Raw genomic sequence first — 461,373 nt, 5'->3', positions numbered from 1 at the left:
AGCAGCGCCTGCACGTCCGGATTTTTTGAATCCAGCACGCGCAGCGGATTGGTATACATACGGCGTTTGCAGTCTTCGTCCAGCGTCTCTTGATGCTGTTCGAGGAACGCGACCAGCGCATCGCGATAGTTCGCACGCGCCTCTAAGGAACCAATAGAGTTCAGCTCCAGGCTAACGTGTTCAGAGATGCCCAGCGCGCGCCACCAGCGTGCGGTCAGCATAATCAGTTCCGCGTCGATATCCGGGCCTTGTAAGCCAAAGACTTCGGCACCTAGCTGGTGGAACTGACGGTAGCGGCCTTTTTGCGGACGCTCATGACGGAACATCGGCCCGATATACCACAAACGCTGTTCCTGATTGTACAGGAGACCATGTTCGATGCCGGCGCGTACACAGCCCGCCGTACCTTCAGGGCGCAATGTCAGGCTATCGCCGTTGCGATCCTCAAAGGTGTACATCTCTTTTTCAACCACGTCAGTAACTTCACCGATCGCACGTTTGAATAACGGGGTCTGCTCTACAATCGGCAAGCGGATTTCACTGTAACCGTAGCTGCCGAGCACGTTTTTGAGTGTGCCTTCAATGCGCTGCCAGATGGCGGTTTCGCCAGGCAGATAATCGTTCATGCCGCGAATGGCTTGAATGTTTTTTGCCACGTTTATTCTCTTTCTGAATATAAAAATGAACCCTCAGCGCTTCCCCGAACGAACCGGGAGCCATGCGGGTTCAATCATACACGGGAAGCGCGCCGCTTCCCATCACGTTCTTATTTTTCAACCTGCAGCACGTCAATCCGACGCGCTTCATCAAGTTGACTTGCTTTCGCGCGAATACGGGATTCAAGCTGCGCGATCATATCGTCGTTATCGAGTCTGTCCTTACGCACGCCGTCTTCATACAGGCCGCTTTTCTTATTGCCGCCCGTCACGCCCAGCGTCGATACCAGCGCTTCGCCCGGCCCGTTCACTACGCAACCGATGATCGAGACGTCCATCGGGGTGATGATATCTTCCAGACGCTGCTCCAGCGCGTTCACCGTGCCGATAACGTCGAACTCCTGGCGAGAACAGGTCGGGCAGGCGATGAAATTGATGCCGCGCGCGCGAATGCGCAGCGACTTCAGAATATCGAAACCGACTTTGATCTCTTCCACCGGGTCGGCCGCCAACGATACGCGCAGCGTGTCGCCGATACCTTCCGATAACAGCAGACCTAAACCGATCGCCGACTTGACCGCCCCGCTACGCGCGCCGCCCGCTTCGGTGATCCCCAGATGCAGCGGCTGATCGATCTGTTTAGCCAACAAACGATAAGACTCAACGGCAAGGAATACATCGGACGCTTTTACGCTCACTTTGAACTGATCAAAGTTGAGACGATCGAGATGATCGACATGGCGCATGGCTGATTCCAGCAGCGCCTGCGGCGTCGGCTCACCGTATTTTTCCTGCAGATCTTTTTCCAGCGATCCGGCATTTACGCCTATACGAATAGGGATGTTTTTGTCGCGCGCGCAGTCCACCACCATGCGAATGCGTTCTTCGTTACCGATATTGCCGGGGTTGATACGCAAGCAGTCAACGCCGTATTCCGCTACTTTCAGCGCAATGCGGTAGTCGAAGTGAATATCGGCAACCAGCGGGACGTTAACCTGCTGTTTGATAAGCTTGAACGCTTCGGCGGCGTCCATGGTCGGTACAGAAACACGAACAATATCTGCGCCAACGCGTTCCAGCGCTTTGATCTGATTAACCGTCGCTTCCACGTCAGTGGTACGCGTGTTAGTCATCGACTGGACGGCGATGGGGGCGCCATCGCCAATCGGCACATTCCCAACGTAAATACGTGTCGATTTTCTACGTTGAATCGGAGCCTGGTTATGCATGAAAAATCTCCCGCGTTACCCGTCTGTTACTGCGCCGGTGTCGGTTCGGCATTAAGGGTCAGACGCGCAACCTGATTAGTTCTGATAAAGCGGCTCAGATCGACAGGTTTTCCTTGATACTGGATCTGCACCGCGGCCGGCGCGCCAATTTTAAGTTTATAAGGCGCCTGACCGGTTAGGTTTAAATTACCATCTTTACGCTGCATACCACTAAACAGCTTCTTACCCGTGGCGTCAGTGACTTCGAGCCAGCAGTCAGCGGTAAAATTCATCACCAGCGCGTTCGGATCGGCAGCAGGCGCCGCTACGCCAGCCTGACTGGTCGGCAGCGCGGACGGCGTCTCCGTTGCCGCTGGCGCGGCAGATGTCGCAGCCGTATCGACATTCGCCTGCGAAGGCGCGACTACCGTATTTTGCGTTGCCGCCGCCGTTGGCGCTGGCGTTTGCGTCGCCGCCGTCGAATCAACCGGCGTCGCAGGCGCCGGAGCCGTTTGCGCTGGCGTCGTATCCTGGCTTGTCACGGCACCGGTGTCCAGCGGTACGCTTTGGCCGCTGTCTTTATCTGCGTTCAGTTCAGCCGTGCTTTGATCGGCCATCGTCGTGATCTCTTCCTGCTGCGCCTTGTGGTTCTGCCACCACCAGGCGCCGGTCAGCCCTACGACCACAAACAGTACCAGCCAGGTAAAAGACATTAACCAGCCGTCGCGTTTTTTACGACGCTTTCCTAATGAGAAACTCTGCATCGGGGCGACTTTAGCGGCGCGCAGCGGAGCTTGTTTTTCCAGCCCCGGCAGCAGTTCCTCTTCTGGAACATGCACCAGACGCGCATATGAGCGGATATATCCGCGCAGGAAGGTTGAAGCAAGATCGGACGGCGCCTTATCTTCTTCAATATCGCGTACCGTAGAAACCTTCAGGCAAAGTCGCTCAGCGACAGCCTGCTGGCTGAGTCCGAGTTGTTCACGGGCATTGCGCAGACGAACGCCGGTGGTTTGTGCTTCATTTTGGTCGTGCGTGGCTTCAGTATTCATTCGCTACAGCTACAGGTACGTGTAAATTAGGATTCAGGCGCCGACGAGCCGTAATGCCCGCCCACACCGCGAAACATCAGGTTAGTTAACCTTAGTCAGACAGTATAAGCCTGTCAGGCCGCAGATGACAAAACCGCTAAGACACAAGGCTAAACTCTTGTTGCACCATTACATACTGCCTTAAAGTCGACAAAAACGCACCGTTATTATTGACCAGACAAGTACAACGCCAGACATTATTCAACTGACATTGCGCCACGGTATAATGAATGCCCCGTGGCACAACTGCTATCAAATAGCCTTGATGTCAATCACCTCTCCCTGCATACGCTTACGCAGGGTACGTTTAGTACGGTCAATCACATCGCCTGCCAACTGTCCGCATGCCGCATCAATGTCATCGCCACGCGTCTTGCGTACGATGGTCGTGAAACCATAACTCATCAAAACTTTAGAAAAGCGATCGATACGGCTGTTAGAGCTGCGGCCATACGGCGCGCCAGGGAACGGGTTCCACGGAATCAGATTAATCTTACAAGGCGTCTCTTTTAGTAGCTCCGCCAGTTGATGCGCGTGTTCAGTGCCGTCGTTGACGTGGTCAAGCATCACGTATTCAATCGTCACGCGCCCCTGATTGGCGTTGGATTTCTCCAGATAGCGGCGAACCGCGCCCAGGAACGTTTCGATATTGTATTTTTTGTTGATCGGGACGATTTCGTCGCGAATAGTGTCATTCGGCGCATGTAAGGAGATAGCCAGCGCGACATCTATCATATCGCCCAGTTTATCCAGCGCAGGCACCACGCCTGACGTTGAGAGCGTGACACGACGTTTGGACAGGCCGAAACCAAAGTCATCGAGCATAATTTCCATCGCCGGTACGACATTGGTCAGGTTAAGCAATGGCTCGCCCATCCCCATCATGACCACGTTGGTGATCGGACGCTGGCCGGTGACTTTGGCCGCGCCGACGATTTTCGCCGCACGCCAGACCTGACCGATAATTTCCGATACGCGCAGGTTGCGGTTAAAGCCCTGCTGCGCAGTTGAACAAAACTTGCACTCCAGCGCGCATCCTACCTGTGAAGAGACACACAGCGTAGCGCGGTCGTCTTCCGGGATATAGACCGTTTCAACGCGCTGATCGCCGACAGCAATCGCCCACTTAATGGTGCCGTCTGAGGAACGCTGCTCTTCAACGACCTCCGGCGCGCGGATTTCCGCGACCTCTTTTAATTTGCCGCGCAACACTTTGTTGATGTCGGTCATCTCATCAAAATTATCGCAGCAATAGTGATACATCCATTTCATCACCTGATCGGCGCGGAAAGGCTTTTCACCTAAGTTTTTAAAAAACTCGCGCATCTGCTGACGGTTGAGATCCAGCAGGTTGATTTTTGTTTCGTTGTTAAGAACTACCGGGGTACTGCTTTCAGGTGTGACAATTTGTTCAGACATATGCTATTCCGGCCTCGTTATTACACGTTATGGCCCCTGGAGGGTTGAAAAAAGAAACGCCCCGGTAAGCATACTGCTCGTCCGGGGGCGCTGCATTGTACAAATTCTGGCGTAAGGATGCCACGTCTGCACGCGGCATTAGCAAAAATAATATTTGAACCGATAATTTACCGCCAACGCATTTACAGCGTGAAAGACGAAGGAGATTAACGGGTGCGCGGGCACACTTCGCCTTCACCGAAGAAAAAGGCGATTTCGCGCTGCGCGGATTCCAGCGAATCCGAACCGTGGGTGCCGTTTTCAGTTAAGCTATCAGCGTAGTCGGCGCGCAGCGTACCCGCCAACGCGTTCGCCGGATTGGTGGCGCCAAGCAGATCGCGGTGACGCTGTACCGCATTTTCACTTTCCAGCACGGATACCACGATAGGGCCAGAGGTCATGAACTCCACCAGACCGTCAAAGAACGGTTTGCCGTCGTGCTCAGCATAGAAGCCGCGCGCCTGCTCAACGGTCAGGTGCAGCATTTTAGTGCCAACAATTTTGAACCCTGCAGCTTCAAAGCGCGCAAAGATGCTGCCAATAACGTTTTTTGCCACCGCGTTGGGTTTAATGATGGAAAAAGTCCGTTCAATAGCCATGTTTACCTCTGAAATATGTTCTGTTGTTATGTCAGGCGCGGATTATAAAGAGCATCCCATCAATTGCCTATGGATATAGGTAACATTTTTTTAAAATAAAATGAGCATTAGCAACAAAAGTTAAAGACGCACAGCAAACTCAGGGGACTGACACAGCACGCAGTGCGTGTGTTCAGGCGTGAGAGCATGGAAAGTACGTTTGCAGATGTCGCAGGTGAGCGTATGCGCCGCACTATGCCGCGTTGAGGCGGGTTCCACGTCAAACCGCAGCCGCAGCGCCTGATGCGGACATACCGCCGCACAGCCGCCGCATCCCGTACAACGCGCCGCCGCTATCGTCAGGGTATTGTCGTCAAACTGGATAACGTTCTCCGGGCAGCTTCGCCAGCAGGCGCCGCACATCCTGCACTCTTGCGGACTGATTTCGGGTACGCATTCGCTGAACGCGGAAAACGCCTGTCTGAGACGCCGTTTCCCCGGCTCGACGGCACACGGGGTAATGGCGTCGCGCGGAACATGAAACAGAGTGCGCCGCGAGGCGTTAATCTCCGCGCCGACAACGTGTTTGAAAGACCAGCCCGGCTCGCCGTAGCGGCGCAGCGCTAAATTTAGCCCCGCCAGCGCCATCAGCCACTGCGCCGATCGCTCCACCGCAATATCAATAAAGCGAATACCGTACTGGCTGTGCCAGAGAAGCAGTTCATCGACCGTTGGCGCCTGTAGCGAAAACGGCCCCACCAACGTATCCCCCTGCACAAAGCGTTTAACCGGTTTGATACCGGTAATGGCGTCAACAGGACAGACAAACAGACAGTCGCCACAGGCTATGCAGCGTGTCGTATCTATGCTGACCTGCCCCTGCGCCAGCGAAAACGCCTGCGCCGGACAAACATCGGCGCAAGCGCGGCAGGAAGAAAAACGAAAGCGACGACGGACGCAAGCCTGCGTCACGTCTACCGCCGGATCGATCGTCAGGTTAACCATCAGCCAATACTAAAGAAGACGTAGCGCAGCATAATCTCGCCGATAAGCAGCAATACGCTGCCCGCCACCAGAGTTCCTCTGGCGTTTCGCAGACCGCCTGCGGCAAAGCAGAGCATTCCCGCCGCTGAGACACACCAGCCGAGAAGATAGACGTCGCGCAACTGCGCCAGCGCCTGTAGCGGATGATGCGGGAAAGTGACGACCGTCGTATCCACTGCATTAATATCCGCCAGCCATAGCGGCTGCATGATCAGGCGAATCAGCACCATCAGTGCGACCACCACCACAGCGCAGCGCATTGCGGCGCCAGCGTTGCGCAGATAAGCCAGCGCAATGACTACCGAGCCGATAATGCCTGATGTGCCAAAGAACAGCGCCAGCGTGTTGCTATGCTGCCAGGTCGCCACCGAGGCATGGATATAAACCTGCGCCATGCAGAATACATCCACCAGCCCGAACGCTGCCGCCAACGCCAGCAGCGGCTGCCAGCCTGGCTTTCGGAAAAACAGCAGCACAACCCCCAGTCCCAGCGCCGCCAGATAAAGGCTGGCAAAGACGATTTCGCGACTCAGCCACGAACTGGCGACATGACGTAACGCATTTAGCGCATTCAGGGGATAGCCCATGTGCAGCGCTGAAGCAAGCAGCCCTACGCAGGCCAGTACAAACGCCCCCGCCATCGCGGGAAGCGCGCCGCGTGCAGGCACGCGTCCCTCTACGGCGTACTGGCGGCCCAACGCCAGCCACACTGTCACACCCACAGACCCTTGCAAACAGAGCGTAAAAATCAGCAGCGGTAACTCATGCATGGCGTTTACCCTCTTTTTCTGCGCCCTGATGCGCTTTGACAACCAGATTAGGTTTGGTTATGGATGAATCTGGCAGCCCGTTAACGTCGCATACGCTACCGTACTTCGCGCGCAGTTCATCAATCGGAGCAAACTTGATGGCCTCCAGCGGACAGGTCGCAACACAGACGGGCGGTTCACCTTTCGCCAGTAAATCAACGCACATGTCGCACTTGGACATTTGGCCGGTCTGCTCGTTAAGCTGCGGCGCGCCGTAAGGGCAGGACCAAGCGCAATAGCCACAGCCGACGCATTTGTCGGTATCAACGCGCACGATGCCGTCGCCCGGGCGTTTATGCATAGCGGTAGTCGGGCAATTCTTGGTGCAGACAGGGTCCGCACAGTGATTGCAGGAAATAGAAAGCGTATAAGCAAATACGTTATTGCTGACCCCGCCCTGCCCGGTCGGGATGAAACTTCCGCCCTTGACTTCATAGACGCGGCGGAAACGACGGCCTACTTCCAGATTGTTTTTGTCTTTGCAGGCCACCTGGCAGGCTTTACAACCGGAGCAGCGTGAGGAGTCGATGAAAAACCCCAGTTGTTTATCGCTCACCGGCGGGTAATGTGTAAACTGACTCATGCTTTAGCCACCTCCACCAGCATGGTTTGATGTGAATTTCCCTTCGCCAGCGCGGTAATACGGGCCGAGCTGAGGACGTTCGCACAGCCGCCTTTATCAACGCCGTTTTCATCCGGCTGCCACCAGGCGCCAGCCTGCATTGCGACAACGCCGGGAATAATGCGCGGCGTCACTTCCGCCGGGATTTCGCAAATCCCGCGTGAGTTATGAATACGCACCATGTCGCCATGCGTAATGCCGCGCTTTTGCGCATCCTGCGGGTTGATCCACAATGTCTGCTGCTGCACTTCAATCAGCCACGGGTTAGCGTATTGCGTTGAGTTGGCGCGGTTTTTTCCTTTCCACGTAATTAACTGGAGCGGAAAATCTTTCACCAGCGCATCCTCCGGGCCTTCATGCGCGGGAACGTAGTGCGACAACGCCGGGATTTCCGGATGCTGCATGTCGTACAGGCGCTTCGAGAAGATCTCTATTTTCCCTGACGGCGTCGGGAACGGATGATTGTCCGGATCGCGAATATTGTCTTCAAAGGCGATAAATGGCGCGCTTTTGAACAGATGCTGACGGGTCTTTTGCAGCGTGGCGAAATCCGGTAGATTTTCGTCCGGCATCGCCAGGCGCGTCTGTTCCCAGATGTGTTCAATCCACGCTTTCTCATCGCGCCCCTGGCTAAATTCGTTTTCAATGCCTAATTTCGCCGCCACCTCACGTAGCCAGTCGTAGTCGGAGCGCCGCTCAAATTCAGGCTCGATCAGTTTTTCAGAGAGTATCAGGTAGCTTGCCGTGCCCCAGGTTTCACCGATGTTCCAGCGTTCCATAAAGCTGGTTTCCGGCAGCAGTAGATCAGCGTATTTCGCGCTCGGCGTCATAAACAGATCGCTGGCGACAATAAACTGGATCTTTGATTCATCCTCCAGTACGCGTACCGCCTGGTGCAGATCGGGGTTCTGATTCGCCAGATAGTTCCCGGCCAGCGAGAACAGAATACGGATGTTACTGTCCAGCTTATCGGCATCTTTCAGCCCCATATCCGGCGTCACTTTGCTGGCGTCGTCTGCGGCCTGCACCCAGTTCATCACCGAAATTTTGGCTTTTACCGGGTTATCCGGCATCTCCGGACCCGCGGCAAATTTACGGTTAGCGCAGCCGCCATAACCCGCAGCCCAACCGCCTTTGATGCCGACATTACCGGTAATGGTCGCCAGTAGGGTCGAGCCGCGCGCGGTGCGCTCGCCGCAGTTGTGGCGCTGTGGTCCCCACCCCTGAATCAACGCGGCGGGTTTGGTATTCGCGTAATCACACGCTAACTGGCGTATGGTTTGCGCCGGCACATGGGTGATCTTTTCCGCCCACTCGGGGGACTTAACGACACCGTCTTTGGCGCCGGTCAGATACGCCACCAGCGATTCGTTAGCCGGTACGCCTTCCGGCATTGAGTCTTCGTCAAAACCGATAGCGTAGCGCGCAATAAATGCGCGATCGTGCAGATTCTCGCTGATGATGACGTACATCATCGCGTCCATCAGCGCATTGTCGGTGGTGGGCAGCAGCGGGATCCACTGATCCGCCAGCGAGGAAACGGTGTCGGAATAGCGCGGATCGACCACGATAAACCGCGTACCGTTCTGCTTCATCTTCTGCAAGAAATAGTTGGTATGACCAAAAATGGTCTCCGTCGGGTTATGGCCCCACAGAATCACCAGTTTGGTGTCCAAAAGCGTATCCAGCGAACTGCCGCTGGCGGCAATGCCGTAAGTATAAGGCGTCGCGGCCGCCGTATTGCCCATACTCACAGAATGGTAGCTTTCGAGATAGCCGCCGGTCAGATTCAGCAGGCGACGCGCCATTTTATCGCCGGAAAAGGTGCCGCCGGAAACGGCGGTGCCAACATGAACATAGCGCGAAGCCGGGCCATATTTTTCAGTAATCGATTTTAAATTATCGGCGATTAAGGTTGTCGCTTCATCCCAGGAAATTCGCTCGAACTTTCCTTCACCGCGTTTTCCTACACGCTTCATGGGATATTTAAGTCTATCGGGGTGATAAACAAATTTACGGTATGCGCGTCCACGAACACAGGCACGCATCACCGGCATTTGCGCATCCAGCGCATTATCCGGTCGCGTTGAAATTCGCGTCACGATACCGTCACTAACATGCGCCCGAATATCGCATTTGCCCCCGCAGTCAAAAGTGCTGCATGTCTGAACGACTTTTTCCGCAGGCCTGTTTTCAGTGGCCGTCACAGCGCGCGCCTGAGCGGTAGCTGGCGAGGAGACAAACGGTAACGCAATAAGCGCGGAGCTGGCCTGGATAAAGTGGCGGCGAGAAATAGCGGGCTGTTCGCCATTTCCCTGGCTTTTTATATTTTTCATGATCCGACTCGTCAAATAAAAACCCATTCTCACGTTTTTAAGTGTTAGATCTCTTGATATTTATCAAGCTCCCTCATTAAGGGTAATTCCGGAAAAATTAATAATTCTCATTAACTTTAAATTAAATGAAATTCATAATTTATTCTGAAGAGTTGTTAACGTATTAATTCAAAATTAACCGCAGCAACCTGACCGGACTCATCCATTACGACAAGTTGATAACGTCCAGCGATATTGAGTAATAAAGAAAGGCGATTATTTTCGCCATTAACAGGTTCGCCATTTAAAAACCACCAGCGACGCCCTTTACCGCCGGTAGTCGAGACGGGCAGCGTAACGTTTTCCTGGCCTGGCAATTGCCTGATCACCGCGCCATCCCTCACTCCTGACAGCATTAACGGCGCGGCATCACTGCCCTGTAGCGGCGGACAGTGGTCGGACGCCGCGGGCAAGCGGGCGCTACGTCTTTCCGCAGGCGGCAGCCACGGCTCCAGCGGCCGCGGCCAGACGATAAACGTATGCGCACACGCCTGCGGACAGTCGGCAGCGACACGCCGCCCCGTATCATCCAGCCAGACCGGGAAACGAATACCGTTGATGTCTTCCTGCTCAGGTAACAGCAGCGTGGGCGGCTGGCTGTCATCGAGCAGCCATGTCGCCAGTCGGCGGCGACAGTTGCTGTCTCCGGCAGGCAGAGTCTGTCCGCCCGGCCAGCAAATGACGCCGCGGCTTACCGTCTGCGGACGCGGATCTTCCGGCAGGCGTCCCGTATGCGCCAGTAACAGATTATTGACCTGGTTAAGCAATGGCACCGCGCTGGCAAAACCAAATTGCCCCACCACAGGTGTGCCGTCGGGTCTGCCTGTCCAGATGCCGATGATATAGCGCGCGTTAACGCCAATAGCCCACGCATCGCGATAGCCGTAGCTGGTGCCGGTTTTCCACGCCAACGGCACAATGCGCGGCAGCGCGTTATCCGGCAAGGGTTGCGCTTCATCCGCCATAATCCGCCGAATGATCCACGCCGCTCCCGGCGACATTAATGGTCTTTCCGACAGCGGATCGTCCGGCTGTAACCGTAGTTTCGCCGCTTTCCCATGACGAGCGAACGCGCTGTATGCCGCCGCCATCTCGTCAAGCCGCGCGCCCGCGCCGCCCAGAATCAGCGAAAGATTGGGCGCCGCGCCAGCAGGCAAATATAGCGGCAGGCCGACGTTACGCAGTTTTGCCGCAAATCGTTTCGGCCCATAGGCTTCAAGCACCTGAACGGCAGGCAGATTCAGCGAGCGTACCAGCGCGTCGCTCATGCTGACCGGGCCGTGAAATCCGCTGTCGAAGTTTCCCGGGCGGTAATCTCCGGTGCGGCGCGGAACGTCCTGTAATAATGATGCGGGATGGATCAAGCCGTCATCCAGCGCCAGACCGTACACAAAGGGTTTGAGTACCGATCCCGGCGATCGGATCGCCGTTACCATGTCGACATGACCAAAACGGCTGTCGTCATTAAGGTCTACCGATCCTACCCAGCCGCGCACGCTCATATCGGTATGATCGACGACGATCATCGCCAATGAACTGCGTGCAGGCAGCCGCCCTTTCCATGCCCGCGCCAGATCTTCCAGTTGCCGCTGCAACCCGGCGTCCAGCGTGGTCACAATTTTGTCGCTCCGGCTTTTACTCAACATCATTCGGGCAAAAAGCGGCGCCAGTTGCGGCATTTGACGCGGCGCCAGCCAGACCGGCTCTTCACGCGACTCGCGTACCGTTTCGGCAGGCCAGACGCCCTGCGCCGCCATCCGATCCAGCACTTTATTTCGTGCCGCTTCGGCTCTCGCAGGCCAGCGGTCGGGGCGTAACCGGCTCGGCGCCTGCGGCAATACGGCCAGCAGCGCCGCGTCAGCGTAGCTCAGGCGCGCGGGCGGCTTGCCGAAGTAGGCCCAGCTTGCAGCGCCAATACCCTGTAGCGTGCCGCCGAACGGCGCGCGGTTCAGGTACAGCGTCAGGATATCGCGCTTGGACAAATGCCATTCAAGCTGGAGGGCGCGCCAAAGCTGGCGGATTTTACCGCCGAACGTGCGCGAATGCGGGTCCAGCAGTCTCGCCACCTGCATAGTCAGCGTACTGCCGCCGGAAATAACGCGCCCGGCGGTAAGATCCTGCCATGCCGCGCGCGCGACGGAGAAAGGGTTAACGCCAGGGTGCCGCCAGAACCAGCGATCTTCGTAATTGATTAAGGCCTCCAGGTAGCGGGGAGAGACCTCTTCAATCGTCACCGGATAGCGCCAGATCCCCCCGGCGTCGGCAAAGCGCCACAGCGGCGTACCGTCATGGGCTACCACGACCCGCGCAGGATGGACCTCATTGAGCGGCAGCGGCCAGAGTTTATCCGCTGCCCATAACGCCAGGAAAATAAAAAGCGGCGCGCCCGCCAGCCACAGCCAGCGGCCACGTTTACCACGCCAACCGTTCATTTAAGGCGTCACAATCAGCAGCCCCTCGCTCGCGCCGGTTGCCCGCCACTGAGGCGCGTACATCGATTCCACCTGCGGTTGCGCAAGCTGGTACGTCCCCGGCGTTACCGCGCGCGCCAGGTAGACCAGCGTCACGGGCTGGCCCTCATTGACAACGACGGCAGCCACAAACCGATCGTCGCGGAATTCCATATACTGAATATCCGCCTGCTGCATCTGATTAAGCAGATTTTGCACTTCGCTACCGCTCTCCGGCAGGCTGGCGCTGCTGTCAGCCAGATTCTGGTTTTCCAGCTCCAGCCCGGCCGGGAGCAGGTCCACCACCAGCGCATCCGGCACATTGCGATCGGCCACTACCGTTAACCAGACCAGCACCAGTTCGCCGCTACGCAACGAGGACAGCGATTTACGCTGACCATCGGTCCCCAGTATTTGTCGTTCAATCTGCAAAACGTTGCTGGCAGGCTCAGGCGCAGATGAGGGATAGCCGCTGCTATCCAGACGCAGCCATAGCGGCTGGCTACCGGTGTTCGTCACCTCAAGGGCGGCCAGCTGGTCAGCATCCAGATTACGGGTCAGCGCCTTGTCGCCCGACAGCGGCTGCGCCTCTAACGAGGTCTGCGCCTGCCAGGCGCCCGCGCTGGCCTGTCGCGAATGCGCGGCGAGGAACAAGGCATTGTTCTCCTGGGTAGAGAGCCAGCGCTGACCGAAGGCCTGCTCAGAAAGCGAGCTTAATAGCGCGTTTTGCGCGTCCGGTCTGAGGTTGTTCTCTTCCAGTAACGACAACATCAGAGCGTTATCGCGCAGAGAACTGCCGTAATCCGCTATCCATTGCCGTTCGTCCTGACGCGGCGTATTCAGAGCCAGCGTAATGGCCTCTTCGCCGCGTCTGGCATCACCCATCGTGTTTAACGCGATGCCCAATTGCATCAGCGGCAGTCCTGAAGCCGCCTGACTACGGCGCTCCCAGATTTCGCGCAGCGCGCCGAGCGGCGCTTTCTGCTGACGCGCCAGTACCAGCGCGGCGTAAGCCTGAGCGGCAAAAGTACTGGCCTGGGTATTATCGCTATAACGAATCAGCATCGTACCGGGATCCTGCAGATAGCGCAGCAGTCGCTCATTGCCCCGGTTAATGGCCTCCGGCGGGACGCTATATCCCTGCTCGCCCGCGCGAATGAGGAAATCCATCGCGTAGGCCGTTAGCCAGGGCTCTTCCGCCCCATTTTCATCCCATAGCGCAAAACCGCCGTTATCACGCTGCATCTGTAGTATGCGGGAGATGCCGATATCCACCGCGGCGCGCCGTTTTTCATCGCTATCGCCGGTAATACCGAGCGACTGCAATTGAGCGGCATTGGTATACAGCGCCGGGAATAACCCGCTGGTGGTTTGTTCCAGGCACCCGTACGGATATGCTTTCAGCTCGCGAATGTAGCGCGCCAGATTGAGCGGCGGTTTTCCGCTTAACAGCAGTTGTCCCTGTAACGTGGCTGGCGAGACGTTTGCCAGATGCTGCTCTGGTACATGCCAGCTCTCTCCCGGCGCCAGCGCAATGCCGCTATTTACCGTTTGGGCAGGCCAGGCCGGACGCACGCCGATTTGCCACTGCTTATGCTGCGCGCCGAGGGTTTCTCCCGGCAGATTCAGACCGCTAATGGTCGCCTGGATTTCGCCTTCGCCAAAACCTTCCAGCGCACGTACCGGAACGAATAAGGTGGTGCGCACGCCCGGCGCCAGGTTGACCGGTTGCGGCTGTTGACTAAGCAGTTCCAGTAACCCACTGGCGGCGAGCGCAATATTCAGCGTCTGCGGGCGGTCGGTCAGATTGGTGACGTCCAGCACCAGTCGCGAAACATCCCCTCCCGCCAGAAAACGCGGCATATTCAGCTCGGCAATCACTGGCGCGGCGACAACGACTTTGCTTTCGCCGCGACCAAAATCGTCCGCTGTCCATGCCTGCGCCATAACCCGCAGTTCGCCGTTAAAGTCGCCAATCGGCAGCGTTACGACCCCTTCGCCCTGCTCATTGAGCGTGATCGGCTGCGCCTGCTGCGCGATGATATTGACATGGTTTACCGGCGGTTTTCCGCCGCGCTTAAGGTCGTCGCCATCGCCGCCAAAACGCAACGCCGCCAGCCGCCCCTGCCCTTCAATGACCTGGCCGTAAATATCGTAGATATCCGCACCGTAGCGTTTTTGACCGAAGAACGCCTGCCACGGGTCCGGCGTCGCGTAATCGGTGATATTCAATACGCCGCTATCGACCGCGGAGACCAGCACGTTGATCTGTTTTGGCATTTCGCCGTGTTTAACGCTGGCTTTCACCCTGACGGTGAGCGGCTGATTCGGGCGCATTTTAGCCGGGCTTTCCAGCGCCAGATCGAGGCGGCGGTTTTCATCCCCCAGCGGTAGGTGTAGTAACCCCACGGCGCGTTTTGGCGTCGCGGAACGAGATTTATCGCCGGGACGCACCACCAGCGTACTGAGATAGAGATCGTGGCGATTCCAGGTTTTATCCACCGGAATCGTGAGCTCCAGACCTTGTGCCGGCACATCGATCGCCTGCCACCACAGCGGACCGTCGCTGGACTCCACCATCGCATAACCTTTACCAGCGACCGGCGCGGCGATATGCAATTTCATGGTATCGCCTGGACGATAACTCGCTTTATCCAGTTTGAGGGTGACGCGATCCGGACGCGCCGCGCCGCTACCGTCGCTGTTATCCTGCCAGCTATAGCCGGCCCAGAAACGAACGCTGCTGACCGTCTCATTCGGCGCTTTGACCTCCAGACGGTACGCGCCCCATTCCACCGGGAAGCTGACTTTTCCGGTTTCATCCGCGTTCAGATCCAGCGTCTGCTCGCCCTCCACCAGATCTTTTTGATCAAACTGCGACTGCCAGCCTTCGCTTTCCGACCAGTTCCAGTAATAGTCGCGACGCTCGCGGATGAGCCGCACCTGTAAACCGGACACCGCTTTTTTCTCGCCCTGCGCGTTGGCGTAAACAATATCGAATGCGGCGTTGCTGTCTTCGTCGACAATCGGTTGATTAACGGTGGTATCCGTACGGTAGTCGTATACCGCTTTGGCGGCGAACTGTGGACGAATTCCCGGTAACGTATCGGCAGGCCAAATCGCCTGCTCTACGCGACGAGTGACCGGACGACCGCCAGACTCCAGCAGGCTGGCCTGTAGAATTACCTGCAGCGGCGAATGCGCTTCTTGCCACTGGCTGGCAGCACTCACTTCACCACGTCCGCCTTTATCCAACGTCAGTTGAACTTCGTCCAGGCTGCGCGAAAGATTCTCTTCAGCAATATTGCCGAACTGGAAGCCAGGCAACGCCGCGACAGCGTCGCGCAGCGGACGCAGGAAAAGTTGCCCTTGCAGGGTATTGCCGTTAGCAGGCGCGCCATACAAGTAATAGCCGACAACGGAGAATTTCACCTCATCCGCAGGCGCCAGCGGCGTTTTTTGCGCCGTCAGGTTGAGCGCCATCCGCTCCGGCATAAAGTCTTCCACGTGGAAATCCCAACTCCGCAGCAAATTATCGCCGGTGTTGGCGCGGACATGCCACAAGCCGGTCGGCGCGTTGATATCCAGCGGATAATTCAAACGGTATAGCCCGTTTTCCGCCTGGCTGACGACGGTACGCATCACCTGTCCGTCTGGTTTTACCACTTCCAGCTTAACGGGTTGATCGGGCAGCGTTTTACCGTCGCTATCGCGCAGTAATCCGTTGAGGATAACCGTTTCGCCCGGGCGGTAGAGATCGCGCGGGCCGAACATAAAGAACTGCTTGCTGTAGCCGGGCGCGCCAGCGACATTAAATTCCGACAGATCCAGAGCCGGAAGCGTGAGATCGAGCAGCGTGGTCTGCTCCTCTTTACGCGCCAGTAATAGCGCCGCCGCTTTATCAGCCTCCAGTTGCACATGTCCCTGCGCGTCGCTCGTCGCCTGCGCCAGCGTCTGACCTTTATCATTCAGAAGAACGATCTCAATTCCCGACTGCGCCGCGCCGTTTTCCAGGCTTTGCGTAAAGATATCCAGCCGATTATGGTAACGGTGCGCGGACACGCCGATATCGCTAAGGGTAAACAACGTAGCGGCATTACTATAGTTGTAGTGTCCAGCCTGATTCATTACCGCCACATATACGCCCGCCTGTTGCAGCGGCTTAATATCGCTTAATGGCAGCAGCAGTTTCTCACGCGTATTGCGCGCCGGATTAAGATCAAAACGACCGGTATAAACCAGATCCGCCATTTTCAGCAGATGGTCGGACTCCCAGTTAGAGAGAGAACTACGGTACTCCCACTGGCTGACAAATGACGCCAGCGATCCGGGCTTAACGCGGAAAAAGTTCACATCAACGTGGTTGACGTTAAGCGCCATGACCGGCAGTCCTTCCGCTATTTTCCCCGGTAGCAGCGATCCCCGGCTGGCAAAGCCGACGCTGGGCTGGACATCACGCGTGGTAATCGTTTTTTCATAAGACTTGCCGAAGGTGGCGTTATTCAGCGCCTTAACGGCGGGATCAACCGTGACCACCAGCACGCGTTCAGGTTCCAGATGACGTAACCTTAGCTCTTTTAAATTTGGCGCCAGCTCCCATGCGCCGTCAACGCTGCCGCTTTTCTTATCAACCACGTGAACCACACGGGAGAAATCCTGTTCAGGATCTAAAGGAATTGAAAACGTCAGCACCAGCGTCGCCGCGCCGTCAAGCTGCGCTTCGGAGGCGTCTAATAGCGTGAGCGCTTTGCCCTGGCTTTGCTGCGCCAGCTTTTGTAGCTGTGCCGGGTCTTGCGCGGGCGAGGGCTGCGCTACGGCTGGCGCTTCGCTTTTAGTCGTCGGGGCGGTTTTATCGTTGTTATCGCATCCCGCCAGCGCCAGCATGATCATGCAGGCCACCACGCGTAAATGTTTCATCTTTCATCCCTGGCCTTAACGGCCTGTCAGCAACGGTTGATGAGATATTATGCGCGAGAAATTTTATTGTGTAAGTCCGTATTACTGTGATGATGCGAAAATTTTACGCAGAAATGTGGTTTCGCCAGCCAAAACAGCCTCTTCTACTTGTCCCTTTTCGGGAAACGTCCGACAATTTGACCATAATCAGGTAACAATGGAGATGCCCATGACCACCGCCTTTTTTGTCGCCGCCGACTGGCTTGCCGAACATATTGATGATCCGGAAATACAGATTCTTGACGCCCGTATGGCGCCGCCAGGACAGGAACATCGTGATATGGCGGGCGAATATCGCGCCGGACATATTCCCGGCGCGCTGTTTTTTGATATTGAAGCGCTTTCCGATCGCGCATCGCCGCTGCCGCATATGATGCCGCGCCCGGAAGCGTTTGCGGTGGCCATGCGTGAACTGGGTGTTCGCCAGGATAAACACCTGGTCATATACGATGAAGGCAATCTGTTCTCCGCTCCGCGGGCATGGTGGATGCTGCGCACGTTCGGTGCCGAGAAAGTGTCCATTCTGGCGGGCGGACTGGCGGGCTGGCAGCGCGACGAATGGCTATTGCGCGAAGGCGAAGAAGCGCATGAAGGAGGCGAGTTTGAGGCGAAATTCGCGCCGCAAGCCGTGGTGCGTCTCACCGACGTATTGCTGGCAAGCCATGAAAAAACCGCGCAAATCGTTGACGCGCGTCCGGCGGCGCGTTTTAACGCTCAGGCTGATGAACCGCGTCCGGGACTGAGGCGCGGACACATTCCTGGCGCGCTAAACGTCCCGTGGACGGAACTGGTGTATGAGGGCGAATTAAAGACCACTGACGAACTGAATGAGGTTTTTTTCAGCCACGGCGTGAGTTTCGACAGACCGATTATCGCCAGCTGCGGTTCCGGTGTGACGGCCGCGGTCGTGGTGCTGGCGCTCGCCACGCTGGATGTGCCTGACGTCACGCTTTACGATGGCGCGTGGAGCGAATGGGGCGCGCGTACCGATTTACCGGTTGAACCCGCTTAATATCTGCCATGCCGGATGGCGCTCACGCTTATCCGGCCTACCGTTCAGGCTGATGTAAAACGATCTACAGACATTGTTTTTATTCAGCTCTTTTCCACTGTCCTGCAAACGGGCATTATTTTCTCTTAATAAAATCCTATTTTTTATCGGTAAATACTTTACGCCGGGTATAAGGAGTATCATCACCGCTGTTTTGGTTTTCACCGGGAAATAACTCCTGTAAATATAATTTTTAAGGATGGAAAATGGATATTTCACGCGCTAATTTAATTGAGTTAGTTAAAAAGGTTAATCGCAATAAGGTGCCTAATCCTATGCCTGCCGAGGAAATAAGTCGTCTGCGAGTGCGTAAGTATCGCGATCCGCAAAATACGGAAACCACTGAGTTACCTGAAAGCCTGAAGGCGCTACTGGCCTACGACCGCGATCTACTTAGCAATTATAATATGCCTGTGATTGAAACATTACAAAGATCTATTGATAAAGAGGGAGTAATTCATTCTTACTCCCCTGATGAAGAGGCGTATTACGGCGCTGGCATGGATAGCTCAGGTATTGATATTGAAGATCTGATGCCTGTCTGGAGTAACGATCCCCGTCTTCCGGCATTAATTCGTATCGATCATGTCGGCGATCAGGCCATTTTTATCTATATCACAGAACGGGATGCCAACGGCGAATACCCTATTGCCCGCATGGAACGAAATGAATTCTGGCTGGCGGAGTCTTCTCTGGTGGAATATCTCTATAATATTATTTCGGGCGCTAAAGACATTGGCTTTACCGAAGAGGATTTACATCTTTCGCAATGGAAGGCACAGCAAAAAATGAATGAAAAACGCGATGCCGCTTTACTTGACCTGGAGGATTATCATGAGGCGTTTTGGGCAAAACTGGACGCGCTCGTCGATTAATCGACATGCTGTCGGGTGGCGCTCACGCTTATCCGGCCTACCGTTCAGGCTGATTTAAAACGAATCTACATAAATTCGGTTTAAGCAGGTCACAAAAAAACCGCTCAATTGAGCGGTTTTTTTGTGCTGGTCCGGTTCGCGGCCTTTCCAGCAGGCTTTGTTGCCATAGCAACGCAGGCACACCGTAGGGGATTAATACTCCCTTTTAAGGGAGCAAATGTCAATATAATTTATCAGGAAACTATTCAACATTTGAGGTATTATCTTTCCCGGCCCTTTCCGCCGTCTCGCAAACGGGCGCTGGCTTCAGGAGAGGATAACCCATGGCCGTAAGCGCAGGCACACCGTAGTGCCTGCTATCACGGCATTATCGCCAGCGGTGCTGCCGTGATGCGGTCTTCGCAAGGACCGCAACATGAAGGTACGATGCTTTTGTGTCGTGCTTCTTGTTTCTGGCACGTTGTGTCTTCACGCAGACAGAAGCTACCCAGGTAGCTCTGTTCCCGTAACGCTCAACGTCCAGAGCAGGTAAGCCAGGAGGCCGCCCTGTTGGGCGGCTTTCTTTTCTTCAGATGATGCGGTTCTGTTTAAAATCGCGCAGGAACCCGCCCCAGCGGCGCTCGTAGAACGGCGCGATATGCTCAGTGATAAAGTGGCTGATACCCTGCTCGCCCTTCCTCACCTGACAAATATCGATCGGTTCGTCACCCGGTAACGTGTCGGTCGCCACATTGCCCGCTGCGTGAATGATCTCTTCAATTTCGCCGTCAGCCTCAATGCCAATCAGCAGATTGGGTTGGGCGTCCGCATGTTCTTTAATCGCGCAGAGAAATGCGCGTTTCACCGGTTTGATGGTTTTAAACAGCGTAGTGAGGGAATCAATCATCTGCGACGGCGGCTCGGCCACTTCGGATAAAATAAGCGACTCGCCGCCTTCCAGCACTTCCTGCGTACTTAACGGACTGCCTTCCTCAGCGAGAAGCAGGCTGATTTCACGCGGCATAAACTCTTTGCCGGTCGGCAATTTAGCGTTGAGGAATAGCGTTTCGCCAAGCGTCATTTCAAACAGCGTGCGCGCCGGCATCACCACAAATGCCTGTTCGTCTTCCACGGCCTGCTGCAGCGCCTCCAGAGAAGTAAAGAAGGGAATGACGGTCGTGCCGTCTTCTTTTTCCCAGTGCTGCAAATCCAGAGCGCTGTCTTCCACTATCGCCTCGCCTTCGGCAGCGCTTCCCGGCACCCAGACGGTGGACTCCAGTAAGGTACGGAAAAATGCCGGACGATGCGCGGGCTCAGTCGCCGCTTTCTCCAGCAAGATTTCTAATTCATTTTTAGTTTCGGACATAGGAATCACAAATTATGTATATGGGTTGTAGGCCTGATAAGACGCACGGCGTCGCCATCAGGCAAAATGCCGGGTGGCGCTTCGCTTACCCGGCCTACAAAAACACCGCTCAGGCGGTCAGCAAATTCGCGATGGTGCGCACACCCAGACCGGTTGCCCCGGCAGCCCACTGCTCAACCGGCGCTTTGCGATAAGTGGCGGAACAGTCAATGTGCAGCCAGCCTTCGCGGTAATTTTCAACAAAGTGCGACAGAAAACCCGCGGCGGTGCTTGCCCCAGCGGGATACGCCGCGCTGCCGGTGTTGTTCAGTTCCGCAAAGTTAGACGGCAGCTGGTTACGGTGGAACTCCGCCAGCGGCAGACGCCAGAACGGTTCATTCTCTTGCGCCGCGCTGGTCAGCAAGCGCCCCGCCAGCGTATCGTCAAAACTGAATAGCGCATGATAGTCGTTACCCAGCGCCGTTTTCGCCGCGCCGGTTAACGTCGCCATATCAATGATTAGCTCCGGGTGTTGCGCGCTGGCGTCAATCAGGCCATCCGCCAGTACCAGTCGCCCTTCCGCATCGGTATTCATGACTTCGACATTCTTACCATTACGGTAGCGAATAATATCGCCCAGTTTAAACGCATTGCCGCTGATCAGATTATCGGCGCAGCACAGGAACAGTTTTACGCGTTTATTCAACCCACGGGTAATGGCGAACGCCAGCGCGCCCGTTACTGTCGCCGCGCCGCCCATATCGGATTTCATTGAGTCCATAAAAGCGCTTTGTTTGATACTGTAGCCGCCGGAGTCAAAGGTGATACCTTTACCGACCAGGCAGGCATAAACCGGCGCATCTTTGTCTCCCGTCGGGTTGTAATCCAGCGCCAGCAGCACCGGCGGACGCTCAGAACCACGGCCTACGGTATGCAACCCCATATAGTTCTGCTCGCGCAGATCTTCGCCTTTGGTGATACGGTAAGTGACGCTATCGCACGCGACGCTGCACAGCAGATCCACCGCGCGCTGCGCCAGTTGCTCCGGTCCAAGCTCTTCCGCCGGAGCATTAATGGTGTCGCGCACCCAGTCAATAATGGTCAGGCGGTTATCCAGCTCCTGACGTTGGGCATCGTCTAAATCCGGCCACATTACGGTACGGACGCCTTTTGGTCCTTTATAACCCGCCCAGAATGCCCAACAACGCTCGATATCCCATCCTTCGCCTGTCAGCGCGACCTGTTTTATTCCCAGGCCGTCGATTTTACGCGCCGCACGCTGGATCAACCCCAGATCGTCTTTACCGTTAAGATGCAAGGTAATACCGTCGTTATTAATACTGTAAGTGGCTTTATCGCCCCAGCGCGCATCGGCAGGCTGCGTGGAAAGCGTAATTTTCATGGCTTCTGTCATTGTTATTTTCCTTATTAGCAAACGGGCCGCCGTAGGGCAGCCCGTTAGATCTTTTGCTAAATGATTCGCGTTGCAGGAAGGCGGCAAGTGAGCGAATCCCCGGGAGCATAGCAAACTATGTGACTGGGGTGAGCGAACGTAGCCAACGCACCTGCGGCGAGGATCATGACGCAAAAATTACTCTGCTTCATCCAACCAGACTAGCAGAATCGCCTCCAGAATTTTTTCATTGGATGCGTTAGGGTCGTCGTCAAAATCGTCCAGTTCGCAGATCCACTGATGCAGATCGGTGAAACGAACGGTTTTAGGATCGACATCAGGATATGCGTCGTATAACGCTTCGCCGATCTCGCGGCTATCGGTCCACTTGAGTCCCATACTACCCTCTGTTAATGCTCACGCGCATGGTTGATTGTGTAACGTGGAATTTCGATAACCAGATCGTCGTCGGTAACGCGGGCCTGGCAGCTCAGTCGACTTTCCGGCTCCAGCCCCCACGCTTTATCCAGCATATCGTCTTCTTCTTCCGAACTTTCCGGCAAGGAGTCGAAGCCTTCACGTACAATACAGTGACAGGTGGTGCAGGCGCACGATTTCTCACAGGCGTGTTCAATCTCGATGCCGTTGCGCAGCGCAACGTCAAGAATGGTTTCACCGGTCTCAGCTTCCAGAACTGCGCCATCCGGACAAAGATCCTGATGAGGCAGAATAACAATCTTCGGCATGTTAAACCTCGTCTACGGAATGGCCTTTCAACGCGCGACGAACCGACTGGTCCATGCGGCGAGCGGCAAATTCCTGGGTTTGTTTATCTACGTTTTTAATGGCTTGTTCTATGGCGTCAACATCATCGCCTTGTGCGACCGCGCTTAAATGTGCGGCGGCATCATCAATGCATTGACGTTCTGCGGCGCTTAACAGCGCGGCGTCGGCAGTTAGCGCGCCGGTCAAACTTTCCAGCACGCGCGCGGCTTCGACTTTTTGCTCCGCCAGCATACGCGCTTTCACGTCCTGCTCGGCAAAACTCATGGAATCCTTGATCATCGAGGCGATTTCGCCATCGGTCAGGCCATAGGAAGGTTTGACCTGAATGGAGGCCTCGACGCCGGTGGATTTTTCCATTGCGGTGACGCTCAACAGGCCATCGGCGTCTACCTGGAAGGTCACGCGAATATGCGCCCCGCCCGCCGGCAGCGGCGGAATCCCGCGCAGCGCAAAGCGCGCCAGCGAGCGGCAGTCCTGCACCAGTTCGCGTTCGCCCTGCATCACATGGATAGACATCGCGGTCTGGCCGTCTTTGAAGGTGGTGAAATCCTGCGCGCGCGCCACCGGGATAGTGGTGTTGCGCGGAATGACTTTTTCCACCAGGCCGCCCATCGTTTCCAGCCCAAGAGAGAGTGGAATCACGTCCAACAGCAACATTTCGCTGTCCGGCTTGTTGCCGACCAGAATATCGGCCTGAATCGCTGCGCCGATAGCGACCACTTTATCCGGGTCAATAGCGGTTAACGGCGTGCGGCCAAAAAATTCGCCCACCCGCTCACGCACCAGCGGTACACGGGTCGAACCGCCGACCATGACCACTTCCAGAACGTCCTGGGGATCAACGCCGGCATCTTTCAATGCGCGACGGCAGGCCAATAGCGTGCGCTTAACCAGCGCGGAAATGAGATCGTTAAACTGCTCGCGAGTGATCTCCCCCTGCCAGCCCGCAACGTTAACTCGAACAGTATCGGCATCGCTTAAGGCGATTTTCGCGGCAATCGCGGCATCCAGCAATTCGCGCTGAACGCGATTGTCGCTACGATCGGCAATTCCCGCCTGCTCGCGAATATAGTCCGCCAGCAGATGGTCAAAGTCGTCGCCGCCGAGCGCAGAATCACCGCCCGTCGCCAGCACTTCAAACACCCCGCGGCTCAGGCGTAAGATAGAGATATCGAAGGTACCGCCGCCGAGATCGTAAACAGCAATAACGCCTTCTTTGCCTGAGTCCAGACCGTAGGCAATCGCCGCCGCCGTCGGTTCGTTGAGCAGGCGCAGTACATGCAGGCCTGCCAGCCGCGCGGCGTCTTTCGTTCCCTGACGTTGGGCATCATCGAAATAGGCGGGAACGGTAATCACCACACCATCCAGCTCGCCGGAGAGCGATTCGCTAGCCCGCGCGGCCAGAGCTTTGAGAATATCAGCCGATACGCGTACCGGATTGAGCAATCCAGCCGCCGTGTCAATCATCGGCAGTCCATTAACGCTTGCCTTAAACCGGTAAGGCAGATGCGGATAGCGCGCCTGGATATCCGCCAGCGAGCGTCCCATCATGCGTTTCACAGAGCTGATAGTGTTGGCCGTATCCTGCGCGGCATTGTCGCGCGCAGCGTAACCGACCGTATGGCCCTGCTGCTGATAGTGAACCACTGAAGGCAACAGGTGGCGCCCTTCGTGGTCAGGCAGAGTTTCCGCCTGGCCGCTGCGAACCGTCGCAACCAGAGAGTTGGTAGTGCCTAAGTCGATGCCCGCCGCCAGACGACGCTGATGCGGCGCGGCGCTCAGACCAGGCTCACTAATTTGTAATAAGGCCATGTTAGATTCCAGTTAAAAATCGAGCAGCTTTTCTTCGAGTTGTTCTGCGCTGCTTCGCAGTTTATCGAGAAACCGCAGTTTGCGCACCGTATCCGCCGCCGCGTCCCACGCGGCGTTGTCCAACTGTTCCACCATTTGCTGAAGGCGAGCATCAAACATCTTTTGTACGCGTTTGATGAAGCTTTCCAGCCGCACGTCGTCTTTTGATTGTTCGATATCGTCCAGCTCTTCGCGAAGCGTGAGTTGTTCCATCAGAAACGCGGTGTCGCGTACCGTATGTTGCTCGCTGGCCAGATCGAACCCGTGTAAGGAGAGCAGATACTCCGCGCGCGTCAAAGGGTGACGCAGCGTTTGCCAGGCCTGGTTGATCGTGGCGGATTGCTGGACGGCGGCAAGCTGCTGCGCCTGAGTGCCGTTGGCAAATTTGTCAGGGTGATACTGGCGTTGCAGATCCTGAAAACGAAGGCTCAGCGCCTGGGTGTCAATCTGATAACGGGCTGGTAAGCCAAAGAGGGTGAAGTAATCCATAACATTCTCAGGGATAGCCTGTCAGAACAAACCCCACACGCAGGCGACCACGGTGGGGTTATACCTTCTTACTTCGCGCCGCAGATGCGTTGTCTGCGCGGGTTCCCCCAGTCATTTACTCAAGTAAGCGCCTGGAGATTCACTCGCTTGCCGCTTTTCTACAGCACGAATGCTCGGTATAACAGCGGAACACGGTTACACGTGGAAGCTTTCGCCGCAACCACACTCATCTTTCACATTCGGGTTGGAGAATTTAAACCCTTCGTTCAGACCTTCTTTTACGAAGTCCAGCTGTGTACCGTCCAGAAATTGCAGGCTCTTGCCGTCAACCACTACCTTAACGCCTTTGTCTTCAAACACGGTGTCTTCCGCCGTTGGCTCGTCAACAAATTCCAGTACATAAGCCATACCTGAGCAGCCGGAGGTTCTCACGCCCAGACGCAGACCAAACCCTTTACCACGGTTGGCCAGGAAGGTATTAACTCGCGCTGCTGCACTGTCGCTAAGTGTAATCGACATAACAAAACCTCAATGTTAACGTTCTATTTTATTTCGCTTCGCGTTTGCTTTTGTAATCCGCAATAGCGGCTTTAATCGCGTCTTCCGCCAGAATAGAGCAGTGAATTTTCACCGGCGGCAGTTCCAGTTCGTCTGCAATGTCGGTGTTTTTAATCGCCTGCGCTTCGTCCAGGGATTTCCCTTTCACCCACTCCGTTACCAGAGAACTGGAGGCGATAGCGGAACCGCAGCCGTAAGTCTTGAAGCGCGCGTCTTCAATGATACCTTCATCGTTAACTTTAATCTGCAACTTCATGACGTCGCCGCAGGCCGGCGCGCCAACCATGCCGCTTCCCACGTTATCGTCGTTGTTGTCAAACGACCCTACGTTACGCGGGTTCTCATAGTGATCGATTACTTTTTCGCTGTAAGCCATTATAAATTCTCCTGATTCCGATACCGATTAATGATGTGCCCATTCGATGCTGTTCAGATCCACACCCTGCTTGTACATTTCCCACAGTGGAGAAAGGTCACGCAGACGGCCAATGGATTTACGAACCAGATCAATGGTGTAGTCGATCTCTTCTTCAGTGGTAAAACGACCTAAAGAGAAACGGATAGAGCTATGCGCCAGCTCGTCATTCATGCCCAACGCGCGCAGCACGTAAGACGGTTCCAGACTGGCGGAGGTGCAGGCGGAACCGGAAGAGACCGCCAGGTCTTTCAGCGCCATGATCAGCGACTCGCCTTCAACGTAGTTAAAGCTCACGTTGAGAATGTTTGGCGCGCCCTGCTCAAGGTCGCCGTTCAGGTAAACTTCTTCAATATCTTTGATGCCGTTCCACAGACGGTTACGCAGACCGCGCAGACGGGCCATTTCGGTCTCCATCTCTTCTTTCGCGATACGGTAAGCTTCGCCCATGCCGACGATCTGGTGGACAGGCAGAGTACCAGAGCGCATACCGCGTTCGTGCCCGCCGCCATGCATCTGCGCTTCAATGCGAATACGCGGCTTACGACGCACATACAGCGCGCCAATGCCTTTCGGACCATAAATTTTATGACCGGAGAAGGACATCAGATCCACTTTCAGTTGGCTCAGGTCGATAGGCAGTTTGCCCACGCTCTGGGTGGCGTCAACGTGGTAGATGATACCGCGCGCGCGGCACATTTCGCCGATGGTCGCGATATCCTGCACCACGCCGATTTCGTTGTTCACGTGCATGATGGAAACCAGAATGGTGTCGTCACGCATCGCTGCTTCGAGCTCGTTGAGATCGATGATGCCGTTGCGCTGCGGCGCCAGGTAGGTTACTTCAAACCCCTCGCGCTCAAGCTGACGGCAGGTGTCCAGCACCGCTTTGTGCTCGGTCTTGCTGGTGATGATGTGCTTGCCTTTTTTCTGATAAAAGTTGGCAGCGCCTTTAATCGCCAGGTTATCAGACTCCGTCGCCCCTGAGGTAAAGACGATTTCACGCGGGTCGGCGCCGACCAGTTCAGCAATCTGGTTGCGGGCGATATCGACGGCTTCTTCAGCCTGCCAGCCGAAACGGTGTGAACGAGACGCCGGGTTCCCAAAGGTTCCGTCCAGGGTCAGAAACTGCATCATTTTCTCGGCAACACGCGGGTCCACCGGCGTGGTTGCGGAGTAGTCGAGATAAATCGGTAATTTCATTGCTCTTAAACTCCGTATATCACTCAATGCAAGGAATCAGGCAACCGGCTGGATGTACGACCGTGTTGACGGGACGTCCGCGTCCCGGCCTGATTCTGAATTCTTTTTTACGCTTCATCCTTCAGACGACCGCGGCATTCACCGCATGAGGCCGCCAGAAGAGATGGCGTAATATTTTAATTAAGCGCGTAATTTAACGTCGATAGCGTCCTGCGCACGACCACTGGCGCGCGGCGCGTCATGCGTGTGCTGGCGACCAGACACATCCAGAACTTCCTGGTTATTCACCAGCTCGCCTAAGGTAATATTGTTGAGAAAACCGGTCAGGCGATCGCTTAAATCACGCCACAGCGCATGGGTCAGGCATTTATCGCCGCCCTGGCAGCCGCCTTTGCCCTGGCAACGGGTCGCGTCAACGGATTCATCAACCGCGCTGATCACTTCGCCGACCGCAATGCTGCCAGCATCTTTACCCAGCAGATAACCGCCGCCCGGCCCGCGTACGCTGGAAACCAGACCGTTTTTACGTAAACGGGAAAATAGCTGTTCCAGATAAGAAAGGGAAATCCCCTGACGTTCAGAAATATCAGCCAACGGTACCGGGCCCGCTTCGGAGTTGAGCGCAACGTCTAACATTGCGGTCACGGCATAACGCCCTTTAGATGTCAGTCTCATGTCTTACTTAACCTCAAACTCGCCCCTGCCCGGGGTTTTTTATTGTAAAATGGGGGTATTGCATAGCAGGGACAAGTCTGACATTCCCGAGTAATTTGGTCAACTATTTACTTGAGTAAATTAGTCAGGTATTTAGCGTTCCGTGCGATATTGATGCGGTTACTTGCCTTTATTCTGCTGCTCAATAGACGCCAGAATCCCACGCAGAATATTCAACTCCTGGCTTTCCGGTCGGGCGCGGGTAAACAGACGGCGCAATTTATTCATCACCTGCCCCGGATGGTTTTCGCGAATAAAGCCAGTGGAGAGCAACGTCTGCTCCAGATGGCCGTAGAAACGTTCAAGATCGTCCACCAGCGGATACGGCGTCTCTTCATGATCTGCTGCGTCGCCGTTTTCCTGCGTCGCCAGCCAGGCCATGCGGACTTCATACGCGATGACCTGTACCGCCATCGCCAGATTCAACGAGCTGTACTCCGGGTTAGCGGCAATAGCGACGTGATAATGGCATTTTTGCAACTCATCGTTAGTCAGCCCGACACGCTCACGACCAAAAACCAGCGCAACCGGCGTATTTGCCGCTTCCGCCACGCTTTTTAAGCCGCACTCGCGCGGATCAAGCATCGGCCACGGCAAAGTGCGGGAACGGGCGCTGGTGCCGACCACCAGGCTACAGCCAGCCAACGCTTCATCCAGCGTATCGACGATCTGCGCATTACCGATCACATCGCTGGCGCCTGCCGCCAGGGCGATGGCCTGGGAGTCCGGTTTCACCAACGGGTTTACCAGCCACAGGTTAGTTAAGCCCATGGTTTTCATAGCGCGAGCCACGGAGCCCATATTGCCGGTGTGGGAGGTTTCCACCAGCACAATTCGAATGTTTTGCAGCATTGTCTTTCTTCAGCTAAAGATTATTCTGACATCTTACCATAAAACCAAGACAGATTCCGATCTCGCTGCTATACTCTGCGCCGTTTTCCCGTTCTTTAACATCCAGTGAGAGAGACCGATGCATCCGATGCTGACCATCGCCGTGCGCGCAGCGCGCAAGGCGGGTAATGTAATTGCCAAAAACTATGAAACTCCGGACGCTGTAGAAGCGAGCCAAAAAGGCAGTAACGATTTTGTGACCAATGTAGATAAGGCCGCTGAAGCGGTGATTATCGACACCATTCGCAAATCTTACCCGCAACACACTATTATCACCGAAGAAAGCGGTGAGCACGTTGGCACAGATCAGGATGTTCAATGGGTTATCGATCCGCTGGATGGCACCACCAACTTCATCAAACGTCTGCCACACTTCTCTGTTTCCATTGCTGTACGCATTAAAGGCCGTACTGAAGTGGCTGTCGTTTACGATCCGATGCGTAACGAACTGTTCACCGCCACCCGCGGTCAGGGCGCACAGCTGAACGGCTACCGTCTGCGCGGCAGTACCGCGCGCGATCTGGACGGCACTATCCTCGCTACTGGCTTCCCGTTCAAAGCCAAACAATACGCGACCACCTACATTAATATTATCGGCAAGCTGTTCAGCGAATGCGCCGATTTCCGCCGCACCGGTTCCGCCGCGCTGGATCTGGCCTATGTGGCTGCAGGTCGTGTCGATGGTTTCTTTGAAATTGGCCTTCGTCCGTGGGATTTCGCCGCGGGCGAACTGCTGGTTCGTGAAGCGGGCGGTATCGTCAGCGATTTCACCGGAGGTCATAACTACATGATGACCGGTAATATCGTGGCGGGGAATCCGCGCGTCGTTAAAGCCATGCTGGCGAATATGCGCGACGAACTGAGCGATGCGCTGAAGCGCTAAGTCTCTTCGGCGGATGGGGCCACTCATCCGCCGTGCCTTTTCAGGCGTTTTTCCTAAACACAGCCTCATCGCTTTACTTGCCTGCATGTTTTTGTACGATCGCTCCCTGTTCCGCTATTGGCATAAAGCGGCAAGGAAGCGAACATGACCCTTCAACATACCCGACGCATCGTCAAATCCCTTTTTATTCTGTTTATCATTGTGGTCTGTATTTATCTGCTACCCCGCGTAGCGATCAATGCCTTTTATTACCCGGACAATAAAGTCTATGGGCCAACCCCTGCCGAAGCTGAATCCATTACCTTTACCGCCAAAGATGGCACGCATCTGCACGGCTGGTTTATTCCCACTGCTTTCGGCAGGCCGGAAAACGCCGTCGCGACGGTGATTCATGTCCATGGCAACGCCGGAAATATGTCGGCGCACTGGCCGTTAGTCAGTTGGCTGCCAGAACGCAACGTAAACCTGTTTATGTTTGATTACCGTGGTTTTGGCGAATCGGAGGGTACCCCATCACAAGAGGGGCTACTGGACGATACGAAAAGCGCGATAGATTATGTGCGGCATCGCGCCGACGTTAACCCCGAGCGCCTGGTACTGCTGGGGCAGAGCCTGGGCGGCAATAATGTACTGGCCGCCGTAGGCCACTGCGTAGGCTGCGCAAATATGCGCTACGCCGACCAGGCGGGCATACGTGCGATTATCCTTGACTCAACGTTTTTATCCTATTCCTCCATCGCCAACCAGATGATCCCGGGCAGCGGCTATTTGCTTGATGACCGCTATAGCGCGGATCGCAATATTGCCAGCGTCAGCCCCATTCCGGTATTGATTCTTCATGGCACGGCAGACCATGTTATTCCCTGGCAGGACAGTGAGAAATTGTATGCCCTCGCCCGGGAGCCCAAACAAAAAATCTTCATTCCTGACGGCGATCACATTGATGCTTTTTCCGGACGTTATGCAAACCTTTACCGTGATGCAATGATTAAATTTATTCAGACAGCGCTATCCGCTAAATAGCGCGACGCTGTATATATGCATATTTTATGATTAAGAATATATTTATTATACCGATAGTAAAAACCATTTTTTCCCGTTAGCGAAGGCGATGGATTAGCGCTAGCGTAACAGTAATATTCAACTGATTTTTATAACAATTTATTTTCATTTGTTTTTCCTGAATATTACTGTGGAGTATGTGATGGCTATCAAAATTACGCCTGACGAGTTTAGTTTGCTTATCCAGCGATTAAACAAAAAATGGCGCGTGTTTGCCCCGTCCGCAGAGTTTCGCGGCGGACGTTTTTCCGACACTGACAACATTATTTATCAACGGATTAGCGGCTGGCGCGATCTCATCTGGCACGAGAAATCGCACATGTCGCCGAATACCATTATCGCCCCTATCACCGAAACGCTCTTTTATTTCGATAAAGACACCATTCAAATTGCCGAGACAGACATTTCCCCGATAATCATCTTTGCCCGCGCCTGCGACATTAACGCCATGTCGCGGCTGGATTATATGTATTTATCAAATGGGAATAATTCCGATTACAGTTATCAACTGCTACGGGAGCATATTCGTTTCGTCCTTATTGAGTGTGAAGAAAGCTTCGAAAATTGTTTCTGCGTCTCAATGGGTACCAATAAAACTGACTGTTATAGCGCCGCCATGCGTTTTAGCGATGAGGGCGCGCTTGTCAGCATCCGCGATCCCTTTATCGAGGCGGCGATACAAGGGCTGGGGCAGGAGGCTGACTATACCCCCTCTTTCGTCAGCGAAAACCGGGAAACCGTCGTCACGCCGGACAGCGTTTGCCGCGATCCGCAAAAAATTCGCGACATTCTCACCCGCCACCCGCTATGGGACGCCTACGACAGCCGCTGCATCAGTTGTGGCCGCTGCACTACCGGGTGCCCAACCTGTACCTGCTATAGCGTCTTTGACGTCGCCTATGATGAAAATCCGCAGCGCGGCGAACGCCGTCGCCAGTGGGCAAGCTGCATGGTGCCGGGCTTTAGCGACATGGCCGGCGGTCATGGTTTTCGCGAAAAACCCGGCGAGCGTCTGCGCTACCGCGCCCTGCATAAGGTCAATGACTACAAAGCGCGCAACGGCATTGAACATATGTGCGTCGGCTGCGGCCGCTGCGACGATCGCTGCCCGCAATACATCAAATTTTCTTTGATTATCAATAAAATGACCGCTGCCGTTCGGCAGGCGCTGGCAGAGGAGGCATAACGCATGTCACATTGTTCCTGTCATGATAAACCGCAGCACAGTTTGCTGCCTGCGGCGTACCGCATCCTCAGTATTACTCGCCACACGCCGCTGGAGTGGAATTTCCGCGTGGCCGTCGATTTTCCCGCGCACTGGGGGCAATTTGTTGAGGTGTCGCTGCCGCGCGTCGGCGAAGCGCCCATCTCCGTTTCCGACTACGGCGACGGCTGGATAGATCTGCTGATTCGTAATGTCGGAAAAGTGACCAGCGCCCTCTTTACGCTGAAAGAAGGCGACAACGTGTGGCTACGCGGCTGCTATGGCAATGGCTATCCGGTCGATACGCTGCGCCATAAGCCCTTACTGGTTGTCGCAGGCGGTACGGGCGTCGCGCCGGTGAAAGGCTTAATGCGCTATTTCGTTGAGAATCCCCAGGAAATTGGTCAACTGGATATGATTCTCGGCTATAAAAATCGCGATTGCGTGCTGTACAAAGAAGAAATGGCGACGTGGCGCGGCAAACATAATCTGGTACTCACGCTGGATGAAGGCGAGGCTGATGACCGTTACCAGATTGGCCGGGTGACCGATCGGCTTGCCGACATGACGCTTAGCGATATCGACACTATGCAGGCCATCGTCGTTGGGCCGCCAATAATGATTACCTTTACCGTAAAAATGCTGCTGCAAAAAGGGCTCAAGCCGGAGCAAATCTGGGTGGACTACGAACGCCGGATGGCCTGCTCCGTCGGGAAGTGCGGCCACTGCCGTATGGGCGAAGTGTATGTCTGCACCGACGGTCCGATATTTAACTACGCCGTCGCGCAACGTTTTGCCGATTAAGGAGAACATCATGAGCATTGATATTGATATCATTAAAGCCCGTGCGAAAAACGAATATCGCCTGTCAAAAGTGCGCGGCGAAGCCATGATCAGCGTCCGCATTCCCGGCGGTATTTTGCCCGCGCATTTGCTAACGGTGGCGCGTGACATCGCCGAAACCTGGGGCAACGGACAAATTCACCTCACTACCCGCCAGAAGCTGGCGATGCCGGGTATCCGTTACGAAGATATCGACAACGTGAACGCTGCGCTGGAGCCGTTTCTTCGCGAGATTGAAATAGAACTGTGCGACGTCCAGGTTGAGGATACCAAAGCGGGCTATCTCGCTATTGGCGGGCGAAATATTGTCGCCTGTCAGGGGAACCGCATTTGCCAGAAAGCCAACACTGACACGACCGGTCTGTCCCGTCGTCTTGAAAAACTGGTCTATCCCAGCCCTTATCATCTCAAAACGGTCATCGTTGGCTGCCCGAATGATTGCGCGAAGGCGTCAATGGCCGATCTGGGAATTATTGGCGTGGCGAAAATGCGCTTCACTGCCGATCGCTGTATCGGCTGCGGCGCCTGCGTGAAGGCCTGTAGTCACCACGCGGTAGGCTGCCTGGCGCTGAAGAACGGCAAAGCGGTCAAAGAAGAGTCCGCCTGTATCGGCTGCGGCGAGTGCGTGCTGGCCTGTCCGACGCTGGCCTGGCAACGTAAGCCGGATCAGCTCTGGCAAGTCCGTCTGGGCGGACGCACCAGTAAAAAGACGCCGCGCGTCGGCAAGCTCTTCCTCAACTGGGTGACTGAAGATGTGATAAAGCAGGTGATCGTTAACCTGTATGAATTTGAAAAAGAGATGCTCGGCGGAAAACCGATCTATCTACATATGGGCCATCTGATCGACAAAGGCGGCTATCTGCGTTTTAAAGAACGGGTACTGCGCGGCGTTCAGCTCAATCCGGAAGCGATGGTCGCCGAACGCATTTACTGGGCCGAAGACGAATCCGTCGCGCGGATGCATCTCAAACCCGCCGGACACTAATCAACCACGCCATGGCCGCAGCCCGCCCACAGGCTGCGGCACGCTAAACCACATGACCAGCGCCGCAACAAGCAGTATGCCCCCTCCGGCCAGCGCCAGCGTTGACCAGCCTACCTGCCGCCATAACGCCGGCGCTTTGTTTCCACTGAGTTTCACCGCCAGATCACGAAAAGTGTGTACCAGCAGCGCCAGCGAGGTAATCGTTAGCGAGGTTCCCGCCGCCATCGCCAGTACCGACGCCATTCCCCAGCTAAAAACGCCAATCACTTTACTGAATAACAGCACCATTATCGCGCCGGAACAGGGCCGCATCCCCATAGACAGTACGATCATGAGTCGCGCGCGCCAGTCATCGCCGCTATGCAATTGTTCCTGCGTCGGTAAATGCTGATGTCCGCAGCCGCATTTTTCATGGTGAACATGGCGCGGCGTAAAAGCGATAAAGACAGGTTTACGTAGCAGCGCGCGTAACCTTTTTATGGCCCGCCAGCACAGCAAAATGCCCAGCCCGCCAACTAACGCATAGCTCCCCTTTTCCAGCCAGAAGCCGCTCAGATGGAGCTGCCTGGCCGGAAGTTGCAATACGGTCAGCACGCCCACCACCAACCCGATAGCCACGAGCCCCTGTAATAACGCGGCGGCGAGGGTTAACACGATACTCGATTTCAACTTCGAAGGATGCGTCGCCAGCCATGTCGCGATCACCACTTTGCCGTGTCCCGGCCCCAGCGCATGAAGCACGCCATACATAAAACTCAGCAGAAGCAACGATCCGCCCGCCCGCTCAGGATGCGTCGCCACCGCATTAAGCAGCGCGCTCAACTGCTGATTTACGTCCCGCTGCCAAAGAGCGCTTTTCAACATCACCTGCGGCCAGGCCTGCCATATCCACAGACCGCCAACCAGCATCAGCAGCAGGAATAACGCCAATGGCCACAGCGAGAGCCAGCGTCGCCCCGGAGTGCGTTGAGAAAAAATTACTGACATTGCAAGGTCACCGTTTGGGCAAACTGTTTACCTAAATCCATATCCTCCGGCGGCGCGTCCTCTTTATCCAGCGACTGGGCGAAACGTAGCGTCTCTTCGCCGGGCGCAGGAGTATAAACCTGAATCCGACACTTTTCGCGCAGCGGTTCCGGCATCGTGATATCGCTGTCCTGGTCATAATGCATATCGACATAATAAGAGGGATCAAACGTTGAAAAGGTATAAGTCTGTCCGCTTAACGGCTGCGGTTCAGCCAGCGGTAGCGTAAAGGTCAATACCGCCTGATGCGCGTCACGCGTCATACCGTATTCTGTCGGCCTGTTTTTAAACTTCACTTTCGCGCCATTGCGCCACACTTCTGTAAAGTAGTGCTGCCCAAGTACGTTAGCCATCACTTCCGCCGCCAACTTTTTCCATATTTCTGACCCCGGTGCCGCGTTTCCGGCGTCATACAGCAGATCTGCGGACGTCAGCGCGTCCATTGTCCAGCGCATTTTTAACGCCACAAATTGCTCATTTTCACTGACCACCTGCGTTTGCAGACGGATGAAGCTGTGCGGATGCGCCGCCGCCACGAAAGATAAAACGGCAAGAAATAGTGTTAAGGCGCTGCGTTTCACTGGCTTCATCTGTTCCTCGCGATAAAAATTCTGTGACACTCCTCAGCATTCCTGGCCTAAAAGCACGCTTATCACATTTTTCACACGCAAACTTTAGCTATCCTTACCAGACAAACTAACGGGAGACCTGACAGATGATGCCGACAATTGCCCCACCATCTGTACTTTCCGCTCCCCAGCGCCGCTGTCAGGTATTGCTGACGCTTTTCCAGCCGGAGCCAATTGCCACGGTGGAAATCTTCAGCGCGCTTAATGGCGTTGATGATGATACTGCCCGTGAGGATATCACTGAGACAAGCCTGGAGATCCAGCGCTATCATCGCCTTGCCATCACAACATGCCAAAACGGTTGCTATCGGATCGAAGGTACAGCACTCGATCAGCGCCTTTGCCTTTTACACTGGCTCAGGCGCGGCCTGCGTTTATGCCCGACCTTCGTCACGCAACAGTTTACCCCGGCCTTAAAAAACGCGCTAAAGCAGCGCGGTATCGCGCGTCCGCTGTATGACGATATTAATCTGCACGCGCTCATCAATCTGTGCGCCCGCCGGTTGCAAAAACCATTTGAACATCGCGACGTGCAGTTCCTGCGTCTCTTTTTACAGTATTGTCTGCTACAACACCATGCCGGCATCACCCCGGAATTCAACCCTGTGCAGCAGATTTGGGCGCAGTCGTGCGCGGAATATCCACTCGCCCAGGAAATTGGTCGTCACTGGCAGCGCCACGTGATGCAGGCCGCACCGCTCAATGAAGCGCTGTTTATGGCGTTACTGTTTTCAATGATTCGCCTCCCCGACCCGATTCGCGACACGCATCAACGGGCGCAGCAACTGCGACTGGAGGTGGCGCGGCTGGTGCTGCGCTTTCGAGAAAAAGGGAACGTACGCTTCAGCGACGAACAAGGGCTTAACGATCAGCTGTATGTCCATCTCGCCCAGGCGCTGAACCGAAGTTTATTCACGATTGGCATCGATAATACGCTTCCGGAAGAGTTCAACCGTCTTTATCCGCGTCTGGTTCGCACCACACGTGAGGCGCTCGCCGGGTTTGAAGCCGAATATGGTATCCACTTTTCCGAGGAAGAGACGGGGCTGGTGGCAGTGATTTTCGGCGCCTGGCTAATGCAGGATAACGATTTGCATGAGAGACAGATCGTATTGTTAGCGGATAAAAATGATGCGCTGGAGACGCATATTGAGCAGCAACTGCGTGAACTGACCCTGTTGCCGCTGAATATCAGACGGCTATCGCTCCAGGCATTTCAAAAAGAGGGATGCCCGCGCGGCGTAGCGCTGATTGTTACCCCTTACGCCACGCCGCTACCGCTCTTCTCACCGCCATTAATTCATGCGGATCGCACCCTCACAGAGCACCAACAGCAGCAGATCCGCAAGATCCTGGAATCATGACGCGGCAACCACTTTGGGCCGAAGGAAGATAGCGGGCAATGCCACCAGCGCCATAATCCAGAACACGCCGCCGCCCAGATGTTGATACAGAAAACCGGCAAATACCGTCATAATCGCGATGCTGCCGCCCATCGCCACAGCGGAATAGACGGCCTGCAAACGAATCACCTCGCTTCCCTGACGCGCAGCGATATAGCGCATGGCGGCCAGATGGCAAACGGTAAACGTGCCACAGTGCAGGATTTGTATCACAATCAGCCACGGCAACGCCGTACTCCAGCCCATCAGTCCCCAGCGTACCACGCCGCACACAGCGGAAAGCAACAGCAAGTCGCGGGCGCTAAACCGGCGAAATAGCTTTTTACTCAGGGCGAAAATGATCACTTCCGCCACCACGCCCAACGACCATAAATAGCCGACCGCCGATGCTGAATAGCCAGCCCCCTGCCAGTAGATGGCGCTAAAACCGTAGTAGGCGGCGTGCGCCCCTTGCAGCAAACAGACGCAGGCGAGAAAACGCCAACTTTGTGCCACCAGCGTACGCCAGGCGGGCCAGCCTGCGCTCTCCTGCTGACGGCTTTCCCCTTGCGGCGGCACGCTGGGACGTAACAACATACCCAGCAACATCGAGGCGACGCCGAGCGTCAGTAGCGCCAGAATCGCCTGGTAATCGTATAAACTCACCAGCTTACCGGTCAGCGCCGACCCTATCACGAAGGCGATGGACCCCCACAGCCGCACCCGACCATAGTCCAGGGTAATTTGCTTTTGCCAGGTATTGGCCAGCGCATCGGTCAGCGGCACCAGTGGTGAAAAGAAGAGGTTAAACCCAACCATCACCACCATTAGCCACGCGACATGCGTTCCTGCCCAAAATGCCAGCGCAAATACCAGCGTCAGCAATGCCAGTACGCGCAGCGCGGAGATCAACCGCGAAGGATCGCTTACGCGAGGCGCAATGAGCAGACTACCGAGAAAACGCGCGACCAGACCCACGCCCAGCAGAAGACCGATGGTTTCCGGCGTTAGCCCAAGACCTTTGAGCCAGACGCTCCAGAAGGGCAGAAAAATACCGTAACTAAAGAAGTAGGTGAAATAACTGAGCGCCAGCCAGCGCGTGGAATGCAATGCCATGATTCCCTCCCGTTTGGAGGCGATAGTCTGGCGGTAAACGGTTGCGCTGGCAAGGGTAACATAAGGTTAACAGGCGGAGGGAGAAGTTCAAACGGCAACGCCGCCGGATAATGACTTCCGGCGGCGTCACGTTATGGCGCATAAGTAATGCCCGACAGACGCAGCGCCATCGGGCCATTCTCACAACACAAGCGCTTACGCGTAAACCGGGAAGCGGGCGCAGATATCCAGCACTTTCGCTTTCACGCGTTCAATGGTGGCTTCATCATTGATGTTGTCCAGCACGTCACACATCCAGCCAGCCAGCTCTTTCACTTCCGCTTCTTTGAAGCCGCGACGAGTGACCGCCGGAGAACCGATACGGATACCGGAAGTCACGAACGGGCTCTTAGGATCGTTCGGCACGCTGTTTTTGTTCACGGTGATGTTAGCGCGGCCCAGCGCGGCGTCAGCTTCTTTACCGGTCAGGTTTTTATCCACCAGGTCCAGCAGGAACAGGTGGTTCTCAGTGCCGCCAGACACCACTTTGTAGCCGCGGTTCAGGAACACTTCCACCATCGCTTTGGCGTTTTTCGCCACCTGCTGCTGGTAAACTTTGAACTCCGGCTCCATCGCTTCTTTCAGTGCCACCGCTTTACCCGCGATCACGTGCATCAGCGGGCCGCCCTGCGCGCTTGGGAAGACGGCGGAGTTCAGTTTTTTGTACAGCTCTTCATCGCCGCCTTTCGCCAGGATCAGGCCGCCGCGCGGACCCGCCAGGGTTTTGTGGGTGGTGGTGGTGACAACGTGAGCGTGCGGAACCGGGTTCGGGTAAACGCCTGCGGCAATCAGGCCCGCCACGTGCGCCATGTCGACAAACAGGTATGCGCCGATGCTGTCAGCGATTTCACGCATTTTTGCCCAGTCAACCACGCCGGAGTAGGCAGAGAAGCCACCGATAATCATCTTCGGCTTGTGCTCTTTGGCCAGCTTCGCCATCTCGTCATAGTCAATTTTACCGGACTCATCGATACCGTAAGGTACGATGTTGTACAGTTTACCGGAGAAGTTAACCGGGGAGCCGTGAGTCAGGTGGCCGCCCTGCGCCAGGTTCATACCCAGAACGGTATCGCCCGGCTGCAGCAGCGCGGTGTAAACAGCGAAGTTAGCCTGAGAACCGGAGTGCGGCTGCACGTTAGCGTAGTCGGCGCCGAACAGTTCTTTCGCGCGGTCGATAGCCAGCTGCTCTACGACATCAACGTATTCGCAACCGCCGTAGTAGCGCTTGCCCGGATATCCTTCAGCGTATTTGTTGGTCAGCTGAGACCCCTGCGCCTGCATCACGCGCGGGCTGGTGTAGTTTTCGGAGGCGATCAGTTCGATGTGCTCTTCCTGACGTACTTTTTCCTGCTCCATAGCCTGCCACAATTCGGCATCATAATCGGCAATGTTCATTTCACGCTTTAACATCCGCATCTCCTGACTCAGCTAACAATAAAATTTGTGCCTGAAAAGGCAGTCCGTGGGACTTCGGCCAACAGTATAACCGAATCATTCTTCGATAACAGGTCTTGACAAAGGTTTTTACGCAAACGATTACCTATGCGTCAGATAAGGGTTTCCTGAACGAGAGCCTGACGAATTTCAACGGATTTCTTTTCAGCTTTGTGATGCAGATTTTTCACGTTGTTACCTCCATAACGTAAAGCAGAGAAGATCCATTTACAATGCAAGGGTATTTTTATAAGATGCATTTGATATACATCATTAGATTTTCACATAAAGGAAGCACGTATGCTTGACGCACAAACCATCGCTACAGTAAAGGCCACCATTCCCCTGCTGGTTGAAACAGGACCGAAACTGACCGCCCACTTCTACGACCGTATGTTTACGCATAACCCGGAGCTCAAAGAAATCTTCAATATGAGCAACCAGCGTAACGGCGATCAGCGTGAAGCCCTGTTTAATGCTATCGCGGCCTACGCCAGCAATATCGAAAATTTACCGGCGTTGCTGCCGGCGGTAGAAAAAATCGCGCAGAAGCACACCAGCTTCCAGATTAAGCCGGAGCAGTACAACATCGTCGGGACGCATCTGCTGGCGACGCTGGACGAAATGTTCAACCCGGGCCAGGAAGTGCTGGACGCGTGGGGCAAAGCCTATGGCGTACTGGCTAACGTCTTTATTCATCGGGAAGCCGAGATTTATCACGAGAACGCCAGCAAAGACGGCGGCTGGGAAGGCACGCGCCCCTTCCGCATCGTTGCGAAAACCCCGCGTAGCGCACTGATCACCAGCTTTGAGTTTGAACCGGTCGACGGCGGTACGGTGGCGGAATACCGTCCCGGGCAGTATCTGGGGGTCTGGCTGAAGCCGGAAGGTTTTGCGCATCAGGAGATCCGCCAATATTCACTGACCCGTAAACCCGATGGCAAAGGGTACCGTATTGCCGTGAAGCGTGAAGACGGCGGCCAGGTATCAAACTGGTTACACCATCACGCCAGCGTGGGCGATGTGGTGCATCTGGCTGCGCCGGCAGGTGACTTCTTTATGAATGTCGCCGCTGATACCCCCGTTTCGCTGATTTCCGCTGGCGTCGGCCAGACGCCGATGTTAGCGATGCTCGATACGCTGGCGAAAGAACAGCATACCGCGCAGGTGAACTGGTTCCACGCGGCGGAGAACGGCGACGTCCATGCGTTTGCCGACGAAGTGAGCGAGCTGGGCCGTACACTGCCGCGTTTCACTGCCCATACCTGGTACCGCGAGCCGACTGAGGCCGATCGCGCCCAACGCCTCTTCGACAGCGAAGGGCTGATGGATTTAAGCAAACTGGAAGCTGCGATCAGCGATCCGGCAATGCAGTTCTATCTTTGCGGCCCGGTAGGTTTTATGCAGTTTGCCGCAAAACAACTGGTTTCACTTGGCGTGAATCACGAAAACATTCATTACGAATGCTTCGGCCCGCATAAAGTGCTGTAATTGCAAGAAATCCTCTGAAAAAAAGGGCGTTATCGTTAAGGCGAACGCCCGTTTTCCTCCCCGTTCCCCTGCTTATTGCGCTGCTTTTTATGCCTTTCTTTTACAAAAAAGGGGAATAAAAAAAGTCTGTGCAAATCGTGTTATTATTAACGTTTGACTTAGCTCGTTAGGGCATCTTTTTATGCAGCAACCTGTTGTACGCATTGGAGAGTGGCTGGTTACACCTTCTGTTAATCAGATCAGTCGTCAGGGACGCCAGATTACTCTTGAACCACGGCTGATCGATCTTCTGATGTATTTTGCGCATCACCCGGATGAAGTGTTAAGCCGGGATAACATTATTGATCATGTCTGGATGCGCACCATCGTGACCAACCATGTTGTCACCCAAAGCATTTCTGAACTACGCAAATCATTAAGAGATGGCGGAGACAGCAATGCTGAATACATCGTTACCGTACCTAAACGCGGCTATAAGCTGACGGCGCCGGTTATCTGGTGCGAAGAAAATAGCGATGAGATCGATAATTCATCAACGTCGCCGCCGCCGCCGATCGCAGCGACGAATGCAGAACCGACAGAGGGGGTTACTGCCGCTACGCCTGTGCCGCCCGCCTCTTTGCAAACGCCGACTAAAAAGGCGAAAAAGCCGCGTATCGCCGCTTTCTGGACGTGGGTGATGTTCCTGCTCTCGCTGGCGACGCTGGTGGTGTTTATCGTGATGTCGGTGGTAGATCATAATGCCGCGGTAACAAAAACGCGGTTATTACTTAACCCACGAGATATAGATGTTCGTTTTGAAGGCGGCAATTCCTGTAATAACTGGGTCTCGCAGGAGTCCTACGCTATCGGTCTGGGCGGCTTAATCACCGACTTGCTGAACACCTACTCGACCTTTATGGTACATGATAAAACCAATTACCGGGTCAATGAGCCAAGCAGCTCCGGTAAGACGTTAACCATTCAGTTTGTCAATCAGCGCCACTATCGGGCGCAGCAGTGCTTTATGTCTGTGGTGCTCATTGATAACGCCGATGGTTCAACCATGCTGGATAAGCGTTATTTCGTCACCAATACTAACCAGTTGTCCATCCAGGATGATCTGTTTAATAGCCTGTCTTTCGTTTTAACACAGCCCTGGCCTAATCGTATGCGAGAACAACTGGCCCTGTTCAGAACGCCGCAAAATACCGCGCTGATGCGTTTTTATGAGGCGCGCCAGCTTATTCTGAGCGGCGATGCGCAGGCGCTAGGTAAAGCCAGCGATATTCTGAATGGCATTATTAAGGAAACGCCTGATTTCAACTATGCCTATGAATATAAAGTGCTGGTAGATGTATTACGGCAATCACAACAGCCGTTTGATAAAGAACAAGTGGCTGCGCTGAACGAAGAGTTTAAAAAAATAGATCAAATTCCGGGCGTTGAGAAAACGTCTGTTTATTATAAAATCAAGACCGTTGATCTTTTGGGCAAAGGTGATATCGATGCAGCGTATGAGGAAATCAATAAAAGCATCGAGCTTGAAATGTCGTGGTTTAACTATGTCCTGTTGGGGAAAGTTTACGAAATGAAAGGTGAGAATCGTCTGGCCGCTGATGCCTATCTGACCGCCTTTAATTTACGTCCAGGTGAAAACACGCTGTACTGGATCGAGAACGGCGTATTTCAGACATCCGTTCAGAAAATTGTCCCTTATCTGAATAGTTTTCTGGCAGAAGATTAAATTTAACGCTGAACCATGACAAATAAAAGCGAAAAGATATTAAATTTTTCGCTTTTATTTTGTGAAGAACATGTTGCCAAAAATAGCTTATGTTAATTTTGGCAACATGTTCATCGCAAAGAAATGTAAATATAACTCTTTGTAATTAAACGATGTTTATCCTTTCATGATATTTTCCATGATATTTATATGTTAATTCAAAAAAATCAATCTATCAGTTTTTTCATGTTTGTGTTTATTTCACTTTTTCTTTAGGACTTATCTCAACCCATTCGTTAATCTTGTCGACAGTTGAACGGGCACGCAGCATATATGAAGCATAAGCCCGGTTCTTAAAAATACAGCTCAGGAGAAATGAACATGAGTTCTGTCAAAAAGATCGGGCTATTTGCCTGTACTGGCGTCGTTGCCGGTAATATGATGGGGAGCGGGATTGCATTATTACCCGCCAACCTTGCCAGTATTGGTGGCATTGCCATCTGGGGCTGGGTAATTTCTATTATTGGGGCAATGTCGCTGGCTTATGTTTATGCGAGGCTGGCAACCAAAAACCCTCAACAGGGTGGCCCTATCGCTTATGCTGGGGAAATATCTCCGGCGTTTGGTTTCCAGACCGGCGTTCTTTATTATCACGCAAACTGGATTGGTAACTTAGCCATCGGCATTACCGCTGTTTCTTATCTTTCTACGTTCTTCCCGGCATTAAATAATCCAATACCGGCAGGTATTGCCTGTATTGCTATCGTCTGGCTGTTCACCTTTATTAATATGCTGGGTGGGGCCTGGGTCAGCCGCTTGACAACGATTGGCCTATTCCTGGTGCTGATCCCGGTAGTCTTGACCGCAGTCGCCGGCTGGCATTGGTTCGATATCGCGACCTATCACGCGAACTGGAACACGTCCACGACGACCGACTCTCACGCCATTGTTAAAAGTATTCTGCTCTGCCTGTGGGCGTTCGTTGGCGTTGAGTCTGCCGCCGTCAGCACCGGCATGGTGAAAAACCCGAAACGCACCGTACCGCTGGCAACCATGCTGGGTACCGCGCTGGCAGGCATCATCTATATCGCCGCGACTCAGGTTATCGCCGGGATGTTCCCAGCTTCCGTTATGGCCTCTTCCGGCGCGCCGTTCGCTATCAGTACCTCCACGATTCTGGGTGGCTGGGCTGCGCCGCTGGTTTCCGCCTTTACCGCTTTCGCCTGCCTGACGTCTCTGGGCTCCTGGATGATGCTGGTCGGCCAGGCTGGGGTTCGCGCCGCCAACGACGGCAACTTCCCGAAAATTTACGGTGAAATGGATAAAAACGGTATTCCGAAAAAAGGTCTGCTGTTGGCTGCGGTGAAAATGACGGCGCTGATGATTCTGATCACCATCATGAACTCCAGCGGCGGTAAAGCGTCCGACCTGTTCGGCGAACTGACCGGGATTGCCGTACTGCTTACCATGCTGCCGTACTTCTACTCCTGTGTTGACCTGATTCGCTTCGAAGGGTTCAACATCCGTAACTCGGTAAGCCTGATTTGTTCTGTACTGGGCTGCGCATTTTGCTTCATCGCACTGATGGGCGCCAGCTCCTTCGAACTCTCCGGCACCTTTATCGTCAGTCTGATCATCCTGATGTTCTACGGTCGCAAAATGCACCAGCGCCAGAACAACGACAGCGACAACAATACGGCTGAAGCGCTTTAACCGCTAACTCCTTTTTCTCAAAGCCCCTTTCGTCACCTGCTATAGCGTAGCGGGAGGGGCCCACTTTACCAGGAACAAGACTATGAACGTTATTGCTATCATGAACCACATGGGCGTCTACTTTAAAGAAGAGCCTATTCGTGAACTGCATCGTGCACTGGAAGGTTTAAATTTCCGTATCGTCTATCCAAACGACCGAGAAGACCTGCTGAAGCTGATTGAAAATAACTCCCGCCTTTGCGGCGTCATTTTCGACTGGGATAAATATAACCTTGAGCTTTGCGAAGAGATTAGCAAGCTGAACGAGTATATGCCGCTGTACGCCTTCGCCAACAGCTACTCTACGCTGGACGTCAGCCTCAACGATCTGAGAATGCAGGTTCGCTTCTTTGAATATGCTTTAGGCGCCGCAGCCGATATCGCGGCGAAAATTCGCCAGAATACCGATGAATACATCGACAATATTCTACCGCCGCTGACAAAAGCGCTGTTCAAATATGTGCGCGAAGGGAAATATACTTTCTGTACGCCTGGCCACATGGGCGGGACCGCTTTCCAGAAAAGCCCCGTCGGCAGCATCTTTTATGATTTCTTCGGCCCGAACACGATGAAATCCGATATTTCGATTTCCGTTTCTGAACTGGGTTCGCTGCTGGACCACTCCGGCCCGCATAAAGAAGCGGAAGAGTATATCGCCCGCGTCTTTAACGCCGAACGTAGCTACATGGTGACGAACGGCACCTCTACGGCGAACAAAATCGTCGGTATGTACTCCGCGCCGGCAGGCAGCACGGTACTGATTGACCGTAACTGCCATAAATCGCTGACCCATCTGATGATGATGAGCGACATTACGCCGATTTATTTCCGCCCAACCCGTAACGCCTACGGTATTCTTGGCGGTATTCCGCAAAGCGAGTTCCAGCACGCCACTATCGCTAAACGGGTAAAAGAGACGCCTAACGCGACCTGGCCGGTCCATGCTGTTATTACTAACTCAACCTATGACGGTCTGTTGTATAACACTGACTACATCAAGAAAACTCTGGATGTGAAGTCCATTCATTTTGACTCCGCCTGGGTGCCTTATACCAATTTCTCCCCTATTTATCAGGGTAAATGCGGTATGAGCGGCGACCGTGTAGAAGGCAAAATCATTTATGAAACCCAGTCCACGCATAAACTGCTGGCGGCGTTTTCACAGGCATCCATGATTCATGTTAAAGGCGACATTAACGAAGAAACCTTTAACGAAGCCTACATGATGCATACCACCACTTCTCCGCACTACGGTATCGTAGCGTCTACTGAAACCGCAGCGGCGATGATGAAAGGTAATGCGGGTAAACGCCTGATTAACGGCTCTATTGAACGTGCGATTAAATTCCGTAAAGAAATTAAACGCCTGAAAAGCGAATCCGACGGCTGGTTCTTTGACGTATGGCAGCCGGAACATATCGATGGAGCTGAGTGCTGGCCGCTGCGTTCAGATAGCGCATGGCATGGCTTCAAAAATATCGATAACGAACACATGTACCTCGACCCGATCAAAGTCACTATCCTGACGCCGGGGATGAAGAAAGACGGTACGATGGATGAATTCGGTATTCCGGCAAGTCTGGTCGCCAAATATCTCGATGAACGCGGCATCATCGTAGAAAAAACCGGTCCATACAACCTGCTGTTCCTGTTCAGCATTGGTATCGACAAAACCAAAGCTCTGAGCCTGCTGCGCGCGCTCACTGAATTTAAACGCGCCTTTGACCTGAACCTGCGCGTCAAAAACATTCTGCCGGCACTGTACCGCGAAGCGCCTGAGTTTTATGAAAATATGCGCATCCAGGAACTGGCGCAGAATATTCATAAACTGGTCGAACATCATAATCTGCCGGACTTAATGTACCGTGCGTTTGAAGTGCTGCCGAAAATGGTGATGACGCCGTATACTGCGTTCCAGAAAGAGCTGCATGGCGAAACGGAAGAGGTGTATCTTGAAGAGATGGTTGGACGCGTCAACGCCAACATGATCCTTCCTTACCCTCCGGGAGTGCCGCTGGTGATGCCTGGTGAAATGATCACCGAGGAAAGCCGTCCGGTACTGGAATTCCTGCAAATGCTGTGCGAAATCGGCGCCCACTATCCGGGCTTCGAAACCGATATCCACGGCGCCTATCGTCAGGCAGACGGACGTTACACCGTTAAAGTGCTGAAAGAAAATACGAAATAAGTACCAAAGGGAAGTGGCTTGCCACTTCCCTTTTTTCACGCAGCAAGGAGACTTTATGAAAACACCCTCACAACCGCGCGCGATTTTTTACATCGTGGCGATTCAAATTTGGGAATACTTCAGCTTTTACGGCATGCGTGCCTTACTCATCCTTTATCTTACCCACCAGCTTGGTTTTAATGACAGCCACGCGATCAACCTCTTCAGCGCCTACGCCTCTTTAGTTTACGTTACCCCTATTCTTGGCGGCTGGCTTGCCGACCGCCTGCTTGGCAACCGCGTGGCGGTTATCACCGGCGCCTTATTGATGACGCTGGGTCATGTGGTATTGGGCTTAGAATCTGATTCAACGCTGAGTTTATATGCGGCGCTGGCCATTATTATCTGCGGCTACGGCTTGTTTAAATCCAATATTAGCTGTCTGCTGGGCGAACTTTACGCCCCTGATGACAACCGCCGCGACGGGGGATTCTCGCTGCTCTACGCCGCCGGGAATATTGGATCGATAGCCGCGCCGATCGCCTGTGGTCTGGCGGCGCAGTGGTATGGCTGGCATGTCGGCTTTGCGCTGGCGGGCGTGGGAATGTTCATCGGCCTGCTCATCTTTTTAAGCGGTCATCGCCACTTTCAGCAGACGCGTGGGGTTAATCGCCCCGCGCTGCGGGCGGTTAAATTCGCCCTTCCAACCTGGGGTTGGCTGGTATTAATGCTGTGTATCGCGCCGGTATTCTTCACCCTCCTGCTGGAAAATAACTGGTCTGGCTATGTGCTGGCCATTGTCTGCGTCTTCGCGGCGCAACTTATCGCCCGTATTATGGTTAAATTTCCCGAGCACCGTCGCGCCTTGTGGCAAATCGTTCTGTTAATGATCACCGGCACTCTCTTTTGGGTTCTGGCGCAGCAGGGCGGAAGTTCGATCAGTTTATTCATCGACCGTTTTGTCAACCGCCACTGGCTGAATATGACCGTCCCCACCGCATTGTTCCAGTCGGTCAATGCGATTGCGGTGATGGCGGCGGGCGTGGTGCTGGCGTGGCTGAGCAGCCCGAAAGAGAGCGCCCGCTCGGTGCTGCGCGTCTGGCTTAAATTTGCCGTGGGGCTGGTATTAATGGGCGGCGGTTTTATGCTGCTGGCGCTAAACGCGCATCAGGCCCGGTTAGACGGGCAGGCATCAATGGGAATGATGATCGCAGGGCTGGCACTGATGGGCTTTGCAGAGCTGTTTATTGATCCGGTCGCGATGGCGCAAATTACCCGCCTCAACCTGCCTGGCGTCACGGGCGTGCTGACCGGTATTTATATGCTGGCGACCGGCGCGGTCGCTAACTGGCTGGCTGGCGTCGTCGCGCAACAAACCACGGAATCGCAAATTAGTGATACGGCGGTAGCCGCCTACGGACACTTTTTCTCGCAAATGGGCGAGTGGACGCTAAGTTGCGTGGCGCTGATCGTCGCCATTGTCGGCCTGAGATGGGTTTGCACCCGGACTACATCGGCGCTACCGCAGGGCGATTAAACGGTGGTTCGCTGCCCACAAGGAGGGGACGGGCAGCGAATCGGCACATCAGATAGCCGCGTCGTCTTCTTCGCCAGTACGGATACGAATAACGCGGGCGACATCAAAGACAAAGATCTTACCGTCGCCGATTTTCCCCGTCTGCGCGGTACGAATGATGGTGTCAACACAGGTATCCACGATGTCGTCAGGCACAACGATCTCAATTTTTACCTTCGGCAGAAAATCCACCATATATTCCGCGCCGCGATACAGCTCGGTGTGGCCTTTTTGACGGCCAAAGCCTTTGACTTCAGTGACCGTCATCCCGGTAATACCTACCTCGGCCAGCGCTTCACGGACATCGTCCAGCTTGAAGGGTTTAATAATCGCATCAATCTTTTTCATGCTATTCCTTGAAAAGGTCGCCTGTGTTTTGATCGGTTAAACGTAACATATTTCGCGCTACTTTACGGCATGAAAACTACTCTTTGAAATCATTCGCATCCAGTTCGTGGCGGGAGAGTAGCTTATAGAATTCCGTGCGGTTGCGCCCCGCCATCCTTGCCGCGTGCGTCACGTTACCTTTGGTAATTTGCAGTAACTTGCGCAGATAGTTCAGTTCAAATTGGTTTCGCGCTTCGGCAAAAGTTGGCAACGCGGTGTTTTCGCCTTCCAGCGCCTGCTCGACCAACGCATCGCTGATCACCGGCGAAGAGGTTAACGCCACGCATTGTTCAATGACGTTGACCAGTTGGCGCACGTTGCCCGGCCAACTTGCCGTCATCAGCCGTTTCATTGCATCAGTAGAAAAGGCGCGAACAAACGGTTTATGCCGCTGTGCCGACTGTCTGAGCAGATGATTAGCCAGCAGCGGAATATCCTCGGTACGCTCCGCCAGCGCCGGAATTTTCAGGCTCACGACATTCAGCCGGTAGTACAAATCTTCACGAAATTCGCCCCGCGCCATCGCCTTCGGCAGATCGCGGTGCGTCGCGGAAATAATTCGCACGTCGATATCAATATCGCGATTGCTGCCCAGCGGCCTGACTTTACGCTCCTGTAACACCCGCAGCAGCTTCACCTGTAACGGCGCGGGCATATCGCCAATTTCATCCAGAAACAGCGTGCCGCCTTCCGCCGCCTGGAACAACCCTTCACGATTGCTCACTGCGCCGGTAAAGGCGCCGCGCGCATGGCCGAATAATTCGGACTCCAGCAACTGTTCCGGCAACGCGCCGCAGTTGATGGCGACAAACGGCTTGTTACTGCGCGGGCTGGCATTATGAATCGCCTGTGCGAAAATCTCTTTCCCGGTGCCGCTTTGTCCGTTAATCAATACGCTGACATCCGACTGCGCGACCATGCGCGCCTGTTCAAGCAGTCGCAGCATCAGCGGGCTACGGGTAACGATAGCGTTGCGCCAGCTATCGTCCGTCGCGGGAGCGGACTGCTCCAGCGCTTCATCTATCGCTTTATATAACGCGTCTCTGTCGATCGGCTTCGTCAAAAAGCTGAATACGCCTTTCTGGGTAGCGGCCACCGCATCCGGAATAGAACCATGCGCCGTCAGAATGATAACCGGCATTCCCGGCTGTACTTTCTGAATTTCTGTGAACAGTTGCATACCATCCATTTCATCCATGCGCAGGTCGCTTATTACCAGATCCACTTTTTCCCGATGCAGTACCCGCAGTCCTTCCTGGCCGCTCTCTGCGGTCACTACACTGTATCCTTCACTGGTCAGGCGCATACCGAGCAATTTCAGTAATCCGGGATCGTCATCGACCAGCAGCAGGTGCGCCGGTTTACGGCTTATCATGGCGTTACCTCATCTTGTGACGGCGACGGCGCCGCGCCATCTTCAGACGTCGCGGGTTTGTCATTCGTATGCGGCGTATCGGCGTTGTAATTCCCTGCCGGTTTTCGTGTCGAAAGCTGGCGCTCAATATCGGTTAAACTCTCCAGCTTACGGGTGGTAAGATCGAGCTGCGTTTGCAAGGCCTGTTGCTGCTGGCGCAGCGCATCAAGCTCACTATCTGACGTTTGCTGGAGCTTGCTATAACGCTGACGTTCGGCAGAAAGTGCTAATTGCAGCGCCTGACCGTCATGCCAGATTTGGTAGACGGGCCGTACCTGAGCCGGTATTTGCGCGCTTAACGCCTCCAGACGGGTCACTATGGCGCGCCGCTCCGGCGGCGTAATTTTTGCATCCGCCAGTAAAATCCCGCGCCTGAAGGCATTTTGCCAGTTATCATCCGTCAACGCGCGCGCCTCTGCGCGCGACTGAACCGGCATCAGACGATCGGCGCAGTCAATCGTGCGTAGCCAGTACAGCGGATTCGTCTCCACCGCCTGCCCGCGTAGCGACCAGATATCCGCGCACGCCGTCGGGAGATAATCCGCCAGTTGATAATGGGGGAGCGTGTCCTGCGCTGCGCTACCGGGCAGTTGCTGTGAAGCATGGGGAACACATGCGGTCAGCGCCAGACACGATATGCCCACCGGTATTCCCCACCGCAAAAGGCATCGTTTAATAGTTTGGACGAAAACGTGTGACATACGCACCAGGCTTAAATTCATATTAGTGTTTGTCAGATGCAGGCAGCGGCAGCGAGATGCGAAAACAGACTTCCTGCGCTTTGTCATCCACCAGTTGGATCTCTCCCTGCATTCGACGAATACAATCTCTGGCGATACTCAGCCCTAGCCCACTGCCTTTTACCGCCCCTTTTCGCTGGTGGCTTCCCTGGAAAAAAGGCTCAAAAATCATTTCTCTTTCGGTTTGCGGAATCGGCTCGCCGCTATTAACCACATCGATATAAACCGTGGAGCCCTGAGAGCGACTACGGATACAAATGTTACCGGATTCAGCGCCATAGTGCACCGCGTTGGAATAGAGATTATCCAGCACGCTCATCAGCAACATGGGCTCTGCTATGCAGCGTTCGGCCTCCAGGTCGACATCGGTATGCATCATTTTAGCGCGGGCAGGCAAACTGTGGGCGGAAACCACCATATCCACAAGCGGCGCGATATCGACCGCTTCCAGCTCTGTGGCACTGTCTACCAGTTTCCGGTTGTAATCAAGCAATTGCTCAATCAATTTTTGTAAATTACGACTGCTGTCATCCAGAATATCGACCACCTCTTTTTGCTCCGGCGTCAGCGGCCCAACCACCTGATCGGCCAGCAGCTCTGTCCCCTCGCGCATACTGGCCAGCGGGGTTTTCAGCTCATGGGACAAGTGACGTAGAAACTGATGGCGCTGGGATTCCAGCCACGCCAGACGCTCACTCAGCCAGATAATGCGCTGCCCCACCGATCGTAATTCACGCGGACCGGTAAAGGTGACGGTATTCCCTAAAGAACGGCCTTCGCCCAGGCGATTAATCATCCGTTCAATTCCTTTCACCGGCCCGATAATCATGCGGGTAAAAAGTAGCACCATCGCCAGGCTCACCAGAAATAGCACCAGCGCCTGCCAGCCGAAAAATTGTCCGCGCTCGGCGATTTCTTGTTGTAACTGTTGCCCACGCGAATAAACCACAGTACGCGTCGCCTGCACCATTTCCGTATTCGCGTTGGCAAAGGCCTCCAGACGCGCGGCCGCTGCCGCTTCCGGGCCGCTATCTTTACACTGCAATTGCGCCAGCGCGTTTAAATCCTGGCGTAACGCCTGATACAACTTATCATCCGGCAAGACGCCGGCATGGGCGTCCAGCATATCGCTATAGCGCTTACGCTGGCTTTGATACACTTTTGCCAGCGTCGGATCGTCAAGCACACAATACTGTCGGTAGCTTCGCTCCATCTCCAGCGCGACGTTGGTCATCGCCTCGCTGCGCCGGGCGTCAATAAGCGTGCTGCGGTTAGTCACCGCAGCCTGATCGCTTAACGCGTTAAGGCTTTGCCACGCCTGCCAGGCCAGAACCAGCAACGGCAGCAGGATCAGCAAAAAGGCCAGCATGACCAATTGTCGTAAAGAACGGGGGAAAACAGACCAGCGCTTCAACGTGTCGCTCACATAAAAGAAGAATAAAAAAGATGCTAACCGAGGGAAGCGCCAGATACAACAAAGCCGGGCTAAACCCGGCTTTGTTATGGAATAAGGCGGTGCCTAACTCGACGTTTCGCCCGGAGGTTGATAAAGCTACGCTATTATCAGAAGTTGGACGGCAGGCACCTTGTTGTGCGTCATTCGAAGTTTATGTAGCGCGTCCCTAAGGGGCTGACATAAGAAGGTGAATGAGCCACTGGTTATCATTATGCAGTAATTGTGCCAATATTCAAAAGACTTTGTTAACACAATGATAGATATGAAAAATATCGTTATTCATGCTAAAAATGGCTCTGTCTGTTTTTTGCCCTTTCTGTCGCCAATCAGCAACACCTGCAACACCTAAAAATAAAACAATTTAAAATCAAATAGTTAAATGTCTCTTTTTGGCGACAACCTATCCCCCACTCATGTCGGGATTTCCCGACACTTTAATCTTGCGGCATAAGCACTAGTTTATTGCCGGATGACGGCGTAAACGCCTTATCCGGCCTACCGCTTGACGTTCAAGACGGTAGCTTCAACCGCGCTTCCCCGTGGGCCTGATAAGCGCCGTCTACAAAAAATCCCCTCGTGAATAGGGGCTTAATGGCTATCGGGCTAATTAACCAAGCTGCTTACGCGCATTACGGAAGATACGCATCCACGGGCTATCCTCGCCCCAGTTTTCCGGGTGCCAGGAGTTGGCGACGGTGCGGAATACGCGTTCCGGATGCGGCATCATAATCGTCACCCGACCGTTTTCGGTCGTCACCGCCGTGATGCCGTTCGGCGAACCGTTCGGGTTAGCCGGATAGGTTTCAGTCACCTTACCAAAGTTATCAACGTAGCGCAGAGCGACCAGGCCTTTGCTCTCAAGCGCGGCAAGATGCGCATCGTCACGTACCTCAACGCGCCCTTCCCCATGGGAAACCGCAATCGGCATCTGTGAGCCTACCATTCCTTGCAGCAGCAGCGATGGGCTTTGCGTCACTTCCACCAGGCTGAAGCGGGCTTCGAAGCGGTCAGAATGGTTACGTACAAACCGCGGCCACAGTTCGCTGCCCGGGATCAGCTCGCGCAGATTCGACATCATCTGGCAACCGTTGCACACGCCCAGCGCCAGTGTCTGCGGACGATGGAAGAAGGTTTCGAATTCGTCGCGCACCCGATGGTTAAACAGAATGGATTTCGCCCAGCCTTCGCCCGCCCCCAGCACGTCGCCGTAGGAAAAGCCGCCGCAAGCCACCAGCGCATGGAAGTTGCCCAGACCGATACGACCGCCCAGCAGGTCGCTCATATGGACGTCAATCGCGTCAAAGCCCGCACGATGGAACGCCGCCGCCATCTCCACGTGAGAGTTCACCCCCTGCTCGCGCAGTACAGCGACTTTCGGTCGTGCGCCTGTCGCAATGTACGGCGCGGCGATATCTTCATTAATATCAAACGACAGCTTCACGTTGAGGCCCGGATCGGCATCATTCGCTTTCGCCTCATGTTCCTGATCAGCACATTGCGGATTGTCGCGCAGACGCTGCATCTGCCAGGTGGTTTCCGCCCACCAGACACGCAGCGTAGTGCGGCTTTCGCTGAATACCGTCTGGTCATTAGCGGTAATCACAAAGCGATCGCCAGCCAGGGCCTGACCAAGGTAGTGGACGCAGTCAGCAAGACCGTACTGCGCCAACAGCGCTTCGACCGCGTCTCTGTCTTCAGCGCGTACCTGAATCACGCCGCCCAGCTCCTCGTTGAACAGTGCGGCCAGATGGTCATCGCCCAGCGCGGCGATATCGACCTGCACGCCGCAGTGGCCGGCAAAGGCCATCTCGGCCAGCGTCACCAGCAGACCGCCGTCGGAACGGTCGTGCCAGGCCAGTAATTTACGCGCAGCGACCAGCGCCTGCATGGCGTCATAGAAGCCTTTCAGTTGCGCGACGTCACGCACGTCCGCGGGTTTGTCGCCAAGCTGACGATAGACCTGCGCCAGCGCCGTTGCGCCCAGCGCGTTGTGGCCCTTGCCAAGATCGATCAGCAACAAGGCGTTATCTTCCGTTGACAGCTGCGGCGTAAGGGTGTGACGCACGTCTTCCACGCGGGCAAACGCGGAAATCACCAGCGACAGCGGCGAGGTCATTTCGCGCTGTTCGTTGCCTTCCTGCCAGCGGGTTTTCATCGACATCGAATCTTTGCCCACCGGAATCGTCAGGCCAAGCTGCGGACAGAGTTCCTCTCCCACCGCTTTAACCGCGTCATATAAACCGGCATCTTCGCCAGGATGACCGGCTGCCGCCATCCAGTTAGCGGAAAGCTTAATGCGCTTGATATCGCCAATCTGCGTCGCGGCAATGTTAGTCAACGCTTCACCGACGGCCAGACGGGCGGAGGCGGCAAAGTCCAGCAGCGCCACCGGCGCGCGCTCGCCAATCGACATCGCTTCGCCGTAGTAGCTGTCGAGGCTGGCGGTAGTGACCGCGCAGTCAGCCACCGGGACCTGCCACGGGCCAACCATCTGGTCACGCGCCACCATACCGGTGACGGTACGGTCGCCAATAGTGACAAGGAAGGTTTTTTCCGCCACGGTCGGCAGATGCAGAACACGATTTACCGCGTCGGCAATCGTGATATCCGCGCGGTTCAGCGCATCGCCTTTCGCCTTCAATGTTTGCACATCGCGGGTCATTTTCGGCGTTTTGCCCAGCAGGACATCCAGCGGCAGGTCGATCGGCTGATTGTCGAAATGGTTATCATGCAACGAGAGATGCTGTTCTTCGGTAGCATCGCCAATGACCGCATACGGCGCGCGTTCGCGCTTACACAGTTCGTCGAACAGCGGCAACTGGTCAGCCGCGACCGCCAGTACGTAGCGCTCCTGGGATTCGTTACACCAGATTTCCAGCGGGCTCATGCCCGGCTCGTCGCTAAGAATGTCGCGCAGTTCGAATTTCCCGCCGCGCCCGCCGTCGCTCACCAGCTCCGGCATCGCATTGGAGAGACCGCCCGCGCCCACATCATGGATAAACAAGATTGGGTTAGCGTCGCCCAACTGCCAGCAGCGGTCGATCACTTCCTGGCAGCGGCGTTCCATTTCCGGGTTGTCGCGCTGAACAGAGGCAAAATCGAGATCCGCATCAGACTGGCCGGAAGCCATTGACGATGCCGCGCCGCCGCCGAGGCCGATATTCATCGCCGGGCCGCCAAGGACGATCAGCTTCGCGCCCACGACGATCTCGCCTTTCTGCACGTGATCGGCGCGAATATTACCGATCCCGCCCGCCAGCATGATCGGCTTATGGTAGCCGCGCAGCTCTTCGCCGTTGTGGCTGTTCACTTTCTCTTCATAAGTACGGAAGTAACCGGTCAGCGCCGGGCGACCAAATTCGTTGTTAAACGCCGCGCCGCCCAGCGGACCTTCGGTCATGATATCCAGCGCGGTGACAATACGTTCCGGCTTGCCAAAATCCTCTTCCCACGGCTGTTCAAAGCCCGGAATACGCAGGTTGGAAACGGAGAAGCCTACCAGCCCGGCTTTTGGTTTCGCGCCACGCCCGGTGGCGCCTTCATCACGAATTTCGCCGCCGGAACCGGTCGCCGCCCCCGGCCACGGAGAGATGGCGGTTGGGTGGTTATGCGTTTCGACCTTCATCAGAATGTGCGCGGGCTCCTGATGAAAATCGTAACGGCCAGTATTGTGGTCGGCGAAGTAGCGCCCCACCGCAGATCCTTCCATCACCGCGGCATTGTCTTTATAGGCAGAGAGCACATAGTCCGGCGTGGTTTCGAAGGTGTTTTTAATCATTTTAAACAGCGACTTCGGCTGCGGTTTACCGTCGATAATCCAGTCGGCGTTAAAAATCTTGTGGCGGCAGTGCTCGGAGTTCGCCTGGGCGAACATGTACAATTCGATATCGTTCGGGTTGCGCCCCAGTTTGGTAAACGCCTCCTGCAAATAGTCGATTTCATCTTCCGCCAGCGCCAGACCAAGACGCAGGTTGGCGTCAATTAACGCCTGACGGCCTTCTCCCAGCAGATCGACACTGGAAACCGGCGCAGGCTGATGGTGGATAAACAGTTTTTCCGCATCGGTTAAAGAAGAGAACACCGTCTCCATCATACGGTCGTGCAGCTCTGCGGCCACTTGTCGCCACTGTTCCGCCGTCAACGTCGAAGCCTCGATATAGTACGCTACGCCGCGCTCCAGCCGATCAACCTGTTGCAGGCCGCAGTTGTGGGCGATATCCGTTGCTTTTGAAGACCAGGGGGAGATGGTACCAGGACGCGGTGTGACCAACAGGAGTTTACCCGCCGGCGTATGGCTGTTAAGCGCCGGGCCGTATTGCAACAGACGGGTAAGCTGCGCCTGCTCGCTATCATTTAACGGGGCGTTCAGGTCAGCAAAATGGACATACTCAGCGTATATATTGTGGACCTGGAGGTTGGCAGCCTGAAAGCGCGCCAGCAGTTTATTGATACGGAATGCAGACAGTGCAGGCGAACCACGCAGAATTTCCATCATAAGTCTCTCGTCTTCTAAGCTTTGGTGTGCGCAAGGGGGGAAACGGCCGTCATTATAAAGAATCTGACGCGCCGACGAAACCGTTTGCGTAGAAATAAAATCACCGCTTTTTCTTGTCATACGGTGCGGCTATCGTTGCGAATAAGTTGCCAACTGGCGCATTGTTACGCAAAATGCCGCTCATTAATGACTTATCTATTGCAGCAAAACATCTTTTTCAGCCCGAGGCAACGCACGATCCAGAGAATTAACTAATTGAAAAAATTAAAGATTAATTATCTGTTCATCGGCATATTGACGCTGCTGCTGGCAGCAGCCCTTTGGCCCTCAATCCCCTGGTTCGGTAAAACCGAAAACCATATCGCCGCGATTCAAGCCCGGGGGATACTGCGCGTCAGTACGATCGACTCGCCATTAACCTATTCCGTTATCAACGGTAAAAAATATGGTCTGGACTATGAACTGGCGCAGCAGTTCGCCAACTATCTCGGCGTGAAGCTGAAAGTGACGGTGCGCCAGAATATCAGCCAGTTGTTTGACGATCTGGATAACGGCAATGCCGACCTGCTCGCGGCAGGGCTGGTCTACGACAGCGCACGCGTTAAAAACTATCAGCCCGGTCCCATGTATTACTCGGTTTCGCAACAGCTCGTCTACCGGGTCGGACAATATCGCCCACGTTCGCTGGCGACCGTTAACGAGAATCAGCTTACCATTGCGCCAGGGCACGTCGTGGTCAATGACTTACAGCGTTTAAAAGAGACAAAGTTTCCCGACCTGAGCTGGAAAGTGGATGATAAAAAAGGCTCGACGACGCTGCTGGAAGAGGTCATCAGCGGCAAACTGGATTACACCATTGCCGATTCAGTGGCGATCAGTCTGTTTCAGCGCGTTCATCCCGAGCTGGCCGTGGCGCTGGATGTCACGGATGAACAGCCCGTGACCTGGTTTAGCCGACTGGACGACGATAATACGCTCTCCGCCGCGCTGCTCGATTTTTTCAATTCGATCAATGAAGACGGGTCGTTGGCGCGGATCGAAGAGAAATATCTGGGACATGGCGATGATTTCGACTACGTTGATACCCGCTCTTTCCTGCGAGCGGTAGATAACGTCCTGCCGGAGCTGGAACCGTTATTTAAAAAATATGCCAAAGAGATAGACTGGCGCCTGCTGGCGGCGATTTCTTATCAGGAATCACACTGGGACCCGCTGGCGACCTCGCCAACCGGCGTGCGCGGCCTGATGATGCTGACTAAAAATACCGCCCAAAGTCTGGGGCTGACCGACCGTACCGATGCGGAGCAAAGCATCAGCGGCGGCGCTCGCTATCTTGAAGATATGATGGCTAAAGTTCCCGAAACCGTTCCGGAAGACGAGCGTATCTGGTTTGCCTTAGCCGCCTACAATATGGGTTATGCGCACATGCTCGATGCCAGATCGCTGACGGTAAAAACCAAAGGCAATCCGGATAGCTGGACCGATGTGAAGCAGCGTTTGCCGCTATTAAGCCAAAAACCGTATTACAGTAAGTTAACCTACGGTTACGCGCGTGGACATGAGGCTTATGCTTATGTGGAAAATATCCGTAAATACCAGATAAGTTTGGTGGGGTATTTGCAGGAAAAAGAAAAGCAGGAAGCGGAAGCTATGAAACTGGCGCAGGATTACCCGGCGGTGTCGCCGGAGGAGCTGAATAAAGCACCCTTCCCCTTCCTGTCGTTTTTATCGCAGTCATCAGGCTACCTGACGCATTCGCCGTCTTTACTGTTTACGCCGCAGAAGAAAGAAGAAAAATAGCGCGATGGTCTTATTGGATGGCGACGCGCAACCTCTTATCCGGCATTGCGCTATACTGCCGGCCCCGCGCCTTCCGCACGGTCGGCTTTCTTCAGGGCTTTAATTTCCTGACGACGCATACGGAAAAAATCACTGAGCAGCGTCGCACATTCATCGCGCAGCACCCCTTCAATAATGTCGACCCGGTGATTCATTCCCGGATGGTGCAGCACATCAATTAGCGATCCGGCCGCGCCGGTTTTTGCATCGCGCGCGCCAAAGACAACGCGTCCAATGCGGCTATGCACCATAGCGCCTGCGCACATCACACAGGGTTCCAGTGTGACATACAGCGTGGTATCCAGTAACCGATAATTCTGCAATACCAGACCGCCCTGACGCAGCGCCATTATTTCAGCGTGCGCAGTAGGATCGTGGCGGCCAATGGGTCGGTTCCAGCCTTCGCCAATGACGCGATGGTTATGCACCAATACCGCGCCAACCGGAACCTCGCGTTCGTCCCAGGCGCGTTTCGCCAGCGTCAGCGCGTGGCGCATCCAGTATTCGTGATCTAATTCGACATCAGACAAAGAGGTAACTCCGGTAATGAAAGCGGGCGGCATTATACACAGACGCTATGCGTTTCACTATTCGAGCTGCTGCAACTCGCCGTGCGGCGTCACCCGCCAGCGATGCTGGCAAAAATAAAGCAGCGGGTTATCCTGTTTGCTGTCGCTGTAGCCGCTATAAAGACGCAGCGGCGTACCGATTTTACGTTCCAGTTGCGCGACTTTTTCATGGCCCAGACAGCGCACGGTTAATACCCAGCCGCCATACCGTCGCGCCATCTGGCTGGCGATGAGGTTAACGCGCGGCAGCCACGGCGTATCAAAATAGACTTGCTCTACCAATGATTGCGGAGAACCGGTAATAAGCCAGATATCCGCGTCAGAGCTCAATAGATAGGTGGTCAGACGCTCCTGTACTACCGGAAACGCCGTGACGTTAGCGCGAAACCAACGGACAAAATCCGCCTGATGCGCCTGCAAACGCGTTTCGCTATGGCCAAAAGTACAGCCCCACAATAACAGACTCATCGGCCAGCGGGCCGCACGCCCTTTTACCAGTAAACCGATACCGATAATGGGCAACAGCGGCAGTACGAGCAGCGCATTTAGCGGCTGACGGCGCAGCAAATAACGCAGAAAACTGCCGAACATATCCTGTTGATGTAACGTTCCATCCAAATCAAAAAAGACGACACGACGCTCGTGGCTGACCAAACCTTACTCCTCTGGATCATTGAACCCCAGCAGCCAGGTAAAAATAAACCCGGCAATTACCGCTATTAAATAGCCTAACAGATAGAACAGGACTTTTCCGGCAACAATTGTTAATGCCAGCGGCAAACCGGAAATACCAAAGGTAATTACCGTCGCCACTTTCCAGTAGCTGATCAACGCCCCGCCTACCGCGCCGCCGAGGCAAGCGCCAATAAATGGCTTACCCAATGGCAGCGTGACGCCAAAAATCAGCGGCTCGCCAATCCCCAGCAGTCCGACCGGAAGCGCGCCTTTAATCACCTTTTTGAGCCGCGCATTGCGGGTTTTCATCAGTACGGCAATGGCCGCGCCTATCTGACCAACGCCCGCCATCGCCAGGATGGGAAACAGCGCGTTATAGCCGTGCGCTTGCACCAGCTCCACATGAATAGGCACCAGCCCCTGATGCAGCCCGGTCAGTACCAACGGCAGGAAAGTTCCGGCTAGCACCGCGCCCACCAGAAAACCGCCGCGATCGATAGCCCAGGACGCGCCGTGAGCGATAGCGTCTGAAATCCAGCCGCCAAGCGGTTGCAGAGCGACAATCGCTACCGCGCCGGTGATAACAGTCGTCAATAAAGGGTTAAGAATTAACTCCAGCGACCCCGGCAGCAGCTTACGGAACTGGCGCTCAATCCAGCACATTAACGCCACCACCAGCAGGACGGCGATAACGCCGCCCCGTCCCGGCTGAAGCGCCTCGCCAAAGAGCGTAATCTGCGCCAGTTGCGGGCTGGAAAGGATCCCCGCCATCACGCCGCCTAACGCCTGCGATCCGCCAAAGACTTTCGCGGTATTGACGCCAACCAGAATGTTCATGATAGCGAACACCGCGCTACCAAATATCCCCATCAGGCCCAGCAGGTTAGGATAGTGGACGGCAACATCGCCGACGATATCCGGACGTTTAAGAATGTTGATAATGCCGGTAATCAAGCCGGATGCGATAAAGGCGGGGATAAGCGGTATAAAAACATTCGCCAGCTTACGCAACGCATCGCTCATCGGCGCTTTATACTTCGCTTTCGCCTCGGATTTGGTACGCGCCATAGCGTCATCCGGCTTTACACCACCTACGGCAATCTGCACGCGCATCGCATCAACCACCTGTGCAGCCTTCCCCGGTCCAACGATCAGCTGATGTTGCTCCCCTTGCTTTACGTATCCACTGATGCCAGGCAACGCTTTTAAGCGCGGAATATCCAGTTGGCTGTCGTCCTGTACCTCCACCCTGACTCGCGTCATACAGTTTTCCAGGCGCAGAATATTTTGCTCTCCGCCGATACCACGTAAAATGTCGCTGGCGAGCGCTGCCGTCTTATCCATACACACCTCTTTAGTGTTCTAACGCCGCCCTTAAAAAGCCCTGATGAGCGGCGAGTTTTTCCCTGGCGGCTGCAGCATCCAGCCCCGTAAGCGCCATCAAAATGGCGGGCTTAACCTCAAAATCGGTCTGTTTCAGCAACGTTTCCGCCTCTTCACGACCTATCCCGGTCGCTTCAACGACCATCCGACACGCGCGATCGACCAGTTTGACGTTGGTGGCTTTCATATCCACCATCAGGTTTTGATAGACCTTGCCGAACTTCACCATCGCGCCGGTAGAAATCATATTGAGTACCATTTTCTGCGCGGTGCCGGATTTCAGCCGCGTGGAGCCGGTAAGCGCTTCCGGCCCGACAACGGGCGAAATGGCGATATTAGCCTCCCGCGCAATAGGCGAATCTGGATTACAGGAGACGGCAACAGTGGTACAACCGGACTGTCGCGCATAGCGCAGGCCGCCAATCACATAGGGTGTACGACCCGACGCCGCGAGCCCCACGACCAGATCCTGTTCTTGCAGATTTAGCGCGACAAGATCGTCTTCGCCTGCCTGTTGGCTGTCTTCCGCGCCTTCGACCGCCTTCAGCAACGCGCCCGGCCCACCGGCAATCAGCCCGACGACCAGACCGTGCGGAACGCCAAACGTCGGGGGGCATTCTGAGGCATCCAGTACGCCAAGCCGACCACTGGTGCCCGCGCCCATATAGATGATACGTCCGCCAGACTTCAGCGCCGCCACAGCGGCATCCACCGCACGCGCAACGTCAGGCAGAGTGGCTTTTACCGCTTCCGCTACCCGCGTATCCTGTTCATTAAAACGCTTAACTAATTCAGGAGTAGGCAACGCATCCAGATCCATCGTTTGCGGGTTACGGGTTTCAGACACTAAGGTACCAAGATTCATTTTTGTCCCTCTGGAATTTTTAATTCATAATAAGCGTCCATGATGGAATAGAATATTCCCCCAGGCGAGTGAAATTTCGTTTTGTCGTCGCCATCACGTTTCGCAGGAGCTGCCCATGAACTGTTTGATTCGTATTCGCCAGCGTTATCCGGATCTCGCGCAAAGCGACAGGAAACTGGCGGATTATCTGCTCGCGCAACCGGATACAGCGCGACATCTGAGCTCGCAGCAACTGGCGGCCGAAGCGGGCGTCAGCCAATCCAGCGTAGTCAAATTCGCGCAAAAACTGGGGTTTAAAGGGTTTCCTGCATTGAAACTGGCTATCAGCGAAGCGTTGGCCAGCAATCCTAATCCGCATTCCGTTCCCGTTCATAACCAGATTCGCGGCGACGATCCGATGCGCCTGGTCGGGGAAAAATTAATTAAAGAGAATGTGGCGGCGATGCACGCCACGCTGGACGTTAACAGTGAAGAAAAGCTGTTAGAAAGCGTCACGATGCTGCGCCACGCCCGCCGTATTGTGATCACCGGGATTGGCGCCTCTGGGCTGGTGGCGCAAAATTTTGCCTGGAAGCTACTGAAGATTGGCATTAACGCGGTGGTTGAGCGCGATATGCACGCCCTGCTGGCAACAGTGCAGGCGCTGGCGCCGGAGGATCTGCTGCTGGCGATCTCTTATTCCGGGGAACGGCGCGAGCTGAACCTGGCGGCGGACGAAACATTACGCGCAGGCGCGAAGATCCTGGCCATTACCGGTTTTTCTCCCAACGCCTTGCAGCAGCGCGCCACCCGCTGTCTGTATACGATTGCCGAAGAGCAGGCGACGCGCAGCGCCGCTATCTCCTCGACACATGCGCAAATGATGTTGACCGACTTACTGTTTATGGCGCTGGTACAACAGGATTTAGAGCGGGCGCCGGAGCGTATTCGCCATAGCGAGGCGCTGGTAAAAAAACTGGTTTGAAAATGGCTCTTCCGCCTCATGCAGAAGAGCCATCAAGTTTATTGCGCTTCTTTCGCGTGAATCAATTGCGTCAGGAGTGTGTTAACCGGTACGGCAATATTGTTCTGAGCGCCGATTCGCGCAATCGCACCATTTAAATAGTCGATTTCAGTCAGTCGGCCTTTATGTAAATCCTGATGCATAGAAGGATAGTGGTGGCCGCTCTCACGCGGATCGAACACTTTCTTCACCGTATTCATCACCATTTGCTCAGTCAACGGAATATTCTGGCTGGCAGCAACCAATACAAACTCATCAACTACCGCTTGCGCTAAATCTAAAGCACCAGGCCGCTGACCAAATCCGCCGACATTACAATCCAGTAGCGCGCAATAGGTGTTCATTACGCTATTAAAGGCTGCTTTCTTCCAGATCGATAATAATACGTCAGGGCTTATTTCAGCATTCAATCCCGCGCTATTAAGAGTGGCAATGACCTTAGCCTCTTGAGCCGAATCCTGGCTGGCAATCGGCTGCAGTTCAATCGTTCCGGTACCGGTGGCCATAATATGCCCAGCCCCCTCCAGTTCGCTGGACCATAACGTCACACCCGCATAGATTTTCTGCCGATCGACATATTTCTCCAGCGTTTCAATATTTCCCAGGCCGTTAGATAAAATCATCACGACCTTCGCGGCTGGCAGCAGCGGCTTAATACGCAGTAACATGCTATCCAGCTGCATGGCTTTGGTAAACAGAATAACCAGTTCAAACTCCCCCTGGGATTCATCAGCCAACATAGCAGGGATGGGGTAATACTTCTGAGTCGTTTCCGTTTCGACAAACAACCCCTTGCTACGAATAGCGTCGACATGCTCCTGCCAGCTATCGATAAGCGTCACGTCGTGCCCGGCCTCCAGCAGCATATAGCCAAAACGACACCCCATAGCGCCTGCACCTGCGATTGCAATTTTCATTTTTATTTCCTTATTATCTGATTAATGAATTTTGGCTAAAACCGTTGCGACATATTTTTTCGTTATCAGGGTCAACACGACTCCAATAAGCAATAGCACCGTTGTCAAAATAAATACTGTATTGTAGCTTCCGGTATATTTTGCAATAGCGGACGTTACATAAGGAGCAATAACCGCACCGACGGCAAAACCAAAATACATAAAGCCGTAGTTTAGCCCCTGGTTACGCATACCAAAATTCTGGCTGGTCAAACCAGGGAAGATAACTAATATACCGGCATAAGCAAAGCCCACGCCCAGAGCGCTGAAATAAAATACCGAAGTATTGCCATTGAAGAAAAATAACAGCAGCATACACAAGCAGGTAAAGAGGTAAACAATAACCAGCGTATTATAGCCGCCTAATTTATCGGTTAACCCTCCCCAGAACAGGCGACCGATCGAGTTAAATATCGAGACCAGGCTAACGACTAATGCACCGGACAGTAAACCGTACTGCGTCATACCAATTTGCGCAGAGCTTGAGCTAATTACCATCCCAGAGAACACGCCCAGCGCCAGAATCATAAACAGCAGCCAGAAGCGCAGATCTTTCAGCATGTGCCGATAGTCTTTATCCAGTGGCGACGCTTTAATTCCTCCGCTATCTTTTGCTGGCGCGCTACGAATAAAGAACTGGACGATAAAAATAACCACCAGATAAACAATACCCAGATATAACAACGCCCGACTAACATCGTGAGTTTGCGCCATAAAATATTCGGCCAGGCGGGTGCAAAGTAGCGTCCCGACGCCAACACCCGCCAGTACGATACCGCTGGCAAGACCGCGACGGTCAGGGAAAAATTTCAGAATATTATTAAGATTACCCGTAAAAGCCAGGCCCGATCCCAACCCGGCAATGACGCCGTAGGTTAAAAACAGCATGGGCAAATTATCCACAAACCCGGACAAGATAAAACCTAAAGAAAACAGGATACCACCGATAACTATCGCCTGCTTTCCTTTACCATTGTCGATCATTCTCCCGCCCCAAATCATCGGTAAAGGAATGATCCCCATATTGATAGAGAATGCTAACGCCAGCGTAGCCGGATCCCAGTGATATTGCGCCATGAGTGGTGTTTTGAAATAGCTAAATGCGTAGACGCCCCCGAGCACAAAATTGATGCACACGTGAGCGGCAAGCATTCCCCAGCGGTTGATTGATGCCGACATAATTTTCCCTTTTTAAAATGCACTGATCACAGTTTAAAAAAAGCAAAATAGGCAAACAATTTGGTATTTTTTATAATCGTTATAACAAAACCCAATCTATTGGCATTAAATTTTAATGAATATCAAACAACTACACTCCTTCCTGATATTGTGTGATGAATTACATTATGGTCGGGCAGCCAGTCGCCTGTTTATCACTCAGCCATCATTAAGTCAGCAAATCAAACAACTTGAGTCATCACTTAAAACAATATTATTTAAGCGAAAAGGTAGAGGAATTAAATTAACAAAAGCAGGCATTATTTTGCAACGACACGCTAACAAAATAATGCTGGATTTAAAAAATGCCGAAAATGAACTTCTTCCCTATCAGGACCAACAGCGCGATACTATTTCAATCGGGGTGTCAGGCAGTTACCTGGTCCTGCCCGCTTTTCGCAACTTTATGGCGCACCATCCGGAAATATCTTTAAATGTTAAAGAGTTCTCAACTGAGCAAACCATTAAAAAGCTGACGGATAGCGCCGTTGATATTGGCATTGTTTATCGAACAGCGCTCCCTGCCCAGCTAAGCTCGACCATGCTGTTTGAAGATGAAATTATCGCTGCAATCCCACTTTCTCATCCTCTGGCGACACGCGAACGTCTGCATTTAAAAGATTTAAACGACCAGCCCATTATCGTGCTTAATGACTCTCTGCTATTAAGAGGGATCATCACCACAGAATTTAATAACCGCAAAGTCGTTCCTAACGTCATCTGCGAACTGGATAACCACTACTCATGCCTTGAGTATGCCGAAGCGCAGATTGGCATCGCATTTATTACCCGCTCGCTAACCCATTTATCGACACCCAAAAATGTTCGCCTGGTTTCACTGGGCATCCCCGCATTCTTTATTCCTGTCATGCTGGTGCACAGTAATGACCTTTCACTGGATAACGCAACCATCTGCCTGCTCAAGCAGATCAAAAATTTTTACACGGTAGATAACAAATCAGCGCCAGAAAAGAGCTGGCCCGAGCAGAAAATAGGCGTATAATGCCCGCCCGATTTGTGTTGTTTCTGAGAATTTCCTGATGGCGCTGTTAATCACCAAAAAATGTATCAATTGCGATATGTGCGAGCCGGAGTGCCCGAATGAGGCGATTTCAATGGGCGACAGCATTTATGAGATTAACAGCGACAAATGCACCGAGTGTGTAGGCCATTACGAAACGCCGACCTGTCAGAAAGTCTGCCCGATCCCCAATACGATTTTGCAGGATCCCGCCCATGTCGAAACCGAAGAACAGTTGTGGGATAAGTTTGTTCTGATGCATCACGCAGATAAACTGTAAGCGGGTTAACGCATTTCCAACGCAACAATGTCTGATGGCGCTATGCTTATCAGGCCGACAATATATCGGCCTGTAGGTCAGATAACGTGTTTACGCCGCCATCCGGCAAATCTAACTTTCCAGAATGACCGTAGCGCAGGCGTAATGGCGTTCATCGGCCAACGTGACATGCATATGCGCCACACCGAGTTTTTCCGCCAGCGTTAACGCCTCGCCCCACAGCCGCAAACGTGGTTTTCCCAGCTCATCGTTAAACACTTCGAACTGATTGAACGCCAGACCGTTGCGGATGCCGGTGCCAAAAGCTTTCGCTGCCGCCTCTTTGACCGCAAAACGCTTGGCGAGAAAACGCACCGGCTGCTGATGCGTCTCCCAGATAGCCCACTCGTTGTCACTGAGCACACGCCTTGCCAGACGTTCGCCGGAACGGGAGATCACTGCCTCAATGCGGGCAATCTCTACAATATCCGTTCCCAGGCCGAGAATCGCCATTAGCCGCGCGCTTCCAGCATCAAACGTTTCATTTCAGCCACCGCCTCTTTCAGCCCCGTCATCACCGCCCGACCAATAATGGCATGACCGATATTGAGCTCGTGCATTTCCGGCAGTGCGGCAATAGCTTTGACGTTATGGTAGGTCAGACCATGACCCGCATTTACTTTTAGCCCCAGACGGGCCGCCAGGGTCGCGGCGCTGGCGATACGCGCCAGCTCTTTTGCCTGTTCCGCATCGGTTTCTGCGTTGGCGTAGCAGCCGGTATGGATTTCGATAAACGGCGCGCCGACTTCCGCCGCCGCGTTGATTTGCGTTTCATCGGCATCGATAAAGAGCGAAACCTGGATGCCAGCCGCCGCCAGGCGCGCACAGGCATCACGCATTTTATCGCGCTGTCCGGCCACATCCAGACCGCCTTCGGTGGTGACTTCCTGGCGTTTTTCCGGCACCAGACAACAGAAATGCGGCCTGGTTTCTACGGCGATCGCCAGCATCTCTTCGGTCACCGCCATCTCCAGATTCATACGCGTATGCAGCGTCTGACGCAGAATGCGCACATCGCGATCGGTAATGTGGCGACGATCTTCGCGCAGGTGTACGGTAATGCCGTCCGCGCCTGCCTGTTCAGCAATAAACGCCGCCTGTACCGGATCCGGATAGTCGGTGCCGCGCGCATTACGTAACGTGGCAATGTGGTCAATATTGACGCCTAACAGTAATTCAGCCATGACAATCCTCGTTAATCTTTCTTCATTTTTACTGTGCGTTTGGGCATAAATTGCCGGAACAGCTCCCGGCTTTTTAACGGTTTTCCCCCAAGATACGGCTTTAATGCCATACGGGTAAAGCGTTTAGCGGCACGCAGGGTATCTACATCCGGAAATTCCCGCTCCTCCAACGCTTTCAGGTGCCGTCCGGTAAAGGTGTTGTTATCGATGACGACGCTGGCGAAAAAGCCTTTTTCTTCGCGGTAACGGTAGGTCATGGTGTCATCCACCCGTTCGCCGCTGCCTGCACAGTGGGTGAAATTGACGCCATACCCCAGATGACCCAGCAACGCCAGTTCGAAACGTCGCAACGCCGGTTCAGGCGAGCCGGTGGTTCCCGCCAGCGCCTGAATACAGTTCAGATAATCAAAAAAGAGTTCGGAGAAGCGCGTTTCATATTCCAGTACGCGAGAGAGGAGTTCGTTGATGTACAGGCCGCTATAGAGCGTAATACCGCTTAACGGCAGCGCCAAAGAAACTGCCTCGGCACTGCGCAGGGTTTTCACCTCGCCGCGTCCGCTGTAGCGTAGCAATAACGGCGTAAAAGGCTGCAACGCGCCTTTCAGATTGGAACGTTTAGATCGCGCGCCTTTGGCGACAAGGCGCACGCGCCCCGATTCTTCCGTGAAGACGTCCAGCATCAGGCTGGTTTCGCTCCAGGGGCGACTGTGCAGGACAAATGCGCGCTGCCACCCTTCCACGCTGTGTTAACTCACAGATCGTCTACGTAACCGAGACTGCGCAGAGCGCGTTCGTCATCGGCCCAGCCGGATTTCACTTTCACCCACAGTTCCAGGTGTACCGGCGCCTCAAACATCTCCTGCATGTCTTTACGCGCTTCAATACCAATGGTTTTGATTTTGGCGCCTTTGTTGCCAATCACCATCTTCTTCTGCCCTTCGCGCTCGACGAGGATCAGCCCGTTGATATCATAGCCGCCGCGTTCGTTGGTAACAAAACGTTCAATCTCAACGGTAACGGAATACGGCAGCTCGGCGCCGAGAAAACGCATCAGCTTTTCACGAATGATTTCAGACGCCATAAAGCGCTGAGAGCGATCGGTGATGTAATCTTCCGGGAAGTGATGAATCGCTTCCGGTAAATGTTTACGCACGATACCGGCAATGGTATCGACGTTCATACCCGTTTCAGCAGAGATGGGTACGATATCAAGAAAGTTCATCTGGCTTGCCAGGAACTGGAGGTGCGGCAGCAAATCGGCTTTTTCCTGCACGTTATCCACCTTGTTAACGGCGAGAATAACCGGCGCTTTGCCATCGCGCAGTTTGTTCAGGACCATTTCGTCGTCCGGCGTCCAACGGGTGCCTTCCACAACGAAAATCACCAGCTCAACGTCGCCAATCGAACTGCTCGCCGCCTTATTCATCAAACGGTTAATGGCGCGCTTTTCTTCCATATGCAGTCCCGGGGTATCGACATAAATTGCCTGATACGGGCCTTCGGTATGAATACCGACAATGCGGTGGCGCGTGGTCTGCGCTTTACGGGAAGTGATCGAAATCTTCTGCCCAAGCAGTTTGTTCAGCAAGGTGGATTTGCCAACGTTCGGACGTCCGACGATGGCAATAAATCCGCAGTAAGTTTTGTCAGTGCTCATTCCAACTCCAGTTTTTTCAGCGCCTGTTCGGCGGCAGCCTGCTCCGCCTTACGACGGCTGGAACCCGTGCCAACCACCGGTTCGCTCAGGCCGCTGACCTGGCAGTGGATAGTAAATTCCTGATCGTGCGCCTCGCCGCGTACCTGCACAACCAGGTAAGATGGCAGCGGCAGATGGCGACCCTGCAAATACTCCTGCAAGCGCGTTTTAGGATCTTTTTGTTTATCGCCCGGGCTTATCTCATCCAGACGGGTTTTATACCAGTTAAGGATTAACTGCTCGACGGTCTGGATATTGCTATCGAGAAATACTCCGCCGATTAACGCTTCCACGGTGTCCGCCAGAATGGACTCTCGACGGAATCCGCCGCTTTTTAATTCGCCCGGCCCTAAACGCAGGCACTCGCCTAAATCAAATTCACGGGCTAATTCCGCCAGCGTATTACCACGTACCAACGTGGCGCGCATACGGCTCATATCTCCCTCATCCACCCGTGGAAAACGGTGATAAAGCGCGTTAGCGATAACGAAGCTCAGGATTGAATCGCCTAAAAATTCCAGGCGTTCGTTATGTTTACTGCTGGCGCTGCGGTGAGTTAATGCCTGCTGCAACAGCTCCTGATGATTAAAAGTGTAGCCCAGCTTCCGTTGAAGCCGATTAATTACGATGGGGTTCATGCGATACCAATAAATGAATGCGTCAACAATCCAGCACACGAAACAGACCTGATACACGTCATCTGTCCTGCCGCATCGCTGCAGCGGAAAGAAGGTTGTCTATAACCAACGCTGTTTCGTGTGCCGTGGCGACCAAACGGCGCCAACCTAAAACTTCGGGGGAATATTCTATACACAACGACAGGGGATGTCGTTAGTCTTAGGGAATTTATCCAGGAAATAATTCACGCTGCCGCTAAAAAGACGGCAGCGTGAACGATCATTTCATCACAGTTAGTGAATACCGCCGATACGACTCAGGCGTACGCCTGTCGGCCACTCCCCTTCCTGCTTGTCAAAGCTCATCCAGATAGCGACCGCTTTACCGACCAGATTCGCTTCCGGAACAAATCCCCAGTAACGGCTATCCGCGCTGTTATCGCGGTTGTCGCCCATCATGAAATATTGTCCCGGTGGTACAACCCAGGTCGCCAGCGGTTGTCCTGGCTGTTGGTAATACATGCCCAACTGATCCTGGGCTATCGGCACCATCAGAATGCGGTGCGTCACATCGCCTAACGTCTCTTTACGTTCGGTCAGGCGAATGCCGTTTTCTTTCGTCTCGTTTAGCGGAACCTCAAAGAAACCGCTGGTCGCTTCTCCGCCGTTACGGCGGGCAAAGGTCTGTACAAAATCGCTCGGCTCAACGTTAGAGTAGGTAACCGGCAGCGCATTTTCGCACGCCTGACCGGAGCTACAGCCAGGCTGAATCGTCACCTCTTTCGCAACCGGATCATAAGTGATTTTATCGCCCGGCAAACCGACTGCGCGTTTGATGTAATCTAACTTAGGATCTTCCGGATATTTAAATACCACAATATCCCCGCGCTTTGGATGACCGGTTTCAATCAGGGTTTTCTGGTAGATCGGATCTTTAATGCCGTAGGCAAATTTTTCCACCAGAATAAAATCGCCGATAAGCAGTGTCGGCATCATTGAGCCTGACGGGATCTGAAAGGGTTCATAAAGAAATGAACGAACGATCAGAACGATCGCCAGAACCGGGAAAACCGACGCCCCGGTCTCCAGCCAGCCCGGCTTAGGCGCCACTTTATTGAGCGTAGCGTTATCCAGCGCATCTCCCGACGCCGTTTGCGCGGCAGCCTGGCGCGCCCGACGTTTTGGCGCGAAAACAAACTTATCAACGCACCATAAAATGCCCGTCACCAGTGTGGCTATCACCAGAATCAGGGCAAACATGCTCGCCATGCCAACTCCTTAGAGATTATTTATTGTCTTTACCGACATGCAGAATGGCGAGGAACGCCTCCTGAGGCAGCTCGACGTTACCGATCTGCTTCATGCGTTTCTTACCTTCTTTCTGTTTCTGCAGCAGTTTTTTCTTACGACTGATATCACCGCCGTAGCACTTCGCCAGCACGTTTTTACGTAACTGTTTTACCGTCGAACGGGCAATAATATGCGTACCAATCGCCGCCTGAATCGCGATATCAAACTGCTGGCGTGGAATCAAATCTTTCATCTTCTCCACCAGCTCGCGACCACGGCTTTGCGAGTTATCACGGTGCGTGATCAGCGCCAGCGCATCGACACGCTCGTTGTTGATTAACACATCAACACGCACCATATCGGAAGCCTGGAAGCGCTTGAAGTTATAATCCAGAGACGCATAGCCGCGCGACGTTGATTTCAGACGGTCAAAGAAGTCGAGCACCACTTCCGCCATCGGGATTTCATAGGTCAACGCGACCTGGTTACCGTGATACACCATGTTAGTTTGTACGCCGCGTTTCTCAATACACAGCGTAATAACGTTACCTAAATAGGCTTGTGGTAACAGCATATGACACTCGGCGATAGGCTCGCGCAGTTCATAAATGTTATTCAACGGCGGCAGCTTGGAGGGGCTATCAACATAGATAGTCTCTTTCGCCGTTGTTTCTACTTCATAAACCACGGTCGGCGCAGTGGTGATCAGATCCAGATCGTATTCGCGTTCCAGACGCTCCTGAATGATCTCCATGTGCAACAGGCCGAGGAAGCCGCAGCGGAAACCAAAGCCCAGCGCCGAGGAGCTTTCCGGTTCATAAAACAGTGAGGCATCGTTCAGGCTCAGCTTGCCGAGCGCGTCGCGGAAACTTTCATAATCGTCGGAGCTGACCGGGAACAGACCTGCATAGACCTGCGGTTTCACCTTTTTAAAGCCCGGCAACGCTTTTTCCGCTGGGTTACGCGCTGAGGTTAAGGTATCGCCAACCGGCGCGCCGAGGATATCTTTAATGGCGCAGACCAGCCAGCCTACTTCGCCGCACTTCAGCTCGGTACGATCAACCTGTTTTGGCGTGAAGATCCCCAGGCGGTCAGCGTTGTAGGTCTGCCCGGTGCTCATCACTTTAATTTTGTCGCCTTTACGCATGGTGCCGTTTTTAATACGCACCAGCGATACCACGCCCAGGTAGTTATCGAACCAGGAGTCAATAATCAGCGCCTGCAGCGGGCCGTCCGGATCGCCTTGCGGCGGCGGGATATCGCGCACCAGGCGTTCCAGAACATCCGTCACGCCGACACCCGTTTTGGCGGAGCAGCGTACCGCGTCCGTCGCATCGATACCGACAATGTCTTCGATTTCTTCCGCCACACGCTCCGGATCGGCGGCCGGCAGGTCAATCTTGTTAAGCACCGGCACCACTTCAAGATCCATTTCCATCGCGGTGTAGCAGTTCGCCAACGTTTGCGCTTCTACGCCCTGGCCGGCATCCACCACCAGCAGCGCGCCCTCGCAGGCGGCTAACGAACGGGAAACTTCATAGGAAAAGTCAACGTGTCCCGGCGTGTCGATAAAGTTCAGTTGATAAGTTTCACCATCAGACGCTTTAAAATCCAGCGTCACACTCTGGGCTTTAATAGTAATACCGCGCTCACGCTCAAGATCCATCGAATCAAGTACCTGAGCTTCCATTTCACGGTCAGACAGGCCACCGCAGATTTGGATAATACGGTCAGACAGCGTCGATTTACCGTGGTCAATGTGAGCAATGATCGAAAAGTTACGTATGTTCTTCATAGAGATAAATTATTATGCCTTACGCCTGGTTGACCAGACTTTAGAGGTCGCTGTTCTGAGCTTAACGTCTGTTTTAACTGAAACGCCGCATTCTACACTACAACGCTAAGGCGAGGAAATGTTCATAGTGTAAGGAGAGCGGGAACTGGAAAACGCCTCGCTTTTTCCTGTAAAACACCGCAACGCAGGAAAAGCGCATGTTTATCGGGACAACAACCCAACGCGGCAGGTGTACCGTTGGGCAAAACGTTTACTGGCGCGTTTCGATTGAGGTAGTTTCGACGCGAACAAGGTCCGGCGGGAGGGCAACGTTTAAAATCACCGGCTGCCAGGCGTCGCGCTCCGCCAGTTTTCGGGAATAGCCGCGGGCAACCAGAAAACCGCCCACGCCGCCCAGCACGGCCCCGCTTAATGCGGCAAGGTCAGATCCAAACAGCATCTGAAAAAGCGCCGCACAAAGAAATAGCCCCGCTAAAGGCGACATATAGACCAGCAACGCCGAACCTAAAAGGCTTTTTTCGGCGATGCCCAACTCGACTTTCTGCCCCGGCGCCAGCGGCTCCGCGCTTGGCACAACAATGGTATGGGTGGTTTGCGGCCCTAATTTATTCAGCACGCGACTGCCGCATCCCGCACGGGAGGCGCAGCTGCTGCATGACGCTTTAACGTCGCAGCTCACCACCGCCTGACCATTCTGCCAGGAGATAACGGTTGCCCACTCTTTAATCATTGTACTGCCCTGAATTTGATACTGTCGGCAATGCGCTTCGCCGTTTGCGGCGGAAGCTCGCCGACAATGGTGATTTCCGCGTTGTCGCGAACGCTGCTATAAACCGTTCGGCGCCCGGTGCGCAGCATCTGATCGCTGCTGTTTTGCGTCGCCCGGTTCACATTGACGGAAAAGCTAAACAGACCGTCAGAATAAAGCCGCGATTCGATAGGCAGGTTATCCATCGTCGGCAACGGACGACGGCTGCTGGAAACTTCGCTAAAGCCTTGCGGCACCCAGGATGGACTCCAGTTAAATTTCGTTTTTTCGCCACCGGGAACAGAAAGCAGCGGCGGCAGATTCGCCTTCGCCAGCGCCTGCATGTTGCTGCCGATATCCTGACTCACCGTGAACGCAATAACGCGGAACTGCTCCAGCGTCTCGCCATCGCGATCCAGCAGATCAACGCGCATCGGTAGTTTGGTGTCCATGTCCATCCAGACAATATAGCTGTAACGCGTACCATCGCGCGCCACAACGCGGATAACTTCGCACAATCTGTCTGCGATACGGGTGCGTCCGACAGAAATAAAGTCGTAGTATGGCGCCAGGCGCTTGAAGTCGGTGTAAATCAGGGAAGGCAGAGAATCGACAATATAATCACCGTTCAGGGTGAACGGCTCAAGGCCCGGTTCAAAATAACTGATTTCATTACCACGCTGTACGACCTCCCGGCGGGGACCGTCCAACTGTAGCAATTGCGCAAGCGGGCGACCATCCAGGCGTGCGTGTCGATAACGCAGAGATTCAACGCCTTGTTTCGTGATGCTGACGAATGACAGCTCGTAATTCAGTGACTGACTGGCGATGTTCATCTGCTGCAATAACGCCCCGGACGCAGGGTCGGCCGAGGCGTTTGCTGAGAAGAACAGGCTAGCCGCCACAAGGGACATGGCAAACCAAAGTTGCTTCATTACTGCGATTGCGTTCCTAAAGTTTGGATTCCTGGCACCTGTACCGCGGCTTGCTGGGTTTGCGCCTGCTCAAACTGAAGCTGTTCGGAGTGCAGTCGGCGCTGCAGTTCATAGTCCTGCAACATGGCATTAATGCGACGACGCTGCTCCTGTACCTGCTGTTGCTGACTGCCGACAGGCGCTGCTTCAGAAGGCACTCCCAGACTTACCGGGCTGGCTTTCCCCATCATAGGCAGGGTATTGAAAACCGGCGTTTCAGGTTGTTGGGATGTTTCAGATTGCCCATTATAGTGCTGGACACCGACGATAACTGCAAGTGAAACGCACGCCGCCACGCCCATTTGGGTAAGCTGCGCCGCCCACGGACGCACTTTTTTCCAGAACGGCATTTTCTGCCATTGCTGCGGAGCGGGTTGGGCCTCAGGGATTAATGGCGACACCTGACGTACTGGCTCGTTTTCAATAGCGGCCATCACGCGAGCGGATATATCGAAATGGAGAACGTCAGGCGTATCCCCCCGCATTGAATCGCGGATCAGGTGATAACTCTCCCAGGTTTTCTGCATTTCCGGGTCGTGCGTAAGCGCTTTGAGCAGCTCACTATCCAACGTTTCGCCATCCATCAAAGCGGAAAGTTTTTCTTTCTGCATGCCTAATACCTTTTCCAGTATCCCGCTATCGTCAACGCCTGATAAGCGGTTGAACTTTATTATCAATAGCTTCCCGCGCCCGGAAGATACGTGAACGCACCGTCCCCACCGGACAATCCATGATAGCCGCTATCTCTTCATAGCTCAGGCCATCCAGCTCCCGTAAGGTGATTGCCATACGTAAATCTTCCGGGAGGGACTCAATAGTTCGGAAAACTATCTGTCTCAGTTCTTCTGACAACATTAAGTTCTCAGGGTTCGAAATTTCTTTCAGCGCGCCGCCGCTTTCAAAGTTTTCTGCTTCAATCGCGTCTACATCACTGGAAGGCGGACGACGCCCCTGCGCAACCAGGTAGTTCTTCGCAGTATTGACCGCAATACGATACAACCAGGTATAAAAAGCACTATCCCCCCGGAAAGAATCCAGCGCGCGATAGGCCTTAATAAATGATTCCTGTACGACATCGGGAACGTCGCCCGATGGCACATAGCGGGAAACCAGACTCGCCACTTTATGCTGGTAGCGCACTACCAGTAAGTTAAAGGCTTTCTGATCTCCCTTCTGGACCCGTTCAACCAGGACCTGGTCCGTTAACTGCTCGCTCATCCGAGGTAATGTCTCCCCAAACCAAATTTCCACGCGCTTTCGAAACGCCACTCCATAAGCCGCACTATGAGCAAGCAACAGGTTGGAGTGTCTATGTTTCGTAAAGTTCCGTTACGCATTTGTTTTTGTTTGTCATGTTGTAGACAGGTCTTATCTTCCATTATAAGTCTACAGATGCTGAACAACGCACTATCTGTACAGAAATGCCCATTTCGTCGTTTGCAGAGTAACCTAACAGCATCTTTATTTCACTACAAAATCCGACGCTAACACCCTGCCCTATAAAATATTTTTTGCCGTTTATCTCTCGCCGTATTTTTATTTTATGTTTAATAAGCACAACACCAGCGAAATCATCACGTGCTTTTTAGCGCCATATAGTGCTAATCTGCCGCAACCGTGTTTAGTAAATTAAACAAAAAACCATGATGACAACTCCTGAACTGTCCTGTGATGTGTTAATTATCGGCAGCGGCGCGGCCGGGCTCTCGCTGGCGCTGCGTCTGGCTGAAAAGCATAAGGTTATCGTCCTGAGTAAAGGGCCGGTGAGCGAGGGCTCCACGTTTTATGCGCAGGGCGGTATTGCCGCCGTGTTTGATGAAACCGACAGTATTGCGTCGCATGTTGAAGATACGCTAATTGCTGGCGCCGGAATTTGCGATCGCCACGCGGTGGAGTTTGTCGCCAGCAACGCCCGTACCTGTGTGCAGTGGCTTATCGATCAGGGCGTCCTGTTTGATACGCATGTCCAGCCAAACGGCAAGGAGAGCTATCATCTCACGCGTGAAGGCGGCCATAGCCATCGCCGTATCCTTCATGCCGCCGACGCTACCGGAAAGGAAGTCGAAACCACGTTGGTCAGTCGGGCGCAAAATCATCCTAATATTCAGGTGCTGGAACGCAGCAACGCCGTTGATTTAATTATCTCCGATAAAATGGGTCTGCCGGGGCCTCGCCGGGTCGTCGGCGCCTGGATCTGGAATCGCAATAAAGAGTGGGTTGAAACCTGTCATGCGAAGTCGGTGGTGCTGGCGACCGGCGGCGCCTCAAAGGTTTATCAATATACCACTAACCCGGATATTTCCTCCGGCGACGGTATCGCGATGGCCTGGCGCGCAGGCTGTCGGGTCGCTAATCTGGAATTTAACCAGTTTCATCCCACCGCCCTTTATCACCCGCAGGCGCGTAATTTTCTCCTTACCGAAGCGCTGCGCGGCGAAGGCGCATACCTTAAACGTCCGGACGGTTCACGGTTTATGCCGGACGTTGACGAACGCGGGGAACTGGCGCCGCGCGATATTGTCGCCCGCGCTATTGACCATGAGATGAAACGACTCGGCGCAGACTGTATGTTTCTCGATATCAGCCACAAGCCTGACGATTTTGTCCGCCAGCACTTCCCGATGATCTATGCGAAACTGCTCGATTTGGGGATGGATTTAACCAAAGAACCGATTCCCATTGTTCCTGCCGCGCACTATACCTGCGGCGGCGTGGTCGTCGATGATTATGGTCGTACCGATGTAGACGGCTTATATGCCATTGGCGAAGTCAGTTACACCGGCCTGCACGGCGCTAACCGTATGGCGTCCAACTCGTTGCTGGAATGCTTAGTGTACGGCTGGTCCGCAGCAATGGATATCGACAGGCGAATGCCTTCTGTCCACAGCGTTGACGTCCTTCCCGCCTGGGATGAAAGCCGCGTGGAGAACGCCGATGAGCGGGTGGTGATTCAGCATAACTGGCACGAACTGCGTCTGCTGATGTGGGACTATGTGGGGATTGTGCGCACGACGAAACGGCTGGAGCGCGCCCTACGGCGTATTACTATGTTGCAACAAGAGATTGACGAATATTACGCCAACTTTCGCGTCTCGAATAATTTACTGGAGCTGCGCAATCTGGTGCAAGTGGCCGAACTGATTGTGCGTTGCGCGATGATGCGTAAAGAGAGCCGGGGGCTGCACTTTACGCTGGATTATCCGCAACAACTGGCTGAATCAGGCCCATCGATCCTTTCGCCATTAACGCCTCACATAAACAGATAAAATGCCTGGGTCAGCGCCGTATAACTTTCAGAATAATGCTGGTCTGACCCGCGAATTACTAATCTGTCGCTAAAGCACTCCCCGGCTTGCGGGGAGAATGCGAGCAAAACCCGGTGCGGCAAGCGCGCTTCGTTTTCCGCAACGTCAGTACGTAGCCGCAAATGCCATCCCATGTTGAGCGCTTGCTGCGTAAAAGCGTTACCTATTTGTTCCGGCAAGACTACGCAAAAAAAGCCATCTTCGGTAATACAATCCGCCGCAATAGCCAATAACGTCTGGTGATCCAGCGTAGCGGTGTAACGCGCCTGCTCCCGCTGCGGCGTGGCGCATTCCACACCGGGTTCGTAATAAGGCGGGTTGCTGATAATAAGATCAAAGCGTACCGTCTGGCGAGGCGCCCAACTCTGAATATCGTCAGTATGCACCGTTATTCGATGCGGCCAGGGAGAGTGAGCCACGTTTTCCTGCGCTTGCATGGCAGCCCCGGCATCCAGTTCCACGGCGTCAATAGGCACATTGTCATCCGTCCGCTGCGCCAGCATTAACGCCAGCAGACCGCTTCCAGTACCGATATCCAGAATTCGCTTTACATCCGCGACCGGCGCCCACGCCCCGAGTAAAATACCGTCAGTTCCCACTTTCATCGCACACCGATCGTGTGCGACAAAAAACTGTTTAAACGTAAATCCGTTACGACGAAGAACGGAGCCAGACTGAGACATGTAAAAACAACCTTGCAAAAAACGGCGACAGCGCCGAGTGAAAACAATACCTGAGAAGGGATATCCATACAAACAGATGAAGATTGCGGCCGTAACGTCTATAATCAGCGCCCCACACAGAGGTAGAACATGACTGTAACGACTTTTTCCGAACTTGAACTCGACGAAAGCCTGCTGGATGCCCTCCAGGATAAAGGTTTCACTCGCCCGACCGCCATTCAGGCTGCCGCCATTCCGCCTGCGCTCGATGGCCGTGATGTACTCGGTTCTGCGCCGACAGGCACCGGTAAAACGGCGGCATATCTGCTGCCGGCGTTGCAGCACCTGCTCGACTTTCCGCGTAAAAAATCGGGGCCGCCGCGCATTCTGATCCTGACGCCAACCCGCGAACTGGCAATGCAGGTTGCCGATCACGCTCGTGAACTGGCTAAGCATACTCATCTGGATATCGCCACGATTACCGGCGGCGTGGCCTATATGAACCATGCTGAAGTGTTTAGCGAAAACCAGGATATCGTGGTCGCCACGACGGGCCGTCTGCTGCAATATATAAAAGAAGAGAACTTTGACTGCCGGGCGGTTGAAACACTGATCCTTGACGAAGCTGACCGGATGCTCGACATGGGCTTCGCTCAGGACATTGAACATATCGCTGGTGAGACCCGCTGGCGTAAACAGACGATGCTGTTCTCCGCCACGCTGGAAGGCGATGCGATTAAAGATTTTGCCGAGCGCCTGCTGGAAGACCCGGTTGAGGTTTCCGCCAATCCGTCAACCCGCGAGCGTAAGAAAATTCACCAGTGGTACTACCGTGCCGACAATTTCGAACATAAAGTTGCGCTGTTGAAGCACCTGCTAAAACAAGACGATGCAACCCGTTCTATCGTGTTTGTACGTAAACGTGAACGCGTCCATGAACTGGCCGAAACGCTGCGTCTGGCAGGGATCAACAATTGCTATCTTGAAGGTGAGATGGCGCAGATCAAACGTAACGAAGGTATTAAGCGTCTCACCGACGGTCGCGTTAACGTGCTGGTCGCGACCGACGTCGCGGCACGTGGGATTGATATTCCTGACGTCAGCCACGTCATTAACTTCGACATGCCGCGCAGTGGCGATACCTATCTGCATCGCATTGGTCGTACAGGCCGTGCTGGCCGCAAAGGCACTGCAATCTCGCTGGTAGAAGCCCACGACCATCTGTTGCTGCTGAAAATCGGCCGCTACATCGAAGAGCCGCTAAAAGCGCGCGTCATTGATGAGCTTCGCCCGACCACGCGTGCGCCCAGCGAAAAGCTGACCGGCAAACCGTCGAAAAAAGTGCTGGCGAAACGCGCCGAGAAGAAAAAAGAGAAAGAAAAAGAGAAGCCGCGCGTGAAGAAACGTCACCGCGATACAAAAAATATCGGTAAGCGCCGCAAGCCAAGCGGTACAAAAATGCAGGAGCAATCCAGCGAAGAGTGATGATAATGCCGGGTTCGTTAACCCGGCATTTTTTTATCTTCCACGGTAAAACACGCCTCCATACACTGTATAAATATCTGCATTGCCGGGCTGACCGCTTTCCCGGCATGATGGGCGCACAGCGCCATGATCGATAGCGACGGCGCGCCAAACGGCAGCTCTTTCAACTGACCGGTACTAAGTTCTCGTTCAACGGTAAAACGTGGTAAAAAGCTGATGCCCAGGTTAGCAGCCACACACTGTTTAATACTTTCAATACTCCACAGTTCAATGGTGTTTTCCAGCGTAATCCGCCTCTGCCGTAGCGTACTTTCAAATAGCTGGCGGAAGACACATTGCGGTTCATTGATGATGAAGCTGCAGGGGATATGCTGATCTGGCTGCGTAAAATCAGCATCCTGTAGCAGTGGAGAGGCCACCAGCGCCAGCGACTGCTCCCCCAGTTGCTGCATCGTGAGCGCGTCATCATTACCTACGCGATAAAAAACGCCCAGATCGACCTCGTCATTCAGCAACGCATCACGTATCACATAGCAATTCAGCGACTGTAGCGACAATTTGACATTCGGCGCTCGCAGCTTAAAACGTTGTAGAACCTGCGGCATTTTGTACGCCAGTAAGGTTTCACCTGTCGCCACGCGCAGCTCTCCGCCGGGTTCTGCATCCTGCCTTGCGGCTTCACGAATCAACTCCATCACACGCGTCAGTTCATGGATATGCGGCATCAGCTTTTTCCCCTCAGTGGTCAGGCACATTCGGCGCCCTATTTTCTCGAACAGTTGCAGGGAAAACTCACGTTCAAGCTGTTGAATATGAAAAGTTACCGTCGACTGAGTGCAGCACAGCTTTTGCGAAGCCCGCAGAAACGAGCCCTCTTCCACTACCGTTTTCAGCGTAATAAACCGACGCAGATCCATAACCACCAACCTATCGAAAATCTCGAATTCAGAATTAAAAAACATTCATTTTTTTAAATATTTCATATCGGGTACTGTCTGCTAAAACAGAGGAGATGACAAGTGACACCGATGCTTTTAAGCGCTTTCTGGACTTATACATTAATCACCGCCCTTACCCCCGGCCCAAACAATATTCTCGCGCTTAGCGCAGCAACTGCACATGGTTTTCGGCAGAGTATTCGTGTACTGGCAGGTATGAGTCTGGGATTTTTGGTCGTCATGCTGCTGTGCGCCGGGATCGCGTTTTCCCTTGCGGTTATCGATCCGGCAATCATTCATTTGCTCAGTTGGGTAGGGGCTGCGTATATCCTGTGGCTGGCGTGGAAAATTGCCACCAGTCCAGCGGCGGATGAGAAGGTCAGACCAAAACCGGTTGGCTTTTGGGTAAGCTTTGGCCTGCAGTTTGTGAACGTCAAAATTATTCTGTACGGCATTACCGCTCTGTCTACATTTGTTTTACCGCAAACGCAGGCGCTGAACTGGGTCATCGGCGTCAGTATATTGCTGGCATTGATCGGCACGTTCGGTAATGTGTGCTGGGCGCTGGCGGGACATCTGTTTCAGCGGGCGTTTCGCCATTATGGTCGCCAGTTAAATATCATTCTGGCGTTACTGCTGGTGTACTGCGCGGTGCGGATTTTTTACTGACCCAAATAAAACAAAAGCGGAAAAGGCCCGGCCTCTTCCGCTTGTTATTACCGGATAAGCCTTACAGGCTTTCGGTAAAGGTACGAGCGATAACGTCGCGCTGCTGTTCCGGCGTCAGGGAGTTAAAACGCACCGCATAACCAGAAACACGAATAGTCAGCTGCGGGTATTTTTCCGGATGCTTAACCGCGTCTTCCAGAGTTTCACGACGCAGAACGTTAACGTTCAGATGCTGACCGCCTTCAACGCGTACTTCCGGTTTAACTTCCATCGGAATTTCCCGGTATTCAATCTCGCCCAGTTTGCTGACAGCCACAACTTCATCTTCAGCAAAGCCGGATTTTGCAACGATGCAGCGCGCTTCGCCTTTTTCGCTGTCCAGCAGCCAGAAGGAATTCAGCAGGTCGTCGTTAGCGGCTTTAGTAATCTGGATACCTGTAATCATGTGATGCCTCCCCAGGCAAAATTATTTGATTTCGGTCGGCCTAATCCCGGCCAATTGGTAAAACCATTGTTGCTTGAGTGTATATATACCCTTCGATCACCCTTCATTCTTTGATTTAAATCAATAAAAACCACACCATAAAAAGGGTGATGAAGGGAATTTATTGTTTTACATCAACTTACACCATTCAGACCTATAAACTTTTTACATAAATTTTCAACTATCTTTTGTAGGTAACCGTTTTTGTAGCACGCAGGATTTTGCACTGCAGAAAGAAGCAGTTAAGCTAAGGGAACTGGAAATTCGCAGGAGAGCGAGATGGCGACTGAGTTAACCTGGCACGATGTGCTGGCTGATGAGAAACAGCAACCTTACTTTATCAATACGCTTCACACTGTTGCTGGCGAGCGTCAGTCGGGTATCACGGTCTACCCGCCGCAAAAAGATGTGTTTAACGCCTTTCGCTTCACGGAACTGGGCGACGTTAAGGTGGTGATCCTGGGACAAGATCCTTACCACGGCCCCGGCCAGGCACATGGTCTGGCGTTTTCCGTGCGCCCTGGGATCGCTCCCCCGCCGTCATTAGTGAATATGTACAAAGAGCTGGAAGCCTCCATTCCCGGCTTTGTTCGCCCAGCGCACGGTTATCTGGAAAGCTGGGCGCGCCAGGGCGTACTGTTACTGAATACGGTGCTCACGGTACGGGCAGGCCAGGCGCACTCTCATGCCAGCCTGGGGTGGGAAACCTTTACGGATAAAGTGATAAGCCTGATTAACCAACACCGCGAAGGGGTCGTCTTCTTGCTGTGGGGCTCGCACGCCCAGAAAAAAGGCGCGATTATTGATCCACAGCGCCACCATATTCTGAAAGCTCCGCATCCCTCGCCACTCTCTGCGCACCGCGGATTTTTTGGCTGTAACCATTTTGCGCTAACGAACCAATGGCTGGAACAACACGGCGAGAAAACTATCGACTGGACGCCAGTATTACCGGCTGAGAGTGAATAACGTTGGCGGCTCGCCGTTTTATCGCCCGGATAACAGCGCGAAAGCGCCTTGTCTGACCGGGCGGTAGGAAGTACATAATCGGCCCGGCGCGCGTTGCGTCACCGGGCTGCAGCCCTTACGCTTTATTCTGTCGCCACCACTCGGCGAGCAGCACGCCTGTCGCAACCGACACATTCAGGCTTTCCACGTTCCCGGTGCCGTTAATTTTCACGCACAGATCGTCGGGTTCGCGCGCCGCTTCCGGCAGGTAGTCATATTCACGGCCTAAGACCAGCACCATCTTTTCCGGCAGGGTCGTACTAAAGAGCGCCTGACCGCGATCGCTGGACGTCGTCACCACGGTGTACCCCGCCTGACGAAAATCATCCAGTACGTCAACAATGCTTTCACCAGTAATCGGCTGGACATGCTCCGCCCCGCCTTCCGCAGTACGAATCGCCGCACCGGACTCCAGCAACGCCGCATCCTGTACCACCACGCCTTTCACGCCGAAGTGCGCGCAGCTACGCATCATGCCGCCCAGATTATGCGGGTTAGCGACATCTTCCAACGCCAGCACGCAGTCTTGATCCGCCGCCTGCTTTACCCATTGCTTAACGGTCGTACCGTTACGCTTTTTAATCAGGAAACACACGCCACCGTGGTGCTCAGTCCCGGAAGCTTTTGCCAGTTCGGCTTCATCCACCACATGGTAGGCTTTACGATTCGCCGCCATCCAGCGCAGCGCCTCTTTAAAACGCGGCGTTACGCTTTGGATAAACCATGCGCGCACGATGGCGTCAGGACGGCTCTGGAATAGCGCCTGGCAGGCGTTTTCACCGTAGACGCGCGTCTCTTCCGCACGCTGGCGACGCAAAACTTCAGGGTCAATAAAACTTTTACCGCTAATACCACCATGATCGACTTTCTCAGGCGTTTCATCGCCTGGCGCGCGGGACACGGTGCGCCACGGCGAAGTTTCATGTTTACGGTCACGGCTCTGATTATTTCGCTCATCACGGGCGGGGCGACGTCCACCGTCAGTGCGAGACTTTGCTGGGCGGCCTCCCCCTTTCCCGGTACGCGGGTTATGGGTGCGTTTATCAGAGTCATCATCACTACGGACATACATCACTTTGACTTTGCCGCTTTTGTTTTTTAATTCATCGTTCATGCTTTTCTCCACCAGCGCTGCGCGAAGCGCGAAGATTACCCGATGTGCATCCGGTTAGCCATGATTTCGTTTAAAAGCTTGCGACTATTGTACTCATTGAATAAAACACATTGTTGTTTAGCACAGACTCCTCGATAATATGTAACATTATAGAAACATCCCGCGCGTAGCGGGACGTCTTCCGACGTATTCAGAGGTTAGCTATGAACACCGTTTGTACCCATTGTCAGGCCATTAACCGCATCCCCGACGATCGGCTTCAGGATGCGGCAAAATGTGGACGCTGCGGTCATGAGTTGTTTGACGGAGAAGTCATTAATGCGACCGGCGAAACGCTGGACAAACTGTTGAAGGACGATCTTCCAGTGGTGATCGACTTTTGGGCCCCCTGGTGCAGCCCTTGCCGTAACTTTGCGCCAATCTTCGAGGATGTCGCAGAAGAGCGCAGCGGTAAAGTCCGTTTCGTCAAAGTGAATACCGAGGCGGAACGGGAACTCAGCGCCCGTTTCGGTATCCGCAGCATCCCGACGATTATGATTTTTAAACATGGACAGGTGGTCGATATGCTTAATGGCGCAGTGCCTAAAGCGCCTTTCGACAGCTGGCTGAACGAAGCGCTGTAAACGCCACGGGGCGCATCTTGTGCCCCGTTTTCACCTCTGCCACAATAGCGTTTTTCTCCGCAAACGCTTTCTATGACCAATAACGCTGTCCTTCAGTTACGCGCCGAACGGCTTGCGCGCGCTACTCGCCCTTTTCTTGCCAGAGGCAATCGGGTTCGCCGCTGTCAACGCTGCCTGCTGCCGCTAAAATCTTGCCTGTGTGATACGTTAACGCCTTCTCAGGCGAAAAGCCGTTTTTGTCTGGTCATGTTTGACACTGAACCGATGAAACCCAGCAATACCGGCCGGCTGATAGCCGATATTTTGCCGGATACCGCGGCGTTTCAGTGGTCGCGTACCGAGCCGCCACAGGCGTTGCTGGAGTTGGTACAGCATCCGGATTATCAACCGATAGTGGTCTTTCCTGCGTCCTACGCCGGCGAAGCGCGCGAGGTCATTTCCACCCCGCCCGCCGGGAAACCGCCGCTGTTTATTATGCTGGACGGCACCTGGCCCGAAGCACGTAAAATGTTTCGTAAAAGCCCTTATCTGGATCATCTGCCGGTCATTTCCGTCGATTTATCGCGTCTTTCAGCTTATCGTCTGCGTGAAATCCATGCCGAAGGGCAATATTGTACCGCCGAAGTCGCGATAGCGTTGTTAGATCTGGCGGGAGATACCGAGGCGGCAACCAGTTTAGGTGAACATTTCACCCGTTTTAAAACGCGCTATCTGGCAGGAAAAACGCAACATCCGGGAAACGTCACAGCATAAAATAGCGAAAGCGTTTAAAATTATCCGGTCACTTCTGTGTAAGGGAAACCGGTATGAGCCAGCAAGGACTGGAAGCGCTACTGCGGCCAAAATCGATCGCGGTGATTGGCGCATCAATGAAGCCCCACCGCGCGGGTTACCTGATGATGCGTAACTTGTTGGCGGGCGGATTCAATGGCCCCGTCCTTCCCGTGACGCCCGCCTGGAAAGCCGTTTTAGGCGTCATGGCCTGGCCGGATATCGCCAGTCTCCCTTTCACCCCCGATCTGGCTATTTTATGCACTAACGCCAGCCGTAACCTGGCATTACTGGACGCGCTTGGCGCGAAAGGGTGTAAAACGTGCATTATCCTTTCTGCTCCCACGTCGCAACATGAAGAACTTCTTGCCTGTGCCCGGCATTATAAAATGCGTCTGCTGGGTCCAAACAGTCTTGGGCTCCTCGCGCCGTGGCAAGGGCTGAATGCCAGCTTTTCTCCCGTCCCGATTAAACAGGGCAAGCTCGCTTTTATTTCCCAGTCTGCCGCCGTTTCCAATACTATTCTTGACTGGGCGCAACAGCGTGAAATGGGCTTTTCCTACTTTATCGCGCTGGGCGATAGCCTGGATATTGATGTCGATGAACTACTGGACTATCTGGCGCGCGACAGCAAGACCAGCGCGATTTTGCTCTATCTGGAACAGTTAAGCGACGCCCGCCGTTTTGTTTCCGCCGCCCGTAGCGCTTCACGTAACAAACCGATTCTGGTGATTAAAAGCGGCCGAAGCCCGGCAGCCCAGCGTTTACTTAATACCAGCGCGGGAATGGACCCTGCGTGGGATGCGGCCATCCAGCGCGCAGGCCTGCTGCGAGTCCAGGATACGCACGAGCTTTTTTCCGCCGTCGAAACACTGAGCCATATGCGTCCGCTACGCGGCGACAGACTGATGATCATCAGCAATGGCGCCGCGCCTGCCGCGCTGGCGTTAGATGAGTTGTGGTCGCGTAACGGCAAGCTGGCGACGTTGAGCGAAGAGACCTGCCTGCAACTACGGCAGGCGCTTCCCGCGCACATTGATATTGCCAATCCGCTGGATCTGTGTGATGACGCCAGCAGCGAACATTACGTCAAAACGCTGGATATCCTGCTCGCCAGTCAGGATTTTGACGCGCTTATGGTTATCCACTCTCCCAGCGCTGCCGCGCCGGGTACGGAAAGCGCCCATGCCCTGATCGAGACGATTAAGCGCCACCCCAGAGGCAAGCTTGTTACGCTGCTGACAAACTGGTGCGGCGAGTTCTCGTCTCAGGAGGCAAGACGGCTATTCAGCGAAGCCGGATTACCAACCTACCGTACGCCGGAAGGCACGATTACCGCGTTTATGCATATGGTGGAATACCGGCGTAACCAGAAGCAACTGCGAGAAACGCCAGCGTTGCCGAGTAACCTGACGTCCAATACCGCTGAGGCGCATAATCTGTTACAGCGGGCGATTGCGGAAGGCGCCGCCTCACTGGATACCCATGAAGTACAGCCGATTTTACACGCCTATGGGCTGCACACGCTCCCAACCTGGATTGCCAGCGACAGCGCTGAAGCGGTGCATATCGCCGAACAGATAGGCTATCCGGTAGCTCTCAAGCTGCGCTCGCCCGACATTCCGCATAAATCTGAAGTTCAGGGGGTCATGCTTTACCTGCGGACCGCAAGCGAGGTACAACAGGCCGCGAACGCCATTTTTGATCGTGTAAAGATGGCCTGGCCGCAAGCGCGGATTCACGGTTTGCTGGTACAAAGCATGGCTAACCGCGCCGGCGCGCAGGAGCTTCGTGTGGTGGTCGAGCACGATCCGGTGTTTGGTCCTTTGATTATGTTGGGTGAAGGCGGCGTAGAGTGGCGTCCGGAAGAGCAGGCTGTCGTCGCGCTGCCGCCGCTCAACATGAACCTGGCGCGCTATCTGGTGATTCAGGGCATTAAACAGCGGAAAATTCGCGCCCGTAGCGCGCTGCGTCCGCTGGATATTGTCGGTTTAAGCCAATTGCTGGTCCAGGTTTCAAACCTGATTGTCGACTGCCCGGAAATTCAGCGTCTGGATATCCATCCGCTGCTGGCTTCCGCCAGTGAGTTTACCGCGCTGGATGTGACGCTGGATATTGCCCCGTTTGATGGCGATAACGAAAGTCGACTTGCGGTACGCTCCTATCCCCACCAGCTTGAAGAGTGGGTGGAGATGAAAAATGGCGATCGCTGCCTGTTCCGTCCTATCCTGCCGGAAGATGAGCCCCAACTGCGACAATTCATCGCACAGGTCACCAAAGAGGATCTTTACTACCGTTATTTCAGCGAGATCAACGAATTCACCCATGAAGATTTAGCCAACATGACGCAGATCGACTACGATCGAGAAATGGCCTTTGTGGCCGTGAGGCGGATGGACAATGCTGAAGAGATCCTCGGCGTAACGCGCGCGATCTCCGATCCTGACAACGTAGATGCCGAATTTGCCGTATTGGTACGTTCAGATCTCAAAGGGTTGGGTTTAGGACGCCGTTTAATGGAGAAATTGATTGCCTATACTCGCGATCACGGATTGAAGCGGCTGAACGGTATTACGATGCCAAACAATCGCGGCATGGTCGCGCTGGCCAGAAAACTGGGATTTCAGGTCGATATTCAGCTCGAAGAGGGCATCGTGGGATTGACGCTGAATCTGGCCAAATGTGATGAATCGTGAGTAATGTACTGGAAATGTTGACCACTTTAACGGGTACTGATGTTATTATTGCTCGCTTATGTCGTCTGCATAGCACAGAGGACCCTTCAATGAACAGAGAAGAAATGCACTGTGATGTTGTCAAAATTTAAGCGTAATAAACATCAACAACACCTTGCCCAACTCCCTAAGATTTCTCAGTCAGTTGATGATGTAGATTTCTTTTATACTCCTGCTACTTTTCGGGAGACACTGCTGGAGAAAATCGCCAGCGCGACGCAGCGTATTTGTATCGTTGCCCTGTATCTGGAACAGGACGATGGGGGTAAAGGTATACTCGACGCGCTCTATGCGGCTAAACGGCAGCGTCCTGAACTGGACGTGAGGGTGCTGGTCGACTGGCATCGCGCGCAACGCGGGCGTATTGGCGCAGCGGCCTCGAATACCAATGCAGACTGGTATTGCCGACTGGCGCAGGAAAACCCCGGCATTGATGTCCCGGTTTACGGCGTACCGATTAATACGCGAGAAGCGCTTGGCGTACTGCATTTTAAAGGCTTTATCATTGATGATAGCGTCCTGTACAGCGGCGCCAGCCTGAACGATGTCTATCTCCATCAGCATGACAAATATCGCTACGATCGCTACCAGCTGATTCGCAATCGGCAAATGGCAGACATCATGTTTGACTGGGTGACGCAAAATCTGATGAATGGCCGTGGTGTGAATCGTCTGGATAATACCCAGCGGCCGAAAAGCCCGGAGATTAAAAACGATATCCGCTTATACCGTCAGGAGCTGCGTGATGCGTCATATCATTTTCAGGGTGACGCTAATGACGAGCAACTCTCCGTTACGCCGCTGGTCGGGCTTGGCAAATCCAGTCTGCTGAACAAAACCATTTTCCATCTCATGCCCTGTGCGGAGCATAAGCTCACCATTTGTACCCCTTATTTCAATCTACCAGCGGTGCTGGTGCGGAATATTATTCAGCTACTGCGCGACGGAAAGAAAGTCGAAATCATTGTTGGCGATAAAACCGCGAATGATTTTTACATTCCGGAAGATGAACCGTTCAAGATCATTGGCGCGTTGCCCTATCTCTATGAGATTAACCTGCGCCGCTTCCTGAGCCGTTTACAGTATTACGTCAATACCGATCAGCTTGTGGTGCGTCTGTGGAAAGATGACGACAATACCTATCATTTGAAAGGGATGTGGGTAGATGATAAATGGATGCTACTCACCGGCAACAATCTGAATCCCCGCGCCTGGCGTCTGGATCTGGAAAACGCCATTCTGATCCACGATCCTAAGCAGGAGCTTGCCCCTCAGCGGGAAAAAGAGCTGGAACTTATCCGAACGCACACAACCATCGTAAAACATTATCGTGACCTGCAGAGCATTGCCGACTATCCGATAAAAGTGCGTAAATTGATTCGCCGTCTGCGCCGGATCCGCATCGACAGATTAATTAGTCGTATCCTGTAATCGAAGCCCCGTCCTGTACGGGGTTTTCTCTTAGGAGTGAACTGGTGCGCGTGTTGATTCCTTTTACGGTGTTGTTTCTCTCCGGGTGCAGCCATCTGGCTAACGACCACTGGAGCGGTCAGGATAAAGCCCAGCATTTTATGGCATCAGCGATGCTATCGGCAGCCGGTAATGAGTATGCGCGTCACCAGGGAGTAAGCCCTGACCGCAGCGCAGCGATAGGGCTGATGTTTTCTTTGAGTCTCGGAGCCTCAAAAGAACTCTGGGACAGCCGCCCGGAAGGCAGCGGCTGGAGCTGGAAAGATTTTGTCTGGGATGTCGCTGGCGCGACAACCGGTTACGCTATCTGGCAAATGGCGCGATACTAAAGGCGTAAGCCCTTTCCTTTACGGTGCAACATCAACGAAACCAGGAAAGCCAGAACGGCCATCGCGGTAACATACCAGAAGAACGAACTCTCCATACCGACAGATTTTAGCGACAGCGCGACATATTCCGCAGAGCCGCCAAATAACGCGTTTGCTACCGCGTAAGATAAACCGACGCCCAGGGCGCGAACCTGCGCCGGAAACATCTCTGCTTTCAGGATCCCGCTAATCGAGGTATAGAAACTCACAATCAATAGCGCGCACATCACTAAAGCAAATGCGGCATAAGGCGACGTCACATTCTGCAACGCGGAGAGAATTGGAACGGTGAAAAGCGTCGCGAGTGCGCCAAAACATAGCATAGAGGTGCGCCTGCCAATCTTATCGGATAACGCGCCGAATAACGGCTGCACAAACATGAAAACACACAGCGCGACCGTCATAATGCCGCTGGCGACATTGGCATGCATACCTGCTGTATTTACCAGATATTTCTGTATATAGGTGGTGAAGGTATAAAAGCACAGCGAGCCTGCCGCGGTGAAACCAAGCACCATCAAAAAGGCTTTGCGATTACGCCACAAACCTTTCAACGAACCGGCTTCTTTTAATGCGCGAGTCTCATGCTTCGAGGTTTCATCCAGCTGGCGACGTAGCCATAACGCCACAACCGCCAGCACGGCGCCCAGCGCAAAGGGAATACGCCATCCCCAGGCACGAAGCTCAGCATCCTCCAGAACCTGCTGCAAAATCACAACGACCAGCAATGCCAGTAGTTGGCCACCGATAAGCGTAACGTACTGAAACGACGCGAAAAATCCCTTACGACCTTCAAGCGCAACTTCACTCATATATGTCGCGCTGGTCCCATACTCTCCCCCTACCGAGAGCCCCTGAAATAACCTTGCAATAAGTAGCAGCGCCGGTGCCCAGGTGCCGATGGTATCGTAACCAGGTAAGCAGGCAATCACCAGCGACCCCATGCACATCATGCACACCGAAATCAACATTGAGGCTTTGCGCCCGCGTCGATCGGCAATGCGTCCAAACAGCCAACCACCGATAGGCCGCATTAAAAAACCGGCGGCAAAGACGCCTGCCGTTTGCAAAAGCTGAGTAGTGGTATTACCAGAAGGAAAGAAGATATGTGCAAAATAGAGCGAGCAGAAAGAGTAGACGTAGAAATCAAACCATTCCACTAAGTTTCCGGAAGAGGCCCCCACGATAGCCCATATGCGTCGCCGCATCTCCGGAGCCTCAGCGTTATTTTTATCTATACGCTGAATAATTTCTGCCATACTGTTCTCCTTGTTGCCAGGCTTAATCGGCCTTTTATTTTGGAGATTCAGATTACGCGAGACCCAAAAGTAAATAAAGTGTTAATTATTTGTTTGCTAATTTTTATCCCCACCGTGCCTGATGCTGGCGTTTCCGTTTCAGATAGTCTTCGTCCTGACGGATTTTATCCCACCAACCTTTGAAAACCGTTGCCGCCGCGGCCTTAATAGGATCATTACCCCGTGTATTCAGGCTGCCGTCTTCTGCATACTTTTTACCGCCTTTATAGTTAGCGTATCGCCTGGCGCGGGTGTATCCCATCTGAATAAATTTACGCGCCATGTCCATACCAACGAAATCATCCTGCTGCCGGTAAGCTTCGAACAACTGGTAGACCTGTTCTGCGGATTTCATCGCCGATGCTTCATCTTTATAGCGCCAGAAAGGAAGAATTTCGCTTTTGTAGGGTTCAACCAGTAGCACCCCCTGCTCGCCTCGTCCAACCTGATACAATTCAGGCTGCTGGCGGAAGTCAATGCTGGAAAAGTCCTGCTGGTAGTTAAAAGGTTTGATAGCCAATGAAAATCCTCACTGCTTATATAAGCACGTGTAAAGGATAGTTCATCGTTAACGATTGGGTGGGATGTACTCTTGTCGGTTCTACAAGAACACCAGCTTCGTAGGGGGGATAATTCCTGTAGGCCGGATAAGGCGGAGCCGCCATCCGGCAGAAACAGACAAAAACAAAAGGCCCTGTCTTCCGACAGGGCCCTTCGTTTTATTTGATGCCTGGCAGTTCCCTACTCTCGCATGGGGAGACCCCACACTACCATCGGCGCTACGGCGTTTCACTTCTGAGTTCGGCATGGGGTCAGGTGGGACCACCGCGCTAGTGCCGCCAGGCAAATTCTTTGTGCTCTGTACGCAATTCTTTATCGCATCAGCGGCGTTGCCTGCGCTCGTAAACTCAGTCACATACTTCTGTATGCTCCTTCCTTTCCTTCGCTTGCCGCCTTGCTGCTGCGCAAAGTATTGCGTACTCAACTCTGAATCACTGCTGAAAATCGTCTTCTCATCCGCCAAAACATCTTCGGCGTTGTAAGGTTAAGCCTCACGGTTCATTAGTACCGGTTAGCTCAACGCATCGCTGCGCTTACACACCCGGCCTATCAACGTCGTCGTCTTCAACGTTCCTTCAGGAGACTTTAAGTCTCAGGGAGAACTCATCTCGGGGCAAGTTTCGTGCTTAGATGCTTTCAGCACTTATCTCTTCCGCATTTAGCTACCGGGCAGTGCCATTGGCATGACAACCCGAACACCAGTGATGCGTCCACTCCGGTCCTCTCGTACTAGGAGCAGCCCCCCTCAGTTCTCCAGCGCCCACGGCAGATAGGGACCGAACTGTCTCACGACGTTCTAAACCCAGCTCGCGTACCACTTTAAATGGCGAACAGCCATACCCTTGGGACCTACTTCAGCCCCAGGATGTGATGAGCCGACATCGAGGTGCCAAACACCGCCGTCGATATGAACTCTTGGGCGGTATCAGCCTGTTATCCCCGGAGTACCTTTTATCCGTTGAGCGATGGCCCTTCCATTCAGAACCACCGGATCACTATGACCTGCTTTCGCACCTGCTCGCGCCGTCACGCTCGCAGTCAAGCTGGCTTATGCCATTGCACTAACCTCCTGATGTCCGACCAGGATTAGCCAACCTTCGTGCTCCTCCGTTACTCTTTAGGAGGAGACCGCCCCAGTCAAACTACCCACCAGACACTGTCCGCAACCCGGGTAACGGGTCCACGTTAGAACATCAAACATTAAAGGGTGGTATTTCAAGGTCGGCTCCATGCAGACTGGCGTCCACACTTCAAAGCCTCCCACCTATCCTACACATCAAGGCTCAATGTTCAGTGTCAAGCTATAGTAAAGGTTCACGGGGTCTTTCCGTCTTGCCGCGGGTACACTGCATCTTCACAGCGAGTTCAATTTCACTGAGTCTCGGGTGGAGACAGCCTGGCCATCATTACGCCATTCGTGCAGGTCGGAACTTACCCGACAAGGAATTTCGCTACCTTAGGACCGTTATAGTTACGGCCGCCGTTTACCGGGGCTTCGATCAGGAGCTTCGCTTGCGCTGACCCCATCAATTAACCTTCCGGCACCGGGCAGGCGTCACACCGTATACGTCCACTTTCGTGTTTGCACAGTGCTGTGTTTTTAATAAACAGTTGCAGCCAGCTGGTATCTTCGACTGACTTCAGCTCCATGAGTAAATCACTTCACCTACGTGTCAGCGTGCCTTCTCCCGAAGTTACGGCACCATTTTGCCTAGTTCCTTCACCCGAGTTCTCTCAAGCGCCTTGGTATTCTCTACCTGACCACCTGTGTCGGTTTGGGGTACGATTTGATGTTACCTGATGCTTAGAGGCTTTTCCTGGAAGCAGGGCATTTGTTGCTTCAGCACCGTAGTGCCTCGTCGTCACGCCTCAGTGTTAAAGTGAACCGGATTTACCTGGAACACACACCTACACGCTTAAACCGGGACAACCGTCGCCCGGCCAACATAGCCTTCTCCGTCCCCCCTTCGCAGTAACACCAAGTACGGGAATATTAACCCGTTTCCCATCGACTACGCCTTTCGGCCTCGCCTTAGGGGTCGACTCACCCTGCCCCGATTAACGTTGGACAGGAACCCTTGGTCTTCCGGCGAGCGGGCTTTTCACCCGCTTTATCGTTACTTATGTCAGCATTCGCACTTCTGATACCTCCAGCATGCCTCACGACACACCTTCACAGGCTTACAGAACGCTCCCCTACCCAACAACACACAGTGTCGCTGCCGCAGCTTCGGTGCATGGTTTAGCCCCGTTACATCTTCCGCGCAGGCCGACTCGACCAGTGAGCTATTACGCTTTCTTTAAATGATGGCTGCTTCTAAGCCAACATCCTGGCTGTCTGGGCCTTCCCACATCGTTTCCCACTTAACCATGACTTTGGGACCTTAGCTGGCGGTCTGGGTTGTTTCCCTCTTCACGACGGACGTTAGCACCCGCCGTGTGTCTCCCGTGATAACATTCTCCGGTATTCGCAGTTTGCATCGGGTTGGTAAGCCGGGATGGCCCCCTAGCCGAAACAGTGCTCTACCCCCGGAGATGAATTCACGAGGCGCTACCTAAATAGCTTTCGGGGAGAACCAGCTATCTCCCGGTTTGATTGGCCTTTCACCCCCAGCCACAGGTCATCCGCTAATTTTTCAACATTAGTCGGTTCGGTCCTCCAGTTAGTGTTACCCAACCTTCAACCTGCCCATGGCTAGATCACCGGGTTTCGGGTCTATACCCTGCAACTTAACGCCCAATTAAGACTCGGTTTCCCTCCGGCTCCCCTATTCGGTTAACCTTGCTACAGAATATAAGTCGCTGACCCATTATACAAAAGGTACGCAGTCACACAGGTAAACCTGTGCTCCCACTGCTTGTACGTACACGGTTTCAGGTTCTTTTTCACTCCCCTCGCCGGGGTTCTTTTCGCCTTTCCCTCACGGTACTGGTTCACTATCGGTCAGTCAGGAGTATTTAGCCTTGGAGGATGGTCCCCCCATATTCAGACAGGATACCACGTGTCCCGCCCTACTCATCGAGCTCACAGCACATGCGCTTTTGTGTACGGGGCTGTCACCCTGTATCGCGCGCCTTTCCAGACGCTTCCACTAACACACATGCTGATTCAGGCTCTGGGCTCCTCCCCGTTCGCTCGCCGCTACTGGGGGAATCTCGGTTGATTTCTTTTCCTCGGGGTACTTAGATGTTTCAGTTCCCCCGGTTCGCCTCATTAACCTATGGATTCAGTTAATGATAGTGTGACGAGTCACACTGGGTTTCCCCATTCGGGTATCGCCGGTTATAACGGTTCATATCACCTTACCGGCGCTTATCGCAGATTAGCACGCCCTTCATCGCCTCTGACTGCCAGGGCATCCACCGTGTACGCTTAGTCGCTTAACCTCACAACCCGAAGATGTTTCTTACGATTCATCATCGTGTTGCGAAAATTTGAGAGACTCACGAACAATTTTCGTTGTTCTGTGTTTCAATTTTCAGCTTGATCCAGATTTTTAAAGAGCAAATATCTCAAACGTGACTCGTAAGTCAGTTTTGAGATATTAAGGCAGGTGACTTTCACTCACAAACCAGCAAGTGGCGTCCCCTAGGGGATTCGAACCCCTGTTACCGCCGTGAAAGGGCGGTGTCCTGGGCCTCTAGACGAAGGGGACGTATCAGTCTGCTTCGCAAGACGCCTTGCTATTTACTTTTCATCAGACAATCTGTGTGAGCACTGCAAAGTACGCTTCTTTAAGGTAAGGAGGTGATCCAACCGCAGGTTCCCCTACGGTTACCTTGTTACGACTTCACCCCAGTCATGAATCACAAAGTGGTAAGCGCCCTCCCGAAGGTTAAGCTACCTACTTCTTTTGCAACCCACTCCCATGGTGTGACGGGCGGTGTGTACAAGGCCCGGGAACGTATTCACCGTGGCATTCTGATCCACGATTACTAGCGATTCCGACTTCATGGAGTCGAGTTGCAGACTCCAATCCGGACTACGACGCACTTTATGAGGTCCGCTTGCTCTCGCGAGGTCGCTTCTCTTTGTATGCGCCATTGTAGCACGTGTGTAGCCCTGGTCGTAAGGGCCATGATGACTTGACGTCATCCCCACCTTCCTCCAGTTTATCACTGGCAGTCTCCTTTGAGTTCCCGGCCTAACCGCTGGCAACAAAGGATAAGGGTTGCGCTCGTTGCGGGACTTAACCCAACATTTCACAACACGAGCTGACGACAGCCATGCAGCACCTGTCTCACAGTTCCCGAAGGCACAAATCCATCTCTGGATTCTTCTGTGGATGTCAAGACCAGGTAAGGTTCTTCGCGTTGCATCGAATTAAACCACATGCTCCACCGCTTGTGCGGGCCCCCGTCAATTCATTTGAGTTTTAACCTTGCGGCCGTACTCCCCAGGCGGTCTACTTAACGCGTTAGCTCCGGAAGCCACGCCTCAAGGGCACAACCTCCAAGTAGACATCGTTTACGGCGTGGACTACCAGGGTATCTAATCCTGTTTGCTCCCCACGCTTTCGCACCTGAGCGTCAGTCTTTGTCCAGGGGGCCGCCTTCGCCACCGGTATTCCTCCAGATCTCTACGCATTTCACCGCTACACCTGGAATTCTACCCCCCTCTACAAGACTCAAGCCTGCCAGTTTCGAATGCAGTTCCCAGGTTGAGCCCGGGGATTTCACATCCGACTTGACAGACCGCCTGCGTGCGCTTTACGCCCAGTAATTCCGATTAACGCTTGCACCCTCCGTATTACCGCGGCTGCTGGCACGGAGTTAGCCGGTGCTTCTTCTGCGGGTAACGTCAATTGCTGCGGTTATTAACCACAACACCTTCCTCCCCGCTGAAAGTACTTTACAACCCGAAGGCCTTCTTCATACACGCGGCATGGCTGCATCAGGCTTGCGCCCATTGTGCAATATTCCCCACTGCTGCCTCCCGTAGGAGTCTGGACCGTGTCTCAGTTCCAGTGTGGCTGGTCATCCTCTCAGACCAGCTAGGGATCGTCGCCTTGGTGAGCCGTTACCTCACCAACAAGCTAATCCCATCTGGGCACATCTGATGGCAAGAGGCCCGAAGGTCCCCCTCTTTGGTCTTGCGACGTTATGCGGTATTAGCCACCGTTTCCAGTAGTTATCCCCCTCCATCAGGCAGTTTCCCAGACATTACTCACCCGTCCGCCACTCGTCAGCGAAGCAGCAAGCTGCTTCCTGTTACCGTTCGACTTGCATGTGTTAGGCCTGCCGCCAGCGTTCAATCTGAGCCATGATCAAACTCTTCAATTTAAAAGTTTGATGCTCAAAGAATTAAACTTCGTAATGAATTACGTGTTCACTCTTGAGACTTGGTATTCATTTTTCGTCCGAGGACGTTAAGAATCCGTATCTTCGAGTGCCCACACAGATTGTCTGATAAATTGTTAAAGAGCAGGTGCGACGCGGCTTACAGCTCACCGTCGCGAGGTGGCGTATATTACGCTTTCCTCTTTTTGAGTCAAGCCTTTATTTTCGCTTTCCTCACAGGCTTCTTAACGAAGCCTTTCTGACCCGGCGGCCTGTATGCCGTTGTTCCGTGTCAGTGGTGGCGCATTATAGGGAGTTATTAGAGCCTGACAAGACCTAAATGCAAAAAAAAGCTCAACCGTTCACTTTTCAAACAACATTTGAACCAAAAGCCTATTTTCGCCTGGTTTTTAAACAAAAACGAGCCCGTCAGGGCCCGTTTTATTCAAATTTGTGACTTACTGCACTGCCACAATACGATCATCACTGGCTTCAAGGCGAATCACTTTGCCAGGAACCAGTTCACCAGACAGGATTTGCTGCGCCAGTGGGTTTTCGATCTGCTGTTGAATAGCACGTTTTAACGGACGCGCCCCGTAGACCGGATCGTAACCGTTGGCGCTCAACAGTTTCAGCGCCTCGTCGGAGATATGGATTTCATAACCACGTTCTTCCAGACGTTTGTACAGACGCTGCAGCTGGATCTGAGCAATAGAAGCGATGTGTTGCTCACCTAACGGATGGAATACCACAACTTCATCAATACGGTTGATAAATTCCGGACGGAAGTTTTGGCTAACCACACCCAGCACCATCTCTTTCATTCGACCGTAATCCAGTTCGCCAAAGCGCTCCTGAATGAGATCGGAACCGAGGTTAGAAGTCATAATGACCACCGTATTACGGAAGTCGACCGTTCTCCCCTGCCCGTCAGTCAGCCGACCGTCGTCCAGCACCTGCAACAGAATGTTGAATACATCCGGATGCGCTTTTTCTACTTCATCCAACAAGATGACGGAATAAGGACGACGGCGTACCGCTTCCGTCAAATAACCGCCTTCTTCATAGCCGACATATCCCGGAGGCGCCCCGACCAAACGAGACACGGAGTGTTTCTCCATAAACTCGGACATATCGATACGCACCATCGCGTCGTCGCTGTCGAACATAAAGTTAGCCAGCGCTTTACACAGTTCGGTTTTACCGACCCCCGTCGGCCCCAGGAACAGGAAGGAACCAATCGGACGGTTCGGATCGGACAGCCCAGCACGGCTACGACGTATGGCGTTCGATACTGCTTCAACGGCTTCATTCTGCCCGATCACACGGCTGTGTAACTCTTGTTCCATACGCAACAGTTTTTCACGTTCGCCTTCCAGCATTCTGGCAACCGGAATACCGGTCCAGCGCGCCAGCACTTCGGCAATTTCCGCATCCGTTACTTTGTTACGTAACAGACGCATGGTTTTACCTTCCGACTGGGTCGCGGCTTCCAGCTGTTTTTCCAGCTCCGGAATTTTGCCGTACTGCAGTTCAGACATTCGCGCCAGGTCGCCAACGCGACGCGCCTGCTCGATGGCGATCTTCGCCTGCTCCAGCTCCGCTTTAATAGTTTGCGTCCCAGAAAGCGATGCTTTTTCCGCTTTCCACTCTTCTTCCAGCTCAGAGTACTGACGCTCTTTATCGTCCAGTTCTTCGTTGAGCATATCGAGACGTTTTTTACTCGCCTCGTCAGACTCTTTCATCAACGCCTGCTGTTCCAGTTTGAGCTGAATAATCCGGCGGTCGAGTCTGTCCAGCTCCTCCGGCTTAGAGTCAATCTGCATACGAATGCTGGATGCCGCTTCATCGATGAGGTCGATAGCTTTATCCGGCAACTGACGGTCGGCGATATAGCGGTGAGATAATGTTGCCGCCGCCACAATCGCCGGGTCAGTGATCTGCACATGGTGGTGCAGCTCGTAACGTTCTTTCAGGCCACGCAGAATAGCGATGGTGTCTTCCACTGAAGGTTCTGCGACAAACACTTTTTGAAAACGACGTTCCAGCGCCGCGTCTTTTTCAATGTACTGACGGTATTCATCCAGCGTGGTGGCGCCCACACAGTGCAGTTCACCACGCGCCAGCGCCGGTTTCAGCATATTCCCGGCGTCCATGGCGCCATCAGCCTTACCTGCGCCAACCATCGTGTGCAGCTCGTCAATAAACAGGATGACGTTGCCTTCCTGTTTCGCCAGATCGTTCAGCACGCCTTTCAGACGCTCTTCAAATTCGCCGCGATATTTCGCCCCCGCCACCAGCGCGCCCATATCCAGCGCCAGTACGCGGCGACCTTTTAAGCCTTCAGGGACTTCACCGTTAATAATGCGCTGCGCCAGTCCTTCAACAATTGCCGTTTTACCGACCCCTGGCTCACCGATTAACACCGGGTTGTTTTTGGTACGACGTTGCAGTACCTGAATGGTACGGCGAATTTCTTCATCACGACCAATTACCGGGTCAAGCTTGCCTTGTTCAGCCCGCTCGGTCAGATCGACGGTATATTTTTTCAAGGCCTGACGTTGGTCTTCAGCCCCTTGATCGTTCACGCTTTCACCTCCGCGCATCTGTTCAATTGCCTGAGTGATATTGGCCGTGGTCGCACCGGCTGATTTCAGCAGATCGGTTAACGTGCCGCGAGACTCAAGCGCCGCCAGAACAAACAGCTCTGACGAAATAAAATTGTCTCCCCGTTTTTGCGCCAGCTTGTCGCAAAGGTTCAGTACGCGTACCAGTTCCGAAGAAGGCTGTACGTCGCCGCCGGTGCCTTCCACCTGCGGTAAACGGCTCAGCGCCTGATCGATAGCGGTGCGCAACTGGCCAGCATTAATGCCGGCGGAGGTTAATAAAGGACGTATCGATCCCCCTTCCTGGTTCAGCAAGGCGCTCATTAAATGAAGAGGTTCGATGAATTGGTTGTCGTGCCCCAGCGCGAGCGACTGGGCATCGGCAAGAGCAAGCTGGAATTTGTTAGTAAGACGATCCAGACGCATAACTCCTCCCATAACAGGTCAAAATTGCTACTGGAGATTAAATGAGGTCATCCCTCAATTATTCAAGGTGAATGACCTGAATTATGTGAAAAGAAAGTTACCCGTACCGGATCGTCTTGATTCTTTAGGTTATATCAGCCAAATAAAACTTGCCATACGACCTGTCGTCTTGTCGCGACGATAAGAGAAGAAAGTCTCACTTTCGCTAAAGGTGCAGCGATCCCCGCCATAGACATGTTCAACGCCGGTATTCGCCAGACGTTGGCATGCAAGCTGATAAATATCCGCCAGAAATTTTTCCCCGTGCGGCAAAAATGCGCTATCGGCTTGCGCATCTTTTGCTAAAAATGCGTCACGCACTTCCGGCCCCACTTCAAACGCGGTCGGGCCGATCGCCGGACCTAACCAGGCGATGATATTTTCTGGTTTGTCAGCAAAGCAGGTGACAGTTTCCTCCAGTACGCCTTCACATAATCCGCGCCAGCCCGCATGAGCCGCCGCCACTTCTGTTCCCTCACGGTTACAGAATAGCACAGGCAGGCAGTCTGCCGTCATTACCGCGCAGACGGTTCCTGGCGTATTGCTGTAAGACGCATCCGCACGTTTGGAGGCATAAGGTTCTCCGGTAAGCCTCAACACATTTTTACCGTGAACCTGTTCAAGCCAGACAGGTTTCGAAGGCAGATTGCCCGCCGCAAACAGACGCTTGCGGTTCTCTTCAACATGCTCCGGGTTATCGCCGCAATGCGCGCCCAGATTCAGCGAGTCGTAAGGCGGTAAACTCACCCCGCCAATACGGGTAGAACTACAGGCTGCGACGCCTTTCGGCAGCGGCCACTGCGGGACAATCAGTGCATTCATAACCAGTCCACATCATCTTTATGATCTTCAAAATCGGCGCGCATCGCATCGATAAGGTCCACCATATCTTGTGGAATCGGCGCGTGCCACTCCATTTCGATACCCGATACAGGATGGTAGAGACGCAGCATTGTTGCATGCAGCGCCTGGCGGTCAAACTTACGCAGCGTGGAAATAAATTCTTCCGATGCGCCTTTCGGTGGACGTGGACGACCACCGTAGACCTGATCGCCCACTAACGGGTGCGTAATATGCGCCATATGCACGCGGATCTGGTGCGTACGCCCGGTCTCCAGACGCAACCTAAGACGCGTGTGCACACGGAAATGTTCCATAATGCGGTAGTGGGTCACCGCCGGTTTGCCCATGGGATGCACCGACATATGGGTACGTTTGGTCGGGTGACGACTGATGGGTTCATTCACCGTTCCTCCCGCCGTCATATGTCCGATCGCGACCGCTTCATATTCGCGGGTGATCTCGCGCAGCTGCAAAGACTCCACCAGGCGCGTTTGCGCCGGAACGGTTTTGGCCACCACCATCAGCCCCGTCGTGTCCTTATCCAGACGATGCACAATGCCCGCGCGCGGGACATCCGCAATCGGCGGATAATAATGTAGCAACGCGTTCAGTACCGTACCGTCCGGGTTACCCGCGCCAGGATGTACCACCAGATCGCGTGGTTTGTTGATAACCAGAATATCGTCATCTTCATAAACAATATCTAACGGGATATCCTGCGCTTCAAAACGAATCTCTTCGTCGATCTCCGCATCAATAGCCACCCGCTCGCCGCCTAACACTTTTTCTTTTGGCTTATCGCAAAGTTGACCATTGACCAACACGCGCTGATTCAAAATCCATTCTTTTATACGCGAACGTGAATAATCCGGGAACATTTCGGCCAAAGCCTGATCTAAGCGTTGACCGAGTTGGTTTTCGGAGACCGTTGCGGTGAGTTGTACTCGTTGTGCCATATACAGCTTCTTCGTTTAACGTTGGGTTTTACGGCTTTGCCGTTTAATATAGTGTGCTATTGTAGCTGGTCTTAACCGGGAGCAGGAACAGAGAATCTCCCGTAAAACATTTTGAGGAAAGTCAAAACGTCATGACGCGCATGAAATATCTGGTGGCAGCAGCCACGTTGAGCCTGTTTCTGGCGGGTTGCTCGGGTTCAAAGGAAGAGGTGCCCGATAATCCGCCGAATGAAATCTACGCGACTGCTCAGCAAAAGCTGCAGGACGGTAACTGGAAACAGGCAATAACGCAATTGGAAGCGTTAGATAATCGTTATCCATTCGGACCGTATTCTCAGCAGGTGCAGTTGGATCTTATCTACGCCTATTACAAAAACGCCGATTTGCCGCTAGCGCAGGCCGCCATCGATCGTTTTATGCGTCTTAATCCAACGCACCCTAATATTGACTATGTCATGTACATGCGCGGCCTGACGAACATGGCGCTGGATGATAGCGCGCTGCAAGGTTTCTTTGGCGTCGATCGCAGCGATCGCGATCCGCAACATGCGCGGGCGGCGTTCAATGACTTTTCGAAACTGGTACGCAGCTATCCTAATAGCCAGTACACCACCGACGCCACTAAGCGTCTGGTATTCCTGAAAGACCGTCTGGCGAAATATGAATATTCCGTCGCAGAGTACTATACCGCGCGCGGCGCATGGGTTGCGGTCGTAAACCGGGTAGAAGGTATGCTACGCAATTATCCTGATACGCAGGCCACGCGCGATGCGTTGCCGCTGATGGAAAACGCCTATCGTCAGATGCAGCTGAATGCGCAGGCTGACAAAGTCGCGAAAATTATTGCCGCTAACAGCAAAAACACCTGAAGCAATACCAACAAGCAAAACGGCAGCCTTCCGGCTGCCGTTTTTTTATTCGATATCTGATGCAACAGAAATGATTTCACTGCAACGCATCCAGTCAAATATGGCCTGCTTTCAGCCATTCCTCAAGTAAAAGATCGCTTCTTCCTGCGATGCCTCACAAAAAGTTCGCCTTGACAAAAAGTGACAAAATAATGTGATTTACATCACACATTTTGACATTAAGAACGGTATGCTGGAATCACCAAGACGGGAAAGACAAGAGGTAAAATTTATGACAATGAACATTACCAGTAAACAAATGGAAATTACTCCGGCAATCCGCCAACATGTCGCAGACCGTCTCGCCAAACTGGAAAAATGGCAAACTCACCTGATTAATCCTCATATCATTCTGTCTAAAGAGCCACAGGGCTTTATTGCTGACGCCACCATTAATACACCGAACGGACATCTGGTCGCCAGCGCAAAACACGAAGATATGTACACCGCTATTAATGAATTGATCAACAAGCTGGAACGGCAGCTCAATAAAGTGCAGCATAAAGGCGAAGCCCGTCGTGCCACCGCATCGGTGAAAGATGCCAGCTTCGTCGAAGCAGAAGAAGAGTAGTCCCTTACATTGAGTGTATCGCCAACGCGCCTTCGGGCGCGTTTTTTGTTGACAGGATTAAAACAGTACGGGTACTGTACTTACGTACACAAAGGAAACAGTTATGAAGCTAACCCGGTTTTTCTTCGCATTCTTTTTTATCTTCCCCTGACTGGGAGGCGTTTCGTCATGTGATAAAGAATGCGAAGACGAACAAGAAGGCCTCCCCCACCGGGAGGCCTTTTTTATTGATAACAAAAAAGGCAACACTATGACATCGGAAAACCCATTACTGGCGCTGCGAGATAAAATCAGCGCTTTAGACGAAGAGTTACTGGCCTTACTGGCAAAACGACGCGCGCTGGCGATTGAAGTGGGACAAGCAAAACTACTGTCGCATCGTCCGGTTCGGGATATCGATCGTGAACGCGCGCTGCTGGACAGACTCATCCATCTCGGTAAAGCCCACCATCTCGACGCACACTACATTACCCGTCTGTTCCAGCTTATCATTGAAGACTCCGTGCTTACTCAGCAGGCGCTGCTGCAACAACATCTGAATAATACTCACCCTCATTCGGCACGTATTGCGTTTCTTGGGCCGAAAGGCTCCTATTCTCATCTCGCGGCGCGCCAGTATGCTGCACGCCATTTTGAGCAATTTATTGAGAGCGGCTGCGCAAAATTCGCCGATATTTTTCATCAGGTCGAAACCGGCCAGGCCGATTACGCCGTGGTTCCGATAGAGAACACCAGCTCCGGCGCTATCAACGATGTGTACGACTTATTGCAACACACCAGTCTGTCGATTGTCGGTGAGATGACTGTCACTATCGATCACTGCGTGCTGGTTTCCGGCGCTACAGATCTGAATACCATCGAAACGGTGTACAGCCATCCGCAGCCGTTTCAGCAGTGCAGTAAATTTTTGAGCCGCTATCCGCACTGGAAAATCGACTATACCGAGAGTACGTCGGCAGCGATGGAAAAAGTCGCGCAGGCAAACTCTCCGCGCGTCGCGGCGCTCGGCAGCGAGGCAGGCGGCATGTTGCACGGTTTACAGGTGCTGGAACGCATTGCCGCAAACCAGACGCAGAATATCACCCGCTTTCTGGTACTGGCGCGCAAAGCCATCAACGTTTCCGATCAGGTTCCGGCAAAAACCACTCTGTTAATCGCCACCGGGCAGCAAGCTGGCGCGCTGGTCGAAGCGCTGCTGGTGCTGCGTAACCACAATCTCATCATGACGAAACTGGAGTCGCGCCCCATTCACGGCAATCCGTGGGAAGAGATGTTTTATCTCGATATTCAGGCGAACCTGGAGTCGCAGGTAATGCAAAGCGCGCTAAAAGAGCTGGGCGAGATCACGCGCTCAATGAAAGTGCTTGGCTGCTATCCCAGCGAAAACGTCGTGCCGGTAGAACCTGCCTGACGTTCAATAAAACGGCTTTTCTTCATCCCTGCGACGGCTACCTGCAGGGTGAAGATGGCGCCGGAGAGCGGATAATCCGCCACTTCCTGAGCAGACATATTTTCTCTGGTAGTTGTAATAAACAGCGTTTTCATATCTGCGCCGCCAAAGCAAACCATCGTCGGACAACGTACCGGCAACCGGTACTCTTCCAGCTGCTCTCCTTGCGGTGAGAAACGCGCCACGCACCAGCCGTCAAACATCGCGCTCCAGTAGCACCCTTCGCTATCCATCGCCGCGCCGTCGGGAAGTCCTTCTCCTTCGCCAAAATGGCGAAAAAGTTCACGCTTGCCCGGATCGCCATGCTTATCAAGTAACGTGCGGTATATCACGCCATTCGGCGTATCGGAGGTATACATCCACTGGTTATCCGGGCTGAACGCCAGGCCGTTGTGTCCCTGGATATCGCACTGGATCACTTTTGCCGTCAGGTCATGATCGATCCGCATCAGCAACGCGCCATTATAGTCACCTGGCGCCCAGAACGTTCCGGCATAAAAACGTCCATCGCCATCAGTGCCGCCATCGTTGAAACGCGCCAGTTTCGTATTAGAGGGATTGTCGCAAACCTTACGCTGCAATAATCCATTTTTATCGGCCAGCCAGATAGCATGACGCATGGCCACAATAAATCCGCCCTGCTCACGCAAGGCAAAACAGCCCACCTCTTCCGGAAACGCCAGCACGCTATGCGTCCCGCTCGCCGGATGGTAACGATGGATCTCCTGTTCCAGGATATCGGTCCAATACAGCGCGCTTTCATCCTCGCTCCATGTGGGGCATTCTGGTAAATGTCCGGCATAATCAAATAAAACGTGCGGCGTAGTCATAACGGTTCCTTAAACGAAAAAAGCCAGCAAAGCTGGCTTTTAGTATAGATGTCATCATTATGGTCGGCTGTCATTCGCCTGACGCAATAACACACGGCTTTCATTCTGGAAGCGTCTGGCATAATCGCCAAACCAGTGTTCAACTTTGCGAAAACTGTCGATAAAAGCCTGCTTATCACCTTGTTCCAGTAACCCGATCGCATCGCCAAAACGTTTATAGTAACGCTTGATAAGCGCCAGATTGCGCTCCGACGACATAATAATGTCCGCATACAGCTGCGGGTCCTGGGCGAACAGACGCCCGACCATCGCCAGCTCCAGTCGATAAATCGGCGATGATAGCGCCAGAAGCTGCTCAAGCTGGACGTTCTCTTCCGCCAGATGCAGCCCATAAGCGAAGGTAGCAAAATGGCGCAACGCCTGGATAAAAGCCATGTTCTGATCGTGCTCGACAGCGCTAATTCGGTGCAACCGAGCGCCCCACACCTGGATTTGCTCAAGGAACCACTGATACGCTTCCGGTTGACGCCCGTCACACCAGACCACCACCTGCTTCGCCAGGCTCCCGCTGTCCGGGCCAAACATCGGATGCAAGCCCAACACGGGGCCATCATGGGCCGCCAACATTGCCTGTAACGGATCGCTTTTCACCGATGCCAGATCGACCAGAATACAGTCGGACGGCAGGGGCGGCAGTTGCGCTATGACCTGTTCAGTAACATGAATCGGCACGCTGACGATCACCATTCCGGCATCGGCGACAATGTCCCTGGCGCGCGGCCAGTCCTGCTGTTCCAGAATACGGACCTGATAGCCCGACAGCGTGAGCATTTTTTCAAACAGACGCCCCATCTGTCCGCCGCCGCCCACAATGACGACCGGACGCAGAGAAGGACAAAGCGTTTTGAACCCCTTATCATTTTCGCTGGAGTAAGATTCACGCATTACCCGGCGCAGGACATCTTCAATGAGATCGGGCGGGACACCGATCGCTTCTGCTTCCGCCCGTCGTGAAGCCAGCATAGAGGCCTCACGCTCCGGCACGTAAATAGGCAGGCCAAAACGGCTTTTCACCTCGCCGACTTTGGCAACCAGTTCCAGGCGCTTAGCCAGTAAATTCAACAACGCTTTATCGACATCATCTATTTGATCGCGTAACGCGGTCAATTCAGCAACCATAACAACCTCTTATGCGACGCGCACCGCCAGCTGGCCGCTCAAATCTTTATGAATTTCACGTAACAGGGCATCGGTCATCTCCCAGCTAATACAAGCATCGGTGACGGAAACGCCATACTTCATTTCGCTGCGCGGCTGTTCGGAAGACTGATTACCCTCATGAATATTACTTTCAATCATTAAGCCAATGATTGAACGATTGCCATCTTTAATCTGCGCAACCACAGATTCGGCAACGGCTGGCTGGCGGCGATAATCTTTATTGGAGTTACCATGACTGCAATCTACCATCAGCGAAGGACGTAGTCCCGCCTGTTCCATCTCTTTTTCACACTGAGCGACATCTGCCGGGCTATAGTTTGGCGCTTTGCCGCCACGCAAAATCACATGGCCATGCGGATTTCCCTGGGTTTGCAATAACGCAACCTGACCGGCCTGGTTAATGCCAACAAAACGATGAGGTTGCGCAGCGGCGCGCATGGCGTTAATCGCTGTCGCCAGGCTGCCATCCGTGCCGTTTTTAAAGCCGACCGGCATAGAAAGACCAGACGCCATTTCGCGGTGGGTTTGCGATTCGGTTGTGCGCGCGCCTATCGCCGACCAGCTAAACAGATCGCCCAGGTATTGCGGGCTGTTCGGATCCAACGCTTCGGTCGCCAATGGCAACCCCATATTCACCAGTTCCACCAGTAGCTGACGCGCTATTTTCAACCCGGCTTCCACATCAAATGAGCCATCCATGTGAGGATCGTTAATCAGCCCTTTCCAGCCGACGGTAGTTCGCGGCTTTTCAAAATAGACGCGCATTACCAGATAGAGGCTATCGCTGACCTCTGCGGCAAGGGCTTTAAATCGACGGGCATATTCCAGAGCGGTTTCAGGATCGTGAATAGAACAAGGACCGCATACCACCAACAGACGCGGATCGCGCCCGGCAATAATGTCAGAAATGATTCCCCGGGACTGCGCTATCTGCGCTTCCTGCGCCAGGCTCAACGGAAAGGCCGCTTTAAGCTGCTCCGGCGTCATTAATACCTGTTCATCGGTGATACGTACGTTATTCAGCGCGTCTTTTTGCATGATGGCGATCCTGTCTTTTCTTGTTTGCGATAGTTGATCCTCCACGAGGATGTTTAAACCATACCACAAAAAGTAAAGATTTCAATCCATATTACGTAAAATAAACTTTACACCATGCGCAATCGTCGATTAACCCCCTCCATTTCGTATCAAAAACTTTACACAACAAGTGAATTATTTTATTCCCAGCCTCAGAAAAACGGTAAAATGAGCGATGCTCGCTATTTTTTGATTATTTTTTCTCCGCACACATATTTTTACTTTCTGATATAGGTTGATTAATACCATTATCACAAGAATTTAATATCAGGGACGCCACTTAAATTATTCATATTATCAATAAGACATAATGACGATATGGCAAAATAATGTTATTTTGCTACAAACAATCACGGATGTATTTTAATGCTTTACGACTGAAGATGGTGGGGACTTGTTAATGCGTTTTTCTCACCGATTTATCCTTCTGTTATCGCTATTATTAGCAAGCTTGCCTCTGTATGCTCAACGCGTCACGGAAGAAGAGAAATCCGTACGCGCCATCGTCTCCGGTATCGTCAGTTATACACACTGGCCGGCGTTATCCGGGCCGCCAAGGCTATGCATATTTTCATCTGCGCGTTTTGTCAGGGTACTTAGCGAAGAGGCTGATTGGGCTTTCCCTTATCAACCGCTTGTCATCCGTACCACACAAGAAGCCCTGAGCGCCCGCTGTGATGGTTTTTACTTTGGCAATGAATCGCCAGCTTATCAGGTGGAGTTAACGCGTCATTATCCAGTTAATGCCTTGTTATTAATTGCCGAGCAAAATACCGAATGTATTATTGGCAGCGCATTTTGTCTGATCATTAACAATGATGAAGTCAAATTTTCCGTCAACCTGGACTCCCTCTCGCATAGCGGCGTGAGAGTAAATCCAGAAGTATTAATGCTTGCACGGAATCAAAAGCATGAATAAGGAATTTTCTCTGTCCAGACCAACATTTAAACGCACACTACGGCGGATTAGTATAATCAGCGTGCTGCTTACAATGACATTGATCTGGCTATTAATTTGCGTTGCGTCTGTCCTTACGCTCAAACAGTATGCGCAAAAAAATCTCGATTTGACCGCCGCCACAATGGCCCATAGCCTTGAAGCGGCACTGGTATTTTCCGATAACGCGGCCGCAGCGGAAACGCTCGCCACACTGGGACGCCAGGGACAATTTTCAGCGGCGGAGGTCCGCGATAAAAATGGCCGTACTATCGCCTCATGGCGCTATGATGCGCGAGCCGCAGACGATAAGCTCATCGGCTTAATTAGCCACTGGCTTTTTCCATTGCCGGTATCACAACCCGTCTGGCACAACGGCAGGGCCATCGGCGAAGTACGGCTTGTCGCCCGCGACAGCCTTATTGGTCATTTTATCTGGCTATCGCTGGCAGTGCTGACAGGATGTATTCTGCTGGCATCCGGCATTGCCCTGCTGCTCACGCGTTATTTGCACAATGGCGTTGTGGATGCGCTGCAAAATATTACTGAAGTTGTACACGACGTTCGCACTAACCGAAATTTTTCACGCCGGGTACCTGATGAGCGTATTGCGGAATTTCACCTGTTTGCGCAGGATTTCAATAGCCTTCTGGATGAGATGGAAGAATGGCAGCTACGGCTTCAGGCTAAAAATGCCCAGTTACTACGTACCGCGCTGCACGATCCGCTGACGGGGCTTGCCAATCGCGCGGCATTTCGCAGCTGTATTAACGCGCTGATGAAGGACAATTCCGCTCGTAGCAGTTCGGCATTGTTATTTCTGGATGGCGATAACTTTAAATATATTAATGATACCTGGGGACATGCGGCAGGCGACCGCGTACTTATAGAGGTTGCCAAAAGATTAGCGGAATTCGGTGGTAGCCGTTATCAAACTTACCGACTCGGCGGCGATGAATTTGCGATGGTGCTTTACGATGTACATTCGGAGTATGAAGTACAACGTATTTGCGCAGCGCTATCCCAGGCGTTTAATCGACCTTTTGAACTGCATAACGGCCAGCGGATAACGATGACCCTGAGTATTGGCTTTGCGCTGACATGGGAACATGCCACTGCCGAAAAACTACAAGAACTGGCCGATCGAAATATGTATCAGGCTAAACACCGGCGTGCGGAACGCTCGCTAAATTAAGGAACGGGCCTGGCCGTTTCTGACTCAGCGTTGAGACCACAGACCCAGCCTAATCATGCAACCGTCCATGGCGTGGAGCAACCCCATAAAAAAGGGGCCAGCGTAATGCCAGCCCCTTCTTTTCTACAAGCTTTCGGATGTTGCGAAAGCGCGTTCTTAGTTAAGACGCTCTTTGATACGAGCCGCTTTACCAGTACGCTCACGCAGGTAGTACAGTTTAGCTTTACGAACAGCACCACGACGTTTAACAGCAATGCTGTCAACTACCGGAGAGTGAGTCTGGAAGACACGCTCAACGCCTTCGCCGTTGGAAATTTTACGAACAGTGAATGCAGAGTGCAGACCGCGGTTACGAATAGCGATAACCACGCCCTCGAATGCCTGCAGACGTTTCTTGGTACCTTCAACAACCCATACTTTCACTTCCACGGTATCGCCCGGACGGAAGGAAGGTACGTTCTGCTTCATCTGCTCTTGTTCAAGTTGCTTAATAATGTTGCTCATAATTTAATCTCTTATCCTGGGTAAACTGATATTCGGGGGCCTATGCCATCCCATCATGTTTATGCTGCTGTTGTGCGTGTTCTGTTTTGAACTCCGCCAGCAACCTTGCTTGCTCTTCAGTCAGAGCCAGGTTTTCCAGAAGTTCAGGTCTTCTAAGCCAGGTTCGGCCCAGCGACTGTTTCAAGCGCCAGCGACGTATCTCGGCATGGTTTCCCGACAGCAATACTGGCGGTACTTCCATCCCCTCTAACACTTCAGGGCGCGTATAGTGCGGACAATCCAGCAACCCATCAGCAAACGAATCTTCGATTGCTGATGCCTCATGCCCCAGAACCCCCGGTATAAACCGGGCGACGGAGTCAATCAGCGTCATTGCCGGTAGTTCGCCACCGCTGAGAACGTAATCGCCAATTGACCATTCTTCGTCAATTTCGGTCTGAATTACGCGCTCATCTACGCCTTCGTAGCGACCACACACCAGAATAAGCTTCTGATTCGTGGCCAGCTCGCTAACGCCCGCTTGATCAAGCTTGCGTCCCTGAGGCGACAGATAAATCACTTTAGCGCCTTCACCTGCCGCGGCTTTTGCTGCGTGAATGGCGTCCCGCAAGGGTTGCACCATCATTAACATCCCCGGTCCGCCGCCGTAAGGACGGTCGTCCACGGTACGGTGCCGGTCATGCGCGAAGTCGCGAGGACTCCAGCTTTGGATGTTCAGCAGGCCTTTTTTTACTGCCCGGCCAGTTACCCCGTAATCGGTAATTGCGCGGAACATTTCAGGAAACAGGCTAACGATGCCAATAAACACAAGCCAATCCCCATAACGCCATTTATTACCGTTTATTCGGTGGTTTAAAAACCAGGATCCCAGTCTACTTCGATAGTACGAGTAGCGAGATCGACTTTCTTGATAACCTGCCCATCGAGGAACGGTACTAGTCGTTCCTTGATACCAAATGCATCTTTCAGGTTCGCCTTAATGACGAGAACGTCATTCGACCCGGTTTCCATCATGTCGATAACTTTACCGAGATCGTAGCCTTCAGCGGTGACTACCTGGCAACCCATCAGGTCTTTCCAGTAATAGTCTCCCTCCTCAAGCGCAGGAAGTTGCGAGGAATCCACGACAATTTCGCAATTGGTCAGAAGATTCGCGGCATCTCGATCGTCAACGCCTTTCAGCTTGATGATCAGATCCTGATTGTGGTGCTTCCAGCTTTCCAGCTGTACCTGCTGCCACTGACCCGCCTTCTGGATAAACCAGGGCTGATAGTCAAAAATGCTTTCGGCGTCTTCAGTGGAGGAAAACACTCTGAGCCAACCACGGATACCGTATGAAGAACCCATTTTCCCCAGTACAACCGGTTCAGCGGGTACTTGTGCGGCGAGTTGCTTGCTCATCATGACCACCGTGACAGATTAAGCTGCTTTTTTTACTTCTTTGATCAGCGCCGCAACGCGATCGGAAATGGTTGCGCCCTGGCCAACCCAGTGAGCGATGCGATCCAGATCCAGGCGGGTGCCTTCTTCTTTTTCGCTAGCGATTGGGTTGAAGAAACCAACGCGCTCAATGAAGCGACCGTTGCGTGCATTACGGCTGTCGGTGACAACAACCTGGTAGAACGGACGCTTTTTAGCGCCGTGACGAGCTAAACGAATAGTTACCATAACATCCTCTTGTGTGAATAAAACAACCGGGCCCCATCGAGGAACGGAGCCCGGCGTCATATTAAAAGCCCGAAAATTTTACTGATTTCTGGGAGAATTGCAATCAACAGTTAATAACTCTGCTGTAGAAGGCCGTCGGCGGCGCAGCGAGTTCGGTGCCGGCGTGCGCGCAGCCACCGCAGCGTACACGCAGTACGTGAGGATGGCGAGCACACCCCGGTGCCGAAATAGCAAGTGAGCCAGGCCGGGAAATTAGCGACCCGGGAAGCCTGGCGGCATCATCCCCTTCATACTGCGCATCATCTTCGCCATCCCGCCCTTCTTCATCTTCTTCATCATGCGCTGCATGTCGTCGAACTGTTTCAGAAGGCGGTTAACGTCCTGCACCTGCATCCCACAGCCCTGCGCGATACGACGCTTGCGGGAACCTTTGATGATTTCCGGCTTCGCGCGCTCTTTCAGCGTCATCGAATTGATGATCGCTTCCATACGCACCAGCACCTTGTCATCCATCTGCGATTTAACGTTGTCCGGAATCTGCCCCATGCCCGGTAATTTGCCCATCAGACTGGCCATACCGCCCATGTTTTTCATCTGTTTGAGCTGTTCCAGGAAGTCGTTCAGGTCGAAACCGTCGCCTTTCTTCAGTTTAGTCGCCAGCTTTTCAGCCTGTGCGCGGTCAACTTTGCTTTCGATATCTTCGATAAGAGACAGTACGTCGCCCATACCGAGAATACGCGAGGCGATACGATCCGGGTGGAACGGTTCCAGCGCGTCGGTTTTCTCGCCGACACCGAGGAATTTAATCGGCTTGCCGGTGATATGACGAATAGAGAGCGCCGCACCGCCACGAGCATCACCATCAACTTTGGTCAGCACCACGCCGGTTAACGGCAGCGCTTCGTTAAAGGCTTTTGCGGTATTCGCCGCATCCTGACCGGTCATCGCATCGACGACAAACAGCGTTTCTACTGGCTTGATAGAAGCGTGGACCTGTTTGATTTCGTCCATCATCGCTTCGTCAACGTGCAGACGACCGGCGGTATCCACCAGCAGCACGTCGTAGAATTTGAGCTTCGCTTCTTTCAGCGCGGCGTTGACGATATCAACCGGTTTCTGGCCGACATCAGACGGGAAGAAATCCACGCCAACCTGTTCAGCCAGCGTTTCGAGCTGTTTGATCGCCGCCGGGCGATAGACGTCGGCAGAGACGACCAGCACTTTCTTCTTGTGCTTCTCGCGCAAGAATTTACCCAACTTACCGACGCTGGTGGTTTTACCCGCCCCCTGCAGACCCGCCATCAATACTACGGCTGGCGGCTGCGCAGCTAAATTCAGCGTCTGGTTCTCTTCGCCCATCGCCGCAACCAGTTCGCTACGGACAATCTTGACGAACTCCTGCCCTGGGGTCAGGCTCTTGTTAACTTCATGACCAACCGCTTTCTCTTTTACGCGATTGATGAACTCACGCACTACCGGCAGCGCAACGTCAGCCTCCAGCAGCGCCATGCGCACTTCGCGCAGCGTCTCTTTAACGTTGTCTTCAGTAAGGCGCCCACGGCCACTGATATTGCGCAGCGTGCGCGACAAACGATCGGTTAAATTATCAAACATTGTCTCTCGCCTGGGGTGGAAACGGTTGGTCGCCGCAGCGACACAGTTACAGAATTTCGCCACAGTATACCATGAAGCCGTCTTTGTTGTTATGCAACGGTTGGAGCTGCGGTCACGTAACGCTATACTGCTTCTCTTTCTCACTGGTCAACTGTCGACACAACTATGCCCGTTTTTGCTTTACTTGCCCTTGTCGCCTACTCCTTCAGCCTCGCGCTGATCGTTCCCGGACTGTTGCAAAAAAACAGCGGCTGGCGGCGTATGGCTATTCTTTCTGCGGTCATCGCGCTGGTGTGCCATGCTGTCGCGCTGGAATCGCGTATTCTGCCCGGCGGCGACAGTGGACAAAACCTGAGCCTGCTGAATGTCGGTTCGCTGGTCAGTCTGATGATCTGCACGGTGATGACCATTGTCGCGTCGCGTAATCGCGGCTGGCTACTTCTGCCCATTGTCTATGCTTTTGCGCTGATTAACCTGGCCTTCGCCACGTTCATGCCTAATGAATATATTACGCATCTGGAAGCGACCCCAGGCATGATGGTGCACATCGGTCTGTCGCTTTTCTCTTACGCGACGCTGATAATCGCCGCGCTGTATGCGCTACAACTGGCGTGGATCGACTATCAGTTGAAGAACAAAAAGCTGGCGTTTAGTAATGAAATGCCGCCATTGATGAGCATTGAGCGCAAAATGTTTCATATCACGCAGATTGGCGTCGTACTGCTGACCCTTACTCTGTGTACCGGCCTGTTTTACATGCATAACCTGTTCAGTACTGAAAATATTGATAAAGCCGTGCTCTCTATTGTGGCATGGTTTGTCTATATCGTTCTGCTGTGGGGGCATTACCATGAGGGCTGGCGGGGTCGGCGGGTCGTGTGGTTTAACGTCGCAGGCGCGGGTATTCTGACGCTGGCCTATTTTGGTAGCCGCATATTACAGCAATTTGTAAGCTAAGCTTTTAAAGGAGTTTCCCCTGGAACACATCTCCACCACCACGCTGATTATCATATTAATCATCATGGTGGTCATCTCGGCCTATTTTTCCGGTTCCGAAACTGGAATGATGACGCTAAACCGTTACCGTTTACGCCATATGGCGAAGCAAGGTAATCGCTCGGCAAAACGGGTAGAAAAATTACTGCGTAAACCCGACCGACTGATAAGCCTGGTGCTGATCGGCAATAACCTGGTCAACATTCTTGCCTCGGCGCTCGGCACGATTGTGGGTATGCGGCTTTACGGCGACGCTGGCGTGGCTATCGCCACCGGGGTACTGACGTTTGTCGTGTTAGTTTTTGCCGAAGTCCTGCCCAAAACTATCGCCGCGCTCTATCCGGAAAAAGTGGCCTATCCCAGCAGCTTCCTGCTGGCGCCGTTACAGATACTGATGATGCCGCTGGTGTGGTTACTTAACACCATCACCCGCCTGCTGATGCGTCTGATGGGAATTAAAACGGACATCGTGGTTAGCGGGTCGTTAAGCAAAGAGGAATTACGCACTATCGTGCATGAATCCCGTTCGCAAATCTCTCGCCGCAATCAGGATATGCTGCTGTCGGTTCTCGACCTGGAAAAGGTCAGCGTGGATGACATCATGGTGCCGCGTAATGAAATTATCGGGATCGATATCAATGACGACTGGAAGTCTATCGAGCGGCAGCTCACCCACTCGCCACACGGACGCATTGTGCTCTATCGCGATTCGCTGGATGACGCCATCAGTATGCTGCGCGTGCGTGAAGCCTGGCGGTTAATGGCCGAGAAAAAAGAGTTCACCAAAGAGATGATGCTGCGCGCCGCCGATGAAATCTATTACGTCCCGGAAGGTACGCCGCTCAGTACACAACTGATTAAATTTCAGCGCAATAAAAAGAAAGTCGGACTGGTCGTCAACGAATATGGCGATATCCAGGGGCTGGTCACCGTGGAAGATATTCTCGAGGAGATCGTTGGCGACTTCACCACATCGATGTCGCCGACCCTGGCGGAAGAGGTCACGCCGCAAAACGACGGTTCGGTCATTATTGACGGTACCGCCAACGTCCGGGAAATCAATAAAGCGTTTAACTGGCACCTGCCGGAAGACGACGCGCGCACCGTCAACGGGGTGATTCTGGAGGCTCTGGAGGAAATTCCGGTTGCTGGCACGCGCGTGCGCATTGAGCAGTACGATATCGATATTCTCGATGTACAGGAAAATATGATTAAGCAGGTAAAGGTTGTACCGGTAAAGCCGCTGCGCGAGAGTGTGGCGGAGTAACACAATGGCGAACTCCGGTTCGCCTTTTTTATCGCCGTCTTTTAAGATTCCATCAATTCCTGCCATTTACTTAACAATGCAATAATGTCTTTTCAGGCATTCAGAAAGGATATTGATGTTATGTCAGAAGATTATGTAATTGAATGGGATAAGAATTTTGCAGACGACCTCAACGTCGTCGCCAACGTTTTTTTATCACACAACCCAACCTTATGGCCCACTATTTTCTCTCAACTTTCGACGCAACCTGAAATCTTTGAAGACGAAGATGAAGACGAATATGGGTTGCAGGACGTCCTGGATTGTAGCGGTGGCGATCTCGGAAATAACGAGCTGGCACAGGCATTTTTACAAGTTCTACGCGGCGAAAGATTTATTCACCTCGTTGACTGGAAAGGTGAAGATGAAGAAGGCGAACTGGCTAATTTTGCCGCAGATCGCTTTTATGAACTCACAAAAAACCTGACGAATTCTGAGGAATTAAGAAATCTTCTTGTCGAAATAACCCAAGAGGATGAAATCTCCGATGTCTGTGAAGCCGGAGACCGTTACCTTGACGAGATCTTTGAACGCATCCAGACCGAACTCAATAAGAGGGGCTTCCAGATTTTTGATCTGAATGAAGGATCTGACACCTATAATGTGGTCGTTCTGCCAATGAGCGAATATAAAAAAATAGAGGACTTCAACACGCCGTGGCTGGAAGTGCAGGATTTTTTAAGCTAAAAAAATGGCCGACTTTACATCGGCCATCAGACTTTTACTTCGCCTTAGCTACAGTCACCATCGCCGCGCGAATGGTACGACCGTTCAGCGTATAGCCTTTCTGCATAATACCCAGCACATTGCCTGCCGGAACCTCTTCCGACTCCACCATCGCAATCGCCTGATGCACGTTCGGGTCCAGCGGCACGTTGGTCTCAGCAATCACTTCCACGCCGAACTTACGCACCACATCCAGCATAGACTTCAGCGTCAGCTCAATCCCTTCGACCATTGCCGCCATATCCGGATTGGCTTTGTCTGCGACTTCCAGCGCGCGATCCAGGCTATCGATGACCGGCAGCAATTCGTTGACGAACTTCTCGAGAGCGAATTTATGCGCTTTTTCGATATCCTGTTCAGTACGACGGCGCAGGTTTTCCATTTCCGCTTTGATGCGCAACACGGTGTCGCGTTCGCGAGTCTGGGCTTCTGCAAGCTGAACTTCCAGATTCGCAATTTTTTCATCGCGCGGATCCACCTGCTCAGCAGAATCGTTTGGTTCAACTGCCTCAACCTCTTCGTGCTGATCCATGATAATTTCTTCCGGGGCTTGCCCCTCAGGCGTTTTCTGTTCTTTACTACTCATGAATTTCTCCGCGTTTTTTTTCGCATTCATCTCGCTAACTTCGCTTATTATGGGGATCAGATTCAGGGTTTCAAGGGAAGTACTCACATTGTCATCAATCTTCGCTACAAGGACCTCAGAAAAATGAATAATCATTTCAAGTGTATCGGCATTGTGGGGCATCCGCGTCATCCCACCGCACTCACGACACATGAAATGCTCTACCGTTGGCTATGCGCTCAGGGTTATGAGGTCATTGTGGAGCAACAAATCGCCCACGAATTACAGCTAAAAAATGTGCCAACCGGCACGCTGGCGGAAATTGGTCAACAGGCGGATCTGGCGGTAGTCGTGGGCGGCGACGGCAATATGCTTGGCGCAGCGCGTACGCTGGCGCGTTATAACATCAATGTGATTGGCATTAACCGCGGTAATCTTGGCTTCCTGACCGATCTCGATCCGGACAACGCCCTGCAACAATTATCTGATGTGCTGGAAGGACGCTATATCTCCGAAAAACGTTTTCTGCTGGAAGCGCAGGTCTGCCAACAGGACCGCCAGAAGCGTATCAGCACAGCCATTAATGAAGTGGTGCTGCATCCGGGAAAGGTGGCGCATATGATCGAATTCGAGGTTTATATTGATGAAACCTTCGCTTTTTCACAGCGATCTGATGGTCTGATCATTTCTACGCCGACCGGCTCCACCGCCTATTCGCTCTCCGCAGGCGGCCCTATTCTGACCCCTTCACTGGATGCCATCACCCTGGTGCCGATGTTCCCGCATACCTTGTCGGCGCGCCCGTTAGTCATTAACAGCAGTAGCACGATTCGTTTGCGTTTTTCGCATCGCCGTAGCGATCTGGAAATTAGCTGCGACAGCCAGATAGCCCTGCCTATTCAGGAAGGAGAAGATGTGCTGATTCGCCGCTGCGACTACCATCTCAACCTGATACATCCCAAAGACTACAGCTATTTCAATACATTAAGCACAAAACTCGGCTGGTCAAAAAAATTATTCTAATTTTACGTTAGCCTCTTTACTGTATAAAAAACCAGTTTATACTGTATTTAATTACAGTTATGGTTTTTCATACAGGAAAACAGCTATGTTGGCGCAACTGACCATCAGCAATTTTGCTATCGTTCGCGAGCTTGAGATCGATTTTCAGAGCGGAATGACCGTCATTACTGGTGAAACCGGCGCGGGTAAATCTATTGCGATTGATGCCCTGGGTCTGTGTCTGGGCGGTCGCGCTGAGGCCGATATGGTCCGTACCGGAGCGACCCGCGCCGATTTGTGTGCCCGCTTTGCGCTGAAAGACACGCCTGCGGCATTGCGCTGGCTGGAAGAAAACCAGCTTGAAGAAGGTCGCGAATGCTTACTTCGCCGCGTTATCAGCAGCGATGGCCGCTCACGGGGCTTTATTAACGGCACCGCTGTGCCCCTGTCTCAATTGCGCGAGCTCGGTCAGTTGCTGATTCAAATTCATGGTCAACATGCGCACCAGCAGCTTACCAAACCCGAACAGCAAAAATCGCTGCTGGATAGCTATGCCAACGAAGCCGCTTTAGCGCAGCAGATGGCTGCCCGCTACCAATTATGGCATCAAAGCTGCCGCGATCTTGCCCATCACCAGCAACAAAGCCAGGAACGCGCCGCGCGCGCAGAACTGCTGCAATATCAGTTAAAAGAGTTGAACGACTTTAATCCGCAGGCCGGTGAATTCGAGCAAATTGACGAAGAGTACAAACGGCTGGCCAACAGCGGGCAGTTGCTTACGACCAGCCAGAACGCTCTGGCGCTACTCGCGGACGGCGAAGACGTTAACCTGCAAAGCCAGTTATATAGCGCAAAACAACTGGTTAGCGAGCTGGTAGGTATGGACAGCAAGCTTTCCGGCATCCTGGATATGCTGGAAGAAGCCACTATCCAACTCACCGAAGCCAGCGATGAATTACGCCACTATTGCGAGCGTCTGGATTTAGACCCCAATCGCCTGTTTGAGCTTGAACAGCGCATCGCTAAACAAATTTCGCTGGCGCGAAAACATCACGTCAGCCCGGAAGCGCTGCCGCAGCTTTATCAGTCACTGCTCGAAGAACAGCAGCAGCTCGACGATCAGGCCGATTCGCTGGAAACGCTAACGCTGGCGGTTAATAAGCATCACCAACAAGCGCTGGAAACGGCGCAAGCGCTGCATCAACAGCGTCAGTTTTACGCCCAGGAGCTGGGGCAGTTGATCACTGAAAGTATGCATTTACTTTCGATGCCGCACGGTCTGTTTACTATCGACGTGAAATTTGATGAGCATCATCTGAGCAACGACGGCGCCGATCGCGTGGAGTTTAAAGTGACGACAAACCCGGGTCAGCCGCTGCAGCCTATCGCTAAAGTCGCGTCTGGCGGTGAACTGTCGCGCATTGCGCTGGCTATTCAGGTGATTACCGCGCGCAAAATGGAAACGCCGGCGCTAATTTTTGACGAGGTCGATGTTGGCATCAGCGGCCCAACCGCCGCCGTGGTCGGTAAACTCCTGCGTCAGCTTGGCGAATCCACTCAGGTGATGTGCGTCACTCACCTGCCACAGGTAGCCGGGTGCGGTCACCAGCACTTCTTTGTCAGTAAAGAAACAGACGGGGCAATGACCGAAACCCATATGCAACCGTTGGATAAACGTGCGCGTTTACAGGAACTGGCCCGCCTGTTGGGAGGAAGTGAAGTTACGCGTAATACGCTGGCAAACGCAAAAGAACTGCTGGCGGCGTAAACTTTTTTATCTCCCGAAGGTCTGAGTTCACAACAAAAACGCCGTAAGACCCGACAGCAAAAGGTTTTAAAGTGATGAAAGGTCTATTATCATCGGCATATTAATATGAGCCACGTACTGCTCAGGCCCGAAAAGGAACCCAATCACTATGCGCTGTAAAACGCTGACTGCTGCCGCAGCAGTACTCCTGATGTTGACCGCAGGCTGTTCCACTCTGGAGCGAGTGGTTTACCGACCTGACATCAATCAGGGGAACTATCTTACACCTACGGATGTCGCCAAAGTGCGTGTTGGTATGACGCAACAACAGGTTGCGTATGCTTTAGGCACGCCGATGATGACCGATCCTTTTGGTACGAACACCTGGTTTTATGTCTTCCGCCAGCAGCCAGGACATGAGAACGTGACGCAGCAGACTCTGACGCTCACCTTTAACAGCAGCGGCGTGTTAACCAATATTGATAACAAACCGGCGTTGACGAAGTAATTTTGTGATACCGCCTGATGAGGTTACGTTCATCAGGCCTGCAAACCTCTCCCCCGCCATTTGGTACGAATTTGCCTGATGGCGCTACGTTTATCTGGCTTACAGGCACGCCTGTGCTTCAGGTGTGGTACGGCTTCCACACCGTTATCCGGCAAAAGAGGCTAATTATCTGCCAGCCGATTTTTCGGCGCGCTGGCGGCGTAACGCTTTTGGATCGGCGATTAAGGGACGGTAAATTTCAACCCGATCGCCATCCTGCACCGTATCGGTGAGTTTTACCGGACGACTGTAGATACCTACTTTATTTTTCGCCAGATCGATATCCGTGCGCAATTCCAGCAAGCCGGAAGCGCGAATCGCCTCTTCGACCGTCGCGCCCTCCTCCAGCGTTACGCGCTGCAAATACTGCTTTTCCGGCAGCGCATAAGCCACTTCAACCACAAGTTTATCCGGCACGGTAAACCTCTTTGGCGCGAACCGTAAACGCCTGCACCATGTTGGACGCTAACTCTTTGAATATACGACCAAACGCCAGCTCAATGAGTTTATTGGTAAACTCAAAATCAAGCTGAAACTCAATGCGGCACGCCTCGGGGCTGAGCGGGGTAAATTTCCAGCCGCCGATCAGCTTTTTAAAGGGGCCATCCACCAGATGCATCAGAATACTCTGGTTACGCGTTAGCTGATTACGCGTCGTAAACGTCTTGCTGATACCCGCCTTCGACACGTCAACAGCCGCCGTCATCTGTGCTGGCGATGACTCCAGGACGCGACTACCAACACACCCAGGCAAAAACTGGGGATACGATTGCACGTCATTCACTAACTGATACATCTGTTCCGCACTGTAGGGGACTAAAGCAGTCCGACTAATCTGAGGCATAGCAATTCCCATCAACATAAATCGTGTAAATAATACCACTTATCAGCGAGTAAAAAAAATGCTGTCCCCAACCGTCATGCCTTAATTGTGCGTGCATAGCCCAACTCATGCTAAGATAGATTTTTGCACCTCATCAGGACGTAATGGGGTGTTTTCGATATCAGATTACCTATGAATTCACGACACTTATGACGAAGAAAAAAGCACATAAACCGGGCTCAGCCACCATCGCGCTGAATAAGCGCGCCCGGCACGAATACTTTATCGAAGAAGAGTTCGAGGCTGGTCTCGCCCTGCAAGGCTGGGAAGTAAAATCTCTGCGCGCAGGAAAAGCCAATATCGGCGACAGTTACGTTATCCTCAAAGATGGCGAGGCCTGGCTGTTTGGCGCAAACTTTACGCCGATGGCGGTCGCCTCGACACATGTCGTATGCGACCCAACCCGAACCCGCAAACTGTTGTTAAATCAGCGTGAGCTTGATTCACTGTATGGCCGTATTAATCGTGAAGGTTATACTGTCGTCGCGCTTTCTCTGTACTGGAAAAATGCCTGGTGCAAAGTGAAGATCGGCGTGGCGAAAGGTAAAAAACAACATGATAAACGTTCCGATCTTAAAGAACGTGAGTGGCAACTGGATAAAGCACGCATTATGAAAAATGCAGGCCGATAATAGACATTTTTTGTGACCAGCTTCTCAGTATGAAGCTGGTCAATGTTCATATCTCATGCATGCCTCGAAAATATATTCTCTGTGTCTGACGCTTATCAATAGCAATAAATACCACAACAAGAATATATTCTTCGTTTAAAAAATTTTTATAGCCTAATAACACAATACTTCAAATGATTTTTATAAAATTTAATATTGCTGAATACCTTCACAAAAGGTATTGTTTTTATGTTAAAAAAGAAAAAGAAGAAGAAATTAAAATTCATTATAAAACATAAAGATAAATAAAAAACTATCATGCGTTGTTAGCCTGCCCCACCTCTCCTTAACACAAACTCCGTTATATTTCAGACGCACTAACATCTTTATCAATAGATCTTAATTTGCAGAAAGATTTTTTTCTGACTATATCATCTAATACGAAAGCACTAGTCAGGCACAAAAAACAAAGGATTATTCGGCGAGAAAACCAGACCTTCACCTACGCTCATAAAAAAGAATATGGCTACGGAAATTCATCTCTCATGATGAACGGGAAGGCTCGTCTACGCATTTTGCCCTGAACGTCGTGCCCGTTAATTAATACACAGAGCAAATCCATCAGGAGCTAATTTATGCGTCTACTCGCCGTGGTTTCGAAATTGACTGGCGTCTCCACCACTGTGGAATCCTCAGCGGTCACTCTTAACGCCCCGTCAATTGTTAAATTATCAGTGGCCCGGGAGGAAATTAGTCAACTTACGCGCATTAATCAGGATCTGGTGGTGACGCTCCATTCCGGCGAAACGATCACGATTAAAAACTTTTACGTTACCAACGATCTGGGCGCAAGCCAGCTGGTACTGGCGGAAAACGATGGCACGTTATGGTGGGTAGAAAATCCGCAAGCCGGGCTACATTTTGAACAAATCGCTGATATTAATGAACTGCTGGTCACTTCCGGCGCTTCCCATGAAGCAGGCGGCGCCGTTTGGCCGTGGGTACTGGCTGGCGCGGTGGCGGCTGGCGGCATTGCCGCTATCGCGTCTTCCGGCGGCGGCGATTCCCACCATCATTCGGATGGCGATAATCCGCCCCCCGATAACACCAATCCTGACGGTAATCCCCCTGATAACAGCAATCCCGGCGGCAGTACCCCCAACGGCAATACTCCAGGTAGCAGTAATCCTGTAGATACTACCCCGCCTCTCGCTCCCGGCGAATTATTGATTTCAGCGGACGGAAAAACGGTAAGCGGGCAAGCCGAAGCGGGCAGTACCATTACCATCAAAGATCCCTCAGGCAACGTCGTTGGCGAGGGCAAAGCGGATAGCGACGGTAAATTTAGTATTGATCTGACAGCACCACAGATTAGCGGCGAACAACTTACCGTGACCGCGACTGACGATGCCGGCAATACCGGCCCATCCGCAACCATCGATGCGCCCAACATTCCTCTCCCCGATACACCAGCTATCACCGCCGCTATCGATGATGCCGCTCCCCTCACCAGCACGCTGAGCAATAACCAGTTTACGAACGACAATACCCCCACTCTGGAGGGCACCGGCAGCGCAGGCACAGTCATCCATATTTACGCCAATGGTCAGGAAATAGGCTCAACAACGGTTGATACCAGCGGAAACTGGCATTTTGCCATTACCAGCGCGCTAGCGGATGGGGAAAATCATTTCACCGCCATTGCGACTAACGTGAAAGGCGAAAGTAGCGAATCAGCCCGCTTTACGCTGACTATCGACACACTCATCCCCGATGCCCCACGTGTTGAACTGATTGCCGATAACACCGGTTTGCTCACCGGGCCGCTACAGAATAATGACCGAACTGACGAGGCAAAACCGCTATTTTCCGGGCAGGGAGAGGCAGGCAATACCATCACGATTAAAGAGGGTTCAACCGTTATCGGCAGCGCTACCGTAGACGAAAATGGACGCTGGACCTTTACGCCGACTACGCCGTTAAGCGATGGCGAACATACCTTTACCGTCGAACAAAGCGACAAAGCCGGAAACACGAGCCGCGTGACGACAACGCCTACTATCATTGTGGACACCACGCCGCCTGACGCCGCTATCATTGATAATGTTGCGAAAGACGGCACAACCGTTAGCGGCACCGCTGAAGCTGGCAGTACTGTGTCGATCTATGACCCGGCGGGAAATTACCTGGGCTCCACGATTACCGGAGAAAATAACCACTTCAGCATCACGCTGAATCCGGCTCAGACCCACGGCGAGCGTCTGGAAGCGCGTATTCAGGACGCCGTCGGTAACATCGGCCCCGCCACGGAGTTTACCGCTTCTGACTCACAGTATCCTGCCCAGCCGACTATCCTTACCGTGACGGATGACGCTGGCGCCGTTACCGGGCTGCTGAAAAATGGCGATGCCACAGATGATAACCGCCCAACCCTCAGCGGTACTGCTGAACCAGGCAGTACGATATCGATTAACGATAATGGCTTTCCTGTAGCGACCTTTCCGCCCATTGTCGCTGACGCTGACGGCAAATGGAGCTTTACCCCCTCGCTGGCGCTTGCCGATGGCGACCATGTCTTTACCGCTACCGCGACCAACGATCGCGGCACCAGCGGGCAGTCCGTCTCCTTTACCATTGATATCGACACGCAGCCGCCGGTGCTGGAAGGCCTGGCGGTTAGCGACGTCGGCGACAGACTCACCGGCACTACGGAAGCTGGCAGTACTGTGGTTATCAAAGACAGCCTGGGAAATACGCTCGGGAGTGGAACGGCAGGCGACGACGGTACCTTCTCAATAGGTATTAGCCCGGCGAAAATTAACGGCGAAACATTAAGCATTAGCGTTACCGATAAAGCCGCGAATAGCGGTCCGGTAGAAACGCTGAACGCGCCGGATAAAACTGCGCCTGCGGCACCGGACGGTCTTACCGTGGCGACCGACGGTCTGTCCGTAAGCGGTCAGGCGGAAGCCGGGGCAACGGTCACTATCCGCGACAGTAGCAACACCGTACTTGGCAGCGCCGTCGCTAATGGCAACGGACAATTTATCGTTCCGCTGAATACGGCGCAGACTAACGGCCAGGCGCTTATCGCTACCGCCACCGATGTCGCGAAAAACGAAAGCGCCGCCGCGACGGTTATCGCGCCGGACAGTACCGCGCCGGAAATGCCGAAAAACGTGGTAATTAGTGAGGATGGCACCAGTATCAGCGGCACCGCCGAACCGGGTAGCGCCATCACGATCGCCACGCCGGACGGCAAGCCGCTTGGCAGCGGCAAAGCAGATGGCGAAGGTCATTTTACCCTTCCCCTCGTCCCCGCACAGACCAACGGCGAACAGGTTACCGTCACCGCCACCGACAGCGCCAACAACGTCAGCCCGCCAACCACAGCGCAAGCGCCCGATATCACCGCCCCGGATAAGCCCATTATCACTCAGGTACTGGACGATGTTGAAAGCTTCACCGGGCCGCTGGTTAACGGACAAACCACCAACGACAACCGTCCCACCCTTAGCGGTACGGCGGAGGCCGGCGCGCGTGTCGAAGTCTTTGATAACGGCGTTTCACTGGGACTCGCCACGCTACAGCCCAACGGTGCCTGGACGTTTACGCCGTCGCAAAATTTAGGTGAAGGCGCGCATCGACTGACCGTAATCGCAACCGACGCTAAAGGCAATGCCAGTCAGGCCGCGTCATTCGACCTGGTGGTCGATACGCAATCGCCGCAGCAACCGGTAATCACCTTCATTACAGATGATGCGCCGGGTATTCTCGGTAGCGTCGCGCATCTGGGGCTCACTAACGACAGCACGCCAACGATTAATGGTACAGGTGAACCGGGTTCCACAGTACACCTGTATCAGAATGGCGCCCGGATAGCAGATATTATCGTCGGTAATTCCGGCGTCTGGAGCTACGCTTACACCACGGCCTCGCCACTGGCGGACGACACCTACACCTTTACCGTGACGGCCAGCGACAGTAACGGCAACACCACGCCTTTTTCGACCGATTTTACGATTACCATTGATACCCAGGCCCCTGCCGCCCCCGGCGTTATCGGCGTAGCTGACGGCGACGGAAATACGATTGATACCAATCAGATTACCCAGGAATCCCAGCCCCGGTTGAGCGGTAGCGGCACCGCAGGCGACACAATCATCCTTTACGATAATGGCAATGCCATAGGTCAGGCGCTGGTCGGCACGGACGGGCGCTGGCAGTTTACGCCGCCTGCCGCGCTGGGCGACGGCGACCACCATCTGACCGCTCGCGCCAACGATCCGGCGGGGAACGAAAGTCCCGAATCCATCAGCTTTACCCTACGCATCGATACCCAGGCGCCGGATGCGCCGCAGATCGTGTCAGCCGCCATCACCGGCGGAGAAGGCGAGGTGCTACTGGCAAACGGCAGTATTACCAATCAGCGTATGCCGACCCTCAGCGGCACCGGCGAACCCGGCACCATCATCACCCTGTACAATAACGGCGTAGAACTGGCTACCGTCCAGGTCAATCCACAGGGTAGCTGGACCTATCCGCTAACCCGTAATCTGAGCGAAGGGTTAAACATCCTGACGGCCACCGCCACGGATGCCGCAGGCAATAGTAGCCCGACCTCCGGCGTTTTCTCCGTTACCCTTGATACCCAGCCTCCAGCGCAGCCTGACGCGCCGCTAATCAGCGATAACGTCGCGCCGGTTATTGGCAACATCGGCAATAATGGCGCAACGAACGATACCACGCCGACCTTCAGCGGCACGGGAGAGATCGGCAGCACGATAATTCTCTACAATAATGGCAGTGAAATTGGTCGCACAACGGTAGGCGATAACGGTAGCTGGAACTTTACGCCTGCGGCACTGACGCCAGAAACCTATACCATTACCGTCACGGAAACCGATAGAGCGGGCAATATCAGTCCACCTTCCGCCTCAGTCACTTTTACGCTAGACACCACTGCGCCCGCCAATCCGGTTATCACTTTTGCCGAAGATAACGTCGGCGAAGTCCAGGATACTATTGTCAGCGGCGCAACCACTGACGACAATACACCGGTCATTCACGGCACTGGCGACATCGGCAGCATTATTACGCTCTATAATGGCAGCAGCGTTTTAGGCGTAGTCACCGTCGATGAGACCGGCACCTGGACGCTAGCGGTGACCAGCGCGCTGCCGGATGGCGTCTACACCCTGACTGCCATTGCCGCCGATGCCGCCGGAAACAGCAGCGGCGTATCGAACAGCTTTACCTTCACCGTCGACACCGTTCCGTTGCAGCCGCCCGTCGTCAATGAAATCCTTGACGATGTTGCGCCAGTGACCGGGCCATTAACCGATGGCGCCTTTACTAACGATCGGACGCTGACTATTAACGGCAGCGGCGAAAACGGCAGCACCGTCACGATTTACGACAATGGCGTGGCAATCGGGACGGCGCTCGTCACCGACGGGGTCTGGACATTCAATACGCCCGAATTATCAGAAGCCAGCCATGCGCTAACCTTCAGCGCGACTGACGATGCTGGAAATACCACGGCGCAAACCCAGCCGATCACTATTACCGTGGATATCACTGCCCCGCCCGCGCCAACGATCCAGACGGTGGACGACGATGGCACGCGCGTCGCCGGACTTGCCGATCCTTACGCTACCGTTGAAATTCACCATGCCGATGGCACCCTGGTCGGCAGCGCTGTCGCTAATGGCACCGGTGAATTCGTCGTTACGCTCAGTCCGGCGCAAACCGATGGCGGTACGCTGACGGCAATTGCTATCGATCGCGCGGGGAATAACGGCCCGGCTACGAATTTTCCCGCTTCCGACAGCGGTCTGCCCGCCGTCCCGGCCATCACGGCGATTGAAGATGATGTCGGGAGCGTACAGGGGAATATTGCGGCGGGCGGCGCCACGGACGACACCATGCCGACGCTGCGCGGCACCACGGATATCGGCTCTACCGTTGAAGTTTTCATTGATGGCGATTCGGCAGGCTTTGCCACCGTTGACGCCAGCGGGAACTGGATCTTTGAGATCGCGACGCCATTAAGCGAAAGCACACATTACTTCACCGTCCAGGCAACCAATGCGAATGGCCCGGGCGGCCTGTCCGCACCGGTCGGGATCACTGTCGATCTTAGCGCGCCGGCGCAACCGGTTATTACCAGCGCAACGGATGATGTCCCCGGCATGACCGGTACGCTGGATAACGGCGCGCTCACCAATGATTCACGCCCGACGCTCAACGGAACGGGAGAAGCTGGCGCCACGATCCGCATTCTGGATAACGGCGTAGAAATCGGTTCCGCCACGGTAGATCAAAGCGGCAACTGGCGCTTCACCCCGAACGCGCCGCTAGAGAGCAACGCGCACATCTTTACCGCCGTGGCGACCGATCCCGCTGGCAATAGCGGCCAGCCTTCGGACGGCTTTACGCTGAACATTGACGCGCAGGCGCCAGATGTGCCGGTTATCACGTCCGTGATTGACGATAACAATCAACCGACCGTTCCGGTGTTACCGGGGCAATCCACCGACGATCGGCAGCCAATACTGAACGGAACTGGCGAACCTGGCGCGACAATCACCATTTTTGATAACGGTACGCCGCTTGGCACGGCTCAGGTAGGCGAAAACGGTAGCTGGACCTTCCCGGTGCCCCGCAATTTGTCAGAGGGAAGCCATAATCTGACGGTTAGCGCTACCGATCCGGCGGGCAATACCAGCGCGGTCTCCGCGCCGTGGACGATCGTGGTCGATATTACGCCTCCGGCGATCCCGGTTCTCACCTCCGTCGTGGATGACCAGCCCGGAATTACCGGCAACCTGGTTAGCGGGCAGCTAACGAACGATGCGACGCCCACCCTGAACGGGCGCGGAGAGGCAGGCGCGACGATTAATGTCTATCTTGACGGTAATCCCGCGTCCATCGGTACCACGACGGTGAATAGCGACGGCACGTGGAGTTTCACGCCGCAGACGCCGCTTGCAAACGGTAGCCACACGTTCACCCTTAGCGCCACCGATCCGGCGGGTAATAGCAGCTCGGTGTCCAGCGGATTTGTGCTGACGATTGACGCCACACCGCCCGCCGCGCCGGTTATCGCCAGCGTGGCAGATAATACGGCGCCGGTAACGGGCATCGTCCCCAACGGCGGCTCGACGAACGAAACCCGACCAACACTCTCGGGTACCGGTGAGGCGGGTACAACCATCTCGATTTATAATGGCAGCGCGCTGGTCGGTACGGCGCAAGTTCAGGCCAACGGTAGCTGGAGCTTTACACCGTCTACCTCGCTGGGCGCGGGCGTCTGGAACCTGACGGCGACAGCAACCGATGCGGCAGGCAATACCAGCGCCGCGTCCGAAATACGCTCGTTTACTATTGATACCACGGCTCCCGCCGCGCCTGTTATTGATACGGTCTACGACGGTACGGGCCCCATTACCGGCAATCTGAGTTCAGGACAGATCACAGACGAGGCGCGCCCTGTCATTAGCGGCACCCGTGAAGCCAACACAACTATTCGTCTCTACGATAACGGCACGCTGCTGGCTGAAATTCCCGCCGACAATAGCAGTAGCTGGCGCTACACGCCCGACGCCTCGCTGGCGACGGGCAACCATGTAATTACCGTCATTGCCGTTGATGCCGCAGGCAACGCCAGCCCCGTTTCGGACAGCGTTAATTTCGTCGTCGATACTACGCCGCCGCTGACGCCGGTAATCACATCAGTCAGTGACGATCAGGCGCCAGGCCTCGGCACGATCGCGAACGGCCAAAATACCAACGATCCTACGCCAACCTTCAGCGGCACCGCAGAAGCCGGCGCCACGATCACGCTCTATGAAAATGGTACGGTCATTGGCACGACAACGGCTCAGCCTGACGGCGCGTGGAGCGTCTCCACCTCAACGCTGGCAAGCGGAACGCACGTCATCACCGCCGTCGCCACCGATGCCGCAGGAAACAGCAGCCCGAACAGTACGGCTTTCACCCTGACGGTCGATACCACCGCGCCGCAAACGCCAATCCTGACGTCCGTGGTGGATGACGTCGCGGGTGGGGTCACAGGAAATCTCGCTAATGGTCAGATAACCAATGATAACCGCCCCACGCTGAACGGCACTGCCGAAGCGGGCAGCGTGGTCAGTATCTATGATGGCGACACTCTGCTTGGCGTCACCTCGGCTAACGCGAGCGGCGCGTGGAGCTTCACGCCGACGACAGGGTTAAACGACGGCACGCGCACATTAACAGTGACCGCCACCGACCCGGCAGGCAACGTTAGCCCGGCCACCAGCGGTTTTACTATCGTGGTCGATACCCTTGCGCCAACGGTTCCGCTTATAACCAGCATCGTTGATGATGTCCCGAACAATACCGGCGCCATTGGCAATGGACAATCGACCAACGACACACAGCCGACGCTCAACGGTACTGCGGAAGCCAACAGCGCGGTAAGCATCTTCGATAATAGCGCGCTGGTCGCGACCGTGAACGCCAATGCCAGAGGCAACTGGAGCTGGACGCCAACCGCCGCGCTCGGCCAGGGAAGTCACGCCTATAGCGTTAGCGCCGCCGATGCGGCTGGCAACGTTAGCGCCGCTTCGCCATCGATAACGATTATCGTGGATACCATTGCGCCCGGCGCGCCCGGCAACCTGGTCATCAATGCTACCGGTAATCGGGTGACGGGCACCGCGGAAGCAGGCAGTACAGTGACGATTACCTCTGATACTGGTGTGGTACTGGGAACCGCCACCGCCGACGGTACAGGCAGCTTCACCGCCACACTCACGCCCGCGCAGACCAATGGTCAGCCGCTACTGGCATTTGCCCAGGATAAAGCAGGCAACACAGGCATTGCCGCCGGATTTACCGCGCCCGATACGCGTGTGCCGGAAGCACCGATCATCACCAACGTAGTAGATGATGTGGGTATTTATACCGGCGCTATCGCCAACGGCCAGGTCACTAATGACGCACAACCCACATTGAATGGTACCGCTCAGGCGGGCGCCACGGTGAGCATTTATAACAACGGGGCGCTGCTCGGCACCACCACGGCGAACGCCAGCGGAAACTGGAGCTTTACCCCGACAGGCAATTTGACCGAAGGCAGCCACGCCTTCACCGCCACCGCGACTAACGCCAACGGTACAGGCAGCGTCTCCACCGCCGCGACGGTGATTGTCGATACGCTGGCGCCCGGTACGCCGTCAGGTACGCTCAGCGCCGATGGCGGTTCACTTTCCGGGCTGGCAGAGGCAAACAGCACCGTAACCGTCACGCTGACGGGGGGCGTGACGCTCACCACCACCGCTGGCAGCAACGGCGCATGGTCTCTCACCTTGCCGACAAAACAAATTGAAGGTCAGCTCATTAACGTGACGGCCACTGACGCTGCGGGTAACGCCTCCGGCACGTTAGGCATTACCGCGCCGGTTCTGCCGCTGGCGGCAAGGGATAACATCACCAGCCTTGATCTGACCTCTACCGCCGTCACCAGCACGCAAAGCTATTCGGATTACGGCCTGCTGCTGGTTGGCGCGCTTGGCAATGTCGCCTCGGTTTTGGGTAACGATACCGCTCAGGTTGAGTTCACCATTGCTGAAGGTGGTACGGGCGACGTCACCATCGATGCCGCCGCAACGGGAATCGTGCTTTCGCTGCTCAGTACTCAGGAGATTGTGGTACAGCGCTACGACACCAGCCTCGGCGCCTGGACGACGATCGTCAACACCGCCGTTGGCGACTTCGCGAATTTGCTTACCCTGACCGGGAGCGGCGTTACCCTGAACCTGAGCGGCCTGGGCGAAGGCCAGTACCGGGTACTCACTTATAACACCAGTCTGCTCGCCACCGGGTCATATACCAGCCTGGATGTCGATGTACACCAGACCAGCGCAGGTATTATTAGCGGGCCAACCATCAGTACCGGCAACGTCATGGCTGATGATACCGCGCCGACGGGCACCACGGTCACCGCCATCACCAACGCCAACGGCGTCAGTACGCCGGTCGGCGCGGGCGGCGTGGATATCCAGGGACAATACGGCACGCTGCACATTAATCAGGACGGCAGTTACACCTACACGCTGGCTAAGCCCACGGCAGGATACGGACATAAAGAGAGCTTCACCTACACCATTACCCAGAATGGCGTCGGTAGCAGCGCCGCGCAACTGGTTATCAATCTGGGTCCCGCGCCTGTACCGGGCAGCGTGATAGCGACAGACAATAACGCCTCGCTGGTCTTTGATACTCACGTTAGCTACGTCAACAACGGTCCCTCGACACAAAGCGGCGTCACGGTATTAAGCGTCGGACTTGGTAATGTACTGAACGCGAATCTGCTTGATGATATGACTAATCCGATCATCTTTAACGTTGAAGAAGGCGCTACGCGAACCATGACGTTACAGGGAACCGTCGGCGGCGTCTCACTGGTTTCCACGTTCGATCTGTACGTTTATCGCTTCAACGATGCCATTCAGCAATATGAGCAGTTCCGGGTGGAAAAGGGCTGGATTAACACCCTGCTGTTAGCCGGACAGTCCCAGCCGCTGACCCTGACGTTGCCTGGCGGCGAATACCTGTTCGTGCTGAATACCGCCAGCGGCATTAGCGTCCTCACTGGCTATACGTTGGCGATTTCCCAGGACCACACCTATGCCGTTGACAGTATCACCGCCAACACCACCGGCAACGTACTGACCAATGATGTCGTCCCTACGGACGCCCTCCTCACTGAAGTAAACGGCGTGGCGATTGCGGCGACCGGCACAACGGAGGTAAACGGGCTGTATGGCTCGCTCATCATTGACGCAAGAGGCAACTATACCTACACGCTGAAGAACGGCGTCGGCGCCGACAGCATTAAAACGCCGGACAGCTTTATCTATACGGTCAAAGCGCCAAACGGCGATACCGATACGGCCTCGCTCAATATCACGCCAACCGCCAGGGCGCTGGATGCGATTAATGATGTCAGCGATACCCTCAGCGTCGCCACGCTTCAGGATACCGCTGCCTGGCTGGACTCCAGCGTCGGCAGCGCCAGTTGGGGGCTACTCGGCAAATCGGGCAGCGGGAGCGGCACCTTTGACGTTGCAACGGGCACCGTACTTAAAGGCGCGTCACTGGTCTTTGATGTCTCCACGCTCATTACGCTGGGCAATCTGAATATTAGCTGGGCCATTCAGGAGAACGGGACCGTCATACGCAACGGAACCGTTCCGGTGGCGAATATCACGCTGGGCAGCGCGACGGTGACCGTCAACCTGAGCGGTCTGGAGCTGGATGCCGGAACGTACACGCTTAACTTTACCGGCACCAATACCCTGGCCGGGGCGGCGACGATCACGCCACGCGTCATCGGCACCACCGTCGATCTGGATAATTTTGAAACGTCCGGAACGCATACCGTTCTCGGCAATATTTTTGACGGCAGCGACGCGGCGGGGGCGATGGATCAGCTTAATACGGTGAATACCCGCCTGAGCATTAGCGGGTATAACGGCAGCGCCGCCACGCTGGACGCCGCGGCGAATACCACCAGCGCCACGATTCAGGGACATTACGGCACATTGCAAATTAACCTCGATGGCGCTTACACCTACACCCTGAATAATGGCGTCGCGATGTCGTCCATCACCAGTAAAGAGGTCTTTACCTATCAACTGGATGACAAGATGGGTCATACGGATAGCGCCACATTGACCATTGATATGGCGCCACAAATCGTCAGTACCAACCAAAACGATGTTCTCATCGGCTCCGCCTATGGCGATACGCTGATTTACCATCTGTTAAACGGCGCGGACGCGACCGGCGGCAACGGCGTCGATCGCTGGCAAAACTTCTCTACCGCGCAGGGCGACAAGATCGATATCCACGAACTGCTGACCGGCTGGGATCACCAGGCGGCGACGCTGGGTAACTTTGTGCAGGTTCATACCAGCGGCGCCAATACGGTGATATCCGTCGATCGCGACGGCGCCGGCAGTGCGTTTAAATCCACTGACCTTGTCACTCTGGAGAATGTGCAGCTCACGCTAAATGATCTGTTGCAGAACAACCACCTGATAACCGGCGGTTGATAAAAAAGCCCCGAACGCCACGACGTTCGGGGCAACAAGCGGTGATATTTAAAAGGGATAAACTATGGGAAGAGTCGCGCCTGTCGCCATCGTACTGGCATTTGCTTTGTTTCATCACCAGCCCCGGGGCGCAGAAGCGCCGCCAATGATTACATCCGAAGGATTAGCAACGGACCAGATGCTTCCTTCGCTGGATGGCTCCGCCGCTGAGTTGCCGCTCAGCGCCGCCGCGCCGGGCAACCTGACGCTCAATGACGCGGTCAATCGCGCCGTTAACTGGCATCCTTCTATTCGCGAAGCCGTCGGCAAACTGCTCGCACAGAATGAACAAATAGAGGTCGCCAAATCGAAATATTATCCGCAAGTCAGCGCTGGCGTGAACAATGGGTACAGCAATACCTACACCGATCACGGGTATAGCCCCTCGCTGGTGCTGTCGGTATCGCAAATGCTTTATGACTTCGGCAAAGTGGCAAGCCAGGTTCGCGCCGAAACCGCAGGCGCAGCGCAGCAACAGGCCAATGTGTTGCTCAGTATTGATACCGTCGCGCACGAAACCGCCAACGCCATTGTACAAACGCAGAGCTGGCAGCAAATGGTAGACGCGGCGGAAGAACAGCTCGTCGCGCTGGACAGCATCGGTAAACTTATCCGGCAGCGCAGCGATGAAGGCGCTACGTCGCTATCTGACGTGGTGCAAACCGAAGCCAGAATCGAATCCGCCCGCTCGCAACTGGCGCAGTATCAGGCCAATCTCGACAGTGCGAAAGCCTCACTGATGAGCTGGCTGGGCTGGAATTCGCTTAACGGCATCAATAATGACTTCCCGGCGAAACTTGCTCGCAGCTGTGAGACGGCGACTCCCGACGATCGACTGGTGCCCGCGGTACTGGCCGCCTGGGCGCAGGCTAACGTTGCGCGGGCGAATCTGGACTATGCCAGCGCGCAAATGACGCCGACGATTTCGCTCGAACCTTCTGTACAACATTATCTTAATGATAAATATCCCAGTCATGAAGTGCTGGATAAAACCCAGTATTCCACCTGGGTGAAAGTTGAGATGCCGCTTTACCAGGGCGGAGGGCTGACTGCCCGACGCAACGCCGCCAGCCATGCGGTAGACGCGGCTCAGTCGACCATTCAGCGCACCCGGCTTGATGTCCGCCAGAAACTGATGGAGGCGCGCAGCCAGGCAATGAGTCTTGCCAGCGCGTTACAAATCCTTCGTCGGCAACAGCAGCTTAGCGAACGCACGCGCGAACTGTATCAGCAGCAATACCTTAACCTCGGTTCCCGCCCGCTGCTCGACGTGCTTAATGCGGAGCAGGAAGTTTACCAGGCGCGTTTTGCCGAACTGCAAACGGAAAGCCAGTTGCATCAGTTGCAACTGAACTGTCTGTATAACACCGGCGCGCTTCGTCAGGCGTTCGCGTTAAATCATCGCAGCATTCAATCCGTGGAGATCCAGCCATGACCCGCGCCGCCCCCGATGTAGAAGAGGTACTCAGTGAGCGCGCGCTAAGCCAATGGGCGCAGGCCATCAGCTATGTCGCCGGTCATTATCGCGTTGCCTGTTCTCCCGGTTCAATTCAGGCCAACGCCCCGTGGTTTAGGGGTAAAAGCAGAACGACCGCCTTAACGCAGCTCGCGCGGCAGGCGGGTTTATCCTTTCATGCGCCGGACATAGACAAAACGGCATTTAGTCAGTGGCGATTGCCGTTGGTTGTCGAGCTCCGGGACGGGCAGTTATTGGTCATCGAGCATGTTAATGGCGAAGATGCGGTAGACGTTTTTGTGATTGAAGAAGAGGGTCAGCGTAACCGCCTGACGCTCAGCGAGTTATTGCCGGAGATCCTCTATGTTGCCGCGCTACGCCCGCTATCGGCGCTCAAGGATAGCCGCGTCGATCGCTATATCTCCCGCTTTAAACCCGACTGGATGCGCGAGCTGGTTCTGCAGGATATTCGCCCTTATTTACCGGTAATGGTCGCCGCCTTTCTGATTAACGTGCTGTCGCTGGCCGGGATTGTGTTCTCTATGCAGGTTTACGATCGGGTGATCCCCGCTCAGTCATATCCTACCCTGTACGTGCTCTCCTTCGGCGTGCTGGTAGCGGTGCTGTTCGGTTTTCTGCTGCGTGAAGCGCGTACGCACATTATGGACGTGCTCGGTAAACGCGCCGATATGCGCATTTCCGATCGGGTATTCGGTCATGCGTTAAGGCTGCGCAACAGCGCTATCCCCCGTTCCACCGGCAGTTTTATCTCGCAGTTACGCGAACTAGAGCAGATCCGCGAGATGATTACCTCTTCAACGCTGGCGACCATTGTCGATCTGCCTTTCTTTTTCCTGTTTATGATAGTCCTGGCGATTATTGCCCCACCGCTGGCATGGATAGCGCCCGTGGCGGCTCTGCTGATGATCCTGCCGGGCGTCGCACTGCAAAAAAAACTGGCTGTCCTCGCCAACCAGGCCGCCCACGAAGCGACGCTACGCAATGCAGTCTTGGTCGAAAGCGTTCAGGGGCTGGAGGATATTAAACTGATGCAGGCGGAGAACCGCTTTCTTCAGCAGTGGAATAGCTATATCCGTATTACCGGCGAGTCGGGTCTACGCACCCGCAAACTCACGCAAGGGCTTATCAGTTGGGGGATGTCGGTACAAAGTCTGGTGTATGCCGCAGTGATTATGTTCGGCGCGCCGATGGTCATTGAAGGCAGTATGACTACCGGCGCCGTGGTCGCCGCGTCGATGCTCGGCTCACGGATGATCGCGCCAATGGCTAACCTGTGCGGCGTGCTGGCGCGCTGGCAGCAGGTGAAAGCGGCGAAGATGGGTCTCGACAACATTATGCAACTGCCCACCGAGACACAGCATGACGATAGCCTGATACACCGCGACATCCTCCACGGGCATTACCTCTTTGAAAATGCTCAGTTTCGTTACCATAACGACGATCAACGCATACCGCTGCGCCTCGTGCGTCTGGAGATCATGCCAGGCGAGCGGATTGCGATACTGGGGCGTAACGGCGCGGGTAAATCCACACTTTTACAGGCGATGGCGGGCGGCCTGGAGATGATTCAGGGAGATGCCCGGCTTGATAATCTCAGCTTGTCGCACATCGATATGGCGGATTTACGCCGCAACATCGGCTTTCTTAGCCAGAACGCGCGGCTTTTCTTCGGCACCCTACGAGAGAACCTGACGCTCGGCGCGCCGCACGCCAACGATGAACAGATTTTTGACGCGCTCGAAGTCAGCGGCGGCGCCGTCTTCGTCAGGCGGCTGGCAAAAGGGTTGGATCATCCCATTATGGAGGGCGGTAACGGCCTGTCCGGTGGGCAGCGCCAGTCCCTGTTGCTGGCGAGAATGCTGCTGCGCTCCCCCAATATTGTGCTACTTGATGAACCCAGCGCCTCGCTGGACGAGCATACGGAACGAGAGTTTATTCAGCGGTTACATCAGTGGCTTGGCAACCGTACCCTGGTCGTCGCGACGCACCGGGTACCAATACTGGAGCTGGTTGAGCGTGTCGTTGTCCTGAAAGAAGGACAACTGGTGATGGATGCGCCAAAAGCGCAGGCGCTTAACGCGGATCGGATGCAAAGTCACCGTCGGGAGTGGAAAAATGAAAATCAATCAGCATGATGCCGCGATGGACGATCCCGATATTCAGCGTGAACGGGCGTTTTCCGGCGCGGGTCGTATTGTTCTGATCTGCTCACTGTTATTTCTCATTCTCGGCATCTGGGCGTGGTTTGGCCGACTGGATGAGGTTTCCACCGGCAACGGGAAAGTGATCCCCAGTTCACGCGAACAGGTTCTGCAGTCGCTGGATGGCGGCATTCTGGCGCAGTTGACGGTGCGGGAAGGCGACAGAGTTCAGGCTAACCAGATTGTCGCCCGGCTTGATCCGACGCGTCTGGCGTCCAATGTGGGTGAAAGTGCGGCAAAATATCGCGCTTCACTCGCCTCCAGCGCACGGTTAACCGCGGAAGTCAACGACTTACCTCTCGCCTTCCCCGCTGAGCTGAACGGCTGGCCGGATCTGATTGCCGCAGAGACGCGTCTCTATAAAAGCCGCCGCGCGCAGCTGGCCGATACCGAAGCCGAGCTACGGGATGCGCTGGCGTCGGTTAATAAAGAGCTGGCCATTACCCAGCGTCTGGAGAAAAGCGGCGCGGCCAGTCATGTTGAAGTGCTGCGCCTGCAACGACAAAAAAGCGATTTAGGCTTAAAAATTACCGATCTGCGCTCACAATATTATGTGCAGGCACGCGAAGCGTTATCAAAAGCGAACGCTGAGGTCGATATGCTCTCCGCCATTTTAAAAGGACGCGAGGATTCCGTCACCCGCCTTACCATACGTTCGCCGGTACGCGGCATTGTTAAAAATATCCAGGTCACGACGATTGGCGGCGTGATCCCGCCTAACGGTGAGATGATGGAGATAGTGCCGGTAGACGATCGTCTGTTGATTGAAACCCGCCTTTCGCCGCGTGATATCGCCTTTATTCATCCCGGCCAACGCGCATTGGTTAAAATTACTGCTTACGATTACGCCATTTACGGCGGGCTTGACGGCGTGGTGGAGACCATTTCACCGGATACCATTCAGGATAAAGTGAAACCGGAAATTTTCTACTATCGCGTGTTTATCCGCACCCACCAGGACTATCTACAAAATAAATCAGGACGCCGTTTTTCGATTGTTCCAGGCATGATCGCCACGGTGGATATCAAAACCGGTGAAAAAACCATTGTCGACTATTTAATCAAACCGTTTAATCGCGCGAAAGAAGCGCTGCGCGAGCGGTAAATCGTTGAAGATAAGAAGATACGGGGGCTGGTCACGCGTGTCACAAGTCTGTTATACTTACCTTACACATTGGGGCTGATTCTGGATTCGACGGGATTTGCGAAACCCAAGGTGCATGCCGAGGGGCGGTTGGCCTCGTAAAAAGCCGCAAAAAAATAGTCGCAAACGACGAAACCTACGCTTTAGCAGCTTAATAACCTGCTTAGAGCCCTCTCTCCCTAGCCTCCGCTCTTAGGACGGGGATCAAGAGAGGTCAAACCCAAAAGAGATCGCGTGGATGCCCTGCCTGGGGTTGAAGCGTTAAAACGAATCAGGCTAGTCTGGTAGTGGCGTGTCCGTCCGCAGGTGCCAGGCGAATGTAAAGACTGACTAAGCATGTAGTACCGAGGATGTAGGAATTTCGGACGCGGGTTCAACTCCCGCCAGCTCCACCAAATATAACAAGGGGTTACGTGAAAACGTAGCCCCTTTTTAATGTCCAGTGTCCACTTAGCGTCCACCTAAGATCAGGTGACCAGATAGGGATAAAAAATGCCAACACCTGAAAGTTTGTGGAAAATTCTGGCTTCACCCATTTCGACAAAGACGGCTGTTAGGTATGGATTCCTCTCTGTAGCAATTGTCCTTTCTATCCGCTTTATACTCCCAATACTTAAGGACATTGCGCCTCTAACTGAACAAGACTTGCCGGGGTATTCCTATGCAGCGCATTTTGCTCTAACGATTTTGTTTTCACTTATTGCGGAAACTCTAACCTTTGAACTAGTAGCTTGGATGTATCTCAAGCTCGAAAAATTCATAGAAAGGAGGAAATTAAGAAAAGAACTCGCCCGCAAACAAGAGATTGAGAGCAAGGAAATCAAGAGAATCCAAGAAAAGTTTATTGAAAATTTCATACTGGCATGGCCCCTCATAGCCCCCCGCTATAAATATTTTGTCTATGAGCTACGAAGGGGCCACAAGGGCTACTCAGATACGAATTCGGCCATCAATTACCTTAGACAACAAGGTTGGATTCACCCAATAACTGAACTACCTTATAGCCATTGCCTTTATCGGTTAGACGAACTCATTTTTGAAGCCCTAAATAGGATAGAGTCAGCCGCAACAGCAACAGACTCCTAGCTTTGCATAGCTGCCCGCTATGCAAACTAGTGAGCCAAATAAATTTAGACTTCAGGCAAAGCCTGCTGGCTGAATCGCCACGGATAATCTAGACATTTCCGAGCCGTTGATAAGATTGTTTTTCATATTCCTTCCACGTCAGCCCTCTTAATGTGGTGGATTTCATGCACCTGTAGCAATCGTAGCGATCCGGATCAATACTTGCTAGGACGATGAAACACTCCACGGGAGCTCATGCAAACCCGTGCGCGGATTTGCGTTTCTGGCTAGCCAAAACCCCACCAGCACTTTCAACACGGCTCCATCCTCAATGGAAATCAAATCTTATCCTTATCAACCCGTTAAGAATGTGGTTAAATCATAACCTTACGTCTAATATCCATTCATGAAGGGTAAACATGGAATCGAACGATCCTGGAAAGCTGATTTGGCATGTCGCCTGCGATGAATCAGGGATAGATGGTCAGCGATTTTATGGATTTGGTAGCTTATGGATGAAATACCAGAGGCGTGGCGATTTTGCGCGTATTGTCCGCGAACTTCGTGAGAAACATAACTGTAGCGATGAAATTAAATGGCAGAAAGCTCATTCCAAGCGTAACGCTGCATTCTATCAGGATTTAATCGAGACCTTCTTCAAACACCCTTGGCTAGCTTTTCATTGCATAGTCGTGGAAAAGTCGAAGGTAGAAAAATCTTTCCACGGTGGCGACTATGATCTTGCAATGCGTAAGCATTTTGGCAAGCTAATAGAGACTAAAATTGGCAATGTCATCAAAGCCCACCCCGACAGAGAGTGTGAGTTTCGTGTTGAAGTAGATCCATTACCATCCCGCTACAAAAAAGCTGATGAGGAATTCCATGTAATCACCAACCACACTTTGGCACGTAGGTTTGGGCGCAAAGATATTATCAAAAGCGTAGTAAGTAAAGACTCAAAGGCGTCAGAACATATTCAGATAGCAGATTTTTTGCTAGGTGCGGTCATGTGCGCTTATCAAGGTAAAGCAACTTCTGAGGCAAAGCTAGCCGTCGCAAACAATGTTGCATCCTACTTGGGATGGGACTCACTGATGCATGATACTTGGCCAACAGAACGTAAATTCAATATTTGGTTTTTCTTCGACAGGTCAAAAGGACCAAGGGATATTGTCACCCAAGAAGTTAAGCTCACTTACGCCCTTCCCAACACACGAAAATAGTAGATCCGACCTCTCAGCCGGCACGGTTGGAGTCCCAGTCATTCGACGAAGTTACCAACTAGGCGGTATCAACTTTCGGGGGGCCGCCTCTAGATCCCCAAAATCTTAAACTCGTTATAAGTAGCATACCCCGTAACCAATATGACTTCAACAAATCCTTAAGAAAATCATAATTTAACAAGATACAACTTATCTATCTTATCTATCTCAACCTAAAAACTATTGACCTATAAATGTGCCCTAATTTTAGCTATCTAAGTAGAGTTGTGAAACGTCCTCTCTTGGCCTTGCCACAAGACGGACTAAAAGGAAGCGACAACACTTTAACTGCCATTCAGGACAGTTAGTCAACACGCAAAACCCCGCCTCTCAATAATCAACTTAAAAATCAAAAAATATACAAAACCCCTTCCATATCAACACCATCGCCACTCTTTTGCGCCTTCGCGCAAAAAATAAAAATCCCCAACAAACTCAACCACCTCCCCCACCAATTACAAGGACGCCAGCAAATAAAACAAGGGGCAACGTGAAAACGTAGCCCCTTTTTGTTGTCTATGGAAAACCCCCAGCTAGGCTGGGGGTTCCGGAAAGCTTTCAGCTTTAAGCCAGTTATTAAAACCCCTTTTGATTTGTTAAAACATCTTGCGGTCTGGCAACTGCAAAAGTTCAACAAGAAATCAAAAGGGGGTCCCAATGGGGGACGAAAAGAGCTTAGCGCACACCCGATGGAACTGTAAATATCACATAGTTTTCGCGCCCAAATACCGAAGACAAGCTGTAAATAGACCCGTTTTAGTTCCATACATTTTTTGAGTTCCCGGCCAAATAATGGTGCTGTCGGTATTCCTCCGGTGTCATATTGTTCAGCGATTCATACGGACGTTCACAGTTATATTCTGATAACCATTTTTCCGTGATTTCACGTACTTCATTCAGCGTTCTGAACAGATAAAAATCGAGTATTTCTGTGCGATATGTCCTGTTAAAACGCTCAATGAAAGCATTTTGTGTCGGCTTACCCGGCTGGATAAACACCAGTTTTACGGCATGTTTCTCTGCCCATTCAGTCAGTGCCAGAGAGATAAATTCTGGGCCGTTATCCATGCGAAGCATGGCCGGATAGCCACGGTTTGCCGCGATCCTGTCAAGCACCCGGACCACTCGTGGGGCTGGCAGATTCCGATCTATTTCAATCGACAACGCCTCACGGTTAAAGTCATCAACGACATTGAACGTGCGAAAACGACGCCCACAGACCAGGGCATCATGCATAAAATCAACAGACCAGCTCTGGTTCAGCGCTTCCGGCGTGGCCAGTGGCGAAGGGTTACGCACCGGCAGCCGTTGTTTGCCCTTACGGCGAAAATTCAGCTTCAGCAGACAATAAATACGGTGGATCCTTTTGTGATTCCACATGTATCCCTGCCGCCGCAGAACCTGAAAAAGCTTCGGAAAACCGTATCGTGGATACCGTTCAGCTGCCGCCTGCAGTGCGGTAATAACGGGTTCGTCACGTGTGTTATCCGGACGGTAATGATAAACCGTTCTGCTCAGGTTCAGGCTCCGGCAGGCCTGACGGATACTGAGTCCGAATGCCGTTATCAGATGAGTGACCAGCTCACGCTTAAAGGCTGGTTTTAAAGCTTTTTTTCGATAACGTCTTTCAGCGCCCGGTTCTCAAGGCTCAGGTCGGCAAACATCTGTTTGAGGCGTCGGTTCTCGTCCTCAAGATCTTTTATCTTTTTAATATCAGAAGGTTCCATGCCGCCGTATCTGGACTTCCAGTTATAGTAGGTGGCCTCAGAGATACCGGCCTCCCGGCAGACATCTTTAACGGTTCGTCCAGCTTCAACCGACTTAATCACAGTGATGATCTGATGCTCAGTAAAACGGGCTTTACGCATAGCGATCTCCTTCGTTGGCAGATTGATTATGCCGGATGATCTCTAAATGTGAATGGCACGATTATGCGGGATACTTACAAAGCGTTCTATGGAGAGAAGCGTAGGGCAGTAGGCAGCATATTAAGAAAATTGTGTGAATGGAAAAACGTACGAATTCTGGAAGCAGAATGTTGTGCAGATCATATTCACATGCTTCTGGAGATCCCGCCGAAGATGAGTGTGTCGAGTTTCATGGGATATCTGAAGGGTAAAAGTAGTCTGATGCTTTACGAGCAGTTTGGGGATCTAAAATTCAAATACAGGAACAGGGAGTTCTGGTGCAGAGGGTACTATGTCGATACGGTGGGTAAGAACACGGCGAAGATACAGGACTACATAAAGCACCAGCTTGAAGAGGATAAAATGGGTGAGCAATTATCGATCCCTTATCCGGGCAGCCCGTTTACGGGCCGTAAGTAACGAAGTTTGATGCAAATGTCAGATCGTATGCGCCTGTTAGGGCGCGGCTGGTAAGAGAGCCTTACAGGCGCATCAGAAAAACCTCCGGCTATGCCGGAGGATATTTATTGTCTATGTCCACTTTACGTCCACCAAATTAAAGGATTTAACGCCAGGATTAATGCAGTCATTAAAAGTATGGCACTGACTACTTTAGGAAGAGGCGTCCGTCACATCACTGCACGGAAAGTCTGCACAGAACACGATCTGCCGCCGGACACCATTAAATTGCCCCGCAACGTGTTATCAATACTACTCCCTACGTTTCCCGTTACCTTGCTGTCGGTACGTTTACCTCATTGTCTGAAAGGTTATTTGCGAAGTTATCATTAATAATCCACGGGCGTCTGGTATGCGAATCCAGTTCCCCAATCCTGGCGCTTTGCCTGTGCGACCATACGCGCGTAAATAAGCCTGAAACCAAACTTCACCGCTTAACGCTCTCCCCTTCCCCGATTTTTATGAAAAAAATCATCACATGATCAAGGGTCGTATTTGTTATTGCATTTTTCAAATGATATTGGTAATTATTATCATTCTCATTAATGACTTGTTCGATTTATGACGTGGAGAGAGAGGATTTCTCATGCGTATTCTGTTTGTCGGTCCACCACTGTATGGACTGCTATACCCTGTGCTGTCCCTGGCGCAAGCGTTTCGTGTTAATGGCCATGAAGTGCTGATTGCAAGCGGTGGAAAATTTGCACAGAAAGCAGCCGAAGCTGGGTTGGTGGTATTTGACGCTGCGCCTGGTTTCGATTCGGAAGCGGGTTATCGCCGTCAGGAGGCATTACGAAAAGAAAATAACATTGGAACAAAAATGGGGAACTTCTCATTCTTCAGCGAAGAGATGACTGACCCGCTGGTCGCGTTCGTCGGGCAGTGGCGACCAGATCTCATCGTCTACCCTCCCCTTGGGGTCGTTGGACCACTGATTGCCGCTAAGTATGACATTCCGGTAGTGATGCAAACCGTCGGCTTCGGTCATACGCCCTGGCACATCAAAGGCGTGACGAAATCACTTTCTAACGCCTACCGCCGCCATGGGGTCAGCGCGCCACCAAGAGATCTGGCGTGGATAGACGTCACACCGCCCAGCATGAGCATACTGCAAAATGACGGAGAGCCGGTTATCTCCATGCAATACGTCCCGTATAACGGCGGCGCCGTCTGGGAAGAATGGTGGGAACGTACACCTGATCGCAAGCGTCTTCTGGTTAGCCTCGGCACCGTCAAACCGATGGTGGATGGCCTGGATCTGATTTCCTGGGTAATGGATTCTGCCGGCGAAGTAGATGCCGAAATCATCCTGCATCTTCCGGCAAACGCCCGCTCGGATTTACGTTCGCTGCCGTCGAATGTCCGTCTGGTCGACTGGCTTCCGATGGGCGTTTTCCTTAACGGCGCCGACGGTTTTATCCACCATGGCGGCGCAGGCAACACCCTGACGGCGCTACATGCTGGCATTCCGCAGATAGTCTTTGGCCAGGGTGCCGACAGACCCGTCAATGCCCGCGCCGTGGTCGAGCGCGGATGCGGCATTATTCCCGGTAAGAGCGGGCTTACGAGCAGCATGATCAATACCTTCCTCGGTAATCGCGCGCTTCGCGAGGCGTCGCAGGAGGTCGCGGCGGAAATGGCGGCCCAGCCTTGCCCGACCGAGGTGGCAAAAAAACTGATCGCCATGCTGCAACACGGCTAACCGCGGCAGCGCAATGACAATATGGCGGCTGAACCCAGCGTGTGTCGCCATATCTCATCTTTCACCGATAAGGAGGCTTAATGCCCGCGACTCATTCCCCCATGCCCGCTCGTGCCTGGATAGTTCGCCTTGCCCGCGTGTGTTGGGAACGTAAAACACTGAGCATCATTGTCATCGTAGCATCAGTATCGACCATTTTACTGGCTGCGCTGACGCCGCTAATAACGCGTCAGGCCGTCAATGACGCGATAGCAGGCGATACGACCCACCTGCCGTTACTTGCCTGCGGCCTGCTGTTAATTGCCCTTTTTGATTTTATCGGGAATTACGTGCGCCGCGGCTATGCCGGGGAACTCTCGCTGTGGGTTCAGCATACGTTACGTAGCCGTGCGTTCGACAGTATTCAAAAACTGGACGGCGCAGGCCAGGACGCCTTGCGTACCGGGCAGGTCATTTCGCGTACCAACAGCGATCTTCAACAGGTACACACCTTGCTACAGATGTGTCCGGTGCCGCTGGCGGTGCTCACTTACTATGTGGCCGGTATCGCGGTGATGCTATGGATGTCGCCATCCATGACGCTTATCGTGATTTGCGTACTGGCCGCCCTTGCTATTACCGCCCTGCGCGCCCGTCGCCGTGTTTTCGCACAAACGGGGCTTGCCTCAGACCGGCTGGCGCACATGACGGAACATATGCGCGAAGTATTGGAACAGATCTCAGTGGTGAAGTCCTGCGTGGCGGAGTTACGCGAAACGCGTTGGCTCGATGGTCAGTCGCGGCAGATGGTGCGGGTACGCATCGGCGCCGCTATCTCGCAGGCGATGCCGGGCGCAACCATGCTGGCGCTACCGGTGATAGGGCAAATCGTCCTGCTGTGCTATGGCGGCTGGTCGGTAATGAATGGGCGCATCGATCTGGGAACCTTCGTTGCGTTCGCGAGTTTTCTCGCTATGCTGACCGGCCCTACCCGCGTACTGGCATCGTTTTTGGTTATCGCACAGCGCACACAGGCGTCGGTGGAGCGCGTCTTCGCGCTTATCGACACGCGTTCTCGCATGGAAGACGGTACTGAGTCGGTTGAAGGTCAGATTATCGGGCTGGACGTGGAGAAGATGAGTTTCCACTACGACAACGGTAACCGTATCCTCAATGAGATCTCGTTTTCCATTCACGCCGGTGAAACCGTGGCAGTGGTTGGCGCCTCCGGCTCCGGGAAATCAACGTTGCTGATGTTGCTGGCGCGCTTTTACGATCCCACCTCCGGCGGGGTGTGGCTCAACACCACTACGGGTCAACAGAATATTCGCGACCTGAAACTGACGGCGCTTCGTCGTCGCGTTGGCGTAGTGTTTGAAGACGCGTTTCTGTTTGCCGGTACGGTGGCGGAAAACATCGCCTATGGGCACCCGCAAGCGACTCAGGACGACATTCGACGCGCCGCCGATGCCGCAGGCGCCAGCGGGTTCATCAATGCGCTACCGCAGGGGTTCAACACCCGACTGGCCGAACGCGGAAGCAACCTCTCCGGCGGCCAACGCCAGCGTATTGCGCTAGCCCGGGCACTGATTACCGCGCCGGAACTGCTGATTCTCGATGACACAACCTCGGCGGTCGATGCCGGTACTGAAGCGGAAATTAACACGGCTCTTGGTCGTTATGCCGATAATGAGCATATGCTGCTGGTGATTGCACGCCGCCGTTCAACGCTGCAGTTAGCCGATCGGATCGTCGTGCTGGATAAAGGCCGCGTCGTGGATATCGGTACCCAGGCGGAGCTGGATGCAAGGTGTCCGACGTTTCGCTCGCTGATGAGCGGCGAGGGTGATTTTCTCGCCCTTGCCCCGGCAGAACAACGGACGCTATGGCCAACAACGCAGGCGGCAAAATCCGACGACGCGCATGAGCGCCAGACACCCGCCGGAAAAGGTTTTGTCGACCGGATGACGCGCGTTCCGGAACGCGCCGTACAGATGGCGCTGGCAGGCCACGGGCGTCAAGTCTCATCGCTGCTGACGCCAGTAGCCTGGATGTTCGTCATCGCCGCCCTGCTTATCGCGCTTGATTCCGCCGCAGGCGTTGGCGTGCTGGTGCTTTTGCAGCGCGGTATTGACTCAGGCGTTGCCGCAGGGGATATGTCGACTATTGGCATATGCGCTCTGCTCGCGCTGTGTCTGGTAGCGATCGGTTGGTGCTGCTATGCGCTGCAAACGATCTTCGCCGCCCGCGCGGCAGAGTCGGTACAGCATACGGTACGCTTACGCAGCTTCAGCCACCTGCTACGCCTGAGTCTTCCCTGGCACGAGAAGCACATCGACTCGCGTCTTACTCGCATGACCGTCGACGTTGATTCACTCGCCCGATTTCTGCAAAACGGTCTTGCCAGCGCGGCCACCAGCATCGTGACGATGGTCGCTATCGCCGCGGCAATGTTCTGGCTTGACCCCATTCTTGCGTTAACGGCATTAAGCGCCGTACCTGTAGTGATACTGGCGACGTGGATTTACCGCCGTTTGAGCTCGCCTGCCTACGCCCAGGCACGGCTGGAAATTGGTAAGGTGAACAGTACGCTTCAGGAAAAGGTCTCCGGTATGCGGGTAGTGCAGTCACACGGTCAACAGAAGCAGGAAGCCGCCAGGCTACGGGCGTTATCAGACAACTTCCGCGCCACCCGCGTGCGGGCGCAAAAATACCTTGCTGTCTATTTTCCGTTCCTGACCCTCTGCACCGAGGCCGCCTATGCCGCCGTGCTTTTAATCGGGGCTACCCGGGTCGCCGGAGGCGAAATGACGCCCGGGATACTGGCGGCGTTCTTCCTGCTACTGGGACAATTTTATGGCCCGGTACAGCAGTTGTCAGGCATTGTTGATTCCTGGCAGCAGGCGACCGCCAGCGGCAAACATATCAATGCGCTATTGGCGACTGAGGAAACGGAGAATATTGAACCGTCCTCCATAACGCCTGGCACTGGCGGCGCGCTACGTCTGGAGGCATTGACATTCCGCTATCCCGAAAAAACGCAACCTGTGCTTGATAATCTCTCGCTCACCATTCCGCCAGGAACGGTAGTCGCGGTGGTCGGACGTAGCGGCGCCGGCAAATCGACGCTGATCAAGCTGCTGGCCGGGCTCTACTCTCCCGGCAGCGGGCAAATCCGTGTCGGTGAGCGCCTAATTGATGCCGCGTCGCTTAGTGATTATCGTCGCCAGACGGGGCTGGTCACTCAGGATGTCGCATTATTTAGCGGCGATATTGCCGAAAATATCCGCTATTCGCTGCCAGACAGCAGCGACACGGAGGTGGAGATCGCGGCGCGACAGGCGGGACTCTTTGAAACTGTGCAACATCTGCCGCTGGGGTTCCGTACTCCGGTCAATAACGGCGGCACGGATCTGTCCGCGGGCCAGCGTCAGTTGATTGCCCTCGCCCGCGCCCACCTGGCGCAGGCGCATATTCTGCTGCTCGACGAGGCGACAGCGCGTATCGACCGTAGCGCCGAGGAGCGCTTAATGACCTCGCTTACCAGGGTGACGCATACCGAGAAACGCATCGCGCTTATCGTCGCGCACCGGCTGACCACCGCTCGCCGTTGCGATGTTATTGTCGTAATCGATAAAGGATGTATCGCTGAATATGGCAGCCATGAGCAGTTGATAGCGACTCATGGCCTGTATGCTCGTCTGTGGCGGGACAGCATCGGCCAGACACGCGATACGCAAGGAGAGGTCATAGGATAGTTTTTATCGCCACGATTTACGCAAAAGAAAGCCCGCAAGCGGCTGTTCCTGTAACAGCCGCTTTAGCTATTAGTACTAACCGAAATATAAATGAGATGGAATACAAAGAATGAGACTGAGCCCGCCCGTCGCTCCTGTCGCTATACAGACCGCTACGCGCCTTCGCCGCCAACTCGCCGCCGGAAGCCAGGTTGACGCTTCTCACTTCTGGAGAGAAGCAAACTCGCTCGCACTGCCGCTGGTGACAGCCATTAACGGCGCAGACGATGAACGGGAAGTCACCTTCCTGTGGCGTGCCGCCTCTCCTCTGCGGGGGGTTTATGTTCGCCTGAACCGTGTCACCGATAAAGATAACGTGGCGAAAGGTATGATGACGCAACTGCCCACAACGGATATCTGGCATCTGACGCTTCGCTTACCGGCGTCCTACTGCGGTTCCTATACGATGGTCGAAATACCACCGGAAACCCCGGACGAGACGGTGTTGCAGCTTGGAAGCCGTTTCGCCTCCCTTGTCGGGAAGGCGGACCCGCTGAACAGCACGCCGGGAATAAATGTTCGGGGCAATGCGCAGGAGTCCGTTCTGGCGCTGGATCATGCCCCGGCACAGGAGGAGTGGTCAGGCTGTCGCGCTTACGCCGGGCAGCTTTTCACCTCAGAGCATCGGCTCGCCGGACAATGTCGCCGTGTGCGGCTGTATCTTCCTGACGTTCCTGTCGTACAACCGCTGGGCTTGCTGGTACTCACGGATGGCGAGATCTGGTTCGACCATCTTGGGGTAAGCGCCGCCATTGACGCCGCCATCCGCAGCGGACGCATCGCGCCGGTGGCCGTACTCGGCATTGATAACATCAACGCGCGTGAACGCGTCGCAATCCTCGGCGGTCGCCGCGAGCTGGTGCTCGACATTGCCGAACGCCTGCTGCCAACTCTTCGCGCCAACTACCCGGAACGGCGGTGGGCGGACCGTACACAAACGGTGCTGGCAGGGCAAAGCCTCGGCGGCGTGACCGCGCTGATGGCGGCCCGCCACACGCCAGAGAGCTTCGGCCTGGTGCTGAGCCACTCCCCCTCAATGTGGTGGACGCCGGACAACCGCAATCGCCCGCCCCATTTCAGCGCAGAAGAGCGCTCATGGGTCAGCGAACATGTGTTATCCGCGCCCTCGCCAGCCGTACGTACGCATCTGTGCGTGGGAGCGCTGGAAGGTTCGACGGTCCCGCAGGTCAAACAGTTGCATGAAAAATTGCGCGCCGCCGGCGTTGAAAGCCATTGCAGCGTGTACACCGGCGGTCACGATTATGCCTGGTGGCGCGGCGCGCTGATTGACGGATTACGTCTACTGCCCCGATAAAACTTCACCTGCCAAAAAGGAATCACATCCGATGTATGGTCGCCAGTACCACAACAAGTGCTATCGCATGGCGCTATTTTTAGTGAGTTTTTGTTTTAGCGCGCTGAGTTATGCGCAGCCGGATATGCAGCCATTAGGACCGAATATTGCTGATAAAGGTTCGGGATATTACCATTTTAGGGTCAATGACTTTCAATCTGCCGATGGCGCAAGACATTACCGGGTATGGACCGCTATTCCCAATAAAGCCGCCCCGCCGTCGGGTTATCCTGTCTTATATATGCTGGACGGCAACGCAGTGATGGACAGACTGCCGGAGACGCTGCTCAAACAGCTGGCAGACCACTCGCCGCCGGTGATTGTGGCGATTGGCTATCAGACTAACCTGCCGTTTGATCTTAACGGCAGAGCTTATGACTATACGCCGGCGCCGGGAATCGAAGGCAGTGAAAATAACCCGCGTTTTCATCGTAAGACCGGCGGCGGGCCAGCGTTCCGCCAGCTACTGGAGAGACATATCGCGCCGCAGGTGGAACAAGGAATAACCATCAACCCCGAACGGCGCGGGGTATGGGGACATTCTTATGGCGGCCTGTTCGTTTTAGACTCCTGGCTGTCATCATCCTTCTTTCATATCTATTACAGCGCCAGCCCGTCACTCAGCAGGGATAACTTTGCCCTGTTGAATCGCCTTACGGCAGTGAAGCCGTCGCCGTTCTGCCATAAAAAACTCATCATAATGGAAGGTTCAGCGTCGAATGGGGATAGCAGGCAACGCCAGATGGCCGAGCTCCTGCAAAAAGTTCAGGAGACCGTGAGAACGCTTGAGAACAACGGCGTTAACGCGGCCCTGCAGCATTACCCGGGCCTGGGCCACGGGCCCATGTTTAACGCCTCTTTTCGCAGTGCATTGCTGGATATCAGTCGCGAACCGGCAAGCCAAAAACCACGCTGTCATTAACCCGCCGCCAGAATATGCCCGCCAGCGACGGGCATAATCCATCAAAACGAGGCCGTCACACCGGCATAATAAGCCCGACCCGGTTCGTTATAGGTATTTGCCCCTTCGGCGGAGCGATAGATCTGTTTATCGAAGATATTGCTGATACCGACATTAAGACGCAGGTTCTTATTGATATCGTAGTTAACGTTAGCGCCGACCAGTGAGTAAGCCCCCAGCGCTTTCCCGGACAATCCTTTGGTCTCTTCACTACGCGACTCCGCATGTGTTCGCGGTTTTTGCTTGCCGTATAACGTCCAGTTGACGTTAGCGGAGAGCGCGCTGGTGATAGTCCAGTCGAGGAAGGTATTCACCGTATATTTCGGGATTATCGATAAGGGATTACCGGTATCTTTTTGCTCAGAAGTGATCATATAAGTCGCATTGGTATTCCAGTTCAGACGGTCCGGCATCAGCGGAACAGCCATGCTGGCTTCAATACCTTCAATCAGCGCTTTACCGCCGTTCTGCCACTGCAATACATAAGCGCCAGATGCGCTTCTGCCAATAATCTGATCACCTGCGACAATCTTATTCTGATAATCGTTACGGAAATACGTTACGCTTGCGTGATAATCGTCTACGGTAAATTCCAGCCCAATCTCTTTATTGATACTAATTTCAGGATCGAGGTTCTTATTACCGACCAGGTAACAGCCGCCTGACGTAATATCTTTTGGACAACCGTTGCCTTTCGAATAGAGTAAATACCCCTCACTGGTTTGATACAAGTTCGGTGCCTTAAAGGCCCGGGCAATACCGGCTTTCACCTTGACGTATTCACCTAACTCCTGGGAAAGGTTAAGACTGGGACTAAAATTACTCCCGGATTCGCTCAAATAGTCAAAACGCAGACCCGGAATAATATTGGTACCGGCCATGGGTTCGATATTATCTTCAACGTACAGCGCACTGATTTCCGATTTATTTTTGCTGCTACGGTTAGCCGCCGAACCGGGAATCCCGGCGATATTGCTATCCTTAACCGTCAGACTGGTAGAGGAAGGATCGTTCAGCTCATCGCGGTTCCACTCCGCGCCGACGGTGAGCGTTTGCTCAAATAGCCATATCACCGGGACATTCACCTCGCCGCTGGTGCGATACGAGATCAGGCGGTTAGTGGTGAACGTCTGGTCGTTGGTAATGCGCCCCTCGCCGCCGCCGGAGAGTCCCTCATTCATGCGGGTATTATCGGTTTTTTCATAGTAGAACCCCAGGCGGCTTTGCCCCCAGTCCCAGATGCCGTTATGAGTTAGACCGTAATTCTGCCGGTACAGGCGATTGGTCTCCCGCCCGGACTGCGCCAGACTTTTAGTAACCGCGTTCGAAGTACTGTTTTGCGTATCGCCGGCATAGATATTCCCCTGCCGACTGTATCCCGCTTCAAAATCAAGGATTTGCTGCGGGGTCATTTTCCATGAGAAGACGCTATTAATATCTTTATTGGTGACCCCCTCCCGTCCGGCGGCATTCTTGGTACCGGCGGAGGAGTTAATATCCCAGCTGTCGGCATCGGTTCTGTTGAGATTACCGTACAGGCGCATCGTCAACGTATCTCCAGCCAACGGGCCGCTAAGGCTAAAGTTACCCCGCCGGGTGTCACCTTCTTTGCTGCTTTCCGGCTGGTTGGTATAGAGCGACAGCGAACCATGCCAGTCGTTAGTCGGACGTTTGGTGATGATATTCACCACCCCGCCAGCGGCACCGGAGCCATAGCGCGCGGCGGCGGGCCCACGGATCACTTCAATACGTTCTACCATCTCCGGCGGTACCCAGTTCGTATCGCCACGGGTGTCGCGTTCTCCGCGCCAGCTATAGCGAACCGAATTTCGTGACGTCACCGGCACGCCGTCAATCAGCACTAAGGTATTTTCCGGCCCCATACCACGAATATCAATTTGTCGGTTATTTCCGCGCGTCCCCGAGGCGCTATTGCCGGTAAGATTAACCCCAGGCATCTTACGAATAATATCGGCAAGATCGTTAACGGGAGGATTCTTCTGAATATCGTCACGAGTAATAATCGAAACGCCCGGCTGTTGCTTTAATACTTGCTCGGCAGTGGATTCAACCACCATCGTTTCGCCGTTGTCGTCTGTAGATTCTGCTGCTGATAATGGACTATTAACCCCTGTAGAAACCACGGTTATTAACCAGAGGAACTTATTAACTTTCATACCCATTCCCTAAATAATGTCTAAAGTAGCGCTGTTGCCCTCAAGCTCACATCCTTGCCAGGTTACGGCTATATAGTAATTATTATCATATGCTAATGATAATAATTATCATTCAATTAAGAAAAAGGCAATCTTTCGACCGCAAAAATCTGGTCATAAGAAAACAGAAACGGGATTTTGCAATATGACTCTCTGTCCGGGCTCCGCTTTGCCAATAAATCCGGGAAGGGTGGCAGAATGCGCCTACTGAGCGGAGGTTTTACAAAACAGGAATAGATAAAATAAAACTATTTTTCAAAGCGTTAATGACAAGAAACAACCAGGAAAAATGGTATAGCGCGGTTCAGAGTCCATCGGCGCTTCCCTGCCGACGGCGAACCGTTCTTACAGTTTGCCAGAGGCTTTCCGTCAGGGTAATGGCGGGATCGGATACGATTGTAGTCATTCGATATATGACGATGAAAGTGATGTTGGCGCCAAAATACAAAGCGCCTGGTAATATTTATCAGGCGCTTTGCAGACAGAAAACCATCAAACATCGGTTTCTCGTTCTCCAGCATCTACCGGGAAAAATGACAACCCACAGTTAGTGGATTTTACTGTCGGGTCTTGCTAGGGATTTTGTGTTACCCCCAGGTCTTTTAAAAGACCGCGTAACAGCACTAAATCCTTGGGTGTCATTTTTTGCTTTGGTTCACCCTCTTTAGGTGGACGAATATCCTCCTGACTAGTACATGTAACACAATAACCTTTTAACTCTATCCACTTAGGCTTAGGGGGGGCCTTAGGATCGGTAGGCGTCGAGCTGACAACGCACGAACAGGCACTTATACATCCAGGCATAGCGTTTTCCTTTTCAAACAATTCGCTTTAGTTGGAAGTTCTACTTGAGAAAATAGGAATGGTTATTCAGATATTTTTACCGTCGCATACTCCTGTAATAATAAAAGATACTGTAAATAATTTACTCTCAGCTACTATTCAGTAGCAGATTGTTATTCTTACATTGCTTTTATTTCAGGTTTACGTCAAAAAGGGCTAAATATTTTCACTATAAAATTCGTTAAAGAGTGTTTGTGTACTTGTAGACATTGTGGCGTCTTCGGTACGCAAATGGGTTAGTGTACAATCTTTAAAACAGGTATTGTTTAAATTAGCCTCAGCCAAATCAGCCCCGTCCAGGTTCGTAGAAATGAAACTCGCCTTTCGCAGATTTGCCCGGGTTAAGACAGCGTCTTCCATAATTGCAGCCATTATAGTAGCACCCTGTAATGTCGCACCGCTCATATCAGCACGTATAAGGGTTGCGCCTGAAAGATTAGTGTGATCCATATTTGCACCGGAGCAATTACATTCTATCATGCTACAGCCTAACAGACTCGCGTGTTGTAAATTGGCGCCAGTAAGATTAGCGTGATCGAGGGTAGCGCCACACATAATGCTATCTTCCAGACAGGCGTTCTTGAAATTACTGTCGCCTAGTGATGTTCCCGATAGATTTGCGCCCTTAAAATTTGCACCTTCACAATCCGCCATAAACAGCACTGCCCCCTCTAAATTTGCGCCGCTTAAGTCTGCGTCACATAAATTTTCTGACGTCAGATTTGCTCCGGTAAGGACAGCGCCTTTAAGATTCATGCCTCCCTGGGCAGTTAATATTACAGAATCCTGAGGGAGAGAAAATTCGCATCTGAATAGTAAAGCTCGGCATATTTTTTCAAAAGAGGCAAGCGGAATTTCTCTTGTCTCAGAATGGTCGCCTTTACTGACTCGTACAATAACTTGTCCAGCTTCGTTATTCTCACCAGGAAGATTAAATTCGACACGACACCCATCCATATCATCCAGGATGATGTTTTCTGGCAACGGAGCACCTCTGTCAGGCATTGTACTTTTCAATGTCTCAGCCATAGTCTCTATCAATTCCTGATATTGTGTTTCATTTCTCCGACGTATCCCACCACAGGTAAAAAAGTTAATGATATATTCCAGAATGGTTTTGGGCGAGGTAGCTTGCCGCATAGCAGCAGAAGTCCCCGCGCCAAAAGCAGATTTAGCCATACCAGCCAGACTATCGAGTGAACGCTCCATATATTTTCTCCCAGAGACAGCAACACAGTGCATGATAAAATTTATCATATAGATTTGCATTTAGAGATAAGGTGAATACCCCCTTTACGTCTGGTTACATAATAACGTATCACGACGCGTTGCTGTCTGGCTTACACAATAGCAGCCAAATAAATATATTGGCTTATACTCGTCATACTTCAAGTTGCATGTGCTGCGGCCGCGTTCCCTCACCCCAGTCACTTACTTTAGTAAGCTCCTGGGGATTCGCTCGCTTGCCGCCTTCCTGCAACTCGAATTATTTAGAGTATATAACATCATTTAAAATAATAAACACGGCATTCGTTTTAATACTACGTTCAGGACTCATCCCACTCATTAGCAGAAAACCTATTAAAAAGCGTGTTCAGGCGTTTTATTACCGCCATTGATAAACTGTTTAACAACATCGTCTGTACAGACCTTCTTCGTTGCCTTTACGTTTAACTCAATCAGGCTACCGTCTCGGTTATAAGTCTATCGAGTAGTAGGGACGTAGTATGACGATGCAGCAAAGTGATATGGAAAGATATAATCCATTATTAATGTTAAAAGAAGTCATGGCGCAGACGCCTTATCGCCATAAACGCTGGGGAGAGCGTAAGTTTCGCTATAAATTTGTATTACGTTGCCTTATTAACCCCGTAACGACAATTAAATACTTCAATGAATTATGCCATCTGTCTCAGCCCAGAACGCTGATTATTCATCGTCCACTGTTGCCGGCAAAAATCCAGCGGCCCTATTTGTATACCGGGCTTAGCATACGTTGCCGGGCAAAAGCTATTCTGGAACACTACCAGTTCGTTCAGTCCTTTCCGGAAAGTAAAATTAAAAAGATCCTCCTGTCCGAGGAACAAATCTTGCTCGCTCACCTGGAAGGAAAAAACGACGCTCTGGTAGATATCTACTGCGGTCCCTGTGGCTATGACAGAGAAGGTGAGCTGACATTAACGCTGTGTTTCAATGATACGCCGTTGGCACGTTTATCATTTTCCTTTATCCGCCATGAAGGGAAGCAAATAGCGCTGGTTGCCGGGTTACAAGGGCCCAGTAAACATGTCGGCCCACAAGTCATACGTAACGCCACCAAAGATTGTTACGGTCTCTTTCCTAAACGGATGCTGTATGAAGCTTTTGCAACATTGATGCAGGCCTGTAATGTCGACGAGATTTATGCGGTAAGTGAAAACAACCATGTTTATCGTCAACTCAGGTACTTATTCCAGAAGAAAAAAACTTTTGTGGCCAGCTATAGTGAATTCTGGGAGTCGCTAAACGGCGTTAAGAAAGGTGCCTTATATCATCTGCCATCACAGGTGATGCGTAAAGCGCCTGAAAGTATCCCCAGCAAAAAACGCGCAGAGTATCGGAAACGCTATCATATTCTGGATACAATAATACAAGAGGTTAACAGCCTCTCCCGGTAGAACTATTTCATACGCGGATGTGCAGATCCTGCTACCGTTCAGCGGATCTCTTTGAAATCTGTATCGCTACTGGATGGTTAAATACAGAATGGCTTGCGAGTGAATAGCGCGGCATTTAACCGTCGCTTTCACTCATGCTATGATCAACATCTTAATCTTATTCCCTTCACCATAACGCCATCGATTAGCATGTTAACCATTAAATACAAGCTAAACATTTGTCACATTTTTATTTGGTTAAGCAAAAAAATAATACAAAATAGAATTTTCAGTAAACCAAGTCAGGAGTTTTGGTGAAAATACAAGAAGTTAAGCGTATATTAACCCGCTGGCAGCCGTCTTCCTTTACCCTATACCGGGAGGTGTTTACGCAATACGGCGGTAGTATCAATATGCACCCAGATATTGTTGATTATTTTATGAAGCGCCATAACTGGCATTTTAAATTCTTCCACTATAAAGAAGATGATAAGATTAAAGGCGCCTACTTTATCTGTAATGATCAGAATATTGGCATCCTGACGCGCAGAACCTTCCCGCTATCGTCAGATGAGATACTTATTCCAATGGCACCAGATTTACGCTGCTTCTTACCCGATCGTACTAACCGACTTTCGGCGTTGCATCAGCCACAAATACGCAATGCCATATGGAAACTCGCCAGAAAGAAACAAAATTGTCTGGTCAAAGAAACGTTCTCTTCTAAGTTTGAAAAAACACGCCGTAATGAATATCAGCGATTTCTTAAAAAAGGCGGAAGTGTAAAAAGCGTTGCTGATTGTTCTTCTGATGAACTGACTCATATTTTTATCGAGTTATTTCGGTCTCGTTTCGGCAATACTTCATCCTGCTATCCCGCTGATAACCTTGCCAACTTTTTTAGTCAACTGCATCACCTTCTGTTTGGGCATATTCTTTATATTGAAGGGATACCCTGTGCATTTGATATCGTATTGAAATCTGAAAGCCAGATGAACGTCTACTTTGACGTATCTAATGGTGCAATTAAAAATGAGTTCAGACCACTCAGTCCCGGCAGCATACTAATGTGGCTAAATATTAACCGTGCCAGACATTACTGCCAGGAAAGACAAAAAAAATTGCTTTTTTCCATCGGCATACTAAAGCCTGAATGGGAATATAAGCGCATGTGGTCGACCCCCTATTTTACCGGAAAATCGATTTGCTAAAAAGAAAGCCTGGACGTAAATATGTTTTTTACGTCCAGATTTTTCATAAGTCCTGATGAACTGATAAAAAACGAAAGTTTAATCATAATTTGAAAAATAAGTTAACCACCATATAATCATAATGACAATTACTCGAAATTCACTTACACTACACTCGGTTTTACGGAATTGATTAACACAGTATGTTACAGATAACGTGCTAAAAAGCGTGCAGCGGTTATACATTTTCATATGTGTGTGTCATTAACCTGGCGTCAGGAACAGATGATGATGACAACTACCCTTTTATCTCTTCTGGCCTGGCATACCGTCAGTAGATTAAAGGTGTAGCCTTGCTTTATGGCATTACAAAAATGTGGGTGAGGTCTATGCTCAATGTATACGTTATTTGTAACAACGCTCTTGTGCATAAACAATACGTTATTGCCAACAGCACTGAACGGGTACAGTGGTTCTTGCTGACAACAGGCTTAAAGATCGCCTTAACACGGGATACCTGATAACTGGATTATATTATGACACATGCAGACTGGCTGATTCTTGGGTATACAACTGTTATTATTATTTTTGGTATTGTATGTTATATCGGATTGCTTAAATTGATAACGAAAGGCAAGCATGAAAAATAACGCACTTACCGGGAAGAATATACTCTCAGGAGATAAAATGCTTCGGCAATGATATGACACCACTGCCGAAATGCTATTTTTAAAGAAATCAATCAGGTATTGAGGGTGATTTTATCATAGCCGCGCCAGCGATAATTCAACAACGAGAGCAGCCAGAATAGCACAAAAGCACCCACTACCCAGAAGCCCACATTCCCCATATGATCGTTAAGCGTGCTGACGGTCTGCCAAAATGTTCCGCTTAACTGTAACGCATCATCAATCAACCCCAGCGCCTCAAGCCCGCCAATCGCCAGCGCGACAATGACGGATGCGGCGGTAATGGTCATATTATAATAAAGCTTGCGTAATGGATGCGAGAAAGCCCAACCGTAAGCGCCGACCATGACAAAGTTATCCAGGGAATCTACCAGCGCCATCCCGGCGGTAAACAGCACAGGAAAAATCATCATTGACCAGAGAGATAGCCCCTGGTTGGCTGCTGAAGCGGAAATGCCCAGCAACCCAACCTCGGTTGCGGTATCAAATCCCAGACCAAACAGAAAACCGACAAAATACATATGCCAACTGGAAGTGACCAAACGAAACGTACGCTGAAATATACGCGTCATCAGCCCGCCAGGTATGGCCTCGTCATGCGCCCTCACTGACTCGCCGCGGGTAACCGAGCGAAATTGCCGCCAGACGTTGAACAAAATAAACAGGTTAAGCAGGGCCATCGCCAGCAGAAAAAAAGCGGAAACAGCCGTACCAATCAACGAACCATATTGATGCAAAACATCAATACGATCGCGAAATGCCATCGACGTCACAACAATCGCCAGACATGCCAGAACGACAATGGTCGAATGACCCAATGAAAAAAACGCCCCCACGCCTAAAGGCGTTTTACCCTGCTGCATCAGTTTACGGGTGACGGTATCGATGGCTGCGATATGATCGGCATCAACCGCATGACGCAGCCCAAAGCTATACGCCAGTATGGCTGCACTTAGCATGACTGCATGGTGATGAAAAACACAGAACGCCCAAATCCAGGCCAGGATGTTAACCCCGACAAGAAAGACGGTTAATGCTATTCCCCGTCGTTTAGTATGATTATTCATGCCCCTGCACCCACTATATTTTTAATTAACGCTACGGTTTGTAGGGGGAATGTATGATTATTTGATTAAAACGTCACACCTCAAGATGCGACTTTTTGTAAACGTGCTTTACCGCTGACACATTTGTGCGCATTACTGCGGAACAAGGCTTAAAAAGCGTATCCGAACGTATAACCCTCCCAACGCTTCACTACGGGAAAAATGGGGATGAGTACGGTGCAGGCGTGCAATATCATTGACCAAAGCCAGACCAATGCCCGCCCCGGCCACATTTCCTACGTTATCGAGCCGGTGGAACGGCTGTAGCGCCAGATGGATGTGTTCATCATCAATGCCGGGGCCGCTATCTTCGACAACCAGCGTCACGGCATCGCCATCCCGTTCAAGCCGCGCGGTGACGATACCTTGCTCAGGCGTGTATTTCAGCGCATTATCCAGCAAGTTTCCGCATAGCTCGCTAAGCAGTACCTCATCCCCCTCGATCCACATCGCTTCCTGTTCGCCTTCGTAGCCCAGGTCGATATGTTTACTCCGCGCCTGCGCCAGGCGGGTAAAGCAGCCGCTCTGTACGATATCGTACAGATTCACCGGGGAAAAGCGCCGCTCGCCCTGCTCTTTATGCTTTACCGCAGAAAGTTGCAACAATCTTTCCGTGAGCTGAATGGTACTATCCAGCGTTACGCTCATCGCCTGCAGACTTTCGTACCAATGATGAGGGTGCTGGCTGGCTAACGCCACCGCCGCCTGCGTTTTTAACACCGCCAGCGGCGTTTTTAACTGGTGAGAAGCATCGGCACTAAAGCGTTCCTGCCGGGAGAGAATGCCGCGGAGCCTGTCAATGTAGCGATTAAACGCCACGATTAACAAGCGTGTTTCCGACCACGGCAGCAGTTCCGGCAGCGGCGTTAACAGACCCGGTTCGCGGCGTACCATTAATGACGAAAGTTGACGCATAGGGCGCAGGATCCGGCGTAATAACCAGCCAACCAGCACCAGGGTCAGCAACACCAGCAGCCCCTGTGAGATCCAGGAAGAGAACAGCAGTTGGCCCGCCAGATAACGACGGGACTGCAGCGTCTCTGCGACATAAATCTCCGCCATGCCGATAATGCCGCCTTCGTTGACCGGCTGTAGCAAACGCGCCACGCGGATCGCCTCGCCGCGATACTCGGTATGATAGAACCACGCCAGCGCCGGATAAAGCCGGGTACGGGGCGTAGCGGGCGGCATGACGGGCAGATCGTCATAACCGGAAATGACCTTTCCGGAAGGGTCGACGACTTTGTAATAGAGTCGATCATTCATATTAAGCTCGAAGCTATCCAGCACCACCCAGGGCACGTTAACTTCCAGATGGTTATTGCGCACCACCAGCCGTTCCGATACCGTTCGCGCCGAGGAGAGCAACGTACGATCATAAGCCTGAGTGGCGGCCTGTAGCGCATTGACATAGCTGTTAAACGCCGACAGCCCCCATAGCAGAATCAGCGGCAACCCCAGGAACAGTAAGAGTTGCAGGTACAACGATTGCGGCTTAACCCACTTCATCGCCGCGCTCCAGCACATAACCCAGGCCGCGCAGCGTCGTAATTCGTACATCGCTTCCCTGGAGTTTTTTACGCAGTCGATGAATATAAAGTTCGATGCTTTCAGGGCTTACCTCATCGTTCAGGCTGAACACCTGTTCAAAAAGCTGCTGACGCGAAACCGGCCGCGTTCGTCGGTACATCAATACGGTTAAGAGCGCCTGCTCACGCGGCGTCAGCGCTAACGGCTGTCCCTGTAACAGAAAATACCCTTCATCATGAAAGATCAATTCCCCCAGTTGCTGAACTTCATGAACCTGCCCAGCGCTGCGTCGCAGCAAGGCCCGTAAACGGGCATCCAGCTCTTCCAGTTCAAAGGGTTTCGGCAGATAGTCATCGGCGCCGACGTTGAGACCTTTTACACGATCCGCCACCGCGCTTCGCGCCGTGAGCAGCAAAACGGGCAAGGTCTGACCGCGTTTACGCAGCCGTTGCACCACCTCCAGTCCATCCATTCCCGGCATATTGATATCCAGCACCGCCAGCGCGTACATTTCACTGTGCAGAAGATGGTCAGCCGCCAGGCCGTCAAATACGCAGTCCACGGCAAAGCCGTTTTGCACCAGCGCTTTCTCCAGCCAGTGAGCCAGCTCACGGTTATCTTCCGCCAATAAGAGACGCATATCACATCCTGTAAAGTTTCTGCCGCATTGAAAGGGAATTGAAAGGTTATTGTTTTAACAATCACGCAACCGAACTGCTACATGTCGGCTCACATAATCACAAAAATCTTCTTCCGAACCTGAAAAATCCGGACGTCCGGCGTGAGGATAAAAAATGAAAAAACAATTACTTCGTACCCTTACTGCAAGCATTTTATTAATGAGTACCTCTGTTCTGGCGCAGGAGGCGCCGTCGCGAACGGAATGTATCGCGCCAGCCAAACCTGGCGGCGGTTTCGACCTCACCTGTAAGCTGATTCAGGTGAGTTTGCTGGAGACTGGCGCTATCGAGAAACCCATGCGGGTAACGTATATGCCCGGCGGCGTCGGCGCTGTGGCCTATAACGCGATAGTCGCTCAACGCCCTGGCGAACCCGGGACTGTGGTCGCCTTTTCCGGCGGTTCGCTGCTCAACCTGTCGCAGGGGAAATTTGGTCGCTACGGCGTGGATGATGTGCGCTGGCTGGCAAGCGTGGGCACTGATTACGGCATGATCGCCGTGCGTGCGGATTCCCCGTGGAAAACGCTGAAAGATCTGATGACGGCGATGGAAAAAGATCCCAACAGCGTGGTCATTGGCGCTGGCGCCTCTATTGGCAGCCAGGACTGGATGAAGTCGGCGTTGCTGGCGCAAAAGGCGAACGTCGACCCGCACAAGATGCGCTACGTTGCCTTTGAGGGCGGCGGCGAGCCGGTGACGGCATTAATGGGCAACCATGTTCAGGTTGTCTCCGGCGATCTCAGTGAAATGGTGCCTTATCTGGGCGGCGACAAAATCCGCGTGCTTGCCGTCTTTTCAGAAAATCGTCTGCCGGGCCAGCTTGCCAATGTCCCTACCGCTAAAGAACAGGGTTACGACCTGGTGTGGCCGATTATTCGCGGCTTCTACGTCGGGCCCAAAGTCAGCGATGCCGATTACCAGTGGTGGGTGGATACCTTCAAGAAGCTCCAGCAAACCGACGAGTTTAAAAAGCAGCGCGATCTGCGCGGCCTGTTTGAGTTCGACATGACCGGCCAGCAGCTCGATGACTACGTGAAAAAACAGGTTACTGATTACCGTGAACAGGCGAAAGCCTTCGGACTCGCGAAATAATCGCGGAGGCAATGATGAGCGATCGTATCTTTGCGGGTATCTGGCTGTTGCTCTGTATCGCCGGGCTATTCATCGCCTGGCAGATCCAAAGCGAATACAGCTATGAACCCGTCGGCCCCCGCCCTTTTCCGCTGGGGATTATCGGCCTGATGGCGCTCTGCGCGCTGGCGCTGTTATTGCGCCATCCCGACACGGTGAGCTGGCCGCGCCGCCATGTTCTGCAAAAGCTAATTACCATGATCATCATCCTGCTGATGTATGCCTGGGGATTCGAATGGCTGGGTTTTCCCATCGCCACCGCGCTTCTCACCATGGTTATCGGGATGCTGTTCGGCGCCACGATTCCGGCGGCGGGTATCTCCGGCGCGGTATTGGGTATTCTGCTGTGGTATGCCTTTGACCGGCTGCTTGATGTCACCTTACCTCTCGGCGCCTGGCTGAGTTAACGGAGCAACGATGGATACCTGGATATATCTTTCTCAGGGCTTTGCGGTGGCGATGACGCCGGAAAACCTGGTTATCGCGTTGATTGGCTGCTTCGTGGGCACGATCGTCGGTCTGCTGCCGGGCCTGGGACCGATCAACGGCGTGGCAATCTTACTGCCGCTGGCCTTTGCGTTGCATCTGCCTGCGGAGTCGGCGCTAATTCTGCTGGCGACGGTGTACATTGGCTGTGAGTATGGCGGCAGGATCTCCTCCATATTGCTCAACGTCCCCGGCGATGCGGCGGCGATCATGACGGCGCTGGACGGTTACCCAATGGCGCAGCAAGGGAAAGGCGGCGTAGCGCTGTCGATTTCCGCAGTCAGCTCATTTTTCGGTTCATTAATCGCTATCGGCGGCATCATTCTGTTCGCCCCTTTACTGGCGCAATGGTCGCTGGCCTTTGGTCCTGCGGAATATTTCGCCTTAATGGTTTTTGCCATCGCCTGTCTTGGCAGCATGATGGCGCAAAACCCGCTTAAATCATTTCTGGCAGCGCTGATCGGTCTTGGCCTTGCGACCGTCGGCGTGGACGCCAACACCGGGGTTTATCGCTTTACCTTTGACAGCGTTCATCTTTCCGACGGCGTACAGTTTATCGTCGTGGTGATCGGCCTGTTCTCGGTATCAGAAATACTTTTAATGCTGGAACATACCAGCAGCGGGCAAACAATGGTCCGCAAAACGGGTCGAATGTTGTTCAACCTGAAAGAAGGCGCGCAGTGTATCGGCACCACCCTGCGTTCTTCGGTAATCGGCTTTTTTGTCGGCGTATTGCCCGGCGCCGGGGCGACCATTGCCAGCGCCATTACCTATATGACCGAGAAAAAACTCAGCGGCAACAGCGATAGCTTCGGCAAAGGGGATATTCGCGGCGTCGCGGCGCCGGAGGCGGCAAACAACGCCTCAGCCTGCGGCTCCTTCATCCCGATGCTGACGCTGGGCGTTCCCGGTTCCGGTACTACGGCAGTGATGATGGGGGCGCTGACGCTGTACAACATCACGCCAGGCCCGGCGATGTTCACCGAACAGCCGGATATCGTCTGGGGACTCATCGCTGCGCTGCTGATTGCGAACGTGATGCTGCTGATCATGAATATCCCGTTGATCGGTCTGTTCACCCGTATGCTCACCATTCCGCTGTGGTTCCTGGTACCCGCCATCGCTGCCGTATCGGCGGTAGGGGTGTATGCGGTACACAGCACCACCTTCGATCTGGTGCTGATGGTCGCGCTCGGCGTGTTAGGGTACATTTTACGTAAAATGCACTTCCCCATGTCGCCGCTGATCCTGGGATTCGTACTGGGGGAAATGCTGGAGCAGAACCTGCGTCGCGCACTCTCCATCAGTAACGGCAATATGGCGATTTTGTGGCAAAGCGGCGTTGCCAAAGCCCTGCTGATCATGGCGATCATGGTCATTGTCGTACCGCCAGTGTTACGTCTGCTCCGTAAACACAGCCGTAAACCGCAGGTTGACGCCGGTTAATTGACTGCTGAAATACGTTGTACTTGTCCGGCCTACGCGCTCATGTGTCAGGCCGGGCAACCCCGCCAGCATCACTTTCCCCATAACGCTCTCATTTTACACCCCTTCTTGCCGTTGTCAGGCTCGTGGCGCCGTTAACCTCACCCTTTGTATTGTTAAATATTTGTTGTTTTTGATCACAATAATTAAACAAAAGCGGTTATTTCATACGCGTTCCTGGAAAATGTCGATATTTTTAATTTATGGCTACGAAATGAGCATCGCCATGTCTCCCTGACCATCTTACCGAGAGGAATGATTCTAATGAATGCACTGACTGCCGTAAAAGCGAACACAGATGATTTAGCCCAACGCCATACTGGTTTCACCCTTGCCCCTTCGGCGCAGTCGCCGCGTCTGCTGGCGTTAACGTTTACGGCGGATACCACAAGACAATTTCTCCATCAGGTTGCACAGTGGCCGGTGCAGGCGCTGGAATACAAATCTTTCTTACGTTTCAAAATCGGCAAGATCCTCGACGATCTGTGCGGCAATCAGCTACAACCGCTGTTGATCAAAACGCTACTCAATCGTGCACAAGGCGCGCTGTTGATCAGCGCCGAAGGGCTCGATGATGTCGCACAGGCAGAAGAGATGGTCAAACTGGCGACGGCGGTGGCGCATCTTATTGGTCGCTCCAACTACGATGCGATGAGCGGCCAGTATTACGCGCGTTTCGTGGTCAAAAACGTCGACAACTCCGACAGTTATCTGCGCCAGCCCCACCGCGTAATGGAACTGCACAATGACGGCACCTATGTTGAGGAGGTGACCGACTACGTGCTGATGATGAAAATCGACGAACAAAATATGGAAGGCGGTAATTCGCTGCTGCTGCACCTTGATGACTGGGAACATCTGGAGTCGTTTTTTACCCATCCGCTGGCGCGTCGCGTCATGCGCTGGGCGGCACCGCCAAGCAAAAATGTTAGCCATGACGTCTGGCACCCGGTGTTTGATGTCGACCAACAAGGCCGCCCGGTCATGCGTTATATCGACCAGTTCGTCCAGCCAAAAGACTTTGAAGAAGGCGTCTGGCTCAGCGAGCTTTCAGACGCGCTGGAAACCAGTCAAAACATCCTCTCCGTGCCGGTACCGGTCGGCAAATTCCTGCTGATTAACAATCTGTTCTGGCTACATGGACGCGATCGTTTTACGCCGCATCCTGACTTGCGTCGCGAACTGATGCGCCAGCGCGGTTACTTCGCCTACGCCGCCAGCCATTATCAAACTCACCAATAAGCGCCACGGCGAAGGAATTACGCGGATGTATGATTTTGTGATTATCGGCGGCGGCATTATCGGCATGTCGACCGCCATGCAACTTATTGATGTCTACCCGGATGCGCGCATCGCATTGCTGGAAAAAGAGTCCGCGCCAGCCTGCCACCAGACCGGGCATAACAGCGGCGTGAGCCATGCCGGGGTGTACTACACGCCCGGCAGCCTCAAAGCGCGGTTTTGTCTGGCGGGCAATCAGGCGACCAAAACCTTTTGCGATCAAAACAACATCCGCTACGACACCTGCGGCAAAATGTTGGTCGCCACCTCGGAGCTGGAAATGGCGCGGATGCGCGCGCTATGGGAGCGGACGGCGGCCAACGGCTTAGAGCGCGAGTGGTTAAGCGCGGCGGAGCTGCGTGAACGCGAACCCAATATCATTGGCCTGGGCGGGATTTTTGTCCCTTCCAGCGGGATTGTCAGCTATCGCGATGTCGCGACGGCCATGGCGAACCGCTTTCAGGCCAAAGGCGGCGAGATCATCTACCATGCCGAGGTCAGCGCGCTAACAGAACATGCCGCTGGCATTGTTATTCGCACCTCGCAAGGTCGGGAAATAGAAACCGCTACGCTTATCGGCTGTGCAGGGCTGATGGCGGATCGGCTGGTCAAAATGCTGGGCGTGGAGCCCGGTTTTATTATCTGCCCTTTCCGCGGCGAGTACTTTCGTCTGGCCCCGCGACACAACCGGATCGTTAACCATTTGATCTACCCGATCCCCGATCCGGCAATGCCGTTTCTCGGCGTCCATCTTACCCGCATGATCGATGGCAGCGTCACGGTCGGGCCGAATGCGGTGCTGGCGCTTAAACGCGAAGGCTACCGTAAGCGCGACGTTTCCTTCACCGACACCCTGGAGATTTTCCGCTCCGCCGGCATTCGCCGCGTACTGCAAAACCATCTGCTTTCCGGGCTGGGCGAGATGAAAAACTCGCTGTGCAAAAGCGGCTATTTGCGGCGAGTACAAAAGTATTGCCCCAGCCTGACCGTCAACGATCTCCAGCCCTGGCCGGCAGGCGTGCGGGCGCAGGCGGTTTCACCGGACGGCAAACTGATTGATGATTTTCTGTTTGTCACGACGCCGCGTTCCATTCACACCTGTAACGCCCCCTCCCCGGCGGCGACATCCGCGATACCTATCGGCGCGCATATCGTCAGTAAAGTTCAGGCGCTACGCGCAAGCCAGAGCAACCCCGGACGTACGCTGCGTGCGGCACGCAGCGTGGACGCATTACACGCCGCATTTACCCGTTAACCCTTCAGACAGGAAGCAATTATGCAACTTAACGACTCTACCCTGTTCCGCCAGCAGGCCTTTATCGATGGCGACTGGCGCGACGCGCGCGGCGGCGATGTCATCCCCGTGAGCAACCCCGCCAACGGGAAACCGCTCGGCAATGTGCCCAAAATGGGGGCGGAAGAGACGCGCGACGCCATCAACGCCGCCAATCGCGCCCTGCCCGCCTGGCGCGCGCTCACCGCCAAAGAGCGAGCCAATATCCTGCGTCGCTGGTTCAATCTGATGATGGAACATCAGGACGATTTGGCGCATCTGATGACGCTGGAACAGGGTAAACCGCTGGCGGAAGCGAAAGGCGAAATTAGCTACGCCGCCTCGTTTATTGAATGGTTCGCCGAAGAGGGGAAGCGTATCTATGGCGACACGATTCCAGGTCATCAGGCCGATAAACGGCTGCTGGTGATTAAACAGCCCATCGGCGTCACCGCCGCGATTACCCCGTGGAACTTTCCCTCAGCAATGATCACCCGTAAAGCCGGCCCCGCGCTGGCCGCAGGCTGCACGATGGTACTCAAACCCGCCAGCCAGACGCCGTTTTCCGCGCTGGCGCTGGCGGAACTGGCCCGGCGCGCCGGAATTCCCGCAGGTGTATTTAACGTCGTTACCGGTTCGGCAGGCGATATCGGCGGCGAGCTGACCAGCAACCCGCTGGTACGCAAACTGTCGTTTACCGGCTCGACGGAGATTGGCCGCCAGCTAATGGAACAATGCGCCAAAGACATTAAAAAAGTGTCGCTGGAATTGGGCGGCAATGCGCCGTTTATCGTCTTTGACGATGCCGATCTGGATAAAGCCGTCGAAGGCGCGCTGGCTTCGAAGTTTCGCAACGCCGGGCAGACCTGTGTCTGCGCCAATAGATTGTATGTTCAGGACGGCGTTTACGATCGTTTTGCGGAAAAACTCAACCAGGCGGTAAATAAGCTCGCGGTCGGCGACGGCCTGCAAGCCGACGTCGCTATCGGGCCGCTGATTGATGAAAAAGCCGTGGCGAAAGTCCAGGAGCATATCGCCGACGCGCTGGAAAAAGGCGCCCGCGTCATTACGGGCGGTGAAGCGCACAAATTGGGCGGCAACTTCTTTCAACCGACCATTCTGGCGGATGTTCCTGATAACGCGAAAGTCGCCAAAGAAGAGACATTCGGGCCGCTCGCGCCTCTGTTCCGCTTCAGCGACGAGGCGGATGTCATCAGACAGGCTAACGATACCGAGTTCGGCCTGGCAGCCTATTTTTATGCACGCGATTTAAGCCGCGTTTTCCGCGTCGGCGAAGCGCTGGAATACGGCATCGTCGGTATTAATACCGGCATTATCTCCAACGAAGTCGCGCCTTTCGGCGGTATTAAGGCCTCCGGATTAGGCCGTGAAGGTTCCAAATACGGCATCGAAGATTATTTAGAAATCAAATATATGTGCATCGGCCTTTAACAGGAGAGTCGCTAATGAATACCAATAACGCTTTAATGCAGCGCCGTCATAACGCCGTTCCTCGCGGCGTGGGCCAGATTCACCCAATTTTCGCCGAGCGGGCGGAAAATTGTCGGGTCTGGGATGTCGAAGGCCGTGAGTATCTCGATTTCGCGGGCGGCATTGCCGTCCTGAACACCGGTCATTTACATCCGGGCATTGTTTCAGCGGTCGAAGCGCAGTTGAAGAAATTGTCCCATACCTGTTTTCAGGTGCTGGCCTATGAACCGTATCTGGCGTTGTGCGAACGCATGAACCAGAAGGTACCGGGCGATTTCGCCAAAAAAACGTTGCTGGTCACGACCGGTTCAGAAGCGGTTGAAAACGCCGTGAAAATCGCCCGCGCGGCAACAAAACGCAGCGGCGCTATCGCGTTTAGCGGCGCTTACCACGGTCGTACCCACTACACGCTCTCTCTGACCGGGAAAGTACACCCGTACTCTGCTGGTATGGGATTGATGCCAGGCCATGTCTACCGCGCGCTTTATCCTTGCCCGCTACACAACGTCAGCGACGACGACGCGATCGCCAGCATTGAACGCATCTTTAAAAATGATGCCGCGCCGGAAGATATCGCCGCCATTATTATTGAGCCGGTACAGGGCGAAGGCGGATTTTACGCCGCCTCTCCCGCGTTTATGCAGCGACTGCGCGCGCTATGCGACCAACACGGCATTATGTTGATTGCCGACGAAGTGCAAAGCGGCGCGGGCCGGACCGGTACGCTGTTCGCCATGGAACAGATGGGCGTTGCGGCAGATATTACCACGTTTGCGAAATCGATCGCCGGCGGCTTTCCGCTGGCAGGCGTTACCGGCCGGGCAGACGTGATGGACGCTATCGCGCCGGGCGGGCTGGGCGGCACCTATGCCGGAAACCCGATTGCCTGCGCCGCCGCGCTGGCGGTACTGGACATTTTCGAGCAGGAAAATCTACTGCAAAAGGCGAATACGCTTGGCAAAACGCTGCGCGATGGCCTGATGGAGATAGCGGAAACGCACCGTGAGATTGGTGACGTGCGCGGACTGGGCGCCATGATCGCCATTGAGTTGTTCGAAAATGGCGACCCCGGCAAACCGAACGCGGCTCTGACCGCCGACATTGTGGCCCGCGCCCGCGAGAAAGGGTTAATTCTGCTCTCCTGCGGTCCTTACTACAACATCTTGCGCATCCTCGTTCCACTCACTATTGAGGCCTCGCAGATTCGGCAAGGCCTGGAGATTATCGCCCAGTGCTTTGATGAGGCGAAACAAGCGTAATGTCCAATAAGCAGCGTCGGGTGGCGACGTAACTGTCTTATCCGGCCTACAAAAACCGTTTCGATTGTAGGCCGAATAAGCCAGGCGCCATCCGGTAAACGAGCGCAATAACAATAAAGAGGTTTTAGGATGGGGCAATTGTCAGAATCACATGCATTAGGGGGCGGGCTGAAATCACGCCACGTCACCATGTTATCGATCGCCGGCGTCATCGGCGCCAGCCTGTTTGTCGGTTCCAGCGTGGCGATTGCGGAGGCCGGCCCTGCGGTACTGCTGGCCTATCTGTTCGCAGGACTTTTAGTCGTCATGATTATGCGAATGCTGGCTGAAATGGCCGTCGCCACACCGGATACCGGTTCTTTTTCCACCTATGCGGATAAAGCGATCGGCCCCTGGGCCGGGTATACCATCGGCTGGTTATACTGGTGGTTTTGGGTGCTGGTTATTCCGCTGGAGGCCAATATTGCCGCCATTATTCTGAATTCATGGATACCGGGTATTCCGGTATGGCTATTTTCATTAGTGATTACGCTTGCCTTAACCGGAAGCAATTTATTGAGCGTCAAAAATTACGGCGAGTTCGAATTCTGGCTGGCGCTATGTAAAGTAATTGCCATTCTGGCGTTTATCGCGCTGGGCGCGACAGCGATTAGCGGTTTTTATCCGTATGCTGAGGTAAGCGGTATCTCCCGGCTATGGGATCACGGTGGTTTTATGCCTAACGGCTTCGGCGCGGTGTTAAGCGCCATGTTGATCACCATGTTCTCTTTTATGGGCGCGGAAATCGTCACTATTGCTGCCGCGGAATCCGATACGCCGGATAAACATATCGTACGCGCCACCAATTCTGTTATCTGGCGAATTTCCATCTTTTACCTGTGTTCCATTTTTGTGGTGGTGGCGCTGATCCCGTGGAATATGCCGGGTCTGAAAAGCGTAGGTTCGTACCGTTCGGTACTGGAGCTGCTTCATATTCCGCACGCAAAATTCATTATGGACTGCGTGATTTTGTTGTCGGTGACCAGTTGTCTGAACTCCGCATTATATACCGCCTCCCGGATGCTCTATTCCCTTAGCCGCCGCGGCGATGCGCCTGCGATAATGGGAAAAACTAACCGTAGCAAAACGCCCTGGGTGGCGGTTCTCCTCTCTACCGGCGCGGCCTTTTTAACCGTTATCGTCAATTATTACGCCCCGGCAAAAGTGTTTAAATTTCTTATCGACAGTTCCGGCGCCATCGCGCTGCTGGTCTATCTGGTGATTGCGATTTCGCAATTGCGGATGCGTAAAATTCTGCTGGCGCAGGGCGGAGAAATTAAGTTGAAAATGTGGCTTTATCCGTGGCTCACCTGGCTGGTTATCGGCTTTATCTGCTTTGTTCTGGTGGTGATGCTATTTCGACCGGCACAGCAACTAGAAGTCATTTCAACGGGGCTGTTAGGGCTGGGCATAATAGGTACTGTCCCCATTATGTCTCGCTGGAAAAAACTGATAAGGTGGCAAAAAGCCCCCCTGCAAAACCTACGTTAGTTATTCCCGGCGTCAGCCGGGAAGCTTCTCAGGAGTAAAAGATGACCGCCCTTTCCCAACCGACGGCCATAGATGGCTATCGCTGGCTTAAAAATGACATTATTCGCGGCACTTATCAGCCGGATGAGAAACTGCGGATGAGTTTATTAACCGCCCGCTATGCGCTCGGCGTAGGGCCGCTGCGTGAGGCGCTGTCGCAACTGGTGGCGGAACGGCTGGTCACCGTGGTGAATCAAAAAGGCTATCGCGTGGCATCCATGTCAGAGGCGGAACTCCTCGATATTTTTGACGCGCGCGCCAATATGGAAGCGATGCTGGTACGCCTGGCGATTGAACGCGGCGATGATGCGTGGGAGGCGGAGATCCTGGCGCGAGCGCATATGCTCAGTAAACTGGAAGCCAGCGATGCCAGTGAACATATGCTCGATGAATGGGATCAGCGCCACCAGGCGTTCCATTCCGCCATTGTCGCCGGGTGCGGCTCCCACTATCTGCTACAGATGCGCGAACGCTTATTTGACCTGGCGGCCCGCTACCGCTTTATTTGGTTACGTGAAACCGTTCTGTCCGTCGAGATGCTGGAAGATAAACATATCCAGCATCACACGCTAACCGAAGCGATACTGGCGCGCGAGGCGGCACGCGCCAGCGAATTAATGCGTCAGCATTTGCTGACGCCGATTCCCATTATTCGCCAGGCGATGGCAGGGAAAATGTAGCCTGGCGCGACCTGATAGCCATTATTCTTCAGGAATACGCAACACTTGTCCCGGATATATTTTTTCCGGGCTTTTCAGCATCGGTTTATTTGCCTCGAAGATTTTATTATACAGATTGGCGTTACCATACACTTGCTTTGAAATAGCGCTCAGGGTGTCGCCTGATTTTACGGTATAAAACTGACTTTCAGCCGCTGGCGTCGTGGTTTTAACCTGATCGTCAACGCTGCTAATCCCGGCGATATTCCCCACGGCAACCAGAATTTTTTCTTTTGCCTCCTGACTCAGCCCATCCCCCGTCACTGTCGCTTTTCCATCAGCTATTTGCACATTCACTTTGTCAGCGTCGGGTATTCCCGTTTTATTTAAATGTTCCTGGACTTTTTTCGCCTGATCGTCCTTATCATGATTAGCGGTTACCGCGTCCCAGAGTTTTTCACCTGCATCTTTTACAAAATTGAAAAGTCCCATATTCACCTCGCTTGTCAAAAATACACACAAAGAAAAGTGTAGCAGAGGGAATGAGGTTATCCTGATAAGCGGCGCTTATGCGCCGCCGGTGGCCGGTAATTAATGACGCATCTGAACCCAAAATGCGTGGATAAGCCCCGGAATATATCCGAGTAATGTCAGCAGGATATTAAGGATAAATGCCCAACCGAACCCTTTTCCTAAAAGTACGCCGAGCGGAGGCAAAATAATCGTAAATACAATTCTCCAGAAACCCATATACACTCCATACAAGCAAAATTAGTCATTGTTTAAAAAGAGATTTTATCTCTAAGCATAGTCAGTTTACCTGAGCCTGCCAGTCGCGCGCCGCGCTTTTACCCTCCTTTACGCTTTTTACGCTGGCATCAGGTTGATGTTTATTTTAGAATTAACTAAATTTAGAAAATACTTAAATAACTATGACAGAGCTTGAACAACTTCAGGCCAGCGCAGAACAGGCGGCGGCCCTGCTCAAAGCGATGAGCCACCCAAAAAGATTACTGATTTTATGTATGCTTTGCGGTTCGCCAAAAACCAGCGCAGGCGAACTGGCGCGCATTACCGGGCTAAGCCCCTCCGCGACGTCGCAACATCTGGCGCGGATGCGGGAAGAAGGGCTGATTGATAGTCAACGCGATGCCCAGCGCATTCACTATTTCATTAAAAATGAGGCGGTTAATACGATTATCGCCACGTTAAAGAATCTCTATTGTCCATAAGGAGGCACGATGTCCATTGGGATAGTTTCCCCCCGTGAGGCGCAAGCGCTGATAGCGCAAGGCGCGAAACTGATTGATGTACGCGACGCCGACGAATATCTGCGCGAGCATATTCCACATGCGCAACTGGCGCCGCTTTCCCGGCTTGAACAGGGCGATTTGCCCGCCAACCTGCGAGCGGAACAGATTATTTTTCACTGTCAGTCAGGTAAACGAACCAGCAGCAATGCAGCAAAACTACAGGCCATTGCCGCCCCTGCTCAGGTCAGTCTACTGGAAGGCGGCATCGACGGATGGAAAGCGGCAGGATTGCCCGTCACAGAAGACAAATCGCAACCGTTGCCACTGATGCGTCAGGTGCAAATCGCCGCCGGCGGGTTGACGTTGCTTGGGGTGATTCTGGGCTATACGGTCCACGGCGGCTTTTTCCTCATTAGCGGTTTTGTCGGGGCCGGGTTAATGCTGGCAGGCATGACCGGCTTCTGCGGAATGGCGCGACTACTGGAAAAAATGCCCTGGAATACCCGTACTCATTAAGCGGTACCTTCACCGCGCGTCGGTAGGTGTGTAGTAGACTGAAGGCGGGTTTATACCATTGTTCAACAGGAGAGCGTGATGTTCACACCAGGCGATATCGTACAGCCCCGAATGGGTGGGCCGAAACTGAAAGTGATTGAAGTCAACGAGGATCATATTGTCGCGGTACAGGTCGGTAATGAGCAGGGCGAAAAATTGATCCTCAAAGCGGCAGATGTCACCCCCTATTGCGAAGAGGGCGATTTTGGCGTGTGCTGATTTATCAGAATGAGCATGGCGCAACGTTCCCTGAGCCCCGGTTAATAGAGACAGGAAACGCAGCGCCATCTGTTAAAGGTTATCCGTGATTAGATTAAGAAATCATCCAGAGATTTCCCCGCCGCCAGCGCCTGGGCAATCGGTTTAGGCGTACGGCCTTGTCCGGTCCAGGTTTTTTCTTCGCCATTGAAATCAGTAAAACGATATTTTGCCGGACGCGGCTGACGCTTTTTAGCAGAACGCGGCATTGCTGAATCCATGGCAAATAACTCTTCCGGGTTAATACCGTCTGCTTTCATCAGCTCCAGAAAGGCATTAATTTTCTCCTGCTTCTCGGCAAGCTGGCGTTGCTGCAATTCTTCTTCTTCGCGTCTTTCTTTAGTGACAACCCTGAATTTTTCGAGCATTTCTTCAAGAACGTCAATGGAGAATTCGCGAGCCATAGCGCGCAGCGTGCGGATATTATTTAAGTTCTGTAACATCAAATTCATATCAATAAAAACCTTTTAACGCAGAAAACAAAAACTATTACAGGCGGTATTGTATGCGATTATTGATTATATTTCCAGATCCTAAAGTTCATACAGATATACTCAGTATAACTCGATTAATTATATTAATCTGTTAACCAGAAGGTTATATTCATTACCCCCTGTGTGTTTCAGGTTATTCTGCCTACGGTATATCTGTAGGTTTCCCGTTCGGCTGTTTATAGCGTATTGCGTATCTCAGTAACCACGGCGACCCTCACGGTGGCTGACCTTATACAGAAGTGAATATTTCATCACAATAAGAGATTAACCATTCAAAAATCATCATCAGAGCTTTATGCTAAAAATCAGCCTGCAATAGCTATAATTATGCTGAGAAAAGTAGAGCGCGTGCCGTTAGCCGAGAATACATCGCATCTGACAACATTTGGAATGTGGCTGAAAATCGCCAGAAAAACAATGCATTATAATGCATTGATTTAAAAGTAATTAATGACTAACAACAACGAAAATCTCGCCGCGAGCAAAAAACACACAATCACAGAGTATTTTATCGACAAAAAGCCTATAAATAAAAATATTACACTAGTTGATAGTTATTATATAGGGATATACTCTATGCAAAGACAAAAGTGCTTTATGATTTCACTACCAACCATCACCTCATTCTGATCGATACGCTACAAGGAGCATTAACATGTTCTCTCCACAGTCACGCTTGCGTCATGCCGTAGCAGACACGTTTGCGATGGTTGTTTACTGTTCTGTTGTGAACATGTTGATCGAGATATTCCTCTCCGGAATGAGCTTTGAGCAGTCGCTTTCTTCCAGGCTGGTGGCGATACCTGTCAACATTTTGATTGCATGGCCATACGGCGTTTACCGCGATCTGATTATGCGCGTCGCGCGTAAGGCAAGCCCGGCGGGATGGGCCAAAAACCTGGCGGATGTATTGGCTTATGTCACCTTTCAGTCACCCGTTTATATTATCATCTTGCTGACCGTCGGTGCCGGCTGGCATCAGATAGTGGCCGCCGTGAGTTCAAACATTGTTGTTTCAATGTTAATGGGCGCGGTTTATGGCTACTTCCTGGATTATTGTCGCCGCCTGTTTAAAGTGAGCAGCTATCATCAGGCTAAGGCGTAAGTTAGCGTCGCGACTGGCATTGCCAGTCGCGCTTTTAGTCGGTTTTTTCGTCGCCAAAAAGCCCATTCAGATAACGTTCTAACGCTATTCGGGAGCTAAAGCCGTGGGGAATACCGTAATGTTCGTGGGTCTCGCCGCCTAAATAGAGCGGAAAATTTTGATAGTGATCGCAGGTTTTAATATCCGAAGCCGGGTCAGCCAGTGATGAGCTACGGTCTTTTAATCTGGGGTGAATGATCAGCGCGGTACGCCCCATACGCGCCTCGCGGTTAACATAAACATAATTCTCGCCGCGTCGATAACCATACGTCTTATTCGTCACCACATCGACGGTAAACCCTGCCTTTTCCAGTACCCGCGCCACCTCGTCAGGTCGTAAATACATATTTTATCCTCATTCTCTTTTACTGCGGGCTTACCTTACCCGATAGCGCGTTATCAACGCTTTCAGAAAAGTCCAGAAACGCATGATATCGCCGTAACAAGCCTCAGCAGGTAAAAATATGAACTACACTGAAAGCTACATCGAAATCAATGGAGGATCATATGCTTAACAAACCGAACCGAAACGACGTCGATGATGGTGTTCAGGATATTCAGAATGATGTCAATCGATTAGCCGACAGTCTGGAAGATGTCCTTAAATCCTGGGGAAGCGATGCGAAAGACGAAGCCGAGGCTGCGCGACGTAAAGCACAGGCGTTGCTGAAAGAGACCCGGGCGCGGATGCATGGACGTACTCGCGTAAAACAAGCCGCCTGTGATGCGATGGGGTGCGCGGATACGTTTGTGCGTGAAAAACCCTGGTGTAGCGTAGGAACCGCCGCAGCGGTAGGAATTTTTATCGGGGCGTTGCTTAGCCTGCGTCGCTAACGACGTGCGCTGCCGGATGGCGACATACTTTATTGGGCCTGCATCATTGCCGCAGGCCCAGGTCGCGCCATTCGGCGAAACGGTTACTGTATCGCCTGTCGAAGCTGCCATGCGACCTGTTTCGCCATGGCGGCGGAAGTAATATTGGTAAACGACAGTAAAATGCCCCCCTTTCCTGACGAAACCACTCGCCAACGGCTTAGCGCCTGTACCGCCAGTCCGGCCTGATTCGCTTTCGCTACCTGCGCTTTATCATCGCCTTCAACCTCAATAACCAGTTGAATACCGCCTTTCTGTAATGTCACGACAAATCCCTGTTCTGCCAGCGCCTCTTCAATCCATAACCGTCGCTGAGCATAATGTTGACGCATCTTTTTCAGATGCCGCCAGAAATGGCCATCACGGATAAAATCAGCCAGCGTGTGCTGCCATAACAACGGTACGCTACAGGGCATCAGCGACGCCTGCTGGCGGAAATGCTCAATCTGCTTTATCGGCACCACCAGCCAGGCGGTACGTAATGCCGGAAAGAGCGACTTACTGAACGTTCCGGCGTAAATCACTCGCTGCGGGGCATCCAGACTCTTGAGCGGCGGAAGCGGTTTACCGTGATAACGAAATTCGCTGTCGTAGTCATCTTCAATAATCCAGGCCTGCACATTCGCCGCCCATGCCAGAAGTTGCCGTCGGCGAGTTAACGACAGCGCCACCCCCAACGGACTTTGATGGGCGGGCGTCACCAATGCAAAGCGCCCCTGCGGGCAATCCCGCATCCCCGCCGCGACATTCAGCCCATCCGCATCGACCGGAATCGGCGCCAGCGTAATCCCCTCCTGCGTTATCACCGGGCGAATTAACGGAAAACCGGGATCTTCCACCCACATGCTGTCTCCCGGCACAGACAATGTACGCAGGATTAGCCGCATAGAATCCGCATATCCGGAGGTAATAAATACCTGTTCCGGCAGGCATTCAATGCTACGCGAAACCCGCAGGTAATCGACTATCGCCTGGCGCAAAATCGCCTCGCCGCAGACGTCGCCTAATGCCAGATCGAAGCGCGTCTGCGTGCGCAACCGACGCCCCATCACTCGCGCCCACTTCTCGCGTGGAAAGAGATCCAGCGCCGGTAACCCCATCTGAAAGGGTTTCGGTTCCGGACTTTCTCCGGCAAAAACAGCGGGTATCGGCGGCGCCGTCTCAAACCGTAGAGCGTTGCTCACAAACGTGCCTGCCTGACCACGTCGCTCCAGCCAGCCCTGCGCCACCAGCTCGCCATAGGCATTTTCCACCGTGGCGCGAGAAACGCCCAGTTCCTGCGCCCACGTCCGGCTGGAAGGCAAGCGCGTTCCGGGCGCGAGTTCTCCTTGCTCAATGGCCGTTTTTAACTGACGAGCGATGTGCTGATAGCGCGGCATATGGTCTGCTTTTTCTGTAAAAATATGGCTCTCTTTTACAGACCATTATAGTGCTACAGTGCTCGTCATCAACACGAGGAGAAACATGATGACGACGTTACGCCAACCCTATTATGAACTGAGCCCGGAGGTTTACAGCGCTCTGGTGCAGGCGAAAAACGCGCTGGAAAAGAGCACGATTGACCCCACTCTGATGGAGCTGATTTACCTGCGTGTTTCGCAAATAAATGGTTGTGCATTTTGCCTGGAGATGCACAGTAAAGCGCTGCGTAAGGCTGGCGTGAATCAAGCTAAATTAGATGCGCTGGCAGGATGGCGGGTAAGCCACCATTTCAACGAGCAAGAGTGCGCGGCGTTAGCCTGGGCGGAATCGGTGACGCACATTGCTGAAACCCACGCCGAAGATAATGTTTACCTGCCGCTGCTCGATCATTTCAGCGCGCGTGAAATCAGCGATCTGACCTTCGCTATTGGTTTAATGAACTGCTTTAACCGTCTGGCGATCGGTATGCGAATGTGACGCATTGTTGCCGGATGGCGCTGATGTCAGCCAACTCTGTTATGCGTCAACCTGCAGGCCGGAGCGGGCGTTCATGCCACCATCCGGCAAAAATTAGCCATGCCACCCCTACCCCGCTGCGTTCATCAGCGACGTTAAAATCAATCGAAAATTCCCATATCTTGTATGGTTGAATCTTAATTCAACTACATCTAGTATTTCGTGTATCAACACACGACAATCCGACGCGTTTCATCGCGCCGTTTTCTCATTTTAAATGGAAATACGAATCATGAGCATTACTATTTACACTCGCAATAACTGTGTTCAGTGCCACGCCACAAAGCGGGCGATGGAAAGCCGTGGATTTGAATTTGAGATGGTGAACGTCGATCTGGTGCCGGATGCAGCGGATACGCTCCGGGCGCAAGGGTTTCGTCAATTACCGGTGGTGATAGCGGGCGATTTGAGCTGGTCTGGCTTCCGTCCGGACATGATTAACCGTCTGCACCCGACACCCCACGCGGCAAACGCATGAGCGCGCTCGTCTACTTCTCCAGCAGCTCTGAAAATACGCACCGTTTTATGCAGCGTCTGGGGCTGCCCGCCACGCGTATTCCGCTCAATGAGCGGGAGCGAATTCAGGTAGACGAACCGTACATTCTGGTTGTGCCGTCATACGGCGGCGGCGGGATGGCCGGTGCGGTGCCGCGACAGGTGATCCGCTTTTTAAATGATGAACACAACCGGGCGCGCATTCGCGGCGTTATCGCCTCCGGTAATCGCAATTTCGGCGATGCCTGGGGATGCGCTGGCGATGTGATAGCACAAAAATGCGGCGTCCCCTGGCTGTACCGCTTTGAGCTCATGGGCACACAACGCGACATCGATAACGTCCGAAAAGGAGTAAATGAATTTTGGCAACAACTATCCCGGAGCGCGTAATGCAGGAAACCATGGATTACCACGCCCTGAACGCGATGCTGAATCTTTACGATAAAGCAGGCCATATTCAGTTCGACAAGGACCAGCAGGCGATCGACGCCTTCTTTGCCACCCACGTCCGCCCGCATTCCGTGACGTTTGCCAGCCAGCATGAACGTCTGGAGACGCTGGTTCGGGAAGGGTATTACGATGACGCTGTCCTCGCGCGTTACAACCGCGCCTTCGTCCTCCGCCTGTTCGAGCACGCCCACGCCAGCGGCTTTCGCTTCCAGACGTTTCTTGGCGCCTGGAAGTTCTATACCAGTTACACGCTGAAAACCTTCGACGGCAAACGTTATCTGGAACACTTTGAAGATCGGGTGACAATGGTGGCGTTGACGCTGGCGCAGGGTGACGAAACGCTGGCCACCCAACTGACCGATGAAATGCTTTCTGGTCGCTTTCAGCCCGCTACCCCGACTTTTTTAAATTGCGGTAAACAGCAGCGTGGGGAACTGGTCTCCTGCTTCCTGCTCCGTATCGAAGACAACATGGAGTCGATCGGGCGGGCGGTGAATTCGGCGCTGCAACTCTCCAAACGCGGCGGCGGCGTCGCGTTTTTACTCTCCAATCTGCGCGAGGCGGGCGCGCCGATCAAACGCATTGAGAATCAGTCTTCCGGCGTGATCCCGGTGATGAAAATGCTGGAAGACGCGTTTTCGTATGCCAACCAGCTTGGCGCGCGCCAGGGGGCCGGCGCGGTTTATCTCCATGCGCACCACCCGGATATTCTGCGTTTTCTGGATACCAAACGGGAAAATGCCGACGAAAAAATCCGGATCAAAACGCTCTCTCTCGGCGTGGTGATCCCGGATATCACCTTCCGGCTGGCGAAAGAAAACGCGCAAATGGCGCTCTTTTCGCCCTATGACGTACAACGACGCTACGGCAAACCGTTTGGCGATATCGCCATTAGCGAACGGTACGATGAATTAATTGCCGATCCGCACGTGCGTAAAACCTATATTAACGCCCGTGACTTTTTTCAAACACTGGCGGAGATTCAGTTCGAATCCGGGTATCCCTACATCATGTTTGAAGATACGGTAAACCGCGCGAATCCCATTGCTGGGCGCATTAATATGAGCAACCTGTGCTCGGAAATTTTACAGGTCAATAGCGCCTCCCGTTACGACGATAACCTTGACTATACCCACATCGGGCATGACATTTCCTGCAATCTCGGCTCGCTGAATATCGCTCACGTCATGGATTCACCGGACATTGGTCGTACCGTAGAAACCGCTATTCGCGGCCTGACGGCGGTGTCGGACATGAGCCATATACGCAGCGTACCCTCAATAGCCGCCGGTAATGCCGCCTCTCATGCCATCGGTCTGGGCCAGATGAATCTGCATGGCTATCTGGCGAGAGAAGGCATTGCCTACGGTTCGCCGGAGGCGTTGGATTTCACCAATCTCTATTTTTACACCATTACCTGGCATGCCGTGCATACTTCAATGCGGCTGGCCCGCGAACGCGGCAAAACCTTCGCCGGATTTGCGCAGTCGCGCTATGCCAGCGGCGACTATTTTACGCAGTATTTACAGGACGACTGGCAACCGAAAACGGCGAAAGTCAGAACGCTATTTGCCCGCAGCGGCATTACGCTGCCCACACGAGAAATGTGGCTAAAGCTGCGCGACGATGTGATGCGCTATGGCATCTATAACCAAAATTTGCAGGCGGTGCCGCCGACCGGTTCGATTTCTTACATTAATCATGCGACCTCCAGCATTCATCCGATTGTGGCCAAAATTGAGATTCGCAAAGAGGGCAAAACCGGGCGTGTGTATTACCCCGCGCCGTTTATGACCAATGAAAATCTGGACATGTATCAGGATGCTTACGATATCGGTCCGGAAAAAATTATTGATACCTATGCCGAGGCCACGCGCCACGTCGATCAAGGACTGTCGCTCACCCTGTTTTTCCCCGATACCGCCACGACCCGCGATATCAACAAAGCGCAGATCTATGCCTGGCGAAAAGGTATTAAGTCACTGTATTACATCCGGCTTCGCCAGTTGGCGCTGGAAGGTACTGAAATTGAAGGCTGCGTATCCTGCGCGCTATAAGGAAAGCCATATGAAATTATCTCGTATTAGCGCCATCAACTGGAACAAGATCCAGGACGACAAAGATCTGGAGGTGTGGAACCGGCTGACCAGTAACTTCTGGCTGCCGGAAAAAGTGCCGTTATCGAATGATATTCCGGCCTGGCAGACGCTGAGCGCCGCCGAACAGCAGCTCACCATTCGCGTGTTTACGGGACTTACGCTGCTCGACACTATCCAGAACATCGCAGGCGCGCCGTCGTTAATGGCAGATGCCATCACGCCGCATGAAGAGGCAGTGCTGTCGAACATCAGCTTTATGGAAGCGGTACACGCCCGCTCTTACAGTTCTATTTTTTCCACGCTGTGCCAGACGAAAGAGGTTGATGCCGCCTACGCCTGGAGCGAAGAAAACCCGCCGCTTCAGCGTAAGGCGCAGATTATTTTGGCTCATTACGTCAGCGATGAACCGCTAAAGAAAAAGATTGCCAGCGTCTTTTTAGAGTCTTTTCTGTTCTATTCCGGCTTCTGGCTGCCGATGTATTTCTCCAGCCGCGGTAAGCTCACGAACACTGCCGACCTGATTCGTTTAATCATTCGCGATGAAGCGGTTCACGGTTATTATATTGGTTATAAGTATCAGATAGCGCTACAAAAACTATCGGCAATCGAGCGTGAAGAGTTAAAGCTTTTCGCGCTGGATTTGTTGATGGAACTGTACGACAACGAAATCTGCTACACAGAAGCGTTATATGCGGAAACCGGCTGGGTTAACGACGTCAAAGCCTTCTTGTGCTACAACGCCAATAAAGCCTTAATGAACCTGGGTTATGAGGCGTTATTTCCGCCAGAGATGGCTGACGTGAATCCCGCAATCCTTGCCGCGCTCTCGCCGAATGCCGACGAAAATCATGATTTCTTTTCCGGATCAGGTTCATCTTATGTGATGGGGAAAACAGTCGAAACCGAAGACGAAGACTGGAATTTTTAACCTTGCGGGCATGGGAAATAACGTTACATTTTCCATGCCTTTATTTCAAGCAATACCGGGTTAAATCGCGCAAATATTACAACATGTCCTACACTCAATACGAGTGACATTATTCACCTGGATTCCTCCAATTCAGGTGGATTTTTGCTGGTTGTTCCAAAAAATATCTCTTCCTCCCCATTCGCGTTCAGCCCTTATATCATGGGAAATCACAGCCGATAGCACCTCGCAATATTCATGCCAGAAGCAAATTCAGGGTTGTCTCAGATTCTGAGTATGTTAGGGTAGAAAAAGGTAACTATTTCTATCAGGTAACATATCGACATAAGTAAATAACAGGAATCATTCTATTGCATGGCAATTAAATTAGAAGTGAAGAATCTGTATAAAATATTTGGAGAGCATCCGCAGCGTGCCTTCAAATATATTGAAAAGGGACTATCGAAAGAGCAAATACTGGAAAAAACGGGGCTATCGCTTGGCGTTAAAGACGCCAGTCTGGCCATTGAAGAAGGCGAGATATTTGTCATCATGGGATTATCCGGCTCGGGTAAATCCACAATGGTACGCCTTCTCAATCGCCTGATTGAACCCACCCGCGGACAGGTACTGATTGACGGCGTTGATATTGCCAAAATATCAGACGCTGAGCTTCGCGAGGTGCGCAGGAAAAAGATTGCGATGGTCTTCCAGTCATTTGCGCTCATGCCGCATATGACCGTGCTGGATAATACGGCATTCGGTATGGAATTAGCGGGCATCGCGGCGCAAGAGCGTCGCGAAAAAGCGCTGGACGCCTTGCGTCAGGTGGGGCTTGAAAATTACGCTCATGCCTATCCGGATGAACTTTCCGGTGGGATGCGTCAGCGTGTTGGACTTGCCCGCGCGCTGGCAATCAACCCTGATATCTTATTAATGGACGAAGCGTTTTCCGCCCTCGATCCATTAATTCGTACCGAAATGCAGGATGAACTGGTGAAATTACAGGCGAAACATCAGCGCACCATTGTCTTTATTTCCCACGATCTTGATGAGGCTATGCGTATTGGCGACAGGATTGCCATTATGCAAAATGGCGAGGTCGTACAGGTTGGTACGCCGGATGAGATCCTGAATAATCCGGCAAATGATTATGTCCGCACGTTCTTCCGTGGCGTGGATATTAGTCAGGTCTTTAGCGCCAAAGATATTGCCCGTCGCAGTCCGGTCGGCTTAATTCGTAAAACGCCAGGTTTCGGTCCCCGTTCGGCACTGAAATTATTACAGGACGAAGACCGTGAATATGGTTACGTCATTGAGCGTGGCAATAAATTCGTGGGCGTCGTGTCCATCGACTCATTAAAAGCGGCATTAAGCCAGGCGCAAGGGATTGAAGCGGCGCTTATCGACGACCCTTTAGTTGTTGATGCGCAAACCCCACTCAGCGAGTTGCTCTCTCACGTCGGCCAGGCGCCCTGCGCGGTGCCGGTTGTCGATGAAGAACACCAGTATGTTGGCATTATTTCAAAACGTATGTTGCTACAGGCTTTAGATCGCGAGGGGGGTAACAATGGCTGATCAAACGAATCCGTGGGATACCGCACAGGTGGCCGATACTACGACGCAAACGGCTGATGCCTGGGGAACACCGGCAGGCGTAGCCACGGACGGCGGCAGTACCGACTGGTTGAACAGCGCGCCCGCGCCAGCCCCTGAACACTTTTCTCTTCTGGACCCGTTCCATAAGACGCTGATCCCGCTGGATAGCTGGGTCACAGAGGGAATCGACTGGGTCGTCACCCATTTCCGTCCCCTTTTTCAGGGGATTCGTGTGCCGGTGGATTACATCCTCAACGGCTTTCAGCAACTGCTGCTGGGAATGCCCGCCCCTGTGGCGATTATTCTCTTTGCGCTGATTGCCTGGCAGGTTTCCGGCGTGGGCATGGGGATCGCGACGCTGATATCGCTGATCGCGATCGGCGCGATCGGTGCCTGGTCGCAGGCGATGATTACCCTGGCGCTGGTGTTGACCGCCCTGTTGTTCTGCGTCGTGATCGGATTACCGATGGGAATCTGGCTGGCGCGCAGCCCGCGTGCGGCCAAAATAGTTCGTCCGCTGCTGGATGCGATGCAGACCACGCCCGCGTTTGTCTATCTGGTGCCGATTGTCATGTTATTCGGCATCGGTAACGTGCCGGGCGTGGTGGTGACGATTATTTTTGCTCTACCGCCGATTGTACGCCTGACGATCCTGGGCATTAACCAGGTGCCTGCCGACTTAATTGAAGCGTCGCGCTCGTTCGGCGCCAGCCCGCGCCAAATGTTGTTCAAAGTGCAACTACCGCTGGCGATGCCCACCATTATGGCAGGCGTTAATCAGACGCTGATGCTGGCTCTCTCGATGGTCGTCATCGCCTCGATGATTGCGGTCGGCGGACTTGGCCAGATGGTACTACGCGGCATTGGTCGTCTTGATATGGGGCTGGCAACCGTCGGCGGCGTCGGCATTGTGATTCTCGCCATCATTCTGGACCGTCTGACGCAGGCCGTCGGGCGCGACTCGCGTAGCCGCGGTAACCGTCGCTGGTATACCACCGGTCCTGTTGGGCTAATCACCCGCCCTTTCGTTAAGTAACTCTCCTGACGCCCGGTGACATTGCGCTTACCGGGCTTACAACTCCCTACCATAATTAAAGGAACAACGATGCGACATACCGTGATATTTGCCTCAGCGTTTGCCACCCTTGTCACCGCCAGCGCTTTCGCTGCCGACCTGCCTGGCAAAGGCATTACCGTCCAACCTATCCAAAGCACGATTTCTGAAGAGACCTTCCAGACGTTACTGGTCAGTCGGGCGCTGGAAAAGTTGGGTTATACCGTAAATAAGCCGAGTGAAGTCGATTACAACGTAGGCTATACCTCCATCGCCTCTGGCGATGCGACGTTTACCGCCGTGAACTGGCAGCCGCTGCATGATGATATGTATGCCGCAGCAGGCGGAGACAACAAGTTTTACCGCGAGGGCGTCTTCGTCTCCGGCGCTGCGCAGGGCTATCTGATCGATAAAAAAACCGCCGAGCAGTACAACATCACCAATATCGCTCAGCTAAAAGATCCGAAAATCGCCAAAATCTTCGATACCAATGGCGACGGAAAAGCGGACATGATGGGCTGCTCGCCGGGCTGGGGCTGCGAAGCCGTGATCAATCATCAGAATAAAGCGTTTGATCTGCAAAAAACCGTTGAGGTCAGCCACGGTAACTATGCGGCGATGATGGCTGATACCATTACCCGTTTTAAAGAAGGCAAGCCGGTGCTGTATTACACCTGGACCCCGTACTGGGTGAGCGACGTAATGAAGCCGGGTAAAGATGTCGTCTGGCTACAGGTGCCGTTCTCCTCTCTGCCGGGCGAACAGAAAAATATTGATACTAAACTGCCGAACGGCGCGAACTATGGGTTCCCGGTTAATACCATGCATATTGTCGCCAATAAGGCATGGGCGGAGAAAAACCCGGCGGCGGCGAAACTGTTCGCCATCATGAAGCTGCCGCTGGCGGATATCAACGCGCAGAACGCCATGATGCATGCCGGTAAATCGTCTGAAGCCGATGTTCAGGGCCACGTGGACGGCTGGATCAACGCCCACCAGCAGCAGTTTGACGGCTGGGTGAAAGAAGCGCTGGCCGCGCAGAAATAAGATCGTTTTTTATGCCGGATAAAGCGCAGTTCATGCGCCGCTATCCGGCCTATTCAATCTCTCCTCAAAGCGCACGATTCATCACGTCACCGTTCCCCTTTATTCATCAACATCCGCTATGATTGTTTTCCCAGGAAATAATTATCTGAATCACGATTACCATAATGACGAAACCCACTCATGAGCTTAGCCCGGCGCTGATCGTTTTAATGTCTGTGGCCACGGGTCTGGCGGTCGCCAGCAACTACTATGCCCAGCCGCTGCTTGATACCATCGCGCATCACTTTTCGCTTTCCGCCAGCTCCGCAGGGTTTATCGTTACCGCCGCGCAGTTGGGCTATGCCGCTGGCCTGTTGTTTCTGGTGCCGCTCGGCGACATGTTTGAACGCCGAACGCTGATTGTCTCCATGACGTTGCTGGCGGCTGGCGGAATGCTGATCACCGCCAGCAGTCAGTCGCTTAGCATGATGATACTCGGAACGGCCTTAACCGGACTGTTCTCCGTGGTGGCGCAGATTCTGGTTCCGCTGGCCGCCACGCTTGCGACGCCCGCCACCCGCGGTAAAGTGGTCGGCACCATTATGAGCGGCCTGTTGCTGGGGATCCTGCTGGCGCGAACGGTCGCCGGACTGCTGGCAAACCTCGGCGGTTGGCGCACCGTATTTTGGGTAGCGTCGGCGCTGATGGCGCTGATGGCCGTCGCGTTGTGGCGCGGACTGCCAAAGCTCAAATCCGACACCCATCTTAACTACCCGCAGCTGTTGGGTTCTGTATTCAGCCTGTTTATTCACGATAAGCTGCTGCGTACCCGCGCGCTGCTGGGCTGTCTGACCTTTGCTAATTTCAGCATCCTCTGGACGTCAATGGCCTTTTTGCTCGCCGCGCCGCCGTTTAGCTATTCCGAGGGGATGATTGGCCTGTTTGGCCTGGCGGGGGCCGCCGGCGCTTTAGGCGCGCGTCCGGCTGGCGGATTTGCCGATAAAGGTAAATCTCACCTCACCACCACGTTCGGCTTACTGCTGCTGTTACTCTCCTGGCTGGCTATCTGGCTTGGGCATACCTCGGTACTGGCGCTGATTATTGGCATTCTGGTACTGGACCTCACCGTTCAGGGGGTACATATCACCAATCAGACGGTCATCTATCGTTTGCATCCGGATGCGCGTAACCGGCTCACCGCCGGCTATATGACCAGCTACTTTATCGGTGGCGCCGCGGGGTCGCTGATTTCCGCCTCCGCCTGGCAACATGCCGGCTGGGCCGGCGTTTGTCTGGCGGGTGTCACGGTAGCCTTACTTAATTTACTGGTCTGGTGGCGAGGTTTTCACCGACAGGAAGCCGTAAATTAAGCGGATAGTGAGCGTTTACCTTTGTTTAAGCTCCTTAGGGTGTTAAGGAGCTCCCCAGTCTGTTAAGGTTATGCTATTCATTTATCATGGTTATTTTTATACCGGTGAAGAATAATATAATTCTATGGAAAGCCCTGCATCCCCATCTGCTCCCAGGCCAATAGCGCCCGTTCAAGGATTCGAAGGTCGTTCACCGATAGCTATCCGTGATATTCCGGTGGCTTTTGCATCGGGTTGTAAGGCCGTTTACCCGGCTTTCGCCCCTCCCGCTTATCGTTCTCTCCTGATTTTTTCATGCAGGCACTCACGCTTTTCTCGTCATTCCTGGATTTGCCGCAGGCGGCGCTTTACCGGGCCCAATGTTCCCGCTGGCGTCTCAGTCTGCGTATCATTGGTTGCTTTATAGCCTGAAAGAATGATTTTGTATTAATAATACATTTACTTTATTTGTCACTGTCGTTACTATATCGGCTGAAATTAATGAGGTCATGCCCAAATGGATAGTTCGTTTACGCCCATTGAACAAATGCTAAAATTTCGCGCCAGCCGTCACGAAGACTTTCCTTATCAGGAAATTCTTTTGACTCGTCTTTGTATGCACATGCAAGGCAAGCTCCTGGAAAACCGCAATAAAATGCTGAAGGCTCAAGGGATTAACGAGACGTTGTTTATGGCGTTGATTACGCTGGAGTCTCAGGAAAACCACAGTATTCAGCCGTCTGAATTAAGCTGCGCGCTGGGTTCATCTCGCACCAATGCGACACGCATTGCAGATGAGCTGGAAAAACGCGGCTGGATTGAGCGTCGTGAGAGCGATAACGACCGCCGTTGCCTGCATCTGCAATTAACGGAGAAAGGCCAGGCATTTTTGCAAGAAGTGCTTCCGCCTCAGCATCATTGTCTGCATCAACTCTGGTCATCACTTAGCACAGCCGAAAAAGATCAACTTGAGCACATCACTCGTAAACTCCTGACGCGTCTTGATCAAATGGAGCAGGAAGGCACTGTTCTTGAGGCGCTGCGCTAAAGCGCCGACCCGCTCAAAAATCCAGATTAATAACAGGAAAGCGGACAGGCCGGCACGCATTACTGCTGGCCTTTCTGACAACAGGTCGGCTCAGCCGATGTGAATAATAAGATCGTGGAGAACAACATGAGCGCAAATGCGGAGATCCAAACCCCGCAGCAACCGGCTAAGAAGAAAGGCAAACGCAAAACAGCGCTGCTACTTCTTACCTTGCTCTTTGTTATTATTGCCGTGGCATATGGAATTTATTGGTTTTTAGTATTGCGTCATATTGAAGAGACAGATGATGCTTACGTGGCAGGGAACCAGGTTCAAATCATGGCGCAGGTGTCAGGCAGCGTGACGAAAGTCTGGGCTGATAACACCGACTTTGTAAAAGAGGGCGATGTTCTGGTCACGCTCGATCAGACTGACGCCAAACAAGCGTTTGAAAGAGCCAAAACGGCGCTGGCCTCCAGCGTGCGCCAAACGCACCAGTTGATGATTAACAGTAAGCAGTTGCAGGCGAATATCGACGTGCAAAAAACCGCCCTGGCGCAAGCGCAGAGCGACCTTAACCGTCGTGTGCCGCTGGGTAATGCCAATCTTATTGGCCGGGAAGAGCTGCAACACGCCCGCGATGCCGTCGCCAGCGCGCAGGCACAGCTGGATGTCGCCATTCAACAGTACAATGCCAACCAGGCAATGATACTCAACAGTAATCTGGAAGATCAGCCTGCGGTTCAACAAGCGGCGACCGAAGTGCGTAACGCCTGGCTGGCGCTGGAGCGTACTCGCATCGTCAGCCCAATGACTGGTTATGTCTCCCGCCGCGCCGTCCAGCCTGGCGCGCAAATCAGCCCCACCACGCCGCTGATGGCCGTGGTGCCTGCAACCGATCTGTGGGTGGACGCTAACTTTAAAGAAACCCAATTAGCGAATATGCGCATTGGGCAGCCAGTGACGGTGATTACTGATATTTATGGCGACGACGTAAAATACACCGGTAAAGTCGTCGGTCTGGATATGGGGACAGGCAGCGCCTTCTCCCTGCTGCCCGCGCAAAATGCGACGGGTAACTGGATTAAAGTGGTTCAACGTCTGCCGGTACGCGTCGAACTGGACGCCCGCCAGTTAGAACAACATCCGCTGCGCATTGGTTTATCGACGCTGGTCACCGTGGATACCGCTAATCGCGACGGTCAGGTACTGGCCAGCCAGGTACGAACGACGCCGGTTGCCGAAAGTAACGCACGCGAAATTAATCTCGCGCCGGTCAATAAACTGATCGACGACATCGTACAGGCTAACGCGGGTTAATCCTGAGGTGCGTGTGATGCAACAGCAAAAACCGCTGGAGGGCGCGCAGCTCGTCATCATGACGATCGCGCTGTCGCTGGCGACATTCATGCAGGTGCTGGACTCCACCATTGCCAACGTGGCGATTCCGACCATCGCCGGGAACCTGGGTTCTTCCCTAAGCCAGGGGACATGGGTTATCACCTCTTTCGGGGTGGCGAACGCTATCTCGATTCCCTTAACCGGCTGGCTGGCGAAACGTTTTGGCGAAGTCAAACTGTTCATGTGGTCGACGGTCGCCTTTGCCGCGGCCTCCTGGGCCTGTGGCGTATCCAGCAGCCTGAATATGCTTATCTTCTTCCGCGTGGTGCAGGGCGTGGTCGCCGGGCCGCTGATTCCGCTCTCGCAAAGCCTGTTGCTGAATAACTATCCGCCTGCAAAGCGCTCCATTGCGCTGGCGCTCTGGTCAATGACCGTCATTGTCGCGCCGATTTGCGGCCCGATTCTGGGGGGCTACATCAGTGATAATTACCACTGGGGATGGATTTTCTTCATCAACGTGCCGATTGGCATCGCCGTCGTCCTGATGACGTTACACACGCTGCGCGGACGTGAAACGCATACCGAACGGCGACGTATTGACGCCGTCGGGCTGGCGTTACTGGTGATTGGCATCGGCAGCCTGCAAATTATGCTCGATCGCGGTAAAGAGCTGGACTGGTTCTCCTCACAGGAAATTATCATCCTGACCGTGGTCGCCGTCATCGCCATCAGTTTCCTGATCGTCTGGGAACTGACCGACGATCACCCTATCGTCGATCTTTCTCTTTTTAAATCGCGTAACTTCACGATTGGCTGCTTGTGCATCAGCCTTGCCTATATGCTCTATTTCGGCGCCATTGTTCTACTGCCGCAGCTTTTGCAAGAGGTGTACGGCTATACCGCAACGTGGGCAGGTCTGGCGTCGGCGCCAGTCGGCATTATTCCGGTAATTTTGTCGCCGATTATCGGACGCTTCGCGCATAAACTGGATATGCGCAGGCTGGTCACGTTCAGCTTCATTATGTACGCCGTCTGTTTTTACTGGCGCGCCTGGACGTTCGAACCGGGTATGGATTTCGGCGCTTCCGCATGGCCGCAGTTTATTCAGGGATTTGCCGTCGCCTGCTTCTTTATGCCGCTGACCACCATTACGCTCTCCGGGTTACCGCCAGAACGGCTGGCGGCGGCATCAAGCCTGTCGAACTTCACGCGAACGCTGGCGGGCTCCATCGGCACCTCGATTACCACCACTATGTGGACCGATCGTGAGTCGCTACACCATGCTCAGCTCACGGAGTCGGTTACGGCGTATAATCCAAACGCTCAGGCTATGTACGATAAACTGGAAGGCTTAGGGATGACGCACCAACAGGCGTCAGGCTGGATAGCCCAGCAAATCACGAATCAGGGGCTGATTATTTCCGCCAACGAAATCTTCTGGATGTCGGCGGGGATCTTCCTGGTGCTGCTCGGCCTGGTGTGGTTCGCCAAACCGCCCTTCGGTGCGGGCGGCGGCGGTGGCGGCGCGCACTAACTATCTGATAAAAGGGATCTGCGGATCCCTTTTTTAGTAAACCAACAATCAAAAGAAATATTTGAATCTCAGACGCCCGCCGTAACGCGCATCTTCACTGTTATCGCCATTATTCGGATTGGCCTCTACCCATGAAGCATAGGCACCGAGGTAGATGTTAAAGTTTTTCATATCCATCACGTTGGGGAATAAATATGAGGCATGAATAGTGTGAATATCATAATTGCCGGGATCGGTGATCCAACAATCGTCCTCACAAACGGCATCGATATTGGTAGCATTGAAGGCTTCGATTTTGTTATGCGCATAGATATAACCCAGTTCAAATCGATGCCACAGCGCATTCACCCCAGCGGTAAAATCTGTCTCATCGGTCGCATCCATATAGGCGGTATTCAGGTTAATCACTGCGCCATCTTCCGGGTCAGTTTTTTGACCATTCCAGGTCATGGTAAAACCATAGCCCGTACGATCTGACTGATCGATCCACTTCCCATTCTCATAATAGCCATAGGCGTTGTTAACGACGTTACTTTCCATCGCTATCGCCGTTGAAAAACGCCCGTTTTGCCAGGCGATAACCGGACGGACGTAAGCCACGTTTTTATCGTTGGTTAAATCCATTCCGTGGTACTGCTTCTCTGTATATAACGTACTGCCATTTTCCAGCAATGTGTTAACTTCGAAATACCAGTTGTCGATGGTTTTGCTCAGCAGGAAGTTACCCCCACTGTCGCTACGTCCCCGTCCTTCTTTCATCATATAGATATAGCCGTAACCGTCACTGTAAAGATCGTTCGCTGTATTCCCCGAATATTCAATAAACGTATCCTGATTCAGCGGGAACATATCGTAGGCTTCAAAACGACCAACCTTAATTTTCCAGTCATTCTCACGACCAAAGAAGAAAACGGCATCATCAAGGTTCATTTTTCCGGTCAGGTCCGCCAGAGGCTGTACAGAGAATCCGGCAAAATTACCGTTGTCCAGCCGCTGGTAGCCATCAAAGCCCAGCAACAAGCGCCCGTTAATATCCCAGCGTTCATTGGTTCCTGATGCCCAATCTTTATTCGCTGACGTTCTCATCGAGGTCAGGCTACCGGAACGGCTTGCCGCATCCATATTAAATTCGACATCGCCATAGAACTTAATATCGCTGAATCCGGATAAGGTCAGCTTCGGCGGCGTTTTATCTGCTGCAATGGGCTCGGCGGACTGGACATTCACCGTCGGCGTAGCGGCGACCTGCTGCTGTTTCAACGAGCGAATTTGCGCCTCGGCATCGGATGCCCGTTTTTCAGCATTAACAACACGTTGCTCCAGTTCAGCCAGACGCTGCTCAATAGTGATATTATTCGCTGCCCAAAGGTTATGAGAAAAGCAAGCACCGATCATCAGCGCCAAATATTTAGCCTTCATTTTTTATCCCTTAAGTTTGATGTATACCAGATAAGATTTGCTAAAAACCCCATCGACCGGCTATTAGTAGAGTCTTGTTATTACCTGGATATCTGGCGCATTCCATTATGTTTTTCTATTAATTATTTATGATTTTTAGTTTATGTGATCAATACACTCTGGCATCGTGAGTTATCCGCCTTTTCTGTTTACCAGATCACATTTTATTATTTAACAGGCCAGGCATTACTTAATTTAAAATGTATTCTTGCCGCAAATATAATAAATACAAATTATATTAAGCAATAAAAAACCCCGGTCATAAACCGGGGTTAATTTAAATACTGGAACCGCTCACCAATAAGACTAAATATGCAATTCCTGCAGTTTTTCTTTCGGCAGCGCCAGCTCTTTATTGCTGTTCACGCGCACATCACGCTCCAGAATATGACGGGCAATGTCCTGCGCTTCACTGAGCGAGTGCATCTGATACGTACCGCACTGGTAAACGTTCAGCTCCGGAATCTGGTTTTGATCCTGCACTTTCAGCACATCCGCCATCGCCGCTTTCCACGCGTCGGCAACACGCTGCTCGTCCGGCGTGCCAATCAGGCTCATGTAGAAACCGGTACGGCAGCCCATCGGCGAGATATCGATAATCTCAACGCCGTTACCGTTGAGGTGGTCGCGCATAAAGCCAGCAAACAGATGCTCAAGCGTATGAATCCCTTTTTCCGGCATCACTTCTTTGTTCGGAATGCAAAAACGCAGATCAAACACGGTGATTGCGTCGCCATGCGGGGTGTTCATCGTTTTTGCAACCCGGACCGCCGGCGCTTGCATCCGGGTATGATCGACTGCGAAGCTATCTAATAATGGCATTTAGTCACCTCCGATAATTTTTTAAAAATAAACTGAACTCTTTGTTCCGGGGCGAGTCTGAGTATATGAAAGACGCGCATTTGTTATCATCATCCCTGTTTTCAGCGATGAAATTTTGGCCACTCCGTGAGTGGCCTTTTTCTTTTGGGTCAGGCGTGTTTTGCAAGCCACGCGGCAAACGGCTCGGTATCCGCCGCCTCAATCTCCTGCTGACGACGTACTGAAGCGTCACGTTCAGCAATAAACTCTTCTTCCTGTAAAATCTCCAGCGGCTCTTCGCGTAACAGATTACGGTAAGCCTCACCGAACGCTTTCCCGGTGCCGCCAATGCCTTCATCAATCATAGACCGTAAGATTCGGGCGGAGAATGTCAGTTCAGGATTATCAAAGCAGGCGACCAACTCGTCACACACCTTTTGATACTCCTCTCCCCCGTGGATACTGTCCAGCGTTTGCGCCACGCGTTTCAGATCGCGGAAGAGATCTTTCCCTACTTTGGGCAGCGGGAACTGCGCAGTTTCACAGCCAATGCCTAACGTCAGGCCCGGCTTACGCCCTTCCAGAATAACGCGATTCCAGTTAGTACGCGTACATAACAGCTCATCGCTACTCATTTCCGGCGCATCGGCCAATACGCACCAGACCATAAACAGATCGAGGAAGCGCACCTGTTGCTCGTCTACGCCGATCGGTGAGAACGGGTTAATATCGAGAGAACGAACTTCAATATACTCAATACCACCACGCAGAAGCGCGTCAGAAGGCGATTCGCCGCTGCGCGTCACGCGCTTGGGACGAATGGGCGCGTACAGCTCATTTTCAATTTGCAGAACGTTGCTGTTAATCTGTAGCCGCTTACCGTCTTTTTCCACACCAATCCGCGCGTACTCCTCGGAAGGGGTTTTAATCGCCCGCTTCAGACCTGCAACGTATTCATGCAAATCGTTAAACGTAATTCCGAGATTGCTTTGCGACTTATTGGTATAGCCCAAATCACTCAAACGCAGCGACGTCGCATACGGCAGGTAGTACATGCCGCAGTCCGTTTTTTCAAACGGTAATGTGGTTGGCTTCCCTTGCAGGAAAGAGGAACAAATGGCCGGAGACGCGCCAAACAGATAGGGGATGACCCAGCCAAAACGGTAATAGTTGCGAATCAGACGAAAATAGCCGGCAGAAATTTTTTCTTTTGCCGCTTCGCCTTCCGTAACGCCGCATTTCGCCTGCCAGAACGCCATCGGTAATGAAAAATTGTAATGTACGCCGGAGATGGTTTGCATCAAGGCGCCATAACGATTTTTCAGCCCTTCGCGATAGAGCGTCTTAAAGCGCCCGGTATTGGATGTGCCGTACTGCGCCAGCTCTATGTCCTGCCCTTCCGCAATATAGCAGGGCATACTTAATGGCCACATCCGCTCATCGCCCAGTTTCCTGGCCGTATACCGATGGAGATCGCGCATAAAGGTGAGCATATGCTGGATATCGCCATCGACTGGCGTAATAAACTCCAGTAGGGCTTCCGCAAAATCCGTGGTAATCCATTTATGGGTCAGCGCTGAACCTAACGCTTCAGGATGACCTGTTGTCGCCAGCGTGCCATCAGCATTGACACGCAGCGTTTCGCGCTCTAACCCGCGCTGTATCCCCTTTAACGCCTGAGGATGTTTTTCCAGCCAGGCCAGAGCCTGTGATACGTCCGGGATCAAATTGACCTCCCGCCTGTCCAAATCGTTTTAATAAGCATAACTGTAATGGCGGCCATACATGCCAAACCTACAATTATTACCACCACATCATGCCCTGAACCGTCGCCGCTGCGAGCGCAACATAGCGCAGCGCCTTACCAAGACACAAAAAAAAGATCGTCCGCCCCCACGGGATGCGCATCCATCCCGCTAACAGGCACAACAAATCACCGATGACCGGCATCCAGCTTAATAATAGTGTGGCTGCGCCATAACGCTTTAGCCAGCCAGTCGCTTTTTCCTGCCAGCGCGACGTTTTGCGCAGCGGAAAGAAACGCCCAAGAATAACGTTAGTTACCCCTCCAAGGCTATTACCCATTGTTGCTGTTAAGACTAAGACCCAGGGATGACTGACGCCGGAGACCAGCATAGCAACCAAAACCACCTCAGAATTACCGGGTAACAGCGTCGCGCTGAGAAAACTACTGGCAAACAGAGACAGGAGCGACAGTCCGTCACTCACAATAGTCGGACATCCACGGCATCCATTCCCGCCGCCCGCGCCGCCTGTAAACCAAAATCGGCATCTTCAAATACCACGCACTGCGTCGGCATGATGCCCATCCGCTGGGCGCACAGTAGGAAGGTGTCAGGCGCGGGTTTGTGATGCTGTACGTGATCTGCCGCCACAACCGCATCAAAATAACGACGCAGCCCCAGATGCGCTAACAAGGCTTCCGCGATAGCGCTTTCGCTACCGGTACCGACCGACATGGGACGCCGCCCATGCCACGCTTTGACCACCTCAACCAGCGGCAGCGGTTCTACGCAGTCCAGCAGGATGCTTTTTACCGCGTCGGTTTTCTCACGCGCCAGTGACAGGGGATCAAGATCGGCATGGTTAAGCTCAATGATTGACTGGGCGATAAGCCAGGTTGGCGAACCGTTAAGCGCGACCATTGCCTGTTCATCAAAACGAAGACCATAGCGCCCCAAAACCTCACGCCACGCTTTGCGATGCGTGGGTTCGGTATCCAGGAGAGTACCGTCCATATCAAAAATCAAACCAGCATAACGTGCGTACATCGTGTTCTCGCAAACCGAATAACCAGACAGTACTTTATCGCAATTGGTTGATTTTGTCGCTAATAGAGATGAAGAGGTGTATTCAGGATAAGGGGAAAAGCGATTGCAGGGCAGTAACGTATCCGGGAGGATTATTCGCCTTATGGGCCGTTGCTGACGCAACGTTATCCTTCCTGGTGCCAGCGGTGATTATAACTATCTTATCTGCATCTTCATCGCTGAAAGTACGGAGAATATGGTGCATCCGGGAGGATTCGAACCTCCGACCGCTCGGTTCGTAGCCGAGTACTCTATCCAGCTGAGCTACGGATGCATTGGAAATGATGTTTACTACAAGATTTGATGTCGCATTTACTGCCACACTAAATAAGATGGTGCATCCGGGAGGATTACTCGCCTTACGGCTCGCCCTTCGGGCCGTTGCTAACGCAACGTTATCCTTCCTGGTGCCAGCGGTGATTACCGCTATCTTATCCGTATCTTCATCACTGAAAGTACGGAGAATATGGTGCATCCGGGAGGATTCGAACCTCCGACCGCTCGGTTCGTAGCCGAGTACTCTATCCAGCTGAGCTACGGATGCATCGGAAAACTTGCTTTACTGCCGATATTGATACCGCGGTGAAAGCCGTATCAAGTAAGAGATGGTGCATCCGGGAGGATTCGAACCTCCGACCGCTCGGTTCGTAGCCGAGTACTCTATCCAGCTGAGCTACGGATGCATCGGGAAACTTACTTTACTGCAGATTTTGATACCGCGGGAAAGCCGTATCAAGTAAGAGATGGTGCATCCGGGAGGATTCGAACCTCCGACCGCTCGGTTCGTAGCCGAGTACTCTATCCAGCTGAGCTACGGATGCAAATGGCGGTGAGGCGGGGATTCGAACCCCGGATGCAGCTTTTGACCGCATACTCCCTTAGCAGGGGAGCGCCTTCAGCCTCTCGGCCACCTCACCACACGCCTCTTACGAGTGCTTCGAAGAACTTGTTCTGCTCATCGTCGCTGCGTGGCGCACATATTACTTTCTGGGACTTATAAGTCAAACAATTTTTCCAGAGCTTTTATCGTTTGCACACTTCACGCTCAATTAGTCTGTAAAAAAGCCAAAAAGAGTGTTTTATCAACAGATAATTTGATGACACGCTGGCCGCCAAAAGCGCACCATATCAACAGTGAGGTTGAAAAAAGTCATGAAAGGACAACGCGGGCGAGCGAGAAGAGAGGCTGCGTCTCACCCGAAAAGTGAGACGCGAAAACCTTAGTAACTGGACTGCTGGGATTTTTCAGCCTGGATACGCTGGTAGATCTCTTCACGATGGACAGAAACTTCTTTCGGGGCGTTCACGCCAATACGCACCTGGTTGCCCTTCACCCCTAAAACTGTCACGGTGACCTCATCGCCAATCATGAGGGTCTCACCAACTCGACGAGTCAGAATCAGCATTCTTTGCTCCTTGAAAGATTAAAAGAGTCGGGTCTCTCTGTATCCCGGCATTATCCATCATATAACGCCAAAAAGTAAGCGATGACAAACACCTTAGGTGTAAGCAGTCATGGCATTACATTCTGTTAAACCTAAGTTTAGCCGATATACAAAACTTCAACCTGACTTTATCGTTGTCGATAGCGTTGACGTAAACGCCGCAGCACGAGCTGCGGCGCCAACGAACGCTTATAATTATTGCAATTTTGCGCTGACCCAGCCTTGTACACTGGCTAACGCTGCAGGCAGAGCTGCCGCATCCGTACCACCGGCTTGCGCCATGTCCGGACGACCGCCACCCTTACCGCCCACCTGCTGAGCGACCATACCAATCAATTCCCCTGCTTTAACCCGGTCGGTCACATCCTTCGACACGCCCGCAATCAGAGAAACCTTACCTTCAACAACCGTTGCCAGTACGATAACGGTAGACCCCAGTTGATTTTTCAGATCATCAACCATGGTTCGCAGCATTTTCGGCTCAATACCAGCAAGCTCGCTGACCAGGAGCTTCACGCCGTTGAGATCGACCGCTTTACTGGAAAGATTTGCACTCTCCTGCGCTGCGGCCTGGTCCTTCAACTGCTGCAACTCTTTTTCCAGCTGACGTGTACGTTCCAGCACGGCACGCACTTTGTCGCCCAGATTCTGGCTGTCGCCCTTCAGCAGATGCGCAATATCGTTTAAGCGATCGCTTTGCGCATGAACGGTGGCCATAGCGCCTTCACCGGTTACCGCCTCAATACGACGAATGCCCGCTGCGGTGCCGGACTCAGAGATAATACGGAATAGACCGATATCACCGGTACGACTGGCGTGAGTACCGCCGCACAGTTCGGTAGAAAAATCGCCCATGCTCAGAACGCGTACACGTTCGTCGTATTTCTCGCCAAACAGCGCCATGGCCCCTTTCGCCTTCGCCGCGTCGAGATCCATGATGTTCGTTTCAATCGGCAGGTTGCGGCGAATTTGCGCATTCACCAAATCTTCAACCTCACGAATCTCCGACGGCTTCATCGCTTCATTGTGCGAGAAGTCGAAGCGCAGCACTTTATCGCTAACCAGCGAACCTTTCTGCGCAACGTGTGTCCCAAGCACCTGGCGCAACGCCGCGTGCATCAGGTGCGTGGCGGAGTGGTTCAGACGGATACGTGCGCGGCGCGCTTCATCTACGTCAGCCTGTACCGCATCGCCCACTTTCAGAGCGCCCGCAGACAATTTGCCGAGGTGACCAATCGCCTGACCATATTTTTGCGTGTCGTCCACAGCGAAAGTAAATCCAGCGCCTTTCAGCTCGCCTTTATCGCCAACCTGACCGCCTGATTCCGCATAGAATGGGGTCTGATCCAGCACGACAACAGCTTCCTGTCCCGCGTTAATCGCTTCAACCGCTTTACCATCGACAAACAGCGCAGTCACTTTGCCGTTCAGTTCCAGATGGTCATAACCTTTAAATTCAGAAGCGCTATCAACGCGGATCATCGCGTTGTAGTCCGCGCCAAAACCGCTAGCTTCGCGCGCGCGACGGCGTTGCTCTTCCATGGCGGCTTCAAAACCGGCTTCGTCGACTTTGATGTTGCGCTCACGGCAGACGTCCGCCGTTAGATCGACCGGGAAACCATAAGTATCATACAGACGGAAAGCGGTTTCGCCGTCCAGGGTGTCGCCCTGCAATTTCGCCAGTTCTTCATCCAGCAGCGCCAGACCGCGCTCCAGCGTACGAGCGAACTGCTCTTCTTCCGTTTTCAGAACCTGCTCGACCTGCGCCTGCTGACGTTTCAACTCTTCGCCTGCGGAGCCCATTACCTCAATCAGCGGCCCAACCAGCTTGTAGAAGAAGGTCTCTTTCGCGCCCAGCATGTTGCCGTGACGAACCGCGCGACGAATAATGCGACGCAGCACATAACCACGGTTTTCATTCGACGGCAGCACGCCATCGGCAACCAGGAATGCGCAAGAACGGATGTGGTCGGCGATAACGCGCAGCGATTTATTACCCAGATCGGTAGCGCCGGTGACTTTCGCTACCGCTTCAATCAACGTGCGGAACAGGTCGATGTCATAGTTAGAGTTAACGTGCTGCAGTACCGCGGCAATACGCTCCAGCCCCATACCGGTATCTACAGACGGTTTCGGCAATGGTTCCATCGTCCCTTCAGCCTGACGGTTGAACTGCATAAAGACGATGTTCCAGATCTCAATATAGCGATCGCCGTCTTCTTCCGGGCTTCCCGGAGGGCCGCCCCAGATGTGGTCGCCATGATCGTAGAAGATTTCGGTGCACGGACCGCAGGGACCGGTATCGCCCATCTGCCAGAAGTTATCCGATGCGTATGGCGCGCCTTTATTGTCGCCAATACGGATAATACGCTCGCGCGGGATGCCGACTTCTTTTTCCCAGATCTCATAGGCTTCGTCGTCGGTTTCATAGACGGTGACCCATAAACGCTCTTTTGGCAGAGCAAACCAGTTTTCACCGGTCAGTAATTCCCATGCGAACTGAATGGCGTCGTGTTTGAAGTAATCGCCGAAGCTGAAGTTGCCCAGCATTTCGAAGAAAGTATGGTGACGTGCAGTGTATCCGACGTTTTCCAGATCGTTGTGTTTCCCCCCCGCGCGTACGCAACGCTGGGAAGTGGTTGCACGGGAATAATTACGTTTATCGAGCCCAAGGAAAACATCCTTGAACTGGTTCATCCCGGCATTGGTAAACAACAGAGTGGGGTCATTGTTAGGCACCAGGGAACTGCTGGCAACTACCTGATGCCCTTTACTATGGAAAAAGTCGAGAAACGCCTGACGGATCTCAGCGGTGCTCTTGCTCATAATTATCCTGAAATCAAGCTACACTTCATCCTTCAGGCCGCCTCTGCGTTAGCTGCGAGTTTCCCGGTCACGCGTTCCCGAGGCTCACTTGCCGCTTTGATGCGGCTTGAATGATTTTGTGTATTTAAGGAATATTCGTCGCAGACGCTGTTCGCCGTTAAGCAACCCGCGTCCAGACGGAAAAAGTGGGAATAAGATAAGTTTTCTTTACCGGGAAGTAAAATCCCGTATGCGCTCAATCTGCAAAATTTCGCCATATTTGCTGGATATCGTCCATCAGATACCCGCGATAGAGCAAAAAGCGCTGTACCTTAACCTTTTCTGAAAAGTTTGAAGGGAGCGGCTCGCCATATTTGCGAACGGCCTGTTCACGTGCCATTTCACTCCAGTCAATTTCACATTCTCGCATCGCTTTTTCAGTCGATTCACGGGAAATGCCTTTCTGATTCAACTCCTGGCGAATACGCGCCGGGCCATAGCCTTTGCGGCTACGACTGGCGATAAAGCGCATCACGAAGCGCTCGTCATCAAGATAGTGATGTTCGTGGCACCAGGCGATCACGCGTTCATAATCGTCTGCCGTCGCATCAATCTCTTCCGGCCCATTTTTGCCCATCACCGGCGCGGAGAGTTTACGCCGTAATTCCTGCTCGCTGTGATCGCGGACAGCAAGAATACGTACCGCACGATCAAGGAGACGAGCATAAGCGGGACGGCGCGATGTGGGTTCACTCATAAAAAACCTTAACAGGGAGAAATGCCAAAAGGGCCGCATAAATGCAGCCCTTGATGGTAATTTAACGTTTTGCTGAATGGCGGTTTCGTTTTGCCCGACCCACCATCACCTGATGATTAAAAATCTTCGTTGGTTTCTGCAACGCCTTCGCTATCGTCAACGGCGAAATCGGGCGTGGCATTCTGATTACTCAACAGTAATTCACGAACCCTTTTCTCGATCTCTTTCGCTGTCGCCGGGTTCTCTTTCAGCCAGGTAGTCGCGTTCGCTTTACCCTGGCCAATCTTCTCGCCGTTGTAGCTGTACCATGCGCCCGCTTTCTCGATCAGCTTCTCTTTCACGCCCAGGTCAACCAGTTCGCCATAGAAGTTGATGCCTTCACCGTAGAGGATCTGGAACTCGGCCTGCTTAAACGGCGCGGCGATTTTGTTTTTCACCACTTTCACACGCGTTTCGCTACCCACGACATTATCGCCCTCTTTCACCGCGCCAATACGACGGATATCAAGACGAACAGAGGCGTAGAATTTCAGCGCGTTACCGCCGGTGGTGGTTTCCGGGTTACCGAACATCACGCCAATCTTCATACGGATCTGGTTGATGAAAATCAACAGCGTGTTGGACTGTTTCAGGTTCCCCGCCAGCTTACGCATCGCCTGGCTCATCATACGCGCCGCGAGGCCCATGTGAGAGTCGCCAATTTCACCTTCGATTTCCGCTTTCGGCGTTAGCGCCGCTACGGAGTCGACCACAATGACGTCCACCGCGCCTGAACGCGCCAGCGCGTCACAGATTTCCAGCGCCTGCTCGCCGGTATCCGGCTGAGAGCAGAGCAGGTTATCGATATCGACGCCCAGCTTGCGTGCGTAAACAGGGTCAAGCGCGTGTTCCGCATCGATAAACGCACAGGTTTTACCTTCACGCTGCGCAGCGGCAATCACCTGCAGCGTCAGGGTCGTTTTACCGGAAGATTCCGGCCCGTAAATTTCGACGATACGCCCCATCGGCAGACCGCCCGCACCGAGTGCGATGTCCAGTGAAAGCGAACCGGTGGAGATAGTTTCCACATCCATAGAACGGTCTTCACCCAGACGCATGATGGAGCCTTTACCAAATTGCTTTTCAATTTGGCCCAGTGCTGCCGCCAACGCTTTCTGTTTGTTTTCGTCGATAGCCATTATTACTCCTGTCATGCAACTTGGTATTGAACCGGATAGTGAATTCGTACTGTTGAAGCAATTATACTGTATGCTCATACAGTATCAAGTGTTTTGTAGAAATTGTTGCCACAGGGTTTGTAGCGCGTACGTCGTCGCCTGTCGACGCACCGATTCACGGTCGCCGCTGAAGCATTCCCGACGCGTAATCCCTTCTCCGCTGACGCTGGCGAAAGCAAACCACACCGTACCAACCGGCTTTTCTTCACTGCCGCCATCCGGCCCGGCAATTCCGCTAATAGCGACAGCAAAATCGGCGCGAGCGGCCTTCAGCGCCCCGATCGCCATTTCGACCACTACGGGTTCGCTGACCGCGCCATGCTGCGCCAGAGTCTCTTCACGCACGCCAATCATCTGCGCTTTGGCTTCATTACTATAGGTGACAAAGCCGCGTTCAAACCAGGCGGAGCTTCCGGCGATGTCGGTAATGGCTTTCGCCAGCCAGCCGCCGGTACAGGACTCTGCTGTCGTTACGGTCGCCCCGCGCGCTTTTAACGCCAGCCCGACCTGTTCGCTAAGCCGCATCAGTTCACTGTCAGTCATCATGACCTCTGTCAGTTAGAAATCCTGCCGCACAAGATAGCACTTTCTCACCAGAGATGGGGACGAGCAGTCGATTTTACGAGTCGGATTCCGAAAAAATGCCAGCAGGTTATTTATGCAGAATGAAATGAGGTAGCACATGACTAAATAGCAGTACCATGTCGCTAAATTTACACGCACGGAGAGAAAGCAAGGATGTCACTCAAAAAAACGGAAAGCACACAGCACAAACTGAAACAAACCTGTCAACTACGGCTGTGGTTAATTGTGGGTGGAGTATGTTCATTAGGAATGGGAGTACTGAATATATTGTCGTCAGGCTATTTTGAACCGTATGATGGCGGTCAAATTATCTTAGGCCTGGGATGTCTGGGATATAGTCTGGCACTATCAAAGAAGATATCCCACTTGCAGGCAGAGAATCAGCCCAAAAAGCCATAATAATAGCGGAGGGGGTGCTCCCCTCCCTAAGCGTAAATTAGCGCACCCGCGCCAGCGCTACCGCCTGGCCCAGTTGCCAAACCGCCATCGCATAATGCGTGCTGTGGTTATATCGGGTAATAGTGTAGAAGTTCGGCAGGCCGTACCAGTACTGGTAGCCCGTACCGATATCCAAACGAAGCAGGCTGGCTTCCTGATGATTGCCCAACGATTGCTGCGGCGTTAAGCCTGCGGCGGCAAGCTGAGAGAGGCTGTATTTTGTTTTGAAACCATTCGCCAGTCCCGGCGCCTGACCATTCGCTGGCACCGCAATCGTATCGCCTTTCACCCAACCATGCGCCTTGAAGTAGTTCGCCACACTGCCGATGGCATCTACCGGATCCCACAAGTTAATGTGCCCATCGCCATTGAAATCGACCGCATATTCTTTATAGGAAGATGGCATAAACTGGCCGTAGCCCATCGCGCCCGCAAAGGAACCTTTCAGATTGAGCGGATCGTCTTGCTCATCGCGCGCCATGAGCAGGAAGGTTTCCAGCTCGCCGGAGAAATATTCCGCCCGGCGCGGATAGTTAAATGACAGCGTCGCCAGCGCGTCCAGAATCCGCGTTTTCCCCATGATACGTCCCCAGCGGGTTTCCACGCCGATAATCCCCACGATGATTTCCGGCGGTACGCCGTATACCTGCCAGGCGCGGTTCAGCGCGTCTTCATACTGATTCCAGAACGCGACGCCGTTTTGCACGTTATCCGGCGTAATAAATTGTTTGCGGTAGCGCAACCAGGCGCCATTTGGTCCGGCGGGCGGCTGAGTGGTCGGCGCTTGTCTGTCCATCAGACGCAGGACGTAATCCAGTCTTTTAGACTGCGAGAGGATCTCCTGCAGCTGCTGACGGTCGAAACCGTGTTTATTGACCATTTTATCAATGAACTGCTGCGCATTAGGGTTGTTGGCGAAGTCGCCGCCCATTTGCATGACGTTATGCTGCGGCTCAAGCAGAAAGCCGCCGGAAGGCGTGCCCGTCGTCGCTTGAGTCTCGGAAGATTTTGGCGTGCTGCTACAGGCAGCAAGCAATACGCAAAGTGGAAGTAACGCTACATAACGACGCTTGAACATGAGACATCCATTAAACAAATTCAGCCAGGGAGAAGTATGGTAAAGCATCCCCCGCCACACAAGGAAGCGGCACAAGAGAATAAATCACCTTTCTCCTCTTTTCAGTTTGTATCCGCTCCCCCACTCCCGCAATCTTTCAACTTAAAATATTTTTCTTTTATTTTGCGATCACAATAACACTTTTGAATCTTTCAACATGATTACAATGAACAGGAAATTAGCAAGAAAACTGAAAACCCTACAGGAGAGAACAATGATCGAAACCATTACACATGGTGCGGAGTGGTTCATCGGGTTATTCCAGAAAGGCGGAGAGGTGTTTACCGGTATGGTGACAGGTATTCTTCCGCTACTGATAAGCCTGCTGGTTATCATGAATGCGCTCATCAATTTTATCGGCCAGCAGCGTATTGAGCGTTTTGCCCAACGCTGCGCCGGAAATCCGCTATCCCGCTACCTGCTTTTACCGTTTATCGGAACGTTTGTTTTTTGTAATCCGATGACCCTGAGTCTGGGACGCTTTATGCCGGAGAAGTACAAGCCGAGCTATTACGCGGCGGCCTCCTATAGCTGTCACTCCATGAACGGTCTGTTTCCGCATATCAATCCCGGCGAACTGTTTGTTTATCTGGGGATCGCCAGCGGACTCACCACGTTAGGGCTTCCTCTCGGCCCGCTCGCGGTGAGCTATCTGCTGGTAGGTCTGGTGACGAACTTCTTCCGCGGTTGGGTCACCGATCTCACCACCGCTATTTTTGAGAAAAAAATGGGGATTCAACTTGAGCAGAAAGTTCATCTGACAGGAGCGGTATCATGACACGGGTTCGTATTGAGAAAGGCGCCGGCGGCTGGGGCGGCCCGCTTGAACTGGACGTTACGCCAGGCAAAAAGATCGTCTATATCACAGCCGGTACGCGCCCGGCGATCGTCGACAAACTGGCGCAACTAACAGGCTGGCAAGCGGTGGACGGCTTTAAAGAAGGCGAACCGCCGGAAGCGGAGATCGGCGCGGCCATTATCGACTGTGGCGGTACGCTGCGCTGCGGTATCTATCCGAAACGCCGGATTCCAACCATTAATATTCACTCGACGGGTAAGTCCGGCCCACTGGCGCAGTATATTGTTGAGGATATTTATGTCTCCGGCGTAAAAGAAGAAAACATTACTCTTGTCGGCGAAACGCCTGCCAGTCCTCAGCCTGCCAAAACGACATTAGGACGTGACTACGACACCAGCAAAAAAATCACCGAGCAGAGCGACGGGCTGCTGGCAAAAGTCGGTATGGGAATGGGCTCCGCCGTGGCGGTACTGTTCCAGTCCGGTCGCGACACCATTGATACGGTCCTGAAAACAATCCTGCCGTTTATGGCGTTCGTTTCGGCGCTGATCGGCATCATTATGGCCTCAGGTCTTGGCGACTGGATCGCCCACGGCCTGGCGCCATTAGCCAGCCATCCACTGGGGCTGGTGACGCTGGCATTGATCTGCTCTTTCCCGCTGCTGTCGCCCTTTCTCGGCCCTGGCGCGGTTATCGCTCAGGTCATTGGCGTCCTGATCGGCGTTCAGATAGGCCTGGGCAATATCCCCCCGCATCTGGCGCTTCCCGCCCTGTTCGCGATTAACGCGCAGGCGGCCTGCGACTTTATCCCGGTCGGCCTGTCACTGGCGGAAGCGAAACAAGACACCGTTCGCGTCGGCGTACCTTCTGTGCTGGTCGGACGCTTCCTGACTGGCGCGCCCACGGTACTTATCGCCTGGTTTGTTTCCGGCTTTATCTATCAATAAGAGGTTCAGACATGAGCGTGATTTATCAAACCACCATCACCCGTATCGGCCAGAGCGCGAAGGAGGCGCTCGGCGAACAGATGCTGATTACGTTTCGGGAAGGCGCGCCGGCGGATATCGAAGAATTTTGCTTCATCCATTGTCATGGCGAACTGACCGGCGCGCTGCAGCCTGGCGCGCGGTGTGAATTGGGTCAACATTGCTATCCGGTCACGGCGGTCGGCAGCGTAGCCGAGCAAAACCTGCGTGAACTGGGGCATATCACTTTGCGCTTCGATGGTCTGCGCGAAGCAGAATTTCCCGGCACCGTACACGTTGCGGGGCCTGTACCGGACGATATCGCGCCGGGCTGTATTTTGACGTTTGTCGCTTAAGGAGAAAAAACATGAATCAAGTTGCCGTTGTCATTGGCGGAGGCCAGACCCTGGGGGCATTCCTTTGCCGTGGGCTTGCAGAAGAAGGATACCGCGTGGCGGTCGTTGATATTCAAAGCGATAAAGCCGCGAATGTCGCCCAGGAAATTAACGCCGATTTTGGCGAAGGTATGGCGTACGGTTTTGGCGCCGACGCCACCAGCGAGCAGAGCGTGCTGGCGCTTTCCCGCGGCGTAGACGAGATTTTCGGGCGCGTCGATCTGCTGGTTTACAGCGCGGGTATCGCCAAAGCGGCGTTTATCAGCGATTTCCAGTTGGGCGATTTTGACCGCTCGCTACAGGTGAATCTGGTGGGCTATTTCCTCTGCGCCCGTGAGTTTTCCCGCCTGATGATCCGCGACGGCATTCAGGGGCGCATTATTCAGATTAACTCTAAATCCGGCAAAGTGGGCAGTAAACACAACTCCGGCTACAGCGCGGCGAAATTCGGCGGCGTGGGGTTAACCCAGTCTCTGGCGCTGGATCTGGCGGAATACGGCATTACCGTACACTCGTTGATGCTCGGCAACCTGTTGAAATCGCCGATGTTCCAGTCACTGCTGCCGCAATACGCCACTAAACTGGGCATTAAGCCCGACGAGGTGGAACAGTATTACATTGATAAAGTACCGCTCAAACGCGGGTGTGATTATCAGGATGTGCTGAACATGCTGCTATTTTATGCCAGCCCGAAAGCGTCTTATTGCACCGGGCAGTCGATCAACGTAACCGGCGGTCAAGTGATGTTCTGACCGTGAATTGCCGGATGGCGCCGTAAGCCGGATAAGACGGTTACGCCGCCATCCGGCAAAACAACAGGAGCACATTATGGTTTCCACTCTGATTACCGTCGCCGTTATCGCCTGGTGTGCGCAACTGGCGCTGGGCGGCTGGCAGATTTCCCGCTTTAATCGGGCCTTCGATAAACTTAGCCAACAGGGGCGGGTCGGCGTCGGGCGCTCCGGCGGGCGTTTTAAGCCCCGGGTGGTGGTTGCCGTGGCGCTGGACGAACAGCAGCGGGTGACGGACACTTTATTGATGAAAGGCCTTACGGTATTCGCCAGACCGGTTAAAATTGCCGCAATGCAAGGAAAACATTTGCATGAATTACAGCCTGATGTGATCTTTCCCCATGATTCGCTCGCGCAGAATGCACTATCATTGGCGCTTAAACTGAAACATGGGTAATTTCGTTGTGAATGCGTATAGCTTGCGAAATTATCATTTTGCAACCAATACCCTAAATAATTCGAGTTGCAGGAAGGCGGCAACGCAGTGAATCCCAGGAGCGTACATCAGTACGTGACCGGGGTGAGCGAGGAAAGCCAACGCACATGCAGCGTGAAGTATGACGGGTAAATACATAAGTCAGGGTAATCACGCCTATGAAACCTCGTCAGCGTCAGGCCGCGATTCTGGAGCACCTGCAAAAACAGGGAAAATGCTCGGTTGAAGAACTGGCCCAGTACTTTGACACGACAGGCACCACTATCCGTAAAGATCTGGTCATTCTGGAAAATGCCGGAACCGTCATCCGCACCTATGGCGGCGTGGTGTTGAATAAAGAAGAGTCCGATCCGCCTATTGATCACAAAACGCTTATCAACACCCACAAAAAAGCGCTGATAGCCGCAGCCGCTGTGAAATATATCCATGATGGCGATTCCATTATTCTGGACGCCGGAAGTACCGTGTTACAGATGGTGCCGTTGCTTTCGCGTTTTAGCAACATCACGGTGATGACCAACAGCCTCCATATTGTCAACGCGCTATCGGAACTGGACAACGAACAAACTATCCTGATGCCCGGCGGCACCTTCCGTAAAAAATCGGCGTCGTTTCACGGTCAACTGGCGGAAAACGCCTTTGAGCAATTCAGCTTTGATAAACTTTTCATGGGAACTGACGGTATTGACCTGAACGTCGGTGTGACCACGTTCAATGAGGTTTACACCGTCAGTAACGCAATGTGCAATGCAGCACGCGAGGTGATTCTGATGGCGGACTCCTCAAAATTTGGTCGTAAAAGCCCCAATGTGGTGTGCAGTCTGGAAACCGTCGACAAACTGATCACGGACGCGGGTATCGATCCGGCATTTCGTCAGGCGCTGGAAGCAAAAGGGATTGAAGTAATCATAACCGGAGAAAGCAATGAGTGATGCACTACTAAACGCGGGCCGTCAGACCTTAATGCTGGAGCTACAAGAAGCCAGCCGTCTGCCGGAGCGTCTGGGCGATGATTTTGTCCGCGCCGCCAATATCATTATTCACTGTGAAGGCAAAGTGATCGTTTCCGGTATTGGTAAATCAGGTCATATTGGTAAAAAAATCGCCGCGACGCTTGCCAGTACCGGTACTCCCGCTTTTTTTGTTCATCCGGCGGAAGCACTGCATGGCGATCTGGGGATGATTGAAAGCCGCGATGTGATGTTATTTATCTCCTATTCCGGCGGCGCAAAAGAACTCGACCTCATCATCCCGCGTCTGGAAGATAAATCCGTCGCGCTGCTGGCGATGACCGGTAAACCTCTCTCTCCGCTGGGGCGAGCGGCAAAAGCCGTTCTGGATATTTCCGTCGAGCGTGAAGCCTGTCCGATGCATCTGGCGCCGACATCCAGTACCGTCAATACGCTGATGATGGGCGATGCGCTGGCGATGGCGGTCATGCAGGCGCGCGGTTTTAACGAAGAAGATTTCGCCCGTTCGCATCCGGCTGGCGCACTGGGCGCGCGTTTGCTCAATAATGTGCATCACCTGATGCGCCAGGGCGATGCAATACCGCAGGTAATGCTCGCCACCAGCGTGATGGATGCCATGCTGGAACTTAGCCGTACCGGGCTGGGGCTGGTGGCGGTTTGCGATGAGCAACATGTTGTGAAAGGCGTCTTTACCGACGGCGACCTGCGTCGCTGGCTGGTGGGCGGCGGCGCGCTCACCACGCCGGTAAGCGAAGCCATGACGCCCAACGGTATTACGCTCCAGGCGCAAAGCCGCGCCATTGACGCCAAAGAGCTCCTGATGAAACGCAAAATTACCGCCGCGCCGGTGGTCGATGAAAACGGCAAACTCACCGGCGCCATTAACCTGCAGGATTTCTACCAGGCGGGGATTATCTAATCCTTCAGTCCCAGACGCTTCGCCAGCCGATGCAGGTTGGCGACGTCGGTTTCCAGCGCCCGCGCACTGGCCGCCCAGTTGTGATTATTTTGCGCCAGCGCCTGGCGAATCATCTCTCGCTGGAAGTTCTCCGTCGATTCGCGCAAATTGCGGCAGGCAGGCAGCGCCAGAAAGCTTTCCGCAGACGGCGCGGGTAAAACGTCCTCTGACAAGGCAAAATGCTGCTCCTCCAGTACCACCTCATCCCCTGCCCGGGTCGCTCTCGCCAGTACAACCGCACGGTGAATGGCATGTTCCAGCTCCCGGACGTTGCCCGGCCAGCCATAGTTGAGCAAATGGCGGCGCGCGCCGGGACTCAGTACCACGCGGGACAGCCCCAGCCGCAGTCGGCACTGCTCGCAAAAATAGCCCGCCAGCAACACCACATCATCGCCGCGCTCGCGCAGCGGCGGCACAAAGAGCGGGAAAACGCTCAGGCGATGGAACAGGTCGGCGCGAAAACGCCCCGCCAGCACCTCTTCACGCAGGTCACGGTTGGTCGCCGCCAACACCCGCACATCCACGCGCAGGCTACGATCGTCGCCGACGCGCTGAATATCGCCATACTGCAACACGCGAAGTAGCTTGGCCTGTAGCGCCAGCGACAGTTCGCCAATCTCATCCAGAAACAGCGTGCCGTTATCCGCCATTTCAAACTTACCGCTACGATTACTGATAGCCCCGGTAAAAGCCCCTTTTACATGACCAAACAACTCGCTCTCCGCCACGCTTTCCGGCAGCGCGGCACAGTTGAGATAGACCAGCGGATTGACCGCTCTGGGGGAGCCCTGGTGAATGGCTTTCGCCACCAGCTCTTTACCAGTCCCCGTTTCACCGCCGATCAGCACGTTAAGATCGGAGCCCGCCACAATCTCGATCTCTTTTTTCAACTGCGTCATCGCCGGCGACAGGCCGATCATGTGCGTCTCTTTTATCGGTTCAAACACGCCTGACGACCCCGGCAGCATGTTCTGGCTTTCCAGTTGTTCAATTAACAGCGCATTGCTCAATGCCCCGGCGGCCAGCGCGGCGACAAGCCGCAGCTCTTCATCGCTAAATACCTCGAACTGCTCCGGCGTCATAGCATCAAGGGTCAGCGCACCGATGAGGTTCTGTCCGGCAAACAGCGGCAGACCAACACAGGCGTGGACTTTCAGGCTTTCCTGTCCGGGAATTAACCCGTCATACGGATCGGGTAAATCGCTATCAGCCGGAAAACGCACCACGTCCCCCGCGCGAGCGATGGCTTCCAGGCGCGGATGCCCTTCCAGGGTAAAACGTCTGCCGAGAACGTCCTGCGCCAGGCCATCAATCGCCAGTGGAATAAATTGTCGTGATTCATAACGCAACAGCGCCGAGGCGTCGCACGCCAGAACCTGACGCAGCGTAGTAATCAGCCGCTGAAAACGATCCTGATGCCCAATGCCGCGTTGTAACTCAATGGCGATGCCCGCCAATACCTCCACGGAAAAACTCATGGTTACCTCATTGTCATTTTGACAACCTATAGTGTCATATTGACAGCATCATTTATAGTCTTTTTGACTATATCAAAAATACAAACTTATTATAAATTCATATAAATCAATAAGATGTAAAATTGGCACACTACCTGCAATAAGCAAAACAACTTTTTGTAAACGTTGAATGAATTGAGGTGGTTATGTCTATTCTGGTTAAAAATAATATTCATTGGGTTGGCCAGCGCGACTGGGAAGTACGTGATTTTCACGGCACTGAATACAAAACGCTGCGCGGCAGCAGCTATAACAGCTATCTCATTCGTGAAGAAAAGAATGTGCTGATCGATACCGTCGATCATAAGTTTAGCCGTGAGTTTGTGCAAAATCTGCGCAGTGAAATCGACCTCGCGGATATCGACTACATCATCATTAACCATGCCGAAGAAGACCATGCAGGCGCGCTGACCGAACTGATGGCGCAGATCCCGGACACGCCTATCTACTGTACCGCCAACGCCATTGACTCTATCAACGGCCATCACCATCACCCGGAATGGAATTTTAAGGTGGTGAAAACCGGCGATACGCTGGATATCGGCAACGGCAAGCAGTTGATCTTCGTGGAAACGCCGATGCTGCACTGGCCGGACAGCATGATGACCTATATGACCGGCGACGCGGTGTTATTCAGCAACGACGCCTTTGGTCAGCACTACTGCGACGAGCGCCTGTTCAATGATGAAGTGGACCAAACCGAACTGTTTGAACAATGCCAGCGCTACTACGCCAATATCCTGACGCCGTTCAGCCGTCTGGTAACGCCAAAAATTACCGAAATCCTCGGCTTCAACCTGCCGGTGGATATGATTGCCACCTCACACGGCGTGGTATGGCGCGACAACCCAACGCAAATCGTGGAACTGTATCTGAAATGGGCGGCAGATTATCAGGAAGATCGTATCACTATTTTCTACGATACCATGTCGAACAATACTCGCATGATGGCGGATGCCATCGCGCAGGGTATCAATGAAGTGGACCCGAACGTGGCGGTCAAAATCTTTAACGTCGCCCGCAGCGATAAAAATGAAATACTGACCAATGTCTTCCGTTCGAAAGGCGTGCTGGTCGGCACTTCTACCATGAACAACGTGATGATGCCGAAAATCGCTGGTCTGGTGGAAGAGATGACCGGCCTGCGCTTTCGCAACAAACGCGCCAGCGCCTTCGGTTCTCATGGCTGGAGCGGCGGCGCGGTGGATCGACTGTCCACGCGCTTACAGGATGCCGGTTTTGAAATGTCCCTGAGTCTGAAAGCGAAATGGCGTCCGGATCTGGATGCGCTGGAGTTGTGCCGTCAGCACGGTCGCGACATCGCGCGTCAGTGGGCGCTTGCTCCGCTGCCGGAAACCACACAGAAAACCGCGCCAGTCGAAGAAACCACAACCTGCGCCGCCGCAGACTTCGGCCCCAAAATGCAATGCAGCGTATGCCAGTGGATTTACGACCCTGCGCTGGGCGAGCCGTTGCAGGATGTCGCGCCGGGTACGCCGTGGAACGACGTGCCGGATAACTTCCTGTGCCCGGAATGTTCATTAGGTAAAGACGTGTTCGACGTACTGGCGACGGAGGCAAAATGAGTCGGGGAATCATCATTATTGGGTCGGGCTTCGCCGCCCGCCAGCTCGTCAAAAATATCCGTAAACAAGATGCGCATGTGCCGTTAACCCTGATTGCGGCGGACAGCATGGATGAGTACAACAAGCCCGATCTCAGCCACGTTATCAGCCAGTCGCAGCGCGCCGATGATCTCACCCGCCAGTTAGCGGGGGAATTTGCTGAACAGTTTAATCTGCGACTGTTCCCGCATACCTGGGTTGCTGACATTGATGCCGATGCCCATGTGGTGAAAAGTCAGGATAAGCAGTGGCAGTACGACAAGCTGGTACTGGCGACCGGGGCGGCAGCCTTTGTGCCGCCGATTGCAGGACGTGAGTTAATGCTTACTTTGAATAGCCAGCAGGAGTACCGCGCCTGTGAGACACAACTGCGCGACGCGCAGCGAGTGCTGATTGTCGGCGGCGGTCTCATTGGCAGTGAATTAGCGATGGATTTCTGCCGCGCCGGGAAAACGGTAACGCTGATGGATAACGCCGCCAGCCTTCTCGCCTCACTGATGCCACCAGAAGTGAGCAGTCGCTTACAGCATCACCTGACCGATATGGGGGTGCATCTGCTGCTGAAATCGCAGTTGCAAAAACTGGAGAAAACCGAAGCCGGTATCCGCGCTACGCTGGTAAGCCAGCATAGTATTGAGGTCGATGCGGTGATTGCCGCCACCGGCTTACGCCCGGAAACCGCTCTGGCGCGCCGCGCCGGGGTAGCCGTCAACCGCGGCGTCTGCGTGGATAGCTATCTACAGACCAGTCACCCGGATATTTATGCGATCGGCGACTGCGCGGAGATCAACGGTCAGGTGCTGCCCTTCCTGCAACCGATCCAGTTAAGCGCGATGTACCTGGCGAAAAATCTGCTTGGCGGCAACGCGCCGCTGAAGCTACCGGCGATGCTGGTCAAAGTCAAAACGCCGGAACTGCCGCTGCATCTGGCGGGAGAAACTCAGCGCAGCGATTTGAGCTGGCAGATTACCGCAGAATCTGACGGTATGATTGCCAAAGGCATGAGCGGAGAAGGCCAACTACGCGCCTTTGTGGTGAGTGAAGACCGCATGAAAGAGGCCTTTGCACTGCTGAAAACGTTGTCCGTATAAGCCTGTGATGCCGGATGGCGCCGCTTCGCGTCTTATCCGGCCTACGAGTGAGCATCTGTTTGCAGGCCAGATAAGGCGCAGCCGCCATCCGGTGCCCTACACTTCCCTTAACGCTCGCGCTGCGGCAATCACGCCCTGTCCAAACGACAGTCCGCCGTCGCCCGCCGGTAACCGCTGCGGAAATAACAATTTAAAATCAGAAAGATAAAAGGCAAGACGCGCGCGAAGTAAGCGGTTGTGTATCACCCCGCCGCTGAAGACCAGAGTGGTTATCCCCCGCGCCGTAGCCTGCTGGCGCATTAGCGTGGCAAACCCGCACGCCAGCGCATCATGAAAAGCCCAGGCGCGTTGCGCGGGCGTGGCCTGCCAGTTCAACCATTGCCGCCAGAAAACGGCGACGTCCAGTTGAGCGCCGTTAAGCGGCATCGTTACCGGATGCTCAACGTTAGCGCATTGAGAGGCCAGCGCCTCCAGCGCGCAGGCGGCCTCGCCCTCATAGCTAAGCGATGCTGGCGTGCAGCGAAGCGCGGCAGCCACCGCGTCGAACAACCTCCCGCAGGAAGAGGCCAACGGGGCATTGACGCCGCGCTCAATGGCACGCGCCAGGACATTCCAGTTTTGCTGTTGCAGCCCCGCAGTCTCCGGGTAATCCTGCCAGTCCGGCACAAAGCGCAGGCACTGCGCCAACAGATTACGCCACGGATGTTTGGCAGCCAGATCGCCTCCCGGCAGCGCCACGGCGGGTAAACCGCCTAAATGTTCGCACTCGCGATAATTGACCCGCAAACATTCTCCGCCCCATAGCGCGCCATTCTCACCCATGCCGATACCGTCTACCGTCAGGGCAATCACCTCTCCACCGTCCAGCGGCCAACCATGCTCGGCCAGGCAAGCCGCCGCATGGGCATGATGGTGTAACACCGTCTCTGTCGGCAGACGCATCTCACTGGCCCACTGACTGGAAACATAGCCCGGATGCGCATCACAGACGATACGCTCTGGCGTAAAATCGTAGATTGACTGGATCAGACGCAATGCCTCGCGCCACTGCGCCTGGATACCGTCATCGCTGAGATCGCCTAAATGCTGGCTGACAACCGCCTGTTCGCCGCGTACCAGACAGAACGTGTTTTTCAGATCCGCGCCCAGACAAAGTATCGGCGGCACATCGCGAAATCCGGGCGGCAACGCAATCGCGTCCGGCACGTATCCCCGCGAACGACGCAGCATTTCGCCGCTGTCGCGCACGACAGAGTCGTCCATGCGCTGTACAATGTCGCGATTATGCAACAGAAAACCATCGGCAATATCGTGTAAATCGTCCAGCGCCTGTTCGTTGGTGATGGCGGGCGGTTTGCCGCTCAGGTTGCCGGATGTCATCACCAGCGGGTAATTGAGCGCCTGCAACAAGAGGTGTTGCAATGGGTTGGCTGGCAGCATCACGCCCACTTCCGTAAGTCCTGGCGCGATGCCCTCACTCAGCGAAGGTACATACTGCTTATCCACCAGTACAATCGGGGCCGCTGGCGTGGTCAGCAGCGAACGCGCCGCGCTCGGCAGCGTTTGCGCCGTGGGCAACATCACCGCCAATGGTTTCGCCGGGCGATGTTTACGCGCCCGCAGCATCGCCACTGCGTTATCGTTGCGCGCATCGCAGGCCAGATGAAACCCCCCCAGCCCTTTAACGGCAATAATGCCTCCGGCGTTCAGTTGGGCGACCGCCGCCTGCAAAGCCGCCTCTTTTTCCGCTCGCTCATGTTGGCTCCGCCACTCAAGATGCGGCCCGCATGACGGACAGGCAACGGGCTGGGCATGAAAACGGCGATCGTACGGATCGCGGTATTCGCTGTCGCATTCCGGACACAAGGGAAACGCCGCCATCACCGTAAATGGCCGGTCATAGGGCATAGCGCGAATAATGGTGAAGCGTGGTCCGCAGTGGGTGCAATTGATGAAAGGATAACGGTAGCGCCGCTCGCCTGGGGTATTCATCTCGGCAAGACATGCCGGGCAGGTCGCCGCATCCGGCACGATTTGCGTGTTCATCGAACCGCCTGCGCTCTGACGAATGGTGAAATCCGTCGGCGCGCGCTCCCATACCAACGACGCGTGTTCAACGCTGTCAATGCGCGCCAGCGGCGGGCAATCCTGATAGAGCGCGGCAATAAATTGCGACGGCTCTTCCAGCAGCCGAACGACGACGCCGTCGCCGTCATTACACACGTCGCCGTGTAATCGCAACTGCTGCGCCAGCTGCCAGACAAAAGGACGAAAACCGACGCCCTGTACTTTGCCCCGAATGCGTAGCTGTACGCCGGAAGGTGTGTCTATCGCCATCTTATTTTCCCGCCATCATCGAACCCGGATGCCTGATGGCGCGACGCTTATCAGGCCTACAACCGCACGGACCGTAGACCGGATAAGGCATTGATGCCGCCATCCGGCAATGCTTTGTGGCGTATTCTACGCGCAATCGCAGAAATCAGAAAAGCAGCGATGCCGTTGAATCCAGCGCCGCGCGACGGCGTTTTTCCGCGCTCAGCTGTTCAAGCTTATTGCGGTCCACGCAGATTAGGGCGTGCGTTGGGCAAGCGGCCATACAGGCCGGACCGGCTTCACGGTGGTGACACAGATCGCACTTGTTGGCTTCGGCTTTTTCGGCACGCACGTTCAGCCCCGCGCCGCTATTGCGAACCACCGGACGTACCACCACTTCCATGGCGCCGTAAGGACATGCCACTACGCAAGTTTTACAGCCAATGCAGCGTTCCTGCATCACATGAACAAAGCCTTTGTCACGGCTGATGGCGCCATTCGGGCAAACGTTGGCGCACGGCGCGTCTTCACACTGGCGACACAGCGTTGCCGTGGAAACGTTCACGCCTTTGATGACATGGATACGAGGTAAAAAGGTTTCAGGGGTCAGCGATGCGCAATCCTGATTTTCCTGATGGGATACGACGCAAGCCACTTCACAGGTACGGCAACCAATGCACTTACTCGCGTCTGCAATGATGAAACGGTTCATCAAATTCTCCAGCAATAACAGATGATGTGCCGATATATACACGAATCGTGCCAATTTTTATTTCATTGTTATTTAAGAATATTATTTCTATTTTCGTGAGCATTTACGTGTCATCGTCACAAGTGTCGATGACACGTAATGTCGCCAGTGGTGGTCAAGATTTGCAGTGATAGCCAGCCAACTCTGCACCGCAACTGGCATCAATCCTGATTAACGCCTGGCAATACGTTACCGCGTATTAAACAGCGCTGCGTAAGGGAAAGATCGTCCGTTTGCGGATTCCTTCCGGCAATAGGTTTGATAATTAATTTACGGCCAGGATAGTGATTAAAACGGGTCAGCGCCGGATAACCCAACCGGCCAAACCAGCCGTGTACGCGCTGCCAGCGGGCGTCCTTCACCTGATATAAATTGGTTATCCAGTAGCCTGAGTCAAATTGCATATCCAACAGTTGCGTGCGCCCATTGCCCTGTAAATCAAGCAAATCATCAACGCCAGTATCGGTCGCGGTATAAAACCCCCACGGTTCAAAGACGCAGGGGCGGCCATTCTTGAGAAATGGTGAAAATGATGTATTGCGCGCTCGGCGCCAGGCCCAACCCAGGATTGCCCAACCAGATAACCAGATCCTGAATGCCGTTACGATCGAGGTCAGCGCGATAAAATTGCGCATTACCCGCCAAATTAATCAGCCTTCCCACCGGGACAACCCACGAATTACCGGCTCTGTCTTTTCCGCTAATCCGCCATTCGTTATCTTTTTTCGGCTCCGGCAGTAGCGTCACGCCACTGACTCCGACCTGGCGAAAATGCCAGGTCTGGTCGGGCGATACAGAATAAGGCAGGGTCAACAGCGGCTTCAGCGCACGCTTTTGCGCATATTCACCGTCGCTCATCGGCAGGTAACCGACAACACCGGTGGCCAGTGCGCGTGCGGCGAGGCAGAGAAATAGCAGTCCGCTCCATACGATAATCTTCACGTCCTTCTTACAACCTTTGCCGTGTAACACAAATTCTCCCTAAATATGTGCGCATTTTACGCCTCCGGCGCTTCCAGCGCGGCAAATCCGCCGTTTCCCTGCCAGCCTTCCAGGCGCTGATAGACGATATTTACCGCGTCCTTAATCGGTTGAGTCATCGGATAATAAAACCCGACGATATCCGGCTGGATACCAACAAAAATCACCTCGCCGACATCCTCTTTCAGCTGATCGATAAGGTAGTTGAGCGGCATATTGTGGGTGGTCATCATAAACATTTCGGCGATATCATCCGGATCGATGATGCGGATCTCGCCCGGATTAAGTCCCATGTCGGTGGCGTCGACAATCAACAGACGCTGCGGGCGCAGTTCGCGAATCGCCACAATGTCGTTTTCCGGCGCGCTGCCGCCATCAATCACCACCCAATTCCCCTTCGGCTGCGCCGCGCACATTTCCGCCAGTAATGGGCCTGCGCCGTCGTCGCCCATCATGCTGTTGCCGACACAGAGTAAAACGTCAGTCACGAAGCCTCCTCACCATCAGGTAGATGGCGCTTTCCTGATGAATGTCATGCAGCATACTGAGCATCAGTTTGCTCCATTCTTGCTGCTGCGGGGTCTGCGCGGCGCGCGCCTCATCAAACGCGCGCGCCAGCATTTGCACATGGTTGAAATCGATAACGATCTCGCCATACTTCGGCACGCCTTCCATTTTACGCCGGGCATCGCTACCGGCTTCCAGGGTGGCGATCCACGCCAGATACTCATCCCATGGGCAGGTGAGCGCGGCCTCCAGACAATCGATAACCCCCAAGTGGTGACCAATCGCCAGGCTGTAATAGACAACCTGCTGCGCCTCGGCAGGCGTCGCATCGTTCTCATCAATAAACTTACGGCTCAGTTGACTGAACACCACCTGTTCGCTCATCGGATACGCGCCTCTTCAACAACATGATTGAGATGGGTGACAATTTCGGTTAAACGCGGATCGTTTTCCGCTTCCAGCCAACGCGCCACTTGCTGCTCGCCCTGCCCCAACTGTGTCAGGTAATCATCGGCGATCTGACGACCATAGCGATAACCCGCCAGCCGGCGCGCCGCGCGATCCACCTTCACGCGCAGCGGCTGCACCATATCCGGATGCAGGATCTCTGCGGGCTGATCGTCCAGCTCACCCGGCGCGCGGGCGTGGATTTTCTGCTCCAGCAGGCCAAGCGCCATCGCAAAGCCATACAGCGTCGCCGCAGGCGTTGGCGGGCAGCCTGGAATATACACATCCACCGGTACGATTTTATCCGTACCGCCCCAGACGCAGTACAGATCATGGAAGATGCCGCCGCTGTTGCCGCAGGCCCCATAAGAGATACAGATTTTCGGGTCCGGCGCCGACTGCCAGGCGCGCAGCGCCGGAGAGCGCATGGCGCGGGTCACCGCGCCGGTAAACAGCAGAATATCGGCATGACGCGGCGACGGTACCACTTTGATGCCGAAACGCTCGGCATCAAACAGCGGCGAAAGCGTCGCAAAGATTTCGATTTCACAGCCGTTACAGCCGCCGCAGTCCACGCGGTAAACGTATGCCGAACGCTTAATATTTTTCAGTAGAGACGCCTTCATGCTGGCGATGGATTCATCCACCGTCATCGGTGCCGGAATGCCGTTGGCGTCACGCGGGCCTAATAAATTGCTCATTAGCTGACCTCTTTCATATGGCGAGTCAGTTCAATACGGTCGGACGGCACCAGGCATTTCTGACGCTTACAGTCCGGGCAGGTCTCAAAGCTTTCGCGGTGGTTTTCCGCGCGGCTGTCGCCGTTGTGCGCAAGCAGCGCAATGGCGTAGTCGATCTCTTTCTGTACCGCGAAAGGACGATTACATACGCGGCAGTTGCACAGCGCGAAGCGGGACTGTTGCAGGAAGTCTTCTTTCTTCCACACTGCCAGTTCGTATTCTTGCGACAGTTTGATCGCCGCCGTCGGGCAAACTTCTTCGCAGCGACCGCAGAAGATGCAGCGGCCAAGATTGAACTGCCACGCCAGCTCATTGGTCGCAAGATCGGTTTCCACCGTCAGCGCGTTCGACGGGCAGGCATTAACGCAGGCGGCGCAACCGATGCACTGCTGCGGATTATGTTCCGGCTTGCCGCGGAAGTTTTTATCAACCGCAATCGGCTCCAGCGGATAAGACGAGGTCGCCGTGCCGGTTTTGATAACTTTTTTGATAAAGGTAAACATGGCGATTCCTTATTTCAGCGGCGAGTTTTTACGCTCAATGCTGTAGCGCTCAAGTTCTTTGTACGGCACGACTTTGCTCTTCTTCTTACGCACATCGACCACGGTCATCCGGTCGGTACAGGAGTAGCACGGGTCGAGGCTGCCGATGATCAGCGGCGCATCAGAAACGGTGTTGCCGCGCAGCATATAGCGCAGCGTTGGCCAGTTGGCGTAGGTCGCCGCACGGCAGCGCCAGCGGTACAGCTTCTGGTTGTCGCCAGTCATGCTCCAGTGGATATCGTCACCACGCGGCGCTTCAGCGAAGCCGAGCGCAAAACGGTGCGGAATATAGGTAAAGCCTTCCACCATCAGCGGGCCGCCCGGCAGATTATCCAGACCGAAATCGATCATATTCAGCGAGGTGTAGACTTCGTTGATACGGACTTTCAGACGAGAAATCACGTCGCAACCCTGCTCGCTATGTACTTCCATCGGCAGCAGACCGTAGCCGACAAACGGGTGGTCGGCGCGGGTGTCGCGGGCGTGACCGCTGGCACGCACCATCGGGCCGACATTACTGAAGTCGCGGGCAATTTCCGGGTCCAGACGACCGATACCCACGGTACGCTGTTCCATATTCGGCGTGCTCAGCAGCATGTCCACCAGCTCCTGCACGTCACGACGCATCTGCTGCGCCAGTTGACGGGTCTGGATCATGTCCTCTTTGAGCAGATCGCGGCGAATCCCGCCGATCAGGTTCAGACCGTAAGTTTTGCGCGCCCCGGTCAGTATTTCCGCCATCTTCATGGAGGTTTCACGCACGCGGAAGAACTGCATAAAGCCGGAGTCAAAGCCGGTAAAGTGGCAGGCCAGGCCAAGGTTGAGCAGATGCGAGTGCAGGCGTTCCACTTCCAGCAGAATAGCGCGGATCATTTGCGCACGCTCCGGCACCTGAATGCCCATCGCGTTTTCCACGGAAGTGGTGTAGGCGGTGCTGTGGGCGAAGCCGCAGATACCACACACGCGATCCGACAGGAAGGTGACTTCGTTATAACCCATGCGGGTTTCCGCCAGTTTTTCCATACCACGGTGGACGTAGAACAGGCGGTAGTCGGCGTCGATAATGTTTTCGCCATCGACGAACAGACGGAAGTGGCCCGGTTCATCGGAAGTAACATGCAGCGGGCCAATCGGCACCACGTTATTTTTCTTGTCACCCAGCTCGTTAATGAACTCGTAGGTTTCCGCATCGGTGGTCGGCGCCGGGCGCTGACGATAATCCATACTGTCTTTACGCAGCGGATAGAGTTCATCCGGCCAGTCGTCCGGCAGCACCAGACGGCGCTCGTCCGGCAGACCGACCGGGATTAAACCGTACATGTCGCGTACTTCGCGCTCACCCCACACGGCAGCCGGCACGCGCGGCGTAACGGATGGGAATTCCAGCTTATTGGCATCCACTTCAACGCGGACGGTAATCCAGCACTTCGTGCCCTGCTCCATCGACAGCACGTAATAAACGGCATAGTGGCCGCACAACTGGCGTTCGTCATTACCGAACAGTACCGACAGCCACCCACCCTGCTGGTAGTAAAGAAACTCCACCACTTCCGGCAGATAGTTTACTTTCACCGTAATAGTCAGCTGATCTTTGGTCTGCCAGGCTTCGTCCAGCACGACGCCCGGAAACGCCTGGTGCAGCGCCGCAAGGTATTGTTGACCTAATTTTTCTTCAGACATGCTCAAACTCTCTTAAATCACGCCGCCAGCAAGGAGACGAAGGCTAAAAACGCAAACCCAAAACCGGCCCAGGTCACGCGTGAAGTGGCGCAAAAACGCAGTCGCGCCATGCTGTTTTCAAACAGGGCGATCACCAGTACGCCGACAATCAGCTTGACGATGGCAATCACCAGCGCCAGCAACAGTCCGCCTGCGCTGAAGGTTTCCATCTGTCCCCACGGCAGAAACACGCCGACGAACATTTGCAGCACCACCAGTTGCTTAAGGCTGATGCCCCATTTCAGCACCGCAAAGCCGCTACCGCTGTATTCGGTCAACGGCCCTTCCTGCAACTCCTGCTCCGCTTCCGCCAGGTCGAACGGCAGCTTGCCCATTTCGATAAAGGTGGCGAAGGCGCAGGCGCACAGCGCCAGAATCAGCGGAATACTGCGCGCGACAGGCCAGTGATAAATGGTATCGGCGATATTGCTGATATGCGTTGAACCCGCCACCTGCGCGGCGACCCACAGACCCAGCAGCAGAATCGGCTCCACCAGCACGCCGAGCATCGCTTCACGGCTGGCGCCGATCGCGGTGAACGGACTGCCGGTATCCAGGCCTGCAATAGAGAAGAAGAAACGGGCGATGGCGAACAGGTAAATCAGGGTGATTAAATCACCCAGTTGCGGCAACGGAGATCCAACGGTGACGACCGGCAGCGCGGTGGCGATAGTCAGCATCACGCCGACCATCACAAACGGCGTCAGGCGAAAAACCCAGCCGGAATCAGAGGGCGCAATACTCTGACGACCGAGCAGTTTGATAATGTCGCGGTACTCCTGCAACACGCCCGGCCCACGGCGATTGTGTAGACGGGCGCGCGCCACGCGAGTAATACCGGACAGCAATGGCGCAACGGCAAATAGCACCAGCGCCTGAATTAACGGATAAAACACACTCATTTTCAGGCTCCTCGTGAAACCACAATCACCACCAGCACCGCCAGCTCAATCAGCGCCAGACGACGGAACAGCACCGCGGCCGCCGCGTTCTGCCAGCCCGGCACCAGCGATACCGGGTTCAGCCATTTACGCAATTTGAGTACCGGGGCAAAGGCCTCTTTCACCGGCATGGCGAAACCGTACGCGGTAATCACCATCGACTGCTCATGGTCGTAGCCGCACACCCAGGCCGCGCCGCGAGAACGCGACGGCAGACGGTTGCCTTTGAACATCGCCATAATGATGAACGGCAGTAGCGGACAGGCGACCAACAGCAGCGTGATCATCGGCTGCGATACGGTGGTGTGCGCGGTCTCCAGCGGCAACGGTACCGCAGTGGAAATCATCGGCAGCAGCCACGGCGCGGCAACCCCACCAATCACACAGCAGATAGCCAGCGCAACCACGCTGACGCCCATCAGGATAGGCGCGCAGCTGGCGTTTTCAGCTTCCTTCGTGCGCGGCGCGCCAAGGAACGTCACGCCGTAAACTTTCGCCATACACATCACCGCCAGCGCGCCGGTAATCGCCAGGCCAACCGCCAGCAGCGGTCCTAACAGACGACCAACAAACGCGCCGCTGTTGCCCAGTTTGAAGAAGGACTGGTAAATCACCCACTCGCCGGCAAAGCCGTTCAGCGGCGGCAACGCAGCCATCGCCATCAGACCGACCAGCATGGCGATAGAAATAACCGGCATCCGTTTACCAATACCGCCCAGTTTTTCGATATCGCGATGACCGGTACGGAACCAGATGCTGCCCGCGCCCAGAAACAGCACGCTTTTAAACAGGCTATGGTTCAGCAGGTGATAGAGCCCGCCGGTCAGACCCAGCGCGATCAGTACCGGCTGATTGAGAGCAATCCCGGTAACGCCTGCGCCCAGACCGAGCAAAATGATGCCGATATTTTCCAGCGTGTGATAGGCCAGCAGGCGCTGAATGTTATGCTCCATCAGCGCGTACAGACCGCCGACAAAGGCGGTGATCATCCCAAGCACCAACAGCGCCACGCCCCACCACAGCGGCGCATTGCCGCCAAGCAGAGATAGCGTGAGAATGCCCAGCAGCCCGATTTTCATCACCACGGTCGAGAACAGCGCGGCGGCGGGAGCGCTGGCGTTGGCGTGCGCCTGCGGCACCCAACCGTGTAGCGGGATAATCCCGGCCAGCAGACCAAAGCCGATAACGCCGAGCAGCCAGATATCGGAGCCCAGCGGCAGTTGCTGAGCGCGTTGATCCAGCAGCCCCAGATCCAGCGTGCCGTAGCGCTGCCACACCAGCCAGCAGGCGATTGCCAGCAGCAGCGTACCGAGACGGCCCAGCGCAAACCACAGTTTGCCCTCTTTGCTACCGCCGGTGAGGAACACGGCGCAGAGCGCCATGATTTCCGCCATCACCACCATCGTCCCCAGGTTACTGGCGACCACGGCGCAGACGGCTGCCGCCATCAGCAGGTTGATCAACAGTCCGTTGGCTTTTACCTGTGGATGGCGATGCCAGTCGATATTGAACAGGCTGACGAACAGGCCGCACAGCCCCAGCGTAATCAGCCAGATAGCATTCAGCGGCGTTATTTGCAGCATGTGACCGGTAAACGGCATCACGCCGCTCACCGTAACGGCGCTGGTCAGTGCGGTGAACCCCGCGCCAGCCGTACACAGGCTGCCGACCGCGCCGCCGATACCGGCAATCCAGCCGCTCAGCGCTTTATGAAACGAAAACAGAAACGCCAGAACGGCGGCGGCGGCAAACCACGCGACGCCGCTAGTAATCAGTGAAAGTGAACTCATTATGCATCCCCACTCTGAGCCTGCTGAAACAAGGTGAGATCGCCAAAATCGGTATTAAACGTCAGCTCACGTTTACGTTTGCTGGCGCGGGCGATATCCGTGTTCTCCACCAGGTGTAGCGCTTTAGTCGGGCACATCCGCACACAGGCCGGGCCTTGCTCGTCAAAGCTGCACAGGTCGCATTTCACCGCGATAGCGCGTACGCCCGGCACCCAGTCGAGCAACGTACTGACGCGCGCAGGCGCTGGCGGCGCGGGCGGCGCTTTCGGCGTATTGGCGTTCGCCGGAATATGCAGCGGACGGCTGCCGGAAAACTCAATAGCGCCAAACGGACAGGCAATACCACACAGTTTGCAGCTCACGCACAGGCTTTCATTAAGCTGGACAGCGCCGTCAACGCGATTAATCGCGTTAACCGGGCATACCGTGGCGCATGGCGCATCTTCACAGTGGTGACAAAGCTGCGGCGCAGATTCTTTTTCATTCAGCATCACTTTCAGGCGCGGCATTGACTGCAGGCCATGCTGGCGATGCGTCTCTGAACAGGCGGCCTCACAGGTGTGGCAGCCGATACAGAGAGTGGAGTCAGCAATTACAAAACGATTCACCAGGCATTCCTCAGGTGATTGTCATTTTTGACGAAAACATGCCGTTGAAATGTCATTTTCGACACTTATCGACACGCCCATCCCCAAAACATTCATGACGTGGCGCAACGCCACATCGCGAATCAAAGCGGGCAACACCTCAGGCTTATACCGCCGGGCTGTTTCCCTTTACCAATTGACGCAAATTAACCGGCGAGTTGGTTTCTACAGCGGTATAGAGGCTGTCGTAAACGCTGGCGATTTTTTCCAGATAGTGCTCCAGCACCTGCTCGCGATCGCGGTTGTTAACCCGTTCATCAACCTTGCCGTCGATATCGAGCTGCGCCTGTGCAATCAATTGCTTATCTTCGCCATCTTTGGTTTCAACGTAGTACTCAATGGTGTGGCTGTTAAAACCATCCGCCAACGCGACGTAAATACGAAAGTGCTCAAACAGGACAAAGCAAAGATCCCTTTCCGGCGCGCAGCTCATTGCGTGATGCAGGCGCGCTTTCGAGAGGGTGATCCCCTGAACCAGCGAGTTGCAGTAAATATGCCACTGGTCCTGTAGGCGACGATGCCGTTGCGCGATGTAATCGGCCTTTTCGCTTATTTCCCAAATAGTCATGTCAGGTTACCCGTTTAACAGAGATGCCTGCGTTAAGCATTTTCCATGCCAATTTTTAACTTATTGTTTTTAATAGCAGACGAGCGCAGTTACTGCCGTTTCGACGCGGTGACGACATGTCATTTCGTCATCGTCGACATTACCCTGCCAGGGGATAAAAATATTGGCATAAATATTGCTTCACAGGGGCAACCACTACGGGAGGCGATATGCACGAAATCACCCTCTGCCAACGGGCACTGGAATTGATTGAACAACAGGCTTCAGCATACGGTGCAAAACGTGTGACAGCCGTCTGGATCAAAATTGGCGCATTTTCTTGCGTGGAAACCAGCGCTCTTTCCTTTTGTTTTGATCTGGTATGCCGCGGCACGATAGCAGAAGGTTGTAAACTGCACCTCGAAGAACAGGAAGCCGAATGCTGGTGTGAGCATTGTCAACAATATGTCACGTTGTTAACCCACCGTGTACGTCGTTGTCCGCAATGTCATAGCGATACGCTGCGAATTGTGGCCGATGACGGCTTACAAATTCGGCGCATAGAGATTGATGAAACTGAAGATTAATGCCGGATAGACGCTCGCGTCGCCATCCGGCAGAAAGCCTGTAACAAGAAAAAGATCAGGAGTAAGCGATGTGTACGACTTGCGGTTGCGCTGAAGGCAACCTTTATATAGAAGGCGATGAACATAATCCGCACTCAGCGTTTCGTAGCGCGCCCTTTGCCCCAGCGGCCCGCCCGGCGCTGAATATTACCGGCATTAAAACGCCTGACTTTGCCCCAAGTCAGACCGCAGAAGGCGATCTGCATTACGGCCACGGCGAAGCCGGAACCCACGCGCCTGGTATGAGTCAGCGGCGGATGCTTGAGGTTGAAATCGACGTGCTGGACAAAAATAATCGTCTGGCTGAGCGCAACCGCGCCCGTTTCGCCGCCCGCCAGCAACTGGTGCTCAACCTGGTGTCCAGCCCCGGGTCCGGTAAAACCACCCTGCTGACCGAAACGCTGATGAAATTGAAAGACCGTGTACCGTGCGCGGTGATTGAAGGCGACCAGCAGACAGTGAACGACGCCGCCCGCATCCGCGCTACCGGCACGCCCGCCATTCAGGTCAACACCGGTAAAGGCTGCCATCTTGACGCGCAAATGATCGCCGACGCCGCGCCGCGCCTGCCGCTGGATGACCACGGTATTCTGTTTATCGAAAACGTCGGTAATCTCGTCTGCCCGGCCAGCTTCGATCTGGGCGAAAAGCATAAAGTCGCAGTGCTTTCCGTGACCGAAGGTGAAGATAAGCCGCTGAAATATCCGCATATGTTTGCCGCTGCGTCGCTCATGCTGCTCAATAAAGTCGATCTGCTGCCCTACCTCAATTTTGACGTTGAGAAGTGCATCGCCAGCGCGCGTGAAGTGAACCCGGAGATTGAAATTATCCTGATTTCCGCCACCAGCGGCGAAGGCATGGATCAGTGGCTGGCCTGGCTGGAGGCGCAGCGATGTGCATAGGCGTGCCGGGTCAAATCCGCGCCATTGACGGCAATCAGGCAAAAGTTGACGTCTGCGGCATTCAGCGCGACGTCGATCTCACATTAGTCGGCAGTTGTGATGAAAACGGTCAGCCGCGTCTGGGTCAGTGGGTGCTGGTTCATGTCGGATTCGCCATGAGCGTCATTAACGAAGCGGAAGCGCGCGACACGCTCGACGCGCTACAAAATATGTTTGATGTTGAGCCGGACGTCGGCGCACTGCTGTATGGTGAGGAGAGATAATGCGTTTTGTTGACGAGTACCGTGCGCCGGAACAGGTAATGCAGCTCATTGAACACCTGCGTGAACGCGCCGCCCTTCTTCCTTACACTGCCGAACGTCCGTTGCGCATTATGGAAGTCTGCGGGGGTCATACCCACGCAATTTTTAAATTTGGTCTCGATCAGTTACTGCCCGAAAACGTGGAATTTATTCACGGCCCCGGTTGTCCGGTCTGCGTGCTGCCGATGGGACGCATCGACAGTTGCGTGGAAATCGCCAGCCATCCGGAGGTGATTTTCTGCACCTTTGGCGATGCCATGCGCGTGCCGGGGAAACAGGGTTCTCTGTTGCAGGCTAAAGCGCGCGGCGCGGATGTCCGTATTGTTTACTCTCCGATGGACGCGCTGAAGCTGGCGCAGGATAACCCGACCCGCAAAGTGGTATTTTTCGGGCTGGGCTTTGAAACCACCATGCCGACCACCGCCATCACGCTGCAGCAGGCAAAACAGCGTGACGTGCGAAACTTCTACTTTTTCTGCCAGCACATTACGCTGATCCCGACGCTGCGTAGCCTACTGGAGCAGCCGGACAACGGCATTGACGCCTTTCTTGCGCCAGGCCACGTCAGCATGGTCATCGGCACCGAGGCGTACCAGTTTATCGCCGCCGATTTTAATCGCCCGCTGGTGGTGGCTGGATTCGAACCGCTTGATCTACTGCAAGGCGTGGTCATGCTGGTTGAGCAGAAAATAGCGGCCCTAAGCCAGGTTGAAAACCAATACCGTCGCGTGGTGCCGGATGCCGGAAACATGCTGGCGCAGCAGGCCATCGCCGATGTGTTCTGCGTTAATGGCGACAGCGAGTGGCGCGGTCTGGGCGTGATTGAATCCTCCGGCGTCCACCTGACGCCAGAGTATCAGCGCTTTGACGCCGAAGCGCATTTCCGCCCAGCGCCACAACAGGTCTATGACGATCCGCGCGCCCGCTGCGGCGAAGTGCTGACCGGCAGATGCAAGCCGCATCAGTGCCCGCTATTTGGTAAAACATGTAATCCAGAGACCGCGTTCGGCGCGCTGATGGTCTCTTCCGAAGGCGCATGCGCCGCCTGGTATCAGTATCGTCAGCAGGAGTGTGAAGTTTGAACAATATACAACTCGCCCACGGCAGCGGCGGCCAGGCTATGCAACAGTTGATTAATAGCCTGTTTATGGAGGCCTTTGCCAACCCGTGGCTGGCGGAACAAGAAGATCAGGCGCGTCTGGAGCTGGCGCAACTGACGGCGGAGGGCGACCGTCTGGCGTTTTCTACCGATAGCTATGTGATCGATCCGCTCTTTTTCCCCGGCGGCAATATCGGCAAACTGGCGATTTGCGGTACGGCGAACGACGTTGCGGTGAGCGGCGCGATCCCCCGCTATCTCTCCTGCGGCTTTATCCTTGAAGAAGGGCTGCCGATGGAGACGTTAAAAAGCGTGGTCAATAGCATGGCGGCGACCGCGCGGGAAGCGGATATCGCCATTGTAACCGGCGACACCAAAGTTGTGCAGCGCGGCGCGGCGGATAAATTATTTATCAACACTGCCGGCATGGGGGCGATTCCCGCCGATATTCGCTGGGGCGCGCAAACGCTGAGCGTTGGCGATGTGCTGTTAGTCAGCGGTACGCTTGGCGATCACGGTGCCACTATCCTCAACCTGCGTGAGCAACTGGGACTGGATGGCGAGCTGGCGAGCGACTGCGCAGTATTAACGCCGCTTATTCAGACGCTGCGTCATATTGACGGAGTGAAGGCATTGCGTGACGCCACGCGCGGCGGCGTGAATGCGGTCGCCCATGAGTTTGCGACGTCCTGCGGTTACGGTATTGAATTGTCCGAATCCGCACTGCCGCTCAAACCTGCCGTGCGCGGCGTCTGCGAGCTGTTGGGGCTGGATGCCCTGAACTTTGCCAACGAAGGAAAACTGGTGATTGCCGTTGAACGGCAGGCCGCAGATCGGGCGTTGGCGGCATTACGCGCGCATCCGCTGGGACGTGATGCAGCGCTGATTGGCGAAGTCGTGGAACGCAAAGGCGTTCGCTTAGCCGGACTCTATGGCGTGAAGCGAACCCTTGATTTGCCACACGCCGAACCATTACCTCGTATATGCTAGCAGCCTGTTGGCAGCATACTGTAGGCCGGATAAGACGCATTTGCGTCGACATCCGGCATTAACGCTGCATGAACGCCTGATGGCGCTTTGCTTATCAGGCCTACGGAGTGTGTGACCAGCGAGTTTGCGGTCAGCCATCCGGCAATAACTTACGACTTATACCTATAATTCATTTACCGTTTTCGCACCGTTTTGCGGTATTTTCCTGGAAAAGCAACATGTCGTATACACCCATGAGCGATCTTGGACAGCAAGGCCTGTTCGATATCACTCGTACCTTATTGCAGCAGCCCGATTTGGCGTCGCTCAGTGAAGCGCTTTCGCAACTGGTAAAGCGTTCAGCGCTCGCCGACAGCGCCGGCATTGTGCTATGGCAGGCGCTGTCGCAACGCGCACAATATTATGCGACGCGAGAAAATGGCCGTCCTGTTGAATATGAAGATGAAACCGTACTGGCGCACGGCCCGGTACGTCGCATCCTTTCTCGCCCCGATGCATTGCACTGTAATTTCCATGAGTTTACCGAAACCTGGCCGCAGCTTGCCGCGAGCGGCCTCTACCCGGAATTTGGTCATTACTGTCTGCTTCCTTTAGCCGCGGAGGGCCGTATTTTCGGCGGCTGCGAATTCATCCGTCAGGAAGATCGCCCCTGGAGTGAAAAGGAATATGACCGTCTGCATACGTTTACCCAAATTGTCGGCGTGGTCGCCGAGCAAATTCAAAACCGGGTAAACAATAATGTCGATTATGATCTGTTGTGCCGCGAACGCGATAACTTCCGTATTCTGGTTGCGATCACCAACGCCGTCCTGTCGCGTCTGGATATTGATGAGCTGGTAAGCGAAGTCGCAAAAGAGATCCACCACTATTTCAATATCGACGCAATCAGCATCGTGTTGCGCAGCCATCGCAAAAATAAGCTGAATATCTACTCCACCCACTACCTTGATGAGCATCATCCGGCGCACGAACAGAGCGAAGTCGACGAAGCCGGCACGCTCACGGAGCGCGTCTTTAAAAGTAAAGAGATGCTGCTTATCAACCTCAACGAACGCGATCCGCTTGCTCCCTACGAACGCATGCTGTTCGATACCTGGGGCAATCAGATCCAGACGCTTTGCCTGCTGCCGTTGATGTCCGGCAAGACGATGCTTGGCGTGCTCAAACTGGCCCAGTGCGAAGAAAAAGTGTTTACCACCGCCAACCTCAAGCTGCTGCGTCAGATTGCCGAACGAGTAGCCATTGCCGTGGATAATGCGCTGGCCTATCAGGAAATCCACCGACTGAAGGAACGCCTGGTCGACGAAAACCTGGCGCTCACGGAGCAGCTTAATAACGTCGACAGCGAGTTTGGCGAGATCATCGGGCGCAGCGAAGCGATGTACAACGTGCTAAAGCAGGTTGAGATGGTGGCGCAGAGCGACAGTACCGTGCTGATTCTGGGCGAAACGGGAACCGGTAAAGAGTTGATTGCCCGCGCCATTCACAACCTGAGCGGACGTAGCGGGCGCAGGATGGTAAAGATGAACTGCGCCGCGATGCCGGCGGGGCTGCTGGAAAGCGATTTGTTTGGTCATGAGCGCGGCGCGTTTACCGGCGCCAGCGCGCAGCGGATTGGCCGTTTCGAGCTGGCGGATAAAAGCTCGCTGTTTCTGGATGAAGTGGGCGACATGCCGCTGGAGCTACAGCCTAAGCTGCTGCGCGTCCTTCAGGAGCAAGAGTTTGAACGTCTCGGCAGCAATAAACTGATCCAGACCGACGTGCGGCTGATCGCCGCGACTAACCGCGATCTGAAAAAAATGGTCGCCGATCGCGAATTCCGTAACGATCTCTACTATCGGCTGAATGTTTTTCCGATCCAGCTTCCTCCGTTGCGCGAACGTCCGGAAGATATTCCACTACTGGTCAAAGCGTTCACTTTCAAAATCGCCCGCCGAATGGGGCGTAATATCGACAGCATTCCCGCCGAAACGCTGCGCACGCTCAGCAGCATGGAATGGCCGGGGAACGTTCGCGAGCTGGAGAATGTCGTCGAGCGCGCCGTGCTGCTGACGCGCGGCAATGTGCTACAACTGTCGCTGCCGGATATTACCGCCGTAACGCCCGATACCTCGCCTGTTGCGACTGAAAGCGCCAAAGAAGGCGAAGATGAATATCAGCTTATTATACGCGTGCTGAAAGAGACCAATGGCGTAGTGGCTGGACCAAAAGGCGCGGCGCAGCGTCTGGGGCTTAAACGAACCACCCTGCTGTCGCGTATGAAGCGATTGGGTATTGATAAAGACGCGTTAGCGTAACGGGTTGCCGGATCTGATCCGGCCTGGAGATGATGCGCGCCGTAGGCCTGGCGCTTCCCCTTCACTTCTTGCGCTGATATTTTTCCGGCAATTCCGGAACGGGGCGCTTATCGTCGATAAGGTGCCGCACGGTCAGGACAGGGTGTCGCCAAAGCATTCGCGGACCTGCCCAACGCATAATCTGCTTCATCTCCTCGCGTTTAGCCGGCTGATAGCAGTGCACCGGGCACTGCTTACAGGCGGGTTTTTCCTCGCCAAATACGCATTTATCAAGACGTTTTTGCGCGTAGGCGTACAGCGCGTCGTAATGCCCCTGCACCGCTGACGCCTGTGGACACTGGCTTTCATACAGCGCGATCATTTTTTTGATCGTCAGTTTTTCACGAGCGATACGTTTACCAGGCATCGTGCTCTCTCCGAACATTAAGGTGCATTTATTTTACACCTTATCCCTCTTTAGCACTATCACTGCATATCGTCGCCATTTCGCAAATAAGAATTATTTTCATTTATTCATACCTTGTGCTATATAACATAGCAAAGGCTATATTCGATGATTAATTAACCACATTGTTGCGAGGGATACTATGACGAATCTACATCGTCTGAAAACACTCCTGATTGCCGGTATTGTCGCGATACTCGCGCTATCGCCAGCCTATGCAAAAGAGAAATTTAAAGTCATCACCACGTTTACCGTTATTGCCGACATGGCGAAAAACGTGGCGGGCGACGCAGCGGAAGTCAGCTCAATTACCAAGCCCGGCGCTGAAATCCATGAGTATCAGCCAACGCCCGGCGATATTAAACGAGCGCAGGGGGCGCAGCTTATCCTCGCGAATGGTCTGAACCTGGAGCGATGGTTCGCCCGCTTTTATCAGCACCTTTCCGGCGTACCGGAAGTCATCGTCTCCACCGGCGTCAAACCGATGGGCATTACCGAAGGCCCGTATAACGGTAAACCGAACCCGCACGCCTGGATGTCGGCAGAAAACGCGCTGATTTATGTCGATAACATTCGCGACGCCCTGGTGAAGTACGATCCGGATAATGCGCAGATCTATAAGCAAAATGCCGAACGCTATAAAGCGAAAATTCGCCAGATGGCCGATCCGTTGCGTGCCGAACTGGAAAAAATTCCCGCCGATCAGCGCTGGCTGGTCACCAGTGAAGGCGCGTTCTCTTACCTGGCGCGCGATAACGACATGAAAGAGCTTTATCTCTGGCCAATTAACGCCGATCAACAGGGTACGCCAAAACAGGTGCGTAAAGTGATTGATACCATTAAAAAGCACCATATTCCCGCCATCTTTAGCGAGAGTACGGTTTCCGATAAACCCGCCCGCCAGGTCGCGCGTGAATCCGGCGCGCATTATGGCGGCGTACTGTATGTCGATTCTCTGAGCGCCGCTGACGGCCCTGTGCCAACCTATCTGGATCTGCTGCGCGTCACGACCGAAACCATCGTCAACGGCATTAACGACGGACTGAGGAGTCAACAATGAGTCAATCTGCGATTACCGTTGATCAAGTCACGGTGACGTATCGCAACGGTCATACCGCCCTACGGGACGCCACTTTTCAGGTGCCTGGCGGTTCAATCGCCGCGCTGGTAGGCGTAAATGGTTCCGGTAAGTCTACGTTATTTAAAGCGTTAATGGGCTTTGTGCATCTTGCGCAGGGAGATATCACTATCCTGCAACAGTCAGTCAACAAGGCGCTGAAAAAAAACCTCATTGCTTATGTTCCGCAATCGGAAGAAGTGGACTGGTCATTTCCGGTGCTGGTAGAAGATGTGGTGATGATGGGACGCTACGGCCATATGGGCTGGCTACGCCGTCCCACTGCGCATGATCACGCCTGTGTTGACGCCGCGCTGGCGCGGGTGGATATGCAGGAATATCGTCACAGGCAGATTGGCGAGCTGTCCGGCGGGCAGAAAAAACGTGTGTTTCTTGCCAGGGCCATCGCTCAGGATGGACAGGTAATCCTGCTGGATGAACCTTTTACCGGCGTGGATGTAAAAACCGAAGCGCGAATCATCGATCTACTACGGGAACTGCGCGATGAAGGCCGCACGATGCTGGTCTCAACGCATAATCTCGGCTCCGTCACCGAGTTTTGCGACTATACGGTAATGATTAAAGGAACCGTACTGGCCAGCGGCCCTACCGAAACCACGTTTACCGCCGCGAATCTGGAACAGGCGTTTAGCGGCGTTCTACGTCATATCGCGCTAAGCGGAGGTGAAGAGCACATCATCACCGATGACGAGCGCCCCTTTATTTCCCGGCGCGTGGCCAGCGGAGGAAAATCGTCATGAACTGGCTTGTTGAGCCGTTTGGCTACCAGTATATGCTCAACGCGATGTGGGTCTCCGCGATGGTGGGCGGTCTGTGCGCGTTTCTCTCCTGCTATTTGATGCTCAAAGGCTGGTCGCTCATTGGCGATGCGCTATCTCACTCTATTGTGCCTGGCGTCGCTGGCGCCTGGATGTTAGGGCTGCCCTTCTCGCTCGGCGCGTTTCTTTCCGGCGGACTGGCGGCAGGCAGTATGCTCTTTCTTAACCAACGCTCACGCCTGAAAGAAGACGCGATTATCGGGCTTATCTTCTCCTCTTTTTTTGGCGTCGGCCTTTTTATGGTGTCGCTCAATCCGATGTCGGTGAATATCCAGACGATTATTCTCGGCAACGTGCTGGCGATCGCGCCAGCGGATATTGCGCAACTGGCGATTATCGGCGCAGTCTCGCTGACGATTCTGCTGTTAAAGTGGAAAGATCTGATGGTCGTCTTTTTCGATGAAACCCATGCGCGTTCTATCGGGCTTAATCCGGGTCGACTAAAGCTGTTGTTTTTCACTCTATTGTCCGTCTCTACCGTGGCGGCCCTGCAAACCGTTGGGGCGTTCCTGGTGATCTGTCTCGTCGTCACGCCGGGCGCGACGGCCTGGTTACTCACCGACCGTTTTCCACGTCTGCTCATGATTGCCGTCGTGATTGGCAGCCTGACCAGTTTTCTGGGCGCATGGCTTAGCTACTGGCTGGATGGCGCCACGGGTGGAATTATTGTCGTCATGCAAACCTTACTGTTCATCACAGCCTTTATTTTCGCCCCGAAACACGGTCTGTTAGCCAACCGTCGACGCGCCCGCCTGCAGAAGGAGCCGACATGTTCTTAACAACGTTACTGGAACCCTTTCAGTTTGATTTTATGGTGAACGCCCTTATGGTTTCGGTCATTGTGGCGATTCCCTGCGCCTTACTGTCCGTGTTTTTAGTGTTAAAAGGCTGGGCGTTAATGGGCGATGCAATGAGTCATGCGGTATTCCCCGGGGTCGTGCTGGCATATATTGTGGGGATCCCCCTGGCGATTGGCGCTTTCATTGCCGGATTATTTTGCGCTATCGCGACCGGCTATCTGGACGATAACAGCCGCATCAAACGTGATACGGTGATGGGCATCGTCTTTTCCGGGATGTTTGGCGCAGGTCTGGTGCTCTATGTTTCTATTCAATCGGAAGTGCATCTGGATCACATCCTGTTTGGGGATATGCTGGGCGTATCGCTGGGGGATATCGTACAAACGTCAGTTATTGCACTGGGTATTGCGTTAATCATTGGGCTGAAATGGAAAGATCTCCTGCTACACGCTTTTGACCCGCACCAGGCGAAAGCCAGCGGGCTGAATATCACGCTACTGCATTATGGCCTGCTATGTATGATTGCGCTGACTATCGTCGCCACGCTGAAATCGGTGGGTATTATTCTGTCGATTTCATTGCTTATCGCCCCCGGCGCAATTGCCATTTTGCTGACGCGACGCTTTGCGCGCGCGCTGGGATTAGCGGTGAGTCTGTCAGTTATTACCGCTTTTGCGGGCGTCTATCTGTCTTTTTATCTTGATAGCGCGCCAGCGCCGACCATCGTGGTATTATTTGCCATCGTGTTTATTGCGGTATTTATTTACGCAACATGGCGCGACAGGCGTAATGAAATCGTACCAGAGGCGCAAGGTTAACACTTTTTTGCCTGCTATTCAGGAAACATACGGTCATAATATAGAGTAGTCTTATGGCGCTGGAAGGATTTCCTCTGGCAGGCAACCTTATAATTTCATTACGATTTAAGTAAAGACTTATATTCAGCTATCCTTTTTTTATGAGCGGATATAGAGAGTTTTTTATCGTTTAGCATAACGGCATTGTTATCGAATCGCTCATAAAGCGTTTCATTCTTTTTGTTTACTATACTGCTTCCCGCCGCCGGATTGGCCTCCACATATTCATTTAATCGTTGTACGCCTTGAGTATGTTTGTAAAAACTCACCGGCAGATAACGGTCTGCTTTATCGGACGGGAGAAAAGGTTCTTCACCACACAGACGTTCACAAATATTATCTTCATGAATTTTTACTAAGTTCATAAATTCAAGCTGAAGTTTTTTGGCGAGCGCCAGGCTAAAAATACCGCATTCAGAAGAGCTTCGTTGAATGTCCAGCTCGACCATAGCAAAATAACAATCAGGCAGTTGTTCACGTTCAAGAGCTGCTTTGGTCCTCAACGCCAGTAAAGCAGGTCCAAAAGCGCTACACGCTGCTGGTTCGAACAAAATCACCGATGTCTTTCCGTCCATAACTCTAAAATCGACGACTGAAATATGGATACCTGAACTTCCCATATTTACGAGAAATCGGGCAGATTCAACGCCTTCCATTCTGGTCTCCTTTATAGAGGAAACAAGCTCATGGACTGACATAACAAATTTAAGATTTAACTCTGGATACTTCTTATTGGCCTGTGCAACAAGAAAAGGCATCATTTCGAGATCGGTTTCCTCGTAACTGATATGAATCCAGCTGCCATCTATAATTTCACTTTCCAGACGCTCAACAATACAGGTCAATGCTTCGGTGTTTAGCTCCCCGCTGACGTCAGGCTGAGGCGATAAACTCGCCCCCATATTACGAGTCGTAGGACTTAGCATACTTTTCCCTCCACATGATAGCTCCTGCACCGAAAATATCATCTTTAACTTTTCAGATTCAATATATTGCCTGCAAAAATATGCCTCAATGATTGAGCCAGGCTACCAACCACCTCCGGATGATTATATATAAGAATTACTACTCAAAAAATCTTTTTTATAATAAAAGCTCAACACATGGTCATAAATGATAAAAAATATTTTAATTCATTCCTACCGCAATCGGTAACGCGCAATTATCGTCAGGTACAGCAGGGTTATGTGCAAAAGCAGTGCGCTGTAAATGCGCGTCTAGTTTCAGTCCCCGGAACAGCGATAGCGGTGAAGAGTCCATCCCCAAACGATACATAACCTTCTTACGATAAATACTGACGGTTTTTGTTCCCAGACCAAATTTTTTCGCCAGTTCAATTGCCGGATGTCCGGAGGATAATAATATCAGCAGCGCATATTTCGCCTGCGTGACACCGGGAGGTAGATTCCACCAGGCGTATTGATTGATATTAAACAATACCTCTTCCGGCGTCTCGCCGGCATTAAAAGCATACGTAGCAGCCACGGTTTTCTTTTGTGGCCTGTGGCAGAAACGCAGCCAGGCTTCCGGAAGACGGAGCTTCTCTCGCTCCGAGCGGATAGCGCAGGATAGTTCGTCTTTTAAAACATAATCCATAACGCCAAAATATTGCAGCACACAGCGATCGATATAATACAAGCGATCTGCCACTACCAAAACTTTACGGTTCTGCAACCGCGTCAGCAACGCATGAAAAAGATAAACATGCTCATGCGGGTTCAAAGCTAAAATCAGCCCGGCGTCCGGCATATCGGATAGAGAATGCAAAAGTGCGGTTAATGAGTTACACGTTTTAACGCACTTTTCCGGATATTTTTGCTTAAAAATAGACTGAAGGGCATAACAATTAGTCCAGTTAATACCGTATATAATTACATTTCTCATTTATTTATCCTTTTTTGAAAACTGACCACAGCTTCGGTAATGATTTTTCTTCCTGGGCGACTACTGCGCAAGTAGATAACGCCTTCTTACTACAAAGGTAATAAGACCAGATACGTTATTACATGCGCAATGTCGTTACCGAAATGAATTCCTTTTACAAATCTGATAATGATTAAATTTGCTGTTTTACTTTACTGTAATCTCTTAGAGTACAACGATTGCCCGGCGCCTGGTGGCCATGTATGTCTGACAATGAACGCTTTCGATTCCCTTTCATTAACTACATATCACTGGTGTAGCGATACTGAAATATACACTACGATTAAAAAAATATTTGGTATCTGTAACGCAAACAGATAGTAACGTTTAAAATAATTTCACAAATCAATGGTTCATCGTACGCATAAAGCTAAGCGGTGTAATCTTAAAATGCCGTTTAAAAATAGCGATAAAATAAGAAGGCGTATCATAGCCACACATCGTCGCGACTTGTGAAATATTTCCAGCCCCCATACGTAATAATTTTATAGCCTGATTCATACGAGCATCTAGGTATATTTTGCTAAAACTCACCTCTTCAGCGGCCAGTTTTCGCTTCAGACTTGATACGCTCATAAACAGCTTTCCCGCCACCTCAGCCTGTGACCATTTGCGGGTGAGATCGCTGATAATAATGTTATAAACTTTCTCTTTTGTCGTAATTTTTATTGCTCGCTCAAGGAAATCAAACCCACCGGGCTTACGTACAAATGCCGATATAAGATACATCAATGAGAAATATGAATAATCATGATCATCAATACTCACATTACTACAAACCCGTGGACATGCCACACCATGCAAAATAGAGTCAAAAGTATCACTCATCCCTGGCAACAAGTCCGCATGAAAAAAATACTTTGGTTTCGTTTTTAATGATAGCTCTCGATCATTATAGTTTCTTGTACTGTAAAAAACTTTGTAGAATTTTTGCATTAAGTCATAGGAAACTTCCAGTGAAGAAAAATCAATATGCCCTTCTATTTCGCTCATACTAAGCGTGATTGTTTGATCTTTTTCCAATAAAAATAAACACGGCGCAGATTGTTCGATGAACTCCCCAAATTCGTTTTCAATTCGCAAACTGCCTTTATTAAGTTTAAACAATAAGCAGTTTGCGACATAATAGTCTCTTACGTCAGCTAATCCATTTATTAATGGAAATTTGTTCGGCTGTTGAAGGTGATTATTGCTAATGGCCTCAACTGATTTATTCATTGAAGGCAATACCATATTTTATCCTGTGTGCTATAAGGAACTCAAAATCGTTATATTCTTATAAACAAATAATTAAAACTCACAGAGATGATTTAAATCCGATTTTTTTATTATTATAGCCAATAATTACATTCCAACGCGCGTTCATTTCGTCACAAAAAGATACCCTTACAAACTTTATGCACAATTTTGTAATGAAAGCTTACAATATTAATATAATCATTTCAGAATAAAACGGCTGGCAGACATCTTAATAATCCATATACATCAATAAGATAGACACACTGGCATGGTGCATTTTCTGCATTATTTGCTGATATATACACCATACCTTATCACAAATCGCCAGCAATGGGGGTTCACCAGTCAATTGCCTCTTTGTTTTCCCCGCCCGATAAAATAATCTCCTGCATCCAGGAGGTCATTTGTGACTGTGCGTTCATTGTACCAACTAATACCCCGTTTAAAGCCTCATATAAATGGGTGCCCGGTTCAACTTTTGCTAACATGTTTTGTAGCATAGCCGTTTGCTGCTCAAAAGAAACAAAAGCCGAATCACCACTGTTAGGATCTTTGAAGGCATTCATCTCTTGATAAATGCTATCTTTAAGCGTTTCAGAAGAGGCTGACTCAGGAAGCGCCAGAAGTCGTTGGTAGAATGCATCATAAAGATCAACGTCGCCGCCATTGCTTAAAGGCGCGCTATCCACATTATTCAGCATAGCGGCCCTGGCACTCAACGAAACCACACCCGTCGCTTCAGTATCTGCTGTCGGGACCAAATAAGAAGTCGGAATCGTACCCGGTATCACCTTATAACCTCCGCTTGCGTTTTTGTCTTCCATTCATCAATAAGTGCGTTAATGGCGTTATCAGAAATTGTCCGGCAGTCTTGTGGAAGTTCATCAAGATGATGCTTAATGACGCCTACTGCCGTTTCAACAAATTGTTCAGGTGAAAATTCTGCGATCTGATCGCCGCAACTCATGATAAAGCGCTGTTCCTGATGATATTTAAGATTAAAAGTGCCTGGCCAGTTCTCCATAAGCAACACCATCAGTTTTTGGTGATCTTTTTTCGCATTAACTGGCAGTGTTAAAAAAAGTTGCCCCTCAGGCTTATCGAAATCCCTTAGCCACTCATCCAGGACGGTTAAAAGCGTTTCGGGATGGTCGACCGCAGCTGAAAATAACTCGCGGGCATAAATCTGTATTTTTTCCATCCACTTCCAGGCCATTGTCTGATTATCAGTAAGATAAGCGGCGACCTGCTGTAACGCGTCTATCATTCCCTGCTCGTAACCTTCCTGATAGGCGTACATCCGCAAGGTCTTTGCCTCTTCTTCCGCCTCTCGCAAAATACGCTTAGCCCGTTGATGCGCCTGCTGTTCTAATCTTTCAATAGAGAAATAACGTTCCAGCGTTTTACGCTTTATCAGTATCCCCTCAACAGGCGAAAGCGGGGACGGTATTGGGATATTTTTGAGCATATTGTAAGGCCAGTAGCAAAATTGACATTTCTACAGCATCCTGCTTCAATGCCTCCTCAATAAATGGAGGAAAAAGCAAAGGAAAACGCTGTGCTAAAGATTCAGGTAAAAATTCATTTAGGGCATTTAACTGTGCATACCCGACGCTAAGTAAAAACCGGTGATTCGGCGCCTTATTGCAGACAGATAAACTTGTTCCCTGATGCATTGCCAAAAATGCTTGCGCCCAATCCGGCAGGCCAAGCAAGGCTCCCTGCCTTGCCAGATCGGCTCTCAGTTTATGGCAACCGAGTAAATACGCTACCTGCGGCAGTCGGCGCCACTGACGCAGCCACAGCTGCGTCAGTGAGTTTTGAATACACTCCTTTTCTCCGTTCTTAAGCCGCCATGCCGCCAGTATTAACTCATTTGCCGCCGCCCTGGCGGCGGGTCTGACAATCATTTCCGGCGCTATCTGCAACCGCTGAGGATGGATATACGATAACGGATCAAAAATGATTCTTTGCCAGATAATGGGTAATGGCTGCCTATTCATTTGACGATTTCGCCTTATCATCAGCCGTTATGCCTTTCTTATTGCGGGCATAATGGTTTTTGTAATACCAGACGCCAAAGCCTGCTGACATCACGGATAACAAAATAATCAACACAATCCAACTGGTTGCAAAAGAATTACGTTTTACTGGTGTGCCGGGAGCCTGTAATTGGGCATCAGAACGTTCTGACAACACAACAGAAATGTTGTCATAATCCACATCGGCAAAACTATTCTTTAAGAAACGCTTGATATCGCTGATCTGATGCGCAAGCGGCGAACCTCGTTCATATACGGCTAATGCCGACAGATGAACAGGTTTTGGCGGACGGCCATTTTCACCAGCATCAATATCATAACTAATATGGACCCTGGCGGAGAGCACGCCCTCCATCGTCTGTAATGACTGTTCCAGTCGCTGTTCAATAGCCGAATATAACCTGGCCTTTTCAGCTCGCGGAGACGATACCAGCGAATCCGCCGGGAACATCTGCGCTATTTCCACCCGTGGCCGGGGAGGAAGCTGATAAGTTTTAATCCAGTACACCGCAGCGGTAAAATCAGGCTCAGCAACGGTAATGCTATAGCCCAATTTTCCGCTATCAATTTTATTCGCCTCTATATTGTGCATTTGCAGAACGGCAATGACCTCATTAGCCTGTTCCTGGTCCAGTCCTTTTAAAAGATCCTTATCCTTACAGCCGGCAAGGGTCATTACCAGCAGAAAGGTATATAGATATCGACGAATCATGAGCGTAATAGCGTTTCAACAGCCCCGACTCCTTTACGAGTAAGGGTACTTACCATAGAAACATACAGGTTATAATCTGAAATCATCTCTTGCGAAATAGCCAGCTCTTTAGGATCCGTCACCAGATTAGGGTCCTCAATCCTGTTGGTAATCGTCTGTTTATCCACAGCCGTGGCAATCGCCGAACCAGAAAAAGCCTGGAGTAGCCGGTCATCCAGCGAGACAATGTCCGTCTCCATAGACCTGATATTGACCGCCTGCCCTATAACGGCATTCTCTGGGACAATAGTTGCAATCGACATAATCCACCTTATAACTGATTAACGGAAGTTCTGAATAATGGCAGCATCAATATCCTTAAAGACTTTTACCGTGTTCGATTGCGCGTTACGGTACAAGTTATATTCCGAGAGCTTACTCTGATACGCCGCCAGTAGCGCCGGATCGGAGGGTTTTGCTGCTAATTTATCCAGCGCCTCTGTTACCTGCGTTTGTAGATTATCAACGCCCGTATCAAATTTTGCTGAGACGTCATCCAGATAGCCTGACCAAGGTGTTGCCATAATGACTTCCTTATTTACGTTAAATTAAAGTGGGCTTGGGAAATACCAATGGCCTGGGCTCATTTTGATATAACCTTCCGCCCCGTACTGAAATGAGCGCCCCTTGAGCCAGTCATCTTTTAATTCGATCGCAAACTGCACATAGCGTCCTCCCCATGTGCGGTAATAGCTATCGACAAATTGACGGGCTCTGAGTATTTCTACATCATCGAGCGCCCCCTGAATAACAAACGTTACGCCCCCCTTATGATTCCTGCGGGAATAAGGTAACGCCTGCTGTTTTAGCCCCGCTTCCGCCTGGCCTGCTGCGGTAACATCGTCCATCAACGTGATGTTAACCGAATCCGCGTAAGGCATTAGCGCTCTCAGCTTTTGACTTAACATCTCGAGCTCTTTCTTGCTCATCGTGTTTCGCTGGCGGCTTAGCCAGAAAACGGGTTTACGCGGCTCATCGAAATGAATCCGATAATAAGCCAGCTGCGGATAATAGGTATCCAGCCAGATAGAGATACGCTTATTTTCTTCGTTTTCGTTAATCACTCGCGCATTTTTATCATAATCGCCCCTCGCTAAAACCTGACGAGCCCACAGCGTATCTCTTTCATTTTGCGCAGCGACATAGAGCATTTTGTCCCGGCCTGGCAACACCTGAAAACGCTCCTTCTCCTGCCCCAATAACGAATCGAGCTCTGCGGCCTGCCGCTGCGGCGAGTTAAGTATCCATAACGTCCCCACAGTCCCAATTCCCAATATAAAAAACCCGGCCAGTGCTGCTACAATTCCGTTTTTAAAACGCGGCTCGTTCTTTTTTGCAGACGTTTCTAACTTCTCAGGCTGCTCGGGCACCCACGGCTCGCTTTCCGGGCGAATCAGGATAAGCAATTCACCGACCTGTATTGGCGTATTTAATTGCACCGAACGAGATTCAGAATTTCCTTCTTTCAGCTCATGGAGTATAATTTCGGTCGTATCCGTATCCACCTGGATTTCAAAATTTACTCCGCCATGGTCCAGCGGGATAAAAAAGCTATCGGCAGGTATATCAGGGAGTTGGCCTGAAGCAGTGAGCGCATCACTCTGACCTACCACAAAGAGTGTTCGGCCTGTCAGCAATGGAAACTCACAGCCGTTCAGTGAGCTGTTAAGTAATCGAACTATGTATGGCCCAGGGCTTGTTATCGTCTTCTCTTTTGATGTTTCCATATATACTGTTAGCGATGTCTGTCGTTCTCGATAGCAGCAGATTACCGCACAGGACACAGGGATTCCTGATGAAAATAGAATGAAAAGTGAGAAATAAAATCAATTTATTCTGTATAATGCGTCTCAACACATATTAAAAGAACCATCATCCCCATTGGGGCTTAAACTACTGTAGATAAATTACCCAAATTTGGGTTCTTTTGGTGTAACAATCAGACCATTGCCAACACACGCTAATAAAGAGCATTTACAACTCAGATTTTTTCAGTAGGATACCAGTAAGGAACATTAAAATAACATCAACAAAGGGATAATATGGAAAATGTAACCTTTGTAAGTAATAGTCATCAGCGTCCTGCCGCAGATAACTTACAGAAATTAAAATCACTTTTGACAAATACCCGGCAGCAAATTAAAAGTCAGACTCAGCAGGTTACCATCAAAAATCTTTATGTAAGCAGTTTCACTTTAGTTTGCTTTCGGAGCGGTAAACTGACGATTAGCAATAATCACGATACGATTTACTGTGACGAACCTGGGATGTTGGTGCTCAAAAAAGAGCAGGTAGTTAACGTGACGCTTGAAGAGGTCAATGGCCACATGGATTTCGATATACTCGAGATACCGACGCAACGACTTGGCGCTCTCTATGCACTTATCCCAAACGAGCAGCAAACCAAAATGGCGGTACCCACAGAGAAAGCGCAGAAAATCTTCTATACGCCTGACTTTCCTGCCAGAAGAGAGGTATTTGAACATCTGAAAACGGCGTTCTCCTGTACGAAGGATACAAGCAAAGGTTGCAGTAACTGTAACAACAAAAGTTGTATTGAAAATGAAGAGTTAATTCCTTATTTTCTGCTGTTCCTGCTTACTGCTTTTCTCCGACTCCCGGAGAGTTATGAGATCATCCTTAGCTCGGCTCAGATAACGTTAAAGGAGCGCGTTTACAACATTATATCTTCGTCACCCAGTAGACAGTGGAAGCTTACGGATGTTGCCGATCATATATTTATGAGTACGTCAACGCTCAAACGGAAACTTGCAGAAGAAGGTACCAGCTTTAGCGACATCTACTTATCGGCAAGAATGAATCAGGCAGCAAAACTTTTACGCATAGGCAACCATAATGTTAATGCTGTAGCATTAAAATGTGGTTATGATAGCACGTCCTACTTCATTCAATGTTTCAAAAAATATTTTAAAACTACGCCATCGACATTCATAAAAATGGCGAACCATTAACATTTTTTGTATCTGTCACTTAAGTAAAGATTTTTATTAAAATTGTAATAATTTAAAATTCAGACTGCGCATTAACACGCTCTATCAGGATGGGAGGCTATTCAATATCATTGTTCTGTCCGGAAGACAGCTTATACTGATATCTCTGGTAATTTAAAGTAAGGCTGATTATATAACACGATTTTTGTGAACTTGTCATCGCTATGATGACTGGTAAAACGATATTGCCTTATTCACAGCGTAAGAATTCGTCCAGATGACACTATCTCCTTCCGGCTTTAACCCTGTGGATTAAGGCCGGCATTTTATTCATATTTATACATCATCCGTTCCCTCTGAGAACTATTTGCCTGAACGGTTTATACCGAAACAGTCACGCTTGTTAGCTTTCTGCCAGGCATACCTCCTCTCTTCCTCCTGATATCGATATAATGCCTGGGGCCAGCCTGAGGATGATACTGCTCATAAACCCCCTGCCTTTTTGACGCTATAACTGAAGGGAGTAAAGAAAAGACGATATCATTATTTTGCAAAAAAAATATAAAAATAAGCGCACCATTAAAAACAGTCTTTCATTTATATTTTGGAACCTAAGACAAATTACACTCTTAAACTTTCAACGAATGGTCATTTAGTGGAAATCTTCGAGAAAAATGGTTCTGATGGTGTAATTATCAGACCATTAACCATGAAGATATAATAAGCAGCATTTACACCCCAAAAAAATGCAGTAAGATAGCTACAAAACTAATCTCTATTGCAATGAGGCCAAGTTAAATATGTAAATATTTAGATGCCAGGCGCTGACTCTCTCTGCACCAGGATATACGGCAGCGTCCATTCGATAATCACGGTTAGTTATAACAATATTATTACCAACATGTCAGTTATTTAAAGCACAGGCATAAGCTAAATAATCAAATGTTAAAAACATATAAACCCGAGCCCGTAGAATATGACATTAAGCTCATAATAAAAGCTCAACCTGACCGTTAGTACTAACAGCAGAATTACTGAAACAGTAGATTCTATCCTAACGACTTGTATTAGTTATTATAACTTTTCACCCTGTAAGAGAATACACTATTATCATGCCACATTTTAATCCTGTTCCTGTATCGAATAAAAAATTCGTCTTTGATGATTTCATACTCAACATGGACGGCTCCCTGCTACGCTCAGAAAAGAAAGTCAATATTCCGCCAAAAGAATATGCCGTTCTGGTCATCCTGCTCGAAGCCGCCGGCGAGATTGTGAGTAAAAACACCTTACTGGACCAGGTATGGGGCGACGCGGAAGTTAACGAAGAATCTCTTACCCGCTGTATTTATGCCTTACGACGTATTCTGTCGGAAGATAAAGAGCATCGTTACATTGAAACACTGTACGGACAGGGCTATCGGTTTAATCGTCCGGTCGTAGTGGTGTCTCCGCCAGCGCCGCAACCTACGACTCATACATTGGCGATACTTCCTTTTCAGATGCAGGATCAGGTTCAATCCGAGAGTCTGCATTACTCTATCGTGAAGGGATTATCGCAGTATGCGCCCTTTGGCCTGAGCGTGCTGCCGGTGACCATTACGAAGAACTGCCGCAGTGTTAAGGATATTCTTGAGCTCATGGATCAATTACGCCCCGATTATTATATCTCCGGGCAGATGATACCCGATGGTAATGATAATATTGTACAGATTGAGATAGTTCGGGTTAAAGGTTATCACCTGCTGCACCAGGAAAGCATTAAGTTGATAGAACACCAACCCGCTTCTCTCTTGCAAAACAAAATTGCGAATCTTTTGCTCAGATGTATTCCCGGACTTCGCTGGGACACAAAGCAGATTAGCGAGCTAAATTCGATTGACAGTACTATGGTTTACTTACGCGGTAAGCATGAGTTAAATCAATACACCCCCTATAGCTTACAGCAAGCGCTTAAATTGCTGACTCAATGCGTTAACATGTCGCCAAACAGCATTGCGCCTTACTGTGCGCTGGCAGAATGCTACCTCAGCATGGCGCAAATGGGGATTTTTGATAAACAAAACGCTATGATCAAAGCTAAAGAACATGCGATTAAGGCGACAGAGCTGGACCACAATAATCCACAAGCTTTAGGATTACTGGGGCTAATTAATACGATTCACTCAGAATACATCGTCGGGAGTTTGCTATTCAAACAAGCTAACTTACTTTCGCCCATTTCTGCAGATATTAAATATTATTATGGCTGGAATCTTTTCATGGCTGGTCAGTTGGAGGAGGCCTTACAAACGATTAACGAGTGTTTAAAATTGGACCCAACGCGCGCAGCCGCAGGGATCACTAAGCTGTGGATTACCTATTATCATACCGGTATTGATGATGCTATACGTTTAGGCGATGAATTACGCTCACAACACCTGCAGGATAATCCAATATTATTAAGTATGCAGGTTATGTTTCTTTCGCTTAAAGGTAAACATGAACTGGCACGAAAATTAACTAAAGAAATATCCACGCAGGAAATAACAGGACTTATTGCTGTTAATCTTCTTTACGCTGAATATTGTCAGAATAGTGAGCGTGCCTTACCGACGATAAGAGAATTTCTGGAAAGTGAACAGCGTATAGATAATAATCCGGGATTATTACCGTTAGTGCTGGTTGCCCACGGCGAAGCTATTGCCGAGAAAATGTGGAATAAATTTAAAAACGAAGACAATATTTGGTTCAAAAGATGGAAACAGGATCCCCGCTTGATTAAATTACGGTAAAATCTGAGAGAGGAGATATGCATTATTTTTTTATCATCGTAATCTGGTTGCTTAGCATAAATACGGCATGGGCTGATTGCTGGCTTCAGGCTGAAAAAATGTTCAATATTGAATCCGAACTACTTTACGCTATCGCCCAGCAGGAATCGGCGATGAAACCTGGCGCCATTGGTCATAACCGAGATGGTTCAACCGATCTTGGCCTGATGCAAATTAACAGCTTCCATATGAAAAGGCTGAAAAAAATGGGGATTAGTGAAAAACAGTTGTTACAGGACCCCTGCATTTCTGTCATTGTGGGCGCTTCCATTTTATCAGATATGATGAAAATCTACGGTTATAGCTGGGAGGCCGTTGGCGCTTATAATGCCGGGACGTCGCCGAAACGATCGGATATAAGGAAACGTTATGCTAAAAAAATTTGGGAGAATTACAGAAAATTAAAAGGAATGTCAGCAGAAGAGAAAAACAAAAGACTTTCTATCGCGTCAAACAAATAATTATACAGAAATAGCTTACTTTCAGATAGTTCTAAAAGTAAGCTATGTTTTTATCAGCGTGCCGTCGTCATAAGCAACTGGGCTTGCATTGCTTTTAGTTGTACAAACTGTGAGGCGTCTTCCAGCATTCTATTGTTCCGTGAATTCCGGAAATCTGCACGTACCTGCTCCAGATTACTATGAGGATTATCCTTAAGTACAAGGGCCGCCGCCATCGTTCCGGTTCTCCCCACTCCGCCCAGACAATGAATCATCGGTAAATGCTTATCTGATGAACTACGCCCCGGCGCGCCATTTTGGTTACTATTTTTCACCCTATCCGCCAGGTATTCTAACTGATCCGTAGACGGTAACGGCTGGTGATCTGGCCAATTTTTCACATGCAATACCGGGATTGTATACCGCTTTTCCCCGCAGGACAGTTGCATATTGTATTGGTCTATCGCTTCTCCCTGACTGGCTGAGCTCACTTTTTGGCTGTTGGTATGCACCTCGCCAAAGGTGTAGCTCCCTCTGAAATAGGGTGGTAATTGTTTTGCCTGCATCTGATCTTCCGACGTTAACACCACCAGGCATGAGCATTCTTTTTCAAGAAGCATTTTCATATGCGCTGCCAGCGCATCCGGCGTATTTTTTGGGTACGAACCGGCTAATGCCACAGGCTTACCGTCAAAAGTTAACGTATTCACTGGCACAGGCATTCCATCGCTCAGTTTCACCTGGGTTTGCTGATTAATTGGAATGCTGCTGACCGCAAACCGTGCCAGGCCCAGTGTCGGTCCGCTCATCGTCTGTGGCATTGGCGCGCCGGCTTCTATTTTCTCAAGTTCAGCTGTAACATTTTTCAGTTCTTTAGCAATAACGTGAATTTTTTTTACAGCCTGGGTTAATTCATGAGTAGAGGCTTTATCAACCCACCTCTCAACCTCTCCTCCACAGGTTCCCCATTGTGAGAACCGGGCTACACCGACCTGAATATTTGTTAACGTTGTAACATAATCATTAAGTTGTTTAGCCTCTGGAATTTTATTTAAATTCTGTAAATTCGTCATTAATGAACGCAGCGGGCCGTTACCTGAAGCCATCTCCTGGAAGTTTTCTCGCAGGCTATTTCCATCCATTTGTTCCAGTTGCGGTAATGTTCTTTTAAGTCCCTTTAGCGCGATATCGAGTAAAGGTTGCTTACTTTCTGCTCCAACATCGTTATTTTTTTCTGCCACTTTTGTATCGCCGCCTTTTATGACTAAAGCGGCATTCCTGACACCAACATTATCCTTGCTCTTAATAAGGTTTATAAACCCTTCGTCAGCAGCTTTTACACACTCCGTGATCTGCACTGCTAAACGTTGGGTAAGGGGTTTGTTCATATTTATACGGGACATTAACAGTGCGTCATTAACCGCTGTTTCCCCATATTTTTCCGTTAGTGCATGGAGAAATGTCTGTAAAATCTTTTGGTCCTGTACTCTGATATTTTCCGTATGTTTTTGCACCACTTCAGTGTTTTTAAATAACGGCATTTTTCCAAGCCAGGTTAATACTTTTGACGAAAATTTTTCAGGCGCAACATATGCCTTATCAGTATTTTCCTTAGCAATATAAAGTCGGGCATCATTCGACACACCAACTTTTGAAAACGAAGACAACGTTAAATTATTCAATTTTCTCTCCTCATACTTTAGCATATTCCTGCAGTATGTTTTTGAGCACTTCCTGCTGATTCACAAATGACTCAAGCTGCGATATAATATGGTAAGTATTTGTCAGATCGGTAATTGCATGTATAAGCAACAACGTCTCTGCGGCATCAATATACGCTAACGTACCTTCATTATTCGCAGCCAGTTCACCATTAATCACCATAATCTGCCGCCAGATAGAATCGCCACAAACAGGCGATAACGGTATAATCATACCGTTCAATAACCAGATATCATCTTTAGCTTCAATAGACGTAAAAATATCGCTATCGAGTAATAATAAGCACTGATTGTTGTCGTCAAAAGTGAGCGGTAAACCCAATTTCTCACCAATATTAGCGATAATATCCTGGTGTGCTTGCAATTTACTTTCCTCTTGAATTATATCTTTTATAAGATTGCTTCTTCAAATTTAATCTGGTTACACAATGTCTTGATACTTTTTCGCGCCCATCGCCGGGCGCAATATTTCTCTCCTTTAATCCAGTAGAATAGCCATTCACTACGCATCGGAACACATATCAGCAGCTCCTTCGGATCATTTTCAACATGACGTAACTTGCCTTTAATAACAAAACGCGAACTGTCAGCAATATCATCATATATTGCAGCCATACCTGAACCGGGTACTACATGTGTGATGATTTTCATAACAATTAATCTTATTCAATTGTTGTCAAGCGAGAGAAAAATACTACACCCTGGACTCAAGACTTTTTTTAACAACACGGCATATATCCGCAAAGGTCGTCATATCAGGAAGATCGTTTTCATTGCAACTAATGTCAAACTCCTCACTAAGACCAAATACAATATCAATTAAATCCAATGAGTCAGCGTAAAGATCCTCAACCAGATGGGTCTGACCATTGATACTATCAACATCAACGGCAATACAGGAGGTGATCACTTTTTTGACTCTTGCTTCAATATCCATATTCATCGCATCTTTCCCGGTTAATTAACGCTGCATGTGCAAGCCATCAACGGTAGTAATAACCCGATCCACGCCAGGTTTATTCAGGTATGACTCGTAAGCCGGGCCAGCTCGCCAGCTACCGTCTCCGATAAGGCCGTCCAGCACATTACTTAACACATAGTCAGTTTCCCCTTTTAGCCTGGTCAGCCCCGCCTCTCTGGCAAACTGCAGTGCAATCTCAGCCAGTTTTTCTTTTTGTGGATGATGAGTAATGACCTCTTTGAGAGTCTCCATTTTCGCTTTCAATTCTGGGTGCTTGTCAATATCGCTACATTGCGCTTTCAACGCTGCACTCTTTATCGTGTCATTGGGTAATATTTCCGCACGCAAGCCGTCAAACGCTCTGCGTACAGGGAACGGTGTGGAGGTATCTGGCTCCAGGGCTTTACGTATCACACCCAAAAACGTCTCACGGGCGTCGAAATGCATTGAATGCATATTCGTAACGCTCGGTACTGTTGAGAGGAAACTATTTTGCTTAAACTTCAAACCAGAAAATGGGCCAGTCTTATCTGTCTGACTATTATCATTATCGGTCGTACCGGCTTTATTACCTGTAATTACCGTCGTGTCTGATTGTAAGGTATCGGTTTTAACATTCTCGACGCCAGCCAGTTGACTGGCAAGCGGCTTCACATTCACAATCTCTGCCGTCTGGCTTTGCTGTTTATTATCATCAACGCCGTGCACCGTGGCCTGTACCGGCTTGCCGATAATGCTCTTGCTGGTTACGCCATCGACTTCATCAAAAGAGGTTGTTTCACCCGTAGTGCCCTTTTCTGACGTGACCACCTTTCCATCTTTACTTTCGGATGAAGCGTTGGTCACAGCCTCTGCCGTCGCATGAGCCGTGACGTCAATTTTACCCGCGATGCCATGGTCAATTGCCCCTGTGCTGGCGCTGTGTGCCGTCTCCGTTTGATGCGTAGTCGAATCCACACGCGAATGACTATGACTTACGTTGCTGCTGTTAGTCGAATGGTGTGACTCGCCATTGCGTTGGCTGTTATCAATAAATGTTCGGCTATTATCAATCGTCTTCCGGCTATTATCATGGTTGCTATTATCGATATGGCGCTGGCTATTATCGACATGGCTTCGGCTATTGTTAATATGCTTACTGTTATCCACGCTATGGTTACTGCTATCAATATTAATATTGATATTAATACCCGTAGGTTCTGCTTTTTTCCCACCATCAGGTACTGGTCCAGCCGCAGGCTCCGGAATTTTAGGGTCAGGCAGTTTATCTGCAGGAATTTGTGCAAAAACATTACGTAGCAGCAGGGGTATCAACGTTTGCATTTCAAGGTGCCGGGCTTCCCGTCCTACGCTGGTACCCTGCTCTTGCGTTAATTTTTGGTGGCACATATCAAGCGCCTCAACCGCCTTCGCCGCCGCTTTGTCAACAAGGTGCGTAAGATTGCTGCGGGTTAACGGATCTAACGTACAGCCAAAGTTATGTTCAATGCAGCTGGCAATATAGGGCATCACCTCCTGCATAACAAGATTCGTCGATAATTTACTTAATTCACCACCAGTGTTATTTTTGATAATATCTAACAGCTGCTTTTCCAGGTTTTCCAGCTTCGCTTCCGCTTTCTTTGTTTCTGGCAGCCATGGCCCAAAAGCTGACTTTTCTTTCAGGCCATCTTTTATGATTTGCGCGGTATACTCTGCCCCCACCTTCATCAGTAGCGTCTTCGCCTCAGGAGAATCACTGGTGGCGTTGAGCGCTGAACGAAAGAGCCCGGCAAACTCCATTATCGCTTTCTTACCGGCGACATTATTTGAATTGGTAAAAACTTCTTTTAACGCCTCAGCGTCTTTCCCGCATTTAAACAATGCATCCAGACTCGCCTGTTTGATCAGCGCGGGAAAATCTTCCAGTTGCGGGCCTTTAATTTCCCCTGACAGCGTCGTTGTGGCACTTTCTCTGACTGCGGAAAGATTCGCCGCAAGATTCGTGGCCTGCGTTTTGATCTCGGTCTGCATACCTGGCATTATGACGGGGGGCTGAGTCCTTACACTTGTAACCATTATTAATATCCTCTTCTGTTATCCTTGCAGGAAGCTTTTGGCGGTTTCCAGGCTGCTACTTATCGTACTGCTCAGCACTTTTACCAGGTTGTCGTACAATGAATTGGCATTGCTATATTTTTGCGTCAGCGTCTGTAATGTGGTTTTCATATTTTCTTCCTGCGCTTTAAAACCCGACTGCCAGGCTTGATATTTGGCGTTATCCATTTCGAGTTTTGAGTCTTTTCCCGGCGCGCCTAAACCATCAATATCCTGAACCATTTTTTGTAATGGCGTCAGATCAACGGTGACGACATAACCGGATCCATAAGATTTCAGGCAGCTATTCGGTAAATTCAATTCACTGAGCCACTGTCTCGCTTCCGCTTCAGTGGCTACTTTAACGCCGCTGCCTGACTGCGCTGGAAATAAAACGGTATTACTGTTTATTTGATTATATTTATTGACTAAACTGTTTAAATCATTTTTGAGTGAGGTAACATCTAGCTTAACGGTATTACCGTCCTTACCTGGTAATAACCAGCCTCCCATTTTGGAAAGAATATCACTGAAGGCCTGATAAAAATCGGTATAGACTGCGACAACGTTTTCATAAACGCCCAGATAGCTGTCACCTATCGCCGATATATTTTGGGAAACCATATCCCAAATCTCAGCATCAGAAATGGTTGTTCTCGGCTGCGCCATAGGCGAAGCGCTAAATAAGGCCGACGTCGGCGCAGAAAACGCGCTCCGCAGGTTCTCATTTTGTTCTGCGGATAATGACACGCCAGACTTCGCCAGCGCATTCAGGCTGCTGGTCAACTGCTGGCGCGCCAGCGTGCGCTCGTCATTATTCTCTTCAGAGATCGGTGGCGTTGACTGCAGCGTCTGCTGTGCCTGCTGGATTTTAGTAGCCGCCTGCGATAATGAAATGATATCTGTACCGCGATGTTCTGTGGTAGACGGTACCACGGCAGTCTCGACGTGCTCGCTCGCCGAGGGAGTCTGCGGCCGTTCGGCAACGATCCCCGGATGAGGAGAAGCGGAATAATTTTGAATATTAAGCATAATATCCCCAGTTCGCCATCAGGAGCGCGATTAAATCACACCCATGATGGCGTATAGATGACCTTTCAGATTAAGCGCGAATATTGCCTGCGATAGCAGCAAGTGCGGATGCTTTCGACTGGTTAATGCTCTCCATTGTTTTCAGCATTTCCTGAATCAGGCTGGTCGATTTACGTGAACTTTCACGGGCTTCGTCCGATGCGGTGCTGGCAACACGGTTATTCACCTGGCTAATTTGCTGCTCGGAACGTTCCTGAGTAGCGGCGTACTGCCCGGACGCCCCTGCAATACCACCGACCGTGACCGAGTTCTTCATAATCAGATCGCCCGTCATCTGCATCTTGCGCGCATCAATTCGGGTCATATCCATGGTATTCTGCTCAAGACGAATATCGGATTCGACAGACTCAAGACGTTTCGACAGAATAGCCTGATGTTCAGGGGAGATTTGTTTATTACTGTCTTTAATACCCAGACTTTCCGTGGCGCTGGTTCCGGCATTAGATTTAAGCGTCGCATCATTAAGATTTTTTGTCGCATCGGTACCGGTTTTCTTCATATTTAACGATTTCAGAGAATCGACGCCTTCAGCACCGAGTTTGACGCTATTCTGCCCGTTCAGCACGTTTTTAATACTGTGGCTTTCAGTGGTCAGTTTATCGATCTTCGCGGCATTATGTTTAAGCGCGCCTCTTTCATTCTGCAGCCCCTTATATTCCAGTTTGGCGCCCACGCCAGTGATCCCCAACTGAAGCGCGCTCTGGGAAATACTACCGGACAACGCATTCATCCCTTCGCGCATCATGGAGCTTGCTGTCGTTTTAGCTGCATCAAAGCTGACTAATGACAACTTACCAGACAGTTTGCTATCAGCCTGGTTCAACGTCAGCATTAACGTATTCGCGGCAGCCAACAGCGCAACGGCACTGGAAGACATTCCGCTAATATCAAAAAACTTTCCGACTTCTGCCTGCTGCTCGCGTAACTGGGTTTGCACAACCTCATTCGCTTTAGTCGTGACATTATTTGCCAGAGCATTCAAATCCTGATTCATGTCGGTATTTTGAATACTGGCTTTTAAAAAGGACGTGATCGTTCCGGGGGTTTGCGTTAATACCCCTGGCGCAGGCGCGCTCAGTGTAGGACTCAACCCCAGGTCACTGACTTTACTGCTGCTAATACCAATACTATTCAGAATATCTTTAGCGCTAACGGATTGCGAAGCTGTCTGTGAACTATTCTCAACAGAATGATTATTTAAATAAGCGGCGGGATTTATTCCCACATTACTAATTAACATATTTTTCTCCCTTTATTTTGGCAGTTTTTATGCGCGACTCTGGCGCAGAATAAAACGCGAAGCATCCGCATTTTGCTGTACCGCAGAAGACATGGCTTTTTGCAGTTCCGCCGTTACCTTCTGGTTTTCACCAAATATTTCTACGGATTGTTTAAGCCACTGCTGAATCTGATCCATGGCAAAACGGGCGAGCATAAAATCAGCAAGCGCCTCGCTGGCATTTTTAATAAATACGCCCTCGGCAACACCACCGGCTGACTGGGCTGCGGTATTCGTGACTTCCATGCCCAACGCCACTTTATTTAGGGTATTACCTACCAGCTCTTTACTTAAGGCATTCGTTTGCAGGCCCATCTTGCTACCTACATTACCCAGACCGCTAGTAATACGTTGCATCCCCTGGGTAAAGAGTTTGCTGCCGTTTTGCGCCAACTGTTTCAGCACGTTAGGCACCAACTTCTTAATCGTTTCGCCCATCATTTTGCTCAGCGCGTTACCCAGTTTCGCCGCCGCGCCTTTCCCGACAACTGCGACCACCACAATGACCGCCACCATGGCAATAGCGGCGACAATCGCACCAACAATGCTGCCGGCCATCTCTGCCGTTTTCTTATCGACGCCTAATCCTTCCAGCGCTTTGGTAATCGCCTTGCCAATCAGCTCCATTAACGGCTTCAGCACATGCTCCATAATCGGGTTTAGCGCCTGCTGAATAAACGACACCCCCGTCGCCGCCTTCACAATTTCATCGGCCACCATTACCGCAAGTCCCACCGCAGCCAGCGCCAGACTCGCCCCACCGGTAAAAACAGCGGCCACAACGCTGACAATGGTTAGCAGCGCGCCGAGGACTTTCCCGATACATCCCATAATGCGGTTCGTTTCCTCGGCTTTGCGCGTCTCTTCCTGGAATTCAGCCGATTTCTTTTCCATCTCCGCCTGACGCCCTTCCTGCAAGGCGTTGAAAAGCGCAAGATCGTTTTGCAGGCTTTCTTCCGTATTTTTGCCCACAATCTCAATAAACATGGCCATGAGCATAGTGAGGCGGGCGACATTTGACAGATTATCCTGCTCACCCTGGGAAACCTGATTCTGAGAGGCGGCATTAGCCGTTCCCTGGAATTTGGTCAGAATGTTATCCGCTTTCTCGGCTTTCGCTTTGGCGTCTGTGCCTGCTTTAACCGTCGCATCCGTGGCCTTATCTAAGGCCTCTTTCGCCTCTGTCGCTTCTTTTCCGGCCTGTTCTACCGCGGCTTCAGCTTGTGCATAGCCGGGGTCAGCCGGGTCCAGCGATTGCAATTTATTTTGCGCCTGCGTCAGTTTTTTGGTCGCAGCGTCATAAACACTCTTGGCGGTATCCGTCTTTTTGATACTGGCTTCATAGAGATCCGTCGCCTCCTGAGCCTCTCCCAGAGCCGTCTGGAATTCTTTCGATACCTGAATCCCCATCTCTTTTTGTGACTCAATCATCGCCTGCCATACCGCCAGACGAGACTCCAGTTGAGACAGCGAAACATCACCCAGTAGCGTCATTAACTTGCCAAGCAGTAATGTCAATTGCCCTTCGCTGGAGAGTTTTTCCCGGGCGGCGTCCGTAGGCGGCTTCAGACCCACCGTATTAATAGCGCTCTCGCCGGACTTTGTTCCGGCTTTAAGGTCGCCCGCTTTCGTTGCCACCACATCTTTAAAAGCTTTATCCGCCGCTTTTAAAAAGTCCGTGTTCTTACGAACGCCTTCAAAAGCCGCCTCAGCGAGGCGCGGATTTTGGGTATATCCGCTACGGCTAATGCTACTTGCGTCATTTACCATAATTATTCCTTTTCTTGTTCACTGTGCTGCTCTGTCTCCGCCGTTTTTAGCGCCTCCAGATAGACCAACGCTTTTGCCCGCAGAGACTCATCTTCAGTACGTTCATTGACAAGTTCAAAACACTGTCTGGCTTTTGCTGCCTTACGCATTAATAATTGACACTGCCCGGTAAAAAAAACGGGGCGATAATCATTTTTAAGTAACGTAAACGCTACTGCATAAAGGTCACATGCTTTCTGAAATTGTTTTTTCAGTTGGCATACCGCCGCCAGTCCCATGGTGTAATCGGGATTGTAAAAATCATAAATGCATAAGAAACGAAAGAATGTCTCAGCTTCATCCAGTCGTCCCTGGTTATAAAACTCATAAGCATGAGCATATAAACCGTCCATCATATCTTGAGGGATCCCATGAACGTCTTTTAGCGTGGCGCCTTCACTAACGGCATCCCAAATCATTTCCGCAACACGTTCTTCGCTGACATTATTTTGATAATCCATTACTTACTCCTGTTATCTGTCACCGACTTTGTAGAACTTAACGACTGCGTTTATCTGATGCAGTTATTAAACCCCGACGGTGGTTAGTGAACATTCAAAAAACGCCCAATGAATACATCGCTACTGCTTTACGCGGCTCAATGCCGTACCTCGTTTTCTTGTGGCTGAATAACGTCTTTGCCCGCGTTTTCTACCTCTTCCAGCCAAACCAGAAGACGTAAAACTTCATCAATTTCTTCCAGACTCACCAGATCATAACGGCGATGGGTTTTGAAAAGACTGCGCGCCAGTTTGATATCGACGATCACAGGTACGCCAACCTTCTCCGCATAGGCGCGGACGGCCAGTGCGCGCTGATTCGTTTCATACACCGAGATCATCGGAATCGGCATCAATTCGGGTTTAAAATAAATCCCGATCGTAATATGCGTGGGGTTGGCAACAATCAGGCGTGAGTTTTCAATATCAGATTTCACCTGTTCAGACAGAATTTCCATATGAACTTCACGTCTTTTAGATTTAACCTCTGGGTTCCCTTCCTGCTCCTTCATTTCACGCTTCACTTCTTCCTTATCCATTTTCATATCTTTCATGGTCAGGAAATATTCCGCAATAGCATCCAATAATAAGACAATCAATGCGCAAGCAAGGCAAGTTAATACCAATGCGAGGAGAAGTTCACGCCAAATGACGGCAATACCTACAATATTGCCATTTAGCTGAGAAAAGATTTCAACCTTATATTTCTTCCAACAAATGATGGCGGCCACCACAAAGGATGAGAGATACAGTAGGGTTTTGACCGTATCTTTAACCGTGCGCATACTAAAAAGTTTTTTTGCCCCTTCTACCGGGTTTAACGCCGATAAATTAGGCTTTAATGCTTCTGTCGCCAGCACAAAACCGGCCTGTAATAACGCCGGTAATGCGGAACACACTAAGCAGAGCAGCATAAATGGAATCAGATATTTTAACCCTATCCCAAAAACGGCCAAACTGTAGTCAGCCATGCTCTGATCAAAATTATCCGCAATAATGATCTTAATTATCCCCATAAACTCATTAAATGAGCCATACGACACCAGATAGGCAATTCCTCCCAGCGTCAGGCAGGCGATAATGAGATCTTTACTTTTAAATGACTGGCCTTTTTTAGCGGAGTCTTCCAGCCGTTTTTTAGTCGGTTTTTCTGTTTTATTCGAGGACATGCGTCGCCCCTCGCTCGTAAAACCAACTGCTTAACCCTGTGGCCTGGAAAGAGAGTCGCAGTACATTGTCCGGTAGTACCGGAGAGAAATAAAGCAGCATAATTAAAACGGCAATACCGCTTTTTACCGTCAGTGAAATCGCAAAAGCGTTCATTTGCGGAGCAAAGCGCGACAATAAACCCAGGAATACTTCTGACAGCAACAGCACTAATACCACCGGACTGGCCAGAACCAAGGCGTTTTGAGCCACCTGATTAATAAACGTTAATAGCGGCGGTAATGAAGGCGTGCACTCGTTCATCGGATCGCATAGCTGATAGCTTTTATTTAACACGTCAACCATCGTGACCAGACCGCCGTTTTGTAAATAAACGACAGCGGCAAACATATTCAGGAAATTAGCCATTTCCGAGGTATCAATACCGTTTGCCGGATCGATACTGCTACTTAGCGTTGCCCCTCGCTGGTTATCGATAATACAACCCAGCGCATGCATAACCCAAAAAGGCCATGACAGCAGACAGCCCAGCATGACGCCTACCGCCGCTTCTTGCAGAACTAACGGGATCATCGCCACCGATAAAAACGGCGGCGCCTCGTTCAATGCATGCGGCCATACTCCCAATGCCACCAGGATGATAATGGCGTTTCTCGGCGCGCCGCTTAATACCCCGCTATTCAAAAACGGCAGGAAGAAAAAAATCGGCGCTACGCGAGCAAACCCTAGTGCCGCAGACGCAACCAGGTGATGAATTTCAAAGTACAACGCGTAAAGCATTTTTTACCCCTTAGCCAACGCCAGGAATATCACCTGACGCCCGTAAGAGAGTAAAACTTCGCCATACCAGCCAGACAGTAAAAACAAGCATAAACACACGCCAAGTAATTTAATGCCAAAAGGCAGCGTCTGTTCCTGTAATTGCGTTACCGTCTGGAATAACCCTACCAGGAGGCCGATAATCGTTGCGACAATCGTCGGCCACCCTGACAGGATCAAAACAAGATAGAGCGCCTTATTACCTGCAAACACTAAATCATCCATTTAACTATCCCGTCTCGTAATGATGTCATGTTGCAATGTCCATATACTGTAATATCAATCCCTTAGACAGTAAGGTCCAGCCATCAAGCGCGACAAAAAGCACCAACTTAATAGGTGTAGATATCGTCACCGGACTCATCATCATCATCCCCAGCGCCAGTAGCACGCTGGATACCACCAGGTCGACGACAACAAAGGGCAAATAGAGATAAAAACCAATTTTAAACGCGCTTTTTATTTCGCTCAGCGCATAAGCAGGTAATAACGCAAATATTGATGGTTTTTCAATTTCATCTTTGTCACGCTTTACCGTCTCGGTCTCTTCTCCATACTGACGCTTCAGTTGCGCGTTTTCAAAAAACTGAACTAACTCGCGATCTGAATATTTGATCAGATAATCGCGATAACCATCCAGACCTTCATCAACGTGTTTACTTAATGACGAAATATCATTAAAGGTGACATCTTCGTCCTCAAAATAGACGTAGGCATCATGCATTATTGGCCACATAACAAACATAGAAAGCAGCAATGCGACGCCGTTAAGCGTCATATTTGAAGGTATCTGCTGCAATCCCAGGGCGTTACGCACCATGACAAATACAATAGAAAATTTAACGAAACAGGTTCCTGACGCAATAATAAATGGCAACAGGGTGGAAAATGCCAGTAAGGCAATTAATGAGATATCATTCCCCATTACCAGACTCGCTCAGCCATTCATGGATCTCAACGCCTAAGGTGTCATTCATCTGTACCAGTTCGCCATTACCCAGCAAAACACCATTCGCCATAATTTCAACGTTAAGTTCAGCATTGGTCGGCAGTGATAATAGCTGTTGCTGCCCCATGGCTTCGAGTTCGGCGAGGGTAACGTTCTTACGATACAAAACAAATTCCAGTTTGACGGGCAATTGATTCAAGCCAGGCAGAGTTTCTGCAGTTTCAGTTGTATTATTTTCTTCTTCGATATGTTGAATATCTAACGTTTCCACAATAATTCCCCCTTCAACACGGTTGAAATGACCTAACTTTTTCGCGTAGCAATAAACTTCCGCACGGGAAGTACGAATCAGGAGTACATCTCCGATCCCGATTCGGCCCAGCAACGAACGCTGCGTATCACTGCTACCGATTACAAAGCGCAACGGCCAACGCAGCATTTTCGGCCTGCCGCCCCCGACTGCAGGCAGTTCAGGAAGATATTCAAACCACAGGCCGCCCCGATCGCTCATAATGTGCAACAATTTCCCTTCCGGCAGCGCGCTTCCCGGCACGGGGTTCTCTACGCATAAACGCCGACAGGACAAATGCGGCACGGGCAACTCAAACGGTCGCTCTGTCGCAGCAAGCCAGGGAACGACCAGGTGCTCAGCGCCAGCAGAAACCGCCGCCCCCGCCAGAGCGGGAGAGACATGCTCAAGCCAGTCCCCAGGTTGAATCCACGCCGACCACCGTTTTTCTGCATCGCTCAACCGAACCCACATTCCTTGTCGCGTCGGATATTCCAGCGTAGCTTCCTGGCCATGGCGCTGGCATTCTGTCGCGGTTTGCGCCAATAGCCATTCGCGACGATCAATCTGTCTCACACGCAATGACATCAGGCGTCATCCTCCTCGCCAGATTGCTGTCTGTGCTGTTGCTGCTGCGGATTTTGTTGATCGTCTCGCGTCAGGTGCCAGCGCTGGGGATTACCGTTTTGCCATTGATCATGCAAACGATGTTCAACCTGCGTATTTGACGGTATTAACGAAAACTCCCCTGCTTGCCGCGCCTGAATATTGACGGAATAGTCATTTCCCCAGCGCTGAAAACGGTAAGTCAGCGAGCTATCCTCTCCTTTCACGCCATCGGCAGTCGGAAAAATAGTCATCATCGGCTTTGATTGCGCCGCTAAAGGCATTTTTTCATCGCCGCCGGTTAATTGGCTAAGATCGGCGATAGTGGTTGGTTGCAGCGGAAGCTGAGAAACATCTTTAACCTTTTTATGATCTTTATCGTCAGGCTTACCGGTATTGGCTGCGGCCATTCGGGCAGGTGCGACATCCCGCGCCAGCGGCGCGCCCTCTTTACGAACGCCTTCGCCCGCGATGGCTTTATTATCCCCAGGCAATGCCTTGATATTATCGTCAGAGATTCCCGTGGCGTTATCGGCTACTTCACTAACGGACTCCACGGCTTTTAAATCAGCAGATAATTTTTTACCGCTTACGCTTTCTAACGGCCTATTTTTAGACGATAGCAACGCTGCGGATTTATCTACTTTGGCCTCCGCAGAAATCAAACCGACAGATTTTTCAGCAGTGACTTTCAACAGTTTTTCAGCAATCCTGAGTTCGCCTTTTCCGTTATGATGCAGACCAGAAACGTTGCCATTGTGATGTTCTGATTTCGCTGGCGCGCCATGTCGCCATGCCGCCAGTAATACCGGTAAAGCCGTTTCTTTATGCATTACGAAAGCATCGCCATAGTCGCGATCTTTTTTATCACCGGAATATTCTGTCTTATGTTTTTCCACCGCTTTTTTTAATGCTTCTGATAAACCGCCAACCTCATCCTGCTGCGGCAGTAAAATGTTCCCGGATGAACTGACAGCTGACACATCGCCCATTAAATTATCTCCTCTGACTCGGCCTCTTCCTGCTGTATCTCTCGCTGGATATAGAATCTTTTCTGACGGATTATCCAGCGTTGATAGTTCCCTTCTTTGCGCAACCAATATTTACTTTTTTTCTGAAACTCTTCCCTTTTCTTTTCCAGCTCGCTCCGTTTTTCCTGAATTTGTATAATCTGGAGTTCTAAATCTTTTATCTGCCGGCGAACAATAGACTGCTTACGTAATAACGTATAAATTTCCTCACGACTGAGCTGTCTGTTTTCTGCACGCAGCGTATCTAATAACAATTTCAGACCCGCTATTTGTTCAAGGATCGCCTCCTCCTCGGCCTGCAGCCCGCGGTCCTCATCCTGATAGCGAAGTAATATCGACTCACACTGTGAATGAAATACCGTACAGCGCCGCTGCAATACTTTAATTCTGGTCAGCGAATGCATTCATACCGCTCAACGTGTCATCAAAGGATGAATACTGCGCTACCGGCTGGCATAACCAGGCTTTCAGGCTATCCCGCATCTGCATCGCCCGATCGTTATCGATATTTTCGCCAGGACGATATTCTCCCAAGTCAATGAAAAGCTGGAGCTCTTCCAAACGCGTCATTAATTTACGCACGGCAGATGCCTGTTCAGCATGTGTCGGCGTCGTGACTTGTCCAAAAACGCGGCTTACGCTTTTCAGTACATCGATTGCCGGGTAATGTCCCTGCCCGGCCAGCTTTCTGCTCAGATACAGGTGACCGTCAAGGATAGAGCGAATTTCATCCGCCATCGGGTCCGCCTCTTCCTCGCTTTCCAGCAGTACCGTATAAAAGGCAGTAATGCTTCCCTCGCTGGTCGCCCCTGGGCGTTCCAGCAAGCGGGGCAAATTATCGAATACGGAGGCGGGATAACCTCGACGGGCCGGACGCTCTCCCGACGCCAGTGCCACGTCTCGCAAAGCACGCGCATAACGGGTCATGGAATCGATAAAAAGCACGACCCGTTTTCCCTGGTCGCGAAAATATTCCGCTACGGTTGTCGCCAGTTGCGCCGCATTGCAGCGATCGACCGAGGGGAAATCGGAAGTGGCAAAAACCAGCACGCATTTTTCTTTCTTATGCGAAGCGCGCAACATATCCACGAATTCAGTGACCTCACGGCCTCGTTCACCGATAAGACCGATAACAAAGACATCCGCCTCCGTTTGCTCGATCAGCATATGCATCAGCATGGTCTTACCGCATCCTGCGGAGGCAAAAATGCCCATTCGCTGGCCTACGCCACAGGTCAATAACCCGTCAATCGCGCGCACACCGGTAATCAGCGGTTCACGGACGCCAACGCGTGAAGCGTAAGACGGCGGTGCGACATCAATAACGCGTTCTTCGCTAATCGGCGCCACTTCAGGGGTAAAACGCTCAACGATTTTCCCTGTCGGATCCAACACCGCGCCTAATACCGAGTATCCCACCCACGCCGATAACGCACGTCCAGTGGGATAAAGCACGACATCGCGGCTCAGCCCCTGGGCATTGCCGATAAGGCTCAACACGGTGCGTTCCCGCTGTAAGCCAACCACCTGCGCACGTGCAACAACCTGTTTTTGGTGCCAGCCACGGCGTATTTCACACAGTTCGCCAATGGCCACATCGCGCAATTCCGCCTCAATAATTGGGCCGGTTATTTTTTGTGGGTAGGCCAGATATTGCAGTAAACGAGGTGTTTTCATCTCATTAGCGACCGACTAAAAACTTCCAGATAGTTGTAAAACCCATTCAAGGCAGTAGAGAACTTTTCACCGTCAGATAAAAAATCCGGATGCACTAAGGCTTTAAGCGTTAGCTCCCCATTCTGCTCCCCCAGTAGTAATTGCCCGCCGCGGGCAAAATGGCATCCTTCCATGATGGTCATTAAGATTTCATAAGCCCGCTGTTGTAATACCACCATGCTGTCAGCACCCAATTGCGCCCAGATCCATACATCATCGTCCTTGACGCTGATACAGATACTTGGCAATGCAAATAAATCCAGAACAATTGTTGAATGGCTATCTATTCCTCCGATGAGTGAAGGATCGCAACCACTTACTTCCAGTGCGGAACGAACTAATTCAGCGATATCCAAATGTTGCATAGATCTTTTCCTTAATTAAGCCCTTATATTGTTTTTATAACATTCACTGACTTGCTATCTGCTATCTCACCGAAAGATAAAACCTCCAGATCCGGAAAACGACCTTCAATCATTTTCTTAATAAATCGACGGACATCGACAGACGTAAGGAGGACAAGATCTTTATGTGCAATCAATAAATCATCCAACTTAAGTGTAATGAGATCCATCAAATTAGCGGAGGCTTCCGGGTCAAGGCTGAGGAAGGTACTGCCAGAGGTCTGACGGATCCCTTTGCGAATAACATCCTCAACTTCAGCAGATACCATTACTGCTCGTAATTCGCCGCCATTGGCGAATTTATGACAAATATAACGCGCCATTGCTCCACGAATATGCTCTACAAGGTTAATGACATCTTTTTCTCTTGGCGCCCACAATGCGAGCGCTTCCATAATTAATTTCATATTACGCACGGAAACACGTTCGCTTAATAAACGCTGCAAAACTTCAGATATACGTTGTACCGTGGCATGTCTGAGCACTTCTTTAAGTAAATCAGGAAATTTCGCTTCCAGTTGGTCCAGCATATGTTTTGTTTCCTGAATACCGAAATATTCATTGACGTTGCGCGCCAGCGTCACCGCCAGACAGTGGTAAAGCTCATCAAGCGCGTTCCGCAACACATAGCCAAGCTCCCGGAGTTTCTCCCCCTCTTCATGCGTTACCCAGAAATACTGACTGCTACCTTGCTGATGGATTGTTGGATTAATACCAAAGGACACGACTTCATCGGAATAATTTACCACTCGCATCAAATCAAAATAGACCGTAAATTGTTCAACACGGATCTCATTAATCAACAATACGATGCTGTTATCGTCCAGGCCCTCGCCATCGCGTAACAATACTTCCGGCAGGCGCACGCCATAATCAATAAAGAACTGACTACGTAGACGCTCCGCAAGTTGAGCTTTTTCCAGATCTTCACGCCGGCTCTTCGGCACAAGTAATATCAACGGTACGGTCTCTGTAGAGACTTTATCGAGATCGCCAATCAGTCCCAACGACGACCCTTCTTTTTCCTCAATACTAAGCGGCTGCTCGCCTTTGCTGGTTTTAGGTTTGGCGGCGCTACGTTTTGCTTCACGGAATTTAAAATAGAAGAGTACGCTTAAAACCACCGATAAAATAACAAATACCGGCAGCGGGAATCCCGGCAGAGTTCCCATTGAAATGGTCAAAATAGCCGTAACAACCAATACAAATGGGTTGTTCAACAGCTGCGTCATGATATTCCGCCCCATATTATCGCTATCGCCATTTACGCGAGTCACGATAAAACCGGCACTAATCGCAATCAACAATGCGGGGATCTGGGCGACAAGACCATCACCAATGGTCAGCATGGTATAAGTAGACAGAGCGGAGGACAAATCCATACCATGGCGGGTCATCCCCACCGAAATACCGCCAATAAAGTTCACAAAGATAATAATGATGCCGGCAATAGCGTCACCTTTGATAAACTTCATCGCACCGTCAAAGGAACCGTAAAGCTGGCTTTCCCTTTCCAGTACGCTTCGCCGTTCGCGCGCAGCATCCGCATCAATAATACCGGCCTTCAAATCGGCATCAATACTCATCTGTTTACCGGGCATACCATCCAGAGAAAATCGGGCCGCGACTTCCGCGACGCGTTCTGAACCTTTGGTAATAACGATAAACTGGACCACGGTGACAATAGAGAAGACAACAAAACCCACCGCCAGGCTATCGCCAATAACGAATTGCCCGAACGTGGCGATAATTTCACCGGCATCGGCTTCAATCAAGATAAGACGGCTGGTACTGATCGATAATGCCAGACGAAAGAGCGTGGTAATTAACAGTACCGCAGGAAACGTTGAAAAACTGAGGATTCTGTCAATGTAGAACGACCCCATAAACACCAATATCGCCAGTACGATATTCAGTGCGATCAGGAAATCAACCAGATAGGTAGGTAATGGAATGACGAACATAGAAATGATCATCACCATTAGTACCAGAATCAGTAATTCAGGTCGTAAACGAGCACTGTTAAGTAGAGAAAGCAGCACTATAGGTATCCTGTTAATATTAAATTAAGACAGCTTTTCAATAGTACGACGCTGTTCTGCCATTTCATGCTTGTAGGCAATATCGGTCATACTACGTAACGCCATTAACAATTCTTCCTGCCAATATTCTTCATAAAAGAGTGAAGAGGGTATGGCTTTACATACTTGATAAAATATCTGCAAAAAGGATGCATGTTCTTTATGACTAAGCAATAACGCATTCAAACCTATAATATCGGCTAACAGCGAATCCACTTCATGTGGCTGTTGCAATAGCGAAAGCATCAGTAGTAGCCACGACGACTCCTCCGCATTAAACGCTTTGGTAAACGAATACGACAACAATGTACTCACAAACAGTAGGTCAGCGGAGCGCAACATTTTAAGTTGCGTCAGGCGTCGTAAAAGCTGGCCAAACTCCAGGCGCGAACAACTGGCGTCATTCGCGTCAATATCGGTTAATAGCGAACCCTCAATAAAATCCAGTACCACCAGTCGACGTTGATAGCCATAACTGGCTATCCAGTCAGAGTAAATCTCCACTTCATGTGATTCACTCTGGATAAATTGCCGATAGCTGGCGCGCAATAAGCCTGGTTTTAACGATAATGTTTTCCCAAAAAGCCGGGCCTTCAACGCACAATTAATCCCTGCCTTGAGGGTCTTCGGATCGGTTTGCTCTTCAACGTGCTTAAGTAACGACTCCAGCTTTTTCCGCACGATCTCTTCCAGGTCTTTACGACGAAGCAATTCGCGTAACACAAGGACTAAATCACTGGGGTCAGGAAATAAGCTACGCGCCTGACGTAAAAAATCTTCTAACGCGCCGCCATGTACGCTAATTAGCTTTAAGATTTGCTTCGCCTTCGGTAAAGCCTCATCTTCCAGCACGCGTTCAAAACTGTTAGATAAATTACTGGATTTTTTTTCATAATCGCGACGGTTACGAAATTGCGCCAGCGCCGCTGACATTTCGTCCGTCGACTGGACAAATTTTTGTACTTCCGCCCCTGGAGACGAATCCTCTGCGGCCTGTTGTATTTCCGCCTGTTGCGCATCAGTATGCTGGGTCGCATCCTGATGAGATGTCTGCCGGGACAATATTCTGGAAAATGAAATACCGGAGGTTGAGCCAGGAATCATTTAATTGCCTCCTGACCTCTATCCAGATAAACACGAACCCATTTCTGTAACTTATCGTCCCCACTCCAGGCACCGCTTTGCTTCAGAATATTGTTTACCGATTCGCTGGCATCCGGCGTTAACGGGTCGACAATTTCTTTTGGTTCAATCATGAACACACGAACAACATTACTTTTATTCTTACTGGAATAGCGGAACAGGCTACCAATAAGCGGTAATTTGCCTAAAAACGGAATACTTTGGACAGTATCGGTATTTGCATCCCGTGTATAACCACCGACCAGCAAACTTTTTCCGTGCGGCACTCTCGCAATAGTGCTAATTAACGTTCGCCCGACTTCGGGTAACGCATCTACGGAGGTGGTAGTATCGGATTGCGGCGTCTTATCGTTGCCATCTTCAATGTCCAGCGACATTTCTATCTGACCATCTGCGGAAAAACGGGGCAGCACTCGGATCATTGTTCCGTATGTTACATGCTCAAGCGCCACATTACGTTCCCCAATCAGCTTGGTGTAAAACGTTCTGTTGTTATCAAAAATAGCGGGAACATTTTCCTGGGTCAGTAATACCGGGCGTGAAACCACCGTCGCCTGTTTCTTCTCTTCTAACGCATTGACCGCGGCGATGAATCGACTGCCATCGAGGGTACTTATTGAAGACTGGTTTAATGACACGCCAAGTTTGTCCCCAATAGTAATGCTGCCGCTCCATGAAGTGCCCAAACGCTCCAGATCGCTTTTATTAAGATCGACAATCCACAGGGATAATTCTACGTGACGTTTGGCGACATCCAGCGCTTTAACCAGCATTTCGATAAAATGCACCTGCTCAGCCGTTCCCTTTACTAACAAACTGTTGGTATCCGGATAGGCCACGATTTTAATATTGCCCGCCGCGGCATTTTGCTTTAAAGCTTCCTGCAGACTCATGCCACCGGCATAATTTGCTGCTTTACCTTTTTCTCCATTCGCTGAAAACGCTGGCATCGCCGGGGGTTCGCTACTGACAATATTACCTAAAGGTTGCTCTTCTCCCTGCAACAACCTTTCAATGGCCGTGGCAATACCGGGGATAACCATTTTCTGATCGCGCAGATTATAGGTACGATCGCCCACGAAGGTATTGTTCAGACGCATCACCCCTATTTTCTGACGTCCCAGCTCAATACCATCGTTTTGCTTGTCCATCATGGTGGCGGCGTTGACCACCATATCAACATAGACGGGTGGCCCTGAAACATAGAATGTTCCTTTACGGTTATCGCCACGTAGCGGGTAATTTTTGTTATATAAACCTGAGCGTTTTAGAAAATTGTTGAACTCATTGAGTGAGACGTTGCGTAAAGAAACCACGGCATTGCGCATTTCACTGGCGTCATAAATATAGATAGCCTGCCCATCGAAATACCAAATCAGCCCCAGTTGTAGGGAAAGCTTCTCCAGTAATGCGTTAGGATCGTGAAACTCAAAGTTGCCCGTAATTTTTTTTCGTGCCGCCATTTTGCTAACAATGACAGGCTCCTTTAGCTGTAGCGCCATGGCATCGAAAAATGTCCGCAGGCTATCGTCTTTCGCAACAAACCCACTTCCCGTTACAGGTATTTTTTCACTAGAATAACCAGGTGTAACCAGAACAAGCGCGGCACATGCCAGCACTCTGGCCAAAAGAATATGTGTCTTCATTTGTCTGCCAATTGAATAATATTTGATAATTTCCGCGGCGAAACGCCGATCAGCTCTTTGATCTCACTAGAAAAATGTGAAGGCGATGAGTAACCATGATTAACGGCTAATTGGGTGATGTTCTCGTGGCCTTCTACACTATTCAGCAGCGATTGCGCCATACGCCAGTTTCGTAATTCACTCTTCGCTTTTCCGCCCAACGCTCTGCTGCACAAACGACGAAAATGGGTATAAGAAACGCCATAGTCTTCTCCCAGCATTCTCATCGTGTTGCCGCTGGTTGACTGAGCGAGTAAATAGCCAACCAACCAGTAACTCTCGCTTTTTCGTAACAGCGCCAGTACCTTATTGAAGGCCGGAGAAGGCGTAATAATTTGCTGCAAAAACCAGTACTCGCAGCGTTTACGATCTTGCCAAATAGCGCGAAACTCAGGACTCAGCAAAACCCATTTATCGGATTCAGCATATGTCGTGTCCACTAATCCTGCGCCATCGATAAATGCCAGTAATTTGCTGAGTACTTCAATTTTTAACGGTCGAAAAACCAGGTCTCCTGATACTGGTGCGACAACGGCCTGCTCGCAAAAAAGCAGCGCGCCTTCCTGAATCAGGCAATTTTCATTGTGTCGGCTTTCAGAAAATGACATATGCAGCTTTTGCGCGGAACACGTCTGTATAAACCATGCTTCCGGGCTGCGGATTTTCCGCTTCTCTCCTTCTTTAAGTACTTCCTGCGTATTTAGCATAGTTGTCAGCACCAGTTAAAAATCATTTTAATATGTAAACAATACCGGGAGCGGGTGGCAAAATCCTGATGCAATCATTATGAAACTGATGCCGCCCGCTAATTAAATTGGCCAACTTGCACAGTGCTTGCTGATTTAAAATAGAAAATTAGCTCATAGTGTATAAATTCTGGCTTATTGTTCTGCAGCAGCAAAAATTCAGATATTGTCATCTGGATGGAGAATTAATTATTTATATCAGGAGTTTTTTTTGCTAGCATTCCTGAAACGCATTCGCCTCTTATCACTATTGTCAGATAACATTCTGACGGTTGTGTAAAAACATTGCGCCTCATTCTTCTGTAGTTGGAGTTAATATGAAAAAATTTTATAGCTGTCTTCCTGTCTTTTTACTGATCGGCTGTGCCCAGGTGCCCCTCCCTTCCTCCGTGAGCAAACCGGTACAGCAACCTGGCGCTCAGAAAGAGCAACTGGCCAACGCAAATAGTATTGATGAGTGTCAGTCTCTTCCGTATGTGCCGTCAGACCTTGCGAAGAATAAATCATTATCAAACCAGAACGCTGATAATTCCGCATCAAAAAATAGCGCAATCAGCTCAAGCATTTTTTGCGAAAAATATAAACAAACCAAAGAGCAGGCGCTCACCTTCTTCCAGGAACATCCACAATACATGCGTTCGAAAGAAGATGAAGAGCAACTCATGACCGAATTTAAAAAAGTTCTTCTTGAACCCGGAAGTAAGAATTTAAGCATATATCAGACGTTACTTGCTGCCCATGAAAGACTGCAATCCTTATAAGGCCATATCACCGTTGGCTGAACTCATCATGATATAATTAAGACCATATTTTGCATTGCCACTTAATATCAATATAATTATTATAGCTATGGTCACTTTTACGGTTGGCCATTTGTCTCTTACGTTGCATTTATCAATCTGCTTTTTGATACAGCAGCACCTCGCTGCTGCTTTTTTTATTTGTGATAAAGAACTGCCTCCCAAACTCGGGAAAATAGCCGAAACTTATACTGACAAACTATCGTCTCGTATATCGCGATAAACTGACATCCCCCTCTTGCCCCACATGTTGGCATTCTTACGATACCCCATCCACTTTTCGCGGATAACGTTCTTTTGAACTTACCCAGCAATAGTGGACACACAACTAAGTGAGTAAACGCTCAAACAAGAGGTGACTCACATGACAAAACCAGCATCAACCACCAATAAGCCACGCAAGCAGCACACGCCTGAAAGCCCTGAAACTGGCGGAACGCATTGGGGTGGCCGCTGCCACCCGCGAGCTTAACCTGTATAAATCACAGATCTACAGCTGGCGAAGCAAACAGCAAACTCAGCTCTCTTCTTCTGAACGTGAGCAGAAGATGTCCGCCGCTTAGGGTTGTGTCCCTATTACGCGGGTAGGATCAATCAAGCAGTTACGGCAAAAAAGAGAATCATGAATATATTTAGCAAACTCCCTGATGATACGTAATCAGTGAGATTAAAGTAATGCAATCGCGATAAACCGAAGTTAATCCCCTGTTTAAAGACAGTGAACGACCTTCTTGCCATGCCTGGACTATATCAGCCTCATATGTACGCCTTGAAAGCGTACATATATGTATTATAATTGTACATATTGTTCATAAACAGGAGGATGAAAACCATGCCTCAGATAGCTATAGAATCTAACGAAAGGCTGTCGTTGCGTGTATCGACGGATGCCAAAAAGTTGATAGTCCGCGCTGCGGCAATCCAGCAAACCAACCTGACGGATTTTGTGGTCAGTAACGTACTACCTGTCGCACAGAAGATTGTTGATGCCGCCGAACGGGTATATCTGACGGAGCGCGATACTCAAATGATCATGGAAATTTTAGATAACCCGCCAGCGCCGAATGAAAAGCTTCTTGCCGCTGCTTTCGCCCTGCCGGACATGAAGAAATGATGTTTACAGACTGGCATGAGGCCGCGATAGGGAAAACCCACAATCGAATGAATTTTGATTGTGGGGATGCCGATCTGAACCAATTCCTGCAACGCCATGCACGACAAAATCATGAGAAAGGGACAACGAAAACCTATGTTGCGCTTGATAATTCGGATGTTACACGTATCCACGGCTTTTACTCAGTCAGTCCTGCATCACTGATATATGCACAGGTTCCCGGCGCAATCAGCAAAGGATTAGGGAGATACGATGTGCCAGTGTTTCGTCTGGGTCGTTTAGCCGTAGACAAATCTATGCAGGGGCAAGGGCTGGGAGCACAACTTTTGTTATCTGCCGGAAAGCGTTGCATACAGGCGGCTTTGCAGGTCGGTGGCGTAGCCCTACTTATTGATGCCAAAAATAAACAGGTCTGCGACTGGTACAAAGGATTTGGCGCAGTACCATTAAACGATCAACCCCTTTCCTTGTTGCTGTCGTTTAAAACGCTTTATGCTGCTTTATCTGCATCTGGTAGGTTATGACAACATGAGGCTTTGTTGAATAATTCAGAATCGGCCAACGATAAGGATACAGGACTCCCACCGGAGCACTCGTTATACGAGCCTGACGCTGGACGGCATTGCCAACAACGTCATCCGGTTCAGCGCTTTGACCATCGCCATCGCTTCACCCACCTGCGCGTCATAGTTCCGCAGGCTCAGATGGCCGCCCAGCAAGGTTTTGATACGGAACATCGCTGTTTCCACTACTGAACGACGGTGATAGCCCACTTTCTTTTCCAGACCTCATTGCTGCCGCTCCGATGTTGATTTTAAACTTTTGCTTTGCCATCGGAACCCGATGCTGAAACGACAGTAACGATTAGATCCGCCAATCTCCTGAAAGTTCTATTTATTCAACAAAGCCCCTTCGGGATAGAGTTTCCGCTGAATGGGAAAGTATGCCTTTGCAATTAATCAATAAAGTGTTGCGCAAGAAATCGTGCATCTTTCAAGCACATCGTCTACTTTAATTAACCAATTCATAAAATATATATTCTCTGTTCATTTCTAGCTTGTAGGCTATTTTAATAACTGTGTATTTTAAACAATAAAAATTAATATTACCCTACTTCTTTGTTATAATACCAGCCTCCAAAATTGTGCTATAAGAACATCATGGAATTAATCCGTTATGCTGACATCAACAGCGATCTCTATCGCCACATTTGGGTCGTTGGTGATATTCATGGATGTTACTCCTTATTGTTAACCAGACTGGCTCAATTAAATTTCTCTCCTGATACCGATCTCTTGATCTCCACTGGAGATAACATTGATCGAGGAAAAGAAAACCTTGAAACACTGAGACTGTTAAATACCCCATGGTTTATTTCTGTAGTGGGTAATCATGAAGCTATGGCGCTTGACGCTTTTGAAACACAGGATGGCAATTTCTGGTATGTAAACGGTGGTTACTGGTACGACTCGGTCACCGAAAAAGACAGGCAAGAAGCCACTGAGCTATTACTAACTTTTAAGCAGCGTCCTCACATCATAGAGGTTGAAACGTCCTCAAAGAAGTACGTGATTGCCCATGCCGATTATCCAGATGACAGCTACGATTATGGGAAGCAAGTTGATATTGATAGCGTTCTATGGTCACGCGATCGTCTGCTTGGTTCGTTACAGGGGAATATCCATCCAATACGCGGTGCGGATACTTTCATCTTCGGCCATATGATTGTTGACTACACAACAACATTCGCCAATCAAATCTACATTGACACAGGTTCTTTCTGTTCAGGCAATCTGTCTTTTTTTAAAATAAAGTAATCTGGAAATAGAATTATGTAATATACGCAACGATAGCGTTACTTTATTTTGTATTCTGAGGATATATATTCAAACATAGAATTCTATCATAGCATATTAACCCTCCCTGCATTATGGGCAATGATATAGCCTTCAATAAGTACCATTGCCCATTCGTAATAGCGTCTAAATTTCGCGTTTTTCTGCCCATTTCAGCATTAAGATCGCAGGCCAAAAAAACGAAGCCGTAATCCGACGCAGGTAGTTACCCGAGCGCCTGAGACGAGTAAAGATCGCACATCTCAAGATACCTATCGGAAGAAAGCGCAATAACCGTGGTGGCGAAATGGATCGGCTTGCCTTCATGCAACACAATCTTAATACCGGCGGCGGCCGGGATGAAGTTAATGCTCTGTGAATGCCAGGTGTTTTCGGCGATATTTGTCCAGGCCGCGAATTTGCCATTACAGAAGCGAATACCTTCACGACTGATGGTGACTGCCGGCTTTGCCGCGCTTAAAAATGAGCGAGCCAGGCGCACAATAAATAACAGACTGCCGCAACAAATAAGCCCCATAAAGACGGCACCGCCAGTTTTGGGCTCCTCGGGATCGGTGGCCATACTCACCGCCAGCGCAATAAAAACTCCCATCATACAAATCCAGAACACAATACCAACCAACGTTTTAGATCTGGAATAATAGATATTGAACTCCACAGGCATGTTTTGCTGGCTGGTTTTTGATACGTACAGTTCCATTGATTCATCCTTGTATAAAAATGTCGTCAGGCGGGTAAACGCTGGGAAAGAAAGTTGAGCAGCAGCGGCTCATTGACGATAGTGGAGCGGTCGATTTTGCAGATCCGGCCCGTAGCGGTGCTAATCATCAGATAGCTCATTGAACTGCCAGCCCCCTCCTCGCGCTGGGTGCGAATACTGGCGATCTGCGCATACGGCACCGCCCGGTTTTTGTGTTCAAGCCGATCCGCCAGCGCGGTCACTTTGCCGAATTTAAGACGTCCATCGGCGGCGAGGCGCGCCCCCAGCGCAGAACCGTGTCGCCGGACAAGTTCAGCAGCCAGTCGGTCGTAAATTCCGTTGCCATCGTTCCAGAAATCAAGGTAGATGACGTACTTCTTGCCGCCACTGTGGCGCAAGATGAGTTTGTCGGATTGGTGGAGCAGACGCATTGATTCAAGCGCATCGTAATGGATAACACGATGCCCGGCCTGCAACGCGGTTTCGGTTAACGTCATCCTGCGCGGCGTAAACAGAAACAGAACTGTGACGCTGAATTTCCAGATGATAAACAACAGGCCCACCAGTAGCGATATACCGGAAAGCCGATAATTCACGGTGGCTGTTGCTATGCTGAGAATAAAAAAACCGATCCCGATAGCAAACCATTTCAGCTCCGAAAGCGAAAGATGCCGGGTGTATTGACGACTTTCCATGATGGTATGGTATCCCTGATTTTACTGTCGGCGTATTACGTCAGGTTGAGTAAGGAAGCTATATCCGTTATGTTTTAGGTTATATACACTTCATCCTTCAGGCTGCCGGAGCAACTATTGTACGCTCCCGGAGATTAATGAGAGACATCCTGCCTCTCACCGAAGACCAACCACGAGCCTATACACCATTCGGTGTAAATGCCTTTCTCAGAAGTGAACGTCCAGGCGGCTACCGAACCCGAGCGTGATAATAAAGCGACTCGTTGTCATGAGCCAGTCCCTTAGCGACATTGTCCATTTTCGGATGTCGGCCTGAATTGCCAGTCACACGACCTTTTTCACTGACTCGTCCGTCGGAAACACCGTACGCTTTTGATAGCATGTTGGTTATCTATGCCGGAAATGCGGGTCTGGTTTTTCTTCAGCAGACGATCGAACGGGCTGAGATCTTCAGGTATTTTGAGATTTTGGCCAGTGCATTAGCCAGAGCCTGCAACTGTTTTTCGTCCATAAAGCAACCAGCTTTTAATGTTGAATCGAACATATCAAAATCAGGCAATTACACAATTTTAATTACAGTCTCATTTTGAGTTCGGAAGCATCCGCTCCCCTCTTAATTTTGTTGGGATTTCTCTTTGTTGCGAGCATGGTCTGAACTAATTGCCTGGCTACTTGCCTTGTTTCGTCAATATTTGGAAAATCGAACACATTTCCAACTTTTACTTTCAAGACAGAACTTGGCTTCCTACCCTCACTGACATTACGATCTGACGAGGCTACTCTTCGCTGGATTACGTAGGTTTTTTTCGTCAAACTGGCTTTTACCCCGAAACCAGCAGGAGCTTCTCTGTGGTCATCGAAAACAATGTAGAGTTTTTGAGCTGGGTTAGCTTCGAAAACGATTTTTCCAGAGCGACTGAGTGCAGACTTAACATTGATACTTAACTTGTTGATAATGAAAGGCTGGCTGAGAGTTGTTTTCAAAGTATCACCCCTGTTGTAGTCCAGGAATGATGAGAATGTAACCTGTCACATTTTAGGCTACAGGTGAGCTACAAATTTATGGGTTTATGTGAGTTTATAAGGGTTTTACCTGGGGCCACATGAGCACTTGAAAGAATAAAAAAACGAGTAAAATCAATATGAATGAGTCATTTGATAAGGACTTCTCCAACCACACCCCCATGATGCAGCAGTATCTCAAGCTGAAAGCCCAGCATCCGGAGATCCTGCTCTTTTATCGTATGGGAGACTTTTACGAGCTGTTTTATGACGACGCAAAGCGTGCGTCGCAGTTGCTCGATATTTCGCTGACCAAACGCGGCGCATCGGCTGGCGAACCTATCCCTATGGCGGGTATCCCGCACCACGCCGTAGAAAACTACCTCGCGAAACTGGTCAATCAGGGCGAATCCGTCGCTATTTGCGAACAGATTGGCGATCCGGCCACCAGCAAAGGTCCCGTTGAACGTAAGGTCGTGCGTATCGTTACGCCTGGCACTATCAGCGATGAAGCCCTGTTACAGGAGCGTCAGGATAACCTGCTGGCGGCTATCTGGCAGGATGGTAAAGGCTACGGTTACGCCACGCTGGATATCAGCTCCGGGCGCTTTCGTCTGAGCGAACCCGCCGACCGTGAAACGATGGCCGCAGAGCTGCAGCGCACCAATCCCGCCGAACTGTTGTATGCCGAAGATTTTGCTGAAATGGCGTTAATAGAGGGACGCCGGGGTCTGCGCCGTCGCCCGTTGTGGGAGTTTGAGATTGATACCGCCCGCCAGCAGTTAAATCTGCAATTCGGTACGCGGGATCTGGTCGGTTTCGGCGTCGAAAATGCCTCGCGTGGATTATGTGCGGCAGGCTGCCTGTTACAGTACGTAAAAGATACCCAGCGCACCTCCCTGCCGCATATTCGTTCCATTACGATGGAACGCCAGCAGGACAGCATCATTATGGATGCCGCGACCCGCCGCAATCTGGAAATTACCCAGAACCTGGCCGGCGGTGTCGAAAATACCCTCGCCGCGGTGCTTGACTGTACCGTGACGCCTATGGGTAGCCGAATGCTTAAACGCTGGCTGCATATGCCGGTACGAAATACCGACATATTACGTGAACGCCAGCAGACCATCGGCGCCTTGCAGGACACCGTCAGCGAACTGCAACCGGTGCTGCGTCAGGTCGGCGATCTGGAGCGTATCCTTGCGCGTCTGGCGCTGCGCACCGCGCGTCCGCGCGATCTCGCCCGAATGCGTCACGCCTTCCAGCAGCTGCCGGAATTGCACGCTCAGCTTGAAACCGTTGACAGCGCGCCGGTACAGGCGTTGCGTAAAAAAATGGGCGATTTCGCCGAGCTGCGCGACCTCCTGGAACGCGCCATTATTGACGCGCCGCCGGTACTGGTCCGCGACGGCGGCGTTATTGCGCCCGGCTACCATGAAGAGCTGGACGAATGGCGCGCGCTGGCGGATGGCGCCACCGATTATCTCGATCGTCTGGAAATTCGCGAACGCGAGCGTACCGGGCTGGATACGCTGAAAGTCGGCTATAACGCGGTACATGGTTATTACATTCAGATTAGCCGTGGTCAAAGCCATCTGGCGCCCATCAATTATGTGCGTCGCCAGACGCTGAAAAATGCCGAACGCTACATTATTCCTGAGCTAAAAGAGTATGAAGATAAAGTTCTGACCTCGAAAGGCAAAGCGCTGGCGCTGGAAAAACAGCTATATGACGAATTGTTTGATCTGCTGTTGCCGCATCTGGCCGATTTACAGCAGAGCGCCAACGCGCTGGCGGAACTGGATGTGCTGGTTAACCTGGCCGAACGCGCCTGGACGCTGAATTACACCTGCCCGACATTTACCGATAAACCCGGTATCCGTATTACCGAAGGTCGCCACCCGGTGGTTGAACAGGTACTGAATGAGCCGTTTATCGCTAACCCGCTCAATCTGTCGCCGCAGCGCCGGATGTTGATCATTACCGGCCCCAATATGGGCGGTAAAAGTACCTATATGCGACAAACGGCATTGATCGCCCTGCTGGCCTATATTGGCAGTTACGTTCCGGCGCAAAACGTGGAAATCGGCCCCATCGACCGTATTTTTACCCGCGTCGGCGCAGCGGACGACCTGGCTTCCGGGCGTTCGACCTTTATGGTGGAGATGACCGAAACCGCGAACATTCTGCATAATGCCACGGAAAACAGTCTGGTATTGATGGATGAAATCGGGCGCGGTACCTCTACGTATGACGGGCTGTCGTTGGCCTGGGCCTGCGCGGAGAATCTCGCGAATAAGATTAAAGCGTTAACGCTGTTCGCTACCCACTACTTCGAGCTGACCCAATTACCGGAGAAAATGGAAGGCGTGGCGAACGTCCACCTGGATGCGCTGGAACACGGCGATACTATCGCGTTTATGCACAGCGTGCAGGACGGCGCGGCAAGTAAGAGCTATGGCCTGGCGGTCGCGGCGCTTGCGGGCGTCCCTAAAGAAGTCATCAAACGCGCGCGCCAAAAACTCCGCGAGCTGGAGAGCATCTCGCCCAATGCGGCGGCAACGCAGGTGGACGGCACGCAAATGTCGTTGCTTGCCGCCCCGGAGGAGACATCGCCTGCCGTTGAAGCGCTGGAGAATCTCGATCCGGACTCCCTGACGCCACGCCAGGCGCTGGAGTGGATCTATCGGCTGAAAAGTCTGGTGTAAACGTGTCGGGCCCGATAGCGCCGCGTTATCGGGCCCACGCGCCGGCACAGGCTTTTCAGGCTGTGGCTGTCGTTTCATGTAAATGACGCCAGACTATCCGTCCTCTTTCCCTTTTTAAAATGACCGTCGACCAGCGTACCGTCTCAGCCTGGCCCGGCAGTTGCTGTCGCTCGCGATAACGCAGCGCGGCGCCTTCCGGCCACTCCGCCACAAGGTCAATGTGCTCAACCACGATAACCATCCCCGGGCGACACGCGCGCTGCGCCTGGAAAAAAGCGCCCAGCGCCGGATAATCCAGACAAATACCTCCTGGCGTTATCATCGTAAAATCAACAGCGAAACGCGCTATCAACGCCTCCAGGCTACCCATCCCCTTACTAAGCCAGTTCTCAATCGCCGCATGGGCGTGAATAATTTCTTCTTTATATGGATTCATGGTCTTTCCTTTTTCAGGCACAGAAGCGCCTGTCTATTGTTCAGACAGACAGCGTAAATAAGGGGCAGCAGGGTGATACCGGCGGCGGCAATAAAGGTCCAGCGATAAGCAACCTCAAGCGACATAACGCGCTGGAACGCATTTAACAGCAGCGTCAACAGCGTCGCGCCAAGGAAAAAGCTGATCTGACGATTAAGATTCCATAGCGCGCTGGCGTCAGGCATGTCCCGGCGAGCAATAGTCAGGAAAGCGCCACTCTGCGCGGTACTGCTGCACAAACTGCCGCCAGCGCCCATTAAGGCGAATATCATCATCAGTACACGGTGCGATGTCGCAGGCGTAACGTTAGTTAAAAGCAATATCCCTGCGGCCTGAAGAAGACAGCCGACGATAATCAGCGGACGCGGCCCAAGCCGATTGAAATAACGTCCGGTAAGCATAATGGCGACAAATGAAGCGATCGACCAGGGGAGCATCAGCGACCCCGCCGCCGCAGGCGATAGCTGCGCGACGTTCTGTAGATAAAACATCCCGACCACGCTGATACCAATGAACATACCCGGCACACACAGATAGACGATCATGGCAAAACGCAGCAGCTTGTCCGTCAACAACGGCAGATGGAGCAATCTTGCTGACACCATTGTCGTCGAAGCGACGTTCAGCCAACGATAAGCGAGCAATAAAGTGAGAACGGCCACCGGCAGCGTGGCAAAGAATATCCAGCGCCAGCCGCACGTTTCCACCAGCAGCCCGCCAATCGCAGGCGAACATGCCGGCGCCAGTAGCGCCACCATCATGACAACCGATGACACGCCAGCGCGTTCATGCGGTTTAAACTGTTGCCAGGTTAACGCCTGACCAACCGGGATCAATAAGCCACCGCCCGCCCCCTGCACAATACGCCAGAAAACAAGGCTGTGTAAGGAATCGGCAAAACCTGCGGCAGCGGCGGCAACGCTAAACAGAATGAGCGAAAATATAATCAGCCGTCGTGCGCCGAGATAACGCGAAAGAAACGCGCTAAACGGAACGATCAGCGTTAATCCTGCGATATAACCGTTACTCACCCATGCCAGCGCCGATATGGACGTATGCAGCTCCACGGACATCGCAGGAAAAGCCACGCTGGCAATAAACAGATTAATCAGATCAAGAAAGAAGCCGAGCAGGTAAACCACTGCCACTTTACTGCGATACGTCATTATGCATCCTCCGTCAGAGGCGCTAATGTAGCCGTCCGGAGAAAGCCAGATAAGTCCGCGCTTCAACGATATACTGTCAAAATAATTTTGACAGTAAAGGAGCTCGCCATGCTCAATTTGCAGCGTATGTCGCTGTTTATCGCCGTGGTAGATAGCGGCAGCTTCACGGCGGCGGCGGCCGCATCGGGCCAAACAAAAGCGGTAGTGAGTTTTAATATTCGGCAGCTTGAAAAAGAGCTTGGCGTAACGTTACTGCTACGTTCCACCCGACGACTGACGCTCACAGACGCCGGCGTCCTCTTTTACCAAAAAGGCGTGAATTTACTCAACGCAGCGAAAAATTTGCAGGATGAAGTGCGTGCCAGCCATAGTGGGCTGGGCGGCGAGTTACGTATTACCACTACGCCCGAGTTTGGCGAACAGGTGATCATTCCGTTACTGGCGCAGTTTAGTCAGCGCCATCCCGATCTCCGTATTCGGCATATGTCCTCATCACATCATGCCGATTTAATTGCCGAGCGCTTTGATGTGGCGATTCGGCTTGGCTCGCTGGCCGACTCCCGCTATCGCGCCGCGCTGATATCCCGCTTTACCATTCTGCCGGTCGCCGCGCCGCAGTGGCTCGCCCGCCACCCCGTGTCGTCGCTGGAGTCGTTGGCTCAGGCGGAATGGATTATTCATGAGCGATTACCTACGCCGCTACGGTGGTCAGTAACGAATAATCATGGCCAACACTCACGCCTGGAGATAAGCAAAGCCGGCAAAATTTCTGTCGACAGCGCGCGCTCGCTGATGGCCTTCGCTCTCGCGGGAAGCGGCGTCGCATTACTGCCGCAATGGTTAGTCAACACCGCACTGGAGGATGGAACGTTAATTCACGTGTTACCCGACTATCATTTTCCCCGTCAGGGCATTTATGCCGTTTACCCGGACGCCCGCCATGTAACGACAAAAGTACGCGCATTTATTGATTTTTTACGTTCGCAATGGGATTGCGGGGAGCACGCCCCATCATTGTAGCCAGCCCGGGAGCATTGCGCTCCCGGACGGATAATACCGTCTTAATCCTTAACTACCAGCTTGTCTTTGATCCCCTGCGCCTGCCAACGCACCCACAGCATAATTGCCGCCAGAACGACAATCGGCAGTAACGGATCGAGCCAACTGCCGCCGGAACCGAACAGCAGGTTAATCAGCGCCACGCCGGTGCCGCCAATCGCCCAGGCAATAGTCGTCGGTACAGACCAAACCACCATCTGCTGTTTGACATCAGAGACGCCCATCATGCGGTTAACCACCCAGAACAGGCTATCGTTGAAGTAGCCGAAGAACAGCGACCCCATCGTTGCGGCCTGAGCGGCAAGCAACATATTGATGCCGGGGATCTGCGCCAGGATCGGCGCGGAAATCGAGGCGGCAGTGATCATCGCCACCGTCCCCGATCCCTGAATCAGGCGTACCAACGTCGCCACGATAAACGGGATCAGGATCGGCGAGATCGGCAGGTTGGCAACCTGCTCCGCCAGCTGTTGCCCCGCGCCGCTGTCGCGCAGGATCGCGCCCAACGCGCCGCCAGCGCCCGTGACCAGTAAGATAATCCCGGCGCTTTGCAAGCCCTCTTCCAGACGCTCTGCGGTGGTATGTTTATCCATGCGCGGCACCAGCGTATACACCGCCAGCAGAACGCTGATGGCCAACGCGATCACTGGACTTCCCACAAAGTTGATTGCCTGTACCACCGGATGCGTCGCCAGGCCGGACCATCCTTCTACAGTGGCGAGGGTGGAACAGATAGCCTTCAGGAAGATCAGCACGATCGGCACCACAATAGGCAGCAGAGAGAGCGTCAGGCTCGGCAGATCCTTTTGCTCTTTCTCTTTATTGTACTGCTCCAGCGCGGCATTGACTTCATCGGCGTTCAGCGTGCGCGGCACGAAATCAGGGTAGCGTTTATCCAGCCACTGCGCATAGAACACAATGCCGATCACACAGGGCACCGCCAGCGCCATCCCGGTCAATAACATTGCGCCGATGTCGACGTTAAAAATCCCGGCTACCCCCAGCGGACCGGGCGTCGGAGGTACCGTATGGTGAGTGACCACCAGCCCGCCCGCCAGCGCGACGCCCAGCGTCAGTAGCGAACGTTTACCGCTTTTCGCCAGCGCTTTCGCCACCGGATAAAGAATGACAAAAGCGGAATCGACGAAAATGGGGATGCTGACAATATAACCCGTGATCGCCAGCGCCCACTCTTCACGGCGTTTCCCCAGCCATTTGATAAAGCTCCAGGCGATACGCTCCGCCGCGCCGGAAACCTCCAGCAAGCGCCCCATCATTACGCCGAGACCAATCACCAGGCCAATGCTGCCCAGCGTCGTACCGAATCCGCTGGTGATGACAGAGAGCGTTTTATCAATGCCCATTCCCCCCAACAGACCGGCGATGCAGGCCGCCGCCAGCATCGCGATCAGCGCATGAACACGGGTGCGTAACACCAGCCATACCAGCACGAAAACGGCAACGATCAGGCCAATAATTGGGGTCGGTAAACTTGTCATGACCTCCCCTCCATATCATCTTGTCGAAAGCGTTCAATAATGTCATCGAAGCGTTTATCGGCGACAAAACCTAACGCCAGCGCACGCTGGTTATCGATACGTCCCGGCCAGGAGGCGACAATTTTCTCGACGCCTTCATCGCGCTGATGCGTAACCCGATCGCGCGCCGCCTGGCCGCCCGCCTGACGCAACGTTTCCAGCATCTCGCCCACGGTTACGCTGATCCCGGGTAAGTTGATGCTGCTCGCCTCGCCAGGCGCGGGTAACGTTGCGGCCAGCGACAGGTTATGGATCACCGTCGCCGGGCTGGAAATCCACAGCCGCAAACTTTCCGACACCGGGCAGACGGTCGTCTCGCCCTGCAACGGTTCACGAATAATCGCGCTGACAAAAGAAGAAGCGGCGCGGTTTGGTTTACCCGGGCGAACACAGATCGTCGGCAAACGCAGCGCCAGCCCATCCACATAGCCTTTGCGGGTATAATCGTTGACCAACAGTTCACAGGCGGCTTTCTGCGCGCCATAAGACGAGCGCGGCGTGAGCGCGGTGGTATCGGTGACGCATTCCGGCAGCGTACCGCCATAAACGGCAAGCGAGCTGGAGAAGACAAAACGAATTTTCTGCGGTTGTCGACGACACGTCTCAAGTAACTGGCGTGTAAGATCCAGGTTAACTTTCCATCCCAGATCGAAATCGTCTTCCGCATGGCTGCTGACAATCGCAGCGAGATGATAAACAACAGAGGTATTAGCGGTAATCACATTCTCCAGCACGCCCGGCTGGGTTAAGTCAGCTTCCAGGCAGCGTAAACGAGGGGAATCTGATAACCGTGCAGGCATTTTTAAATCAACAAGAAGCAGTTCGTTAAACGCCAGCGATGAGTTTAATAAGGCGCTTGCGAGTTTCTGGCCTAAAAAGCCGCCCCCGCCGGTAATGATAATCTGCATCCGGATGTCCTCTTTATTGTTGTGTAGGGTAGTTCAGGGTTAGCGCCAGGCGTTAAACCAGCCAAGCCCGTCCTGAGTGGTATTCCGTGGTTGGTATTCGCAGCCTATCCAGCCGCGATAACCTACGTCATCGAACAGCCGGAACAGCCACGGGTAGTTGATCTCGCCATCATCCGGTTCATGTCTGTCCGGTAGCGAGGCGATTTGTACATGGGCATAGCGGCCCGCGTACTCGCGAATCAGGTGACTCAAATTGCCATCCACTTTTTGCGCGTGGAAAGTGTCGAGCTGGATGAACACATTCGGGCGGTCAACCTCTTCTGCGATGCCCAGCGCCTGATATTGGCTGGAAAAGAGGTAGCCGGGTTTAACGCCGGGACTCAGCGCTTCGATCAAAATACGTTTATCGTGGGCGGCAAACCGGTCGGCGGCATAACGCAAATTATCGATAAACGTGGCGCGATAACGTGCGCCATCAGCGCCATCCTGCACTACGCCCGCCATGATGTGAACCTGCTCGCATTCCAGCGCCAGAGCGTATTCCAGAGCCAGTTCAATATCGGCGCGCGCGTCGTGTTCGCGCCCCGGTAGCGCGGCACGTCCCCACTCGCCCGCCGCGGTATCGCCCGCCGAAGTATTAAACAGCGCCAGCGTCAGATCATGACGCGATAGCTGGGCTTTAATCTCGCTGGCGGCAAAGCCGTAGGGGAACAGAAACTCAACGGCCTGAAAACCGGCTTCGGCAGCGGCGGCAAAACGCTCGATAAACGGCACTTCGGTAAACATCATCGACAAATTGGCGGCAAAACGCGGCATCGGGTTATCTCCTTAACTGCGTAATTTCTTCGGTGGTTAAATAACGAATCGGGCGTTCGCCAAGGATAAAAATCAGCTTTGCCGTCTCTTCCAGCTCCTCGGTATTATTAGCGGCTTCCTGCAAATTCTCCCCGCACACGACCGGCCCATGATTAGCCAGTAAAAAGGCCTGATGCCGGGCCGCCAGCGCAGCCAAATCGCGGGCAATTCGGTCATCCCCCGGGCGATAGTAGGGAACCAGCGGAATGTCGCCCATCCGCATCACCACATAGGGGGTAAACGGGCGAATCACATTTTGCGGGTCCAGCCCTTCGAGACAGGAAAGCGCCGTTGACCAGGTGCTGTGCAGATGTACCACGGCCTTGCAGCAAGGGTTATTGCGATACAACGCCAGATGAAAACGCACCTCTTTAGACGGTTTATCGCCGCTGAGCCATTCGCCCTGCGGGTCCACTTTGGATAGCCGCTGCGGGTCGAGATTACCCAGACACGAACCGGTGGGCGTCGCCAGAATATTGCCGTCCGGCAGTAACAGCGAGAGGTTGCCTGCCGAGCCGGTGGCATAGCCGCGCTGGAAAAACGAGGCGGCTATCCTGACCATCTCTTCTCGCAAAGCGTGCTCTTCTTTTGCCAGTGTCGTCATACCTGAAACTCCCTTTGAGCGCGGATGAAAAAGGATTCATCGCCAAAATTACCTGACTTTAGCGCCAGCGAGACTGGCGCATGGAGCGCGTTGACCCACGGCACGCCGGGTGAAATGCACGGTCCGATGTGAAAACCGGTAATACCGAGGCTTTGCGTCACCACGCCCGAGGTTTCGCCGCCCGCCACAATAAACCGGGTGATACCGCCTTCCGCTAAGCGAGCAGCCAGCAGGGAAAAGAGCGCCTCTACCGCATGGCTGGCTTCGGTAGCGCCATATTGCTGCTGGATGGCGGCCAGCGCCTGCGTGGAGGCGGTGGCGCTAATCATTGGCGCCAGTTCGCTGTCCTGACTGAGCACCCACTGCGCCAGCGCTTCAGCGTAGGCCTCGCGCGTCTCGGATGACAGGCAGCGCGCCACATCAACGTCGCGTGTGGGAGCATGTTGTCGATAGAAAGCCACCTGCTGATTCGTCATTTGCGAACAGGAACCGGAAAGCACCACCGCGCGGCCGCTCAGCGGATAGCCTGCGGAACGGGCCTGAGAAACGCCGTGCTTCGCCCACTGACGCGCCAGCCCCATTGCCAGCCCAGAACCGCCGGTCACCAGCGGAGCATCACGCAAAACCTCGCCCTGGATTTCCAGGTGCCGCTCATTGAGCGCGTCAAGTACTGCGTAGCGATATCCTTCCTGCTGTAAACGCGACAGCGCCGCACGGGTCGCGGCAACGCCTTCATCAAGCGTCTGAGCCGGAATAACGCCGCAGCGCCCTTGCGCCTGCGCTTCCATCAGACGCGGCAGGTAGCTGTCGGTCATCGGATTGATTGGGTGGTGGCGCATACCGGACTCCGCCAGCAAGTGGTTCATGACAAACAGATAGCCCTGATAAACCGTGCGTCCGTTAACCGGCAGCGCGGGAGAAATCACGGTAAATGAGGTATCCAGCGCCACCATCAGCGCATCGGTGACCGGGCCGATATTGCCTTCGGCGGTACTATCGAAAGTCGAGCAATATTTGAAATAGACTTGCTGGCAGCCCTGTTTTTTCAGCCATACCAGCGCCGCCAGCGATTGTTTTATCGCCTCTTGCGCCGGGCATGAGCGGGTTTTCAGGCTGATAACCACCGCGTCGCACCCTTCCGGTTGCGTCCCGGTTGGGACATCATTGATCTGCACTGTCGGCATCCCGTTTTCGACCAGAAAACTGGCGATGTCAGTCGCGCCGGTAAAATCGTCGGCAATGACGCCAATTTTTAACATGACGGCTCCTCAGGCGTGACGCCAGGCAGAGTAATCCCTGAGAAAATTTTGATCACAGCGCTGTCATCCTCTTTGCCATAACCGGCGTTACTGGCGCTGGTGAACATATTTAACGCCGTAGAGGCCAGCGGTAAGGGGAAGCGCAGCGCTTTCGCCGTGTCGGCAACCAGCCCCAAATCTTTGACAAAAATGTCGACGGCCGAACGCGGGGTATAGTCGCCGTCAACGACATGCTGCATACGGTTTTCGAACATCCAGGAGTTGCCGGCGGCATGGGTCACGACGTCATACATCACGTCCAGAGGAATACCAGCCCGCGCGGCCAGCGCCATCGCTTCGGCCGCCGCCGCAATATGCACGCCAGCCAGCAGCTGATGAATGATTTTGACGGTTGAGCCTGCGCCCGGCGTATCGCTGATGCGATAAACGTTGCTGGCAACGGCGTCCAGCACAGGCTTCAGGCGGGTAAACGCCGCCTCGCTCCCGGAGGCCATCACCGTCATTTCGCCCTGCGCCGCTTTTACCGCGCCGCCGGAAACCGGCGCATCCAGCATGTTAAGATTCAATGCCGTCAACGCCGCGGCGATCTCTTGCGCGTCGGCGCTTGAGATCGTAGACGAAACCATCACCGCGCTTCCGGGTTTCATCAGATGGGCGACGCCATCCTCACCGAATAACACCTGTCTGACCTGGGCGGCATTGACGACCAGAATGACTAACGCATCCACGACGCCGGCGAACTCCCTGGCGCTGGCGGCAGCCCCACAAGCCCCTTCAGCGAGCAGATTCGCGCACGCTTGCGGGTTAAGATCGGCCCCCCATGTGGAAAGCCCGGCGCGCAGGCATGAACGCGCAGCGCCCATTCCCATTGAGCCAAGCCCCACAATGCCGACATGAAAATCAGTTCCTGTTGTCATTATCACTCCATGTTAATTTACGTGATATTATGTTTTGTTATGTGAATATAGGCGTTTTTGTAAACAATTGCGGTGAGTTGTTTCACAAAAAATAACAAAATATGTTATTTTTTGTGAAGGCAATCCTCATAGAACTTCACACGCTGTGACGAGAAATCGCGTAAAATCGCGACAGGACTAAAGAAAGGAGCAGACGTTGATACCTACTGAGCGTCGACAAATCATTCTTGATATGGTGGCGGAGAAAGGAATCGTCAGTATCGCTGAACTGACCGAGCGCATGCATGTATCCCACATGACTATCCGCCGTGATTTACAAAAACTGGAGCAGCAAGGCGCGGTAATCCAGGTCTCTGGCGGCGTGCAATCATCGACTCGCGTGGCGCACGAACCCTCGCATCAGATCAAAACCGAACTGGCGACGCCGCAGAAAGCGGCGATTGGCAAACTGGCCGCCAGCCTGGTACAGCCAGAAAGCTGTATCTACCTTGATGCAGGTACTACCACGCTGGCGATCGCCAGGCAGCTGGTTACGATGAATAAACTTACGGTGGTGACCAATGATTTCGTTATCGCCGATTACCTGATGGACAATAGCGATTGCACAATTATTCACACTGGCGGGGCGGTATGCCGGGAAAACCGGTCGTGCGTCGGTGAAGCCGCGGCGACGCTTTTGCGTGGGTTGATGATTGACCAGGCCTTTATTTCCGCCTCTTCCTGGAGCGTGCGCGGTATTTCAACGCCGGCAGAAGATAAAGTCACGGTGAAACGGGCCGTCGCCAGCGCCAGCCGCCAAAAAATTCTGGTGTGCGACGCGACCAAATACGGCCAGGTCGCTACATGGCTGGCGTTACCGCTGGCGGAATTCAACCAAATCGTCACCGATGACGGCCTGCCGGAAAGCGCAATTCGGGCGCTGGCCAAAGTGGATATCTCACTGCTGATGGCCAAACAATAGCAAAACGGCGCAAGCCGCTTACGTCATCATCTTGCGTACCAGTTGCGTAAACTGTTCGCGTTCTTCAGCGCTCAGTCGCCCCAAAAACTCATCGTCAACGCGATCCCCCAGTGGTATCGCGGCGGCGAGCAACGTTTGGCCCTGAACGGTGAGATAGACAAAACGCCGACGTTTATCCAGCGGATCGTTTTCTCGCTTCACCAGCCCACGATTTTCCATCCGGCTTAACATCTCCGCCAGCGTCGCTTTAGTGCTGACCGCCGCTTCGGTCAGATCGACCTGTTCAATACCCGGATGTTCAGCAATAACGCGCATCACCGCATATTGAGGTTTGGTGAGCTCCGGTAGTTCATGCTGCCAGCGTGCGGTATGTTGCTGAAAAAGTTGGCGTAACAGATGAAACGCGGTGTTTCGTAACTCCATGAGCGCTCCGGATAAATTAACTTTTTCTATCATAACGACTTATGCACGGTTTTTTAATGACGAATGCTTTAGCTAAACGTGCGCAGGCGTCGGGAGCGATCTTGTCGCAAAGGCCGTGTGGGCGTATTTTGATCAAAATGTTCGTATACGAACGATATTTGAGGTAAGAAATGAGATTGATTGTGGGGATGACCGGTGCGACCGGCGCGCCGCTTGGCGTCGAGCTACTCCAGGCATTGCGGGCGATACCTGATGTTGAAACGCATCTGGTAATGTCAAAGTGGGCGAAAACCACTATTGAACTGGAGACGCCCTACACGCCCGCTGAGGTAGCCGCCCTGGCAGATTATTGTCATAGCCCGGCCGATCAGGCGGCGACCATTTCCTCCGGCTCATTTCGTACCGACGGCATGATTATTATCCCCTGCAGTATGAAAACACTGGCGGGGGTTCGCGCCGGCTATGCCGAGGGGCTGGTGGGACGCGCTGCCGATGTCGTGTTGAAAGAGGGTCGCAAGCTGGTGCTTGTGCCGCGGGAAATGCCGCTCAGCACGATTCATCTGGAAAACATGCTAGCGCTTTCTCGTATGGGGGTGGCGATAGTGCCGCCCATGCCCGCCTTCTACAACCTGCCGCAAACCGTTGACGATATTATCCAGCACATCGTAGCGCGCGTTCTCGACCAGTTTGGTCTGGAGCATACGCGCACGCGCCGCTGGCAAGGACTGCGACAGGCAGCAAATTTTTCACAGGAGAATGGATAATGGCATTTGATGATTTGCGCAGTTTTTTACATGCGCTGGATCAGCAGGGACAACTGCTGAAAATCAGCGAGGAAGTGAATGCGGAGCCGGATCTCGCCGCCGCTGCCAACGCAACGGGACGCATCGGCGATGGCGCGCCCGCGCTGTGGTTTGACAATATTCGTGGTTTTACCGACGCCCGCGTGGCGATGAATACCATCGGTTCCTGGCAGAACCATGCCATCTCACTGGGTTTGCCGCCTAACACGCCGGTTAAAAAACAGATCGATGAATTTATTCGCCGCTGGGACAATTTTCCGGTAGCGCCGGAACGACGGGCGAATCCGGGCTGGGCGGAAAATACCGTCGACGGCGACGCAATCAACCTGTTTGATATCCTGCCGCTGTTTCGTCTGAACGACGGCGACGGCGGATTCTATCTGGATAAAGCCTGTGTGGTATCACGCGATCCGCTCGATCCCGATAACTTCGGCAAGCAGAATGTCGGCATCTACCGCATGGAAGTTAAAGGCAAGCGTAAGCTGGGTCTGCAACCAGTGCCGATGCATGATATCGCATTGCACCTGCACAAAGCTGAAGAGCGCGGGGAAGATCTGCCGATTGCGATCACGTTGGGTAACGATCCGATCATTACCCTGATGGGCGCAACGCCGCTGAAATACGATCAGTCAGAGTATGAAATGGCAGGCGCGCTGCGTGAAAGCCCCTATCCTATCGCCACCGCGCCGCTGACCGGTTTTGATGTGCCGTGGGGATCTGAAGTCATTCTTGAAGGGGTCATCGAAAGCCGTAAACGTGAAATTGAAGGACCGTTCGGCGAATTTACCGGCCACTATTCCGGCGGTCGCAACATGACCGTGGTGCGTATCGATAAGGTCTCTTACCGCAGCAAACCCATTTTTGAATCGCTCTATTTGGGGATGCCGTGGACGGAAATCGACTACCTGATGGGGCCGGCGACCTGCGTGCCACTGTATCAACAGCTGAAAGCCGAATTTCCGGAAGTGCAGGCGGTAAACGCCATGTACACCCACGGCTTGCTGGCCATCATCTCGACCAAAAAACGCTACGGCGGCTTTGCCCGTGCGGTGGGCCTGCGAGCGATGACGACGCCGCACGGTCTGGGATATGTGAAGATGGTGATCATGGTCGATGAAGATGTCGATCCATTCAATCTGCCACAGGTGATGTGGGCGTTGTCGTCGAAAGTGAATCCGGCAGGCGATCTGGTACAGCTACCGAATATGTCCGTCCTGGAACTGGACCCGGGCTCAAGCCCGGCGGGGATTACCGACAAGCTGATCATTGACGCCACCACGCCGGTTGCGCCAGATAACCGTGGTCACTATAGCCAGCCGGTTGTTGATTTACCGGAAACTAAAGCCTGGGCTGAAAAGCTGACCGCCATGCTGGCCAACCGTAAATAAGGAGTAACCGATGATTTGTCCACGCTGTGCCGATGCACATATTGAACTCATGGCGACTTCTCCGGTAAAAGGAGTCTGGACGGTATATCAGTGTCAGCATTGTCTGTATACCTGGCGCGATACCGAACCGTTACGCCGTACCAGCCGCGAACACTATCCACAAGCGTTTCGCATGACGCAAAAAGATATTGATGACGCGCCAATGGTGCCGAGTATCCCGCCGCTGCTGGCAGAAGACAAACGGTAAAAAAAAGGCCAGTCTGTCGACTGGCCTTTTTTTGACAAGGGTACTTACTCGCGGAACAGCGCTTCGATATTCAGCCCCTGCGTCTGCAGAATTTCGCGCAGACGGCGCAGGCCTTCAACCTGAATCTGACGAACACGCTCACGCGTAAGACCGATTTCACGGCCTACATCTTCCAGTGTCGCAGCTTCATATCCCAGCAGACCGAAACGGCGCGCCAGCACTTCACGCTGTTTGGCGTTCAGTTCGAACAACCATTTGACGATGCTCTGTTTCATATCGTCATCTTGCGTGGTGTCTTCCGGACCGTTCTCTTTTTCATCGGCCAGGATGTCCAGCAACGCTTTTTCGGAATCACCGCCCAGCGGGGTGTCTACCGAGGTAATGCGCTCGTTGAGACGAAGCATACGGCTGACGTCATCAACCGGTTTATCCAGTTGCTCTGCAATTTCTTCCGCACTCGGTTCGTGGTCCAGTTTATGCGACAACTCACGTGCGGTGCGCAGGTATACGTTCAGCTCTTTAACAATGTGAATCGGCAAGCGAATCGTACGGGTTTGGTTCATAATCGCCCGTTCGATTGTCTGGCGAATCCACCAGGTTGCGTATGTTGAGAAGCGGAACCCGCGTTCCGGGTCAAACTTCTCGACTGCACGGATAAGCCCCAGATTGCCCTCTTCAATCAGGTCCAGCAACGCCAGTCCACGATTGCCATAACGGCGGGCAATTTTTACCACCAGACGCAGGTTACTCTCAATCATGCGACGGCGAGAAGCGACATCTCCACGCAGTGCGCGACGCGCAAAATAGACTTCTTCTTCGGCTGTTAACAGTGGTGAATACCCAATCTCACCAAGGTAAAGCTGAGTCGCGTCCAACACACGCTGTGTGGCCCCTTGCGATAACAGCTCTTCTTCAGCCAGGTCGTTATCACTGGGTTCCTCTTCACTCAAGGCTTTTTCGTCAAAAGCCTCTACTCCGTTCTCATCAAATTCCGCGTCTTCATTTAAATCATGAACTTTCAGCGTATTCTGACTCATAAGGTGGCTCCTACCCGTGATCCCTTGACGGAACTAGCAAGTCAAAGCCTGGTTCCGCCGCTTTATCGCTGCGGTAAATAACGCAGCGGGTTTACGGATTTCCCCTTGTAACGAATTTCAAAATGCAAGCGTGTAGAGCTGGTGCCGGTGCTACCCATAGTAGCGATTTTTTGCCCCGCCTTAACTTCCTGTTGTTCCCGGACCAGCATCGTATCATTATGGGCGTAGGCACTCAGGTAATCATCGTTATGTTTGATGATAATAAGATTACCGTAACCACGCAGTGCGTTACCGGCATATACGACGCGCCCATCAGCGGTTGCGACGATAGCCTGTCCCTTACTGCCTGCAATGTCGATCCCTTTATTGCCCCCTTCGGAAGCGCCAAAGTTTTCGATCACTTTGCCATCCGTCGGCCAGCGCCATGCGGAAATCGGCGCGCTGGTTGACGTACTGCTTGCATTTGGTTCGGTCGTGCTTACCGTTGGTGCCGTTACAGGCGCTGTGACAACCGTCCCAGCAGGCTTGTTGTTTGGCAACATTTTGTTAGCACTTTGTTCACCTGAGCCCTCAGAATACGTAATTGTTGGTTGAGACGCAACTGCAACGGTGGAATTTTGTGCAGACCTGGTCACAACTCCTTGCTGTGCTGCATCCGCCTGGGTGATCGCATTTCCGCCAGTAATTGGCGTACCGGATGCGTTACCAACTTGCAAAGTTTGCCCTACATTCAGGCTATACGGGGCAGAAATACTGTTTCTCTGGGCCAGATCGCGGAAATCGTTCCCGGTAATCCAGGCGATGTAAAAAAGCGTATCACCCTTTTTCACGGTGTAAGTACTGCCACCCGTATAGCTACCTTTCGGAATATTCCCATACTGGCGATTGTATACAATTCGCCCATTTTCCATCTGCACGGGTTGTTCCGTGACCGGTTGAGTTTGCATGGGCTGCGTTACAGGACGCTGAACGGGTTGAATTTGCGGCGCTTGTTGCGGCGTTTGTTGCGTCGTCGCGCCCATTTTTGGCGGCGGTGTGATCAACATCCCGGAATTGGTATTTGATGACGACCCACTGTCCACAGACGTGACCGGCGCCGGAGGGTTTGACGAACTGGTACAACCTGCCAGCCATAGTGAAACCAGTGATAGTGCCGCAATGCGACTAACGGTGAATTTTGGGCTTCCCGCGCTCATTTATCCCCCAGTAAAAAATTTGGTTAACAACCAGTGACGTAAGAACCGTGCAACGCATTAAGTGAACACGGGAAAATGTGTTCACGATACGCTTAACCCACCGGGAATAACCAGGAAAACTCCAGGTATTCGTTTCGGCTTCATCAGGCGTAAGAGTGGGTGTTTGCAGGGCAAACTAGGCCAGCTCTCCCTTGACTAACGGGACGAAGCGAACGGCCTCCACGGTATCGATAATAAATTCGCCGCCCCGGCGACGCACGCGTTTCAAAAACTGCTGCTCATCGCCCACGGGCAGAACAAGAATGCCGCCTTCATCCAACTGTGCCATGAGCGCGGTAGGAATTTCCGGTGGCGCGGCCGTCACAATGATAGCGTCAAACGGCGCACGCGCCTGCCAGCCTTGCCAGCCATCGCCATGACGGGTAGAAACATTATGTAAATCGAGCTGCTTCAGGCGGCGGCGCGCCTGCCATTGCAGCCCCTTAATCCGCTCAACGGAGCAAACGTGATGTACCAGATGCGCCAGAATCGCCGTCTGATAGCCGGAACCGGTGCCAATTTCCAACACCCTGGATTGCGGCGTCAGTTCGAGCAGTTCCGTCATTCGCGCCACCATGTAGGGCTGCGAAATCGTCTGACCCTGGCCTATCGGCAAAGCGATATTTTCCCAGGCCTTATGTTCAAACGCTTCATCAATAAATTTCTCGCGCGGCACTGCGGCAAGCGCATTAAGCACCTGCTCATCTCTGATGCCCTGCGCGCGCAATTGTTCAAGAAGAGCCTGTACACGTCCACTTACCATTGCGTGCCAACTCCCACGCTGTCTAACCAGTCTGAAACCACATCATGCGCGCTGTGCGCGGTTAAATCCACATGCAACGGCGTGACGGAGACGTAGCCTTCATCCACCGCCGCGAAATCGGTATCCGGCCCGGCATCGTATTTATCGCCCGGCGGGCCAATCCAGTACAATGTATTACCGCGCGGATCTTCCTGCGGGATTACTTTATCCGCTGGATGGCGGCTACCACAGCGAGTCACGCGGATGCCTTTAACCTGCGCTAACGGTAGATCCGGGACATTCACGTTGAGAATACGCCCGGTACGCAACGGCTCCCGGCTTAACCCTCGCAAAAGCGCGCAAGTCACGGCCGCAGCCGTATCATAATGTTGATAGCCGTTAAGGGAGACCGCTAATGCCGGAAAGCCGAGATGACGACCTTCCATCGCCGCGGCGACAGTACCGGAATAGATCACATCATCGCCCAGATTCGGACCCGCGTTAATACCGGAAACGACAATATCCGGACGCGGACGCATTAAGGCATTAACGCCCAGATAGACGCAATCGGTCGGCGTCCCCATCTGTACGGCGATATCGCCATTATCAAAGGTAAAAGTACGAAGCGAAGATTCCAGCGTGAGGGAATTAGACGCGCCGCTGCGGTTACGATCCGGGGCTACGACCTGTACATCAGCAAACTCACGCAGCGCTTTCGCCAGCGTTTGTATACCGGGCGCGTGAACCCCGTCATCGTTACTCAGCAATATGCGCATAATCACCCATTGTGTTGATCAGTTCCCTTACTACGCTGGTGGCAAAACTGCCTGCGGGCAGCCAGAAACGTAACTCGACGGTAACGTCATCCCACCAGTTCCAGCTTAATTGTTGCGGATAAAGCAGCATCGCTCTGCGCGACGCCTCTACTTTTTCGCGCAGCAACAGCGATTGCAACACCGTTTCCTGGGCAATGGCATCTTGCTCAAACGCCAGCGCCGCACGCTGTGTTCCCCACTCTCCGCTGCCCGGCAACGACGCTGTAATCATCAGCTCTTTTTCGTCTACCCGGCGCTGCAATTCAGGCAGTTCTTCAGATGTCGCGACGAACCAGCTTCCACGCCCCGCTAATTGTAGCGCATCGCCGTCAACAACTTGATTAAAGTCTGGTTTCTTCAGCCGCTGGTGAACAATTTGATTAAACAACGCGCTACGCGCCGCCGACAACCAAAAACTGCGTTTATTGCGATCGCGCACCGGCGCGTTACTTTGCGCCCAGCGCAGCGCGCCCTGCAAGTTGCTGCCGCCAATGCCGAATCGCTGTGCGCCGAAATAGTTCGGCACGCCGCCATCGCGAATCGCCTGCAATCGTGTTTCGACATCGCGGCGATCGCTTATTTCACGCAACACCAGCGTAAAGGCATTGCCTTTCAGCGCGCCTAAACGCAGCTTACGCTTGTGACGCGCGTATTCCAGCACTTTACAACCTTCCAGCTGAAAGGCGCTGAAATCGGGCATCTCTTTCCCCGGCACGCGCGCGCACAGCCACTGCTCGGTAACGGCGTGTTTATCTTTTTGCCCGGCAAAGCTCACTTCGCGAGCGTGAATTTTCAGGAATTTCGCCAGCGCGTCAGCGACAAAACGGGTATTGCAACCGTTTTTCAAAATACGCAGCAGAATGTGCTCGCCTTCACCATCTGGCGTAAAGCCTAAATCTTCAACCACCACAAAATCTTCCGGATTCGCTTTCAGCAATCCGCTACCTTGTGGTTTTCCGTGCAGCCAGGTGAGATTGTCAAACTCTGTCATTTCGCCGCCTTCATCAGCAACGCGACCGCTTCGCAGGCAATGCCTTCTCCGCGTCCGGTAAATCCGAGCTTTTCCGTCGTCGTCGCCTTCACGTTAACATCATCCATATGGCAGCCGAGATCTTCGGCGATAAAGACGCGCATTTGCGGAATATGCGGCAGCATTTTCGGCGCCTGCGCAATAATGGTGACATCTACGTTGCCGAGGGTGTACCCCTTCGCCTGAATACGACGCCAGGCTTCACGCAGTAGTTCGCGGCTATCCGCTCCCTTAAATGCCGGATCGGTATCCGGGAAGAGCTTGCCGATATCGCCAAGCGCCGCCGCACCCAGCAGCGCATCGGTCAGCGCATGTAACGCCACATCGCCATCGGAATGCGCCAATAGCCCTTTTTCATAAGAGATACGCACGCCGCCAATAATAATCGGCCCTTCTCCGCCAAACGCGTGTACGTCAAAACCGTGTCCAATTCGCATTATGCTTTCTCCTGGTGGATGGTTCGGGTCAGATAAAATTCCGCCAGCGCCAGATCTTCCGGACGGGTGACCTTGATGTTATCCGCGCGACCTTCTACCAGCGCCGGATGAAAACCACAATATTCCAGCGCTGACGCTTCGTCGGTGATGGTCGCGCCTTCATTCAGCGCACGCGTCAGACAATCGTGCAAGAGTTCGCGGGGGAAAAACTGCGGGGTGAGCGCGTGCCATAAATCGGCGCGCTCTACGGTATGGGCAATAGCGTTCTTCCCCGGTTCGCCGCGTTTCATGGTGTCGCGCACCGGACTGGCGAGGATACCGCCGACCCGGCTGTTTTCGCTGATGGTCAGCAACCGCGCAAGGTCATCCTGATGCAAACAGGGTCTTGCCGCGTCGTGCACCAGCACCCACTGCGCCTTTGCAACGGCCTGCAACCCGGCCAAAACAGAATCAGCGCGTTCGTTGCCGCCATCCACAACGGTGATTTGCGGATGATTCGCCAGCGGAAGTTGGGCAAAGCGATGATCGCCAGGGCTGATAGCAATAACAACGCGTGTCACCCGAGGATGCGCCAGCAGCGCATGAACTGAGTGCTCCAGAATGGTTTTATTACCGATTGAGAGATACTGCTTAGGACATTCTGTTTGCATTCGGCGGCCAAATCCGGCCGCCGGCACCACGGCGCAAACGTCCAATAAAGTGGCTGCCATGTTAAATCCCTGGATGGTTTATCGATGAGTTTGCCCCGCCGTTGCCGCGCGTTTTGAGGCGTCAGGCACCAGACGATAGAAGGTTTCGCCCGGTTTGGTCATGCTAAGTTCGTTGCGCGCGCGCTCCTCAATCGCTTCCTGGCCGCCATTGAGATCGTCAATTTCGGCAAAAAGCTGATCGTTACGCGCTTTAAGTTTGGCGTTTGTCGCCTGCTGCGCGACCACATCATCGTTGACGCGGCTATAGTCATGTATGCCGTTCTTACCGAACCACAGCGAGTACTGTAGCCAGACCAGTAAAGCCAGCAACAGCAGCGTTAGTTTACCCATCCTGCCCCCTGAAAAACGGCATCATCATCCCATAACGTCCTCTGTGACTCCACATTCAGGACGGGATTGCCGCGACAACGCCGGCAAATGTACCACATTTGCCGGATGTTACGTATACCCGAGTAAGGAGAACATAATCTCATTGTTGGTTACGGTTTGAATTATGACCGGAGGCGCAGTGATAACCCGTCTACCCTAATAGCCATATAAATAACGCGCCGAACAGCGCGCCTACGGCCAGTAGAGTAAACATAATGCTAAAAAGTATTTTGCCCTTTACCAGCAGATGCAACGCAATGCCGATAATCACCGATACCGGCATTAACGCGAGGAAAAAGGGCCAGGTATAGAGGAAAAAAAACAGCGTGTTAGGGCCATAAAGCAGAAAAGGGATCCCCAACGCCAGCAGCCATGACACAAAGCCGACCACCGCCCCCGGAAATGCACTGGTGGCGTCATCGTCGACCATGAAGGCGTCTGACCTTGTGAAAGTAATGTTATGGCTATTACGCATATTAAATCCTGTAACCTTGACCATACCGGGCATACAAGCCCGGTGGTGTCTCAGGATCTGATAATATCGCGCCGTCTCAGCAGGTCTAATAATTGGGAAACCAAATTTGTTACTAATTGTTCACCATTAAGATGAACCTGTGGCGAGTCAGGCGCTTCGTAAATGGCGTCGATGCCGGTAAAGTTACGCAACTCGCCCGCACGCGCTTTTTTATACAACCCTTTAGGATCGCGCTGTTCACAGATAGCCAGCGGCGTATTGACATAAATCTCGATAAAACGATCGTGGCCGACGCGCTCTTTTACCAGTTGCCGCTCGGCGCGGTGCGGAGAAATAAATGCCGTCAAAACAATCAGGCCGGCGTCCGCCATCAGGCTGGCCACTTCGCCTACCCGCCGGATATTCTCCTGGCGATCGGCATCGCTAAAGCCTAAATCACGGCACAAACCGTGGCGCACATTATCGCCATCCAACAGGTAGGTACTGACGCCACGCTGATGTAACGCCTCTTCCAGCGCGCCGGCCACCGTTGATTTTCCCGAACCGGAGAGTCCGGTAAACCACAGCACCACGCCACGGTGGCCGTGGAGCTGTTCACGGGCGGCGACAGTAACGGGATGAGAGTGCCAGACCACGTTCTCATCATGCAGCGCCATGTTTATCTCCCAGCAAATCTCGGGCGTCCCAGTGCGGAAAATGACGGCGTACCAGCGCATTCAGCTCCAGCTCAAACGCACTGTATTCCACGGGCGGCGTCGCTCCGCGTTCGTCCAGTTCCCGCACCATGCCAGCGCCCACGGTAACGTTAGAAAGTCGGTCGATAAAAATCAGCCCGCCCGTCACCGGATTTTGCTGATAAATATCCAGCGCGAGCGGCTCATCGAATGTCATCTCCACCAGACCAATACCGTTTAACGGCAGGCTCTCGACGTCTCGTTGGGTCAGATTGTTGATATCAATCTGATAGCGAATAGCCTCGATACGCGCGCGGGTTTTCTTACCCGCAAGTTTAACGTCGTAGCTTTGGCCCGGCGCCAGCGGCTGTTCCGCCATCCATACCACGTCGATCGCGGCGTGCCGCGCAGGTGCCAGCGTCTCGTTTGCCGCCAGCAGCAGATCGCCGCGGCTAATATCAATGTCGTCGTTGAGTACCAGGGTAATGGCTTCGCCCGCACAGGCTTCTTCTTTATCGCCATCAAAAGTGACGATACGCGCCACGCTGGATTCCACGCCGGACGGCAGCACTTTAATGCGCTCTCCGACTTTGACGCTACCAGACGCCAGAGTGCCGGCATACCCCCGAAAATCAAGATTCGGGCGATTAACGTATTGTACCGGAAAGCGCATCGGCTGACGGTCTACCGCACGCTGTATGTCTACCGTTTCCAGGACTTCCAGCAGCGTCGGACCGCTGTACCAGCGCATATTCGCGCTCTGCGCGGCGACATTATCCCCTTCCAGCGCCGAAAGCGGGACAAAGCGAATGTCCAAATCGCCCGGCAACTGTTCAGCAAAGGTCAGGTAATCTTCGCGAATACGGGCGAAGGTCTCTTCGCAGTAGTCAACGAGATCCATTTTGTTGATTGCCACCACCAGGTGTTTGATCCCCAACAGAGTGGAGATAAAGCTATGGCGACGCGTCTGATCCAGCACGCCTTTACGCGCGTCGATCAGTAGGATCGCCAGATCGCAGGTGGACGCCCCGGTCGCCATATTACGGGTATATTGTTCATGGCCCGGCGTGTCGGCGATAATAAATTTTCGTTTTTCCGTGGAGAAATAGCGGTACGCGACGTCAATAGTAATGCCCTGCTCACGCTCGGCCTGCAGCCCATCTACCAGCAGCGCCAGATCGAGTTTTTCTCCCTGCGTGCCATGACGTTTACTGTCATTATGCAGAGAAGAGAGCTGATCTTCATAAATTTGCAGAGTATCGTGCAGCAAACGACCTATCAGCGTACTTTTACCGTCATCAACGCTGCCACAGGTTAAAAAACGCAGCAGGCTTTTGTGCTGTTGGGCAATCATCCAGGCTTCGACGCCGCCTTCATTGGCGATTTGTTGTGCAAGTATGGTGTTCATGGCGGCTCCTTAGAAATACCCCTGACGTTTTTTAAGCTCCATCGACCCCGCCTGATCGCGGTCAATCATCCTCCCCTGGCGCTCGCTGGTGGTAGAAACCAGCATCTCTTCGATAATTTCCGGCAGCGTTTGCGCGTGGGATTCCACCGCCCCGGTGAGCGGCCAACAGCCAAGTGTACGGAAGCGCACCATCCTTTTTTTGATGACTTCGCCAGGCTGGAGATCGATACGATCGTCATCCACCATCATCAACATGCCGTCACGTTCCAGAACCGGGCGTTCAGCAGCCAAATACAGCGGCACGATGTCGATGTTTTCCAGCCAGATGTATTGCCAGATATCCTGCTCTGTCCAGTTGGAGAGCGGGAAGACGCGTATACTTTCACCTTTATTAATCTGACCGTTATAGTTACGCCACAACTCTGGACGCTGATTTTTCGGGTCCCAGCGATGGAAACGGTCACGAAAGGAGTAAATACGTTCTTTCGCACGGGATTTTTCCTCATCGCGCCGTGCGCCGCCGAACGCGGCATCAAAACCGTACTTATTCAGCGCCTGCTTTAACCCTTCGGTTTTCATAATGTCGGTGTGTTTAGCGCTACCGTGAACGAACGGATTGATGCCCATCGCCACGCCTTCCGGATTTTTATGTACCAGCAACTCGCAGCCATATGCGTTGGCGGTACGATCGCGAAAGGCGTACATCTCACGGAATTTCCAACCGGTATCAACGTGCAATAGCGGGAACGGCAACGTACCCGGATAAAACGCCTTACGCGCCAGATGCAGCATGACGCTGGAGTCTTTACCAATGGAGTACAGCATGACCGGATTAGCGAATTCCGCTGCCACTTCACGGATAATGTGGATACTTTCCGCCTCCAGTTGCCGCAGGTGGGTGAGTCGTTTTTGATCCATAACCGTTCCTTTGCAATACCGTTTTTTGCTAAACATTTCGATTACACGACTATAGGGAGCGCAGGAGAGTGAATGAAATGACGAATTGGAATGAGTAGTTCCTCAAAGGAATAACGCGGCCCAAAAACCAATATCAAAAAATGCTTAACGTACCGGATTGCCAGCATTTAGGAGCAAATGAAATTGTATTAACACGATCGCGGTTTCATACTAGCCACGTAAAATTTTGTTCTGTATTTAAGGACTCATTATGTTTTCCGCAACGCGCCGCTTTGCCGTCATTCTGGCGCTCGGCGTAGGCTTTATCCTTCCTGCACAAGCAGCATCACCAGGGCCTGGTGAAATAGCGAATACTCAGGCACGACATATCGCCACCTTTTTTCCCGGGAGAATGACTGGCTCCCCCGCCGAGATGTTGTCTGCCGATTATTTACGCCAACAATTTACCCAGATGGGATATCAAAGCGATATTCGAACGTTTAATAGCCGATTTATTTATACCACGAAGGATAATCGCAAAAACTGGCATAACGTGACGGGCAGTACGGTCATCGCCGCCCATGAAGGGCGCGTGCCGCAACAGATCATCATTATGGCGCATCTGGATACGTACGCTCCGCAGAGCGACGCTGATGTCGATGCCAATCTGGGCGGTTTAACGTTACAGGGAATGGATGATAATGCCGCGGGATTAGGCGTTATGCTGGAACTGGCGGCGCGTCTGAAAGATATACCGACCCATTACGGGATTCGTTTTATCGCCACCAGCGGGGAAGAAGAGGGAAAGCTAGGCGCGGAAAATTTACTCAAACGAATGAGTGACGCTGAGAAGAAAAATACGCTGCTGGTGATTAATCTCGATAACCTGATTGTTGGCGACAAGCTCTATTTTAATAGCGGGAAAAATACGCCGGAAGCGGTGCGTACACTGACCCGCGATCGGGCATTAGCGATTGCGCGCCGTTATGGTATCGCCGCCAACACCAATCCGGGACGCAATCCATCCTACCCCAAAGGAACGGGTTGCTGTAATGATGCGGAGGTTTTCGATAAAGCGGGAATATCGGTGCTTTCTGTTGAGGCGACGAACTGGAATCTGGGTAAAAAAGACGGATACCAGCAACGCGTGAAAAATGCCTCCTTCCCGAACGGCAATAGCTGGCACGACGTACGGCTTGATAATCAACAGCATATTGACAAGGCGCTGCCAGGGCGAATTGAGCGCCGTAGCCGCGATGTAGTACGGATAATGCTGCCGTTGGTAAAAGAGCTGGCGAAGGCGGAAAAAACGTCCTGATATGCTGGTGAAACGTGTTTATCCCCGCTGACGCGGGGAACACTATTTATAAGCGTGTCATCTATGCAACCCAACCGGTTTATCCCCGCTGGCGCGGGGAACACACCTGCCCGACCCAATAAGGGGGCCCTCGTGACGGTTTATCCCCGCTGGCGCGGGGAACACGGCCGCTGGTCAAATTCCCAATCTGAGCAATCCGGTTTATCCCCGCTGGCGCGGGGAACACATAGCCCCGGCAGCGATAGCTAAACCAGTTCCCGGTTTATCCCCGCTGGCGCGGGGAACACGCCTCAAAATCTCTCGGTGAGATGTAAGCGTCCGGTTTATCCCCGCTGGCGCGGGGAACACACCAGTGGTCAGCGGCGGATGAATTTGCCCTGCGGTTTATCCCCGCTGGCGCGGGGAACACGAGAATGCTCATGCGCGTGAGCGCCATATATTCGGTTTATCCCCGCTGGCGCGGGGAACACAGGCGGACCGAAAAACCGTTTTCAGCCAACGTCGGTTTATCCCCGCTGGCGCGGGGAACACACTAAAACTATATATTTGTTCTAAAAGCCCTTTTTTACTACATAACAAACTACCAACGGTAAGATAACAATTCCTTATCATTAAAGAACATTCAACTTATTGATTTTCAACAGGAAGAAAAGAAACCAAACGCAGTCCATCCAAATCTACCGGAATACGTCTGTTTTCACCCCAGGTCTGGAACTCAAAACCAGACTCAGTATTTGTTGCCCAGGCCATTACTACGTTTCCGACTCCGCCAAGCTGTGTGATCTGTTGCCAAATCATTTCCCGAATACGCTTCGAGGTATCGCCAACATAAACACCTGCACGAACCTCAAGTAACCAGACGGCAAGACGTCCCCGCAGGCGCGGCGGTACGTTTTCCGTGACCACAACCACCATACTCATCAACCATGCCCCCGATGGCCGCTATCACCCAGTGATTCAGGTTCCGGTATTGCTGGCGGCAGCATATCCGGCGCAGGCTGAGGTGGTTCAATTTCACCGGCAGCGAGCACCTCTTCGATCAGCGGGATCAATTTTCCGGTCAGCTTCGAACTGCGAAAAATATCCCGGCAGGCCAGGCGCACTTCTTTATCAGGTTCCGCCGGGTGACGAGCGGCGATCTCAAATGCTTTGGGCACCACCGATTCAAATTTGATGATATCGGCAATGTCATAAACAAAAGAAAGCGGCTTACCGCTATGGATAAAACCGATAGCCGGCGCATATCCCGCCGCCAGGATAGCCGCTTCTGAAATCCCGTACAGGCACGATGTCGCCGCGCTAATACATCGGTTGACGACATCCCCCTTCTCCCAGTCTTTCGGATCATAGTTACGACCATGCCATTTCACGCCATACTGCTTCGCCAGTAATGCATAGGTCGCCCGCACACGGGATCCTTCAATACCGCGCAGTTGCTCAACGGAACGACGGGCGGGAGGCGGCTCACGAAAACGCAGTTCATACATTTTGCGGACTACTTTAAGCCGCAGGTCATCATCTAACGCCAGCTTTGCCTGGTAAAGCAACTTATCGGCTCGTGCGCCGCCGGGTTGTCCGGAGGAATAGACCCGCACTCCCGCCTCGCCCACCCATACCAACAGGGTGCCGACCGTTGATGCCAAATGCACTGCCGCATGGGAAACCCGCGTTCCCGGTTCCAGCATGATACAAGCGACCGAACCGACGGGAATATGCGTACGGATTCCCGTTTTATCGATCAGCACGAATGCCCCATCCAGCACGTCAATTTGACCGTACTGGAGGAAGATCATCGAGGTTCGATCTTTTAACGGGATCGGGTTGAGCGGTACGAACGTCACGCGTCGTCTCCGGGTTTGATCATCATCATTCCGCAGCCAAACGCCCGGCTTTTACCGTACCCCTGCGCCAGACGTTGCAGGAAAAGCGCGGGCTCGTTAATCACCAGCACGCCGGTATAGTCCACGCTGCTAAACTGAATCATCTGCCGGGATTTCTCTCGACGTATCTGCTGCTGCCGGTAAGCATCAACGCTCGCCTCGCGCAGAGTAAAGCCATTTTGCTCCCCCTGGCGCGCCAGCCATTCCAATGCCGCCTGCTGCTGATAAGACCAAATATCCTGGCTATCGCCCTGCGTTTTACGCTGGCGTTTCGCCTCCATCAGCAAATCGTGACGCTTACCGTTTTTGCAAATTGTCGGATTGGCTCGCAAGTTAAACCGCAGCGTCTGTCCCGCGCTCAGCATTGGCGCAAACGGGCGAGTCTGTACGTCAAAAATCGTGCTGGCGGCAGGCTGTTCCTGTGAGAGAACAAAAAAGCGAAACGCGCCCTGTAACTCTTCGCGGCGATAAAGAAACTGCCGTTCCTTGCCGCCGGGAAAGAGATCCCATAACCACTGGTGCATCACGTACTCGCCGCGCTCCACCAGATGCAAGAGCTGTGCCGGCGAAAGCTCGCTGGTGTGCAGCGTTATTCTTGAGAGATACACGCGTCCTCCTTGCGGAGCCACGGCCCCTGATTCACGCTACGTTCACCGAACAGCCATTGCTGGCGGCTCAACGGCATGTCGCGACGACGTAAAATTTTGTTCGCCGTTAAGCCATCGTGTTCACCTTCCCACCAGCATTCATTCTGTAATCCGGGGAGAGTCAGTTTCAGCGCATTGAATTGATCCTGATACCAACGATATGCTTCACGCAGGACATCCGCCGCATTCCCTTCCAGCAGTTGCGGCGCAAGCGGCAACGCCAGAGGGTGACTTTTGCGCCCCAGATACAGCGGGAACACAGGATGTTGTAACGCCGCCTGAAGCTGCGCCAACGTGTAAGGCGCGTCCGGCGTCGCGCTGACAGCGATCATCCACCAGGCGTCGGTGTAGTAGTCGCGTCGGGAAATCAGCGCGCTCAGTAACTCAGGATCCTGCAACTCTTCACGGCGGCTGAAGTAACGCGCCTTACGTACCTCTTTCGGCATCTGCACCGTGTGATAATCCCGCGCCCAGCGCGGGTTGCCGCTGGCGCACAGCAAAAATTGGTAATGACGATTAAAGGTGTTTAGCCGTTCCTCTTCATCGCGGCGAATACCCAGCGCCGCAGCTAATAACCCCAACAGCGCAGAACGCGAAGGAAGTTCATGGCTGTGGCGCACTTCGCCTGGCGCATCCACGCCCCAGGAGGCCATCGGCCCATGAAGCTGAAAAACCAGATATTGGCTCATAAGCCGCCCCTTACGCGCAGATGAAGTCAAGCACGTCTTTCATGCTTCCCTGCTGATTCATCACGTTAAAGTTTTTGAACGCCGTCTCCTGTGCATAGACCTCATTCATATTTTCATGCAGCGCGGTAATACGCTTAACCGCAACGTTCAATTGGTCTGTACCGTTGATCGGTTCATAAAACGCGGCCGCCAGTGAACGTGGTTGGTCGGTGCCTTTTTCGGCCAGCGCCCACGAGGCATAGGCACGGCTGGCAAAGCTGTTCTGTTTGCCGGTCGGCGACACTTTCAGCGCCGCTTCAGTAAAGGCGCGCAGCGTTTTGTTTGCCAGTTCTTCATTGCCGTTCAGGTTTTTCACCAGCAGATCTTTGTCGATGCAGATATAGGTGTAAAACAGCGCGGAGCCAAAGCCGGTTTCGCCGAGATGGCCTGCGCCTGCATCTTCTGCCGATGCCTGGCGTAGGTCATCCACAGCGGTAAAGAAATCGTCTTCGATGATCGTTTCGCTGACGCCGAAGGCGTGGGCGACCTGGCAGGCGGCTTCCACGTTAAAATCAGTTTTCTTCGCTAACATCCGGCCAAACATGGCAATATCGACGGCCATGCGATCGTGACGTAACAGTTCCGCTTCCTCTTCTGTTGCCGGACGTTTTTCTTCTGCCAGACGGCGCGCCAGCGCTTTCACGGCCTCAAACTCAGCAGGGCTGATATGCACCAGTTGCTCGGTTTCAGCATTCGTCAACTCATCTTTGGGTTTCTTATCCTCTTTTACCTTGCCAAAGCAGTTGGCGATGTTCTTGACGTACTCAACCGCTTTTTTGGCGTCAATGCCGCTATCAACGAGGATTTGCGCCGCCTCACGAGCAATGCGACCAGTACGAATACCAATATGGCCAGCTAATGCCTGTTCAAATAACTCAGATGTACGCCAGGCGCGTTTCAGGCTCTGAGAGGAGATACGCAGACGTGTTGCTCCGCCAAGCACCACGGTTTTTGGCGCACCGGTATCATCACGGTTCAGGTTAGCGGCGGGGTAAGCGGTCAGTAAGTGGAGCTGAATAAACGTTGTCATAAAGATATCCCTGTTAATCTTGTTCGTTATCGGTATCGCCAGCCTGGTAGTATTCCAGCGCCCAGCGGATACGAAGAAATTCGGTTGGCCGCTGCTGGCGGCGATGGTGGTTCAGCAAGTCATTCTGCTCCTGGCACCAGCAGAAAATATCGTCTGCAAGAGAAAACAGGTTGACCGAACCATCTAACAGCTTCACCGCACGCCGTAACTGGCGCAGCAGTTCATCCGGCGTTTTTACCGCTAATAGGTGGGAGAAGCGTAATTTTGACATCACCGGAGTGTCGCCACCTTTCTTCTGTCCAAGCTGCGCAGCAAAACTCTTTTGCTCATCAATAAATTTGATATGTGCAGCCAGTGCCGCTGTGATTGCCAATGCAGTAACATTCCAGGGTGCTTTGTTTTTCCATAAAGAATGTGTTTGCATTAACAATGAATGAAGCCCCTCAGCCAAACAGGCATCATTCACCGTTTTACTACGTCGTAAGCTGGCACGTAATCCACGTTTTTCTTGTAGTTCATCATGCCACTGACGCAAAGTGGCTTTATCATCTTTCGTCACAACACTCATTCAGCAGCCTCCTGTTTCTTTGCTTTGGCGGCTTTTGCGCTTTGCTTTTCCGCCGATGAAGTAAAATATTTTTTGCGCGCCTTCATGATGCGCTCCAGATCGCTGCTCTCGTAGGGGTTGGTAAAGACGTGATCATCGAAGTAACAACGGGTAAACAGCCAAAGTTCTCTTTGCCATTTATTCAGCCTTTCGTCCGGCTTGTGTCCGTTTTCCAGATCGTGGATCAGATTGAGAAAGCGCCCCTGCGTCAGGTTCCAGAAATCAATGTCGATAAAACTGAAATCACCCCGCGCATCCTTCGCATTGGTGAACCACGCTTCTTTTAGCGCACTGCGAAGCAGGCTCAACAGGCGGGCCGCAGTTTGCACGGCCTTACGTAAATCAGGGATCAGACCTTCCGTCATCAGCAACGGGAAGTGATGCTCATACCAGCAGCGGATTTTCATATTGTCGAAATCCGCGCCAAAGCCCCGGATCCCCGCTTTAACGTCAGTCAGCGAGCGGGCGTTAAACACCTTGACTACCTGCGCGGGAGATTCGTAATTCGCTTCCGTCTGGTTGTTCTGACTTAATCCCAGCCAGTCGCGCCAGATAAGGCCGCCGGGCTGCGGTTTAACGGAAAAGAAGGCGTTTTGATCTTTTACCGGGGCGCGATAAGGCGTCAGCGGGTGCCGCCAGCCATCGTAGTTAACGCCGTAGTTCTTGACGGTCATAAAGCCAAGAAGCTCATCGCTTTCAGCGCCGCAAATATCGCAGCAACCTGACTGTAAGGTGGCAAAATCCAGGCGGATACGACGCGGCATCCCCCAGTACGCCTGGAGTTTATTGACCTGCTCCGGCGTGGTAACGGCATTCGCCTGCTCGCTGGTCCGCGTCGCGGCAAGCCACGGGAAAACGGTCGCATCACACTGGTCTGGTAAAGGCAGATCCGCAGTATCCTGCGGCATCACGTTGAGCCACAGCTTGCGCCAGATCGGCGTTTGCCGCTCGCCCTGATATTCCTGCAATTCAACCAGCGTGGTCAGTGGCCCGCCGCCGCGCAGCCCGGTACGATAGCCTTTGCCGCCCGCAGGCGCGTTAAGCTGCAACGAGAACAGCGCCAGCGCCGCGCAGTGCGGACAAAAACGTTCCGTTACGCCGCGTTTGACAAAATGATCTTTATTGAACTTCGTGGTTTGCGCGCCAGGTATTTCCGGCAACAATGAGGCAATAGAGACTTTTTCGCCGCTTAACGGTTCAAAATCCTGCATAAACGAGGGGGATTCCGCGCCAAACTGAAAAGCGTGTTCTAACGGTGCTAATGCCTTATGGAGCACATCGGCATGCAATCCATCAAACCAGATATCCTCCCAATTTTTGTATCTTTTCGGCGCGATACTGCATTGCAGCAATCCCAACAGAAACTGCCAGGCCGCTCCCTGTAAATCTGCTCGCGTTGCGGCGATGTCCACCACGTTTTCATCCGCCAGATCGACGGGGGCCAGCTTGCCCGTGGAACCGTCTTTGAAACGGACGGGGAGCCAGGGCGTTGTTAAAAGTGAAAAATTGTCCATATCTGTATTCGTTATTCCCCCATCATGCCAATCAATCCCTCATTCGCCGAATAACCACAAGCGGCAAAGTCCGTCACCACAATCACCGTGGCAAAATCCTTATCCTGATGCTGTTGCGCACACCACTTACGCAAGGGTTCGCCGTCTAATTTTTCAAACTCGTCTTTATGTTTATTCCACCAGCTCTGACGTACTCGCAGCACGCTCATCTCCCAGGCGTGTTCACCGCTGGCATAAGGGGTTACGACGCTATCCACGATTTTCGCCAGCCACAGCGTGACAGACTCTTCCGCCAGCCGCGTTGACATTTTCTCCGGTAAAGAATCGCTAATTTCAGCACAGTAGCCCGGCGCAAAGTTAAGCAGCATCTGGCCGGCAAATGCCCGGTCGCAATAAAATTTGCCTTCCTGCAATTGCTCGGTTTTTGCAAATCCAACCGGCATGTTGACATCCTCACCGTAGACCGACTCAATCAACAAGCGGGCAGATTGCGGCATCCGAATCGTCCCCTGCTCACGTAATATGCGCTGCGTCAGCCACATGCGCCCATGATCGGGATAGACATAGGCGCTGTTACGCATGGCGCTGGATAACCAGTTCTCTCGCGGCGCGTCATCCCACTCCGGAGCAAGAATGCGCAGCACTGGCGTCTCTCGCTCATCCTGCCCACTCTTTTTCACCAGACCGTTACGATCGCGAATATGACGCTGTAGTCGACCGGCCCGCTGAATTAATAAATCCACCGGCGCTAAATCAGAGATCATCTCATCGCAGTCAATATCCAGACTTTGTTCGATTACCTGCGTGGCGATAATGACCTTACCGGCACGTTGCGCGCCGCTCTGTTTGCCAAAGAGATTCAGCGTCTGCGACTCAATCCGCTGACGATCGTGAAAAGCAAAGCGACTATGGAAGAGTAAAAGGTTTTCCGTGGCGACGACCTTACTCAGTTGAAGCTGGCGATAGATACGAATCGCATCATCAACGGAGTTACGTATCCAAGCGATACAGTTTCCTTTTTCCACTGCTTCACCTATACGTTCAAGACACGCCTCTTCACTATGTAGCCAGCCAATATCTACGCAACGCTCAACCTCTTTGCGTGTATCAACCCGCTGAGAAATCAGCTCTGTTTGTGTGACCTGAGTCAGCCAGGGATAATCGTCATGGCCTAGCAACGGCGCCTGCACACTACGCCTCACCCCACGGGAAAATGCCGCCACCAGCTTATCTCGCTGCTGCTGCGATAGCGTCGCAGATAACAGAATAGTGGCGTTGCCATTACTGGCCTGCCGTTCGATCAAACCTTCAAGTATTCGGGACATCCAGGCATCACAGGCATGGATCTCATCAGCCAGTAAGATCTTGTTGCTAAGACCCAGTAACCGCAGGTTGTTATGTTTAAATGGCATTACCGCCATCATCGCCTGATCCAACGTGCCTACGCCAACCTCCGCCAACAACGCTTTTTTATTGCTGTCGGCAAACCAGGCGGCGCATCCCTGACTATAAGGCTGCGCTTCATCGGGTTCTTCCGTACCAGAAAGAGTGACCGACCATATTGACTGATTGAAACGATCCATTAAGCGACGCGCGCTATGCGCCAGAATCAGGCTGGGACGGGAGTCCGGCTGATACAGCGCCAGCCAGGTGTTCGCCATACGTTCAAACATCGCGTTGGCTGTCGCCATTGTCGGCAGTCCAAAATAGAGTCCCTGCGCTTTACCTGCCGCCATCAGTCGATGAGCTAATATGAGCGCCGCCTCTGTTTTTCCGGCCCCGGTGACATCTTCAAGAATAAAGAGTTGGGCGCCATCCACGTTGATATCCAGCTCAAGCGCCTTTTGTTGTAACGGTGTGGGATGCTGAATAAAAGGGAAAAGCGTTTCTATGCCCGTAAAGGCAGACACATTCGCCGCTGAGGGAAATAGCGTGATGGCAGTTTGTGCTTTAGCGAGAGCTTGCTGCCAGTAGGTATCAACAGGCATTTTTTCCGCAGTACGCGGAAAATAACGGCTGGCAGAACCAGTCCAGTCAGCCAGTACAACCGCAGCGGAAATAAACCAGGAAAGTTGCTGAAATTGGTCGATACCCTCATCTTCATCCCAGGCTTCAGGCAAAGTAATTAAAGGAAAGAGCGCTTTTATTCTCAGAAGAAAATCTCTTGCCGCGTCTTTATCCTGCTGGCGAAAATGGTCCAGCTCCTGGATTGCCTCTGGAGGGCGTCCATGATGACCTGTAGTGACTGGCATCCAAAGCGCCATAACGCGCTTACTTTTACGAACTGAAAGCGAAGAAGGAGGAAACAATTCAGGGCATTCACTTAGCCAGGAGTTCCACAACATGTATCCCAGCGTGGTATGCGCGATTTTTTCATAATGCCGTGTAGGCTCATTAAAGATATTTAAAGCCTCATGACGGTATAGTTGCTGGAAGGAATGAGCAAACTTTCCAATATCATGCCAACATAAAATCCAGGCAAAAAATTGCGCCGCCTGCTCCTTATCCTGGATGCCTAATTTTTTTAGATAGTGGTCAATAAAATAAATATTATTTATCACCATCCAGTAACCCACAGCCGCAACATCTAAAGAATGCCAGCAAAGCAAATGGTAATCATCACCGCCGTCAGTTTCTCCTCTTCGAGACTTTCCCCAATAGTGATATATCGACACGTAAACTCCAGCATGTGGATAATAAAAGCACTCTACGCCTTTTTAATGGTCTTTTTTGTTGATATACCTCACAAAAATTGCACTTCCTGAGATTATATTTAAATATGCCGCTCAATTTTATATATTCTTCAGAAATATTTACCCCACGAATAATTATTATAAATTTTTCCGCCTTTTTCTTCTGGAAGAAGCGCTCAAAGAGGCTTCCTCCAATGCCTTCTGCATAAACCAAAATTTAAAAAAAACGACCATTTGCGGCGAATCATCTACCTTTTGTCTGAATTATCGTCACCACAAAGGATTACCAACCATAAATGTGCTGTATTAATAATGTCGTTCAAATTCTCTCCTGTAGTAAACTTTATCTGTTTAATAAAAAAGAGAGAATTGAACGATATATTTTACTCCGGATATTGAATAATATAAATTTGAAGGAAAATATTATGCCAGTCACTTTAAGCTTCGGTAATCATCAAAATTATACGCTTAATGAAAGTCGGCTTGCTCATCTGTTAAGCGCAGATAAAGAAAAAGCAATCCATATGGGGGGTTGGGATAAAGTCCAGGATCATTTTAGAGCGGAAAAAAAGGACCATGCGCTGGAAGTGTTACACTCCATCATTCACGGGCAGGGCCGTGGTGAACCTGGAGAGATGGAAGTTAACGTAGAGGATATAAATAAAATTTACGCCTTTAAACGGCTACAACATCTGGCCTGCCCGGCTCATCAAGATCTGTTTACTATCAAGATGGACGCTTCTCAGACACAATTTTTACTTATGGTCGGCGACACGGTGATCAGCCAAAGCAATATTAAGGACATCCTCAATATATCAGATGATGCAGTGATAGAATCTATGAGTAGAGAGGAGAGACAGTTATTTTTACAAATATGCGAGGTGATTGGTGCGAAGATGACCTGGCACCCGGAATTACTTCAGGAGTCGATTTCTACACTACGAAAAGAAGTGACGGGCAATGCACAAATCAAAGCGGCGGTTTATGAGATGATGCGTCCCGCAGAGGCTCCAGACCACCCGCTTGTCGAATGGCAGGACTCGCTTACTGAAGATGAAAAATCGATGCTGGCCTGTATTAATGCAGGTAACTTTGAGCCTACAACTCAGTTTTGCAAAATAGGTTATCAGGAGGTACAAGGTGAAGTCGCTTTTAGCATGATGCATCCGTGTATCTCCTATTTACTACATACCTATTCGCCGTTTGCAGAGTTTAAACCAACAAATTCTGGTTTTTTAAAAAAACTTAATCAGGATTATAACGACTATCATGCAAAAAAAATGTTTATTGATGTAATTCTTGAAAAGCTATATCTAACCCATGAACGTTCTTTGCACATTGGTAAAGATGGGTGCAGTCGTAATATATTACTGACATAAAGATAGTCAGTAATATAACCAATTTAAAATCCGGCTGCCTGCCGGATTTTTCATAACAGCAAGTATAATCATACCGCGTAAGGACAATCACCCTTCATGCAGCCCGCACTCGCGCTTCAGTCCGAAGAAGCGTGTCTCTTCTTCCGCCATACCCGGCTCCCATTTGCGGGTGGTGTGCGTATCGCCCACCGACAGATAGCCCTGATCCCACAGCGGATGGTATTTCAGACCGTGCTTTTGCAGATACTGGTAAACCGTGCGGTTATCCCAGTCGATAATCGGTAGCACTTTAAACACGCCGCGTTGGATAGCGAGAACAGGTAAATGCGCGCGGCTGCCGGACTGCTCGCGACGCAGACCCGCAAACCACGTCTGCGCTTTCAGCTCTTTTAGCGCCCGGTTCATCGGCTCGACTTTGTTGATCTCATTGTATTTCTCAATGCCCTCAACGCCCTGCTCCCACAGCTTGCCGTAGCGCGCTTCCTGCCAGGCCGGACTTTCGCCCGCGCGGTAAACTTTCAGGTTGAGTTTGAGTTTGTCCGTTAGCTCATCAATAAACTGATAGGTTTCCGGGAACAAATAGCCGGTATCGGTGAGGATCACCGGGATATCCGGGCGAATCTGATTCACCAGGTGCAGGCTCACCGCCGCCTGGATGCCAAAGCTTGAAGAAAGCACGTATTCGCCGGGCAGATTTTCCAGCGCCCAAGCCACGCGTTCTTCGGCAGTCAGCGTTTCCAGTTGAGCGTTGGTTTCCGCCAACGCCAGTACGCGATCGACTTTTGGCAGTTCATTCAGGGCATTTAGATCGAGTTTGGACATAAGTTCCTCGCGGTATACCTTGCCTGATGGCGCTTCGCTTATCAGGCCTACGCGGGCGGTAGGCCGGATAAGGCATTTATGCCGCCATCCGGCAATTCAGGTTATTCCCAGAAATCACGCGCGGGATCGAGCACCGGGCGAATGATGCCCGCACGCACCGTAAAGTCGCCGAAGCCTTCACCCGCTTCACGCTCTTTCGCCCAGCGCCCAATCAGTTCATCCAGCGAGGCCAGAATATCCGGCTCGGTGATATTTTCTTGATACATCCGTGGGATACGTGTCCCAATACGGTTTCCACCAAGATGCAGGTTATAACGACCAGGCGCTTTCCCTACTAAGCCAATTTCCGCCAGCATCGCGCGACCACAGCCGTTCGGGCAGCCGGTCACGCGCATCACGATATGCTCATCAGGAATGCCGTGTTTTTCCAGAATCGCTTCCACTTTGTCCGTGAACGACGGCAGGAAACGCTCGGCTTCCGCCATCGCCAGCGGGCAGGTCGGGAACGATACACAGGCCATTGAGTTTTCACGCTGCGCGCTCACCGCATTCATCAACCCGTGGTCGCGCGCCAGCGTCTCGATCTTCGCTTTCTGGCTTTCCGGCACGCTGGCAATAATCAGGTTCTGGTTAGCGGTAATACGGAACTCGCCCTGATGAATCTTCGCGATCTCCAGCAGGCCGGTTTTCAGCGGGCGCCCCGGATAATCCAGGATACGACCGTTTTCGATAAACAGCGTCAGGTGCCAGTTGTTGTCGATCCCTTTCACCCAACCGATACGATCGCCGCGACCGGTAAACTCATACGGGCGGATCGGCTCAAATTTGATCCCCGCGCGACGCTCGACTTCCGCTTTAAATGTCTCCAGTCCCACGCGCTCAAGGGTGTATTTGGTTTTGGCATTTTTCCTGTCGGTACGGTTACCCCAGTCGCGCTGCGTCGTCACTACCGCTTCGGCCACCGCCAGGGTGTGCTCCAGCGGCAGATAGCCAAACTCGCTGGCCGTACGAGCGTAGGTTTTCTTATTACCATGCTCAATAGACAGACCGCCGCCCACCAGCAGGTTAAAGCCGACCAACTTGCCGTTTTCGGCAATCGCCACGAAGTTCATGTCGTTGGCGTGCAGATCGATATCGTTTTGCGGCGGGATCACTACCGTGGTTTTGAACTTACGCGGCAGATAGGTCTGCCCGAGGATCGGTTCTTCATCGGTGATCGCGACCTTCTCCTGATCGAGCCAGATCTCCGCATACGCACGGGTGCGCGGCAGCAGATGTTCGGAGATCTTCTTCGCCCACTCGTAGGCTTCAGCGTGCAGCTGAGACTCGTAGGGATTGGAGGTGCACAGCACGTTACGGTTCATATCGTTAGCGGTCGCCAGCGCGTCCAGCCCCACCGAGTGCAGCATCTGGTGCACCGGCTTGACGTTCTTCTTCAGAATGCCGTGAAACTGGAAGGTCTGGCGGTTGGTCAGACGGATACTGCCATAAATCGTGTTATCCGCCGCGAATTTGTCGATCGCTTGCCATTGCGTCGTAGTAATCACCCCGCCCGGCAGACGGCAGCGCAGCAGCATCGCGTGACGCGGCTCCAGCTTCTGCTCGGCGCGCTCGGCACGAATGTCACGGTCATCCTGCTGGTACATGCCGTGGAAGCGGATCAGCAGGAAGTTATCGCCTTTAAAACCACCGGTGAGACCGTCGTTCAGATCTTCCGCAATGGTACCGCGCAAATAGTTGCTTTCCAGCTTCATGCGCTCGGCATCGGACAGTTTACCTTCGACCACCAGTGGGCCTGGATGTTTTTCGCTCATTAGTAGACATCTCGCTGATAACGGCGCTCGACGCGCAGCTCACTTAAATATTCATCTGCCGATTCGAGGTCCATACCGCCGAATTCAGCGATCACTTCCAGCAATGCTTTTTCGACATCTGCGGCCATGCGCCTGGCATCGCCGCAGACATAAATATGCGCGCCATCATTGATCCAGCACCACAGCTCGGCACCCTGTTCACGCAGCTTGTCTTGTACGTAAATTTTTTCTTTTTGATCGCGGGACCAGGCCAGATCGATCCGGCTCAGCACGCCTTCTTTCACGTAGCGCTGCCACTCCACCTGATAGAGGAAATCTTCGGTAAAGTGCGGGTTGCCGAAGAACAGCCAGTTCTTGCCTTCCGCACCGTCGGCGGCGCGTTGCTGCATAAAGGCGCGGAACGGCGCGATACCCGTACCTGGGCCAATCATAATCACCGGAGTCTGCGGATTCGCTGGCAGGCGGAAATTATCGTTGTGTTCAATAAAGACGCGCACTTCGCCCTCTTCTTCCACGCGGTCGGCGAGGAAGCTGGAAGCACCACCCGCGCGGGCGCGGCCTTCAATATCGTAGCGCACGACGCCGACGGTTACGTGTACTTCGCTTTCGACTTCCGCCTGCGCGGAGGCGATGGAGTACAGACGCGGCGTCAGCGGACGCAGCAGGCCGATTAATGCTTCAGCGTCGAGCTGCGCCGGAGAGAAACGCACCATATCAACAATGGGCGTGGTCGCGGCGTAGTGCTGGAGCTGCGCTTTGTCGCCCACTAATGGCAACAGCGACTCACTGCGCGTCAGGGTCGCGTAGTTCTCAACAATGTTGGCGGTATTCACCGTCAGCTCGAAGTGCCACTCCAGCGCTTCGGCGAGCGGCAGGGTTTTACCATCAACCGTCACCGGCTCATCGCCTTTCAGCCACAGCAACTCAACCAGCTCCTTCACCAGAGCCGGATCGTTCTGATACCAGACGCCCAGCGCATCGCCCGGCTGATAGCGCAGGCCGGAGTCGCCTAAATCAATCTCAATATGACGCACATCTTTTTCCGAGTTGCGACCGGTGATTTTCTGATTCACGGAGAGGGTCGCGATCAGCGGCGCGTCTTTAGTATAGGGGCTGGTGTGGATGTCGTTTACCGCGCCAGTAGCGACGGATTGCGAAGGTGCCGCGACAGGTGCGCGAGACTTCAGAACATCAACCACGCGGGCGCGCCATTCGCTGGCAGCTGCCTGATATTCAACGTCAGCATCGACACGGTCGAGCAGACGTTCACCGCCCAGTTCCGCCAGTTTGCTGTCGAAATCTTTTCCGGACTGGCAGAAAAATTCATAAGAGGTGTCGCCGAGGCTAAACACGGCAAAAGCGGTGTTTTCCAGTTTCGGCGCTTTTTTGGAGAACAGGAATTTATGCAGCGCGACGGCCTCTTCCGGCGGCTCGCCTTCTCCCTGGGTGGACGTCACTATCACCAACAGTTTTTCACTGGCAATCTGTTTGAATTTGTAGTCGCCGGCGTTCACCAGTGTCACATTAAGGTTGGCCGCCAGCAGATCATCACGCAGCGCTTCCGCCACACGACGCGCATTGCCGGTTTGCGAAGCGGAGATAAGCGTAACCCCCGGCATCTTCCGCTCAGGAACAGGCGTGACGGCAACAACGCCTGAGCGCGGGTTCAGTACGCCCCAAAAATAGCCGGAGACCCAGGCAAGCTGTTCGGGAGTAAGGTCGGTTGTCGCGGCCTGAAGGCGCGCCAGTTGCTCCGGATTAAGCGGAAGCAACCCAGTCAGTGGAGCCGGTGTCGTCATGCGTCGTTATGTTCCAGTAAGCAAAGCGGATCTATACACAAAATCATTCAAGTTCGCCGTAAGCTGAGCGCGCCCCAGGAGCGTACATAAATACGTGACTGGGGTGAGTAAACGCAGTCAACACAGATGCGGCTTGAAAGATGAAATGTATAAGCGATAAATCCCAAACTGAGGATAAGGTTAACGGTGAGAGGAATAACAATTAAAGAAGGGTTGGAAATAACAAATAACCAAATGAACTAACCTGTTTTAGTTATCGTTATTAACGCCAAAATCGATTTTATAATTGATTGATAATTATTAAATTTTCTGGAAATTCTTAAATTAATTGCCCGTCACAAGGCGGAGAATGGTTTTAGTTAATGATAAAAAATGCGCTTTCCGGTACCCTACGGCGGTTTTTTTATTGCCTGAGAGTTCATCATGTCCACCACGTTGTATAAAGATTTCACCTTTGAAGCCGCTCACCGCCTGCCTCACGTGCCTGAAGGGCATAAGTGCGGCCGCCTGCACGGACACTCGTTTATGGTGCGTCTCGAAATTACCGGTGAAGTCGATCCGCATACCGGTTGGATTATGGATTTCGCGGATCTCAAAGCGGCGTTTAAACCGACTTACGATCGTCTTGATCACTACTATCTGAATGATATTCCAGGGCTGTCCAATCCCACCAGCGAAGTGCTGGCAAAATGGATTTGGGATCAGGTTAAGCCCGTCGTGCCGCTACTGAGCGCCGTGATGGTGAAAGAGACCTGTACAGCCGGCTGCGTCTATCGCGGCGAATAAGGTTTATTAACGCGTGGGCTGGATGTCAAATTGATTCCAGCCTATCCACACGACGTTTTATCAGTGAAAACATTGTCCAGCGCGGTGTTAAAAGCGCAGCACATCACCGGTTGCAGGTGCGGTTATTTCCGGTAGCCACAACCGCCCCCAGGCCCCTGTACAGTGACAACCGCATAGTTTTTCAGGTTTTTGTTCTTGCAGAAAGCGCCTGACTCGCCACAGCGTGAACGGTGATGCGCAGCGGAGATGAAATCCGCCGACAAGCGCGTAAATCCGCTTTATACCGGTAATGTTCTGACAGTGCCGGACAATATTTGCGATCCCCCGATGCCCGCATCCCGTAATGATGACTAATCCTTTTGTCGATTGGTAAATCAGTACGCCCTCATCCAAAATGGAGTCCGGCTCCGCATCGTGGCCGCCAAAAATGCCGTAGGCTTCAGGCGCAACCACCGGTATTTCCCCTGACCAGATAAAGTTTTTGCCAATCGGCAGGGGGTCACGCGTGTACATCATTCGGTAGCGTGAATAGTCCACCTCACACGACAATTTTTTTATTTTTCGGGTAATACCGAGAAAAGTCATTGCCGCATAACGTTCGCGCGCAATATCGGGATGGCAGATGATTCGACTGTTATCAGGAAGCCACGGCACGCCGCCGCAATGATCGTAATGACCATGCGAAAGCACCACAGCAGACACATCGGACAGGTCGATCCCCATCGCCAACGCGTTTTGCATAAAACTGCCATCAGGGCCGGTATCGAACAAGATCGACGTAGACTCATCCTCGACTAACAGGCTTAATCCTGGCCGGGCCTTCAACGATTTATCCGCTCCAGCTCCCTTATGATTTTCGAGCAATACCCTGATCCTTAACGCCATGGCCTTCTCCTGTAGAAAAGCCTCCCCCGGGAAAACGCGGCCTTTTTACTTTACAGGTTTGTACCAGCCATTACTGGTACACAGATTATGATTATGCAACGGCTATCCTTGTTGGCGCGGGGAACACGGCTACACGCAAAAATTCCAGTCGTTGGCGCACGGTTTATCCCCGCTGGCGCGGGGAACACCCGATTAAGATCCGCAGTCTGCATCAGTAACTCGGTTTATCCCCGCTGGCGAGGGGAACACCGATTCTACGGCAACAGGCCAGGCTGCGACCGCGGTTTATCCCCGCTGGCGCGGGGAACACATCAAACATGGAAACCCCTTTAATGAGAGCAACGGTTTATCCCCGCTGGCGCGGGGAACACTCAGGAACGCGCGGCGGAAGAGCTTGGTGTTTGCGGTTTATCCCCGCTGGCGCGGGGAACACGCTGCCTTTCCCGGAGTTCCGGCCCCTAAATTGGGTTTATCCCCGCTGGCGCGGGGAACACTCATGCGCTATAAAAATCAGACTGTCACATGCCGGTTTATCCCCGCTGGCGCGGGGAACACTGATTATTGACGACAACAGCACAGACCGGCAGCAGTTTATCCCCGCTGGCGCGGGGAACACAATAATCGGCAATTTGTCCTGGACAGGCACGGCAGTTTATCCCCGCTGGCGCGGGGAACACGAATCTGGAGGCCAACAGCGCGGCGAAATCCTCAGTTTATCCCCGCTGGCGCGGGGAACACACTAAACGTATGTCATTGTTTATAAACTACTTTTTATCAGCACCACATTCCACCAACATAATCGCAACAATTTAAATTATTAAAGAACAGCTAATTTGCTGATTTTGATGCAAAAAAGTTCATAGAATGATTTTTTCTTTAAATTTACCAAAATAGCGCGATCCGTGCATCGCTATGGAAAAATTTATCAGCGCTTTTATACACTCATCGAAATTCACATAGAGAAAATAAACAATGCAAGGTAATGGATGAGTCACAGACGGCATCGGCAGGCCGTCTGTAAGCTTAGTAATGCATCAGGCGATATTTAAATATTTATGCGTTTGCATAGACAGCCGCCAGTTACGTGCAATACACGTTTCAATACACAGACGCGTCGCGTCTTCTTTCTGGCTAATGGGCTGCAAAGCAATCACGCGCGGTTTATCATCGCTCAACGTGGCTAACAGTTCATCCAGCGCCTCAATATCACGAACTCGCCCAACGGGATGCTTGATTTCATTGGCGCGCTCCAGCGCCTGGGAAAGCACGTCATATCCCCCGCGCATATTCACTTTTGGTGAAACCGTGACCCAGGTGTTAGGCGTACAGCGCACTTCATGCGTCCCGCTGGTTTCAATCTGGCAACTAAAACCACTCTTTTCAAGCAGATCGGTGAGCGGCATGAGGTCGTGAATACAGGGTTCGCCACCGGTGATGACAACGTGACGCGCGGTATAGCCCTGACGGTTAATTACTGCCAGCAAGTCTTCACTGCTCGCAGCACCCCATTTGTCGCTCTCTTTGGTTTTTGCCAGAATGCTGAACAGAGACACTTCCCGATCGCTCAGTTTATCCCAGGTATGCTTAGTATCACACCAGGCACAGCCGACCGGACATCCCTGTAAACGAATAAAAATAGCGGGGACGCCGGTAAAATAACCCTCGCCTTGTAGAGTCTGGAACATCTCGTTAATCGGGTACTGCATAGCGTTCTCTGTTAAGGGGATAATCGTTAATTATTGCAGATTTCGTCTGCCCGGTCATGCACAGCGGCTGCGCTATTGAACAGATACAAAAAAACCCGCCGAAGCGGGTTTTTACATTAAGAGGTAAAAGCAGGATTACGCCTGGCCTTTGATCTCTTTACGACCGTTGTACGGTGCTTTTTCGCCCAGAGCTTCTTCGATACGAATCAGTTGGTTGTATTTAGCAACGCGGTCAGAACGGCTCATAGAACCGGTTTTGATCTGGCCTGCAGCGGTACCAACAGCCAGGTCAGCAATGGTAGCGTCTTCAGTTTCACCAGAACGGTGAGAGATGACAGCAGTGTAGCCAGCATCTTTCGCCATCTTGATTGCAGCCAGCGTTTCGGTCAGAGAACCGATCTGGTTGAATTTGATCAGGATGGAGTTAGCGATGCCTTTCTCGATGCCTTCTTTCAGGATTTTGGTGTTGGTTACAAACAGGTCGTCACCAACCAGCTGGATTTTGTCGCCCAGTACTTTGGTCTGGTATGCAAAACCGTCCCAGTCAGACTCGTCCAGACCATCTTCGATGGAAACGATCGGGTACTGTTTGGTCAGTTCTTCCAGGAAGTGGGTGAATTCTTCGGAGGTGAACGCTTTGTTGCCTTCGCCAGCCAGAACGTATTTACCGTCTTTGTAGAATTCAGATGCTGCGCAGTCCATCGCCAGGGTGATGTCTTTACCCAGCTCGTAACCAGCCGCTTTAACCGCTTCAGCGATAACAGCCAGCGCTTCAGCGTTGGAACCCAGGTTCGGCGCATAGCCGCCTTCGTCACCCACAGCGGTGTTCATGCCTTTGCCTTTCAGCACTTTTGCCAGGTGATGGAAAACTTCAGAACCCATACGGATGGCTTCTTTAACCGTTTTCGCGCCAACCGGCTGGATCATGAATTCCTGGATGTCGACGTTGTTGTCAGCGTGCTCGCCGCCGTTGATGATGTTCATCATCGGAACCGGCATGGAGTATTTGCCCGGCGTGCCATTCAGTTCAGCAATGTGCTCGTACAGCGGCATACCTTTAGCGGCAGCAGCAGCTTTGGCGTTAGCCAGAGAGACAGCCAGAATGGCGTTTGCACCGAAGTTAGATTTATTTTCAGTACCGTCCAGGTCGATCATGATTTTGTCGATGCCAGCCTGGTCTTTAGCGTCTTTGCCAAGAATAGCCTGAGCGATCGGGCCGTTAACCGCGCCAACAGCTTTGGTTACGCCTTTACCCAGGAAACGGGATTTGTCGCCATCGCGCAGTTCCAGCGCTTCGCGGGAACCAGTAGAAGCACCTGACGGAGCCGCCGCCATACCTACGAAACCACCTTCCAGGTGTACTTCAGCTTCAACAGTCGGGTTACCACGGGAGTCGATGATTTCACGACCGATGACTTTAACGATTTTGGACATTAGGTTTTCCTCAAGTCACTAGTTAAACTAAAACTTCAGACAAACGGTGCACCGCTGAGGGTGCACCGCCGTTCTAACTTTTTTACTTCGCCTGACGTTTCTGATGCTCGTTGGCGGCTTTAACAAAGCCAGCGAACAACGGATGTCCATCACGCGGCGTGGAAGTAAATTCCGGATGGAACTGACAGGCCACGAACCACGGATGATTCGGTACCTCAATGATCTCGACTAACTGATCATCACCGGAACGGCCTGCGACACGCAGACCCGCTGCTTCAATTTGTTTCAACAACATATTGTTGACTTCGTAACGATGGCGATGACGTTCAACAATCGTTGACGCGCCGTACAACTGACGTACCAGACTGTCATCGCTAAGCTGGCACTGCTGCGCGCCCAGGCGCATGGTGCCGCCCAGATCGCTTTTCTCGCTACGGACTTCAACGTTACCGTCTTCATCGCGCCACTCGGTAATTAACGCCACAACCGGGTACTTACAGTCTGGCACAAATTCCGTTGAGTTGGCGTTGTCCATGCCGGCCACGTTACGAGCGAACTCAATCAACGCAACCTGCATCCCCAGGCAAATGCCCAGATAAGGAATATTGTTTTCACGCGCATAGCGCGCAGTGGCGATTTTACCTTCAACGCCACGATAGCCGAAGCCGCCGGGGATCAGGATAGCGTCCAAATCTTTCAGAATTTCGACGCCGCGCGTTTCAACATCTTGCGAATCGATCAATTTGATGTTGACGGTAACGCGGTTTTTCAGACCACCGTGTTTCAGCGCTTCGATCACCGACTTATAGGCATCCGGCAGTTCAATATATTTGCCGACCATGCCGATAGTCACTTCGCCTGCCGGGTTCGCTTCTTCGTAAATGACCTGTTCCCATTCAGACAGGTTAGCTTCCGGACAGTTCAAGCTGAATCGTTTACAAATATAATCATCAAGCCCCTGAGATTTCAACAGGCCTGGAATTTTATAAATGGAATCGACATCTTTCATTGAAATAACGGCTTTTTCCGGCACATTACAGAACAATGCAATTTTTGCACGCTCGTTGGCAGGAACCGCACGGTCGGAACGACAAATCAGAATATCGGGCTGAATACCGATAGACAGCAGCTCTTTCACGGAGTGCTGAGTCGGTTTAGTTTTCACTTCGCCCGCAGCCGCCAGGTAAGGTACCAGCGTCAGGTGCATAAACAGCGCGTGTTCACGACCGATATCTACCGCCAATTGACGAATCGCCTCAAGAAACGGCAGCGATTCGATATCACCGACGGTACCGCCGATTTCCACCAGTACCACATCGTGGCCTTCGCCACCTTCCAGCACGCGCTCTTTAATCGCGTTAGTGATGTGAGGGATTACCTGTACGGTTGCGCCCAGATAGTCGCCACGGCGTTCTTTACGCAGAACGTCGGAGTAGATGCGGCCAGTCGTGAAGTTGTTGCGGCGAGACATCTTGGTGCGGATGAAACGCTCGTAGTGCCCCAAGTCCAGGTCGGTTTCAGCGCCGTCTTCAGTAACGAACACTTCCCCGTGTTGGATTGGGCTCATAGTACCCGGATCGACGTTGATGTACGGATCCAGTTTCATGATGGTCACGTTGAGACCACGGGCTTCCAGAATGGCTGCGAGGGAGGCTGCGGCAATGCCTTTACCCAGAGAGGATACGACCCCGCCGGTCACAAAAATATAGTTCGTTGTCATGCGGAACCTGAGAAGTTAGGTTTAAAAGACGATGGAATAACCAGGACGGGAAAGCAGTATACCCGAACATGACCTACGCCACAAACTTTCATTATTCCTCCTCTTCGTCAGGCTGACATTCACACAGGGAGGGAGAAAATAGCCCCTTTGAGGTAAATGTTTTTGACGTAAATCAAGCGCTTGTTATTTAAAAAATCACACAAATCGCTCTTGACCGCCTAAAACCTTTAGAGATCAATTTCCTGGCGTTTTACTTCCTGCCAAACTTCTTCCATTGTTTCCAGGTCTACCCCGGTCATTTCCAGGCCTCTGGCTGCGACAATACGTTCAACTTCGCGAAAACGACGTTCAAATTTATCGTTCGCTTTTTGCAAAGCGAGCTCCGCTTTCGTACCTAAATGACGCGCCATGTTGACCGTGGCAAAGAGCAAATCGCCCATTTCCTCTTCCAGTTTAGCCTGATCAACAACCGCCTGCCGCGCCTCGAACATCACCTCATCGATCTCTTCATAGACCTTATCGACGACCGGTCCCAGCGTCGTCCAGTCAAAGCCCACGTTTGAGCAACGTTTCTGGATTTTTTGCGCGCGCATCAAGGCCGGTAAGCTGCGCGGAATATCGTCCAGCGCGGAATGCTGCGCTTTTTGCGCGCGCTCTTCCGTTTTGATTTGCTCCCAGCGAACTAATGCTTCTTCGCTATTATCCGCGGAAAGCTCGCCGAAAACATGCGGATGGCGGCGCTCCAGCTTGTCGCTGATGGCAGCGCAGATATCATTAAAATCGAAGCGGCCTTCTTCCTGCGCCATCTGCGCGTAAAACACCACCTGGAACAACAGGTCGCCCAGTTCGCCGCGCAAATCGTCAAAATCCTCACGCGCAATCGCATCCAGTACTTCATAGGTTTCTTCCAGCGTATAAGGCGCGATGCTGGCGAAGGTCTGCTCTTTATCCCACGGGCAGCCGTTTTCCGGGTCGCGCAGGCGCTGCATGAGGGTGAGAAGACGGTCAATTTGATGGTTAGTTGTCATGGTTTTTAATCGGTTGTAAATACTAGCGACAATTGTAACGTATTATTCTTAACCATTCACGCACAGAGATACTACGACAACGCCTATATAATAAAATATATTGTTAACAGGCGTTGAATGCTACCTTTCCCGTATAACTTTAAAATTATTAATCGATACACAACAATATAATATATCATATAACTAATTTATTAAAAAACAGATATTTGCACCAGGCATTATAAATAACATCAATTAAGTAAAAAAATTATGCAAACACTATAAGCCTCCCCCCCCCAAAGAGCCTTCCCTTTCAAAAAAAATAAATTATTTCACTTTTACGGAAAAACGAGTAGCATGCACGCCAGTTTAATATTCAAAAAAGACCGCTTTTTTGTTTTTTCTGGAACATACATGAAATAAATATATTGAAAGTATTACATATAATATTCTATGAGCAGGTACGATCATTCAGCTCATAAGAATATACTCATAAAAATGTAGAAATATAATATTTTTATTATGACCTATTTTTTACCCAAAGCCCGCAGCATGGCTCTATGCCGCATATCCCTTGGTATACGCGTACAAAATGTTGCCATAAAACACGTTAATTAAGGATAACACGATGAAGTCATCTCATTTTTGTAAACTGGCAGTAACTGCATCTTTAGTTATGGGAATTGTCTCCGGCGCTCAAGCCGCGGGTAGCAACACAGCGAAGGTCACTTTCCTTGGTAATATTGTTGACTCCCCCTGCTCCGTCACATTGGATACGGAAGATCAAACAGTCAATATGGGTTCAAGTATCGGTAATGGCACGCTGAGTAATGGTAAAACGACCATCAACAATGCCCGTACCTTTCATATCGATCTTGAGGGTTGTACCTGGGCTACCGAGAAAAATATGAATGTGGTATTCACTACAGGTAGTGGAACCACAGCGGCTACAGGCGCCACGGATAATCTCGCGCTGATGAAGACTGACGGCACTGGCGCTATTAGCAACGTAAGCCTGGCAATCGGCGATGCTGGCAAAAACAATATCAAACTGGGCGATACCTATACACAGGCCATTGCGGACCTGGACGGAGATACCATTCTTGATGAGAAGCAAAGCCTGAATTTCACCGCCTGGCTGGTTGGCGCAGCAACCGGTACCGTGGGCACAGGTGAATTCAGCAGCGCCGCCAACGTCACTATCTCTTACCTGTAATTCAGTTAACAGAGTCACGACGATAATACCCTGCCGCTTTAGGTAGGGTATTCCTGTTGAGTTTTATTGCGGAATATATTTGATGAATAACACATGGAAAAGTGTTCTTTGCCCAATAGCGTGCGGAGTGGGAATGCTTCTAAGCCTCTCCCCTTATAGCGCGTCAGGCAAAGACATCGAATTTAATACCGATTTCCTCGATGTAAAAAATCGCGATAACGTTAACATTGCACAGTTTTCTCGTAAGGGTTTTATTCTGCCAGGCGTCTACCTTTTACAAATTAAAATTAACGGACAGACTCTGCCGCAGGAATTTCCTGTTAACTGGGTTATTCCAGAACATGATCCACAAGGAAGTGAGGTTTGCGCAGAACCAGAATTAGTTACGCAATTGGGTATAAAGCCGGAACTCGCGGAAAAACTCGTCTGGATAACGCACGGTGAACGACAATGTCTGGCGCCAGATTCACTGAAAGGCATGGATTTTCAGGCTGACCTGGGACACTCCACGCTGCTGGTGAATTTACCCCAGGCGTATATGGAATACAGCGATGTCGACTGGGACCCGCCCGCCCGCTGGGATAATGGTATTCCCGGCATCATTCTGGATTACAACATTAATAATCAGCTCCGCCACGATCAAGAAAGCGGCAGCGAAGAGCAAAGCATCAGCGGCAACGGGACGTTAGGCGCGAACCTGGGCGCATGGCGACTGCGGGCCGACTGGCAGGCCAGCTACGACCATCGTGACGATGACGAGAACACTTCCACCCTCCACGATCAGAGCTGGAGCCGCTACTACGCCTATCGCGCACTACCGACGCTCGGGGCCAAACTTACGCTGGGCGAAAGCTATCTCCAGTCCGATGTTTTCGACAGCTTTAACTATATCGGTGCCAGCGTCGTTTCTGACGATCAGATGCTGCCGCCGAAACTGCGCGGCTATGCGCCGGAGATCGTGGGCATTGCGCGCTCTAATGCCAAAGTCAAAGTCTCCTGGCAGGGGCGCGTACTGTATGAAACGCAGGTGCCCGCAGGACCGTTCCGTATTCAGGATCTCAACCAGTCCGTTTCCGGTACGTTGCACGTCACCGTGGAAGAGCAGAACGGTCAGACCCAGGAGTTTGACGTTAACACCGCATCGGTTCCCTTCCTGACGCGCCCCGGCATGGTGCGCTACAAGATGGCGCTGGGCCGCCCGCAGGACTGGGATCATCACCCCATTACCGGCACATTCGCCTCGGCGGAAGCTTCGTGGGGGGTCACCAACGGCTGGTCGCTCTATGGCGGCGCAATTGGAGAAAGCAACTATCAGGCCGTGGCGCTGGGAAGCGGTAAGGATCTTGGCGTGGTGGGCGCGGTGGCGGTCGACATTACGCACTCCATCGCCCACATGCCGCAAGACGACGGGTTTGACGGCGAAACGCTGCAGGGTAACTCATATCGCATCAGCTACTCCCGTGACTTTGATGAAATCGACAGCCGACTAACCTTTGCCGGATACCGCTTCTCAGAAAAGAACTTTATGAGCATGAGCGACTATCTGGATGCGAAAACCTATCATCATCTCAATGCCGGTCACGAAAAAGAACGCTATACGGTCACCTATAACCAGAACTTCCGTGAACAGGGCATGAGCGCCTATTTCAGCTACTCACGCAGTACCTTCTGGGACAGCCCGGATCAGAGTAACTATAACCTGTCTCTTTCCTGGTACTTCGACTTAGGGTCGATAAAAAATCTCAGTGCGTCGCTGAACGGCTATCGCAGCGAATATAACGGTGATAAAGATGATGGCGTTTATATCTCGCTGTCTGTTCCCTGGGGCAATGATTCCATCAGCTACAACGGTACGTTTAACGGTAGTCAACACCGTAATCAGCTCGGCTATTCCGGCCACAGCCAGAACGGCGATAACTGGCAGCTTCACGTCGGGCAGGATGAACAAGGCGCACAGGCAGACGGTTATTACAGCCATCAGGGCGCGCTGACGGACATCGATCTGAGCGCGGATTATGAAGAAGGATCGTACCGTTCGCTGGGCATGTCGCTGCGCGGCGGCATGACGCTGACCACCCAGGGCGGCGCGCTACACCGGGGAAGTTTAGCGGGCAGCACACGTTTGCTGGTTGATACCGACGGCATTGCGGACGTCCCCGTTAGCGGTAACGGCTCGCCAACCTCAACCAACATTTTCGGCAAGGCCGTGATTGCGGATGTCGGAAGCTATTCGCGCAGCCTGGCGCGTATCGATCTGAACAAATTGCCGGAGAAGGCGGAAGCTACTAAGTCGGTTGTGCAGATCACGCTCACCGAAGGCGCCATCGGCTACCGTCACTTTGACGTGGTCAGCGGCGAGAAAATGATGGCGGTTTTCCGGCTGGCAGACGGCGACTTCCCACCGTTCGGCGCCGAAGTGAAAAACGAGCGCCAGCAGCAGTTGGGCCTGGTGGCCGATGACGGCAACGCCTGGCTGGCGGGCGTAAAAGCCGGGGAAACATTGAAAGTCTTCTGGGATGGCGCGGCGCAGTGTGAAGCATCACTCCCGTCCACGTTTACACCGGAGCTATTGGCCAACGCGCTATTGCTGCCGTGCAAAATGCTGGAAGGTCAGCCCCCCACCGCACCGCAGAAAAGTTCTCCGCTGCCTGCGCAACCGCTAATCCAGGAACATACGCAAACCGATGGCCAACCGGCCGCGCCGGTGGCGACAACCACTCAAACCCCGCCCATACCGCTGGCTGACAACCATGCGGTGAATCGCAAGGATATGGAATAAAGGGAACCTGTAATGAACAAGACCAACCATTTTAAGCGCCAGGCGCTTATCGCTTCGGTATTACTGGCTGCGCCGCTGGTATCGCACAGCGCGATTGTGCCGGATCGTACCCGCGTTATTTTTAACGGCAATGAAAATTCAATCACCGTCACGCTGAAAAACGGCAACGCCACTCTGCCCTACCTCGCACAGGCGTGGCTGGAAGACGATAAGTTCGCCAAAGATACCCGCTATTTTACCGCCCTGCCGCCGCTGCAGCGTATTGAGCCAAAATCCGACGGGCAGGTTAAAGTCCAGCCGTTACCAGCCGCGGCTAGCCTACCGCAGGACCGGGAAAGTCTGTTTTATTTCAACGTGCGGGAAATTCCGCCGAAAAGCGATAAGCCTAATACGCTCCAGCTGGCGCTGCAAACGCGTATTAAGTTTTTCTACCGCCCGGTAGCCGTCGCCCGGCAGGTGGATAAGACGCACCCGTGGCAGACGAAGCTCACGCTGACCTACCAGGGCGATGGTGTGATCTTCGACAACCCCACACCGTTTTACCTCGTCATCAGCAATGCCGGTAGCAAAGAGAACGAAACCGCCTCCGGCTTTAAAAACCTGCTGATTGCCCCGCGTGAAAAAGTGACCTCTCCCATCAAAGGTGCCTCGCTCGGCAGCTCGCCGGTGGTGGGCTACGTCGATGATTACGGCGGCCATCGCCTGCTGGTTTTTACCTGCTCAGGGAATACCTGCAAGGTCAATGAGGAAAAAACCCGTGACGCTGAGAAGAAAGCGAATAAGTAATCCTGTGCGAAAGAGATCTATGACGATGTTGACTCGCTGGAAAATGCTGGTGCTGCTGTGCGGTGGATTCGTTACCGGCACCGAGGCTGCCGGCACAAAAACCGTGCAACTGGAGCTGCATCTGGTCGTCACTCAACCACCGCCCTGTACGGTAGGCGGCGCTTCCGTAGAGTTTGGCGATGTCCTGACCACCAAAGTTGGCGATGCTTCTCAAACGAAACCTGTGGGCTACAGCCTGAACTGCGATGGCAGAGCGAGTGACTATCTGAAGCTACAAATTCAGGGAACCACCACCACCATCAGCGGGGAGCAGGTTCTGCAAACTTCGGTGCAGGGGTTAGGCATCCGTATTCAGCAGGCGGGCAATAAGCAACTGGTTCCGGTTGGCATAACGGATTGGCTGAACTTCACCCTGAGCGGCAGCAATGGGCCAGAGCTGGAAGCCGTACCGGTTAAAGAGCCCACCACGCAGTTAGCGGGTGGCGATTTTAACGCCAGTGCGACGTTAGTCGTGGATTACCAGTGATGGAGAGATTCATAGTGAAAAGGGTGCTTATCCTGACGCTTTTAATCACCCAGTTTGCCTGCGCCGACAATTTGACCTTTCACGGCAAACTGATAAACCCGCCCGCCTGTACTATCAATAACGGTGAAATGCTGGAGGTCAGTTTTGGTAGCGTCATTATTGATAATATTGACGGCGTCAATTACCTGACCGAGATCCCGTGGACCCTTACCTGCGACAGCAGCTTTCGCGATGACGCATTAACTTTTACGTTGAGCTATCTGGGCACGGCGACGCCTTACTCCGCAAAAGCCTTAACCACCAGCGTCCCTGAGCTGGGCATTGAACTTCAACAGAACGGCACGGTGTTTCCTCCCGGCACGTCGCTAACCATCAATGAGTCATCGCTTCCCACACTAAAAGCCGTGCCGGTAAAACAGCCCGGTAAAGAGCCTGCCGAAGGCGATTTTGAGGCTTTTGCCACGTTACAGGTGGATTACCAATGAACCGTATTTTTCAAACTGCCGGGCATTTGATCGGAGGCGTAATGTTATGGGCGGTTTGCAATACGCTACCTGCCGCCACGCCTAATGTGCACTACAGCGGTAAGCTGGTTGCCGGCGCCTGTAACCTGGTAGTGGATAATGACACGATGGCGACGGTGGATTTTCATACTATTGGCAGTGACAATTTCGACGCCAGCGGGCAAACGACTCCTGTTCCATTCACACTTAGCCTCCAGGATTGCAAAACAGCGCTAGCCAACGGCGTGCTGGTGACCTTTCAGGGCGTTGAAGACAGTACCCTGCCCGGACTGCTGGCGCTGGAGCCCTCGTCGGAAGCCAGTGGTTTTGCGATTGGCGTGGAAACGGCTGCACAGCAACCAGTGAGTATCAATGCAACAGTGGGTACAGCTTTTGTGCTGAAAGAAGGGATTACCACCATCAACTTGCAGGCCAGGCTGCAAAAATACGCTGGTGAAGAGGTTATGCCGGGGGAATTTTCGGGTAGCGCAACAGTGAGTTTTGAATATCAGTAACTTCTCAAGTTATATACTCATTTCTAATATTTTATTTAAATAATGGAAATTTAAATGAATCAAAAAGTATTATTTTTTCTAAGTATAATTGCATATCCTGGGATAACTCAGGCCATTAACCAAAATGTAATGATTGAACCATTAGTAATACGTGACTCAACAAATTATTTAGTACTACCTCAGGCTCAACAGGCTGAATTCTCACAATGCAAAAGCTGGCCGCATGATAGCACTGTTATTCCAGCAAAATATGAGGCAACCCTGCTTAATGGAAGTCTCATATCTATGTTTATTGGTGGCATAACAGTTAATTTATATACAACAGCAGATGTCAAAGTTAATACAGATGCCCAGTGTACATTACTCAATGGTAATTTTCCTGGTTATTACGGCATAACATGCTTTGTTACTGGTTATGACACAGACAAAGCTGTACCTGTAAGGACAGATAATGGCATGTCAATTATCGAAAGTAAATTATATGCTACAGGAACAATGAGATATATAACAGAGATCCCGATGGATGGCAGTGGCTTTCAGGGTATGGCGATTGGTGGTGCAGTAGTAATTAATACAGGCGCAATAACACCAACCCCTAATACGGGTGTTATTTCTAACATAACAATGCCACCACTATATGATCCCGGGTTTATTTTTACGGTACCTGGATGCGGTCAATACAAATATCATTCTGGGACAGGTTCTGTTTTTACGAATAACAATTCAACTTATACGGTTGCATCGCCGATTGGTTTCATAACTGCGTCTTTGGATAAGAACTCCGTGTTAAATTATAATGAACTTCATTATAACGATAAGGCAGAAAATATAGAACTAGGGAAAATTTATTTGATGTATAAGGAGAAAAATGTCACGTGGGGTGAAGGATTCGATTATACATTGGAAAATAGCACGATCAATGTAGTTTGTGCTGATAGCAGGATTAAAACAAATGTAGATTATCAATGTAGGAATGGTGATATGGGGGCATGCAACAATGGCGAACTGGGAAGAATAATCGGCAACTGGGAACGAATAAACGTTGATACTAATTGCAGCGTGACAGTTATTTTGCCCTGGCAATAGTATTTTTCTTAATAGATCTGAGTTTACGATTGCATACTTTTATACTCATATACCCTAAATAATTCGAGTTGCAGGCAGGCGGCGACGCAGTGACAAATTCGTCTGATACGAATTTGAACAGCCGAAGGCTGCCTGCGGTGGGGGACAAGGATGTCCCCCATCAATCCCCGGGGCTTACGCTGGTCAGTGACTGGGGGGAGCGAGGACAAATTGGCAAGGCCGATGTGAACGCCACTTACGGCGGCCCTTTAGGGCGAGGCCCGGAGAGCCGGGCCATGCCAACACACAGGCAACGTAAAGTATAACGGGTAGATATATCAGACTACTTTGTAGATAATAACGTTTCACTTTACCCCCCGTGCAGTCGCCGTGCATCAATCACATCCGGCACCTGGTTCAGCTTACCGAGCACGCGGCCCAGCACCTGCAGGTTGTAGATCTCGATGGTCATATCAATGGTGGCGATCTGCTGTTTAATGTCGCTGCGGCTGGCGACGCCCAGCACGTTGACTTTTTCGTTAGCCAGAATAGTGGTGATATCGCGCAGCAAGCCGCTGCGATCGTTGGCCTGGACGCGCACCACCAGCGAATATCCCGCCGAGTAGCTTTCGCCCCATACCGCCTCTACGATCCGCTCCGGCGCATGGGAGCGCAGTTCCGCCAGCTGTTCGCAGTCGGCCCGGTGCACGGAAATTCCCCGCCCCTGAGTAATGAAGCCGACAATTTCATCGCCAGGAATCGGCTGGCAGCAGCGGGCAATGTGGTGCATCAGGTTACCAACCCCTTCCACCACCACGCGCCCGTCGTCTTTACGACGATTTTGCGGCGCGTATGTTTTTTGCTGAAGCTGTTTCAGCGCCGCTGCATCCTGCTCCTCCGCACTCGGCTTATTGAACTGCGATTGCAGGAAATTCACCATCTGATTAAGACGGATATCGCCGCCGCCTATCGCCGCCAGCAACTCTTCCAGCTCATTAAAGTTGTAGCGCGGCAGCAGATGTTTTTCTGCCTCTTTCAGGCTAATCCCCAAATGCGCCAGCTCATCGTCGAGGATCTGCCGTCCAGCCTGGATATTTTTGTCACGATCCTGCTTGCGGAACCAGGCGTGAATTTTCGAGCGTCCGCGGCTGGTCGTCACATAGCCCAGGTTTGGATTCAGCCAGTCGCGGCTGGGATTCGGCTGCTTCTGAGTGATAATTTCAATTTGATCACCCATCTGCAACTGATAGGTGAATGGCACAATACGGCCGCCGATTTTAGCGCCAATGCAGCGGTGCCCAACATCGCTGTGGATGTGGTAAGCAAAATCGAGCGGCGTAGATCCGGCAGGCAAGTCAACCACGTCGCCTTTTGGCGTAAAAACGTAGACCCGATCGTCAAACACCTGGCTGCGCACTTCATCCAGCATTTCGCCGGAATCGGCCATCTCTTCCTGCCAGGCGATCAGCTTACGCAGCCACGCAATTCTGTCTTCATGACCGGAGCGCACGCCGCCGGACGCGGCGCCTTCTTTATACTTCCAGTGTGCCGCCACGCCCAGTTCGGCGTCTTCATGCATCTGTTTGGTACGGATCTGGATCTCAACGGTTTTACCGCCCGGTCCCAGGACCACGGTGTGGATAGACTGGTAACCGTTCGGTTTCGGGTTAGCGACATAATCATCGAATTCATCCGGCAGGTGACGATAGTGCGTATGCACTATCCCCAACGCGGCGTAGCAGTCCTGCAGACGTTCAGCGACAATACGCACGGCGCGCACGTCAAAGAGTTCATCAAACGCCAGATGCTTTTTCTGCATTTTGCGCCAGATGCTATAAATATGTTTTGGTCGTCCGTAGACCTCCGCCTGCACGCCTTCGTTTTTCATTTCGGCGCGCAGATGTCCAACAAACTCTTCGATGTAATGTTCGCGATCGAGACGGCGCTCATGCAGCAGTTTGGCGATGCGTTTGTATTCCGCCGGATGCAGGTAGCGGAAACAGTAGTCTTCCAGTTCCCACTTCAGTTGCCCGATGCCCAGACGATTAGCGAGCGGCGCATAGATGTTGGTACATTCTTTCGCCGCCAGCACGCGCTCATCTTCCGGCGCCTCTTTCACTTCGCGCAAATGAGCGATTCGCTCGGCCAGTTTGATCGCCACGCAGCGGAAATCATCCACCATCGCCAATAACATTCGACGGACGTTATCAACCTGCTCCGAAGAAACAGAGTCGTTATGAGTGGCGTTTAGCTGACGGATCGCCGCCATATCGCGCACGCCATGAATCAGGGTAACGATAGATTTGCCGACGCTTTCGCGCAGTACATCTTCGCTGACTACGTTGGCGTCGGCCAGAGGGAACAGTAGCGCCGCCCGCAGCGTGTCGATATCCATACTCAGCGTGGAAAGAATTTCTACCATCTCCACGCCACGCCACAGCAACAGATCCGCATCCGGATGTCCTTGTGTCTGTTGCAGGCAATACGCCCAGGTTTCGGCTAAGCGCTCACACGACTGCTGGCTGGAAATTCCCAGGCTTGCGATCCACTTCTTCGGATCAAATTCACCAGCTTTATTAATATGTGCACTTCTTACCGCGACCATCGTCCTCTCCTTAAGGGACCAGGCCTACCGAAGTCGGTAAGCCGGTAATCATTACATGCGCTCGAACAGAACCATTGATTCCAGATGTCCTGTGTGCGGGAACATGTCGAGCATCGCTAAACGCGTAACCTCATATCCCGCATTGACCAGCGCTTCACTATCGCGCGCCAGCGTCGCCGGGTTACAGGATACATAAACAATGCGAATAGGTTTTAATTTTATAATATGTCGCATCACTCCTGTAGCCCCCGCACGCGCAGGATCGAGTAAGACTTTGTCAAAGCCGTTTTTCGCCCACGGCTGCTTCGTGACATCTTCCTCCAGGTTCTCATGGAAGAATGTCACATTATGTAAACCATTGCGGATGGCGTTTTCACGGCCTTTTTCTACCAGCGCCGGAACGCCCTCAACCCCAATCACGCTTGCCGCGCGCGTTGCCAGCGGCAGCGTAAAATTCCCCATTCCGCAGAACAGATCCAGGACACGATCCTCGGCGCGCACATCAAGCCACTCCAGCGCGCGGGCGACCATTTGCTGGTTTACCGCCTCATTAACCTGAATAAAGTCTCGCGGACTGAAGGCTAAACGTAAGCCGTGCGAATCATACCAGGGCGCTTCGCCAGATACCGTTTCCAGTATCTCGCTAAACGGCGCCAGAAACAGAGACAATCCCTCAGAATGCGAAAAGCGTTCCAGTTTTTCTTTATCCGCCGCACTTAATGGCGCGGTATGGCGCAGAATCATCAGCGTACCGCTTCCCGCCTGTACCAGCTCAACATGCCCAAGATGTCGGGTGCCGTGTAAACTCGCCAGACACGCCCTGATTCGGGGCAGCAATGCTGCAAGCTGGGGCGCCAAAACAGGGCACTGTTCGACATTGACGATATCGCTGGAACCCGCTTTGCGAAATCCCATTTGCAGCGGTTTATCCGGCGGGCAATTCAGACTTAACCGCGCACGACGCCGATAACCCCAGGGCGCGCCGGCGATGATGTCATTCACCTCGTGTTTCATCAAACGCGCCAGCGCCGCGCTTTTGCTGCGTTGTTGCAGGGCGATGCTGACATGCTGTTGCTGACAACCGCCGCAGACGCCAAAATGCGGGCAGCGCGGCGTTTCTCGTTCCGGGCTATCATTCAAACGGCGCGAAACGCGTGCGCGGGCAAATTGCTTTTTATCTTCTGTAATAATGACTTCTGCGCTTTCCTCAGGCAATAAACCGGGGATAAACAGCGCTTTTCCGTTATGACGGGCTACGCCCTGACCAAATGAATCGAGGTCATTGACTTTAACGGTTATGATCTGACGCGTCGTCACGCGCCGTTTTGCAGAGTAGAATTGCGCCATCGACCAGCTTTTTCTCAATTTAACAGTGTGACCCTAATTGTCCCATAACGGAACTCCATGACCAACTACAGCCTGCGCGCACGCATGATGATTCTGATCCTGGCCCCGACCGTCCTGATAGGTTTGCTGCTCAGTATCTTTTTTGTAGTGCACCGCTATAACGACCTGCAGCGTCAACTGGAAGATGCCGGCGCCAGTATTATTGAACCGCTCGCCGTCTCCAGCGAATATGGTATGAACTTACAAAACCGAGAGTCTATCGGCCAACTTATCAGCGTCCTGCACCGCAGACACTCTGATATTGTGCGGGCAATTTCCGTTTATGACGATCATAACCGCCTGTTTGTAACGTCTAATTTCCATCTGGCCCCCTCACAGATGCAGCTTCCCGCCGGAGCGCCGTTTCCACGTCGTCTGAGCGTCGATCGCCACGGCGATATTATGATTCTGCGCACCCCGATTATCTCGGAGAGCTATTCGCCGGACGAGTCAGCGATTGCCGACGCAAAAAATACCAAAAATATGCTGGGGTATGTGGCGCTTGAACTGGATCTCAAGTCGGTCAGGCTACAGCAATACAAAGAGATTTTTATCTCCAGCGTGATGATGCTTTTTTGTATTGGCATTGCGCTGATCTTTGGCTGGCGGCTTATGCGCGATGTCACCGGGCCTATCCGTAATATGGTGAATACCGTTGACCGCATTCGCCGCGGACAACTGGATAGCCGGGTGGAAGGATTTATGCTGGGCGAGCTGGACATGCTGAAAAACGGCATTAATTCCATGGCGATGTCGCTTGCCGCCTATCACGAAGAGATGCAGCATAATATCGATCAGGCCACCTCGGACCTGCGTGAAACCCTTGAGCAGATGGAAATCCAAAACGTTGAGCTGGATCTGGCGAAAAAGCGCGCCCAGGAAGCGGCGCGTATTAAGTCGGAGTTCCTGGCAAACATGTCGCACGAACTGCGAACGCCGCTGAACGGCGTCATTGGCTTTACCCGCCTGACATTAAAAACGGAGCTGAACCCCACCCAGCGCGACCATCTGAACACCATTGAGCGTTCCGCGAATAATCTGCTGGCGATCATTAATGACGTGCTTGATTTCTCCAAGCTGGAAGCCGGTAAGCTCATTCTGGAAAGTATCCCTTTTCCACTGCGCAACACGCTGGATGAAGTGGTTACGCTGCTGGCTCACTCGTCGCATGATAAAGGGCTGGAGTTGACGTTAAATATTAAAAACGACGTCCCGGATAATGTGATTGGCGACCCGCTGCGCCTGCAACAGGTCATTACTAATCTGGTGGGCAATGCCATTAAGTTCACCGAGAGTGGCAATATCGATATTCTGGTAGAAAAGCGGGCGCTCAGTAACACCAAAGTACAGATTGAAGTGCAGATCCGCGATACGGGGATCGGCATTCCGGAACGCGACCAGTCTCGACTGTTTCAGGCGTTTCGCCAGGCCGATGCCAGTATTTCTCGCCGTCACGGCGGCACCGGGCTTGGGCTGGTGATTACGCAAAAGCTGGTCAACGAAATGGGCGGGGATATCTCTTTCCACAGCCAGCCTAATCGCGGCTCGACCTTCTGGTTTCATATTCATCTTGATCTTAACCCAAATGTCATTATTGACGGGCCGTCGACCGCGTGTCTGGCCGGGAAACGACTGGCTTATATCGAACCGAATGCTACCGCCGCGCAATGTACCCTGGATCTGCTGAGCGACACGCCGGTGGAAGTGGTTTACAGCCCGACCTTCTCCGCGCTGCCGTTAGCGCACTACGATATTATGATTTTGAGCGTTCCGGTGACCTTCCGCGAGCCGCTCACCATGCAGCATGAACGTCTGGCGAAAGCAGCGTCAATGACGGACTTTCTACTGCTGGCGCTACCTTGCCATGCGCAAATTAACGCCGAAAAGCTGAAACAAGGAGGCGCGGCGGCCTGTCTGTTAAAACCATTGACGTCAACGCGCCTGTTGCCAGCGCTGACGGAATATTGCCAGTTGAATCACCATCCTGAACCGCTGCTAATGGATACCAGTAAAATCACCATGACGGTTATGGCGGTTGATGATAATCCCGCTAATCTGAAGCTTATCGGCGCGTTACTGGAAGATAAAGTCCAGCACGTAGAACTTTGTGATAGCGGACATCAGGCGGTGGATCGGGCGAAACAAATGCAGTTTGATCTGATTTTGATGGATATTCAGATGCCGGATATGGACGGCATACGCGCCTGCGAATTGATTCACCAGCTTCCTCATCAGCAGCAAACACCGGTTATTGCCGTTACGGCACATGCGATGGCCGGGCAAAAAGAGAAATTGCTCAGCGCGGGCATGAACGACTATCTGGCTAAACCGATAGAAGAAGAGAAGTTGCATAATCTGTTGCTGCGCTATAAACCTGGCGCCAACGTAGCAGCGCGCCTGATGGCGCCGGAACCGGCTGAGTTTATCTTCAATCCGAATGCAACGCTCGACTGGCAGCTTGCGCTCCGCCAGGCTGCCGGTAAGCCCGATCTGGCACGGGATATGCTGCAAATGCTGATTGATTTTCTGCCGGAAGTGCGCAACAAAATTGAAGAACAACTGGTGGGAGAAAATCCCAACGGTTTGGTCGATCTGGTCCATAAGCTACACGGGAGCTGCGGCTATAGCGGCGTACCGCGGATGAAGAACCTTTGCCAGCTTATTGAGCAACAGCTTCGCAGCGGCGTCCACGAAGAGGAGCTGGAGCCTGAGTTTCTGGAGCTGCTGGATGAGATGGATAATGTCGCGCGTGAAGCGAAGAAGATATTAGGCTGATATTCGCCGGATGGCGGCGTGACCGCCTTATCCGGCCTACAACTCAGCGTAATTGTTGCCCCGCTTTCAGCGTTGCAGCCACGTTGCGCGCGGTCATTCGTACGTTTTCACTCGCATTCTTCAGCGCGTCCTCCAGCGTGCAGATGGTATAAATCACGCTGAAAACGGCATCAAGCCCATGTTCATGAACCACGCCAACGTCCTCCGTCAGGCTACCCGCAATACCAATTACCGGCTTGTTATACCGTTTGGCGATGTTTGCCACGCCAATAGGGACTTTACCGTGAATGGTCTGGCTGTCGATGCGTCCCTCGCCGGTGATGACTAAATCAGCATCCGCAAGACACGCTTCCAGATGAAGCGCATCGGTGACAATCTCAATGCCACGCCGTAGCTGCGCGCCGCAAAACGCGTATAACGCCGCCCCCATGCCGCCTGCCGCGCCGCCGCCTGCCAGATCCAACACATCGACATGCAGATCGCGAGCAATCAAATGCGCATAGCGAGTCAATGCCGTCTCCAGGCGTTCAATCATTTCCGGCGTCGCCCCTTTTTGCGGACCAAAAACCGCAGACGCGCCCTCTTTGCCGGTAAGGGGATTCGTGACATCGCAGGCGACCTCTATATGGCACGCCGACAAACGCTTATCCAGGCCGCTGATATCAATGCTGGCGAGTGTTTCCAGCCCAATGCCGCCTTGCGCAATATCATTGCCCTGCGCATCCCGTAGCCTGGCCCCCAGCGCCTGTACCATCCCCGCGCCGCCATCGTTGGTGGCGCTACCGCCGATACCAATAATGATATGCTCAACGCCCGCATCCAGCGCATGACGGATCAGCTCGCCGGTTCCCCATGACGTGGTCTTCAACGGATCGCGTTGCGCGGGCGGCACCTGCTCCAGCCCGCTGGCGGCCGCCATTTCAATGAATGCGGAACGCGCATCGCCGGAAAGCCCATAAAACGCATTGACGCGATGCCCCAACGGCCCGGTGACCTCAACATGCACGATTCGACCCGCCGTCGCTTCAACCATCGCTTCGACAGTACCCTCTCCGCCATCAGCCAGCGGCAATTTCAGGTAATCGGCGTCAGGCCAGATCTCGCGAAATCCTTGTTCAATGGCGGTCGCTACCTCAAGAGCACTCAAACTTTCCTTATACGAGTCTGGTGCGATCACTATTTTCATAAGTCGTCCTTACGCATGTTGATCCTGTTAAGCATACACCCAGAGAAGAACCGGTTCCTTACGGAACCGGTTCTGACTTAACGCACCATGCAAGGACGCTTATTATCAAACGTCCAGCCAGGAATTAAGTACTGCATTCCCATCGCGTCGTCACGCGCGCCTAAGCCATGTTTTTGATAGAGCTCATGCGCTTTCATCACCTGATCCATATCGAGCTCAACGCCCAGACCCGGTTTGGTCGGTACTTGCACCATGCCGCCTTTAATTTCAAACGGTTCTTTAGTCAGACGTTGGTTGCCTTCCTGCCAGATCCAGTGGGTATCGATCGCGGTGATCTTGCCCGGCGCCGCCGCGGCAACATGGGTAAACATCGCCAACGAAATATCAAAGTGGTTGTTAGAGTGCGAGCCCCAGGTCAGACCGAACTCATGACACATTTGCGCCACGCGTACAGAGCCTTGCATAGTCCAGAAGTGCGGGTCCGCCAGCGGGATATCGACGGATTGCAGCGACAGCGTATGCCCCATTTGACGCCAGTCGGTCGCTATCATATTGGTGGCCGTCGGTAATCCGGTCGCGCGACGGAATTCCGCCATCACTTCACGTCCGGAAAAACCCTGCTCCGCGCCGCACGGATCTTCTGCATAGGCCAGAGAACCTTTCAGGTATTTACCAATGCTGATCGCTTCGTTCAGCGACCAGGCACCGTTTGGATCGAGCGTGACGCGCGCTTGTGGGAAACGTTTCGCCAGCGCCACGATTGACTCGGCCTCTTCTTCGCCCGCCAGCACGCCGCCTTTCAGTTTGAAGTCGTTGAAGCCGTATTTTTCATAGGCGGCTTCCGCCAGACGCACTACCGTTTCCGGCGTCATCGCCTCTTCATGGCGCAGACGATACCAGTCGCATTGCTCATCCGGCTGGCTCTGATACGGCAGCGGCGTAGCCTTGCGATTACCGACAAAGAACAGATAACCCAGCATTTCGACTTCGCTGCGCTGCTGACCGTCGCCTAACAGCGAAGCGACGTTGACGCCCAAGTGTTGGCCCAAAAGGTCAAGCATTGCCGCTTCAATACCCGTCACCACATGGATAGTGGTACGGAGATCGAATGTTTGTAAACCGCGTCCGCCCGCATCGCGATCGGCAAACTGGTTGCGAACGGCGGTCAGGACATTTTTATATTCACCCAGCGTTTTTCCCACCACCAGTGGGATCGCATCTTCCAGCGTTTTGCGAATTTTTTCGCCGCCCGGAATCTCGCCGACCCCGGTATGGCCGGAGTTATCTTTAATAATGACGATGTTGCGCGTGAAGAACGGGGCGTGCGCGCCGCTCAGGTTCATCAGCATACTGTCATGACCCGCAACCGGGATAACCTGCATTTCAGTCACTACAGGCGTCGTAAATTGAGTACTCATAACTGTGTCCTTATTCAGAATTAGTGACGACCAAAAACAGGGCGTTTGCGGTCAAAAGTCCAGCCGGGGATCAGGTATTGCATCGGGCCTGCATCATTACGCGCGCCGCCTGGCAGCTTTTTATACGCGTCATGCGCTTTTCGCACCTGTTCCCAGTCAAGCTCCACGCCCAGTCCTGGCGCATCCGGAACGGCAATTTTGCCGTTTTTAATTTCCAGCGGATTTTTAGTCAGGCGGCAATCGCCCTCCTGCCAGATCCAGTGCGTATCAATAGCGGTGGGTTTGCCTGGCGCCGCCGCGCCGACATGGGTAAACATCGCCAGTGAAATATCAAAATGGTTATTCGAATGGCAGCCCCAGGTTAGCCCCCAGTCATCGCACAGTTGCGCCACGCAAACGGCGCCGGTGAGAGTCCAGAAATGCGGGTCGGCAAGAGGAATGTCTACCGCGTTGAGCATCACCGCATGCCCCATTTCGCGCCAGTTGGTGGCGATCATATTGGTCGCCACCGGCAGTCCTGTCGCGCGGCGGAACTCCGCCATGACTTCACGACCAGAGAATCCTTGCTCCGCGCCGCACGGATATTCCGCGTAGGTCAGTACATCTTTCAGCCCTTTGCACAACGCAATGGCTTCATCCAGTAGCCAGGCGCCGTTCGGATCCACGGTAATACGCGCGTCCGGGAAGCGTTTTTTTAGCGCGCGAACAGTATCAATCTCTTGTTCGCCCGGCAGCACGCCGCCCTTGAGTTTAAAATCTTTAAAGCCGTAGCGATCCTGAGACGCTTCCGCCAGCCGCACGACCGCGTCGCTGTTCAGCGCTTCCTGATGGCGCAGACGATACCATTCATGACTGCCCGGCGTGCTTTCCAGATACGGCAGATCGGTTTTAGTGCGATCGCCAATATAGAAGAGATAGCCCAACACGGTGACGGCATCGCGCTGTTTACCTGGCCCTAACAGTTCACAGACCGGCACATTAAGCGCCTGTCCCAGTAGATCAAGCAGCGCCGCTTCCAAAGCCGCCACCGCGTTAACCCGCAGTTCAAACGTCCATGCGCCTTTGCCAAAGGTGTCAAAATCAGCAGCCTGGTTGCCTTTATGCACCTGCTGCACCACTTTGTTCAGGCGGGCGACTTCCTGGCCTAATACCATCGGAATAGCATCGACCAGCGTCTGATAAATCACTTCTCCGCCCGGCGCCTCGCCGACGCCAGTATGCCCGGCGTTATCGGTGAGGACGACGATGTTACGGGTGAAGTACGCGTTATGCGCGCCGCCGATGTTGAGTAGCATACTGTCATGTCCGGCAACCGGAATGACCTTCATGTCCGTAATAACGGGACTGGATTGCGTTGTCATGATAATTGTCCTGCGACAGGTTTCAGTTCAATACGCTTAATATCGCCTACCAGCACCAGATAGCTGATGATGGCCACCAGGGCATGTACGCCGACATAGATCAACGCGCCGTTGAAGGAACCGGTGGTGCCAACGATGTAACCAATCGCGATTGGCGTCACAATACCGGAAATATTGCCGAACATATTAAACAAGCCGCCGGAAAGACCGCTGATCTCTTTCGGCGCGGTATCCGCCATTACTGCCCAGCCCAACGCGCCGATACCTTTACCGAAGAAGGCCAACGCCATAAAGCCGATGATCATCCATTCCACGTTCACATAGTTACAGAACACCATAACCATTGACAGCAACATTCCCAGCACAATCGGCGTCTTGCGCGCGATATTCAGGGAGCCAGTACGACGCATCAGCCAGTCGGAAATGATGCCGCCCAACACGCCGCCGATAAAGCCGCAGACTGCAGGAACCGAGGCGACAAAGCCCGCTTTGAGAATCGACATGCCGCGCGCCTGGACCAAATAGACCGGGAACCAGGTAATAAAGAAATAGGTCAATGCGTTAATACAGTACTGACCGATGTAAACGCCAATCATCATACGAGAGCCCAGCAGCTGTTTGATCTGGCCCCATTTGACGCTAAACGGTACTTTCGCTTTGGTGTCTTTCTGATCCATATTGATCAGCGCGCCGCCTTCTGCGATGTACTCCAACTCTTTCTTATTTACGCCCGGATGGTTATTTGGTTCATGGATAACTTTCAACCAGATAAAGCTGATGATGATCCCTAACCCGCCCATAAAGAAGAAGACATGCGACCAGCCCACTTCGTGCGTCAGCCAGCCCATAATCGGCGCGAAAATAACCGTGGCAAAGTATTGCGCGGAGTTAAAGATGGCCACCGCCGTTCCCCTCTCCTGCGCCGGGAACCAGGCCGCAACGATGCGACTGTTGCCCGGGAAAGAAGGCGATTCCGCCAGACCGACCAGGAAACGAAGCGTAAAGAGGGCGACAATAATGCCGAAACCACTAAAGATATCGACAAAACCCTGCAACAGGGTGAAGACTGACCAAATGAAAATAGACCAGAAATAGACGCGTTTGGAACCAAAGCGGTCCAGCAGCCAGCCGCCCGGGATCTGCCCGATAACATAGGCCCATGAAAAAGCAGAAAAAACATAGCCCATGCCTACCGGATCAAGGCCGATATCTTTGGCCATTTCTGAGCCGGCAATGGACAATGTGGCGCGGTCGCCGTAGTTGAAGGATGTGACGATAAACAGCATCACCACTATCCAGTAGCGGGCGTTCGTGCGTTTCTCCGCACTGCTCGCCGCGTGACTTAATGAACTCATTGTTGCACTCCTGAAATTTCGCGTTAGCTACGCTCACTCTGAACTGCACAACCGGTAGGGAATCAGAGATAACGTTTCCTTGTTGCAGCTTTTATTAGGTCGTTTGCTTTGCACGCTGCATGCTTTTATTCACTGGCAGGAGAAGTATAAAAAGCGCGCCACACACACTCACCGTGCAACAACACAGTATTTTGGCGATGAATTACGCCTGTTTATGGCAAAAGCCCAGGACAGTGGAAGCCACTTCACGGAAATGAAATCAGAAGGCGTCGGCGTCGACGCAGGAGGAATAAAAAGAGAAGAATGTGAAACAGGTCGCTTGATTACATGAAAACGCCCGTAAAAAACTGCCGCTTTTGCGGGCATATGCCCAAAGCTAACACGATTCAGTTACTTTACACTGTGTACAGGTCGTGATTTTGCTTACTGGCAACGCAAGCAAACGAAAAGGTACCCTCCCGTAGGGGGGAGGGATTTACCTCAGGAAAGTAAAGTTCCCCAGTTTTCAACCCAGGGATTGGACTGGCTCTCCGGCTCCGGATGTTCGCTGGCGTCAATGAATAACATCTCCCCCACCCGCTGCGCGCTTTGCTCTTGCAACAGGGCATCAAACTGTTTGCCGCCATTACAGAAATTGGGGTAGCTGCTATCACCTAGCGCAATCACCCCGTAACGCAGGTTTGGCTGAAAACCCAACGTATCTTTAATGCCGTGAAAGAGCGGCGCAATGCTATCCGGTAGATCGCCCTGCCCGGTCGTCGAGGTAACGACCAGCGCAACCTTATCCTGATATTGCTGCCAGTCGGACAGTTCAGGATCTTCAAACACGATCGCGCTGTGCCCCTGTCTGGCGAGGATCGCTTCCGCTTCTTCCGCCACCAGCAGTGAGTTGCCATACATGGTCCCGACAAAAATACCAATTTCTGCCATTATGCGTATCTCCCTGAATTATGCCTGATGAGTCTCATCCTGCCGGGACGCCGCCGTAAACTCAACCCTTTCATTGTCAGGGAGAAGTCCACGCCAGCCAAACTGTGTCAGCGCCTGCATCCAGGTTTCATCCAACCCGGCCTGAATCATCAACGGCTGTCCGGTGAAGGGGTGCGTCAGCTCAAGCCGACTGGCATGAAGCATCAGGCGACGACAGGCAAAATGCTCTGCGGCGCTGCGGTTTTGTCGCAAATCGCCATGTTTACTGTCGCCGATGATAGGATGACGCAGATGCGCCAGATGACGACGGAGCTGGTGCTTACGTCCCGTTTTTGGTTCTAGCTCAACCAGACCATAACGCGTGGTGGGATAACGCCCGGTCGGTACCGCCATTTCGACCGTCGCCAGTCCGCGATACTGCGTTACAGCCGGCTGGGGCGCTTTATCTTCGCGGGCGAATTTATCGGCAATTTTATCGCGCTCTTCCACCAGCGGATAATCCAGTACCGCGTCATCCATCAGCCAGCCGCGCACAATGGCATGGTAGCGTTTACGGATGTGGTGCTGCTCGAACTGCTGCGCCAGACGGCGTCCCGCTTCGCTGGACAGCCCCATTAACAGTACGCCCGACGTGGGTCTGTCGAGACGGTGGGCGGTAAAAACATGCTGGCCGATTTGGTCGCGCACCGTTTGCATGACCACGACTTTTTCGTCGCGATCCAGCCAGCTCCGGTGAACAAGCCAGCCTGCGGGTTTATTCACGGCAACCAGCCACGGGTCTTGATAGAGGATCTCCAGCATCAGGATTTATCGCGGACGAATAGCGCATCCAGATCCTGCAAAACCGCCAGGATCGCCTCCCGCTGCGGATGATCCGCCGCCAGCGCCATTTCATAATAAGGGGCGACGGCAAATGCCTCGGGCAGCGGCTGCGCATTATCAAGTAGGGTATGCATACGTGGAATCAATACCCATTGCAGCCATTCCAGCGGTTCCATGGTATCCATAAAAAATGGTTGGGTGCTGGTAAACAGGTGCGCCTGCGGCGCATCCTGCCGCCAGTGGCGATGCTCGCGCAGCAGCGTTTCAAGCGCATGTAACTGCTGACGCACACGGTCATGAGTCGTCATGTTAAAAACCTCAATGATGAAAATCTGGCGCGAAGAATAACAAAAAAAAGGGAGCACTGTATAAACAGTGCTCCCGGTTCGTTTCGCAGCATTCCAGCTACTTTTCGTGCTCCCTGCTCATCCGTGACAACTTTTCCTGTGACCTTACGGCCTGTTCATCCTGAACGTTTGCATCCTGCGCACATCGCCCGATGTGATAGCTTCTTCCTGAAGCGTCCCTGGTCATCCAGACCCGCCGAACATCCTGATCGGCTCTCGTTCTCCGTCCTGGAGGTGTCCTTTAACGCATCCTGCGCTTTCCACTTTGCTTCATCCTGAAGCCTTTCCTTGTAACACCATCCTGGCGTGTCCTGCCGAAGCGTCATCATCCTGACGTTCGCTTCGTTGTACGACTCCCTGTCGACGAAGATAGAATCGCCTGTTTCACCTTGTCTTACAAGACGCTTACAGACAATACCTTAAGTAAATTTTCATATGAAAGTGCGCAAAAACATTTTAACATGTTGTTTTATATATATTTATATAAGAAAACGGGGCTCAGTATCCGCTGCTATCCTAGCGATCTCCTACAGACTTTGTAAGAGATCTCTCACACCCGTTAGGGCAAACGATTACAGAAGAGGATTAAGTTGCGTAAGGAATTCCGCAAGCGTTGCGGCAAGAACGGTACGATTACGGGTGCCCAGCGTTTCTTTAATCACCTCGCCGGACAGATTACAGACCGAAATGACCTCAAGCTCATTTTCCTGCGTCGCAATAAAAAGCGTGGGAGGAAGCTTGAGCCGCTTTTGCGTGACCAGGTGGCCTATCAGATTTTCCTGCACGCGCCGAAAGTCATCCTGACTCCAGGTTTGCAGTAGCGTAAGCTTTTCATCCGCAAACTGCGCGGGCATGTCGCCAGCAAACTGCGTGGTGTAAAACGCGTGGAGCGCAGGTTGTACCATAATATCAAAGGCGCGTTCAACCGCGTTTACATTTTCTTCGCCTTCAAAAGGCTGCGGCTGCCAGTAAACGGCATCGCGGGTTGAAGAAATAATGCACGGAGAAGGTACGCCATACAGTTCTTCGCTCAACGGCCAGCTACCGTGTTTTTCTTGCCACGCGTCGCAGTAACGCGTCGTAAAGGCTTTCAATGCCTGCGCTGTCAGTTCGTCCACCAGTTTCTCTCTTCATAAAAGCCAGGATACACTTGACGCATAGTGTATCTGGTTTATGACGGTGAAACATGTCTTCTTATGAAAACCATCAGGCTCTCGATGGCCTGACTCTCGGAAAATCAACGGATTACCGGGACAATTATGACGCCAGCCTGCTGCAGGGCGTACCGCGCAGTTTGAATCGCGACCCGCTCGGATTAACAGCCGATAATTTGCCGTTCCACGGCGCGGATATCTGGACGTTGTATGAACTTTCCTGGCTTAACAGCCAGGGTCTTCCGCAGGTCGCCGTCGGGCATGTCGAACTGGATTACACCAGCGTTAATTTAATCGAATCCAAAAGCTTTAAACTGTATCTGAACAGCTTTAACCAGACGCGCTTTGACACCTGGGAGACGGTGCGCCAGACGCTGGAGCGCGATCTGCGCGCCTGCGCGCAGGGCAACGTTAGCGTGAGGCTTCATCGTCTTGATGAGCTGGAAGGACAGCCTGTCGCCCATTTCCACGGCACCTGTATTGACGATCAGGATATCAGTATCGACAACTACCAGTTTACTACCGACTATCTGCAACATGCGGTCAGCGGCGAGAAGCAAGTAGAAGAAACGCTGGTCAGTCATCTGTTGAAATCCAACTGCCTGATCACCCACCAGCCGGACTGGGGCTCGATACAAATTCAGTATCGCGGACGCAAAATCGACAGGGAAAAACTGCTGCGTTATCTGGTCTCCTTCCGTCACCATAATGAATTTCACGAGCAGTGCGTAGAGCGTATTTTCAATGACATTCTGCGCTTCTGCCAGCCGGAAACGTTAAGCGTTTATGCACGCTATACCCGCCGCGGCGGGCTGGACATTAATCCCTGGCGCAGCAATACCGATTTCGTGCCCGCCACGGGCAGGCTGGCGCGACAGTAATTTTTTTGTCAATTTTGCGTGCCGGATTGCGCATGTAAGGTTGTGAAAGGTCATCAGCCAGGGCTATTGTAATCAACAGGGAATGGCGTGTTGCGTCCCATAAGGAGTTTACTTGATTACACATATTAGCCCGCTTGGCTCAATGGATATGTTGTCGCAACTGGAAGTGGACATGCTGAAACGCACGGCCAGTAGCGACCTGTATCAACTGTTTCGTAACTGTTCACTTGCCGTTCTTAACTCCGGCAGCCTGACCGACAACAGCAAAGAGCTGCTGTCCCGCTTTGAAAATTTCGATATTAACGTACTGCGCCGCGAGCGCGGCGTGAAACTGGAATTGATTAATCCGCCTGAAGACGCCTTTGTTGACGGGCGGATTATTCGTGCGCTACAGGCTAACCTGTTCGCGGTGCTGCGCGACATTCTCTTTGTGAATGGGCAGATCCATAATGCCGGCCGTTTCCAGCATCTGGATCTTGAAAGCTCAACACATATCACCAATCTGGTGTTCTCCATTTTGCGCAACGCCCGGGCGCTGCACGTCGGCGAAGCGCCAAACATGGTGGTATGCTGGGGCGGCCACTCAATTAACGAAAACGAGTACCTGTATGCCCGTCGCGTCGGCACGCAGTTGGGATTACGCGAGCTGAACATCTGCACCGGCTGCGGCCCTGGGGCGATGGAAGCCCCCATGAAGGGCGCGGCGGTCGGTCACGCACAGCAGCGCTATAAAGACAGCCGCTTTATCGGCATGACTGAACCTTCCATTATTGCGGCTGAACCGCCTAACCCGCTGGTGAACGAACTGATCATCATGCCGGATATCGAAAAACGCCTGGAAGCGTTCGTCCGTATCGCACACGGTATCATCATCTTCCCGGGCGGCGTGGGTACGGCGGAAGAGCTGCTTTATTTGCTGGGGATTCTGATGAATCCAGCCAATAAAAATCAGGTGCTGCCGCTGATCCTGACCGGACCAAAAGAGAGCGCCGATTACTTCCGCGTGCTGGATGAGTTTATTACCCATACGCTGGGCGAAGCGGCCCGCCGTCATTACCGCATCATCATTGACGATGCGGCGGAGGTAGCGCGGCTGATGAAGAAAGCGATGCCGCAAGTGAAAGAGAATCGCCGCGATACTGGCGACGCCTATAGTTTTAACTGGTCGATGCGTATTGCACCGGATCTGCAGGTGCCGTTTGAGCCGTCGCATGAGAATATGGCCAACCTGAAACTGTACCCGGATCAGCCGGTTGAGATTCTGGCGGCGGATCTGCGGCGCGCCTTCTCCGGTATTGTCGCGGGGAACGTGAAGGAGGTCGGGATACGCGCCATTGAAGCTAATGGTCCGTATAAAATTCACGGCGATCGAGAGATGATGCGTCGCATGGACGATCTGCTGCAGGGATTCGTCGCGCAGCATCGTATGAAATTGCCGGGTTCCGCCTACATCCCCTGTTACGAGATCTGCGCTTAACGCTTATGCCCGGTTGCCGCCAGCAGCCGGGCGCTTCTCCCATTCCTTTCATTGCGGTATGGCGATTCACGTATGCCTTCATTTTTTATGATGATCATCAGAGGCATAGCCCGCATTGTTTTATAAACACCATTTATAATTCACCATAAATAGATTGCCAGGCAAACGTTTACCTGACTCCTCTTACCGTGATTTATCGGTTCAAACTCTCATTCTTCGCAAGAATCCACTAAAAACCTTGATTTTTATAGTCAAACCTCCGTATCTTGCGCCCCAATCTTTCCGGCCTTATATCGTTAATGGTAGCCTTCGCGCCCGGAAATTCGTTATGACGTTTTTTTAATAGATTAATGGTCCAAATTTATCCATGTAAGAAGCGGATTATTGCATTTGAGATCGGGATCACTGATAGATTCATCACTTAAATGTATCTTTCCGCCCGAAAATTATTACGGCGAAAAATTATATAAAAAGCGTCCCTAAGCAGATTTCATTTTACGATCAGGTCTTTTTTCATTGGATTAGACCAGCAACCTGATTTTTAGCATCCTCCAGGAGAAATAGATGGAAACCACTCAGACCAGCACTATTGCTTCGATTGACTCTCGAAGCGCATGGCGCAAAACGGATACCATGTGGATGCTGGGCCTTTACGGCACGGCTATCGGCGCGGGCGTTCTGTTCCTGCCGATCAACGCAGGCGTCGGCGGCATGATTCCGCTCATCATCATGGCGATTCTCGCTTTCCCGATGACCTTTTTCGCACACCGTGGCTTAACACGCTTCGTGCTGTCCGGTAAAAACCCGGGTGAAGACATCACTGAAGTCGTTGAGGAACACTTCGGTATCGGCGCAGGTAAACTGATTACCCTGCTCTACTTCTTCGCGATTTACCCCATCCTGCTGGTTTACAGCGTGGCGATTACTAATACCGTGGAAAGCTTCCTGACCCACCAGTTAGCGATTAATCCGCCGCCGCGGGCGATTCTTTCCCTGATCCTGATTGTTGGCATGATGACCATCGTGCGCTTCGGCGAGCAAATGATCGTTAAGGCGATGAGTATCCTGGTATTCCCGTTCGTCGCTGCGCTGATGCTGCTGGCCTTGTACCTGATCCCGCAGTGGAACGGCGCGGCGCTGGAAACTCTGTCCTTTGATTCCGCCGCGTCTACCGGTAACGGTCTGTGGATGACGCTGTGGCTGGCGATTCCGGTGATGGTTTTCTCTTTCAACCACTCCCCGATCATCTCCTCCTTCGCGGTTGCGAAGCGTGAAGAGTACGGTGAAGGCGCAGAGAAGAAATGTTCTAAAATTCTGGCCTTCGCCCACATCATGATGGTGCTGACCGTGATGTTCTTCGTCTTCAGCTGCGTGCTGAGCCTGACGCCGGCAGATCTGGCAGCGGCAAAAGAGCAGAACATCTCTATTCTGTCTTACCTGGCGAACCATTTTAACGCGCCGATCATCGCCTGGATGGCGCCGATCATTGCGATGATTGCTATCACCAAATCCTTCCTCGGCCACTACCTGGGCGCGCGTGAAGGCTTTAACGGGATGGTGATTAAATCGCTGCGTGGTAAAGGTAAATCCATCGAAATCAACAAACTGAATAAAATTACCGCGCTGTTCATGCTGGTCACCACCTGGATTGTGGCGACGCTGAACCCCAGCATCCTGGGCATGATTGAAACCCTGGGCGGCCCGATCATCGCGATGATTCTGTTCCTGATGCCGATGTATGCCATCCAGAAAGTACCGGCAATGCGTAAGTACAGCGGTCATATCAGCAACGTATTCGTTGTGATTATGGGCCTGATTGCCATCTCCGCTATTTTCTACTCACTGTTCAGCTAAGTCCTTTAGCGCCGCTTACCGCGGCGCTTCTCTATGATACAACCGCAATGGATGCCCTATGATTAGCGTATTCGATATTTTTAAAATCGGCATTGGCCCTTCCAGTTCTCACACCGTCGGACCAATGAAAGCAGGCAAGCAGTTCACGGACGATCTGATTGCCCGCCATATCCTTACAGATGTCACCCGCGTCGTGGTGGATGTCTACGGCTCTCTGTCATTGACGGGTAAAGGCCACCACACTGATATCGCCATTATTATGGGCCTGGCGGGGAATCTGCCGGACACCGTCGATATCGACGCCATTCCGTCCTTTATCCAGGATGTGAACACCCATGGGCGTTTACTACTGGCTAATGGGCAGCATGAAGTCGAATTTCCGGTCGATAAGTGCATGAATTTCCACGCCGACAACCTGTCTCTGCATGAGAACGGGATGCGTATTACCGCGCTGGCGGGCGATAAGGTGCTCTACAGCCAAACCTACTACTCCATCGGCGGCGGCTTTATCGTCGATGAAGAGCACTTTGGTTTGACGAATAGCGAACCCGTTAACGTACCGTACCCTTACAAAACCGCCGCGGATTTACAGCGCCACTGCCAGGAGACGGGTTTGTCGCTCTCCGGTCTGATGATGCAAAACGAACTGGCTCTGCACAGTAAAGAAGCGCTGGAGCAGCACTTCGCCAGGGTCTGGGAGGTAATGCGCAGCGGTATTGAGCGCGGTATCACCACCGAGGGCGTATTGCCGGGCAAACTGCGCGTTCCGCGTCGCGCGGCGGCGCTGCGTCGGGTGCTGGTCAGTCAGGATAAGACCACCACCGATCCGATGGCGGTCGTCGACTGGATCAATATGTTCGCGCTGGCGGTGAACGAAGAGAATGCCGCAGGCGGACGAGTAGTCACTGCGCCGACTAACGGCGCATGTGGTATTGTGCCGGCGGTGCTGGCGTACTATGACAAGTTTATCCGCGAAGTAAATGCTAACTCACTTGCTCGCTATATGCTGGTCGCCAGCGCGATTGGCTCGCTGTATAAGATGAACGCCTCTATTTCCGGCGCCGAAGTGGGTTGTCAGGGAGAGGTCGGCGTGGCCTGTTCCATGGCGGCAGCGGGTCTGGCCGAGCTGCTGGGCGGTAGTCCGGCGCAGGTGTGTATCGCCGCAGAAATCGCCATGGAGCATAATCTGGGGTTAACTTGCGATCCGGTTGCCGGTCAGGTACAGGTTCCCTGCATTGAGCGTAACGCGATTGCTTCAGTCAAAGCGGTCAACGCCGCGCGTATGGCGCTGCGCCGTACCAGCGAACCGCGTGTATGCCTCGATAAAGTGATTGAGACCATGTACGAAACCGGTAAAGACATGAACGCTAAGTACCGCGAAACTTCGCGCGGCGGCCTGGCGATGAAGATCGTTACCTGCGATTAATTCTCAGCACATTTTAGGATCTGTAGGCCGGATAAGGCGCTCGCCGCCATCCGGCTTTGTTGCCTGATGTCGCTTCGCTTATCAGGCCTACGGATAGCGCTATTTCGCAATGCTCGCCTCCCCCCGCCGTGAATGTTACCCTACGCGCAGGTTTGTAAGGGAGAACACCGTGGCTGCTCATCTGCTTATCGTCGACGCGCTCAATTTGATTCGCCGTATTCACGCCGTTCAGGGATCGCCCTGTGTGGAAACCTGCCAACACGCGCTCGATCAATTGATTATCCACAGCCAGCCAACCCATGCCGTAGCGGTATTTGATGACGACGCGCGCAGCAGCGGCTGGCGTCATCAGCGTTTACCGGACTACAAAGCAGGACGTCCGCCGATGCCTGACGATTTACATAATGAAATGCCCGCCCTACGCGCCGCATTTGAACAGCGCGGCATACGCTGTTGGGCATCAGACGGTAACGAAGCGGACGATCTGGCGGCGACGCTGGCGCTAAAAGTTACCGAAGCCGGACACCAGGCAACCATTGTGTCAACCGATAAAGGCTATTGCCAGTTGCTCTCTCCGGGATTGCGCATTCGCGACTACTTCCAGAAACGCTGGCTGGACGCGCCGTTTATTGAAAAAGAGTTTGGCGTACTTCCCCGGCAGTTGCCGGATTACTGGGGTCTGGCAGGAATCAGCAGTTCGAAAGTCCCCGGCGTTGCCGGTATCGGCCCCAAAAGCGCGACCCAGCTGTTGATTCAGTTTCAAAATCTGGAGGGAATTTACGCCCATCTGGACGAGGTGCCGGAAAAGTGGCGCAAAAAGCTTGAGACGCATAAAGAAATGGCATTTCTTTGCCGCGATATTGCACGTCTGCAAACCGATTTACATATCGACGGAAACTTACAGCAGCTACGGCTGGCGCGGTAGTTTTGTTGCCGGATGGCGGCGTGAACGCCTTATCCTGCCTACAGGACTGCACGAAATGTAGAGCGGATAAGCGCAGCGCCATCCGGCAAAATTACCAGGCGATATGATACAGTTCGACAATGTCCGCCAGACTCGCTTCACGCGGATTGCCGCCCGTACAGACATCATCGAACGCCGCCTGCGCCAGCGCCGGGATATCCTCTTTTCGAACGCCGACATCACGCAAATGCAGCGGAATTCCCACATCGCGATTTAGCGTAAATACGGCTTCCACTGCGGCATTACGTGCCTCTTCAAGACTCAATCCTTCTACCTTCACCCCCATCGCCCGGGCGATATCACGGAATTTCTCGTTGGTAGACCCGGCATTAAAACGCATCACATGCGGAAGCAAAATAGCATTCGCGACGCCATGCGGCGTGTTGTAAAACGCGCCCAGCGGATGCGCCATCCCATGCACCAGCCCCAGCCCCACATTGGAAAACCCCATCCCGGCAACATATTGCCCCAGCGCCATCGCCTCACCGGCCTCTTTTTCTCCGGCCACGGCGCCGCGCAGCGCGCCAGCAATAATCTCAATGGCTTTGATATGTAATGCATCCGTCAGCGCCCATGCGGCCCGGGTAATATAGCCTTCAATAGCATGGGTTAGCGCATCCACGCCCGTTGCCGCTTTCAGCGCGGGCGGCATACCGTCCATCATATCGGCATCGATAAATGCCGCCTGCGGAATATCATGCGGATCGACACAAACGAATTTGCGCCGTTTCTCTTCATCGGTAATCACATAATTGATAGTGACTTCCGCCGCGGTTCCCGCCGTTGTCGGGATCGCCATAATCGGCACGCTGGGTTTACGGGTCGGCGATAGCCCTTCCAGACTGCGCACATCGGCAAATTCCGGATTGTTACTGATAATACCGATCGCTTTGCAGGTATCCTGCGGAGAACCGCCGCCAATGGCGATGAGATAGTCCGCGCCGCTTTGGGTAAAGACCTTAAGCCCTTCCTGGACAACGGAAATCGTAGGATTAGGGATCACGCCAGCATAGATCTCCCACGCCAGCCCTGCGGCATCCATTCTGCTTGTCACTTTATCGACCACACCGCATTGCACCAGCGTTTTATCGGTAACAATCAGCGCTTTATGATAACCGCGGCGCGTCACCTCATCGGTTAATGCGTCCACCGCTCCCCGGCCAAACCATGCCGTTTCATTCAGAATCATTCTGTTCGCCATCGCCTGTCTCCTGACATCACTCTTCAATACGTAATCCGTAAGTTTTAAATTTCTCCAGTACGATAGCGATCGCCTCGTCATCCAGTACCGGTACCGGATCGACAATGGCCAGCGTACTTAAATAGAGCTGCGCCAGCACTTCCACTTCATGCGCCAGCCACAACGCTTTGTCTAAATTTTCTTCACAAGCGATAAGCCCGTGATGCTGTAACAGCGTCGCTTTACGATTTTTAAGCGCCACGGCAACATGGTCAGAAAGTTCGCGGGTGCCAAAAGTGGCGTAGGGCGCGCAGGGAATAGAGTTTCCTCCTGCGGCGGCAATCATGTAGTGAATCGCCGGAATCGGGCGATTCAGGATCGAGACTGCCGTACAATGGACAGCGTGGTTATGTACCACGGCATTGGCGTCAGGGCGCGTCTGGTATGCCGCCATATGAAAACGCCACTCGCTGGAAGGCAGCTTGCCCTGCTCATGCTGACCGTCAGCATCAATAAAGACAATGTGCGACTCTGTCAGCTTCTCGTAGGGGATCCCCGTCGGCGTAATCAGCAATCCGCCCTGATAACGTACGCTCACGTTACCTGCCGTCCCCTGATTTAACCCTAACCGCGTCATTTCCAGACAGGTATCAATAATCTGCCGCGCCAGTCTATTTCGTTCCATTATTTACCTCTCTCTGTGATTCAAAATGAGACAACAAAACCGCCTTTCGCATCGCGCTGCTGTCCTGTTGAAATAATCGAATAGTTAGCAACTATCATCATACTGAATAAAGAGAAGGGAATTTAAATAACGATATTTTGTGATTCACATCAATTAATTCGCCACGATAAACCAGACGACTACCGTTTCTCTCGCCGATAAATGCCCGCTCTTAATAATATTTTTTAAAACGGGCAAAGATGAAGAATAAGTTACTACTGCCCGTTTTCGTGGCAATAATTTAATTCGGGCATTCAGTCTGTGGTTTTTTAAATTAAACATCTCAAACGGTCATTTTTTTATGAAAATTAAAGTGATGATAATCACAGAACGCTCTGCTCTCAGGTATAAATGTGACCGCCATCATATTAAAAGGCCTTTTTTATTTGAAAATGACTCCATGAGTTCATTCCGGACGCCAATTTATTACCGGTAAGAAAAGCGAACTCACCTAATTTTACGGTCTGGTGACCAGAACCGACCGCACGCAAAAGCTTCTGAACCGATGAGGATGCTATGGGAAACACAACAATACAAACACAGAGTTTTCGTGCTGTGGATGCAGAGCAAAGCAAAAGCAAGCGCTACATTATTCCATTCGCCTTACTTTGCTCGCTATTTTTTCTGTGGGCCGTCGCCAATAATCTGAATGACATTTTATTACCGCAGTTTCAACAAGCTTTTACGCTAACTAACTTCCAGGCCGGACTTATTCAGTCAGCCTTTTATTTCGGTTATTTCGTCATTCCAATTCCCGCTGGGATTTTGATGAAAAAGCTCAGTTATAAAGCAGGGATTATCACCGGGCTTTTTTTGTATGCTGTTGGCGCCGCATTATTCTGGCCTGCCGCCGAGATAATGAATTACACATTATTTTTAATTGGCCTGTTTATCATCGCCGCCGGTTTAGGCTGCCTTGAAACTGCGGCCAATCCTTTTGTTACGGTATTAGGTCCAGAAAGCGGCGGACATTTCCGGCTTAATCTGGCGCAAACTTTTAACTCCTTTGGCGCTATTATCGCCGTTGTGTTTGGGCAAAGCCTTATTTTGTCTAACGTGCCGCATCAATCACAAGAAGCGCTTGATAAAATGACGCCGGATCAGCTTAGCGCCTATAAACACAGCCTGGTGTTATCGGTACAAACGCCATACATGATTATCGTCGCCATCGTATTAGTAGTTGCGCTGCTGATTATGCTGACCAAATTTCCGGCCCTGCAAAGTGACGATCATAGCGATGCTAAACAAAGCTCTTTCTTATCTTCTCTCTCCCGACTCATCCGTATTCGCCACTGGCGCTGGGCGGTGCTGGCGCAGTTCTGCTACGTGGGGGCGCAAACCGCCTGCTGGAGCTATCTGATCCGCTACGCCATTGAGGAGATTCCTGGAATGACGCCCGGTTTCGCCGCCAACTACCTGACCGGCACGATGGTGTGCTTCTTTATCGGCCGTTTCACCGGGACCTGGCTTATCAGCCGCTTCGCGCCGCATAAAGTGCTGGCCGCCTACGCCCTGTTTGCCATGCTCCTGTGTCTGATTTCCGCCTTTAGCGGCGGACATATCGGCCTGCTGGCGCTGACGTTGTGTAGCGCATTTATGTCAATCCAGTACCCGACCATCTTCTCGTTGGGTATCAAAAATCTGGGACAGGACACTAAGTACGGCTCGTCTTTTATCGTCATGACCATTATTGGCGGCGGTATTGTCACGCCAGTAATGGGCTTCGTTAGCGACGCCGCAGGCAAAATCCCGACCGCCGAACTGGTTCCGGCATTGTGCTTTGCCGTCATCTTCATTTTTGCCCGTTTCCGTTCACAAGCGGCGACAAACTGAACATTTATCCGAATAACGTGAGGAATCTGTCATGAAAAAAATCAGCTTACCGAAAATCGGTATCCGCCCGGTGATTGATGGACGTCGTATGGGCGTACGCGAGTCGCTCGAAGAGCAAACCATGAACATGGCGAAAGCGACGGCGGCGCTCATCACCGAGAAAATGCGCCACGCCTGTGGGGCACAAGTGGAGTGCGTCATTGCGGATACCTGTATTGCCGGAATGGCGGAATCCGCCGCCTGTGAAGAAAAATTCAGTAGCCAGAACGTGGGCGTGACCATTACCGTTACGCCGTGCTGGTGCTATGGCAGCGAAACCATTGATATGGACCCGATGCGTCCAAAAGCCATCTGGGGCTTTAACGGCACAGAGCGTCCTGGGGCGGTTTACCTTGCCGCGGCGCTGGCGGCGCACAGCCAGAAAGGCATTCCAGCGTTCTCCATTTATGGCCATGACGTGCAGGATGCCGACGATACCTCCATTCCTGCCGACGTCGAAGAAAAACTGCTGCGTTTTGCGCGGGCAGGGTTAGCGGTAGCCAGCATGAAAGGCAAAAGCTACCTCTCCGTCGGCGGCGTGTCGATGGGGATCGCGGGTTCCATTGTCGATCATAACTTCTTTGAATCCTGGCTGGGCATGAAGGTGCAAGCGGTAGATATGACCGAACTGCGCCGCCGTATCGATCAAAAAATTTATGATGAGGCCGAACTGGAGATGGCGCTGGCGTGGGCGGATAAAAACTTCCGCTACGGCGAAGATCAGAACGCCTCGCAGTATAAGCGCAATGAAGCCCAGAACCGCGCGGTGTTAAAAGAGAGCCTGCTGATGGCGATGTGTATTCGCGATATGATGCAGGGCAACAAGACGCTGGCGGACAAAGGGTTAGTTGAAGAATCGCTGGGCTACAACGCCATTGCCGCCGGCTTCCAGGGCCAGCGCCACTGGACCGATCAATACCCGAACGGCGATACCGCCGAAGCGCTGCTCAATAGTTCTTTTGACTGGAACGGCGTACGCGAACCGTTTGTCGTCGCCACCGAAAATGACAGTCTGAACGGCGTAGCGATGCTGTTCGGTCATCAACTCACTGGTACCGCGCAGATATTCGCCGACGTGCGAACCTACTGGTCGCCGGAAGCCGTAGAACGCGTCACCGGCCAGGCGCTCAGCGGCCTGGCGGAACACGGCATTATTCACCTGATTAATTCCGGTTCTGCCGCTCTGGACGGTGCCTGTAAACAGCGCGACAGCGAAGGCAAGCCGACCATGAAACCGCACTGGGAAATCAGCCAACAAGAGGCGGATGCGTGTCTGGCGGCCACCGAATGGTGCCCGGCGATTCACGAATACTTCCGCGGCGGCGGCTACTCATCCCGTTTTCTGACCGAAGGCGGCGTGCCATTCACCATGACTCGCGTGAATATCATCAAAGGCCTGGGACCAGTACTGCAAATCGCCGAGGGCTGGAGCGTCGAACTGCCGAAAGCGATGCACGATCAGCTTGATGCCCGCACCAACTCTACCTGGCCTACCACCTGGTTTGCGCCGCGTCTTACCGGCAAAGGCCCGTTTACCGATGTCTATTCGGTGATGGCGAACTGGGGCGCTAACCACGGCGTACTCACCATCGGCCATGTAGGGGCAGACTTTATTACTCTCGCCGCGATGCTGCGTATCCCGGTATGTATGCACAACGTGGAGGAGGCGAAGATCTACCGTCCTTCCGCCTGGGCGGCTCACGGTATGGATATCGAAGGCCAGGATTATCGCGCCTGCCAAAATTATGGCCCGCTGTATAAACGTTAATGCGGCTTAGCCCGGTGGCGCAGGCTTACCGGGCCTACGGGCGCGTGAACCGTAGGCCGGATAAGCGTAGCGCCATCGGGCGGCGTTTATGGAGTTATCTATGAAACAAGACGTTATCCTGGTTCTCGACTGCGGTGCGACTAACGTTCGGGCGATCGCCGTTGATCGCCAGGGGAAAATTGTCGCCCGCGCCTCAACCGCTAACGCCAGCGACATTGCCGCAGAAAATAGCGCCTGGCATCAGTGGTCGCTGGACGCCATCCTGCAACGTTTCGCCGACTGCTGCAGGTCACTCTCCAGCGCCCTGTCGGAGTGTGTTGTTCGCGGTATTACGGTGACTACGTTCGGCGTCGATGGCGCGCTGGTCGATGCGCAGGGTAAGCTGCTCTACCCGGTCATCAGTTGGAAATGCCCGCGAACCGCCGCCGTGATGGAAACGATTGAGCGCTTTATCTCGCCCCGGCAATTGCAGACGCTCTCCGGCGTCGGCGCGTTCAGCTTTAACACGCTGTATAAACTGGTCTGGCTTAAAGAGAATCATCCGCGCCTGCTGGAACAAGCTCACTGCTGGCTGTTTATCTCGTCGCTGATTAACCACCGTCTGACCGGCGAGTTTACAACCGATATCACTATGGCAGGCACCAGCCAGCTACTGGATATCCATCAGCGCGACTTTAGTCCGGAAATCCTGCAGGCGACGGGCCTGGCGCGCCGCCTGTTCCCGCGTATCGTGGAAGCAGGCGCCCAGATAGGCACGCTACAGACAGACGCGGCCAGGCTACTCGGTCTCCCGGCGGGTGTGCCGGTGATCTCTGCCGGACACGATACTCAGTTCGCGTTATTCGGCGCTGGCGCGCAGCAAGGTGAACCGGTGCTCTCCTCCGGAACATGGGAGATTCTGATGGTACGCAGCGGTCAGGTGGATACCTCGCTGCTCAGTCAGTATCCGGGCTCGACCTGTGAACTGGACAGTCAGTCGGGGCTTTATAACCCCGGAATGCAGTGGCTGGCCTCCGGTGTACTCGAATGGGTACGAAAACTGCTGTGGACGCCGGAAACACCATGGCAAACGCTGATCGACGAAGCGCGCGCTATTTCCGCTGGCGCGGAAGGCGTACGGATGCAGTGCGATCTGCTCGCCTGCCAAAATGCAGGCTGGCAGGGCGTGACGCTCAATACCACCCGCGGCCATTTCTATCGCGCCGCGCTGGAAGGCCTGACGGCGCAACTGCAGCGTAATCTGCGCACGCTGGAGAAAATCGGTCATTTTAACGCCACAGAACTGTTACTGGTTGGCGGCGGCAGTCGCAACGCTTTGTGGAATCAAATTAAAGCGAATCAGCTTGATATCCCTATCAAAGTGCTGGACGACGCGGAAACAACCGTGGCCGGCGCTGCCATGTTTGGCTGGTACGGCGTAGGCGAATTTAGTAGCCCGGAACAGGCGCGCGCGCAGGTCAATTATCAGTATCGCTATTTCTGGCCGCAAACCGAACCTGAAATTATTGAGGGAGTATGAAATGCTAAAAACCATTTCACCGTTAATTTCCCCGACACTGCTCAAAGTGCTGGCCGAGATGGGCCACGGGGACGAAATCATTTTTTCCGACGCTCACTTTCCCGCGCATAGCCTGGGCCCACAGGTGATTCGCGCCGATGGTCTTAGCGTCAGCGATCTACTGCGGGCAATTATTCCGCTCTTTGAGCTGGATAGCTACGCCCCGCCGCTGGTAATGATGGCCGCCGTGGAAGGCGACACGCTCGACCCCAGCGTTGAAGCGCGCTATCGCGATGCTTTGTCATTAGAAGCGCCGTGCCCGGATATCGTTCGTATCGACCGTTATGCGTTTTATGAGCGGGCGCAAAAAGCGTTTGCGATCGTTATCACAGGTGAGTGCGCGAAGTACGGAAATATTCTTTTAAAAAAAGGGGTAACGCCGTAATCTCTTGCCGGTGCGCCCGCATGACGCGGGCGTTCATCGAATGATGGGGTGAGAAAAATGAAAGCGGCACGCCAACAAGCGATAGTCGATCTGCTGATCAATCATAAAAGTCTGACCACCGAAGCGCTGGCCACCCGGCTTAACGTCAGTAAAGAGACCATCCGCCGCGATCTCAGTGAACTACAGACGCAGGGAAAAGTGCTGCGTAATCACGGACGAGCTAAATATATTCATCGTGAAAATCAGGACAGCGGCGATCCATTCCATATCCGCCTGAAAAGCCATTATGCGCACAAAGCCGATATTGCCCGTGAAGCGTTAGCGTGGATAGAAGAAGGAATGACGATTGCGCTGGATGCCAGTTCAACCTGCTGGTATCTGGCCCGCCAGTTGCCGGATATTCCCATTCAGGTTTTTACCAATAGCCATCCTATCTGTCAGGAGCTGGGAAAACGCGAACGCATTACGCTGATAAGTTCCGGCGGCCAGCTTGAACGTAAATATGGCTGTTATGTTAATCCGTCGCTTATCTCACAGCTAAAATCGCTTGATATCGATCTGTTCATCTTTTCCTGTGAGGGGATCGACGGCGGCGGCGATCTGTGGGACTCCAATGCGATCAACGCCGATTTTAAATCTATCCTGCTCAGGCGTGCCTCGCAGGCTTTATTATTGATTGATAAAAGTAAATTTAATCGTTCAGGAGAGGCGCGCATCGGCCATCTGGATGACGTGACGCATATTGTTTCAGATGCGCCGCAGTCATAGGCCGGATAAGCGTGCGTCATCCGGCGCTGATGACGCGCCGGATGACGGCAGCGCGTTTTTATCGCTCGTCGCGACGCCCGCCAACAGCCGCCCACAACCGACGCACGTGTACCGTCACTTCTTCGCGATCGTGATAAAGCTGACGCGCCTGGATCTGCGCATTAACGCCATGCTCATCCAACTGCGCCTGAAGATACGCCAGGTTATGCGATACCTCTTCATAGCGTTTTTTCATCGGCAGTTTAAGGTTAAAAATCGTCTCCCGGCACCAGCCGTTCACCAGCCACTGCGCCATTAACGCGGTGACTTTGGCCGGCTTCTCCACCATATCGCAGACCATCCATGAAATATTATTCCGGTTCGGACGGTACCTGAAGCCATCCTCACGCAACCAGGTCACCTGTCCGGTGTCCATCAGGCTTTGCGCCATCGGGCCGTTATCTACGGAGTAAACCCACATATTGCGCTTCACTAACTGGTACGTCCATCCGCCGGGACAGGCGCCCAAATCCACCGCATACATGCCGTTCGCCAGACGTTCATCCCACTCATCTTCCGGGATGAAAACGTGGAGCGCCTCTTCCAGTTTCAGCGTTGAGCGGCTCGGCGCATCAGACGGAAACTTCAAACGCGGGATGCCCATATAAAACGGTGAATTGTTATGCGCGAACGAATAACCGGTATAGCAGCATCCTGGCGCGATAAAAAAGACATGAACGACCGGACGCTTCGGCGTTTCATAATTCGTCAATACGCCCGCATCACGCAAAGCCGCGCGCAGCGGCACCGTAAATTTGCGGCAGAACTTCATCAGTTCTTTACTTTCATTGGTGTCGGCGACTTCAACTCGCAGCTCGCCGCCCTTTTCCACTACGCCCTGCAACATGCCGACAATCGGCGTAATTCTGTCTTCCGGCGGTAAATGTTGCAGCAGTTCACCCACCACAAACCACTGGCGGGCGAAAATCAGCGAACTGAACGGCAGCTCTGAAATCAGCTTTTCGCCATCTTCCGGCTGGTAGCATTCATAAATGACATAGCCTGCGTTCTCTTTTACGCGTGCAAAACCAAATATTTCCCGTTTTCCCGCTTTATCGGTAATTTCTGCAGCGCACTCTTTTTCAAACCCCGGACGGCAGAGCAATACAACTTTATTCATGGCTCGCGCCCTTACGTTTCATACGAATGGCGCCAATCAGCAATAGCGCCCAGCCCACCAGGAAACTGACGCCGCCGACAGGCGTGATATACGCCCACAGGCGCAGATGCGAAAGCGCAAGGCAGTACAGACTGCCGCTAAACAGCACCGTGCCCAGCGCCAGAAAAACGCTGCTCCAGTAAAACCAGATGCTGATACGGCGCTGCATCGCCACCGCCAGGCCAAAGATCGCCAGCGTATGGAACGCCTGATATTGCAGGCCGGTCTGAATCCAGCCCATTTCAACCACGCCCAGGGTTTTACTCAAAACATGCGCCCCGAACGCGCCCAGAGCAACGTAAATAAAACCGCTGATAGCGGCGACAATCAGCATAAAACGGCTGGTCATGGTCATACCCTAAGTTAATTATTGTTCGTAACGAAAACGGAATTTTTCTTGCTCCGTCGCCGCCTTCGCCAAAATCCACTGACGGAAGGCGGCTATTTTACCCAGTTCTGCCTGGCTGTCATGACAAACCAGATAAAAAGCATTCTTACTCACCAGAACATCGTTAAATGGACACACCAGTCGCCCGGCTTCAATTTCCGACTGAGCCATAACATTATTCGCCAGCGCGATCCCCTGTCCGTGAATAGCGGCCTGTAGCACCATCGCGCTGTGGCTAAATATCGGCCCTTGCTGAACGTTAATATGGTTGAGCCCTAACTGACGAGTATAGGCCTGCCAGTCACGCCGGGAGGCATCGTGCAATAACGTGTGTTTCGCCAGATCTTCCGGCGTTTTTAACGGTTTTTCGCCTGTGAGTAATAAAGGAGAACAGACGGGCAGTAAATATTCTGCGTATAATTTTTCGACGCGCAAGCCCGGCCAGTTTCCCCGGCCATAAAAAATCGCGACATCGACATCGTCTGCCAGTTTATCTTCCTGACGGTCAACGGCTTGTATCCGAACGTCAATTCCCGGATAAGCTGAGTTAAAGCTGGAGAGCCTGGGCACCAGCCATTGGATGGCAAAACTGGGCGGTAAACTCACCGTCAGCGCCCCTTTGGCACTGCGCGCCTGGAGCTTACGCGTTGCTTCCGTGAGCTGGGAAAATATCTCTTTAATGTCGAGAAAATAGCTTTGGCCTTCTTCCGTCAGTAGCAGCGAACGATTGCGGCGGCGGAACAGTTTTAGCCCCAAAAAATCCTCAAGTGACTTAATTTGGTGGCTTACTGCGGCCTGCGTCACAAAAAGTTCTTCCGCTGCTCGCGTAAAGCTCAAATGGCGCGCGGCAGCATCAAAAACGCGTAACGCATTTAAAGGAGGTAATCGTTTTGACATGGCCTCTGGACTTAATGTCGAATGAATTTAACAAATAGGTAACAATATGTAACCTATTAGTTTTTTTAATCTGAGACATTATAAATTGTCCGTTGAGGTTCTACCAGCAAATACCTATAGTGGCGGCACTTCCTGAGCCGGAACGAAAAGTTTTATCGGAATGCGTGTTCTGATGGGCTTTTGGCTTACGGTTGTGATGTTGTGTTGTTGTGTTTGCAATTGGTCTGCGATTCAGACCACGGTAGCGAGACTACCCTTTTTCACTTCCTGTACATTTACCCTGTCTGTCCATAGTGATTAATGTAGCACCGCCATATTGCGGTGCTTTTTTTTGTATAACAAACGGTTAGTTTTCCAGAGCCACCATCTCTTTCACGTCAGTACGATTGATCTGCTGTTTGTTGCCATTAGCGTCTTTATACGAAATCATACCGGTATCGTTATCGGTCTGGGGTTTACCGTCGGTCACAATGCTACGTCCATCATTGGTGTGCATAACGTAATTAGGACCGGAACAGGCGCTCAGGGCAAAAGTCAGCATACATGCAGAGATAATTGCGGCAGTCTTTTTCATCTTCTTCTCCTTAAAGCTGTTTGTGCTATTTAAAGCGGACTCCGTAACAGGCTTAAACATTCGCCTAACATTATTCAGCATAACCTCCTTTACATAATTCGCCAGGATATACAGACGATTCCGATGGTTAGGACAAACCTTGTATCAGCCGCGCTTTTACGCCACGATCGGTAAACTGAACCGAGGAATATCATGAACGCTTTTAATCCCACGCAGTTTCGCGCGCAGTTTCCCGCGCTAGCCGATGCGGGTGTTTATCTCGATAGCGCCGCCACGGCATTAAAGCCACAGGCAGTCATTGACGCCACGCACCAGTTTTATTGTTTGAGCGCCGGTAACGTTCATCGTAGCCAGTTTGCGCAGGCGCAGCGCCTGACGGCGCAATATGAAGCGGCCAGAGCAAAAGCAGCGCGGCTGTTAAACGCGCCCGATGAAAAAAGTATCGTCTGGACACGCGGCACCACCGAAGCGATCAACATGGTGGCGCAGTGTTACGCCCGTCCTCGTCTGCGCCCCGGCGATGAAATTATCGTTAGCGTCGCCGAGCATCACGCCAACCTTGTGCCCTGGCTGATGGTGGCGCAACAAACCGGCGCGCAGGTCATAAAACTGCCGCTTAATGACCGACGTCTTCCTGATGTTGAGCGTCTGCCGGAACTGATCACGTCGCGCAGCCGGATTCTGGCGCTGGGGCAAATGTCGAACGTAACGGGCGGCTGCCCGGATCTCGCAAGCGCTATCAGCACCGCTCACGCAGCGGGAATGGTCGTGATGGTAGATGGCGCGCAAGGCGCGGTACACTTCCCGGCGGATGTCCAGCAGCTTGATATCGATTTTTATGCTTTTTCCGCTCACAAACTGTATGGCCCGACCGGTATCGGCGTGCTGTACGGTAAGCCGGAGCTTCTTGAGGCGATGTCGCCCTGGCTCGGCGGCGGCAAGATGATCCGTGACGTTAGCTTTGAAGGCTTCACCACTCAAAGCGCTCCCTGGAAGCTGGAAGCGGGGACGCCGAACGTCGCCGGGGTCATCGGCCTGAGCGCTGCGCTGGAATGGCTGTCCGATATCGATATTGAACAGGCCGAAAACTGGAGCCGGGGGTTGGCGACGCTGGCGGAAGACGCACTGGCGAAACGTCCGGGCTTTCGTTCGTTCCGCTGCCAGGACTCCAGCCTGCTGGCCTTTGATTTTGTCGGCGTGCACCACGGCGATATGGTGACGCTGCTGGCGGAATACGGTATTGCGCTCCGGGCCGGGCAACATTGCGCCCAGCCATTGCTGGCGGAACTTGGCGTCACAGGGACTCTGCGCGCCTCTTTTGCGCCGTATAATACCCAACATGATGTGGATGCGTTGGTTAACGCCGTTGACCGCGCGCTGGAACTGCTGGTGGATTAATGACAAACCCTCTTTATACCGGACACCCGTTCGGCACAACGGTAACGGAAGAGACGTTACGCGCTATCTTTCTCCCGCTGACCCAGTGGGAGGATAAATATCGTCAGTTGATTCTGTTAGGAAAACAGCTCCCCGCTCTGCCGGATGAATGCAAAGCGCAGGCGAAAGAGATAGCCGGCTGCGAGAACCGCGTCTGGCTGGGCTTTACCCAGTCAGATAACGGAACGATGCACTTTTTCGGCGACAGTGAGGGGCGGATTGCCCGCGGCCTGCTGGCGGTATTGCTCACCGCAGTGGAAGGAAAAAACGCCGCCGAATTACAGGCTCGTTCACCGCTGGCGCTGTTTGATGAGCTGGGTTTACGCGCCCAGCTTAGCGCCTCACGCAGTCAGGGGCTGAACGCGCTGAGCGAAGCGATTGTTGCCGCAACGCATAAGGGTTGAAATAGCGTAAATATTCTGTCGCCTGACAGCGCCGTCCGCGGCGGTCAGGCGATGCAGATAAAATAATCCAGTCACTTTATTAGTTTCGGCGTCAGATTTCCCTGATAAACATTCTTTTGATTTTTATCAGCTATCACAATGAAATTACAATGTTAGAATCCATGTTAAAACGGCGTGAAGATTTTAGAGTAAATAAAGCCACTCGATGTAGCGTAGCAGGAGAACTGGAAAATTCATACGCATCGGGTGAAGTTATAACAGGATATGGATAAGTGGAAAAATATCTGCGTAACGGTACCATGTTTGTGGTGCTGGCATTTATATTATGGGGGTTAACACCTTTATACTATCAATATTTATCAGGGGGGAACCTCGCACAAATATTGATATACCGGGTATTCTGGTCAATTCCATTATTACTGGCAGTAAGGTTCTTATTTCGGCAGCGAACGCGATTTCATGATGTCTGGAAAGATAAAAAATCCTTTTTCTTCTGCATGATCGCCGGACTTTTGATGATTGTATCATGGTCATCTTTTATTTATGCGCTAACCCATCATCTGGTGCTTGATGCCAGCCTCGGCTATTTTATCAACCCGCTATTTGTTATTGCGCTGGGATGCATTTTTCTTAAAGAAAAACTGTCGTTGTTTCAGGCCATCGCCGTTTTTTCCGGTGTCTGCGGCCTGACTTTTCAAATTATCATGCTACGGCATTTCCCGGCGCTGGCGCTAACCATGGGATTATCATTTGCGCTATATGGCCTGGCGCGAAAGTTTATACATTATGATGTGATGACATCGATAACGATTGAAACATTATGGGCATTGCCTGTCTCACTATTAATTTTTCTCTTTAGCGATACTGGACCAATTATATCCGCTAATACTCCTTTCTTTTTGTATGTCATGACGGCGCCAGTGACGATCATTCCACTGGTATTATTTGCCATCGCGTTAAATCACACCTCGTTGATTGTCACCGGACTGGCGCAATATATAGAGCCGTCTTTACAGTTCTTACTTGCCATTATGATATTTGGCGAGCACATTAATTACGCGGAACTGCTCTGCTTTTGTGCAGTATGGTTCGGGTTGTTTCTATGCATATCTGAAAATTTATATTCCCATTATCTCCGCGCCCGTCTGAAACCGGTGTTCGGCAGGGTACAGCGCTTCTTTCGCTAACGAAGGGCGCAGGGCCGGATACGCGTCTGCGTGACACTCCGCCCCGTCCTTTTATTCTTGTCGCGCCGCTTTAGCCATGATCTTCTTCAGCGCATGGGAAACGGCGACAAAACCGAACGTTGCCGTCACCATCGTCGCCGCGCCGAAGCCAGAGGCGCAATCCATCCGTTTTGGCCCTTCTGCGGTAGCTTTCATCGCGCATACGGAACCGTCCGCCTGTGGGTAAACCAGCGCTTCGGTGGAAAAAACACAGTCCACGCCCAGTTTACCTTTACTGTTCTTCACTACGCCAAAATTATGTTTCAATCTCTCACGCAGTTTTGCCGCCAGCGGATCCTGGATAGTTTTCGCCAAATCAGCGACCTGGATTTGCGTCGGATCGATCTGCCCGCCCGCGCCGCCTGTGGTCACTAAAGGAACCTTATATCGGCGACAGTACGCAATCAGCGCGGCTTTTGGACGAACGCTGTCAATGGCGTCAATGACATAGGTAAAACCCGCGTTCATATAACCCGCCACATTATCCGGCGTGATGAAATCATCGATAACCGTTACCCGGCACTCCGGGTTAATTTGCCGAATCCGTTCGGCCATCACTTCCGCTTTCGCCAACCCGACGTTATCACGCAACGCATGGATCTGACGGTTCGTATTGGTCACGCAGACATCGTCCATATCAATCAGCGTAATCGCGCCGATGCCCGTACGCGCCAGCGCCTCTGCCGCCCATGATCCCACCCCGCCGATTCCCACGACGCAGATATGCGCCTCAGCAAACCGCTGCAGCGCTTTTTCACCGTACAGACGCGCGGTGCCGCCAAAGCGTTGGCGCCAGGCATCACTTATCACCACTGACATATGACCTCAGAATAAAAAAAGGTGAGGTTATTCCTCACCCCTGCTCACTATTTTCAGGCCCGATAGCGATCGCGTTATCGGGCAATCCGGTTGTCGCAGAATACCACAATCAGCCGCTAAACACGTTACCGGCGCCCGGCGCGCTTTTTAACACCCAGACGCGACCATAGTGATTATACCATCCGGCACGATGCCCGGCATCCGGGCCAATTCCCTGGTAAATATCAAAGTGCTGGCCTTTAATCGCTCCGCCGACATCCAGTGCGACCATCAAACGTAGCTCATACTGACCGCTAAATTTACCGTTGTTATCCAGCAACGGTACTTCCGCCAACAAGGTCGTGCCAGGCGGAATGATGCTGCGGTCGGAGGCGACGGATGCTCGCCCAATCAGCGGTACAGCGCTGGCGCCTTTGACCGGCGCAAAAGATTGCGGCTTAAAGAAGACGAACGACGGGTTCTGCTCCAGTAATTCACGCACTTCCGCTTCGCTGTGCTTCTCTCCCCATTCGCGTATAGCCTGCATCGACATATCTTCTTTTTTCACTTCACCGCGATCGATAAGCACTTTACCAATACTGCGATAAGGCCAGCCGTTTTTACCGGCATAACTAAAGAAGTTCAGCGGACTACCGTCACCGAAATCAATATAACCGCTGCCCTGGACATCCATAATAAAGTTATCCATCAGCGAATTACTCCAGGCCAGGATGTACTTATCGCTCAGCGCGCCTGCGTAGATCTGAGCGCGGGACGGTAAGCGTCCGCGTTTTGGCGGCATACTATAGATAGGATACTGGAACGCGCCCTGGCGCGTATGGCGAGCCTGAACGACGGGCGTATAGTAGCCCGTGAACTGGACGTTACCGTAGTTGTCGGTGCCTTCCATCTGCCAGGCATCGATACCAAACTGACGCATAGTGCGCGTATCGCCTCCGGAACGTAACCAGTTCTGGACAGCGTTATAGACGTTGCTTTGATTGGTGTATAAACGCGGCGACGCGGAACGGATCTGGTTGACCTGCTCGGCAAAGTCTCCAGCATTAATCGGCGCGCCCACTGCGTCCGGCTGGTTTACCAGGGAGAAGGGCTGGGTAAATTTCCCGTCCTTATATTGCTGACCGCGATCGGTCGGTTTTGATGAACAGGCAGCCAGCATTGCCAGCATTACGCCTGTCGCCACATATTTTGCCCAACGTCCTTTCATGGTGTCTCGTCTTCTGCGTAATCGAAAGTGCCCGGTGAAGATAACAAACCGTCCGAAGTAATGAAATGCGATCGCGATCTCATTATGTAAATTCGTTTAAAAATCGTGCTATCTGCGGTGTATTTGCGCAATTCATGAGAAATTAGCGATTTATATGAAAAAAGGGTTGCAACAAAAGCTCAGCGGAGTATAGTGCGCATCCACGGACGCGGGGTGGAGCAGCCTGGTAGCTCGTCGGGCTCATAACCCGAAGGTCGTCGGTTCAAATCCGGCCCCCGCAACCAATTACAATGAGAATGCAAGTTTAGACGGACGCGGGGTGGAGCAGCCTGGTAGCTCGTCGGGCTCATAACCCGAAGGTCGTCGGTTCAAATCCGGCCCCCGCAACCAACTTAATGAACACCCTTACGGGTGTTTTTTTGTATCTGTCGTCTGGTCCGCAACGACAGTGCGGGCAGCATCCTACTTACCCGCGCAATAAACTCGCCGTCATCTCAGGTTAACTTCTTCTCGCCAGCGTCGCCCCATCGGCAAAATACGCTTTAATGCCCGCCAGAATCGACTCTGCGACCTGTTGCTGGAACGTCGCGGTCTTGAGCTTGCGTTCTTCTTCAATGTTACTGATAAACGCCGTCTCGACCAGAATAGACGGAATATCGGGCGCCTTTAACACCGCAAACCCCGCCTGCTCGACCTTGTTTTTATGCAGGTCATTAATTTTACCAAGCTGCTTCAACACCGCTTTACCGAATTTCAAACTATCGGCAATGGTCAGCGATTGCACCATATCGAACATCGTATGGTCGACATAACGGTCACCGCTTTTGCTCACGCCGCCAATTAAGTCCGAGGCGTTCTGCGTTTGCGCCAGATATTTCGCCGCGGTACTGGTGGCGCCTTTGGTCGATAGCGCGAATACGGATGAACCGCTAGGCTGCCGGCTGGTGAAGGCATCCGCATGAATAGAGACAAACAGGTCGGCGCGCTGTTTCTGCGCTTTCGCCACCCGGACTTTTAACGGAATGAAGATGTCTTCATTGCGCGTCATATAGACCTTCATGTTGCCTTCTTTTTCGATCAACGCGCGCAGGCGGCGGGCTATCTGGAGCACCACGTCTTTTTCACGCGTTTTGTATTTGCCTATCGCGCCGGGGTCTTCGCCGCCGTGTCCCGGATCAAGCATAATGACAATGGGACGATCGCGCCCCGCTTTACCGGGCTGCGGCCCGCTTTGCGAAGGCGGCACCTGTTTATCCAGATCGCCTTTATTGTAGTCTTCCAGCAGCGCCAGCAGCGGATCCTGCATATCCTGCGCATTGGCAGGATAAAGATCCATCACCAGACGTTCTTTAAAGCCTGCCACAGGCGCCAGCGCAAATAGCTGCGGCTTCACGTTTTGTTTTAGCTCAAAGACCATACGCACAGTCTTAGGATCAAACTGCCCTACCCTTGCGGATTTGATATACGGATCGTCGCTGCGAATCTGCGCGCCAATGCCTTTAAGCACCGAGTTCAGATTCACATCCTCAATATCTACTACCACGCGGTCCGGGTTACTTAAGGCAAATTGTTTATATTTCAGCAGACGATTCGACTCTACCGTGACGCGGGTATAGCTGGACGCAGGCCAGATACGCACCGCAACGACCTGGCTTACGGCAGCCAGCCCGACCTGGCTCACGCTTAATAGCCACATGGCGCCCGCGCCTTGTAGTAAACGGCGACGGCTGATTGCTGAATTGGCTCCCGACATGCTTCTCCCGAGCAAAAACTAAATAGAGATCATACAAAGTTCATCCAAATTGACCGGAAACTTTAGCGAATGACGCATAATCTGTCATCTATAAAAGGGTAAACATTCTTTTTATATTCACGGCATTACTAAGAAAAGCGATCGGACCGCATAAAATTTACGCTTGCACAGAGGGCAAAAACAGAATAAAAATACACTAATTTCGAATAATAATTCACTAGTGGGGCGCGCAATGATAAAGGAACGTAAAACCGAACTGGTAGAAGGGTTTCGCCATTCAGTTCCCTATATCAACACCCATCGCGGAAAAACCTTTGTCATTATGCTCGGCGGCGAAGCCATTGAGCATGACAATTTTTCCAGCATCGTTAGCGATATCGGGCTACTGCATAGCCTCGGTATTCGCCTTGTCGTGGTGTATGGCGCGCGACCGCAAATCGACGCCAATCTGGCCGCGCATCATCATGAACCGATTTACCACAAAAACACGCGGGTGACGGACGCCAAAGCACTGGAGCTGGTGAAACAGGCCGCCGGTTTACTCCAGCTTGATATTACCGCCCGTCTGTCGATGAGTCTGAACAATACGCCGTTGCAGGGCGCGCACATTAATGTCGTCAGCGGCAATTTCACCATTGCGCAGCCGCTGGGCGTTGATGATGGCGTGGACTACTGTCATAGCGGCCGTATCCGGCGCATTGATGAAGATGCGATCAACCGCCAGTTGGATAACGGCGCGATCGTTCTGATGGGGCCGGTCGCCGTCTCAGTGACCGGCGAAAGTTTTAATCTGACCTCAGAAGAGATTGCCACTCAACTCGCCGTTAAACTGAAAGCGGAAAAAATGATCGGTTTCTGTTCTTCTCAGGGCGTTACCAATAGCGAGGGCGGCATCATTTCTGAACTCTTCCCGAATGAAGCACAGGCGCGGGTGGAAGAGTTGGAAGCGCAGGGCGATTACAACTCCGGAACCGTACGTTTTTTGCGCGGCGCGGTAAAAGCCTGTCGTAGCGGCGTTCGTCGTTGCCATCTGATCAGCTATCAGGAAGATGGCTCGCTATTACAGGAATTGTTCTCGCGTGACGGTATCGGTACGCAGATCGTCATGGAGAGCGCCGAGCAGATCCGCCGCGCTACCATCAACGATATTGGCGGTATTCTGGAGCTTATCCGCCCACTGGAACAGCAGGGCATTCTGGTACGCCGTTCCCGTGAACAACTGGAGATGGAGATCGATAAATTTACCATTATTCAGCGCGATAATATGACTATCGCCTGCGCGGCGCTGTATCCTTTTGTGGAAGAGAAAATAGGCGAAATGGCCTGCGTAGCGGTACATCCGGATTACCGCAGCTCATCGCGTGGAGAAGTGCTTCTGGAGCGGGTTGCCGCCCAGGCGCGGCAAATGGGGCTGCGTAAATTGTTTGTGCTGACGACGCGCAGTATTCACTGGTTCCAGGAGCGCGGTTTCACGCCTGTCGATATTGAGTTACTGCCTGAGAGCAAGAAAAAAATGTATAACTATCAGCGACGTTCAAAGGTGCTGATGGCGGATTTAGGGTAACGAGGGAGGCCTGATGGCGCTGCGCTTATCAGGCCTACGCTCGAAAGCATCATTTGGAGGCCGGATAAGACGCTACGCGTCGCCATCCGGCGAGAACTCGTCTTATCCGGTACGACTGACTTCATCAAATAAGGTGGCTAGCCCGCTGCGCCGCTCCGTACGCGTCACAATCGCGCCTGCCAGGATCCGTTCATCGGCATACAGCGATAACCGCCGCCGCGCTCGCGTAACAGCGGTATACACCAGCTCCCGCGTCACGACCGGCGAACGCTGGCTGGGTAAAATCAGCGCGGCGTGATCAAATTCAGACCCCTGTGATTTATGTACCGTCATCGCCCAGGTTGTATCATGTTCCGGCAGACGGCTGGGCTGAACGGACTTGATCGTGCCGTCCGGCATCACAAACCAGACGCGTAACCCCTGCCCGCGATCGAGCGCAATACCAATATCGCCGTTAAATAGCCCCAACGCGCTATCGTTGCGCGCAATCATTACCGGACGCCCTTCGTACCAGCGAGAATGCGGGTGCCGCTGAATTTTTCGTTGCTGCACCATCGCCTGCTCAATGCGGTCATTCAATCCCCTCACGCCAAATGGGCCTTCGCGCAGCGCACAAAGCAGTTGATACTCATTGAAAGCCTGAAGGATTGCCTCCGGCGTCGCTTTTTCATGCAGCAACCGCAGGTAGCGACCATAGCCCGCCAGCGCTTCATCCAGCATCCCGGCATAATCGTCGCTGCTTTGCAATGTACGCTTCTCTATATCGCTAAACCCCTGCTGAAAAACAGCCTGGATTGCCGACCTGTCGCCGCAGTTAATTGCCGCCGCCAGCTTGCCGATGCCAGAATCGCTGCCGAAACGATAGCTCTTTTGCAACAAACAGAGGCTATCGCGTAAAGATGCGGCTTGCGTTCCGGCCCCCGCCGGAATGGCGCTACCAGTGAGTCGACTTAGCTGTCGGGCGCGTTCCGCCGTAAACCCTGCGTTGACATAGGCGCAAATATCGCCCAACACAGCGCCCGCCTCAACGGATGCCAACTGATCGCGATCGCCAAGAAAAATGACCCGCCCGTGCGGCGGCAGAGCGTCAATCAAACGTGACATCATCGGCAAATCAATCATTGATGCTTCATCGACCACCAGCACGTCCAGATGTAGCGGGTTGCCCGCATGATGGCGTAATCGCTGGCTGCCGGGCTGTGCGCCTAGCAGTCGGTGCAGCGTACTGGCGTCCTCCGGTATACGCTTTTTCTGCGCATCGGTAAGTGGAAGCTGACGCAACGCCGCGCCGAGCGACTCCGTCAGGCGTGCGGCCGCTTTCCCGGTCGGCGCTGCCAGCCGGATACGGCAACGTTCGCCATCCGCCATTTGAATTAATGCCGCCAGCAGCTTCGCGACGGTGGTGGTTTTACCGGTGCCGGGACCGCCTGAAATCACGGAGATACGGCGAGTTAGCGCTACGGCGGCGGCCACCTTTTGCCAGTTCACCTCGTCTGTCGGAGGGAATAGCGCGTCCAGAATACGGGATAACTGATCTTCATCTACGGCGATGGCCTGGTTAACCTCGTTAAAAAAGCGCGCAACCGTACGTTCGTTGCACCACATGCGATTCAGGTAGAGACGCTCGCCGCACAGAATTAACGGCGCGGGGCTATCGCCGCAGCTAACCGCCGCAGACGCCAGTAACCGCTTTTTCCAGTCGATTGGCGTAGCCGTTTCGCTTATACAGGCGACCAGTAAGGGATGCGCCTCCTCCGTTAACGTTAAACGCGACAACGGCAGACACACGTGACCTTCACCTGCGTCATGACTAAGCAGCGCTGCCGCCAGCGTCACGGCGGGATCGTCGTTACCGGCGACGGTTAAAGCAAACTGGGCATCAATGGGCCGTAAGAGTTTTTGTTCAACGGCCTCCAGCAACCGCTCCTGGATTGTCATTGCGCCTCCTCACTCATTTCACCTGCAAACATATCATCCAGTTGGTTAATTAACGCCGCCGCAGGGCGAGTGGTAAAAATACCCTGCTGCGGACGTTCGCTATCCACCCCGCGTAAAAAGAGATAGATGACGCCGCCGAAATGGCGTTCATAGTCGTAATTCGCCATGCGATGACGAAGGTAACGATGCAATGCCAGCGTATAAAGCTGGTACTGCAAATCATAGCGATGCGCCTGCATCGCCGTAGCCATCGCCGCCTGGGTATAAGCGGCGCTATCCTCGCCCAGCCAGTTAGATTTATAGTCGAGCAGGTAATAGCGCCCCTCATAACGAAAAACCAGGTCGATAAAGCCCTTTAACATGCCGCGAACCTGCATGAAATCCAGCGCAGGGCAACCTGCTGAAAGCGGGTCGTATCGACGAATCAACGCATCCAGCTCTCCGGCGGTAAGCGGCTGGGCAATCGGCAGATAAAACTCCATTTCGACCTGTTTTTCACGCTCGGTCAGCACGCTCAGACTAACGCCCGTCTCGTTAAGGGGAACGTGCAACACGGTGTCCAGCCAGCGGGTAAGTACGGGCTCCCATCGCGTCTCAAAACCACTCAGCTCCAGTTTTTCCTGTACCCATTGGGGGTTTATCGGTTGAGTAAAATCAAGCTCTTCAAACAGGTTGTGCAAAAATGTTCCCGGCGATGCCCCGCGAGGAAAGTGATGCGGCGTCATTGCCGGCGCTTCCGCCGCTTCGCCAACGCCTGCGGCGTCAATGTCGAGACGAGGAATAAGATCTTGCGCCACGCTATGTCCCCGCTGCTGCAAACCGGAATAACTGGTGACGCGCCAGCTATCATAAAGCAGGCGTTGCAGCGTTCTGGCACTGAGTTCCGCGTGCGATGCAGCGGCAATTTGCCAGCGGTCGTTATCCGTATTGCCTGGCGTTCGACACACGATATCCTCGTCGCATAGCGCCTCAATACAGGCGCGAAGGCCTGCGGCATCCATCGGTTCGCCTTTTTGCAGGAGTCGCCCAAGCGCGCTTTGGTGCACATCCGTCTCTCCTTTCTTATCGCTACGACGCCGCACCAGCGGCGCGACGCCGAGGCTGCAATGCCACACTGCACGGGTCAGCGCGACATAAAGTAGGCGCAGGTCTTCCGCCAGGCGTTCGGCTTCCGCCAGTGCTATGCTCTCTTCGGCGTGACTAAGGTCCAGCACCGCCTCGTAGGAGTGCCTGTCGTGATAAAAAGCCTGGTCCTGCACGCGGAAATGGGTGATAAAAGGTAACCAGACCAGCGGGTATTCCAGACCTTTCGATTTATGAATGGTGACGATTTGCACCAGATGCTTATCGCTTTCCAGACGTAGTTGCTGGCTGGAAGCATTGCTATCGGGTTCAAGGATATGCTGCGCCAGCCAACGCACCAGCGCATGTTCGCTTTCCAGCTGCGAACCGGCTTCCTGTAACAGCTCGCTAATATGCAAAATATCCGTCAGCCGACGTTCGCCTCCCGCCGTCGCCAGCAGGTTTTCAGCAATATTGCGCGCCGACATTAGCGCGCGCAGCATAGGCATCACGCCGCGTTTATGCCAAATCTGTCGGTAGCCATCAAACTCTTCGACAACCGCATCCCACGCATTTTCATCATTGTTAAGCGTTTCGATATCCAGCGCGGTAAGGCCCATCATTGATGTCGCCAAAGCGCTACGCAGCGTATTCTCACGTTCGGGCGCCATCACCGCCTGCAACACCCACAGCATCTCCTGCGCTTCGAGCGTTTCGAATACGCTGTCGCGGTTAGAAAGATAGACGGAGGGGATCGCCAGTAAGGTCAGCGCATCCCGTATCAGCGCGGCTTCCCGCCTGCTGCGCACCAACACGCTGATATCCGAGGCACGAACGGGCCGCGACGAATCGCCGTTCGTCAGCAGCGCGTCGCCCGTTTGCCCGGCACGCAGCCAGTCGCGAATTTGCGTGGCGCACACCTGCGCCATATAACTTTGATAATCGCCCGAACCGCAGCTTTCCCCCTCCATTAGCCACAGGGTCATCGCCGGTTGAGGCGCGTCATTCACTTTAAATTGCAGCGACTGGTTTCTGGGCGCAAACTTTACCGGACTGAAGGGAATATCGCGGAACATAAAGGCGTCGTTCATCTGACTGAACAGCTTGTTAACGCTATTCACCATCCCCGGCGCGGAGCGCCAGTTAGTGTCAAGCGTATAGTGCGCGCTCACTTCGCTGCGAGCCTTCATGTAGGTGAAGATATCCGCGCCACGAAACGCATAAATCGCCTGTTTAGGATCGCCAATCAGCAATAGCGCCGTATCGGGTTGATGTCGCCAGATACGGCGAAAAATACGGTACTGTTGTGGGTCGGTATCCTGAAATTCATCGATCATCGCCACCGGAAAACGGGTACGAATCGCCGCAGCCAGCGCCTCGCCGCTTTCACTACGCAGCGCGGTATCTAAACGGCTGAGCATATCGTCAAACCCCAGCTCGCCGCGCCGGCGTTTTTCCTGAGCCACCGTTTCACGGATCTCTGATAGCGCTCGGGTAAGAACCAGATCTTTAATCGATAGCGGTTCGCCCAACAGGTTATCAATGGCGACAAACAATGGGTGCTGGGGCGTCACGCCGCCAGCTTTGGTGCGCTCAGCTAAAAAACGCTGTGAAAATTTTCCCAACGCCTCGGGTAATTGATAGTTTTTCGTCTCTTCTTGCGCCCACGCGGTGATCTTTTCGATCCATTTCGCCTGATTGCCGCGGTTGAACTTTCTGCGATCGATGCCGGATGATTCGATCAGCGCGTCCAGCTCGCTAACCGCCTCACACCACTGCTGCTTCACCTGGTTGATGCGCGCCAGGATCTGTTCATGACGCGATGCCAGCGTCTCCTCCTGCGATGGCGGCGCTTTAATGACCGGCGCTTCGCCCTGCAGATAACGATCGATATCCTTTAAGAGCGCCTTCGGTCCCTTCCACACGTCAAACACCACCTGCGCGATGTCGCGCGGCAGCGGATAGCAATGACGCCGCCAGAAATCGGCGCAGGCCTGATAACGCAACAAAGATTCGTCTTCAATAAGCTGTTGCTCAAACAACATACCGGATTCGAAAGCGTTCAGGCTGAGCATACGCTGGCAAAAACCGTGGATGGTAAAGACCGCGGCCTCGTCCATTTGTCGTTCTGCCAGTAATAACCACTGCGCGGCCTGCTTTTTGTCGCTAATTTCTTCCAGCAAGCGGGCATACAGCGGATTATCCGTGCTTTCCCGCAGACAGGCGATGCGCAACTCATGGATATTACTGCGGATGCGCCCACGCAGCTCTTCAGTGGCGGCCTCCGTAAAGGTTACCACCAGCAGTTCTTCAACGGTCAACGGACGGGGAAATGCGGTGCTGCCGCCTAAACCGAGCAGTAGCCGCAGATACAGCGCCGCGATAGTAAACGTTTTGCCTGTGCCCGCTGATGCTTCAATCAAACGCTCGCCTGTAAGGGGCAAGCGCAGAGGATCAAGAGTCTCGGCGACATCATTCATTCTTTTCGCTCATTAGAGGTAACGTTTGCTGCAAAGCGCTGACGTTATCCCACACTTTCCAGCCTGTCGGATGCACGTATTCTGCTTTTCCATTCTGGCTACCGGCAATCTGTGACAATATTGCCATACCTTGTGGTTCCACCACCGCCTGGTGGAAGAAATCGGCAAGCTTTTGTGGCGTCAGCAATTTTATCTGAGCGATGATTTTATCACGCGAGTCAAAGCGCATATTACCCCGATCGAAATCCTTGCTTAAACGGGATGCTTCTTCGCCCAACGTTTGCGGCGCCTGGCGCATTTGCGTAATGATCGCCTGCTGAATTTGGGCGAACTCTTCCGGCTTCATCGCCCTCAGCTTCGCCTCGGCGTCAGGGAAAAATGCCTGATAGCGTTGCCACAGGTAAGAGGGCTGTTTATCGTTGCTCTGTAGCAGGAATCCCATTCCCCACTGACGGCCAACGCTCATCGGAAAGGCGAAAACAGCGTATCCCAGTTGCTCTTCGGTTCGTAGCTGATTGTAAAACCACGGTTGAACAATCTGACCTAACATCGCGCTGTAGGCGGCGCTGACGTACTCGTCGTAGCCGACCGGGACAAAGACCGCTGCTAACGCGGAGTCGGTGCTACTGCCCGCTTTTTCAAATATTACGGACTGCTTTTTCTCAACCACCACGTCTTTGTTACGACACCACGCCGATCCGTTCGCCGCGAGCTGTTTTTGGACATCTTGCGCCAGAGAGGTCGCCTGGGCTTCGCTCATATTCCCTATAACCAGAAATTCCGGACGAGCGCCCGTTTTTAACGCATTACGATAGGCCATCACCTCTTTTAACGTAATGGACGGCAGCAAAGCGCGACGTTCATCACGGGAAAAATAAGGCACCTGCGAAATCATCTGCACCGGCATAATCGCCTGTTCGTAGGCTTTTCCCTTCTCCGCAGAATCCATCATCTGCGTATACCAGGATTTCGCCTGCGCCAGCTGTTCCTCCGTGGCGTCGTAGCTAAAATATCCTTCCAGCAGCGCCAGGAAAAGCTGCGGCAAACGCTGGGTATAACCGTTCGCAGTGACCATCAGACCATTGTTGGCGTTAGTGGAAAAGCTAATGCCGCCCACTGCCGCCTGGTTGCTGAGCTGATCGAGCGCCATTCCCGCCAGATAATCATTAAGGGCGAACAGTACCTGATTGCGGGCGCTGTCCATCGCCTGCGGGTTACGCAATACCACGCTCACGTCAGCTTTTGGCTCGCTGGCGAAATAACGACTCGGCGCATAAACCACGCGCAAATCCGCTTTATCGACAATCAGTTCTGGCCGCACGTAGTTTTTGTCATTCTTAACAAGCGAAAAATCATCAGGAATATAGGGGTTTAACTCCGGCAGCGACAACGCAATGCCCTGTGCTTTTTGCTGCCAGTTTTTAAACGTCTGTTCGCTAATCTTATCGACCTGATAAGGCGCATCCACAAAATACGCAATCTTATTATGGGGTTCCTGGGGACTGATGTACCAGATGCGCGCATTCTGCGGCGTCATCATCGCCAGGCGATTTTTGATAGCGGCAGGATCGTAACGATCGGCGATATTCGCCGCATCCAGCGTATGCGCTACCGGGACGCGGATCATAGTGTCCGCCAGCCACTCGACATAGTCCATATCGCGGGTAATCGACGGATAGCGGAAGTCGAGATCCAGCACATGCGCCAGCTCGTCAAAGTAACGTTTATCTATCCCTTTTTCACGTAACGTATTGAGATAGCTAAAGATAGCTGCGACGACTTCATCACGATTGGCCAAACCTTTATCAGTCAGCGTTGCCGAAATGGCAAATACGCCGCTGTTACCATTAACAATCGGATCGGAATCCGCGCTAATACCTTCGACCAGTCCTTGTTTTTGCAGCCAGTCAGAGAGCGTCCCCGGGCTACGATTGCCAATCAGATAAGAGACCAGTTCATCGGTCTTGCTACGGAACTGCGCGCTATTGTTATCAATACGAAACTCCACGCGCAGCACTTTACGCGGTAGCGCCGGCACGTAATGAATAATGATGCCCTTCTGCGCCTCGGTGATGACAGGTACGGTAATTTCCGGTTTTTTAATCTGTTTATTCGGCACGCGACCATAGGTTGCGGCGGCAATACTCGCCAGTTCCGGCAAGGGTTTATTACTGTAAATCACCGCCTTCATCAGATTAGATGAATAGTATTTTTCATGAAAAGCGATCAACGCCTGTTGCACCGGATTTCCCGGCTTATCGCTTAGCGTTTCCAGATTGCCGCCAGAAAAGTGCGAGCCTGGATGCGCCGGGTTAATGGTTTCGGCGCTTACCTGCGCCATACGCATACCGTCGCGGGTGCGCGCCATCGTCAGCTCGGCATTCACCGCGTTTCGTTCGCGTTCGGCATACTTTTTATTGAGCAATGGCGCGGCAATGGCGTCGGCCAGTCGATCTACGGCACCTGGAAGCGCGTCGTTTTCAACCTCCAGGTAGAAGGCTGTTCGATAAGGCGCGGTGCTGGCGTTGTGGCTACCGCCATGTCTTTTAAGGTATTCGGCAAGGCTATCCGCCTGCGGATATTTTTTTGACCCCATCAGGCACATATGCTCAAGATAATGAGCAAGCCCCTGATGAGCCTCAGGATCTTCAAGCGATCCAACGGGCACCACTAACGCTGAAAGCGACTTTACAGCCTGCGGATCGGATACGAGCAACACCACCATGTCATTATCAAGACGTATCGCCTGATACTGCCGGGTATCTTTATCGCTTTTACGGATAGTTTCTTGCAGCGGTTGCCAACCGATATCCGCCTGAACTGCAGGCCCCCAGAGGGCGACCAATAACAATAACGCTTTGAACCAGGTGCTGCGGGGCATTCACGGACCTCATCATTAACTTTCATTCCCACTCATCTGTATGGTCACGTAAACCATCGACCTGAGCGGAACGGGATATTATTGTGCTGAACCAGGCAGCATTTTTTTATCAGTAATCAGTCCGTGACGAAGAGCGCATCATAGTCGAAGCCTTTTAATGGCGCGATTTTCATACAATCAACGAGACTGATTAAAACGAAACAGCGGTAACAGGTAATGCCGTGACTGCGCAATGATAGCCTGCAACGTTTCAGATTCCAGCTGACGCCAAAGACGTTGATACCAGATATCTTCGCCTTCGCCGCTCACCATCATGTTGCCTTCATAAGCCTGTAGAAACTTTGTTCTGGCCTTCTGTAAGGTGTCATCGTCGTCTAACATGACATCATTTTCAGCGTCATAACAGGCTTTTATCCATGCGCCGCCGCTTTCCGGCAGTACCAATAGCGGAGAAGACATGCCTTCCCGGTAGCCTTCAATCAGTTGCGCCAGGTAAGCCATTGCCTGCGTTTTATCAAGAGGCGGAAATCGCCACTCTCCCTCTTTGCGCAAAAACAGGCGACTTTCGCCACTCCCGCCGCTGGCACAATAGACAAGGTGTTCCAGCCAAAGTTGCACACCTTGCGCCACGCTGATTAAAGCGGGACGCCAGCGCAATAATCCATCCTCCTGTACCTGCGGCAGCCAGCCGGTTAGCTGAACGCCATTGCAAAGCAGATCCACTTCCAGGCTTTGGCTCGGCTTACGGCAGGCGATGACCCGGCTTGCCAGTTGCTGCATCTCCTGACATTGCGCATCCCAGAATATTTCGCCAAACGCGCCGTAAGGCAACTCTCCCGCAGCCCGGAAACGGCGGAACAAGCGTTCGGCGTCGTCCTCTTCAACCAGCGTATTGAGCAACTGTTGGTTAAGTTGATATCGCGTCAATCCCTCTAATTCAAACGGTTCCGCATCAGGAATCTCACTCTCTTCCGAGCGGAAATTAACCTGAAGCCGCATCTGAAAAAATGCGCGTACCGGATGGGCCCAAAAACGCTGCAGACTTTCCAGAGTCAATGTTTCCGGCATCGTAAAAGGAAGCGGCTGCACAAAGTCAGAATGCGCTTTTCCCGACTGACTCGCCGCGGGCAACCACTCTCTGGCATAACTTTGCTGTTCGCCGGGTTGGTAATTTTGCGCATCAAAAGGCATACGGGTATGCAGACGCGTAATATGCGCTTTGACTCGTGCTTCGCTCTCATCACAGGTCAGCGTTTCGTCGCCCGGCAAATAGTGGCTTTGTCCGATGTAATCCACCAATTCTTGCACCAGTACAGAGGGAAAGCGTTCGCTATTATCCTGGATGGAGCGACCGATGTAGCTGATATACAGCGTCTGCTGCGCCGAGATTAACGCTTCCAGAAACAGGTAGCGGTCATCGTCGCGACGGCTACGATCCCCGCGCATGGGTTTTTGGCTCATCAGGTCAAAGCCCAACGGCGCAAGCTGGCGCGGGTATACGCCGTCGTTCATTCCCAGCAGGCAAACGACTCTAAACGGAATGGAACGCATCGGCATCAGCGTACAAATATTGATGGGGCCCGCCAGGAAGCGCTGGCTAATACGTTCCTGATCCAGACGCTGCGCCAGTTCATCCCGCAGTAGCGAAATCGGTACCGCGTCGCCATATTCCGCCGCGACGCCTTCGGCGATAATGGCCTGCCACTGCTGTTCAATCAATGTCATTGCCGCTTCCGTGTCCGCATCGGGCAGGAAGAAATCATTGAGCATATCGCGACAAACGGGCAGCCACTCTTCCAGCGGTCGCTCCTGCGCCAGACCGCGCCGCCAGATATTAAGCTGCATCAGCAGCGAAGCCAGATGCCCGACCAGCTCAGCAATCAGACCGCTGGATTCGTCATAAGGCAGAACCGACTGCCACTCGCCCTGGGCGCTTTCCATCGCATACCCCAGCAGCATACGCGTCAGGCCAAATTGCCACGTATGCTGCCCCGTGGCAGGAAGTTCCAGCTCGCGTACGTTGTCATCGTCAATTCCCCAGCGAATGCCTGACTCATTGACCCACAAGCGCAAATAACGCAACCCTTCTTCGTTGATCGTAAAGCGGGCAGCCAATACCGGTACGTCTAACAACGCCAGAACATCCTCGGAGACAAAGCGGCTGTCCGGTAACGAAAGTAGGCTGATAAATGCCTGTAACACCGGATGTGACTGACGCGCCCGCCGATCGGAAATGGCATAAGGCAGATAGCGCTCCGTTGGCGCGCTACCAAACACCGCCTGGATAAACGGGCTATAGCTGTCAATATCAGCCACCATAACGATAATGTCGCGCGGCGTTAGTGTCGGATCGGCTTCCAGCATCGCCAGCAGGCGATCGTGCAGTATCTCCACCTCGCGCTGCGGGCTGTGACAAACGTGAAAAGAGAGGCTGTTATCCTCGGGATCGAGCAGACGCTTATTGTCGCTGCGCGAATACTCCTCAAGATTTACGCCCGCCACCGCATGGCTTTCCAGTTCAAGGATGTCCGCCTGAATCCGATGCAAAAGATTATCTGGCGTAATATCAACAAACGCATCCAGCTCCTGGCTGTTTTCCAGTTCAGATAGCAGGTAGATATAATCCCGTCCCAGTTTTCCCCATGAGGCCAGTAGCGGATTACCGATATCCTGTTCACCGTCGCTGTTAAATAAGGCTTCCGGATTCTGGTTTTCACGGAACAACGGTAAATGACGGTCTTCAAAACTGTGACGACGCTGGCGAGCCATGAGTTTTGCCAGCCAGGCTGGGTCTTTAATATCCCCCCAGTAATACCGACACGGATTAGTAAAAAGGAGATGGATTTCAATATGTTTACCCAGCGCCTGCAATGCTCTGAGATACACTGGCGGTAACGCGGAAATGCCGCAAATAAAAACGCGGGACGGCAACCCTGGCGGGCAGGCGGTCGCGCTTTCCAGCGTTTGAATAAAGCGTTGGTAGAGATTGGCGCGATGCCAGCGCGGCTGCCCCAGCGCGGCGGTATATTCCACCAATGCTTTCCACAACGGCGCCTGCCAGTTTTGCGCCTCTCCCAGACCTTCCACGGTTTTTCCCGCTTCCCACTGCGTAAGCCAGTCAGGCCGATAAACCAGATACTGATCGAACAGGTCGGCGGCGCGCGCGGAAAGCTGAAAGAGTTTGCGTTTATCGGTGTCGTCGGTCAGATAATGGCGCAGCAGTACAAACTCATCCTTATCCAGCAACTGCGGCAGCAAGGTCATCAGTTTCCAGCTCATGCTTTGTTTGCTGAAAGCGCTTTCTTTGGGGATATCCGGCAACACGCGGACAAACATCTCCCAGATAAAACTCGCCGGTAACGGAAAAGCGATATTCGCCGCAATACCAAACTTTTGTGAAAGGGTCATCTGCAGCCACTGCGCCATACCCGTGCTTTGTACCAGAATCATTTCTGGTTCAAAGGGATCATCCAGCCGCTCGCGTTCGACGATGAATTCCATCAACGCTTCCAGCACATCCAGACGATTGGAGTGGTAGACCCTTAACATAATTACTCCTGACGATTAACGATTTGGACAATGCAAGCGCGTCATCTGCCCCTGCCTGCCAGAGGGTGAAACCATCGTGACGCTGATGCTGACACATCCCGATTGCGTTGTCTGCATCCGGTTGGCCTTCCAGCCTTCAGCAGGCGAAAATGGATACAGCGCCGTTTGCTGCCACGCCTGCCGCCAGATCTGAAGATACTGGTGTCGTAATGCAAAACTGTGCATTAATACCCGCTGATAGCCTGACAGCGCGGTGACGATCATTACCATTAGAACCATCGCCACTAAAACTTCCGGGAGGCTAAACCCGCGTTGTAAATTCAGGGGATGCGACATAACGCCACCTCTTTTAACGGACAAAAATCGCTCCAGCCGTGGGGAGAAAAGACAATGCTTCCCTGAATGACGTTGCCCAAACGCCATAACGTCATGCTGTCATCTTGCGCCGCCATCACCACCTCATCCCCCGGTAACCTCCGCAAACAGACTCTCGCTCCTGAAGAGGAATAGCGCCGACATTCCATTTCGGTTACGCCTGACCATAGCTGCCCCCGCCCCCATTCCAGCGCCGACTGTACGAGCGCCTGGCGTTGTATCGCCAGGCTCTGCGTCGTCACGCGGGTGGCATAGCTGGCCTGCTGCTGATTTACGCCTTGCAGTAGCAGACTGCCCAGAATCAGTATTAAAAGCGCCAGTATTAGCGAAGAAGCGCCACGTTCCCGATTCACAGATTAAATCCCGTTACGCTGTATTGCGCGTCAATAACCGTCTGAGGCTCGGCTTTGCTGGCGCCGCGCAGATGCAGCATGAGCACTGGCGAGAATCCCGTTATATCCCGGCGCTCAACGGTAAACGCCGTGATGAGTACCGTATTGGGATCGGTCATTTTTTCCCATCCCTTACCCTGGCAAGATGTTGCTCCGCGTAATGTCTCCAGAACGTTATCCTTCACACGAAACCCGGTCTGGTCGGCCTCTTTCGCCGGTATGGTATCCCAGACACCGTTATTATTCCCGTCCCACTGAACGATGACGCATTGCCCCTGTTCGGCAAGATGTAACCCTTCGCCAATACAGTGGCCATGACAGTAACCCGCACGTTGAAGATGCTTCGCTACGGTATAGGTTCGCTGCCAGATTTCATCTTCCAGCGATAACTGTCGCGTGTTGTGCCAGATCTCACGCTGTAGCGCCGGTAAAAATCGTGCGGACCCAAGCAGTAAAATGGAACCTATCGCCATCGCCAGCACGACCTCCAGTAGCGAGAACCCCCGCGTGGTTATTGACACGTGGCGGCCTCGTTACGCTCGCATAGCCTGATTCGCCCCCAGGAGGAGACGACCAGACGCCACTCTCCGGCAGCGTTTTTCAGTACGATGTGCCCTGCCCATGCCGTATTGCGCAAGCCAAAGAAGGCTAACGACGGCGTGATATCGGCAAGGACGACATCACGCCAGTCGGGCGTAAACACAAAGGGGGAAGATGGCGTACACGATGTTTGCGTAGCAACAGAGCTGACAAAGCACCATGAACCGCCTTCGCTGACCACGCGAAGAATGTGATCGCGGTTATGCCAGTGAGCATCCTCACGAAGTTGCAGCAGGTAATCCCGCACCTGACATGCGGTTTGCCACAGGCGCTGTTGCTGCTGCCAGCGTTGCCAGCCATAAAGTCCTGTGGCGCTGAGAATGATAATGAGCGACATCGCGACCACCGTTTCAATGAGCGTATAGCCCTGTTGTTTTTTCATGTCGGCAGTATGGCGGGCGGAAGAAAAATAACGAGCGCCAAATACAGATTGTTCGGCGCGTTACGGAAAAAAGTTCATGTCTTGCAGCGCGTTGCAAAATTTCAGGAATCCGCGCCGAAGATTGAGACGAAGGGTAAAAAAAACCGACGCGCAATGACGTCGGTTATGGCAGGATCGTCAGCGCTTAGATAGCGACCGGCGCTTTAATACCGGGGTGCGGATCATAGCCTTCAATTTCGAAATCATCGAACCGGTAGTCAAAAAGCGAATCGGGTTTACGCTTAATCACCAATTTCGGCAGCGCGCGAGGTTCACGGCTTAATTGCAGGTGCGTCTGCTCCATATGGTTGCTGTACAGGTGCGTGTCGCCGCCGGTCCAGACAAAATCGCCGACGTCCAGGTCGCACTGTTGCGCCATCATATGCACCAGTAACGCGTAGCTGGCAATGTTGAACGGCAGACCGAGGAACACATCGCAGGAGCGCTGATAAAGCTGACAGGAGAGTTTTCCATCTGCGACATAAAACTGGAAAAAGGCGTGACACGGCGCCAGCGCCATCTTATCCAGCTCGCCGACGTTCCACGCAGAAACGATAATACGACGAGAGTCCGGGTCGTTTTTAAGCTGGCTTAAGACCGTGGCGATCTGATCGATATGGCGGCCATCCGGTGTTGGCCATGCACGCCACTGCTTACCATAAACCGGGCCTAAATCGCCGTTCTCATCGGCCCATTCGTCCCAGATGGTGACATTATTTTCGTGCAGGTAAGCGATGTTGGTATCGCCCTGCAAAAACCATAGCAGTTCGTGAATAATTGAACGTAAATGGCAGCGTTTTGTCGTCACCAGAGGAAAGCCTTCCTGCAGGTTAAAACGCATCTGATGGCCAAAAATGGAAAGCGTGCCGGTGCCGGTACGGTCGTTTTTCTGTGTGCCTTCATCCAGCACTTTTTGCATCAGTTCTAAATACTGTTTCATGGTTCCTCAGGAAACGTGTTGCTGCGGGCGGCGGCGATATGCCCAAACCATCATGATCGCGCCAGCGATAATCATCGGGATAGAGAGAATCTGCCCCATGCTGATGTACTGTACCCACGCGCCGGTAAATTGCGCGTCCGGCTGGCGGAAGAATTCAACAATGATACGAAACGCGCCATAGCCAATCAGGAATAATCCGGAGACTGCGCCCATCGGACGCGGTTTGCGAATAAAGAGATTAAGGATGATAAACAGCACCACGCCTTCTAATGCCAGCTCATACAACTGGGAAGGGTGGCGCGGCAATACGCCGTAGGTATCAAAAATAGGCTGCCATTGCGGATGTGACGGCAGCAGCGCAATATCTTCCGCGCGTGAGCCAGGAAAGAGCATGGCAAACCGGAAGTCAGGATCGACGCGCCCCCACAATTCACCGTTGATAAAGTTGCCCAGACGCCCGGCGCCCAGGCCGAACGGAATTAACGGCGCAATAAAATCAGACACCTGAAAGAACGAGCGCTTCGTGCGCCTGGCGAAGATAATCATCACCAGTATCACGCCGATAAGCCCGCCGTGAAAGGACATGCCGCCGTCCCAGACGCGGAATAAATAGAGCGGGTTATCCAGAAACAGAGGGAAGTTATAAAACAGGACATAGCCAATACGTCCCCCCAGGAAGACCCCCAGGAAACCTGCATAGAGTAAATTTTCAACTTCGTTTTTGGTCCAACCGCTTCCCGGACGGTTAGCGCGACGCACCGCCAACCACATCGCGAAAACGAACCCCACCAGATACATCAAGCCATACCAGTGAAGCGCGACGGGCCCAATTGAGAAAATGACCGGATCAAAGTCCGGAAAATGCAGATAGCTACTGGTCATCTGTCACCACAATTTCTTGTTATTTCGCTGAAGAGATAGCGATTGATAAGCGCGCCTGCGCGTTGCAGACGCTCCAAAGGTGCGAATAATAGCACAAGGGTTAAAAGCGAGATGCCGATTACCGTTAAAAGATATGTATACGCATTGTCTTTCATCTTGCAGGCGTGTTGTCTGCGCCGTGAATCCACAGTCACTCTCTTTTCCCGCTCCAGTCGTTACAACCCTCCGCGAATCAATCCCCCCATCCCGCGGCGCTCCATAAACGCCGCCACCTGATGACGCACCTCGGTCGCCATCTGCGCCTCAAGGCTGCGTCTGGCAAGGGTTTGCGCGTCTTCAAAATCGATATGCCGCAGCAGATATTTCACACGCGCTACCGAACGGCCATTCATCGAAAGATGGCGATATCCCAGACCGATAAGAATCGCCACGCACATCGGATCGCCCGCCATCTCGCCGCACAAGCGAAGATCGAGGCCATTTTTTTCGGCTTCCTGCGCAATCATGCTCAGTGCGCGCAGCATAGCCGGATGCAGACTGTCGTAAATACTGGCCACGCGGGTATTGTTGCGATCTACCGCCAGGATATATTGCGTTAAATCGTTGGTGCCGACCGAGATAAAGTCGATCCGGTTAGCCAGATGCGGCAGCATAAATACCATTGACGGTACTTCCAGCATAATGCCGATACGCGGTTTCGGGATCGCATAGCCGATCATCTCCTCGACCTCGCGCCCGGCGCGTTCGATCAGACGCCGCGCTTCATCGACTTCATCAATACTGGTGACCATCGGCAACAAAATGCTGAGGTTGCCAGTCGCCGCATTGGCGTGCAGCATCGCGCGGACCTGGATCAAAAAGATCTCCGGCTGATCCAGCGTAATGCGGATCCCGCGCCAGCCCAGACACGGGTTCTCCTCGCTGATCGGCATATAGGGCAGTTGCTTATCCGCTCCCACATCCAGGGTCCGCAGCGTCACCGGTTTATCGTTAAACATTTGCAGCATCCCTTGATACTGCGCCACCTGCTCTTCTTCCGAGGGAAACCCGCTTTGCAGCATAAAGGGAATTTCAGTACGGTACAGGCCGATACCGTCGATCCGACTGCCTAACTTTTCCTCATGCTCGGGACTGAGCCCGGCATTCAGCATCACTTTGATACGCTCGCCGCTTTTCAGTTGGGCGGGAAGATTGACGTCGTCCTCCGCCAGACGACTGAGTTCTATCTCTTCACTAATGAGCCGCTGATATTCCTGAATAAGTACGGGTTCAGGATCGACCAGTAATTCACCGCGATAGCCATCCACCACCAACGTACGGCGATGTAGCACCGAAGGCTGGATATCCGCACCCATGACGGTCGGGATACCGAGCGCGCGCACCATAATCGCCGCATGCGAGTTTGCCGCGCCGTCGCGCACCACAACGCCCGCCAGCCTGTCCTGCGGCAGCTCCGCCAGGGTGGTCGCCGACAGCTCATCCGCGACCAGAATAAAACGTTCCGGCCAGGCGTTTGGCCCCTGAACTGAATCATCAAGGTGGAATAACAGCCGCTGCCCCAGCGTGCGTAAGTCTCCCGCACGTTCTTTGAGGTAGTTATCGGTTAGCGCCGCAAATTGCTCGGCAAATTTTTCGATGATTTTTTTAACGGCCCACTCCGCAACAGCGCCTTTGTCGACCTCGGCGAAGAGTTCGCGACGCAGTCTGGCGTCTGAAAGCAGGTGTGAGTACAGATCAAAAATGGCCGCCGTCTCTTTTTGCGCGCCGGCGGCAAAGCGTTTGCTGTATCGTCGGAATTCGTTCGCCGCCTCTTCCAGCGCGCCGGTCAGTCGTTCACGTTCAAGAGAGGTATCCAGCGTAGACGCTTCGTAAACCTGTTCCATCAGCGGCATGGTCGCGTCTTGCCAGCCCGTTGCGATAGCCACGCCCGGCGCCGCAGGAAGCGCGCGGATTCGCGTCTGCCGGTATTGCCCGAACAGCGCTGTGACCTGCGACTGTGACAGGATAGCCGCCATCTGCGTAGCGAGCGTGACAAGGAAAGACTCTTCGCTTTCATCGTACTGGCGCAATTCGCGCTGCTGTACGACCAGCACGCCGAGAAGTTGGCGACGCTGAATGATCGGCACGCCGAGAAACGCGCGAAAACGCTCCTCTTTTACCGAAGGAATGTATTTAAAGCTGGGATGTTTTTGCGCATCGGCAAGGTTAATGGGTTCCGCCAGTCTGCCCACCAGACCGACGATCCCCTCATCAAACGCAAGCGCAACGGTTCGACCACGCGGTTTTTTCAACCCCCGCGTCGCCATCAGGTAATAACAGCGTCGGTCATGATCGGCCAGGTAAACCGAGCAAACCTCAGTATCCATCGCAAGACAGATATCCGTGACCAGAATATTCAGCGCCTCGTTCAGACGCGGCGCACTGGCCACTTTTTCGACTATTTCGCGCAGGCGAGTGAGCATAATTTGCGTGGCTTAACCTCTTTTACGTCGATAAGCAGGCGCGCTTTGTAGCTTAGGGGGATTATCCTGAAGCGCCATGACAACACTTGCAAACTCTTTCATTACCCTGCGGTAGACATCGCGTTTAAATGACACCACTTGTCGAACCGGATACCAGTAACTTACCCAGCGCCAGCCGTCAAACTCCGGCGTACTGCTGGTTTGCATATTGATTTCGGCGTCGGCGCTCATTAACTGCAAAAGAAACCACTTTTGTTTCTGGCCGATACATACCGGCTTTGTGTCCCAACGCACCAAACGTTTTGGTAACTTGTAACGCAACCAGTTGCGAGTAGAAGCAAGGATCCGCACATCTTTACGGCTTAACCCAACTTCTTCAAACAGTTCCCGGTACATCGCCTGTTCTGCCGACTCCCCTGGATTTATCCCGCCCTGCGGGAACTGCCAGGAGTGCTGACCAAATCGCCGGGCCCACATCACCTGCCCCTGACGATTACAAATTACGATACCTACATTTGGGCGGTAGCCATCGTCATCAATCACCGGACTACCTCAACATAAACCTTATATATGAACGATTGTTTCATACTCCAGTGAGGCGGTAAACCACTCTGTAATAGTGACACAGCCTAATAACAATTGAATAACTCACAGTAAATAGCCGAGTTATAAACAGATGATGACGCCCTTGCGCCATTTTATTCACCTTTTCTGTGGATATAGTTGTGAAGAAGTATGGAATTACCACGGGAAAACCCAGAACAGTCTGAATTCCTCATGCTGGAGACAGTAAAAATAGTGCCTTATATTCATTGCATTATAGACAAATCTTACATGCTACCTTCATAAAGCGTGACCAGCATCACATCTAAGATCCTTATGCTGATGAAAGATCAACCAGCGTCGGTTTTATCCACAGATTGTGCCAATAACTTACGCACTATTTGTCTGAATTTTCGATTTTCGTCGCACGTCAAGGCTGTAAATGGAAACAGTAGTGGTGGTTTTACACAGTTATCCCAACTTTCTGTGGATAACATAGTGTAAGATCCTGTTTATTGTCAGTGACCAGAATTGGAAAACCCGCTTCAGCGTTGCGCAACACGAAGAAACAACACAAAAAAGGCAATAAAAATCAGTCTATTGAATATAAGACACAGAAAAAGATAAACTCTGCCCATACGGTATAAAATCACTGCTCATTTTTTGACCTAAGGTAATTGTCATGTCCGCTCTTTGTCCGCTACTGACTCCGCCTGCTTCGGAAGCATTGCTGTTAGCCCAGGCGCGGCAGCTTTCCGGCTATACGTTAGGCGAGCTGGCGGCGATGGCCGGCATTACCACGCCTAAAGATTTGAAGCGAGACAAAGGCTGGATCGGCGTCTTGCTGGAGATCTGGCTCGGCGCCAGCGCCGGGAGCAAGCCGGAGCAGGATTTCGCCGCATTAGGCGTAGAACTGAAAACCATCCCGGTGGATAGTCTGGGTCGTCCTCTGGAAACAACCTTTGTTTGCGTGGCGCCGTTAACCGGTAACAGCGGCGTGACCTGGGAGACAAGTCACGTACGGCATAAATTGAAGCGCGTGCTATGGGTGCCGGTCGAAGGCGATCGCAGCATACCGTTAGCCGAACGCCGCGTAGGTTCGCCGCTACTCTGGAGTCCGAGTGAAGAAGAGGACAGGCAGCTACGCCTCGACTGGGAAGAGCTGATGGACATGATAGTGCTGGGCCAGGTGGAACGCATTACCGCCCGCCATGGCGAAGTCTTGCAACTGCGGCCCAAAGCCGCCAATGCCAGGGCGCTCACCGAGGCTATCGGTGCGCGCGGGGAACCTATTTTGACGCTACCGCGTGGATTTTATCTGAAAAAAAATTTTACGCAGGCGCTGCTGGCTCGCCATTTTTTATTGCAGAATCCGTAACGTCCATTACACGCAAATGCGCCTCCGCTATGGCTACGCGTCGGACCGACGCCCGATAAACGTAAGCGTATTGTCGCCGCTATTTTACACCGTTCCTGGTTGCGCAAATTCAGCCTGGGCTTTCGCCCGTCACCCGACGGGCCTATAATTACCGCTTCTTTTTTTGGCAGGACTTTGTTCGATGTTATTTGCATGGATAACCGATCCTAATGCCTGGCTGGCGCTCGGTACGCTGACGCTGCTGGAGATTGTACTTGGGATCGACAACATTATTTTTCTTTCTCTGGTGGTAGCAAAACTTCCTACGGCGCAACGGAACCACGCACGGCGGCTTGGGTTGGCGGCGGCGATGGTTATGCGCCTGGCGCTGCTGGCGTCAATCGCCTGGGTCACTCGGCTGACTAATCCGCTGTTTGAGCTTTTCGGCGAAGCGATTTCCGCCCGCGATCTCATTCTGTTACTGGGCGGGTTATTTTTAATCTGGAAAGCCAGCAAGGAGATTCATGAGTCCATCGAAGGCGAAGAAGAAGGGTTAAAAACCCGGGTTTCTTCTTTCCTGGGCGCAATAGTGCAGATTATGCTGCTGGATATTATTTTCAGCCTTGATTCAGTTATCACAGCGGTTGGCCTCTCCGATCATCTGTTTATTATGATGGCGGCAGTCGTTATTGCCGTGGGCGTCATGATGTTTGCGGCACGGCCCATCGGCGAGTTTGTCGATCGTCATCCGTCGGTAAAAATGCTGGCGCTCTCCTTTCTGATCCTGGTTGGCTTTACCCTGATTCTGGAAAGTTTCGACGTTCACGTTCCGAAAGGGTATATCTATTTCGCCATGTTCTTCTCTATCGCAGTAGAGAGCCTGAACCTGTTGCGTAATAAAAAGAATCCGCTGTAATCCTGTCTCGCTCCCCCGCCGGGGAGCGAATACTCACTTTATTTCCTTTCTTCTCACAGATTAAGATTTTGCTGCTTCCGACATGCAGAGCCGCGCGTTATTACTAGACTATTATCAGACATATGATTAACAGACTATTATCAGATGCAGGCTACGTGAGGACAAACGGATGAAAAAGTGGGCAGTTGTAATTTCCGCAGTAGGGTTGGCTTTTGCGGTATCCGGATGCAGCAGCGATTATGTAATGGCGACGAAAGATGGTCGTATGATCCTGACCGATGGAAAACCGCAAGTTGACGATGATACCGGTCTGGTCAGCTATACCGATGCACAGGGAAACGAGATGCAAATCAACCGTGACGAAGTGTCTCAAATCATCGAACGTTAAGCGGTGGCCTGTGATCGAGGTCAGCGTTCTGCAAGCCTTCAGGCTGCGTCCCGTAACGGTGCGTGGCGACCACGCCCGGTAACAATTACGCCGCGCAGCCTGCAATTTTACTTTCCCTTTTGCCTTCCCTCTGCCATTTTTATTGTCCTTTGTCGGGAATTTCTGACTTCATAATAAAAAGGAAACGGCTATGCACTATCACCGTATACCCCACAGCTCGCTCGAAGTAAGTACGCTAGGGCTGGGCACAATGACATTTGGTGAACAAAACAGCGAAGCCGACGCTCACGCACAGCTCGACTATGCCATCGCAAATGGCATTAACCTTATCGATGCCGCCGAGATGTATCCGGTACCGCCGCGCCCGGAAACACAAGGGCTGACGGAGTCCTATATCGGTAACTGGCTCGCCAAACGCGGCAACCGTGAAAAACTGATCATCGCCAGCAAAGTTAGCGGACCGGCACGTAATAATGATCAAGGCATCCGGCCTCATCAGGCGCTGGATCGTAAAAATATTCGCGAAGCGCTACACGACAGTTTGACCCGATTGCAGACCGACTATCTGGATTTGTATCAGGTGCACTGGCCGCAGCGCCCCACTAACTGCTTCGGTAAACTCGGCTATAACTGGACGGACTCCACGCCAGTAGTAAGTCTACTGGAGACGTTAGACGCGCTAAGTGAGTTTCAGCGAGCGGGTAAGATTCGTTATATTGGCGTTTCAAATGAGACAGCGTTTGGCGTTATGCGCTATCTGCATCTGGCGGAAAAACATGACCTGCCGCGTATTGTCACGATCCAGAACCCCTATAGCCTGTTAAACCGCAGCTACGAGGTCGGGCTGGCGGAAGTCAGCCAGTATGAAGGTGTTGAATTGCTCGCCTACTCCTGTCTGGCGTTTGGCACATTAACCGGTAAATACCTGAACGGGGCCAAACCCGCAGGCGCGCGGAATACCTTGTTCAGCCGCTTCACACGTTACAGCGGCGAACAGGCGCAAAAAGCCGTTGCCGCCTACGTCGATATCGCGAAGCGTCACAATCTTGATCCGGCGCAGATGGCGCTGGCCTTTGTTCGCCGCCAGCCGTTTGTCGCCAGTACGTTACTGGGCGCAACCACGATGGCGCAGCTCAAGACGAATGTGGAAAGTCTGCATCTGACGTTAAGCGAAGAGGTCCTGGCGGAGATAGAGGCGGCGCATCAGGTTTATACCTACCCGGCGCCGTGATAGTCAGTGCCCGGTGGCGCTACGCTACCGGGCTTACAGAGACAATGTAAGCCGGATAACGCGCACTCGCCGCCCGGCATATTCACTCAGTATGATGCCTGCCGGCGCTGCCAGATCCACAGCGCCGCGATCGCCAGCGCGAACAGCACGCCAAAGCCGATACCTATCGCCACTGCCGGAACGCCAACCAGCACCGCCAGCGAGTACAGTCCCAGCATTAATAGCATGGCGCTATTCTCGCCCAGATTTTGTACGGCAATGGCATTCCCGGCACCAACGCTCTTCTTACCGCGCTCCTGGAGCAAGGCGTTGAGCGGCACCACAAAAAAGCCGCCCAGCATACCTATCAACAGCAACAAGGCATAAGCAGGCAGCAATGCGTGCTGTAATGAGAAGATCGCAACCACAACGCCAATCAAAATCCCGGCGGGCATACAGCGCGATACGGTCTCCAGCGTCACCAGTTTTGCCGCCGCGCCCGCGCCGACCACAATGCCTACCGCCACCATGGCGTTCAGGTAAGTCGGCGTGGCGTTATCCGTAATGCCCAGCGCCACTGGCACCCACAGCACCAGCAGAAAACGCAGCGTCACGCCTGCGCCCCAGAATAGCCCGGTCCCCACCAGCGAAAAACGCGTTTCACCGTTACGCCAAAGGACAACGCAAGCGCTGAAGAAACTACGCGTCATCGCCGACAACCGCCAGGATTGTCCTGGACGCGCCGCCACAAGCTTCGGGATAAACAGGTTAGCCGCCACTGCGCCAGCGTAGGCCAACGCGCAGGCAACCAGCGCGGCGATGACATGCCAGTCGGCCAATACGCCGCCCGCGACGGAACCGAGCAAAATCGCCGCAATCGTAGAGGCTTCCATCAGGCCATTGGCTTTCACCAGCTTATCACCCGTCGTCAGTTCGCCCAGAATACCGTATTTCGCCGGAGAATAAGCCGCCGCGCCAATCCCGACCAACGTATAACCGACAAAAGGATTTACGCCGAGGCAGATACCTGCCGCTCCCGCCAGTTTAAGACCATTGGCAACCATCATCACCCGGCCTTTGGCAAAGCTGTCCGCCATCTGGCCGACAAACGGCGCAAAAAGAATGTAAGCGCCCACAAACACCATTTGCAAAACAGGCTGGCTCCAGTCCGGGTAAAACTGAGCTTTCAGCAGTGCCAGCGTCGCAAACAGCAGCGCATTATCGCCAAAAGCCGAGAGAAACTGCGCGACAATCACCGACAGCATCCCTTTCGACCAGATGGAGGTGTTAGTACGTACTGACTCACTCATGATGTTGTTCCGGCGCATCCACCCAACTTTTCAGCGTCACAAAATCGGGTTTCCCGCTGCCAAGCAAGGGAAGCTGCTTCAGATAACGGATATCACGCGGGACGGCAAGTTCCGGAATACCGTGTTCACGAGCATAGTGCTGTAACTTTTCTCGGGTGAGTTCGCTGTCAGTCGTAAACAGTACCAGCGCTTCACCTTTGCTGGCATCACTTTTAATGGCGGTAGCGTGCATTTTGTCCGCCGAAACGCCAAGCGCCAGTTGCTCGACCATCTCCAGCGAGACCATTTCGCCAGCAATTTTCGCAAAGCGTTTCGCGCGCCCCTGAATCTGCACAAAACCATTTTCATCGAAGCGTACAATATCGCCCGTGTCGTACCACCCGCGCTCGGTTTCGCCTCTGGCGTTTTCCGCCGACGGCACCTCCAGCACGCCCGGTTTTTCCACGCGCAGATAGCCATTCATGATATTCGGCCCTTTCAGCTGTAGCCGACCGCCGTTTTCAATACCGGGCACCGCCAGCAGACGCGCGTCCATGCCAGGCAGAATGCGGCCAACAGTGCCAGGCTTAGCCGCCATCGGCACGTTAATCGAGACTACTGGCGCGCATTCCGTTACCCCGTAGCCCTCAAGAATGCGCAGACCGAATTTATCCTGCCACAGTTGTTTGGTGCTCTCCTGAAGTTTTTCCGCACCGGCCACCACATAGCGCAGGCGATAAAAATCATACGGATTGGCAAAGCGCGCATAGTTGCCGAGGAAGGTTGACGTACCAAACAACACGGTACAGTTACGGTCATAGACCAGTTCCGGCACAATGCGGTAGTGCAGCGGACTTGGATAAAGAAACACTTCCGCGCCGGTCAACAACGGCGTAAACAGGCCCACCGTCAAACCGAACGAGTGAAAGAGCGGCAGCGCCGACATAAAACGGTCATTGGCGGTGAAATCCGCAATCGTTTTTATCTGCTCGACGTTCGCCAGAATGCTTTTATGGCTGTGCACCACCCCTTTCGGGTGCCCTTCCGAGCCGGAGGTAAAAAGAATGATCGCCGCGTCTTCCGGCTGCTGTTTTACCTGCGCCAGTCGCGGCGCCAGGAGGTGGGCAAAAATCCACAGCTTGTCGGCGGGTGTGACGTCCGCTTTTAAATCTTCCAGGTAAACCCAGCGAACCTGCGTTAGCTGCTCCGGCAGGTGCCACAATTTACCTTTATCGAGGAACTGGCGGGAGGTAAAAATCGTTTTAATTTCCGCCGCGGTAATCGCGCTGGTCAGCCCTTTTACCCCCGCTGTGTAGTTCATCATGGCCGGAATGCGGCGACGAGAAACCGCGCCGAAAATCACCGCCGCGCTGATGGCGGCATTCGGCAGCATTAAACCAATTTTCTCGCCCTCAACGCTGTACTTTTCCAGAATCCGGCCAACAAAGAGCGTCTTGGTCAGTAACTTACGATACGTATCCGGCGTAAAGTTAATGTCCTCAATACAGTTTTTACCCGCGCCGTAACGATATTGCGCCGCCAGCAACGATTCGTATAACGTCTCGCGCGGGCGCACCGCCATACGCGCTTCCATCATGATCTGGTGCAGCATCTCACCCGCTATCTTACGTCTGTCGCGCGCGCGCGGCGCTTCCGGCATCGGTATTTGCGTCGGCGGTAAAATATGAAGCTGAATGCGGGGGAATAAGCGCCGTTTAACCAGACCTTTCAGGCGACTGAAAGGGGTAAGCTCCGCGCCGTCAATGCGGAGCGGAATGACGGTTGCGCCCGATTTTGCCGCCACAAAGCCTGCGCCGTCATAAATTTTCATCAGCGAACCGGTCACGGAAATCCGCCCTTCCGGGAAAATCACCACTGGACGCCCCTGTTCCACCAGACGCACCAGGTGTTTAATGGACATGGGTTTAGTGGGATCGAGCGGCACAAAATCGATCAGCGGCGTTAACCAGCGCATATACCATTGCTGGCTGATGGAGGTATATACCGCAAAGACAGGCCGTACCGGCAAAAACAGCGCCAGTAGCATACCATCGATAAATGAAACGTGATTGGGGGTAATTAAGACCCGGTTCCCCTGTAGCGCCCGGACATCGCCAGTGACGCGCACACGATAAAGCACGCGAAACAGGTTACGGAAAAATCCAAACAGCATTTCAACTCCCTTTGGCCGACAATTCGCTAAAACATGAATTGTGGCAGATTACACGAGTTGCGTAACAGGAGCGATAGCAAAATAGGTTCGAAAAAAAACCTGCGCATCCGCGCAGGTTGGTGCAAGAGACAGGTACGAAGAGCGTACCGAATAATCTCACCAATCAATACCTCTGGGATCTTGATTGTGGGCTTCGCGCGTCTGCATCGCCAGTCCGAAAACGCAAAGGAATAAACGGAAATGCAACGAGTTGTGTAAATTATCCGTTACTGTTACAGGTTCAGGCGAAACAAAAAAAAACCTGCGCATCTCTACGCAGGTTGGTGTAATTCGTGTGATCAACAATGACGTTGATTCCACCTATCAATACCTCTGGGATCACCACTCTATCAACCTGACTCGCTGGCCTGCCAGCAGACAATCGCAACAGCGCTTCGCAAACTGTAACGAAAGATTTGTATTGTCACTTTACAGACGCATTTCTCCCGTGCAGGTCACATTTGCCCGACACGGCGGGGCAAGAGGCTTGAACAGACGTTCATTTTCCGTAAAACTGGCGTAATGTAAGCGTTTACCCACTATAGGTATTATCATGGCGACCATAAAAGATGTAGCCCGACTGGCCGGTGTTTCAGTCGCCACCGTTTCTCGCGTTATTAACGATTCGCCAAAAGCCAGCGAAGCGTCCCGGCTGGCGGTGACCAGCGCAATGGAGTCCCTGAGCTATCACCCTAACGCCAACGCGCGCGCGCTGGCACAGCAGGCAACGGAAACCCTCGGTCTGGTGGTCGGCGACGTTTCCGATCCTTTTTTCGGCGCGATGGTGAAAGCCGTTGAACAGGTGGCGTATCACACCGGCAATTTTTTACTGATTGGCAACGGGTATCATAACGAACAAAAAGAGCGTCAGGCTATTGAACAGTTGATTCGTCATCGTTGCGCAGCGTTAGTGGTACACGCCAAAATGATTCCGGATGCGGACCTGGCCTCATTAATGAAGCAAATCCCCGGCATGGTGCTGATTAACCGCATTTTACCGGGGTTAGAACACCGCTGTGTCGCGCTGGATGACCGTTACGGGGCATGGCTGGCGACCCGGCATCTGATCCAGCAAGGTCATACGCGTATTGGGTATATCTGTTCCAATCACACTATCTCTGATGCCGAAGATCGCCTGAGGGGCTATTACGATGCGCTGGCGGAAAGCCATATCCCGGCTAACGATCGGCTGGTGACGTTCGGCGAACCGGATGAAAGCGGCGGCGAGCAGGCGATGACTGAGTTATTAGGCCGCGGCAGACATTTTACCGCGGTGGCCTGCTATAACGACTCGATGGCGGCCGGCGCGATGGGAGTATTAAATGATAATGGCGTGGGGGTGCCGGGCGAAGTATCGCTCATCGGTTTTGATGATGTACTGGTCTCACGCTATGTGCGTCCCCGACTGACCACCATTCGGTATCCGATCGTCACCATGGCGACACAGGCGGCGGAGCTGGCGTTAGCGTTGGCGGGGAAATGCCCTACGCCAGAAGTAACTCATGTATTTAGTCCGACACTGGTACGCCGACATTCGGTATCCACGCCGACGGATACCGGGCACCTGTCGACAACCGATTAATCAGGGTAGCATGATGGCGACAATGCTGGATGTTTCCCGCCATGCGGGCGTATCAAAGGCCACCGTCTCACGAGTGCTGAATGGGACGGGGCAGGTAAAAGAAAGCACGCGCCAGAAAGTGTTTACGGCGATGCAGGCTCTGGGCTATCGCCCCAACCTGCTGGCACGCTCGCTGGCGAATCGCACCAGCAACAGCATCGGTCTGGTCGTCTCTACGTTTGACGGCTTCTATTTCGGCAGTTTGTTGCGCCGGGCGTCGCGCCAGGCGGAGTTTCATAACAAGCAGTTGATCGTCACCGATGGTCACGATACGCCGGAACGAGAGCAGAAAGCCGTACAAATGTTGGCCGACAGACAGTGCGACGCTATTATTCTTTACACTCGCTATATGGATGAGCCGGCGATTTTGTCGTTGATTGACGCCACGGAAATGCCGCTGGTGATTATTAATCGCAACGTCACTCAGGCCCGCGATCGCGCTATTTTCTTCGAGCAGGAGACGGCGGCATTCCAGGCGGTGGAATACCTGATTACGCAGGGCCATCGCGATATCGCCTGTATTACGCTGCCTGTTCATACTCCCACTGGCACATCACGCGTAGCGGGTTATCGCAAGGCGCTGGAAAAGTATGGTATTCCCTGGCAACCGGCAAAAGTGAAATACGGCGATTACACGCTGACGCGCGGCTATGACGCCTGCCGGGAATTACTGGAGGAAGGCGTCACGTTTAGCGCGCTATTCGCCTGTAATGATGACACGGCGCTGGGCGCGGCAAAAGCGCTGCGCCAGGCCGGATTACGCATCCCGCAGGATGTGTCGCTGTTTGGTTTTGACGATGCGCCGGGCGCAACCTGGCTTGAACCGGGGCTTTCAACAGTCTATTTACCCATCGAGGATATGATAGCCACCGCGATCGATCAGGCCGTTCGCCTGGCGAACAGCGAGCCGGTCGCCCCGATCCCGCCCTTTACCGGCACGCTGATTCTGCGCGAGTCCGTCGCCGCGGGCCCGTTTTTTCAACGTCCGGCCTAATGAGGCGCTTCAGAGCATCTCCAGCGCTAACAGCTCTTCAATGGTCTGACGACGGCGGATCAGCCGCGCCTGTCCATTGTCAAACAGTACTTCCGGCAGGAGCGGGCGGCTGTTGTAATTCGATGACATAGACGCGCCGTACGCGCCGGTATCGTGCAATACGAGGTAATCGCCGGGGATGACCGCAGGTAAGGCGCGTGTTTCAACCATTCCCCCTTCCTGCTGCGTAAAAACATCGCCTGATTCGCATAGCGGCCCGGCGACCACCGTCTCGACCCACGGGCCATTTTCAAGCGCGCGACCATCCGCCGCCAGCGCCGAAATACGGTGATAGCTACCGTACATCGCCGGGCGCATCAGATCGTTAAAACCCGCATCTACCAGCACGAAATGGCGGCTTCCCATCTGTTTTACGCTACGCACCTGCGTTACCAGCACGCCCGATTGCGCCACCAGAAAACGTCCGGGTTCGATCTCAAGTTTGACCGCATGTCCCAGATGGCGGGCGATTTGCTCGCGCGCCGCGTTCCACAGACCATAGTAATGGCGCGTATCAACGGGCTCTTCTCCCTCACGATAAGGTATCGAGAGTCCGCCGCCTGCCGAAATCGCCTCCACATCCTGACCACATTCCAGCACCTGGCGTACCATCGCGCCGCAAACCTGCTCCAGATGGCCATAATCGACGCCGGAACCAATGTGCATATGGATACCGACAAGTTTCAGTCGGTATTTCTGCATTACCGCCAGCGCCGCCGGAAGATCGCTATGCCAGATGCCGTGTTTGCTGTTTTCGCCCCCGGTGTTGGTTTTCTGGCTGTGGCCGTGACCAAAGCCAGGATTCACGCGCAACCAGACGCGATGCCCAGGCGAAACCTGACCAAGCTGCGTCAGCATATCTACCGAGCCGGCATTGACCGGAATATGCAGTTCGCTGACGCGCGCCAGCGTGGCGGCGTCAATCACATCGGCGGTAAAAACGATATCATCAGGGCACGTTTGCGGATCGTAGCCCGCCGCCAGCGCACGTTCGATCTCCCCCAATGAAACAGAATCCACCTTGACGCCCTGCGCGCGCATTAAGCGCAGGATATGAATGTTCGAACAGGCTTTTTGCGCAAAACGCACGACGTCAAACTGCTGCAGGGCGGCTATCTGACGGCGAATAATGTGCGCGTCATAGACCCAGACCGGACAGCCGAATTCAGCAGGCAATCTGAGCAAATTTTCAGCGTTAAGGTCAGTTTCAGCGTAATAATGCGGCAATGACATAACAAACTCCGGAACAGGCTTTTTAACGATTACGCCATACCTTAGAAAGAATAAAAAATATCGTTTTATTGTCAGTCTATGCAAAAATGATATGGGATAAATGATTCAGGGAAACGTATGGCTGCCGTTAATTTACGTCACATTGAAATTTTTCATGCCGTAATGACCGCCGGAAATCTCACCGAAGCGGCGCGGCTGCTGCATACCTCGCAGCCTACCGTCAGTCGCGAGCTGGCGCGTTTTGAGAAAGTGCTGGGATTAACGCTGTTTGAGCGCACACGTGGGCGCTTACATCCGACGGTGCAAGGGCTACGCCTGTTCGAAGAGGTACAACGCTCCTGGTATGGGTTGGATCGCATCGTCAGCGCGGCGGAAAGTCTGCGCGAGTTCCGTCAGGGCGAGCTCTCTATCGCCTGCCTGCCGGTCTTTTCACAATCCTTTTTGCCGCCGTTACTACCGCCTTTTCTGGCGCGTTATCCGGATGTCAGCCTGAATATTGTGCCGCAGGAGTCGCCGTTGCTGGAAGAGTGGCTCTCCGCCCAGCGCCACGACTTAGGGCTGACGGAGACGCTTCATGCCCCGGCAGGAACAACCCGCACCGAGTTACTAACGCTAAATGAAGTGTGCGTACTGCCCTGCGACCATCCGCTTGCCGCCAAAACGGTACTGACGCCAGACGATTTTCAGGGGGAAAACTTTATCAGCCTCTCCCGCCTGGACAGCTACCGACAGTTGTTGGATACGTTATTTGCCGAACATCAGGTGAAGCGCAGAATGGTGGTGGAAACGCATAGCGCGGCCTCCGTCTGCGCGATGGTGCGCGCCGGGGCGGGCGTTTCGATCGTTAACCCGCTGACCGCGCTGGGCTATGCCGCCAGCGGCGTCACCGTCCGCCGCTTCAGCATTGACGTGCCCTTTACCGTCAGCCTGATTCGCCCGCTACACCGCCCCGCCTCCGCGCTGGTTGACGCCTTCAGTAAGCATTTACAAACGCATCTTTCGCGCCTGGTCGAACCGCTGGAGGTTATTCTGGGGCCGATGACGAAAGCATAAAGCTCACGGCATCTGCAGCATGAATTGCCGTGGTATCGAAAACCGGTAGCGCGCTTTGCGTCTGGGGAACAAGCAAACCTATTTCAGTGCAGCCAAAAATAACGCCCTGCGCGCCTTGCGCAGCCAGTTGTTCGATAACCTGTAAATAATAGTGGCGCGACGCGTCGGTGAATGTCCCCTGACAGAGCTCGTCAAAAATGACCTGATTGATACGCGCCCGATCGTCCGCCTCCGGCACGATGGTCTCAATCGCAAATTGCTGTTCCAGCCGCCCGCGATAAAAATCCTGCTCCATCGTATAGCGGGTCCCTAATAGCGCCACGCGATGCAACCCCTGACGGGCGATAGCTCGCCCGGTAGCATCCGCGATGTGTAGGAAAGGCAGAGAACAACGAGATTCAATAACGTGCGCGATTTTATGCATGGTGTTGGTACACAGCACAATGCCTTCTGCGCCCGCCTGCTGTAACCCCTGCGCGGCCTGCGCCAGGATATCGCCCGCTTTATCCCACTCGCCGCGGCGTTGACATACTTCAATATCGTGGAAATCTACGCTATGCAGCAGTAAGCTCGCCGAGTGCAGGCCTCCCAGCTGCTGTTTAATGCCTTCATTGATTAAACGGTAATAAGGGATAGTCGATTCCCAGCTCATCCCCCCCAACAGTCCGATCGTTTTCACTGCGCTCTCCTTTTTGTAAAGCATTATGGCAGTGAAGCAAACTTACACATCCGTTTCCAGTCTATTTTTCATCATGCCGGATAACAGGCGTCATCCGGCATGGGAGGGGTGATTACACGCCAATATTTCTTAGCTTCTCGCCCGCCATCAGCTTGCGTTCGATGTGCTCCAGGGTGACATTTTTGGTTTCCGGAATCAGCCAGAAAGTGATGCCGATAAAAGCGATATTCAGCGCGGTGTAGAGCCAGAATGTACCTGCCGCGCCAATGCTGTCCAACAGTGTCAGGAATGTCGCGCCGATGATCATGTTCGATACCCAGTTTGTCGTGGTTGAACAGGTAATGCCAAAATCACGGCATTTCAGCGGCTGGATTTCCGAACACAGTATCCACACCACCGGAGCGGCGCTCATCGCGTAACCGGCGATACACATCATCGTCATCCCAACGGAAAGCCAGGAGAGACCGCTTGATGCCGTACCGTTATCAAACTGCATCAGGCAGTAGCCCAACACCAATGTCCCTAACGCCATTACGCTGAAACCGATTTTTAACGCCGGTTTACGCCCGGCCTTATCGACCGTAAAGACGGCGATAAACGTCGCGAACATAAAAGTCAGTCCGACCACCAGCGTGGCGATCATTTGCTGTTCCGTGGTGGTAAAGCCGGCCATTTTAAAAATGCGCGGCGCATAGTACATAATGATGTTCATGCCGGTGAACTGCTGCATTGCCTGTAGCAGCATACCGAGGAACACGGCGCGGCGAACATTGCGGTTAGCTTTAAATAATGCCCACCCTCCCTGCTTGAGTTTGAGGCTTTCCCGAATTTCATTCAGTTCATCACGGGCTTTTTCCGAGGTATCGCGCAGCATACGCAGCACCTCTTCCGCTTCAATATGGCGACCTTTTTGCGCCAGCCAACGCGGACTATTCGGCAGGAATACCACGAGAATAATGAGCAACACCGCAGGCAGCGCCAGCACGCCCAACATCGCGCGCCAGTTGCCGCTGTAGCTGAATGCCGTATCGGATAAAAAAGCCAGCACAATGCCTAACGTCACCATCAGTTGATACATACTGATCATTTTGCCGCGAACATTTTCGCTAGCCATTTCAGAGAGATAAAGCGGCGCGGTATAGGAGGCAATCCCTACTGCTACGCCCAGTATCACGCGGGCGCCAATCAATACTTCCACGCTGGAAGCAAACGCCGACCCCAGCGAGCCGAGCACGAACAAAATCGCGCCAGCCATCAGGCTATACTTACGCCCCAGCCGGAATGAAAGCCAGCCGTTAAATAATGCGCCAATTGCCGCGCCAAGCATCATGCTGCTGACGACCCATTCCTGCAGCCGGCTGGTCAGTACGAAATGGTCGGTAATAAAAGGCAGCGCCCCGGCGATAACGCCGATATCCAGACCAAATAACAGTCCCGCTACCGCTGCAGAAACCGAAACAAACATATTCATACGTCGTGTGTCGCGAAGCGAACGCGGCGTTAAAGCAGAGTCATGATTAATAGAGACCATATTTTCCTGCCACAACAGAGTAAGACATAGCCTGAAAGTACGGGATACTCTTCCTCAAGTGTCAGGCTGGAAACGGCATAAATATGGATTAAATGGCTACGCTATAGCGATATGTGATGGATATTACACTTTTTAAATTTAACGCCGTTGCCGGGTATTTTTTCAAACCACCAATATTTCAATAAGTTAAAGCATTGATCATAGCTATTATTTAACAATATATGGATTAAGTTAAACCCACAATATGGACTATGCTAATGAGATCATAAAAAAACCCTGTACGAGGACAGGGCTTTATCAGTTTTTTCGGCCAAAGAGTCGACTTTCCCAGAAACGCATTTGTCAGTAGCGGATTAACGCGCCAGCCAACCGCCATCTACCGCTATGGTATAGCCGTTAACATAATCAGCGGCGCTGGATGCCAGGAAGACTACCGGACCCATTAAATCGCCCGGTAGCCCCCAACGTCCAGCCGGAATACGGTCGAGAATTTCGGCGCTACGTTGTGCATCAGCGCGCAATTGCTGGGTATTATTCGTGGACATATAGCCCGGCGCGATGGCGTTTACATTGATATTGTGTTTCGCCCACTCGTTCGCCATCAGACGCGTTATTCCCATTACGCCGCTTTTCGACGCGGTATAAGACGGAACGCGAATGCCGCCCTGGAAGGAAAGCATAGACGCGATATTAATAATTTTGCCGCCGTTGCCCTGGGCAATAAAATGTTTTGCCGCCGCCTGAGACATAAAGAACACGCTCTTGATGTTCAGGTTCATGACGTCATCCCAGTCTTTTTCCGTGAAATCAATCGCATCTTCACGACGGATTAAACCCGCGTTATTCACCAGAATATCAATATGACCGTATTCTGCCACCGCCCGTTCCAGTAATGCCGGAATACCATCGATTTGACGCAGATCGGCTGTCAGGCTTAAAAAACGACGTCCCAGAGCGGTGACGCGCGCAATAGTTTCCGTCGGTTCAACAATGTTAATACCGACAATGTCACAGCCCGCTTCCGCCAGCCCTAACGCCATTCCCTGCCCCAATCCGGTATCGCACCCCGTCACAACCGCGACTTTACCTTCAAGAGAAAATGCATTCAAAATCATTGTTAATCCTTATTTTTGTCATGCCTGTCACGCACAGGCGTTATCACCGGTCGCGACTAGCGCAGATCTTGTACCGCAACGTGATCCATGTCATCGAAGACCTGATTTTCTCCCACCATGCCCCAAATAAACGTATAGGCTTTGGTGCCAACGCCAGAATGTATTGACCAGCTTGGGGAAATAACCGCCTGTTCATTACGCATCACAATATGACGGGTTTCCTGAGGCTGCCCCATCATATGGAAAACGCAACTGTCCTCTTCCATATTGAAATAGAGGTAAACTTCCATACGGCGCTCATGGGTATGGCATGGCATGGTGTTCCATAGATTACCGGGCGCCAGTTCGGTGAGTCCCATACTGAGCTGACAGGTTTCCAGTACATCCGGTACGAAGTATTTATTGATGGTGCGACGGTTACTGGTGAGGTTATCGCCTAAGGTGACGGGCGCAACGTCGGCAGGCGACACTTTTTTCGTCGGATAAGCGGTATGCGCTGGCGCGCAGTTGTAATAAAACTTCGCCGGTCTGCTCGCCTCATTGCTGACGAAGACCAGCTCTTTCGCCCCTTTACCAATATACAGAGCATCACGATGACCAATATCATGGCGCTGCCCGTCAACGATAATGGCGCCCGCGCCGCCAATATTAATGACGCCCAGCTCGCGGCGGTCCAGTAACCGGGAAACGCCAAGCTGTTTACCCACCTCTCCGCCGATTTCAACAGAATGGCTGACGGGCATAATGCCGCCGACAATAATACGGTCGATATGGCTGTAGACCATCGTATATTCATCAGCGACAAAAATATTTTCTATTAAAAACTCGCGTCGCAGCGCCTGGGTGTCCAGCGTTTTAGCGTGCTCGCTATGGATGCTTTGCCTTACGTCCACTTTTCCCTCCAATGATAAATCGATCGCAATGGCATAAAATTCAAAACACTGTTTTGATTTATTTAACGGCATCATAGTCGCCTGGATAAAGGTTTTCAACAATAAATAAAACAACGTTTCATTTATATGGTTGGTTATTTTTAAAACTGCTGTAGCGATCACGAACGGCGCTAAAACTTACGCACATGTCTGATTTTCAGACATGTGCGCCAGATGCTGTATGCGGTTACCCAGATAAAAATTGGAGCTTGTTTTGGAACGGGGTCTGATGTGCGAATTGAATTAAAAGCGGTATGCGTCTGCAATGCCCGACGCGGCAAGACGTTCTGCGCTATAACGAAAAAGGGGGTTCTGTCACTGGCTTTGCCCTCGTGATAGAGGGCTTTTTACAACGGAATACTGAAGCAGGAAAAGGATGGCTGGCGCAGGATCAGTCGCGTTCAATGGTTAAAGCAACGCCCTGGCCGCCACCGATACACAGCGTCGCCAGACCTTTTCGCGCGTCGCGTTTAACCATTTCGTGCACCAGTGAAACCAGAATTCGACAACCGGAAGCGCCAATGGGATGCCCCAGCGCAATCGCGCCGCCATTAACGTTTACCCGTCGCTCATCCCATTCCAGCATTTTTCCTACCGACAACGCCTGGGCGGCAAACGCTTCGTTGGCTTCGATAAGGTCGACCTCCGTCAGTTGCCAGCCGGCACGCTCCAGACAGCGCCGGGTAGCATATACCGGCGCAATCCCCATTAGCGCAGGATCGACGCCGACGCTGGCAAACGCGCGGATGCGCGCCAGCACCGGCAGCCCCAGCGCCTGGGCTTTCGCCTCGCTCATCATCATCACCGCGGCGGCGCCATCGTTGATTGAGGAGGCATTACCCGCCGTCACCGAACCTAAACTATCAAACGCCGGATGCAGCAGGGCTAACCCCTCCGCACTGGCGTCGGCCCGCGGTTGTTCATCCGTATCGACAATTGCGGTCTGCCCATTACGTTGCGTGACGATGGGGACAATCTCATCTTTAAAACGCCCGGTATCAATCGCGGCCCTGGCTTTTTGCTGCGAACTGAGCGCATAAGCATCCTGTAACTCGCGGCTGATGCCATATTCCCGCGCCAGGTTTTCTGCCGTCACGCCAATGTGATAATCGTTGAAGGCATCCCATAAGCCATCATGTACCAGACTATCCACCAGATTGTCGGCATCAGGCAACGCGCCGGTACGGCTGTCATTGAGGACATGCGGCGCACGGCTCATATTCTCCTGCCCGCCCGCAATAACAATGTCCGCTTCGCCGCACTGAATAGCCTGCGTCGCCAGGTGCAACGCTTTTAAACCGGAACCACAAACGTCATTAATAGTAATGGCGGAAACGGTAGTCGGCAGCCCTCCTTTGATGGCTGACTGGCGCGCCGGATTCTGCCCGGCGCCAGCCGTCAGCACCTGACCGAGGATGACCTCATCGATAGCGTTAGCGTCCACGCCGGTGCGCTCAATTAACGCTTTTACGACCATGCTCCCCAGCTCGACGGCGGAATGACGGGCCAGCGTTCCCTGAAAACAGCCGATGGGTGTCCGTAAAGCCCCCACTATCACAACCTCTTTCATTACCACCTCAGCGCAAAATGACACCGCCATAGTAGAGCATTGTTAAAATTAGTTATCTTGATTGTTTAAAAAAAGTGAGTTTTATCACAAAGGAAATGACGCTGATTTGACGGTGACGCAGCTTATTTCTGCTGCAAATGGTAGCGAAGCCAGTTCCCTGCCGTTCCGGGCGGCGTCTTCTTGTTCCACAGCAAATCAATAGCAATCGCCCTCGGCCAGCCAGGAACTTCCAGCTGGGCCAGCGGTTTTTCCGCCGCAAACTCTTCCACCAGCGCGCAGGGCAATACGCACCAGCCAAATCCCTGAACCGCCATGCTCAACAGTAATAAATAGTTTGGCGCTGACCAGGCCGGGCCGCGCGTAATGTTGGCATTAGATTCAAGGTAGGTATTCAGACGCAGCTCGCGCCAGGTATGCAGTTGCTCCCATTGCAGGTTCGTCTGCGACGCCAACGGATGCGTGGTCGCCACATAAACCCCCATCCAGCTTTGAACAGGCAGACGCGTCGCGCCAATGTCTGTGGGATAGTCATCACGCGCTTCAATCAGGCCTATCTGGGCGCGCCCTTTTTGCAACAGGTCGATGACATCATCATTTTCTCCGATCAAGCATTCAAACTCGGTATGCGGAAATTGACGATCAAACTGCGCCATTAACTCTTCCAGACTGTCAGGGTGCAGGGTATCAGAGAGGACGAACGTGAGTCTTGCCTCCGTCTCGCCGGATAACGTCAGCGCCACCTCATCCAAACGATCGCTCGCCGATAAAATAGCCTGAACATAGCTAAGCACCCGTTTTCCTTCTTCGGTCAGAACGGGCTGGCGCGAAGATCGATCAAATAATGAAAATCCCAGATCCGCCTCCAGATGCGCAATGGCGGTACTAATGGTGGACTGGCTTTTACGCAGGCGGCGCGCCGCCGCAGAAAACGAACCGCAAGAGACGGTCTCAACAAATGCCATTAACGCTTCAGGTGAGTAACGCATAACCTATCTACTTTATCGATGGATATTATCTTTTAGGTATCACATTAAACGATAAAATAGCGGAAATTTCTTTATTTTGATTAAGAGTAAGGTTTTTTCGTTTATGCAACATGACGCCATACAACGTCGCTCGCTGCCGGAGCGTATTTTCCATGCTGTCTGTTTTGAAGGTATTGCGACTGCGATACTGGCGCCAACGACCGCCTGGCTAATGCAGCGCTCGGTGCTAGAGATGGGCGGCCTGACGATATTGCTGGCAACGACGGCCATGATCTGGAATATCATTTATAACGCTCTGTTTGATCGACTGTGGCCTGCGCATCAGGTGAGACGAACCGCCAAAGTGCGCGCACTCCATGCGTTAGGATTTGAAAGTGGGTTTATTGTCATTGGCGTGAGTATTGTCGCCTGGGTACTGAATGTCAGCCTGCTACAAGCATTCACCCTGGAAATTGGTTTCTTCCTGTTCTTTTTGCCGTACACGATGCTGTACAACTGGGCATACGATGTTTTACGCCAACGAATAGTGACTCGCCGCCAACAGCGCGTTAGTGCATGATATTGCTCTTTTTTGCCGGGATCGCAACGCTCCCGGCCCTCCGCCTCCACGACATCCATCTGCTTAAAACGCCCCCAACTGACGCTATTTATGGTAAATTGCGCTTCTTTTTGTGTGTTTTATAGTTGATAAATTCAAATAATGTCTAAAATTTGGTCAAAAGATGAGACTCTCTGGAGTTTTGCATTATACGGAACGGCTGTAGGCGCAGGCACTCTTTTCCTTCCCATCCAGTTGGGATCGGCAGGCGCAATCGTGCTATTTATTACCGCGCTGGTCGCCTGGCCTCTGACATACTGGCCGCATAAGGCGCTGTGTCAGTTTATTCTTTCCTCAAAGACTTCTGCCGGTGAGGGAATTACTGGCGCCGTTACTCATTATTACGGCAAGAAAATCGGCAGTATTATTACCACGCTTTATTTTATTGCGTTTTTTGTCGTGGTATTAATTTATGCGGTGGCGATTACCAATTCCCTGACAGAGCAATTAGCGAAGCATATTCAGATAGATATTCGCATCCGGATGGCAGTTAGCTTCGGCGTAGTACTTATCCTGAATATGATTTTCTTAATGGGAAGACATGCCACTCTTCGCGTAATGGGCTTTTTAGTCTTTCCACTTATCGCTTACTTCTTGTTCCTTTCGCTCTACTTAACCGGAAGCTGGCAACCCTCGTTACTGACCGGGCAGATGTCTTTGGATAGTCACACGTTGCACCAGGTATGGATTTCTATTCCGGTGATGGTTTTTGCTTTTAGCCATACGCCCATTATTTCGACGTTTGCCATCGACAGACGGGAAAATTTTGGCGATCAGGCCATGGATAAATGCAAAAAGATCATGAAGGTCGCCTACCTGATTATCTGCCTGAGCGTGCTATTCTTTGTCTTTAGCTGCCTGCTCTCCATTCCGCCGTCATACATTGAAGACGCGCGCAACGAAGGCGTTACCATCCTTTCCGCGCTCTCGATGATGCCCAATGCGCCGGCCTGGCTCTCTATTTCCGGTATTATCGTTGCCGTCGTGGCCATGTCGAAATCTTTCCTCGGCACCTATTTCGGCGTCATCGAGGGCGCAACCGAAATGGTAAGAACCACCCTACAGCAGGTTGGCGTGAAAAAAAGCCGGGCGTTCAATCGCGCGCTGTCTATCATGCTGGTTTCCGGGATTACGTTTATTATTTGCTGTATTAACCCGAATGCCATCTCTATGATTTATGCCATTAGCGGCCCGCTCATTGCGATGATTCTGTTTATTATGCCCACGTTGTCAACGTACCTGATACCGGCATTGAACCCCTACCGTTCAGTAGGTAATTTCATTACGTTGGTCGTCGGTTTACTTTGCGTATCGGTGATGTTTTTCGGCTAAAGTAAAAGATAGCCGGGATATAACTCCCGGCTATTTTATATAAGAATCCAGCACCTTTAATATTACGTCCAGATCTTCTTCACGTCTGGCTTCATCACTCTGATGAACGATATGTTCGGTCAGATGCCCTTTAATCACCTCGCGCATTAAGCCATTTACCGCGCCGCGAATCGCCGCGATCTGTTGTAACACGGCCGCGCATTCATGCGGTTCATCCAGCATTTTTTTTAGCGCTATCACCTGCCCCTGAATCTTGCTGGTTCTGGCTTTAAGCTTTTGTTTGTCCCGGATGGTATGTGACATTGCAACACCTCACTAACATTAACGAATACAAATTATAGCATTACGATGCTACTGGGGGGTAGTATTCCATACTGGGGGGGAGTAGAATGACACCCACATAAAACAACTAAGAATCATTCTCATGGGTGAATTTTCGACACTTCTTCAGCAAGGAAACGGCTGGTTCTTCATTCCCAGCGCCATTTTATTAGGTATTTTGCACGGGCTTGAACCAGGGCACTCCAAAACTATGATGGCGGCTTTTATTATTGCCATTAAAGGTACGGTTAAACAGGCCGTCATGCTCGGTCTGGCAGCAACGCTTTCTCATACCGCGATCGTCTGGTTAATCGCGCTGGGTGGGATGTATCTTAGCCGGGCATTCACCGCACAATCAGTGGAACCATGGCTGCAGTTAATTTCTGCGATTATTATTCTGAGCACCGCGTGCTGGATGTTCTGGCGGACATGGCGAGGCGAGCAGCAGTGGCTGGCGGGAAACCACCATCACGACCATGACCATGACCATGACCATGACCATGACCATGACCATGACCATGACCATGACCATGACCATCATGGTCACATACATCCGGAAGGTGCAACGTCAAAAGCGTATCAGGATGCCCATGAACGCGCCCATGCTGCCGATATTCAACGCCGTTTTGATGGTCAAACAGTGACTAATGGACAGATCCTGCTGTTCGGCCTGACCGGAGGGCTTATCCCCTGTCCGGCTGCGATCACCGTTTTACTGATTTGTATCCAGCTTAAAGCGTTTACGCTGGGCGCCACGATGGTACTGAGCTTTAGTCTTGGCCTGGCATTAACGCTGGTGACGGTAGGCGTTGGCGCGGCGATAAGCGTTCAACAGGCAGCAAAGCGCTGGAGTGGTTTTTCGACGCTTGCCCGGCGGGCGCCCTATTTTTCGAGCATTCTGATTGGTCTGGTCGGCGTGTATATGGGAATTCATGGCTATACCGGGATCATGCAGTAAATATGTAACGCTTCTGCTCAGGCCGTATCATTCACATCGGGTTTCATTCCAGAAGCGTTTTTACTTATCAAACGGTATGAAAGGCCATACATTCAGCGTCCCGCCTGAATTCTGTATTTTACTCCACTACACCACAGGCAAAAAATACCCCACCGCCACCGGGTTTAGCCGGCGTGTCAGTGTTTCTGGATAGGGTCGCCGGAGGCGGGTTATTGCGGAGCGATAAACGGAGTTCGCTGCAGTGATTTACAAAACCGGGTACCAAACAGCAGTTCCCGTAATCGGTTCCGCATTCCCAGCTTCACCAGTAACCGGTATTTGTCCTGCCAGATTTGCTTCTCCTGTGTATTCAGCCTTCCACACAACGCTGACAACCTTCCTCGTCCACGGTAAACTTCCTGAAGCAAGCGTAACTGGGCCAGGCTCACTCCGCATGCCAGTATCTCCCGGTGCATCAACTGATCCATATAGTTCATCAACCGCTTCGGATTGTTAAATATCGGTGGCACTTCCAGAAAGCCCGTCACCGGATCCGGAGATAACAAAAAGGCGTCCAGCCCTCCTGTCCTGCGCAGGCGTGCGCCCCCGGCCCACTGTTCATCCCGCCGCCACCGAATAAGTATCTCCGCCAGTTCCTGCTCCAGCAGCGCCGGGATGCCGCCGTATACCTTCAGTACCACCCGGTCGCTGAAAAACAGCTCATCGCTGATAATCATAACCGGGTAGTCCGGCAGTATCTGTCTCAGGGAATAGAACAAAAAGAGATGTTCACGGGGACGCAGACACAGTATCAGTATGGCCTCCGGTTTCCGACGTAATTGCTGCAACAGAACAGGCAGACTGTATGCGGTTTCACAGTTGCAGCCCGGCAGAAATCTCCGGACCAGGTGTGCCACGGCGATCGTCACCGGCCAGCAGTCACCGTAAACGATAATCTGCCGGGCCGGCATCCGGTTATGTTCCGTCATCCTCATCCTCCTTCTTTTTCAGGATTTTCCCCGCATTTCTGTTACTGCACAGCCGGTTCCACAGTTCATTTGCCATCGACCTGTCACCATTACCGACCCGGCGTTTTGATACCAGCGGCGGTCCGGCTTTTTCACGGCGCGTGGACGGGGTGGGACTGTCAAGAACCCGGATAACATAAATCTCATAGCGTCGTGCTTTATTAGGCAGGGTCTGGTGACGGCAGATGCTGACCACCCGCGATGTTTTGCTTCGCAGATAGGCAATCAGGTAGCTGGCCCGTCTGGCCGTGATGTGAAACGCCTCTGCTATCTGGTTACGCTGAACCCAGTTCTGCTGCAACAGGCACCAGTGTGCCACAATGATATACAGGGGCTCGTCGGCATACTGGCGGACGCTTTCCGGAATAAAACAGGCATCATGGTTGGTCTGTCCGGGATAATGAATATCGTTACCAGGGGTAAGGTACTGCTTTTTTGCGTGTGTATTATCAGGGCACATAAAACCTCTCCATAACTGGGTAAATGATTTCCCGGAGGTGAAGAACAACTCTTAAATAGTATTTATTATTAATGTGGGTTTATTCGGGATTAGTTCCCCGATAACTCAGTCAGTTCTTTTATTTTTATTATCTGCCCCCCCGATTAGTTATAGGTAACAGTAACGGGTATTGCAGCAGAAAACGTTCCTGTCTTTACACTTCCCCCCGGGGTCGGGGTTATTACTGCAGTATATACCTTCGACACATTACCGGTGACAGCTCCTGTAATAGTAATATCCCCCAGTACTTCTTGTTTATCAAAAGTAATCTCTTTTCCTTTATCATCTTTTATTGAAAGCCGGAGTCCATTAGGCTGACCTTTGTTGGGGCCATCCAGGCTGACAAGATTCAGAGTTTGCCCGGTATCCTGTGTCAGTGCACCTTTCCCGAAGGTGATGGCCAGAGGGATCGTGAATTCCTGTCCCATAGCCGGTCGTAAAACCTGCGTGGCGATCACTGTAAAATTTGCCTGTCTGGTCTGTGAAGGTTCATAAGTCGTATAAATATGCCCAAAGTTGACCTGTAATGGAACAATGTCAACTTTACCCAATCCGTTTCTGAGAATTCTCACATTAAAACCAGATAAAATAAATCCGTTTTGTCTCAAAGAATAAGAAAAAGGTACAATATTTAAAACATTACTTATCCCCGTAAAAGCTGTAACTGCACTACTCTCTGAATATGCTTTTGTATATAAGAAATCCAGTGTTATCCTTACTTTTCGTTCTGTAGTCCCAACAGGTAGTTTTGTGCCAAACTCTTTTCGTAACTCATTTCCTGACTGAGTACTCTTTATTTCATCCCAGGAGAACGAAACAGCACTTGAAGCATTTCCTGTTTCTTTAATGGACATTCTGAATCCAAGTCCCATCGCATCTAGTGTCTTGGTAAATTTACTGAAGTAGCCCTGATTAAATACCAGCTGTGGAAATTGCGTGTCATATCCCATGTAACATTTAAAAACTGCATCCTGATTGATTGTATAGATAACCGAATCCGTGCCAGGTTTAAAATCATCGGTTGTCAAATTTATACTTCTTAAATTAATATTCTGACCGGAAGTGACTGCACATTCATTTATACCTAGCTCAACCGCATACACTTTAGTCACACATAAAGAGCACAACATCATCACCAGCACGGTCAGTTTTGTTTTCAGATTAAAAATCCATTCTGTCATGATGTCGCCCCTGCGTCCTTAAACGCGCAGTTCAGGGCATCGCAGGTGTAGCGATTCATCTGCAGTCCCCCGTAATCATCAATATACCCCACCCACAGCGTCCGGGTTTCTGCCGGCAGAACAGCCTTTAAAGGCAGGTTCCCCAGGGGCGGTACCATCACGCCCTCGCGGAAACCGCTGAGCCTGTGGCTACGGTCTGCTCCCAGCCACGCCACAGTGATGTAGTACGGCGTCGGGTTTCTGAGGGTCAGATGTCCCGCATTCCGCTCAGCAGTCAGCTTTCTTTCCGGCTGGTCACTGCTGCTTCTGATAATGGCTTTCGGACGGTAAAACAGTTTCAGCTGGCTCTGCATGGCCAGTTGCAGAACGTTGTCGTCTTCTGGCTTCGGGGGAACGCCCCGCACGTTAAACCAGAACAGTGTTTCCCTGTCCTGAGGGAGCTTATCTGTCAGCCCGCGAACCTGGGTGATGCGGACCTGGGATTTCTGTCCGGCATCAATACGCTGCAGCGGCGGCAGCGCCATCAGCGCATCGGTTCTCACCCCGTCAGCGTCCGTCACCCAGGACTGCGCCAGGAACGGCGTGGTTTTGTCATCGTTATTCAGCGTGATGGCCACCGTTTTCTGCGGCGCATCCATGATAATACGGGTCCGGTCAACATTGACGGCCGCCGGGCTGTACTGGCTCCATGCTGCCGCCAGTGCGAGTAAAATCACACGGCTTCTTCTGCTGTTTTTCACCTGTTTTCTCCTTTAGACCTGCTCTGTGACAGGGATATTTTTATCTGCAGGGCAGTAACAGCGGCCCCCGGCTGAGTGTCACCGTTTCCGGCAGGGTGAGTCTGCACTGCACCCGGCCATCCCAGGACACATTCAGGGTCCGGCGGTCTTCCCCGCTGAGACCTGTCAGGTAGGCCAGACCGCCATCTCCGACCATCCCCGCGGTTCTGCCGGTTTTCCCGGACACCACCAGGGCGCCAAACGGCGGACTTGCGCCATCAGCCAGCCGGATATGACCGAGCACCTGCTCCCCCTGGCTGGCGTCAATCTTCCGGTAGCCCACCGCGCCCTCCGTCAGTACCTGACTGATGACGGAGCTGCTGACGTCCACGTCCTCCGGCAGGGCGGCCACATCAACCGAAATATCGCTGCGGCGATAGCTGCTGCCGGCGCTCACCACGCCCACCCCGAAGCGGTTGGTCACCCCGCTGTTGCCGTTCACCGGCACACCGGCCACGTCTCCGGTATCTATCATCATGCGGGGCTCATTCCCGGCCATCGACTGGCTGAAAGCGGCACCGTGGGCGGTGGCAGTCACCGAGCCGTACCAGCTCAGGCCCAGGCTGCGGTACTGTCCGGGCTGCAGGGTGGCGTCCGCTGCCGCCTGGCCCCACGGCAGACGGCTCTGCACGCTGCCGCTGAAGCTGCTGCCGGTGTCATAACGGTTATGACCGGCGCTGATGTTCCATGTAGTGTCCGGGTTATGGAAATCGCTGTAATTCACGGTCTGCTGCAGGCCGCCCCGGTTATCTTTCTGTACGCTGTAACTCACCTGGCGACTGTCTCCCCACGGGATACTGATGGTGGCGTAGACCTGGTTCTGGCTACCCCCGCCGGTGTACTGGTTACGGGCAAACGACACCGAGGCCGAGAGTCCCTGAAGGTCGCCGAGACTGAACACCTTGTTGAGGCTGAGCATGTAGTTATTGTTGGACTGTGCGTTCCAGTAATTGAGCCGGCTTACCGAGAGGGCCGCGCTCATGTTGAGTACCGGAACGGACTGGCTATAAGTCACGGTGTAGCTCTGTTTTTCATGCCATGCATCGCCGCCGTCAGTGGTCCGACGCTGCAGGTACTCCGGCATGGACAGAAAATGGCGGTCCGAGAAGCGGTATCCGACGAACGCCAGGGTACTGCCGGTTTTATCAAACGTTTTGGCATAGTTGATACGGTAGCTGTAACCGGACTGCTTCTGCCCATGCGGCAACCGCGCATCTGAGCGGGTGACGTCCGCAGACAGAGCGCCCAACAGCCCCATATTCTGGCCGATCCCGAGCGCCGCGGACTGGTAGTCGCCGGTGGAGGCAATGAGGCCGCCATACAGCGACGTGTTGTTAAATGCTCCCCAGGTGGCCTCCCCGAGCAGAAAGTCAGGGCTGACCGTGCTGTTGTTATGCGTCCCGCCGTACAGCGGACGTCCGGCGGCCACCTTATAGCGAACCTGTCCCTGGCGTGCCATAAAGGGGACGCTGGCCGTGTTGACCTGCCAGGTCCGGACGCTACCGTCGCTTTCCCGGACGCTGACATCCAGGTTGCCGCTGATATTCTGGCTCAGGTCGGGAAGCTCAAAAGGCCCCGGCGACACCCGGGTCTGGTACAGAATGCGACCATTCTGGCTGACGGTGACCTGTGCATTACTGTTCGCAATGCCGCTAATTTTCGGGGCATACCCCTGAAGAGAGGGCGGCAGCATGCGCTCATCGCTGGCCAAAGTGAGCCCGGCAAAGCGGAAGGAGTCAAAAATAGCGGAGCTGAGGTACGTCTGTCCGAGCGTCAGTTTTGAGCGCAGTGCTGGCAAGGCACGGAACAGATACGTCTGCGGCAGATAAAAATCGGACTGTGATGCGCCCTGCCCACTGTCAAAACGGCTGTACTGGTAATCGCTCCGCAATCGCCAGGCGCCGAGATTAAACCCGGCGGTGCCGTAGAGGCTGTAGCTGGTAGAGGTTTCCCCCTGCTGCGGCATATAGCGGTTGACCATCAGGCTGTAATCAAGCAGGCCGGCGGTGACGCCGTCGCTCCAGCGTGAAGGGGGCACCCAGTCCGGGTCCTGATAACGCATCCAGGCCTGGGGAATAATGAAGGTCAGACGCTGATTTTCAGCGCTGTACCGTACCTGACTGTCAGCGGAGCGCAGCTCAAGGCATTGCCCGTCCGGGATACCGGTAACGGGTTTCAGGCCATGAATAATCTTATCCTTAAGACCCAGCATGGCCACCATGTCTGTTGTCACACAGATGACGGCCGCGTCGCGTCCGGCAACCGGTACAACCCTGACCGGATACTGTTCCCGTACCGGCTGGTCATTGAGCCAGATATCGAGAATATAGTTACCGGGCGCCACATACCCCTCGCGGCTGAAGGCCGTGAGGTCCACGTTAGACAGGTTCCCGCTGTCCAGCAGGCTGGCATTGAACTCCGTGGCCTGCGACTTCAGGACGGAAAATGTCAGGGTAATCAGAATGGCAAGCCGGGTAATTTTCATGGCATGGCGCTTTCGTGTTGTCGTCCGTGTAACAGACAGCCCGCAGGCACAGTCAGATATAAAAGCCGTCCGATCCCCTCCGTGGACGGCTTCTCCCTGTCGTTATTTACCGCGTGAAATCACAGGTATTTCAGGGTGTAGGTGACGGATGCGTTGAAGTCACCGGGAGTGACGCCATTATCCAGTGCTATTAGTCGGGCAAAGAAGTTGAGTTCGTTGTTTCCGGCCTGCAGTTGCTGAGCGTCGCCATCCGGCATCGGGGTGTTGGGATCGATAATTGTGGCGTTGTCACTCTTCAGTAGCTGGACACCAACATGCTGTGCGATACCGCTGGTGGTGTAAGCCTTTTTGCTGGTATTCGCTGCGCCAGAGAAAGATACGGTTACTTTGGACATTTTCCCTGCGGAGCCAGCTGTGTCCGGGGTATTCGGATCGAAAGCACAGTTCTGTAGATGAATGGTGAACGGTTTTGATTCCGTAGTTGCGTCGGCGGTATTCAGTTTACGGTAAGAAATCTGTCCAAACGGAACGGTGATCGCATCGTCGCCCGGTGCGATATCACAGGGGGAGTTGGTGATGGTGCCAGTGAAGGTAATTTTACCTGAGCCGAACGGGCCTGCTGTGGGTGGATCGACTGCATATACAGAAGCGCCATACATCATACCGGCAGCCGCCATGGCAAGTATTATTTTATTACGCATAGATAATATGTCCTTTGGGTAAATGAGAATTATTTTGCAAAGGCTGAAAACAACTCTGAGGGTATTAATGAAAGCGTTCAGAAAAGATTCGTATGAATAATAAACGCCTGGTGTTAAACGAAGCACCTGAACTTTCCATCGAAAAATATTGATTTCAGCTAATGCCTAATCAGTTGTAAGAAAATTCTTATTCAAATTAAAACAATAAAAATAGATCGATACGATCGATGATTATGATCGTAATTTAAGAATAATCATCAAAGAAATACTTTTTAATGTAATTATAAGCGGGTGAATACCTAACAGACAGATATTCGCAGCGGACATGAAATATTTTGTAATATATTATCGGGAATGTATGTTTTGCTTTTCCATTACACTGGATATTTACAAAACATAATACTAATCATATATAACAATGAAATTACTGGCAGCATAAAAAACTGGATATAACGCAAGTAAAAGGCATTTAATTCCAAAACATTAACTTAATAAATCATTATGAACCATCATAAGTGGAAGGAATAAAAAATAATAAATGAAATGATATTCTTCTGTATTTGTGATGAGCATCACAATAGATATAAATGCAGGTACCCTGACATTTCTAAACTTCGCGGATGAAATTTAAAAACAATGCCGACAGCAAAGAACAAACTGGTAATAGCTGTCAGACATAATGCTGCCTGCTGTAATGTATACAGCAGGCTGGGGGATATTAATGCGCGGCGTCGTGCTGCACGGAGTGCGTGGGTGATTCCTGAACTGACTGAGAGTCTACAACTATGCCATCCTGAGCTGATTTCAGTAATAGACCTGCCTGATAGTATTTTCCTTCGTTCATCAAGGAAAGCGCTGTGGTCACATCCTTACGGGTTTGCTGAAGAGGAATGAGTTCCTGATTTTCAATAACACTGACGCCTGCTAGTTTCAGGGCCTCTATAGTCCCTTTTTTATCTCCTTCTTTCATTTTCTGGTTTGCTTTATTAATAGCATCATTTTTCTGGCCCGCAGGGAGATAATCTTCTGCTACCGTAATCGATGAATTTATCCGAATATAGTGGTCTCCTTCAACTGGGGCTTTTTTATCTGATTTGACATACAGATTCCAGTCAGTGCTGTCATCGTTCAGGAGTTTTTCTGCTTGCGCAGCCAGTTGTTCCGCCTTTTGGGTGCGACCATTAAACAACTCGAATCGCGACATTCCGATATCACGCATGGCCTGCCAGGCCTGTCCGGATATCTTGTCATTATTCAGAGTAACGTTATCAGTCATGTTTGTTGCGGCCATAATATTTCCTGAAAACAGGATAACCATCAGCGCAACGCCTGGCATAATATGGCTTTTCATAATCCATCATCTCCACAAAGTAACATTTTTTATCGGATTATCCTATTCAGAACCGGTAACCCACGCCAAGATTAAAACCATTGCTATTAAGGCTTCCGCTGTTATGGGTAGCATCAAAATCCGCTCCCTCATAACCCAGAGTTATAGCGACACTACTGACCGGGGTATAAGCCACGCCAGCAGAATAACCATATCCGACCTTACTGTCAGACTCATTTATCCCGTGATCACGCTGATGCAATAATACGGGGCCCACTTGACTATACAGACTTAACTGGTTATTTATTTTCCATGAGGGGCCTGCAAGCAGGGAGTAATAACGGGTTGTTACACGACCATTACTGCTTTCATCGGAATAGCGCTGGCTTCCATTTAGCCATGCAAATGAGGTTGTCAGCCCCCAGTCCGGTGACATTTCATAGTTGTTTGCCAGCCGTACCCCACGCAACGTCCCGGCGTGATTAGTATGGGACTGGGCGTATCCAAGTGAAAATGTACTGGCATTATCGTCTGCCCATACCGGACTGGCTGCAGCAGACAGCAGAACAATACCGGCACTTCCGGCTAATAGCATTTTGTTCATCTTCTTCTCTCCGGTTATTTTTACCTGATGCCTTACTGGCATGTATTAAGTTAAAATCTTTCCGTGATAACAAACTATAAATAAATCTTTTAAATTATGAGCGCTGTTACGCCAGCAAATACCTTTATCTCCGGCTGTCGGGAGGCTATTCACGAAAATATATCCAGGCCAGAAACAGAATTTAATAATAAATAAACTGAAAAATAAAAACTGACAAAAATAGAAGTTCACTGATATATACCCAAAATAATTCGAGTTGCTTAAAGGTGGCAAGGGAGTGAGTCCCCGGGAGCATAGATAACTCTGTGACTGGGGTGAGCGACAATTCTGCCGGGAGCAGATTTGAACGTCGCGTGCGACGGCCCGTCAGGGCGAGGCCCATGGATGGACCGAGTAATCCGTAGCCAACACATAAGCAACTTGAAGTATGAAGGATATATAACGGGAAAGAAGGCATATCGGCCTGGTAAATCAACGTCTGTGATTTAAGTTGCAGGAAACGGCTATGGAGAGGGGGGGGGCGGCAGTTATCGGGCAGTAACGGCATTGTTCAGTGAGTATCCAGGAAACAAAAAAAGAAGGGAGCGGTACTCCCTTCGTAAACATGTCAGAATACGACATTTTGGTACTCTTTTATTTATTATCTGGCCGTAAAAGTTATGCTGTTGGCAGATATCTCCAGTCAACATAAAAAAATACCACCAGCTAAAAATGTGATGCAAACCACCATTAAGCAGCTAACCAAATTGACTGTGCCACTAAATCCGGAAAAGAGTTTGAATCCGGGGATAACATCTGATGCAGAAATTAGCACCAGTCTTCGATTCGGATACCCGGAATGCGTTCAAATTCGCGGAGATTGTTTGTGACGACGACCAGTCCGCGGCTACCGGCATGGCCAGCAATCATCTGGTCATAAGGCCCGACAGGTGTTCCCTTGCGGGCCAGTTCGGCACGGATTTGACCGGTATGTATCGCTGCCTGTGTATCGTAATCCAGAACCTCAAGGCGGGAGATAAATCCCTCCACGACGGCAAGATTACGCTCCGGCGCCAGGCTTTTTTCAGCACCGTAAATCAGCTCCATTAAGGTGATGGAGCTGATACACATTCGGGATGTATTGAGGTTGAAGCGTTCTCTGATGTGTTCGGGCTTATTTTTGATGGTGAAAATACAGGTATTGGTATCAAGCATGAATTTCAGCATCAAAATCCTTCCCGTTCCTGTACTGCGGGTTGTTCTCTGGTACTCATAAAATCAGTACTGGCGCCTTCGCCATCGAACCAGCTGTCCCAGGATTCTCCGACTGGAGTAATGATTCTGCTTCTACCAACCGCAATGATTTCGACATGTTTCACATCCTCCGGAAAGGATATCGATTTAGGCAATCTGACTGCCTGGGTCCGGTTACTAAAAAAAAGTGTTGTGTGCATAACTGCCTCCTTTCTGGATATACAACGCGTATATCCATTATGAGTAGAGGCGATGTATATGTCAAAGAGATATACAGGAAAAAATAATCCAGTCGCTTAACGCGCACTCCGCAGGGCATCCTTGTCCAACCCCGGCAATCGGGGAAAACGAGTTTCCCCGACTCCGGCATTTCTGAATACATCCAATGAAGGAAATACCATGCAAACAATGCATAAAAAACATATGTGCCGATGGCTTCTGCCCGGTTTGCTCGGTCTGGCTCTGTGTGCGCCAGTACCACATACTTACGCAGCCATCATTGAGGCAGGATTTTATCCGGAAGGTACAGATCTCCAGCTTGTTCTTAAGATAATTGAGACCGCGCGACAGGAAATCCGTCTGATGGACTATTCCTTCACCTCTTGGGAGGTGGTCCGGTTCGAACATTCAGTGAGTACAAAATTCTCCATGTCAAAGTGATCGTCAGCGACGACCGCCACACCGAGGTGGACGCGTCAGAATCGCTGATCGGACACGTCGCAATCTACACTCTGACTTATAAGCCAGCCTGAAGGGGCATGTTGGCTTTGACGATCAGGCAAAAAACAACGGCGAATAAAATAAAGTCGTATGATGATCTTCACATTTATCATCATCAGCGTTCATATTACTCAACCTGTAATCAACCTCTGGCGTTTTTCTGTATTCATCACAACCATTTCCGGTAAAGGTAAAAAAGGGATTTGAACCTTTCCGGAGATGATAATGAAGGTAAATACATGGACAATTTTGCTTATGTCGGCGCATCTGACGGCCTGTGCCGTCCCTGGCACAGAAAAATATCAGACCAGCATGGACAGCGTTACGGCAGAAAAAATAAGCCGGATTATCCAGTCGGATGTCATTCCTTATAAAGGCGAAAACCATGGAGAAGTTATCAGCCGCGTATCGTCTGCTTTTCTCGGAACACCTTATCAGGCGGATACGCTCATCGGTGGGCCCGGCATCCCCGAAGTCCTTGTAGCGAATTTCAACGGCGTGGACTGCTTTACACTGGCTGATTACGTTGAAGCCCTGGCCCGCAGCGATAATCAGAAATCGTTTCTGCATAATCTTGCCAGGACTCGCTACGCCGCGGGCAAAGTTGCTTATCTCAGCCGCCGGCACTTCTTCTCTGACTGGTTCGCCGCAACACCGCGTAATGCACGGGATGTAACGCCGGATATCAGCCCTGATTATGTCGTTGTTGACAAGCAGCTTAACCATAAACCTGATGGCGGCGAGTACATTCCTGGTCTGGGCATCCATCCTCGTAAAATAAATTACATTCCCGGAAGAGCCATCAACCAGCAGGTCATGAACCACCTAAAAAACGGGGATTATATCGGTGTCTACTCCCCGCTTGACGGGCTGGACGTTTCACATGTGGGTATCGTAGTTCGCCATGATGAACAGGTGTGGTTCAGGAACGCCTCCTCATTGGCCGCAAACAGAAAAGTGGTGGATACACCGTTTATGGAATACATGCATTCCAGACCGGGCATCGTTGTGTTGCGGGCTGAATGATAAAGTCATTACCGGAGTCGCCAGCTGATAATAGCCGTCCGACATAGGTATTGAAACCCTGTGTACTGTGGGGCCGACACGGGAAATTGCTGTAAATTCGTGGTTTTAGTAAATACTAGAAGATATTTGTCTGGAGCGGGCGAAGGGAATCGAACCCTCGTATAGAGCTTGGGAAGCTCTCGTTCTACCATTGAACTACGCCCGCTTTGAGATGCGTAAGGCATTATAAACCTTACGCTCTGGTTGGCAAGAGACTTACTGGCTGACTGGCGATTAATTCGCCGTCAGCACTTCGGTTTACTCCCCTGCGGCGGCAGATAACGCAGCGGATCGATGGCCGTCGCCCGGTAGCGAATCTGGAAGTGTAGTCTTACGGATGCAGCATCCGTGCTGCCCATCGTAGCGATTTTTTGCCCCGCTTTAACGCTTTGTCCATTATTAACCAGCATGGTGTCATTATGAGCGTAAGCCGTAATGTAATCTTCATTGTGCTTAATCATGATGAGATTGCCGTAACCGCGCAGCTGGTTCCCGACATAGACAACTTTACCCGCTCCCGCCGCATAAACAGGCGTTCCGCGCGCGCCCGCAATATCGATCCCCTTATTTCCGCCCTCCGCGGTGGAATAAGGTAAAATCACTTTACCGTTAGCAGGCCATACCCAACAACGCTGCCCCACCGGCGGCCAGGAGGATTTTGGCACCGAAGATGACGGTCTGACCGCAGCAGTTTTTGTTGCTGTTTTATTGCTGGTTTTGCGTGTTGAACTGCTACTCTTTGCGCTGCCGCGCACTTTAATTCGCTGCCCCACCTCAATAGTATAAGGCGGAGAAATGCCATTCAGTCGGGCCAGTTCTTTCACGCTGGTTCCCGTAGCGCGCGATATACGATACAACGTATCGCCGCGCTTAACGGTATAGACGGAGCCGGAATACGTTCCTGAGCCGGAATTACTGGAACACCCCGCCAGCAGCAGCCCTGTGCATAACAGCACCGCAATACCCAGGCTATTTTTGTTCAGGCGTCCTGCGCTCAAAACCATTCCTCACTCTATTGACAGACGCCTTATGATAGCAGCCAAATGCCGTATGCCCAATCCATTGACGCCGGAAAGGGTCCGCGTGGATGATGATGCCGCGAATATCCGATATGCCAGCATAATATCGACTCACGGCACAATGGCGCTCGTCTGCGTTCTGTCAGGGCCTGTTTTGGTAATGCCTTTCTTTCTGTTATGCGCTACGCTGATCGTCTGAGTATATGGCCTGGCCATGCTGCCGGGTCATTTTAATTTTCAGGAGCTTTCATGACTGAGGAACATGTCGTTTTATTGGATGAGCAGGATAAGCCTTCCGGCACACTGGAAAAGTATGCGGCTCATACGCTTAATACGCCTTTGCATCTGGCTTTCTCCTGCTGGCTATTTAACGAAGATGGCCAGTTGCTGGTAACACGACGGTCGCTGAGCAAGAAAGCCTGGCCAGGCGTGTGGACGAATTCGGTTTGCGGTCATCCGCAACAAGGCGAAACCACCGAAGAGGCGATCATCCGCCGTTGTCGGTTCGAACTCGGCGTGGAAATTACCGATCTCACCCCCGTCTATCCGCACTTCAGCTATCGAGCGACAGATCCAAACGGTATTGTGGAAAATGAAGTCTGTCCGGTATTTGCCGCGCGGGCAACCAGTGTGTTACAGGTTAACAGCGAAGAGGTGATGGACTATCAGTGGAGCGAATTTAAAAGCGTATGGAAAAGCCTTCTCGCTACGCCGTGGGCATTTAGCCCGTGGATGGTCATGCAAGCGTCAGACGAACAAGCGCGTGAACGACTGCTCAATTACTGCCAGCGTTAAAAATTGCCTGATGGCGCTACGTCTGAACGAAGAGATGCCGGATGGCGGCTAATGCCCCATCCGGCAATTTACATCTTATTTCACCGGACGCATCGCCGGGAACAGAATAACGTCGCGAATCGTGTGGCTGTTAGTAAACAGCATCACCATACGGTCGATACCAATTCCCAGACCCGCTGTCGGCGGTAACCCGTGTTCCAGCGCCGTCACGTAGTCTTCGTCGTAGAACATGGCTTCGTCGTCGCCCGCCGCTTTTGCATTAACCTGATCCAGGAAACGCTGCGCCTGGTCTTCCGCATCGTTCAACTCGCTAAAGCCATTACCGATTTCACGACCGCCGATAAAGAACTCGAAGCGGTCAGTGATTTCCGGGTTCACATCATTACGACGCGCCAGCGGAGACACTTCAGCCGGATATTCGGTGATGAAGGTCGGCTGAATCAGATGCGCTTCAGCGACTTCGTCAAAGATCTCGGTGACGATACGGCCCAGACCCCAGCTTTTCTCGACGTGAATGCCGATGCTTTCAGCAATCGCCTTCGCGGAATCGAAGTTGTCCAGATCAGCCATATCCGTTTCCGGGCGATATTTCTTGATCGCTTCACGCATGGTCAGTTTTTCGAACGGCTTACCGAAGTCAAACACTTCATCACCGTACGGAACCTGGGTGGTGCCCAGAACATCCTGCGCCAGCGTACGGAACAGAGACTCCGTCAGCTCGATCAGGTCTTTGTAGTCCGCATACGCCATATAGAGTTCCATCATGGTGAACTCAGGATTATGGCGCACGGAGATGCCTTCGTTACGGAAGTTACGGTTAATTTCGAATACGCGTTCGAAGCCGCCAACCACCAGACGCTTGAGGTACAGTTCCGGCGCGATACGCAGGTACATGTCCAGATCCAGCGCGTTGTGATGGGTGATAAACGGACGGGCAGACGCGCCGCCTGGGATCACCTGCATCATCGGGGTTTCGACTTCCATAAAGCCGCGAGCAACCATAAACTGGCGAATACCGGCCAGGATCTTCGAACGGGTTTTGAAGGTGTTACGGGATTCATCGTTAGAGATGAGATCCAGATAACGCTGGCGATAGCGCGCTTCCTGGTCCTGCAAGCCGTGGAATTTATCCGGCAACGGACGCAGCGCTTTCGTCAGCAGGCGCAGTTCGGTGCAGTGGATAGACAGCTCGCCGGTTTTGGTTTTGAACAGCTTACCTTTCGCGCCGAGGATATCGCCAAGATCCCACTTCTTGAACTGCTCGTTGTAAACGCCTTCCGGCAGATCATCGCGCGCCACATACAGCTGAATGCGGCCGCCTACGTCTTGCAGGGTAACAAAAGAGGCCTTACCCATAATACGGCGAGTCATCATACGGCCCGCGACGGACACTTCAATATTCAGCGCTTCCAGTTCTTCAGCTTCTTTCGCGTCAAACTCTGCGTGCAGTTGGTCTGAGGTACGGTCACGACGGAAATCGTTCGGGAACGGGATACCCTGCTCACGCAGTGCAGCCAGCTTCTCGCGACGTGCCTTCATTTCATTGTTAAGATCGACTACCTCGTCAGCGCCCTGTGCGTTTTGTTCAGACATGTTGATTCCTCATAGCCCTGCTTTCAAACTTGCTTCGATAAATTGATCCAGACTACCGTCCAGTACCGCCTGTGTATTGCGGGTTTCCACCCCAGTACGCAGGTCTTTAATGCGGGAATCGTCCAGGACATAGGAACGAATCTGGCTTCCCCAGCCGATATCGGACTTAGTGTCTTCCATCGCCTGTTTTTCAGCGTTCTTTTTCTGCATCTCCAGTTCATAAAGCTTCGCTTTCATCTGCTTCATGGCCTGGTCTTTGTTTTTGTGCTGCGAACGGTCGTTCTGGCACTGCGTCACAATCCCGGTGGGAATATGGGTGATACGCACGGCGGATTCCGTACGGTTAACGTGCTGACCGCCTGCGCCAGACGCGCGATAGACGTCGATACGCAGATCCGCCGGGTTAATGTCGATATCGATATCGTCGTCCACTTCCGGGTACACAAACGCGGAGCTAAACGAGGTATGACGGCGACCGCCGGAGTCGAACGGGCTTTTACGCACCAGACGATGTACGCCAGTTTCAGTGCGCAGCCAGCCATAGGCATATTCGCCGGAGATTTTGATAGTCGCGGACTTAATACCGGCGACTTCCCCTTCCGATTCTTCAATGATTTCCGTCTTGAAGCCGCGCGCTTCCGCCCAACGCAGATACATACGCAGCAACATGCTGGCCCAGTCCTGCGCTTCAGTACCACCGGAACCGGCCTGAATATCGAGATAGCAATCGGCGCTATCGTACTCGCCGGAGAACATCCGACGGAATTCCAACTGCGCCAGTTTCTCTTCCAGCGTATTCAGTTCCGCGACGGCTTCGTTAAACGTCTCTTCGTCGTCAGCTTCTACCGCCAGTTCCAGCAGCCCGGAAACGTCGTCCAGCCCCTGAGTCATTTGATCAAGCGTATCGACGATCGCTTCGAGCGATGAACGCTCTTTTCCCAGCGCCTGCGCGCGCTCAGGTTCGTTCCAGACATCCGGCTGTTCCAGCTCGGCGTTTACTTCTTCCAGACGCTCTTTCTTAGCATCGTAGTCAAAGATACCCCCTAAGAACGTTGGTGCGTTCCGTGAGGTCCTGAATGCGGTTATTCACCGGGTTAATTTCAAACATGGTCTGATTTCTTTTATTTGACTTGTCAAAATGCGGTTATAAGGGCGAAATATTAGCGGATTTCGCCCCTTAATTACAGCGAAAGTGTTGTTAAATCGCCCCGATCATAGCGGCCAAATATCATCGATAATAATCTGTAAACTACGGTTGCCGCGAAACTCGTTAATGTCCAGTTTATAAGCCAGTTCTACCTCCCGCACGCCGTTATCCGGCCAACAGGTCGTATCAATATTAAATGCGATGCCATCCAACAGCGGGCCGCCGCCGACAGGCTCCACCATCACCTTGAGGTGACGCTCGCCCACCAGACGCTGCTGTAGCAGACGGAAACGACCATCGAATAACGGTTCCGGGAACATTTGCCCCCACGGTCCGGCATCCCGCAACAGTTGCGCCACTTCCATAGACATCTCCGCCGCGCTTAATGGACCATCGGAGATCACCTCGCCTTGCAACAGGGCAGGATCGAGCCATTCCGTCACCAGCTCGCCAAACCGTTGCTGAAACTGCTCGAATTTATGCTCTTCCAGCGACAATCCCGCCGCCATCGCATGGCCGCCGAACTTGATCATCAGATCAGGGTAAAGGGTATCCAGCCGTTCCAGCGCATCGCGCATATGCAGCCCCTGAATCGATCGGCCTGAGCCTTTTAGCGTGCCGTCGCCCGCAGGCGCAAAGGCGATCACCGGGCGGTGAAAACGCTCTTTAATGCGCGACGCCAGAATTCCGACCACGCCCTGGTGCCATTCAGGATGATACATCGCCAGACCGCCCGGAAGCGTTTCACTACTGCGCTCAAGCTTTTCGCACAGGATAAGCGCTTCCGCCTGCATCCCCTGCTCTATTTCTTTGCGCGTCTGGTTAAGCGCATCCAGCTCGCTGGCCAGAACACGCGCTTCGCCGAGGTTGTCGCACAACAGTAACGCCACGCCAACGGACATATCATCCAGCCTGCCGGCGGCATTCAGGCGAGGCCCCAACGCGAAGCCTAAATCACTGGCGGCAAGCTGCTGCGGATCGCGATTCGATATCTCCAGCAACGCTTTAATTCCCGGACGGCATTTCCCGGCACGAATACGACTTAGCCCTTGCCAGGTCAGAATACGGTTGTTAGCGTCCAGCGGCACAACGTCTGCTACCGTTCCCAACGCCACTAAATCCAGCAGCTCCGCCAAATTCGGCGGCGCAATGTTGCGCTCGTCGAACCATCCTTTGTCGCGCAAAAATGTTCGCAACGCCAGCATCAGGTAAAACGCCACGCCGACGCCCGCCAGCGACTTAGACGGGAATTCGCAGTCGCGCAGATTGGGATTAATAATCGCTTCGGCCTCCGGCAATGTATCGCCAGGCAGGTGGTGATCGGTCACGATCACCGGAATCCCCAACGTCTTTGCATGCGCTACGCCGGCGTGGGATGAGATGCCGTTATCTACGGTGACGATAAGCTGCGCGCCGCGCGCCTTCGCCTGATCGACCACTTCCGGGCTTAAACCGTAGCCGTCCTCAAAGCGATTAGGCACCAGATAACTGATGTTGTCACATCCCAACGCACGCATTCCCAATACGCTTAGCGCAGTACTGGTCGCGCCGTCGGCGTCAAAATCGCCAACAACAATAATGCGGATACCTTCGCGAAAGGCGTTGTAGAGGATCTCCACCGCGTTATCTATGCCGCTAAGCTGTTGCCAGGGCAGCATTCCTTTCACGCTGCGCTCCAGTTCGCGGGCGCTACGAACGCCCCGGCTGGCATATAAACGTCGTAGTAATGGAGGAAGATCGGCGGGGAGTTCCGCCGTCTCATCAGCCTCGCGCCGACGAAGTTGTCTCTGTTGTTTCACGCGTATTATTTACCACTGGTCTGTTTTTGATGCTCATCAAGAAACGCTTTCATCTCTTTCGGTCCCTGATAGCCAGGCACCACATAGCCGTTACTCAATACAATGGCTGGCGTACCGCTGACGCCCAACTGCACGCCCAACGCATAATGATCAGCAATGTTCACGTCACAGCTTGCCGGTTTCACGCCCTTACCTGCCATGGCGTCATCAAACGCTTTGTTTTTGTCTTTGGCGCACCAGATAGATTTCATATCCTGCTCCGCCTGGCTTTCCAGCCCCTGGCGCGGGAAGGCCAGATAACGTACCGTGATCCCCAGCGCGTTATAATCTTTCATCTCTTCATGTAGCTTATGACAATAGCCGCAGGTGATATCGGTAAAAACAGTAATGACATGTTTCTCATCCGGCGCTTTATAGACGATCATCTCTTTTTCCAGCGCATTTAGCTGGCTCATCAGCAGTTTGTTCGTCACGTTTACCGGATGCGCGCCGCTCACGTCATACATCGGCCCTTGAATAATATGTTTGCCGTCATCAGTGACGTACAGTACGCCGCTGTGAGTGAGGACGGTTTTCATCCCTGCCACTGGCGAGGCCTGAATTTCCGTACTCTGAACGCCCAGCTTAGCCAGCGACTGACGGATAGCCGCATCATCCGCATGGGCCACGCCTGAAAACGCCGCCGCCAGTAAAGTGAACATCATAAAACGCTTTTTCATAAACTATCCTTTCCTGTCAGCACTCATGCCCGCGGATGGTGCTGTTGATGAAGTTGACGCAAACGCTCCGTTGCGACATGCGTATAAATTTGTGTCGTCGAAAGATCGCTATGCCCAAGTAGCATTTGTACAACGCGCAAGTCGGCACCGTGATTCAGCAAATGCGTGGCGAAAGCGTGACGTAAAACATGCGGCGATAGTTTTTCGCTATCGATTCCAGCCAGTACCGCATAATGTTTAATACGGTGCCAGAAGGTCTGCCGCGTCATCTGCTGCGCACGCTGGCTGGGGAATAATACGTCAATCGATACGCCATTGAGTAACCAGGGACGCCCATGCTCCAGATACGTTTCCAGCCAATATACCGCCTCTTCACCTAACGGCACCAACCGCTCTTTATTGCCTTTACCGATAACCCGCACCACGCCCTGCCGCAGACTGATATCGCTCATTGTCAGCCCCACCAGTTCCGACACGCGCAAACCGGTGGCATACAGCACTTCCAACATAGCTTTATCGCGCAGCTCCAAAGGTTGATCAATAAGCGGCGCCTGCAAGAGCCGTTCAACCTGCGCCTCGCTAAGATCTTTCGGTAAACGCTGCGGAAGCTTAGGCGAGGCCAACTGCGCGCTCGGATCATCCTCACGATACTTTTCACGGTACAGATGCTGGAAAAAGCGCCGCATAGCGCTTAACAGGCGTGCGGAGCTGGTCGCTTTGTATCCGCCCTCCACCCGTTCAGCCAATAGCGTTTGTAAATCATCAGCCTGCGCCGTCGCAAGCGTTTTTCCGCGATGATGCAACCACGCAACGACCATCGATAAATCGCGACGATACGCGCTTAATGTATTTTCCGCCAGATTTCGTTCCAGCCACAGGGCATCCAGAAACTGCTCAATACGCGCTAAATCCTGTTCCATTCGCGCTCCCTACTTCACGCTTACTTTTGGTGCATTATGCCTCATTGTGCCGTGAATGCAGTGATTCTGTTACACTACCCGCAACGCTATAGCAGAATCGAGATGTAACGTAATGAACATGGGTCTTTTTTACGGTTCCAGCACGTGCTACACCGAGATGGCCGCAGAGAAAATTCGCGATATCCTCGGCCCGGAGCTGGTGACATTACATAACCTCAAGGATGACGCCCCCGCCTTAATGGAGCAGTACGACGTGCTCATTTTAGGCATCCCCACCTGGGATTTTGGCGAAATTCAGGAGGACTGGGAAGCCGTCTGGGAGCAACTGGACGATCTCAATCTGGAAGGCAAAATCGTTGCGCTTTACGGTATGGGCGACCAGCTCGGCTACGGCGAGTGGTTCCTGGATGCGCTGGGTATGTTGCATGACAAACTTGCCCTCAAAGGCGTTAAATTTGTCGGCTACTGGCCCACAGAAGGCTACGAATTTACCAGCAATAAACCGGTCATTGCGGATGGGCAACTGTTTGTCGGCCTGGCGCTGGATGAAACGAACCAGTACGATCTCAGCGATGAGCGTATACAGACCTGGTGTGAACAAATTCTCGGCGAAATGGCCGAACACTACGCCTGAAACCTTACTCGCTGTACTTCCCTCTCGACGGAACCGCGTTTACGCCGTTCCGTTAGTGTTGGCCTGATATCGGCTGCTGTAACAGTATCCGACGCAACTCACGCCATTCCGCTTCTTCCATGCTATCCGCCGCCAGCCATAAATGCTGATGACGTCCAGACTCTGCGCGTAAACGCAACACCATCCCGCTCTTCAGTAACCAGGGCGGACGCAAGAGCGTCCAGTCCTGCCCCTGCCAGCGTAAGCGCCCGTCCATGAGTAGCTTGATCTCTCCCTGGCAGGTATTAATCCTGCGCTGGCTACGTACACAGTCAAACACGACCAGCGACAGTAGTATCATCCATAACGGGGTATAACTCAGCGGCCAGGGCATCAATAAAATCACCGCGGCAACCAGCCCATGAATGAGCAATGAGATCCACTGAGCGCGCCATGAGACGCGTAAATCAGATTGCCACAGGACCACGTTCCCGATTCCGTGTCTGAATGAGTCGGACCATCTGTTCCAGTTCAGCGTCAGCCGGTTTACCGTGATTCATTAACCAGTTAAATAAATCCGGGTCGTCACTCTGCAACAAACGGACAAAAATACGCTTTTCTTCATCACTTAAACTATCGTACTCATGTTCAAAAAACGGCATGATGGAAATATCAAGTTCGCGCATACCGCGACGACATGCCCAGTGAATACGTGCTTTATTGTGAATATCCATGTTCTTCCTGCCTCGCGAAAATGAAGTACCGGGCTATTGTAACGTGTTTTTGGCGTTGTTTTACGGGAATCTCAGTAATCTGGAACGCGATCGCGAAATAAAAGGCTGGGAATCAATATGTTCATCCGTTTTGGATACCGCCTCGCAAAACGATCAATCCGCTCTCAATGGGCTATTTAAAGCACTTGCAATGACCGATGGCTCTTTTACCATTAACCATTATTGTTGCAGCTAACCAGGACATTATTTATGGCTTTTATCTCCTTTCCACCACGTCATCCTTCATCGTCAGCCCGCCTGCCGCTGACGCTGATCGCGCTTGACGACTGGGCGCTGTCGACCATTACCGGCGTAGACAGTGAAAAGTATATTCAGGGCCAGGTCACCGCTGACGTAAGCCAGATGACTGAACAGCAACACCTTCTCGCCGCCCACTGCGATGCTAAAGGTAAGATGTGGAGCACTCTGCGCCTGTTCCGTGAGCGCGACGGTTTCGCCTGGATTGAACGCCGTAGCGTGCGTGAAGCGCAATTAACGGAGCTGAAAAAGTACGCCGTATTTTCCAAAGTAGTCATCGCGCCGGATGACGAACGCGTATTGCTTGGCGTGGCAGGTTTTCAGGCCCGCGCGGCGCTGGCTAATGTCTTTAGCGAACTGCCCAATAGCGAAAATCAGGTGGTCAGAGACGGCGCCTCCACGCTGCTATGGTTTGAACATCCTGCGGAACGATTCCTGCTTGTCACCGATGTCGCGACGGCTAACATGTTAACGGAGAAGTTGCATGGCGAAGCCGAACTGAATAACAGTCAACAGTGGCTGGCGTTGGATATTGAAGCAGGCATTCCGGTGATTGACGCGGCGAACAGCGGTCAGTTTATCCCCCAGGCGACTAACCTACAGGCGCTGGGCGGCATCAGCTTCAAGAAAGGCTGCTACACCGGACAGGAGATGGTCGCACGGGCAAAATTCCGCGGCGCCAATAAACGCGCGCTTTGGTTGCTGGCGGGCAAAGCCAGCCGGGTACCGGAAGCAGGAGAAGATCTGGAGCTACAGATGGGCGAGAACTGGCGTCGTACCGGCGCTATTCTGGCGGCGACGCAGTTGGACGATGGTCAGTTACTGGTTCAGGCCGTCATGAATAACGATTTAGAAGCCGAAAGCGTCTTCCGCGTTCGCGACGATGCCAACACCCTGCATATCGTCCCGCTGCCCTACTCGCTGGAAGAGTGATATCACGTTAAAAGCCGGATAGCCTGATAGCGCAACGCCATCAGGCTCGCACGTGCTGTTCTCGTAGGCCGGATAAGGTACGACAGCGCCGCCATCCGGCACGGGCATCCGGGAATTATGCCTGTCCCACATACAAATAGATGGCCAGGAAGTGGCACACGCTGCCGCCCAGCACAAAGCCATGCCAGATGGCGTGGTTATAAGGTATGCGTTTGCAAACATAGAAAATTACGCCTAGCGAGTAAACGACGCCACCTACCGCCAGCAGCGTCACGCCGCCTATCGCCAGCTTAATCGCCAACTGATAAACCACTATCAGCGACAGCCAGCCCATTGCCAGATACGTAACCAGTGAAAGCACTTTAAATCGGTGCGCAATCGTCAACTTGAAGAGGATACCGAATAGCGCCAGGCTCCAGATCACAATCATTAGTCCGCGCGCCAGCGGCGAATCCAGACCTACCAGCAGAAATGGCGTATAGGTTCCGGCAATGAGCAGATAGATAGCGCAGTGATCAAATTTCTTTAACCAGATTTTTGCCCGCTGATGAGGAATGGCATGATAAAGCGTTGAGGCAAGAAAAAGCAGGATCATGCTCCCGCCATATAAACTGTAGCTGGCGATAGCCGTCATACCCGCATTCGCCTCTACCGCCTGAACCAACAACAGCACCAGGCCGACAATACCAAATACCAATCCAATGCCGTGGCTAATACTGTTGGCGATTTCCTCAGCCAGCGAATATCCCTGCGTCATTAATGGTTTTTGCACCATAACTTACTCCGGAGAAACGTTCATAACGATGAACTTCGCCTCTAGCGTAACTGAGAATGGTTCCAGTGAACACATGTTAGCTAAAATAAATTCGCAAAATTAAATTTTCTTTCTTATTCAATAATTTAATCACAGAAACTCAACTAACACGCGTTCATATTTATCAAAGGCATTTAAAATCAATCACATAAAATTGCGTCTGGTTGGGATAGATTTCAGCAATGACCCGTTTCAGCTCATCAAGCGACATATTTTCCTGTTGCGCATGTTTTTCGTTCAGCGTATCCAGCGTCACAGTTGACGTTCCTGTCACTTCAATTGTGCAAAAATAGCCATCATCTTCGAACCGCCCCACGCGTAGCACATCGCCTGCTTTAAAGTGGGACTCGGAGGCATCACGAATAGTGATGGTTTTACGCCCTGCCAGAATGTCATTCTGGAAACGTTGAAAGAAAGTAATGTCGTTTGGCTGCATGTGGTTATCCCTTGAATATGCCCCGTTGAAGTGAATGTTACGATCTGAATATGTTCTTGTCCCGACACGCGAGCACCCTGGAATTTTGCGTACGCTTTACATGTCATTTGGTGCAGAATGAATGATAACAGACTAAATAAATTGAGATTATGCAACAATGAGAAAACTCACCTTGCCAAAAGATTTTTTATGGGGCGGCGCGGTTGCTGCACACCAGGTTGAAGGCGGCTGGAATAAAGACGGTAAAGGCCCCAGCATCTGCGACGTGCTAACCGGCGGCGCACACGGCGTGCCACGCGAAATCACCCAGAATGTCGTTGCTGGCAAATACTATCCGAACCACGAGGCGGTGGATTTTTACGGACATTACAAAGAAGACATCCGTCTTTTCGCCGAAATGGGGTTCAAATGCTTCCGTACCTCTATTGCCTGGACGCGTATCTTCCCGAATGGCGACGAATCCCAGCCAAACGAGGCCGGTCTGAAATTCTACGACGACATGTTTGATGAGTTACTCAAATACAACATCGAACCGGTCATCACCCTTTCCCACTTTGAAATGCCATTACATCTGGTACAGCACTACGGCGGCTGGACCAATCGTAAGGTCGTTGATTTCTTTGTCCGTTTTGCTGAAGTCGTGTTTGAACGCTACAAACATAAGGTCAAATACTGGATGACCTTCAACGAAATTAACAACCAGCGAAACTGGCGCGCGCCGCTGTTTGGCTACTGCTGTTCCGGCGTGGTGTATACCGAGCATGAGAATCCAGAAGAAACCATGTATCAGGTCTTACATCATCAGTTTGTCGCCAGCGCGCTGGCGGTAAAAGCGGCACGTCGCATTAACCCGCAGATGAAAGTGGGTTGTATGCTGGCGATGGTCGCGCTGTATCCTTTCTCCTGTAAACCAGAAGATGTGATGTTTGCTCAGGAGTCGATGCGTGAACGCTACGTCTTTACCGATGTGCAGCTGCGCGGCTATTACCCGTCCTATGTGTTGAACGAGTGGGAGCGCCGCGGATTTAACATCAAAATGGAAGATGGCGATCTTGAAGTGCTGCGCGAAGGCACCTGCGATTATCTTGGTTTCAGTTATTACATGACCAACGCGGTCAAAGCCGAAGGCGGTAGCGGCGATGCGATTTCCGGTTTTGAAGGCAGCGTACCGAACCCCTATGTTAAAGCATCTGACTGGGGCTGGCAGATTGATCCGGTGGGCCTGCGTTATTCATTGTGTGAACTGTACGAACGCTATCAAAAGCCGCTGTTTATTGTCGAAAACGGTTTTGGTGCTTACGACAAAGTAGAAGAAGATGGCAGCATCAACGACGACTACCGAATTGACTACCTGCGCGCCCATATTGAAGAGATGAAAAAAGCGGTGACTTACGATGGTGTCGACCTGATGGGCTACACGCCGTGGGGCTGCATCGACTGCGTGTCGTTCACCACCGGTCAGTACAGCAAGCGCTACGGCTTCATCTACGTGAACAAGCACGATGACGGTACGGGCGATATGTCGCGTTCGCGTAAGAAGAGCTTCAACTGGTACAAAGAGGTGATTGCCAGCAACGGCGAGAAGCTTTAACTCCTGCACGTTACCCGCCAGTCGGCGGGTAACACTTTGAACGAGTCTTACCAGGTCTTACCTATTTTAAATTCCCAGCGTACATCTTCCATTTTGGTTGGCGACTTCGCTTCCTGCATTACCGGGAAGAAGGCTCCGGCACCAAACCATAATTTCAGTGAATCGACGGCAATATTAAATGACGGACCAACAACCCATTCGGTAGTTCCAGAATGGTTATTAATTACGCTGCCATTAGACAGTTTTTTCGTTCCAGAGGCATTATTGCTGTAGGCACTTTCCAGACCAAGATCCAGCGGTAAATCGCTAAACATATACCGCACCTGGGTATTCCACTGGAATTCGTTACCTCGTTTCACGTCCTGGTTACCGCGCTCAAATGGTCCCTGATAGACAAAACCCATATCCCCTTTAATGTTAGGAGTAAATAATTTTGTTAAAGTGAGTGTTACTCTTCCTCCCCAGGCGCTATTCCCAGGCAAATGATTATCTCCATCTTGCCCGGTGGGTAGTAATACTGCCCCACCTACCGTAACCCAAAACGGATCACCTCTTCGCTGGCTCATTAAAGCATAATTGACCCCCACTGATTGGTCGCCCATTCCCTCTATGTGCTCAGGAGACAGATTGTCTCGTTTGTTATTGATATAGGAACCCACAGTTGATAATTCCAGTCTGTCGGTCAAACCGTAACGAATCTTCAATAACCATATCTGGGAGTAAACATCCGGACTTCCGTGCCCCTCGATTTGATGATCTTTATCGCGAAATGAGCTATTCACGGCGGTTAATAACTTTCCTTCCGGCAATACTGAACCACCAGAAATAGCAGTATTAACTGGTGCACCTAATAGATTACTGGGATTATTTTCTCCGTTAGCTGCCATTGCATTCATTAATAGAAAATATGTCATTAATGGCAGAAATATAAATCGTTTCATTATTCCCTCCAGGTATAAAAAACAAAGCGCTAAGTTAATAAATATTTACGTTATTTATGTTTATTTTTAATTTATAATTTAAATTAACAACTTGATGAATTTAATATACGGAAATTTTTGTAACTATATTGAGAGGTAAATAACGATTCCGGAGAGAAACTATTTGTAACTACATGTAAATATACTGTGTTGTTTTGATTAAATAACAGCAAGGTAAAAATGATGCACAATGAATCATTAGGCTCTAAAAAAGCGGTAATTTAATTCTGGCTAATACACTGATACAAACGCCAGGTTGCCTGACAGGAGCCAACGATTTAGTGTAATATATTGAATTATTAACACTTTGTAGCCTGAATAAGGCACTCACACTGCATCCGACATAAACAAAGCGCACTTTATTAACAAGCTGAAAAGGCGCCGAAGCGCCTTTAGAAAACAGTCGAATCAGTAAATTACTGGTAGTCGCTAATCGGTACGCAGGAGCAGAACAGGTTACGGTCGCCATAAACATCATCCAGACGTTTCACCGTCGGCCAGTATTTGTCTGCCACGCCTGCCGGGAATACGGCAACTTCACGGCTGTACGGATGCGCCCACTCGGCGACCAGTTCGCTCTGAATGTGCGGCGCGTTCACCAGCGGGTTATCTTCCAGCGGCCAGACACCCGCTTTCACCTGGTCAATCTCTGCGCGAATAGCCAGCATCGCATCGATAAAGCGATCCAGCTCAGCCTTACCTTCAGATTCCGTCGGCTCTACCATCAGCGTGCCCGCCACCGGGAACGACATGGTTGGCGCATGGAAACCGTAGTCGATCAGACGCTTGGCAATATCCAGCTCGCTGATGCCGGTTTCTTCTTTCAATGGGCGAATATCAAGAATACATTCGTGCGCCACACGGCCATCGCGACCAGTATACAGTACCGGATAGGCATCTTTCAGACGGCTGGCAATGTAGTTAGCGTTAAGAATCGCGACCTGACTTGCCTGCTTCAGGCCTTCTGCGCCCATCATGCGGATGTACATCCAGCTGATTGGCAGGATAGAGGCACTACCGAACGGCGCCGCAGAAACCGCGCCCTGACGGGTTAACATGCCTTCGATTTGCACCACGCTATGGCCCGGTACGAACGGTGCCAGATGCGCTTTCACGCCGATCGGTCCCATGCCTGGGCCACCGCCGCCGTGCGGAATGCAGAAAGTTTTATGCAGGTTAAGATGCGAAACGTCCGCGCCAATAAAGCCCGGTGAGGTAATGCCGACCTGGGCGTTCATGTTCGCGCCGTCAAGGTAAACCTGACCGCCGAACTGGTGCACAACTTCACACACTTCACGGATCGTTTCTTCATAGACGCCGTGGGTGGAAGGATAAGTCACCATGATGCAAGAGAGGTTCGCAGCATGTTGTTCTGCTTTTGCCCGCAGATCGTCCAGGTCGATGTTGCCGTTCTTATCACAGGCGACCACCACCACCTGCATTCCTGCCATATGTGCAGAAGCAGGGTTAGTGCCGTGAGCAGAGGCCGGGATCAGGCAGATATCGCGATGCCCTTCGTTGCGGCTTTCGTGATAGTGACGAATCGCCAGCAGCCCCGCGTATTCCCCCTGTGCGCCGGAGTTAGGCTGCATACAGACGGCGTCGTACCCGGTGAGTTTCACCAGCCAGTCAGAAAGCTGGCTAATCATCTGATGATATCCTTCGGCCTGTTCCGGCGGGCAGAACGGGTGCAGTTCAGCGAATTCCGGCCAGGTGATAGGAATCATCTCGGCGGCGGCGTTCAGCTTCATGGTGCAGGAACCCAGCGGGATCATCGCCTGGTTCAGCGCCAGATCTTTACGCTCCAGCGAGTGCATATAGCGCATCATCTCGGTTTCGCTGTGGTAACGGTTAAATACCGGATGCGTCAGAATCGCATCGTCACGCAGCATACTTTGCTGAATGGAACGGCTATCAAGCGCCACGTCTTTATCCAGTGTTTCAATGTTCAGACCGTGGCTGCCGCCCAGCAAAACATTGAACAACTGCGCCACATTCTCACGGGTGGTGGTTTCATCGAGCGTAATACCAACCGCGTTATGAATATCGCTGCGCAGATTGATCTCTGCCGCTTCCGCACGCGCCAGTACCGCAGCTTTATCAGCCACTTCCACACACAGGGTGTCGAAGTAGTGCGCATGACGCAGCTTTAAGCCTTTCTGTTGCAGACCTGCCGCCAGAATATCGGTCAGGCGGTGGATACGATTAGCGATGCGCTTCAGACCAACCGGACCATGATAAACGGCATACAGACTGGCGATGTTAGCCAGCAGTACCTGCGAGGTACAAATGTTGGAGTTCGCTTTCTCACGACGGATATGCTGCTCGCGAGTCTGCATCGCCATGCGCAGTGCGGTATTGCCCGCCGCATCTTTTGAGACGCCGATAATACGGCCTGGCATGGAGCGTTTAAATTCGTCTTTGGCGGCAAAGAACGCCGCATGCGGGCCACCGTACCCCATCGGTACGCCGAAGCGTTGCGCAGAGCCGAAAACAATGTCCGCGCCCTGTTTACCCGGCGCGGTAAGCAGCACCAGCGCCATAAAGTCGGCGGCGACGCTGACAATCACTTTACGGGCTTTGAGTTCGCTAATCAGCGCGCTGTAATCGTGAATTTCGCCCGTGGAGCCAACCTGCTGCAACAGCACGCCAAACACATCCTGGTGATCCAGTGCTTTCGCCGCGTCATCCACAATGACGTCAAAGCCAAAGGTTTCGGCGCGAGTACGCACGACGTCCAGAGTTTGCGGATGGACATCAGAGGCGACAAAGAACCGGTTGGCATTTTTCAGTTTGCTGACGCGCTTTGCCATCGCCATCGCTTCAGCGGCGGCGGTCGCTTCATCCAGCAGCGAGGCGGAAGCCATGTCCAGCCCCGTCAGGTCCAGCGTCACCTGTTGGAAGTTGAGCAGCGCTTCCAGACGCCCCTGAGAGACTTCCGGTTGATACGGGGTATAAGCGGTGTACCAGCCTGGATTTTCCAGCATGTTGCGCAGGATAACCGGCGGTAGCTGCACGGCGGTGTAGCCCATGCCAATGTACGACGTGAAGCGCTTGTTACGCCCGGCGATGGCTTTTAATTCCGCCAGTGCGGCATATTCGGTTGCCGCCTCGCCAACCTGCGGCGGAGTCGCGAGCTGAATGTCTTTCGGCACAATCTGACCTGTCAGCGCGTTTAACGACTCGGCGCCAACCGCATTCAGCATCTCTTGTTGCTGTGCGGCGTCCGGTCCGATGTGGCGTTCAATGAAAGCGCCGCGGTTTTCAAGCTGGCTTAACGTCTGTGTCATGGGCGATGGTTCCTGAAACGTGCAGTGAATCGTGATTGTCTCTAACTCAATTGCCCGGTGGCGCTGACGCTTACCGGGCCTACGCGTGCGAAAACGAATACGCAAAATCATTCGCGTTGCAGTGAGTAGGCCGGATAAGCATTAGCGCCATCCGGCACAACATTATTCGTCTTCTAACAATGCCTCATACGCGGTGGCATCCAGCAGCGATTCAAGTTCGCTTTCATCGCTGGCTTTGATTTTAAAGATCCAGCCACCGGCATACGGTTCGCTGTTCACCAGCTCCGGGGAGTCGCTCAGCGCATCGTTTACCGCCACGATCTCGCCGCTTACCGGCGCATAAATGTCGGACGCCGCTTTTACGGACTCCGCCACGGCGCAGTCGTCGCCCGCGCTTACGGTCGCGCCGACTTCCGGCAGATCAACAAAAACCATATCGCCCAACAGCTCCTGAGCGTGTTCAGTAATGCCAACAGTGTAAGTGCCATCCGCTTCTTTACGCAGCCATTCGTGTTCTTTGCTGTATTTCAGTTCTGCGGGTACGTTGCTCATCAATTAATCTCCAAAAAAGGATGAATCACGCGACGGCTTTGCCGTTACGCACAAAAACAGGTTTAGTCACTTTTACCGGCATTTCACGGTTACGAATTTGTACAATCGCCGTCTCGCCGATGCCCGCCGGAACACGCGCCAGCGCAATGCTGTAGCCCAACGTTGGGGAAAACGTCCCGCTGGTGATAATGCCTTCTTGCTGATTGCCCTGCGCATCGGTAAAACGCACCGGCAGTTCATTACGCAATACGCCTTTCTCGGTCATCACCAGACCGACAAGCTGCTCATGGCCTTTTTCACGCTGCATCTCCAGCGCCTCACGGCCAATAAAGTCGCGGTCAGCAGGTTCCCAGGCGATAGTCCATCCCATATTAGCCGCCAGCGGAGAGATACCTTCATCCATCTCCTGACCGTACAGGTTCATGCCAGCTTCCAGACGCAGCGTGTCGCGCGCGCCAAGACCGCACGGCTTCACGCCCGCCTCCACCAGCGCACGCCAGAAATCCGCCGCTTTTTCATTCGGCATGGCGATTTCATAGCCCGCTTCGCCGGTATAACCGGTGGTGGCGATAAACAGATCGCCCACCTGAACGCCGAAGAACGGCTTCATACCTTCTACTGCATGGCGCTGTTCGTCAGTAAACAGAGTCGCCGCTTTTTCCTGCGCATTCGGCCCCTGTACCGCAATCAGCGACAGGTCGTCACGAACGGTAATGTCGATGGCATAAGGTTCAGCGTGTTGGGTAATCCAGGAGAGGTCTTTTTCGCGGGTGGCGGAGTTAACAACGAGACGGAAGAAATCTTCAGTGAAGTAGTAGATGATAAGGTCATCAATCACGCCGCCCGATGCGTTAAGCATACCGGAGTAGAGGGCTTTACCCGTCTTCGTTAGCTTCGCGACGTCGTTGGCCAGCAGATAACGTAGAAACTCTCGTGTGCGGCTGCCATGAAGATCGACAATGGTCATATGCGATACATCAAACATCCCGGCATCGGTGCGCACAGCGTGGTGTTCATCAAGCTGAGAGCCGTAATGCAGGGGCATCATCCAGCCATGAAAATCGACCATGCGGGCGCCGCATAGCGTGTGTTGTTCGTACAAAGGCGTCTGTTGGGCCATCTTTTCCTCGTTGAATTAGCGGGGGCTAACAACCATTTTCATGGGAAATCTTCGCCACGAAACCTGGCATCGACGCCCTTTTTCCTGCGCCGACGCAAACGTTCTCTTGCTCCTGAACTTACCACCGAACCAGGCGCTAAACCATAAGGCTGAATTTACCATCACATTAGCTTATGACTAAAAAACGCCAAAACCCCATCAGCACAAAAAACCACTATTACGCTAAATAACCTCCATAAAAATGAAGCTGATACGATTTATCACAACATAAATTAATATTAAATGCGGAAAAAATGTCGAAAATCGCGTTCGCCAAAAATAGTGTCATTAGAAAATATAATGCGAAATAAGCGGTGAAATTAGATTATTTCAAACGAGGAAAGCCCCCCGGCGCGATAGCCGGGAAAGCAAAGTGTGACGGGTTTCAAACTCTTGCTGGCGTGCAGTCAGACGCTTAACGAAGCCATTGCGGAAGGTCGTTTAGCCCCATTGCCTGGCGAAGCAGTTGGGGTTTGACGCCGGGGAGCGTATCCGCCAGTTTCAGCCCGATGTCGCGCAGCAATTTTTTTGCCGGGTTTTCGCCGGCAAACAGGTCACGAAAACCTTGCATCCCGGCAAGCATCATCGCCGCGCTATGTTTACGGCTACGCTCATAACGACGGAGATAAAGATGTTGGCCAATGTCTTTGCCCTGGCGCTGAAGCCGGCGCAGATCGTCCACCAGTTCGGCCGCGTCCATAAAGCCGAGGTTGACGCCCTGCCCTGCCAGCGGATGGATGGTGTGCGCGGCATCGCCGACCAACGCCAGACGATGCGCGGCAAACTGGCGAGCATAGCGGCCCGTCAGCGGAAAAACCTGCCGTTCGCTTTCCAGGCGGCATAAGCCCAGCCGATTATCGAAGGCGATAGTCAACGCCTGGTTAAACGCCTCGTCGCCGCTCTGTTGCATACGCTCCGCATCCTGCGGAGAAAGCGACCAGACAATGGAACACAGATGCGGATCGCTTAACGGCAAAAACGCCAGAATACCTTCACCATGAAACACCTGGCGAGCAACCGCGCCGTGCGGCTCTTCGGTGCGGATAGTCGCTACCAGCGCATGGTGACGGTAGTCCCAGAAAGTTAAGGGAATATCCGCTTTGTTACGCAGCCAGGAGTTGGCGCCATCCGCGGCAATCACCAGACGCGCGGTTAACATCGCGCCGTCTTTTAAAGTCAGGAAGGCGTCGTTCTCCCCCCAGGCGACCTGCTGTAACTCCGCTGGCGCCATTAAGGTGATATCCGCCGCTTGCTGCGCTTTTTGCCACAATGCGTAGTGAATGACGCTGTTTTCAACAATATGCCCCAGATGGCTATATCCCATGCTTGCGTCATCAAACGTAATACGGCCAAAGCTGTCTTTATCCCAGACTTCCATACCGTGGTAGCAACTTGCCCGTCGCGCCACAATGTTTGACCATACGCCAAGACGGGTAAGCAGTTTTTCGCTGGCGGCATTAATCGCCGACACCCGAAGCTGAGGCGACGCATCGTTCGCCAACGGCTGGGGGACAACGTGATCCAGTACCGCAACGCGCAAACCGCTCCCCTGCAAGCCGCAGGCGACAGCCAGTCCCACCATGCCTCCGCCAACTATTGCTACATCAACACTTTGCACTATTTACTCCTGGAAACCGGAACAATCAAAACCGTAGGCCGGATAAGGCGAAGCTGCCATCCGGTATTTTTACGAACACGATGCCGGATGGCGGCGTAAATGCCTTATCCGGCCTACAGATCGGCTTAACGCGCAACCCAACCTAAGGTCCGCTGTGCCAGCGCATCGCGCGCAGGCGGTAATAATTCCATCGCCATTAAACCGATATTGCGCCCAATAACCAGCGGCGCCCAACGATTTGCAAACAGATGGACCAGACCGTTCGTTACGCCAATCGTCGTATCCCGGTCAACCTGACGACGCTGCTGATAGCGCGATAACACGTGCCAGGCGCCAATATCCTCGCCCGCGTCCTGTGCCGCGATCAGCGTTTCCGCCAGGCTCATGACATCGCGCAGACCGAGATTAAACCCTTGTCCGGCGATAGGATGCAACGTCTGCGCCGCATTGCCGACCATGACAGTCCGGTGAGTAAACACTTTTGCCGCCGTAGTCAGGGCAAGCGGATACACGCTGCGCTTACCGGCCTGAGTAATTCGCCCCAGCCGCCAGCCGAACGCGGCCTGCAATGCATGGCAGAACTGCGCGTCGGACCAGCTCAGCACCTCATCGCGCTGGTCGAGTGGGTGACACCAAACCAGCGAACATCGGCCATGCGACATCGGCAACATCGCCAGCGGGCCATTGGGAGTAAAACGTTCAAAGGCGCGTCCCTGATGCGGGATAGCGGTCGCGACATTCGCTATCACCGCTAACTGTTCGTAAGGCTCCTGATGCCAGTCAACGCCGCAGGCTGACGCCAGCGCAGAGTGGGTACCGTTAGCCGCCACCAGCACGCTGCCAGCTATCACATTGCCGTTTTCCAGAGTGACGTTAACTTGCTGTTGGGTACGCGACACGCTGGCTACGCGCTCCGGGCAGTGCAGCGTAACGCCTGGCGCTTTACGCAAGAGCGCAAACAGACGCAGCCCGATATCATGCAGCTCCGCAACGTGACCCAACGCTGCCAGGCTGTAATCCTGCGCGTCGAGAGTCACAAATCCGACATGACCGCGATCGCTGACGTGTACGGTGTTGATTGCCGTTGCGCAATCGGAAATCGCCTGCCAGACGCCAATTCGCGCCAGTTGCTGGCAAGTGCCCGCCGCCAGCGCAATCGCTCTGGCGTCAAAGCCGGGATGACCGTCGGCTTCAGGCGCTTTCGCTTCAATCAGGTGTACCGGCAACGTCCCATGACTGAACTGAGAGATGGCCAGCGCCAGCGTTGCGCCTGCCATGCCGCCGCCAACGATAATGACGCTCATTGCTGCCGCGCCGCCGCCATTAATGCCTCAATGTCATCCGCCTTCTTCACAACGCCAGCGGTCAGGTTTTCATTACCGGTTTCGGTAATGACAATGTCATCTTCAATTCGAACGCCAATGCCGCGATACGCTTCCGGCACGTCGGCATCCGGCGCGATATAGAGGCCTGGCTCTACGGTCAGCACCATGCCCGGCTCCAGGATGCGGGAGCGATCCGGCCCATAAACGCCGACATCATGAACATCCAGCCCCAGCCAGTGGCTCAAGCCATGCATAAAGAAAGGACGATGCGCATTCTCGGCAATCAGTTGATCAACCTCTCCTTGCAAAATCCCCAACTTCACCAGCCCGGTTATCATGATGCGCACGACTTCGCCGGTCACCTGCTGAATAGAGGTACCAGGACGGAACAGTCGCAGGCTGGTCTCCAGCGATTCCAGAACGATGTCATAAATTTCACGCTGAGCTGGCGTAAATTTCCCGTTCACCGGGAAAGTACGCGTGATGTCGCCCGCGTAACCTTTATATTCACAACCCGCGTCGATAAGCACTAAATCGCCGTCGCGCATTTCACTTTCGTTTTCAGTGTAATGCAGGATACAGCCATTTTCGCCGCTGCCGACAATGGTGTTATAGGAGGGATAGCGCGCGCCATGGCGATTAAATTCGTGGTGAATTTCACCCTCCAGCTGATACTCAAACATCCCCGGACGGCATTTTTCCATCGCGCGGATATGCGCCAGAGCGCTAATTTCCCCGGCGCGGCGCATGACCGCAATCTCTTCCGGCGATTTGAACAGGCGCATCTCATGGACGATCGGTCGCCAGTCAGTCATGGTGGCCGGCGCGGTCAGATTCTGGCGGGAGCCTTTACGCAGCTTCCCCAGCGCAGCCAGAACAATCTCGTCGGCATACGCATATTCGCCCTGCGCGTGGTACACCACATCCAGACCATTAAGCAACTGAAAGAGTTGCTGGTTGATTTCGCTAAACGCCAGCGCCCGGTCAACGCCCAGTTTTTCCGGTGCGGCATCCTGTCCTAAACGGCGACCAAACCAGATTTCCGCAGTCAGGTCGCGAACGCGGTTGAACAAAACGCTGTGGTTGTGGGTGTCATCACTCTTAATCAGTACCAGCACGGCTTCCGGTTCGTTAAAACCGGTGAAATACCAGAAGTCGCTACTCTGGCGATACGGATATTCACTGTCTGCGCTGCGCGTCGCCTCCGGCGCGGCAAAGATCAGCGCGGCGCTGCCGGGCTGCATTTGCGCCAGTAATGCCTGGCGACGGCGTTGGTATTCCTGCTGAGTCATGACATGGCCTCCATTTCGTTTTTTCTTAGTGTAGCGTCGGTTTACGCACTTCCGGCGCGGTCGGCTGTTGGCGCGTGAAAGTGTCATGACATAACAGCGCCGCAACACGGACATATTCGATGATCTCTTCGAGCGACATCTCCAGCTCTTCCTGATCTTCGCTCTCATCATAACCAAGCTGCGCAATATTACGCAGGTCGTCAATCGCTTCACCCGTTTCGCCGGTGACTTTATCAAGTTTAGGCTGCGTTACGCCGAGGCCAAGCAAAAAGTGGTTAACCCACCCGGCTAAGGCATCTGCGCGATCGAATACGCTGACATCGTCGCCTTCAGGCAGATAAAGCTGAAAAAGAAAGCCGTCGTCTTCCAGCGCGTCGCTGGTCGCCGCGTGCATTTTGCGCAGCGCCTGAGCAAGCTCATGCCCGAAGGCCAGACCTTCGTTCGTCAGGTCGTGCAGCAGCGGCTGCCATGAGCTGTCGTTGTTGCCGCCGCAAATCATCCCGCTGATTAAACCATGCATTTCAGCCGGGGTCAGACCGGCCCCTTGTTGATTCAAAAACCGGTTCATTTCGTTGTAACCAGGCATTTCGTTCTGTATAGACATAAGCATTCGTCATCAAAGGGAGGATATTCATGATATGCTACCACTTTGGACCCTGGTGAACCAGAAAAGGGCTTGTATCTTCACACCAGGGTAGCTATAGTGTCGCCCCTTCGCGGACCCTGGGTCTGGAGACGAAGGCAGCGCAGTCAATCAGCAGGAAGGTGGCATGTCTGCACAACCCGTCGATATCCAAATATTTGGCCGTTCACTGCGAGTGAATTGCCCGCCTGACCAAAGGGATGCGTTGAATCAGGCTGCGGACGATCTGAATCAGCGGTTGCAAGATCTGAAAGTTCGCACTAGAGTCACAAATACTGAGCAGTTGGTTTTCATTGCCGCATTGAATATCAGCTATGAGTTAACTCAGGAAAAAGCGAAGACCCGCGATTACGCGGCGAGCATGGAACAACGTATTCGGATGCTACAACAGACCATCGAACAGGCGTTGCTTGATCAAGGTCGCATAACCGAAAAAACGGGCCAAAACTTTGAATAACACTTTTCGCTTTACTATGGTAAAGTGATTGTGAAAACAGAATTTCTCTGAGATGTTTGCAAGCGGGCCAGTCCCCTGAGCCGATATTTCATACCACAAGAATGTGGCGCTCCGCGGTTGGTGAGCATGCTCGGTTCGTCCGAGAAGCCTTAAAACTGTGACGACACATTCACCTTGAACCAAGGGTTCAAGGGTTACAGCCTGCGGCGGCATCTCGGAGATTCCCCTTCTGACTGGCGACAGCCATGACGCAACTTCCCGAACTCTCTTTATCACGACAAGAAATCCGCCGAATGATTCGGCAACGTCGTCGTGCGCTGACGCCAGAGCAGCAACGCCGCTTTGGTCAACAGGCCGCCGCCCGAATGCTCAGCTTTCCTCCCGTCGTGATGGCGCACACTGTCGCCGTGTTTCTCTCCTTTGATGGCGAACTCGACACCCAGCCGCTGATTGAACAGCTATGGCGAGCAGGCAAGCGCGTCTACCTTCCGGTTCTTCATCCCTTCAGCCCTGGCAACCTCCTGTTCCTGCACTATCATCCGCAGAGTGCGCTGGTGACCAACCGCTTAAAGATCCGGGAGCCACGGCTTGATGTCCGCGACGTATTGCCGCTGGCAAAGCTGGATGTGCTGGTAACGCCATTAGTGGCGTTTGACGAAGGCGGGCAGCGCCTGGGGATGGGCGGCGGATTTTATGACCGTACGTTGCAAAACTGGCAGCAGCATAAGATCCAGCCCGTGGGCTACGCGCATGATTGCCAGTTAGTAGAAAAACTGCCAGTTGAAGAGTGGGATATCCCGCTGCCTGCGGTGGTGACGCCGTCCAAAATTTGGGAGTGGTAGCCGTGTTTTGTCGATTGACAGCGTCGCTTTTTTGACCTAAATTTCTCGGTGAAGGGTGAGGGAGGCGAACCTCCCTCCTGCGTACTCTCTGTTAATATGCTGGCGTAGCGATGATTAACAGGATCAGCAGCATGATGACGTATCTCATCATCGTCCCTTTCCTTTTTAGAGCCCCTGCTTCGCCAGGGGCTTTCCCGTTTCAGCGCTATGCTGAGCCCTTATCGTAAATTCCTTTTATTGCTGTACAACACGCAACGCTGCCTTTAATTACCAATTGCGGCAAGGCTCGAAAACAGAATGTATGCGTTACACGAAGAGATGTTGAGGCAGGGAAACCAGAGAAAGGATGGGCAGGTCATCTCCTGCCCATTTAGAGGAAATTAGTACAGCAGACGGGCGCGAATGGTACCTGGAATCGCCTTCATCGCCAGCAGCGCTTTCTCCGCCACATCGCCATCGGCTTCTATATCAATTACCACATACCCCATTCGGGCGGAGGTTTGCAGATACTGCGCGGCAATGTTAACGCCCTGCTCGGCAAAAATCTGGTTAAGCGCGGTCAATACGCCTGGGCGGTTTTCGTGGATGTGCATCAAGCGACGACCGCCGTGCAGCGGCAGCGACACTTCCGGGAAGTTCACGGCGGACAGCGTCGAGCCGTTATCCGAGTACTTAATCAGTTTTCCTGCGACTTCCAGACCGATGTTTTCTTGCGCCTCCTGCGTCGAGCCGCCGATATGCGGCGTCAGGATCACGTTATCGAATTCGCACAGCGGAGAGGTAAACGGATCGCTATTAGTGGCCGGTTCCGTCGGGAAGACGTCGATAGCCGCCCCCGCCAGATGTTTCGTCGCCAGCGCGTCGCACAAAGCCGGGATATCTACCACCGTACCGCGCGCGGCGTTAATCAGCAGCGAACCCGGCTTCATCAGGGCAATCTCTTTTGCGCCCATCATGTTTTTGGTGGAGGCGTTTTCAGGTACGTGCAGACTGACCACATCGCTCATATTCAGCAATTCAGACAGGTGCTGCACCTGAGTTGCGTTACCGAGCGGCAGTTTATTTTCAATATCATAGAAATAGACATGCATCCCCAGCGATTCCGCCAGAATGCCCAACTGCGTTCCTATATGGCCGTAACCGATAATGCCAAGCTTTTTACCGCGCGCTTCGAACGATCCCGCCGCCAGTTTATTCCATACGCCGCGGTGCGCTTTGGCGTTCGCTTCCGGCACGCCGCGCAGCAGCAGCAACAGCTCGCCAATCACCAGCTCCGCCACGGAACGGGTATTCGAGAATGGCGCGTTAAAGACCGGAATACCGCGTTTTGCCGCCGCATTTAAATCCACCTGGTTGGTGCCGATGCAAAAACAGCCAATCGCCACCAGCTTCTCTGCGGCGTTAATCACTTCTTCTGTCAGATGAGTACGGGATCGCAGACCGATGAAGTGGGCATCGCGGATGGACGCTTTCAACTGTTCAGCGTCCAGCGCGCCCTTGTGATATTCAATGTTGGTGTAACCTGCCGCACGAAGGCTTTCCAGCGCCTTTTGATGCACCCCTTCAACCAGCAGAAATTTAATTTTATCTTTCTCCAGCGATACCTTTGCCATTTCCCCGATCCTGTCTTTTTTTGCCATCTGATGTTGTGTGTGGATTTGCATCCGTCCTTCAACATATCAAAAAAAATTATCACGGCAATATGAACGTTTGCGCCAGCGTCGTGAAGGAATCGCATACAGCGGGAAATAGCAGATGAAAATACCGGGAATAACTTTTTCTTTGGAGGGATCGGCAGGGCAAACGATTAAACGTGATACATGTCACCAAATTTGCCCTGACCGAATTTTTTACGCGGCAGGAAATACGCCTGGCGCGATCATTTTACGATGGTTTTCACCCCGTCCGGCGTGCCGATCAGTGCGACATCGGCGCCACGGTTGGCGAACAGCCCCACGGTCACGACGCCCGGAATCGCGTTAATGGCGTTTTCCAGCGCGATGGGATCAAGGATTTCCATACCATAAACATCCAGAATCACGTTGCCGTTATCCGTGACCACGTTCTGACGGTACTCCGGACGCCCGCCCAGCTTCACCAGTTGACGAGCGACCGCGCTGCGCGCCATCGGAATCACTTCGACCGGCAACGGGAATTTGCCAAGAATATCCACCTGCTTAGAGGCATCCGCAATACAGATAAATTTCTCCGCCACGGAAGCAATAATTTTCTCACGGGTTAATGCCGCGCCGCCGCCTTTGATCATCTGCATATGACCGTTGATTTCGTCCGCGCCATCGACATAGATACCCAGGCTATCCACTTCGTTGAGATCAAACACGTGAATACCGAGGCCTTTGAGTTTTTCAGTCGAGGCGTCCGAGCTGGAGACCGCGCCTTCAATCTGGCCTTTCATTGTGCCCAGCGCATCAATAAAGTGTGCGGCCGTTGAGCCTGTACCAACGCCCACAATGGTGCCGGGCTGTACATACTGAAGTGCCGCCCATCCTACCGCTTTTTTCAGTTCATCCTGCGTCATAGATCGTTTCGCCTGTGGTGTGAAAATACAGCCGCATTATAGAACATTGTCGGGAAAAATCTCCGTGTCCGTACACAGGCTACGGATTTCATCTGTACCGACGGCAAATTTATGTCATAGTGCGGAAAAAAATAACAGGAGCATGACACAACAATGAAACGTCCGGACTACAGAACACTACAGGCGCTGGATGCCGTTATACGTGAACGAGGGTTCGAGCGCGCCGCCCAGAAGCTGTGCATCACGCAATCCGCCGTCTCACAGCGCATAAAACAGCTTGAGAATATGTTCGGACAACCTTTATTGGTGCGTACCGTTCCTCCTCGCCCTACGGAGCAAGGGCAAAAATTACTGGCTCTGCTGCGTCAGGTTGAACTGCTGGAAGAAGAGTGGCTGGGCGATGAACAAACCGGCTCTACACCGCTGCTGCTGTCGCTGGCGGTTAACGCCGATAGTCTGGCGACCTGGCTGCTTCCGGCGCTGGCGCCGGTGCTGGCGGACTCCCCTATCCGTCTCAATTTACAGGTGGAAGATGAAACGCGCACGCAAGAACGTCTGCGGCGCGGCGAGGTGGTGGGCGCGGTGAGTATTCAGCATCAGGCGCTGCCCAGTTGCCTGGTAGACAAACTGGGCGCGCTCGACTATCTGTTTGTCGCGTCAAGGCCGTTTGCCGAGCGCTATTTCCCCAATGGCGTTACCCGGTCGTCGCTGCTGAAAGCGCCCGCCGTCGCGTTCGACCATCTGGATGATATGCATCAGGCCTTTTTGCAACAGAATTTCGATCTACCGCCCGGCAGCGTGCCGTGCCATATCGTTAATTCATCCGAAGCATTTGTACAGCTTGCGCGTCAGGGCACGACCTGCTGCATGATCCCTCACCTGCAGATTGAGAAAGAGCTGGAAAGCGGCGAGTTGATCAACTTAACGCCTGGTTTGCTGCAGCGCCGGATGCTTTACTGGCACCGCTTTGCCCCGGAAAGCCGGATGATGCGCAAAGTGACCGACGCGCTGCTGGAGTACGGGCACAAGGTGCTGCGTCAGGATTAGCCTCTCTATGAATGCCGGATGGCGGCGTGAACGTCTTATCCGGCCTGCATGACCCATTATTCCCTCGTCACTTCTTTGAAGTTCATCACAAAATCATTGCGTTCAGGCGGCAAAAAACGACGCGCCATTGGCTATTTTTTGCTGGCGACAAGGCGATTCAAAACGCTCACCGTATTAGCAAATCTTCATTTCAATGCGTAATACGGAGCAAAAAACGCGAACACCGGGAGAAAATGCGGCCTGGAAGCGCCCAGGCCGGGCGAGATTACTGCGTGCTGGCGGCCGTGGTCGACGTCTGCCCTGTTCCAGGTTCAAGCTGGAATACCACATCGACCTGATCGTCGAACTGAATGGTCGGCTGCTCGTAAGTTTCCTGCGCGGATACCGGCGCAGCATCTGCGGCTTTCATCATTCGCACCACCGGACTCGGCTGATAATTAGAGACATGGTAACGAACGCTGTAAACCGGCCCCAATTTGCTGTTAAAACCGGCTGCCAGCGCTTGCGCCTGATGAATCGCGTCATCAATGGCGGCTTTGCGGGCTTTGTCTTTATAGGCGTCCGGTTGCGCCACGCCCAGCGATACCGAACGAATCTCGTTCAGACCCGCCTTCAGCGCGCCGTCCAGCAGCGAATTGAGTTTATCTAACTGACGCAGCGTCACCTCAACGGTTCGCACCGCGCGATACCCTTTCAGAATGCTTTTACCGTTTTGGTAATCATAATCCGGCTGCGTGCGCAGATTCGCCGCGCTAATGTCTTTTTTCGCAATCTGATTTTGCTCAAGGAAGGAAAGATATTGCGCCACGCGCTCATCGGCCTGCTTCTTCGCCGTCGCCGCGTCCTTCGCCGCGACGTTCACTTCAATCGCTAAGGTGGCGATATCAGGCACAGCATCGACGCTTGCCGTACCGGAAGTCACGATGTGCGGGCCTTCCGGCAATTCGCTTGCCTGCGCCGACATTGCACTTAAACCCACTAATGCCGCCAGGGCCATCACTTTGAACTTCACAGTCTCTCCTCCATATTGCAGTCATTGCCCTGATATACAGGGCGCATGCAGGCAAGCTTAGCGGATATCGGCCTGTTGTCCATCAGACAACGCTTAGTTGAAAAGCGCGTGCATATGCGCGACGCCTTCCCGCGCCAGTTGGAAGGCGATAAGCCACATCACCACCCCTACCAGAATGTTGATAATGCGTTGAGCTTTCGCCGTACGCAGTCGAGGCGCAAGCCAGGCCGCCAGTAGCGCTAACCCAAAAAACCACAAGAACGACGCGCTAATCGTGCCGAGAGCAAACCAGCGCTTTGGCTCCATAGCCAGTTGTCCGCCGAGACTGCCCAACACGACAAACGTATCCAGATAAACGTGCGGATTCAGCCACGTTACCGCCAGCATCGTAGCAATAATTTTCCAGCGCCCCTGCTTCATAACCTCGGCGCTGGCCAGCTCCAGATTACTGCTCATTGCCGTTTTCAGCGCGCCTAAACCGTACCATAACAAGAACGCAACCCCGCCCCATGTGACCAGCGCCAGCAGCCACGGCGACTGCATCAGCAACGCGCTACCGCCAAAAATACCGGCGCTAATCAGGACTAAATCACTTAACGCGCAAAGCAGCGCTATCATGAGGTGGTACTGGCGACGGATTCCCTGATTCATCACAAACGCATTTTGCGGGCCAAGCGGAAGGATCATGGCGGCGCCAAGGGCAAACCCTTGAAAATAATAAGATATCACGTTAACTACCCTGAGCTGTTTTTCTTAAAGGCAGACTATAGCGCGGGAATATTATTAGCGGAAATTGATAATTTTAATCACTAATAAGAAAAGCTAATGAAGAGACTGAATAACGGATGGCGGCTACGCTTATCCGCTCAATAACCAGAGAATACTGGAGGCGGATAAACGCAGCACTGGCAGGCAGCACGGGAGGAAAATTACTCCGCGGCGTTATCTTTCACGCGTTTAAAATTGACGTCCATCTGCGGGTACGGGAAGCTAATACCAGCGGCGTCGAATTCACGTTTAATACGTTCCAGCACGTCCCAGTAGACATTTTGCAGGTCGCTGCTTTTACTCCAGACACGCACCACAAAATTAATTGATGAGGCGCCCAGCTCATTCAAACGCACCGTCATTTCGCGATCTTTTAAAATACGATCGTCGGACTCGATAATCGTCGTGAGCAGCTGTTTCACCTGATCGATATCCGAATCGTAGGCCACCCCAATAATGAATTCGTTGCGGCGAACCGGCTCACGAGAATAGTTGATGATATTTCCCGCGATAATTTTGCCATTCGGAATCACAATAATTTTGCCGTCTACCGCGCGCATTGTCGTGGAAAAGATTTGCACGTTAAGTACCGTACCGGCAACGCCGCCTAAATCGACATACTCACCGGCGCGGAACGGACGGAACATAACCAGCAATACCCCAGCCGCAAGGTTAGAAAGCGATCCCTGTAATGCCAGGCCAACGGCTAAACCAGCGGCGCCCAGTACGGCAATAACCGAGGCGGTTTGAACCCCCACGCGACCCAGAGCCGCAATCAGCGTAAAAGCGATAACCCCATAGCGCACCAGCGCAGAAAGAAAGTCGGCCACTGTCGCATCAATATGACGCGCACGCATCAGACGATTTACCGTATTGGAAATCACGCGCGCTACAATCAAGCCGATGATGATAATAGCGATAGCCGCAACAATATTCACAGCATAGCTGAGCAATAACGCCTGGTTGCGTACCAGCCAGGTGCCCGCACCATTTATGCTGTCGACAACATTCAAATCTTCCATTCAATATTCCTTGGTCATAGCAAAACAAGCAAATGAGATCATTCTCACGAAAAGAACTTTTTAAAGGTAAACAAAAACAGAGGAATATGCCATTTTTCGGCATCATCCCAAAACCAAAAAAGGCAGGTACATTGTGAGTTGGCCGGATGAAAGCGCTAACTAACGCCGCTCTCCGGAAATAACGATAAAAAAATGGCTTCCCAAGGGAAGCCATTTCAATCAGCAGACTATATTACAGAACGTCAATCGCGTTCAGTTCTTTAAATGCTTTTTCCAG

Annotated in this window: 409 protein-coding genes, 9 tRNA genes, 3 rRNA genes, 2 other RNA genes, 7 pseudogenes, 2 CRISPR repeat arrays and 1 other annotated feature (2 of these 433 cut by a window edge); of the genes and pseudogenes, 165 read left to right on the top strand and 265 right to left on the bottom strand. The window is 52.6% G+C overall.

The window, feature by feature from the left end:
- The 11 genes from hisS to J1G48_RS05945 form a co-directional block, all read right to left on the bottom strand.
- On the bottom strand, nucleotides 1-656 hold the 5' portion of the coding sequence (gene hisS, locus J1G48_RS05995; protein WP_001107146.1) for a histidine--tRNA ligase. The gene continues 619 nt to the left of window position 1, outside the view; only the first 656 of its 1,275 coding nucleotides appear in the window; it begins with the start codon at nucleotides 654-656; its stop codon lies off the left edge, out of view.
- 110 nt (nucleotides 657-766) lie between these two features.
- Nucleotides 767-1,885 (bottom strand): flavodoxin-dependent (E)-4-hydroxy-3-methylbut-2-enyl-diphosphate synthase, encoded by a 1,119-nt coding sequence (ispG, locus tag J1G48_RS05990; protein WP_000551804.1) that lies wholly within the window; start codon nucleotides 1,883-1,885, stop codon nucleotides 767-769.
- 26 nt (nucleotides 1,886-1,911) lie between these two features.
- The gene (rodZ, locus tag J1G48_RS05985) at nucleotides 1,912-2,916 is read right to left on the bottom strand and encodes a cytoskeleton protein RodZ (protein WP_001090894.1); all 1,005 of its coding nucleotides are present in this window, start codon (nucleotides 2,914-2,916) and stop codon (nucleotides 1,912-1,914) included.
- Between the two features lie 291 nt (nucleotides 2,917-3,207).
- The gene (locus J1G48_RS05980; RefSeq protein ID WP_000003206.1) at nucleotides 3,208-4,374 is read right to left on the bottom strand and encodes a bifunctional tRNA (adenosine(37)-C2)-methyltransferase TrmG/ribosomal RNA large subunit methyltransferase RlmN; all 1,167 of its coding nucleotides are present in this window, start codon (nucleotides 4,372-4,374) and stop codon (nucleotides 3,208-3,210) included.
- A 206-nt stretch (nucleotides 4,375-4,580) separates the two neighbouring features.
- Nucleotides 4,581-5,012 (bottom strand): nucleoside-diphosphate kinase, encoded by a 432-nt coding sequence (ndk, locus tag J1G48_RS05975; RefSeq protein WP_000963846.1) that lies wholly within the window; start codon nucleotides 5,010-5,012, stop codon nucleotides 4,581-4,583.
- Nucleotides 5,013-5,132: 120 nt separating this feature from the next.
- Nucleotides 5,133-5,996 carry a 4Fe-4S binding protein gene (locus J1G48_RS05970; protein ID WP_000247780.1) on the bottom strand — a complete coding sequence of 288 codons (864 nt, stop codon included), beginning with the start codon at nucleotides 5,994-5,996 and terminating at the stop codon, nucleotides 5,133-5,135.
- Nucleotides 5,996-6,805, bottom strand: a complete 810-nt coding sequence (locus tag J1G48_RS05965) for a dimethyl sulfoxide reductase anchor subunit family protein (RefSeq protein WP_000544895.1) — start codon at nucleotides 6,803-6,805, stop codon at nucleotides 5,996-5,998. Before J1G48_RS05965 ends, J1G48_RS05970 begins: the two co-directional genes overlap by 1 nt.
- A complete protein-coding gene (locus J1G48_RS05960) occupies nucleotides 6,798-7,427 on the bottom strand; it encodes a DMSO/selenate family reductase complex B subunit (RefSeq protein ID WP_000077435.1) in 630 nt (209 codons plus the stop codon). The genes J1G48_RS05965 and J1G48_RS05960 overlap by 8 nt, the downstream gene beginning before the upstream one ends.
- On the bottom strand, nucleotides 7,424-9,802 hold the full coding sequence (locus J1G48_RS05955; RefSeq protein ID WP_001703049.1) for a DMSO/selenate family reductase complex A subunit: 2,379 nt from the start codon (nucleotides 9,800-9,802) through the stop codon (nucleotides 7,424-7,426). The genes J1G48_RS05960 and J1G48_RS05955 overlap by 4 nt, the downstream gene beginning before the upstream one ends.
- 155 nt (nucleotides 9,803-9,957) lie before the next feature.
- Nucleotides 9,958-12,273, bottom strand: a complete 2,316-nt coding sequence (gene pbpC, locus J1G48_RS05950) for a peptidoglycan glycosyltransferase PbpC (RefSeq protein ID WP_001014765.1) — start codon at nucleotides 12,271-12,273, stop codon at nucleotides 9,958-9,960.
- Entirely contained in the window at nucleotides 12,274-17,208 is a 4,935-nt protein-coding gene (locus tag J1G48_RS05945; RefSeq protein ID WP_000681850.1) for an alpha-2-macroglobulin, read from the bottom strand.
- A gap of 208 nt (nucleotides 17,209-17,416) precedes the next feature.
- Between J1G48_RS05945 and sseA the strand changes: the two genes are divergently transcribed.
- Complete coding sequence (gene sseA / locus J1G48_RS05940; protein WP_000205241.1) at nucleotides 17,417-18,259, top strand: 3-mercaptopyruvate sulfurtransferase; 843 nt, start codon at nucleotides 17,417-17,419, stop codon at nucleotides 18,257-18,259.
- On the opposite strand, the gene J1G48_RS05935 is transcribed toward sseA, so the two are convergent.
- A complete protein-coding gene (locus J1G48_RS05935; protein ID WP_012535673.1) occupies nucleotides 18,239-18,463 on the bottom strand; it encodes a hypothetical protein in 225 nt (74 codons plus the stop codon). The two genes, sseA and J1G48_RS05935, sit on opposite strands and share 21 nt — an antisense overlap.
- A 41-nt stretch (nucleotides 18,464-18,504) precedes the next feature.
- Here J1G48_RS05935 and J1G48_RS05930 point away from each other — a divergent pair, with 41 nt between their 5' ends.
- Both J1G48_RS05930 and timP read left to right on the top strand, forming a co-directional pair.
- Nucleotides 18,505-19,173: a DUF5066 family protein gene (locus tag J1G48_RS05930; RefSeq protein ID WP_000355384.1), complete on the top strand. Its 669-nt coding sequence runs from the start codon at nucleotides 18,505-18,507 to the stop codon at nucleotides 19,171-19,173.
- A 415-nt stretch (nucleotides 19,174-19,588) separates the two neighbouring features.
- Nucleotides 19,589-19,705: a small toxic inner membrane protein TimP gene (gene timP, locus J1G48_RS23220; protein ID WP_242627550.1), complete on the top strand. Its 117-nt coding sequence runs from the start codon at nucleotides 19,589-19,591 to the stop codon at nucleotides 19,703-19,705.
- 36 nt (nucleotides 19,706-19,741) lie between these two features.
- Here timP and sseB read toward each other — a convergent pair whose 3' ends face one another.
- The 11 genes from sseB to trmJ all read right to left on the bottom strand — a co-directional run bounded on the left by sseB (nucleotide 19,742) and on the right by trmJ (nucleotide 28,758).
- Complete coding sequence (gene sseB / locus J1G48_RS05925) at nucleotides 19,742-20,518, bottom strand: enhanced serine sensitivity protein SseB (protein WP_001533245.1); 777 nt, start codon at nucleotides 20,516-20,518, stop codon at nucleotides 19,742-19,744.
- A 109-nt stretch (nucleotides 20,519-20,627) separates the two neighbouring features.
- Nucleotides 20,628-21,911: an aminopeptidase PepB gene (pepB, locus tag J1G48_RS05920; protein WP_000133534.1), complete on the bottom strand. Its 1,284-nt coding sequence runs from the start codon at nucleotides 21,909-21,911 to the stop codon at nucleotides 20,628-20,630.
- A gap of 177 nt (nucleotides 21,912-22,088) precedes the next feature.
- Nucleotides 22,089-22,289: a Fe-S cluster assembly protein IscX gene (gene iscX, locus J1G48_RS05915; protein ID WP_000523621.1), complete on the bottom strand. Its 201-nt coding sequence runs from the start codon at nucleotides 22,287-22,289 to the stop codon at nucleotides 22,089-22,091.
- 11 nt (nucleotides 22,290-22,300) lie between these two features.
- A complete protein-coding gene (fdx, locus tag J1G48_RS05910; protein ID WP_001124466.1) occupies nucleotides 22,301-22,636 on the bottom strand; it encodes an ISC system 2Fe-2S type ferredoxin in 336 nt (111 codons plus the stop codon).
- Between the two features lies 1 nt (nucleotide 22,637).
- The gene (gene hscA / locus J1G48_RS05905) at nucleotides 22,638-24,488 is read right to left on the bottom strand and encodes a Fe-S protein assembly chaperone HscA (RefSeq protein WP_001196651.1); all 1,851 of its coding nucleotides are present in this window, start codon (nucleotides 24,486-24,488) and stop codon (nucleotides 22,638-22,640) included.
- Between the two features lie 12 nt (nucleotides 24,489-24,500).
- Complete coding sequence (gene hscB, locus J1G48_RS05900) at nucleotides 24,501-25,016, bottom strand: co-chaperone HscB (RefSeq protein WP_000384398.1); 516 nt, start codon at nucleotides 25,014-25,016, stop codon at nucleotides 24,501-24,503.
- 195 nt (nucleotides 25,017-25,211) lie between these two features.
- Nucleotides 25,212-25,535: an iron-sulfur cluster assembly protein IscA gene (iscA, locus tag J1G48_RS05895; protein WP_000028952.1), complete on the bottom strand. Its 324-nt coding sequence runs from the start codon at nucleotides 25,533-25,535 to the stop codon at nucleotides 25,212-25,214.
- Between the two features lie 28 nt (nucleotides 25,536-25,563).
- Nucleotides 25,564-25,950: a Fe-S cluster assembly scaffold IscU gene (gene iscU / locus J1G48_RS05890; protein WP_000331704.1), complete on the bottom strand. Its 387-nt coding sequence runs from the start codon at nucleotides 25,948-25,950 to the stop codon at nucleotides 25,564-25,566.
- Nucleotides 25,951-25,977: 27 nt separating this feature from the next.
- Nucleotides 25,978-27,192 carry a cysteine desulfurase gene (gene iscS / locus J1G48_RS05885; protein ID WP_000775263.1) on the bottom strand — a complete coding sequence of 405 codons (1,215 nt, stop codon included), beginning with the start codon at nucleotides 27,190-27,192 and terminating at the stop codon, nucleotides 25,978-25,980.
- Between the two features lie 180 nt (nucleotides 27,193-27,372).
- A complete protein-coding gene (gene iscR, locus J1G48_RS05880; protein ID WP_001241346.1) occupies nucleotides 27,373-27,867 on the bottom strand; it encodes a Fe-S cluster assembly transcriptional regulator IscR in 495 nt (164 codons plus the stop codon).
- 159 nt (nucleotides 27,868-28,026) lie between these two features.
- On the bottom strand, nucleotides 28,027-28,758 hold the full coding sequence (gene trmJ / locus J1G48_RS05875) for a tRNA (cytosine(32)/uridine(32)-2'-O)-methyltransferase TrmJ (protein WP_000940032.1): 732 nt from the start codon (nucleotides 28,756-28,758) through the stop codon (nucleotides 28,027-28,029).
- Nucleotides 28,759-28,876: 118 nt separating this feature from the next.
- Here trmJ and suhB point away from each other — a divergent pair, with 118 nt between their 5' ends.
- The 5 genes from suhB (at nucleotide 28,877) to asrC (ending at nucleotide 33,774) form a co-directional block, all read left to right on the top strand.
- A complete protein-coding gene (gene suhB / locus J1G48_RS05870) occupies nucleotides 28,877-29,680 on the top strand; it encodes an inositol-1-monophosphatase (protein WP_000553472.1) in 804 nt (267 codons plus the stop codon).
- Between the two features lie 144 nt (nucleotides 29,681-29,824).
- Nucleotides 29,825-30,703, top strand: coding sequence for an alpha/beta hydrolase (locus tag J1G48_RS05865; protein WP_000174944.1), 879 nt, complete (start codon nucleotides 29,825-29,827; stop codon nucleotides 30,701-30,703).
- A gap of 181 nt (nucleotides 30,704-30,884) precedes the next feature.
- Nucleotides 30,885-31,928, top strand: coding sequence for an anaerobic sulfite reductase subunit AsrA (gene asrA / locus J1G48_RS05860; RefSeq protein ID WP_000985199.1), 1,044 nt, complete (start codon nucleotides 30,885-30,887; stop codon nucleotides 31,926-31,928).
- A gap of 3 nt (nucleotides 31,929-31,931) precedes the next feature.
- Nucleotides 31,932-32,750 (top strand): anaerobic sulfite reductase subunit AsrB, encoded by an 819-nt coding sequence (asrB, locus tag J1G48_RS05855; protein ID WP_000017587.1) that lies wholly within the window; start codon nucleotides 31,932-31,934, stop codon nucleotides 32,748-32,750.
- Nucleotides 32,751-32,760: 10 nt separating this feature from the next.
- Nucleotides 32,761-33,774 (top strand): sulfite reductase subunit C, encoded by a 1,014-nt coding sequence (asrC, locus tag J1G48_RS05850; RefSeq protein ID WP_000020685.1) that lies wholly within the window; start codon nucleotides 32,761-32,763, stop codon nucleotides 33,772-33,774.
- Here the strand turns inward: asrC and J1G48_RS05845 are convergent, their stop codons facing one another.
- Entirely contained in the window at nucleotides 33,775-34,761 is a 987-nt protein-coding gene (locus J1G48_RS05845; RefSeq protein WP_000111020.1) for a nickel/cobalt transporter, read from the bottom strand. It lies immediately after the preceding gene.
- Nucleotides 34,752-35,390 carry a DUF1007 family protein gene (locus tag J1G48_RS05840; RefSeq protein WP_000805728.1) on the bottom strand — a complete coding sequence of 213 codons (639 nt, stop codon included), beginning with the start codon at nucleotides 35,388-35,390 and terminating at the stop codon, nucleotides 34,752-34,754. The genes J1G48_RS05845 and J1G48_RS05840 overlap by 10 nt, the downstream gene beginning before the upstream one ends.
- A 125-nt stretch (nucleotides 35,391-35,515) precedes the next feature.
- Between J1G48_RS05840 and csiE the strand changes: the two genes are divergently transcribed.
- Nucleotides 35,516-36,793, top strand: a complete 1,278-nt coding sequence (gene csiE, locus J1G48_RS05835; protein WP_000982964.1) for a stationary phase inducible protein CsiE — start codon at nucleotides 35,516-35,518, stop codon at nucleotides 36,791-36,793.
- Here the strand turns inward: csiE and J1G48_RS05830 are convergent.
- On the bottom strand, nucleotides 36,788-37,927 hold the full coding sequence (locus J1G48_RS05830) for a 3-phenylpropionate MFS transporter (protein WP_001173729.1): 1,140 nt from the start codon (nucleotides 37,925-37,927) through the stop codon (nucleotides 36,788-36,790). The genes csiE and J1G48_RS05830 overlap by 6 nt on opposite strands.
- Before the next feature lie 195 nt (nucleotides 37,928-38,122).
- Nucleotides 38,123-39,376 carry a serine hydroxymethyltransferase gene (gene glyA / locus J1G48_RS05825; protein ID WP_000919178.1) on the bottom strand — a complete coding sequence of 418 codons (1,254 nt, stop codon included), beginning with the start codon at nucleotides 39,374-39,376 and terminating at the stop codon, nucleotides 38,123-38,125.
- Between the two features lie 324 nt (nucleotides 39,377-39,700).
- Here glyA and hmpA point away from each other — a divergent pair, with 324 nt between their 5' ends.
- From hmpA to dtpD, 5 genes are all read left to right on the top strand, one after another.
- Entirely contained in the window at nucleotides 39,701-40,891 is a 1,191-nt protein-coding gene (gene hmpA, locus J1G48_RS05820) for an NO-inducible flavohemoprotein (RefSeq protein WP_000883145.1), read from the top strand.
- A 181-nt stretch (nucleotides 40,892-41,072) separates the two neighbouring features.
- A complete protein-coding gene (gene cadC, locus J1G48_RS05815; RefSeq protein WP_001187150.1) occupies nucleotides 41,073-42,617 on the top strand; it encodes a lysine decarboxylation/transport transcriptional activator CadC in 1,545 nt (514 codons plus the stop codon).
- Between the two features lie 360 nt (nucleotides 42,618-42,977).
- A complete protein-coding gene (cadB, locus tag J1G48_RS05810; RefSeq protein ID WP_000100008.1) occupies nucleotides 42,978-44,309 on the top strand; it encodes a cadaverine/lysine antiporter in 1,332 nt (443 codons plus the stop codon).
- 82 nt (nucleotides 44,310-44,391) lie between these two features.
- A complete protein-coding gene (cadA, locus tag J1G48_RS05805) occupies nucleotides 44,392-46,536 on the top strand; it encodes a lysine decarboxylase CadA (RefSeq protein ID WP_001100652.1) in 2,145 nt (714 codons plus the stop codon).
- A gap of 55 nt (nucleotides 46,537-46,591) precedes the next feature.
- Nucleotides 46,592-48,052 carry a dipeptide permease DtpD gene (gene dtpD, locus J1G48_RS05800; RefSeq protein WP_000856793.1) on the top strand — a complete coding sequence of 487 codons (1,461 nt, stop codon included), beginning with the start codon at nucleotides 46,592-46,594 and terminating at the stop codon, nucleotides 48,050-48,052.
- 48 nt (nucleotides 48,053-48,100) lie between these two features.
- On the opposite strand, the gene glnB is transcribed toward dtpD, so the two are convergent.
- From glnB to purL, 5 genes are all read right to left on the bottom strand, one after another.
- Nucleotides 48,101-48,439, bottom strand: a complete 339-nt coding sequence (glnB, locus tag J1G48_RS05795; RefSeq protein ID WP_000717694.1) for a nitrogen regulatory protein P-II — start codon at nucleotides 48,437-48,439, stop codon at nucleotides 48,101-48,103.
- Between the two features lie 76 nt (nucleotides 48,440-48,515).
- Entirely contained in the window at nucleotides 48,516-49,850 is a 1,335-nt protein-coding gene (gene glrR, locus J1G48_RS05790; protein ID WP_024131115.1) for a two-component system response regulator GlrR, read from the bottom strand.
- On the bottom strand, nucleotides 49,850-50,614 hold the full coding sequence (gene qseG / locus J1G48_RS05785; RefSeq protein WP_001054239.1) for a two-component system QseEF-associated lipoprotein QseG: 765 nt from the start codon (nucleotides 50,612-50,614) through the stop codon (nucleotides 49,850-49,852). The genes glrR and qseG overlap by 1 nt, the downstream gene beginning before the upstream one ends.
- Before the next feature lies 1 nt (nucleotide 50,615).
- Nucleotides 50,616-52,046, bottom strand: coding sequence for a two component system sensor histidine kinase QseE/GlrK (gene qseE / locus J1G48_RS05780; protein ID WP_001676035.1), 1,431 nt, complete (start codon nucleotides 52,044-52,046; stop codon nucleotides 50,616-50,618).
- 649 nt (nucleotides 52,047-52,695) lie between these two features.
- Nucleotides 52,696-56,583, bottom strand: coding sequence for a phosphoribosylformylglycinamidine synthase (purL, locus tag J1G48_RS05775; protein ID WP_000970028.1), 3,888 nt, complete (start codon nucleotides 56,581-56,583; stop codon nucleotides 52,696-52,698).
- Between the two features lie 21 nt (nucleotides 56,584-56,604).
- Between purL and J1G48_RS05770 the strand changes: the two genes are divergently transcribed.
- Complete coding sequence (locus tag J1G48_RS05770) at nucleotides 56,605-56,838, top strand: hypothetical protein (RefSeq protein WP_001747289.1); 234 nt, start codon at nucleotides 56,605-56,607, stop codon at nucleotides 56,836-56,838.
- Nucleotides 56,839-58,383, top strand: a complete 1,545-nt coding sequence (mltF, locus tag J1G48_RS05765) for a membrane-bound lytic murein transglycosylase MltF (RefSeq protein ID WP_000734241.1) — start codon at nucleotides 56,839-56,841, stop codon at nucleotides 58,381-58,383.
- Nucleotides 58,384-58,433: 50 nt separating this feature from the next.
- Here the strand turns inward: mltF and tadA are convergent, their stop codons facing one another.
- Genes tadA through murQ form a run of 4 tightly spaced genes read right to left on the bottom strand, consistent with a single transcriptional unit; the run spans nucleotide 58,434 to nucleotide 61,914 of the window.
- Nucleotides 58,434-58,985 (bottom strand): tRNA adenosine(34) deaminase TadA, encoded by a 552-nt coding sequence (gene tadA, locus J1G48_RS05760; protein ID WP_001134563.1) that lies wholly within the window; start codon nucleotides 58,983-58,985, stop codon nucleotides 58,434-58,436.
- 24 nt (nucleotides 58,986-59,009) lie between these two features.
- Nucleotides 59,010-59,645, bottom strand: a complete 636-nt coding sequence (gene yfhb, locus J1G48_RS05755; protein WP_000253558.1) for a phosphatidylglycerophosphatase C — start codon at nucleotides 59,643-59,645, stop codon at nucleotides 59,010-59,012.
- Between the two features lie 3 nt (nucleotides 59,646-59,648).
- Nucleotides 59,649-61,010: a PTS transporter subunit EIIC gene (locus J1G48_RS05750; protein WP_000361649.1), complete on the bottom strand. Its 1,362-nt coding sequence runs from the start codon at nucleotides 61,008-61,010 to the stop codon at nucleotides 59,649-59,651.
- A gap of 10 nt (nucleotides 61,011-61,020) precedes the next feature.
- Nucleotides 61,021-61,914, bottom strand: coding sequence for an N-acetylmuramic acid 6-phosphate etherase (gene murQ, locus J1G48_RS05745; protein ID WP_001048537.1), 894 nt, complete (start codon nucleotides 61,912-61,914; stop codon nucleotides 61,021-61,023).
- 115 nt (nucleotides 61,915-62,029) lie between these two features.
- Between murQ and J1G48_RS05740 the strand changes: the two genes are divergently transcribed.
- Nucleotides 62,030-62,878, top strand: coding sequence for a MurR/RpiR family transcriptional regulator (locus J1G48_RS05740; RefSeq protein WP_000995694.1), 849 nt, complete (start codon nucleotides 62,030-62,032; stop codon nucleotides 62,876-62,878).
- 38 nt (nucleotides 62,879-62,916) lie between these two features.
- On the opposite strand, the gene J1G48_RS05735 is transcribed toward J1G48_RS05740, so the two are convergent.
- Both J1G48_RS05735 and J1G48_RS05730 read right to left on the bottom strand, forming a co-directional pair.
- Entirely contained in the window at nucleotides 62,917-63,834 is a 918-nt protein-coding gene (locus tag J1G48_RS05735) for an oxidoreductase (RefSeq protein ID WP_000684029.1), read from the bottom strand.
- Between the two features lie 21 nt (nucleotides 63,835-63,855).
- Entirely contained in the window at nucleotides 63,856-65,052 is a 1,197-nt protein-coding gene (locus J1G48_RS05730; protein WP_001276364.1) for an OFA family MFS transporter, read from the bottom strand.
- Between the two features lie 115 nt (nucleotides 65,053-65,167).
- On the opposite strand from J1G48_RS05730, the gene J1G48_RS05725 reads away from it, so the two are divergent.
- Nucleotides 65,168-66,094: a LysR family transcriptional regulator gene (locus J1G48_RS05725; RefSeq protein WP_001022463.1), complete on the top strand. Its 927-nt coding sequence runs from the start codon at nucleotides 65,168-65,170 to the stop codon at nucleotides 66,092-66,094.
- A 37-nt stretch (nucleotides 66,095-66,131) separates the two neighbouring features.
- Nucleotides 66,132-66,392 carry a YfhL family 4Fe-4S dicluster ferredoxin gene (locus J1G48_RS05720; RefSeq protein ID WP_001196291.1) on the top strand — a complete coding sequence of 87 codons (261 nt, stop codon included), beginning with the start codon at nucleotides 66,132-66,134 and terminating at the stop codon, nucleotides 66,390-66,392.
- A gap of 111 nt (nucleotides 66,393-66,503) precedes the next feature.
- Here the strand turns inward: J1G48_RS05720 and acpS are convergent, their stop codons facing one another.
- From acpS to rseD, 12 genes are all read right to left on the bottom strand, one after another.
- Nucleotides 66,504-66,884, bottom strand: a complete 381-nt coding sequence (acpS, locus tag J1G48_RS05715; protein ID WP_000986043.1) for a holo-ACP synthase — start codon at nucleotides 66,882-66,884, stop codon at nucleotides 66,504-66,506.
- Complete coding sequence (pdxJ, locus tag J1G48_RS05710) at nucleotides 66,884-67,615, bottom strand: pyridoxine 5'-phosphate synthase (RefSeq protein WP_000818972.1); 732 nt, start codon at nucleotides 67,613-67,615, stop codon at nucleotides 66,884-66,886. The genes acpS and pdxJ overlap by 1 nt, the downstream gene beginning before the upstream one ends.
- 11 nt (nucleotides 67,616-67,626) lie before the next feature.
- Nucleotides 67,627-68,355, bottom strand: coding sequence for a DNA repair protein RecO (recO, locus tag J1G48_RS05705; protein WP_000399381.1), 729 nt, complete (start codon nucleotides 68,353-68,355; stop codon nucleotides 67,627-67,629).
- Between the two features lie 11 nt (nucleotides 68,356-68,366).
- Nucleotides 68,367-69,272 (bottom strand): GTPase Era, encoded by a 906-nt coding sequence (era, locus tag J1G48_RS05700; protein ID WP_000102230.1) that lies wholly within the window; start codon nucleotides 69,270-69,272, stop codon nucleotides 68,367-68,369.
- The gene (gene rnc / locus J1G48_RS05695) at nucleotides 69,269-69,949 is read right to left on the bottom strand and encodes a ribonuclease III (protein ID WP_001068341.1); all 681 of its coding nucleotides are present in this window, start codon (nucleotides 69,947-69,949) and stop codon (nucleotides 69,269-69,271) included. Before rnc ends, era begins: the two co-directional genes overlap by 4 nt.
- Before the next feature lie 273 nt (nucleotides 69,950-70,222).
- Nucleotides 70,223-71,197 (bottom strand): signal peptidase I, encoded by a 975-nt coding sequence (gene lepB / locus J1G48_RS05690; protein WP_000157810.1) that lies wholly within the window; start codon nucleotides 71,195-71,197, stop codon nucleotides 70,223-70,225.
- Nucleotides 71,198-71,213: 16 nt separating this feature from the next.
- Nucleotides 71,214-73,013 carry a translation elongation factor 4 gene (gene lepA / locus J1G48_RS05685; protein WP_000790154.1) on the bottom strand — a complete coding sequence of 600 codons (1,800 nt, stop codon included), beginning with the start codon at nucleotides 73,011-73,013 and terminating at the stop codon, nucleotides 71,214-71,216.
- Nucleotides 73,014-73,263: 250 nt separating this feature from the next.
- Nucleotides 73,264-73,743, bottom strand: coding sequence for a SoxR-reducing system protein RseC (gene rseC / locus J1G48_RS05680; protein ID WP_000589049.1), 480 nt, complete (start codon nucleotides 73,741-73,743; stop codon nucleotides 73,264-73,266).
- Nucleotides 73,740-74,696, bottom strand: coding sequence for a sigma-E factor regulatory protein RseB (gene rseB / locus J1G48_RS05675; protein WP_000812017.1), 957 nt, complete (start codon nucleotides 74,694-74,696; stop codon nucleotides 73,740-73,742). Before rseB ends, rseC begins: the two co-directional genes overlap by 4 nt.
- On the bottom strand, nucleotides 74,696-75,346 hold the full coding sequence (rseA, locus tag J1G48_RS05670) for an anti-sigma-E factor RseA (protein WP_001168374.1): 651 nt from the start codon (nucleotides 75,344-75,346) through the stop codon (nucleotides 74,696-74,698). The genes rseB and rseA overlap by 1 nt, the downstream gene beginning before the upstream one ends.
- A gap of 31 nt (nucleotides 75,347-75,377) precedes the next feature.
- Nucleotides 75,378-75,953, bottom strand: coding sequence for an RNA polymerase sigma factor RpoE (gene rpoE / locus J1G48_RS05665; protein ID WP_000003307.1), 576 nt, complete (start codon nucleotides 75,951-75,953; stop codon nucleotides 75,378-75,380).
- Entirely contained in the window at nucleotides 75,950-76,114 is a 165-nt protein-coding gene (gene rseD, locus J1G48_RS05660; protein ID WP_122038272.1) for a rpoE leader peptide RseD, read from the bottom strand. Before rseD ends, rpoE begins: the two co-directional genes overlap by 4 nt.
- A gap of 264 nt (nucleotides 76,115-76,378) precedes the next feature.
- Between rseD and nadB the strand changes: the two genes are divergently transcribed.
- Nucleotides 76,379-78,001 (top strand): L-aspartate oxidase, encoded by a 1,623-nt coding sequence (nadB, locus tag J1G48_RS05655; protein WP_000989184.1) that lies wholly within the window; start codon nucleotides 76,379-76,381, stop codon nucleotides 77,999-78,001.
- Here nadB and trmN read toward each other — a convergent pair.
- On the bottom strand, nucleotides 77,986-78,723 hold the full coding sequence (trmN, locus tag J1G48_RS05650; protein ID WP_000083345.1) for a tRNA(1)(Val) (adenine(37)-N(6))-methyltransferase TrmN: 738 nt from the start codon (nucleotides 78,721-78,723) through the stop codon (nucleotides 77,986-77,988). The two genes, nadB and trmN, sit on opposite strands and share 16 nt — an antisense overlap.
- A gap of 129 nt (nucleotides 78,724-78,852) precedes the next feature.
- Between trmN and srmB the strand changes: the two genes are divergently transcribed.
- The gene (srmB, locus tag J1G48_RS05645) at nucleotides 78,853-80,187 is read left to right on the top strand and encodes an ATP-dependent RNA helicase SrmB (RefSeq protein ID WP_000219174.1); all 1,335 of its coding nucleotides are present in this window, start codon (nucleotides 78,853-78,855) and stop codon (nucleotides 80,185-80,187) included.
- Nucleotides 80,188-80,204: 17 nt separating this feature from the next.
- Here the strand turns inward: srmB and J1G48_RS05640 are convergent, their stop codons facing one another.
- Nucleotides 80,205-81,104, bottom strand: a complete 900-nt coding sequence (locus tag J1G48_RS05640) for a LysR family transcriptional regulator (protein WP_001675040.1) — start codon at nucleotides 81,102-81,104, stop codon at nucleotides 80,205-80,207.
- A gap of 102 nt (nucleotides 81,105-81,206) precedes the next feature.
- On the opposite strand from J1G48_RS05640, the gene eamB reads away from it, so the two are divergent.
- Nucleotides 81,207-81,794, top strand: coding sequence for a cysteine/O-acetylserine transporter (eamB, locus tag J1G48_RS05635; RefSeq protein ID WP_000188410.1), 588 nt, complete (start codon nucleotides 81,207-81,209; stop codon nucleotides 81,792-81,794).
- Between the two features lie 61 nt (nucleotides 81,795-81,855).
- Here eamB and grcA read toward each other — a convergent pair whose 3' ends face one another.
- Nucleotides 81,856-82,239, bottom strand: coding sequence for an autonomous glycyl radical cofactor GrcA (gene grcA, locus J1G48_RS05630; RefSeq protein WP_000627811.1), 384 nt, complete (start codon nucleotides 82,237-82,239; stop codon nucleotides 81,856-81,858).
- 318 nt (nucleotides 82,240-82,557) lie between these two features.
- Between grcA and ung the strand changes: the two genes are divergently transcribed.
- Nucleotides 82,558-83,247, top strand: coding sequence for a uracil-DNA glycosylase (ung, locus tag J1G48_RS05625; protein ID WP_000179978.1), 690 nt, complete (start codon nucleotides 82,558-82,560; stop codon nucleotides 83,245-83,247).
- A 115-nt stretch (nucleotides 83,248-83,362) separates the two neighbouring features.
- Here ung and J1G48_RS05620 read toward each other — a convergent pair whose 3' ends face one another.
- On the bottom strand, nucleotides 83,363-84,400 hold the full coding sequence (locus J1G48_RS05620; protein ID WP_000997368.1) for a tRNA/rRNA methyltransferase: 1,038 nt from the start codon (nucleotides 84,398-84,400) through the stop codon (nucleotides 83,363-83,365).
- A gap of 203 nt (nucleotides 84,401-84,603) precedes the next feature.
- Between J1G48_RS05620 and trxC the strand changes: the two genes are divergently transcribed.
- The 5 genes from trxC to J1G48_RS05595 all read left to right on the top strand — a co-directional run bounded on the left by trxC (nucleotide 84,604) and on the right by J1G48_RS05595 (nucleotide 90,328).
- A complete protein-coding gene (gene trxC, locus J1G48_RS05615) occupies nucleotides 84,604-85,023 on the top strand; it encodes a thioredoxin TrxC (RefSeq protein ID WP_001098733.1) in 420 nt (139 codons plus the stop codon).
- Between the two features lie 72 nt (nucleotides 85,024-85,095).
- Nucleotides 85,096-85,776, top strand: a complete 681-nt coding sequence (tapT, locus tag J1G48_RS05610) for a tRNA-uridine aminocarboxypropyltransferase (protein WP_000183642.1) — start codon at nucleotides 85,096-85,098, stop codon at nucleotides 85,774-85,776.
- Nucleotides 85,777-85,829: 53 nt separating this feature from the next.
- Nucleotides 85,830-88,490 carry a protein lysine acetyltransferase gene (gene pat, locus J1G48_RS05605; protein ID WP_000082648.1) on the top strand — a complete coding sequence of 887 codons (2,661 nt, stop codon included), beginning with the start codon at nucleotides 85,830-85,832 and terminating at the stop codon, nucleotides 88,488-88,490.
- Between the two features lie 114 nt (nucleotides 88,491-88,604).
- A complete protein-coding gene (gene pssA / locus J1G48_RS05600; RefSeq protein WP_000949286.1) occupies nucleotides 88,605-89,960 on the top strand; it encodes a CDP-diacylglycerol--serine O-phosphatidyltransferase in 1,356 nt (451 codons plus the stop codon).
- 44 nt (nucleotides 89,961-90,004) lie between these two features.
- A complete protein-coding gene (locus J1G48_RS05595) occupies nucleotides 90,005-90,328 on the top strand; it encodes a YfiM family lipoprotein (protein WP_001264473.1) in 324 nt (107 codons plus the stop codon).
- On the opposite strand, the gene J1G48_RS05590 is transcribed toward J1G48_RS05595, so the two are convergent.
- From J1G48_RS05590 to rluD, 9 genes are all read right to left on the bottom strand, one after another.
- The gene (locus tag J1G48_RS05590) at nucleotides 90,325-91,626 is read right to left on the bottom strand and encodes an MFS transporter (RefSeq protein WP_000807811.1); all 1,302 of its coding nucleotides are present in this window, start codon (nucleotides 91,624-91,626) and stop codon (nucleotides 90,325-90,327) included. The genes J1G48_RS05595 and J1G48_RS05590 overlap by 4 nt on opposite strands.
- Before the next feature lie 103 nt (nucleotides 91,627-91,729).
- Nucleotides 91,730-92,185 (bottom strand): DUF4385 domain-containing protein, encoded by a 456-nt coding sequence (locus J1G48_RS05585; protein WP_000985655.1) that lies wholly within the window; start codon nucleotides 92,183-92,185, stop codon nucleotides 91,730-91,732.
- A 208-nt stretch (nucleotides 92,186-92,393) separates the two neighbouring features.
- Nucleotides 92,394-92,509, bottom strand: a 5S ribosomal RNA gene (gene rrf, locus J1G48_RS05580).
- A gap of 197 nt (nucleotides 92,510-92,706) precedes the next feature.
- Nucleotides 92,707-95,613, bottom strand: a 23S ribosomal RNA gene (locus J1G48_RS05575).
- A 193-nt stretch (nucleotides 95,614-95,806) separates the two neighbouring features.
- Nucleotides 95,807-95,882 (bottom strand) — tRNA-Glu (locus J1G48_RS05570).
- 85 nt (nucleotides 95,883-95,967) lie between these two features.
- Nucleotides 95,968-97,509: ribosomal RNA gene (locus J1G48_RS05565) — 16S ribosomal RNA — on the bottom strand.
- Together the 16S, 23S and 5S rRNA genes with 1 tRNA gene alongside form the textbook arrangement of a ribosomal RNA operon.
- Nucleotides 97,510-97,964: 455 nt before the next feature.
- Entirely contained in the window at nucleotides 97,965-100,538 is a 2,574-nt protein-coding gene (clpB, locus tag J1G48_RS05560; protein ID WP_001235093.1) for an ATP-dependent chaperone ClpB, read from the bottom strand.
- A gap of 129 nt (nucleotides 100,539-100,667) precedes the next feature.
- Nucleotides 100,668-101,399: a purine nucleoside phosphorylase YfiH gene (gene yfiH, locus J1G48_RS05555; protein ID WP_000992636.1), complete on the bottom strand. Its 732-nt coding sequence runs from the start codon at nucleotides 101,397-101,399 to the stop codon at nucleotides 100,668-100,670.
- Nucleotides 101,396-102,376: a 23S rRNA pseudouridine(1911/1915/1917) synthase RluD gene (rluD, locus tag J1G48_RS05550; RefSeq protein WP_000079130.1), complete on the bottom strand. Its 981-nt coding sequence runs from the start codon at nucleotides 102,374-102,376 to the stop codon at nucleotides 101,396-101,398. Before rluD ends, yfiH begins: the two co-directional genes overlap by 4 nt.
- Before the next feature lie 131 nt (nucleotides 102,377-102,507).
- Here rluD and bamD point away from each other — a divergent pair, with 131 nt between their 5' ends.
- From bamD to pheA, 4 genes are all read left to right on the top strand, one after another.
- Nucleotides 102,508-103,245: an outer membrane protein assembly factor BamD gene (gene bamD, locus J1G48_RS05545; RefSeq protein WP_000197660.1), complete on the top strand. Its 738-nt coding sequence runs from the start codon at nucleotides 102,508-102,510 to the stop codon at nucleotides 103,243-103,245.
- 271 nt (nucleotides 103,246-103,516) lie between these two features.
- A complete protein-coding gene (gene raiA, locus J1G48_RS05540; RefSeq protein WP_000178449.1) occupies nucleotides 103,517-103,855 on the top strand; it encodes a ribosome-associated translation inhibitor RaiA in 339 nt (112 codons plus the stop codon).
- A gap of 102 nt (nucleotides 103,856-103,957) precedes the next feature.
- Nucleotides 103,958-104,083 (top strand) — a sequence feature (Phe leader region).
- Nucleotides 103,959-104,006: a pheA operon leader peptide PheL gene (gene pheL, locus J1G48_RS05535; protein WP_010989056.1), complete on the top strand. Its 48-nt coding sequence runs from the start codon at nucleotides 103,959-103,961 to the stop codon at nucleotides 104,004-104,006. Its footprint overlaps the feature before it by 48 nt.
- Nucleotides 104,084-104,105: 22 nt before the next feature.
- A complete protein-coding gene (pheA, locus tag J1G48_RS05530) occupies nucleotides 104,106-105,266 on the top strand; it encodes a bifunctional chorismate mutase/prephenate dehydratase (protein ID WP_000200077.1) in 1,161 nt (386 codons plus the stop codon).
- Here the strand turns inward: pheA and J1G48_RS05525 are convergent.
- From J1G48_RS05525 to aroF, 3 genes are read right to left on the bottom strand one after another with little or no spacing between them, the layout of a single operon-like run.
- Nucleotides 105,227-106,135, bottom strand: coding sequence for an SMP-30/gluconolactonase/LRE family protein (locus tag J1G48_RS05525; protein ID WP_000210982.1), 909 nt, complete (start codon nucleotides 106,133-106,135; stop codon nucleotides 105,227-105,229). The genes pheA and J1G48_RS05525 overlap by 40 nt on opposite strands.
- Before the next feature lie 57 nt (nucleotides 106,136-106,192).
- Nucleotides 106,193-107,314, bottom strand: coding sequence for a bifunctional chorismate mutase/prephenate dehydrogenase (gene tyrA, locus J1G48_RS05520; RefSeq protein ID WP_000225188.1), 1,122 nt, complete (start codon nucleotides 107,312-107,314; stop codon nucleotides 106,193-106,195).
- A 9-nt stretch (nucleotides 107,315-107,323) separates the two neighbouring features.
- Complete coding sequence (gene aroF / locus J1G48_RS05515; protein WP_001168062.1) at nucleotides 107,324-108,394, bottom strand: 3-deoxy-7-phosphoheptulonate synthase AroF; 1,071 nt, start codon at nucleotides 108,392-108,394, stop codon at nucleotides 107,324-107,326.
- Between the two features lie 439 nt (nucleotides 108,395-108,833).
- Between aroF and J1G48_RS05510 the strand changes: the two genes are divergently transcribed.
- On the top strand, nucleotides 108,834-109,352 hold the full coding sequence (locus J1G48_RS05510) for a YfiR family protein (protein ID WP_001212379.1): 519 nt from the start codon (nucleotides 108,834-108,836) through the stop codon (nucleotides 109,350-109,352).
- Nucleotides 109,345-110,565, top strand: a complete 1,221-nt coding sequence (gene dgcN, locus J1G48_RS05505; protein WP_001030985.1) for a diguanylate cyclase DgcN — start codon at nucleotides 109,345-109,347, stop codon at nucleotides 110,563-110,565. Before J1G48_RS05510 ends, dgcN begins: the two co-directional genes overlap by 8 nt.
- A gap of 156 nt (nucleotides 110,566-110,721) precedes the next feature.
- Here dgcN and rplS read toward each other — a convergent pair whose 3' ends face one another.
- From rplS to ffh, 5 genes are all read right to left on the bottom strand, one after another.
- Complete coding sequence (gene rplS / locus J1G48_RS05500; RefSeq protein ID WP_000065257.1) at nucleotides 110,722-111,069, bottom strand: 50S ribosomal protein L19; 348 nt, start codon at nucleotides 111,067-111,069, stop codon at nucleotides 110,722-110,724.
- Between the two features lie 40 nt (nucleotides 111,070-111,109).
- Nucleotides 111,110-111,877 (bottom strand): tRNA (guanosine(37)-N1)-methyltransferase TrmD, encoded by a 768-nt coding sequence (gene trmD, locus J1G48_RS05495; RefSeq protein WP_000469804.1) that lies wholly within the window; start codon nucleotides 111,875-111,877, stop codon nucleotides 111,110-111,112.
- Nucleotides 111,878-111,921: 44 nt separating this feature from the next.
- Nucleotides 111,922-112,470, bottom strand: coding sequence for a ribosome maturation factor RimM (gene rimM, locus J1G48_RS05490; RefSeq protein WP_000043266.1), 549 nt, complete (start codon nucleotides 112,468-112,470; stop codon nucleotides 111,922-111,924).
- Between the two features lie 18 nt (nucleotides 112,471-112,488).
- Nucleotides 112,489-112,737, bottom strand: coding sequence for a 30S ribosomal protein S16 (gene rpsP / locus J1G48_RS05485; RefSeq protein WP_000256453.1), 249 nt, complete (start codon nucleotides 112,735-112,737; stop codon nucleotides 112,489-112,491).
- A gap of 252 nt (nucleotides 112,738-112,989) precedes the next feature.
- A complete protein-coding gene (ffh, locus tag J1G48_RS05480) occupies nucleotides 112,990-114,351 on the bottom strand; it encodes a signal recognition particle protein (RefSeq protein ID WP_000460052.1) in 1,362 nt (453 codons plus the stop codon).
- A 165-nt stretch (nucleotides 114,352-114,516) separates the two neighbouring features.
- Between ffh and J1G48_RS05475 the strand changes: the two genes are divergently transcribed.
- The 3 genes from J1G48_RS05475 (at nucleotide 114,517) to J1G48_RS05465 (ending at nucleotide 117,340) form a co-directional block, all read left to right on the top strand.
- Nucleotides 114,517-115,308 carry an inner membrane protein YpjD gene (locus J1G48_RS05475; protein ID WP_001537507.1) on the top strand — a complete coding sequence of 264 codons (792 nt, stop codon included), beginning with the start codon at nucleotides 114,517-114,519 and terminating at the stop codon, nucleotides 115,306-115,308.
- 19 nt (nucleotides 115,309-115,327) lie between these two features.
- The gene (locus J1G48_RS05470; protein WP_127172650.1) at nucleotides 115,328-116,614 is read left to right on the top strand and encodes an HlyC/CorC family transporter; all 1,287 of its coding nucleotides are present in this window, start codon (nucleotides 115,328-115,330) and stop codon (nucleotides 116,612-116,614) included.
- A 120-nt stretch (nucleotides 116,615-116,734) separates the two neighbouring features.
- The gene (locus J1G48_RS05465) at nucleotides 116,735-117,340 is read left to right on the top strand and encodes a hypothetical protein (RefSeq protein WP_001287926.1); all 606 of its coding nucleotides are present in this window, start codon (nucleotides 116,735-116,737) and stop codon (nucleotides 117,338-117,340) included.
- A gap of 34 nt (nucleotides 117,341-117,374) precedes the next feature.
- Here the strand turns inward: J1G48_RS05465 and grpE are convergent, their stop codons facing one another.
- The gene (gene grpE / locus J1G48_RS05460; RefSeq protein ID WP_001518875.1) at nucleotides 117,375-117,965 is read right to left on the bottom strand and encodes a nucleotide exchange factor GrpE; all 591 of its coding nucleotides are present in this window, start codon (nucleotides 117,963-117,965) and stop codon (nucleotides 117,375-117,377) included.
- Between the two features lie 123 nt (nucleotides 117,966-118,088).
- Between grpE and nadK the strand changes: the two genes are divergently transcribed.
- The 3 genes from nadK (at nucleotide 118,089) to bamE (ending at nucleotide 121,201) form a co-directional block, all read left to right on the top strand.
- Nucleotides 118,089-118,967, top strand: coding sequence for an NAD(+) kinase (gene nadK / locus J1G48_RS05455; RefSeq protein WP_001059151.1), 879 nt, complete (start codon nucleotides 118,089-118,091; stop codon nucleotides 118,965-118,967).
- Between the two features lie 85 nt (nucleotides 118,968-119,052).
- Nucleotides 119,053-120,714 carry a DNA repair protein RecN gene (recN, locus tag J1G48_RS05450; RefSeq protein WP_000880965.1) on the top strand — a complete coding sequence of 554 codons (1,662 nt, stop codon included), beginning with the start codon at nucleotides 119,053-119,055 and terminating at the stop codon, nucleotides 120,712-120,714.
- A 148-nt stretch (nucleotides 120,715-120,862) separates the two neighbouring features.
- Complete coding sequence (bamE, locus tag J1G48_RS05445) at nucleotides 120,863-121,201, top strand: outer membrane protein assembly factor BamE (RefSeq protein WP_001203445.1); 339 nt, start codon at nucleotides 120,863-120,865, stop codon at nucleotides 121,199-121,201.
- 165 nt (nucleotides 121,202-121,366) lie between these two features.
- Here the strand turns inward: bamE and J1G48_RS05440 are convergent, their stop codons facing one another.
- Nucleotides 121,367-121,657 carry an RnfH family protein gene (locus J1G48_RS05440; RefSeq protein WP_001112990.1) on the bottom strand — a complete coding sequence of 97 codons (291 nt, stop codon included), beginning with the start codon at nucleotides 121,655-121,657 and terminating at the stop codon, nucleotides 121,367-121,369.
- Nucleotides 121,647-122,084 (bottom strand): type II toxin-antitoxin system RatA family toxin, encoded by a 438-nt coding sequence (locus tag J1G48_RS05435; protein WP_001537508.1) that lies wholly within the window; start codon nucleotides 122,082-122,084, stop codon nucleotides 121,647-121,649. Before J1G48_RS05435 ends, J1G48_RS05440 begins: the two co-directional genes overlap by 11 nt.
- Before the next feature lie 188 nt (nucleotides 122,085-122,272).
- Here J1G48_RS05435 and smpB point away from each other — a divergent pair, with 188 nt between their 5' ends.
- The 9 genes and pseudogenes from smpB to J1G48_RS05390 all read left to right on the top strand — a co-directional run.
- Nucleotides 122,273-122,755 carry an SsrA-binding protein SmpB gene (gene smpB, locus J1G48_RS05430; protein ID WP_001518569.1) on the top strand — a complete coding sequence of 161 codons (483 nt, stop codon included), beginning with the start codon at nucleotides 122,273-122,275 and terminating at the stop codon, nucleotides 122,753-122,755.
- A 614-nt stretch (nucleotides 122,756-123,369) separates the two neighbouring features.
- Nucleotides 123,370-134,844, top strand: coding sequence for a biofilm-associated protein BapA (bapA, locus tag J1G48_RS05425; RefSeq protein WP_058662156.1), 11,475 nt, complete (start codon nucleotides 123,370-123,372; stop codon nucleotides 134,842-134,844).
- Nucleotides 134,845-134,908: 64 nt separating this feature from the next.
- Complete coding sequence (locus tag J1G48_RS05420) at nucleotides 134,909-136,318, top strand: TolC family outer membrane protein (RefSeq protein WP_000533863.1); 1,410 nt, start codon at nucleotides 134,909-134,911, stop codon at nucleotides 136,316-136,318.
- The gene (locus J1G48_RS05415) at nucleotides 136,315-138,495 is read left to right on the top strand and encodes a type I secretion system permease/ATPase (protein WP_000196151.1); all 2,181 of its coding nucleotides are present in this window, start codon (nucleotides 136,315-136,317) and stop codon (nucleotides 138,493-138,495) included. Before J1G48_RS05420 ends, J1G48_RS05415 begins: the two co-directional genes overlap by 4 nt.
- Before the next feature lie 7 nt (nucleotides 138,496-138,502).
- A complete protein-coding gene (locus J1G48_RS05410) occupies nucleotides 138,503-139,666 on the top strand; it encodes an HlyD family type I secretion periplasmic adaptor subunit (RefSeq protein ID WP_012543392.1) in 1,164 nt (387 codons plus the stop codon).
- A gap of 71 nt (nucleotides 139,667-139,737) precedes the next feature.
- Nucleotides 139,738-140,100, top strand: a transfer-messenger RNA (tmRNA) gene (ssrA, locus tag J1G48_RS05405).
- A gap of 97 nt (nucleotides 140,101-140,197) precedes the next feature.
- Nucleotides 140,198-140,791, top strand: a complete 594-nt coding sequence (locus J1G48_RS05400; protein WP_001142974.1) for a hypothetical protein — start codon at nucleotides 140,198-140,200, stop codon at nucleotides 140,789-140,791.
- 398 nt (nucleotides 140,792-141,189) lie between these two features.
- Complete coding sequence (locus tag J1G48_RS05395; RefSeq protein ID WP_000445376.1) at nucleotides 141,190-141,993, top strand: DUF3800 domain-containing protein; 804 nt, start codon at nucleotides 141,190-141,192, stop codon at nucleotides 141,991-141,993.
- A 696-nt stretch (nucleotides 141,994-142,689) separates the two neighbouring features.
- A pseudogene (locus J1G48_RS05390) lies at nucleotides 142,690-142,773 on the top strand (IS200/IS605 family transposase); the annotation flags it as partial.
- A gap of 15 nt (nucleotides 142,774-142,788) precedes the next feature.
- On the opposite strand, the gene J1G48_RS05385 reads toward J1G48_RS05390, so the two are convergent.
- A protein-coding gene (locus J1G48_RS05385) for an IS3-like element IS1351 family transposase (protein ID WP_089113803.1) occupies nucleotides 142,789-143,900 on the bottom strand; the annotation gives its coding sequence in 2 pieces (ribosomal slippage) (nucleotides 142,789-143,639 and nucleotides 143,639-143,900; 1,113 coding nt in all).
- A 75-nt stretch (nucleotides 143,901-143,975) separates the two neighbouring features.
- Between J1G48_RS05385 and tnpA the strand changes: the two are divergent.
- From tnpA to J1G48_RS05360, 5 genes and pseudogenes are all read left to right on the top strand, one after another.
- Nucleotides 143,976-144,359, top strand: a pseudogene (gene tnpA, locus J1G48_RS05380) (IS200/IS605-like element IS200F family transposase); the annotation flags it as partial.
- A gap of 625 nt (nucleotides 144,360-144,984) precedes the next feature.
- Nucleotides 144,985-146,100 carry a salmochelin biosynthesis C-glycosyltransferase IroB gene (gene iroB, locus J1G48_RS05375; RefSeq protein WP_001221120.1) on the top strand — a complete coding sequence of 372 codons (1,116 nt, stop codon included), beginning with the start codon at nucleotides 144,985-144,987 and terminating at the stop codon, nucleotides 146,098-146,100.
- An 80-nt stretch (nucleotides 146,101-146,180) separates the two neighbouring features.
- The gene (iroC, locus tag J1G48_RS05370; protein ID WP_001111816.1) at nucleotides 146,181-149,837 is read left to right on the top strand and encodes a salmochelin/enterobactin export ABC transporter IroC; all 3,657 of its coding nucleotides are present in this window, start codon (nucleotides 146,181-146,183) and stop codon (nucleotides 149,835-149,837) included.
- Nucleotides 149,838-149,946: 109 nt separating this feature from the next.
- Complete coding sequence (locus J1G48_RS05365; protein ID WP_001239937.1) at nucleotides 149,947-151,191, top strand: esterase family protein; 1,245 nt, start codon at nucleotides 149,947-149,949, stop codon at nucleotides 151,189-151,191.
- Between the two features lie 31 nt (nucleotides 151,192-151,222).
- Nucleotides 151,223-152,152 carry an alpha/beta hydrolase gene (locus tag J1G48_RS05360; RefSeq protein ID WP_000274364.1) on the top strand — a complete coding sequence of 310 codons (930 nt, stop codon included), beginning with the start codon at nucleotides 151,223-151,225 and terminating at the stop codon, nucleotides 152,150-152,152.
- Nucleotides 152,153-152,193: 41 nt separating this feature from the next.
- On the opposite strand, the gene J1G48_RS05355 is transcribed toward J1G48_RS05360, so the two are convergent.
- From J1G48_RS05355 to pipB2, 3 genes and pseudogenes are all read right to left on the bottom strand, one after another.
- A complete protein-coding gene (locus J1G48_RS05355) occupies nucleotides 152,194-154,368 on the bottom strand; it encodes a TonB-dependent siderophore receptor (RefSeq protein ID WP_001675482.1) in 2,175 nt (724 codons plus the stop codon).
- Nucleotides 154,369-154,899: 531 nt separating this feature from the next.
- Nucleotides 154,900-155,232, bottom strand: a pseudogene (locus J1G48_RS05350) (hypothetical protein).
- Between the two features lie 174 nt (nucleotides 155,233-155,406).
- Nucleotides 155,407-156,459 (bottom strand): SPI-2 type III secretion system effector PipB2, encoded by a 1,053-nt coding sequence (gene pipB2, locus J1G48_RS05345; protein WP_001675481.1) that lies wholly within the window; start codon nucleotides 156,457-156,459, stop codon nucleotides 155,407-155,409.
- A 518-nt stretch (nucleotides 156,460-156,977) separates the two neighbouring features.
- Between pipB2 and J1G48_RS05340 the strand changes: the two genes are divergently transcribed.
- Both J1G48_RS05340 and J1G48_RS05335 read left to right on the top strand, forming a co-directional pair.
- Nucleotides 156,978-157,907 (top strand): VirK family antimicrobial peptide resistance protein, encoded by a 930-nt coding sequence (locus J1G48_RS05340; RefSeq protein WP_000178740.1) that lies wholly within the window; start codon nucleotides 156,978-156,980, stop codon nucleotides 157,905-157,907.
- A 293-nt stretch (nucleotides 157,908-158,200) separates the two neighbouring features.
- The gene (locus J1G48_RS05335; RefSeq protein ID WP_000701510.1) at nucleotides 158,201-159,097 is read left to right on the top strand and encodes an antimicrobial resistance protein Mig-14; all 897 of its coding nucleotides are present in this window, start codon (nucleotides 158,201-158,203) and stop codon (nucleotides 159,095-159,097) included.
- A gap of 721 nt (nucleotides 159,098-159,818) precedes the next feature.
- Here the strand turns inward: J1G48_RS05335 and J1G48_RS05330 are convergent.
- The 3 genes from J1G48_RS05330 to tctD all read right to left on the bottom strand — a co-directional run bounded on the left by J1G48_RS05330 (nucleotide 159,819) and on the right by tctD (nucleotide 163,041).
- Nucleotides 159,819-160,832, bottom strand: coding sequence for a HoxN/HupN/NixA family nickel/cobalt transporter (locus tag J1G48_RS05330; protein WP_001059351.1), 1,014 nt, complete (start codon nucleotides 160,830-160,832; stop codon nucleotides 159,819-159,821).
- Nucleotides 160,833-160,964: 132 nt separating this feature from the next.
- Nucleotides 160,965-162,380 carry a sensor histidine kinase gene (locus J1G48_RS05325; protein WP_000872348.1) on the bottom strand — a complete coding sequence of 472 codons (1,416 nt, stop codon included), beginning with the start codon at nucleotides 162,378-162,380 and terminating at the stop codon, nucleotides 160,965-160,967.
- The gene (tctD, locus tag J1G48_RS05320; RefSeq protein ID WP_001237934.1) at nucleotides 162,367-163,041 is read right to left on the bottom strand and encodes a transcriptional regulator TctD; all 675 of its coding nucleotides are present in this window, start codon (nucleotides 163,039-163,041) and stop codon (nucleotides 162,367-162,369) included. The genes J1G48_RS05325 and tctD overlap by 14 nt, the downstream gene beginning before the upstream one ends.
- A 154-nt stretch (nucleotides 163,042-163,195) precedes the next feature.
- Between tctD and J1G48_RS05315 the strand changes: the two genes are divergently transcribed.
- From J1G48_RS05315 to csiR, 9 genes are all read left to right on the top strand, one after another.
- Nucleotides 163,196-164,173, top strand: a complete 978-nt coding sequence (locus tag J1G48_RS05315; protein WP_000744416.1) for a tripartite tricarboxylate transporter substrate binding protein — start codon at nucleotides 163,196-163,198, stop codon at nucleotides 164,171-164,173.
- An 11-nt stretch (nucleotides 164,174-164,184) separates the two neighbouring features.
- Nucleotides 164,185-164,619 (top strand): tripartite tricarboxylate transporter TctB family protein, encoded by a 435-nt coding sequence (locus tag J1G48_RS05310; RefSeq protein ID WP_001574835.1) that lies wholly within the window; start codon nucleotides 164,185-164,187, stop codon nucleotides 164,617-164,619.
- Between the two features lie 10 nt (nucleotides 164,620-164,629).
- Entirely contained in the window at nucleotides 164,630-166,144 is a 1,515-nt protein-coding gene (locus tag J1G48_RS05305) for a tripartite tricarboxylate transporter permease (protein WP_000382035.1), read from the top strand.
- Between the two features lie 303 nt (nucleotides 166,145-166,447).
- Nucleotides 166,448-167,425, top strand: a complete 978-nt coding sequence (gene glaH, locus J1G48_RS05300) for a glutarate dioxygenase GlaH (RefSeq protein WP_000993102.1) — start codon at nucleotides 166,448-166,450, stop codon at nucleotides 167,423-167,425.
- 25 nt (nucleotides 167,426-167,450) lie between these two features.
- Nucleotides 167,451-168,719, top strand: a complete 1,269-nt coding sequence (gene lhgO / locus J1G48_RS05295) for an L-2-hydroxyglutarate oxidase (RefSeq protein WP_000271927.1) — start codon at nucleotides 167,451-167,453, stop codon at nucleotides 168,717-168,719.
- Nucleotides 168,720-168,740: 21 nt separating this feature from the next.
- A complete protein-coding gene (gene gabD, locus J1G48_RS05290) occupies nucleotides 168,741-170,189 on the top strand; it encodes an NADP-dependent succinate-semialdehyde dehydrogenase (RefSeq protein WP_001176527.1) in 1,449 nt (482 codons plus the stop codon).
- A 14-nt stretch (nucleotides 170,190-170,203) separates the two neighbouring features.
- Nucleotides 170,204-171,487, top strand: a complete 1,284-nt coding sequence (gene gabT / locus J1G48_RS05285) for a 4-aminobutyrate--2-oxoglutarate transaminase (protein ID WP_001095568.1) — start codon at nucleotides 170,204-170,206, stop codon at nucleotides 171,485-171,487.
- Nucleotides 171,488-171,616: 129 nt separating this feature from the next.
- Nucleotides 171,617-173,017 (top strand): GABA permease, encoded by a 1,401-nt coding sequence (gene gabP / locus J1G48_RS05280; RefSeq protein ID WP_000531282.1) that lies wholly within the window; start codon nucleotides 171,617-171,619, stop codon nucleotides 173,015-173,017.
- Between the two features lie 41 nt (nucleotides 173,018-173,058).
- Complete coding sequence (gene csiR / locus J1G48_RS05275; protein WP_000126152.1) at nucleotides 173,059-173,736, top strand: DNA-binding transcriptional regulator CsiR; 678 nt, start codon at nucleotides 173,059-173,061, stop codon at nucleotides 173,734-173,736.
- Between the two features lie 21 nt (nucleotides 173,737-173,757).
- Here the strand turns inward: csiR and lysM are convergent, their stop codons facing one another.
- Both lysM and J1G48_RS05265 read right to left on the bottom strand, forming a co-directional pair.
- Nucleotides 173,758-174,207, bottom strand: a complete 450-nt coding sequence (gene lysM, locus J1G48_RS05270; protein ID WP_000522406.1) for a peptidoglycan-binding protein LysM — start codon at nucleotides 174,205-174,207, stop codon at nucleotides 173,758-173,760.
- Nucleotides 174,208-174,306: 99 nt separating this feature from the next.
- A complete protein-coding gene (locus J1G48_RS05265; protein WP_000508175.1) occupies nucleotides 174,307-174,465 on the bottom strand; it encodes a YqaE/Pmp3 family membrane protein in 159 nt (52 codons plus the stop codon).
- A gap of 182 nt (nucleotides 174,466-174,647) precedes the next feature.
- Between J1G48_RS05265 and J1G48_RS05260 the strand changes: the two genes are divergently transcribed.
- From J1G48_RS05260 to J1G48_RS05250, 3 genes are all read left to right on the top strand, one after another.
- Nucleotides 174,648-174,947 (top strand): metalloregulator ArsR/SmtB family transcription factor, encoded by a 300-nt coding sequence (locus J1G48_RS05260; RefSeq protein ID WP_000137432.1) that lies wholly within the window; start codon nucleotides 174,648-174,650, stop codon nucleotides 174,945-174,947.
- Nucleotides 174,948-174,956: 9 nt separating this feature from the next.
- Entirely contained in the window at nucleotides 174,957-175,484 is a 528-nt protein-coding gene (locus J1G48_RS05255) for a rhodanese family protein (protein WP_000022011.1), read from the top strand.
- 78 nt (nucleotides 175,485-175,562) lie between these two features.
- The gene (locus J1G48_RS05250; RefSeq protein WP_000494943.1) at nucleotides 175,563-175,742 is read left to right on the top strand and encodes a hypothetical protein; all 180 of its coding nucleotides are present in this window, start codon (nucleotides 175,563-175,565) and stop codon (nucleotides 175,740-175,742) included.
- An 89-nt stretch (nucleotides 175,743-175,831) separates the two neighbouring features.
- On the opposite strand, the gene stpA is transcribed toward J1G48_RS05250, so the two are convergent.
- The gene (stpA, locus tag J1G48_RS05245) at nucleotides 175,832-176,233 is read right to left on the bottom strand and encodes a DNA-binding protein StpA (protein ID WP_001051100.1); all 402 of its coding nucleotides are present in this window, start codon (nucleotides 176,231-176,233) and stop codon (nucleotides 175,832-175,834) included.
- Nucleotides 176,234-176,930: 697 nt separating this feature from the next.
- Here stpA and alaE point away from each other — a divergent pair.
- Nucleotides 176,931-177,380 carry an L-alanine exporter AlaE gene (gene alaE, locus J1G48_RS05240; protein WP_000492669.1) on the top strand — a complete coding sequence of 150 codons (450 nt, stop codon included), beginning with the start codon at nucleotides 176,931-176,933 and terminating at the stop codon, nucleotides 177,378-177,380.
- Between the two features lie 34 nt (nucleotides 177,381-177,414).
- Here the strand turns inward: alaE and J1G48_RS05235 are convergent, their stop codons facing one another.
- Nucleotides 177,415-177,765, bottom strand: a complete 351-nt coding sequence (locus J1G48_RS05235; protein WP_000281305.1) for a DUF2002 family protein — start codon at nucleotides 177,763-177,765, stop codon at nucleotides 177,415-177,417.
- Nucleotides 177,766-177,926: 161 nt separating this feature from the next.
- On the opposite strand from J1G48_RS05235, the gene J1G48_RS05230 reads away from it, so the two are divergent.
- Nucleotides 177,927-178,253 (top strand): DUF883 domain-containing protein, encoded by a 327-nt coding sequence (locus J1G48_RS05230; RefSeq protein WP_001650455.1) that lies wholly within the window; start codon nucleotides 177,927-177,929, stop codon nucleotides 178,251-178,253.
- Between the two features lie 83 nt (nucleotides 178,254-178,336).
- Here the strand turns inward: J1G48_RS05230 and J1G48_RS05225 are convergent, their stop codons facing one another.
- Nucleotides 178,337-179,671, bottom strand: coding sequence for a PLP-dependent aminotransferase family protein (locus J1G48_RS05225; protein WP_001138463.1), 1,335 nt, complete (start codon nucleotides 179,669-179,671; stop codon nucleotides 178,337-178,339).
- Nucleotides 179,672-179,759: 88 nt separating this feature from the next.
- Here J1G48_RS05225 and J1G48_RS05220 point away from each other — a divergent pair, with 88 nt between their 5' ends.
- From J1G48_RS05220 to emrB, 12 genes are all read left to right on the top strand, one after another.
- A complete protein-coding gene (locus tag J1G48_RS05220) occupies nucleotides 179,760-180,191 on the top strand; it encodes a carboxymuconolactone decarboxylase family protein (RefSeq protein WP_000209804.1) in 432 nt (143 codons plus the stop codon).
- Nucleotides 180,192-180,462: 271 nt separating this feature from the next.
- Nucleotides 180,463-180,708, top strand: coding sequence for a glutaredoxin-like protein NrdH (gene nrdH, locus J1G48_RS05215; RefSeq protein WP_000028867.1), 246 nt, complete (start codon nucleotides 180,463-180,465; stop codon nucleotides 180,706-180,708).
- Nucleotides 180,705-181,115 carry a class Ib ribonucleoside-diphosphate reductase assembly flavoprotein NrdI gene (gene nrdI, locus J1G48_RS05210; RefSeq protein WP_001275402.1) on the top strand — a complete coding sequence of 137 codons (411 nt, stop codon included), beginning with the start codon at nucleotides 180,705-180,707 and terminating at the stop codon, nucleotides 181,113-181,115. The genes nrdH and nrdI overlap by 4 nt, the downstream gene beginning before the upstream one ends.
- Nucleotides 181,088-183,232: a class 1b ribonucleoside-diphosphate reductase subunit alpha gene (nrdE, locus tag J1G48_RS05205; protein ID WP_000246183.1), complete on the top strand. Its 2,145-nt coding sequence runs from the start codon at nucleotides 181,088-181,090 to the stop codon at nucleotides 183,230-183,232. The genes nrdI and nrdE overlap by 28 nt, the downstream gene beginning before the upstream one ends.
- A gap of 10 nt (nucleotides 183,233-183,242) precedes the next feature.
- Nucleotides 183,243-184,202 (top strand): class 1b ribonucleoside-diphosphate reductase subunit beta, encoded by a 960-nt coding sequence (nrdF, locus tag J1G48_RS05200; protein WP_000777901.1) that lies wholly within the window; start codon nucleotides 183,243-183,245, stop codon nucleotides 184,200-184,202.
- Between the two features lie 354 nt (nucleotides 184,203-184,556).
- Nucleotides 184,557-185,759: a glycine betaine/L-proline ABC transporter ATP-binding protein ProV gene (proV, locus tag J1G48_RS05195; RefSeq protein ID WP_000985529.1), complete on the top strand. Its 1,203-nt coding sequence runs from the start codon at nucleotides 184,557-184,559 to the stop codon at nucleotides 185,757-185,759.
- Complete coding sequence (proW, locus tag J1G48_RS05190) at nucleotides 185,752-186,816, top strand: glycine betaine/L-proline ABC transporter permease ProW (RefSeq protein WP_000775022.1); 1,065 nt, start codon at nucleotides 185,752-185,754, stop codon at nucleotides 186,814-186,816. The genes proV and proW overlap by 8 nt, the downstream gene beginning before the upstream one ends.
- A 69-nt stretch (nucleotides 186,817-186,885) precedes the next feature.
- Entirely contained in the window at nucleotides 186,886-187,881 is a 996-nt protein-coding gene (proX, locus tag J1G48_RS05185; RefSeq protein ID WP_001216622.1) for a glycine betaine/L-proline ABC transporter substrate-binding protein ProX, read from the top strand.
- A 164-nt stretch (nucleotides 187,882-188,045) separates the two neighbouring features.
- Nucleotides 188,046-189,230, top strand: coding sequence for an MFS transporter (locus J1G48_RS05180; protein ID WP_000165758.1), 1,185 nt, complete (start codon nucleotides 188,046-188,048; stop codon nucleotides 189,228-189,230).
- A gap of 496 nt (nucleotides 189,231-189,726) precedes the next feature.
- Nucleotides 189,727-190,257, top strand: a complete 531-nt coding sequence (gene mprA, locus J1G48_RS05175; RefSeq protein ID WP_000378431.1) for a transcriptional repressor MprA — start codon at nucleotides 189,727-189,729, stop codon at nucleotides 190,255-190,257.
- A gap of 126 nt (nucleotides 190,258-190,383) precedes the next feature.
- A complete protein-coding gene (gene emrA / locus J1G48_RS05170; RefSeq protein ID WP_001275606.1) occupies nucleotides 190,384-191,556 on the top strand; it encodes a multidrug efflux MFS transporter periplasmic adaptor subunit EmrA in 1,173 nt (390 codons plus the stop codon).
- Between the two features lie 16 nt (nucleotides 191,557-191,572).
- Nucleotides 191,573-193,111 carry a multidrug efflux MFS transporter permease subunit EmrB gene (gene emrB / locus J1G48_RS05165; RefSeq protein WP_001187298.1) on the top strand — a complete coding sequence of 513 codons (1,539 nt, stop codon included), beginning with the start codon at nucleotides 191,573-191,575 and terminating at the stop codon, nucleotides 193,109-193,111.
- 48 nt (nucleotides 193,112-193,159) lie between these two features.
- Here the strand turns inward: emrB and J1G48_RS05160 are convergent, their stop codons facing one another.
- The 15 genes from J1G48_RS05160 to pncC all read right to left on the bottom strand — a co-directional run bounded on the left by J1G48_RS05160 (nucleotide 193,160) and on the right by pncC (nucleotide 204,968).
- Nucleotides 193,160-194,530 (bottom strand): carbohydrate porin, encoded by a 1,371-nt coding sequence (locus J1G48_RS05160; RefSeq protein ID WP_000645137.1) that lies wholly within the window; start codon nucleotides 194,528-194,530, stop codon nucleotides 193,160-193,162.
- 345 nt (nucleotides 194,531-194,875) lie between these two features.
- Nucleotides 194,876-195,391, bottom strand: a complete 516-nt coding sequence (luxS, locus tag J1G48_RS05155; protein WP_001130194.1) for an S-ribosylhomocysteine lyase — start codon at nucleotides 195,389-195,391, stop codon at nucleotides 194,876-194,878.
- A 149-nt stretch (nucleotides 195,392-195,540) separates the two neighbouring features.
- Complete coding sequence (gshA, locus tag J1G48_RS05150) at nucleotides 195,541-197,097, bottom strand: glutamate--cysteine ligase (RefSeq protein WP_000611821.1); 1,557 nt, start codon at nucleotides 197,095-197,097, stop codon at nucleotides 195,541-195,543.
- A 76-nt stretch (nucleotides 197,098-197,173) separates the two neighbouring features.
- Complete coding sequence (locus J1G48_RS05145) at nucleotides 197,174-197,599, bottom strand: YqaA family protein (RefSeq protein WP_001279499.1); 426 nt, start codon at nucleotides 197,597-197,599, stop codon at nucleotides 197,174-197,176.
- Nucleotides 197,596-198,162 carry a fructose-1-phosphate/6-phosphogluconate phosphatase gene (gene yqaB / locus J1G48_RS05140; protein WP_000271292.1) on the bottom strand — a complete coding sequence of 189 codons (567 nt, stop codon included), beginning with the start codon at nucleotides 198,160-198,162 and terminating at the stop codon, nucleotides 197,596-197,598. Before yqaB ends, J1G48_RS05145 begins: the two co-directional genes overlap by 4 nt.
- A gap of 236 nt (nucleotides 198,163-198,398) precedes the next feature.
- Nucleotides 198,399-198,475: transfer RNA gene (locus J1G48_RS05135), tRNA-Arg, on the bottom strand.
- A 193-nt stretch (nucleotides 198,476-198,668) separates the two neighbouring features.
- Nucleotides 198,669-198,745, bottom strand: a tRNA-Arg gene (locus J1G48_RS05130).
- A gap of 62 nt (nucleotides 198,746-198,807) precedes the next feature.
- Nucleotides 198,808-198,884, bottom strand: a tRNA-Arg gene (locus J1G48_RS05125).
- Between the two features lie 61 nt (nucleotides 198,885-198,945).
- Nucleotides 198,946-199,022, bottom strand: a tRNA-Arg gene (locus J1G48_RS05120).
- Nucleotides 199,023-199,025: 3 nt separating this feature from the next.
- Nucleotides 199,026-199,118: transfer RNA gene (locus J1G48_RS05115), tRNA-Ser, on the bottom strand.
- Nucleotides 199,119-199,421: 303 nt separating this feature from the next.
- Nucleotides 199,422-199,607, bottom strand: coding sequence for a carbon storage regulator CsrA (gene csrA, locus J1G48_RS05110; RefSeq protein WP_000906486.1), 186 nt, complete (start codon nucleotides 199,605-199,607; stop codon nucleotides 199,422-199,424).
- A gap of 234 nt (nucleotides 199,608-199,841) precedes the next feature.
- Nucleotides 199,842-202,472: an alanine--tRNA ligase gene (gene alaS, locus J1G48_RS05105; protein WP_000047242.1), complete on the bottom strand. Its 2,631-nt coding sequence runs from the start codon at nucleotides 202,470-202,472 to the stop codon at nucleotides 199,842-199,844.
- Nucleotides 202,473-202,707: 235 nt separating this feature from the next.
- Nucleotides 202,708-203,208 carry a recombination regulator RecX gene (gene recX, locus J1G48_RS05100; RefSeq protein ID WP_001294863.1) on the bottom strand — a complete coding sequence of 167 codons (501 nt, stop codon included), beginning with the start codon at nucleotides 203,206-203,208 and terminating at the stop codon, nucleotides 202,708-202,710.
- Between the two features lie 116 nt (nucleotides 203,209-203,324).
- Nucleotides 203,325-204,386 carry a recombinase RecA gene (recA, locus tag J1G48_RS05095; protein ID WP_000963150.1) on the bottom strand — a complete coding sequence of 354 codons (1,062 nt, stop codon included), beginning with the start codon at nucleotides 204,384-204,386 and terminating at the stop codon, nucleotides 203,325-203,327.
- Between the two features lie 84 nt (nucleotides 204,387-204,470).
- A complete protein-coding gene (pncC, locus tag J1G48_RS05090) occupies nucleotides 204,471-204,968 on the bottom strand; it encodes a nicotinamide-nucleotide amidase (RefSeq protein ID WP_000132239.1) in 498 nt (165 codons plus the stop codon).
- Nucleotides 204,969-205,163: 195 nt separating this feature from the next.
- Here pncC and J1G48_RS23210 point away from each other — a divergent pair, with 195 nt between their 5' ends.
- The gene (locus J1G48_RS23210; RefSeq protein WP_001519391.1) at nucleotides 205,164-205,409 is read left to right on the top strand and encodes a hypothetical protein; all 246 of its coding nucleotides are present in this window, start codon (nucleotides 205,164-205,166) and stop codon (nucleotides 205,407-205,409) included.
- 37 nt (nucleotides 205,410-205,446) lie between these two features.
- On the opposite strand, the gene mltB is transcribed toward J1G48_RS23210, so the two are convergent.
- Entirely contained in the window at nucleotides 205,447-206,526 is a 1,080-nt protein-coding gene (gene mltB, locus J1G48_RS05085; protein WP_000476814.1) for a lytic murein transglycosylase B, read from the bottom strand.
- Between the two features lie 253 nt (nucleotides 206,527-206,779).
- Here mltB and srlA point away from each other — a divergent pair, with 253 nt between their 5' ends.
- The 7 genes from srlA (at nucleotide 206,780) to gutQ (ending at nucleotide 211,841) form a co-directional block, all read left to right on the top strand.
- A complete protein-coding gene (srlA, locus tag J1G48_RS05080; protein WP_000573335.1) occupies nucleotides 206,780-207,343 on the top strand; it encodes a PTS glucitol/sorbitol transporter subunit IIC in 564 nt (187 codons plus the stop codon).
- Entirely contained in the window at nucleotides 207,340-208,311 is a 972-nt protein-coding gene (locus tag J1G48_RS05075; RefSeq protein ID WP_000199039.1) for a PTS glucitol/sorbitol transporter subunit IIB, read from the top strand. The genes srlA and J1G48_RS05075 overlap by 4 nt, the downstream gene beginning before the upstream one ends.
- Nucleotides 208,312-208,322: 11 nt before the next feature.
- Nucleotides 208,323-208,685, top strand: coding sequence for a PTS glucitol/sorbitol transporter subunit IIA (srlB, locus tag J1G48_RS05070; RefSeq protein WP_000111553.1), 363 nt, complete (start codon nucleotides 208,323-208,325; stop codon nucleotides 208,683-208,685).
- Nucleotides 208,686-208,696: 11 nt separating this feature from the next.
- A complete protein-coding gene (gene srlD / locus J1G48_RS05065; RefSeq protein ID WP_001077372.1) occupies nucleotides 208,697-209,476 on the top strand; it encodes a sorbitol-6-phosphate dehydrogenase in 780 nt (259 codons plus the stop codon).
- Between the two features lie 76 nt (nucleotides 209,477-209,552).
- A complete protein-coding gene (gene gutM / locus J1G48_RS05060; RefSeq protein WP_000255198.1) occupies nucleotides 209,553-209,912 on the top strand; it encodes a transcriptional regulator GutM in 360 nt (119 codons plus the stop codon).
- 197 nt (nucleotides 209,913-210,109) lie between these two features.
- A complete protein-coding gene (gene srlR, locus J1G48_RS05055) occupies nucleotides 210,110-210,883 on the top strand; it encodes a glucitol operon DNA-binding transcriptional repressor SrlR (protein WP_000804536.1) in 774 nt (257 codons plus the stop codon).
- Nucleotides 210,876-211,841, top strand: coding sequence for an arabinose-5-phosphate isomerase GutQ (gutQ, locus tag J1G48_RS05050; RefSeq protein ID WP_001278208.1), 966 nt, complete (start codon nucleotides 210,876-210,878; stop codon nucleotides 211,839-211,841). Before srlR ends, gutQ begins: the two co-directional genes overlap by 8 nt.
- On the opposite strand, the gene norR is transcribed toward gutQ, so the two are convergent.
- A complete protein-coding gene (gene norR / locus J1G48_RS05045; protein ID WP_000010816.1) occupies nucleotides 211,838-213,358 on the bottom strand; it encodes a nitric oxide reductase transcriptional regulator NorR in 1,521 nt (506 codons plus the stop codon). The two genes, gutQ and norR, sit on opposite strands and share 4 nt — an antisense overlap.
- 185 nt (nucleotides 213,359-213,543) lie before the next feature.
- Between norR and norV the strand changes: the two genes are divergently transcribed.
- Together norV and norW are read left to right on the top strand one after the other, a co-directional pair.
- The gene (gene norV / locus J1G48_RS05040; RefSeq protein WP_000026010.1) at nucleotides 213,544-214,983 is read left to right on the top strand and encodes an anaerobic nitric oxide reductase flavorubredoxin; all 1,440 of its coding nucleotides are present in this window, start codon (nucleotides 213,544-213,546) and stop codon (nucleotides 214,981-214,983) included.
- Nucleotides 214,980-216,113, top strand: a complete 1,134-nt coding sequence (gene norW / locus J1G48_RS05035; RefSeq protein WP_000086329.1) for an NADH:flavorubredoxin reductase NorW — start codon at nucleotides 214,980-214,982, stop codon at nucleotides 216,111-216,113. The genes norV and norW overlap by 4 nt, the downstream gene beginning before the upstream one ends.
- 96 nt (nucleotides 216,114-216,209) lie before the next feature.
- Here norW and hypF read toward each other — a convergent pair whose 3' ends face one another.
- From hypF to hycA, 12 genes and pseudogenes are all read right to left on the bottom strand, one after another.
- Nucleotides 216,210-218,450 (bottom strand): carbamoyltransferase HypF, encoded by a 2,241-nt coding sequence (gene hypF, locus J1G48_RS05030; protein WP_000963441.1) that lies wholly within the window; start codon nucleotides 218,448-218,450, stop codon nucleotides 216,210-216,212.
- Nucleotides 218,451-218,595: 145 nt separating this feature from the next.
- Nucleotides 218,596-219,141, bottom strand: coding sequence for an electron transport protein HydN (gene hydN / locus J1G48_RS05025; protein WP_001078791.1), 546 nt, complete (start codon nucleotides 219,139-219,141; stop codon nucleotides 218,596-218,598).
- 200 nt (nucleotides 219,142-219,341) lie between these two features.
- Nucleotides 219,342-220,152: pseudogene (locus J1G48_RS05020) on the bottom strand (hypothetical protein).
- A gap of 26 nt (nucleotides 220,153-220,178) precedes the next feature.
- Nucleotides 220,179-220,649, bottom strand: coding sequence for a hydrogenase maturation peptidase HycI (gene hycI / locus J1G48_RS05015; protein ID WP_000132984.1), 471 nt, complete (start codon nucleotides 220,647-220,649; stop codon nucleotides 220,179-220,181).
- Complete coding sequence (locus J1G48_RS05010) at nucleotides 220,642-221,052, bottom strand: formate hydrogenlyase maturation HycH family protein (RefSeq protein ID WP_000003725.1); 411 nt, start codon at nucleotides 221,050-221,052, stop codon at nucleotides 220,642-220,644. Before J1G48_RS05010 ends, hycI begins: the two co-directional genes overlap by 8 nt.
- Nucleotides 221,049-221,816: a formate hydrogenlyase subunit HycG gene (hycG, locus tag J1G48_RS05005; RefSeq protein WP_000067377.1), complete on the bottom strand. Its 768-nt coding sequence runs from the start codon at nucleotides 221,814-221,816 to the stop codon at nucleotides 221,049-221,051. Before hycG ends, J1G48_RS05010 begins: the two co-directional genes overlap by 4 nt.
- Complete coding sequence (hycF, locus tag J1G48_RS05000) at nucleotides 221,816-222,358, bottom strand: formate hydrogenlyase subunit HycF (RefSeq protein ID WP_000493767.1); 543 nt, start codon at nucleotides 222,356-222,358, stop codon at nucleotides 221,816-221,818. Before hycF ends, hycG begins: the two co-directional genes overlap by 1 nt.
- Nucleotides 222,359-222,367: 9 nt before the next feature.
- Nucleotides 222,368-224,077 (bottom strand): formate hydrogenlyase subunit HycE, encoded by a 1,710-nt coding sequence (hycE, locus tag J1G48_RS04995; protein WP_001288155.1) that lies wholly within the window; start codon nucleotides 224,075-224,077, stop codon nucleotides 222,368-222,370.
- A 17-nt stretch (nucleotides 224,078-224,094) separates the two neighbouring features.
- Entirely contained in the window at nucleotides 224,095-225,018 is a 924-nt protein-coding gene (locus tag J1G48_RS04990) for a respiratory chain complex I subunit 1 family protein (protein WP_000110571.1), read from the bottom strand.
- 2 nt (nucleotides 225,019-225,020) lie between these two features.
- Nucleotides 225,021-226,847: a formate hydrogenlyase subunit 3 gene (gene hycC / locus J1G48_RS04985; RefSeq protein ID WP_000097035.1), complete on the bottom strand. Its 1,827-nt coding sequence runs from the start codon at nucleotides 226,845-226,847 to the stop codon at nucleotides 225,021-225,023.
- Complete coding sequence (gene hycB / locus J1G48_RS04980; protein WP_001079164.1) at nucleotides 226,847-227,455, bottom strand: formate hydrogenlyase subunit HycB; 609 nt, start codon at nucleotides 227,453-227,455, stop codon at nucleotides 226,847-226,849. The genes hycC and hycB overlap by 1 nt, the downstream gene beginning before the upstream one ends.
- A 145-nt stretch (nucleotides 227,456-227,600) precedes the next feature.
- Nucleotides 227,601-228,062 carry a formate hydrogenlyase regulator HycA gene (gene hycA, locus J1G48_RS04975; RefSeq protein ID WP_000158075.1) on the bottom strand — a complete coding sequence of 154 codons (462 nt, stop codon included), beginning with the start codon at nucleotides 228,060-228,062 and terminating at the stop codon, nucleotides 227,601-227,603.
- Between the two features lie 209 nt (nucleotides 228,063-228,271).
- On the opposite strand from hycA, the gene hypA reads away from it, so the two are divergent.
- The 6 genes from hypA to flhA all read left to right on the top strand — a co-directional run bounded on the left by hypA (nucleotide 228,272) and on the right by flhA (nucleotide 234,257).
- Nucleotides 228,272-228,628, top strand: a complete 357-nt coding sequence (hypA, locus tag J1G48_RS04970; RefSeq protein ID WP_000544461.1) for a hydrogenase maturation nickel metallochaperone HypA — start codon at nucleotides 228,272-228,274, stop codon at nucleotides 228,626-228,628.
- Nucleotides 228,629-228,696: 68 nt separating this feature from the next.
- Entirely contained in the window at nucleotides 228,697-229,569 is an 873-nt protein-coding gene (hypB, locus tag J1G48_RS04965) for a hydrogenase nickel incorporation protein HypB (protein ID WP_000337636.1), read from the top strand.
- Nucleotides 229,560-229,832 (top strand): hydrogenase 3 maturation protein HypC, encoded by a 273-nt coding sequence (gene hypC / locus J1G48_RS04960; RefSeq protein ID WP_000334871.1) that lies wholly within the window; start codon nucleotides 229,560-229,562, stop codon nucleotides 229,830-229,832. The genes hypB and hypC overlap by 10 nt, the downstream gene beginning before the upstream one ends.
- Nucleotides 229,832-230,953: a hydrogenase formation protein HypD gene (hypD, locus tag J1G48_RS04955; RefSeq protein WP_001212962.1), complete on the top strand. Its 1,122-nt coding sequence runs from the start codon at nucleotides 229,832-229,834 to the stop codon at nucleotides 230,951-230,953. Before hypC ends, hypD begins: the two co-directional genes overlap by 1 nt.
- Nucleotides 230,950-231,960, top strand: coding sequence for a hydrogenase expression/formation protein HypE (hypE, locus tag J1G48_RS04950; RefSeq protein WP_001059954.1), 1,011 nt, complete (start codon nucleotides 230,950-230,952; stop codon nucleotides 231,958-231,960). The genes hypD and hypE overlap by 4 nt, the downstream gene beginning before the upstream one ends.
- 218 nt (nucleotides 231,961-232,178) lie before the next feature.
- Entirely contained in the window at nucleotides 232,179-234,257 is a 2,079-nt protein-coding gene (gene flhA, locus J1G48_RS04945) for a formate hydrogenlyase transcriptional activator FlhA (protein ID WP_000122681.1), read from the top strand.
- 61 nt (nucleotides 234,258-234,318) lie between these two features.
- Here the strand turns inward: flhA and J1G48_RS04940 are convergent, their stop codons facing one another.
- The gene (locus tag J1G48_RS04940; RefSeq protein ID WP_001117940.1) at nucleotides 234,319-234,663 is read right to left on the bottom strand and encodes a nitrous oxide-stimulated promoter family protein; all 345 of its coding nucleotides are present in this window, start codon (nucleotides 234,661-234,663) and stop codon (nucleotides 234,319-234,321) included.
- A 181-nt stretch (nucleotides 234,664-234,844) separates the two neighbouring features.
- Here J1G48_RS04940 and sitA point away from each other — a divergent pair, with 181 nt between their 5' ends.
- The 4 genes from sitA to sitD are packed head-to-tail and all read left to right on the top strand — an operon-like array spanning nucleotide 234,845 to nucleotide 238,276.
- Entirely contained in the window at nucleotides 234,845-235,762 is a 918-nt protein-coding gene (gene sitA / locus J1G48_RS04935; protein ID WP_000182929.1) for an iron/manganese ABC transporter substrate-binding protein SitA, read from the top strand.
- On the top strand, nucleotides 235,759-236,580 hold the full coding sequence (sitB, locus tag J1G48_RS04930) for an iron/manganese ABC transporter ATP-binding protein SitB (protein WP_000083153.1): 822 nt from the start codon (nucleotides 235,759-235,761) through the stop codon (nucleotides 236,578-236,580). Before sitA ends, sitB begins: the two co-directional genes overlap by 4 nt.
- The gene (gene sitC, locus J1G48_RS04925; protein WP_001104336.1) at nucleotides 236,577-237,437 is read left to right on the top strand and encodes an iron/manganese ABC transporter permease subunit SitC; all 861 of its coding nucleotides are present in this window, start codon (nucleotides 236,577-236,579) and stop codon (nucleotides 237,435-237,437) included. The genes sitB and sitC overlap by 4 nt, the downstream gene beginning before the upstream one ends.
- Nucleotides 237,428-238,276 carry an iron/manganese ABC transporter permease subunit SitD gene (sitD, locus tag J1G48_RS04920; RefSeq protein WP_000480205.1) on the top strand — a complete coding sequence of 283 codons (849 nt, stop codon included), beginning with the start codon at nucleotides 237,428-237,430 and terminating at the stop codon, nucleotides 238,274-238,276. The genes sitC and sitD overlap by 10 nt, the downstream gene beginning before the upstream one ends.
- A gap of 98 nt (nucleotides 238,277-238,374) precedes the next feature.
- Here the strand turns inward: sitD and avrA are convergent, their stop codons facing one another.
- From avrA to prgH, 10 genes are all read right to left on the bottom strand, one after another.
- On the bottom strand, nucleotides 238,375-239,283 hold the full coding sequence (avrA, locus tag J1G48_RS04915) for a type III secretion system YopJ family effector AvrA (RefSeq protein ID WP_001576330.1): 909 nt from the start codon (nucleotides 239,281-239,283) through the stop codon (nucleotides 238,375-238,377).
- Between the two features lie 160 nt (nucleotides 239,284-239,443).
- Nucleotides 239,444-240,199 (bottom strand): transcriptional regulator SprB, encoded by a 756-nt coding sequence (gene sprB, locus J1G48_RS04910; protein WP_001246659.1) that lies wholly within the window; start codon nucleotides 240,197-240,199, stop codon nucleotides 239,444-239,446.
- 384 nt (nucleotides 240,200-240,583) lie between these two features.
- Nucleotides 240,584-241,471: an invasion transcriptional regulator HilC gene (gene hilC, locus J1G48_RS04905; RefSeq protein ID WP_000243998.1), complete on the bottom strand. Its 888-nt coding sequence runs from the start codon at nucleotides 241,469-241,471 to the stop codon at nucleotides 240,584-240,586.
- Nucleotides 241,472-241,815: 344 nt separating this feature from the next.
- Complete coding sequence (locus tag J1G48_RS04900; RefSeq protein WP_000612179.1) at nucleotides 241,816-242,268, bottom strand: type III secretion system effector protein OrgC; 453 nt, start codon at nucleotides 242,266-242,268, stop codon at nucleotides 241,816-241,818.
- A complete protein-coding gene (orgB, locus tag J1G48_RS04895) occupies nucleotides 242,265-242,945 on the bottom strand; it encodes a type III secretion system linker protein OrgB (protein ID WP_000916654.1) in 681 nt (226 codons plus the stop codon). Before orgB ends, J1G48_RS04900 begins: the two co-directional genes overlap by 4 nt.
- Nucleotides 242,902-243,501, bottom strand: a complete 600-nt coding sequence (gene orgA / locus J1G48_RS04890; protein ID WP_001574876.1) for an oxygen-regulated invasion protein OrgA — start codon at nucleotides 243,499-243,501, stop codon at nucleotides 242,902-242,904. Before orgA ends, orgB begins: the two co-directional genes overlap by 44 nt.
- Nucleotides 243,473-244,231 (bottom strand): type III secretion system inner membrane ring lipoprotein PrgK, encoded by a 759-nt coding sequence (gene prgK, locus J1G48_RS04885; RefSeq protein ID WP_000621238.1) that lies wholly within the window; start codon nucleotides 244,229-244,231, stop codon nucleotides 243,473-243,475. The genes orgA and prgK overlap by 29 nt, the downstream gene beginning before the upstream one ends.
- Nucleotides 244,228-244,533: a type III secretion system inner rod protein PrgJ gene (gene prgJ, locus J1G48_RS04880; RefSeq protein ID WP_000020431.1), complete on the bottom strand. Its 306-nt coding sequence runs from the start codon at nucleotides 244,531-244,533 to the stop codon at nucleotides 244,228-244,230. Before prgJ ends, prgK begins: the two co-directional genes overlap by 4 nt.
- Before the next feature lie 18 nt (nucleotides 244,534-244,551).
- Nucleotides 244,552-244,794, bottom strand: coding sequence for a type III secretion system needle filament protein PrgI (prgI, locus tag J1G48_RS04875; protein ID WP_000235228.1), 243 nt, complete (start codon nucleotides 244,792-244,794; stop codon nucleotides 244,552-244,554).
- A 24-nt stretch (nucleotides 244,795-244,818) separates the two neighbouring features.
- Nucleotides 244,819-245,997: a type III secretion system inner membrane ring protein PrgH gene (gene prgH, locus J1G48_RS04870; protein WP_000450198.1), complete on the bottom strand. Its 1,179-nt coding sequence runs from the start codon at nucleotides 245,995-245,997 to the stop codon at nucleotides 244,819-244,821.
- A 315-nt stretch (nucleotides 245,998-246,312) separates the two neighbouring features.
- Between prgH and hilD the strand changes: the two genes are divergently transcribed.
- The 3 genes from hilD to iagB all read left to right on the top strand — a co-directional run bounded on the left by hilD (nucleotide 246,313) and on the right by iagB (nucleotide 250,495).
- Nucleotides 246,313-247,242, top strand: coding sequence for a transcriptional regulator HilD (gene hilD, locus J1G48_RS04865; RefSeq protein WP_000432699.1), 930 nt, complete (start codon nucleotides 246,313-246,315; stop codon nucleotides 247,240-247,242).
- A gap of 1,091 nt (nucleotides 247,243-248,333) precedes the next feature.
- Complete coding sequence (gene hilA, locus J1G48_RS04860) at nucleotides 248,334-249,995, top strand: transcriptional regulator HilA (protein WP_001120085.1); 1,662 nt, start codon at nucleotides 248,334-248,336, stop codon at nucleotides 249,993-249,995.
- A gap of 17 nt (nucleotides 249,996-250,012) precedes the next feature.
- Nucleotides 250,013-250,495: an SPI-1 type III secretion system invasion protein IagB gene (gene iagB / locus J1G48_RS04855; protein ID WP_000558929.1), complete on the top strand. Its 483-nt coding sequence runs from the start codon at nucleotides 250,013-250,015 to the stop codon at nucleotides 250,493-250,495.
- 53 nt (nucleotides 250,496-250,548) lie between these two features.
- Here iagB and sptP read toward each other — a convergent pair whose 3' ends face one another.
- From sptP to invF, 22 genes are all read right to left on the bottom strand, one after another.
- On the bottom strand, nucleotides 250,549-252,180 hold the full coding sequence (gene sptP / locus J1G48_RS04850) for an SPI-1 type III secretion system effector GTPase-activating protein SptP (protein ID WP_000922298.1): 1,632 nt from the start codon (nucleotides 252,178-252,180) through the stop codon (nucleotides 250,549-250,551).
- Nucleotides 252,167-252,559 (bottom strand): chaperone SicP, encoded by a 393-nt coding sequence (sicP, locus tag J1G48_RS04845; protein ID WP_001147853.1) that lies wholly within the window; start codon nucleotides 252,557-252,559, stop codon nucleotides 252,167-252,169. Before sicP ends, sptP begins: the two co-directional genes overlap by 14 nt.
- Before the next feature lie 26 nt (nucleotides 252,560-252,585).
- Nucleotides 252,586-252,846, bottom strand: a complete 261-nt coding sequence (locus tag J1G48_RS04840; protein ID WP_000692254.1) for a hypothetical protein — start codon at nucleotides 252,844-252,846, stop codon at nucleotides 252,586-252,588.
- A gap of 43 nt (nucleotides 252,847-252,889) precedes the next feature.
- Nucleotides 252,890-253,138: an acyl carrier protein gene (locus J1G48_RS04835; protein WP_001055579.1), complete on the bottom strand. Its 249-nt coding sequence runs from the start codon at nucleotides 253,136-253,138 to the stop codon at nucleotides 252,890-252,892.
- 18 nt (nucleotides 253,139-253,156) lie between these two features.
- A complete protein-coding gene (gene sipA / locus J1G48_RS04830) occupies nucleotides 253,157-255,214 on the bottom strand; it encodes an SPI-1 type III secretion system effector SipA (RefSeq protein WP_000258819.1) in 2,058 nt (685 codons plus the stop codon).
- 18 nt (nucleotides 255,215-255,232) lie between these two features.
- The gene (gene sipD, locus J1G48_RS04825; RefSeq protein ID WP_000932249.1) at nucleotides 255,233-256,264 is read right to left on the bottom strand and encodes an SPI-1 type III secretion system needle tip complex protein SipD; all 1,032 of its coding nucleotides are present in this window, start codon (nucleotides 256,262-256,264) and stop codon (nucleotides 255,233-255,235) included.
- A 70-nt stretch (nucleotides 256,265-256,334) separates the two neighbouring features.
- On the bottom strand, nucleotides 256,335-257,564 hold the full coding sequence (gene sipC, locus J1G48_RS04820) for an SPI-1 type III secretion system needle tip complex protein SipC (RefSeq protein WP_000909019.1): 1,230 nt from the start codon (nucleotides 257,562-257,564) through the stop codon (nucleotides 256,335-256,337).
- A gap of 27 nt (nucleotides 257,565-257,591) precedes the next feature.
- Nucleotides 257,592-259,373, bottom strand: coding sequence for an SPI-1 type III secretion system needle tip complex protein SipB (sipB, locus tag J1G48_RS04815; protein WP_000245788.1), 1,782 nt, complete (start codon nucleotides 259,371-259,373; stop codon nucleotides 257,592-257,594).
- Between the two features lie 2 nt (nucleotides 259,374-259,375).
- Nucleotides 259,376-259,873, bottom strand: a complete 498-nt coding sequence (sicA, locus tag J1G48_RS04810; RefSeq protein WP_000386309.1) for a SycD/LcrH family type III secretion system chaperone SicA — start codon at nucleotides 259,871-259,873, stop codon at nucleotides 259,376-259,378.
- A 137-nt stretch (nucleotides 259,874-260,010) separates the two neighbouring features.
- Nucleotides 260,011-261,081, bottom strand: a complete 1,071-nt coding sequence (gene spaS, locus J1G48_RS04805) for an SPI-1 type III secretion system export apparatus protein SpaS (protein ID WP_000097719.1) — start codon at nucleotides 261,079-261,081, stop codon at nucleotides 260,011-260,013.
- On the bottom strand, nucleotides 261,068-261,859 hold the full coding sequence (gene spaR, locus J1G48_RS04800; RefSeq protein ID WP_000964940.1) for an SPI-1 type III secretion system export apparatus protein SpaR: 792 nt from the start codon (nucleotides 261,857-261,859) through the stop codon (nucleotides 261,068-261,070). The genes spaS and spaR overlap by 14 nt, the downstream gene beginning before the upstream one ends.
- Nucleotides 261,860-261,862: 3 nt before the next feature.
- Nucleotides 261,863-262,123, bottom strand: coding sequence for an SPI-1 type III secretion system export apparatus protein SpaQ (gene spaQ / locus J1G48_RS04795; RefSeq protein ID WP_000342503.1), 261 nt, complete (start codon nucleotides 262,121-262,123; stop codon nucleotides 261,863-261,865).
- A 25-nt stretch (nucleotides 262,124-262,148) separates the two neighbouring features.
- Nucleotides 262,149-262,823 (bottom strand): SPI-1 type III secretion system export apparatus protein SpaP, encoded by a 675-nt coding sequence (gene spaP, locus J1G48_RS04790; protein ID WP_000526016.1) that lies wholly within the window; start codon nucleotides 262,821-262,823, stop codon nucleotides 262,149-262,151.
- On the bottom strand, nucleotides 262,813-263,724 hold the full coding sequence (gene spaO / locus J1G48_RS04785) for an SPI-1 type III secretion system protein SpaO (protein ID WP_000058730.1): 912 nt from the start codon (nucleotides 263,722-263,724) through the stop codon (nucleotides 262,813-262,815). The genes spaP and spaO overlap by 11 nt, the downstream gene beginning before the upstream one ends.
- Complete coding sequence (gene spaN, locus J1G48_RS04780; RefSeq protein WP_000503106.1) at nucleotides 263,724-264,734, bottom strand: SPI-1 type III secretion system protein SpaN; 1,011 nt, start codon at nucleotides 264,732-264,734, stop codon at nucleotides 263,724-263,726. Before spaN ends, spaO begins: the two co-directional genes overlap by 1 nt.
- Nucleotides 264,734-265,177 (bottom strand): SPI-1 type III secretion system protein SpaM, encoded by a 444-nt coding sequence (spaM, locus tag J1G48_RS04775; RefSeq protein ID WP_001520714.1) that lies wholly within the window; start codon nucleotides 265,175-265,177, stop codon nucleotides 264,734-264,736. Before spaM ends, spaN begins: the two co-directional genes overlap by 1 nt.
- Nucleotides 265,155-266,450 (bottom strand): SctN family type III secretion system ATPase InvC, encoded by a 1,296-nt coding sequence (invC, locus tag J1G48_RS04770; protein ID WP_000856766.1) that lies wholly within the window; start codon nucleotides 266,448-266,450, stop codon nucleotides 265,155-265,157. The genes spaM and invC overlap by 23 nt, the downstream gene beginning before the upstream one ends.
- Nucleotides 266,447-266,854 (bottom strand): SPI-1 type III secretion system chaperone SpaK, encoded by a 408-nt coding sequence (gene spaK / locus J1G48_RS04765; RefSeq protein WP_001164066.1) that lies wholly within the window; start codon nucleotides 266,852-266,854, stop codon nucleotides 266,447-266,449. Before spaK ends, invC begins: the two co-directional genes overlap by 4 nt.
- A 23-nt stretch (nucleotides 266,855-266,877) precedes the next feature.
- Complete coding sequence (gene invA / locus J1G48_RS04760; RefSeq protein ID WP_000927219.1) at nucleotides 266,878-268,935, bottom strand: type III secretion system export apparatus protein InvA; 2,058 nt, start codon at nucleotides 268,933-268,935, stop codon at nucleotides 266,878-266,880.
- A 24-nt stretch (nucleotides 268,936-268,959) separates the two neighbouring features.
- Nucleotides 268,960-270,078, bottom strand: coding sequence for a type III secretion system gatekeeper InvE (gene invE, locus J1G48_RS04755; RefSeq protein ID WP_000612171.1), 1,119 nt, complete (start codon nucleotides 270,076-270,078; stop codon nucleotides 268,960-268,962).
- Nucleotides 270,075-271,763 carry a type III secretion system outer membrane ring protein InvG gene (gene invG / locus J1G48_RS04750; protein ID WP_000848113.1) on the bottom strand — a complete coding sequence of 563 codons (1,689 nt, stop codon included), beginning with the start codon at nucleotides 271,761-271,763 and terminating at the stop codon, nucleotides 270,075-270,077. Before invG ends, invE begins: the two co-directional genes overlap by 4 nt.
- On the bottom strand, nucleotides 271,760-272,410 hold the full coding sequence (gene invF, locus J1G48_RS04745) for a type III secretion system transcriptional activator InvF (protein ID WP_001674874.1): 651 nt from the start codon (nucleotides 272,408-272,410) through the stop codon (nucleotides 271,760-271,762). The genes invG and invF overlap by 4 nt, the downstream gene beginning before the upstream one ends.
- A 455-nt stretch (nucleotides 272,411-272,865) precedes the next feature.
- Between invF and invH the strand changes: the two genes are divergently transcribed.
- The 4 genes and pseudogenes from invH (at nucleotide 272,866) to J1G48_RS04725 (ending at nucleotide 274,986) form a co-directional block, all read left to right on the top strand.
- The gene (invH, locus tag J1G48_RS04740) at nucleotides 272,866-273,309 is read left to right on the top strand and encodes an SPI-1 type III secretion system invasion lipoprotein InvH (protein WP_000715097.1); all 444 of its coding nucleotides are present in this window, start codon (nucleotides 272,866-272,868) and stop codon (nucleotides 273,307-273,309) included.
- Between the two features lie 403 nt (nucleotides 273,310-273,712).
- Nucleotides 273,713-273,902: pseudogene (locus J1G48_RS04735) on the top strand (IS3 family transposase); the annotation flags it as partial.
- Between the two features lie 269 nt (nucleotides 273,903-274,171).
- Entirely contained in the window at nucleotides 274,172-274,462 is a 291-nt protein-coding gene (locus tag J1G48_RS04730; protein ID WP_000855694.1) for a DUF1778 domain-containing protein, read from the top strand.
- Nucleotides 274,459-274,986, top strand: coding sequence for a GNAT family N-acetyltransferase (locus tag J1G48_RS04725; protein WP_000971655.1), 528 nt, complete (start codon nucleotides 274,459-274,461; stop codon nucleotides 274,984-274,986). The genes J1G48_RS04730 and J1G48_RS04725 overlap by 4 nt, the downstream gene beginning before the upstream one ends.
- Nucleotides 274,987-275,058: 72 nt before the next feature.
- On the opposite strand, the pseudogene J1G48_RS04720 reads toward J1G48_RS04725, so the two are convergent.
- Nucleotides 275,059-275,264: pseudogene (locus J1G48_RS04720) on the bottom strand (IS5/IS1182 family transposase); the annotation flags it as partial.
- 358 nt (nucleotides 275,265-275,622) lie between these two features.
- Here J1G48_RS04720 and pphB point away from each other — a divergent pair.
- Complete coding sequence (gene pphB, locus J1G48_RS04715; RefSeq protein ID WP_000420452.1) at nucleotides 275,623-276,279, top strand: protein-serine/threonine phosphatase; 657 nt, start codon at nucleotides 275,623-275,625, stop codon at nucleotides 276,277-276,279.
- Between the two features lie 244 nt (nucleotides 276,280-276,523).
- Here the strand turns inward: pphB and J1G48_RS04710 are convergent, their stop codons facing one another.
- From J1G48_RS04710 to J1G48_RS04695, 3 genes and pseudogenes are all read right to left on the bottom strand, one after another.
- A complete protein-coding gene (locus J1G48_RS04710; protein WP_000424949.1) occupies nucleotides 276,524-277,018 on the bottom strand; it encodes a hypothetical protein in 495 nt (164 codons plus the stop codon).
- A 26-nt stretch (nucleotides 277,019-277,044) separates the two neighbouring features.
- Nucleotides 277,045-277,713, bottom strand: a complete 669-nt coding sequence (locus J1G48_RS04705; protein WP_000445914.1) for a hypothetical protein — start codon at nucleotides 277,711-277,713, stop codon at nucleotides 277,045-277,047.
- 585 nt (nucleotides 277,714-278,298) lie between these two features.
- Nucleotides 278,299-278,697, bottom strand: a pseudogene (locus tag J1G48_RS04695) (cytoplasmic protein); the annotation flags it as partial.
- Nucleotides 278,698-278,855: 158 nt separating this feature from the next.
- Here J1G48_RS04695 and mutS point away from each other — a divergent pair.
- A complete protein-coding gene (gene mutS / locus J1G48_RS04690; protein ID WP_001005807.1) occupies nucleotides 278,856-281,423 on the top strand; it encodes a DNA mismatch repair protein MutS in 2,568 nt (855 codons plus the stop codon).
- A 55-nt stretch (nucleotides 281,424-281,478) separates the two neighbouring features.
- Here the strand turns inward: mutS and J1G48_RS04685 are convergent, their stop codons facing one another.
- The gene (locus tag J1G48_RS04685; RefSeq protein WP_001070477.1) at nucleotides 281,479-281,859 is read right to left on the bottom strand and encodes a DUF4440 domain-containing protein; all 381 of its coding nucleotides are present in this window, start codon (nucleotides 281,857-281,859) and stop codon (nucleotides 281,479-281,481) included.
- The gene (locus tag J1G48_RS04680) at nucleotides 281,856-283,064 is read right to left on the bottom strand and encodes an MFS transporter (RefSeq protein ID WP_000222419.1); all 1,209 of its coding nucleotides are present in this window, start codon (nucleotides 283,062-283,064) and stop codon (nucleotides 281,856-281,858) included. The genes J1G48_RS04685 and J1G48_RS04680 overlap by 4 nt, the downstream gene beginning before the upstream one ends.
- 87 nt (nucleotides 283,065-283,151) lie before the next feature.
- Here J1G48_RS04680 and J1G48_RS04675 point away from each other — a divergent pair, with 87 nt between their 5' ends.
- Nucleotides 283,152-284,084 carry a LysR family transcriptional regulator gene (locus J1G48_RS04675; RefSeq protein WP_000216295.1) on the top strand — a complete coding sequence of 311 codons (933 nt, stop codon included), beginning with the start codon at nucleotides 283,152-283,154 and terminating at the stop codon, nucleotides 284,082-284,084.
- Nucleotides 284,085-284,125: 41 nt separating this feature from the next.
- Here the strand turns inward: J1G48_RS04675 and J1G48_RS04670 are convergent, their stop codons facing one another.
- The 6 genes from J1G48_RS04670 to ltnD are packed head-to-tail and all read right to left on the bottom strand — an operon-like array spanning nucleotide 284,126 to nucleotide 290,204.
- Nucleotides 284,126-285,622, bottom strand: a complete 1,497-nt coding sequence (locus J1G48_RS04670) for a gluconate:H+ symporter (protein WP_000202725.1) — start codon at nucleotides 285,620-285,622, stop codon at nucleotides 284,126-284,128.
- Nucleotides 285,619-286,569, bottom strand: coding sequence for a D-erythronate dehydrogenase (gene denD / locus J1G48_RS04665; protein ID WP_001165734.1), 951 nt, complete (start codon nucleotides 286,567-286,569; stop codon nucleotides 285,619-285,621). Before denD ends, J1G48_RS04670 begins: the two co-directional genes overlap by 4 nt.
- A gap of 39 nt (nucleotides 286,570-286,608) precedes the next feature.
- The gene (locus tag J1G48_RS04660) at nucleotides 286,609-287,385 is read right to left on the bottom strand and encodes an HPr family phosphocarrier protein (protein ID WP_001136902.1); all 777 of its coding nucleotides are present in this window, start codon (nucleotides 287,383-287,385) and stop codon (nucleotides 286,609-286,611) included.
- Nucleotides 287,386-287,389: 4 nt separating this feature from the next.
- Complete coding sequence (locus J1G48_RS04655; RefSeq protein WP_000209069.1) at nucleotides 287,390-288,028, bottom strand: aldolase; 639 nt, start codon at nucleotides 288,026-288,028, stop codon at nucleotides 287,390-287,392.
- Nucleotides 288,025-289,287 (bottom strand): 3-oxo-tetronate kinase, encoded by a 1,263-nt coding sequence (gene otnK / locus J1G48_RS04650; RefSeq protein WP_000912488.1) that lies wholly within the window; start codon nucleotides 289,285-289,287, stop codon nucleotides 288,025-288,027. Before otnK ends, J1G48_RS04655 begins: the two co-directional genes overlap by 4 nt.
- Nucleotides 289,281-290,204, bottom strand: coding sequence for an L-threonate dehydrogenase (gene ltnD / locus J1G48_RS04645; protein ID WP_000206958.1), 924 nt, complete (start codon nucleotides 290,202-290,204; stop codon nucleotides 289,281-289,283). Before ltnD ends, otnK begins: the two co-directional genes overlap by 7 nt.
- Nucleotides 290,205-290,400: 196 nt before the next feature.
- On the opposite strand from ltnD, the gene ygbI reads away from it, so the two are divergent.
- Nucleotides 290,401-291,165 carry a DNA-binding transcriptional repressor YgbI gene (gene ygbI / locus J1G48_RS04640; RefSeq protein WP_000613179.1) on the top strand — a complete coding sequence of 255 codons (765 nt, stop codon included), beginning with the start codon at nucleotides 290,401-290,403 and terminating at the stop codon, nucleotides 291,163-291,165.
- Nucleotides 291,166-291,183: 18 nt separating this feature from the next.
- Here ygbI and J1G48_RS04635 read toward each other — a convergent pair whose 3' ends face one another.
- A complete protein-coding gene (locus tag J1G48_RS04635) occupies nucleotides 291,184-291,588 on the bottom strand; it encodes a MarR family winged helix-turn-helix transcriptional regulator (RefSeq protein ID WP_000423338.1) in 405 nt (134 codons plus the stop codon).
- 170 nt (nucleotides 291,589-291,758) lie between these two features.
- Here J1G48_RS04635 and J1G48_RS04630 point away from each other — a divergent pair, with 170 nt between their 5' ends.
- From J1G48_RS04630 to J1G48_RS04620, 3 genes are read left to right on the top strand one after another with little or no spacing between them, the layout of a single operon-like run.
- A complete protein-coding gene (locus J1G48_RS04630; protein WP_001237181.1) occupies nucleotides 291,759-292,352 on the top strand; it encodes a non-oxidative hydroxyarylic acid decarboxylases subunit B in 594 nt (197 codons plus the stop codon).
- Complete coding sequence (locus tag J1G48_RS04625; RefSeq protein ID WP_000863168.1) at nucleotides 292,352-293,779, top strand: non-oxidative hydroxyarylic acid decarboxylases subunit C; 1,428 nt, start codon at nucleotides 292,352-292,354, stop codon at nucleotides 293,777-293,779. The genes J1G48_RS04630 and J1G48_RS04625 overlap by 1 nt, the downstream gene beginning before the upstream one ends.
- 10 nt (nucleotides 293,780-293,789) lie before the next feature.
- Nucleotides 293,790-294,026, top strand: coding sequence for a non-oxidative hydroxyarylic acid decarboxylases subunit D (locus tag J1G48_RS04620; protein ID WP_000562964.1), 237 nt, complete (start codon nucleotides 293,790-293,792; stop codon nucleotides 294,024-294,026).
- A 44-nt stretch (nucleotides 294,027-294,070) separates the two neighbouring features.
- Here the strand turns inward: J1G48_RS04620 and rpoS are convergent, their stop codons facing one another.
- Together rpoS and nlpD are read right to left on the bottom strand one after the other, a co-directional pair.
- A complete protein-coding gene (gene rpoS, locus J1G48_RS04615) occupies nucleotides 294,071-295,063 on the bottom strand; it encodes an RNA polymerase sigma factor RpoS (protein ID WP_000081498.1) in 993 nt (330 codons plus the stop codon).
- 62 nt (nucleotides 295,064-295,125) lie between these two features.
- Complete coding sequence (nlpD, locus tag J1G48_RS04610) at nucleotides 295,126-296,208, bottom strand: murein hydrolase activator NlpD (protein WP_223149274.1); 1,083 nt, start codon at nucleotides 296,206-296,208, stop codon at nucleotides 295,126-295,128.
- Here nlpD and J1G48_RS23205 point away from each other — a divergent pair.
- Nucleotides 296,138-296,296 carry a peptidase gene (locus J1G48_RS23205; RefSeq protein ID WP_223151218.1) on the top strand — a complete coding sequence of 53 codons (159 nt, stop codon included), beginning with the start codon at nucleotides 296,138-296,140 and terminating at the stop codon, nucleotides 296,294-296,296. The genes nlpD and J1G48_RS23205 overlap by 71 nt on opposite strands.
- Before the next feature lie 138 nt (nucleotides 296,297-296,434).
- Here J1G48_RS23205 and J1G48_RS04605 read toward each other — a convergent pair whose 3' ends face one another.
- From J1G48_RS04605 to cysD, 10 genes are all read right to left on the bottom strand, one after another.
- Nucleotides 296,435-297,061: a protein-L-isoaspartate(D-aspartate) O-methyltransferase gene (locus tag J1G48_RS04605; protein WP_000253545.1), complete on the bottom strand. Its 627-nt coding sequence runs from the start codon at nucleotides 297,059-297,061 to the stop codon at nucleotides 296,435-296,437.
- Nucleotides 297,055-297,816 (bottom strand): 5'/3'-nucleotidase SurE, encoded by a 762-nt coding sequence (surE, locus tag J1G48_RS04600; RefSeq protein WP_001221538.1) that lies wholly within the window; start codon nucleotides 297,814-297,816, stop codon nucleotides 297,055-297,057. Before surE ends, J1G48_RS04605 begins: the two co-directional genes overlap by 7 nt.
- Complete coding sequence (gene truD, locus J1G48_RS04595; protein WP_000134246.1) at nucleotides 297,797-298,846, bottom strand: tRNA pseudouridine(13) synthase TruD; 1,050 nt, start codon at nucleotides 298,844-298,846, stop codon at nucleotides 297,797-297,799. Before truD ends, surE begins: the two co-directional genes overlap by 20 nt.
- A complete protein-coding gene (gene ispF / locus J1G48_RS04590; RefSeq protein WP_001219253.1) occupies nucleotides 298,843-299,322 on the bottom strand; it encodes a 2-C-methyl-D-erythritol 2,4-cyclodiphosphate synthase in 480 nt (159 codons plus the stop codon). Before ispF ends, truD begins: the two co-directional genes overlap by 4 nt.
- Entirely contained in the window at nucleotides 299,322-300,032 is a 711-nt protein-coding gene (ispD, locus tag J1G48_RS04585) for a 2-C-methyl-D-erythritol 4-phosphate cytidylyltransferase (RefSeq protein WP_000741653.1), read from the bottom strand. Before ispD ends, ispF begins: the two co-directional genes overlap by 1 nt.
- Nucleotides 300,033-300,050: 18 nt before the next feature.
- Nucleotides 300,051-300,362 (bottom strand): cell division protein FtsB, encoded by a 312-nt coding sequence (gene ftsB / locus J1G48_RS04580; protein WP_000517480.1) that lies wholly within the window; start codon nucleotides 300,360-300,362, stop codon nucleotides 300,051-300,053.
- 190 nt (nucleotides 300,363-300,552) lie between these two features.
- On the bottom strand, nucleotides 300,553-300,876 hold the full coding sequence (locus tag J1G48_RS04575; RefSeq protein ID WP_001537530.1) for a DUF3561 family protein: 324 nt from the start codon (nucleotides 300,874-300,876) through the stop codon (nucleotides 300,553-300,555).
- 50 nt (nucleotides 300,877-300,926) lie between these two features.
- Nucleotides 300,927-301,532: an adenylyl-sulfate kinase gene (cysC, locus tag J1G48_RS04570; RefSeq protein WP_001173663.1), complete on the bottom strand. Its 606-nt coding sequence runs from the start codon at nucleotides 301,530-301,532 to the stop codon at nucleotides 300,927-300,929.
- On the bottom strand, nucleotides 301,519-302,958 hold the full coding sequence (gene cysN, locus J1G48_RS04565; protein ID WP_001092251.1) for a sulfate adenylyltransferase subunit CysN: 1,440 nt from the start codon (nucleotides 302,956-302,958) through the stop codon (nucleotides 301,519-301,521). Before cysN ends, cysC begins: the two co-directional genes overlap by 14 nt.
- Nucleotides 302,959-302,967: 9 nt before the next feature.
- Entirely contained in the window at nucleotides 302,968-303,876 is a 909-nt protein-coding gene (gene cysD / locus J1G48_RS04560; RefSeq protein ID WP_000372384.1) for a sulfate adenylyltransferase subunit CysD, read from the bottom strand.
- 250 nt (nucleotides 303,877-304,126) lie between these two features.
- Here cysD and J1G48_RS04555 point away from each other — a divergent pair, with 250 nt between their 5' ends.
- Entirely contained in the window at nucleotides 304,127-305,173 is a 1,047-nt protein-coding gene (locus J1G48_RS04555; RefSeq protein WP_000490481.1) for an aminopeptidase, read from the top strand.
- Nucleotides 305,174-305,187: 14 nt separating this feature from the next.
- Nucleotides 305,188-305,704: a CRISPR direct-repeat array (repeat unit 29 nt; unit sequence CGGTTTATCCCCGCTGGCGCGGGGAACAC).
- 96 nt (nucleotides 305,705-305,800) lie between these two features.
- On the opposite strand, the gene cas2e is transcribed toward J1G48_RS04555, so the two are convergent.
- From cas2e to J1G48_RS04515, 8 genes are read right to left on the bottom strand one after another with little or no spacing between them, the layout of a single operon-like run.
- Nucleotides 305,801-306,094: a type I-E CRISPR-associated endoribonuclease Cas2e gene (cas2e, locus tag J1G48_RS04550; RefSeq protein ID WP_001518648.1), complete on the bottom strand. Its 294-nt coding sequence runs from the start codon at nucleotides 306,092-306,094 to the stop codon at nucleotides 305,801-305,803.
- The gene (cas1e, locus tag J1G48_RS04545) at nucleotides 306,094-307,014 is read right to left on the bottom strand and encodes a type I-E CRISPR-associated endonuclease Cas1e (protein WP_000144830.1); all 921 of its coding nucleotides are present in this window, start codon (nucleotides 307,012-307,014) and stop codon (nucleotides 306,094-306,096) included. Before cas1e ends, cas2e begins: the two co-directional genes overlap by 1 nt.
- Nucleotides 307,011-307,661, bottom strand: a complete 651-nt coding sequence (gene cas6e / locus J1G48_RS04540; RefSeq protein ID WP_000281483.1) for a type I-E CRISPR-associated protein Cas6/Cse3/CasE — start codon at nucleotides 307,659-307,661, stop codon at nucleotides 307,011-307,013. The genes cas1e and cas6e overlap by 4 nt, the downstream gene beginning before the upstream one ends.
- Complete coding sequence (gene cas5e / locus J1G48_RS04535) at nucleotides 307,643-308,389, bottom strand: type I-E CRISPR-associated protein Cas5/CasD (protein ID WP_000085115.1); 747 nt, start codon at nucleotides 308,387-308,389, stop codon at nucleotides 307,643-307,645. Before cas5e ends, cas6e begins: the two co-directional genes overlap by 19 nt.
- 10 nt (nucleotides 308,390-308,399) lie before the next feature.
- Complete coding sequence (gene cas7e / locus J1G48_RS04530) at nucleotides 308,400-309,458, bottom strand: type I-E CRISPR-associated protein Cas7/Cse4/CasC (RefSeq protein ID WP_000206417.1); 1,059 nt, start codon at nucleotides 309,456-309,458, stop codon at nucleotides 308,400-308,402.
- 13 nt (nucleotides 309,459-309,471) lie between these two features.
- Nucleotides 309,472-310,026 carry a type I-E CRISPR-associated protein Cse2/CasB gene (gene casB, locus J1G48_RS04525; protein ID WP_000117945.1) on the bottom strand — a complete coding sequence of 185 codons (555 nt, stop codon included), beginning with the start codon at nucleotides 310,024-310,026 and terminating at the stop codon, nucleotides 309,472-309,474.
- Nucleotides 310,023-311,579, bottom strand: coding sequence for a type I-E CRISPR-associated protein Cse1/CasA (casA, locus tag J1G48_RS04520; RefSeq protein WP_000368579.1), 1,557 nt, complete (start codon nucleotides 311,577-311,579; stop codon nucleotides 310,023-310,025). The genes casB and casA overlap by 4 nt, the downstream gene beginning before the upstream one ends.
- Before the next feature lie 11 nt (nucleotides 311,580-311,590).
- The gene (locus J1G48_RS04515) at nucleotides 311,591-314,254 is read right to left on the bottom strand and encodes a CRISPR-associated helicase/endonuclease Cas3 (protein WP_000029737.1); all 2,664 of its coding nucleotides are present in this window, start codon (nucleotides 314,252-314,254) and stop codon (nucleotides 311,591-311,593) included.
- A gap of 443 nt (nucleotides 314,255-314,697) precedes the next feature.
- On the opposite strand from J1G48_RS04515, the gene sopD reads away from it, so the two are divergent.
- Nucleotides 314,698-315,651, top strand: a complete 954-nt coding sequence (gene sopD / locus J1G48_RS04510; protein ID WP_001145541.1) for an SPI-1 type III secretion system effector SopD — start codon at nucleotides 314,698-314,700, stop codon at nucleotides 315,649-315,651.
- 87 nt (nucleotides 315,652-315,738) lie between these two features.
- Here sopD and cysH read toward each other — a convergent pair whose 3' ends face one another.
- From cysH to cysJ, 3 genes are all read right to left on the bottom strand, one after another.
- Nucleotides 315,739-316,473: a phosphoadenosine phosphosulfate reductase gene (gene cysH, locus J1G48_RS04505; RefSeq protein WP_000039870.1), complete on the bottom strand. Its 735-nt coding sequence runs from the start codon at nucleotides 316,471-316,473 to the stop codon at nucleotides 315,739-315,741.
- 101 nt (nucleotides 316,474-316,574) lie between these two features.
- Entirely contained in the window at nucleotides 316,575-318,287 is a 1,713-nt protein-coding gene (gene cysI, locus J1G48_RS04500; RefSeq protein WP_001290670.1) for an assimilatory sulfite reductase (NADPH) hemoprotein subunit, read from the bottom strand.
- Nucleotides 318,287-320,086, bottom strand: a complete 1,800-nt coding sequence (gene cysJ, locus J1G48_RS04495) for an NADPH-dependent assimilatory sulfite reductase flavoprotein subunit (RefSeq protein WP_000210932.1) — start codon at nucleotides 320,084-320,086, stop codon at nucleotides 318,287-318,289. Before cysJ ends, cysI begins: the two co-directional genes overlap by 1 nt.
- 423 nt (nucleotides 320,087-320,509) lie before the next feature.
- On the opposite strand from cysJ, the gene queD reads away from it, so the two are divergent.
- On the top strand, nucleotides 320,510-320,872 hold the full coding sequence (queD, locus tag J1G48_RS04490; protein WP_000108313.1) for a 6-carboxytetrahydropterin synthase QueD: 363 nt from the start codon (nucleotides 320,510-320,512) through the stop codon (nucleotides 320,870-320,872).
- Nucleotides 320,873-320,959: 87 nt separating this feature from the next.
- On the opposite strand, the gene J1G48_RS04485 is transcribed toward queD, so the two are convergent.
- From J1G48_RS04485 to mazG, 5 genes are all read right to left on the bottom strand, one after another.
- The gene (locus tag J1G48_RS04485; RefSeq protein ID WP_001207998.1) at nucleotides 320,960-321,757 is read right to left on the bottom strand and encodes an MBL fold metallo-hydrolase; all 798 of its coding nucleotides are present in this window, start codon (nucleotides 321,755-321,757) and stop codon (nucleotides 320,960-320,962) included.
- Between the two features lie 100 nt (nucleotides 321,758-321,857).
- Nucleotides 321,858-322,495: a CRISPR direct-repeat array (repeat unit 27 nt; unit sequence GTTTATCCCCGCTGGCGCGGGGAACAC).
- A 296-nt stretch (nucleotides 322,496-322,791) separates the two neighbouring features.
- On the bottom strand, nucleotides 322,792-323,463 hold the full coding sequence (queE, locus tag J1G48_RS04480) for a 7-carboxy-7-deazaguanine synthase QueE (RefSeq protein ID WP_001199961.1): 672 nt from the start codon (nucleotides 323,461-323,463) through the stop codon (nucleotides 322,792-322,794).
- A 135-nt stretch (nucleotides 323,464-323,598) separates the two neighbouring features.
- Entirely contained in the window at nucleotides 323,599-324,897 is a 1,299-nt protein-coding gene (gene eno / locus J1G48_RS04475; protein WP_000036734.1) for a phosphopyruvate hydratase, read from the bottom strand.
- 82 nt (nucleotides 324,898-324,979) lie between these two features.
- Nucleotides 324,980-326,617, bottom strand: coding sequence for a CTP synthase (glutamine hydrolyzing) (pyrG, locus tag J1G48_RS04470; RefSeq protein ID WP_000210863.1), 1,638 nt, complete (start codon nucleotides 326,615-326,617; stop codon nucleotides 324,980-324,982).
- A gap of 227 nt (nucleotides 326,618-326,844) precedes the next feature.
- Nucleotides 326,845-327,645 (bottom strand): nucleoside triphosphate pyrophosphohydrolase, encoded by an 801-nt coding sequence (gene mazG / locus J1G48_RS04465; RefSeq protein WP_000210451.1) that lies wholly within the window; start codon nucleotides 327,643-327,645, stop codon nucleotides 326,845-326,847.
- Between the two features lie 607 nt (nucleotides 327,646-328,252).
- Between mazG and J1G48_RS04460 the strand changes: the two genes are divergently transcribed.
- The 7 genes from J1G48_RS04460 to J1G48_RS04430 all read left to right on the top strand — a co-directional run bounded on the left by J1G48_RS04460 (nucleotide 328,253) and on the right by J1G48_RS04430 (nucleotide 335,035).
- Nucleotides 328,253-328,840, top strand: a complete 588-nt coding sequence (locus J1G48_RS04460; protein WP_000842512.1) for a fimbrial protein — start codon at nucleotides 328,253-328,255, stop codon at nucleotides 328,838-328,840.
- A 133-nt stretch (nucleotides 328,841-328,973) separates the two neighbouring features.
- Nucleotides 328,974-331,619, top strand: a complete 2,646-nt coding sequence (locus tag J1G48_RS04455) for a fimbrial biogenesis outer membrane usher protein (RefSeq protein WP_001678019.1) — start codon at nucleotides 328,974-328,976, stop codon at nucleotides 331,617-331,619.
- Between the two features lie 12 nt (nucleotides 331,620-331,631).
- Nucleotides 331,632-332,405 (top strand): fimbria/pilus periplasmic chaperone, encoded by a 774-nt coding sequence (locus J1G48_RS04450; RefSeq protein WP_001044459.1) that lies wholly within the window; start codon nucleotides 331,632-331,634, stop codon nucleotides 332,403-332,405.
- 19 nt (nucleotides 332,406-332,424) lie between these two features.
- Nucleotides 332,425-332,931: a fimbrial protein gene (locus J1G48_RS04445; protein ID WP_000178270.1), complete on the top strand. Its 507-nt coding sequence runs from the start codon at nucleotides 332,425-332,427 to the stop codon at nucleotides 332,929-332,931.
- A gap of 14 nt (nucleotides 332,932-332,945) precedes the next feature.
- Nucleotides 332,946-333,416, top strand: coding sequence for a fimbrial protein (locus J1G48_RS04440; RefSeq protein ID WP_000832393.1), 471 nt, complete (start codon nucleotides 332,946-332,948; stop codon nucleotides 333,414-333,416).
- Complete coding sequence (locus J1G48_RS04435) at nucleotides 333,413-333,949, top strand: fimbrial protein (protein WP_001079646.1); 537 nt, start codon at nucleotides 333,413-333,415, stop codon at nucleotides 333,947-333,949. The genes J1G48_RS04440 and J1G48_RS04435 overlap by 4 nt, the downstream gene beginning before the upstream one ends.
- Before the next feature lie 54 nt (nucleotides 333,950-334,003).
- Entirely contained in the window at nucleotides 334,004-335,035 is a 1,032-nt protein-coding gene (locus J1G48_RS04430) for a hypothetical protein (protein WP_001072353.1), read from the top strand.
- A gap of 349 nt (nucleotides 335,036-335,384) precedes the next feature.
- Here the strand turns inward: J1G48_RS04430 and relA are convergent, their stop codons facing one another.
- Nucleotides 335,385-337,619 carry a GTP diphosphokinase gene (relA, locus tag J1G48_RS04425; protein ID WP_000226831.1) on the bottom strand — a complete coding sequence of 745 codons (2,235 nt, stop codon included), beginning with the start codon at nucleotides 337,617-337,619 and terminating at the stop codon, nucleotides 335,385-335,387.
- A 51-nt stretch (nucleotides 337,620-337,670) separates the two neighbouring features.
- Nucleotides 337,671-338,966 carry a 23S rRNA (uracil(1939)-C(5))-methyltransferase RlmD gene (gene rlmD / locus J1G48_RS04420; RefSeq protein ID WP_000046849.1) on the bottom strand — a complete coding sequence of 432 codons (1,296 nt, stop codon included), beginning with the start codon at nucleotides 338,964-338,966 and terminating at the stop codon, nucleotides 337,671-337,673.
- 57 nt (nucleotides 338,967-339,023) lie between these two features.
- On the opposite strand from rlmD, the gene barA reads away from it, so the two are divergent.
- A complete protein-coding gene (gene barA / locus J1G48_RS04415) occupies nucleotides 339,024-341,780 on the top strand; it encodes a two-component sensor histidine kinase BarA (RefSeq protein ID WP_000186390.1) in 2,757 nt (918 codons plus the stop codon).
- A 43-nt stretch (nucleotides 341,781-341,823) separates the two neighbouring features.
- Here barA and J1G48_RS04410 read toward each other — a convergent pair whose 3' ends face one another.
- The 4 genes from J1G48_RS04410 to gudP form a co-directional block, all read right to left on the bottom strand.
- Nucleotides 341,824-342,966 (bottom strand): glycerate kinase, encoded by a 1,143-nt coding sequence (locus J1G48_RS04410; protein ID WP_000706485.1) that lies wholly within the window; start codon nucleotides 342,964-342,966, stop codon nucleotides 341,824-341,826.
- Between the two features lie 77 nt (nucleotides 342,967-343,043).
- The gene (gudD, locus tag J1G48_RS04405) at nucleotides 343,044-344,384 is read right to left on the bottom strand and encodes a glucarate dehydratase (RefSeq protein WP_000107113.1); all 1,341 of its coding nucleotides are present in this window, start codon (nucleotides 344,382-344,384) and stop codon (nucleotides 343,044-343,046) included.
- Nucleotides 344,385-344,404: 20 nt separating this feature from the next.
- A complete protein-coding gene (locus J1G48_RS04400; protein WP_000211802.1) occupies nucleotides 344,405-345,745 on the bottom strand; it encodes an enolase C-terminal domain-like protein in 1,341 nt (446 codons plus the stop codon).
- On the bottom strand, nucleotides 345,742-347,100 hold the full coding sequence (gudP, locus tag J1G48_RS04395; protein WP_000097015.1) for a galactarate/glucarate/glycerate transporter GudP: 1,359 nt from the start codon (nucleotides 347,098-347,100) through the stop codon (nucleotides 345,742-345,744). Before gudP ends, J1G48_RS04400 begins: the two co-directional genes overlap by 4 nt.
- An 82-nt stretch (nucleotides 347,101-347,182) precedes the next feature.
- Here gudP and J1G48_RS04390 point away from each other — a divergent pair, with 82 nt between their 5' ends.
- Complete coding sequence (locus tag J1G48_RS04390; protein WP_001531815.1) at nucleotides 347,183-347,431, top strand: hypothetical protein; 249 nt, start codon at nucleotides 347,183-347,185, stop codon at nucleotides 347,429-347,431.
- A 149-nt stretch (nucleotides 347,432-347,580) separates the two neighbouring features.
- Here the strand turns inward: J1G48_RS04390 and J1G48_RS04385 are convergent, their stop codons facing one another.
- The 4 genes from J1G48_RS04385 to syd all read right to left on the bottom strand — a co-directional run bounded on the left by J1G48_RS04385 (nucleotide 347,581) and on the right by syd (nucleotide 350,317).
- A complete protein-coding gene (locus tag J1G48_RS04385; protein ID WP_000807731.1) occupies nucleotides 347,581-348,030 on the bottom strand; it encodes a flavodoxin in 450 nt (149 codons plus the stop codon).
- A gap of 18 nt (nucleotides 348,031-348,048) precedes the next feature.
- Nucleotides 348,049-348,831 carry a tRNA pseudouridine(65) synthase TruC gene (gene truC, locus J1G48_RS04380; protein ID WP_000890030.1) on the bottom strand — a complete coding sequence of 261 codons (783 nt, stop codon included), beginning with the start codon at nucleotides 348,829-348,831 and terminating at the stop codon, nucleotides 348,049-348,051.
- Complete coding sequence (locus J1G48_RS04375) at nucleotides 348,831-349,160, bottom strand: YqcC family protein (RefSeq protein ID WP_000207015.1); 330 nt, start codon at nucleotides 349,158-349,160, stop codon at nucleotides 348,831-348,833. The genes truC and J1G48_RS04375 overlap by 1 nt, the downstream gene beginning before the upstream one ends.
- Before the next feature lie 611 nt (nucleotides 349,161-349,771).
- On the bottom strand, nucleotides 349,772-350,317 hold the full coding sequence (gene syd / locus J1G48_RS04370) for a SecY-interacting protein (RefSeq protein WP_000343990.1): 546 nt from the start codon (nucleotides 350,315-350,317) through the stop codon (nucleotides 349,772-349,774).
- A gap of 68 nt (nucleotides 350,318-350,385) precedes the next feature.
- On the opposite strand from syd, the gene queF reads away from it, so the two are divergent.
- The 5 genes from queF (at nucleotide 350,386) to xni (ending at nucleotide 356,916) form a co-directional block, all read left to right on the top strand.
- Entirely contained in the window at nucleotides 350,386-351,234 is an 849-nt protein-coding gene (gene queF / locus J1G48_RS04365) for an NADPH-dependent 7-cyano-7-deazaguanine reductase QueF (RefSeq protein WP_000100463.1), read from the top strand.
- A gap of 112 nt (nucleotides 351,235-351,346) precedes the next feature.
- Entirely contained in the window at nucleotides 351,347-352,711 is a 1,365-nt protein-coding gene (ppnN, locus tag J1G48_RS04360) for a nucleotide 5'-monophosphate nucleosidase PpnN (RefSeq protein ID WP_000627973.1), read from the top strand.
- Nucleotides 352,712-353,275: 564 nt separating this feature from the next.
- Entirely contained in the window at nucleotides 353,276-354,565 is a 1,290-nt protein-coding gene (gene sdaC / locus J1G48_RS04355; protein ID WP_000450462.1) for an HAAAP family serine/threonine permease SdaC, read from the top strand.
- 58 nt (nucleotides 354,566-354,623) lie between these two features.
- Entirely contained in the window at nucleotides 354,624-355,991 is a 1,368-nt protein-coding gene (gene sdaB, locus J1G48_RS04350; RefSeq protein ID WP_000626384.1) for an L-serine ammonia-lyase II, read from the top strand.
- Between the two features lie 169 nt (nucleotides 355,992-356,160).
- Nucleotides 356,161-356,916: a flap endonuclease Xni gene (gene xni, locus J1G48_RS04345; protein ID WP_001574919.1), complete on the top strand. Its 756-nt coding sequence runs from the start codon at nucleotides 356,161-356,163 to the stop codon at nucleotides 356,914-356,916.
- Nucleotides 356,917-357,007: 91 nt separating this feature from the next.
- Here the strand turns inward: xni and fucO are convergent, their stop codons facing one another.
- Together fucO and fucA are read right to left on the bottom strand one after the other, a co-directional pair.
- Nucleotides 357,008-358,156 carry a lactaldehyde reductase gene (gene fucO / locus J1G48_RS04340; RefSeq protein ID WP_000013564.1) on the bottom strand — a complete coding sequence of 383 codons (1,149 nt, stop codon included), beginning with the start codon at nucleotides 358,154-358,156 and terminating at the stop codon, nucleotides 357,008-357,010.
- Nucleotides 358,157-358,172: 16 nt separating this feature from the next.
- Nucleotides 358,173-358,820 (bottom strand): L-fuculose-phosphate aldolase, encoded by a 648-nt coding sequence (fucA, locus tag J1G48_RS04335; protein WP_000440819.1) that lies wholly within the window; start codon nucleotides 358,818-358,820, stop codon nucleotides 358,173-358,175.
- A 555-nt stretch (nucleotides 358,821-359,375) separates the two neighbouring features.
- Between fucA and fucP the strand changes: the two genes are divergently transcribed.
- The 5 genes from fucP to fucR all read left to right on the top strand — a co-directional run bounded on the left by fucP (nucleotide 359,376) and on the right by fucR (nucleotide 365,210).
- Entirely contained in the window at nucleotides 359,376-360,692 is a 1,317-nt protein-coding gene (fucP, locus tag J1G48_RS04330) for an L-fucose:H+ symporter permease (RefSeq protein WP_000528622.1), read from the top strand.
- A 31-nt stretch (nucleotides 360,693-360,723) separates the two neighbouring features.
- The gene (fucI, locus tag J1G48_RS04325) at nucleotides 360,724-362,499 is read left to right on the top strand and encodes an L-fucose isomerase (protein ID WP_000724134.1); all 1,776 of its coding nucleotides are present in this window, start codon (nucleotides 360,724-360,726) and stop codon (nucleotides 362,497-362,499) included.
- A 100-nt stretch (nucleotides 362,500-362,599) separates the two neighbouring features.
- A complete protein-coding gene (fucK, locus tag J1G48_RS04320; protein WP_000806786.1) occupies nucleotides 362,600-364,018 on the top strand; it encodes an L-fuculokinase in 1,419 nt (472 codons plus the stop codon).
- A gap of 1 nt (nucleotide 364,019) precedes the next feature.
- Nucleotides 364,020-364,442, top strand: coding sequence for an L-fucose mutarotase (fucU, locus tag J1G48_RS04315; RefSeq protein WP_000920848.1), 423 nt, complete (start codon nucleotides 364,020-364,022; stop codon nucleotides 364,440-364,442).
- A gap of 57 nt (nucleotides 364,443-364,499) precedes the next feature.
- Nucleotides 364,500-365,210 (top strand): L-fucose operon activator, encoded by a 711-nt coding sequence (gene fucR, locus J1G48_RS04310; protein ID WP_000642332.1) that lies wholly within the window; start codon nucleotides 364,500-364,502, stop codon nucleotides 365,208-365,210.
- Nucleotides 365,211-365,268: 58 nt separating this feature from the next.
- On the opposite strand, the gene rlmM is transcribed toward fucR, so the two are convergent.
- The 4 genes from rlmM to J1G48_RS04290 form a co-directional block, all read right to left on the bottom strand.
- Nucleotides 365,269-366,369, bottom strand: a complete 1,101-nt coding sequence (gene rlmM / locus J1G48_RS04305) for a 23S rRNA (cytidine(2498)-2'-O)-methyltransferase RlmM (protein WP_001045494.1) — start codon at nucleotides 366,367-366,369, stop codon at nucleotides 365,269-365,271.
- The gene (locus tag J1G48_RS04300; protein ID WP_000203913.1) at nucleotides 366,362-366,757 is read right to left on the bottom strand and encodes a DUF423 domain-containing protein; all 396 of its coding nucleotides are present in this window, start codon (nucleotides 366,755-366,757) and stop codon (nucleotides 366,362-366,364) included. The genes rlmM and J1G48_RS04300 overlap by 8 nt, the downstream gene beginning before the upstream one ends.
- Nucleotides 366,758-366,775: 18 nt before the next feature.
- Entirely contained in the window at nucleotides 366,776-367,693 is a 918-nt protein-coding gene (gene gcvA / locus J1G48_RS04295; RefSeq protein ID WP_000044409.1) for a glycine cleavage system transcriptional regulator GcvA, read from the bottom strand.
- A 346-nt stretch (nucleotides 367,694-368,039) separates the two neighbouring features.
- Nucleotides 368,040-368,267: a YgdI/YgdR family lipoprotein gene (locus J1G48_RS04290; RefSeq protein ID WP_000750393.1), complete on the bottom strand. Its 228-nt coding sequence runs from the start codon at nucleotides 368,265-368,267 to the stop codon at nucleotides 368,040-368,042.
- A 192-nt stretch (nucleotides 368,268-368,459) separates the two neighbouring features.
- Here J1G48_RS04290 and csdA point away from each other — a divergent pair, with 192 nt between their 5' ends.
- The 3 genes from csdA (at nucleotide 368,460) to rarD (ending at nucleotide 371,295) form a co-directional block, all read left to right on the top strand.
- Nucleotides 368,460-369,665, top strand: coding sequence for a cysteine desulfurase CsdA (gene csdA / locus J1G48_RS04285; protein ID WP_000991056.1), 1,206 nt, complete (start codon nucleotides 368,460-368,462; stop codon nucleotides 369,663-369,665).
- On the top strand, nucleotides 369,665-370,108 hold the full coding sequence (gene csdE, locus J1G48_RS04280) for a cysteine desulfurase sulfur acceptor subunit CsdE (protein WP_000184194.1): 444 nt from the start codon (nucleotides 369,665-369,667) through the stop codon (nucleotides 370,106-370,108). Before csdA ends, csdE begins: the two co-directional genes overlap by 1 nt.
- Before the next feature lie 299 nt (nucleotides 370,109-370,407).
- Nucleotides 370,408-371,295: an EamA family transporter RarD gene (gene rarD, locus J1G48_RS04275; RefSeq protein ID WP_001752699.1), complete on the top strand. Its 888-nt coding sequence runs from the start codon at nucleotides 370,408-370,410 to the stop codon at nucleotides 371,293-371,295.
- Nucleotides 371,296-371,346: 51 nt separating this feature from the next.
- On the opposite strand, the gene tcdA is transcribed toward rarD, so the two are convergent.
- Nucleotides 371,347-372,153, bottom strand: coding sequence for a tRNA cyclic N6-threonylcarbamoyladenosine(37) synthase TcdA (gene tcdA, locus J1G48_RS04270; protein WP_000117748.1), 807 nt, complete (start codon nucleotides 372,151-372,153; stop codon nucleotides 371,347-371,349).
- A 109-nt stretch (nucleotides 372,154-372,262) separates the two neighbouring features.
- Nucleotides 372,263-373,360, bottom strand: coding sequence for a murein transglycosylase A (mltA, locus tag J1G48_RS04265; RefSeq protein WP_000678626.1), 1,098 nt, complete (start codon nucleotides 373,358-373,360; stop codon nucleotides 372,263-372,265).
- Nucleotides 373,361-373,567: 207 nt separating this feature from the next.
- Here mltA and J1G48_RS04260 point away from each other — a divergent pair.
- A tRNA-Met gene (locus J1G48_RS04260) sits at nucleotides 373,568-373,644 on the top strand.
- Nucleotides 373,645-373,673: 29 nt separating this feature from the next.
- Nucleotides 373,674-373,750, top strand: a tRNA-Met gene (locus J1G48_RS04255).
- Nucleotides 373,751-373,859: 109 nt separating this feature from the next.
- On the opposite strand, the gene amiC is transcribed toward J1G48_RS04255, so the two are convergent.
- The gene (gene amiC / locus J1G48_RS04250; protein WP_000011919.1) at nucleotides 373,860-375,113 is read right to left on the bottom strand and encodes an N-acetylmuramoyl-L-alanine amidase AmiC; all 1,254 of its coding nucleotides are present in this window, start codon (nucleotides 375,111-375,113) and stop codon (nucleotides 373,860-373,862) included.
- A 232-nt stretch (nucleotides 375,114-375,345) separates the two neighbouring features.
- On the opposite strand from amiC, the gene argA reads away from it, so the two are divergent.
- Nucleotides 375,346-376,677: an amino-acid N-acetyltransferase gene (gene argA / locus J1G48_RS04245; RefSeq protein ID WP_000588964.1), complete on the top strand. Its 1,332-nt coding sequence runs from the start codon at nucleotides 375,346-375,348 to the stop codon at nucleotides 376,675-376,677.
- 102 nt (nucleotides 376,678-376,779) lie between these two features.
- Here the strand turns inward: argA and recD are convergent, their stop codons facing one another.
- The 12 genes from recD to rppH form a co-directional block, all read right to left on the bottom strand.
- Nucleotides 376,780-378,615 carry an exodeoxyribonuclease V subunit alpha gene (gene recD, locus J1G48_RS04240; protein ID WP_000155128.1) on the bottom strand — a complete coding sequence of 612 codons (1,836 nt, stop codon included), beginning with the start codon at nucleotides 378,613-378,615 and terminating at the stop codon, nucleotides 376,780-376,782.
- Nucleotides 378,612-382,157 carry an exodeoxyribonuclease V subunit beta gene (recB, locus tag J1G48_RS04235; RefSeq protein WP_001000558.1) on the bottom strand — a complete coding sequence of 1,182 codons (3,546 nt, stop codon included), beginning with the start codon at nucleotides 382,155-382,157 and terminating at the stop codon, nucleotides 378,612-378,614. Before recB ends, recD begins: the two co-directional genes overlap by 4 nt.
- Nucleotides 382,150-385,038, bottom strand: coding sequence for a pitrilysin (ptrA, locus tag J1G48_RS04230; protein WP_001138256.1), 2,889 nt, complete (start codon nucleotides 385,036-385,038; stop codon nucleotides 382,150-382,152). Before ptrA ends, recB begins: the two co-directional genes overlap by 8 nt.
- 177 nt (nucleotides 385,039-385,215) lie before the next feature.
- Nucleotides 385,216-388,587 (bottom strand): exodeoxyribonuclease V subunit gamma, encoded by a 3,372-nt coding sequence (gene recC, locus J1G48_RS04225; RefSeq protein ID WP_000946832.1) that lies wholly within the window; start codon nucleotides 388,585-388,587, stop codon nucleotides 385,216-385,218.
- 15 nt (nucleotides 388,588-388,602) lie between these two features.
- Nucleotides 388,603-388,923 carry a prepilin-type N-terminal cleavage/methylation domain-containing protein gene (locus tag J1G48_RS04220; RefSeq protein ID WP_000019294.1) on the bottom strand — a complete coding sequence of 107 codons (321 nt, stop codon included), beginning with the start codon at nucleotides 388,921-388,923 and terminating at the stop codon, nucleotides 388,603-388,605.
- Nucleotides 388,908-389,315 carry a DUF2509 family protein gene (locus tag J1G48_RS04215; protein WP_001078539.1) on the bottom strand — a complete coding sequence of 136 codons (408 nt, stop codon included), beginning with the start codon at nucleotides 389,313-389,315 and terminating at the stop codon, nucleotides 388,908-388,910. Before J1G48_RS04215 ends, J1G48_RS04220 begins: the two co-directional genes overlap by 16 nt.
- Nucleotides 389,312-389,875, bottom strand: a complete 564-nt coding sequence (locus tag J1G48_RS04210) for a prepilin peptidase-dependent protein (protein ID WP_000029153.1) — start codon at nucleotides 389,873-389,875, stop codon at nucleotides 389,312-389,314. The genes J1G48_RS04215 and J1G48_RS04210 overlap by 4 nt, the downstream gene beginning before the upstream one ends.
- Nucleotides 389,866-390,336 (bottom strand): prepilin peptidase-dependent protein, encoded by a 471-nt coding sequence (locus J1G48_RS04205; protein ID WP_000744668.1) that lies wholly within the window; start codon nucleotides 390,334-390,336, stop codon nucleotides 389,866-389,868. Before J1G48_RS04205 ends, J1G48_RS04210 begins: the two co-directional genes overlap by 10 nt.
- Before the next feature lie 184 nt (nucleotides 390,337-390,520).
- Nucleotides 390,521-391,315, bottom strand: a complete 795-nt coding sequence (gene thyA / locus J1G48_RS04200) for a thymidylate synthase (RefSeq protein WP_000816247.1) — start codon at nucleotides 391,313-391,315, stop codon at nucleotides 390,521-390,523.
- Between the two features lie 6 nt (nucleotides 391,316-391,321).
- A complete protein-coding gene (gene lgt, locus J1G48_RS04195) occupies nucleotides 391,322-392,197 on the bottom strand; it encodes a prolipoprotein diacylglyceryl transferase (protein ID WP_000204645.1) in 876 nt (291 codons plus the stop codon).
- A 215-nt stretch (nucleotides 392,198-392,412) separates the two neighbouring features.
- Nucleotides 392,413-394,659 carry a phosphoenolpyruvate--protein phosphotransferase gene (gene ptsP / locus J1G48_RS04190; protein WP_000957881.1) on the bottom strand — a complete coding sequence of 749 codons (2,247 nt, stop codon included), beginning with the start codon at nucleotides 394,657-394,659 and terminating at the stop codon, nucleotides 392,413-392,415.
- Between the two features lie 12 nt (nucleotides 394,660-394,671).
- Nucleotides 394,672-395,202 carry an RNA pyrophosphohydrolase gene (rppH, locus tag J1G48_RS04185; RefSeq protein WP_000564481.1) on the bottom strand — a complete coding sequence of 177 codons (531 nt, stop codon included), beginning with the start codon at nucleotides 395,200-395,202 and terminating at the stop codon, nucleotides 394,672-394,674.
- A gap of 682 nt (nucleotides 395,203-395,884) precedes the next feature.
- Here rppH and mutH point away from each other — a divergent pair.
- The 4 genes from mutH to J1G48_RS04165 all read left to right on the top strand — a co-directional run bounded on the left by mutH (nucleotide 395,885) and on the right by J1G48_RS04165 (nucleotide 399,094).
- On the top strand, nucleotides 395,885-396,580 hold the full coding sequence (gene mutH / locus J1G48_RS04180) for a DNA mismatch repair endonuclease MutH (RefSeq protein WP_001274930.1): 696 nt from the start codon (nucleotides 395,885-395,887) through the stop codon (nucleotides 396,578-396,580).
- A 181-nt stretch (nucleotides 396,581-396,761) separates the two neighbouring features.
- The gene (locus tag J1G48_RS04175) at nucleotides 396,762-397,475 is read left to right on the top strand and encodes a TerC family protein (RefSeq protein ID WP_000895635.1); all 714 of its coding nucleotides are present in this window, start codon (nucleotides 396,762-396,764) and stop codon (nucleotides 397,473-397,475) included.
- A 169-nt stretch (nucleotides 397,476-397,644) separates the two neighbouring features.
- A complete protein-coding gene (locus tag J1G48_RS04170) occupies nucleotides 397,645-397,863 on the top strand; it encodes a YgdI/YgdR family lipoprotein (RefSeq protein ID WP_000758662.1) in 219 nt (72 codons plus the stop codon).
- Between the two features lie 190 nt (nucleotides 397,864-398,053).
- Nucleotides 398,054-399,094, top strand: coding sequence for an NADP(H)-dependent aldo-keto reductase (locus J1G48_RS04165; protein WP_000558960.1), 1,041 nt, complete (start codon nucleotides 398,054-398,056; stop codon nucleotides 399,092-399,094).
- Nucleotides 399,095-399,180: 86 nt separating this feature from the next.
- Here the strand turns inward: J1G48_RS04165 and lplT are convergent, their stop codons facing one another.
- Nucleotides 399,181-400,383, bottom strand: a complete 1,203-nt coding sequence (gene lplT / locus J1G48_RS04160) for a lysophospholipid transporter LplT (RefSeq protein ID WP_000004693.1) — start codon at nucleotides 400,381-400,383, stop codon at nucleotides 399,181-399,183.
- A complete protein-coding gene (aas, locus tag J1G48_RS04155; protein ID WP_000896101.1) occupies nucleotides 400,376-402,535 on the bottom strand; it encodes a bifunctional acyl-ACP--phospholipid O-acyltransferase/long-chain-fatty-acid--ACP ligase in 2,160 nt (719 codons plus the stop codon). Before aas ends, lplT begins: the two co-directional genes overlap by 8 nt.
- 592 nt (nucleotides 402,536-403,127) lie before the next feature.
- Between aas and galR the strand changes: the two genes are divergently transcribed.
- Nucleotides 403,128-404,156 carry an HTH-type transcriptional regulator GalR gene (galR, locus tag J1G48_RS04150; RefSeq protein WP_000201028.1) on the top strand — a complete coding sequence of 343 codons (1,029 nt, stop codon included), beginning with the start codon at nucleotides 403,128-403,130 and terminating at the stop codon, nucleotides 404,154-404,156.
- A gap of 10 nt (nucleotides 404,157-404,166) precedes the next feature.
- Nucleotides 404,167-405,189 carry a LacI family DNA-binding transcriptional regulator gene (locus tag J1G48_RS04145; RefSeq protein ID WP_000968353.1) on the top strand — a complete coding sequence of 341 codons (1,023 nt, stop codon included), beginning with the start codon at nucleotides 404,167-404,169 and terminating at the stop codon, nucleotides 405,187-405,189.
- A 9-nt stretch (nucleotides 405,190-405,198) separates the two neighbouring features.
- On the opposite strand, the gene lysA is transcribed toward J1G48_RS04145, so the two are convergent.
- Nucleotides 405,199-406,461 (bottom strand): diaminopimelate decarboxylase, encoded by a 1,263-nt coding sequence (gene lysA, locus J1G48_RS04140; protein WP_000056599.1) that lies wholly within the window; start codon nucleotides 406,459-406,461, stop codon nucleotides 405,199-405,201.
- A 117-nt stretch (nucleotides 406,462-406,578) separates the two neighbouring features.
- Between lysA and J1G48_RS04135 the strand changes: the two genes are divergently transcribed.
- On the top strand, nucleotides 406,579-407,514 hold the full coding sequence (locus tag J1G48_RS04135) for a LysR family transcriptional regulator (protein ID WP_000741801.1): 936 nt from the start codon (nucleotides 406,579-406,581) through the stop codon (nucleotides 407,512-407,514).
- On the opposite strand, the gene J1G48_RS04130 is transcribed toward J1G48_RS04135, so the two are convergent.
- The 6 genes from J1G48_RS04130 to J1G48_RS04105 form a co-directional block, all read right to left on the bottom strand.
- The gene (locus J1G48_RS04130; RefSeq protein ID WP_000848633.1) at nucleotides 407,486-408,193 is read right to left on the bottom strand and encodes an aspartate/glutamate racemase; all 708 of its coding nucleotides are present in this window, start codon (nucleotides 408,191-408,193) and stop codon (nucleotides 407,486-407,488) included. The two genes, J1G48_RS04135 and J1G48_RS04130, sit on opposite strands and share 29 nt — an antisense overlap.
- 112 nt (nucleotides 408,194-408,305) lie before the next feature.
- On the bottom strand, nucleotides 408,306-409,724 hold the full coding sequence (araE, locus tag J1G48_RS04125) for an arabinose-proton symporter AraE (protein WP_000253650.1): 1,419 nt from the start codon (nucleotides 409,722-409,724) through the stop codon (nucleotides 408,306-408,308).
- A 353-nt stretch (nucleotides 409,725-410,077) separates the two neighbouring features.
- On the bottom strand, nucleotides 410,078-410,839 hold the full coding sequence (kduD, locus tag J1G48_RS04120) for a 2-dehydro-3-deoxy-D-gluconate 5-dehydrogenase KduD (protein ID WP_000602491.1): 762 nt from the start codon (nucleotides 410,837-410,839) through the stop codon (nucleotides 410,078-410,080).
- Nucleotides 410,840-410,895: 56 nt separating this feature from the next.
- Nucleotides 410,896-411,732 (bottom strand): 5-dehydro-4-deoxy-D-glucuronate isomerase, encoded by an 837-nt coding sequence (gene kduI / locus J1G48_RS04115; protein WP_000383274.1) that lies wholly within the window; start codon nucleotides 411,730-411,732, stop codon nucleotides 410,896-410,898.
- 430 nt (nucleotides 411,733-412,162) lie between these two features.
- Nucleotides 412,163-413,341, bottom strand: coding sequence for an acetyl-CoA C-acetyltransferase (locus J1G48_RS04110; protein ID WP_000665980.1), 1,179 nt, complete (start codon nucleotides 413,339-413,341; stop codon nucleotides 412,163-412,165).
- A gap of 122 nt (nucleotides 413,342-413,463) precedes the next feature.
- Nucleotides 413,464-414,327: a LysR family transcriptional regulator gene (locus J1G48_RS04105; RefSeq protein ID WP_001270774.1), complete on the bottom strand. Its 864-nt coding sequence runs from the start codon at nucleotides 414,325-414,327 to the stop codon at nucleotides 413,464-413,466.
- A gap of 103 nt (nucleotides 414,328-414,430) precedes the next feature.
- On the opposite strand from J1G48_RS04105, the gene J1G48_RS04100 reads away from it, so the two are divergent.
- Both J1G48_RS04100 and J1G48_RS04095 read left to right on the top strand, forming a co-directional pair.
- Nucleotides 414,431-414,886: a multidrug/biocide efflux PACE transporter gene (locus J1G48_RS04100; RefSeq protein WP_001519547.1), complete on the top strand. Its 456-nt coding sequence runs from the start codon at nucleotides 414,431-414,433 to the stop codon at nucleotides 414,884-414,886.
- 141 nt (nucleotides 414,887-415,027) lie between these two features.
- On the top strand, nucleotides 415,028-416,257 hold the full coding sequence (locus tag J1G48_RS04095) for an amino acid permease (RefSeq protein ID WP_000036838.1): 1,230 nt from the start codon (nucleotides 415,028-415,030) through the stop codon (nucleotides 416,255-416,257).
- A 30-nt stretch (nucleotides 416,258-416,287) separates the two neighbouring features.
- Here the strand turns inward: J1G48_RS04095 and rcnR are convergent, their stop codons facing one another.
- A complete protein-coding gene (gene rcnR, locus J1G48_RS04090; protein ID WP_000019953.1) occupies nucleotides 416,288-416,560 on the bottom strand; it encodes a Ni(II)/Co(II)-binding transcriptional repressor RcnR in 273 nt (90 codons plus the stop codon).
- Between the two features lie 121 nt (nucleotides 416,561-416,681).
- Here rcnR and J1G48_RS04085 point away from each other — a divergent pair, with 121 nt between their 5' ends.
- Nucleotides 416,682-417,536, top strand: coding sequence for a nickel/cobalt efflux protein RcnA (locus J1G48_RS04085; protein ID WP_000503685.1), 855 nt, complete (start codon nucleotides 416,682-416,684; stop codon nucleotides 417,534-417,536).
- Nucleotides 417,537-417,745: 209 nt separating this feature from the next.
- Here J1G48_RS04085 and J1G48_RS04080 read toward each other — a convergent pair whose 3' ends face one another.
- The 10 genes from J1G48_RS04080 to vapB form a co-directional block, all read right to left on the bottom strand.
- The gene (locus tag J1G48_RS04080) at nucleotides 417,746-418,504 is read right to left on the bottom strand and encodes a transcriptional regulator (RefSeq protein ID WP_000134802.1); all 759 of its coding nucleotides are present in this window, start codon (nucleotides 418,502-418,504) and stop codon (nucleotides 417,746-417,748) included.
- On the bottom strand, nucleotides 418,491-419,003 hold the full coding sequence (locus J1G48_RS04075; protein ID WP_000336257.1) for a CaiF/GrlA family transcriptional regulator: 513 nt from the start codon (nucleotides 419,001-419,003) through the stop codon (nucleotides 418,491-418,493). The genes J1G48_RS04080 and J1G48_RS04075 overlap by 14 nt, the downstream gene beginning before the upstream one ends.
- A 143-nt stretch (nucleotides 419,004-419,146) precedes the next feature.
- Nucleotides 419,147-420,223: a hypothetical protein gene (locus J1G48_RS04070; RefSeq protein ID WP_000141330.1), complete on the bottom strand. Its 1,077-nt coding sequence runs from the start codon at nucleotides 420,221-420,223 to the stop codon at nucleotides 419,147-419,149.
- Nucleotides 420,220-420,963, bottom strand: a complete 744-nt coding sequence (gene stdC, locus J1G48_RS04065) for a fimbrial biogenesis chaperone StdC (protein ID WP_000798504.1) — start codon at nucleotides 420,961-420,963, stop codon at nucleotides 420,220-420,222. The genes J1G48_RS04070 and stdC overlap by 4 nt, the downstream gene beginning before the upstream one ends.
- Before the next feature lie 40 nt (nucleotides 420,964-421,003).
- The gene (gene stdB, locus J1G48_RS04060; protein WP_000705505.1) at nucleotides 421,004-423,487 is read right to left on the bottom strand and encodes a fimbrial outer membrane usher protein StdB; all 2,484 of its coding nucleotides are present in this window, start codon (nucleotides 423,485-423,487) and stop codon (nucleotides 421,004-421,006) included.
- 119 nt (nucleotides 423,488-423,606) lie between these two features.
- Nucleotides 423,607-424,188 (bottom strand): fimbrial protein, encoded by a 582-nt coding sequence (locus J1G48_RS04055; RefSeq protein WP_001244651.1) that lies wholly within the window; start codon nucleotides 424,186-424,188, stop codon nucleotides 423,607-423,609.
- A gap of 718 nt (nucleotides 424,189-424,906) precedes the next feature.
- Nucleotides 424,907-425,539, bottom strand: a complete 633-nt coding sequence (locus tag J1G48_RS04050; RefSeq protein ID WP_000835265.1) for a YfdX family protein — start codon at nucleotides 425,537-425,539, stop codon at nucleotides 424,907-424,909.
- 46 nt (nucleotides 425,540-425,585) lie between these two features.
- Entirely contained in the window at nucleotides 425,586-426,122 is a 537-nt protein-coding gene (locus J1G48_RS04045; protein WP_001038502.1) for an STM3031 family outer membrane protein, read from the bottom strand.
- Nucleotides 426,123-426,929: 807 nt separating this feature from the next.
- Nucleotides 426,930-427,328 (bottom strand): tRNA(fMet)-specific endonuclease VapC, encoded by a 399-nt coding sequence (gene vapC, locus J1G48_RS04040; protein ID WP_000911336.1) that lies wholly within the window; start codon nucleotides 427,326-427,328, stop codon nucleotides 426,930-426,932.
- Nucleotides 427,328-427,555 carry a toxin-antitoxin system antitoxin VapB gene (vapB, locus tag J1G48_RS04035; RefSeq protein WP_000557549.1) on the bottom strand — a complete coding sequence of 76 codons (228 nt, stop codon included), beginning with the start codon at nucleotides 427,553-427,555 and terminating at the stop codon, nucleotides 427,328-427,330. Before vapB ends, vapC begins: the two co-directional genes overlap by 1 nt.
- Nucleotides 427,556-427,763: 208 nt before the next feature.
- Here vapB and J1G48_RS04030 point away from each other — a divergent pair, with 208 nt between their 5' ends.
- Both J1G48_RS04030 and J1G48_RS04025 read left to right on the top strand, forming a co-directional pair.
- Nucleotides 427,764-428,015, top strand: a complete 252-nt coding sequence (locus J1G48_RS04030) for a hypothetical protein (RefSeq protein ID WP_001576352.1) — start codon at nucleotides 427,764-427,766, stop codon at nucleotides 428,013-428,015.
- A gap of 279 nt (nucleotides 428,016-428,294) precedes the next feature.
- The gene (locus J1G48_RS04025; protein ID WP_001574939.1) at nucleotides 428,295-429,101 is read left to right on the top strand and encodes a DUF1460 domain-containing protein; all 807 of its coding nucleotides are present in this window, start codon (nucleotides 428,295-428,297) and stop codon (nucleotides 429,099-429,101) included.
- 131 nt (nucleotides 429,102-429,232) lie between these two features.
- Here J1G48_RS04025 and J1G48_RS04020 read toward each other — a convergent pair.
- A tRNA-Gly gene (locus J1G48_RS04020) sits at nucleotides 429,233-429,306 on the bottom strand.
- Between the two features lie 79 nt (nucleotides 429,307-429,385).
- Nucleotides 429,386-430,144, bottom strand: coding sequence for an amidase activator ActS (gene actS / locus J1G48_RS04015; protein WP_000244328.1), 759 nt, complete (start codon nucleotides 430,142-430,144; stop codon nucleotides 429,386-429,388).
- 264 nt (nucleotides 430,145-430,408) lie between these two features.
- On the opposite strand from actS, the gene idi reads away from it, so the two are divergent.
- On the top strand, nucleotides 430,409-430,954 hold the full coding sequence (gene idi / locus J1G48_RS04010) for an isopentenyl-diphosphate Delta-isomerase (protein ID WP_000133994.1): 546 nt from the start codon (nucleotides 430,409-430,411) through the stop codon (nucleotides 430,952-430,954).
- Between the two features lie 75 nt (nucleotides 430,955-431,029).
- Here the strand turns inward: idi and lysS are convergent, their stop codons facing one another.
- From lysS to xerD, 5 genes are all read right to left on the bottom strand, one after another.
- Nucleotides 431,030-432,547 (bottom strand): lysine--tRNA ligase, encoded by a 1,518-nt coding sequence (lysS, locus tag J1G48_RS04005; protein WP_000003339.1) that lies wholly within the window; start codon nucleotides 432,545-432,547, stop codon nucleotides 431,030-431,032.
- A gap of 9 nt (nucleotides 432,548-432,556) precedes the next feature.
- Nucleotides 432,557-433,655, bottom strand: a protein-coding gene (gene prfB, locus J1G48_RS04000; RefSeq protein WP_096059418.1) for a peptide chain release factor 2 whose coding sequence is annotated in 2 segments (ribosomal slippage) — nucleotides 432,557-433,579 and nucleotides 433,581-433,655 — 1,098 coding nt in all. Because the reading frame shifts where the segments join, the coding sequence is not laid out codon by codon here.
- 104 nt (nucleotides 433,656-433,759) lie between these two features.
- Nucleotides 433,760-435,493: a single-stranded-DNA-specific exonuclease RecJ gene (gene recJ / locus J1G48_RS03995; protein WP_000813389.1), complete on the bottom strand. Its 1,734-nt coding sequence runs from the start codon at nucleotides 435,491-435,493 to the stop codon at nucleotides 433,760-433,762.
- Between the two features lie 5 nt (nucleotides 435,494-435,498).
- Nucleotides 435,499-436,212: a bifunctional protein-disulfide isomerase/oxidoreductase DsbC gene (gene dsbC, locus J1G48_RS03990; RefSeq protein WP_000745614.1), complete on the bottom strand. Its 714-nt coding sequence runs from the start codon at nucleotides 436,210-436,212 to the stop codon at nucleotides 435,499-435,501.
- Between the two features lie 23 nt (nucleotides 436,213-436,235).
- On the bottom strand, nucleotides 436,236-437,132 hold the full coding sequence (xerD, locus tag J1G48_RS03985; protein WP_000434302.1) for a site-specific tyrosine recombinase XerD: 897 nt from the start codon (nucleotides 437,130-437,132) through the stop codon (nucleotides 436,236-436,238).
- 112 nt (nucleotides 437,133-437,244) lie between these two features.
- On the opposite strand from xerD, the gene fldB reads away from it, so the two are divergent.
- Nucleotides 437,245-437,766, top strand: a complete 522-nt coding sequence (gene fldB / locus J1G48_RS03980) for a flavodoxin FldB (protein ID WP_001055885.1) — start codon at nucleotides 437,245-437,247, stop codon at nucleotides 437,764-437,766.
- A 52-nt stretch (nucleotides 437,767-437,818) separates the two neighbouring features.
- On the opposite strand, the gene J1G48_RS03975 is transcribed toward fldB, so the two are convergent.
- Both J1G48_RS03975 and sdhE read right to left on the bottom strand, forming a co-directional pair.
- Nucleotides 437,819-438,232: a protein YgfX gene (locus J1G48_RS03975; RefSeq protein ID WP_000244756.1), complete on the bottom strand. Its 414-nt coding sequence runs from the start codon at nucleotides 438,230-438,232 to the stop codon at nucleotides 437,819-437,821.
- Nucleotides 438,213-438,479, bottom strand: coding sequence for an FAD assembly factor SdhE (sdhE, locus tag J1G48_RS03970; RefSeq protein WP_000351186.1), 267 nt, complete (start codon nucleotides 438,477-438,479; stop codon nucleotides 438,213-438,215). Before sdhE ends, J1G48_RS03975 begins: the two co-directional genes overlap by 20 nt.
- A gap of 249 nt (nucleotides 438,480-438,728) precedes the next feature.
- Between sdhE and ygfZ the strand changes: the two genes are divergently transcribed.
- Nucleotides 438,729-439,709: a tRNA-modifying protein YgfZ gene (gene ygfZ / locus J1G48_RS03965; RefSeq protein WP_000874176.1), complete on the top strand. Its 981-nt coding sequence runs from the start codon at nucleotides 438,729-438,731 to the stop codon at nucleotides 439,707-439,709.
- 115 nt (nucleotides 439,710-439,824) lie between these two features.
- Here ygfZ and J1G48_RS03960 read toward each other — a convergent pair whose 3' ends face one another.
- Both J1G48_RS03960 and yqfB read right to left on the bottom strand, forming a co-directional pair.
- Nucleotides 439,825-440,484, bottom strand: coding sequence for a hemolysin III family protein (locus J1G48_RS03960; RefSeq protein WP_000250289.1), 660 nt, complete (start codon nucleotides 440,482-440,484; stop codon nucleotides 439,825-439,827).
- Nucleotides 440,485-440,647: 163 nt separating this feature from the next.
- On the bottom strand, nucleotides 440,648-440,959 hold the full coding sequence (yqfB, locus tag J1G48_RS03955) for a N(4)-acetylcytidine aminohydrolase (protein ID WP_001182976.1): 312 nt from the start codon (nucleotides 440,957-440,959) through the stop codon (nucleotides 440,648-440,650).
- 157 nt (nucleotides 440,960-441,116) lie between these two features.
- On the opposite strand from yqfB, the gene bglA reads away from it, so the two are divergent.
- Complete coding sequence (gene bglA, locus J1G48_RS03950) at nucleotides 441,117-442,550, top strand: 6-phospho-beta-glucosidase BglA (protein ID WP_001230141.1); 1,434 nt, start codon at nucleotides 441,117-441,119, stop codon at nucleotides 442,548-442,550.
- A 47-nt stretch (nucleotides 442,551-442,597) separates the two neighbouring features.
- On the opposite strand, the gene J1G48_RS03945 is transcribed toward bglA, so the two are convergent.
- From J1G48_RS03945 to J1G48_RS03910, 8 genes are all read right to left on the bottom strand, one after another.
- A complete protein-coding gene (locus J1G48_RS03945) occupies nucleotides 442,598-443,491 on the bottom strand; it encodes a transporter (RefSeq protein ID WP_000819375.1) in 894 nt (297 codons plus the stop codon).
- Between the two features lie 455 nt (nucleotides 443,492-443,946).
- A complete protein-coding gene (gene gcvP, locus J1G48_RS03940) occupies nucleotides 443,947-446,820 on the bottom strand; it encodes an aminomethyl-transferring glycine dehydrogenase (RefSeq protein WP_000194966.1) in 2,874 nt (957 codons plus the stop codon).
- 162 nt (nucleotides 446,821-446,982) lie between these two features.
- A complete protein-coding gene (gene gcvH / locus J1G48_RS03935) occupies nucleotides 446,983-447,372 on the bottom strand; it encodes a glycine cleavage system protein GcvH (protein ID WP_001295377.1) in 390 nt (129 codons plus the stop codon).
- A gap of 25 nt (nucleotides 447,373-447,397) precedes the next feature.
- Entirely contained in the window at nucleotides 447,398-448,492 is a 1,095-nt protein-coding gene (gene gcvT, locus J1G48_RS03930) for a glycine cleavage system aminomethyltransferase GcvT (RefSeq protein WP_000068731.1), read from the bottom strand.
- A 454-nt stretch (nucleotides 448,493-448,946) separates the two neighbouring features.
- Nucleotides 448,947-450,149: an FAD-dependent 2-octaprenylphenol hydroxylase gene (gene ubiI, locus J1G48_RS03925; RefSeq protein ID WP_001192149.1), complete on the bottom strand. Its 1,203-nt coding sequence runs from the start codon at nucleotides 450,147-450,149 to the stop codon at nucleotides 448,947-448,949.
- A 125-nt stretch (nucleotides 450,150-450,274) separates the two neighbouring features.
- A complete protein-coding gene (gene ubiH / locus J1G48_RS03920; protein ID WP_000111149.1) occupies nucleotides 450,275-451,453 on the bottom strand; it encodes a 2-octaprenyl-6-methoxyphenyl hydroxylase in 1,179 nt (392 codons plus the stop codon).
- Nucleotides 451,450-452,766 carry a Xaa-Pro aminopeptidase gene (gene pepP / locus J1G48_RS03915; protein ID WP_000193689.1) on the bottom strand — a complete coding sequence of 439 codons (1,317 nt, stop codon included), beginning with the start codon at nucleotides 452,764-452,766 and terminating at the stop codon, nucleotides 451,450-451,452. Before pepP ends, ubiH begins: the two co-directional genes overlap by 4 nt.
- A gap of 25 nt (nucleotides 452,767-452,791) precedes the next feature.
- Nucleotides 452,792-453,370: a YecA family protein gene (locus tag J1G48_RS03910; RefSeq protein ID WP_000027236.1), complete on the bottom strand. Its 579-nt coding sequence runs from the start codon at nucleotides 453,368-453,370 to the stop codon at nucleotides 452,792-452,794.
- Between the two features lie 166 nt (nucleotides 453,371-453,536).
- Between J1G48_RS03910 and zapA the strand changes: the two genes are divergently transcribed.
- The 3 genes from zapA (at nucleotide 453,537) to J1G48_RS03895 (ending at nucleotide 454,708) form a co-directional block, all read left to right on the top strand.
- Complete coding sequence (gene zapA, locus J1G48_RS03905) at nucleotides 453,537-453,866, top strand: cell division protein ZapA (RefSeq protein ID WP_001276011.1); 330 nt, start codon at nucleotides 453,537-453,539, stop codon at nucleotides 453,864-453,866.
- 41 nt (nucleotides 453,867-453,907) lie between these two features.
- Nucleotides 453,908-454,091, top strand: a non-coding RNA gene (gene ssrS / locus J1G48_RS03900) — 6S RNA.
- A gap of 20 nt (nucleotides 454,092-454,111) precedes the next feature.
- Nucleotides 454,112-454,708: a 5-formyltetrahydrofolate cyclo-ligase gene (locus tag J1G48_RS03895; RefSeq protein ID WP_001574944.1), complete on the top strand. Its 597-nt coding sequence runs from the start codon at nucleotides 454,112-454,114 to the stop codon at nucleotides 454,706-454,708.
- 380 nt (nucleotides 454,709-455,088) lie between these two features.
- On the opposite strand, the gene serA is transcribed toward J1G48_RS03895, so the two are convergent.
- Nucleotides 455,089-456,321, bottom strand: coding sequence for a phosphoglycerate dehydrogenase (gene serA / locus J1G48_RS03890; RefSeq protein ID WP_001151627.1), 1,233 nt, complete (start codon nucleotides 456,319-456,321; stop codon nucleotides 455,089-455,091).
- Between the two features lie 266 nt (nucleotides 456,322-456,587).
- Nucleotides 456,588-457,247 (bottom strand): ribose-5-phosphate isomerase RpiA, encoded by a 660-nt coding sequence (gene rpiA, locus J1G48_RS03885; RefSeq protein WP_000189741.1) that lies wholly within the window; start codon nucleotides 457,245-457,247, stop codon nucleotides 456,588-456,590.
- 153 nt (nucleotides 457,248-457,400) lie between these two features.
- Here rpiA and argP point away from each other — a divergent pair, with 153 nt between their 5' ends.
- Nucleotides 457,401-458,294, top strand: coding sequence for a DNA-binding transcriptional regulator ArgP (argP, locus tag J1G48_RS03880; protein WP_000828348.1), 894 nt, complete (start codon nucleotides 457,401-457,403; stop codon nucleotides 458,292-458,294).
- 265 nt (nucleotides 458,295-458,559) lie between these two features.
- Here the strand turns inward: argP and J1G48_RS03875 are convergent, their stop codons facing one another.
- The 4 genes from J1G48_RS03875 to fbaA all read right to left on the bottom strand — a co-directional run.
- Nucleotides 458,560-459,306 carry an oxidative stress defense protein gene (locus J1G48_RS03875; RefSeq protein WP_000669854.1) on the bottom strand — a complete coding sequence of 249 codons (747 nt, stop codon included), beginning with the start codon at nucleotides 459,304-459,306 and terminating at the stop codon, nucleotides 458,560-458,562.
- Nucleotides 459,307-459,399: 93 nt separating this feature from the next.
- Nucleotides 459,400-460,035, bottom strand: coding sequence for an arginine exporter ArgO (argO, locus tag J1G48_RS03870; RefSeq protein WP_000626870.1), 636 nt, complete (start codon nucleotides 460,033-460,035; stop codon nucleotides 459,400-459,402).
- A 200-nt stretch (nucleotides 460,036-460,235) separates the two neighbouring features.
- Nucleotides 460,236-461,096, bottom strand: coding sequence for a small-conductance mechanosensitive channel MscS (locus tag J1G48_RS03865; protein ID WP_000389833.1), 861 nt, complete (start codon nucleotides 461,094-461,096; stop codon nucleotides 460,236-460,238).
- A gap of 232 nt (nucleotides 461,097-461,328) precedes the next feature.
- Nucleotides 461,329-461,373 carry the 3' end of a class II fructose-bisphosphate aldolase gene (gene fbaA, locus J1G48_RS03860; RefSeq protein ID WP_000034386.1) on the bottom strand. Its footprint extends 1,035 nt past the window's final position, so the window shows 45 of its 1,080 coding nt (coding positions 1,036-1,080); the start codon falls outside the window, past its right edge; it ends in the stop codon at nucleotides 461,329-461,331.

Source organism: Salmonella sp. SAL-020 (genome assembly GCF_017372215.1).
GTDB classification, from domain to species: Bacteria; Pseudomonadota; Gammaproteobacteria; order Enterobacterales; family Enterobacteriaceae; genus Salmonella; species Salmonella enterica.
The sequence above is the reverse complement of the archived record's forward strand: the minus strand, read 5'-3'. Positions and strand labels throughout refer to the sequence as shown.

Excerpts from the sequence above, each read along its gene's own strand:
- invG (WP_000848113.1), bottom strand. The coding sequence starts at position 271,763 with ATGAAGACACATATTCTTTTGGCCAGAGTGCTGGCATGTGCCGCGCTT.
- tyrA (WP_000225188.1), bottom strand. The coding sequence starts at position 107,314 with ATGGTTGCTGAATTGACCGCGTTACGCGATCAAATAGATGATGTCGAT.
- J1G48_RS05230 (WP_001650455.1), top strand. The coding sequence starts at position 177,927 with ATGCTTAACAAACCGAACCGAAACGACGTCGATGATGGTGTTCAGGAT.
- csiE (WP_000982964.1), top strand. The coding sequence starts at position 35,516 with ATGATGCCGACAATTGCCCCACCATCTGTACTTTCCGCTCCCCAGCGC.
- J1G48_RS04625 (WP_000863168.1), top strand. The coding sequence starts at position 292,352 with ATGGCATTTGATGATTTGCGCAGTTTTTTACATGCGCTGGATCAGCAG.
- srlA (WP_000573335.1), top strand. The coding sequence starts at position 206,780 with ATGATCGAAACCATTACACATGGTGCGGAGTGGTTCATCGGGTTATTC.
- tapT (WP_000183642.1), top strand. The coding sequence starts at position 85,096 with ATGACCAATAACGCTGTCCTTCAGTTACGCGCCGAACGGCTTGCGCGC.
- J1G48_RS05415 (WP_000196151.1), top strand. The coding sequence starts at position 136,315 with ATGACCCGCGCCGCCCCCGATGTAGAAGAGGTACTCAGTGAGCGCGCG.
- barA (WP_000186390.1), top strand. The coding sequence starts at position 339,024 with ATGACCAACTACAGCCTGCGCGCACGCATGATGATTCTGATCCTGGCC.
- gabT (WP_001095568.1), top strand. The coding sequence starts at position 170,204 with ATGAATACCAATAACGCTTTAATGCAGCGCCGTCATAACGCCGTTCCT.
- J1G48_RS05965 (WP_000544895.1), bottom strand. The coding sequence starts at position 6,805 with ATGCATGAGTTACCGCTGCTGATTTTTACGCTCTGTTTGCAAGGGTCT.
- J1G48_RS05365 (WP_001239937.1), top strand. The coding sequence starts at position 149,947 with ATGAGACTGAGCCCGCCCGTCGCTCCTGTCGCTATACAGACCGCTACG.
- csdA (WP_000991056.1), top strand. The coding sequence starts at position 368,460 with ATGAACGCTTTTAATCCCACGCAGTTTCGCGCGCAGTTTCCCGCGCTA.
- stdB (WP_000705505.1), bottom strand. The coding sequence starts at position 423,487 with ATGAAAATTACCCGGCTTGCCATTCTGATTACCCTGACATTTTCCGTC.
- fucI (WP_000724134.1), top strand. The coding sequence starts at position 360,724 with ATGAAAAAAATCAGCTTACCGAAAATCGGTATCCGCCCGGTGATTGAT.
- invF (WP_001674874.1), bottom strand. The coding sequence starts at position 272,410 with ATGTCATTTTCTGAAAGCCGACACAATGAAAATTGCCTGATTCAGGAA.
- purL (WP_000970028.1), bottom strand. The coding sequence starts at position 56,583 with ATGATGGAAATTCTGCGTGGTTCGCCTGCACTGTCTGCATTCCGTATC.
- J1G48_RS04430 (WP_001072353.1), top strand. The coding sequence starts at position 334,004 with ATGAATCAAAAAGTATTATTTTTTCTAAGTATAATTGCATATCCTGGG.
- murQ (WP_001048537.1), bottom strand. The coding sequence starts at position 61,914 with ATGAATCTTGGTACCTTAGTGTCTGAAACCCGTAACCCGCAAACGATG.
- trmN (WP_000083345.1), bottom strand. The coding sequence starts at position 78,723 with ATGTCTCAGTCTGGCTCCGTTCTTCGTCGTAACGGATTTACGTTTAAA.
- cysN (WP_001092251.1), bottom strand. The coding sequence starts at position 302,958 with ATGAACACCATACTTGCACAACAAATCGCCAATGAAGGCGGCGTCGAA.
- fldB (WP_001055885.1), top strand. The coding sequence starts at position 437,245 with ATGAACATGGGTCTTTTTTACGGTTCCAGCACGTGCTACACCGAGATG.
- rpiA (WP_000189741.1), bottom strand. The coding sequence starts at position 457,247 with ATGACGCAGGATGAACTGAAAAAAGCGGTAGGATGGGCGGCACTTCAG.
- rplS (WP_000065257.1), bottom strand. The coding sequence starts at position 111,069 with ATGAGCAACATTATTAAGCAACTTGAACAAGAGCAGATGAAGCAGAAC.
- J1G48_RS04030 (WP_001576352.1), top strand. The coding sequence starts at position 427,764 with ATGCATAAAAAACATATGTGCCGATGGCTTCTGCCCGGTTTGCTCGGT.
- J1G48_RS04375 (WP_000207015.1), bottom strand. The coding sequence starts at position 349,160 with ATGACGACTCATGACCGTGTGCGTCAGCAGTTACATGCGCTTGAAACG.
- J1G48_RS05930 (WP_000355384.1), top strand. The coding sequence starts at position 18,505 with ATGGATATTTCACGCGCTAATTTAATTGAGTTAGTTAAAAAGGTTAAT.
- idi (WP_000133994.1), top strand. The coding sequence starts at position 430,409 with ATGACTGAGGAACATGTCGTTTTATTGGATGAGCAGGATAAGCCTTCC.
- sseA (WP_000205241.1), top strand. The coding sequence starts at position 17,417 with ATGACCACCGCCTTTTTTGTCGCCGCCGACTGGCTTGCCGAACATATT.
- alaS (WP_000047242.1), bottom strand. The coding sequence starts at position 202,472 with ATGAGCAAGAGCACCGCTGAGATCCGTCAGGCGTTTCTCGACTTTTTC.
- J1G48_RS05620 (WP_000997368.1), bottom strand. The coding sequence starts at position 84,400 with ATGAACGATGAATTAAAAAACAAAAGCGGCAAAGTCAAAGTGATGTAT.
- J1G48_RS03960 (WP_000250289.1), bottom strand. The coding sequence starts at position 440,484 with ATGGTGCAAAAACCATTAATGACGCAGGGATATTCGCTGGCTGAGGAA.
- srlD (WP_001077372.1), top strand. The coding sequence starts at position 208,697 with ATGAATCAAGTTGCCGTTGTCATTGGCGGAGGCCAGACCCTGGGGGCA.
- nrdI (WP_001275402.1), top strand. The coding sequence starts at position 180,705 with ATGAGCGCGCTCGTCTACTTCTCCAGCAGCTCTGAAAATACGCACCGT.
- prgK (WP_000621238.1), bottom strand. The coding sequence starts at position 244,231 with ATGATTCGTCGATATCTATATACCTTTCTGCTGGTAATGACCCTTGCC.
- lgt (WP_000204645.1), bottom strand. The coding sequence starts at position 392,197 with ATGACCAGTAGCTATCTGCATTTTCCGGACTTTGATCCGGTCATTTTC.
- norV (WP_000026010.1), top strand. The coding sequence starts at position 213,544 with ATGTCTATTCTGGTTAAAAATAATATTCATTGGGTTGGCCAGCGCGAC.
- J1G48_RS04660 (WP_001136902.1), bottom strand. The coding sequence starts at position 287,385 with ATGCCGCGTTTTGCCGCCAATTTGTCGATGATGTTTACCGAAGTGCCG.
- J1G48_RS05945 (WP_000681850.1), bottom strand. The coding sequence starts at position 17,208 with ATGAAACATTTACGCGTGGTGGCCTGCATGATCATGCTGGCGCTGGCG.
- iscS (WP_000775263.1), bottom strand. The coding sequence starts at position 27,192 with ATGAAATTACCGATTTATCTCGACTACTCCGCAACCACGCCGGTGGAC.
- hycF (WP_000493767.1), bottom strand. The coding sequence starts at position 222,358 with ATGTTTACCTTTATCAAAAAAGTTATCAAAACCGGCACGGCGACCTCG.
- cysI (WP_001290670.1), bottom strand. The coding sequence starts at position 318,287 with ATGAGCGAAAAACATCCAGGCCCACTGGTGGTCGAAGGTAAACTGTCC.
- J1G48_RS05075 (WP_000199039.1), top strand. The coding sequence starts at position 207,340 with ATGACACGGGTTCGTATTGAGAAAGGCGCCGGCGGCTGGGGCGGCCCG.
- fucP (WP_000528622.1), top strand. The coding sequence starts at position 359,376 with ATGGGAAACACAACAATACAAACACAGAGTTTTCGTGCTGTGGATGCA.
- J1G48_RS05735 (WP_000684029.1), bottom strand. The coding sequence starts at position 63,834 with ATGAAAATTGCAATCGCAGGTGCAGGCGCTATGGGGTGTCGTTTTGGC.
- argA (WP_000588964.1), top strand. The coding sequence starts at position 375,346 with ATGATAAAGGAACGTAAAACCGAACTGGTAGAAGGGTTTCGCCATTCA.
- J1G48_RS05330 (WP_001059351.1), bottom strand. The coding sequence starts at position 160,832 with ATGAATAATCATACTAAACGACGGGGAATAGCATTAACCGTCTTTCTT.
- nrdH (WP_000028867.1), top strand. The coding sequence starts at position 180,463 with ATGAGCATTACTATTTACACTCGCAATAACTGTGTTCAGTGCCACGCC.
- J1G48_RS04175 (WP_000895635.1), top strand. The coding sequence starts at position 396,762 with ATGTTATTTGCATGGATAACCGATCCTAATGCCTGGCTGGCGCTCGGT.
- rseC (WP_000589049.1), bottom strand. The coding sequence starts at position 73,743 with ATGATTAAAGAGTGGGCAACCGTTATCTCCTGGCAGAATGGTCAGGCG.
- J1G48_RS04435 (WP_001079646.1), top strand. The coding sequence starts at position 333,413 with ATGAACCGTATTTTTCAAACTGCCGGGCATTTGATCGGAGGCGTAATG.
- ygfZ (WP_000874176.1), top strand. The coding sequence starts at position 438,729 with ATGGCTTTTATCTCCTTTCCACCACGTCATCCTTCATCGTCAGCCCGC.
- vapC (WP_000911336.1), bottom strand. The coding sequence starts at position 427,328 with ATGCTGAAATTCATGCTTGATACCAATACCTGTATTTTCACCATCAAA.
- spaK (WP_001164066.1), bottom strand. The coding sequence starts at position 266,854 with ATGCAACATTTGGATATCGCTGAATTAGTTCGTTCCGCACTGGAAGTA.
- bamE (WP_001203445.1), top strand. The coding sequence starts at position 120,863 with ATGCGCTGTAAAACGCTGACTGCTGCCGCAGCAGTACTCCTGATGTTG.
- nadK (WP_001059151.1), top strand. The coding sequence starts at position 118,089 with ATGAATAATCATTTCAAGTGTATCGGCATTGTGGGGCATCCGCGTCAT.
- sipB (WP_000245788.1), bottom strand. The coding sequence starts at position 259,373 with ATGGTAAATGACGCAAGTAGCATTAGCCGTAGCGGATATACCCAAAAT.
- glaH (WP_000993102.1), top strand. The coding sequence starts at position 166,448 with ATGAATGCACTGACTGCCGTAAAAGCGAACACAGATGATTTAGCCCAA.
- hmpA (WP_000883145.1), top strand. The coding sequence starts at position 39,701 with ATGCTTGACGCACAAACCATCGCTACAGTAAAGGCCACCATTCCCCTG.
- hscB (WP_000384398.1), bottom strand. The coding sequence starts at position 25,016 with ATGGATTACTTCACCCTCTTTGGCTTACCAGCCCGTTATCAGATTGAC.
- hilC (WP_000243998.1), bottom strand. The coding sequence starts at position 241,471 with ATGGTATTGCCTTCAATGAATAAATCAGTTGAGGCCATTAGCAATAAT.
- recX (WP_001294863.1), bottom strand. The coding sequence starts at position 203,208 with ATGAGTGAACCCACATCGCGCCGTCCCGCTTATGCTCGTCTCCTTGAT.
- hycG (WP_000067377.1), bottom strand. The coding sequence starts at position 221,816 with ATGAGCAATTTATTAGGCCCGCGTGACGCCAACGGCATTCCGGCACCG.
- J1G48_RS04400 (WP_000211802.1), bottom strand. The coding sequence starts at position 345,745 with ATGACAACGCAATCCAGTCCCGTTATTACGGACATGAAGGTCATTCCG.
- rimM (WP_000043266.1), bottom strand. The coding sequence starts at position 112,470 with ATGAGCAAGCAACTCGCCGCACAAGTACCCGCTGAACCGGTTGTACTG.
- acpS (WP_000986043.1), bottom strand. The coding sequence starts at position 66,884 with ATGGCGATTCTCGGCCTGGGAACGGATATTGTAGAGATTGCCCGCATT.
- actS (WP_000244328.1), bottom strand. The coding sequence starts at position 430,144 with ATGGTTTTGAGCGCAGGACGCCTGAACAAAAATAGCCTGGGTATTGCG.
- J1G48_RS05465 (WP_001287926.1), top strand. The coding sequence starts at position 116,735 with ATGTCAGAAGATTATGTAATTGAATGGGATAAGAATTTTGCAGACGAC.
- lepA (WP_000790154.1), bottom strand. The coding sequence starts at position 73,013 with ATGAAGAACATACGTAACTTTTCGATCATTGCTCACATTGACCACGGT.
- iscR (WP_001241346.1), bottom strand. The coding sequence starts at position 27,867 with ATGAGACTGACATCTAAAGGGCGTTATGCCGTGACCGCAATGTTAGAC.
- amiC (WP_000011919.1), bottom strand. The coding sequence starts at position 375,113 with ATGTCGGGAGCCAATTCAGCAATCAGCCGTCGCCGTTTACTACAAGGC.
- pepP (WP_000193689.1), bottom strand. The coding sequence starts at position 452,766 with ATGACTCAGCAGGAATACCAACGCCGTCGCCAGGCATTACTGGCGCAA.
- fdx (WP_001124466.1), bottom strand. The coding sequence starts at position 22,636 with ATGCCGAAGATTGTTATTCTGCCTCATCAGGATCTTTGTCCGGATGGC.
- J1G48_RS04840 (WP_000692254.1), bottom strand. The coding sequence starts at position 252,846 with ATGAAAATCATCACACATGTAGTACCCGGTTCAGGTATGGCTGCAATA.
- avrA (WP_001576330.1), bottom strand. The coding sequence starts at position 239,283 with ATGATATTTTCGGTGCAGGAGCTATCATGTGGAGGGAAAAGTATGCTA.
- nadB (WP_000989184.1), top strand. The coding sequence starts at position 76,379 with ATGATGACAACTCCTGAACTGTCCTGTGATGTGTTAATTATCGGCAGC.
- J1G48_RS04290 (WP_000750393.1), bottom strand. The coding sequence starts at position 368,267 with ATGAAAAAGACTGCCGCAATTATCTCTGCATGTATGCTGACTTTTGCC.
- hilD (WP_000432699.1), top strand. The coding sequence starts at position 246,313 with ATGGAAAATGTAACCTTTGTAAGTAATAGTCATCAGCGTCCTGCCGCA.
- J1G48_RS04635 (WP_000423338.1), bottom strand. The coding sequence starts at position 291,588 with ATGGAGTTACGAAACACCGCGTTTCATCTGTTACGCCAACTTTTTCAG.
- queE (WP_001199961.1), bottom strand. The coding sequence starts at position 323,463 with ATGCAGTACCCGATTAACGAGATGTTCCAGACTCTACAAGGCGAGGGT.
- gcvA (WP_000044409.1), bottom strand. The coding sequence starts at position 367,693 with ATGTCAAAACGATTACCTCCTTTAAATGCGTTACGCGTTTTTGATGCT.
- recC (WP_000946832.1), bottom strand. The coding sequence starts at position 388,587 with ATGTTAAGGGTCTACCACTCCAATCGTCTGGATGTGCTGGAAGCGTTG.
- gudD (WP_000107113.1), bottom strand. The coding sequence starts at position 344,384 with ATGAGTACTCAATTTACGACGCCTGTAGTGACTGAAATGCAGGTTATC.
- norR (WP_000010816.1), bottom strand. The coding sequence starts at position 213,358 with ATGAGTTTTTCCGTGGAGGTATTGGCGGGCATCGCCATTGAGTTACAA.
- lysM (WP_000522406.1), bottom strand. The coding sequence starts at position 174,207 with ATGGGACTTTTCAATTTTGTAAAAGATGCAGGTGAAAAACTCTGGGAC.
- ndk (WP_000963846.1), bottom strand. The coding sequence starts at position 5,012 with ATGGCTATTGAACGGACTTTTTCCATCATTAAACCCAACGCGGTGGCA.
- ltnD (WP_000206958.1), bottom strand. The coding sequence starts at position 290,204 with ATGACAACAGGAACTGATTTTCATGTCGGCATTGTGGGGCTTGGCTCA.
- sdhE (WP_000351186.1), bottom strand. The coding sequence starts at position 438,479 with ATGGATATTCACAATAAAGCACGTATTCACTGGGCATGTCGTCGCGGT.
- dgcN (WP_001030985.1), top strand. The coding sequence starts at position 109,345 with ATGAATAAGGAATTTTCTCTGTCCAGACCAACATTTAAACGCACACTA.
- emrA (WP_001275606.1), top strand. The coding sequence starts at position 190,384 with ATGAGCGCAAATGCGGAGATCCAAACCCCGCAGCAACCGGCTAAGAAG.
- spaP (WP_000526016.1), bottom strand. The coding sequence starts at position 262,823 with ATGGGGAATGATATCTCATTAATTGCCTTACTGGCATTTTCCACCCTG.
- thyA (WP_000816247.1), bottom strand. The coding sequence starts at position 391,315 with ATGAAACAGTATTTAGAACTGATGCAAAAAGTGCTGGATGAAGGCACA.
- mltB (WP_000476814.1), bottom strand. The coding sequence starts at position 206,526 with ATGTTCAAGCGTCGTTATGTAGCGTTACTTCCACTTTGCGTATTGCTT.
- J1G48_RS05750 (WP_000361649.1), bottom strand. The coding sequence starts at position 61,010 with ATGGATAAGACGGCAGCGCTCGCCAGCGACATTTTACGTGGTATCGGC.
- srmB (WP_000219174.1), top strand. The coding sequence starts at position 78,853 with ATGACTGTAACGACTTTTTCCGAACTTGAACTCGACGAAAGCCTGCTG.
- asrB (WP_000017587.1), top strand. The coding sequence starts at position 31,932 with ATGTCACATTGTTCCTGTCATGATAAACCGCAGCACAGTTTGCTGCCT.
- J1G48_RS03945 (WP_000819375.1), bottom strand. The coding sequence starts at position 443,491 with ATGAAACGATTTATATTTCTGCCATTAATGACATATTTTCTATTAATG.
- grcA (WP_000627811.1), bottom strand. The coding sequence starts at position 82,239 with ATGATTACAGGTATCCAGATTACTAAAGCCGCTAACGACGACCTGCTG.
- J1G48_RS05220 (WP_000209804.1), top strand. The coding sequence starts at position 179,760 with ATGACGACGTTACGCCAACCCTATTATGAACTGAGCCCGGAGGTTTAC.
- rlmD (WP_000046849.1), bottom strand. The coding sequence starts at position 338,966 with ATGGCGCAATTCTACTCTGCAAAACGGCGCGTGACGACGCGTCAGATC.
- J1G48_RS05960 (WP_000077435.1), bottom strand. The coding sequence starts at position 7,427 with ATGAGTCAGTTTACACATTACCCGCCGGTGAGCGATAAACAACTGGGG.
- J1G48_RS04220 (WP_000019294.1), bottom strand. The coding sequence starts at position 388,923 with ATGTCGCATCCCCTGAATTTACAACGCGGGTTTAGCCTCCCGGAAGTT.
- galR (WP_000201028.1), top strand. The coding sequence starts at position 403,128 with ATGGCGACCATAAAAGATGTAGCCCGACTGGCCGGTGTTTCAGTCGCC.
- J1G48_RS05980 (WP_000003206.1), bottom strand. The coding sequence starts at position 4,374 with ATGTCTGAACAAATTGTCACACCTGAAAGCAGTACCCCGGTAGTTCTT.
- rodZ (WP_001090894.1), bottom strand. The coding sequence starts at position 2,916 with ATGAATACTGAAGCCACGCACGACCAAAATGAAGCACAAACCACCGGC.
- pat (WP_000082648.1), top strand. The coding sequence starts at position 85,830 with ATGAGCCAGCAAGGACTGGAAGCGCTACTGCGGCCAAAATCGATCGCG.
- J1G48_RS04070 (WP_000141330.1), bottom strand. The coding sequence starts at position 420,223 with ATGACAGAATGGATTTTTAATCTGAAAACAAAACTGACCGTGCTGGTG.
- casA (WP_000368579.1), bottom strand. The coding sequence starts at position 311,579 with ATGGACAATTTTTCACTTTTAACAACGCCCTGGCTCCCCGTCCGTTTC.
- aas (WP_000896101.1), bottom strand. The coding sequence starts at position 402,535 with ATGCTGTTTGGATTTTTCCGTAACCTGTTTCGCGTGCTTTATCGTGTG.
- hypF (WP_000963441.1), bottom strand. The coding sequence starts at position 218,450 with ATGGCGATAGACACACCTTCCGGCGTACAGCTACGCATTCGGGGCAAA.
- trxC (WP_001098733.1), top strand. The coding sequence starts at position 84,604 with ATGAACACCGTTTGTACCCATTGTCAGGCCATTAACCGCATCCCCGAC.
- rcnR (WP_000019953.1), bottom strand. The coding sequence starts at position 416,560 with ATGTCACATACCATCCGGGACAAACAAAAGCTTAAAGCCAGAACCAGC.
- J1G48_RS04105 (WP_001270774.1), bottom strand. The coding sequence starts at position 414,327 with ATGCGTTACTCACCTGAAGCGTTAATGGCATTTGTTGAGACCGTCTCT.
- sipC (WP_000909019.1), bottom strand. The coding sequence starts at position 257,564 with ATGTTAATTAGTAATGTGGGAATAAATCCCGCCGCTTATTTAAATAAT.
- asrC (WP_000020685.1), top strand. The coding sequence starts at position 32,761 with ATGAGCATTGATATTGATATCATTAAAGCCCGTGCGAAAAACGAATAT.
- J1G48_RS04685 (WP_001070477.1), bottom strand. The coding sequence starts at position 281,859 with ATGAATCCATATAAAGAAGAAATTATTCACGCCCATGCGGCGATTGAG.
- J1G48_RS04145 (WP_000968353.1), top strand. The coding sequence starts at position 404,167 with ATGATGGCGACAATGCTGGATGTTTCCCGCCATGCGGGCGTATCAAAG.
- kduD (WP_000602491.1), bottom strand. The coding sequence starts at position 410,839 with ATGATTTTGAATGCATTTTCTCTTGAAGGTAAAGTCGCGGTTGTGACG.
- sitB (WP_000083153.1), top strand. The coding sequence starts at position 235,759 with ATGAGTCAATCTGCGATTACCGTTGATCAAGTCACGGTGACGTATCGC.
- J1G48_RS04410 (WP_000706485.1), bottom strand. The coding sequence starts at position 342,966 with ATGAAAATAGTGATCGCACCAGACTCGTATAAGGAAAGTTTGAGTGCT.
- gcvP (WP_000194966.1), bottom strand. The coding sequence starts at position 446,820 with ATGACACAGACGTTAAGCCAGCTTGAAAACCGCGGCGCTTTCATTGAA.
- J1G48_RS05260 (WP_000137432.1), top strand. The coding sequence starts at position 174,648 with ATGACAGAGCTTGAACAACTTCAGGCCAGCGCAGAACAGGCGGCGGCC.
- casB (WP_000117945.1), bottom strand. The coding sequence starts at position 310,026 with ATGAGTGTTGTGACGAAAGATGATAAAGCCACTTTGCGTCAGTGGCAT.
- J1G48_RS05720 (WP_001196291.1), top strand. The coding sequence starts at position 66,132 with ATGGCGCTGTTAATCACCAAAAAATGTATCAATTGCGATATGTGCGAG.
- J1G48_RS04075 (WP_000336257.1), bottom strand. The coding sequence starts at position 419,003 with ATGTGCCCTGATAATACACACGCAAAAAAGCAGTACCTTACCCCTGGT.
- J1G48_RS05740 (WP_000995694.1), top strand. The coding sequence starts at position 62,030 with ATGAACTGTTTGATTCGTATTCGCCAGCGTTATCCGGATCTCGCGCAA.
- J1G48_RS05340 (WP_000178740.1), top strand. The coding sequence starts at position 156,978 with ATGACGATGCAGCAAAGTGATATGGAAAGATATAATCCATTATTAATG.
- iscX (WP_000523621.1), bottom strand. The coding sequence starts at position 22,289 with ATGGGACTCAAGTGGACCGATAGCCGCGAGATCGGCGAAGCGTTATAC.
- cas7e (WP_000206417.1), bottom strand. The coding sequence starts at position 309,458 with ATGACAACGTTTATTCAGCTCCACTTACTGACCGCTTACCCCGCCGCT.
- spaN (WP_000503106.1), bottom strand. The coding sequence starts at position 264,734 with ATGGGCGATGTGTCAGCTGTCAGTTCATCCGGGAACATTTTACTGCCG.
- fucA (WP_000440819.1), bottom strand. The coding sequence starts at position 358,820 with ATGGAACGAAATAGACTGGCGCGGCAGATTATTGATACCTGTCTGGAA.
- J1G48_RS04620 (WP_000562964.1), top strand. The coding sequence starts at position 293,790 with ATGATTTGTCCACGCTGTGCCGATGCACATATTGAACTCATGGCGACT.
- lplT (WP_000004693.1), bottom strand. The coding sequence starts at position 400,383 with ATGAGTGAGTCAGTACGTACTAACACCTCCATCTGGTCGAAAGGGATG.
- ispF (WP_001219253.1), bottom strand. The coding sequence starts at position 299,322 with ATGCGAATTGGACACGGTTTTGACGTACACGCGTTTGGCGGAGAAGGG.
- srlR (WP_000804536.1), top strand. The coding sequence starts at position 210,110 with ATGAAACCTCGTCAGCGTCAGGCCGCGATTCTGGAGCACCTGCAAAAA.
- hilA (WP_001120085.1), top strand. The coding sequence starts at position 248,334 with ATGCCACATTTTAATCCTGTTCCTGTATCGAATAAAAAATTCGTCTTT.
- pncC (WP_000132239.1), bottom strand. The coding sequence starts at position 204,968 with ATGACTGACAGTGAACTGATGCGGCTTAGCGAACAGGTCGGGCTGGCG.
- pipB2 (WP_001675481.1), bottom strand. The coding sequence starts at position 156,459 with ATGGAGCGTTCACTCGATAGTCTGGCTGGTATGGCTAAATCTGCTTTT.
- prgI (WP_000235228.1), bottom strand. The coding sequence starts at position 244,794 with ATGGCAACACCTTGGTCAGGCTATCTGGATGACGTCTCAGCAAAATTT.
- invC (WP_000856766.1), bottom strand. The coding sequence starts at position 266,450 with ATGAAAACACCTCGTTTACTGCAATATCTGGCCTACCCACAAAAAATA.
- recB (WP_001000558.1), bottom strand. The coding sequence starts at position 382,157 with ATGAATGATGTCGCCGAGACTCTTGATCCTCTGCGCTTGCCCCTTACA.
- J1G48_RS05395 (WP_000445376.1), top strand. The coding sequence starts at position 141,190 with ATGGAATCGAACGATCCTGGAAAGCTGATTTGGCATGTCGCCTGCGAT.
- grpE (WP_001518875.1), bottom strand. The coding sequence starts at position 117,965 with ATGAGTAGTAAAGAACAGAAAACGCCTGAGGGGCAAGCCCCGGAAGAA.
- gudP (WP_000097015.1), bottom strand. The coding sequence starts at position 347,100 with ATGAGTTCATTAAGTCACGCGGCGAGCAGTGCGGAGAAACGCACGAAC.
- J1G48_RS04165 (WP_000558960.1), top strand. The coding sequence starts at position 398,054 with ATGCACTATCACCGTATACCCCACAGCTCGCTCGAAGTAAGTACGCTA.
- J1G48_RS05435 (WP_001537508.1), bottom strand. The coding sequence starts at position 122,084 with ATGCCTCAGATTAGTCGGACTGCTTTAGTCCCCTACAGTGCGGAACAG.
- J1G48_RS05355 (WP_001675482.1), bottom strand. The coding sequence starts at position 154,368 with ATGAAAGTTAATAAGTTCCTCTGGTTAATAACCGTGGTTTCTACAGGG.
- iscA (WP_000028952.1), bottom strand. The coding sequence starts at position 25,535 with ATGTCGATTACACTTAGCGACAGTGCAGCAGCGCGAGTTAATACCTTC.
- J1G48_RS04455 (WP_001678019.1), top strand. The coding sequence starts at position 328,974 with ATGCTTCTAAGCCTCTCCCCTTATAGCGCGTCAGGCAAAGACATCGAA.
- araE (WP_000253650.1), bottom strand. The coding sequence starts at position 409,724 with ATGGTCTCTATTAATCATGACTCTGCTTTAACGCCGCGTTCGCTTCGC.
- cadC (WP_001187150.1), top strand. The coding sequence starts at position 41,073 with ATGCAGCAACCTGTTGTACGCATTGGAGAGTGGCTGGTTACACCTTCT.
- tcdA (WP_000117748.1), bottom strand. The coding sequence starts at position 372,153 with ATGTCAGTGGTGATAAGTGATGCCTGGCGCCAACGCTTTGGCGGCACC.
- sdaB (WP_000626384.1), top strand. The coding sequence starts at position 354,624 with ATGATTAGCGTATTCGATATTTTTAAAATCGGCATTGGCCCTTCCAGT.
- csiR (WP_000126152.1), top strand. The coding sequence starts at position 173,059 with ATGACCGCCCTTTCCCAACCGACGGCCATAGATGGCTATCGCTGGCTT.
- sopD (WP_001145541.1), top strand. The coding sequence starts at position 314,698 with ATGCCAGTCACTTTAAGCTTCGGTAATCATCAAAATTATACGCTTAAT.
- J1G48_RS05840 (WP_000805728.1), bottom strand. The coding sequence starts at position 35,390 with ATGAAGCCAGTGAAACGCAGCGCCTTAACACTATTTCTTGCCGTTTTA.
- ffh (WP_000460052.1), bottom strand. The coding sequence starts at position 114,351 with ATGTTTGATAATTTAACCGATCGTTTGTCGCGCACGCTGCGCAATATC.
- mazG (WP_000210451.1), bottom strand. The coding sequence starts at position 327,645 with ATGACAACTAACCATCAAATTGACCGTCTTCTCACCCTCATGCAGCGC.
- J1G48_RS04050 (WP_000835265.1), bottom strand. The coding sequence starts at position 425,539 with ATGAAAAGCCATATTATGCCAGGCGTTGCGCTGATGGTTATCCTGTTT.
- cas2e (WP_001518648.1), bottom strand. The coding sequence starts at position 306,094 with ATGAGTATGGTGGTTGTGGTCACGGAAAACGTACCGCCGCGCCTGCGG.
- J1G48_RS05830 (WP_001173729.1), bottom strand. The coding sequence starts at position 37,927 with ATGGCATTGCATTCCACGCGCTGGCTGGCGCTCAGTTATTTCACCTAC.
- J1G48_RS04485 (WP_001207998.1), bottom strand. The coding sequence starts at position 321,757 with ATGGCGTTAAGGATCAGGGTATTGCTCGAAAATCATAAGGGAGCTGGA.
- J1G48_RS05255 (WP_000022011.1), top strand. The coding sequence starts at position 174,957 with ATGTCCATTGGGATAGTTTCCCCCCGTGAGGCGCAAGCGCTGATAGCG.
- J1G48_RS05525 (WP_000210982.1), bottom strand. The coding sequence starts at position 106,135 with ATGACTACGCCGCACGTTTTATTTGATTATGCCGGACATTTACCAGAA.
- recA (WP_000963150.1), bottom strand. The coding sequence starts at position 204,386 with ATGGCTATCGACGAAAACAAACAGAAAGCGTTGGCGGCAGCACTGGGC.
- J1G48_RS04385 (WP_000807731.1), bottom strand. The coding sequence starts at position 348,030 with ATGGCAGAAATTGGTATTTTTGTCGGGACCATGTATGGCAACTCACTG.
- sitC (WP_001104336.1), top strand. The coding sequence starts at position 236,577 with ATGAACTGGCTTGTTGAGCCGTTTGGCTACCAGTATATGCTCAACGCG.
- asrA (WP_000985199.1), top strand. The coding sequence starts at position 30,885 with ATGGCTATCAAAATTACGCCTGACGAGTTTAGTTTGCTTATCCAGCGA.
- sseB (WP_001533245.1), bottom strand. The coding sequence starts at position 20,518 with ATGTCCGAAACTAAAAATGAATTAGAAATCTTGCTGGAGAAAGCGGCG.
- mltA (WP_000678626.1), bottom strand. The coding sequence starts at position 373,360 with ATGAAAGGACGTTGGGCAAAATATGTGGCGACAGGCGTAATGCTGGCA.
- J1G48_RS05640 (WP_001675040.1), bottom strand. The coding sequence starts at position 81,104 with ATGGATCTGCGTCGGTTTATTACGCTGAAAACGGTAGTGGAAGAGGGC.
- J1G48_RS05265 (WP_000508175.1), bottom strand. The coding sequence starts at position 174,465 with ATGGGTTTCTGGAGAATTGTATTTACGATTATTTTGCCTCCGCTCGGC.
- luxS (WP_001130194.1), bottom strand. The coding sequence starts at position 195,391 with ATGCCATTATTAGATAGCTTCGCAGTCGATCATACCCGGATGCAAGCG.
- lysA (WP_000056599.1), bottom strand. The coding sequence starts at position 406,461 with ATGTCATTGCCGCATTATTACGCTGAAACTGACCTTAACGCTGAAAAT.
- J1G48_RS04095 (WP_000036838.1), top strand. The coding sequence starts at position 415,028 with ATGTCTAAAATTTGGTCAAAAGATGAGACTCTCTGGAGTTTTGCATTA.
- J1G48_RS04100 (WP_001519547.1), top strand. The coding sequence starts at position 414,431 with ATGCAACATGACGCCATACAACGTCGCTCGCTGCCGGAGCGTATTTTC.
- spaQ (WP_000342503.1), bottom strand. The coding sequence starts at position 262,123 with ATGGATGATTTAGTGTTTGCAGGTAATAAGGCGCTCTATCTTGTTTTG.
- eno (WP_000036734.1), bottom strand. The coding sequence starts at position 324,897 with ATGTCCAAAATCGTTAAAGTCATCGGTCGTGAAATCATCGACTCCCGT.
- hycE (WP_001288155.1), bottom strand. The coding sequence starts at position 224,077 with ATGTCTGAAGAAAAATTAGGTCAACAATACCTTGCGGCGCTGCACCAG.
- sicA (WP_000386309.1), bottom strand. The coding sequence starts at position 259,873 with ATGGATTATCAAAATAATGTCAGCGAAGAACGTGTTGCGGAAATGATT.
- J1G48_RS04170 (WP_000758662.1), top strand. The coding sequence starts at position 397,645 with ATGAAAAAGTGGGCAGTTGTAATTTCCGCAGTAGGGTTGGCTTTTGCG.
- yqaB (WP_000271292.1), bottom strand. The coding sequence starts at position 198,162 with ATGTACGCACGTTATGCTGGTTTGATTTTTGATATGGACGGTACTCTC.
- rluD (WP_000079130.1), bottom strand. The coding sequence starts at position 102,376 with ATGGCACAACGAGTACAACTCACCGCAACGGTCTCCGAAAACCAACTC.
- J1G48_RS05725 (WP_001022463.1), top strand. The coding sequence starts at position 65,168 with ATGAATATCAAACAACTACACTCCTTCCTGATATTGTGTGATGAATTA.
- iscU (WP_000331704.1), bottom strand. The coding sequence starts at position 25,950 with ATGGCTTACAGCGAAAAAGTAATCGATCACTATGAGAACCCGCGTAAC.
- mprA (WP_000378431.1), top strand. The coding sequence starts at position 189,727 with ATGGATAGTTCGTTTACGCCCATTGAACAAATGCTAAAATTTCGCGCC.
- era (WP_000102230.1), bottom strand. The coding sequence starts at position 69,272 with ATGAGCACTGACAAAACTTACTGCGGATTTATTGCCATCGTCGGACGT.
- cadB (WP_000100008.1), top strand. The coding sequence starts at position 42,978 with ATGAGTTCTGTCAAAAAGATCGGGCTATTTGCCTGTACTGGCGTCGTT.
- J1G48_RS04835 (WP_001055579.1), bottom strand. The coding sequence starts at position 253,138 with ATGAATATGGATATTGAAGCAAGAGTCAAAAAAGTGATCACCTCCTGT.
- J1G48_RS04460 (WP_000842512.1), top strand. The coding sequence starts at position 328,253 with ATGAAGTCATCTCATTTTTGTAAACTGGCAGTAACTGCATCTTTAGTT.
- J1G48_RS04300 (WP_000203913.1), bottom strand. The coding sequence starts at position 366,757 with ATGACCAGCCGTTTTATGCTGATTGTCGCCGCTATCAGCGGTTTTATT.
- ung (WP_000179978.1), top strand. The coding sequence starts at position 82,558 with ATGGCGACTGAGTTAACCTGGCACGATGTGCTGGCTGATGAGAAACAG.
- J1G48_RS04725 (WP_000971655.1), top strand. The coding sequence starts at position 274,459 with ATGATGTTTACAGACTGGCATGAGGCCGCGATAGGGAAAACCCACAAT.
- J1G48_RS05510 (WP_001212379.1), top strand. The coding sequence starts at position 108,834 with ATGCGTTTTTCTCACCGATTTATCCTTCTGTTATCGCTATTATTAGCA.
- dtpD (WP_000856793.1), top strand. The coding sequence starts at position 46,592 with ATGAAAACACCCTCACAACCGCGCGCGATTTTTTACATCGTGGCGATT.
- smpB (WP_001518569.1), top strand. The coding sequence starts at position 122,273 with ATGACGAAGAAAAAAGCACATAAACCGGGCTCAGCCACCATCGCGCTG.
- iroC (WP_001111816.1), top strand. The coding sequence starts at position 146,181 with ATGCCCGCGACTCATTCCCCCATGCCCGCTCGTGCCTGGATAGTTCGC.
- J1G48_RS04575 (WP_001537530.1), bottom strand. The coding sequence starts at position 300,876 with ATGCGTAATAGCCATAACATTACTTTCACAAGGTCAGACGCCTTCATG.
- J1G48_RS05955 (WP_001703049.1), bottom strand. The coding sequence starts at position 9,802 with ATGAAAAATATAAAAAGCCAGGGAAATGGCGAACAGCCCGCTATTTCT.
- J1G48_RS05315 (WP_000744416.1), top strand. The coding sequence starts at position 163,196 with ATGAAAAAACAATTACTTCGTACCCTTACTGCAAGCATTTTATTAATG.
- J1G48_RS04605 (WP_000253545.1), bottom strand. The coding sequence starts at position 297,061 with ATGGTAAGTGGACGTGTACAGGCTCTTCTTGAACAATTGCGCGCGCAG.
- J1G48_RS05235 (WP_000281305.1), bottom strand. The coding sequence starts at position 177,765 with ATGTATTTACGACCTGACGAGGTGGCGCGGGTACTGGAAAAGGCAGGG.
- queF (WP_000100463.1), top strand. The coding sequence starts at position 350,386 with ATGTCTTCTTATGAAAACCATCAGGCTCTCGATGGCCTGACTCTCGGA.
- J1G48_RS03895 (WP_001574944.1), top strand. The coding sequence starts at position 454,112 with ATGACGCAACTTCCCGAACTCTCTTTATCACGACAAGAAATCCGCCGA.
- rpoS (WP_000081498.1), bottom strand. The coding sequence starts at position 295,063 with ATGAGTCAGAATACGCTGAAAGTTCATGATTTAAATGAAGACGCGGAA.
- mutS (WP_001005807.1), top strand. The coding sequence starts at position 278,856 with ATGAATGAGTCATTTGATAAGGACTTCTCCAACCACACCCCCATGATG.
- bamD (WP_000197660.1), top strand. The coding sequence starts at position 102,508 with ATGACGCGCATGAAATATCTGGTGGCAGCAGCCACGTTGAGCCTGTTT.
- ftsB (WP_000517480.1), bottom strand. The coding sequence starts at position 300,362 with ATGGGTAAACTAACGCTGCTGTTGCTGGCTTTACTGGTCTGGCTACAG.
- cysJ (WP_000210932.1), bottom strand. The coding sequence starts at position 320,086 with ATGACGACACCGGCTCCACTGACTGGGTTGCTTCCGCTTAATCCGGAG.
- rpoE (WP_000003307.1), bottom strand. The coding sequence starts at position 75,953 with ATGAGCGAGCAGTTAACGGACCAGGTCCTGGTTGAACGGGTCCAGAAG.
- hypB (WP_000337636.1), top strand. The coding sequence starts at position 228,697 with ATGTGTACGACTTGCGGTTGCGCTGAAGGCAACCTTTATATAGAAGGC.
- J1G48_RS04025 (WP_001574939.1), top strand. The coding sequence starts at position 428,295 with ATGATAATGAAGGTAAATACATGGACAATTTTGCTTATGTCGGCGCAT.
- fucR (WP_000642332.1), top strand. The coding sequence starts at position 364,500 with ATGAAAGCGGCACGCCAACAAGCGATAGTCGATCTGCTGATCAATCAT.
- proX (WP_001216622.1), top strand. The coding sequence starts at position 186,886 with ATGCGACATACCGTGATATTTGCCTCAGCGTTTGCCACCCTTGTCACC.
- bapA (WP_058662156.1), top strand. The coding sequence starts at position 123,370 with ATGCGTCTACTCGCCGTGGTTTCGAAATTGACTGGCGTCTCCACCACT.
- gabD (WP_001176527.1), top strand. The coding sequence starts at position 168,741 with ATGCAACTTAACGACTCTACCCTGTTCCGCCAGCAGGCCTTTATCGAT.
- lhgO (WP_000271927.1), top strand. The coding sequence starts at position 167,451 with ATGTATGATTTTGTGATTATCGGCGGCGGCATTATCGGCATGTCGACC.
- suhB (WP_000553472.1), top strand. The coding sequence starts at position 28,877 with ATGCATCCGATGCTGACCATCGCCGTGCGCGCAGCGCGCAAGGCGGGT.
- iroB (WP_001221120.1), top strand. The coding sequence starts at position 144,985 with ATGCGTATTCTGTTTGTCGGTCCACCACTGTATGGACTGCTATACCCT.
- J1G48_RS05305 (WP_000382035.1), top strand. The coding sequence starts at position 164,630 with ATGGATACCTGGATATATCTTTCTCAGGGCTTTGCGGTGGCGATGACG.
- fucU (WP_000920848.1), top strand. The coding sequence starts at position 364,020 with ATGCTAAAAACCATTTCACCGTTAATTTCCCCGACACTGCTCAAAGTG.
- raiA (WP_000178449.1), top strand. The coding sequence starts at position 103,517 with ATGACAATGAACATTACCAGTAAACAAATGGAAATTACTCCGGCAATC.
- J1G48_RS05865 (WP_000174944.1), top strand. The coding sequence starts at position 29,825 with ATGACCCTTCAACATACCCGACGCATCGTCAAATCCCTTTTTATTCTG.
- pyrG (WP_000210863.1), bottom strand. The coding sequence starts at position 326,617 with ATGACAACGAACTATATTTTTGTGACCGGCGGGGTCGTATCCTCTCTG.
- pbpC (WP_001014765.1), bottom strand. The coding sequence starts at position 12,273 with ATGAACGGTTGGCGTGGTAAACGTGGCCGCTGGCTGTGGCTGGCGGGC.
- rnc (WP_001068341.1), bottom strand. The coding sequence starts at position 69,949 with ATGAACCCCATCGTAATTAATCGGCTTCAACGGAAGCTGGGCTACACT.
- rseA (WP_001168374.1), bottom strand. The coding sequence starts at position 75,346 with ATGCAGAAAGAAAAACTTTCCGCTTTGATGGATGGCGAAACGTTGGAT.
- J1G48_RS05160 (WP_000645137.1), bottom strand. The coding sequence starts at position 194,530 with ATGAAGGCTAAATATTTGGCGCTGATGATCGGTGCTTGCTTTTCTCAT.
- denD (WP_001165734.1), bottom strand. The coding sequence starts at position 286,569 with ATGCAGATTATCATTACCGGCGGGGGCGGCTTTTTAGGCCAGAAACTC.
- J1G48_RS05325 (WP_000872348.1), bottom strand. The coding sequence starts at position 162,380 with ATGAAGTGGGTTAAGCCGCAATCGTTGTACCTGCAACTCTTACTGTTC.
- sdaC (WP_000450462.1), top strand. The coding sequence starts at position 353,276 with ATGGAAACCACTCAGACCAGCACTATTGCTTCGATTGACTCTCGAAGC.
- glnB (WP_000717694.1), bottom strand. The coding sequence starts at position 48,439 with ATGAAAAAGATTGATGCGATTATTAAACCCTTCAAGCTGGACGATGTC.
- tadA (WP_001134563.1), bottom strand. The coding sequence starts at position 58,985 with ATGCCGCCCGCTTTCATTACCGGAGTTACCTCTTTGTCTGATGTCGAA.
- J1G48_RS05845 (WP_000111020.1), bottom strand. The coding sequence starts at position 34,761 with ATGTCAGTAATTTTTTCTCAACGCACTCCGGGGCGACGCTGGCTCTCG.
- orgA (WP_001574876.1), bottom strand. The coding sequence starts at position 243,501 with ATGATAAGGCGAAATCGTCAAATGAATAGGCAGCCATTACCCATTATC.
- sptP (WP_000922298.1), bottom strand. The coding sequence starts at position 252,180 with ATGCTAAAGTATGAGGAGAGAAAATTGAATAATTTAACGTTGTCTTCG.
- hydN (WP_001078791.1), bottom strand. The coding sequence starts at position 219,141 with ATGAACCGTTTCATCATTGCAGACGCGAGTAAGTGCATTGGTTGCCGT.
- J1G48_RS04680 (WP_000222419.1), bottom strand. The coding sequence starts at position 283,064 with ATGACGTATCGCAGTAAAGTGGCAGTGGTTTACCTGCTCGGCTTCTTT.
- stpA (WP_001051100.1), bottom strand. The coding sequence starts at position 176,233 with ATGAATTTGATGTTACAGAACTTAAATAATATCCGCACGCTGCGCGCT.
- timP (WP_242627550.1), top strand. The coding sequence starts at position 19,589 with ATGAAGGTACGATGCTTTTGTGTCGTGCTTCTTGTTTCTGGCACGTTG.
- trmJ (WP_000940032.1), bottom strand. The coding sequence starts at position 28,758 with ATGCTGCAAAACATTCGAATTGTGCTGGTGGAAACCTCCCACACCGGC.
- pepB (WP_000133534.1), bottom strand. The coding sequence starts at position 21,911 with ATGACAGAAGCCATGAAAATTACGCTTTCCACGCAGCCTGCCGATGCG.
- J1G48_RS05420 (WP_000533863.1), top strand. The coding sequence starts at position 134,909 with ATGGGAAGAGTCGCGCCTGTCGCCATCGTACTGGCATTTGCTTTGTTT.
- iagB (WP_000558929.1), top strand. The coding sequence starts at position 250,013 with ATGCATTATTTTTTTATCATCGTAATCTGGTTGCTTAGCATAAATACG.
- sitD (WP_000480205.1), top strand. The coding sequence starts at position 237,428 with ATGTTCTTAACAACGTTACTGGAACCCTTTCAGTTTGATTTTATGGTG.
- hycA (WP_000158075.1), bottom strand. The coding sequence starts at position 228,062 with ATGACTATTTGGGAAATAAGCGAAAAGGCCGATTACATCGCGCAACGG.
- csdE (WP_000184194.1), top strand. The coding sequence starts at position 369,665 with ATGACAAACCCTCTTTATACCGGACACCCGTTCGGCACAACGGTAACG.
- yfiH (WP_000992636.1), bottom strand. The coding sequence starts at position 101,399 with ATGAATGCACTGATTGTCCCGCAGTGGCCGCTGCCGAAAGGCGTCGCA.
- sprB (WP_001246659.1), bottom strand. The coding sequence starts at position 240,199 with ATGAGAAATGTAATTATATACGGTATTAACTGGACTAATTGTTATGCC.
- rlmM (WP_001045494.1), bottom strand. The coding sequence starts at position 366,369 with ATGAATAAAGTTGTATTGCTCTGCCGTCCGGGGTTTGAAAAAGAGTGC.
- norW (WP_000086329.1), top strand. The coding sequence starts at position 214,980 with ATGAGTCGGGGAATCATCATTATTGGGTCGGGCTTCGCCGCCCGCCAG.
- J1G48_RS04630 (WP_001237181.1), top strand. The coding sequence starts at position 291,759 with ATGAGATTGATTGTGGGGATGACCGGTGCGACCGGCGCGCCGCTTGGC.
- orgB (WP_000916654.1), bottom strand. The coding sequence starts at position 242,945 with ATGCTCAAAAATATCCCAATACCGTCCCCGCTTTCGCCTGTTGAGGGG.
- J1G48_RS05180 (WP_000165758.1), top strand. The coding sequence starts at position 188,046 with ATGACGAAACCCACTCATGAGCTTAGCCCGGCGCTGATCGTTTTAATG.
- surE (WP_001221538.1), bottom strand. The coding sequence starts at position 297,816 with ATGCGCATATTGCTGAGTAACGATGACGGGGTTCACGCGCCCGGTATA.
- spaS (WP_000097719.1), bottom strand. The coding sequence starts at position 261,081 with ATGTCCTCGAATAAAACAGAAAAACCGACTAAAAAACGGCTGGAAGAC.
- pssA (WP_000949286.1), top strand. The coding sequence starts at position 88,605 with ATGTTGTCAAAATTTAAGCGTAATAAACATCAACAACACCTTGCCCAA.
- lepB (WP_000157810.1), bottom strand. The coding sequence starts at position 71,197 with ATGGCGAGCATGTTTGCCCTGATTCTGGTGATAGCCACACTGGTGACG.
- csrA (WP_000906486.1), bottom strand. The coding sequence starts at position 199,607 with ATGCTGATTCTGACTCGTCGAGTTGGTGAGACCCTCATGATTGGCGAT.
- J1G48_RS05410 (WP_012543392.1), top strand. The coding sequence starts at position 138,503 with ATGGACGATCCCGATATTCAGCGTGAACGGGCGTTTTCCGGCGCGGGT.
- truC (WP_000890030.1), bottom strand. The coding sequence starts at position 348,831 with ATGCTGGAGATCCTCTATCAAGACCCGTGGCTGGTTGCCGTGAATAAA.
- J1G48_RS04445 (WP_000178270.1), top strand. The coding sequence starts at position 332,425 with ATGACGATGTTGACTCGCTGGAAAATGCTGGTGCTGCTGTGCGGTGGA.
- queD (WP_000108313.1), top strand. The coding sequence starts at position 320,510 with ATGTCCACCACGTTGTATAAAGATTTCACCTTTGAAGCCGCTCACCGC.
- recN (WP_000880965.1), top strand. The coding sequence starts at position 119,053 with ATGTTGGCGCAACTGACCATCAGCAATTTTGCTATCGTTCGCGAGCTT.
- srlB (WP_000111553.1), top strand. The coding sequence starts at position 208,323 with ATGAGCGTGATTTATCAAACCACCATCACCCGTATCGGCCAGAGCGCG.
- fucK (WP_000806786.1), top strand. The coding sequence starts at position 362,600 with ATGAAACAAGACGTTATCCTGGTTCTCGACTGCGGTGCGACTAACGTT.
- vapB (WP_000557549.1), bottom strand. The coding sequence starts at position 427,555 with ATGCACACAACACTTTTTTTTAGTAACCGGACCCAGGCAGTCAGATTG.
- otnK (WP_000912488.1), bottom strand. The coding sequence starts at position 289,287 with ATGTTAAAAATTGGCGTCATTGCCGACGATTTTACCGGCGCGACTGAC.
- gutQ (WP_001278208.1), top strand. The coding sequence starts at position 210,876 with ATGAGTGATGCACTACTAAACGCGGGCCGTCAGACCTTAATGCTGGAG.
- J1G48_RS04205 (WP_000744668.1), bottom strand. The coding sequence starts at position 390,336 with ATGAAAAAACAACAGGGCTATACGCTCATTGAAACGGTGGTCGCGATG.
- rarD (WP_001752699.1), top strand. The coding sequence starts at position 370,408 with ATGTTTGTGGTGCTGGCATTTATATTATGGGGGTTAACACCTTTATAC.
- glyA (WP_000919178.1), bottom strand. The coding sequence starts at position 39,376 with ATGTTAAAGCGTGAAATGAACATTGCCGATTATGATGCCGAATTGTGG.
- J1G48_RS03865 (WP_000389833.1), bottom strand. The coding sequence starts at position 461,096 with ATGGAAGATTTGAATGTTGTCGACAGCATAAATGGTGCGGGCACCTGG.
- rpsP (WP_000256453.1), bottom strand. The coding sequence starts at position 112,737 with ATGGTAACTATTCGTTTAGCTCGTCACGGCGCTAAAAAGCGTCCGTTC.
- J1G48_RS04670 (WP_000202725.1), bottom strand. The coding sequence starts at position 285,622 with ATGACAAGTTTACCGACCCCAATTATTGGCCTGATCGTTGCCGTTTTC.
- J1G48_RS05590 (WP_000807811.1), bottom strand. The coding sequence starts at position 91,626 with ATGGCAGAAATTATTCAGCGTATAGATAAAAATAACGCTGAGGCTCCG.
- proW (WP_000775022.1), top strand. The coding sequence starts at position 185,752 with ATGGCTGATCAAACGAATCCGTGGGATACCGCACAGGTGGCCGATACT.
- J1G48_RS04085 (WP_000503685.1), top strand. The coding sequence starts at position 416,682 with ATGGGTGAATTTTCGACACTTCTTCAGCAAGGAAACGGCTGGTTCTTC.
- tctD (WP_001237934.1), bottom strand. The coding sequence starts at position 163,041 with ATGCGTCTCTTATTGGCGGAAGATAACCGTGAGCTGGCTCACTGGCTG.
- J1G48_RS04705 (WP_000445914.1), bottom strand. The coding sequence starts at position 277,713 with ATGGAAAGTCGTCAATACACCCGGCATCTTTCGCTTTCGGAGCTGAAA.
- J1G48_RS04990 (WP_000110571.1), bottom strand. The coding sequence starts at position 225,018 with ATGAGTGTGTTTTATCCGTTAATTCAGGCGCTGGTGCTATTTGCCGTT.
- J1G48_RS05360 (WP_000274364.1), top strand. The coding sequence starts at position 151,223 with ATGTATGGTCGCCAGTACCACAACAAGTGCTATCGCATGGCGCTATTT.
- ispG (WP_000551804.1), bottom strand. The coding sequence starts at position 1,885 with ATGCATAACCAGGCTCCGATTCAACGTAGAAAATCGACACGTATTTAC.
- gutM (WP_000255198.1), top strand. The coding sequence starts at position 209,553 with ATGGTTTCCACTCTGATTACCGTCGCCGTTATCGCCTGGTGTGCGCAA.
- J1G48_RS04730 (WP_000855694.1), top strand. The coding sequence starts at position 274,172 with ATGAAAACCATGCCTCAGATAGCTATAGAATCTAACGAAAGGCTGTCG.
- yqfB (WP_001182976.1), bottom strand. The coding sequence starts at position 440,959 with ATGCAGCCAAACGACATTACTTTCTTTCAACGTTTCCAGAATGACATT.
- J1G48_RS05400 (WP_001142974.1), top strand. The coding sequence starts at position 140,198 with ATGCCAACACCTGAAAGTTTGTGGAAAATTCTGGCTTCACCCATTTCG.
- alaE (WP_000492669.1), top strand. The coding sequence starts at position 176,931 with ATGTTCTCTCCACAGTCACGCTTGCGTCATGCCGTAGCAGACACGTTT.
- J1G48_RS05970 (WP_000247780.1), bottom strand. The coding sequence starts at position 5,996 with ATGGTTAACCTGACGATCGATCCGGCGGTAGACGTGACGCAGGCTTGC.
- J1G48_RS04655 (WP_000209069.1), bottom strand. The coding sequence starts at position 288,028 with ATGACGACACTGGCAAAAGAAGAGCACGCTTTGCGAGAAGAGATGGTC.
- gcvT (WP_000068731.1), bottom strand. The coding sequence starts at position 448,492 with ATGGCCCAACAGACGCCTTTGTACGAACAACACACGCTATGCGGCGCC.
- xerD (WP_000434302.1), bottom strand. The coding sequence starts at position 437,132 with ATGGAACAGGATTTAGCGCGTATTGAGCAGTTTCTGGATGCCCTGTGG.
- J1G48_RS04080 (WP_000134802.1), bottom strand. The coding sequence starts at position 418,504 with ATGACGGAACATAACCGGATGCCGGCCCGGCAGATTATCGTTTACGGT.
- hypA (WP_000544461.1), top strand. The coding sequence starts at position 228,272 with ATGCACGAAATCACCCTCTGCCAACGGGCACTGGAATTGATTGAACAA.
- ispD (WP_000741653.1), bottom strand. The coding sequence starts at position 300,032 with ATGGCAGCCACTTTATTGGACGTTTGCGCCGTGGTGCCGGCGGCCGGA.
- J1G48_RS04450 (WP_001044459.1), top strand. The coding sequence starts at position 331,632 with ATGAACAAGACCAACCATTTTAAGCGCCAGGCGCTTATCGCTTCGGTA.
- hypD (WP_001212962.1), top strand. The coding sequence starts at position 229,832 with ATGCGTTTTGTTGACGAGTACCGTGCGCCGGAACAGGTAATGCAGCTC.
- rseB (WP_000812017.1), bottom strand. The coding sequence starts at position 74,696 with ATGAAGCAACTTTGGTTTGCCATGTCCCTTGTGGCGGCTAGCCTGTTC.
- ptrA (WP_001138256.1), bottom strand. The coding sequence starts at position 385,038 with ATGCCCCGCAGCACCTGGTTCAAAGCGTTATTGTTATTGGTCGCCCTC.
- J1G48_RS04555 (WP_000490481.1), top strand. The coding sequence starts at position 304,127 with ATGTTTTCCGCAACGCGCCGCTTTGCCGTCATTCTGGCGCTCGGCGTA.
- emrB (WP_001187298.1), top strand. The coding sequence starts at position 191,573 with ATGCAACAGCAAAAACCGCTGGAGGGCGCGCAGCTCGTCATCATGACG.
- hscA (WP_001196651.1), bottom strand. The coding sequence starts at position 24,488 with ATGGCCTTATTACAAATTAGTGAGCCTGGTCTGAGCGCCGCGCCGCAT.
- J1G48_RS04045 (WP_001038502.1), bottom strand. The coding sequence starts at position 426,122 with ATGAACAAAATGCTATTAGCCGGAAGTGCCGGTATTGTTCTGCTGTCT.
- sipA (WP_000258819.1), bottom strand. The coding sequence starts at position 255,214 with ATGGTTACAAGTGTAAGGACTCAGCCCCCCGTCATAATGCCAGGTATG.
- fucO (WP_000013564.1), bottom strand. The coding sequence starts at position 358,156 with ATGGCGAACAGAATGATTCTGAATGAAACGGCATGGTTTGGCCGGGGA.
- hycC (WP_000097035.1), bottom strand. The coding sequence starts at position 226,847 with ATGAGTTCACTTTCACTGATTACTAGCGGCGTCGCGTGGTTTGCCGCC.
- J1G48_RS05010 (WP_000003725.1), bottom strand. The coding sequence starts at position 221,052 with ATGAGCGAACAGGTGGTGTTCAGTCAACTGAGCCGTAAGTTTATTGAT.
- spaR (WP_000964940.1), bottom strand. The coding sequence starts at position 261,859 with ATGCTTTACGCGTTGTACTTTGAAATTCATCACCTGGTTGCGTCTGCG.
- qseG (WP_001054239.1), bottom strand. The coding sequence starts at position 50,614 with ATGAATTTAAGCCTGGTGCGTATGTCACACGTTTTCGTCCAAACTATT.
- J1G48_RS04710 (WP_000424949.1), bottom strand. The coding sequence starts at position 277,018 with ATGGAACTGTACGTATCAAAAACCAGCCAGCAAAACATGCCTGTGGAG.
- clpB (WP_001235093.1), bottom strand. The coding sequence starts at position 100,538 with ATGCGTCTGGATCGTCTTACTAACAAATTCCAGCTTGCTCTTGCCGAT.
- ptsP (WP_000957881.1), bottom strand. The coding sequence starts at position 394,659 with ATGCTCACTCGCCTGCGCGAAATAGTCGAAAAAGTGGCCAGTGCGCCG.
- relA (WP_000226831.1), bottom strand. The coding sequence starts at position 337,619 with ATGGTCGCGGTAAGAAGTGCACATATTAATAAAGCTGGTGAATTTGAT.
- ubiH (WP_000111149.1), bottom strand. The coding sequence starts at position 451,453 with ATGAGCGTCATTATCGTTGGCGGCGGCATGGCAGGCGCAACGCTGGCG.
- flhA (WP_000122681.1), top strand. The coding sequence starts at position 232,179 with ATGTCGTATACACCCATGAGCGATCTTGGACAGCAAGGCCTGTTCGAT.
- dsbC (WP_000745614.1), bottom strand. The coding sequence starts at position 436,212 with ATGAAAAAGCGTTTTATGATGTTCACTTTACTGGCGGCGGCGTTTTCA.
- sitA (WP_000182929.1), top strand. The coding sequence starts at position 234,845 with ATGACGAATCTACATCGTCTGAAAACACTCCTGATTGCCGGTATTGTC.
- invH (WP_000715097.1), top strand. The coding sequence starts at position 272,866 with ATGAAAAAATTTTATAGCTGTCTTCCTGTCTTTTTACTGATCGGCTGT.
- bglA (WP_001230141.1), top strand. The coding sequence starts at position 441,117 with ATGAGAAAACTCACCTTGCCAAAAGATTTTTTATGGGGCGGCGCGGTT.
- J1G48_RS05250 (WP_000494943.1), top strand. The coding sequence starts at position 175,563 with ATGTTCACACCAGGCGATATCGTACAGCCCCGAATGGGTGGGCCGAAA.
- nrdF (WP_000777901.1), top strand. The coding sequence starts at position 183,243 with ATGAAATTATCTCGTATTAGCGCCATCAACTGGAACAAGATCCAGGAC.
- sipD (WP_000932249.1), bottom strand. The coding sequence starts at position 256,264 with ATGCTTAATATTCAAAATTATTCCGCTTCTCCTCATCCGGGGATCGTT.
- pheA (WP_000200077.1), top strand. The coding sequence starts at position 104,106 with ATGACATCGGAAAACCCATTACTGGCGCTGCGAGATAAAATCAGCGCT.
- J1G48_RS05730 (WP_001276364.1), bottom strand. The coding sequence starts at position 65,052 with ATGTCGGCATCAATCAACCGCTGGGGAATGCTTGCCGCTCACGTGTGC.
- J1G48_RS05475 (WP_001537507.1), top strand. The coding sequence starts at position 114,517 with ATGCCCGTTTTTGCTTTACTTGCCCTTGTCGCCTACTCCTTCAGCCTC.
- aroF (WP_001168062.1), bottom strand. The coding sequence starts at position 108,394 with ATGCAAAAAGACGCGCTGAATAACGTACGTATCACCGATGAACAGGTA.
- J1G48_RS04135 (WP_000741801.1), top strand. The coding sequence starts at position 406,579 with ATGGCTGCCGTTAATTTACGTCACATTGAAATTTTTCATGCCGTAATG.
- cysH (WP_000039870.1), bottom strand. The coding sequence starts at position 316,473 with ATGTCCAAACTCGATCTAAATGCCCTGAATGAACTGCCAAAAGTCGAT.
- J1G48_RS23210 (WP_001519391.1), top strand. The coding sequence starts at position 205,164 with ATGTCACTCAAAAAAACGGAAAGCACACAGCACAAACTGAAACAAACC.
- J1G48_RS04055 (WP_001244651.1), bottom strand. The coding sequence starts at position 424,188 with ATGCGTAATAAAATAATACTTGCCATGGCGGCTGCCGGTATGATGTAT.
- cadA (WP_001100652.1), top strand. The coding sequence starts at position 44,392 with ATGAACGTTATTGCTATCATGAACCACATGGGCGTCTACTTTAAAGAA.
- cysD (WP_000372384.1), bottom strand. The coding sequence starts at position 303,876 with ATGGATCAAAAACGACTCACCCACCTGCGGCAACTGGAGGCGGAAAGT.
- prgH (WP_000450198.1), bottom strand. The coding sequence starts at position 245,997 with ATGGAAACATCAAAAGAGAAGACGATAACAAGCCCTGGGCCATACATA.
- J1G48_RS05310 (WP_001574835.1), top strand. The coding sequence starts at position 164,185 with ATGATGAGCGATCGTATCTTTGCGGGTATCTGGCTGTTGCTCTGTATC.
- J1G48_RS04110 (WP_000665980.1), bottom strand. The coding sequence starts at position 413,341 with ATGAAAGAGGTTGTGATAGTGGGGGCTTTACGGACACCCATCGGCTGT.
- rseD (WP_122038272.1), bottom strand. The coding sequence starts at position 76,114 with ATGGAAGATAAGACCTGTCTACAACATGACAAACAAAAACAAATGCGT.
- mutH (WP_001274930.1), top strand. The coding sequence starts at position 395,885 with ATGTCCGCTCTTTGTCCGCTACTGACTCCGCCTGCTTCGGAAGCATTG.
- J1G48_RS03910 (WP_000027236.1), bottom strand. The coding sequence starts at position 453,370 with ATGTCTATACAGAACGAAATGCCTGGTTACAACGAAATGAACCGGTTT.
- spaO (WP_000058730.1), bottom strand. The coding sequence starts at position 263,724 with ATGTCATTGCGTGTGAGACAGATTGATCGTCGCGAATGGCTATTGGCG.
- J1G48_RS05225 (WP_001138463.1), bottom strand. The coding sequence starts at position 179,671 with ATGCCGCGCTATCAGCACATCGCTCGTCAGTTAAAAACGGCCATTGAG.
- argP (WP_000828348.1), top strand. The coding sequence starts at position 457,401 with ATGAAACGTCCGGACTACAGAACACTACAGGCGCTGGATGCCGTTATA.
- serA (WP_001151627.1), bottom strand. The coding sequence starts at position 456,321 with ATGGCAAAGGTATCGCTGGAGAAAGATAAAATTAAATTTCTGCTGGTT.
- J1G48_RS04940 (WP_001117940.1), bottom strand. The coding sequence starts at position 234,663 with ATGCCTGGTAAACGTATCGCTCGTGAAAAACTGACGATCAAAAAAATG.
- zapA (WP_001276011.1), top strand. The coding sequence starts at position 453,537 with ATGTCTGCACAACCCGTCGATATCCAAATATTTGGCCGTTCACTGCGA.
- cysC (WP_001173663.1), bottom strand. The coding sequence starts at position 301,532 with ATGGCGCTGCATGATGAGAACGTGGTCTGGCACTCTCATCCCGTTACT.
- prgJ (WP_000020431.1), bottom strand. The coding sequence starts at position 244,533 with ATGTCGATTGCAACTATTGTCCCAGAGAATGCCGTTATAGGGCAGGCG.
- proV (WP_000985529.1), top strand. The coding sequence starts at position 184,557 with ATGGCAATTAAATTAGAAGTGAAGAATCTGTATAAAATATTTGGAGAG.
- pphB (WP_000420452.1), top strand. The coding sequence starts at position 275,623 with ATGGAATTAATCCGTTATGCTGACATCAACAGCGATCTCTATCGCCAC.
- recD (WP_000155128.1), bottom strand. The coding sequence starts at position 378,615 with ATGACAATCCAGGAGCGGTTGCTGGAGGCCGTTGAACAAAAACTCTTA.
- truD (WP_000134246.1), bottom strand. The coding sequence starts at position 298,846 with ATGACAGAGTTTGACAATCTCACCTGGCTGCACGGAAAACCACAAGGT.
- hypC (WP_000334871.1), top strand. The coding sequence starts at position 229,560 with ATGTGCATAGGCGTGCCGGGTCAAATCCGCGCCATTGACGGCAATCAG.
- pdxJ (WP_000818972.1), bottom strand. The coding sequence starts at position 67,615 with ATGGCTGAATTACTGTTAGGCGTCAATATTGACCACATTGCCACGTTA.
- invE (WP_000612171.1), bottom strand. The coding sequence starts at position 270,078 with ATGATTCCTGGCTCAACCTCCGGTATTTCATTTTCCAGAATATTGTCC.
- gcvH (WP_001295377.1), bottom strand. The coding sequence starts at position 447,372 with ATGAGCAACGTACCCGCAGAACTGAAATACAGCAAAGAACACGAATGG.
- lysS (WP_000003339.1), bottom strand. The coding sequence starts at position 432,547 with ATGTCTGAACAAAACGCACAGGGCGCTGACGAGGTAGTCGATCTTAAC.
- cas5e (WP_000085115.1), bottom strand. The coding sequence starts at position 308,389 with ATGAGCCAATATCTGGTTTTTCAGCTTCATGGGCCGATGGCCTCCTGG.
- gabP (WP_000531282.1), top strand. The coding sequence starts at position 171,617 with ATGGGGCAATTGTCAGAATCACATGCATTAGGGGGCGGGCTGAAATCA.
- spaM (WP_001520714.1), bottom strand. The coding sequence starts at position 265,177 with ATGCATTCGCTGACCAGAATTAAAGTATTGCAGCGGCGCTGTACGGTA.